Raw genomic sequence first — 444,509 nt, 5'->3', positions numbered from 1 at the left:
GCTCACCATCCTCAACGCCATCATCCGGGACGAAAAACCATGGCAAAACGCTTGACTGCCAAGACAGTCGCTCCCCCCGTGTGGGGGAGATGTCACGAAGTGACAGAGGGGGGTAACCCAGCCACCAGGCATCCATTGCACACACCTGTAGCCCGGTAACAAAAAACCTCCCCGCCGAACCCGGCGGGAAGGTTTCAATCATCGAAGAACGGTCAGATCAGTTGGCGCTCTGGATCGCCGAGATCTGCCATTGCGTGTTCGGGCGACGCGCGAAAGTCCAGATTTCCACCGACTCGGTCGGGGTGTCCGGGTCACCGTCGACCACTTCTCCGCTCTGACGGTCAACGATGTAGTCGATCGCCTCGTAGCGCATGGCAACGGTGGCATATTCCATCTTGTCTTCGGCCCAGCTTTCCGCCACGTCGCCCTGCACGAGATAAACGTCGCGCACTTCGTTCTTCACGCCCTTCGTGGCGTTTTCGCTCAGTTCTTCGGCGAGATAGGACATGGCCTCCGGCGTGGTGATCCGGCGAAGCGCGCCGTAATCTTCCGCAGCATAGGCCCGCTGCATCTCCCGCAGCAGTTCCTCGAAGCGCTCGAGATCCTTTGGCGTGATGCCGAGCTCATCCGGCTGGCCGATCCGGCGCGCCGAAGCGGCCGACGTCACACCGCCACCGAGCTTCGGGATCTGGAAGCTTGGACGCCCCTGATCACCGCTCTGGTTGTCGCGTGCCATGCCACCGAAGCCGCCGAAGCCGGGACCGTCACTCGGGCCACCACTGGGGCCGGATGCCGGGGCCTGACGATTGGCGAACATACGCATGGCAAAGCGGATCAGGAAGAAGATCAGCAAGCCCTGCAGGAGCAGCCCCAGGAAGCCGAACGCACCGCCAAAGCCCGTGCCCATCAGCATGCCGAACAGACCGCCGAGCAGCAGGCCGCCCATCAGACCGCCGGCGAGACCGCCGAACAGGCCACCAGGACGCGAAGCCTGGTTCGCGGCAGTAGATGTCGCTGCACCGGGCTGGTTGGTATTGGTGCGCGGGGTCATGCTGCGCTCGATGGGAGCTGCCGGCGTCGGTGCCGTACGGGTAACCGCCGGTGCATCGAACGTGCGGGTACCGCGGCTGCCGAAACCGCCACCGCCAGCGCGACGCGCCTCGGCGAAATCGACGGCCACGAGCGTGACCATCATGCCAAGCGCGAGCGTCGCGAATGTTTTTGCGTATTGCCGCATGGTTTTACCTGTCCTCCAAGAAACAGTCTGAATGCCCTTTCGGGCTTATCTCCCATATGGAGAGAGCTCGCTCTCTTTTGAAGAGAGTGCGACCCGATTTCCATTGAATTTCAGGTGATCGGCTTCAGCCGTTGAGCCAGAACTTGATGATCAGGCCGACGATGCTGATGGCGAGCACACCGCCGGCCCAGAGACCGACGAACCACAGGAGGCGGCTGGCGAGGAGGCGCTTGTCCATCAGTGATAGCCCTCGTCCGGATTGAGCTTTCCGCGGAAAACCCAATAGGCATAGGCCGTATAGCCGAGGATCATCGGCACGAGCACGACAGCACCGACCAGCAGGAAGGCGAGGCTCTCGTCGGGCGCGGCCGCCTCCCAGATGGTGAGCGAGGTCGGCACGATATACGGATAGAAGCTGATCCCGATCCCGGCATAACCGAGCACGAAGAGACCAAGTGCCGCAAGGAAGGGCCTGGCGTCATGCCCCTTTCGCAGCCCATTGACGATCACGTAGAGGCAGCCGAGGACGAGTGCCGGCACGACAACCGAGAAGATCAGCGTCGGGAACTTGAACCATCTCTCGAAATAGAGCGGTTCGAGCCAGGGCGTCCAGAGGCTGAAGACGCCCATGGCGCCAACGGTGGCAAAGGCGAGCGGCAGAGCGAAGGATCGTGCCCGGTCGGCTATATCTCCCTCGGTCTTCATGACGAGCCATGTTGCGCCGAGCAGCGCGTATCCGATCACCAGCGCCACGCCCGTCGCCAGCGAGAACGGCGTCAGCCAGTCCCACCAGCCACCGGCATACGCCCGATTTTCGACCGGGATGCCCTGCACCAGGGCCCCCAGTGCCACGCCTTGGAAGAAGGCAGCGACAAAGGAGCCACCGGCAAAGGCCCAGTTCCACAGATACTCGGCCCTTTGGGTACGCCAGCGATATTCGAAGGCCACGCCCCGGAAGATCAAGCCCAGCAGCATGATGATCAGCGGCGCATAGAGTGCCGGCAGGATAGTCGCATAGGCGAGCGGGAAGACTGCAAGCAGGCCTCCCCCGCCAAGCACAAGCCAGGTTTCATTGCCGTCCCAGACGGGTGCCACCGAATTCATCATCAGGTCTTTCTCGTGCTTCTCCGGGAAGAACGGAAAGAGGATGCCAACGCCGAGATCGAAGCCGTCGAGGATGACATAGGCGAGCACGGCAAAGGCGATGATGCCGGCCCAGATGAACGGAAGATCAATGGGCATGTCTGCCTCCATGGTGACCGGGCTGAGCCGCCGGCGTGATGCCGGACGAGCGGATCGGACCGTCGTCCAGATCCGGCAGGGGATCACGCGGCAGGCGTCCCATCAGGCGCAGGATGTAATAGGTCCCGGCACCGAAGACGATAAAGTAGACGATGATGAAGGCGATCAGAGACGCGGCGACCGCAGGTGCTGCGATCGGTGAGATCGAGTCGGCGGTCAGAAGATGACCATAGACCGTATAGGGCTGGCGGCCGACCTCCGTGGTGATCCAGCCGGCAAGCACCGCGACGAAACCGGAGGGGCCCATGACGAGCGCGGCGCGATGCAGCCAGTCATTGGTATGGAGCGTACCCTTCCAGCGGCACCAGAGCGAGAAGAGGCCAACGCCGAGCATCGCAAAGCCGATCGCCACCATGACGCGGAATGACCAGAAGACAATGGCAACCGGCGGCTCCTTGTCGTCGGGGATCGTGTCGAGACCGGCGAGCGGGGCGTTCAGGTCATGCTTGAGGATGAGGCTCGAGAGTTTCGGGATTTCAATGGCGTAGTCGACGCGCTTCTCTTCCGCGTTCGGAATGCCGAACAGGATCAGAGGCGCGCCCTCGGGATGGCTGTCGAAATGGCCTTCCATCGCCATGACCTTGACAGGCTGATGCTCCAGCGTGTTGAGGCCATGCATGTCGCCGGCGAAGATCTGGATCGGCGCGACGATCGCCGCCATCCACATGGCCATGGAGAACATCTTGCCGGAACGGCGCGGAGCCGTTCCCTTCAACAGATGCCATGCGCCGACGGCACCGACCACGAAAGCCGTCGTCAGATAGGCCGCAATCACCATATGCACGAGGCGATAGGGGAAGGACGGATTGAAGACGATCGCCCACCAGTCCGTGGGCACGAACTGGCCGACCTCGTTCATCGCAAAACCGGCAGGCGTCTGCATCCAGGAATTGACCGAGAGGATCCAGGTGGCTGAGATCAGCGTGCCGAAGGCCACCATCAGCGTGGCAAAGAAATGCAGCCCGGGACCGACACGGTTGCGTCCGAAGAGCATCACGCCGAGGAAACCGGCCTCAAGAAAGAAGGCGGTCAGCACTTCGTAGCCCATCAGCGGGCCGATGACCGGTCCGGCCTTGTCGGAGAAGACCGACCAGTTGGTGCCGAACTGGTAGGACATGACGATGCCGGAGACGACCCCCATGCCGAAGGCGACCGCGAAAATCGTCTTCCAGAAATCGAAGAGCTCCAGATAGACCCTATCCTTTTTCCAGAGATAAAGGCCTTCGAGCACGGCAAGATAGCTCGCAAGCCCGATTGAGAAGGCGGGGAAGATGATGTGTAACGATACGGTAAAGGCGAACTGTATGCGTGCCAGGAGTTGCGCGTCGAAGTGTTCGAACATGGCTGTCCCTTCCTTCTCTCCTCCCGGAGATGACATTCATCAACTATACCCTCGCACCGGCAAAGCAATGCGACAACCCGCCATGCGTCAGTTCAACGCATATATTTATCCCTATGTAACTTTGCGTTTTGCCGAAGGCAGCTGAAAAACGAAGACGGCGCGGGTTTGATCCCGCGCCGTCTTTCTCGGTGAATTTCGACTATCGATCAGTCGACGTTGAAGACCAGCGGCTTGGCCTGCTTGATCGCCGGATTGGCCGTCAGCTGGTTGAGAACGGCCTGCTCGACCGGACCGTCGACATAGAGAAGGGCGATCGCATCGCCGCCTTCCCTGTCGCGACCAAGCTGGAAGTTCGCAATGTTGACCTTGGCATTGCCGAGCGTCGTGCCCATGAAGCCGATCATGCCGGGCACGTCGGTGTTCGAGATGTAGATCATGTTCTGACCGACATCGGCATCCATGTTGATACCCTTGATCTGGATGAAGCGCGGCTTGCCGTCGGAGAAGACCGTGCCGGCGATCGAGCGGGTCTGCTTGTCGGTGGTCACCGTGAGCTTGATATAGCCGTCATAGACGCCGGTCTTGTCGCGCTTCACTTCAGAGACGATGACGCCCTTTTCCTTGATCATGATAGGGGCCGAAACCATGTTGACGTCTGCCACCTGCGGGCGGATGAGGCCGGCGAGCAGCGCCGAGGTCAGCGCCTTGGTGTTCATGGTCGAGGTCACGCCGTCATAGAGGATCTCGATTTCCTTGATCGGATCTTCGGTCATCTGGCCGGCAAACGATCCAAGCACGTCCGCAAGGCGGATGAACGGCTTCAGAATCGGCGCCTCTTCAGCCGTGATCGACGGCATGTTGATGGCGTTCGAGACAGCCCCCTTCATGAGGTAGTCCGACATCTGCTCGGCGACCTGAAGGGCGACGTTTTCCTGGGCTTCCGTGGTGGATGCACCCAGATGCGGCGTGCAGACGACATTCGGCAGGCCGAAGAGCGGGCTTTCGGTCGCGGGCTCGACCTCGAAGACGTCGAAACCGGCACCGGCAACATGGCCGGACTTGATGGCTTCTGCGAGTGCTGCTTCATCGACCAGACCGCCACGGGCGCAGTTGATGATGCGCACGCCCGGCTTGGTCTTGGCGATGTTCTCCTTGCTGAGGATGCCGCGCGTCTTGTCGGTCATCGGCACATGCAGGGTGATGAAATCAGCCTTTTCCAGGAGCTCGTCGAGCTCGACCTTGGTGACACCCATTTCCTGCGCACGCTCGGCCGAGAGGAAGGGGTCGTAGGCCAGCACATGCATGCCAAGGCCGATGGCCTTCTTGCAGACGATGCCGCCGATATTGCCGGCACCGATGACGCCGAGCGTCTTGCCGGTGATTTCGACACCCATGAACTTCGACTTTTCCCACTTGCCGGCCTGGGTGGAGACATCGGCCTGCGGGATCTGGCGGGCAACGGCAAACATCAGGGCGATGGCGTGTTCTGCCGTCGTGATCGAGTTGCCGAAGGGCGTGTTCATCACAATGATGCCGCGCTTGGAGGCGGCCGGAATATCGACATTGTCGACGCCGATACCGGCGCGGCCGATGACCTTGAGGTTGGTGGCAGCAGCAATCAGCTTTTCCGTCGCCTTGGTGGCGGAGCGGATGGCGAGACCATCGTAATTACCGATGATCTCGGCGAGCTTTTCCTTGTCCTTGCCGAGCTTCGGCTGGAAGTCGACTTCAACGCCGCGATCGCGGAAGATCTGGACGGCGGTTTCCGAGAGTTCGTCGGATACGAGAACGCGAGGTGCCATGACGAGGCCTCCTTCAGAGAGTTCGTTTGAATGAAATGATGGGAATTGCGGGGCTCCGCCAGTTAGGCGGAGCCTGTTACGGCGAGGATCAGGCGGCAGCCTTGGCCAGAGACGCCTTCTGCGTCTCGTAGGCGAAGGAGAGCCACGGCATCAGCGCGGCCATGTCGGCGGTCTCGATCGTGGCACCGGCCCAGATACGAAGACCGGCAGGCGCATCGCGGTAAGCACCGATGTCATAGGCAACGCCCTGCTTTTCGAGCGTGCTGGCAATGCCCTTCGCAAAGGCGGCCTGGGCATCGGCATCGAGTGCCGTGACCTCAGGGTCGACGATCTTGACGCAAACCGAGGTGTTGGAGCGCGTCGCATCGTCGACGGCCAGATTGGCGATCCAGTCGTTCTTCTCGATGAAATCGAAGATCACCTTCGCATTGGCATCGGCACGCGCGATCAGGGCTTCAAGGCCACCAATCGACTTTGCCCACTTCAGCGCATCGATGTAGTCCTCGACGCAGAGCATCGACGGCGTGTTGATCGTCTCTCCGACGAAGATGCCTTCGATCAGCTTGCCGCCCGATGTCATGCGGAAGATCTTCGGCAGCGGCCAGGCCGGAACATAGGTCGTCAGACGCTCGACGGCACGGGGGCTGAGGATGATCACGCCATGACCGCCCTCGCCGCCCAGAACCTTCTGCCAGGAGAAGGTGGTGACGTCGAGCTTGGAGAAGTCCAGGTCCTGGGCGAAGGCTGCCGAGGTGGCGTCGCAGATCGTCAGGCCCTTGCGATCTGCAGGGATGAAGTCGGCGTTCGGAACGCGGACGCCAGAGGTCGTGCCGTTCCATGTGAAGACGACGTCGCGGTCGAAATCGACGGCGGCGAGATCCGGCAGCAGGCCGTAATCGGCATTGAACTTGCGGACATCGGCGAGCTTCAGCTGCTTCACCACATCGGTGACCCAGCCGGCGCCAAAACTTTCCCAGGACAGCATGTCGACGCCACGTTCGCCAAGCAGCGACCACATGGCCATTTCGACGGCGCCCGTGTCGGAGGCCGGAACGATGCCGATGCGGTAGTCAGCGGGAACGTTCAGAATTTCGCGGGTAAGGTCGATGGCCAGCTTCAGCTTTTCCTTGCCGACCTTGGCGCGGTGCGAGCGACCGAGCGGGGCATCGGAAAGCGCATCGAGCGACCAACCGGGGCGCTTCGAGCAGGGGCCAGACGAAAAATGAGTGTTTGCCGGACGCGCGGCGGGGGCGATCACATCAGCCATATAGATACCCTTCCAGGTAATTAGCCTCTCGTTGGGGAGAGGTGTCCCGCCGTCGGACTTACTCTTGTAGACGAATCCAGTCAAGCGGGGTCGCGTCGCGATAAGCAAAATTTTTGTTCCGTCCGCGCCAGCGAAAAACAGGGAAACCGACCTATCGGACACCGTCATCAGATCGTCATGTGAAAAGCGCATCTGCGGCAAGAGACAGCGCTTTGCCGCGCACGGTCGATGCGGCGCCGAGAAGGTCTTCGAATTGATGTTTCCGTTGACGAGTCCCATCCCCGGCCTGGTCTGGGCCTACCGCATGACGCCGCATTCGAAGGGAGAGCGCTTGTCCCCCGAAGGCAGCATCAACGACATCCTCGAGGGGGATGGCTTCGCCTGGATACACCTCAACCTCGTCGACGGCCGCGTTCCGGCCTTCCTCGAGCAGTTTCCGGGTTTGACGCCACCGGCCATCGCCGCCTTGACGACACACGACACCCATGCGGCACTGGCGATCGACGAGAAGCTGCTGTTCGGCACACTGGTTGATTTTCAGCGGGAATTCGATGCCACGACGCGCGACATCGGCTGGCTGCATTTTGCGCTGTCGGACAAATTCATCATCACCACACGGCTGCAGCCGATCCGCTCGATCGACAAGGTCCGTGCAGCGGTCGAGAAGAATGCCGGCCGCTATACGACACCTCTGCAGGTGTTCGAATTGCTGGTGGCCGAATTCCAGCGTGGCATGATAGCGATCGTTCTGGAGCTGACGGAAGAACTGAACCAGATCGAGGATCATGTATACGGCAGCGAAAGGCATGACGAACGGCGCAGGCTGACGCCGGTCCGCCGCCTGATCGTCCGGCTGCATCGCCATCTGCGCACGATGCTCCTGATCATGCGCCGCGCAGTTGCAACCGATGATGAGGAAATGCCGGAAGGCGTCGAAGACAGCCTGGCAAGGCTCGCTGGCCGGCTGGAAACTGTGGATCAGGACGTTTACGCCCTGGCGGACCGAGCACGGCTTCTCCACGAAGAGCTCGATTCCCGGCAAAGCGCCGAGACCAACCGGCACCTCTACATCTTGTCTCTGATGACCGCCCTGCTTCTACCTCCGTCACTGGTGACCGGCTTCTTCGGCATGAACACCACGAGCCTGCCTTTCGCCGACGGACTGAACGGCACCCTGCATGCCTTCGGCTTCATCCTGATGTCGGTTCTACTGTCCTGGCTCATCCTGAAGCGGACAGGCATCCTGTAGATGGCAAAATGCAAAAAGGCCGCCCGAAGGCAGCCCCATGCTTGATCTCTGAGCAGAGATTACTTGTAGACCGGAAGCTCCGGCGGCGGCTCGTAGGCAACGGGGGTTTCGCAACCGCCGAAGACATAACGCGCGCCCGCATGCAGGCTGTGGCTGGTGAAGCCCTTGTCGTAGCCCGGGCCACCGTTCAGCGCGTAGCCGAACATGTCGCCGCCCGCCGTGTGGCGGAAGCGATAGCCGACATCCGCCTTGACGTTGCAGGTGACGTCGATCGAGGCACCCGCCATCAACTGGTAGGCAAAGCGCCAGCTGCCCTTGCCTTCATGCTCGACGGTCGCATCGCAGCTGGAAGGGTTGCTGTTCGCGCAGGAGGTGTTCCGCAACTTGTCCCACTTGACGTAGGAACCGCCGATACCGCCGCCGATATAGGGCGTGAAGTAGGCGTAGGTGCCGAGGTCGATATAAGCGTTGGCCATCAACGTGTAGGCACGCATCGTCGTGAGATCGCGCGAGGTGCAGGCGGTCGAGACGCCGCAGGAGCCGCGGGTCGAACCGGTGAAATCCGAATCGAACAGGTAGTCGAAGGTCAAGTCGGAGCGCAGATAGTTGTTCATCTGGTAACCGACACCACCGCCGAGCCAGAAGCTGTCCTTGATCGAGGACGTGGCGAAATCGACCTTCGTGGCGTTGCTGCCCTGGAAATAGTCGGCGCCACGCAGCTTGTTGAAGCTGTAACCAAGGTCGCCGCGCAGATACCAGCCGGACGCTTCCGCGACGGCAACTTCTGGTGCATCGACGTATACCGGTTGCGGTTCAGGCTGATAGGCGTCAGCGGCATAGGCGGCCGAGCTGGCGAGCAGGGCTGCCGTTGCCGCAGCAAGAATGGTTTTGGTCATGACAGGATACTCCAAGTCCCAGCGTTGTCGCGTCAGGCTGTCTCACGCCTGACATCCTGAATTGGGACAGATAATGGAGCGCAAAGGTTAAGTTGGGATTAACTACAGATCTTAACCCTGACGATTATTCATTTGCTTACCTTGATACTTTCAGGACGCCAAGACGACAGGTCCGGTCCGAGATCATGGTAACAATCAGAAGGCTTGGCTTTGCCCCGAAGGATTTCGCCTGACGGCGCCTTGAGCAAAACAGTTCATAGAGAATGGGCGGCTTCCGCACCAAGCCCCGCAAACAGCTCGACCGACCGCAGTCGGGCTTCGAGATCATGCACCGGCGTCGAGACGATGATCTCGTCTGGACGAACTTCCGCGATGAAGGCTTCGAGCTTGTTGGCAGCCGTCTCCGGCGAACCAACCATGGCGTAGCGCAACGTGTGCTCAACACCGATACGCTCGATGTCCGTCCACAACCCTTCCATGGTGTCGACGGGTCTCGGGAACGGACGCCGGATATTGCGGCGCAGATTGACGAATTGCTGTTGTGCCGAGGTGAACAGGCGAGAAGCCTCAGCATCGGTGGCGGCAACCGCAGCCATCACCCCGACCATGACATGCGGCTTCTGCAAGCCGGCCGATGGTTGAAAGCGCTCGCGATAGATCGACACAGCCTCAAGCAACTGGTCGGGAGCGAAATGCGATGCGAAGGCATAAGGCAGGCCCAGCGCGGCTGCGAGGTGAGCGCTGTAAAGACTGGAGCCCAGGAGCCAGATCGGCACATGACTGTTCATGCCCGGAACAGCGATCAATCCGCCCTCTTCATTGGGCTCGCCGAGCAGCCGTTGCAGTTCGAGAATGTCATGCGGGAAGCTCTCGGCACCAGCATCCATGTTTCGACGGAGGGCGCGTGCCGTGCGCATGTCCGTGCCTGGCGCACGGCCTAGGCCAAGCTCGATACGTCCCGGATAGAGCGCCTCGAGCGTTCCGAATTGTTCGGCGATGACCAGTGGCGCGTGGTTCGGCAACATGATGCCGCCCGAACCGACGCGGATCGTCCGGGTGCCGGCGGCCACATGCGAAATCACCAGGGCCGTGGCAGCGCTTGCGATCCCTGGCATGCCATGATGCTCTGCCAGCCAGAAGCGCCTGTAACCACTTGCCTCCGCCACCTGCGCAAGCCGGCGTGAAGCATCGAGAGCTTCGCGAATGCTGTGGCCCTCGGCAACGGGAGACAGGTCAAGAATGGACAAGGGGATCATCTGAAAGGCCTCTGGTGTCTGTCCCATTCATGTAGTGAAAACGCAGGCGACGCCCAAGAGGCGATGATGATAAAATATAATCACCTGCTGTGTTTTCGGTTTGTTCACATTTGGCTGGCACTCATGCGACGATCTGCATTAGGATTGGGCATGACTTCCACGATTCGCATCATCGGCATTGATCCGGGCCTCCGCCGTTGCGGCTGGGGTGTCATCGAGACACTGGGCAACTCCCTGCGTTTCGTCGCTTCGGGCACCGTGACATCCGACGGTGACATGGACCTTGCGTCGCGTCTGTGCCAGCTGCATGACGGGCTGGCCGAAGTTGTTCACACGTACAAGCCGGATGAGGCAGCCGTCGAGCAGACCTTCGTCAACAAGGATGCGGTTGCCACCCTGAAGCTCGGCCAGGCCCGAGGCATTGCCATGCTGGTCCCAGCCCGCGCCGGCCTGCCGGTTGCCGAATATGCGCCGAACGCGGTGAAGAAGTCCGTGATCGGTGTCGGCCACGGCGAAAAGCAGCAGATCCACATGATGCTGAAGATCCTGATGCCCAAGGCCGAATTCAAGGGCAACGACGCCGCCGACGCGCTCGCCATCGCCATCTGCCACGCCCACAATCGCGGCGGCGACAGGATGCGCAAGGTCCTCGCCTCCGCCTGATTTGTTCTTGACTTGTTCCGACGGTGGGAATTATTCTTACTGCATCGGAGGCAAATATGCGCGTGACATCCAAGGGCCAGGTGACCATTCCCCGCGATCTGCGCGAACTGGTTGGCATAGAACCGAATTCGGAAGTCGTATTTACCGTCGAGGACGGCCGGCTGATGCTTGCGCCCAAGAACGGGGCTGAGGCTCTCAGGGAAAAGCAGCGTTTGGCGGGACTTATGGAGACACTCTCGCGGCTGGAAGGCACAGGCGATCAGGATGTTGACGCAGATGCTCTGATGCAGATGACGCGGGACCGCTAGGTTATGGCCGTACTCGTTGACACGAACGTACTCGTTGATGTGGCCGTGCGCGATGCGAAATGGCTCGACTGGTCTCGCGGCCAGCTCTTGCGTCTGGCGCGCAACGAGCCGCTTGTGATTAATCCGATCATCTATTCCGAATTTTCCGTTCGGTACTCCGATCGCGATAGCGTGGACGCCCTCCTGCCGGTTTCGGACTTCCATCGCGAAAGCCTCCCTTGGACGGCAGCCTTCGCAGCCGGCGTGGCATTCAGGATCTACCGTCTCGCAGGCGGAGGACGTGAGCGCGTGCTGCCGGATTTCCTGATTGGAGCCCATGCTGCCATCAGGGGTCACAAGATCCTCACCCGCGATCCAATAGGCTATCGCAGCTACTTCCCCGACCTCGACATCATCTCGCCCGACACCCATCCCCTGTAACGCGACGGACGCACCCATGATCGGCAAACTCAAAGGCACCATCGACGAAATCGGCGACGATTATGTTCTCGTCGACGTCCATGGCGTCTGCTACGTCGCCCACTGCTCGTCAAGAACACTGTCGCGCATCGGCTCGGCCGGCGAAGCGGTCGTGCTGTTCATCGAAACCTATGTCCGCGAAGACCAGTTGAAGCTCTTCGGCTTCATGAGCGCGCTGGAGCGCGAGTGGTTCAACATCCTGCAGAGCGTGCAGGGTGTCGGCGCCAAGGTGGCCCTGGCTGTGCTTTCCACCCTCCCCCCGTCGGAACTCGCCAATGCGATCGCCCTGCAGGACAAGGCCGCGATTTCCCGCGCCCCCGGCGTCGGCCCGAAGGTCGCACTGCGCCTCGTCACCGAACTGAAGAACAAGGCCCCTGCCTTTGCCGGCGAAGCCGCCGCCAATATCGGCCTCAAGCAGGAACTCGGCGAAGGTGTCGCCTCCGCCCCGATCGCAGATGCGGTGTCGGCGCTCACCAACCTCGGCTATTCCCGCGATCAGGCCGCAAACGCCATCGCAGCTGCCTTGAAGAACGGCGGCGAAGGGGCTGATAGCGCCAAGCTGATCCGGCTGGGGCTGAAGGAGCTGTCGCGGTGAGTTGTCCTTCGAATTTGTCTCTTTCCGACATTTCTGATAAAGTTGGAAAAAAGTCGAAACGTCGGAGACTTTGATGAAAACATGGGAAGTCACCATGTCTGCCAAAGGTCAGATCACCATTCCCAAAGAGATGCGGGAGCTGCTCAATCTGAGCCCCGGCGATCAGATCGTCTACAGCGTGATTGACGGCGAAATTGTCATCACTCCCAAGAACATCGACCTCAAGGATCTGGCCGGTTTTCTTGGCAAGGCGCCAAACGGACATGCAACACTGGAAGAAATCGACGAAGCAGTCGTCCAGACGGCAGGCGCAAACGCACTTTCCACCGGGGGTAACGATCCATCGGATCTTGCGGCATGACCCTCGTTGGCCTCGATACGAACATCGTGATCCGGCTTTTGACCGATGACGATCCGGATCAACGACGTCTGGCTCTGCGTTTTGCCGAAGGGCTTGGAAAGGACTATCTCGCCTTCCTCCCTCTGATTTGTGTATTGGAACTGGATTGGGCATTGCGCTCGCGACTTGGCTACGGGAGACGCGAAGCCTCGACGGCGATCGCGAAACTGCTGCAGGTCAGGGGCCTGTCCGTCGAAAGCCATGACCTCGTGGTAAAGGCGCTACGGCAGGTCGACCAGAAGAATGCCGACTTCGCCGATGCCTTGATTGCCGCCCGGTCTCTTCAAGAGGGCTGCACTTCCGTAAAGACCTTCGACAAACGCGCCGCCTCTCGCGTGCCCGGCATGGAACTTCTCGCATGATGACCAACAACCCCATCCTCTCGCCCGAAAAGAAGGGGGAAGACCTGGATGCGGCACTCCGCCCGCAGTCGCTGGATGACTTCACCGGCCAGGCGGAAGCCCGCGCCAATTTGAAGATCTTCATCGAGGCCGCGAAGAACCGGGGAGAAGCGCTGGATCACGTGCTCTTCGTCGGTCCGCCGGGGCTCGGCAAGACGACGCTCGCCCAGATCATGGCCAAGGAGCTCGGCGTCAACTTCCGCTCGACCTCCGGTCCCGTGATCGCCAAGGCTGGCGACCTCGCGGCTCTTCTCACCAATCTCGAAGAGCGCGACGTGCTGTTCATCGACGAGATCCATCGCTTGAGCCCCGCCGTCGAGGAAATCCTCTATCCGGCCATGGAAGACTTCCAGCTCGACCTGATCATCGGCGAAGGGCCTGCCGCCCGCTCGGTGAAGATCGACCTGTCGAAGTTCACCCTCGTTGCCGCCACCACCCGTCTCGGCCTGCTGACGACGCCGCTGCGCGACCGCTTCGGCATTCCGGTGCGGCTGAATTTCTACACGGTTGAGGAGTTGGAATCGATCGTCCGCCGTGGCGCTCGCCTTTTGAACCTGCCGATGACCGAGGACGGTGCCCGCGAAGTCGCCCGCCGCGCCCGCGGCACCCCGCGCATCGCCGGTCGCCTGCTGCGCCGTGTTCGCGACTTTGCCGAAGTCGCGCGTGCAGAAGCTGTGACCAGGGAGATCGCCGACGCGGCGCTGACGCGACTCAATGTCGACAATATGGGCCTCGACCAGCTCGACATGCGCTATCTCTCGATGATCGCCGTGAATTTCGGCGGCGGCCCGGTCGGCATTGAAACTATCGCGGCTGGCCTCTCCGAGCCGCGCGACGCCATCGAGGACATCATCGAGCCCTACATGATCCAGCAGGGTTTCATCCAGCGCACCCCGCGCGGCCGTGTTTTGACGGCAACAGCCTGGAAACACCTGGGCATGACACCGCCCAAGGACCTCGAAGCGGCACAGTTCCGGCTGACGCTTGAGGACGATTGAGACAGTGTCCAAACGCACCCTTATCACCATCAAGGACGGCAGACGCCGCTTCAACCACCGCATCGCCGGCCTTGCCTTTCGCGATGGCCACGTGCTCGTGCATCGGGCCACCCACGAAAGTTTCTGGACTTTCCCCGGAGGCCGCGCCGAGATCGGCGAAACCTCGTCCGAGACGCTGGTGCGTGAGATGCGCGAGGAACTCGGGGTCGAAGCTGTGGTCGGCACTCTCCTCTGGATCGTCGAAAACTTCTTCGATTACGAGGGCAAGGCCTGGCATGAACTCGGCCTCTATTACCGGATGGAGATCCCGGACCACTTCCCCTTCCATGCGACCGACATCATCCACCGCAACGAAGACGGCAAGAACAGCCTTGAGTTCAAATGGGTGCCGGCTACGCGGGAAGCACTGAAAGCCCTGGATATCCCCCCTTACTTCATCGCGGATGAAATCGAAAACCTCCCGGCCTCGCCGAAGCATGTGGTCTGGCATGACGGGGATCTTGACCGACCATGAGCGCGCTCCGTTTTATCGGCAAACTCGCCTATGCCAACATGCTCGCCAATGATCGCCTCCATGAGGCAGTCTCGCAACTGGAGGCCGGAGAATTCGAGGCTCCGCGCACGAGCTTCTTTCCCTCGCTCGTAGCGACCCTCAATCATATCCTGGTCATCGACTGGTTCTACATCGACGCGCTGAAAGGCGGTGATCTTGGGCCGAAGGCCTGGGCCAACGAGATCCCGTTTCCGGACCGCACGGAACTCCGCGCCGCGCAATTGGCATCCGATCGGCGGCTGCTCGCCTTTTGTCTGGCCCTGAACCATGAAGACCTCGACTGCCCTGTGCATATTCGCCGCACGGGGCGCATCCAGGTGGAGCGCTGCGACGACGTGCTCTCCCACCTCTTCCAGCACCAGACCCATCATCGCGGCCAGGCCCATGCCATGCTGGCTGGCACCAGCATCAAGCCCCCACAGATCGACGAATTTATCGTTGCCGACGACGCGGCAAGTCGGGCGGACGCCATGCAAAGGCTGGGACTGACCGAGGTCGAGGTTATGCAACTAGACATCTGATCCTGTCATGCGCTAGCGAGCACGTAACTCCGCCTGGCCTTACCTACGGAAGGTCTTGGGCCCGCAGAAACCGCTTCGGAGAACCCTCATGACATCCCCATCCATTTCCCTCTCCGGCCAGATCACCGACGGCGTGCACCACCTCACCCAGCGCGTCTACTACGAAGACACCGACTTCTCCGGTGCCGTCTATCATGCCCGCTACCTGCATTTCATGGAGCGCGCCCGTACGGACTACCTGCGGTGCCTCGGCGTCCAGCAGTCGGATCTGTTTGCCAGTTCCGATGAAGGCCTCGCCTTCATGGTTCATCGCATGGAGATCGACTTCAAGGCCCCTGCCCGCATGGACGACATCATCAGCGTTGTGACCCGGACGGAGAAGGCTGGCGGCGCAAAGATGGTCCTGCAGCAGGAGATCCGGCGCGATGACCAGCTGCTCATTGCCGCCAAGGTCGTCATTGCCGTTGTCAACCGCAATGGTCGGCCACGCCGCCTTCCGGAAGACCTCGCGCGCCAGTTCCTGACATGATGTCACAAAGGCCTGATCAGGCACGGCGGTAACCCCTTTTTAACCTTAATCGGGTCTTACTCCGAGCTTGGAAGTTTGTGCAGCGCACGCCTTCCTTTGACCAAATTTTCATACCAGAAGCAGTCTGGGAGCTAAGGCGGGAAAAGGGTTTCGGCGGCAGCGACCGCACAAGTTTTCCACCAGTTGAGCTCATGTCGTCGCCCGGTCCAACCCACCGGGCGTTTGGATTTCGGGGAATTGAAGGCGATGGAACAAGTTGGAATGGCGGCAGCGACCCATGATGTGAGCCTTTGGGGCCTCTTCATGCAGGCAGGCTTGATCGTCAAGCTGGTCATGATCGGCCTGATGGCTGCCTCCGTCTGGACCTGGGCGATCGTCATCGACAAATATCTGAGCTACGCCCGCGCCCGTCGCCAGTTCGACCAGTTCGAGCAGGTCTTCTGGTCCGGCCAGTCGCTGGAAGAGCTCTATCGCACCCTCGCTGAGCGCACCAACACCGGCCTCGCCGCCATCTTCGTCGCTGCCATGCGCGAGTGGAAGAAGAGCTTCGAGCGCGGCGCCCGTTCGCCGATTGGCCTGCAGATGCGTATCGACCGCGCCATGGACGTCACGATGGCACGCGAGTCCGAAGCGCTCGAATCGCGCCTGTCGTCACTCGCCACCATCGGCTCGGCCGGCCCCTTCATCGGCCTCTTCGGTACCGTCATCGGTATCATGACCTCTTTCCAGGCCATCGCCGGCTCGAACAATGCAAGCCTTGCAGTCGTCGCTCCCGGTATCGCCGAAGCCCTGCTCGCGACCGCGATCGGCCTGATTGCCGCTATCCCGGCCGTCATTGCCTACAACAAGTTCTCCGGTGAAGCCGGCAAGCTGTCGGCGCGCATGGAAGGCTTCGCAGACGAATTCTCAGCCATCCTCTCGCGCCAGATCGATGAAAAGCTGCAGCCCCGCCAGGCGGCGCAGTAAGGCCCGGAAGGCAGGAGACGCATCATGGGTATGTCGGTCGGATCAGGCAGCAAGGGTGGTGGACGCCGCGGACGTCGTGGTGGCAAGAAAGCCCTCGTCAGCGAAATCAACGTCACGCCCTTCGTCGACGTCGTTCTCGTGCTCTTGATCATCTTCATGGTCGCAGCACCGATGATGACGGTCGGCGTGCCGATCGACCTGCCTCAGACACAAGCCAAGGCGATGAGCAGCGAGAACCAGCCGATCACCGTCTCGGTCAATCCAGCCGGCGAGATCTATCTGCAGGAAACGGCGATCCCGATCGAGGAAGTCGTGCCGAAACTGCAGGCGATCGCCACCACCGGCTACAATGAACGCATTTTCGTGCGCGCCGATACCGCCGCCACCTATGGCATTGTCATGCAGGTCATGGCGCGGATCTCGGCCGCCGGTTTCACCAACATCGGTCTCGTGACCCTGCAGGAACAGCAGAACTGATCGGACGGACATGAAGGGCAGCCTCTTCACATCCTCGTTTCTGCACACACTGGCGCTCTCGGCGGCGCTGGTGAGCCTCGGCTCGCCGGAAAAACTCGAGATCGCCCCGATGGAGACCTTGCCCGTCGACATCGTGCCGATCGAAGAATTCACGCAGATCCAGAAGGGCTCGAAGGACGCGCCGATGGCGGAGAAGTCCGCGCCCGTTCCGACCAAGAAGCCACCGATCGCCGAGCCGGCCGAGAACGTCGGCGACAACGAAGTCGATCTGAAGTCACCGCCGACGCCGTCGAAGCGTCCTGTCGAACAGGAAGTGGCCGCTGCGCCGCAGAAGGTGGAAACACCGGCGCCGACGCCCGATCCGAAGCCGAATGAAGTCAAGGAAGTGGTGAAGGAAGAAACGGCCCCGCCGCCGGAGCCAGAAACACCGCCCGCCGAAGAAGCGCCTCCGGAAGAAGCGGTCGCCGAAGAAATCCCGCTGCCCGAGCAGGCGCCGATCCCGGCTGCCCGCCCGCAGCCCGAGGTCGCCAAGCCGGCAGAAAAGAAGCCCGCTCCGAAACCTGACGCCAAGAAGGATACCAAGGCGCAGGAAATGGCGAAATCCAAGCCGCAGATGGAGAGCGACTTCAACGCCGACGAAGTGGCCGCCCTGCTCAACAAGACAGATGCCGCCGGCGGCGGCGCCAAGCGCTCGACCGATCAGGAAGCACTGGGCGGCAAGACCGATACCGGTGGTTCGAAGCTCAGCCAGAGCGAACTCGATGCCCTGCGTGGAGTCATTCAGGAAAACTGGCTGATCACCCCCGGCATGGCCGATGCAGCGGATGTACGCATTCGCGTCACCTTCCGCCTCGACCAGAACGGCGCCTTGATCGGCGAGCCCGAGGCGACCGCGACCGGTGGTTCACCTCAGGCCCAGCAGGTCCTCATGAGCGGTGCCGTGCGCGCCGTCCGCAAGTCCGCCCCCTTCACCAATCTTCCCCCGGACAAATACGACGCTTGGTCTGAAGTTGTCGTCAATTTCGACCCCAGCGAACTGATGTAAGAGCTGAAAGGCTTGGTAAGCATGAAAACTCTCCTCCTCCGACTTCTGCTGGTCTGTGCCGGCATGGCAGGTGCCTTCGTGGCGCCCGCAAACGCAGCCGTTGAAATCAACATCAACCGCGGCAACGTGCAGCCTCTTCCCATCGCCATCACCGACTTCATCTCGTCCGATGGCATTGGCGCCCAGATTTCCGCAGTCGTTGAAGCCGACCTGAAGCGGTCTGGCCTCTTCGCCCCGGTCAACCGCGCCGCCTTCATCGAGAAGATCCAGAACCCGGATCAGGCACCACGCTTCCCCGACTGGACGGCGCTGAAGGCCGAAGCTCTGGTTGTCGGCCGCATCGCTCGGGAGCCGGATGGCCGTCTGCGCGCCGAATTCCGCCTCTGGGATACCTTCGGCGGCCAGCAGATGACGGGTCAGCAGTTCTTCACAGACCCGAAGAACTGGCGCCGCGTCGCCCACATGATCGCCGACGCCATCTATGAGCGCATCACCGGCGAAAAGGGCTATTTCGACACCCGCATCGTATTTGTCTCGGAATCGGGCCCGAAGACCGACCGCAAGCGCCAGCTCGCGATCATGGACCAGGACGGCGAAAACCTGCGTATGCTGACCAACAGCAACGACATCGTTCTGACGCCGCGCTTCTCGCCGAGCCGCCAGGAAATCACCTACATGTCCTTCGAAGGCAACCAGCCGCGCGTCTACCTGCTGCAGCTGGAAACCGGTGCGCGTGAGGTCGTGGGCAATTTCCCGGGAATGACGTTTGCCCCGCGCTTCTCGCCCGATGGCCAGCGCGTCATCATGAGCCTTCAGCAGGACGGCAATGCCAATATCTACACGATGGACCTGCGTTCTCGCACCACGACCCGTCTCACCAACACGGCCGCGATCGACACCTCGCCTTCCTATTCTCCGGATGGTAGCCAGATCGTGTTTGAAAGCGACCGTGGCGGCCGCCAGCAGCTCTATGTCATGGGTGCCGATGGCTCCGGCCAGCGCCGCATCTCCTTCGGCGACGGCTCCTACTCCACACCCGTGTGGTCGCCCCGCGGCGATCTGATCGCCTTCACCAAACAGTCGGGCGGCAAGTTCTCCATCGGTGTAATGAAGACAGACGGGTCCGGCGAGCGTATCCTCACCACCGGCTTCCACAACGAAGGTCCGACCTGGGCACCGAATGGTCGCGTTCTGATGTTCTTCCGCCAGAATGCCGGTGCCGGTGGCCCGCAACTCTACTCGATCGACCTGACCGGCTACAACGAGCAGCTGGTGAAGACACCGTCCTTCGCCTCCGACCCGGCCTGGTCGCCACTGATGGAATAGTGATCGAAAAGAGGCGCATTTGCGCCTCTTTCTCGCCGCAAACGACCGTCAATCGCCTTCGTCAACGAGTGAATTGACCGTTTGTTAACCATGATTGTTGGAAGCCGGTTAACCGCGATTGGTTATGGTCCGGCAACCCTAACAGAGAATTCAAGGAGACCGGCGATGAGCCGCATTCATTCCCCGGCCAAGAGCCGCCTGCAGAAGATGGCAACCAACCCCGCCATGGTGGCATTTGCCGTTGCCCTCGCCCTGGCAGGCTGCGCCAACAAGAAGAACCTGCCGAACAGCGCCGGCGAACTCGGCCTCGGCGCCGGTGCGGGCGCCGCAACCCCGGGCTCGGCGCAGGACTTTACCGTCAATGTCGGCGACCGCATCTTCTTCGATACCGATTCGTCGTCCGTGCGTGCCGACGCTGCCCAGACGCTCGACCGTCAGGCTCAGTGGCTGCAGCAGTACCCGAACTACGCCATCACGATCGAAGGCCATGCCGACGAGCGCGGCACCCGCGAATACAACCTGGCACTCGGTGCGCGCCGCGCTGCCGCCACCCGCGACTATCTGGCATCGCGTGGCGTTCCGGCCCAGCGCATGAAGACCATCTCCTACGGCAAGGAACGTCCGGTCGCCGTCTGCGACGACATTTCCTGCTGGTCGCAAAACCGCCGCGCCGTCACCGTTCTGGGTGGCGCAGGCATGTAATCGGTCCGCCCGATTATCACCACCACGTGAAGGCGGCCTCCGGGCCGCCTTTTACTTTTCTCCTTACTTTGGCCGAACTTGGTTGCTTTTTGCAGGCAATTGGGAAAACTCCTGTCGGCGCTGGTTCGGCGCAAATCGTCGCGAAAACAGGAAAAGGAACATGAACAAACTTGTGATGGCGGCTCTGCTAGCGACGGCCTCGCTGACGGGTTTCCATGGAACGGCTCACGCCTTCCAGGTCACCCTGCCGCCTATCTTCGGACAACAGAAAACCCCTGAGCAGCTGCAAGGCCAGAACCCTCGCGGTCAGGTCCACATGACTCAGGCCGCCGACCCCTCCTTGCGTGTGCAGCAACTCGAGGAAGAAATTCGCGCGCTGAACGGCCGCATCGAAGAGATGAGCTTCCAGCTTTTGCAGATGCAGGAGCAAATGCGCAAGCAGCAGGAAGACAACGAGTTCCGCTTCCAGGATCTCGAGAAGAAGAGCGGCTCCCTGACCCGTCCGGCCACGGCAGGCGCACAGCAGGATTCGGTTGCGGAGATCATCACCGAAACCCCGGACGTCGGCGCAAGCGCCGACGCTTCCGGCACGATCCAGGCGCCGGGGACCGCGCCCGGCGAGCAGACCCTCGGATCCATCGCGCTCGACCAAAACGGCATGCCGGTGACCGCGACGCTGAACCAGGACGCAGGGAACAACAGTGCGAGCAACCTGCCCGGTGTCGATACCGGTGTAACCGCTCCCTCCACTACGCCCCAGCAGACGGCCTCGCTCAACTCCGAGAGCGATGTTTACCAGATCGCCTACGCCCATGTTCTTTCGGGCGACTATACGCTGGCCGAAAACGAATTCCGCGATTTCATCGCTGCTTATCCGAGCAGCGCGCGCATCGCCGATGCCCATTTCTGGCTGGGAGAGGCCCTCTACTCCCAGGGCAATTACAACGAGGCGGCCAAGACCTTCCTCAATGCCCACCAGACCTACAATACCTCGCCGAAGGCCCCCGAAATGCTGCTGAAGCTCGGCATGTCGCTCGCCGCCCTCGACAATACCGAGACTGCCTGCGCGACGTTGCGCGAAGTCTCCAAACGTTACCCCAAGGCCTCCCGCGCCGTCGTCTCCAAGGTCGCGAGCGAGCAGAAGCGCCTTAGCTGCTGATGGCCGCCCCGCTCGCGGCAGCCTCGCCCCTGCCCGACCTCTCGCCCGAAGCGGCGATTGAAGAATTTCTGAACTACCTGAAACGTCCTCTCCGCCTGCTGGTCGCCGTCTCCGGTGGCAGCGATTCGCTCGGGCTTCTGCTTCTCCTGAAGCAGGCGATCGAGAAGCAGAATGCGCCCCACCGCCACTCGCTGGCGGCTGCAACGATCGATCACGGACTGAGAGCGGAAGCGGCAGACGAAGCGCGATCGGTCGCGCAGCTCTCCGCCCGGCTCGGGATTCCCCATCGTATCGAGTGCTGGCACGGCATCAAACCTCAAACCGGCTTGTCCGCCGCAGCCCGCGAAGCCCGCTACCGACTTCTTGCCAATGCCGCAAAGGTCATGGGTGCCGATGTCCTCGTGACCGGTCACACCCTCGACGACCAGATCGAGACCATTGCAATGCGTGCCGCTCGCTCCGTTGAGAGCGCTCTTGGCCTCGCGGGGATGGCGCCTGCCACGCTATACGCCAATCACCTCTGGATCCTGCGTCCGCTTCTTCGCACACGCCGCGCGGCAATTCGTTCCTATCTCGAGGAATGCGGCCAATCCTGGATTGAGGACCCCAGCAACGAGGACACACATTACGAGCGTGTCAGGACCCGCCAGTCGGCACCGACGGCGACTGCTCTGGCGATCGCCCAGGCCGCGAGCCATAGACGCAGCCTTACGGCAGCAGCCGCCGCCTGGCTGGAGAGCCATGCCAAGGCGGGCCCGGGGCCCCTCGTCACGCTCGTCCTCGACCACGCCGACGAAGCAGCCGCAGAGCCGGCAAAACTCGCGCTGGCAAGCTTGATTGCCGCCCTTGGCGGCAAGCCCCATCGCCCGGGAGCGGCAAGCCTCGACCGCCTGAGTGTCGCTCTTGCCAAGGCATCGGATTTTCGCCTGACTCTCGCCGGCACGCTGATTGTCCGCCGCCGCGACCAGCTTTTCCTGGTCCGGGAAAGGCGCGGTCTTTTGCCGCTGCTCCTTGCACCGGGCAGCAGGGGTATCTTTGACGGGCGCTATACGGTGCTTAACGAAAGCAGCGGGGAGATCACCATCGCCGCCGGCCCGGCCTCGACGGTTGATCCTGCTCTACCGGGCGCCACGCGTGCGGCACTGGCTGGAACCGGACCGCAACTCCTTGATAGGCATGGCACTTCGCGGCAAGTCGACGTCGAGATCACGGTAAAGCCGCGGCTCTCGCTCTATGCCGATTTTATGCCGTGTTTCGACCAGCCACTGGCGGATGCGATCGCCAGGCTCATCGGTGTCGAACCGGGCCCGTCTTGTCCCATTTAAGACTTATTGACGGAAAACGATCTGCGACGGTCCCTTTGCCTTGGCAAGGATGCGGTGGGCTCCTATGTTAGAGAGTAATTCTGCGGGGCTTCGGTCCGCAACACTGGTTCGGGGAGTTCAATGAACCCAAATTTTCGCAATTTCGCGCTCTGGGCGATCATCGCTCTTTTGCTGATCGCGCTGTTCAGCATGTTCCAGACCTCGCCGTCCCAGACGGCCTCGAGCGAGGTTCCCTATTCGCAGTTCCTCCGGGAAGTCGATGCGGGACGCGTTCGTGAGGTGACGGTCACGGGCAATCGCGTCCTCGGCAAATATGTCGAGACGGGCACGGCCTTCCAGACCTACGCGCCGGTTGTGGATGACAACCTGCTGACCAAGCTGGAAGCCAAGAACGTGATGATCGTTGCCCGTCCGGAAACGGACGGCTCCTCGGGCTTCCTGAGCTACATCGGCACGCTTCTCCCCATGCTGCTGATTCTCGGCGTCTGGCTTTTCTTCATGCGCCAGATGCAGGGCGGCTCGCGCGGCGCCATGGGCTTCGGCAAGTCGAAGGCCAAGCTCCTGACGGAAGCGCATGGCCGCGTCACGTTTGACGATGTTGCCGGCGTTGACGAAGCCAAGCAGGACCTGGAAGAGATCGTCGAATTCCTGCGTGACCCGCAGAAGTTCCAGCGCCTTGGCGGTAAGATCCCGCGCGGCGTCCTGCTCGTCGGCCCTCCGGGTACCGGTAAGACCCTGCTCGCCCGCTCGGTCGCCGGCGAAGCCAACGTGCCCTTCTTCACGATCTCCGGTTCGGACTTCGTCGAAATGTTCGTCGGTGTCGGTGCAAGCCGCGTCCGCGACATGTTCGAACAGGCCAAGAAGAACGCACCCTGCATCATCTTCATCGACGAAATCGACGCCGTCGGTCGCCATCGTGGCGCCGGTCTCGGCGGCGGCAACGACGAACGCGAACAGACGCTCAACCAGCTGCTCGTCGAAATGGATGGCTTCGAGGCCAATGAAGGCATCATCCTGATCGCCGCGACCAACCGTCCAGACGTTCTCGACCCCGCCCTGCTCCGTCCGGGCCGTTTCGACCGCCAGGTGGTCGTTCCCAACCCCGACATCATCGGCCGCGAGCGCATCCTCAAGGTCCACGCCCGCAACGTGCCGCTGGCGCCGAATGTCGACCTCAAGGTTCTCGCCCGCGGTACGCCCGGCTTCTCCGGTGCCGACCTGATGAACCTCGTCAACGAAGCTGCCCTGATGGCCGCGCGCCGCAACAAGCGCGTGGTCACCATGCAGGAATTCGAAGACGCCAAGGACAAGATCATGATGGGCGCGGAACGCCGCTCGTCCGCCATGACCGAAGCAGAAAAGAAGCTGACCGCCTATCACGAAGCCGGCCATGCAATCACTGCCCTGAAGGTGCCGGTTGCCGATCCGCTGCACAAGGCGACGATCATTCCGCGCGGCCGTGCACTCGGCATGGTCATGCAGCTCCCCGAGGGCGATCGCTACTCGATGAGCTACAAGTGGATGGTCTCGCGCCTCATCATCATGATGGGCGGACGCGTTGCGGAAGAACTGACCTTCGGCAAGGAGAACATCACCTCGGGCGCCTCTTCCGACATCGAGCAGGCCACTAAGCTTGCCCGCGCCATGGTCACGCAGTGGGGCTTCTCCGATATCCTGGGTCACGTCGCCTATGGCGAGAACCAGCAGGAAGTCTTCCTCGGTCATTCCGTTTCGCAAACGCGCAATGTGTCTGAATCGACCGCCCAGAAGATCGACACTGAAGTCCGCCGCTTGATCGACGAAGCCTATACCGAGGCCCGCCGTATTCTGACCGACCACCACGATGAATTCGTGGCGATTGCCGAAGGTCTTCTGGAATACGAAACGCTGTCGGGCGACGAGATCAAGGCGCTCATTCGCGGCGAAAAACCGGCCCGCGACAGCGGCGACGACAGCACGCCCAGCCGCGGCTCCGCCGTTCCCTCGACCGGCCGCAAGGACGTGCCGAAGGGTGGAGAGCCGGAAGGCGGCCTGGAACCGCAGCCGCACTGAGCACGCCTCACGAGACTTCGCAAAAAGGCCACCCTCGCGGTGGCCTTTTTCATGGCATCGCCCTGACGTCGCACAAATCCGTGGAAGACTACGCTTACGGTAACGCCGTGTAATGTATTTTAGCGCTATTTTACGTGTCCTGCGCCGCATTCTGTGGCATGGCAGCCCAATGCGGCGCGCTGCGTAAACGCTTATGCCTGGGCAAATGCAGCGACCGGCACAGGAATGGACTTGAAGGAACACAGATGACACGTCGTTACTTCGGCACGGACGGCATTCGCGGCCTCTCCAACCGCTTCCCCATGACCCCGGATCTTGCGATGCGTGTGGGTATTGCCGCCGGCACGATCTTCCGTCGCGGCGGCCACCGCCATCGCGTTGTGATCGGCAAGGATACGCGCCTCTCCGGCTACATGCTGGAGAACGCGATGGTCGCGGGTTTCACCGCCGCCGGCCTCGACGCCTTCGTTCTCGGCCCGATCCCGACGCCTGCCGTGGCCATGTTGACGCGCTCGCTACGGTGCGACCTCGGCGTGATGATTTCGGCCTCGCACAATCCCTTCGCTGACAACGGCATCAAGCTCTTCGGCCCCGACGGCTACAAGCTCTCGGACGAGCTGGAGCAGCAGATCGAGGAACTGCTGGAGAAGGACCTCTATGGCCAGCTCGCAGCCCCCAACGATATCGGCCGCGCCAAGCGCATCGACGGCGTGCACGACCGTTATGTGGAATTCGCCAAGCGCACCCTGCCCCGCGATGTGACGCTGCACGGGCTGCGGGTCGCCATCGATTGCGCCAATGGCGCCGCCTACAAGGTTGCACCGCAGGCCCTCTGGGAGCTGGGCGCCGAGGTTGTGACGATAGGCGATGAGCCCAACGGCACGAACATCAACCTCGAATGTGGCTCGACGCATCCCGATACCTTGCAGAAGAAGGTCCACGAGACGCGCGCCGACATCGGCATCGCGCTCGATGGTGATGCAGATCGCGTCATCATCGTTGACGAGAACGGCACTGTCGTTGACGGGGACCAGTTGATGGCGGTGATCGCCGAGACCTGGGCGCAGGACCAGACCCTGCGCGGCGGCGGCATCGTTGCGACCGTCATGTCGAACCTCGGCCTCGAACGTTTCCTCGGCGAAAAGGGCCTGACGCTCGCCCGCACCAAGGTCGGCGACCGCTATGTCGTCGAGCACATGCGCAGCCACGACTTCAACGTCGGCGGCGAACAGTCCGGCCATATCGTGCTTGCCGACCACGGCACCACAGGCGACGGCCTTGTCGCGGCGCTGCAGATCCTGGCGGCGGTCAAGCGGACCGGCAAGACGGTGAGCGAGATCTGCCACCGCTTCGAGCCGGTTCCGCAGCTTTTGCGCAACGTCCGCTTCTCCGGCGGCAAGCCCTTGGAAGACGCCGTCGTCAAGCAGGCGATTGCCGATGCCGAAGCCGAACTCGCCACGTCCGGCCGCCTCGTGATCCGCCCTTCCGGGACAGAACCTCTCATCCGTGTGATGGCTGAAGGTGATGACCGCGCACAGGTCGAACGCATCGTCAACGATCTCGTCGATGTGATTGGAAGCGTGCGGAGCGCTGCCGCCTGACAAAGCAATCCACCGCCTGCAGGAAGACGGAAATGCAAGAAGCCCGGCTGAGATTCAGCCGGGCTTCTTGTTGTCATCGGGAAGGAGCCTGTGTCAGGCCGACAGCTTCGCCATCACTTCGTCGGAGACTTCGAAGTTCGAATAGACATTCTGAACATCGTCATCGTCTTCCAGCGTGTCGATGAGCTTCATCAGCGACTGCGCCTTTTCCTCATCGACTTCGATGGTGTTTTGCGGCTTCCAGATCGCCTTGACGGACTCGGCTCCGCCGAGCACAGCTTCGAGTGCCTTCGAGACCTCGTTCATGTCTTCGAATGCACAGTAGATCGTGTGGCCCTCTTCGTCCGAGATGACGTCTTCGGCACCGGCCTCGATGGCCGCCTCCATCACCTTGTCCGCATCGCCGACGGAGGCCTTGTAGGTGATCTCGCCGACATGGTCGAAGGAGAAGGAAACGGAGCCCGTTTCGCCGAGTGCTCCACCTGCCTTCGAAAAGGTCGACCGTACGGACGAGGCCGTACGGTTACGGTTGTCAGTCAGCGTCTCGACGATGATGGCCACGCCGCCCGGACCGTAACCTTCGTAGCGGATTGCATCATAGCTCTCGGCATCGGCACCGGACGCCTTCTTGATGGCGCGTTCGATGTTGTCCTTCGGCATCGACTGCGCCTTGGCGTTCTGCACGGCAAGACGAAGTGCGGCGTTCATGGCCGGGTCAGGCAGACCGGTCTTTGCGGCAACGGTGATTTCGCGCGCAAGCTTGGAGAACATCTTCGAACGGATACCGTCCTGCTTGCCCTTGCGGTGCATGATGTTTTTGAACTGTGAATGGCCAGCCATGGCACCCCTGATCAGGTCTGTTTGTGGGAATGGCCGCCTTATAAGGGCGAAGCCCGACCTGTTCAAGCCCATCAACCATCGCCACCACCTGCCTGAGAGCCAGGAACAAGTCTGCGTTCAACTCGTTGCTGCCATGGAAAAACGTCAGGGAGAAAGACGATATGGCAAGCTTCAGTGAAGCCCGCGAAAATCCGGTAGAACAGCTCTGGGACGAAATCGGCGACGTGCATGCCGGCATGCTCGGGCTTCTGGGCTCAGATCTGTTGATGCGTCCCATGGCGCCACAGGCAGACCGCTCGACACACACCATCTGGTTCTTCACCAAGACCGATACGGATCTCGTGAAAGCGCTCCGCCCGGGCAGCCGTGGCCAGTTCTGCGTTGTCGGCAAAGATCACGACTATCATGCGTCCTTGACCGGCAGCCTCGCTGTGGTGAAGGACACCGCCAAGATCGACGAATACTGGAACGCCGTCGTGGCCGCCTGGTACGAGGGCGGCAAGGAGGATCCCCTCCTGACCATGCTGGCACTCTCCCTCGATGAAGGCGAGATCTGGGCTTCGACCGGGAGCTCGGTCAAGTTCGGCTGGGAAATTGCCAAGGCCAACCTCAACCCGGAAAAGATGCCTGACGTCGGCGTCCACCGCCATGTCCGCTTCGCCTGAGCCGGAGCGTATCAGACCCCCTGCAAGACGAGGATCAGCGGCTTTTTCGGCAAGGTCCGCATGGACACCGTGAAGCCGCGGTTCTCGGATATCTGTGTGTCGAAACTGCCATCGAACATCGACAGGAATGTCTCGATCGGCGGACCTCGACGATGCATCGGCAAGATGAGCGCGGACCGTAGACGCTTGACGATCCGGCTCATGCTGTCCGCCCCGAGCGTCAGGCCGCCATCCACGGGCACCATGACAATGTCGAGCCGACCGATTTCGCCATAATGCGTGTCGGTGAGTTCATGATGAAGATGTCCGAGATGCCCGATGCAAAGGCCCGCGACCTCAAAGATGAAGATCGAATTGCCGTTCGGCTCCATCGATCCGCCCCAGCTGCGGATGTCGGTCGGCACATTGCGGATATACGCATCTCCGACAACCAGCCTGTGCTGGATCGCCTCACCCGGCTGAGCCTCGTTCCATCCATGTAATACGGCTCCGATCGCCGGATCGGGATTGAGCGTGTAATGGCTGGAATGCGCCTTGTTCATCGTTACCACGTCGGGCGTCCGGGACGTCCTGAGCCAGCCGTTGAAATCGGTCGCGATCGAAATGCCGCCGGGTGTGTCGATCTGGAAGGTTGAGTGCCCGACGAATGTGATAACCACGTCTTCCTGCACCTGCGCGAGCGTCAGTGCCGGAACACCTGGAGCCGACGGTGTGAAGTTGGCGTATTGAACCTTGGGGATCTTTTCGGCGATCAGCTGACACTGGCTGACCTGCGGTCGCTCCTGGGCCGATGCGCCACCAGCTACAGCGGCAAGCATTATCGTGGACAACACCAGTCTCAGCATCATGCCGCTCCCTGCATCCCATCCAGATCGATGATGGCAGCATGCGGCAGCTCATTCCTGCGGTAAAGACTGCTCTGGGCATGACTTCTGTCAAATTGCCGTTATCGCAGCAGGGCCAATACGTCTTCCAGCTTCATCACCCTTAATCAGTCGTTAATCGCTCCTGGTCAATCTTCGCACCAAAAGCTACCGCACACCGTACTGAACACCTGGAAGGACATACCATGCCGGCGGCGCAAGCCCTATTCGACCACCACACGCAGACCACCGGCTATGCCCTCCTGGAATGCATCGAAGCAGCCCTCAACGACGACTTCAGCAAACTGCCTTCGGGCTCCGATCCCCTGGATCGCGCAGTGGCACGCCTCATCACGCGCACCCAAGAGCGGTCGGCAGCTCAATTGAAAGATGTTGTCGAGATCTCGGTCAATGTGAACGAGACTGCCACTATGTCAGCCAACCTCCTCTACGACCTGAAACAGGTCGATCACAGGACGCATGACATCGCCGCAGCCGCCGAAGAGATGGCAGCGACCGTGGATGAGATCGCCCGTCACGGCGAAGAGATTTCCGGCGGCACGCGACGCGCAGGGGCCGCCTGTGACGAAGCTCGACAGTCAGCCTTGGAAACACGGACGACCATGGAGGGCATCAACCGTGCGCTCGGAGACGCGTCCGACAGGATTGCCTCGATCCACACCTTGGGCTCGCGCATTTCCGAAATCGCGGCCAACATCAAGAAGATCGCTTCCCAGACAAACATGCTCGCGATCAATGCTGCGGTCGAAGCGGCACGTGCGGGCGAGGCCGGGCGCGGATTTGCGGTCGTCGCTTCCGAAGTGAAGGCGCTTTCGGACCGCACCGCCAATGCAACGACAGAGATTTCGAAGATCGTGATGGATCTCGAGCAGGGACTAACTTCGATGAATGAGGCCATGTCCCTCAGCCGCAGTTCGGCAAACGCCGGCACGGCAGCCCTCGATACCCTCTCGAAGAGGCTGAGCGACGCCCTGCGCCAGGTCAATGAAAGCGCCGACAGCGCTGCCCAGATCGCAAGCGGCCTGGTGGAACAGAAGGCTGCATCGTCAAGCGTTGCCAACGGCATCACCCATATCGCAACGAACGCCGGCGACGCGACCCGTCAGCTCGGTCGGGTCATGGATGCGGTCGCAAACGCGCAAATCGGTCTCGATCGGAGGCTCAAGGTTTTGGCCGAGGAGGATATCCCTGGCAAGGTCGTCATGCTGGCGCAATCCGATCACGTCATCTGGAAGCGACGCCTTGCCAACATGATGGTGGGCCGCGACCGGCTCGATCCTCGGGAACTCGCTGACCACCGGAATTGCCGCCTTGGCAAATGGTACTTGAGCGAACGCAGCACGCCCATGGGCCAGGATAGCGACTTCCTTGCACTCGACGAACCGCATTGCCGGGTGCATGAGCACGGATTGGAAGCTGTGCGCTGTTATAATGCAGGCGACATCGGCTCTGCACTCAAGCAATTGCAATGTGTCGAGGTCGCCTCGAGCGAAGTCTTGCAAAAGCTGGGACGGCTGGAGCGCAAGACCTCCCATAAGTGAGGGCGCAGTTGCTTTCGTGACAATGGATCCCGCGCTCAGGCCCAGAAGGGCGGGATCGTCTCGGCCAGACGGGGACCGAGGCGCAGCGGCGCGATCTTCTCGGCCAGGCCCGTTGCATCCGAAATCTCCACCCCGACACCACAGATCGTGGCTGGCCCGCTGGCCGCCTCGAAACGCCCCTTGGGCATTTTCGAGATGAAGCGGTTCAGCGGCTCTTCCTTTTCCATGCCGAGCGAGGAATCATAGTCGCCGCACATACCGGCATCCGACATATAGGCGGTGCCGCCATTGAGGATCTGGTGATCGGCCGTGGGGACATGCGTGTGCGTGCCGACAACAAAACTCGCGCGGCCGTCGACAAAGTGGCCGAAGCACTGCTTTTCGCTTGTCGCCTCCGCATGGAAATCGAAGACGATCACATCCGCCTGCTCCTTGAGCGGGCATGCCGCCAGAATGGCTTCCGCCGACTTGAAGGGATCGTCGAGCTCCGGATGCATGAACACCCGGCCCATGATGTTCGCCACCAGGACCCGGGCACCGTTGCGGGCATAGTAGAGACCGGATCCTTTGCCGGGCGTCCCGGCCGGATAATTGGCGGGGCGAAGGAACTGGTCGTGGCGCGTGCAGAAGGAGACGGCCTCCTTCTGGTCCCAGACGTGATTGCCTGTCGTGACGACGTCTGCACCGGCATTAATCGTCTCGAGGTAGATGTCTTCGGTGATCCCGAAGCCGCCTGCAGCATTTTCGCCATTGACGATGACGAAATCGAGCTTCATGTCGGAGATGAGGCCCGGTAACCGCTCCCACACAGCCGTTCGTCCGGTCTTGCCCACCATGTCTCCGAGGAACAGAAGTCTCATATTTGTCCAATCACTCCAGGAATGTTCTGAGCCCGCTTTCCGTCAACACGGCTTCCAGCCGGACGTCATGGGCTTCATAGGGCACTTCTGCCACCTCCTGACAGTCGAATGCAATGCCGATCAGTCGCGGATGCCGGCCTTTTTCCCTCAGACGGGCAATCGCCCGGTCATAATGGCCGGCGCCATAGCCGATCCGGTTGCCGCGGGCATCGAAGGCAGAGAGCGGAACGAGCAAGAGATCAGGATCGACGACAGCCGCCTCCGGGCCGGGTCCGCGCGTGCCAAAACCCGTATCCACCAGATCAGCCCCGGCGACCAGTTCCCGGAAGGCGATCGTCTCCTTGTCGATCACGACGGGAAGACACAGCCGCGCGCCCCGTGCCTTCAACCTCGCCATCAACGGCCGGATGTCGGCCTCGGAACGGATTGGAAAGAAGCCTGACACGATCATTCCGGGCTCGACGGAAAGAGCATCGCCGGCAAGCTCCGCCATGGTCAGACTGTACTCGACACGACGGTCGGTCTGAATGGCATCACGCAGCGCCAGCCGCTCTCTCCGGATTTCGGCCTTCAACTCCCGTTTTTGCACCATGACAGCCTTTTCCTTACCCGTCCCGCCATATTTGGGGAGGCTCTTTCCAACAAAAATTGAAATTTGGCGTTTATCAAGCCATCGAGAAAAGACCCTAAAAAACCAAGGGTTAACCCGAGGGAATTAGACTAACGTTTAAATCAACTTTTAAAGGGCAGCGTTCCATGCAGATATTTTCGCGCTTCGGCATCACAAAGACAATCACCGCGACGACGGTCTTGATCCTCATCGCGGCACTGGGTGCCGTAGCATGGGTAATCTCGGGAAGCATTGAAACGCGGATCCAGCAGCAGGCGATCGCCGGTCAGGATGCGAGCCTGCGCACCGCCGCTACCATGATTGAGCGCGACTTGCCCGGCACGAAGGTGACCTGGGCGAAGGACGGCAATGTCGAGCGCATTGTCATGGACTCGATCCCGAAGGAATTTTCCGAACATTCGATGATCGACACGATCGGCCGCATGACGGGCCAGACCGCAACGATCTTCGCCTGGGACGCCGAGAGCAAGGACTTCTGGCGCCGCACGACCAACATCATCAAGCCTGACGGCAACCGTGCGGTCGGCACTGCACTCGGCCAGACCGGCGCCGTCTATCCCTTCGCCGTGAAGGGTCAGGTCTATCGCGGTGAAGCCGTCATCCTGGAAACACCCTACTACACCATCTACCAGCCGATCTTCTCGCCAACCGGTGACGTCCTCGGCATTCTCTACGCGGGCGTTCGCAAGGCAGATATCAACAGCATCGCGACGGAAATGACCTTTGCCATCGGTACGACGGCTCTGATCGTCCTTCTGATTGCGGCCACCCTCGTTTCCCTGCTCGTTCGCCGCATCGTTGGCTCCCTGCCGCGCCTCACGGCTGTCGCCGACCGTCTCGCATCGGGCCAACTGGAAACCCAGGTCCCGGACCAGGATCTGAAGAACGAAATCGGCGCCTTGGCGCGCTCGATCAACGTTTTCCGGGAAAGCGCCATCCAGAAGATCGAAATCGAACGTCGCGCAGCCGATGCCGCAGCTCAGGGCGAAGAGGAACGCGCCGAGCGCGAACGTGCCAAGGCAGAGGACTCCCGCCTCGTACAGGAAGCGGTAGACGTGCTCGCCGGCTCGCTCAACCGCCTCAGCGACGGCGACCTCACCGTGCGCATCGCTCACCCCTTCACCGGCGACCTCGACCGCCTGCGCGTCGACTTCAATGCCTCGGTTGAAAAGCTGAGCAACACGCTGACGGACATCCACAACGAGACAGCCGGCATTGAGGCAAGCTCCGCCGAGATGCGCTCGGCGACCGACGACCTGTCGAAGCGCACCGAACAGCAGGCCGCCTCGCTGGAGGAAACCTCCGCTGCACTGGAAGAAATCACCTCGACCGTCCGCAGCTCTTCGGCGAAGGCGGATCAGGCAGCCGACATGGCGACCAAGGCCCGTCAGAGCACGGAGAACTCGAGCAAGGTCGTGTCTGACGCGATCGAGGCCATGAGCCGCATTGAACAGGCCTCAAGCGAAATCTCCAAGATCATCAACGTCATCGACGAGATCGCCTTCCAGACAAACCTGCTGGCGCTGAACGCCGGTGTCGAGGCGGCACGCGCCGGCGAGGCCGGCAAGGGCTTTGCCGTCGTTGCCCAGGAAGTACGCGAGCTCGCCCAGCGCTCGGCAAATGCAGCCAAGGACATCAAAACGCTGATCAACAAATCGGGTGAAGCCGTTGCTGGCGGCGTTTCGCTCGTCCAGCAGACCGGTAGTGCGCTGAGCGAAATCTCGAGCCAGGTGGCAGCCATCAACGATCACATCTCTGCAATCGCCTCCGCCGCCCGCGAACAATCCACCGCGCTGAACGAGATCAACGGCTCGGTCAACCACATGGACCAGTTCACCCAGAAGAACGCCGCAATGGTGGAAGAGGCAACCGCCGTCACGCATCGCCTGGCCGACAGTGCGCGCAATCTGGGCGGTCTCGTTTCGCAGTTCCGCATCGCGGGCGCCGCCAGCCACTCAGGCCGCGCGCCGGCCTCGGGTCATGTGGCGGCGGCAGCTGCACGGCCGGCATCCCGCCCGGCACCGGCCGCAACGGAGACGCGACCCGTCGCCTCGCCTGCGCGAAAGATGGTTGGCAATCTTGCCAGAGCTTTCGGCGGCGGCAACACCGCAGCGGCCCCATCGCAGGACAACTGGGAAGAATTTTGATCCCTTGTCGAGAATGCAAAAAGCCGTCGCGAGCGATCGCGGCGGCTTTTTTATTGCATTTCGTCCCGGCTTGAAACGAGAGAGGTGCGATCCACGGCAACCGATGGAGAATTTACGATCCTGGGTGCCTACAAAGTAGGTGGGCGCCATATGTCCAAGCCCACGGGCCTGGTCAGGGACAGCTCCCTAAGGATCGAGTATGGCCCCAGGGATTGTGGTTCCTGTCGTGAGGCGCAGACCGCAACTCAGATATAGGCTCTTTCCGGCGCCTCCGCCAGTGGCCGTTTTCACGAAAGAGGGCGTGTCGTTGGCTGCGGCTGAGGAGCGGGACGCTGCGTCAGTTTGCGGGTGATCCCGTTCAAACGCTCGGCGAGTTCGGCAACGGCGCTCGCAATCGCCTCCTCGCGCTGGGTGACGCTTGTCAGCACCGTGTCCCGACCTGCACGAAATCCGGCCAGTTCGGCCTCTGCAGCTGCAAGCCTTCGATTGAGGTCGGCCATTTCATCCATGACCATGATTCCGGCCATGACGGTGATCCTGAGATCCCCGATCTCTCCGAACTGCCCCTTCAGATGGCCGACATAGCGGTCAAACTGGCTGGCCAACTCGGTCAGATGGGCTTCCTGCCCTTCCTCGCAAGCCATGCGATAGGCTTTACCATCGATCGTGACTGTGACTTGCGCCATCGGCCTTCCAACTCTTTCCTACGCGTGGCGCATGCGCGCCGTCAGAAACACGCACTCAGCACACAGAGCTTCAGCGATCAAGCACCGCCCGGATGGTCTCCATCGCCGTGACCAGACGCCGCGACACCTCGCGATTGACCTCTTCGAGCCGATTGGCGCGGAACTCGGACTGATCGAGTTCCTGCGCAAGGCGAGCGCGATCAGCATGCACGCGCCGCACCTCACCGTCGATCTCCGTGCTCTCGCGCTCGGCTTCGAAGCGCATGTCGACGGCATTCTCGAGCCCGGCGACAGCCTGTCGCAAAGCCGCGAGCGCGGCATCCACCGAATTTTCCGCCGGCATCGTCTTGCCCCTGCCTCAGTGAACTCTGTTTGCTACACGAATCGTCGTGGCCGCCCCGATGATTTAAGGGGCGACAGTAAGCCCCGCCCTTGGCACGCGTCAATAAACCGCAAGCTATCGAAACAGGCCAATTCTGTGGACGACCGTTCCATTTTTGCCGTTCCGGAAGTCATCACGTCGCGTCGCACAGGAAAGAGGCAGAGAGATGTTTTATTGATCTGTGAAAGGCCCAAACCGGGGCCTTTTGTTGACTTGCGTGATGCACCTGCTAAGGATCACCCCCGTTCAGGCGGCCCGTCCCGGCGGGCCGTATCTCGAAGCCCCGGAACAAGCGGAAAAGCCATGATTTCTCCCGAAAAACATCAGCGGATGGCGAATGCGATCCGTTTCCTCGCCATGGATGCAGTGGAAAAGGCCAATTCCGGCCACCCCGGCATGCCGATGGGCTGCGCCGATGTCGCGACTGTTCTCTTCACCCGCTACCTGAGCTTCGACCCGAAGAACCCGCTCTGGCCAGACCGCGACCGCTTTGTCCTGTCGGCTGGCCATGGATCGATGCTGATCTACTCGCTGCTCTATCTCACGGGCTACGAGGACATGACCATCGACGACATCAAGGCTTTCCGTCAGCTCGGCGCCAAGACCGCCGGCCACCCGGAATACGGCCATGCCTCGGGCATCGAGACGACCACTGGTCCGCTCGGCCAGGGCATCGCCACCGCCGTCGGCATGGCACTCGCCGAAAAGAAGCTCGAAGCTGAATTCGGTTCCGATCTACAGAACCATTACACCTATGTGCTGGCCGGTGACGGCTGCCTCATGGAAGGCATCAGCCAGGAAGCGATCACGCTGGCCGGCCACCTGAAACTCAACAAGCTGATCGTCTTCTGGGACGACAACGGCATCTCGATCGACGGCGCGATCTCGCTCGCAGACTCGACCGACCAGCATGCCCGTTTCCGGTCCGCCGGCTGGAACACGCTCGCCATCGACGGCCACGATCCGGAAGCGATCGCAGCCGCGATCGAGACCGCCAAGAAGTCCGACAAGCCGACCATGATCGCCGCCAAGACCGTCATCGGCTTCGGCGCGCCCAACAAGGCCGGCACCCACAAGGTCCACGGCTCGCCGCTCGGCGCCGATGAAATCGCCGCCACCCGCAAGGCGCTTGGCTGGGAAGAGGAAGCCTTCTCGATCCCGGCAGACGTTCTGGATGCTTGGCGTCTGGCCGGCCTGCGCTCGACCAAGACCCGCAAGGACTGGGAAGCGCGCCTTGCTGGCGCCGACGCCGAGAAGCGCGCCGAGTTCAACCGCCGCTTTGCCGGCGAGCTGCCCGGCACGCTGGCCGGCGCGGTCGACGCCTACAAGCGGAAGCTCGCTGAAACCAAGCCCACGGTCGCCACCCGCAAGGCATCTGAAGATGCACTCGAAGTCATCAACGGTGTCGTCTCCGAAACGCTCGGCGGCTCGGCCGACCTGACCGGCTCGAACAACACCAAGACCAGCCAGACCAAGTCGATCACCCCGACCGACTTCTCCGGCCGTTACATTCATTACGGCATCCGCGAACACGGGATGGCCGCTGCCATGAACGGGATTGCACTGCATGGCGGCCTGATCCCCTATTCCGGCGGTTTCCTGATCTTCTCGGACTACTGCCGCCCGTCGATCCGTCTGGCCGCCCTCATGGGCATCCGCGTGATCCACGTTCTCACACACGATTCCATCGGTCTCGGCGAAGACGGCCCGACGCACCAGCCGGTCGAGCATATGGCAGCGCTTCGCGCCATTCCGAACCTGCTGATGTTCCGCCCGGCCGATGCCACGGAAACCGTCGAGTGCTGGCAGGTGGCGCTGGAAAACAAGGAACGTCCGTCGGGCCTGGCTCTGACCCGCCAGAACCTGATCCCGGCCCGTACCGAATATGAAGAGCGCAACCTCTGCGCCCAGGGCGCCTACGAGCTGATCTCGGCCAGCGACGCCAAGGTCTCGATCTTCGCCTCCGGTTCGGAAGTCGAAATCGCGATCAAGGCCCAGCAGCAGCTGGAAGCCAAGGGCATTCCGGCCCGCGTCGTCTCCGTTCCCTGCTTCGAACTCTTCTTCGAACAGGACGCCGACTACCAGGAAGCGATCATCGGCGATGCGCCGGTCAAGATCGCCGTCGAAGCCGGCATCCGCCAGGGCTGGGACGCGATCATCGGGTCCACCGGCACCTTCATCGGCATGAAGTCCTTCGGCGCCTCCGGTCCGGCGAAGGAACTCTACAAGCACTTCGGCATCACGGCCGACGCTGTCGTCGCTGCCGCCGAAGCCAAGCTTGCCTGACACCATCCCGCCAGGGCGTGCCCCACACGCCCTGACATGCCTGCAAAGCCATCTATCCACTCGGGAGTGCACCAATGACTGTGAAAGTTGCCATCAACGGCTTCGGCCGTATCGGACGTAACGTTCTCCGCGCCATCGTTGAATCCGGCCGCACCGACATCGAAGTCGTCGCCATCAACGATCTCGGTCCGGTCGAGACCAACGCCCATCTTCTGCGTTACGACTCGATCCACGGCAAGTTCCCGGCCGATGTGAAGGTCGAGGGCGACACGATCATCGTGGGCGGCGGCAAGCCGATCAAGGTCACCGCGATCAAGGATCCGGCCACCCTGCCGCACAAGGAACTCGGTGTCGACATCGCCATGGAATGCACCGGTATCTTCACCGCCCGCGACAAGGCCGCAGCACATCTGACCGCTGGCGCCAAGCGCGTCATCGTCTCGGCTCCGGCCGACGGTGCCGACCTGACCGTCGTCTACGGCGTCAACCACGACAAGCTGACCAAGGATCACCTGGTCATCTCCAACGCTTCCTGCACGACGAACTGCCTGGTTCCGGTGGTCAAGACGCTGGATGACGCCGTCGGCATCGACCACGGCTTCATGACCACGATCCATTCCTACACCGGTGACCAGCCGACGCTCGACACCATGCACAAGGATCTCTACCGCGCCCGCGCGGCAGCGCTTTCGATGATCCCGACCTCGACGGGTGCAGCCAAGGCCGTCGGCCTCGTCCTGCCGCACCTCAAGGGCAAGCTGGACGGCACCTCGATCCGCGTTCCTACCCCGAACGTCTCGGTCGTCGACTTCAAGTTCGTCGCCAAGAAGAACACGACGGCCCAGGAGATCAACGACGCCATCATCGCCGCCTCCAACGGTGCGCTGAAGGGCATCCTCGGTTACACCGACGAGCCGCTGGTCAGCCGTGACTTCAACCACGACAGCCACTCCTCGATCTTCGCGCTCGACCAGACCAAGGTTCTCGAAGGCAACTTCGTCCGCATCCTGACCTGGTACGACAACGAGTGGGGCTTCTCCAACCGCATGTCGGACACGGCTGTGGCGCTCGCCAAGCTCATCTGATCCAGACAGGCTTTATCTCGCATGAAGGCGGGCCAGCGATGGCTCGCCTTTTTTGTTTCGGGCAGCATCCTCAAGGGCAGGAAAAAATCGCTGCCCCAGGGAACAACACGCCGCCTCGTCAGTTGCCCCTACGAATTGTGGCGCAAATGCGACCGCCCTTGCGGTCGCTTCACCACATTGCGGCGCGGACAGCGCGCCTTCTCCGGGGCTGGTCAGCCCCGATGACATCGAAAGGATACCGGACCATTGGCTCTCACAACAACCGATCCCCATGCAACCGTTGCCGAAGATGCGATACCGGCGCCCGAAGGGCGGACCGAACTCATCGAAACGGACTATGAGATCGGTCAGGACAACATTAACTTCCGCCGCCGTTTCGTTTTCGAGCTCGACATCCACAATGTCGTCTTCAGCGTGTCGGCGCTGTCGATCGTCCTCTTCACCTTCCTGACACTGGCCTTCCAGACCACGCTCGAGCCGGCCTTTACCGGCCTCAGGAACTTTCTGACCAGCAATCTGGACTGGTTCTTCCTGCTGACCGGCAATGTCTTCGTGATCGTCTGCATCGGTCTCATTCTCTCGCCGCTCGGGCGAATCCGTCTCGGCGGACCGGAAGCCACACCGGACTACGGCAATCTCGCTTGGTTCTCGATGCTCTTCGCCGCCGGCATGGGCATTGGCCTGATGTTCTACGGGGTATCCGAGCCCATGGGACATTTCACGGCAGCGCTTGGTGGGCCGGTTTTCCAAGACGGCGTTCGCACGGACTGGGCGCCGCTGAATGGCGCCCTTGGTGACCCGGAAGCAGCACGCCGCCTCGCCATGGCCGCCACGATCTTTCATTGGGGCCTGCATCCCTGGGCGATTTACGCCGTGGTGGCGCTCTCGCTCGCTCTGTTTTCGTTCAACAAGGGCCTGCCACTGACGCTGCGCTCCATCTTCTACCCGATCTTCGGAGAGCGCGTCTGGGGTTGGCCGGGCCATGTCATCGACATTCTCGCGGTATTTGCCACGATCTTCGGCCTGTCGACCTCGCTCGGCATCGGCGCTCAGCAGGCAAGCGCCGGACTGGAATTCCTCTTCGGCATTCCCTCGACGGAAACAACGATGATCCTGCTGGTGCTCGCCATTACTTGCATTGCCATTGCATCAGTGGTTGCCGGCATGGACAAGGGCGTGAAACTCCTGTCGGAGATCAATCTGGGGCTCGCAGCACTGCTGCTGCTCTTTGTGATCGCCGTCGGTCCGACCATGCAGATCATCCAGGGCTTTTTCCTGAACCTGAAGGCCTATGCCACCTATCTGCCGGCCCTTGCCAATCCCTTCGGTCGTGATGACACCAACTTCGCGCAGGGCTGGACGGCGTTCTACTGGGCCTGGTGGATCAGCTGGTCGCCCTTCGTCGGCATGTTCATCGCCCGCGTCAGCCGTGGCCGCAGTGTACGTGAGCTCCTGACTGCAGTGCTGCTCATTCCCTCGCTCGTCTCCGTCCTCTGGATGACGGCACTCGGCGGCACGGCGATCAGCCAGCTTGTCAATGACGGCCTGACCAGCGTTCAGGATGCAGCCCTTGAACTGCAGCTCTTCGAGATGCTGGCGCATCTGCCCATCACGGCGGTAACCTCCTTCATCGGCATCGTGCTCGTGGTAGTCTTCTTCGTGACCTCGTCCGACTCCGGCTCGCTGGTCATCGATACAATCTCGGCGGGCGGCAAGGTCAACGCACCGGTCCCGCAGCGCGTCTTCTGGGCGAGCTTCGAAGGTCTGGTGGCCGTGGCCCTGCTGCTCGGAGGAGGTCTGGTCGCACTCCAGGCCATGGCAGTATCGACCGGTTTGCCTTTCGCCATCGTTCTGCTTGGCGCGAGCTACGCTTTGATCCGGGGACTCCTGTCCGAGCCGAGATAAACACTGTCTAGGGCGGATTAAATTTTTAAATCCGCCCTACAATCATCATGATTTTGTTCCATATTCTCTACGCCGTTCGGCACGCATCAGATTTCCGGTTCGCAGGGAAGCTCGATCCTATCGGATCAAACGACCACCTTTCGGTTTGACAGCCGGATGGCGGCAACGGACAGTGGTGCCGGGGTTTGGTCGACTGGCATTGGGAAAGGGGAAGAGGATTGAGTGAATTCTATGCGGTCATCCTGGTTGCAACAGCCCTTGTGTTTCTGGCCGCCTTTTCGAGCCTGATCGCCTTCCGCTTCGGCGCCCCTCTCCTTCTTCTCTTCCTGACGATCGGCCTCGGTGCCGGCGTTGACGGTCTCGGAATCGATTTCTCCAATTTTCCGCTCGCCTATGCCGTGGGCTCACTTGCTCTGGCGGTCGTGCTGTTTGATTCAGGTTTCGGTACATCGCTGCAGTCGTTCCGTCTATCAGCCGGTCCAGCTCTAACCCTTGCGACAGTGGGAGTGTTGCTGACGACGCTTCTCGTCGGCGTCGCCGCGCATGTGCTGTTTGGCCTGAGTTATCTTGAGGGCATGCTGCTTGGCGCCATTCTGGGATCCACGGATGCCGCAGCCGTCTTCTTCCTGCTGCGCATCGGCGGCATCAACATTCGCGACAGGGTGCGCTCGACGCTTGAAGTGGAATCCGGCACCAACGACCCGATGGCTATCTTCCTCACGATTGCGCTGGTCGAGCTGATTGCCAGCGGCAGCGCCTCGCAAGGCCTGTCGTTCGATATGCTCAGGCTCTTCGTCGAGCAAATGGGCATCGGCCTCATTTTCGGTCTTCTCGGCGGCCTTTGCATCGTCTTCATTCTTCGCCGGCTGCAGATCGAACAGGGTCTCGCACCAATCTTCATGCTGGCGCTTGCCCTGATGATCTTCGCCTTCACCGGGATGATCGGCGGCAGCGGCTTCCTCGCCGTCTATGTCGCCGGCATTTACGCAGGCTCTAGAAAGCTGCCCGCGAACGTCGCCATCAAGCGTTTCCAGGACGGCATGACCTGGCTTGCCCAGATCATCATGTTCCTTGTGCTCGGATTGCTGGCCACCCCGTCGCAGTTCCCGGAAATCCTGTTGCCCGGCGTGCTCCTGGCCCTGTTCCTCGTCTTCATCGCACGACCGATCGCCGTCTGGCTCTGTCTGCTGCCCTTCGACTTCACACAGCGTGAGACAGGTTTCATCGCCTGGGTCGGCCTGCGCGGCGCCGTCTCCATCCTGCTCGGCATCGTGCCTGTGATCGGCACCATGGAAAACGGTGAAGTTTTCTTCAACACGGCCTTCATCGTGGTGATGATCTCGCTCGTCTTGCAGGGCTGGACCATCAAGCCGCTCGCCAAACGGCTGGGCCTGATCATCCCGCCGCGCATCGGCGCGATCGACAAGGTCGAGCTGGACCTGCCGGGCTCCGCCAACCATGAGCTTCTGGCCTATCGTGTCGTTGCCGGCAGCCCGGTTCTGCGCGGCGAACGCATCCCGCGCTGGGCCATGCCCTCTCTGGTCATCCGCGACGGCAAGTCGATGCGCTATCAGTATGCCGGGCGCCTGCGCGAGAATGACCAGGTCTATCTGTTCATTGCGCCCAGCTACTCGAAGCTGCTCGACCGTCTGTTCGCGACCGAGGCTCCGGTCGAAGAGGACGACGGTGAGTTCTTCGGCACCTTCGCCATCTCGCCCGCCACCCATGTCCGCGATCTCGACGAAGCCTATGGGCCGCTATCGATCACCGACAGCGAGCGCGGGAAAACGGTCGCAGAGATGATCACCCAGCGCGTCGGTGGCCGAGCCGATTATGCCGACCGCGTCCGCCTCGGCACCATCGTGTTGATCGTCCGAGATATCGATGAACACGGCCACATCGCCTCGGTCGGCGTTTCGATGGAACCTGTGGAGCCCGCGACGACCTGGCCGATCTTCCTGAACATCCGCGAACTTGCCCATGCCACCCGCGATTATCTGCGGCGCAAGCGGGCCGGAACCTCGGGCAAGACACCCGTTGAAAAATGACGGCACTTGCCTTGCGCCGTCACACAAGCGGTGTAAGGTCCGGCCCGTCAGCCCCATTCAACAGCATTCAAGACGGGTAATTCCATGCCGGCTTTCAAGACACTCGACGATCTCACCGATATCGCAGGCAAGCGGGTGCTTGTCCGCGTCGACCTCAACGTTCCCGTCACCGACGGCAAGGTTTCCGACACCACGCGCATCGAGCGTGTGGCGCCGACGATCCTCGAACTGTCTGAGAAGGGCGCCAAGGTCATCCTGCTGGCTCATTTCGGCCGCCCCAAGGGCGAGCCGGTCGCCGACCAGTCGCTGTCGCTGATCGCACCTGCCGTCGAGGAAGTGCTCGACCAGCGCGTCGCATTCGCGTCCGACTGCATCGGCGCACCGGCCGCCGACGCCATCGCAAAGATGGAAAACGGCGATATCCTGCTTCTCGAAAACACCCGCTTCCACAAGGGCGAAGAGAAGAACACGCCTGAATTCACGGCCGAGCTTGCCAAGAACGGCGACATCTATGTCAACGACGCCTTCTCCGCAGCCCACCGCGCCCATGCCTCGACGGAAGGCCTTGCCCATCACCTGCCGGCCTATGCCGGCCGCACCATGCAGGCAGAGCTGGAAGCCCTGGAAAAGGGTCTGGGACAGCCGACCCGTCCGGTTGTTGCCATCGTCGGTGGTGCCAAGGTCTCGACCAAGATCGACCTCCTCTCCAACCTCGTGACCAAGGTCGATGCACTCGTCATCGGCGGCGGAATGGCCAATACTTTCATCGCCGCCCAGGGCATCGATGTCGGCAAGTCGCTCTGCGAGCATGACCTCGCCGACACCGCCCGCTCGATCATGGAAACCGCGAAGAATGCCGGCTGCTCGATCGTGCTTCCGGTCGACGGCGTCGTCGCCCGCGAGTTCAAGGCCAATGCCGCCAATGAAACCGTCGACATCAACGCCATCCCTACCGATGCCATGATGCTCGACGTCGGCCCGAAGTCGGTTGAGCTGATCAATGGCTGGATCTCGAAGGCAGCGACGCTCGTCTGGAACGGCCCGCTCGGCGCCTTCGAAATCGCCCCGTTCGACAAGGCGACGGTCTCTGCCGCCGAACATGCCGCCGAACAGACCAGGGCCGGCAAGCTCGTTTCCGTCGCCGGTGGCGGCGACACCGTATCGGCGCTGAACCATGCCGAAGTCGCCGACGACTTCTCCTATGTCTCGACAGCCGGCGGCGCCTTCCTCGAGTGGATGGAAGGCAAGGAACTGCCGGGCGTCGCGGTCCTTACCAAGGGCTGATCCGCTTGTGGGAGCATCCCAGGCATTCTTGAGCCGCGTGTCCTCGGGCACGCGGTTTTTTTTGTCATAAGCGTCATTGGGCCGATCGACGTTGGATGCTAGCATTCCCATCGCAGGGAACTCTAAAGCTTGGCTCGGGTTCTCCAAAGGTCGAGACAGGCCTGATCGGACATCTCGGCGTCGCAAGTTTCGTGCCGTTTGAAACGGATTTAAAAATCTTTGAATTTTCAAACGATTGAAATGATTTCAATCGTTTCAATAGCTTAGCAGCCCATTTTCCCTTCGCAGAAGTTCTGTTATCGCCGAAGTCATGAAGGCCCCAGAGGGTCGAAAGCGGTCAGGGAGTGACCGGGACGGCTGCAGATGTCGTCACCAGACTTGACAAAATAGCGGCGCGACCGCGCCATGTTCAGGGATAGGAGTGAGATATGGTGGACGCGAAAATGTTGGAGAAGATCAACTCGGCACCTGGCTTCATCGCCGCACTGGACCAGAGCGGTGGATCGACGCCCGGCGCACTGCGTCTCTATGGCATCGCCGAAACCGACTACCAGGGCGATGACGAAATGTACCGCCTGATCCACGCGATGCGCGTGCGCATCATGAAGGCCCCGGCTTTCACCGGCGACAAGGTGATCGGCGCGATCCTCTTCGAACGCACGATGGACGGTGACGTGGATGGCGAGCCTGTTCCCTCCTACCTGTGGCAGAAGCGCGGCGTCGTGCCTTTCCTCAAGATCGACAAGGGTCTCCTGGACGAGGAGAACGGCGTTCAGAAGATGAAGCCGATGCCTGAACTCGATGCGCTGTTGATCCGCGGCCGCGAGAAGGGCATCTTCGGCACAAAGATGCGTTCGGTCATCGCTCACGCCGACAAGGCTGGCATCGCTGCCGTCGTCCGCCAGCAGTTCGAAGTCGCCCGTCAGATCATCGGCCAGGGGCTCGTTCCGATCGTCGAGCCCGAAGTCTCGATCAAGAGCCCGACCAAGGTCGAGGCCGAAGCCATTCTTCGCGACGAGATCGCAAGCGAGCTCGACAAGCTGCCAGCGTCCGACAAGGTCATGCTCAAGCTGACCATTCCGACGGTCGACGACTTCTATGCGCCGCTGGTGGCCCACAAGTCGGTTGTCCGCGTGGTTGCCCTTTCCGGCGGTTACAGCACGATCGACGCCTGTGAGAAGCTGAGCCACAACCACGGCATGATCGCGAGCTTTTCTCGCGCACTGGCCGAGAAGCTTCGCGTATCCATGAGCGATGCCGAGTTCAACGCAAGCATTGGCGAGACCATCGACCAGATCTACGCCGCAAGCGTGAAAAAGGCCGGCGCAATGGCCGCAGAGTAAGCGGCGCTGCAGGACTTCCAACTTGTCATCAGGACACGAAAGCCCGGCTACGCGCCGGGCTTTTTGCGTTATCAGGGGACCATAGAAAAGCCTCTGGAGCGATCATGCACAACGTGCCCCGCCGCGTCCCCTTCGTCACCATCGACGTCTTCACCAAAACTCGCTTCACCGGCAATCCGTTGGCCGTGATGACAGATGCGCGGGGGCTGAGCGACAAGGAGATGCAGGATATCGCTGCCGAATTCGGCTATTCCGAAACGACGTTTGTCCTGCCACCGCAGAACCCCGACAACACCGCCGAGGTCCGCATCTTCACGCCGGTAACCGAAGTGCCGTTTGCCGGACACCCCAATGTCGGCACAGCCCACGTCCTCGCGACACAAGGGACACTGTTCGGCAATCCAGTGGGCGACCGGATCCGCTTCGAGGAGAAGGCGGGACTGGTTGAGGTCTCCGTTTCCCGCGACGACGCCGGCGGGGTCAGTGCAACGACGATCCGTGCACCTGGCCCGCTGGTCAGCGGCGCGACTGTCACGCCGGAGGGAATGGCACCCTGCATCAGCCTGGCACCCGAGGACATAGAAACCCGCCGGCACCTGCCGACCTTTGCCTCGGTCGGGCTGAAGTTCATCCTGATCGAAGTTAAGGATCTCGACGCTCTGGCCCGCGCCTCCCCCCGTCTCGACCCGCTGACCTCCCTCAGGCAGGCTCATGCCGACGAAGACTGCGATTGCGCGACCTTCCTCTACACCTTTGTCGGCCGGGATCATCTGCGCGCCCGCATGTTCGCCCCTTTCGACAACGTCGCCGAAGATCCGGCGACAGGCAGCGCATCCGCAGCACTGGGAGCTTTCCTGACAACAATCGAAACAGCACCTGAGGAGCGACGCCTCCTGATCGAACAGGGGGTCGAAATGGGGCGTCGCAGCTTGATCGAGCTGACCGTGCGGACAAGGAACGGAGCCTTCGAGACGGTCGACATCAGCGGAAGCTCAGTTCTCGTGACCCGCGGCGAACTGCTGATCTGAAAGAACGAACCGAGCCCAATCCTTGCGCAAATGCCGAAAACTTCAGCAAAGACGTCTTGCCGGATCAACCCTCACTGACTATATCAGCGCTCGAGGACGACCTCCCCCAAAATGGGCAAGATGTTTGCGGGACGACCCGCCTGTTTTCCCGGAGGGAAGAACATGCGCACTGCCGCAGACCGTATCCGTCACGCCATCAGCTTCGAACTCATCGGCCTAGCGCTCGTCGTGCCGCTCGGTAGCATCGCGTTTTCGATGCCTGCCGCCGACATTGGCGTTGTTGGCGTTGCCGGCGCCACTTTGGCCACCATCTGGAACTACCTCTACAATCTGGGCTTCGATCACGTGCTGCGCCGCCGCACCGGGACGACACTGAAGAGCATTCCGGTGCGCGTCATTCACGCCATCCTCTTTGAAGCCGGTCTGCTGATGATCCTGATGCCCTTCATCGCCTGGTATCTCCAGATCAGCCTCTGGCAGGCCTTCGTCATGGACGTGGCCTTTGCGCTGTTCTATCTGATCTATGCCTTCGTCTTTAACTGGGTCTACGACCGCGTCTTTCCCCTGCCCGAATGGCGCACGGAGAAAGCCGGCGCCGCGAACTGACGCGGCGCTCGCCTCCCTAAGGCCTGATCAGCAGCGTCACCGACCACGTGACGAAGGCGACGACAGCCAGCTTCCAGAAGTCGCTGCGTTTGCGCAAGCCTGGCAGGCCGAGGGGTTTGATCACCTGCACGATCATGGCAAGGATCAGAAAAGCGGAAATGGCCTTCGTCATCATATTTCCTTGTGGAGCGCAGACGCGGAATGACGTCGTCAGCTCTTTGCAGGCCTTGCAGCCACATGACCGTCACTTTTGCCCGCCAGAACCTGTCCCTGCAAGCACCAAGGACACATTCAGACAACGGTAGGAAGATCGGTCTACTGTGGCCTTAGCCTGCACGCGCCGATTCGAGGCGCCATCCACACCAATCGATAAGAATACCATGAGACGCAACCTTCTGCCGGTAATGGCCCTGCTCCTGGGCACGCTTTTCCTGTTCCTCGGAAACGGCCTGCATGGCCTACTCCTGCCGGTGCGTGGCGCGGCCGAGGGCTATTCCAACGAGGTCCTCGGCCTGCTCGGCACCACCTGGGCTGCCGGTTTCGTACTCGGCTGCTTCGTCGCACCGAAGCTGGTCATGCGGGTCGGCCATGTCCGTGCCTTTTCGACCTTCGTCTCCCTGATTTCGGTCAACGCGCTTCTGACCGGCATCGTCGTCGACGCAACCTGGTGGGTCGCCCTGCGCGTCATCACCGGCTTCTGCACTGCGGGCACCTCGATGATCATCGAGAGCTGGCTGAACGAGCGCGCGACCAATGAGAGCCGTGGAATGATTTTCTCGCTCTATATCTCCATCACGCTGATCGGCGTCGTGGCAGGCCAGATGCTGGTCGGTCCTCTCGATCCCCAGACGACGATCCTCTTCATGGTGTGCGGGATCGTCTACGGTTTCGCCGTCCTGCCGACGCTGATGTCGACTGCAGCCTCTCCCCAGCCGCTCAAATCCATCAAGCTCGACCTGCCGCTGCTCTACCGCAATTCGCCGGTCTCCTTCGTCGGCATACTGCTGATCGGCATTGCCAACGGTGCCTATGGAACACTCGGCGCTGTCTTCGGAGCCCGGGCGGGGCTCGATCCCTCGACGATCGCCCTGTTGTTGTCGGTGACCATATTCCTCGGCGCCATCATGCAGTTCCCGGCCGGCAAACTTTCCGACCGCATCGACCGCCGCTACGTGCTGGCGGCGCTTTCCGCACTTGCAGCTTTCGCCGCCCTCGGCCTGGTCTTCCTGGTTCCGACCGATCCGCTCTGGATCTTCGTGCTCGTCGGCAGTTACGGAGCAGCGGCAAATGCGCTTTATCCCATCGCCGTTGCCCATGCCAACGACTTCGCCAAGTCGGACGAGTTCGTCAAGGTCTCGGGCGGCCTGCTCCTGCTGTTCGGCATCGGCACGATCATCGGCCCGACGCTTGGCGGCCCCGTCATGACGGCTGCCGGACCTCATGCTCTCTTTGCGGTAACGGCGATCTCACACCTGCTGATCTCGGCTTACGCCATCTATCGCAGCCGCACACGCGCGGCGATCCCGGCCGCCGATCGTGAGAACGTGCCGAACCTGCCGATCTCGGCTTCGCCCATGAGCAGCACGCCGGAAGGGCTCAGCCTCGATCCGCGCGCAGCCCCCTTGCCGGAACAGGATGATCTCGGCGATGATATGCGCAAGGAGGCACACGCATGATCCTTGATGAAGAACCGCGCAAGCGCTCGACAAACCACGAATTGGGCTGCGATCTCTCGGCTATCTCGTCTGATGAACTGCAACATCGCATTGCGCTGCTGGAGGCGGAAATTGCGCGAATCAGGGCGGAGATCGATCGTAAGGAAGCCGGTCGCAAGGCGGCCGACAGCCTGTTCGCCCCCAGAGTATAGCCGTCAATATTCGAAGAATGCCCCATGACGTCTTGAACTGAGGCAATTTTCATCTTGGCGTTTACTATACGTTAGGCCTTTTGAGGGAAACTGAGATCACCCCGGCCTCCGGGCTCAGCTGGTTCTGGCATTTGAAAGATCCTTCTGATTTCTCCCTGTTTTACCTTGAGAGCCGCATTTGCGGCTCTTTTTTTTCCCGAAACGGCAAAGGTTTCACGAAATTGTGGGAATTAACCCTTCCTTAAGTTTCGCCTTGCGGATTTGGGCTATTGGTAGCATCGTAGCGTCATAAAATGCGGCAGGAACAAGTTAGTAGCGCTGTCGTTACATGCCTAAGTGATGCGTTTACAGGGAAACATCAATGTCTGAACTCGGTGTGAATACGGTTAGCTTCGCCGGTCGTGTGGCAGCGTCCAGCCAGTTCAAGGCGACCTATGCCGAGGGCATGGGTCTTGTCGAGGAAACAGCAGCCTACCTGGATGGCCCTGGCCGTGCCGCCGCCAAGGTCCTGCCCCGTCAGGCCTCCGTGCTGTACGCCGCTGAATCGATGCGCCTGACCACCCGCCTGATGCAGATGGCCTCCTGGCTGCTGCTGCAGCGCGCCGTCAACAACGGCGAGATGAGCCGCGACCAGGTTCTTTCCGAAAAGAGCAAGGTTCGTCTCGACGGCTTCAACGTCGATCGCGCTGCTCCGGGTTGGAACGACCTCCCGGAAGCCTTCCGCGACCTGGTCGAGCGTTCTCTGCGCCTCCAGAACCGCATTGCGCTGCTCGACCGCGAAATCTATCGCCCGAATGAGGAAGAGTTCCAGCCAGACAACGAAAACAGCGTCCAGGCCCAGCTCAACCTTCTGCGGACCGCATTCAACGCAGGCTGATCAAGAAGCCTGCACGATCTCAACCCGGCCAGCGAAAGCTGTGCCGGGTTTTTTGATGCGTCCGAGGAAGACAAAGATTGCATGGCCGGCATATTTACAACTTTAAATATTATGCGACACTCAGCCCTCCGAAAAACGGGAGGTGTTCATGACGAAGTTCATCTTGTCGATCGATGGTGGTGGCATCCGGGGCGTCATCCCTGCAGCAGTGCTGACTGTTCTCACCGAAAAGCTTGCCAAGCGCGGCAAGACCCTGCCCCTGCATCGCTACTTTCATCTGATCGCCGGCACATCCACAGGCGCGATCATCGCAGCGGGTCTCACCTGCCCTCGCCCCGGCAGACCGACGGAGCCGGCCGCTGATCCCAAGACGCTGCTCGATCTCTACAAGAAGAAGGGACCGGACATTTTCGATATCGGCCTCTTCCGCAAGATGGCCAATTTTGGGGGCCTGTTCGAGGAGCGCTACAGCGCCGACGCGCTTGAAAAGATCCTGATCGAAATGCTGGGCAAGCGCACGGAAGTGAAGGACGCGCTCGGCAAGGTCCTGATTACGGCCTATGACATCCATGCACGTCGGGCAGTCTTCATCACCAATGCCGACAAGGACCATGAGCGATTCTACGTCTGGCAGGCGGTGCGCGGTTCCTCGGCAGCACCGACCTATTTCGAGCCGGCGCTGGTGGAGGACCTGGCGAAAACCGCCCATGGCCAGACGCCCATGCTCCCACTCATCGATGGCGGGGTCTTCGCCAACGACCCGGCCATGGCCGCCTATGTCGAGGGATCGAAGCTTGGCTGGCGGGAGAATGGCGACGAGATGGTGATCCTCTCGCTCGGAACGGGCTCTGCCAACCGCAAGATCCCGTATCAGCAGGCGAAAAGCTGGGGCGCCGGCGGCTGGATCAATCCCGCCAACGATACGCCGCTTATCTCCGTCCTAATGCAGGGCCAGTCGAGCACTGCTTCCTATCAGCTCAACAAGCTGCTCAACCGAGAGCCGCCGTCCTTCGCCGAGGGGGCCACGGTCGTGACCTTGGCCAACAAGGCGAACCTGAACTACTTCCGCCTCGACGCACCGCTGGTCGGCGCGAATGACGCGCTGGACGATGCCACGCCCAAGAACATCGCCGATCTCGAAAAGTTCGGCCGCGTCCTGGCCCAGAAACACGATCTGGCACTGGAAGAAATCGCGGAACGCATCAAGGCGATCCAACTCTAGCTATTGAAGAGCATTAGCAGGCCAGAAACGAAAAAGCCCGGCACAATGGCCGGGCTTTTGCGTATGCGGATCGTTCGAACGATCAGAGGCCGAGGCCGCCGAAACGCTTGTTGAACTTGGAAACGCGACCACCGCGGTCCAGCAGCTGCTGGTTGCCACCGGTCCAGGCCGGATGGGACTTCGGGTCGATTTCGAGGTTCATGACGGCGCCAGCCGAACCCCAGGTCGAACGGGTCTCGTATTCGGTGCCATCGGTCATGACGACCTTGATGACGTGGTAGTCGGGATGGATGTCAGCCTTCATGGTTCTATTCCTGCTGTGCCGTGGGGTCCAAATGCCGCAATTGCCTCGGCAGGACCTATTCAATAGATGAAGCCGCAGTCCTTATGGGCTACGGCTTCCCAATTCGATGCCGTGCCTATACATGAAGGGCGCAGGGATAACAAGTGCCATGGCGCGAAAGCTCGGTGGCACTGAAGGAGCATGACAGAGTGACCTCGGACGCCGACACCACAGACAAGAAACGCCGCTCTCTGAAGCCCCTGACCAGCCTCTTTCCCTATCTGAAGCGCTACAGGGGTCTGGTAGCCGGCGCGCTGATCTTCCTCTGCCTAGCAGCCGCAACCACGCTCGCCCTGCCGATTGCCATCCGCCGCATGCTGGACCATGGCTTCCAGGCTTCTGATAGCGAATTCATCAACAAGTACTTCGCCATGATGATCGTGATGGCGATCGTGCTCGCGGTCGCAAGCGCCCTTCGCTACTACTATGTCATCACCATCGGTGAACGCGTGGTGGCCGACCTGCGCCGCGATGTCTTCGCCCATGTCACGAAACTTTCTCCCTCCTTCTTCGACATCAACCAGTCCGGCGAGATCGTCTCGCGCCTGACCGCCGACACGACTCAGCTGAAATCCGCCGTGGGCGCTACCGCCTCGCTGGCACTGCGCAACACGATCCTCTGTCTCGGCGCCGTCGTGATGATGATTGCGACCAGCCCGAAGCTGTCGATCATGGTCCTGGCGGCGATCCCGGTCATCGTCTTCCCGCTGGTCGGCTTTGGCCGTTCGGTGCGCCAGCGCTCCCGCGCCGCCCAGGATACGCTGGCCGAAGCCTCGTCCTATGCCGGTGAGGTCATCGGTGCCGCCCGCACGCTGCAGGCCTTCAATGCCGAGGAAGCCGCCCGCGGCCGCTATTTCGGCGCCGTCGAAAGCGCCTATGAAGCGGCCCGCTCGGCCATCCGCTCCCGTGCGCTTTTGACCGGCGTTGCCATCGCGCTTGTCTTCGGCAGCGTCGTCGGCGTCCTCTGGTATGGCGCGCAGAGTGTTCTCGCCGGCACCATGAGCGGCGGCACGCTCGGCCAGTTCCTCCTCTATTCCCTGATCGCCGCCGGCTCGCTCGGCACGCTTTCGGAAGTCTGGGGCGAACTCTCCCAGGCCGCAGGGGCAGCAGAACGCCTGCATGAGCTGCTCGCCGAACATCCGGCGATTGCCGCACCTGCCGTGCCGAAGGCGCTGCCCGACCCCGCCCAAGGCAGCATTGCCTTCGAGGACGTGCACTTCACTTATCCGTCGGCCAAGACCAAGTCGGCGCTCAACGGCCTGACTTTCTCTGTTGCCCACGGCGAGACGGTCGCCATCGTCGGCCCCTCGGGTGCGGGCAAGAGCACCATCTTCTCGCTGATCCTGCGTTTCTACGACCCGGCGTCCGGCACCATCCGCCTCGACGGCGTGGATATCCGCGAGGCGGATCCGCAGGCCGTGCGGGCCCGGATCGCCATCGTTCCCCAGGACACCACGATCTTCGCCGCGTCGATCCACGACAATATCGCCTTCGGCACCCCGGATGCCTGTCGCGGCATGGTCGAAGCAGCAGCCGAAGCGGCCCAGGCGACCGAGTTCATCGGACGACTCGAAAACGGCTTTGACACCATCGTCGGTGAACGCGGCGTCACCCTTTCCGGTGGCCAGCGCCAGCGGATTGCCATCGCCCGCGCCCTCCTGCGCGATGCCCCGCTGCTTCTTCTTGACGAAGCGACTTCGGCGCTCGATGCCGAAAGCGAGACTCTCGTTCAGAAGGCGCTCGACGGCCTGATGCGCGACCGTACCACCATCGTCATCGCCCACCGGCTGGCAACGGTCCTGAAGGCCGACCGCATCCTTGTGCTCGACGACGGCCAGATTGTCGAGGAAGGCACGCATCAGAGCCTCATTCAGCAGGGCGGCCTCTATGCCAAGCTCGCGCGCCTGCAGTTCGAGACGGGTGGCCGCGACTTCACCGCCGCCGCGCAGTAATTCAGTCCTGCCCATGGGTGGGAATCCACCCGTTCTACGACCCTGAATGGGTGGGTTTCCACCCGTCTTTCCTCACCTGCCGTCCATGCAATCAGCCGTTTGGCTGCCTTCGGTTGAACGCTCGCCCGCGCCTGCCACACTGCGCCCCGTCGCCGGTGCTGGAGGAGCAGTCCGAGCGACGCTCGACATTGGATGGAGGAGTACTCATGTCGTTTCCTAAATCGCTTTTCACAGGCAGTCTGTTTGCCGGAATACTCGTCGCCGCCCACGCATTCGCTGCCTTTCCCGAGCGTCCGGTAACGCTCGTCGTGCCCTTTGCCGCCGGCGGATCGACCGATGTCGTCGCCCGGGTAATTGCCGAAAAGATGTCCGAGGATCTCGGCCAGCAGGTCATCGTGCAGAATGTTGCCGGCGCGGGCGGCAGCCTCGGCGCTGGCAATGTCGCGCGTGCCGATGCGGACGGCTACACCATCCTGATGGGCACTGTCGCCACCCACGCGCTCAACCCGCTCATCCTGAAGTCCAAGCCGTATGACGCAGAAGCCGACTTTACCCCTGTGTCGCTTCTGGTGCTCGTGCCGAACGTGCTCGTGGTCAATCCGGAACTTCCGGCAAAATCGGTCGAGGAGCTTCTGTCACTCCTGAAGGCAGAGCCGGACAAGTGGAGCTATGCTTCGTCGGGCAACGGCACGCCGCTGCACCTCTCCGGTGAACTCTTCAAGTCGATGGCCGGCGTCACCATGGAGCACATCCCCTACAAGGGATCCGGCCCGGCGCTCAATGATTTGCTCGGCAACCAGGTGTCGATCATGTTCGACAACCTCCCCTCTTCGTCAGCCCACATCAAGGCGGGCACGCTGCGGGCGCTTGCCGTGACGACGGCCGAACGGGCGCCGTCCTTCCCGGATATTCCGACCATGGCCGAGGCAGGACTGCCGGGCTATGAGACCTATACCTGGAACGCGCTCTTTGCCCCGAAGGACACGCCGAAGGAGGTTGTCGACCGGCTGAATGCCGCAGCTGTCAAGGCCATGGCCGATCCCGGCGTCGCCGAGCGGATGAAGGAATTCTCCGCCACCATCGTCGCTTCCTCGCCGGAGGAACTGGCAACGCATGTGAAGGCGGAGATCGCCAAGTGGACGCCGGTGGTCAAGGACGCCAAGGTCCAGATGGATTAAACGGCGAGATCCGAAACGAAGAAGGGCGGTCCCAGACACCGCCCTTTGAACAACCCACCGCATGGGTCCTGTCGTTCGAGCCTCAACGCCCGACGCTGCGTCCCGCCACACGACCAGAAAACAGGCAGCCGCCGAGGAAGGTGCCCTCAAGCGCGTTGTAGCCATGCATCCCGCCGCCGCCGAAGCCCGAGACTTCACCGGCCGCATAAAGCCCCGGCACCGGCTTGTTTTCCCGGTTGAGCACCCGTCCTTCGAGATCCGTGTGCAGACCACCCAGCGTCTTGCGGGTGAGGATATGCAGGCGCACGCCGATCAGCGGACCGGCGGCGGGATCCAGCAAGCGGTGCGGCTTTGCCGTCCTCATCAACTTGTCACCCAGATAGTTGCGGGCGCCGCGGATCGCCACGACCTGCGCATCCTTGGAAAAGGTGTTTTCGATCTCCCGGTCGCGCGCCTCGATCTGGGTCCGGACGTGATGCACGCCGAGACGATGCTCGCCGGAAAGCTCGTTCATGCCAGCGACGAGGTCTTCCAGATTGTCACGAACGACGAAATCCTCGCCCCTGTCCATGAAGGCCTGCACCGGCCCCGGCGGGTTCTTGCCGAGACGCTTCAGCAGCAGCGGAATATCCTTGCCCGTCAGATCCGGATTCTGCTCGGAGCCGGACAGGGCGAATTCCTTCTTGATGATCGCCTTGTTGAGGATGAACCAGGAATACTCGTGCCCACGCGCCCGGATGGCCTTCAGCGTGCCGAGCGTATCGAAGCCCGGCATGGCCGGTGCCGGGAAACGGTTGCCGTCGGCATCGCACCAGAAGGAGGACGGACCGGGCAGGATCCGGATGCCATGGTTCGGCCAGATCGGATCCCAGTTCTTCAGGCCCTCCGTATAGTGCCACATCCGGTCGCCATTGATGATCTCCCCGCCGGCCGCCTGGGTGATCGACAGCATTCGACCATCCACATGCGCGGGTACACCCGCCACCATGTGCTTCGGTGCCGGGCCGAGCCGATCGACGGGCCAGCTCTTGCGGACGAGATCATGATTGCCGCCGATTCCTCCGGAAGCCACGATGACAGCGCCGGCTCTCACCTCGAAATCGCCGACGACATTACGCGAACTGGTGCCGCCGCGCGGTGTGGCGTCACCGGCAAGCAGTGCGCCGGAAGCCCCACTCACGACGCCGTTTGTCACGGTCAGACGGTCGACTTGATGGCGAAACAGAAACGACAGCTTTCCAGCATCCGACGCGGCCTTGGCACGGCGGACGAAAGGTTCAAGCACGCCCGGTCCGGTTCCCCAGGTCACGTGGAAACGCGGCACCGAATTGCCGTGGCCATGGGCCTGCCCTCCACCGCGCTCGGCCCAGCCCACGACGGGGAACCAACTGACGCCCTGGCTCCTGAGCCAGCTGCGCTTTTCACCGGCCGCGAACTGCAGATACGCCTCAGCCCATTGACGGGGCCAGAAATCTTCCGTGCGATCGAAAGCCGCCGACCCGAACCAGTCCTGTCGGGCAAGCTCCAGGCTGTCGCGGATGCGCATCCGCCGCTGCTCGGGACTGTCGATCAGGAAAAGACCGCCAAGCGACCAGAATGCCTGGCCACCCAGGTTTTGTTCGCCTTCCTGGTCGATCAGCCCTACCGTCAGCCCCCGATCTACGGCTTCCGTGGCGGCAACGAGTCCGGCCAACCCTCCCCCGATGACCACGACGTCGAACTCCTGCATGCCATCCTCCCACCAAGCATTTTCTTACTTTTACGCGCACGTAATTCGGCGTGCAAGTTGTCTGGTAGGCAAACAATTGCGGGTGAATTCAACGCTCCGTCAACTTGAGTTCGATGCGCCGGTTCTGAGCCAGGATGTCTGTGCTGTCGCCTTGGGCGATCGGCTGAAACTCGCCGAACCCGGCCGCAACCAGGCGGTTCGCCGGTACACCTCGGGAGATCAGGTACTTGACCACGGATGTTGCGCGCGCTGATGAAAGCTCCCAGTTGTCGCGGTAACGCCCGGTCCCGGTCAGGGGTGAGGCATCGGTATGTCCGTCGACCCGAAGCACCCAATTGATTTCGGCGGGGATCTCCTGGGCGAGTTCGAGAATGGCAGCAGCCAGCTTGTCCATTTCCGCCTGCCCCGCGGTATCGAGATCCGCGCCGCCGACCGGGAACAGCACTTCCGACTGGAAGACGAAGCGGTCGCCGACGATGCGGATGTTCTCGCGGTCCGACAGGATCTCGCGCAGACGCCCGAAGAAGTCAGACCGATAGCGGTTGAGTTCCTGAACCCGCTGGGCCAGCGCCACGTTCAGACGACGCCCGAGATCGGAAATCCGCGCCTGCGACGCCTGATCCTTGGCTTCCGACGCCTGCAGGGCTTCCTCGACGGCAGCGATCTGCGCGCGCAGTGCCGCGATCTGCTGGTTGAGCAATTCGATCTGGCTCATCGCCCGCGCACTCACCTGCTTTTCGGCGTCGAGCTCATCGGTCAGACGACCAACTTTTTCATTGGCTGCATCGGCAGAGCCCGCGCCGTTGTCGAGCAGCTGCTGCAACCGCGACCGCTCGGTCTCGGAGGTTGCAAGTGACGACTGGAGGGCGGCAAGCGTGTCTTCCAGGTCCTGCTTGCCGCTCTTCTCCAGCGCCAGCAACTGTGTGAGTTCGGCAATCTGGCTGTTCAGCCGGTTCAGCACCTCGTCCTTGCCGGAAATTTCCCGGCCGAGGATGAACTGCGCGACGACAAACACGGTGAGCAGAAACATGATGGCAAGCAGCAGGGTCGACAGGGCGTCGACGAAGCCTGGCCAGTAGTCGACGCCGCGCTCGCGGCGGCGGTTGCGCCCGAGCGCCATTACTTGGCCCCGCCGATCTTGTCGTTCAGCCGCTCAAGCGTCTTGCGCATGGCGCGAGCATCCTCCTGCTGCGCCTCGATCCAGTCGCGCAGCATCTGCTGCTCGTTCCGCATGTTCTTGACGAGACCCTGGATACCCTCGGCAAGGCCCGCGATTGCGGCAACAGAGCGATCATTACCCTCGCGGTTCGCCAGCTTTTGGATCTCCGCAACCAGGAGCCGGATATCTTCGCTGGCAAGGGCGCCGGCGCCATCAGCCGCCACGGGACGTTCGGAATCGACATCGGTGACGGAGGAAAGCCAGTTCTCAAGTTCGGTGTAGAAACGGTTTTGCGCACGGCCGGCCTGCAGGTCGAGAAAGCCGAGGATCAACGAGCCGGAAAGCCCGAGCAGCGAGGATGAAAAGGCCGTGCCCATGCCGGAAAGCGGCGCCGTCAGTCCAGATTTAAGGGACTGTAGGACATCATTGCTGTCGCCCGATGCCGGATCGAGTGAGCCGATGACCTCGTTGATCGAACCGATGGTTCCAAGCAAACCCCAGAAGGTACCGAGCAGACCGAGAAACACGAGAAGGCCGATCAGGTAGCGGGTTGTGTCACGCGATTCGTCGAGACGCGTACCGATGGAATCGAGAATGGAGCGCAACGCCGTCGTCGAAATCGCCATGGACCGGCGGCCGCCGATCAGTGCACGCATCGGGGCCAGCAGCTTCGGATCACGGCCCACCAGCATCGCGTTGTCGCCGGCAGCGCGGAAGGAATTGAACCAGCGCACTTCCGGTCGAAGCGCCAGCACCTGGGCAAAGACCAGGATGATGCCGACGACGAGAACGCCGAGAATCAGGCCGTTCAAGCCGGGATTGGTGATGAAGGCGGCATGCGCCTGACGGTAGAGGATCGCAGCAATGAAACACACGATGATCAGGAAGATCACCATGGTCGTGAAGAAGGTCATCGGGCTGGAGAGCTTCTGGCCGTATGCTCCCGGACGGGTCTCGCCCACCTCGAGATCCTCCAACTTCACTTTCGCCATGATATGCTCGACCTCCGGGGAATCTTGGACCCGGAGGCTAGTGCAAAAATGAGACGAATTGAAGCCGCGGATTTTGGGAAAATTTTCCCTCGGGCCGAAATCAGGCCTGCGGCACAGGGCGGTTCACGACCTCTTCGAGAGCCTTGCGGATGTATTCGTTGCCGGCAAGCACCGTACCGTTCTCGAACATCTCCTGGCCGCCCTTCATGTCCGAGACGAAGCCACCGGCTTCCTTGATCAGGAGAATGCCGGCCGCGATGTCCCATGCGTTGAGCTGCGCTTCCCAGAAGCCGTCGAGACGACCGGCCGCGACATAGGCGAGGTCGAGCGCGGCGGCCCCCATGCGGCGGACGCCGGAGACTTCGCCCATGACATGGCGCAGTTCGACGAGGAACTTGCCGTGCTGGCCACGGCCGAGATGCGGCACGCCGCAGCCGATGACGCAATCGGACAGCACCTTGCGGGCGCCGACGCGGATGCGGCGATCATTGAGGAAGGCGCCGCCGCCCTTTTCGGTCGTGTAGAGTTCGTCGGTCGCCGGATTGAAGATCACGCCGGCGACGATTTCGCCGTTGCGCTCGAGCGCAATAGAGACGGCAAACTGCGGAATGCCATGCAGGAAGTTGGTGGTGCCGTCCAGCGGGTCGACGATCCAACGATGCGCGCCGTCGGTGCCCTTGATCTCCTCGCCCTCCTCGCCGAGGAAGCCATAGGTCGGGCGGGCCTTCAGGAGTTCTTCGCGGACGATCTTCTCGGCGCGGAAATCAGCCTGCGAGACGAAGTCGCCAGGGCCCTTCACGGAGACCTGCAGGTTCTGCACTTCGCCGAAATCGCGCGAAAGCGACTTGCCGGCCTTGAGTGCGGCCTGAACCATGACATTGAGAAGGGCTGAGCGGGCCATAGATCGAATTCCTTGAAACTGGGAGGCGCCGGAAGGCGGCAACGGACGAGCACGCGACGGCGGCCATGTTTGGCGGGTTCAAGACCACAAATGCCGCCCAAATTCAAGGGGCATGGCCGCATCAGCCCATGCGTGCGCGTCAAACGTGCCCTGCAGCGAAGGTAACGACGAGCCCCGCCGCGACGGCGGCACCGGACGCGAGAGCGAGCCGCATGGCAAAGCCACGGCTGCCTGCCACCCCGGCATACAGGGCTTTTGCGGCCATGTTTGCAGTCACGGCGATCCCGACAGCGGTCAGCGCGACGTTCAGGGAAAGCGCCGGGACCATGCCGGCCACGGTGACGGTCACCGCGTCGACATCCGCAAGAGCGGTCAGTGCCGACACCACATAGAGGCCGCCATCGCCGAAGATCTGGCTTGCGGCACGCGCGATGAACGCGACGGCAGTGATCAGCGCGGCCATCTTCACCACTTGCCACAACTCGAAGGGATTGCCCGGCATTTCTGCTTGCGACGCTGCATCGCCGCCTTGAATGGTCATCACGGCACCGGCAAGCATCACCCCGCCGGCCACCAGAAGCCCAGGCAACAGATACCATCCGAGCGCGGGAGAGAGAGCGAGAAGAAGAAATGCCGTGCGGATCAGAGAGACGCTGCCCGCCGCGATCGCGCCTGCAGCCGGACCGGCGGCAGTCGCCGTGCTTCGGCTTTGCCGAGCCATGGCAAGCGTCGTTGCGGTCGATGAGACCAACCCGCCCACGGCACCCGCCACCAGATCACCACGCCCGCCACCAATCACACGCACGGCGATGTAGCCGGTGTAGGAGATCGACGCGAGCATGATCACCAGGATCACGAGACTGCGGGGCGATACACCTCCGAACGGACCAAAAGGCTCGGCCGGGATGAGCGGCAGGAGCACGAAACCCATGGCGAGCAGGACGACGGCGGATCGCAACTCGACCCAGGTCAGACGACGGATCGCTCCATGCAGAAATTCCCGGCTGGAAAGCAGGGTAACCATCGCGGCGCCGGCAGCGGACGCAACCGCCATGTCTCCCACGACCGCAAGGGCCCCGAGCCCGAAGGTGGTGACGCCGGCAATCACGGTCGTGGCGCTGAAGGTCCGTTGCGCCTGTGCCTCCATCAGGCCGAAGCGCAGCAGCACGGCTGCAATCGCAATGAGGAAGCTGGCGACAATCAGTCCGGAGAAGCTGCCGGTCACAAGAAGGCCATCCAGCAGACCCGCAATCCCGCCGGTCATGCCAATCAGCGTGAAAGTGCGAATGCCGGCAATGCGGGCCCCTTCCGGCTCGTCACGCTCCCGCCAGTGACGCTCGACGCCCACAGCTGCGCCGATGGCGATCGCAAGGCCCAGACGCTGGAATACATCGATCAGATCCATGGCCGCCGCCCTTCCCCAAAAGCAGCAGATCAAGCGTCGTCAGATCCGCCTGAAGCGGTTGGCGAGGTCGATCGCCTGCTTCTGCTGCTCCTCGTTGAGCCCCAGATAGAAGTCCTCGAGCGCAGGATCCTTGAGCCCCGCACGGCGCGACAGCACATACCACTTGGCAGCCTCGACCGGGTTGGGACCGGTGCCGAGCGCATTGACGTAGAGATGGGCGAGCCGGTTTTGGGCGACGACATTGCCCCGTGCCGCTGCAACGCTCAGCCAGCGATAGCCGGCCTCGTAGTCGCGCGGGCCGTTGTAACCGTTGACCAGCCAAAGCCCCATGTCGAGCTGTGCGGTATCGAAGCCGGCCCGAGCTGCCCGGACCATCCATTCCCGTGCACGCGCCTTTTTCTCCTCCGGCACATCCTTCAGGGCCGAATAGACCTGAGCCAGGGCATACTGCGCATCCGCGATGCCCTGTTCGGCCGATTTCTCGTAATACGGCATGGCAGCAGTCAATCCACGCACGCCGGGTGTACTGGCCACCAGGATCTGTGCCCAGTTGAACTGGGCGGATGCGTTGCCCGCATCGGCTGCGCGACGCATGTACTCATCCGCCTTCGCCTTGTCCCGCGGGACTTCCTTGCCCTCCATCAGGAGCAGGGCATATTTGAACATGGCAGCCGGATCGCCACCCTGAGCGGCCTGACCATACCAGAAGGCCGCTCCCTCCAGATCCTGCTTGACGCCGAGCCCACGCGACATGATTTCCGCAAGCAGGGTCTGCGCAGCGGGATCACCGAGCTGTGCGCGCGGCAATGCCTTGTCGACGGCGGTCAGGAAAAGACCGCGCTGGAAGGCACCGTAAGCTTCGTCAGGCTTGCCTGTGTAGGGCTTTTCCGGCGGCAGGTCCGGCAGCGGCGCGCCCATGCGCAGATAGATGTTGATGCCCTGCAGCTCTTCCGGTGTATCGGTCTGACCCGGCTTTGCACCCTTGGTCACCGGCGGGGACGTATCCCGGGCACCACGATCGAGCCGCATGGCGTCACCCGTGCTACTGCTGGGCCGGGCGCCACGTTCGATTTCGGCGGCGTTGTCCGGGTCTGCCGGCATGATCGCCGGCGCATCCCCGATCTCCAGACCATCTGCGCTCTCCTGCGCAAATGCAGGGCCGCCGACACACAGACATGCTCCGGCAAGCGCGGCAAGAATCAGACGATGGGTGGGCGAGATTGAACGCATGAGGCGGTTCAATCTTCAAACCGTGGCGCTTTTTCGTCAAGCTCGGCATTCACACGGGTCACAATTGCGGCAGCCTGCGCCGGATCGTCGAAGACTGCCTTGCCCAGCGCCACGAATTCGACCCCGCTTTCAGCCACCGCAACGGCCGATGATGGATCCGAACCGCCCATGACAATGCAGGGGATCTCGATCATCGACGACCACCATTCGCCAAGCGCTATGTTCTTGGAATGGGCCTCCGGCTTGATGTCACCATCGATCTTGCCGAAGAAAATGTAGTCCGGTTGGATCTCGCCGATCTCCAGGGCATGGTGGCGATCCATGGCATTGCCGCCACCGACGATCAGCTTCGGCGTGTGCTTCTCCACGGCTTCGGCGAGCATCTCGGCATTCCCGGTGACGTGCAGCCCGTCCGCCTTGACCCGGCCGGCGACCCTGCTGTTGTCGACGATCAAGGCAGCGGCACCTGCCGCCTGGATTTCCGGCACGATCGCCTCGGCATGCTTCTGGAACGCCGTGTCGTCGAGGCCATATTGCGGCACGATCACCGAAGCGACGTCTCCCCCCCGCAACGCGTTTTTGACAACCTCGGCGCACCGGGCCGTATCGGCGATGTCGGGAACGATGAGGACGAGGCGGCAGCGGTCTTCGGTCATGCGCGGTGTTTCCGTGTGCGGGACGGGTCCGTTTCTGCGGATTTCGTCCTCGTTTTCTCTGGACAAATCCGATAGACCGCTCTTCCGAAAGGATCAACCGCGCAATGCTGACAGACCCGAACTTCTATGCCGTCGCCATTCCCGCCGTTGCCCTTGTCGGCCTGTCTAAAGGCGGTCTCGGTGGCGCTTTCGCGCTGATCGGCGTGCCGCTTCTCGCCTTTGCCGTCCCGCCGATGCAGGCAGCGGCGATTTTCCTGCCGATCCTGCTCGTCATGGATGCCGTGGCACTCTGGGCCTGGCGTCACCACAACCACAGAGCAACCCTTCTTGCCATGCTACCGGGCGCCCTGATCGGTATCGCGCTGGGTTGGGCCACCTCGACATACGTCTCGGCAGATGCCATGCGCCTCGTTCTCGGCGGCATTTCGATTGTCTTCTCGCTGAAGTACTTTCTTGAAAGCTGGGCATCCTACAAGGGCCGGGAAACAGGCGCGGCCGGACAGCGCCCCATCGCCGGCTCCTTCTGGGGCTCCCTGTCAGGCTATGCGAGCTTTGTTGCCCATGCCGGCGGCCCACCCTTCCAGATCTACGTTCTGCCGCTGAAGCTCGATCCGCTGACCTATACCGGGGCTTCCACCCGCTTTTTTGCCATTCTCAACGCCGTCAAGGTGATCCCCTATTTCGCGCTGGGAGAACTGGACGCCACCAATCTGAGCCTCTCCGCCGCCTTGCTGCCGGTCGCCCTGGTGTCGACCCTCGCCGGCGCTCGCCTCGTTCGCTACCTGAAGCCAGCCATATTTTATCCGCTCATGTATGGCATGGTACTGATCGCTGGGAGCAAGCTGCTCTGGGACGGAAGCCGGGGTCTGTTCGGGCTCTGACACGGAAATTTGTGTCCGCAACGGGCTTGCTGCGCTGCACATCTGATCTTGTCGCGATGCCGGGTTTGCCGTACCGTCAGTTCATGACGAACGCAGACCCGTTCATGGCGATCGCAGACCCGAACCGGCGACACATCCTTGAGGATCTGCGCCGGGGGGAGAAAACCGTCAACGAGCTGGCATCCCAGTTGCCGATCAGCCGTCCCGCCGTTTCCCAGCATCTGAAGGCACTTCTCGACAGCGGCCTTGTCGATGTGCGCTCGGAAGGCACGCGCCGCATCTACTTCATTCATCGGCGAGGATTCGACCGCATGAATATGTGGCTGGACCAGTTCTGGTCCTGACGCCTCCCAACCCCTCTTGCATCCCAGGTCATGGGCAAACAAAAGCCCCGAAGTCGATCGAACTCCGGGGCCGAGGGTGTTGTCTTGGCTGCTTCATGAATACATCGGGATCGGTCTTTGGGTCCGCCTGATCCCGGCGCAGCCGGAAGGGTGGTATCAGTGGCGTGTGGAGGCTCTCAGGCGTTCCATTTCATCCTTGAGGCGCAGTTTAAGGCGCTTCAGCTCGGCAATGTGCCGATCATCGACGGAGGGGGATGCAAGCGCATCATGGAGCTGTTCCTCGAGAGCTCCATGCTTCTTCTGCAGCGATTCAAGATGAGCCTGTATGGTCATTTGATGCGTCCTTCCTTATCGCCTACCTCCAGCCCTCATCCGCTGGAGTTTCAGGCTTTGCGAAGATAATGTGACACGAGAAATGCGGTTTGTCGAAGGCGAAGTCGTGACATTCGACCATCAAAATCGAAGACAGGGATAACTTCCCGTTACCGGTATTTGGTGATAGGAGCTTGCGCGAATCTTCCGGGCATCCTTAAAGGATGGGCCACACGGCGATAATGGGGAAAAAGCATGGCCGACCAGGAACAGGCTGACATCAGGCTCTCGTTGGCACGGCTACGCCAGGAGCACGAGGACTATGATGCGGCCATCAACGCCATGATCACGGTCGGTTGCGACGCCCTTCGCATTCAGCGCATGAAGAAGAAGAAGTTGTCGATCAAGGACAAGATTACCGCGCTGGAAGATCAGATCATTCCTGACATTATCGCATGACGGCATAAGGATATCCTGATGACAGCTGAGTGCCCGCCCGTCGCCATCATCATGGGAAGCCAGTCCGACTGGGAGACCATGAAGAATGCCGCCGACACGCTCGACGCACTCGGCGTCTCCTATGAAGCCCGCATCGTTTCGGCACACCGCACGCCTGACCGCATGTATGCTTTCGCCAAGGGGGCCCGCGACGAGGGCTTCAAGGTGGTGATCGCCGGCGCCGGCGGTGCCGCCCACCTGCCCGGCATGGTCGCCTCGCTGACCACGCTGCCCGTCTTCGGCGTACCCGTGCAGTCCAAGTCGATGTCCGGCCTCGACAGCCTCTATTCCATCGTCCAGATGCCGGCCGGCATTCCGGTCGGCACGCTCGCCATCGGCCGCGCCGGTGCGGTCAACGCCGCCCTGCTGGCCGCTCGCGTGCTCGCCGTCTTCGACGATGACCTGGCCGAGCGCCTCGACGAATGGGTCGAGCGCCAGACGGCCTCGGTTGCCGAATATCCCGTGGACGAGGCCCCATGACCATCCGCACCATCGGCATCATCGGTGGCGGCCAGCTTGGTCGCATGCTGGCCATGGCCGCAGCCCGGCTGAACTTCCGCACCGTGATCCTCGAGCCCCAGGCCGACAGCCCCGCCGCCCAGGTGGCCAACCACCAGATTACGGCAGCCTATGACGATCCGGCGGCTCTCGCGGAACTTGGCCGCCTCTGTGACGTCGTCACCTACGAATTCGAGAACGTGCCCGTATCCGCCGCCGAGACACTGGCGGCCAGCGTGCCGGTTTATCCACCGCCGAAAGCACTGGAAGTGGCCCAGGACCGCGTCACGGAAAAGCGCTTCCTCAACGCGTCCGGCATCGAGACCGCCCGCTTCCACGCCATCGACAGCCAGGCCGATCTGGAAGCAGCGCTTGCCGATTTCGGTGGTGAAGGCGTGCTGAAGACCCGCCGCCTGGGATATGACGGCAAGGGCCAGAAGGTCTATCGCAAGGGTGATTCTGCTGCAGGTGGCTACGCAGTCCTCGGCTCGGTCCCGCTGATCCTCGAAAGCTTCGTGCCCTTTGTCCGCGAAGTCTCGATCATCGCCGCCCGCAACAGCGCCGGCGAGATCCGCTGCTACGACCCGACCGAGAATGTTCATCGGGGCGGCATCCTGCACACCTCGACCCAGCCGGCCGCGATCACGCTGGAGACGGCCAGAGCTGCCCGCGAAGCCGCAACCAAACTGCTCGACGGTCTCTCCTATGTCGGCGTCGTCGGCATGGAGTTCTTCGTGCTGCCGGACGGCCACTTGATCGCCAATGAGATTGCCCCGCGCGTGCACAATTCCGGCCACTGGACCGAAGCCGCCTGCATCGTCTCGCAGTTCGAACAGCACATTCGCGCCGTCGCCTCCCTGCCGCTTGGCGACACCGTGCGCCATTCCGATTGCGTGATGACGAATCTCATCGGCGACGACATCGATTCTGTCCCCGCCTGGCTCGCAAAGCCCAACGTGCTGGTCCATCTCTACGGCAAGACGGAAGCCCGCCCCGGCCGCAAGATGGGCCACGTCACCGAAATCCTGCCGTTTCGCGACTGATTTTCCCGGTTTTTTAGCCTGTTGTGTCCGGCATTTTCCGCCGGAGATGTTGACACGGCGGCCTCCCTCGGGCTAATTGCCGCCAACTCTTCAAGGGCGCGCCCAGCGGCGCGCTTTTGATTGTTTGAACACAGTGGGTGAATGACACATTCCCCGACAATCGTTGTGGACCAGAAAAATGAAGATCAAGAACTCGCTGAAAGCGCTTAAGGCCCGTCATCGCGACAACCGTCTGGTTCGCCGCAAGGGCCGTATCTACATCATCAACAAGCAGAACCCGCGCTTCAAGGCTCGCCAGGGCTGATGCCCCGGGCTCTCCGGAGCCCATGAGCCAGGACGGACTGCCCGCCCGCATCTGCGGCGTGTTGATATCGGAAATTTGAGTTTGAAAGACGGCGCTGAGGGACTACCTTCCCTGCATGCGCCGTTTTTCTTTGCGACTCGCCCTCACCCTTCCGCTGCTGCCAGCCCTGCTTCTTGCCGGAGCCGTTGCCGCGCAGTCACCCGAAGAGCTCGACGGGGCCGGGGCGACTCAAACGCCCGTGGAACGGATCCCGCTCAAGGAACCCGTAAAGCCCAAGACCGTGGATGACCTGCTGGCGGAGCTGAAACGCGAGCGCAATCCGCAGGCAGCGCGGCAGATCGCCAACACGGCCATGGCCACCTGGAGCGAGTCGTCGAGCCCGACCATCAACCTCCTGATGCAATGGTCTGCCAAGGCCGCCGCCGAAAAGCGCAATGCAGCTGCGCTCGACTTCATCGACCGGGCGATCATTCTCGATCCAAAATTTGTCGGAGCCTGGAACCAGCGGGCGACCCTGCATTTCACCATGGGCAACTACAAGAAATCCGTTTCGGATATCGAGAGGGTGCTGGAATTGGAACCGCGCCACTTCGGCGCCATCGCCGGCCTGGCCGGGATCCTCACCGAGCGCGGCAGCAAGGATGCGGCGCTGAAAGCATGGGGACGCTACCTGGAGATCTTCCCCGCCGACCGCGAGGCGCAAGAGATCGTCTCCAAGCTTTCGGAAGAGCTGGCCGGGCAAAAGACGTAAACCCTCTAAGGAGATGCGGCTACCGGTCAGGCGACCACCTGGGCGACAAGGTCGGGATGTGCCCCGATCACTCTTACATAGGCAATCGCGAAATCGGGTGGCGTCGCCCGCGCCTGCTCCCAATCCCTGAGCGTACCAACCGGCACACGAAAGCGGGAAGCAAACTCCGTCTGGGACAGACCGAGTGCAGTGCGCGTTTGGCGGATTAATCGAGACCTCTGCGCACGATCAATCGCCTCTGCGGAGACGTCAAAATCCTCGCTATCGGTGGGATCAGCCGGCATCACGATAGACACGCTCTTCTCCTTGATTGCTTCTCCGGACCGAGATGAAACGCGGCCGCTCACCACGCCATACAAAGACCCCCTGTGAAAAGCTTCTGCTCCACGAGGCCGATGACTTTAAACCTTTCCTCACCGTCGCGTTCGCGTATGGACGGGACGATTAGATGACCAATATCGTCAAAGATCCTAAACCCAAAGGCGAGCGAAACGCCGTGCTTCGCCGCGTTGATTTGGTCCTTCTCGGGATCGAACCGTTCAGTCATGGCTGACTATACGGAAATCCAGTATACAGCACAAGGCACGACTGAAGATCGAGATGCCGCCTTGCCTGTCACCTTGACGAATGGCAGTGCAGCACGATCTTGTGGCTGTGTCCCCTTGCCGGAAGTACGCTCCTTGTTTCTCGCCACCCGTATCGGTCTCGCCTTGCTCGTCTTCTTCCTTGTTCTCATCGTCGTGCTGGCGGCGCTCGCGATCGCCACACAGGTCCGTGCCCGTGCGATCGCGGCTCAGACACCGAATATCGGCGAACTGACCGATGTCGGCGGCTTTCGTCTGAACGCCCTGCACGTGCCCGCAGGACCGGAGGCAGACCTGCCGCCGATCGTCTTCATCCATGGCGCCTCGGGCAATCTTCGCGACCAGGCAGGCGCTTTCCTCGACCCGCTGCGGGGCCGCGCGGAGCTCCTCTTCGTCGACAGACCGGGACACGGCTATTCGGAGCGCGGCGGCCCGGAGAATGACACGCCCGACGGGCAGGCCAATGCCATCGCGCAGCTCATGGAGAAGAAGGGGATCGAGCGGGCGATCATTGTCGGACATTCCTTCGGCGGCGCGATCACAGCAAGTTTCGGCGTGCTGCATCCGGACAAGGTTGAGGGTCTTGTTTTCCTCGCCGCCGCTACTCATCCCTGGCCGGGCGGCGTCGACTGGTATTACCACCTCGCCTCCGCCCCCGTGATTGGCCCGATCTTCTGCCACACGCTCGCTCTCCATGCGGGTATGATGCGGATCGCTGCAGCAACCGACCACGTCTTCGCTCCCAATCCACGCCCTGCGACCTACATCGAGGACACCGGCCCCGCTCTCGTTCTGCGGCCCTCGACATTCCGCTCCAACGCCAGGGATGTCGCAGGGCTTCATGCCTATGTCACCGCCTTTGCGCCACGCTACCGCGAGATTGACAAGCCGACGGTTGTCATCACCGGCGACAGCGACGAGATCGTGCTGGAAGAGATCCATTCAAAGGGGCTGGCCCGGGATATCAAGGGCTCCGAACTCGTCTGGATCCAGGGGCTCGGCCACAAGCCGGATTACATCGTGACCGACATCGTCATTGCCGCCCTGGAAAAGATCGCAGGCCAGGATCGCGATCTCCAGGCCATGGCACGCGAGGCGGAACCGCGTCTTGCGGCCACCCGCGTCGACCCCAAGGGATCCGCCCCATCCCTGCAGGCCGGCCAGTAGCGGTCATGAAAAAGCCGCCCGAAGGCGGCTTTTCTAGATCCGTGAGAAAGTCGATCCTCAGATGCCCGTCTGGCCGTCCGAGCCGATATAGGCAATGCGCAGCATGTTGGTCGAGCCGGGGGTCCCGAGCGGAACGCCAGCCGACATGATGATGCGGTCGCCAGGCTTGCCGAAGCCTTCTTCGACGACGATACGGCAGGCGCGGTTGACCATGTCGTCGAGATCGGTCGGCTCCGAGGAGACGACGCAGTGCAGGCCCCAGACGACAGACAGGCGGCGTGCGGTCTGAATGACCGGCGACAGCGCGATGATCGGCACTTCCGGGCGCTCACGCGAGGCGCGCAGACCGGTATTGCCCGAAGACGTGTAGCAGACGATCGCCTGCAGGCGCAGTGTTTCGGCAATCTGGCGGGCAGCGAGCGAAATGGCGTCGGCACCGGTAGCCTCCGGCTGGGCGCGCTGGGCGTAGATGATTCCAGGATAATGCGGCTCGCGCTCGACGGTCTCGGCAATCGAGGCCATGGTAGCCACCGCTTCGACCGGATACTGGCCGGAAGCCGACTCGGCCGAGAGCATGATGGCGTCGGCACCTTCGAAGACGGCAGTCGCAACGTCGGAGACTTCCGCACGCGTCGGGACCGGGGCCGTGATCATCGATTCCAGCATCTGGGTCGCAACGACGACCGGCTTGCCTTCGCGGCGGCAGGCGCGGATCAGCTGCTTCTGGATACCCGGAACGCGCTCGAGCGGCATTTCCACACCGAGGTCACCACGGGCGACCATCAGGGCGTCGGAGAGCGCGATGATTTCGTCGATACGCTCGATCGCCTGCGGCTTCTCGATCTTGGACATCAGGCCGACGCGCCCCTTGGCGATCTTGCGCACTTCGGCCAGATCTTCCGGACGCTGGATGAAGGAGAGCGCGACCCAGTCGACGTCGCCGACGGCCAGAACCGCATCCAGGTCGGCGCGGTCCTTGTCGGTCAGCACGCCGGTGGCGAGAATGGTATCGGGCAGGCTCACGCCCTTGCGGTCGGAAATCTTCGTGCCCGAAACGACGGTTGTCACGATGCTCTTGCCGTCGCACTTTTCGGCTTTGAGATGCAGCTTGCCGTCATCGATCAACAGCCGATCACCGGGCTTGACCGATTCCAGGATTTCCGGATGCGGGAGATAGACGCGGGTGGCATCGCCGGGCGCATCATTGTTGTCGAGCGTGAAGGTCTGGCCGGGCTTCAGTTCCACGGTGGTGTCTGCGAACTTGCCGACACGGAGCTTCGGGCCCTGGAGGTCGGCGAGGATGCCGATCGGACGGCCACAGGCGGCCTCGACATTGCGGATGCGCTGAACCAGCGTACGCATCAGATCATGGCTGGCATGGCTCATGTTGATGCGGAAAAGATCGGCCCCGGCTTCATGAAGCTTCCGGATCATCGCCTCTTCGGAGGAGGCGGGACCAAGCGTGGCGAGGATCTTTACTTTGCGGTTTCGCTTCATCAGTTCTGGCTTTCCTGGGTGCCCGACGAATCGGACAACTGGACCATCCAGCTCCCCTGTCTGCCGGTGTCGTATTCCTTGAACCCCATCTGCTGATAACCGCGTGCGAAGCAGTCCTTCACGCCAACGATCTTGAACTCGTTTTCGGCGACACACATGTTGATGTCACCGGTCCAGCGACCACCGCGGGCGGCATCCTCAGCATAGAGATAATAATAACGCGATTGGAGTTCGCCCTCGATCAGAGTGGCACAGGTGCCGGCAGGAACCTGCCACCAGCCCTCCGTGATCCAACCTTCTTCCGCGCGGTAGCCAACGGCCACCCCGACAAGGTTCTGGGTGCCGTTGCAGACACGGAACTCGGCGTGAGCGGCATCGGCTGCCAGCATGGGCGAAAACAGCGCACCCGCGATCAGGAGGGGCTTTAGAAAACGTGCCTTGGCACGGTCGAAAGTCTGTCTGATCAGGTGATGCACGATTGCCGCCGGAACTCCAAAAATGCGCATGGGATGCCTTCTTGCGATGCTGACCAGAGAATGTCAACGCAACTCTAATCGATTATATTTTCTGTCTTTGGCCAGTACTGAAACCTTTATGTCCGATCTTGGCACAAACGTGACAGCCATGAAAGCTTGCGCTCCCCCATTCCCCATGCGATCAAGCGCTTGTAGCAGCTGATGGCTTCAAACTGATGAATGTTTCCCCCGTTTTCGAGATTTTGGAAGGCCGTGTTGACGCCGGCCTCGTGCTTCTCGCCGACCACGCCACCAACATCGTTCCCGCATCCTATGGAATGCTCGGACTGCCTGACAGCGCCTTCGGCCGTCACATCGCCTATGACATTGGCATCGAGCCGCTGACGCGTCTCCTGGCAGCGCGGCTGGGGGTTCCCGCCGTCATGTCGCGCTTTTCCCGCCTGCTGATCGATCCGAATCGCGGCGAGGACGATCCGACCATCATCATGCGCATTTCCGACGGCGCCATCATTCCGGGCAACCACCCGATCTCTCCGGAGGAATGGCAGCACCGCATCGAAACCTACCATCGCCCCTATCACGGGGCGGTCTCGAGGGTGATCTCTGAAGTCGCGGAGGCTTCCGGCAAGGCGCCACTGGTGCTCTCGCTACATTCCTACACGCCGGCCTGGAAGGGTGTGCCCCGCCCCTGGCATGCCGCCGTCCTCTGGGATACCGATGCTCGCGCCGTCCGTCCGCTGATCGAAGGCCTGGAAGCAGCGGGCGATATTCTCGTCGGCGACAATGAGCCCTATGACGGCGCGCTCAAGGGCGACACCATGTATCGCCATTGCATGATGACGGGCATTCCGCACGCGCTCCTGGAAGTCCGCCAGGACCTGATCGGCGATGACCAAGGTGTCGCCGCCTGGGCCGACCGGCTGGTACCCATCTTCGAACGCCTCAATAGAGACCCGAAGCTGCACGAGTATGAGATCCATGCCTCGCGCACCGGCCCCTACCCCACCCAACCCATCGCACCCTGAAGGAGGACAGCATGACGCTCCCGACCAAGGATCAGCAGACAGAACTTGAAGCCGCCGCCTTTCGCCGGCTCGTCTCCCATCTGCGCAACCGACCCGAGGTGCAGAACATCGACCTGATGAACCTCGCCGGCTTCTGCCGCAATTGCCTGTCGAACTGGTATCTCGACGCTGCGAAGGAGAAGGGCCTCGACCTGACCAAGGATGAAAGCCGCGAGATCGTCTACGGCATGCCCTATGACGAGTGGAAGGCACTTCACCAGCGTGAGGCGAGCACCGAGCAGCAGCAGGCCTTCGAGAAGAACCGCCCGAAGGAATGACGGTCCTCTCAAGCTTTGGGGGCTTGACGCGGACGCTGCTTCGCGGCACGTGAACGCCACGAAACCGTCCTCAAGAATGCCATCCCCGCAATGAAGGAGATTGCCCATGTCTGATGCCGCTCACGGCGTCGCCCGCGACCAGCTCCGTGCCTTTGTCGAACGCATCGAGCGCCTGGAAGAAGAGAAGAAGACCATCGCCGACGACATCAAGGACGTCTACGGCGAAGCCAAGGCCATGGGCTTCGATACGAAGATCCTCAAGAAGGTCATCGCGCTTCGCAAGAAGGATGACCAGGAGCGCATGGAAGAGGATCTGATCCTGGACACCTACCTGCATGCGCTCGGCATGATCGAGAGCCCGCCGGAAGGCTGAGGCATCCTCGCTTCGACATACAAAAAACCCGCCGATCCGGCGGGTTTCTTTTTGTCTGCAATCTCGGTGTCTTGGCACTCAAGGTGCGCCGAAGCGGCTCGGATCCACAGTTGTCGCGTCGAGGCGGAAACCGTCGGGAACGGTGGTGGCAGGCGCCATGAGCGAGCGCGACACAACGCGGGGCGCCTTCACAGGTTTGGCGACAGCCTCGAACCGGCCCTGATTGAGCGCCCACTGCTCGATCATGCCCTTCGTCAGCTTGGTGCCGCCATACATTGCCATATGGGCGCGCTCGGCATCTTCCTGGCCCGGGCGGCCACCCTTCTTCGGCAGCGCCGCGTCGGCATTCGGCACCGGCTCGGACGGCGCGTCGAACATGTCGCCGAACTGTGTCGTGGATTCGACGGCGGCTTCGGGCTGCGGCGGGATGGCAGCAACCTCGACCGGCTTCTGGACTTCAGCAGGAGCAGCGCGAAGTTCCGCCTGGGCAGGGGCGCTCGACGGTATCGGAGCAGCCATTTCCGGCACGGTGCTCGCTTCAAGAGCCTGAGCAGCCTCGGGCGACAGGATAGCCTGCTCGACTTCGTCGACCTCTGCCTCCGCTTCCGCCTGGGCAGACGCCAACAGCGCCTCCGCCACCTGCGGACGTGCTGCCGGCACGGGCACGGTCATCCCATCGGCCAGCACCATGGAATCGGCATTCGGATCGATCGAGGCAGTCATGACGCTCTGTTCGGCGGCACCTGCCTCGGGTCTGCTGAGCAACGTCGGGACAGGGACCTGCATTGCGGCGAGGTCGGCAAATTCGTCTGAAGGCGCGGCAGCCGGAACCGGGACGCCGCTGGCCACTTCGCGCAAGGCATCCTCTGCGGCGTTGCGCGGCGGCTGATAGAGCGCGACGGCAAGGCTGTTGTCGGCGGGGCGAAGGGCAGGACGTGCCTGCGGAACTGGTGCATCTGCGGCATCGACGCCGGGAAGTGCAGTGGCGACCATCACCGGTTCGCTCGCCGTTACAACAGGCTGCTGGCGCGGCGCTGCCGGTGCCGGCTGCGGCTGGGCCACGGCCGGACGTTCTGCGGGTTCCGGAATATCCTCGACTTCGTCTTCGTCACCACCGCCGAACAGCATGGCAAGGAAGTTGCGCGGACGCGAGGAGGACTTTTCCTCCGCGATCATCACGGTATTGCCCGAGGCAACGCGACGCTTGTATTCGGCAAGTGCCTGCTGATAGCCCGGCAACGGCCTGCCATCGGAGGGAATATGGACGGTCTTGCCATCCGGGAACAGGCGAACGAGATCCTGGCGGTTCATGCGCGGCCAGGCACGAACGCCGGCGACATCCATGTGAACGAAAGGTGAGCCCGAATTCGGATAATAGCCGACACCGCCGGCCTGCATCTTCACACCGATTTCCCGGAGCGTCTTCAGGGGCACGCCGGGAATGTAGAAGTCCATGGCCGTACCGCGCATGTGCTGGCTCTCCTTGGCAACGCCTTTGGAGCGCGAGCGCAGCATGGCGTTGGTGGCGGGCGAGCGATAGGCAGAGACGACCTTGATGTAACCTTTGGCGCGGGACTGGCGATAGACTTCCCAGACGAGATCGAAGAGACGCGGATCCATCTTCGTCGGCTCGTTGCGACGCCAGTCACGCAGAATGTAATTGAGCTGTTTGAGACCCTTGGGGTCATAGCGGCCATTGCGCTTGAAGGTGATGGAAGCGCGCTCGCCGGTGTGGACGAATTCGATGTTGAGAGTACGGCTTTCGGCGCGTGCCGATCCTGCACCGGTCAGAGCGCCCCCGAAGCCCATCAGCACGACGGCGAATAGGGAAAACAGCAGCCTCGCTGCCCACTGCGCAGACGCAAGCCGGGTTTTGCGCCCGCTTTGCGTATGGAGCGCGCTGATGTACTGCGATGCCTGCAATGCAATCCCCGTCCGAAAGACTACGTCCCACGCCAACTCGAATGAACGTCAAATGCGGTCATACCATGGCAAATTTGCCACATCCGCACAAGCTGTCCATTTATAGTGAACGCTTGCCTAACAAATGCTTAGCCCCTTGGTAGGCGATTAAGCTTACCCCAGAGTTAACATTGAACGGTTGAGGCAGATCAAGCGGCATCCTTCTGGGGGTCGTCGGGGTCGATTCCGTAGTCCTTCAGCTTGCGATACAGCGTCGAGCGTCCGATGCCGAGTTTCCGGGCCACCTGGCTCATTTGGCCCCGATAGAACTTGAGCGCGAAGCGGATCAGCTCCTCCTCGATCTCGGCCAGCTTGCGGACATTTCCCGCCTGATCGGTACTGACGATGACATTGGCCGATTGCGCTGCGCCGAAACCTGTGGATGACGCAGAATAGCCGCTCGTGAAGCTGGCTGTGCGCTCGGCCAGGGCCGCCTGTACCTTCGCAATCGGGCTTGGTTCATGCAGGACTGCCTGCGGCTCTGCCCCGGGTGCTCCACCACGACTGACGGCCACCTGGGCCACAATCTGCGGAAAATCGCTCTCCCTGAGGCTTGTCCCCTCCGCCAGAACCACGGCACGGAAGATCGCGTTTTCCAGCTGGCGCGTGTTGCCCGGCCATTCGAAGGAGGTCAGGAGCGCCAGTGCAGAGGGATCAACCTGCAGAGTCCGAGGCAGGCGCTGTTCCAGCGAAAACCGTTCGACAAAAGCACGCACTAGATGCGGAATGTCCTCCTTACGCCGCCGAAGCGAGGCGATGGTAATCGGGAAGACATTGACGCGATAATAGAGATCTTCGCGAAAACGGCCTGCCTTGACCTCCTCGATCAAATCCTTGTTGGTCGCCAGAATGAGCCGCACATTCGCCTTCAACGGCCTCGGCTGTCCCTGGCGATGAACCTCTCCGCTCTGCACCATCTCCAGCAGACGCATCTGCCCGACCGGTGGCAACTCACTGATTTCTTCGACAAAAAGCGTGCCGCCTTCCGCTTCCGCAAGCTTTCCGGGCTGGTTCTCGCCGCCAAACAGGAACTCCTCGATCTCACTGGGCGAAACAGTGTTGCAATTGACCGGGATGAACGGCCGAGACGAACGATCACTGGCCCCATGAATGGCGCGCGCCACGAGCTCCTTGCCGACACCGGGCTCGCCTTCAAGCATCACGGGTATGGTGGATTGCGCCGCACGGCGTCCCAGTTCAACGACCCGGGACATGGCCGCGCTTGCCGCCACGACATCCGCAAAACTGACGGAGCCGCTGCGCGCCCGCCGCGGTGCCCGACCCTGAAGACTGGTGCGATGGATCTTGAGCGCCGACTCGATGGCGCCGATCAGGCGCTCCTGGGCGATCGGCTTGACAAGGAAGTCAAATGCGCCAGCACGCACCGCTTCGAGAGCGGTCTCGGTGGCACCTTCCGTGGTGGCAACAATCACCGGCACGGCCGGATTGATTTCAGCGAGGACCGGAATGAGGGTCGGATTGAGACCATCGGCCGAAGTCGCGTCGAGAACGACGACACTGATCTGGTCATAGTGGCGGCGGAAAAGCTCTATCCCTGCCGACGCCGTGTCGGCGACATGAACGGCATGGCCGTGCGCTTCAATCGCAGCCTTCATGCTGCGGCGCTCGGCGGCATCTTCATCGATGAGTAGAATCTGTGCGGTCAACTTGCGCTCCCCGAGGCTGTTCTGGCGCGTTCGCGCTCCTGGGTTATCGCGGGGACACTGCCAGAAAGGCCTGAAGATGTTCTTGGGAGAAAGGCTAACATTTTAACGGTCCTTAACCGATTATGGCACAATCCCCAGGCGCACTCAGCCGTCTGGCCCGGCCACTTGCTCACACGCGGGTACTGGGCTGCTTGCCCATTGGCAGGTGACTGACTACATCTCCGACACGAACGAGAGAAAGGACATCGCCATGATGATCGACCCCCGCCCTGCCCTCAGCCCTGCCTCCGAGGCATCCGAGAGCCGGGACCCAAACCTTGGCGATCTGCCCGTCTGGAAGCTTGAGGATCTTTATCCCGGCCAGACGTCGAGGGAATTCCTGGGAGCCGTCGAGAAGGCGGGCTCGGATGCCCTTGCCTTTGAAACCAAGTGGAAGGGCAAGCTCTCCATCGCGCTGGAAACCGTCGGCGAAAACTCGCTCGCCCAGGCGCTGCGCGAGATGGACGCGCTGGAAGACCTGCTGGGTCGCATCGCCTCTTACGCGGGCCTCACTTATTATTCCGACATGACCAATCCGGCGAACGGCAAGTTTTTCGGCGACATCCAGGCCAAGTTGACGGACATGTCGGCCCGCCTCCTGTTCTTCCCGCTGGAACTGAACCGCCTGCCGGACGATGCCGTCGATGCCGCCATGGACCGCGATCCGGCCCTCGCCCACTTCCGCCCCTGGATTGTTGACCTGCGCAAGGACAAGCCCTTCCAGCTCGATGACCGGATCGAGCAGCTCTTTCTGGAAAAGTCGCAGACGGGTGCTGCCGCCTTCAACCGGCTGTTCGACGAGACACTGGCAGCACTCCGCTTCAAGGTCGGCGAGGACGAGATGCCGCTCGAGCCGACGCTGACACTTTTGCAGGATGCCGACCCCGCCAAGCGCAAGCTTGCCGCCGAAGCTCTCTCGAAGACCTTCAAGGACAATATCCGCATCTTCACGCTGGTGACCAACACGCTGGCGAAGGACAAGGACATCGCCGACCGCTGGCGTGGGTTCGAGGATATCGCCGATAGTCGCCACCTCGCCAACCGTGTCGAACGCGAGGTGGTGGATGCGCTGGCCGAGGCCGTGCGCGAAGCCTATCCGCGCCTGTCGCATCGCTATTACAAGATGAAGGCGAAGTGGCTCGGCATGGACCAGATGAATTTCTGGGATCGCAATGCGCCGCTTGCCGAAACACCTGACAGACTGATCTCCTGGGATGAAGCCAAGGACATGGTTCTCTCGGCTTACGGCGGGTTCGCGCCCGAGATGGCCGAGATCGCCGGCCGCTTTTTCGACGGCGGCTGGATCGATGCCCCGGCCCGGCCCGGCAAGGCTCCGGGTGCCTTCGCCCACCCGACCGTGCCCTCGGCCCACCCCTACGTGCTGGTCAACTATCTCGGCAAACCGCGCGATGTGATGACGCTGGCCCATGAACTCGGCCACGGCGTGCATCAGGTTCTTGCCGGCGGCCAGGGTGCGCTGATGTGCCAGACCCCGCTGACGCTCGCCGAAACCGCGTCCGTCTTCGGCGAAATGCTGACCTTCCGCGCTCTTCTCGACAAGACGACCGACAAGCGCGAGAGGAAGGCCATGCTCGCCCAGAAGGTCGAGGACATGATCAATACGGTGGTCCGCCAGATCGCCTTCTACCAGTTCGAGCGCAAGATCCACACGGCGCGCAAGGAAGGCGAACTGACCGCCGAGCAGATCGGCGAACTCTGGCTTTCCGTCCAGTCGGAGAGCCTGGGACCAGCAATCAAGATCTCCGAGGGTTACGAGACTTGGTGGGCCTATATCCCCCATTTCATCCACTCGCCGTTCTACGTCTATGCCTATGCCTTCGGCGACTGCCTGGTGAACTCGCTCTATGCCGTCTACCAGAACGCCGATCAGGGCTTCCAGGACAAGTACTTCGCGCTACTGAAGGCCGGCGGGACGAAACACCACTCCGAGCTTCTGGCCCCCTTCGGCCTTGATGCGACCGATCCGTCGTTCTGGGCCAAGGGACTGTCGATGATCGAGGGGCTTATCGACGAGCTGGAAGCGCTAGATAAGGCGGCCTGAACAGCGGAGCTGCCGACATCCCATGCGTGACCACGCGCCCTATGCGCTCTTCCGCGACGACCGCGCGGGGACAAGCCTCGTTTTTGCCGAGCCGGAGACGCTCGTCGTCGCCCGGTCGGCAGACGAGGTGGAGCCCGCGCTTGCGCAACTGGAAGCGCATCGAAAGGCCGGCAAGTGGCTGGCGGGCTACCTTTCCTATGAAGCCGGCTTTGTCTTTGAGCCGAAGCTCCGTCCGCTGATCGAAGCGGGCCGCGAGACACCGCTGATCTCGATGGGCGTCTTTTCAGCGCCCGCGCCGGCAGACCATCCGCTGGCGGAGGCGCCCTCGAACATTCCGAATGCGCCGCTCCTGAGCGAGCCAGGGGCCGCCTGGGATCTCGAAACCTATCGGAACCGCTTCGACCGGCTGCACCATCACCTGCGCAAGGGCGACTGCTATCAGGCCAACCTAACCATGCCTGTCGAGGCAAAATGGGAAGGCGATCCCCGCGCCGCCTTCTGGTCGCTGGTCGGTCGACAGCCCGTGCATTACGGCGCGCTGATCGACTACGGCACTGGTCCCGTCATCCTGTCCCGGTCGCCGGAACTGTTCTTTTCCGTCGAAGAGGATGGCTGGATCGAAACCCGCCCGATGAAAGGCACGGCACCGCGCGGCGCAAGCCTCGAGGAGGACGAGGCAATCATCGAAGCGATGCTCGCCGACGTAAAGACCCAGGCCGAAAACCGGATGATCGTCGACCTCCTGCGCAACGACGTCTCTGTCATCACAGAGGTCGGCACGCTTTCGGTCCCCAAGCTGTTTGCCATCGAGACCTATCCGACCGTGCATCAGATGGTGAGCTATGTCAGGGCCAGGCTCTTGCCCGACATCGGGCTGCCTGAGATCATGGCAGCCCTCTTCCCTTGCGGCTCCGTGACCGGCGCTCCGAAAATGTGGGCCATGCGCATCCTGCATGAACTCGAAGCCGGCCCGCGCGACGTCTATTGCGGCGCAATCGGATGGTGCGATCCTGCGGGTCCCATGCGATTTTCGGTGGCAATCCGCACCATCTCCCTTTTCAACCATGGGCGCGCCGTCTTCAATGTCGGCGGCGGCATCGTCTTCGATTCGAAGGCAGAGGCCGAATACGAAGAATGCCTGCTGAAGGCGCGCTTTGCCCTGGGAGAGCAATGGATTTCTCGCTGATCGAAACGATGCGGTGGCAACCGGACGCAGGCTTCCTGCGGCTCGATCAGCATCTGCGTCGCCTCTCTCGCTCGGCCGATGCGCTGGGCTTTCGCCAGCCGCAGGACGCGAAGGGCAAGTTGGAGAAGGAAGTGTCCGGCAACGTGCCCCTGCGGGTGCGCCTCGTCATGACCTATCGCGGCAAGATGGAGGTGACCGCCACCCCCTTCGAACCCATGCCGGAGGAAACAGTCTGGCGCCTCAAGATCGCAAAGACACGGCTGCAATCCGAAGACAGCCTGTTCCGCCACAAGACCACCCGTCGCGAACCCTATGAGGCCGCCCGCGCCGAATTCTCGAAGGACGAGGCGGACGAGGTGGTCCTGCTCAACGAACGGGGCGAGATCTGCGAAGGCACGATCACCAACATCTTCGCCGAAGCCGCCGACGGCATGCTGCTGACCCCGCCACTCACCAGCGGCCTTCTTCCCGGCGTGCTGCGCGCCGAACTGATCCGCGAACGCAAGGCACGCGGCGAGGTGCTGAAACTCGACGACCTCCGCCACCGCAAGCTCTTCGTCGGCAACTCCCTGCGCGGCCTGATCCCCGCCGAGCTGGTGGACTAGGCGTGGCAATGGCAGAACGCCCGCGCTTGAACGCCACTAGTCGGGGAATGTCGGCCGGCGCAACGGCGCTCATGTTCCTGTCGCTTGTGGCGCTGTTTCTCATGCCTGCATGGCTCAACGGCTTTCCATGGGTGATGGACGATTCGATCGCCTATTCCGGACAGGGTGTGAACTGGATGCGGGCCAAGACCGCGGCGGTGCTGGTCGCTCCACTCTACGGCCTGATCGGCTACTGGGCGCTGCCGGTCTTCAATGCCGTGGTGAATGCGGCAGCCTGGCTGCTGCTGATCCGCAGTTTTGACCTGCGCGCATACTGGCTCGTGCTGCCGCTCGCCGTGCTTGCCTTGCAACCGCTCTACACGAGCGCCGTCCTGGTCGATGCCTGGTTCTTCGCAGCCGTCGTCTTTCTGATCGTCTCGATCCGAAGCAAGAGCCCGTTCCTTGCCCTGTCTGCCGGCATTCTCTTTTCCGGCCACGCCAGCGGCCTGATGCTGGCGGGCGTGCTGACGGTTCTGGTGGCTCTGTTCTTCGGGATCCGCAAAGCCGGGGTCATGCCGGTTCTGGCCATTGGCACAGCTATCGTCGTCAGCAGCTTTCTCAACGCCAAATACTATCCCGACACGCCCTCGCTAAGCCGCACCTTCCTCGCAGCCCGGCTGTTCTCCGCAAAACCCGAACTGCTGCGTGTGGAATGCGAGCGGACATCGGATACGGTTCTGTGCGAGGCGGCCGACCTCATCGAGACGATAAGGCACCAGCCCGAGAATGCCGGACGACGCGACTTCTTCTGGGACCTGATGCGCGCCTTTCCCGATCGTTTCGAGCTTGCCGCCTTCGAACGCGACCACGCCTGGCCGATCATCCGTACGGCGATCACCACAATGCCGCTCGAAACCGCGACACTGATGCTGCAGGACTTTTTTAGCTTCTACGGCACCGGCACCCGCCTCGATTTCGCCTCGCAACTGAACGAACCCATGCCGCAACCCTTTTCCACCTCCTGGCAGGCGAAGGGCGTTTGGGAGACCGACAGTCATCTTGCCTTGGTGACCGGACTGCGCATGCTTCTTTATGCATGCCTCGCCGTTGCCTTGATCACGGGCTGGCAACGAATTGACCGCGACACCCGTCTCTGGCTCGCCGTTCTCTTCTTGGTTTCGCTGGCGAATGATGGCCTCTTCGCGGTCGTTTCCGGTCCGCCCGACCGCTATCATCACCGGATCCTGCCTCTCCTGGCGGGCGCCGCAGCGCTCCTGCTTCTGTCCAACAGGCGCGACCACACCGACATGTCGTCAACAGGGAAATAGCCCGATGTTCATTCTCTCCCTCACCTATGTGAAGCCGACCGAAGAAGCCGACCGTGTCATGGCTCCGCATATGGACTGGGTGAATGCCGGCTATGACAGCGGCATGTTTCTGGCCTCGGGCCGCAAGAACCCGCGCACCGGCGGCGTCATCCTGGCCAAAGGCGACCGCACGGAAATCGAGGCCTATGTCGCAGCCGATCCCTTCACGGTCGAGGGCGTGGCGGTCTATGAGGTGACGGAAGTGGCCGTAACCCGCACGGCAGTCGGACTAGAGGCGCTGAAGGGCTAAGGTGCAGCATGGGAGAATGCCTGCCATGAGATCCTTTACCCACACCCCCTATGCCGGCCCGACGCGCCCGTTCACCATCGGCCTGTCCGCACTGGACCCGACCCGCTGGATCGAACCGGATGCCGATCGCGATCACTATCTGACCGAAAAGCGCGTGCTGGCGACAACGCGGCTTGACGAGGTCTTCCGGGCGACCGGCGACAGCCTTCCCGCGCAGGAGGAATGTCTCGCAGCCCTCACCGCTTATCTCGACGCCCATCATCCGCAGCTGATGGCCGAGACAGGTCTGAGTGATGACAACCTGCCCCCGCTTCTGCGCGCGGGAATGCTCGTGCAGGACGACCTCGTGATCATGAAGCGGCGCGAGGCGGGCTGGTTTATCGCCGCAGCGCACCTCTCCTTCCCCTCCTCCTGGTTGCTTGCGGAAAAGTTCGACCGCCCAATGGAGGAAGTCCACGAACATGTGCCGGGTTTCGAAAGTGGCACCCGCAATGCGGCCATGATCAATCGCATCTTCGACAATCTCGCCCCGGATCTGCCGGCAGAACGCTTCAACTGGTCGATCAACTGGAAGGAGAAGCTCTTCCATCCGGAGACAGGTCGCAACGATACGGTTGAGCCCGACGAGGCCGTAGTGCGCGTCGAACGGCAAACGCTGACGAAACTGCCCGTGACGGGCGCGATCGTCTTCACGATCCGCATCTACCTCGACCCCGTCACCCTGTTTGACCGCCACCCGGAGGGCAAGCGTCTGGCGCAGTCTCTCGCCGACCAGCTGGAGGGGCTGGACGAACCGCAACTGCGCTACAAGGGGCTCGACCGCCAGCGCAAGCGGCTGGTTGACCGCCTGCGGCAAGATGTGGCGTCGGAAAATCACAGCTAGCGCCCGTCTGCTACCGGCCCCCACCTTTATTGTGTCAGAGTTTTGTGATCTAGAACCGCCAGTATCGCTCCGGCCGCATGAAACAGGCCGGAAACTCGGCCCGCCTGCGCGGTTGGCCCTCCAAGGAGACGGAAATGAGCGAAATGACCTACCCGGTTTATGGCGAGATCACCGGCCCGATCGTGATGATCGGTTTCGGCTCGATCGGCCGCGGCACCCTGCCGCTGATCGAACGCCACTTCAAGTTCGACAAGAGCCGGATGGTCGTCATCGATCCCCGCAATGACGAGGCCGAGCTCCTCGCCAAGCATGGCATCAAGCACATCCAGGCGCATGTCACGAAAGAGAACTACAAGAAGCTCCTGAAGCCGCTGCTGACGGAAGGCGAAGGCCAGGGCTTCTGCGTAAACCTTTCGGTCGACACGGGCTCGCTCGACCTGATGAAGCTCTGCCGCAAGCTTGATGTTCTCTATATCGACACCGTCGTTGAGCCCTGGCTCGGCTTCTACTTCGACAAGAACATGAAGAACTCCGAGCGCACCAACTACGCGCTGCGCGAGACCGTACGCCAGGAAAAGGCGAAGAACCCGGGTGGCGCGACCGCCATTTCCACCTGCGGTGCAAACCCGGGCATGGTCTCCTGGTTCGTCAAGCAGGCGCTCGTCAACATCGCCCATGAGCTCGGCATCAAGTTCGACGAGCCGGATCAAAACGACCGCGACGGCTGGGCCAAGCTGATGAAGAAGGTCGGCGTCAAGGGCGTGCACATCGCAGAGCGCGACACCCAGCGCACCAAGAACCCGAAGCCGCTCAACGTCTTCTGGAACACCTGGTCCGTCGAAGGCTTCATCTCGGAAGGCCTGCAACCGGCCGAGCTCGGCTGGGGCACCCATGAAAACTGGATGCCGAAGAACGCCAAGAAGCACAAGAAGGGCTGCAAGGCTGCGATCTATCTGGAGCAACCGGGCGCCAACACGCGCGTGCGCACCTGGTGCCCGACGCCGGGACCGCAATATGGCTTCCTCGTCACGCACAACGAGTCGATCTCGATCGCCGACTACTTCACCGTCGAGAAGGATGGCGAAGTCGTCTACCGTCCGACCTGCCACTATGCCTACCACCCGGCCAACGACGCTGTTCTGTCACTGCACGAAATGTTCGGCAACGGCGGCACCCCGCAGCCGGTGCTTCATGTCCTGAACGAGGACGAACTGGTCGATGGCGTCGACGAACTCGGCGTGCTGCTCTACGGGCACGACAAGAATGCCTATTGGTATGGCTCGCGTCTGTCGCTGGAAGAAACCCGCCGCATCGCGCCCTACCAGAACGCGACCGGCCTGCAGGTGACCTCCGCCGTACTCGCGGGCATGGTCTGGGCACTCGAAAACCCGAAGGCCGGCATCGTCGAGGCCGACGAAATGGACTACAAGCGCTGCCTCGAAGTGCAGTCGCCCTATCTCGGCCCCGTCGAGGGCCACTACACCGACTGGACCCCGCTCGACGGTCGCCCGGGCCTCTTCCCGGAAGACCTTGACGAAAAGGATCCGTGGCAGTTCCGGAACATCCTGGTCCGCTGACCGGTTTTACACTGCAACAGGGCCCGTCGCTTGCGGCGGGCCTTCTTGCATCGGGAGCAAGATCGGGATAACCCCGGCGATACAAGGCTCTCGCCTTGCTTTGGCCGAGCCTTCGCGGCATGTTCTCGGTGATAACACAGACGGTGGGCGGCGGTGCCGGGCCGCTGAATTGGTGGGAGACAAGAATGAGAATCAAATCCCTGGTCGCGGTCGCTGCAGCAAGCCTCGCGCTTACGTCCTGCTATTCCAGCCCTCCGCGCCAAATGCCGGTTGTCCAGCAGGGTCCGTCCATCGAAGGCGCATGGGTCGATCCCAACGGCATTACTTCGACATTCCAGGGCGGCACTTTCACCACCCGCACGACCGACAGCAATCAGGTACTCGCATCTGGCACCTACCAGCTGGTCAATGACCGCCTGGTCGAGATCAACATGACCTCTCTGGTGCGCAACACGCAGCAGAAGGTGAATTGTGCGCTGGTCACCCCGACCCAGCTCAACTGCACTACGGATACAGGCGCACAGTTCTCGCTCGCCCGCAGAGCCTGACGCATAAGACCATCGTGTTTTTTCGAAGCGGCCCACTGGGCCGCTTCTTCCGTTTGAAGCCTTGCCAACCTGAAGACCTGACGTGATTTTCACTTGCCCTGGGTTGGCCGAGATGAAAACATTCGTCTCCAGGATGCTGGCGCGTGACTGTCATCATCGCATGCCAGACTGCTGGCGATGAATTGCAACAGGAGAGATGAGATGCTCAGACATTTGAAGATTGGCTTGTTCAGCGCCTCGGTGCTGGCCCTGACAGCTGGGACGGCTTTCGCGGATTTCGAGCTCAATATCCTGCACATCAACGATCTCCATTCCCGCATCGAGGCGATCAGCAAGTCCGATTCCACCTGCTCGGCGGAAGACGCCGCCAAGAACGAGTGCTTCGGTGGGATTGCCCGTGTAAAGGCAGCGATCGACGCCCGCCGCGCGGAACTCGCCGGCAAGAATGTCCTGACGCTCGATGCCGGCGACCAGTTCCAGGGCTCGCTGTTCTACACCACCTACAAGAGCGCTCCGATAGCCGACTTCATGAACGGCATCGGCTTTGACGCCATGGCCATCGGCAATCACGAATTCGACGACGGCCCGGAGGAACTGGCGAAGTTCATCGATGCGCTGAAATTCCCGATGATTTCGGGGAATACGCTCGCCGGCCTCAATTCCCCGGTCGCGGACAAGTTCAAGCCCTACATCGTCAAGGACTTCGGTGACGAGAGGGTGGCTATCGTGTCCGTGCTCGCCACCGATACCGATGAAACCTCATCGCCCGGTGACAGCATCCTCTTTGCTGACGAAATCAGCTACCTCAAGGAAGCAGTCCAGGAAATCGAGGGCCAGGGCATCGACAAGATCGTGCTGCTCTCGCATGTCGGCTATGTCAGGGACCAGGAAATTGCGGCCGCGGTCGACGGGATCGACGTCATCGTCGGTGGCCACAGCCATACCTTGCTCTCCAACACCGATGAAAAGGCAGCCGGCCCCTATCCGACCATGGTGAAGAACCCGGCGGGCAAGGATGTCCCGATCGTCCAGGCCTATGCCTATTCCAAGTATCTTGGCGACTTGACCGTCGTCTTCGACGATGCAGGCGTCGTCAAGTCCGCAACGGGGGAACCCAAGATTCTTGATGCCTCCGTGACGCCGGATGCCGGCTTCGTGGCCAAGGTCGCTGAACTTGCAGGCCCGATCGAGGAGTTGAAGCAGAAGGAGATCGGCGCGACTGCGGAGGCTGTGGAAGGCTCGCGTGAAGTCTGCCGCACGACCGAGTGCTCCATGGGCAACCTCGTGGCCGACGCAATGGTCGACCGTCTGAGTGATCAGGGCATCACCATCGCGATCCAGAATGGTGGCGGTTTGCGCGCCTCGATCGATGCCGGCACGGTGACCATGGGCGAAGTGCTGACGGTTCTGCCCTTCCAGAACACTCTGGCCTCCTTCCAGCTCAAGGGCTCCGACATCGTGGCTGCGCTTGAAAACGGCGTGAGCCAGGTCGAGGAAGGCGCTGGCCGCTTCCCGCAGGTTTCCGGCCTCAAATACACGGCAGACCTGAACAAGCCTGCCGGCAGCCGCATCACCTCCGTCGAGGTCGAGGAAGGTGAGAGCTTCGTCGCCATCGATCCGAACAAGGTCTACGGCGTGGCCACCAATAACTACATGCGCTCTGGCGGTGACGGCTACAAGGTCTTTGCGACCGGCGGCCAGAACGCCTACGACTTCGGCCCCGGTCTCGAAACGGTCGTCGCCGATTACATCGCCAAGAACAGCCCGTACAAACCCTATACTGACGGTCGTATCACGGTTATCGCCGCGACTGCCGCTGCTGCTGCGGCGGAACCGGCTGCCGATCAGGCTGCGACAGCCCCCGCAGCAGAGACCCCCGCAGCCACCGCGCCGGCTGCGACTGCTGAAGTCGCCGCGGCAACTGCCGAAACCGTCTACAAGGTCGTCGCGGGTGACAGCCTCTGGAAAATTGCGAAGGCCACCTATGGCGACGGTCTGCTGTGGCGCAGGATTGCCGAAGCCAATGAACTCCGTAATCCGAACGTGATCGCGATCGGCCGCGAACTGCAGCTTCCGGCCAGGTAAGACCGTTTGACGCATGACAAAAGCCGGTCCGGGCTTCCCCGGGCCGGCTTTTGCTTTTATCAGATGATCTCAACTGCCCTTCGCCACGTAACGGTCGAGATCTCATCACCAGGATATCAAGATGAATGTAATGCCTGCCCATTGGCCTTCCGACCATCCGCCTGTCAATTTCGGCAAGGTCGGGGTGCTGCTTGTCAACCTTGGCACGCCTGATGGTACGGACTACAAGTCCATGCGCCGCTACCTCGAGGAATTCCTGACGGACAAGCGCGTCATCGAATGGTCACGCTGGTTTTGGTATCCGATCCTGTATGGCATCGTCCTCAATCGGCGCCCGCAAAAGGTGGGCAAGGCCTATGAGGAGATCTGGAACAAGGATCTCGACGAAAGCTATCTGCGAACCTACACCCGCAGCCAGGCGGAAAAACTGGCGGTGGCGCTGAAGGATCTTCCCAACGTGCATGTCGATTGGGCCATGCGCTACGGCCAGCCGGCGATCCAGGCGAAGATGAACGAGATGCAGAAGGCGGGCTGCGAGCGCATTCTGGTCTATCCGCTCTATCCGCAATACGCAGCCGCAACCACCGCAACCGTCAACGACGAAGCCTTCAAGGCGCTCTTGAAGATGCGCTGGCAGCCGGCTCTGCGCACCGTCCCGCAATATGCCGACGATCCGGTCTACATCGAGGGGCTCGCCAACTCGATCAACAAACACCTCGCAACCCTGGACTGGGAACCGGAGCTGGTGATTACCTCCTACCATGGGATCCCGAAGTCCTACTTCATGAAAGGCGATCCCTATCACTGCCAGTGCTACAAGACCACGCGCCTGCTGCGGGAGCACCTCGGCTGGGACCAGAAAAAGCTGATGGTGACCTTCCAGTCGCGTTTCGGACCGGAAGAGTGGCTGCAGCCTTACACAGACAAGACGGTTGAAAAGCTGGCGCAAGAGGGTGTGAAGCGCATCGCCATCATGAACCCCGGCTTCGTCTCCGACTGCTTGGAGACACTTGAGGAGATCGCCGGAGAAGCGGGCGAGGATTTCCTCCACAATGGCGGCGAGAAATTCACCCATATTCCCTGCCTCAACGACAGCGAAGACGGCATGCGGGTGATCGAGAATGTCGTACGCCGTGAGTTGCAGGGCTGGGTCTGACACCGGCCCAGCCCAAAAAACGTCAGGATCCAACGGTCGCCGAAAGGCGGCCGTTTTTGTTCTGCCCACTCATCCCTTTTCAGCAACTTATCAGCTGGGTGTCCGGCGTCTCATTTTCGGACATGTGAATGTACGCAACCCAAACGTTCCAACCGGCATCCACGGGATTTAAGAAGCAGCGAATGTAAAGGGTCGACGCAAGTGATGTTTGCATATTCTTTTCATCACTTTATCGCGATTCAATCCGCAACCGGAATGTTCGGCAAAACAACCGATGGGTGCCTCGGCAAAGATAGAGGTTTCTCGATATCTCGGTCTAAATTATTGGATTTAAATATAATTTTAGGGGAGCGATTTCTTATATTAACGCTCCATTTAATAATGATCCCTAGAATTAGGGGCATTGAAGGAGAACTGACATGTATCGTTACAGAATGACCCTGGCATCGGCCTTCTTGGCGATGTCACTTGTCCCGGCCCAGGCCGAAACGCCGCAACCCGACGTGAACAAGCTGATCTCGCCGGCGCTCATCGAAGAAATGCGCAGCTTTATCAATGCCGAGATTGTCACGGTTTCCGTCGAGGCGCAGAACAAGCGCCTGATGGAGTTGACCCAGGACAAGATCGACGAACTCGACAACCAGTGGAAGGCGGAGCGCGAGGCGGCAGACAAGCCATTGATCGCGGCAACCCTCTCCAACCCCCTCTCGGTTTATCTCGCTCGTATCCAGGGTAAGTCGCTCGGTCTCTATGCCGAGATCTTCGTGATGGACCAGAATGGTCTGAATGTCGGCCAGAGCTCGGTCACGAGCGATTTCTGGCAGGGCGATGAAGACAAGTTCCAGAAGACCTTCGATGTCGCAGACGATGCCATGTTCGTTGACGCGCCGGAATGGGATGACGAAGCCAAGATCTGGCGCAACCAGGTGAGCTTCACGCTCCTGGATGCCTCGAAGAAGAAGATTGGCGCCGTCACTGTCGAGCTGAATCTCACCGAACTTGAAAGACGCCTGCTGGCCGCGTCCTGAACGGTCTAGCCACGGGTGCATGAGCGCGCCCGTGTCTCCAAACATGTAGATTTTCCCCTCTCAGATCGAGACTGGACCAGCGTCATGCTCAAGAACTTATCCGTGAGCGCAAAAGGCTTTATCGCTTTCGGGATATTGGCCGCTATCGCCATTGCGGCCTCCACCTTCATCCACAGCCGTGCCATCGTCGCACGCGACCAGGTCGCGGAAACGACGACAGTCAACGAAGTAGTGACCGCAGTCGAGGAATTCGGCTCGGACCTCTCCCTTGCCAACCTTCAGCTAAAGACATTCCTTCTGACCGGCAACCGTGACTATGCGGCCGCCTCTCAGGAAGTCGTTGCCGAAATGACCAAAGACAAGGTCGCTCTGGAGAAACTGTTTTCGGACGCTGCCCCGGCAGAATTGCCGCGCCTTAAGGAAGCATTCGTCTCTCTCGACAGCTGGAAGACCAACTTCGTTGACCGCCAGATTCTCCTGATGCGCGATCCGGTCACCGTGGAACTCGCACGCGCAATCGAAGTCACCGGCGAAGGCGAAGCGCTCGCTCAGGCGTTTCAGGACAAGCTTGGCGAAGTGAAGGCAGCAATGACCACCCGCGCTGCTGCAGCGACGGAAAATCAGAGCCAGGCTCTGGCTTTGGTCGAGAATGTCAGCCTGATCGCCTCGATCGTCGTGGCCGCCGCAGCCGTCCTTCTCGGCTTCTTGAACTTCCAGCTCGTCTCCCGTCCGCTCGGCAAGCTTGCCGATGGCACGACGCGCCTCGCCAATGGCGACCTCGACATCAGCATCGATCAGGGCGGCAAGGATGAGATCGGCCGCATGGCGGCCGCCATGCAGATCTTCCGCGAAGCTGCGATCGCCAACAAGCGCCTCGAAGCCGAAGCAGAGGCCAACCGCCAGCGCGCCGAAGCCGAGCGCATCGCCACCCAGCAGCGCGCGGAAGCCGATGCGGCGGAACGCCTGCGGATCGCCACATCCGGCCTTGCAGCCGGCCTGAAGCGCCTCGCAGCCGGCGATCTGGCCTTCCAGATCAATGAGGCCTTCGCGCCGGACTTCGAAGCCCTGCGCCACGATTTCAACCAGTCGGTCCGCCAGTTGAACCAGACGATGGCGTCAATCACCAACAGCGTCGCCACGATGGAAACCGGCACCCGCGAGATCGCGTCGGGCACCGACCATCTGTCGAAGCGCACCGAGCAGCAGGCTGCCGCCCTCGAACAGACGGCAGCAGCCGTCGAGGAAATCACCGCAAACGTCGTCAACTCGACCAAGCGCACCGAAGAAGCCCGTGGCGTCGCGGCGCATGCCAACACCTCGGCCAATCAGTCCTCGGAAGTCGTCGCTCGGGCGGAAGATGCCATGCGCCGCATCGAGGGTTCGTCGCAGCAGATCTCCAACATCATCGGTGTGATCGACGAAATCGCCTTCCAGACCAACCTGCTGGCGCTGAATGCCGGCGTTGAAGCCGCACGTGCCGGTGAAGCCGGCAAGGGCTTCGCCGTAGTCGCTCAGGAAGTTCGCGAACTCGCCCAGCGCTCCGCGAATGCAGCCAAGGAAATCAAGGCCCTCATCCAGAACTCCTCCACGGAAGTCGCGGGTGGTGTGGATCTCGTGCGCAAGACGGGTGAAGCCCTGCGTACGATCGGTGGCTTCATCACCGAGATGAACACGCATATGGATGCGATCGCCATCTCGGCCAAGGAGCAGGCAACCGGTCTTTCGGAAGTCAACCACGCCGTCAACGCGATGGACCAGACAACCCAGCAGAACGCCGCCATGGTCGAGGAATCAAATGCCGCCTCCGCAGCACTTGCTTCGGAAGCAGCCAAGCTCCGCGAACTGATCTCGCACTTTACCATCGACGGTGTGCAGCAGACGCAGGCATCGGCCCTGCGCGAAACCGCCCGCACGATGGCGCAGCCTGCAGGACAGCAGCACCGCGCCGCCGCGCCGGCAGCCCGCGCTCCGGCACCTGCGCGGCCTGCAGCTCCGGCCCCGCGCAGCCATGGCAATGCCGCCGTCGCCCAGGACAACTGGGAAGAGTTCTGACGTACGAAGCCGGTCTCATGGACCAGCGGGCGGCGGGAGCAATCCCGCCGCCCCTTTTTTTAAGTGGAAGAAGCAATCGCCTGCCTGCCCCTTGGCCGGCTGTGACCCCCGACCCTTGCATTTGGCCCGTCCGCCCCCGATGTTAGATCACGGGGGCGCGATCAAGGTGCGCGCCAATGCTGGAGGAATTCATGCCCATTACCGGTCCGGACATCGTCGTCATCGCCCTTGTGGTCCTGGTCATCCTGGTCCTTTTCGCCGGCATCAAGACTGTTCCCCAAGGCTTCCGCTATACGATCGAGCGCTTTGGGCGATACACTCGAACACTGGAGCCGGGCCTCAACCTCATCATCCCCTTCTTCGAGCGCATCGGCGCCAAGATGAACGTGATGGAGCAGGTGCTCGACGTGCCGACCCAGGAGGTCATCACCAAGGACAATGCCTCGGTTTCCGCCGATGCCGTCGCCTTCTACCAGGTCCTGAATGCCGCCGAAGCCGCCTACCAGGTCTCGAACCTGGAAAACGCCATTCTCAACCTGACCATGACCAACATCCGCTCGGTCATGGGTTCAATGGATCTGGACGAGCTCCTCTCCAATCGCGAGGTGATCAACGATCGCTTGCTGCGCGTCGTCGACGAAGCCGTGCGCCCCTGGGGTATCAAGGTGACGCGCGTTGAAATCAAGGACATCCAGCCGCCGGCAGATCTGGTCGACGCCATGGGCCGCCAGATGAAGGCGGAGCGCGAGAAGCGCGCCCAGGTCCTGGAGGCCGAAGGCCTGCGCAACGCCCAGATCTTGAAAGCCGAAGGGGCCAAGCAGGCTGCCATCCTGCAGGCCGAAGGCCAGCGCGAGGCCGCCTATCGTGAGGCAGAAGCCCGCGAACGACTGGCGGAAGCGGAAGCCAAGGCGACGCGACTGGTTTCCGAGGCGATCGCCGCCGGTGACGTGAACGCCATCAACTACTTCGTGGCCCAGAAATACACGGAAGCCATGGCCTCCATCGGCACCGCAAGCAATTCCAAGGTCGTGCTGATGCCGATGGAGGCGACGTCTCTGATCGGCTCGCTCGGCGGGATCGGTGCGATCGCCCGCGAGGTCTTCGGCGAGGAGAAGCGCCCGGCACCATCCCGGACGGCGCCAGCACCGGCACCGCGTACCACGCCACCGATTTCCTCGTTCAATCCGAACGGTGAGTGACGGTCATGCTGGCACGCATCATCGGCGAACTCGGCCCCTGGAGCTGGTGGGTGCTTGGCATGCTCTTGCTGGCCGCCGAACTGGTGATGCCGGGCGTGTTCCTGGTGTGGATCGGTTTGGGCGCAATACTGACCGGCGCCCTGTCGCTGCTCCTATGGGAGGCCGGTTTCTGGACCTGGCAGGTGCAGTCTCTGGTCTTCGCCGCAAGTGCCATCATCTTTACGCTGATCGGTCGCCGCTTCTTCTCAAGCCTCGAAGCGGCAAGCGACGAACCGCTCCTCAACCAACGCGGCGCAAGCCTTGTCGGCCGCACGGCTGTCCTCGCGGAACCGATCCGCGAGGGCCGAGGCCGCATTCGGCTAGACGATACCTTCTGGGTGGTGAGTGGCCCCGACCTTCCCGCCGGAGCACGGGTGCGCGTGGCGTCGAGCAACGGTCGAGACCTTCAGGTTGAAGAGGCCTGAAACAGCTGCTCAGGCAACCCCGATCCTGAGCAGATCGTGGAAATGAATGAGGCCGACTGGGCTATTGTCATCATCGACGACGATCAGCGCACCGATGCCATGTTTGTTGATCATCGCCGCGGCGGTCGTAGCCAGCGCATCCCCTTGGATGACCTTCGGATTGCGGGTCATCACATCATCGACCGCCAGAACCGAGAGATCACGCGCCAGATTGCGGGCCATGTCGCCCTCGGTCACGATACCGCAAAGCTTGCCAAGCTCGTCGACGACGCCGACACAACCGAAGCGTTTGTGCGAAAGCGTTTTCACAGCCTCAGGCATCGACGTGCCAAGCGGCACCAGCGGCACGCGTTCGCCCGTATGCATGATGTCGCGCACATGCGTCAGCGACGCCCCGAGCTTTCCGCCTGGATGGAAGGTACGGAAGTCGGACGGAGAAAAGCCGCGCGCCTCGAGAAGCGCAATCGCAATCGCATCGCCGATGGCAAGCTGCAGCACGGCGGACGTGGTGGGGGCGAGCCCGTGCGGGCAGGCCTCCTGCACCTTCGGCATCAGCAGAACCACATCGGCATTGCGCGCCAGCGTGGAGTTCTCGCCGGCAGTGACCGCGATCAGCGGGATCGAGAACCGGCGGGAAAAGGCAAGTATGCCCTGAAGTTCCGTCGTTTCCCCGCCCCAGGATATGGCAAGGATGGCATCATCCTGAGCGATCATGCCGAGATCGCCGTGATTGGCCTCGGACGGATGGACGAAGAAGGCAGGCGTCCCGGTTGAGGCGAAAGTCGCGGCGATCTTCGAACCGATATGCCCGCTCTTGCCGACACCCGTTACGATGACCCGACCACCGATCTCTCCGATCGTCTTGACGGCTTGACAGAATGGGGCCGCGAGGGCTCCGGCCAGCGCCTCCTCCAGAACACGCAATCCTTCCCGCTCGGTCGAGATGACCCGGAGAGCGGATTCGGTCGCACTGGCTTCGACGAGATTGACTGCGCGCTTGATCATGCCGTCCCATACTGCGTTTGGCCGTCGCTGTAAATTCTCGTCCGGCGCCATCCGCAGGCGCGATAACGGCGGAGCAAGGCCTGTCCTAGACTAAACCAAACATTAACCATCAGGCTTTACGTTTGGGTAAGCATTAGAGATTGCCGGGCGCAAGCATGAATTCAATGGAAAATCGAGAGGTGCGCGGCGCAGACCGCCTGGTCCTGCATTCGCTCGCAGGCGCGCTGGCCCTGTCGGCTCTCGTCCATCCGACGCTGCTCGCTGCCCAACAGGCTCGCCCCGCGACCCAATCCTCTGCAAACGCAGCCACAAGCGGCAGACCGGCCACGGGCATTGGGCCCGAAGGTATTGCAACACGGTCCGCGGAACTGCCCACAGTCGCCCAGAGCGCGTCGCCGGATCCGACCACGACTGCAACGGTCGATCAGAACCCCGTCACCTTCGGCCCCGCTGCCGACCGTGATGCTCTGCCGCTGGATGAAAGCCTCGGCCGCCAGAACATGCGCGAAACCCGGCTCGACGATGTGACTGCCGCTCGAATCCGTCGCGATGCGCTACAAGCTGAAGACGGCACCGGCATCCGTCTCGGCACCCTCGTCCTTCGCCCCTCGATCAGCCAGAAGCTCGGGACCGAACGGCGAAAGACGGGCAACGCAAATACAGACAGGACTTTCTCCGAAACCGGGCTGAAGGGTACCCTGACCTCCGATTGGTCGAGGCATGAACTGAATGTCGGCGCAGAAGGGGCCTGGCAGGAAACGCTTTCCGGGACGGAGAGCGACAAGCCTCGCGCCAACATCGATGCACGCCTGCGCCTCGACTTGGCCGAAGACACGATTGCCACGCTTTCGGGATCCTATAGCTTCAGCCGCGAGGACAACGACGATCCCAACGCCGTGTCCGGAGCAAGGGTCCAGTCCGGCGTCAACCAGTTTGGAGGCGGACTGTCCGTTGAACGCGACTTCGGCGTGATCCGGGGTTCGATCGCGGGCGATGTAACGCGCTTCCAATACTCGAATGCCACCCTTTCCAACGGCAGCATCCTCCAGCGCAGCGACCGGGATCGGAACCGCTACAGCCTGAGTGCTCGCCTGGGCTACGAGCTGTCGCCGGCCCTTACCCCTTTCATCGACGGCACGATCGGACGGATCGACTATGACGAGGAAGCGGATTCGTCGGGCTATCGTCGCTCCGCAGACCTTTACGGCGTCAAGACCGGCGTTGCCGTCGATCTGGGCGAAAAGCTACGCGGCGAAATCGCCATTGGCCATGAACAGCAGACATTCGAGGATGGGCGTCTCGCCAAACTGTCCGCCTTGACGGTGGACGGAAATATCCTGTGGTCCCCGCGGGAAGGCACCACAATCGATCTCGCGCTCGACACCAGCATCGATCCATCCACGACAGCCGGCGTGAATGGCGCCACGATCCATCGACTGACCGCCAACCTCTCCAACGACCTGCGCACCAATCTCGTGGCACGCCTGACCGGCGGGACGACTTTCACCCGTTATGACGGCACTTCCAGCGCGAGCGATACGACGGCCTATCTGGCTGGTGCAGGCCTGACCTGGAAGGTCAACCGCTATCTCGATGCGACGGCAGATCTGACCTACGAGCGGACGAATTTCGAGACCGGCAGTCACAACAGCACGGTAACGGCCCTGGTCGGACTGACCGCCAAGCGTTGAGCCTGACGGTCAGCGATTTCAAACTTCACTTCAGCGCGGCGAGCAGCGCCTTCAGCTGATCCTCGATCGCCGGACGAATATCCGCACGCTCGATGGCGAAGGCTACGTTGGCGAGAATGAAGCCGTCCTTTGCACCGCAGTCGAAGGTTTGGCCCTTGAAGTGGTAAGCGGCAAAGTCCTGGGCCTTGGCAAGCTTCAGCATGCCATCGGTCAGTTGGATCTCGTTGCCCGCACCACGCTCCTGGGTTTCGAGGATCTGGAAGATCTCGGGCTGCAGGATGTAGCGACCATTGATGAAGAAGTTGGACGGGGCAGTGCCCTTGGCCGGCTTCTCCACCATCTGGGTGATCTTGAACCCACCTTCGAGCGTGTCGCCGACGCCGACGATGCCGTATTTGTGGGCCTGTTCGGGCGCGCATTCCTCGACCGCCACGATATTGCCGCCGGCCTTCTCATAAAGTTCGACCATGCCCTTGAGGCAGGCCTTCTCTCCGCGCATAATCATGTCAGGCAGAAGAAGGGCGAAGGGTTCGTGCCCCACGATGTCACGGGCGCACCAGACGGCGTGTCCCAGACCCAGCGGCTCCTGTTGGCGCGTGAAGCTGGTCTGGCCTGCGGTCGGCTGGAGCGAATCGAGCAGCGACAGTTCGGCGTTCTTGTTGCGCGCCTTCAGCGTCTGTTCGAGTTCGAACTGGATGTCGAAATAATCCTCGATGACGGCCTTGCCGCGACCGGTGACGAAGACGAAATGCTCGATGCCAGCCTCAATGGCCTCATCGACCACATATTGAATGACCGGTTTGTCGACGACGGTCAGCATTTCCTTCGGGACTGCCTTTGTCGCCGGCAGAAAGCGTGTGCCGAGACCGGCAACGGGGAATACGGCCTTACGAAGCTTCTTAGTCTGAACCACTCATTCCTCCTCGAGGATCTAATCGATTTACGCCATCATAACGCGGTCACGGCCAGTAACATACAATTGCTTCAAAATGGCAAAGACTAAGTGTGGTCGGGACAACGTGGTAAAGGGTTTGTTGACTGAACAGCATTAACCTGTGGTGAACAGCCTTGTTCCGGCTGCCAACTCGAGAATGCACGGGAGATGCCCATGAAAAGACACCGCCCCAGCCTGCTCGGCGCCATTGCCCTGACGCTGTCGACGGCGCTCATCCCAATGGAGGCCTTCGCGGACGCCGGTTTCCAGAAGTGGATCCGCGATTTCTATCCGACGGCTGCAAAGGCCGGCATCACCGAACGCACCTATCGCCAGGCTTTTGATGGTGTGCGCGAGCCGGATCAGTTCGTGCTCGAAAAGGCGGCCTACCAGCCGGAGTTCAAGCACGAGATCTGGGACTATCTCGACAGCCGCGTAAACCCCTACACGGTCAAGATCGGCCAGGAGATGCTGGCGAAGCACGGCCGTTTGCTGACAGCGCTCGAGAACCATTTCGGCGTCGACAAGCATGTGCTGCTCGCGATCTGGTCCATGGAGTCCAACTACGGCGCAGCCCTCGAGCGGCCGGACCGCCTGCACAATGTGCCGCGCTCTCTGGCGACGCTTGCCTATGCCGACAAGAAGCGCGCCAAATATGCCCGCACCCAGCTGATTGCGGCTCTGAAGATGCTGCAGAACGGCGATGTCACCAACAAGAACCTGATGGGATCCTGGGCCGGTGCGATGGGCCACACCCAGTTCATCCCCTCGAGCTATCTGCTCTACGGGATCGACGCCGATGGCAATGGCGACAAGGACATCTGGCACTCGATCCCGGATGCGCTCGCCACCGCCGCAAACCTACTCGCCAAGAACGACTGGCAGACAGGCCGGACCTGGGGCTACGAGATTGTCGTGCCGAAGGGTGGGCACAAATACACCGGCCAGACCAAGACGCTCGCTCAGTGGCAGGCGCTCGGCTTTGCCCGTCCGTCTGGCAAGGGCTTCCGCAACGGCAGCGAGCGGGCTGAGCTCAAGATGCTCGGCGGTTCCAACGGCCCCGGTTTCCTGATGACCAAGAACTTCTTCGTCATCAAGCGCTACAATGCAGCCGACAGTTATGCACTCGGCGTCGGCCTGCTTGCCGACGAGATCGCAGGCTATGGCGGCATGCAGCAGCGTTGGCCGCGGCCGAACGGTTCGCTCGACATCAAGGAAAAGTTCGAACTGCAGACCCGCATGCAAGCGCTCGGCTATTATGACGGCAAGATCGACGGCAATTTCGGCTCGGGCTCGAAGGCCGCCATCACCGCCATCCAGCAGCGCCTTGGCATGGCCGTCGACGGCCAGCCGTCGCGTGTCCTGCTCGACGCTTTGCGCAATTGATCCTCATGCCTCGAAAGGCAGAGACCTGTTGACTTGCCTCTCGCCGCAATCCAGAAAATGGGTCGCGGCGAAGACATGTCTGGATTGTCGCCCTGCGCCCATGGAGTGTGCCTTGATTAGCCCGCGTGGAACATTCACCCGCCTCATGACACTCGCTCTGGCGCTGGCAACCATCGCGACGGCATTGATAGCCACGTCCGCCGAGGCTCAGCAACCGGAACGCCGCCGCACATTGCTGGACCTTCTCTTCGGTGAACGACAGCCGGCTTATGTCCCGCCGCAGAATGCTCAGCGTCCACGCGATGGCAAGGTGCGGAAGAAAAACAACGGCAGTGTCACGACGATCAACACAAGGACACCATCCGCACGGGCGGCGGCAGAGCCGGAACCGCAGCCGAAGCTCGACAATGCCAAGAAGGTCCTTGTCGTTGGCGACTTCGTAGCCGGTGCCCTCGGTGACGGCCTAGAGAATGCCTTCCAGGACTCGCCAGGCGTTGTTGTGGAGACCAAAGCCAATGGTTCTTCCGGACTCGTACGTGACGATTTCTATGACTGGCCGGCCCAGCTTCCGGCGCTCGTCGGCGAGGTCAAGCCCAGCGTCCTCGTCATCCAGATCGGCGCCAATGACCGCCAGCAACTCGTCACTCCGACCGGTCGCCTGGACTTTCGCACCGACCCCTGGTTCTCAGCCTATGCGGATCGCGTCGCAAGACTGGTCAGCGTCGCGGCCGAAACACGCGTGCCCGTCATCTGGGTCGGCCTGCCGGCCTTCCGGCCGCAGAACATGACGGCGGATGCGCTGCGGCTCAACACCATCTACCGCGCGGGCATCGAGAAGGTGAACGGCGAATTCGTCGATGTCTGGGAAGGCTTTGTCGATCAGGAAGGCCGTTTCATCGTCACCGGCTCCGACATCAACGGACAGCCGGTGCGCTTGCGCGGCAATGACGGGATCAATTTCACCGGCCCCGGCAAGCGCAAGCTGGCTTTCTATGTCGAGAAATCGGTGCGCCGCTATCTCGGCGACATGACCAGCCCCGATCTCGTCCGCCTCGACGCGAGCAACCTGCCGGCCCTGCCGAGCCTCCCCCCCTCGGAAAGCAAGGCGATCGTCACAACACCGCCAATCGACCTCTTCGACCCCGAGCTTGACGGCGCCGACGAACTGTTGGGCGGCATCCTCCCGCCTTCCCCCAACCTGCCGACACCCCGCGACCAGCTCGTCCAGAACGGCCGTCTTCCGGATCCCCCGGTCGGACGCGTGGATTACGTGAAGCGGCCGGCACAACCCGCAACCGCGACGCCGGCAACGGCCACACCCTGAACGCGGCAGTCAAGAATGAAAAAGGGGCCGCCCGAAAGCAGCCCCTTTGTCATGTCTTGAACACATGCGGCATCACCGCGGCAGCACGCTCTCGCCCATCAGGGCCTCATCGATGGCGCGGGCGGCCTGGCGTCCTTCGCGGATCGCCCAGACGACCAGCGACTGGCCACGACGGGCGTCGCCGGCGACCCAGAGCTTGTCGATCGACGAACGATAGTCCTTGTCGTTGGCAACGACATTGGTCGAGCCGCGGCGGTCGGTATTGAGCGCGAGCTTGCCGTTGAGTTCCTTCAGCACGCTATCGGTGAACGGACCGGAGAAGCCGATGGCGATGAAAGCGAGATCCGCCTTGATGATGAACTCGGTGCCGGCGATCGGCTTGCGGCGCTCGTCAACCTGGCAGCACTTCACACCGGTCAGCACGCCGTCTTCGCCGACGAATTCGAGCGTGGCCACCTGGAACTCGCGAACAGCGCCTTCAGCCTGCGAAGACGAGGTGCGCATCTTGGTTGCCCAGAAGGGCCAGACGGCGAGTTTGTCTTCGGTCTGCGGCGGCTGCGGACGAATGTCGAGCTGCGTGACCTTGACGGCGCCCTGACGGAAGGCCGTGCCGACGCAGTCGGATGCCGTATCACCGCCGCCGACGACGACCACATGCTTACCGCCGGCGAGAATCGGGTCGGCCGGCCAGCCGGCGCTGTCAATGTTTTCGCGACCGACGCGGCGATTCTGCTGCACGAGATAGGGCATGGCATCATGCACACCATGGAACTCGACGCCGGGAATGCCGGCCTCGCGCGGGGTTTCCGAGCCGCCGCAATAGAGCACGGCATCATAATCCGCACGCAGCTTCTCGACGGTCACGTCGACGCCGACATTGACGCCGCAATGGAAGGTGACGTTTTCGCCCTTCATCTGCTCGACGCGGCGATCGATGAAGTTCTTCTCCATCTTGAAGTCCGGAATGCCATAGCGCAGCAGGCCTCCGGGCTTGGACTCGCGCTCGTAGACATGCACTTCATGGCCGGCGCGGCCGAGCTGCTGGGCAGCGGCGAGACCCGACGGGCCGGAGCCGATGATCGCGACCTTCTTGCCGGTATGGATCGTTGCCGGCTGCGGCACGATGAAGCCGAGCTCATAAGCCTTGTCGGCAATCGCCTGCTCGACGGTCTTGATCGCGACCGGCGTGTCTTCGAGGTTCAGCGTGCAGGCTTCCTCGCACGGGGCCGGGCAGACGCGGCCGGTGAATTCCGGAAAATTGTTCGTGGAGTGGAGGTTGCGGATCGCCTCCTCCCACTTGTTGTTGTAGACGAGGTCGTTCCAATCCGGGATCTGGTTATGCACCGGACAGCCGGTCGGACCATGGCAATAGGGAATGCCACAATCCATGCAGCGCGCCGCCTGCTTGGTGACCTCGGCATCCGACATGGGGATGGTGAATTCGCGGAAATGGCGGATGCGGTCGGAGGCCGGCTGATACTTCGCCACCTGCCGGTCGATTTCCATGAAACCTGTAACCTTGCCCATGTCTTACCCTTTCAAAACGGCAGGCCCAGAGGCCCCCAATACCAGTAGGCGAGGCCGATGACCGCACCCAGCACGATAAACTCCACTCCGACCGAGCCACTGACCAAATAGACAGCCGCAGGTACTGCGGCCCCTAGGGCAGTGGAAACGAGCAGATGCATCTTGCGCATTCCGTTTCCTCTCCGCCGCTATCGCAGCCAGTTCTCGATCTTCAGTCCCGGAACCCGGGAAAACTCGGTTTCATTATTCGTCACGAGCACGGCGTCCAGCGCCACTGCATGTGCCGCGATCCAAAGGTCGTTTGGACCGATATTCTTTCCTTGTCTCAGCGCGAGCCGGATCTCGGCATAACGCTGATCAGTCGGTAGCTGCAGAGGCGCCACATACAGTCGCCGCGTCACTGCTGATACCTTCTGCGACAGCTCCTCGGAGCCGTTCTTCTTTACGCCGTACCAGATCTCACCATGGGTGATGATGCTGATGAAGGCATTCTCTTCCCCAACCTCAAGGAGCCGTTCGAGAACCTTTCCACGCGGATCCCTGACGATCGCCGAAACGATGTTGGTATCGAGCATGTAACGCATCAGATCTCGACCTCTTCGAGCGGCGCCAGATCATCGTCATTCTCGACGAAATACTCTCCGCTCCAGGCTTCCGCCTGCTTGAGATACTCGATCAGTCCGGCAGTCACTGCCGTCCGCATCAGGATCGAACCATCTGGTAGGCGCACCATAACGGCGCGATCACCTTCAAGATCGAACTCCTTGGGGATACGAACCGCCCGGCTTCGACCATTCTTGAAGATGGCGACTGCAACCTCGCCACCTTCCCCAGTGTCTTTCACATGTTCGTTCATATCGGACCCCATCGCTGCGATATGCCAATAGCATATCACAACGTATGAAGCTGTAGAACTTATTCCGCAGCCACGCCCATGCGCATGCGTTCCATTTCCTCAAGCGCACGGCGGTATTCCACCGGCATGACCTTGCGGAACTTCGGACGATACTCGGCCCAGCTGTCGAGGATCTGCTTGGCGCGGTTCGAGCCCGTGTAGTGCAGATGGTTCGAGATCAACTGGTAGAGGCGTTCCTCGTCGTGGCGCGTCATGTCGCCGGACACGTCGACCAGGCCCTTGTGCATGATGTCGCCGCCGTGATGGTGCAGCTTCTCGAGCATGTCGTCCTCTTCCGGAACCGGCTCGAGTTCGACCATGGCCATGTTGCAGCGCTTGGCGAAATCGCCGCTCTCGTCGAGCACGTAAGCCACACCGCCCGACATGCCGGCGGCGAAGTTGCGGCCCGTTTCGCCGAGCACGACGACAACGCCGCCCGTCATGTATTCGCAGCCATGGTCACCCACGCCTTCGACGACAGCAATGGCACCCGAGTTGCGCACGGCAAAACGCTCGCCGGCCACGCCACGGAAATAGCATTCGCCGGAGATAGCACCGTAGAGCACGGTATTGCCGACGATGATCGACTGCTCGGCGACAATCTTGGCGTTCTCCGGCGGACGCACGATGATGCGGCCACCCGACAGGCCCTTGCCGACATAGTCGTTGCCATCGCCCACGAGGTCGAAGGTGATGCCACGCGCCAGGAAGGCGCCGAAGGACTGACCGGCGGTGCCGTTCAGCGTGACATGAACAGTATCATCCTTCAGACCCTTGTGGCCGTAGCGCTTGGCGACTTCGCCCGACAGCATGGCGCCAGCCGAACGATCGACGTTCTTAATGTCGACGTCGAAAACGACGGGCTGCTTGCTTTCGAGCGACGGCATGGCCTTCTCGATCAGCTTGCGGTCGAGAATATCGTCGATCGGGTGCTTCTGGCGCTCGGTCCAGTAGGTCGCCTCCTTCGGAGCCTCCACCTTGTGGAAGATCTTCGAGAAGTCGAGACCCTTGGCCTTCCAATGAGCGAGCATCTCGTCCTTTTCGAGCAGTTCGGAAGCACCGATGATCTCGTCGAGCTTGGTCACGCCGAGCGACGCCAGAATCTCGCGCACCTCTTCGGCAACGAAGAAGAAGTAGTTGATGACATGCTCGGGCGTGCCCTTGAAGCGCTTGCGCAGCACCGGATCCTGGGTGGCAACGCCCACGGGACAAGTGTTGAGATGGCACTTGCGCATCATGATGCAGCCGGCCGCGATCAGCGGAGCCGTCGCAAAGCCGAATTCGTCGGCACCGAGCAGCGCGCCGATGATCACGTCACGGCCGGTCTTCAGGCCGCCATCGACCTGCAGCGCGATGCGCGAGCGAAGCCCGTTCAACACCAGCGTCTGCTGGGTCTCGGCAAGACCGATTTCCCAGGGAGAACCGGCATGCTTGAGCGAGGTGAGCGGCGACGCACCGGTGCCGCCGTCAAAGCCGGCAACCGTGATATGATCCGCGCGCGCCTTGGCGACACCGGCAGCAACCGTGCCGACGCCGACTTCCGAGACGAGCTTGACAGAGATGTCGGCGACCGGGTTGACGTTCTTCAGGTCGTAGATCAGCTGTGCCAGATCTTCGATCGAATAGATGTCGTGGTGCGGCGGCGGCGAGATCAGGCCGACGCCCGGGGTCGAGTGACGGGTCTTGGCAACGGTGGCATCGACCTTGTGACCGGGCAGCTGACCGCCTTCGCCGGGCTTGGCACCCTGCGCCACCTTGATCTGCAGCACGTCGGCATTGACGAGATATTCGGTGGTGACACCGAAACGGCCGGAGGCGATCTGCTTGATCGCCGAACGCTCCGGGTTCATCGAGCCATCCGGCAGCGGCAGGTAACGGTCGCTCTCTTCGCCACCCTCACCGGTGTTCGACTTGCCGCCGATCCGGTTCATGGCAATCGCCAGCGTGGTATGAGCCTCGCGGCTGATCGAGCCGAAGGACATGGCGCCCGTCGAGAAGCGCTTGACGATATCGACCGCCGGCTCGACCTCGTCGACCGAGATGGGCTTGCGACCGAGCGCTTCCGCCGACTTGATCTTGAACAGGCCGCGGATGGTGTTCATCCGCAGATTGCTCTCGTTCACCATCTCGGCGAATTCGCGGTAGCGATCCTGGCTGTTGCCACGCACGGCATGCTGCAGCGAGGCGATCGAATCGGGGCTCCAGGCGTGGTTTTCGCCACGCATGCGGTAGGCATATTCCCCACCGATATCGAGCGTATTGGCAAGAATCGGATCCTTGCCGAAGGCCGACATATGGCGGGCAACGGTTTCCTGCGCGATTTCCGTCAGGCCGATACCTTCGATGGTGGTCGCCGTGCCGAAGAAGTACTTGTCGACCAGTTCGGACGAGAGGCCGATCGCGTCGAAGATCTGCGCGCCGCAATAGGACTGGTACGTCGAAATGCCCATCTTGGACATCACCTTCAGGATGCCCTTACCGACGGCCTTGATGTAGCGGTAGACGACTTCGTCTTCCGACACCTCCTTCGGGAATTCGCCATGCTTGTGCATGTCGGTGAGCGTGTCGAAGGCCAGATAGGGGTTGATCGCCTCGGCACCGAAGCCCGCGAGACAGCAGAAGTGATGCACTTCGCGCGGCTCGCCGGATTCGACGACGAGGCCGACCGAGGTGCGCAGACCCTTGCGGATCAGGTGATGGTGCACGGCAGCGGTCGCAAGCAGCGCCGGGATCGCGATACGGTCGGGGCCGATCTGGCGGTCGGAGAGCACAATGATGTTGTAGCCGCCACGTACGGCCGCTTCGGCCCGCTCGCAGAGGCGATCGAGCATCTCTGGCATGCCTTCGGCGCCGCGCTCCACGTCATAGGTGAAGTCGAGCGTCTTGGTGTCGAACCGGTCTTCCATGTGACCGATGGAGCGGATCTTTTCCAGATCGCCATTGGTCAGGATCGGCTGGCGCACTTCCATGCGCTTGGCGTTCGCCATGCCTTCATGATCGAGGATGTTCGGACGCGGACCGATGAACGACACGAGGCTCATGACGAGCTCTTCGCGGATCGGATCGATCGGCGGGTTGGTGACCTGCGCGAAGTTCTGCTTGAAATAGGTGTAGAGCAGCTTTGACTTGGTCGACATCGCCGAGATCGGCGTATCGGTCCCCATCGAGCCGATCGCTTCCTGGCCCGTCGTCGCCATCGGCGACATCAGGAGCTTGGTGTCTTCGGTCGTGTAGCCGAAGGCCTGCTGGCGGTCGAGCAACGACACATCGCGGCGCAGCGCACGCGGCTCGACAGGCTTCAGGTCTTCGAGGATCAGCTGGGTGCGATCCAGCCAGTCGCGATAGGGATGACTCTGGGCGAGCTTCGACTTCACTTCCTCGTCGGAAATGATGCGGCCTTCAGCCATGTCGATGAGCAGCATCTTGCCCGGCTGCAGGCGCCACTTCTTGACGATCTTCTCCTCCGGGACCGGCAGCGTGCCGGCCTCGGAGGCGAGGATCACGCGGTCGTCGTCAGTGACGAGATAACGCGCCGGACGCAGGCCGTTGCGGTCGAGCGTCGCGCCGATCTGACGACCGTCAGTAAAGCAGACTGCAGCCGGGCCGTCCCACGGCTCCATCAGCGCAGCGTGATATTCGTAGAAGGCCTTCCGCTCGGGCGTCATCAGCTGGTTGCCGGCCCAGGCCTCCGGGATCAGCATCATCACCGCATGCGCCAGCGAGTAACCACCCTGGACGAGGAATTCCAGCGCGTTGTCGAAGCAGGCGGTATCAGACTGACCTTCATAGGAGATCGGCCAGAGCTTGGAGATATCCTCGCCGAAGAGCGGCGAGGAGACGGACGCCTGGCGCGCCGCCATCCAGTTGACGTTGCCGCGCAGCGTGTTGATTTCTCCGTTATGCGCGACCATGCGATAGGGATGCGCAAGCTTCCAGGACGGGAAGGTGTTGGTCGAGAAGCGCTGGTGCACAAGGGCAACGGCCGACTCGAAGCGCGGATCGGCGAGATCCTTGTAGTAGGCGCCGACCTGATAAGCGAGGAACATGCCCTTGTAGACGATGGTCGAGGACGACAGCGACACAGGATAGAAGCCGGTCTCCTGGCCGCCATACTGGTCGTAGATGCGGTTCGAGATCACCTTGCGCAGCAGGAACAGGCGACGCTCAAAAGCCTGCTGGGTCGCGGCATCGCGACCGGCACCGATAAAGACCTGGATCTGGCGCGGCTCGGTCGCCGCGATCTCCGGCGCCTTGGAGAGCGAGGAGTTGTCGACCGGCACGTCACGATAGCCGATCAGGTGCTGTCCTTCGGACTGACAGACTTCCGCGATGACCTGCTTGAAATGGGCAATCTGCTCTTCGTCCTGCGGAAAGAAGAAGTGACCGACGGCATATTCGCCCGCCTTCGGGAGCGTAATGCCCTTGGCCGCCATTTCCTCGCGGAAGAAGCGGTCCGGGATCTGAACGAGAATACCAGCGCCATCGCCCATCAGCGGATCGGCACCGACCGCGCCGCGATGGGTGAGGTTTTCGAGGATGAACAAGCCGTCCTTGACGATCTGGTGCGACTTCTGGCCCTTCATATGGGCGATGAAGCCGACGCCGCAGGCGTCATGTTCGTTGCGGGGATCATAAAGGCCCTGCTTCGGAGGCAGACCGGCGCGCGACGTCGCCGTATCGGCGACCTTCTCCGCACTGGCGGACCGGATGATCTCTTCGGATGACGGAACCTTCGTCATGACCTTTACCTCCGTTTGTGCCGGACTGACCGGACTGTGTGGACCCGCTTCCGGCACAGATGGGCGCCAGCGACAGCCTCGCCATCCCTATATGGATCGCTTGACCATCCCATGACGCCCGAAAACATCTCGCCTTCGAAACTGGAATTAGGTCAACTAATCTGACCTAATTTCTGCTGTTCCTATGACAGAAAGTAAACGATCATGCAAGCGTTGCACCAGAAAATTAACGGACCAAAGGACGCGAAATTACGACGATGGCGGCACGCGTGAAATTTAATTGCGCCACCTTGTTTCTTTCTTTCCGCTTCTTGCCAACTTGTCCTCTTCAGCCGATTGCAACGCCGGTCCGGATTGATAGCGAGGCGGAAAGGGCTAAAGTCCTTCACCATCTCTGCCTCAGGAATAATCCCATGCACTTTGCTTCCGACAACTGGTCCGGCGCTCATCCGAGGATCGCCGAGAACCTGTCACATCATGCGTCCGGCTTCGCACCGGCCTATGGCACAAGCGACCTGGACAAGGCGGTCGAAGATCGGCTCTGCGAAATCTTTGAGCGCCAGGTATCGGTCTTTTTCGTCGCGACCGGCACGGCCGCCAACTCGCTGGCGCTGGCGAGCGTCGCAAAGGCCGGCGGCGTGAGTTTCTGTCACGCGGATGCACACGTCAACGCGGATGAATGTGGCGCGCCGGAATTCCTGACCGGCGGGACAAGGCTCTTTGGCGTCGAGGGAGCCGAAGGCAGGATCGACCCCAGGGCGCTCGAAGCCGCCATCTCGCGCTTCGAACCCGCCTCGCCCCATCACGGTCGCGCCCAGGCAGTGACAGTCACCCAGGCAACCGAAGTCGGCACCGTCTATTCGCTCGACGAACTCGACGCGATCGCGGCCGTCGCCAAGGCCCGCAACCTGCCGCTTCACATGGATGGCGCCCGTTTCGCCAATGCCCTCGTGGCGCTGGGCGCAAGCCCGTCCGAAATGACCTGGAAGCGCGGGATCGACATACTGTCCTTCGGCGGTACCAAGAACGGCTGCTGGTGTGCCGAAGCGATCGTCTTCTTCGATCCGGACATGGCAGCCGACATGCCCTTTATCCGCAAGCGCTCTGCCCAGCTCTTCTCCAAGAGCCGCTTCATCTCCGCCCAGCTCGAAGCCTATCTCGACGGCGACCTCTGGCTCGACCTCGCACGCCACTCGAACGCCATGGCCGATCGCCTGCGTGACGGTCTTGCCGCGAAGAACACGGCGCGCCTCGCCTGGGACACGACGGCCAACGAAGTCTTCGTCGTCATCGAGAAGTCGTCGGCCGACCGTGCGCGAGAAAAAGGCGCACGTTTCCACCCCTGGCAGCCGCCACAGGGCTGGCACCCCTTGCCCAATGAAAATGAAACGCTAGTTCGTCTCGTAACAAGCTTTGCGACGACAGAAGATGAAGTCGATCAATTCATAGAAGTCGTTTGACCGAGCCGTTTCTTACAATCGAAACGCACAGGTTTGCTACAAAAAACCTTGATTTTTCAAAGCCGCAACTCCTCGCCATGATGCAGCTACCAGCCCCGACGAGGGTTGGTTTCAAACCGCGTCACCCACCGAGGACAAGCATCATGAGCAAGACAACCATCAACACCGCAGCACTCGCTGCAGCTGTCACCATGGCCATCGGCAGCGCCGCCCTCCTGTCGGGCCCGGCCGTCGCCCAGGAAAAGGAAAAGTGCTTCGGCGTTGCCATGGCCGGCAAGAACGACTGCGCCGCAGGCCCCGGCACGACCTGCGCCGGCACCTCCAAGGTCGACTTCCAGGGCAATGCCTGGACCTATGTCGCCAAGGGCACCTGCACGGCCATGGCACTGCCCGATGGCCGCATGGGCTCGCTTGAAGCCCTCGACCGCGACCTTCCCAAGGCCTGAACCTATACGGCATCTGCGGCAGGGCTGCAGATGCCGTACCCCTCCCCGATCACTCATCAACACGACAAGGAACTGGCCATGCGCGCCCTGATTCAGGCAGATCGATTGCGTCCACAAACGCGCATTGACTCAGTCGCGCGGCATCTGCCGCTTCGTGCCGGCGCGGGCTTCAAGCCGCTGCATGCTGATGCCATCCTGGCCGATGATTTCCGGATCGGTTTCCTGGAAGTGCATGCCGAAAACTACATGGGCGCTGGCGGCCACCCGCACCGAATTCTCACCCGCATGCGTGAGGACTTCCCGCTTTCGATCCACGGCGTCGGTCTGTCGATCGGCAGCCCGAACGGCCTCGATCCGGCGCACCTCGCCCGCCTGAAGACGGTCGTCGACCGCTACCAGCCGGAGCAGGTGTCCGAGCATCTCGCCTGGTCGACCCATGACAGCCATTTTCTCAATGATCTGCTGCCGGTCCCCTATGACGAGGCAACGCTCAACCGGGTCTGCAATCATATCGACCAGGTCCAGGAGGTCCTTGGCTGCCGCATCCTGCTCGAGAACCCCTCCACCTATCTCGGCTTCGAAGCCTCGACCATGTCGGAGACGGATTTTATCCGGGCGATTGCCCACCGCACTGGGTGCGGTCTGCTGCTGGACATCAACAATGTCCATGTCTCCGCCACCAATCACGGCTACAGCGCCCGCGACTATCTCGCCGATTTCCCGCTCCTGCACGTAGCCGAAATCCATCTCGCCGGCCATGCCGAAGACATGGACGATGCCGGGCTACCACTCCTGATCGACAGCCATGACCGCCCGGTCGACGATCTCGTCTGGGACCTCTACGAACACGTCATCGGCAGGCTCGGTCCGCTCCCGACCCTGATCGAATGGGACAATGATGTGCCGGATTGGCCCGTTCTGAAGCGCGAGGCACAGCGCGCCGATGCGATCCTGACTCGCCATGACAGCATTGCCTCAGGTCTACGCCATGCGTCCTGATCCAGTTTCAAGCGGCGCCTTCGCCGAAGCCCTGTTCATGCCGGACATGCCCCCGCCGGCTGGGCTGACAGGTCGCGAAGGCAACAGCCCGGCGCGCCGTTTTGCCGTCTACCGCAACAATGTCACCGTTTCACTGATCGATGCCATGGCGTCGATATTCCCGACCGTGCAAAACCTTGTCGGCGAAGACTTCTTCCGGGCAATGGCGAGGCTCTACGTGACCGCGCATCCGCCAACCTCGCCTCTGCTCTTTACCTATGGCGAGCGCTTTCCGGCATTCCTTGAGAACTTCCCACCGGCGGCAGAGCTACCCTTCCTTTCCGACGTGGCGAGAGTCGAACGCCTATGGCTGGACGCCTTCCATGCGGCGGACGCAGCACCGCTTGATCCATCCGCCCTCTCCAGTGTCCCGGTCGAGGATCTGGCCGGCGTTCGCTTCCAGCCTCACCCGGCAACCCGCATCGCCCGTCTCAGCCACGCCGCCGGTACAATCACACGCTACGACCGGTCAGGCATATCGCTCGAAGGCCTCAACCCGATGGCCGCGGAATCGGTGCTCGTTACCCGGCCTGCCTTCGACGTGCGGATCGAAATCCTGCCCAAAGCCGGCGCAGGCTTTTTCGAGGCGCTGCTGGCCGGAGAGACGCTGGGCAATGCCTGCCTCGCCGCCGGCGAAGAGGATGGAGATATCCCCACCCTCCTCAGCCTCACCCTCACCTCCGGCGCCTTCACAGCGATCGACCTGCATCAGGAAAGCGACAGATCATGACGTCAGCCATCTCGCTCATCGAATTCTATCGCCGCACGATGCGTCAGATGGAGGCAATGCTGGACCGTTGGTTCCTCGGGCTCTTTGCCCGGCTCGTCTTTCTTGCCGTGCTCGTGCCCTACTATCTCAATTCGGCGTTCACCAAATTCGACGGCCCCTTCGCCATCGCCGACAGCGCCTATTACCAGATCGCCCTGCCCGCTGTGGAAGCAGCCGGCGGTGACGTCTCGGCCATCTCCTTCTTTCCATGGGGGCTCATGGTCTTCTTCGGCTCCTATGGTGAATTCATCCTGCCGCTGCTTCTGGTTGCCGGCCTTTTCACCCGCATCGCCGCCCTTGGCATGATCGGCTTCGTCATCGTGCAGACCCTCACCGATATTCTGGTCCACAACGTCGATGCAACGACGATCGGCGCGCTCTTCGACCGCTTCCCCGACAGCGTCATCCTCGACCAGCGGCTGCTCTGGATCTTCCCGCTTGCCTATCTCTTCGTAAAGGGCGCGGGCCTGCTCTCGCTCGACAAGCTGCTTTGCTCGATCTGGTCTCGCCGCAGGGCGGCAGACGAAAAAAGCGGCCGGCTTTCGCCGACCGCCTGACTGGGAGCTGGTAAAGCGCAGCTGCGCTTAGTTCACATGTGCCTCGATCGCCTTCGGGGCCGTGCCGACGGGCTCGGCGGCGATGGCAATCCGGCGGGGCTTCATCGCTTCCGGGATGTTGCGCAACAGATCGATGTGCAACAGGCCGTTCTTCAGCGAGGCGGCGGTGACTTCCACATGATCGGCCAGCTGGAAGCGGCGCTCGAAGGCACGCTTGGCAATACCGCGATAGAGGAATTCGCTCTGCTCGGCCTTCTCGTCCTCGGCCTTTTCACCCTTGACGGTCAGCACATGCGCATGTGCCTCGATCGAAAGCTCGGTTTCATCGAAGCCGGCAACGGCCATGGTGATCCGGTAAAGGTTCTCGCCGGTGCGTTCGATGTTGTAGGGCGGATAGCTCTGGGCCTGTTCCGGCTGACCGAGGCTGTCCAGCATGGTGAACAGGCGATCGAAACCGACGGTGGAACGGTAGAGCGGGGAAAAATCGACGTGACGCATGGTGTCCTCCTTGAAGCGACGTTGGCGTTTTCTTGGGGCCGCGGACATCCCGCTTGGGGCGATGCTGGCGGCGGCTCACGGACCCGTTTGGCGTCCGCAGACCCGATGTGGGAAATGCCTTTCGGGAATTCAAGATCCGGCCGTTCGCAGCAGCGTGACGCCCCATGAACCCTCGGTGAACGACCGGTTCAAGCCGCATTCAACCTGCCTTCGCTAGGGTTCATGGCATCGGTTGTCTCGACCGACCGCGCCGGAGATATCGTCCCTTCCACTCCGGCCGACCTTCGCCGGAACCGTAGCCCTCCGTCTGCGGTTCCGGCTTTTTTCTTTGACTTCCGCCGGGCCTGCATCCTATCCCGGAGAAACCCGAGGCGCTTTCAACCGACAGGCAGTTGCAGGCATGGATGCCATTCTTCACCCGACCCCAGGCAACCCGATCCCCGGCACACCTCTGGTCGGATTTTTCCAGGGCCATCGCGGCGTGCGGCTGCGGTATGCAGTCTTCCGGTCGCAGGCACCGAAGACACTGGGCACGATCGTTCTGCTCCACGGCCGCAATGAGACGATCGAAAAGTACTTCGAAACGATCCGCGAGCTGAACGAGCGCGGTTTCTGGGTTGCGACCTACGACTTCCGCGGCCAGGGCGGCTCCGAGCGCCTGCTCAAGGACACCCGCCGGGGTCATGTCGCGCGCTTCGACCACTATATCCGTGACCTTGAGATCTTCCTTGAGCAGATTGTCCTGCCGGATACCCGCCTGCCCTTTTTCCTGGTCGCCCATTCAACCGGCGGCCTGATCGCGCTGAAGGCCGCCCCGCGCCTCGCCAATCGCATCGAGCGCATGGTGCTAGCAGCACCTTTTGTCGGGCTCGGAGGGCAAAGAACATCGCCCGAAAACATCCGCCGGCTCGCGATGCTCGCGAGTTTCACCGGCCTTGGCAGGGTCACGCTCAACAAGGATGAACCGCTGAAGCCTTTCGAAGGCAATCCGCTGACATCGGACGCGCTGCGCTTTGCCCGCAATCAGCGCATCCTGACGGATCATCCGGAACTGGCGCTGGGGCCGCCCACGGCGCGCTGGATCTACGAAAGCCAGAAGGCCATCGAAGCCATCCGGCGCCCGGGCCATCTCGCCTCGATCACGGTACCGACGGTCATTATCGCGCCGGGCAACGATCCGATCGTGCCGTTTCACTATCAGGAATCGCTCGCTCAGTATTTCCGTGCCGGACAGCTGGTACCGGTCCCCGGCGCCCGTCACGAGATTTTCCAGGAGCAGGATCGCTACCGCAAGCAGGCGCTTGCGGCCCTCTTCGCCTTCCTTCCAGGAGGGGAGCCGGAAGAGACCGACCCGATGACCGGGATGACGGCGCCGACGCTGGAAGCGTAACGACCGATCTCAGCCTCGCTTGAGCATCTCCATGGCCTCGGCATGCACGGCCTTTGAGCCCGCTGCAATGATGGAGCCGCCCGCCTCCGGACGGCCGCCGTCCCAGGTGGTGATCACACCGCCAGCCTGTTCGATGATCGGGATCAGCGCTCCGACGTCATAGGGCTTCAGCACCGTCTCGATGACGAGATCGACATGGCCGGCCGCCAGCAGGCAATAGGCATAGCAGTCGACGCCATAGCGGAAGAGCTTCACCTTGTCCTGCACTGCCTGAAAGCGCTCGACTTCCCAGTCCGTGAAAAGATGCGGCGAGGTGGTGAAGAGGATCGCATTTTCGAGACCGCCGCAATCGCGGACCTCGTTCTGCCGTTCGCCATCGGGGCCGAAATACCACGAGCGCTCGCCATCGGCGTAGTAACGCTCGCCGGTAAACGGCTGCTCCATCAGGCCCATGACCGAGCGGCCCTTTTCCTGGAAACCGATCAGCGTGCCCCAGACGGGAACCCCGGAAATGAACGCACGAGTGCCATCAATGGGATCGATGACCCAGAGCCGATCGCTGTCCATGCGGATGTTCTCATGCTCTTCGCCGAGAATGCCGTGAGTCGGGAACTCCGCTTCGATCAGCTGTCGGATGGCGATCTCGGCGGCCTGATCGCCTTCGGTGACCGGGTCAAAGCCCGTCTTCTCCTTGTTGACGACAGAGAGGCCCGAACGAAAGCGGGGCAACGTCTCAGCCTTCGCGGCATCGGCGAGGCGGAAGAAAAAATCACGATCAGGGCGCATGGGAAAATCCGTCGTCTGGAGGGTGCGTCCGTCTTAAAGCCAGTTGCACGGAAAGAAAACCGGGGAACGCGACACTGGCGCTCGGTGAAGGTGTCCGAACGCGGCCCAAAGCAAGATTGCGCAAATTTTGGGCTTGCTTAAAAATGCACCAAAATCCCCTTGACAATGATGCACTGCAACATGTAGCCTCACAGGTACAGTCTTTTGACTGTAAATACCCTCCTTGGGTGTTTCCTCCCTAGACTTAGCCGCGCCACGAGCGCGGTTTTTTTTGCCCGCGCAAGACGGACATCAAGTCGAGATGGGTCTGCTGGGAAGATTACTCGGCGGCCAGCGCCCGATCGCCGGCATAATCGGCGACATAGTCGGCCATCTGCTCCATGAACACCGCAATGGAGCCGGCCAGCGCATGAAAATCGGACCGCTTTTCCAGCGTCGCTTCGTCGATATAGAGCGACCTGTTGATCTCGATCTGCAGGGCATGCAGCCCCCGCGCCGGACGGCCGTAATGCTCGGTGATGAAGCCGCCTGCATAGGGTTTGTTGCGCACGGCCGTGAAGCCGAGATCCTCGAGAAACTGCAGGGCCGCCTGGCTGAGCTCGGCGGACGCACTGGTGCCATAGCGGTCGCCGACGATGAAGTCGGGCTTCAGACCGCTACCGGCAACGCGGATATTGCCGGGCATCGAATGGCAATCGATCAGCACGCCGAAACCGAACATCGCATGCGTCCGCGCGATCAGTCGTCTCAGGCAGGCATGATAGGGCTTGTAGCAGCTTTCGATCCGTTCCATGGCCACCGCGAGCGGCATGCGCCGCTCATAGATCTCCATGTTTTCGGCAACGATGCGCGGGATCGTCCCAAGCCCGCCGGCGACGCGCGCTGAATTGCTGTTGGCAAATGGCGGCAGCGGATCGGAGAACATCCGGGGGTCGAGCTCGTAGGGCTCCCGATTGACGTCGACATAGGCGCGCGGGAAATGCGCAACGAGCAAAGGCGCGCCGTAATCGGGTGCTGCCGAGAACAGTTCATCGACGTAATGATCTTCGGAACGGCGAATCGAAATCTCGTCGAGCCGCGACTCATCAAGGAAGGAGGAAGGATAGCGGCGACCGCTATGCGGGGAATTGTAGACAAAGGGAATGGTCTGGGTCGCGGGCTCTCGAACCTCGAACAGGTCGAATTCGTTGGTCATCCGCTTTCCAGGCCCTCTTCTTTACCAAGTCACAAACTTGTTGTGTTCGCATGTTGCCAGTCGCCTGTCGTAAAGTCCATACTCCCGGAAATGGCGGAGCAGGCTCACTTTTTCGTTGTTCACCGGTTCTTTACTGAGCCCAACCTAAAGTGAGCGGCTGCGAGCTTCCCTATGCAATCGAGTACAGCGGTCCCCAAATGACTCAGAAAATCCTTCTCGCCGAAGATGACAACGACATGCGCCGGTTCCTGGTGAAGGCGCTCGAAAAGGCAGGCTACAAGGTCTCCTCCTTCGACAACGGCGCCTCAGCCTATGACCGCCTTCGGGAAGAGCCCTTCTCCCTTCTCCTGACCGACATCGTGATGCCGGAGATGGACGGCATCGAGCTGGCACGTCGCGCCACCGAACTCGATCCGGACCTCAAGGTCATGTTCATCACCGGCTTTGCTGCCGTCGCGTTGAACGCCGATTCGAAGGCTCCTAAGGACGCCAAGGTGCTCTCCAAGCCTTTCCACCTTCGCGATCTCGTCGACGAAGTGAACAAACTCCTTGCTGCGTAAGGCTTGTCGAAGGGATTGGAAAAATCTCTTCACAAAACTGCAAAATGCCTATTGACGGGCGATCAGGTTTTGTGGTCTTAAGCCGCCATCGGATGGGCGTGTAGCTCAGCGGGAGAGCACTACGTTGACATCGTAGGGGTCACAAGTTCGATCCTTGTCACGCCCACCATTCGAATTCTTTCAAGGGCTTGCCGGAAACGGCGAGCCCTTTTGAGTTTTTGGGTTTCGAGCAGGAGAACGAACCGAATCAGGGTTCGCTCACCCCTTCACCACCGTCACCTCTTCCCCCGCATAGACCACCACATATCCGCCCCAAGGCTTCAACGCCTGCGCCCTGGCCTCAAGCCAGCCGAAATAGGGCGCCTGCTGCCAAATCGTGCCGGCCTCGGGCTCGACCAGCACCGTCAACTGCGGCCCCTGCGCATACATCATCATCCGGCTGACACTCGGATCCCACTCGGTTCCGAGCGTGGGGTCGGTGCGCCACAGGCAGAAGAAATCGCGGCAGGTCGCCGGCCTGACATCATAGGCATCACAGCCGCCACCGGCGAGACAGTGGCGGCAGGGCTGGTTCGCTGGTTTGTCGAATTCGGCGATGTCGGGGAGGATGCAGCAGAGCGAGCAGATGCCGCAATCGCGGCCCGGCACCAGCGCCCGACCGGCTTCGGCCCCTGTTCCCTCGCCCACCGCAGTCACGTCAGACCGCCGGTCCGATCGTCACCGTGATCGGCGACAGCCCCTCAACCGCGCCCTCCAGGCGATCGCCCGGTTGGAGGGCGCCAACGCCGGAGGGAGTGCCGGTGAAGATCAGGTCGCCGGGTGTCAGGTGATAATAGCGCGACAGATGGCTGATCATCTCCGGCACTGACCAGACCATTTCGTTGAGATGGCCTTGCTGGCGGAGGCTGCCATTGACGACCAGCGAGATGCGCTGTGCCTGAGGTGCGAATTCGGAAGCCGGGGTAATTGGGCCGATGACGGCGGATTCCTCGAATGCCTTGGAGATATCCCAGGGACGCTGCTTTTCCTTCATCGCGTTCTGCAAATCGCGCCGGGTCATGTCGAGCCCGACCGCATAGCCGAACACGGATTTCATCGCCTCCTCGGTCGACACCCGAAAGGCCGGCGCGCCGATCGCAATCACCAGCTCGATCTCGTGGTGATAATCCTCGGTGCCCGGCGGATAGGCGATGGAGCCGCCATCAAGAACGAGGCCCGTCGGCGGCTTGGTGAAGTAGAAGGGCGCAACCCGGTCGACCGTATTGCCGAGCTCGGCGGCGTGCGCCGCGTAATTGCGCCCGACGCAGAAGATGCGATGGACGGGGAAGCCATCCTGCAGGCCCAGAACAGGAATGAGCGGCGAGGTCGGAATGGAAAACAGCGGGCGGATGTTAGACAAGGATGCTCTCTCTTCTGGCTATTACGAACCGGCATGTGGGTATCGGCAACATAGCGATGTCGCAGCGCCAGTACATCCACGATGTTCGACCGGCATCCTCCATCGACGGGCTTGGAACATTAGCCCAAACATGTAACAAAACCGCCGCAACTGCGTTCAACAGCGCATGCGGCATCACGGTCGCACCGACTTCGGCCGGGACGGAAACGCCCCGGCAAGACATCGAAAGGCAGAGAAACATGAGCATCAAGATCGTGCCGGTCATCATGGCCGGCGGCAAGGGAACGCGGCTTTGGCCACTGTCGCGCGCAGCCGCTGCGAAGCAGTTCATCCGGTTCCTCGGCGAAGAGACCTTGCTGCAAAAGACGCTTGCCCGCGTCTCCGACGAGGCGATCTATGAAGCCCCTGTCATCGTGACCAATGAGGACTTCCGCTTCCTCGTCGCCGAACAGGCCCGCGAGATCGGCGTGACGCTCGATGGCATCATTCTGGAGCCCGAAGCCCGCAACACGGCAGCCGCCGTCGCTGCTGCTGCCGTCATCGTCAGCCAGCGCCACGGCCAAGAAACCCTGATCCAGATCCTGCCGTCAGACCACGAGATCACCGTTGACGAAACCTATCGCAGCTGTGTGGAAAAGGCGGCCGACGCGGCGCGGAACGGCAAAATCGTCACCTTCGGCATCACCCCCACCGAACCCGCGACCGGCTATGGCTATATCGAAATCGGCGCCGATCTCGGCAACGGCGTGCACCAGGTCTCGCGCTTCGTCGAAAAGCCGAATGTCGACGTTGCGGAAAAGATGCTGGCGAGCGGCAACTATGCCTGGAATTCCGGCATGTTCGTCTTCTCCGCCGGCCAGATGATCGCAGAACTGCAGGCGCTCGCTCCCGAAGTGCTGGCGGCCGTCGAACAGTCGATCGAAAGTGCCAAGGGCGATCTCGACTTTACCCGCCTCGATGCGGAGAGCTTTAGCAAAAGCCCCAGCATCTCCATCGACTACGCCGTCATGGAAAAGACGCCGAATGCAGCGGTTGTCCCCTCGCCCATCACTTGGTCCGACCTCGGCAGTTGGGATGCGATCTGGAAGCTTGCCGGTGGCGATGAAAACGGCAATGTCGTCAGCGGCAATGCCACCGTCTCCGACACCCAGAATTCGCTTGTCATGTCGCGCAATGCCCATCTTGCAGTTCAGGGCATGGAAGGTGTGGCCGTGGTCGCCTCGGAAGACGCCGTCTATGTCGGCCGCCTCGACCGCGCCCAAGATGTCGGCAACCTCGTCAAGCTGCTCGCCGCCAACAAGGACACGGCGCATCTGACCGAAAACCACCCGACGGCGCTGCGCCCCTGGGGCGGTTATACCTCGATCCTCAACGGCGACCGTTTCCAGGTGAAGCGTCTCTTCGTTCATCCGGAAAAGAAGCTCTCGCTGCAGAAGCACCACCACCGCGCCGAACATTGGGTTTGCGTCAAGGGCACGGCAGAAGTCACGATCGACGACAAGGTCACCGTGCTGCACGAGAACCAGTCGATCTATATCCCGCAGGGCTCCGTCCATCGCCTGGCCAATCCCGGCAAGATCCGCCTTGAGGTGATCGAGGTGCAGACAGGCTCCTATCTCGGCGAAGATGACATCATCCGCCTCGTCGACGAATTCGGCCGCAGCTGAGGCGTCTCATCCACCGCACGTTCCAAGGCCCGGAGGTTTCCAGCTTCCGGGCCGCTTGCTTTATGGCGCTGCATTGCACAAGATCGAAGCAAGCCGCAAAAAGCGGCAGGGGCGAACAGCGAAGCGGTAACGAATGTCGATCAAGGCAAGCATCTATCATCTCACCCACTACAAATACGACACGCCCGTCCGTCTCGGACCCCAGATCATCCGGCTGAAGCCCGCTGCCCATTCCCGCACCAAGGTTCTCTCGCATTCGCTCAAGGTCACGCCCGAGAACCATTTCGTCAATCTGCAGCAGGATCCCTACGGCAACTATCTCGCCCGCTTCGTCTTTCCCGACCCGGTAACCGAGTTCAAGATCGAGGTTGATCTCGTCGCCGACATGACGGTCTACAATCCCTTCGATTTCTTCACCGAGGAAGAAGCGGTCAAATGGCCCTTCGACTATCCGGCCGACATCAGCGAAGATCTGAAGATCTACATGACGCCGGAGCCCGCCGATCCGGTTCTCGACGCCTTTGTCAAGACGATCGACAAGACGCCCGGCCAGGGCACGGTCGATATGGTCGTCGGGCTGAATGCCCGCCTGCAGCAGGAAATCGGTTACGTTATACGCATGGAGCCGGGCGTTCAGACGCCCGAGGAGACGCTGACCTCGGCCCGTGGCTCCTGCCGCGATTCGAGCTGGCTGCTCGTCCAGATCCTCCGCCATCTCGGGTTTGCCGCGCGCTTCGTCTCCGGTTACCTGATCCAGCTCACCCCGGACCTGAAGGCACTGGACGGCCCCTCCGGCACCGAGGTCGATTTCACCGATCTGCATGCCTGGGCCGAGGTCTATATCCCCGGTGCCGGCTGGATCGGTCTCGATCCGACCTCGGGCCTGCTGACCGGCGAAAGCCACATCCCGCTGGCCGCAACCCCGCACTACCGCAACGCCGCCCCGATCTCCGGTGGCTATTTTGGTGAGGCCAAGACCGAGTTTGCCTTCGACATGCAGGTGAAGCGCGTTGCCGAACATCCGCGCATCACCAAGCCCTTTTCCGATGACAGCTGGGACGCGCTCAACCGCCTCGGTCACCAGGTCGATGCCGAACTGCAGGCCCGCGACATCAGGCTCACCATGGGCGGCGAACCGACCTTCGTCTCCATCGATGACTTCCAGTCCGACGAGTGGAACACGGCGGCCGTCGGCCCGACCAAACGCGACAAGGCCGACCAGTTGATCCGTCGCCTGCGGGAGCGCTTCGCCCCCGGCGGCTTCCTGCATTACGGTCAGGGCAAGTGGTATCCGGGCGAAAGCCTGCCGCGCTGGACCTTCTCGCTCTACTGGCGGCGCGACGGAAAGCCGGTCTGGAACAATCCGGATCTGATCGCGGTGGAAAGTCGCGACCACAAGGTGGGCCACGAGGATGCCGCCCGCCTGCTGCAGGCGATCGCCGTCGAACTCGACATTGCCACCGACAACGTCATGCCGGCCTATGAAGACCCGGCTGAATGGATCGTCAAGGAAGCGAACCTTCCGGAAAATGTCGACCCCTCGAACTCGAAGCTCAAGGATCCGGAGGAGCGCAACCGCATTGCCAAGGTCTTCTCCAATGGCCTGACCACGCCGGCGGGCTATGTTCTGCCCGTCCAGGCCTGGCAGTCGCGTGTTTCGGGCCGCACCTGGGTGTCGGAGCGCTGGAGCACACGCCGTGGCCGACTTTACCTGATCCCCGGCGACAGCCCGGTCGGCTTCCGTCTGCCGCTGAACGCCCTGCCCTATATCGCCCCGTCCTGGTATCCCTATATCAACCCGGTCGATCCGACCGTCGAGAAGCCGCCGCTGCCGGACTTTACCTCGGAGAAGGGCCGGGTCATGCCCGAGCATTCCTTCCAGGCCGACATCGCCCAGCAGCAGCTGCTCGGTCAGTCCTATGAGGAAATTGGCGGACGCGTCCGCACGGCCATCTCGGTGGAAGTCCGCGACGGCCGGCTCTGCATCTTCATGCCGCCGACAGCAGCGCTTGAGGACTATCTCGACCTGATCGCTTCTGCCGAACGCGCAGCAGCCGCGCTCAACCTGCCGGTCCATATCGAAGGCTACACACCGCCCCACGACGAGCGGCTGAATGTCATCCGCGTCGCGCCCGATCCGGGCGTCATCGAGGTCAACATCCACCCCGCCTATGACTGGGAGGATTGCGTCGCCACCACCACCGCGATCTATGAGGAAGCGCGCCTTTGCCGGCTCGGCGCCGACAAGTTCATGATCGACGGCCGTCATTGCGGCACAGGCGGCGGCAACCATGTCGTCGTCGGCGGCGCGACCCCGAACGACAGCCCCTTCCTGCGTCGTCCGGATCTCCTGAAGAGCCTGGTCCTGCACTGGCAACGCCACCCCTCGCTCTCCTACCTCTTCTCCGGCCTGTTCATCGGCCCGACCAGCCAGGCACCGCGCATCGACGAAGCGCGCCACGATTCGCTTTACGAACTCGAAATCGCGCTCGCCCAGATCCCCCTGCCGAACCAGGGCCAGCTGCCGCCGCTGCCCTGGCTGGTCGATCGCCTGTTTCGCAACCTGCTGGTCGACGTGACCGGCAACACCCACCGCTCAGAAATCTGCATCGACAAGCTCTTCTCGCCCGACGGGCCGACAGGCCGGCTTGGCCTCATCGAATTCCGCGGCTTCGAAATGCCGCCAAATGCCCGCATGTCGCTCGCCCAGCAGCTCCTGATCCGTGCGCTGATTGCCCGTTTCTGGAAGAACCCGATCGGCGGCTCGTTCGTCCGCTGGGGCACGAGCCTGCATGACCGTTTCATGCTGCCGCATTACATCTGGCAGGACTTTCTCGAAGTGCTGGCGGATCTTCGCCAGAACGGTTTCGACTTCAAACGGGAATGGTTCGCGGCCCAGCTCGAATTCCGCTTCCCCTTCTTTGGCGAGGTCGAATACGAGGCGTCCAGGCTCGAACTGCGCGGCGCACTGGAGCCCTGGCATGTCATGGGCGAACAGGGCGCGATCGGCGGGACCGTGCGCTACGTGGACTCGTCGGTCGAGCGCCTGCAGGTAAAGCTCGAAACCGCCAATCCCGATCGCTACACCGTCGCCTGCAACGGTCGCGCCGTGCCGCTGCGGAAGACGGACGTGAACGGCGTTGCCGTCGCTGGTGTTCGCTACAAGGCCTGGCAGCCGGCATCGGGCCTGCATCCGGTCCTGCCCGTCAATACACCGCTAACATTCGATATCTATGATACATGGTCTGGCCGATCGATCGGTGGCTGCGTCTACCACGTCGCCCATCCCGGCGGCCGGAATTACGATACTTTCCCTGTGAATGGGAATGAAGCGGAAGCCCGTCGGCTTGCACGTTTCGAGCCATGGGGCCATACAGCCGGCTCCTATCCCCTTTGGCCCGAGACCGTGTCGCCGGAATTCCCGCACACTTTGGACCTGAGACGACCGCAAGGTATCTGATTGATGGCACAGAAGACGGCAGCGGAGCTTTCCCCGCCAGACGCGCCGAAGAGCGAGGCCCGCACGGCCGGCTATCGCGCGTTGCCGGGTGCTGCCGACGAGATGATCGACAACAAGGGCAATGTCCGGCCGGTCTGGCAGGCCCTTGTCTCGGCGATCGACACCATGCCGGAAGAGGATTTGCACGAGCGCTTTGCCCGTGCCGATCGTTATCTGCGCGATGCCGGCGTCTTCTACCGCGCCTATGGTTCCGGCGGATCGAGCGAGCGTGCCTGGCCCTTCTCGCATATTCCGGTGATGATCTCGGAAGCCGAATGGCAGGTCTTGGCGGATGGCCTCGTGCAGCGTGCCAATCTTCTCGAGGCCGTGGTTGCCGACATATATTCCGAAAACCGGCTGGTACAGGAAGGCTTCCTTCCTCCGCAGCTGATCGCCTCGAATCCCGAATTCCTCCGCCCGCTCGTCGGTATCAAGCCGGCCGGCGGTCACTACCTGCATTTCTGTTCCTTCGAAATCGGGCGTGGCCCCGACGGCAATTGGTGGGTTCTGGCCGACCGCACCCAGGCGCCCTCGGGTGCCGGCTTTGCCCTGGAAAACCGCGTTGCGACCGCGCGCGCCTTCTCCGATATCTATGCGGAGACTTATACCCACCGGCTCGCCTCTTTCTTCGGCGCCTTCCGCAAGGCGCTGCAGGCGCGGACCCGCAGCACCGATGAGCGCATTGCCGTTCTCTCGCCGGGTCCCGCCAACGAAACCTATTTCGAACACGCCTATATCGCCCGCTATCTCGGCATCATGCTGCTGGAGGGCGAAGACCTGACCATTGTCAACGGCAAGGTCATGGTCCGCACCGTGGCCGGCCTGAAGCCCGTCAGCGTACTCTGGCGCCGACTGGATGCCGCCTTCGCCGACCCGCTCGAACTCGACCAGAACTCCTATATCGGCACGCCCGGAATGGTGCAGGCGCTGCGCAATGGCGCCGTCACCTTCGTCAATGCGCTGGGCTCCGGCATTCTAGAAACCCGCGCGCTGCTCGCCTTCATGCCGACCCTCTCGCGCCATCTGCTGGGCGAGGAACTGAAGCTGCCATCGATCGCCACCTGGTGGTGCGGCCAGAAGGCCGAGCGCGACCATGTGGCAGCCCATCTCGACCGCATGGTCATCGGCTCCGCCTTCTCCCGCCTGCCCTTCTTCGATGACGGCGGGCGCTCTGTCATGGGCTCGCGCTACAAGGACCCGCAGGGCAGAACCACTGCCGAATGGCTGGAGTCGGAAGCCGGCAATCTCGTTGGCCAGGAAGTCGTGACGCTTTCGACGACGCCTGCCATGGTCGACGGCAAGCTGACACCGCGCCCGATGTCGCTGCGCGTCTTTGCTGCCCGCACGAAAGACGGCTGGCAGATCATGCCCGGCGGCTTCGCCCGGATCGGCAGTGGCTCGGACGTCTCGGCAATCGCCATGCAGTCCGGCGGGAGTGCCGCCGACGTCTGGATCGTCTCCGACAAGCCGGTGGACCGCACTTCGTTGCTGCCGGCCGAGGAGACCTTTACCCGCAACATGCCCGGCAGCCTGCCGAGCCGTGCGGCCGACAACCTCTTCTGGCTCGGTCGCTACATCGAGCGCGCCGAAGGCGTTTTGCGCATTCTGCGCGCTTGGCATGCCCGTTATGCCGAAAGCGCCAATCCCGATCAGCCGCTGCTCGCCTTCGTCACGGAATACCTCTCGAACATCGATGTGGACACCCAGTCGGGCGTGCCCGAAAGCCTGCTGCGCAATATCGACAGCGCCGTCTATTCGGCGAGCAACATCCGCGACCGATTTTCGCCGGACGGCTGGCTGGCGCTGAACGACCTGTCGAAGACGGCCAAGCGTTTCCACGAGAAGGTCAAGCCGGGCGACGATGCGGCCCATGCCATGACCATCCTCCTGCGCAAGCTCGCAGGTTTCGCAGGTCTGGTGCATGAAAACATGTACCGCTTCACCGGCTGGCGCTTCCTGACCATCGGCCGCCTTCTGGAACGCGGTCTGCACATGACCCGCCTGCTCGGCCATATGACAGGTCCGGATGCACCTGATGGTTCGCTCGATATGCTGCTCGAAATCGGCGACAACGTCATGACCCACCGTCGTCGCTACAACGTCTCGACGGCACGGCTGACGGTCACAGACCTCTTGGCGCTCGATCCGCTCAACCCGCGCTCGATCCTCTTCCAGCTGAACGAGATCCGCATCGAGGTCGAGCAACTGCCGAACGCCATGGTCAATGGCCAGATGTCGAGCCTCTTCCGCGAGGCCATGCGCCTGCATTCCGGCCTTGCCGTGATGACGCCGGAGACGATGTCGGCCGAGGTCTACACCAATCTGGAACGGGAACTGGAGAAGCTCTCCGATATCCTCGCCCAATCCTATTTGAGCTGACGCGATGCTCTATGACCTCTCGCTCCATATCGGCTATCGCTACGAGGTCCCGGCGTCCGGCGCCCATCATATGCTGCGACTGCTGCCGCTCTCCCTGCCCGACCGCCAGCGGTTGGTCGCTGGCGCGATTACCGTGACACCGGAGCCGGACGAGATCTCCACGTTTACCGACTTCTTTCGCCACCCGACCAGCCATGCGATCCTGCGCAGTCCGCACGAAAAGCTCGACATCCGCATGCAGGCCCGCGTCATGGTGCAGGCGCAGCCCTTGGCGGCAGACTTTTCGCCGCTTCTCGATCGCCTGCCCCACGAGATCGCTGAGACCTGGTCGCTTGATGCGGAATCGCCGCATCATTTTCTGGGCACGAGCCCGCGGCTACCGAAGGACAAGGCGATCGCGACCTACATTCGCGACATGCTGAAGCCCAGCATGACAGTGCGCCAGATCGCCGAGACGTTGTGCGGCCGCATTTACAAGGACTTCAAATACGACGCGGAGGCAACGACGGTCGATACGACGCCGGCCGAGGCCTTCGAAAAGAAGCGCGGCGTCTGCCAGGACTTCAGCCACGTGATGATCGTGGCGCTGCGCAGCCTCGGCATTCCCGCCGGCTATGTCAGCGGCTTTCTGCGCACCATTCCGCCTCCGGGAAAGGAACGTCTCGAAGGCGCAGACGCCATGCATGCCTGGGTGCGGGTCTGGTGCGGCAAGCTCACCGGCTGGGTGGAACTCGACCCGACCAACGACATCATCGCCGGCACGGACCACATTGTGGTGGGATACGGACGTGACTACGCGGACGTCGCTCCGGTGATCGGCGTGCTCAAAAGCTATGGCTCCCACCAGACTGCGCAAGCTGTCGATGTCATCCCCGTCCGGCAATAATGAGCATTAGTGCAAATTTTACCGACTGACTTAAAGCGGATGAAATTCTTTCTGGTTTAAGACCATCCAAATGCTGATTTTTGGATGGACATGATGACAACCACTGACAGCCGCAGCAAATCCCTCTTCGGACGCCTGTGGCGCGACCGCGCCGGAAATTTCGGCATAGCCACAGCCATCATCCTGCCGGTCACGGCGGCGACGGCGGGCGTTGCCTTGGACTTCAATCAGATGGTGCAGGTGCGCAACGCACTTCAGGACTCGGCCGACTCGGCTGTTCTTTCCGCCGCCAACGCTCTGGCGAAGAACAAGAACATGTCGGATACCCAGGCGCTGGAAATGGCCCGCAAGTTCATGAAGGCGCAGTTCTACAATGTCGTCCCCGGCGCCAAAGGAAGCGAAACGGTTCCCGGTGAAACAAAGACCCAGGACCCCCTGGACAATGCGATCGGCACGGTCACACGCAACAGCAGCACATCCGGCAATACCTACGACGTCACGATCAAGACCGATTTCACCCTGCCGACGAACGGCATGACCGCGCTCCTCGGCTGGAAGACATTCACGATCGGGGTCTCGGCGACAGCACGGGCGACGACCGAGAGCAAGAACGCGATGTCGATGTATCTCGTGCTCGACCGATCGGGCTCCATGTCTTGGGATACGGACACGATCAATGAGGCACAACCGAAGAAGACGGTTTACTATAATTGTGGGTCATCGTGGAGACCGAGAACCTGCAGTTATCAGGCAGACAACTACGTCATCAAGATCGACGCACTGAAACTGGCGGTCGCGAGCCTCACGACACAGCTCAACACTGCGGATCCGGAAAAACGTTATGTCCGGACCGGAGCCGTTTCTTACGAAGCCAGGATGTATGACCCGGTTGCACTTGAATGGGGCACGGCCCATACGCTGAGTTATGTCCAGGCCCTTGTCGCGGATGGCGGGACGGACTCGTCGGACGCCATGGACCGCGCCTACGAAGACATCAGCAAGGCGACGGAAGATACCGCGCACAAGAACAAGAACGGTCAGAAACCAAGCAAGTTCATCGTTTTCATGACCGACGGCGATAACAATTATGCCGAAGCGGACGTGGATACGCTGGCGACATGCGCCGCCGCCAAGAAAGACGGAATCGAGATCTTCACCGTGGCCTTCATGGCGCCGACGAAGGGACAGGGGCTGTTGAAGGCCTGCGCCTCGGGACCCTCCAACTATTACGATGCCCAGGATGCAGCGCAACTCGTGGCAGCGTTCAAGGAAATTGGTGACAAGGCTGTAGACGCAGCGACGCGCCTCACCAACTGATCCGATCAAATCGATTTAGTTTTGAATGCCGATTGGGCCGCAGTGATTGCCACTGCGGCCCAGTCGAATTTTAGGATATCCAAGATAAAACAAAAATAACAAGGAGTTGTGCCCGCCACCACCGGCTAAAACTAATTTGTCCGCCAGGCGTCCCGCCTGTTGCAACTGTTTCATTTCGATGCGTAAACTGGCATCAGAGGGGCCGGCGCCGGCAAACGCTTCGGAGCTGCCCGGATGAACGTTCAACGCCAGGCGCACCGATGATCAAGACTCCCCACAAAGTCGACCTTCCCCTTCCCAAGCGCGAAGTTTCCGATCCGGAATCCTTGGCCGCCGAGATCATGGAGAAGCTGACTTACAGCATCGGCAAGGACGCGAAGGTCGCGACACCGCACGATTGGCTGACGGCAACCATCCTCGTGGTGCGAGACCGCATCATCGACAAATGGATGGAATCGACGCGCACCACCTACATGAACAACGGCAAGCGGGTCTACTATCTGTCGCTCGAGTTCCTGATCGGCCGCCTGCTGCGCGATGCCATGTCGAATCTCGGCCTGATCGACGACATTCGCCAGGCCCTTTCCTCGCTCTCGGTCGAGTTCGACGTCATTGCCGGTCTCGAACCTGACGCAGCGCTGGGCAATGGCGGCCTCGGTCGTCTGGCCGCCTGCTTCATGGAAAGCATGGCGACCGTCAACATCCCGGCCTATGGCTACGGCATCCGCTACGTCCACGGCCTCTTCCGCCAGCAGATGGCGGACGGCTGGCAGGTCGAACTGCCGGAAAGCTGGCTCGCCCACGGCAACCCCTGGGAATTCGAGCGCCGCGAAAGCTCCTACGAAGTCGGCTTCGGCGGCACGGTCGAGACCGTCGACGGCCCCGATGGCGAACCGCGTTACGTCTGGAAACAGGGCGAGCGCGTCATTGCGACCGCTTATGACACCCCGGCGGTCGGCTGGCGCGGCGAACGAGTCAACACGCTGCGCCTCTGGTCTGCCCAGCCGATCGACCCGATCCTGCTCGATGCCTTCAACGCCGGCGACCACATCGGCGCGCTGCGCGAGAGCAACAAGGCGGAATCGCTGACCCGCGTCCTCTATCCGGCCGATGCCACGCCCGCCGGACAGGAACTGCGCCTGCGCCAGGAATTCTTCTTCTGTTCTGCCTCGCTGCAGGACATCGTCCGCCGCCACCTGCAGCAGGGCAACACGCTGGCCGAACTGCCGGCAAAGGTCGCTATCCAGCTGAACGACACCCATCCGGCCGTCTCGGTCGCCGAACTGATGCGCCTCCTGGTCGACGTGCATGGCGTTGCCCTCGACGAGGCCTGGGAAATCACCCGTAACACCTTCTCCTACACCAACCACACGCTGCTGCCGGAAGCGCTCGAGAGCTGGCCCGTTCCGCTCTTTGAACGTCTGCTGCCGCGCCACATGCAGCTCGTCTATGCGATCAACGCCAAGGTGCTGCTCGACGCCCGCAAGGTCAGAGGCTTCAACGACCACGAGATCCGCCAGATCTCGCTGATCGACGAAAGCGGCGACCGCCGCGTCCGCATGGGCAATCTCGCCTTCATGGGCTCGCATTCGATCAACGGCGTCTCGGCCCTGCACACCGAGCTGATGAAGGAGACGGTCTTTGCCGATCTCCACAAGCTCTACCCGACGCGCATCAACAACAAGACCAACGGCATTACCCCACGCCGCTGGCTGATGCAGTGCAATCCCGATCTGACCGACCTGATCAAGGAAGCGATTGGCCCGGAATTCCTGGACGATGCCACCAAGCTCAAGGGCCTGGACGCCTTTGCAGACGATGCTGCCTTCCAGCAGAAATTCGCGGCCGTGAAGTTCTCCAACAAGCAGAAGCTCGCAAGCCTCGTTGCCAGCCGCATGGGCATCAAGCTCGATCCGCATGCGATGTTCGACATCCAGATCAAGCGCATTCATGAATACAAGCGCCAGCTTCTGAACATCATCGAGACGGTCGCGCTGTTCGACCAGATCCGCTCGCATCCCGAGCGTGACTGGGTGCCGCGCGTCAAGCTGTTTGCCGGCAAGGCGGCTCCGAGCTACCACAATGCCAAGCTGATCATCAAACTGGCAAACGACGTCGCCCGCGTGATCAATACGGATCCTTCGGTGCGCGGCCTGCTGAAGGTCGTTTTCGTCCCGAATTACAACGTCTCGCTGGCCGAAGTGATGGTGCCGGCTGCGGACCTCTCCGAGCAGATTTCCACCGCCGGCATGGAAGCATCCGGAACCGGGAACATGAAGTTCGCGTTGAACGGTGCATTGACCATTGGAACGCTCGACGGCGCCAATGTCGAAATGCGCGATCATGTGGGCGAGGAGAACATAGTGATTTTTGGAATGACAGCCGACGAGGTTGGCCGGGTACGCGCCGATGGGCACAATCCCCGTGCAGCCATCGACGCCTCGCGCGAATTGCAGCAGGCCCTCGCGGCGATCGCCTCTGGCGTCTTCTCGCCTGACGATCGCGATCGCTATGCCGGCCTGATGCAGGGCATCTACCAGCATGACTGGTTCATGGTGGCCGCCGACTTCGATGCTTATGCGAAGGCCCAGCGTCAGGTCGACGAGATCTGGACCGATACCTCTGGCTGGTACTCGAAAACGATCCGCAACACCGCGCGCATGGGCTGGTTCTCTTCCGACCGAACCATCAGGCAGTATAACGCGGACATCTGGAGAGCTTGATGGCAAAATCACCGAAGAGGAGCGGTGACGAAGCGAAGCCGGACACACCGTCGGCAGCAGAAATCGAAGCAATCATCCACGGGACCCATGGTGATCCCTTTGCCTTTCTTGGTGTGCACCAGGCGGGCAAGGGCTATGTTGCAAGATGTTTCATTCCAGGCGCTGAGACCGTCGTCGCCTACAATCTGGCGGGCGAAGAGGTCGGCCAGCTGGCTCGCCACAACGAGGCTGGCTTTTTTTCTGGCTCGGTCAAGCTCGACGGCGTTCTGCCGGTGCGCTACCGCGCCACCCGAGGTGACGCCGAATGGACAGTGACCGACCCTTACAGCTTCTGGCCAATCCTTGGGCCGATGGATGATTATTTCATCCGCGAAGGCTCGCACCTGCGCCTCTTCGACAAGATGGGCGCCCACCCGATCAAGCATCAGGGCGTCGACGGCTTCCACTTCGCCGTCTGGGCGCCGAATGCGCGGCGCGTTTCCGTCGTCGGCGACTTCAACGACTGGGACGGTCGTCGGCATGTCATGCGGCTGCGTCGCGACACCGGCATCTGGGAAATCTTTGCCCCGGATGTTCGAGCCGGCGCGACCTACAAGTTCGAGATCGTGGGGCCGCATGGCGAACTTCAGCCGCTGAAGGCAGACCCCTATGCCCGCCGCGCCGAGATGCGGCCGAAAAACGCATCCATGACCACCCCGGAGCTTGAACAGCTCTGGGAAGACGAGGCGCACCGGAAGCACTGGGCCAGCATCGACCAGCGCCGACAGCCGATATCGATCTACGAGGTACATGCCGGTTCGTGGCAGCGCCGCGACGACGGCTCCATGCTGTCCTGGGACGAGATGGCCGCAAGGCTCATCCCCTACTGCGTCGATATGGGCTTCACCCACATCGAGTTCCTGCCGGTCACCGAGCACCCCTATGATCCCTCCTGGGGCTATCAGACGACGGGGCTTTACGCTCCAAGCGCCCGCTTCGGCGAGCCGGAGGGTTTTGCCCGCTTCGTCAACGGCTGCCACAAGGTCGGCCTCGGCGTCATCCTCGACTGGGTGCCCGCGCACTTCCCGACAGACGCGCATGGGCTTCGCAACTTCGACGGCACGGCGCTGTACGAACATGCCGACCCGCGCCAGGGCTTCCATCCCGACTGGAACACGGCGATCTATAATTTCGGCCGCCAGGAAGTCCTCTCATATCTCATCAACAATGCCCTATACTGGGCCGAGAAATTCCATCTCGACGGTCTGCGGGTCGATGCTGTCGCCTCCATGCTGTACCTCGATTACTCCCGCAAGGAAGGGGAGTGGATCCCAAATGAGTATGGTGGGCGCGAGAACCTGGAGGCGGTGCGCTTCCTCCAGCAGATGAACCACCATGTCTATGGAAGCCACCCGGGCATCATGACGATTGCCGAGGAGAGCACCTCCTGGCCCAAGGTCTCCCAGCCTGTCCACGAAGGCGGCCTCGGCTTCGGCTTCAAGTGGAACATGGGCTTCATGCATGACACGCTGAGCTACTTCGCCCGCGATCCGATTTACCGGAAATATCATCATCAGGAGCTGACCTTCGGCCTGCTCTACGCCTTCTCGGAAAACTTCGTTCTGCCGATCAGCCACGACGAAGTGGTGCATGGCAAGGGCTCGATGATCGCCAAGATGCCGGGCGACGACTGGCAGAAATTCGCCAACCTTCGCGCCTATTACGGCTACATGTGGGGCCACCCCGGCAAGAAACTTCTGTTTATGGGCCAGGAATTCGCCCAGTGGAGTGAATGGTCGGAAGCCCGTTCGCTCGACTGGAACCTGCTCGACTACGCCCCGCATGAAGGCGTGCGCCGGCTGGTCCGCGACCTGAATTTCACCTACCGCTCCAAGCCCGCGCTGCACGCGCGCGATTGCGAGGGCGAGGGTTTCGAGTGGATCAATGCGGACGACCAGGACAATTCTGTTCTGGCCTGGCTGCGCAAGGCACCGGGGGAGAAGCCGATTGCCGTCGTCTGCAACCTCACACCGGCGTACCACGAAAGATACGAATTGAGCTTGCCTGCGGCGGGACGTTGGCGTGAGATACTGAATACGGATGCCGAAATCTATGGTGGTAGCGGCAAGGGCAATGGTGGCCGCGTGGAGGCGCATGCCACGGGCAGCGGATGGGCAAGGGCCGGTTTGACCCTGCCGCCGCTGGCCGTGATCATGCTGGAATTGGAACAATAAGGGGAGGAAAGAGAATGACCGAGAAAACGGCACGGAGCCTGTCGCGTGATGCCATGGCCTATGTTCTGGCCGGCGGGCGCGGCAGTCGCCTGAAGGAGTTGACGGACCGGCGTGCCAAGCCGGCCGTCTACTTTGGCGGCAAGGCCCGCATCATCGACTTTGCCCTTTCCAATGCCCTGAACTCCGGTATCCGTCGTATTGGCGTCGCCACGCAGTACAAGGCCCACTCGCTGATCCGCCACCTGCAGCTCGGCTGGAACTTCTTCCGCCCCGAGCGCAACGAGAGCTTCGATATCCTGCCGGCGTCCCAGCGTGTCTCCGAGACCCAATGGTACGAAGGCACCGCCGACGCCGTGTTCCAGAACGCCGACATCATCGAATCCTACGCGCCGGAATACATGGTCATCCTGGCCGGCGACCACATCTACAAGATGGACTACGAGCTGATGCTGCAACAGCACGTCAACTCGGGCGCCGATGTCACGATCGGCTGCCTTGAGGTGCCGCGCATGGAAGCAACCGGCTTCGGCGTGATGCATGTCGATGCCACCGACCGGATCATCGACTTCGTCGAAAAGCCGGCCGACCCGCCGGGCATTCCGGGCAATGAAGATTACGCGCTCGCCTCCATGGGCATCTACGTCTTCCAGACGAAGTACCTGATGGAACTTCTGCGTCGCGATGCGGCCGATCCGGATTCGAGCCGCGACTTCGGCAAGGACATCATCCCCTATGTGGTGAAAAACGGCAAAGCCGTCGCCCACCGCTTTGCCCAGTCCTGCGTCCGCTCCGACTTCGAGCGGGAGCCCTACTGGCGCGACGTCGGCACGATCGACGCCTACTGGCAGGCCAATATCGACCTGACGGACATCGTTCCGGAGCTCGATCTCTACGACAAATCCTGGCCGATCTGGACCTATTCCGAGATCACCCCGCCCGCCAAGTTCGTCCATGATGACGAAGGCCGCCGCGGCTCGGCCATTTCCTCTCTGGTTTCGGGCGACTGCATCATCTCCGGTTCGGCCCTCTACAAGAGCCTGCTGTTCACCGGCGTGCGTGCCAATTCCTATTCTCGCCTCGAGGGCGCCGTGGTCCTGCCGAAGGTGCAGATCGGCCGTCATGCGCGCCTCACAAATGTCGTGATAGACCATGGCGTGGTGATCCCGGAGGGGCTGATCGTGGGCGAGGATCCGGAAATGGATGCCAAGCGCTTCCGCCGCAGTGAAAACGGGATCTGCCTCATCACACAGTCGATGATCGACAAACTGGGTTAGCCAATCCGATGAAGGTCCTTTCGGTCGCCTCCGAACTCTATCCGCTGATCAAGACCGGAGGCCTCGCCGACGTCGCGGGCGCGCTTCCCATCGCGCTCGCCGCCCATGGCGTCGAAACGAAGACCCTCATCCCCGGCTATCCGGCCGTGATGAAGGCGGTGAAGAAGCCGAAGAAGGTCCACGAGTTCGACAATGTCCTCGACGAACGGGCAACCCTGCTTGAAGTCAGGCACGAAGATCTCGACCTCCTGATCCTCGACTGCCCGCAGCTCTACGAGCGGTCGGGCGGTCCCTACCTCGATACGCAGGGACGGGACTACCCCGACAACTGGAAGCGCTTCGCCGTTCTCTCCAAGGTTGGTGCGGAGATCGCGGCGGGCGTATTGCCCGGCTTCAAGCCGAACCTGGTGCATGTCCATGACTGGCAGGCAGCCCTGGTCCCGGTCTACATGCGGTATGCCGAAGCGCCGGAAATCCCGAGCCTCATCACCATCCACAACATCGCCTTCCAGGGTCAGTTCGGCCCCACGCTTTTCCCCTATCTCGGACTTCCCGGCCATGCCTGGCATGAGGCTCTCGAATATTACGGCACGATCAGCTATCTGAAGAGCGGCCTGATCACCGCCCACGCGCTGTCGACCGTCAGCCCCTCCTATGCCGAGGAGATCCTGACGCCGGAATTCGGCATGGGTCTCGATGGCGTGATTGCCAGCCGTGCTGCCGATCTCTACGGCATCGTCAATGGCATCGACGCCGATGTCTGGAACCCGGCCTCCGATCCGCTGCTCACCAGCCACTACTCCGGTACGGCGCTGAAGAAGCGGGCCGGCAACCGGGCGGCCATGGTCGAACGTTTCGCCTTCGATGGCGATGACGGCCCGATCTTCTGCGTCATCTCACGCCTCACCTGGCAAAAGGGTCTCGATCTTCTGCCGGAGGTCATCGATGAAATCGTCAATGCCGGTGGCAGGCTTGCCATCCTCGGCTCCGGCGAAAGCGGCATCGAGGCAGCGCTGCAAAGTGCAGCCGCCCACCACCGTGGCCGCGTGGGCATGGTGCTCGGCTATGACGAAGGCCTCTCGCATGTCATGCAGGCGGGATCGGACGTGATCCTCGTGCCCTCGCGCTTCGAGCCCTGCGGCCTGACCCAGCTTTACGCCCTGCGATACGGCTGCGTTCCGCTCGTCGCTCGCACCGGCGGCCTTGCTGATACCATCATCGACGCCAATGAAGCAGCGCTTGCAGCGGGCGTGGCAACCGGCGTCCAGTTCGCACCCGTCAGGGCCGACGCGTTTCGCCGCGCCATCCGCCGTACGCTGCGCCTTTACAGTGACCAGCGTCTCTGGTCGCAGATACAGAAGCAGGGCATGAAATCCGACGTCTCCTGGAACAGGAGCGGCGCGACCTATGCAGAACTCTATCAACGCCTCGTCTCGAAAGGCCAGTAATCGATGATCTCGACCGTCTCCACGAAACCCTATGCGGACCAGAAGCCCGGCACCTCGGGACTGCGCAAGAAGGTTCCGGTCTTCCAGCAGGAAAACTATGCGGAGAACTTCATCCAGGCGATCTTCGACAGCCTCGAAGGCTTCGAAGGCCAGACGCTGGTGATCGGCGGCGACGGCCGCTACTACAACCGCGAGGTCATCCAGAAGGCGCTGAAGATGGCCGCCGCCAACGGCTTCGGCAAGGTGATGGTCGGCAAGGGCGGCATCCTGTCCACCCCGGCTGCCTCGCACGTCATTCGGAAATACAAGGCCTTCGGCGGCATCGTGCTATCGGCCAGCCACAATCCCGGCGGACCGACCGAAGACTTCGGCATCAAGTACAATATCGGCAATGGCGGCCCGGCACCGGAAAAGATCACCGATGCGATCTTCGCCCGCACCAAGGTCATCGACAGCTACAAGATCGCCGATGTCGCCGATATCGATCTCGACACGGTCGGCAGCTTCGATCTCTCCGGCATGACGGTCGAGGTGATCGACCCGGTCGCCGACTATGCCGACCTGATGGAAACCCTCTTCGACTTCCCCGCCATCCGCGCGCTGATCGCTGGCGGCTTCCGCGTGGTGATCGACAGTATGAGCGCCGTCACCGGCCCCTATGCCGTCGAGATCCTGGAAAAGCGCCTCGGGGCTCCCGCAGGTTCCGTGCGCAACGAGGTCCCCCTGCCCGACTTCGGCCACCACCATCCGGACCCGAACCTGGTGCATGCCAAGACCCTCTATGACGATGTCATGAGCGCCGACGGCCCGGACTTTGGTGCCGCCTCCGATGGCGACGGCGACCGCAACATGGTGGTCGGCAAGGGCATGTTCGTCACGCCCTCCGACAGCCTCGCCATGATCGCCGCCAACGCCACCTGCGCCCCCGGCTACAGACAAGGCATCGCCGGCATCGCACGCTCGATGCCGACAAGTGCCGCCGCCGACCGCGTCGCAGAAAAGCTCGGCATCGGCATGTATGAGACGCCGACCGGCTGGAAATTCTTCGGCAACCTGATGGATGCCGGCAAGGTCACCGTCTGCGGCGAGGAAAGCTTCGGCACCGGCTCCGACCATGTGCGCGAAAAGGACGGACTCTGGGCGGTGCTCTTCTGGCTCAACATCGTTGCCGCCCGCAAACAGAGCGTGAAGCAGATCGTCGAGGCCCATTGGGCCGAATACGGCCGCAACTACTATTCCCGCCACGACTACGAAGGCGTCGACACCGACAATGCCAACGCCCTTGTCGCAGCGCTCCGCGCCAAGCTCGACAGCCTGCCCGGCACCACGATCAACGGCCTGACCGTCAGTGCCGCGGACGACTTTGCCTATCACGACCCGATCGACCACTCCGTCTCGAAGAACCAAGGCATCCGCATCCTCTTCGAAGGCGGCAGCCGCATCGTCTTCCGCCTCTCCGGCACCGGCACCTCGGGCGCGACGCTCCGTCTCTATGTCGAGCGCTACGAACCCGACGCCAGCCGTCACGCAATCGAGACGCAGGCAGCACTCGCCGACCTGATCGCGGCAGCGGAAGAGGTGGCTGAGATCAAGCGCTATACGGGCATGAGCGAGCCGACGGTCATTACGTGACCTGACTCACAGCCTCTGAAAACAATCACAACCCCGGCGCCCTCGGCTCCGGGGTTTTTCGTTGTCCCGAGCAGCCACACTTGACTCCCTCATCATATCCACTATTCTGGATATATGGATGAGAAATCGACGATTGCGGCGCTTGCCGCCCTGGCCCAGCCGACCCGGCTGCAGACCTTCCGCCTGCTGGTGGCGCATGAGCCCGATGGCGTGCCCGCCGGTGAACTCGCTCGCCTGATTGGCGTGCCGCAGAACACCATGTCGGCGCATCTGTCGACTCTGTCGCAGGCCGGGCTGGTCACCGGCGAGCGACAGAGCCGCTCGATCATCTACCGCGCCGATCTCGACCGCTTCCGCGCTGTCGCGCTTTACCTGCTGAAAGATTGCTGCGGCGGCAACGCCAGCCTCTGCCAGCCACTGATCGATGACCTCGCCTGCTGCAGCCCAACACTCCAAACGTCCCGCCCAAACTGAGAGACCGGCCATGTCCGACAAGATCTACAACGTGCTCTTCCTCTGCACCGGCAATTCCGCCCGCTCGATTATCGCCGAAGCGATCCTCAACCGGCTCGGCCAGGGCAAGTTCAGGGCCTATTCCGCCGGCTCCCAACCGAAAGGCGAGGTCCATCCCTACACTTTGCAACTGCTGAAGGGCATGAACTACGACACGAGCTTCGCCCGTTCCAAGAACTGGGACGAGTTTGCAGTCCCCGGCGCACCTGAGCTCGATTTCGTCTTCACCGTCTGCGACAACGCCGCCGCCGAAGCCTGCCCCGTCTGGCCCGGCCAGCCGATGACCGCCCATTGGGGCGTGCCGGATCCCGCCGCCGCCGAAGGCACAGATAGCGAAAAGCACTTTGCCTTCGCCGAGGCCTACCGCATGCTCAATCACCGCATCTCGATCTTCGTCAGCCTGCCGATGGCGAGCCTCGACAAGCTTTCGCTGCAAAAGCGTCTGCAGGAAATTGGTGCGACCGAGCAGACGGCCGGCTGAAGACCATGACCGACCTTCCCCGTCGCCTCACAGCCGAAGCACTTGGCACCGCGATCCTGGTCGCCACCGTCGTCGGCTCGGGCATCATGGCCGATCGTCTCTCCGACGATGTCGCCGTGTCCCTGCTCGGAAACACGATCCCGACCGGCGCCATCCTCTTCGTGCTGATCACCATTCTCGGGCCGATTTCCGGCGCCCATTTCAACCCGGCCGTGACGCTCGTCTTTGCCCTGCGCAAGGAGCTGGAAGCCTCCTCCGTGCTGCCTTACATGCTCGCCCAGATCCTCGGCGGCATCGCCGGCACGCTTGTCGCCCATGCCATGTTCGAACTATCGATATTCCAGGTCTCGGAAACGGTCCGTACGGGGTCGGCGCAGTGGACGGCCGAAACGGTCGCCACGTTTGGCCTGATCCTGACCATCCTCGGTGGCTTGCGTTTCAAGACGGACGCGATACCCATGCTGGTCGGCCTCTACATCACGGCTGCCTACTGGTTCACCGCCTCGACCTCGTTTGCCAATCCGGCCGTCGCCATTGCCCGCAGCCTCACCAACACCTTTGCCGGCATTCGGCCAATCGACCTCACCGGCTTCATACTGTCTCAGATTGCCGGCGCCCTGATCGCAGCCGCTATCGCCGCCTGGCTCTTCGCCGAGAGCCGCAACCAAATCCCCCCGATCATACCCGAAGGAACGGAACGTCCATGAACGTCACCATCTATCACAACCCGGCCTGCGGCACCTCGCGCAACACGCTCGACCTCATCCGCCATGCCGGCATCGAGCCCACGGTCATCGAATATCTGAAGACCCCGCCGAGCAAGACCGAACTGGCAAAGATGATCGCCGACGCCGGCCTCTCCGTGCGTCAGGCCATCCGCGAAAAGGGCACGCCCTACGAAGAACTTGGCCTCGCCGATCCGGCCCTCTCCGATGACCAGTTGCTCGACGCGATGATCGCGACGCCAATCCTGATCAACCGTCCGCTTGTCGTCACTGACATGGGCACCCGCCTTTGCCGGCCCTCCGAAGTGGTGCTCGACATCCTTCCCGCCGACGCCTTCACCTCCGCCTTCGTCAAGGAAGACGGCGAGGCCGTGCTCGATGCGGAGGGCAAGCGCATTGTCTGATGTGAAAGTAGACCTGCCCGCCGCCGATCTCGATCACCTGCGCCTGCCCGATCTTGAGGCGCTGCGGCGCCCCTTCTCGACCCATAAGCCGCGCATCCTGATTCTTTACGGTTCCCTGCGGCAGGTCTCCTACAGCCGCCTGCTCGCGATGGAAGCCAAGCGCCTGCTGGAGCATTTCGGCGCTGATGTCAGGGTTTTCGATCCCTCCGGCCTGCCGCTCCCCGACGATGCGCCGGTGAGCCATCCCAAGGTGCAGGAACTGCGGGATCTTTCCCAATGGTCCGAAGGCCAGGTCTGGGTGAGCCCTGAGCGCCACGGCACGCTGACCGGCATCATGAAGGCGCAGATCGACTGGATACCGCTGTCGGTCGGCGCTGTCCGCCCGACCCAGGGCAAGACGCTCGCCGTCATGCAGGTCTCTGGCGGCTCGCAGTCGTTCAACGCGGTCAATGCCATGCGCCTGCTCGGCCGCTGGATGCGGATGATCACCATCCCCAACCAGTCCTCGGTGGCCAAAGCCTACCAGGAATTCGATGCCGACGGCCGGATGAAGCCCTCCTCCTATTACGAGCGCGTCGTGGATGTCTGCGAGGAACTGGTGAAGTTCACGCTGCTAACCCGCGATATCTCCGAATACCTCACCGATCGCTACAGCGAGCGCAAGGAGATGGCCGTAAAGGGTGTGAACCTGAAGGCGATGTAAACGCAACCGCTCTGGCCGGGAATCGCCCGCCTGCTATTGTTCCTTTTCAGGCGAGCGAATCACACGGACCGCGAGGCGACCCATGACCATGCCGATGCTCGGAGCCACCATAGGCAAGACGGGTGCCGATGTCCGTCTCTGGTCGCATCATGCCGAACGCGTGGAACTCTGCCTCTTCGACGAGAGCGGCGAAAGCGAACTCGCCCGCCTCTCGATGACCCGTGGCGATGGCGACGTGCACCACGTCTTCGTCGAGGGGATGAAGGAACGCGCCCGCTACGGCTTCCGCATCCACGGCCCCTATGATCCGGCCGAGGGCCACTGGTACGATCCATCCAAACTGCTGGTCGACCCCTATGCGACCGAACTCGACCGCCCTTTCGTTCATGATCCACGGCTTGGCCAATTCGGCATCGATACGGCGGCCCTGATGCCGAAGGCGATCCTGAAGGCCCACAAGCCGCTGAGGCCGATGATGCCGCTCGGCGAGCGCAGCGGCTTCATCTACGAGGTCAACGTCAAGGCGCTGACCATGCTGCATCCGGATGTGCCGGACGCCCAACGCGGCACACTCGCAGCCCTCGCCCACCCCGCCATCCTAGCCCATCTCAGACGCATCGGCGTCGACATGGTCGAACTGATGCCGATCACCGCCTGGATCGATGAGCGGCACCTGCCCCCGCTCGGCCTCACCAACAGCTGGGGTTACAATCCCGTCGCCATGATGGCGCTCGATCCGCGCCTTGTGCCAGGCGGTGTCAAGGAATTGCGCGAGACGGTCGCCGCCCTTCATGCCGAGGGCATCGGCGTCATCCTCGACCTTGTCTTCAACCATACCGGCGAAAGCGATGTCCTGGGGACAACGCTTTCCATGCGTGGCATCGACAATCGCTCGCTCTTCCGCCATGTGGCGGATGATCCCGGCATGCTGGTCAATGACACCGGCTGCGGCAATACGCTGGCCTGCGACCATCCTTTTGTCCGCCGGCTGATCATCGATACGCTTCGCCACTTCGTGCTTTCGGCCGGTATCGACGGTTTCCGCTTCGACCTCGCGCCGATCATGGGTCGGCACTGGGACGGCTTCCGTCAGGATGCCCCGACGCTCAGGGCAATCCTTGAGGACGAGGTGCTGGAGGATCGCATCCTGATTGCCGAACCCTGGGACATTGGCCCTGGCGGGTACCAGCTCGGCCGCTTCCCGCCCGCCTTCCTCGAATGGAACGACCGGGCCCGCGATACCTTCCGCCGCCACTGGCGGGGCGACGCCGGGACGACAGGAGATCTCGCAACCGCACTCGCAGGCTCCGCCGATCTCTTCGCCCATGACGGCCACGGCCAGACACGCAGCGTCAATTTCATCGCCGCCCATGACGGCTTCTCGCTCTACGACCTCGTTTCCTTTGAGCACAAACACAACGAGGCGAATGGCGAGGAAAACAGGGACGGCCACAACGAGAACCATTCCTGGAACAACGGCGTCGAGGGTGAAACGTCCGACAAGGCGATCCTGAAAAAGCGCCGTCAGGATGTCGAAGCCCTGCTCTCGACGCTGTTTGCCAGCCGGGGCGCCGTCATGCTGACAGCCGGCGACGAGTTCGGCCGCACCCAACGCGGCAACAACAATGCCTACTGCCAGGACAATGCGCTGACCTGGCTCGACTGGTCGAAGGCCGACGAGGAGTTGATTGAAACCACCGCCCGGCTTGCCGCCATGCGCCAGCGTTTCTCCTGCTTCATGGATACGAGTGTCCTGACCGGCGAGGATGACGTGGCATGGCTGAATGCCGACGGCCAGCCGATGACGGTCGGCGACTGGGAAACGCCCGATCTCGGCGCCTTCGCCATGGCTCTTGCCTCCCATGATCGGGAGACGGGCAAGGAGTGCCGTGTCGCAGTGCTTTTCAACCGATCGACCGAACCGAAGGACTTCTCGCTTCCCGCACGGGACAAATGCAAATGGCGCCGCCTTGAGACCGGCCGCAGCGCCACCAAGATCAGCGTGAAAGCCCGCAGCGTCGATTTCTGGGTCGAGACCTGAGTTTCTCGACGCCAGTGACGTTAGCCTCTTCCGCATGACATCAAGCGGCTGTACCTTGCGGGAATTATTGAAGGATCAGGTTCTTTTCATGCCGCAAGAGATTTCGCTCAAGGACGTGCCGGGCCTCGTTGGAACCGTGGTGGGCGTATCCGACTGGATCACCGTCGACCAGCCGATGATCGACGCCTTCGCCGGCGCCACCATGGACCACCAGTTCATCCATACCGACCCCATTCGGGCTGCAGCCGAGACACCCTTTGGTGGCACCATCGCCCACGGCTTCCTGACGCTCTCGCTGCTGTCTGCCATGAACTATAACTGCCTGCCGAAGATCATAGAGCAGACCATGGGCATCAACTATGGCTTCGAGAAGGTTCGCTTCATGTCGCCAGTACGCACGGGCAAGCGCATTCGCGGCTCCTTCAGGCTCGCCGAAGCCCGCTTTCGCGGCGCCGGCATGCTGATGAACACCTACGAGGTGACTGTCGAGATCGAGGACGAGCGCAAGCCGGCACTCACCGCCGACTGGATCACCATTTCCCAGTTCGACCCGAAGGATCGCCCCGAAGGCGTCTGACACGAAAGGCGCCGCAGATCATGAGCGAAAACCGCGCAAACCTGATCCGAGAAAGTTTCCGCCGCCAGGCCAGGGCCTGCGCCGATCTCGGTTCGCCCTTCACTGCCCGTATCTGCACGCTGGCGGCAGAGCGGTTGACGGGGGAGAGCAGTGTCGGCGCCATGATCCTCGGCTGGCCCGGCAACCCCGACGGTACCGGCGATGCGCTCGCGCTGCGGCTGGCCGGCACGTTGCACGCCCTTGTGCGCTCCGGCCAGGACCCGGCCTTGTCAGCCGTCTATCCACCCCAGGCCGTCGATGACGACACGCTCTGGACCGCGATCGAGGCCGCGATGCGCCGGGACGAAGCCTTCATGCTGGAGCGCCTGAAATCCGCCCCGCAGACCAACGAGGTGCGCCGCTCCTCCGCCCTGCTCCCCGGCTTCCTGACGATTGCGGCGCTGACCGGCAAGCCGCTGATCCTCTCGGAAATCGGCGCCAGCGCCGGCCTCAACCTGCAATGGGATCGCTACCGCTACCAATTGGGAGACTTCCGCTGGGGCCAAGCCTCCGCCGTCGAACTCGCCCCACGCTGGGAAGGTCCGCTGCCACCGCAAGCCCCAATCGAGATCACCGAACGCGCCGGCTGCGACTTGAACCCGCTCGACCCCGCCTTCGAAGACGACCGCCTGCGGCTCTTCTCCTATATCTGGGCCGACCAGCAGGACCGCCTCGACCGCACGGCAGCAGCCCTTGAAATGGCGACCGAAAGCGGCCTGAAGGTCGAAAAGGCTGATGCGATCGACTGGCTGCGCAAGCGTCTGACAACGCCGCGTCCGGGCATGACCCATGTGATCTACCACACCATCGCCTGGCAATATCTCCCGCCGGCGCCGAAGGCCGAGGGTGAAGCCCTGATCGCCGACGCCGGCAGCCGTGCGACGGAAGCCGCCCGTCTCGCCCGCCTGCAGCTTGAGGCCGACGGCAAGCCCGATGGGGCAGCAATCCTGCTCACGCTCTGGCCATCAGGCGAGACCCGCGAGATTGGCCGGGCGGATTTTCACGGGCGCTGGGTGAAATGGGTCGGGTGGGAAGGTTCAACTGGTTGAGCCAAACAAAGCCGCGTAGTTTCGGCGTCAATTGAAGAGGAATATGCACGACTGCAGTTCTCCCCGGTCAACGCGGGCCGTTCGCCAGCTACGCGCCCACTCTTGCCGAACCTGCGAGACCGAGAAAGACAAGAACAGCCTGGTTGAGCCGCAGGATATCCGCGTCATCCAACCGTCCGACTTTTGTTCCGATCTTGGACTTCGGAACTGTCGTGATTTTGTCCACCATGAGGCGGCAAGACGTATGCAACCCGTTTCTTTCATTCGGCGTCACCGGCAGCCGAAATAGCGGTGCGTCTGTTTCATCTGTGGTGAAGGCACAGATGGTGATGGAATCCGTGGCGTCAAACGCCTCGTCCTGCACCACGACAACGGGGCGGGGCTTTCCCGCATAGTCCTTGCCGCCGGAGACCGTCCATATGTCGCCGCGTCTCACGCACCTTCACCATCTTCGAAGTCGATGGCGGAGGCCGCATCGATGAATGACTGATCGCTCAGCGCATGAGCGCTCGTTGCAACTGCAAGTGACTGCCGATGCGCTTCCGCCTTGAACGCTGGCGCACGAACATCCGGCACCCAGATCTGGATCGGGCGTAAACCTTGCGACCGCAGGCGCGCGCGATGTTCGCTCACCTTCAGGCGAGATGGCTTGGGTTTGGCGATAGAGGACATGATAGGCTCCATCTGCTTCGCATCATTTTTTAACGACCTTGATCGGGTTACATGTAACCTATCATGGCCCGAGACAGATTGCGAGCCTGTGCGATGCGGAGTGCGGAGGTGCGAGGAGCTTTTGCAACCCTTGTTAGGCAAGGTGTCGCGAATTGCAAAAAGGCCGGGTCACCCCGGCCTCCTCAAATCCCTTCAAACACCCGCCCCTCAGAGCGAGGCATCCTCCGCGCCTTCACTCAGCATCCCAAATGCATACTCCGCAAAGGACCGCCAGCATTCGACCCGGAACGTTTCTTCCTCGACGCGATAGAGGATGATCTCGATCTTGCCGAAGACGGTGCGCGTGACGGCGCCGACCGGGAAAGCGGCGAGCGAGAGGTCGAGCGGGCAGGCCGCGTTGAGCGTATCGGCAGCCGCAGGTCCCGAGACGATGATCGCGGTGTTGCGGTGGGAGATGTCGGTCGCCGAATGCACCACGCCGGAGGCCGCGCAGTCGGCCATCAGCGCGTCATCCTTCTCGTCGATCAGGAACCACTCGTCCGGACCGATCCAGAAAGCCGTACGGCCCTTGGCTGAGACGGACGTCTTAGGTTTCGTCGGTAGCTTAAGACCGAGCGACTTCGAAAGCCCGGCAACGCCGTCTTCCGCGGCGCGCAGCGAGACGCGGGTGGCGGGAAGTGCTGGGGTGAGGCGCACCTTGGCACTGCCGCCATGGAAGCCGGCAAGAACAGTCTTGCGTTCTGCAACAGACATATCAGCCATGGATGCGGCCTCCTTCCTTGTCAAAGAATACCATGTCGGTCACTTCGACCGCGATGGTCTTGTCCTTCATCGGCACGTAAAGCGTCTCACCCATGCGGGCCCGTCCACCGGCCACCATGGCAATCGCAATCGAGCGACCGAGGTTTTCCGACCAGTAGGACGAGGTGACGTGACCCAGCATGGTCATCGGCTTCGGCTGGTTCGGATTGGCAACGATCTGCGCGCCCTCTTCCAGCACTTCGTTCGGATCCTTGGTGAACATGCCGACAAGCTGCTTGCGGCCTTCCTTCACGAGATCCGGCCGCTTCATGCCGCGAATGCCGACAAAGTCGGTCTTCTTCTTCGACACCGCCCAGGAGAGGCCGGCATCGTCAGCCGTCAGCGTGCCATCGGTATCCTGACCGACGATGATGTAACCCTTTTCGGCGCGCAGCACGTGCATGGTCTCCGTGCCGTAGAGGCAAGCACCAAGTGACTGCGCACGCTCCCAGATCTTCTGGAAGACGTCCGCGCCGAAATCGGCGGGAACGTTGACTTCGAAGCCGAGCTCGCCGGTGAACGACACTCGGAAAAGACGCGTCGGCACGCCGCAGAACTTGCCTTCGGCCACGCTCATATGCGGGAAGGCCTCGTTGGAGATGTCGATGCCCTCGACGAACGGCGCGATGATATCGCGCGCCTTCGGACCCTGGACGGCAATAACCGCCCACTGTTCGGTGGTCGAGGTGAGCCAGACCTTCAGATGCGGGAATTCCGTCTGCAGATAGTCTTCCATATGATGCATCACACGCGGCGCACCGCCCGTCGTGGTGGTCACATGGAAGCGATCCTCGGCCAGACGACCGACGACGCCATCGTCATAGATGAAGCCGTCTTCGCGCGTCATGATGCCGTAGCGCGCCTTGCCGGGCTTCAGCGTGTCCCAGGCATTGGTGTACATCAGGTTCAGGAACTCGGCCGCATCGGGGCCCACGACCTCGATCTTGCCGAGCGTCGAGGCGTTGAACACACCGGCTGCCTCGCGCACCGTCTTGCATTCGCGGTTGACGGCGGCATGCATGTCTTCGCCGCCCTTTGGATAATACCAGGCGCGCTTCCAGTTGCCGACATCTTCATAGACGGCGCCCTGGGACACTTCATAGGCATGCATCGGCGTCTTGCGAACCGGATCAAACAGCGCATCGCGCGAATGGTTGATCAGCGTGCCGAAGGTGACGGGCGTATAAGGCGCGCGGAAGGTGGTGAGACCGACCTGCGGGATCTCCTTGCCGAGCACTTCTGCCGCAATGGCCAGACCATGCATATTGGAGAGCTTGCCCTGGTCGGAGGCCATGCCGTTCGTCGTGAAGCGCTTGATGTGCTCGATCGAATGCATGCCCTCGCGCACGGCAAGGCGGATGTCCTTGGCGCAGACATCGTGCTGGAAGTCGACGAAGGCCTTGACGTTGTCCTCGCGGCCAGCGCCTTCGGCAGCGCCGATCATGCCACCGGTCCAGGCATGCACATTGGCACCCGAAAGCGAGACGTCCGGCGTCTCGGTCGCACCCGCGGCCTTGGCCGAGGAGAGACCGGCAGCGATTGCCTCGTCGAGCAGTGCCTGCAGATCGTCGGTGCCATTGCAGGCGCCAACGCAAATGCAATCCTGGGCATAGACATCCGGCAGGAAGCGCTGGTTGGCGGCATCGAACTTTAGCTTGCCGCGCGACTGCGAGAACATGTGCACGGACGGCGTCCAGCCAGCGCACATCAGGAGCGCATCGACCTCGATCTTGCGGGCGGAGCCGCCGCCATTGCGGCGAACGGTGATCGAGCGCACGCGCAGACGACCAGCGGTATCGACCACGCCATGACCGGTCAGCACCTCGATGCCAAGCGCGCGGGCCTCTGCCAGCACCTTGTCGCCGGGCTTCTCGCGGGCATCGACGATGACAGGCACAGAAACACCCGCCTTCTTCAAATCGATTGCGGCTTCATAAGCCGAGTCATGCGCCGTATAGACGCCAACCTTGGCACCGACGGCGACGCCGAAATGGTTGAGATAGGTGCGGCCCGCCGCGGCCAGCATGATGCCCGGGCGGTCGTTGTTGGCGAACACCATATGCCGTTCGATCGCACCGCTGGCGATGATCACGCGCTTCGCACGCACCTGCCACAGCCGCTCGCGCGGCTGGTTCTTCGACGGCTTGGCGATATGATCGGTGACGCGCTCAACGAGTGCCACGTAATTGTGGTTGTGATAGCCGAAGGCCGTTGTGCGCGAGAGCACGGTGACGTTGGACATGGCCTTGAGCTTGGCAACGGTCGCCTGTGCCCAGTCCCAGCCGCTCTGGCCGTCGACTGTGGCGCCCGTATCGAAGTGGAAGGCACCGCCCATTTCCGGCTGCTCGTCGACGATCATGACGCGCATGCCCGTCCGGGCGGCGGCCAATGCTGACGCGAGACCTGCAGCACCGCCCCCGATGACCAGCACGTCGCAATGCGCATAGCGATTGGCGTAATGATCAGGATCTGCTTCCTTCGGCGCATGGCCGAGGCCGGCGGCGCGACGGATGAAGGGTTCATAGATCTGGTGCCAGGCAGCCTTCGGCCACATGAAGGTCTTGTAGTAGAAGCCGGCAGCGAAGAAGGGTGACAGCAGGTTGTTGACCTCGCCGATGTCGAGCGACAGCGACGGCCAGCGGTTCTGCGTCTCGATCTTCATGCCGTCAAAGACTTCCTGCACGGTCGCCCGCACATTCGGCTGGCGGCGGGCTGCATCACGCGAAACGTCGAGCAGCGCATTCGGCTCTTCCGGACCTGCGGTCAGGATACCGCGCGGACGGTGATACTTGAACGAGCGGCCGGCGAGATGCATGCCATTGGCGATCATGGCGGAAGCCACGGTATCGCCTTCGTAAGCGGTCAGCGTGCGGCCATCGATGGTGAAGCGGGCGGTCAGCGCCGGCGTCAGGCGGCCCTTGCCGGGAATACGGTTGGCAGCGCTCATGCCTTCTCTCCCTTGGTGACGGTTGCGGACTGAAGCGTCGCGGGATCGGGCATGGGTTCACCGGCCTTGTAGGTCAGCAGGATCTTGTCGGAGATCGTGTCGCGGGCCGCGTTGAAGAAGCGACCGCAGCCATGGATATGGCGCCAGCGTTCGAAGATGATGCCCTTCGGGTTGTCGCGCAGGAAGAAGTAGTCGGCGAATTCTTCGTCCGTGATCGAGGCAATGTTTTCCGGGCGCGCGATATGCGCTTCACCTGCGGCGCGAAACTCGAGCTCTGCGCGCTCTTCTTCGCAATAGGGGCATTTGATGACCAGCATGATGGACGATCCCTAATTCAGTGCGCCACGGCAGCGGCAGCTGCCTCGTCGATGAGGCGGCCGGTACGGAACCGGTCGAGCGTTAGCCCCTGGGCCAGCCGGTGCGGCTCGCCCTTGGCGATGAGATGAGCAAAGAGGTTGGCCGAGCCCGGCGTGGCCTTGAAACCGCCCGTGCCCCAGCCCGCATTGACGAAGAGGTTCGGAACCGGCGTCACACTTTGGATCGGCGACCGGTCGGCTGTGTTGTCGGTGATCCCGCCCCACTGGCGCATCATCTTCACACGCCGGAACATCGGGAAGAGCTCGCAGATAGCATCGAGCGTATGCGTGATGATCTGCATGCCGCCGGTCTGGCTGTAGGAGTTGTACTGGTCGGTACCGGCACCGATGACCAGCTCGCCCTTGTCCGACTGCGAAATATAGGCATGCACGGTGTTCGACATGACGACGCAGGGGAAGATCGGCTTCAGCGGCTCGGAAACGAGCGCCTGCAGCGGCGTCGAGTGAACGGGAAGACGAACGCCCGCCATGCCCATGACGACGGAGGAATGACCGGCAGCGGAGACGCCGATTTTCTTCGCACCGATGAAGCCTTTGGTCGTGTCGACGCCGGTCACTTCACCGCTCGGGCCACGGCGGATGCCGGTCACTTCGCAGTTCTGGATGATGTGCACGCCACGATCGGACGCCGCACGCGCATAGCCCCAGGCGACAGCATCGTGACGCGCCGTACCACCACGACGTTGGAGCGCTGCACCATTGATCGGGTAGCGGGCGGTCTTGGAGATATCGAGCGGCGGGCAGAAGGCCTTGGCCTGCTCCGGTGTGAGCCACTCGTTGTCGATGCCATAGAGATTGTTGGCATTCACATGCCGCTTGAACGACTGCATGTCATGCACATTGTGCGACAGCATCATCACGCCACGCGGCGAATACATGACATTGTAGTTGAGGTCCTGGCTCAGGCCCTCCCAGAGCTTCAGTGAATGCTCGTAGATGTCCATGCTCTCTTCATAGAGATAGTTGGACCGGATGATCGTCGTGTTACGGCCGGTATTGCCACCGCCGAGCCAGCCCTTCTCGATGACAGCGACATTGGTAATGCCGTGCTCCTTGGCGAGATAATAGGCCGCGCCGAGGCCATGGCCGCCGGCGCCAACGATGATCACGTCATAGGATTGCCGCGGCTCGGGAGAGACCCACTGAGCCTCCCATCCCTTGTGAGCACGCATGGCCTCACGGACAACGGCAAAGACCGAATATTTGCGCATTCGCCTTAAACTCCTGTGGTTCAGGCACTGGGGTAGGACTATACAGGTCGCAGATCAACCCACGACATGACGTCCGTTTTGCGACGCATTGTCATCCGTCTTTCGACACCTTCGGTCAGGCAAGGGTTATGGCGCAAATTTGTTGATCGGACCCCTTGCAGCATATGGACTTCACGGGGGTCTTCTGGTATTCGGCAGCCTAATCGCCGGACTCACTAGCCGCGCGAACCAATATGCTGTTTCCGTCTATGTGACCTGCATTGGCGGAAGATCCAACTCGATAGAACCAAAGGAACGGGATAAACGTGCAGGTACTAGTCCGCGACAACAACGTTGACCAGGCGCTCCGCGCTCTCAAGAAGAAAATGCAGCGCGAAGGCATCTTCCGTGAAATGAAGATGCGCGACTTCTATGAGAAGCCGTCGCAGAAGCGTGCTCGTGAGAAGGCCGAAGCCGTCCGTCGCGTTCGCAAGCTGGCTCGCAAGCGCGCACAGCGCGAAGGCCTGGTATCGGTCGGCCGCGGCCGCTGATCCGCCCCGATTTGGGCGTTTTCCTATGAAATGAGGGCGGGGGCGAGACGAATCGCCGCCGCTCTTTTGATATGAAACACCAACTTGCGCTGTCTGGAGCCTGAAGCGGCGCAGGCAGCGGCCGGATGATGCGCCTCATGACGAAAACCTCCGTGACGACAGCCTCCCACTCCGACCGCAAGCACCGCGTGGGATCCGCCTTGGTGTTGCTCGCCGCCATGACCCTGGCAGGTTGCGCCACGACGACCGAAACCACCGATGTGATCCGTCTGGATCGCGCCCAGGGTTCTGAAGAAAACATCGCCTCTCTCACTGCTGTGATCCAGGCCAATCCCCGCGACCCGGAAGGCTATAATGTCCGCGGCTCGGCATATGGCCGCGCCGGGCAGTTCCGCCAGGCGCTCGATGACTTCAACACGGCGCTGCAGCTGAACCCGCAATTCTTCCAGGCTTACGCGAACCGGGCGCTCGTCTACCGCAACATGGGCAAGCCGGTCGAAGCGGCCGCCGACTACAATGCTGCGCTGAAGATCAACGCGAATTACGACGTCGCCTATATCGGCCGTGGCAACATCTACCGTCAGGCCGGTCGCATCGACGAAGCCTTCGGCGATTTCAACCGCGCCATCCAGCTCGACACCACTGACGGTCGCGCCTATCACAATCGCGGCCTGATCTATCAGCTGCGCGGCGACCATGCCAAGGCGATCGAAGATTTCTCGAAGGCGATATCGCTGTCGCCCCGCGCGCCGGAGCCGTATAACGGTCGTGGCGTGTCCTATGTCGCGCTGAACGACGACGACAATGCATTCGCCGACTTCAACCTCGCCATCGAGCTGAACAACAACATTGCCGAAAGCTGGGCCAACCAGGCCCTGATTTACGAGCGCCGGGGCGACAAGGCCCGCGCAGCCAAGTCCTACAGCCACGCGCTTCGCCTCGACCCGAAATACGAGCCGGCCAAGCAGGGCCTCGCACGCACGCGCACCACAAGCTGACGGTTGGCGCAGATCTGAGACAGTCGAAACGGCGGGGCAACCCGCCGTTTTCTGTTCGACGCGCGGTTCCGGCAAGACGGCCCACGCGGTATCGGAGCATGAAAAAGGCGGCCCGTTTCCGGACCGCCTGATCTCGAGCCTTAAGGTCTCAATCAGCGCATCATGAAGACGCCAGCGACCGACAGCACGATCCAGATAAAGAACCCGCCGAGCAGACCTGCACCGCCGAAGAAACCTGCAGCCATGGCGATCATCAGCGCAACCAGGATGGCAGTGCCATACTTCGTGCCGGCGATGAAGAGGTCGTAGGTCTTCTCGTGCTCCTTGTAGTCCATCGAAGCACCGGTTTCGACCGGACCGGAATGATGTTCGCTCATGTTCGATCTCCCAAATCTTAAGCCTTGCGGCGCCACGGCAGAATCACGTCCGAAATGGCCGAAGGCTGAATTCTTCTCGTTTCCCGCATACACAAACGTCGGCCCAAGCGCAATCGTATCCGCTTGTCGTGGTCAATAATCCCGTCCGGCAACCGCACCCGTCACCTTGCCCGCAGCCACCAGGCGCGCCGAAGGCAGGATCGTCAGAGGCGCGGTCGACAAGCCCCCCTCCCCGCGCCCGAACATCAGCCGCCGTTCATAGACCCCGGAATCGAAGAAAGGATAACGACTGAGGAGTTTGGAACCCGTCTTGTGGGTGTTGGTGGCCATCAGGGTGAGTTCTCGCCCATAGACTTCAGTCATGCGTCGCTCGACGACAGTCTCGGCATAAAAAACGCGCTTGTAGAAGGCCGCATGAGACGGACGAACCGGCTGAAGGACCCGATCGGCGCGAAAGTATGCCGCTGCGACAATGCTGGGTCTGAGCGTGATGTACGGCAGGATCGGCAACTCGGCCGCGAAGGCGGGGTCTGCGGCAAATCGGGCCGGATCGATCAAAGAAAGGCCTGCGTTGAGGTAAGATTCAATGACGTCGGGAAAGACCTGTTCAGACTGTGAACGGGGATGTTCGACCGTCACATGGTGAAGCCTTATCGTGCTGACCAGTTCTTCGAAATAATAGATGCCAAACACATAAGCATGTGGGTCGAAATCTGCCTCATCAATCATGCTGTGAGCAGATCGCGGGATCATACCGGCCGCCTTGTAGGTTTTGTACCGAAGCTGCTCCACCTCCTCGAAGTCTTCATGTGCTTCTATCCGCCGATACTCTATGAAATCGAGATGGCGCATCAATCGTTCCGAAAAGCCTTCTAGTTCCATGCCATGCACTCGCTCAGGTTTCAGCCTAAGCCAATGGCGTAGCATGCATTGCAAGACCAAGCGCCCCCCAGAATTAATGATAGATTAAGATCCCGAATGATGATCACACCGAATTCTACCTGAGGCAGCGTTTCAACGGACTCCGGTCCCCGTCGAACGTGTTGAGCCGGGTTTCAAACGGAGCCTGTTCGAGCAACGATTCCCGAATTGGCGGCCTCCTCGGCGAGCGCTTTGACAGCATGTGGGGCGATTGGTGGCGAGAAAACGTAGCCCTGGATGGCATCGGCGCAATGATACTTATCGATCAAAGTCAATTGCTCCCGGGTCTCGACACCTTCAATGACAATTCCGATACCGAGGCCACGGGTCAGGCTGACGATCCCTCGCAGCAACTTTAGTCGCCGCGGATTCTCGCCTATGTCGCGAACGAAGGAGCGATCGATTTTTACCACATCGACAGGAAGTGTATCGAGATAGCTTAGACTGGAGAAACCGGTTCCGAAGTCGTCGATCGAAATGGTGACCCCGAGCGCCCTCAATCGCTCCAGCAGCACACGCGCCGCCGAAAGCTCTTCGATGAGGCTGCCTTCGGTGACTTCGAGATGCAGTCGGTTCGCGGGAAGGCCGGTCTCTTGCAAAATGGTTTCTACGGTCGAGGCGAGGTCACCGTGGCGCAGGTCTTGGCCCGAGAGGTTAACCGATACGCCGACCATCTCCGGCCAGTCTCGGCACTCGCTGCAAGCCTTCCTGAGCACCTGAAGAGTGATATCGCGAACGATGCCCATATCTTCCGCGATCTGAATGAAGATGTTTGGCGGTATTGCGCCCTTGTCCGCATGGTGCCAGCGTGCCAGCGCTTCACAACAAACAAGCTTGCGACCGTCCGGCGTCAACATGGGCTGGTAGACGACCGTGATCTGCTGTGCGTCGACGGCAGCCCGCAAGTCCGCCTTCAGGCGCTGACGCTCGAGATAGCGCGCATCCATTTCCCGAGCAAAAAGAGCGAACTGACCTCGGCTACGCGCCTTGGATTCAAAGAGCGCAATGTCGAGTTTAACCGGCCATTCCTCCACATTGAGGTCTGTATCGTCAAACAGAACGGCCCCGGCGGAGAAGGTAACGGGGATCTGGACGCCATCGACGTTGTAGCTGCCGCAAGCCTGCGCATGCAGATCCCGCATCTCCGCAGCAAGTTCGGCACGTCCTTTCACACCCCGGAAGAACAATAGGAAGTGGTCTCCCACAAATCGACCTACGATGGCCTTGTCACCGGCAAGCTTGGTGAGACGAGCGGAAATCGCCACGAGCAGTCTGTCGCCCGTCAGATGCCCCTTAAGGTCATTGACATGCTTGAAGTCCGCCACGTCGAGGATCATCAAACCAACCGTCGCACCGCTTTCATCCAATTGCGCCAACTGCTCCACCACCAGTTCGGTGAAATAGGCTCGATTGGGCAGACCGGTCAGATTGTCATAACGCGCCATATGCAGAATTCTGCGATCTGCAGCCACCCTGGCAGTCACGTCTTCGAAGATCAGCACGACACCGCCCTCGTCGCGCCGCTTGGCAGAGAATTCTAGCACCAGATCATCGGAAAAGTGCATCACCGCGCGGGTGGAAAGCCCCTGTGTCAATTGCATCAATTGCTTCTGCAGGAGGCTCGGCATCGATCCATCGATGAAGGTGTATCGCACGCCGTAGCGAAGCACGACATCCAGGTCACATCCGGTCAAGCGGCTGCGATCACCGAGATGAAGGAGTTCGCACGCCTTGCGGTTCACAACCTCAATCCGATTGTTTGGATCAAGCATCAAGAGACCATGGGTCATGTTGCTTAAGGCCGTGTCGAAGCGATTGGCAATCTTGGCCATCTCGCGCGAAGCGATGACGTTTTCGTACAGGAAGTCCCGCACGCCGTTAGCCATGGCACGGGTCGTCAACCAAAACGGAATCAACAGAAGGGACAGAAGGGACTTGAAGACATCCTGTGCCAGAAGGCTGCCAATGACCATTGGCGCACAGCATGCAACGGTTTGAAGATCGACGGCCAGACGTGACCCGTAGTTGCGTCCCACGATCGAGACCATGGTCGCCATTGCAACGGCAATGCACGCGAGTTCAGCAAAGGTATCCTCGAAAGCCAGCATCGCATAGCCGCTTCCGATACCGAGAATGGCCATCGTTGACGCGCCACCCAGAACATACCGGCGCTCCCAGGCCGCAATTTGCGAGCGTGTCAACTGCGCCTTGTCCTCGCGATCGAAGAGGAAGAATGAGTGCAGCCGGAAGGAAAAGACGATGACGAAGCCGCCGCACAGAAGCAGATAGAATGACGCACCGGTCTGCACATAGACAGTGAGGAAGGTGAGGATGTGGACAACCATGCCCGTAAACAGGGTGAACCGGTTGTCGAACAGGGAGCTCACGAACGAGAGATAGACATCCGTCGGCACCTCCTGAGGCTGCCCCTTCTCGGTCCTCATGCTCTGCCCTCCCGGAGAGGTTGGACGCGAAACCTCAAACGTCAAATGATGTCTCTTCCAATCCCTGTGCCCGATCCTAAAAGGGCAAAATCAGATGCACTAAAACGTCACAGTGTCCCGAAAACCGACGCAACCGCTAAAATGCACTGCTTCGGTCCGAGACGCAAACGCGTACACGAGAACCTGTTAAAGGCGGGCTACCCATTTGGGTAAAATGCAAGCATTACGGCAGGACGAGTGATGCGTTGGCAACCCTGGCAAGAAACGCGTGGGGACCTCTTCTATTCGACTTTGGTAAACCCCTCGGGAGGAGCCCGGCTGTGCGGTTGCGTGGAATAAGCCATTGCTCTAAGCACGAAGGAATAAGGGGAGAACAAACACAATGACAATCCTGTTGGCTGTTTCCCGGCTGATTGACGCAATCAACGGGGCCATTGGGCGCTGGGTTTCCTGGCTCCTCCTGGCTGCCGTTTTGATCAGCGCCGGCAATGCTTTGATCCGCAAGATCTTCGACACATCATCAAACGCCTGGCTTGAAGTGCAATGGTATTTGTTCGGCACGGTGTTCATGTTGGCCGCCGCCTATACGCTCCAGCGGAACGAGCATGTGCGCATCGACGTGCTGGCAGGCAACTTCACGAAGCGCACCCGCGACTGGATCGATCTCTTCGGCCATATCTTCCTACTGCTGCCCTTCTGCCTGATGATGACCTACTTCGCCTGGCCATTCTTCTGGCGCTCGTTTACCTCGGGTGAAGTGTCCTCCAACGCCGGCGGCCTGATCATCTGGCCGGCAAAGGCAAGCATTCTTGTCGGCTTCGTTCTGTTGAACCTCCAGGCCTTCTCCGAAATCATCAAGCGCTTTGCGATCATTCGGGGCGACCTGCAGGAAACGACGGTCGTTTCCGGACATGGCAAACCGGATCTGCCTTCGGATGACGCTGCAGGCCAGACGAAGGGTGGCAACAATGCTTGATCTTTTCGCCCACAATCTTGCACCGATCATGTTCATCATCGTGATGGGCATGCTGCTGATCGGCTACCCGGTTGCCTTCACGCTGGCGGCCGGCGGTATCTACTTCTTCATTTTCGGTGTTGAACTCAGCCATATCTCGCCCGAGATCAGATTGTCCTGGCCGCTGGCCCAGGCCAACATGAACCGTGTCTTCGACGTCATGCGCAACGACACGCTTCTGGCCATTCCCTTCTTCACCTTCATGGGCTTGATCCTCGAGCGGTCACGCATGGCCGAAGACCTTCTCGACACGGTTGGACAGCTCTTCGGCACGGTTCGCGGTGGCCTGGCATTCGCAGTCGTCATCGTCGGCGCGCTGCTGGCAGCAACCACAGGCGTCGTCGCGGCATCGGTCATCGCCATGGGCCTGATCTCGCTGCCGATCATGATGCGCTACAACTATAACCCCGGCTTGGCGGCCGGCACGATTGCAGCGTCAGGTACGCTCGCGCAGATCGTTCCGCCGTCGCTGGTGCTGATCGTCATGGCCGACCAGTTGGGTCGTTCCGTGGGCGACATGTATGTCGGCGCGATTCTGCCGGCCATGATGCTGATCGGCATGTACTGCCTCTACATCTTTGTCGTAACGCTGATTAAGCCGGAATGGGCACCTGCCCTGCCGCCTGAGGCGCGTCCGCTGGGCGGTGGCGGAAAATCGCTCTACATCATCATGTTGGCGGCGGTCGCGCTCTATACCCTGGCCTATTACTTCGTGTTCACCGAGTTGCGCTACGAGACCCGGGTGGTGTGGTCCGCCGTATTGGCGACCGTCGTCCCCTACCTGTTTGCCCTGGCAAACCGCCAGATGAAACTCGGCTTGCTGTCGAAGATGGCGGAGCAGGTGGTCATCGTTCTCATTCCGCCGCTGGCACTCATCTTCCTCGTCCTCGGCACGATCTTCCTCGGTATCGCCACCCCGACGGAGGGCGGCGCCATGGGCGCAGCTGGCGCTTTGGTGCTGGCGGCGGCCAAGGGGCGTTTGAACTACACGACGCTGTCGCAGGCGCTCGACTCGACCGCCAAACTGGCAACGTTTGTGATGTTCATCCTGATCGGCGCCCGCGTCTTCGCACTGACCTTCTACGGCATCTCCGGCGATATCTGGGTCAAAGACCTGATGCTCGCCCTGCCAGGTGGCCAGACCGGCTTCCTGATCGTCGTAACGATCATCATCTTCATCCTCGGCTGCTTCCTCGATTTCTTCGAGATCGCCTTCGTCCTCGTACCGCTTCTGGTACCGGTGGCCGAGCAACTGGGCATCGATCTGATCTGGTTCGGCGTCTTGATCGGCTTCAACCTGCAGGTCGGCTTCCTGACACCACCCTTCGGCTTTGCGCTGTTCTATCTGCGATCGGTTGCTCCGATCAAAGCCTGGTATGACAAGCCGACGGACAGGATGATACCGCCGATCACGACTGCGTCCATCTACCTGGGCACATTCCCCTACATCGTGCTCAACGTGATCATGCTCGGATTGCTGATCGCCTTCCCGGGGCTCGTCACGCATTACAAGACGGAAGCGCCCGTGATGAACCAGACGGACATCAACCAGCAGATCAACAATGTCGGTGGGTCTGGCCTCAGCCTGCCAGGGATGAGCCTTGACGGCGCACCCTCGTTCGGGCTTCCGGGACCGTCGGACGGCATGCCGGCAATGCCGAATTTCGGCACGCCCGCAACACCGCCGCCCGCCACCCCGGCACCTTGAGGACGTCCCGGCATGGGCGAGGCCGGCCATACATCGCGCTTCGCCCGAGCCTCTGAACCACAAGAATAAACCCGGCGGAAACGCCGGGTTTTTCTTTGAGCCGCCGTCGCGGCCGGATCGAAAACACCTGGACACAAATAAAGAGGGCCCCGGGACGATCGCCCCGGGGCCCATCAAGATCAGGCGATAGCGAAAAAGCTTAGAGCTTGCCGCCGCGCTGCTGCAGCATCATGAAGGTGTCGAAGCTGTATTCCGACAGCTGGAACCAGAGATAGCCATCGCCGCGATAGCCCATGTACGAGTCATGCAGCTTCTTGAACTGCGGGTTCTCGGCGCTGATCTGGCCATAGACCTTGGTCGCCGCGTCGAAGCATGCTTCGAGGATCTCGCGGCTGTACGGACGCAACTGCGTGCCGTCGGCAACCAGTTGCTTCAGGGCGGCCGGGTTGAGGCTGTCGTAACGCGCCATCATCACGCCGTTGGCGAGCGCCGAAGCACTCTTCACGATGCCCTTGTAATTGTTCGGCAGCTCGTTCCACTTGTCGAGGTTGATCATGTTCATCAGCGTTACGCCGCCTTCCCACCAACCGGGGTAGTAGCAGTAAGGCGCAACCTTGTTGAAGCCGAGCTTGGCATCGTCGTAAGGACCGACGAATTCGGCGCCGTCGATTGTGCCGCGCTCAAGCGCGGCGTAGATGTCACCACCGGGAATGTTCTGCGGAACGACGCCAAGTTCAGAAATGATGCGTCCGCCGAAGCCACCGATACGGAACTTCAGGCCCTGGAGGTCGGCAACGGTGTTGATTTCCTTGCGGAACCAGCCGCCCATCTGGGCGCCGGTATTGCCGGCCGGATAACAGATCATGTTGTTGGTTGCATAGAACTCGTTGAGCAGGTCGAGACCGCCGCCCTCGTAGAGCCAGCCATTGGTCATGCGCTGGTTCAGACCAAAGGGCACGCCGGTACCGAAAGCCCAGGACGGATCCTTGCCGAAGAAGTAGTAGGAAGCCGTGTGCGCCATTTCGATGGTACCATCGCGCACGGCATCAGCGCCTTCCAGCGCCCCGACGATTTCGCCAGCGCCGAAGACCTGGATCTGGAAGTTGCCGTCGGTCGCTTCATTGACGGCGGCTGCAAACACTTCCGCCGCGCCATAAATCGTGTCGAGGGCCTTCGGGAAGCCCGAAGAGCAGCGCCAGGTGATTTTCGGATTGCTCTGCGCAATGGCCGGTGCTGCAAGCACCGTGGACGCAGCGACACCTGCTCCCGCCACGCCGGCCTTCTTGATAAATGAACGACGATCCATGAACTACCTCCCAGTTGTTGCCCCACCGGCGGGCATCGTCGGCCCCTCCCGGCAGCGATGGGCGAGCTAATCATTTTGTCCAAAGCGTTTCAAGCGCTTGGGCTCTATTCTTTCGGATGAGAACTTTCACTTGCGCGTGCCTTCTTTGATCGACGCGTTCTGTTAGCGCAATCATAACCTATACGCGAAGAAACCTTGCCAGACACCTGCAGAACCGGGTTCAGGGCAGCATCAGCAAGGCGAGATCGGCGTCGGGTATATCCGTCACCTCATAGGAGAAGTGGCGCCCTCGCGTGAGGGTCAGCAGCGCGGTGCCCGAGGCGTCACTGATCGTCACGCTGCCGTCCTCGTTCTGGGTCCAGGTCGTCGCCTGTGTCAGGCCAGGCCAAACCTGCGCACAATCCGGCGGGGCAAAAAAATCACGGCTGCGGCTGGTGAGCGCTGCTCCGCGCTCAACCAGGCAGACGGTCTTGCGTTTGAAATTGGAGACAGAAAAGATGGCGGGAGGAGAAACTGTGCCGGCATGCAGGGCCGCCGACAACCTGGCTTGTGCCCCAGGGGCAGACGGAATGGTCGCGAGCACGATCGGATCGGTTGCAGGACGATCGGGCACCTGGGGCACGGCCCAGAGCGTGAGCCCCGCAGCCGACACACCCGCACACACAATTGCGGTGGTCACAATGACGAGAGAAGCCTTCATCGCATCATCCTTCCGCTGGAAAAGCGATCCAGAAAAGGATGAACCGCGAAACTTGCCGAAGGCTGATCAGTCGAATCAGTTTCGCGGATAGGGTGTCTCGGGGACAGGCGTCAGCGGCTGCCCGGTCTCGAACCAGTGGATCAGGTTGTCGACCACCAGGTCGGCCATGGCATCGCGTGTCGGCACGGAAGCCGAGGCAACGTGCGGCAGCAACGAGACATTCGGCAGGTCGATGAGTGCCTGCGGAACGCGTGGCTCATCGGCGAAGACATCGAGACCGGCGCCGGCGATGGTGCCGTTCCGCAGAGCAGCGACAAGCGCCGGTTCATCGACCGTCGTGCCACGGCCGACATTGATGAGAACGCCGTTGGGTCCAAGTGCTGAAAGCACCTCGGCATTGATCGAGCCATGGGTCGCCGGCGTCGACGGAACGATTGAGATCAGGATATCGACCGCCCGCGCCAGCCCCGTCAGCGTGTCATGATAGTCAAAGTCGACATCCGCGCGGGGCCGCCGCGTATGGTAGGCGATGTCGACCTTGAACGGCACGAGACGCGCGGCGATTTCCATACCGATGCGGCCGAGCCCGTGAATGCCGACCTTGCGCCCCTTCAGCGACAGGGGTGAGAGCGCAAAGGCGCCCTCCCGCTCCCAGCGACCTTCGCGCAGATGCCGTTCGGCGAAATGAAACCGCCTGATTGTATTGAGGAGCAGAGCGATCGTGGTGTCCGCGACCTCGTCGTTTAGCACATCCGGCGTGTTCGTCACGATCACGCCTGCGGCCCCCGCCGCTCCGACATCGACCCCGTCATAGCCGACGCCAAAACTGCCGATGACCTCGAGCTTCGGCAAACGTTCGATCAGGGACGCGGGGAAGCGCCCTGAGACCGCAGCCCCCCTCACCCGGTTCAGCTGCTCCATGCTGGCCTCCGCTGCAGAAGCGTCGGCAACCTCCAGCAGGTCGAAGCGCTCCGCGAGCCGCGCCCGAACGCGCGGATGGATACGCCCTGGAATCAATACGAGTGGACGACCGGACATGACTGTCTCCTTGCCTGGCGAGGATTGCGGGCGAGCGGCAAAAACCGGCCGAGGTTCAGCGACGGTTCGGGCCGGTTGATTGACGGATGCGCATCTCGGGCTTGATCAGGTGAATGCCGTCCGGCTCATGGCTGCCCGCAAGCTTGTCGAGCAGGGCACGCGCCGCAAGCCGACCGACTTCGGCCTGGCCATTCCAGACCGTCGTCAGCGACGGCGTGGCGATCGAGGCTTCTTCGAGATCGTCGTAACCGGTAACGGAAATGTCCTGGCCGGGGATCAACCCGGCGCGTGCAATACCGTTCATCAGGCCGATGGCGACAAGGTCGTTCCAGCAGACGGCGGCGGTCGGCTTCTGCGGCAGCGACAGGAAATTCACTGCAGCCTCGAAACCACCCTGTTTCGTGCGGGGTCCCGGAATGCGAAGGCCCGGGTCCACCTCTATCCCGGCCTTGCGCAGGGCATTCACATAGCCCTGGTAGCGGTCGCGGCCGGTCGAGGTCTGGTCCGTTCCGCCGATCATCGCAATCGAGCGGTGCCCGAGGCCGATCAGATGGTTCGTCGCGAGCGAGATTCCATAGGTGTCGTCGCCGCGGTAGATCGGCACGTCCAGCCCGTCCATCGAACGGGCCACGAAGATCGCCGGCATGCTGTTGTTTTCCGCCAGCATCACATCCTCAGGCGGCGTACCGATCGCCGGGGACATGATCACACCGTCACCGCCAAGCTGCAGCAACGTCTCAATGAACATGCGCTGCTTGTCGACACTGTCGTAGTGGTTGGAAAGGATGAAGGTGTGGCGGCTCCGGTCGAGCTCGGTCTCGATTGCTTTGAGGATTTCACCGTAGAACGGGTTCATGATGTCATGCACCACAACCCCGATGATGCCGGAACGCGACGTCCTCAAGCTGGCTGCGCGGCGATTGTAGATGTAACCGAGGGCGCGCGCCTGTTCCTTGATCTTTTCGCGGGTATCGGCCGCAACGAGCGGACTATCGCGCAGGGCAAGCGAGATGGTGGCGGTGGAAAGACCGAGCGTTTCCGCAATGGTCGAAAGCTTTACCTTTTGTGCCACGTTTCCTCCCTCGCAGCCTGCCGGTGGGCGTTCGATCGCCCTTAAAAGATTTAATTAAACAATTTAATTCGCGATTTCAATCGTCGTCATCGGCGAGCTCGGTGGCATGGCCGGAAGTCTGGCCCGAGAGATTGTCGTCGATGACGGCAAGCAACTTGACCAGGGTTTTCAGTTCTTTGGCCGAGAGCCCTTTCACGGCCTGGCTCTCGCAGGCGACCATGGCCTCGGCAATCCGGGTGACGCTGCCGCGCCCCTCATCGGTGAGGTAGACCTTGGTGAGCCGGCCGTCGCGATCATCGGTGCGGCGCTGGACGAAGCCCTGAGCCTCCATGCGCCCGATCGTGCGCGTCATGGTCGGCGCCTTGACGCCAAGCTGGTGCGCGAGGGCCCCTGGCGTCTGCCCGTCCTCCTGCGCCAGAAGCTGCACGACGCCATCCTGACCCGGATAGAGTCCACTCTCGGAAAGCCCATGCGAAAGGCGGGTCCGAAGGGAACGGGCGACCTGGGTGACGGTGGCGCTGAGCACGCCGAAGGCCGGCGGCTCCTTCTTCTTGCCCTTCTTCTTTTCGCCGCGGTCCTTGTCGGCCTTGTCCTTTTTCGCCATGACTTTCCCCCGGTCGACATCCGCTGCGGCAGCCGCTTCATCCCGCTGCGACGGTTGCCATGCATAACGAAGATCAGAAGGTTAGACCAGATGGCGAAACCCGCTCCTTGGTTCAAGGATAACGATCATACACTCGCCCCGGCAGAACGTGCGGACTGGATCGCAGTGCTGCCGCTCGGCGCCCACGAACAGCATGGCCCCCATCTGCCCTTCGAGACCGACACGATCATCGCGGACGGCATCGCAAGGCGCCTGTCAAACATGCTGCCGTTGCATTTGCCGGTCACCATTCTGCCCGTCGAGTCCATCGGCTACTCCATCGAGCATATGGACGTGCCGGGTACCCGGACACTGGCTCATGACGAAGCAGTTGCCCGCTGGCTCGGCATCGCCGGAGACCTGCAGAGACAAGGCATCCGCAAGCTCGTGCTGCTCAATGCCCACGGCGGCAACTCTCCCCTGCTGACCATTGTCGCCACGGAGGCGCGTGTCCGTTTCGACATGCTGGTTGTAGCCACCAGCTGGACGCGCTTCGGCCAACCGGACGGCTGGATCTCGCCGGAAGCAAAGGCGATCGACATCCATGGTGGCGACATCGAGACATCGGTCATGCTGGCGCTGGCACCGGAAAAGGTCGACATGTCGAAGGCGAAGGCCTTCCCCTCCCGCCAGTCTGAATTCGCGCAGCGCTTCCGGCACCTGCGCGCCTATGGCCCCCATGCTTTCGGCTGGAAGATGTCGGATCTCAATCCTGACGGCGTCGCCGGCAATGCGGCGGCGGCAACGGCGCAGAGGGGTGAAGCCTTGCTCAAACATGCCGTCAACGGCCTGCTCGAATTGATCGAAGACGTGCATAGCTTCGATGCTGCAACAATGACGAGAGCTTGAAGGCTCTTCAGAGAAGGCGCATATTGATCGACAGAAATCGCGAGGAGAAAGCATGCGCGTTTCCATGGAGCAAGCAGGCGAAAGGTTCGAAGAACTCGTGGAGCGAGCCGAACGCGGAGAGCCCGTGATCATTACCCGCGATGGGCAGGATGCCGTCGCCTTGCGACCGGCAGAGCCAGTCGAGATACGGCCAACTCTCTCGCTTGAGGAAAGACGGCAAATTTTCAAGGAGATACGAGAACGCGCCGCACAGATGCCCGACCCTTACCCGGACGAAACGGCAGCTAGAAGCCAAGACTTCTTGTATGACGATGACGGCCTGCCCAAGTGATAGTGGTCGACACCTCGGCGCTGATGGCGGTCCTCAAGCGGGAGACGGCAGTCGATGCGTGCGAGGCCATTCTCTCTGATGGATCACAACGCCTGCTGATGTCTGCTGCCACAGTGACAGAAGCCCATATAGTCGCTGCACGCAATCAGCGGCTCGCGGAAATGAAGATGCTCATGACAGCATCAAACACCGAGATCATCCCTTTGACAGCCGCACGCGCAGAACGCGCCGCTGCAGCCTACCAACGCTTCGGCAAAGGCTTCCACTCCGCCGCCCTCAATTTCGGCGACTGCTTTTCCTACGCCACGGCCGAGGAGTTTGACTGCCCGCTACTCTTTGTCGGAGACGACTTCACGCGCACAGATATCCGCTCGGCACTGGCCCGTGACTGACCCGCACGAAAGCCTTTGAACTGACGCGCAGGAACCCCTATATGGGGTAACAACATTACAGCCGCACCGCCCGGCGCCCCCTGACATCAGAGGCTTTCATGACCGAAGCATCCGCGAAACCGACACCCGTCACCGTGCTCACTGGCTATCTCGGCGCCGGCAAGACGACGCTCTTGAACCGCATTCTCTCCGAGAACCACGGCAAGAAATACGCCGTCATTGTCAACGAATTCGGCGAGATCGGCATCGACAACGACCTGATCGTCGAGTCGGATGAAGAAATCTACGAAATGAACAACGGTTGCGTCTGCTGCACGGTTCGCGGCGACCTGATCCGCGTGGTGGAAGGCCTGATGCGGCGCCCCGGCCGCTTCGACGGCATCATCGTCGAAACCACCGGCCTTGCCGACCCCGTGCCGGTTGCGCAGACCTTCTTCATGGATGACGACGTGCGCTCGAAGACCGAACTCGACGCGGTCGTAGCCCTTGTCGACGCCAAGCATCTGCCGCTCCGCCTTAAGGACAGCCGCGAGGCCGAGGACCAGATCGCCTTCGCCGATGTCGTTGTCATCAACAAGACCGACCTGGTCAGCCATGACGAACTGCACCGCATCGAAGACATCGTCCGCGCGATCAATCCCTCGGCTCGCATCTACTCGACCACCCGTTCCGGTGTCGATCTGGCCAAGGTTCTGGATCAGGGCGCCTTCAATCTGGAGCGTGCGCTGGAAAACGATCCGCATTTCCTCGACCATGATGACCCCGACCATGTCTGCGGTCCGGATTGCGACCACGATCATCATCACCACGGCCACCATCACCACGATCATGACCATGATCACGCACATGGCCACGCGCACGACCACCACCACGACCACGACCACGGCCCCTCGCCGATCCACGACGTGACCGTCACATCCGTTTCCCTGCGCGGCGGCGAGATGAACCCGGACCGGTTTTTCCCGTGGATCCAGAAGGTCACCCAGACGCAAGGCCCCAACATCCTGCGCCTCAAGGGTATCATTGCATTCAAGGGCGACGAGGAGCGTTACGTGGTTCAGGGCGTGCACATGATCGTGGAAGGCGATCATCAGCGTCCCTGGAAGGACAGCGAGAAGCGCGAGAGCCGTCTCGTCTTCATCGGCCGCGAGCTAGATCGCGAGAAGCTGGAAGCCAGCTTCAAGGCCTGCGAAGCCACCGCCTGATCGGGGGCGCTTCGGCGCCCTCTTCTTCTGAAGTCTGCCTGAAAGAAAGCCTGCACCAATGCCCACCGTCGCCCCGCTCGATATCGAAGGTCACGTTGTCTCGACCCATTTTCTCGGGGACATTCCGGTTTTCGCTGCCGCAAGCGGTGCGATCCATCGGCTGGATGGCGGAGAGAAGGTCACCGAAGCCAATGCTGGCCTGCTGACATGCGTCAAGGATACGGCGAACCAGACACTTCTGACCGGCGGCGAAGACGGCCGCGTTCTACGCATCGCCCATGACGGCACGATCACCGAACTGGCTCATGTTCCACGCAAGTGGATCACGGTCGTTGCCCCTGGACCGCAGGGAGCCGTGGCCTATGCCTATGCGAAGTCAACCTTCGTGCGTCTGGCCGATGGCACGACCAGGGAATTTGCCGAGGAGCGCACGGTTGAAGCGGTTGACTTCGCGCCCAAAGGTCTGCGGATCGCCGTTGCCCGCTATAACGGCGTAACCCTGCATTGGGTCGGCACATCTGGCGCGCCCGTCGACCTCGACTGGAAGGGAGCCCATACGGGTGTTACGTTCTCGCCGGACGGCCGCTTCGTGGTGACCACGATGCAGGAAAGTGCACTGCATGGCTGGAAGCTCGATGGCAAGGCGTCGGAAACCCGCCATATGCGCATGACGGGCTATCCGGCCAAGGTGAAATCGCTGTCCTGGTCGCCCAAGGGCAAGTGGCTTGCCTCATCAGGCGCTCCGGCGGCGATCGTCTGGCCCTTCTCCGGCAAGGACGGCCCCATGGGCAAGGCACCGCTGGAACTGGGCACGCGGTCGAACATTCTCGTCACCCAGGTCGCGTTCCATCCGGCCGAGGAAGTGCTCGCCATCGGCTTCATCGACGGCATGATCCTGGCGGTACGGATTGCCGACGGCAAGGAGGCGCTTTTGCGCCGTCCCGGCCGGGGAGCGATCACCTCGCTTGCCTGGAGCTCGACCGGAAAACTGCTCGCCTTCGGCTCCGAGGCAGGAGACTGCGGCGTCGTCGACATCACCGGCTGATTGACAAGACGCAAGCTTAAATCGGCTTAGTTGCGTGCACAGATACCTGTTTATCGCGTTTTAAGATAAATAGTGTAAATTTTTGCATTATCTTCTTCATCAATTGCTCACTTTAACTATGCGGTAGTGATTGCCTCCCTAATTTCGGGGAGGACGAGCGAGAGACAGAACAGCCGCGTCTCGTCGGACTGGGATTGATTCCTCTGTAGCGATTTTCGACATTTCTCCAACCACGGCATCTGCCGCGGCGCGGTGTCACGCGCCTGCCGGGCGGATGGCCTTGCGAACGGACTTCACATGAACCTCAACCTCAAAATCGTCATAACCGCAGCGGGCCTCGCATTGGCCGCCGGTATTGTGGCTGTCGCAGGCGTTGCCGCCCAGACGCTGCAGACGCTCAAGGTCAACGGACCGATCTACAAGCAGATTGTCGACGGCAAGGACCTGATCGCCGACATCCTGCCACCGCCGCTCTATCTCATCGAATCCTATGCACTCGCCAACGAAGCCTTCGTTCATCCGGATACTGCCGCGGCAAACATCCCCCGCTTCGACGTCCTGAAGAAGCTATACGATGAACGGCGGGAATACTGGAAATCGTCAACCCTGCCCGAAAATCTGCGCTCGAAGCTTTATGACGAGGTTATCGCCAAGGGCGACCGCTACTGGAGCACCCTTCAAAACGAGGTGAAACCTGTTCTTCTGGCCGGCGATGCCAGCGCTATCACGCCGGCCCTTGCCAAGCTGAAGGTCGAGTTTCACGACCATGAAACCTCGGTGAACCAACTGGTGACCATGGCAAGCGAATATCTGGTAGGGCGCGAGTCGTTTGCGGCGTCCGACTCGGCGAGCAGGGAAGCGCTCATGCTGGCCCTCGGTCTGCTGCTCATCGCGACAGCGCTCGGCAGCGTCTACTTCATCCATCGCCGTGCGCTGAAACCTCTCGGCGAAATCACCGACTTCATGACCCACATGGCAACGGGCGACTTCTCCGCAACTGTTCCGCATTCGAAGCGCAGGGACGAGATCGGCCATATAGCGGAAGCCGTGGAGATCTTCCGCCAGGCGGGGCTCGAGAACCAGCGACTACAGGCCGAAACGGAAGCCGCCCGCGCCGAGGTCGATCATGAGAGAGCCTTGCGCGACAAGGACAGGATGATCGAGGCGGAAGCACTCCGGTTCGTCATCGAGGCGCTTGGAGCCGGACTCCATCGTCTGGCCGAATGCAACATCCGCATGACGCTGGACGATGCCTTTGATCCGCGCTTCGAACCGCTGCGCAATGACTTCAATCATTCCATTGCCACCTTCCAGGCGACCTTGGAAAAGGTTCTCGCGGAAACGCGCAGGCTGCTCGAAAACAGCCAGGAAATGCGCGAAGCCTCCGGCAACCTCGCCTCTCGCACCGAGCAGCAGGCCGCTGCGCTCGAAGAAACCTCGGCGGCACTGGAACAGGTCACCGCAACGGTGCGCACCTCGGCAGAGCGCACCCAGGAAACCCGCGAGCTGGTGCGGGACGCCAAGAGTTGCGCCGTCGCCTCCGGGGAGGTTGTAAAGGCTGCGGTGTCGGCAATGGAACGCATCGAGTCGGCCTCGTCGGAAATTGGCCAGATCATCGGCGTAATCGACGAGATCGCCTTCCAGACCAATCTTCTGGCGCTCAATGCAGGTGTCGAAGCCGCTCGTGCCGGCGAAGCGGGCAAGGGTTTTGCCGTAGTCGCTCAGGAGGTTCGCGAACTAGCCCAGCGTTCGGCCGTTGCCGCCCGCGACATCAAGGGACTGGTCCAGAAATCGAGCATCGAAGTCTCCTCGGGCGTGCAGCTCGTTGGCGAGACCGGCAGCGCGCTGGACCAGATCGGCAGTTTTGTCACGCGTATCGACACCAATGTTGATGCCATTGCCACCGCAGCCCGCGAACAGGCGATCGGTCTGCAGGAGATCAGCGCCGCGATCAACAGCATTGATCAGATGACGCAGCAGAACGCTGCCATGGTCGAAGAGACGACGGCCATCAGCCATACACTGGCAGAAGGCGCAGTTGAGCTGACCGCACTGGTGAACCGCTTCCAGCTCAATCGCCGTTCGGGCGTCCGCGATGGCCGGCGCAAGGAGATCATCGACCAGGCCGCGTGAATTGCTAGGTGACGCCAACGAAAAAGCGCCCGGCCCTCGCTGAGGGTCGGGCGCTTCGTTTTGACCGATGGTCAGATCAGAACTTGACCGCGAGGCCAACATTGACCGTGTGCTGGTTGAGATCGACGTTGCGAGCGCCGACGCTGCCGTCACCGAAATCGTTGTAACGATATTCGAGGCGGGTAAACATGCGGTCGGTCAGAGCGTAGTCAACACCACCGCCTACGGTCCAGCCGTGCAGCGTGTCGTCGCCACCAGGGCCTTCCAGGTTGGTGCCGGTGTAACCGCCAGCTGCGAACAGCAGAGCGCGGTCCATGGCATAGCCGATACGGGCGCGGGTCGACCAGTTGAGACCGGTCTTGAAGTCGCCGACGCCAGCGACGCCTTCCTTGTTCCAATCATAGTTCAGGTCGCCTTCGAGACCAACGACGAGCTGGTTGCCCAGATCCCAGTTGTAACCGACGAAGCCACCGAAGCGTGCGCCGTCGAAGTTCGGGCTGCCGGCTCCGGTAACATCAGCGTCACCCCAGCCGTACCCTGTCAGGATACCGGCATAGCCGCCCGACCAGGAGAACTGCGGCGCGGTCTCGACAACCATCGGCGGCTCTGCTGGCGCTTCCATGATGGCGTCAGCCGCGAAGGCAGAGGTCGAAATCGCCAAGACGGCGGCAGATCCGAGAAGGATGCTTTTGATCATGTGTTTAACTCCTGTGTTACAAGTCCGCGTATAATGCCATTTCTGGTTAATGTATGTGATTATTATACAACATAACCATCTAAACCGATCTGGCATCTTTGTTCCTGCCGGTGCAATCCTTTTTCGCCCCGGTCCCCCGCACCAAGAAGCATTGAGGGCCTAGATAGTTCCGCGAGGTGGCGGAAAAAAGGGATAGGTGTGTCAGGACTGTGTCAGTTCTCTGAGAGAACGCGTGAAGCCCGGACGCTTGAGGACGGCTAATGGATGAAAACAAAGAACCCCGGCACGCTGAACGGCCGGGCGAGAGGTAGCGGGTTTGTGTGGCTCAGAAGCGGACGCCGAGCCCCACCTGCACGACATGCTGGTTGAAATCGACTGCGGTTCCGTCGATCGTCTTACTGCCATAGTCGTTGTAGCGGTATTCACCCCGAGCGAACATCCGATCGCTCAGTGCGTAATCGACACCGGCACCGATGGTCCACCCGTTGAGCGTATCGTCGATGGAAACACCCGTGTCTTTGTAGGAAAGCTGTGTGGCGGTCCAGCCACCGGCGGCATAGATGAGGGCGCGATCGGCAGCATAGCCGGCCCGCGCCCGCAGGCCGCCTTGAACCGTCGTTTTCAAAGACTCGGTCCCGCGGGTAAATTCGTTCCAGTCATAGGCAAGATCGGCTTCCGCACCCAGGATAAAAGCCGAGCCAAGAGCCCAGTTGTAACCGACAAACCCGCCAAAACGTCCGCCGTCGAAATCAACTTTGCCGGAGGTCCCACTACGACTCAATTTGGTGTCACCCCAGCCATAACCACCCTGCACACCGGCATATCCGCCAGCCCAGGACCAGGTGGAAACCTCGATTGCCTCCGGTGGCGGCTCCGCCGGCGCCATGACCGCATCGGCGGCATGAACGATATTTGCTGCAGTGAATGCTGCAACCAGCACGACACCACGAATTGCACCCATCAATCTTCTCCTTGATCAAAATGAAATCGGTAGTGTTTTTCAGCTAAAAGATGTGACCAACCGCCACCAGTCCAATCTTTGCAGGTAGTGATCCCGTGAGCACCGGCACGCCCGGCTCAGCATTGTGGAGGTTCAGGCAGAACGGACTGCTTGGAGAGGTGTGACAAGCAAGCGCCGGTGGCCGGGAGCATCGCCCGGACATCGCGCCGACACACGGGAAGAAGACGAGGACCAGAGACCGGGCACGCCGATCTCGGTGACCCTTGTGGACACAGCGACGGAAGGTGAGGCTTGCGCTGATACTCCGCCGCCAGAAGCAAGTAAGCTTTTAAACGTCAGGGTCCGATCGGACGAGAAAACCGCGCGTGAACGTCCGCATCGAGACGCGCCGCTCACGCTCGCCCAAGGCCACGAGCAACGCTTCTGAACGCACGTAGACCGATGGCGCCGGAGCACGCCTTGGCACACTCCGGCGAACCTGCTGATCCTGGACAGCAATGGTCAGGCGGCGTATCTCCGGGCGAAGCCACCGAGCTTGCGACCCGACGCAACCACCATCCCGGCGGCCCCTTCGAGCCAGCCGGGCACGAGTTCAAACGCCAGGAAGCGGTCACGGGCAAACGGACCCGGCATCACCAAATGCTGGGTCTTTGCTGCGAAAAAGCCGAAACGCTCGTAATAGGGAGCATCGCCGACCAGCAACACGGCGCCGTGGCCGCGCTTGCGCGCTTCGAGAAGTGCTGCCCGCATCAGCGCAGCGCCGATGCCCTTGCCCTCATGGGCGGCATCGACAGCAAGCGGCCCGAGCAACAAGGCTTCGACCGCCACGCCCTCTCGGCTGACGCCGGCTTCGATGTTCCACAGACGCACGGTGCCGATCACGTGCCCCGCGGCATCGCGCGCGACGAAAGCCAGACCTTCCGCTGGAATGCGTCCGCTGCGGATCTTCTCGGATGACTTCTTGCGGCGATCCGTGCCCATCGCGCGGTCGAGCAGCGCCTCGCGGGCAACCACGTCGGCCGGCGTTTCATGATCGATGACAAATGCAGGCGCCGGCGCGAAAAGCGCGCGCATGCTGGTCAGAACAGCGGCCATTCTGGCCTCCCATCCCAAGCGATGACGATGATTGTGAAGGTCCGCGCCGGTTGGCCGGCGCGGGAGACGTCAGATGACGTAGGACTTCAGCGGCTCGAAGCCATTGAACGCCACCGCCGAATAGGTGGTGGTGTAGGCACCGGTGCCTTCGATCAGAACCTCGTCGCCGATCGAAAGCGAGATCGGCAGCGGATACATGTTCTTCTCATAGAGCACGTCGGCCGAATCGCAGGTCGGACCAGCCAGCACGCACGGAGCCATTTCATCGGCGTCATGGGCGGTGCGGATCGGATAACGGATCGCTTCGTCCATGGTTTCGGCGAGACCGCCGAACTTGCCGATGTCGAGGAACACCCAGCGGTGCTCGTCATTGTCCGACTTCTTCGAGATCAGCACGACTTCCGCCTTGATCACGCCGGCATTGCCGACCATGCCGCGGCCCGGCTCGATGATGGTCTGCGGGATGTTGTTGCCGAAATGCTTCTTCAGCGACGCGTTGATCGCCTGACCGTAAGCTTCTGCCGACGGGATGTCGCGCAGGTACTTGGTCGGGAAACCGCCACCCATGTTGACCATCTTCAGAACGATGCCCTGCTTGGCCAGCGAGTTGAACACACGCTTCGCATCGGCAAGAGCGCTGTCCCAGGCATCGACCTTGGTCATCTGCGAACCGACATGGAACGAGACGCCGAAGCTCTCCAGGCCGAGCTGATGCGCGTAGACGAGAACATCGACGGCCATCTGCGGCACGCAGCCGAACTTGCGGGAAAGCGGCCATTCTGCACCTTCGCCATCGGTCAGCACGCGGCAGAACACGCGGGAGCCAGGGGCAGCACGGGAAATCTTCTCGACTTCCTCATGGCTGTCGACGGCATAGAGGTTCACGCCGAGTGCAAACGCACGAGCAATGTCGCGTTCCTTCTTGATCGTGTTGCCAAACGAGATGCGCGAGGCATCGGCTCCGGCATCGAGCGCCATCTGGATTTCGGCAACGGAAGCGCAGTCGAAGTTCGAGCCGAGCGATGCCAGGAGCTGGAGGATCTCCGGCGCCGGGTTCGCCTTGACTGCGTAGTAGATGGCGCTGTCCGGCAGGGCATGACGGAAGGCACCGAAATTGTCGCGCACGACGTCGAGGTCGACCACAAGGCAGGGACCTTCCGGACGTCGGGTGTTGATGAAGTCGAGGATACGTGCAGTGGTCATCGGTCAACCTTCCATAGGCCAAGGGTTCCGAAGCCGGAGACTTCGGATGGACAAAGGACGGCGAGACATCGCAAGAAACCAGTCGGTGGAGACACTGGTACCGTACGAACGCTCGACGCGCGAAACGATGGATGAACGCACTCTTGCCTGAGCGCATAAATCCGCTTTGTCTGCCATGGATTGGAGGGAGACCCTACCGCACTTCCGGCAATGATGGTGTGCCTCTTCAGTACCCCGGCTGATGGAAAGCCGGCAGAGAACCAGAAAGGCCCGCACCGTCGTTGCTTCAAGATGTCCTCGCATTTCCCGGTTGGCCGGAATAGCGACTGGAGGGGTTAGTTCCAGGTACCTTACCGATGACCTCACCTTAGGGACAAATCCCAGTTCGAGGGTCGGCGGACACCCACAGGCACGTGCGACTTTGGGCAAGCACGGAGATAAGAAAAGTGTTCGTCATAATCAAGAGAATTTTTGAGGCGCAGGCGAAGTTTTTTCGCGGTTTCTGCAGCAGCTATTGAACGAAGCGGTTGCTTTGTTCACAATCCAGCAACTTCGCGGGAGAACAGGACGACAATGGACACGCTGACGCGCATCAGGGCTTTCATCGACGTGGTGGAAGCCGAGGGCTTCTCTGCCGCCGCCCGCAAGACCGGCCGCTCCAAGGCGCTTTTGTCCAAATATGTCCGGGAGTTGGAAGACGAACTCGGTGCCCTGTTGCTCAATCGCACAACCCGGCAATTCTCGCTGACGGAAGCCGGGCACACCTATTACCGCACCGCAGCCGACATCCTGAAGGAGATCGACAATCTTGCCGACCTCGTGCGCGAAAACAATGCCGACCTCAAGGGCAAACTCAAGGTGACGGTTCCCCGCACCTTTATCGATGCCGATATCGGCCAGTCGCTCATCGATTTCGCAAGAGAGAACCCGCAATTGTCACTCGAGATTGTCGCGGAAGACCGATTCGTCGATCTGATCGAGGAAGGCTTCGATCTCGGCATCCGCATCACCAAGCTCGACGATTCGGGTATGATTGCCCGCAAGCTCTCCGACTTCCGTCTCTATGCCTGCGCAACGCCGGGTTTCCTTGCCGAAAACGGCCCCCTCAACCACCCGAGCGAACTGTCGCGGGTTCCTTTCCTGATTGACACCAATTCACGCTCGCACAACAGCCTCCGGTTTCAGGAGCCGGGTGGCGACATGATCTCCGTCAGCGTTTCCGGGCCGATTGAGGTCAATAGCCCTCAGGCGACCCTGCGTGCGGCCCGTGCCGGCATGGGGGTCTCCATGATCCCCGACTTCATCGCCCGCCCCTATCTCGCATCGGGGGAACTGGTATCACTGTTCGATGACTTCATTGCCAAGGATCGTGGCATCTATGCCGTCTATCCGCATCGCCGCTACCTGCCGGCCAAGGTCCGCGCCTTCGTCGACTATCTTCACGCATGGTTCAAACGCTATTCGTGACGGCCAGATGAGATGGCGGGTCCCACTTTTGTCCCAATCATCGGACAGGGAAGGACCGAAGCGGGAAATCGGGAAGGGTTGTCCAAGCATGCTGAAACGCCTCGGTTACTGGGCGGCCGCAGCGGTCGTTGCGTCAGCGACGCCTGCGCTCTCACATCCGCACATCTTTGCCGAAGCACGCGTGGAAATCGTCGCGGGCGATGACGGCATGCTGAAGGAACTGCGCAATGTCTGGCGTTTCGACGACATCTTCTCCTCCAGCGTCCTCATGGACTTCGACAAGAATACGGACCTGAAGCTCGACCACGCGGAGCTCAACGAAATCGCCAACACCATCCGCGATTCGCTGGGTGACTACGGCTATTTCACCTTCATTACCAAGGATGGTGCCACGAGCGAGATCGCAAGGCCCGACGTCTTCAACGTCGACTTCAAGGACAACCAACTCCTCGTCTTCTTTGTGGCCAAACCCAAGACTCCCGTCGCGGTCGGTGGCCGCATGACCTTCGGTGTCTACGACCCGACCCTCTACACCGCCATCGATTTCGCCCGCGACGAGGACATGGTCGTGGAGGGCAAGGCCTTCGCGGCCTGTTCGCAAAAGGTCGTGAGACCCGATCCCGATGAGGTGATCTCGCAGAACCAGCTCAACCTGACAGAGGCCTTCTTCAGCGACCCCACGGGCAATGACATGGGCAAGCTGTTTGCCACGCGCATGGAGGTCACATGCTGAGGCCGGCCTGTTCAGCACAAGCTCGCCGGATTGCAGCTCTGTCTCTGATGTTTGTGCTGATTGCCGGCCTTGCCCATGCGGCTTCGCCTCTGGGGATCGGCACTGCTGAACCGAGCTATCAGCCGGCCAGCGGCCCCTTCGCCGACCTCCTGATCTGGATCAACGACCACCAGCAGGCCTTCTACCGCTCCCTGACGATGGCGCTCAAGGCAATGCGCGAGGACCCTTGGAGCCTCGTCACACTCGTCGGTCTTTCATTTGCCTATGGCGTCTTCCACGCCGCGGGTCCCGGCCACGGCAAAGCGGTCATATCCTCCTACCTGCTGGCCAACGAAATCGAGTTGCGTCGTGGCATTCTGATTTCCTTCGTCTCCGCTTTCGTGCAGGGCCTAGTCGCAATTGTGGTCGTGGGCACGGCGTATGTCGTGTTGCGCGGCACGTCGATCAGCATGACGGACGCGACGCGAACATTGGAAATCGCCAGCTATGCCATGATCGTCGCTTTCGGCCTCTGGCTGCTGGTGCGCAAGCTGAAAGCATCTCTGGCGCGAGGCGCTCCAGCCGCGGCAGCGACGGGTGGCCTGTTCGAGAGCGCCGAGACTTCCTCCGCAGGCAGCGTCACGGCCTCGCTGTTTGCCGGCCCCTCGGAGACTACCTTGCAGCGGGAACCGACCGGCTCGCGCTTCCGGGCGCTCGCCGTCGACCATGATCACGACGCGCTTGCGCCAGGATCGGTCTGCCACAAATGCGGAATCGCCCATCTGCCCGATCCGAGCCTCGTCGGCGGCAGCACATTCAGCCTGCGCGACGCCTGGTCTGCCGTGATAGCGGTCGGCATGCGACCCTGTTCCGGCGCTCTACTGGTCATGACCTTTTCGCTGCTGAACGGGTTGCTTCTCGGCGGGATATTGTCGGTCTTCGCCATGGCGCTCGGAACGGCCATCACGGTCTCCGTCCTCGCCAGCCTTGCCGTTGGCGCGAAGGGTCTTGCGCTCAGACTGTCCGGGCCAGGCTCCCGCCGCGCCGGTCTCCTCGCCAGCTCGATCGAAGTCGGCGCCGCTTTACTCCTGATCCTGCTCGGCGCACTGCTTCTCGCAGCCGCGCTGAAGGGTTGATGCGGATCAACCCTGATCGTCACCACGGCTGCGCTGGTAGCGAGAGCGCAGCCACAGGATCAGAAACATCGCCATCAAAGCGACTGCGCCGACCAGAGCCCCGAGTTCCGGCGACCAGCGCCCAAGCCACAGCACCACCGTCGGCACGACCAGCATCAGGCCGAAAATCACGGCAACCACGGCGGCGGCCTGCGCCGCGGGTGAGCGCGGAGACACAGGGCCACCCTCCTTGCGCGCCACTTTCTTCGGCTCCGGCAACAGGCTGAACCCATAGACCACCACACCGATCGCCACGCAAATCCCGACAGACCAGGCGACGGTCGCGCTCTTGAAGCTCGCATAGGCGAGAACCGCCGCGACCACGGCCGTGCCGACATAGAGAATGATGCTGAAGATGTTCGGCTTCACGGTTTGTTTTCCTGTCATGTCTCTCTGGATGCGAGTTCTGCCCGCAAGTCTTCCAGCCGGCGCCGTTGGCGACCGGTCTCGTCAAAGTTTTCGGGCGCGAGCCAGGCTTCGAAGGCAGCGCGGATCAGGGGCCACTCGCTGTCGATCATCGAGAACCAGGCGGTATCGCGATTCTTGCCCTTCGACAGCATGTGCTGGCGGAACACGCCCTCGAAGCTGAAGCCGTAACGCTGTGCCGTCACCTTGCTCGGCTCGTTCTCGTTATGGCATTTCCATTCGTAGCGGCGATAGCCGAGATCGTCGAACACGTGCCGGGCCAGCAGATAATGGGCCTCGGTCGAAAGCGGCGAACGGCCCATGGCGGGCCCATGCGCCACGCCCCCGACCTCCACCACGCCGTTGGCCGGGTCGGGCCGCATGTAGTTCGCCATGCCCACGACGCGTCCGGTCGCCTTGTCCCTAATCACCTCGGTGACCCATCCCCCCTTCTGCACGGCGGCAAGCCAGGCATCGAAATCCTCAATGCCCTTGAAGTCGGGTTGGGTGAAATAGGTGAGCAGCGGATTGATCTCCAAACCGCCAAGGCCATCCCAGAGCTCCTTGAGATGGACGGAGCGATCATAGGGCTCGATCACGACGAAACGGCCCTCCAGCCTGACGGGCTGGGGAGCCGGACATCCCTTGAAGGTGGACAGGTCACGCATGATAAAGCCTCGGGCCGATCGAACGTCCGAGGCTTAGGCCAGAGATCAGGCAAAGGCAACCATCGGCACCGACTCAGAACCGGTCGCGATGCCGCAGCTTGGAATCACAGACTGACCTTGGCGGCCGCAACGGTTGCCTCGATATGGTCGACCAGGGCATCCGGAAGACCGAGGCGGCCGGCCAGCATGTCGAGATAGCCCCGCTCGGTGCGCGTGTCCGGCTCGATCGTCAGCCGCGAGGCTGTGTAGATCTCGACCTTCTGCTCTTCGGTCCTGGCCGAGGCCACCAGCGCATCGAGATCGATCGGCTTGGCAAGCTCGGCCTCGATGAAGGCTTCCGCCTCGCTGCCAAGACCCGAGAGATGAACCTTGTCCATGATGCGAGAGCGCTCGCTGGCGTCGATATGCCCGTCGGCCTTGGCGGCGGCGATCATCGCACGCACCAGCGACAGGGCGAAATCATTGGAGACCGCCTGCGGTTCCGTGCTGAAGGGAGAATCCTTCGGCGGCGGCAGGAGCTCAGGAAGAGACTGCGTCGGTTCAGGCTTCTGGCCCGCCTGATAATTCTTGTAGGCCTGGTAGCCGAGGCCAGCAATGACGGCCAGACCGCCGAGCTTCAGGGCATTGCCACCCAGCGAGCGGCCGGTCTTGGTGCCGAGCAGCACGGCGGCAAGGGCACCCGTCTTCCAGGGATTGTTCTTGGCAAGTCCCATCAGATCGTTGCCCTTCTGGCCGATCGATCCGGAACCACCCGGTATCTGCGATCCGAGGAATTGATCCAGCAGCTTCTTGGCGTCGAACATCGCGGTCTCCTTGTTGTCTGTCGCCTCCTAGATAGGAAGCGACTGCGACATTACAAAGAACCCGCGGCGTCGCTGACGCAGATGTCAGCCCTTCAGGGCGGACGCTTCGGAGGCGAGCTTGGTGATACCGGCCCAGTCACCGGCCGAAACCAGTTCCTTCGGCGCAACCCAGGACCCGCCGACACAGACGACGTTGGGCAGCGAGAGGTAGTCCATGGCGTTCTTGAGCGAGATGCCGCCGGTCGGGCAGAACAGCGTGCCGGCAAGCGGTGCCGAGAGCGCCTTGAGATAGGCGGCACCACCCGCCTGCTCGGCCGGGAAGAACTTCAGCACCTTGTAGCCTTCTTCGCGCAGCGCCATGACTTCCGAGGCAGTGGCCGCACCCGGCAGCAGCGGGATGTCGGATTGGCGGGCAACATCCAGCAGTTCCTGCGTCGTGCCGGGACTGACGATGAACTGCGAGCCGGCATCGACGGCTGCAGCATAATGGGCGGCGTTGAGGATGGTGCCGGCGCCGACGACAGCACCTTCCACTTCCTGCGCGACCAGGCGAACCGCCTCGAGCGCGGCATCGGTGCGCAGCGTGATCTCGATCGCCTTGAGGCCACCGGCCACAAGCGCCCGCGCGAGCGGCACGGCCGTCTTGGCATCCTCGACGATCAGAACCGGCACGACCGGCTGCAGCTTCAGGGTGGAGAGGAGCTTTTCGGTTTTGTCGCCCATGGCAGGACCCTCTTTTTAAAACGATTAGATCGGCCTTTCACTAACCCGCACGGGCCAGGATGTCGAGCCTGACAGCTAGCACGGAATCTTTCCCGTTTCCTAACACGGTCGTCTCCGCTATGGTTCTGCTGCGTCATTTATTGGAGCGTGAGCGTATGGCGAAGGAAATCGAACGCAAGTTTCTTGTGCGGGACGATGCCTGGAAGAGCAATGTCACCTCCGAGACCCGGATCCGCCAGGCTTACATTGCCGCCGAAACCGACCGATCCGTCCGCATCCGCACCAGGAACGATGAGACAGCGCAATTGACGATCAAGTTCGGCAACGGTCTGCTGGTGCGCGACGAATTCGAGTACCAGATCCCGATCGACGACGCCCTGGAGATGATCGGGATCGCCAAGGGCCACGTGATCGAGAAGACGCGTTACACCGTTGATTTCGCCGGCTTCACCTGGGAGATCGACGTCTTTGCCGGTCAGCACCGTGGCCTGGTGATCGCCGAGGTCGAGATGCAGTCAGAGACCGACGAGCCAAAACTGCCCGCCTGGCTCGGACGTGAGGTGACCGGCGACAAGCGCTATTCCAACCAGGCCCTTGCGACGGAGCGCGGTCGGCCGGAGCGCGTGCATGCCATATCGCATTAGGCCCGATCGATCGCTGCTGACCGAAGTCCGATCGGTGGCCCGTGGCGAGCTCGACAAGGCGATCGACATCCTGAAGCACAAGCCGGAAGGGCTGCATCCAGCCATCCATGCGGCCCGCAAGAAATTCAAACGCCTGCGCAACCTCTATCGATTGGTGGCGACCGGAGACAAATCTTTCCATCGCCGCGAGAATGCCAGACTGCGTGACACCGCGCGCAGCCTGTCCCGCATTCGTGATGCCGCGGCACTGATCGAAACAGTCGATCATCTGTCCGACCATGTACTCACGGACGACGAAGGTGAAACACTCGCCGCCACCCGCAAGGTGCTGGAACTGCGTCGGGACGAGATTGCCGCTACGGAGAGCGATCTCGAGGAAAAGGTCACCGCCGCCATCGATGCGTGCCGCGCGGCCACCGAGGCGCTCGACGAGCTGAAGCTTCCGTCCAGGCCAGGCCATGCTGCGAGGCTGATCGCAAGGGGCTGGCGCAAGGGCCTCGAACGGGCACACGAGGCCCTGGAAACCTGCAAGGGCGAAGGCCACGGCGAGGCCTATCACGACCTGCGAAAGACGTCCCAGGCCTACTGGATGAACCTTTCGCTTGTCGGTGACCTATGGCCGAGCGCCTTGCATGCCAAGCGCGAAATGGCCAAGAGGCTGGTCGATCTCCTGGGACACGAACACGATCTGACGGTTCTCACCGCCCTTCTTGACCATGAACCCGATCTGTTCGGCGATGGGGAAGGTCAGTCCTTCCTGCTCGCAATTATCATCCGACGGCAGATGGAGCTTCGCCGCGACGCGCTGACGCTGGCAGGGACTGTCTTCGCCGATGCCGCGAAGGACGAGGCAGCCATCATCGAAACGCTCTGGCTGCGGGCGTCAGCCTAAGCGCTGCCGATCCTCACCTGCCGGTCGCAGGTTTTCTCGACCAGAACCGCATCGTGGCTGACCAGCAGAACCGCGCAATTGCGCTCCCGCGCCAGCTCCGTCAGCAAATCGATCGTTTCCTGCTGGGTGATCAGGTCGAGACGCGAGGTCGGCTCGTCGGCGAACAGGAAGACGGGATCGAGCAGCAGCACCCGCAGCAACGCGAAACGCTGCAGTTCCCCACCGGAGACTTCCGTCGGCAGGCGCGTGAGCAGCACCGGCGGGAGGCGCAACCGCTCCATCAGGGGCTGGACGCGCGTTCCATCAAGCCGATGCAGCCGCACCAGATCGGCAATCGCCTCGCCGAGCGTGATCTTCTGCGGGAAGGCCGACGGTGGATCCTGGTAGAGCTTCTGGTAGCGGACCGGCTTGACCTGCGGCAGCCGGGTCACCTCACCTGCATCGGCTTTCAGGAGGCCGAGTAGCACGTCGCCCAGCGAACTCTTGCCCGAGCCGCTGGGTCCTGTGATTCCGACGATCTCGCCGGGCCGGAGCGACAGGTTCTGGCCTGAGAACAGAAGCTTGCCGCCTCTGGTCTTTCTGATAGCTGACGCGACCAGGATCGGGTCAGTATGTTCGGCAACTGCCGAAGCTCGGTGAGCCCAGTTCTCCTGCTCCGCTGCGACCAGACGACGCGTATACTCATGCGAGGGCGAAGACAGAACTTCAGCCGCCTCCCCTGTCTCGACGATCCTGCCATCCAGCATAACGGCGAGATCGCCGCCCATCTGCCGCGCCAGTGCCAGATCATGGGTGATGGTCAATACGGTACCGCCCGCCTCCACCTCCTGCATCAGGAGCGCAATCACCTCGTCCCGGCGAGCGACGTCAAGGCCTTTGGTCGGCTCGTCGGCAATGATGATCCGGGCGCCACCGGCGCGCGCGGCGGCAAAGGCGACGCGCTGCGCCATGCCGCCGGAGAGCTGCCCCGGCAGCTTCGCCTCGGCATCGAGCACGCCCAGCGCTTCGAGATCGGTGCGGGCGGCAGAGATCGCCTCGTCTTCGCCAAGACGTCCGAGATAACGATGCCCCTCGGCCACCTGTTCGACCGCCACCATGGTGGGATCGAGCGCCAGCCACGGCTCCTGCGGCAGAACCCCGACCTTGCGCCCCCAGAGCGGCCGGAAACGCTTCGGCTCGGCAAGCGACAGGACCTGCCCGTCGATGGTCACCATACCAGTGGCCGTCAGCCCCTCCGGCAACACGCCGATGATTGCCTGGGCCAGAAGGCTCTTGCCCGAACCGGTTTCACCGAGGATGGTGAAGGGCCGCCCTGCCCTGAGGGAAAAGGAGACGGGCGAAACGATCCTGCCGCTTGCCGCAGAAACCGAGGCGGCGTCGACGGAAAGAAGAGTGGTCATGGCTTGTCCTTTCCGCCGATCAGCTGCAGCGCCAGCACCATCAGGAAGATCACGGCAATCGGCTGCAGCAGCGCATGCGGCGCTTCCTGGTAATAGGGGAGCAGTTCGATCATCATCGCGCCGAGCTCCGGGGTCGGCGGACGAACCCCGACGCTGACGAAGCCGAGGGCAGCAATCGCCATGATCGCCGAGGCCGCCCCATAGGCGGCAACCGTCAGCAGCATCGGCGCGAGTTCCGGCCAGAGATGTCGGCGCAGGATATAGGCGGGACCGAAACCGAGCAGTCGCGAGGCTTCCACCGCCGGCGAAAGCAACAGTGGCCGCGCCATGGCCCGCGTCAGCCGGAAATACTCGACCCACAGCACCAGGGAAATGCCGATATAGAGCATGGCGGGATTGTCAGGCACAATCGCCGTCAGCATCAACACAAGCAGCAGTCCGGGCAGCGCGAGGAATGCCTCCGACACAGAACCGACAGCCCGATCGACAAAACCGCCGCGCCATGCGGCAAGCACGCCAAGCAGCACGCCGGGGATCATCGCTGTGAACACCGAAAGCAATGCCAGCCCGAGTGAAAGGCGGAGTGCAGCAGCAAGGCGCGCCTGCATCGAGCGGCCGAGATGGTCGTAGCCGAACCAGTCCGCGGCAGTTGGCCCCTGCAGGGTCAGCCGCAGCGTCTGTTTCAGCGGATCGGCGCCGCCGATCACGAGCGGCAGGAAGGCAAAGGCCAGCAAGCCGCCCAGGATCGCCACACCGACGAGCCGCCGCATTGGCCAGCGCGCGGGGCGCGGTGCCACATAATCAAGCGTGGTCATGCGCTGCGCCTCCTCGGATCAATACCATGGCAGAAGAGATCGACCAGCGCATTGAGCCCGACGAACATCAGGCCCATGACGAGTGCCGTACCCTGGATCATCGGCACATCGCGACCGAAGATCGCATGCACCAGCGCATGACCGATGCCCGGCCAGGCAAACAGCGTCTCGACGACCACGACGCCCTCGACGAGATAGACGAACTGCACGCCGAGATAGGTCACGATCGGGACCGCGACATTGCGCAATCCGTGCCGCGAAAACACCTGCCACTCCGAGAGGCCCTTGGCTCGCCCGAAGGCATAGTAGGGCGAGCGTGACACGGCGACCATGGCATCGCGCGCCACCCGGTTGGAGACCGCAGCCAAGCCAAGCGCCAATGTCAAAGCCGGCAGAACGAGATGCGTACCATGCGTATGTCCCGCCGCTGGAAGGACATTGAGCGTGATACCGAAGACGATGATCAGGACGAGACCGACGACGAATTGTGGCAAGGCGCGCAGCGCCGTAGAGACGAGCATCAGCACCCGGTCGAGCACACCGCCAGGCCTGAGGCCCGCGAGAATGCCGAGCGGTGGCCCGATGAAGAGCGACAAAACAATCGCAGCCAGCGCCAGTTCGATCGTGTGACCGAGCTGCATGCCGATTTCTTCGATGACCGGCTTTCCCGTGACCAGAGAGGTCCCCAGATCAAAGCGCAGGAGGTCGCCCATCCACTCGATGAGAGCGACGATGGCGGGCTTGTTGAGGTCGAGTTCGGCGGCGACCTTTGCGGCCGCCGCGCTATCCACGACATCGAAGCCATAGCGGCCGGCAGCAATCCGGTAGGCAAGATCACCCGGAAGCGACCTTGTCATCACAAAGCAGATGAGACCCACCATGAAGGCTACCAGAGCCGCCTGGACGAGGCGGTTCAGGATCGCCTTGGTCATTTCGCCCACCCCATGGTTTCAAGACCAAAGGTCCGCTCGAAGGGGTCGATGGAGGCACCCTGCAGTTTCGGCGAGAATGCGACGGTCTGCTGATACCAGGCGATCGGGATGACGGGCAGTTCGGCCTGGATCGCCGCCACGGCCTGATGGCGCAGCGCCTCGCCTTCAGCAGGGTCCGCAACACGGGTCAGATCGTCCAGCGCCTTTTCGAAACCGGCATTCGTCCAGTTCATCGCACCCCAGTCACCGCCTCCTGGGCCGTAGTCGGAGAGCATCGTGCCGATCGGGTCCGGGACCAGCGCAAAGTTGCGCGCCATCAGCGCCAGCTCCAGCGAACCGTCTTGATGCTTGGCCGGGATCTCGGAGGAATTGGTCGCGTTGATCGTCAGCGCCACGCCGATTTCCTTCAGCTGGTCCTGCAGGACGGCGGCGATCAGCGGGAGCTCGGGGCGATCGGGATAGGTGGTCAGCGTCAGCGCGAACGGCTTGCCGTCCTTCTGCAGAATCCCGTCGGCACCAGGAGCCCAGCCAAGCTCGGCAAGCCGTGCCTTGGCCTTTTCAGGATCATAGCCGAGCGGTGCCAGATCGGCATCGTGCCAGATCTTCAGGCTCGGCGGGAAGAGCTGCGTGGCGGCTGCCGGGTAACGGAGGATGGCAACGGCCAGCCCCTCGCGGTCGATGGCAAGGCTCAGCGCCTCGCGGGCCTTCACGTCCGCAAGGAAGGGATGACCGGCATTGACCTTCAAGAGCACGCTGCGCGGGATCGACACCGACTGCAGAACCACCTTGTCGCTGTTGGCGAGACGCGTTCGGCTCGCCGGGTCCAGATTGAAGACATAGTCGGCGTCACCGCTCTCCGCCATCAGCGCGCGTGTTTCGGAGCGGCTCACGGAGAGATAGGTCGCCTTTTCGATCTCCGGCTTCTTGCCCCAATAGTCGGCGAAACGCTCGACGGCGAGGCTCTGCGGCGCCTCAAGCTTGGTGAGCTTGAACGGACCGGTACCGATGATCTCCTTGACCTCGGCCCCGTCATAAGCAGCCGGCGCCAGGATCTGGGCGCGATTTTCGGCAAGGAAGGCGAGGAGCGGAACGAAGGGCTTCGAGAGCGATACGACGACCACGCCGTCGCCGTCCGCCCTGATCTCGGTGATCGGCGCCTTGCTCAGCAATCCAGCCTTGCCCTTGGCAATGGTCAGCGCGGAAGCAACCGCTTCCGCCGTCAAGAGTGTGCCGTCCTGGAACTTGACGCCCGGCTGCAGCTCGAAACGCCAGGTCAGTCCGTCCTCGCTGACCGACCAGCTTTTTGCCAGCGACGGCAGTGGATTGCCGTTCTTGTCCGCCTCGACCAGGGTCTCCACGATACGCATGCGCAGGAAAATGTCGCCCGACTTGGCCGGATCGAGGCCGGTAATCTCGAAGGGTGCGACGATATCAACGACCCCATCGGTGGCCAGCACCGGGGCAGCACCGGCGAACATGACCAGAAACGAGGCAGTGACAATATTCTTGAACATTAGCATCACCTTTAATGTTATAAAGTTACATCGATCTAGCCAAACCTTCCGGATCTGTCCAGTGCTGCACAGCAGGAAATCACAACTCACGTCACCACTTGACGATTTTCAAACTTGCACCGAGCAGAGGAAATCCGTTGCGCCACAGGGGCCGAGGCGGTATTTCGCAGCCTATGACAGAACACACAGCAGCTCCTCGCCCCGAGACAAGCGGTGCCTTTTGCGTCGCCGCCCTCTATCACTTTGCCAAGTTCCCGCGCTTCGAGAGTTTCCAGCAGCCGCTTGAGACCCTATGCAAGGCAGAAGGCGTGAAAGGCACGCTGCTGCTTGCCCACGAAGGTATAAACGGCACCATCGCCGGGACCGACGCTGCGATTGCCAAGGTACTCGCCTATATCGGCAGCCAGCCGGAATTCGCAAACCTCGAGCACAAGGAAAGCCGTGCATCGAAGATGCCCTTCCTGCGCATGAAGGTGCGGCTGAAGAAGGAAATCGTCACCATGGGCGTCGAGGACATAGACCCCAACGAGATCGTCGGCACCTATGTCGATCCGAAAGACTGGAACGATCTGATCTCCGACCCCGATACCATCGTCATCGATACCCGCAACGACTACGAGACCGCGATCGGCATCTTCCGCGGCGCCGTCGACCCCAATACGAAGACCTTCCGTGAATTCCCTGACTGGGTGAAAAACAATCCCGGCCTGCACAACAAGCCGAAGATCGCCATGTATTGCACCGGTGGCATCCGCTGCGAGAAGGCAACCGCCTTCATGAAGCAGCAGGGTTTCGAAGAGGTCTACCATCTCAAGGGCGGCATCCTGAAGTATCTCGAGGAAGTGCCGGAAGAGGAAAGCCTCTGGGACGGTGCCTGCTTCGTCTTCGACGAGCGCGTCTCGGTCACCCATGGCCTGAAGGAAGGCAACCACAAGCTCTGCCACGCCTGCCGCAACCCGATCACGGCCGAGGAACTGACGCATCCGCATTATGAGGAAGGCGTTTCCTGCAGCCATTGCTACCCCGAGCGCACGGAAGCAGACCGGGATCGGTATCGGCAACGTCAGTTGCAGATCGCGCTCGCCAGGAAGCGTGGCGTAAAGCACATCGGCGGCTAATACCAAATTTCGGCGATCAGGGCTCGAACCGGCTTGTCAAACCTGGAGGCCGCCATCATGGTTCGCGGCGAAAGCGAGCTCCGCCGCCTTGGCACGCAATTCCATCGGACGTAGCATGAAGGCTGCGATCTGCTCCGGCGACTGCGGACGACCGAACAGATAACCCTGCAACTGGTCGCAGCCGGCAATCCGCAGGATGACCGCCTGCTGCTCCGTCTCGACCCCCTCGGCCGTGACCGGGATACCGAGCGAGCGAGCGAGCGCGACGGTTGCCTGCAACATCTCCACCGCGCGGTGTCCGCGATCCAGCGACTGGACCAGCGACCGATCGATCTTCATCCGGTCGAAGCCGAACTGTCTGAGATAGCCGACGCTGGAGAAACCCGCGCCGAAATCATCCAGCGCAATGCGCAGGCCGAGCGACCGCAGCCGCTCCATGGCCAGCCGCGCCCGGTCGGGGCTCTGGATGAAATAGGTCTCCGTCATTTCGAGCACGACTCGGCCAGGTTCGATTTGGGCCTCTTCGAAGGTCGTGGCGACATGATCGACAAAGGCAGGGTCACGAAACTGCCCTGGCGAGACATTGACCGAAAGCTTCAGATCCGGCCAGTCGCGAAGCTGGCGCAAAGCCTGGCGCAGAACGCAAAGGCCGAGTTGGTCGATGAGGCCGCTCGTCTCGGCGATCGGGATGAAGAGATCCGGGGACACGGGACCGTGTCCTCGGCGCGTCCAACGTGCCAGCGCCTCCACACTCACAAGGGTGAAGGTTTTGGCATCGACCACCGGCTGGTAGACGACGTCAATCTCACCGCGGCCGATCGCCTCGCGGAGATCGATCTCCATCTGATTGCGGCTTTCCCGCTCTTCGTCCATCCGCGGGTCATAGACCGTCCAGCGCCCACGGCCGCCGTCTTTCGACGAATACATGGCCATGTCGGCGCGACGCGTCAGTTCTCCACCTTCCACGCGACCACCCTCGGAAACGCAGATGCCTATGCTACAGCCGACCACGACAGTGCGTTCGCCAAGCAGGATGGGCTCATCGAAAAAGGCAAGGATCGAGCTTGCGAGGGCGAAAGCACGCTCCTTCGCCTCATGGCCATTCAGAACGATCCCGAACTCATCCCCGCCGATCCGTGCCAGGCCAGCTCCTTCGCCAACCAGGACGGAAAGGCCGGCGGCGACCGCGCGGATCAGCCGGTCACCGGTGGCATGGCCATAGGCGTCATTGACCTCCTTGAAACCGTCAAGGTCGAGATAGAGCAGGACGACATCCTCGTTGAGGTCACGGCCGCGCCGGACCCGATCCTCCAGAAGTTGGGTCAGGCCGGCCCGGTTGAGAAGGCCGCTCAGGCGATCGGTCTGGGCCAGCTTGACCGCATTGGCCTCATCGGCGCGCACCCGCCGCATCTCGGAATTGCCGATGATGACGAGCAACAGCGCGTAGATCGTCACAATCACAAGAGCCGCCTTGATCAACGGCGCCACCTGCTCGCGGCTCTGGTCGCCTGGCGCACGCGGTGTCCAGGCCAGAGAGGCAATCTTCTCCCCGGACGGGGCAGAAATGGTCACGGCGGTCTTGGCGGAGGATGGCGGCATCAACACCAGACCGGGAAGCACATAGGCCTCGGATATCCGCTCGACGGTCAGCGGCGTGAGATGCCGAATGAATGCCAGATAGACATAGTCGGCGGTTGGCCTGTCGATCGAACCGGATTTCGGCCGGATCAGCGCAACGCCCGCAGAACCGATGCCCTTCTGCGTGCGAATGAAACCGAGCGCCTGCGGCACGCGACCGCTCTGGCCAAAGCGGACTTTGTCGAAAAGCTTCATGATTGCCGGGGTGAGATAACCTTCCGCGCCTCCTTGGATAGGCTGGCCGTCCGAATAGGCCATCATCGGATTGCCCGCGGCATCGAGAACGATCGCCACGTCGAAGAGGTCGCTGTCGAAGGTCATATCGCCGAAGTTGCTGATCATCCAGGCCATGTCCTTGTGGACATAGGCATTGTCAGCTGCATCATCCCAGGCGGTATAGTCGAGAAGCGTCGCGCCCAGCTGGTGCTCGAAGGTCTGGATGGCACCGACCAGCGTCTCGCGCGAGCGTTCCTCGTCCAGATGATTGGCATAGCTTGCGACACGATCGAGCGCAGTCATGACGATCGAGGCCACCATCATCGCCATGGTCGCGAAAACGACAAGCAAGGCTGCAACCGCCACCCGACGGGTAGCGAGTGGCCGAAGCCGTTTGTCCAAATGGTGAAGCCGCATGCGATTGACCCAAGGCTGACAGCGCAGCTTGCGTCAGAATGTGTTCAATTTGACTTAACACACTGAACAGCATGCAGAATAACGATCAAACCGCGTATTTTGATATGCGCGAAAAAGGGCTCCGGTTGCCCGGAGCCCTGGCGGTCGGCCTGGAGGTGCCGACTCGGTTAGAAAGATCGTCAGGCCACAACCGAAACAAACTGCTCCTTCGGGCGGCGGACCTTCTTGAGATTCACCAGCCAGTCGCCTTCCTGCGCACGATAGCCGAGCGGCAGGATCGTGACCGAACGCAGGCCCTTCTTTTTCAGGCCAAGGATCTCATCGAGCTTGGCAGCATCAAAGCCTTCCATCGGAGTTGCATCGACGCCCTCGAAGGCAGCCTGTGCGACCGACATGCCAAAGCCGATATAGGCCTGGCGGGCGGCATGCTCGAAGTTCACCTGCGGCTCGCGCCCCGGATAGGTGTTGAGCAGCATCTGGCGGTAGTTTTCCCAGCCTTCGTTCGTGAAGCCGCGCTCTTCGTTCACAAGGTCAAACATGTGGTTGATGCGCTCAGGCGTATAGTTGTCCCAGGCAGCAAAGACGAGCAGGTGCGACCCCTCGGTCACCTGCGCCTGGTTCCAGGCGATCTCCTGGATGCGCTGGCGGACATCCTTGTTGGTGACAACGATGACTTCGAACGGCTGCAGACCGCTCGAGGTCGGCGCGAGACGCGCTGCCTCGACGATGCGCTCGACCTTGTCCTCGGGCACGACTTTGGACGGGTCCATCTTCTTGGTGGCATAGCGCCAGTTCAGCTTTTCAATCAATGCGGACATGGTTTCGCTCCTGTTTGACCCCTCGAAGCGCCACGGGAGTTGGCACGGCCGATCGGGTCTGGTATAAATTCGTAACCAGGCCTAGATATGGAACCTTGGAATTTGTGCAAGAAGGCACATTTTTGATACCAGGTTACACCAATGAAACGATGGGAACCGCCATGTGCGACAACTACGATCCGAACAAATGCCAGACCGTCAGCGAAATGCTGGCGAGACTGGGCGATAAATGGACCGTTCTCGTCATCATGATGCTCGGCGATGGCCCGCAGCGCTTCTCCGATCTCAAGCGATCGGTCGTCGGCATATCCCAGCGCATGCTGACATTGACACTGCGTTCACTGGAACGCGACGGTATTGTCGAACGCACGGTGCATCCGACAGTCCCACCGAAGGTGGAATACGCTCTGACCGATCTCGGCCGCTCCTTCGGGGAGCCGATCCGGGCGCTCGGCGGCTGGGTTTTCACCCATCACGAGCGCATCCAGACGGCGCGTGCGGAATTCGACCGTCGCAACGAGGTCGACGCTGGCAACAAGCTGATCAAGCTCGGCTGACAAGGGGCTTGTGGGCGGAAGCCCCTGTCCGGGTCAGTCCGCCTTGAAGTTGCCTTTCGGAAACTCCAAGGCGAGATCGCGATACCACTTGCCGCTCTTCTTGATGGTGCGAACCTGTGTGTCGTAATCGACATGCACGAGACCGAAGCGCATTTTGTAGCCCTCGGCCCATTCGAAATTGTCCATCAGCGACCAGGCGAAATAGCCCTGCATGGGATAGCCCCCGGCGATCAGGTCGGCGACCTTGTCCAGATGTTCGGCGTAGTAGTCGAGCCGCGGCTGGTCCTCGACTTCACCACCCTCGACCTCCATGTTGTAGCAGGCGCCGTTCTCGGTGATGTAGCAGGGTGGCAGTTCGTAACGGGCATAGAGCCGCTCGACGAGAGACTTCATGGCCGGCGCATAGACCTCCCAGCCGATATCGGTCTTGACCTTGGAAACCGGCGGCGCGCCGACAGTCGCCGGGAATTCCGCACCCGGCGTCGGATCGTCGGCAACCCGCATCGGCGTGTAGTAGTTGAGACCCCACCAGTCGAGCTTCTGGCTGATGATGGCCAGATCGCCTTCCTCAATTTTCGGCATGCGATTTCCGAGCGCCGATAGGAAGTCGGCCGGATATTCGCCCTTGAAGACCGGATCGAAGAAGACGCCATTGTGGAACTGATGCGCGCGCTCGGCAGCCGCGAGATCGGCAGCGCTGTCGGAACCCGGCAGCGTCTCATGCGCGTTCAGCACCAGGCCCACCGGCACCCTCGGACTGACGTCACGGATCGCCTGCACGGAAAGTCCATGCGCCAAGTTGGTGTAGTGCAGCGCATGCAGTGCCGCATCCATGTTGCGCTCGCCCGGCGCATGCACGCCGTAGAGATGGCTGAGCCAGACCGAGCACCAGGGCTCGTTGAAGGTCGCGACCGCATCGAGCCGGTCGCCGAGCCGCTCCATGACAACCTTGGTGTAGCGCTGGAAGGCATGAGCCGTAGACCGCGCGGTCCAGCCGCCTTCACCCATCAGTGCCAGCGGCAGGTCCCAGTGGTAGAGCGTGGCATAGGCCTTGATGCCGCGCGCCTTCAAGCCGTCGACGAGCTTGTCGTAGAAATCGAGACCCTTCTCGTTGATCGGGCCGGTCCCCTCCGGAATGATGCGCGGCCAGGCGATCGAGAAGCGATAGCCGGTGACACCCATGTCCTTGATCAGGTCCAGGTCGCTTTCCCAGCGATTGTAATGATCGCAGGCGAGATCGCCATTGTGACGCCCGAAGACCCGGCCCGGCATGTTGGAAAACGCATCCCAGATCGACGGCTTGCGGCCATCCGCCTTCGACGCCCCTTCGATCTGGAAGGAGGCGGTGGCGACACCGAAGAGGAAATCACCGGGAAAGCGCGAGGCGAGAGCCTTGGGATCGATCATCAAAGAAATCCTTCGTCAGGGTCCGGGCAGCACGGCTGCCCGAGGTGCGTGACAAGCGATTTAGAGCAATCCCGCGACGCGGTGAAGACGGCAGGAGCAAAAAACTGCAACGTTGCAGGAAATCAACCCTCCCCTCGAGGGCGAGGGTCGGAGCAAAGCCCCGGGGTGTAGGGGGATCGCTCGAGTATCCTCTGCGCCGCCCCTGGGACCAAGGCCCCTCATCCGCCCTCCGGGCACCTTCTCCCCGCATGCGGGGAGAAGGCCTCGCCGCTGACCAAGCATTCCCCCCTCTCCCCGCTTGCGGGGAGAGGGCAGGGTGAGGGGCAATTCACGCTCGCGTGGGCTTAAACCTTCACCCAGCCGCCATTCTGCTTCGACGACGCGATGCAGGCCTCGACGAAGGCGACACCCTTTACGCCGTCATCGACGGTCGGATAGATCACGGCCGCATCGACGGCAGTCCCCACTTTTGCCGCATTGATGGCGGCAGCGGCTTCCGTGTAGATCGTCGCAAAGGCTTCGAGATAGCCTTCCGGATGGCCGGAGGGGATGCGGGTGACACGGGCGGCTGCGGCATTCGCCCCTGCCCCGCCACGTGTGATCAGCTGTTTCGGCTCGCCGAGGCGGGTGAACCACAGATAGTTCGGATCGGCCTGCGTCCATTCGATGCCGGCCTTGGTGCCGTAGATGCGAACCTTCAGGCCGTTCTCGTTGCCGGTCGCCACCTGGCTGCACCAGAGCAGACCCTTGGCCCCGCCCTTGAAGCGCAGCATGACGTGTGCGTTGTCGTCGAGACGACGGCCCTCAACGAACGTGTGCACGTCAGCCGCCAGCTCATCCAGTTCAAGGCCGGAGATGAACGAGCCGAGATTATAGGCATGCGTTCCGATATCGCCCGTCGAACCACCGGCACCCGACTGCTTCGGATCGGTGCGCCAGGCGGCCTGCTTCTGGCCGGTCTGCTCGATCGGCTCGGCCAGCCAATCCTGCGGATATTCCATCTGTACCAGCCTGATATCGCCAAGCTCGCCGGAGCGCACCAGCTCGCGCGCATGCCGCACCATCGGATAGCCGGTGTAGTTGTGGGTCAGGATGAACAGCGCCTTCGCCTTGTCGGCAACCGCCTTCAGCGCCTTGGCATCGTCGACGTTCGAGGTCAGCGGCTTGTCGCAGATGACATGGATGCCGCGCTCCAGAAACGCCTTGGCCGCCGGAAAATGCACATGGTTCGGCGTGACGATCGACACGGCCTCGATGCCATCCGGACGCGCCGCTTCCTTTTCCGCCATCTCTTCGTAGGAGCCGTAGCAACGCTCCGGGTCGAGCCCGAGTTCGCGACCAGAGGCCACAGACTTTTCCGGCGTCGAGGACAGCGCGCCGGCAACGAGTTCATATTGGTCATCAAGCCGCGCTGCCATCCGGTGCACCGCGCCTATAAACGCCCCGGCGCCACCGCCGACCATGCCAAGACGGATCTTCGGTGTGCGCTCGCCCGATTTGCTTGCTTCGATCGCCATATGCTTCCTCCTTGAAATGCGGTGTCTGGAGTTCGCTCTCCAGATCCGTTAAACTGACATCCGTAAAGAAGGATGCCCTGACAGTGAACATCTGAGATCCGCCTCTTATGAGGCAAAGCCAACAAGCCCGCGTCAGCGATCACCGCGACGCTAAATGAGAGCTTTTGCAAGGATCTCAACCATGCCTTTACTTGATCCCTATGCACTTCACCCAATCACATTGCCCGATGGCACCATTTACCGCGACACCGTGCACCTAGCGCGCGCAGTCAATCATCCGCGCATGGAAATCGGCGAATTCAGCTATTTCACCCATTCCGGCTCTGTGGAACAGACCGCTGAGATACTTGCGCCCTATCTTGGCCACGGCTGCCGCGAGAAGCTGGTGATCGGGAAATTCGCCCAGATCGCTCGCGGCTGCTATTTCATCACGTCTTCCGCTAATCATCCAATGGGCGGTATAACCACGTATCCTTTCCGCATCTTCCGGCCGGAGACCTTTGGTTATAAGGACCTGCCGGTCCGCGATACTATCCTCGGCCATGATGTCTGGATGGGCCATGGCGCCACCGTAATGCCGGGTGTTTCCATCGGTCATGGCGCCATCGTTGGCGCAGGAAGCGTGGTGGCTCGCGACGTCCCTCCTTACGCAATCGTCGGTGGCAATCCAGCCCGGCTGATCCGTATGCGCTTCACTGACGAGCAAATAGCCGATCTCCTGACGCTCGCCTGGTGGGACTGGCCGCTCGACAAGATCGAGCGCGCCCTGCCCCATCTTGAGAGCGGCGACATCGCCGCCCTCAGCCACGTCTAGCCCTCAGAGACCCAGCATCCGGCGGTTGGCCGCATCGTCGGTCCCGCCGGATGCGAAGTCGTCGAAGGCCTTTTCGGTCACACGGATGATATGCGCCCGGACGAACTCGGCGCCTTCACGCGCGCCATCTTCCGGGTGTTTCAGCGCGCATTCCCATTCGACAACGGCCCAGCCATCGAAATCGTTTGCCGCCATCTTCGAGAAGATCGCGCCGAAATCGACCTGGCCGTCGCCGAGCGACCGGAAGCGACCGGCCCGCTGAACCCAGCCCTGATAACCGCCATAGACACCCTGCCGGCCGGTCGGATTGAATTCCGCGTCCTTGACGTGGAACATCTTGATCCGGTCCTTGTAGATGTCGATGTTGTCGAGATAGTCGAGGCACTGCAGTACGTAATGCGAGGGGTCGTAGAGCATGTTGGCGCGGGAATGGTTCTTCACACGCTTGAGGAACATCTCGAAGGTCACGCCGTCATGCAGGTCCTCGCCCGGATGAATTTCATAGCAAACGTCAACACCCTGCTCCTCGGCATAATCGAGGATCGGCAGCCAGCGGCGCGCCAGTTCGTCAAAGGCCGTTTCGACGAGACCCGCCGGACGCTGCGGCCACGGATAAATATAGGGCCAGGCAAGCGCGCCCGAGAAGGTCGCATGCGCCTTGATGCCGAGGTTGCGCGACGCCTTCAGCGCATATTTGACCTGCTGCACGGCCCATTCCTGGCGCGCCTTCGGGTTGCCGCGCACTTCCGGAGCCGCAAAGCCATCGAAGGCTTCGTCATAGGCCGGATGCACGGCCACCAGCTGCCCCTGCAAATGGGTGGAAAGCTCGGTGATTTCGACGCCATTTGCCCGGGCAACGCCGGCAAGCTCATCACAATAATCCTTGGATTCGGCGGCCTTCTTCAGGTCCATCAGCTGGCCGGCCCAGGTCGGAACCTGCACCCCGACATAGCCCTTCTCGGCCGCCCACTTGGTAATCCCATCCCAGGTATTGAACGGCGCGGCATCACCCGCGAATTGGCCGAGAAAGATCGCCGGCCCCTTGATCGTCTTCATGAATTCTCCTCCCTGAGCATTCCTGCAACGTTTCCGTAAACGGTTACAGGAGATGGATTTTCGATACAACCGCAATGATGCAACCGTTCAAACATCTGCCCGGGAAAACCCGGGCAGAGCACTGTGTTTTGTCGAGCAAGGATCAGAACGGCGAATCCGGGAAGTAATAGTTCTTCGCGTTGTCGGGGGTGATCAGCGTCGCGTCGAGCGTATAGGTGCCATGCACAGGAACCGCGTCGTAAAGGGCAGCTGCGGTCAGCTCCATGGCCGTGCCGACCATCGACGGCGGGTAGAGAACGTTGACCGGCACCATCTTGTCGCCGTCCTGTACCTTCTTGATCATGTCCTTCGAACCGGCGCCGCCGATGATGTACTGGATGTCGGTACGGCCGGCCTGTTCGATGGCCTGGAGAACGCCGACGGCCATGTCGTCATCCTGGCACCAGACCACATCGATCTTCGGATACTTGGTCAGGTAGTCCTGCATGACCTTGAAGGCGTCGTCGCGATTCCAGTTGCCGAACTGGCGGTCGAGAATCTTGACGTTCGAACCTTCGATGCCCTTGTCGAAACCGTCCTGGCGCTGCTGATCGATCGGGATCGGCATGCCGCGGATGACAACGACTTCGGCGTCCGGTGTCTTCTCTGCAATATACTTGCCGGCGACTTCGCCGAGAGCCGGGTTGTTGCCGGCGACATAAAGGTCGCGCACCGTGTTGTCGTTTACCGAAGGTGCGCGGTCAACAAGAGCGACGAACTTGCCGCTGTCCTTGATCTGGCGGATGGCGTTGACAAGCGGATCCGGATCGGTCGGCAGAATGACGAGCGCGTCGATACCCTGCGTCGCCAGATCCTGCACGGCATTCGCCTGGCTGGAGGGATCGGCAGAGGTCTTGACGACGACGTTAAGGCCGGGATGGCGCTCCATGAGCTGCTTGGCGATACGTTCGGCATGATAGATCACACCCGATGTCCAGCCATGTGTTGCGGCCGGGATCGAGACACCGATCGTCTTGGTGTCCTGGGCCTGCGCTGCGCCGAAAATCGACACCATCGCGGTCATGGCGACAGCCATACCCAATAATTTCTTGTGCATTGGTTTCCTCCCAAAGTGACTAGGGTCAACTGAAGAACAGACCGGGCGACCCTCCTGCCCGGCCGTTTGCTTACGCCTTGCGCGCCAGAGATCGCTGGACGAGCATCGCGATGATGATGATCGTGCCCTGGATGGCGCCGATCAGATATTCGGAGATGAAGTTCGACAGCAGCATGATGTTGCCGACGAGTTCGAGGATGAAGGCACCGCAGATCGTGCCCCAGACGCGGCCGGCGCCACCCTTGAGAGCCGTGCCGCCGACAACAACGGCCGTGATCGCCTGCAGCTCCCAGAGAATGCCGGTAGTGGCCGAGGTTGAGCCAAGACGCGGCACGTAGAGAAGCACGGCAATGGCGACACAGAGGCCCTGGATGACGAAAGCGATGGTGCGCACCCGGTCGACGGCAATGCCGGAATAGCGGGCGACATCGCGGTTCGAGCCGACGGCAACGACATGGCGGCCATAGCGGGTGCGATAGAGAACGACGGCGGCAATGGCGGTCACCACGAGGATGATGACGATCGGCACGGGCACACCAAGGATCGAACCGAAATAGACCGGGCGATAGATTTCCTGCTGCACCGGATCGCGCAGCGTGATCGCGCCGCCTTGGCTGAGCCAGGTAGTGAGGCCGCGATAGATGCCCATGGTGCCAAGCGTTGCGATGAAGGGCTCGATCTTGCCCACGGTGGTGATCAGCCCGTTCAGGAGGCCGCACAGCGAACCGATGATGATCGCAAGTGCCATGGCGGCCGCAATCATCAGTCCGGGATCGGCGATCGCACCGGAATTCATGAACAGGATCATCAGGCTGGCGACGAACGCCACCATCGAACCGACCGAGAGGTCAAGGTCACCCGACGAAATGACGAAGGTTGCCCCGACCGCAATGATCGCGATGAAGGCAGAACGGGTCGCGACATTGGCAAGGTTGGTAAGGCCAATGAAGTTCGGGTTCACCAGCGCCCCGACGATCAACAGGATCAGCAGCGCGGCAAAGGGTGCCACGGCGCGCAGATCCACATCGCGCCAGGTGCGGCGTGAACGGCCGGGGGTCGTCGTTTCAGTCTCGGCAGTCATGTCTTCCCGTCTCCTCCCGCGCGCCGTGTCGTGACGGCCGCGCACCCTGAAGTCTTGGTTTTCAGCCCGGTCTTGCCGCCAGGCTTCGCGATGGATCAGCTCGCCATCTGCCGTTTCAGGCCCGCGGCATAGCGCATGATCGTCTGTTCGTTGATGTCGTCGCCCTCGAGCAAACCGACCATCCGGCCCTCGCGCATCACGGCAACCCGTGTGCAGAGCCCGATCACCTCGGGCATTTCCGAGGAGATCACGATGATCGAGCGCCCCTCGCGGGCAAGCGCGGCGATGAAATGATAGATCTGCTGCTTGGTGCCGACATCGATGCCGCGTGTCGGCTCGTCGATGATGATCACGTCGGGTTCGACTTCCATGATCTTTGCGAGCAAGAGCTTCTGCTGGTTGCCGCCGGACATGCGCCCGACCCGCACCTTCTCGTCGCGCACACGAATGTCGAAACGCCGCTTGGCACGCGCCATGGCCTTGGCCTCGCTGCCGGGATCGAGGTAGCCGTGACGCACATGGTTGTCCATCGACTGCAGCGTCAGGTTGGCCGTCATGCCCTCGCCGAGCAACAGGCCCTTGCCTTTGCGATCCTTGGTCATGTAGGCGAGCCCGCGCCGGTTCGCCTCGCGGAAATCCTGCTGATCGAGCACGGCGCCCTTCAGTCTGACCTCGCCGGACAGTCGCGACCGAAGGCCGGCAACCGCCTCCATCAACTCGGTCCGTCCCGACCCGATCAGGCCGGAGAAGCCGAGCACCTCGCCGCGCTTCAGGTCGAAACTGGCATTCTTGACGAAGCCGGTCGTCAGATCCTTGACCGACAGCACGATCTCCTCGTCGACGTCAGGCTCATGCTTGGTGGGGTAGAGGCTCGACAATTCGCGCCCGACCATCAACTGCGCGATCGCCTCCCCGTCGAGTGCGGAAGTCGGCGCGGTCTTCACCCACTGGCCATCGCGAAGCACCGTCACCCGGTCCGTCAGCTCCATCACCTCGTCAAGCTTGTGGCTGACAAAGACGAAACTGGTGCCCCGGGCGCGCAACTTGCGCACCTGATCGAACAGTACCTCGGTTTCATCGCGCGACAGGACCGCAGTCGGCTCGTCCATGAAGACGATGCGCGCCTTGCGGCTGATCGCCTTGGCGATCTCGACCATCTGCTTGTCGGCGACCGCAAGCGAGCTGATCAGCGCATTTTCATCGATCTTCGAGCCCAACTGATCCAGCACCCGACGGGTCTCCGCCCGCATCACCTTGCGGTCGAGCATGCCGAAGCGCGTGACCTCGCGACCAAGAAACAGGCTCTCCGTGACGGTCAGGTGGTCGGCAAGATTGAATTCCTGGTGGATAAGCACGATGCCAAGTGCCTCGGCAGCGCCATTGGCCGGCAGCGTCACCGGCTCGCCGTCGAGCAGGATACGCCCGGCCGTCGCCTGCTCGAAGCCTGAGAGGATCTTGACGAGCGTCGACTTGCCCGCGCCATTCTCGCCCATAAGCGCATGAACCTCGCCCGGCAAAACGTCAAAATCGACGCTGAACAGCACCTGCACGTCGCCAAATGACTTGGAGATACGCTCCGCCACGAGCACGGGTGTCCGCGCTTCGCCCCCAACCGATGTCATGCAATCCTCCCGGCGGTTCCTCCACCGCTCTGACATCCTGTGTAAACCTTTACATGTCCGATGTAAAGGTTTACATCATCGCATCACGGAGAGTTTTTGTTCCCTCTCCGCTTTCGCAGCCGCGGCAGGGAATGTAAGGTCTCCAACGATTCCAGACGGATAGGGGATAGGGGCGCGTGCCGGACACTGCACCAGCGACGATCGAGGACGTGGCGCGCATCGCGGAAGTATCGATCGCGACGGTGAGCCGCGCGATCCACACCCCTGACAAGGTGGCGAAATCGACCCGCCAGCGCGTCAATCAGGCGATCGCAATCACCGGCTACACGACCAATGCCATGGCCCGATCGCTTCGCATGGGCCGGTCGAACATGATCCTGATCCTGGCGCCCGATATCGGCGACCCGAACTTCTCATCGACGCTGATTGGACTGGAAAACGAAGCCCGCGCCCATGGCTACGGCGTCCTGATAGGGCATACCCAGAATGACCCGGAGCGCGGGCTCGAATATCTGAAATTCCTGAGCTCCGGTCAGGCGACGGGCCTCGTGCTCTTCACCGGCCACGAACCCTTCGGCCATCAGGTCGTCGGCCAGCGCCTTCCGCCATCGGTCGCGGTCTTCGAACCGGTCTTCGGCTCGAAGATCTCCTATGTCGGCGTCGACGACGTGGCCGGTGCCAGGAAGGCCGCGGAGCATCTTTTGTCCTCCGGCCACCGTTCCATCGCCTTCATCGGCGACAGCAAGACGCGGCTTGGCCACCAGCGCCGCCGCCAGGGGTTCGACATCGCCTTGGATGCAGCCCGCATCCCGCCGCAGCAGCGCTTTACCCTGGAAGGCGAAGGCACGATCGAAAGCGGCCGCCTTGCGGTCGAACAGCTCTTCATGCGCGACCAATTGCCCACAGCCTTCATGTGCGTCAACGATGCCACCGCCGTCGGCGTCATCAACGGCCTCACTGCCCGCGGCTACGACCTGCCGCACGACTTCTCGGTCATCGGCTTCGATGATGTGCCGCAGGCAACATACGTGAACCCCGCACTCACCACCATCCGCCAGCCCCGCACGGCCATCGGCCGCCAGGCCATGTCGCTGCTGATCAAGTCCCTCTCCGACCGCCCAACCGAACGCCAGGAAATCCTGCTAATGCCGGACCTGATCGTGCGGGGATCGGTGACCGGGCCGGCGAGGCGGTAGACCTGCCCAAGCGGCGAGATAGGCCCGATGGACCCATATCCGATCTGGGCCGTTGACCGAGTTCCCTCTATATTGGCAGATGCCCGCCCACCCTGCCCCATCAATCGGAATGCCCCAATGAGTGTCGCCTTCACCAAGGAAGAGAGTTCGGAAACCGCAGCGGAAACCCATCTGCCGGACAGACCGATTTCGCCGCATCCGAACCTCGTGACCTCAGAAGGATTGAAACGTCTCGAAGCCGAGGCGGAAGAAGCGCGTGCCGCCTATCTGGCAGCGCAGGCGATCGAGGACATCAACGAACGCCGCCGCCAGTCGGCGGTCCCGTATCGTGACCTCAAATACCTGACGGAACGTCTGCGCACCGCGCAGGTCATTCCGGAGCCCGAAACCAACGCTGTCGTCGCCTTCGGCAGTAAGGTCACCTTCGAACGCGATGACGGCCGCGTGCAGACCTACCGCATCGTCGGCGAAGACGAGGCCGACCCGAAGACCGGCTCGATTTCGTTCGTTTCGCCCGTCGCAAGCCGCCTAATGGGCAAGGCCGTGGGCGATGTGGTGACGGTTGGCGAGCAGGAGCTGGAGATTACCGCCATCGCGTAAGAGACACCGGGCGACGCACACCACCACCGTCATCCTCGGCCTTGTCCCTATGATCTGCTGCCGCCTCCCGGAAACTCGAGTCTTCGGGCGACCGCTGCACCCGCACGCCATTCCTGAAACGCCCAAACCGCAGACACCCTCGGTAGATCCTCGGGACGAGCCCGAGGATGACGACGGTTCAGGAACGCGAAAGGCCGGGACGCTTTCGCGCCCCGGCCTCCGAACGCACTCAAAGCGTCGAAATCAAACGTAGCGGTTGACCACGTTCTCCAGCAGTTCCTGCTTGCCGGATACCGGCTTCGGATTGACATTCTGGGCTTCGACGCGGGCGGCGATGGCGTCAAGGCTTTCCTCGCCGCGCAGCATCTTCTGGTTCTCCGGCTTGTCCCAACCGGCATAACGCGCGCTGAGCGGGCCAGACAGGGCCTTGTCCTCGATCATCTTCGCGGCGGCCTTCAGACCACGGGCGCAGCAGTCCATGCCGCCGATATGGCCGATCAGCAGGTCTTCGGCGTCGAGCGACTGGCGGCGCAGCTTGGCGTCGAAGTTCGTGCCACCGGTGGTGAAGCCGCCGCCGGACAGGACCTGATAATAGGCGAGCGCCATTTCCGGCACATTGTTCGGGAACTGGTCGGTATCCCAGCCGGACTGGTAGTCGTTGCGGTTCATGTCGATCGAGCCGAAGATCCCGAGCGCATTGGCCAGCGCCAGCTCGTGCTCGAAGGAGTGGCCGGCGAGGATCGCATGGCCCTGCTCGATATTGACCTTTACTTCCTTCTCAAGGCCATAAGCCTTGAGGAAGCCGTAGACGGTTGCCACGTCGTAGTCGTACTGGTGCTTCGAAGGTTCCTGCGGCTTCGGCTCGATCAGGATGGCGCCCTTGAAGCCGATCTTGTGCTTGTACTCGACGACGAGGTTGAGGAAGCGGCCCATCTGGTCCAGTTCCTTCTTGAGATCCGTGTTGAGCAGGGTCTCATAGCCCTCACGGCCGCCCCAGAGAACGTAGTTCTCGCCACCCAGACGTTGGGTCGCGTCCATGCAGGTCTTCACCGTCGCCGCTGCAAACGCGAAAACATCCGGATCCGGATTGGTGGCAGCGCCCGACATGTAGCGACGATGCGAGAACATGTTCGCCGTGCCCCAGAGCAGCTTCACGCCGGTCTCTTCCTGCTTCTTGGCGAAGTAGTCGACGATCTCGTTCAGGTTCTTGGTGTTCTCGGCGAAGCTGTTGCCCTCAGGGCGAACGTCGGCGTCGTGGAAGCAGTAGTAGGGCGTGCCCAGCAGCTGGAAGAATTCGAAGGCGACATCGGCCTTCAGCTTCGCCGCGTCCATCGTGTCCTTGAACCAGGGACGCTCGAAGGTATTGCCGCCGAACGGGTCGGTGCCCGGCCAGACGAAGGTGTGCCAATAGGCAATCGCAAAGCGCAGATGGTCTTCCATGCGCTTGCCGAGAACGACTTCGTCCGGATTGTAGTGGCGGAAGGTCAGCGGATTGGTACTGTCTGGACCTTCATATTTGATCTTCTGGATATTGCCGAAGAAACCTGTGCTCATGGGTAGTCCTCCTTAGTGTGTTGTGACCACCCTCCCCTTGAGGGGGAGGGTCGGACCCTCAGGTCCGGGGTGGGGTGATGGCTTCGCAGCCCCTCATCCGCCTGCCGGCACCTTCTCCCCGTCAACGGGGAGAAGGACATGCGCCGCCACCGTTACCGTCCCCTCTCCCCGCCTGCGGGGAGAGGGTCAGGGTGAGGGGCAAATCTTTCAAATCCCTCGGATCGCCGGATAAAGCGCCCGATAACGTCCGTAAGCCGCCTCATAGACCGAGGTCAGCGCACCGACCGGCTCCACCGTCTCCGCCGTCTGAGGCGCCGTGCAGACAGAAAGCGGATCCGCCCCGGTCGCTGCGATCAGACCCAGGCGGGCGGCCCCGAAGGCCGCGCCGAAATCGCCGTCGGCGGGAATGTCGACCGGGATGTCGAGCGCCGTCGCAATCGAAGACAGCCAGTAGCGCGAGCGCGAACCACCACCGATCGCCGTCACGCGGTCGATCTTGGTACCGGCGGATTTGAGCGCCTCGAGGCTGTCACGAATGGCGAAGGTAACGCCCTCCAAAACGGCCTGAGTCAGCACGGCACGATCGCTCTCATGGCCGAGCCCGATAAAGGCACCGCGGATCTTCGCGTCGTTGTGCGGCGTGCGTTCGCCGGAGAGGTAAGGCAGGAAGGTCACTCCGGTCGGTGCCTTCAGCCCATCGCCGAGCTCACCGGTCAGTTCGCCTGCGGATTTGCCGGTCACGGTAGAATGCCAGTTGAGCGCGTCAGTTGCCGAGAGGATGACGCCCATCTGGTGCCAGGTCTTCGGCAGCGCATGGCAGAAGGCATGCACAGCACTTTCCGGCTTCGGCAGATAGGAGGCGTTCGCCGCGAACAGCACGCCCGACGTTCCGAGCGAGACGAAGGCCTGGCCTTCCGCGACGCTGCCCATGCCACAGGCCGAGGCTGCATTGTCCCCTGCCCCACCGGCGACCACGACGTTGGATCCAAGACCCCACTTCTCCGCAAGCTCGGCCCGCAGCGTGCCGGCGCCATCCGTACCTTCAACCAGGCCAGGCATCTGCTCGACGGTCAGGCCCGTAACCTCCAGCAACTCGCTCGACCAGGCGCGTTTGCCCGTGTCGAGCCAGCTGGTGCCGGCCGAATCCGACATGTCAGAAAGATATTCACCCGTCAGCCAGAGCCGCAGAAAGTCCTTCGGCAGCAGCACCTTGGCGACCTTCGCAAAGGTATCCGGTTCGTTGTTCTTGACCCAGGCAAGTTTCGGCGCGGTGAAGCCCGGGAAGACGATATTGCCGGTCAGCGCCCGGAAGCGCGGATCCGCATCCAGCGCGGCAGCTTCTGCATGGCTGCGCGTATCGTTCCAGAGAATGCACGGCCGCAGTACCCGGTCCTTGGCGTCGATCAGCGTCGCGCCATGCATATGGCCCGAAAGACCGATGCCCTTGACCGCAGCGAGTTCCTCCGGATGCGAGGCCTTCAGCGCCGCGACCGCCTCTTCTGTCGCCCTCAGCCAGTCGCCCGGCGCCTGCTCCGACCAGCCGGGATGCGGCCGCTGCACGGTCAAGGCCGCATGACCGACGCCGACCACCTTCTGGTCGCCGTCGATCAGCATGGCCTTCACACTCGACGTGCCGAGATCCAATCCTAGATACATGGGTGTCCTCCACTCCTCTGCCTTCAGGGCAGATTGTCCTTCAAGAATATGTCGATACGAATGCGTTCCTGCGCCGCCACGACCGGCAGCCCGTCGGCCTTGGCCTTCAAGACGCGAATTGCGCTGCGCACCTCGTGCCCAGCATCCTGATTGAGCACGGCGTCGATCAGCCCGGCCTGTAGCGCCCCGCGCGTGGTTTCCGTCAGCTCGTGGGCGACGACCACAGGTCGATCTGCAGGCGCCAGCCGCTGCAATGCCTTCACGAGACCGCGGTTGCCGGCACCGAGGCTGTAAAGCGCAACGATGTCGTTGCGGCTCGCAAAGAGATCAGCGACCAGTCGTTCGACGACATCCGGGTCATCGCGTCCCTCGAGCACCGGCAGCAAGCCGAGAGAGGGAAAATCTGCGGCCATGACCGCTGTAAACGCATCGCAACGCTCGCGATGGTCGCGCACCAGCATGGAGCCGGCAAGCACCGCTACCTTGCCGGCACGCCCACCGGCGAAACGTCCAAGCAGGCTTGCGGCCGTCCGCCCTGCCGCCGCATTGTCGATCCCGGCATAATGGTCGCGTGCCGCTCCGGGCAGATCGGACACGAGCGTCACGAGCGGAATGCCGCTCCGTGAAATCTCCGCCGCCACCTCGGTCACGTCAGGGGCATCAACGGCCACAAAGGCGATGCCGGCCGGTTCTTCCGTAGCAGCATCTTTCAAAGCCGCGGCCAGGGCTGCTGCATCGAAAGCCGGCACATCGACGAGCCGGATCGCAATGCGCTCCACGCCGGCACGGGCGCTCGCCTCTTCGAGAGCGAGCCTCAAGCCCCGCATGAAGGAATTGTCGTTCGAGGGAATGATGAAGGTCAGTGGATAGACGCGCCCCTTGGCGAGATTGGCGGCGGCCACATCCCGCACGAAACCAAGCTCGCTGACAGCCTGGTCGACTTTCTGGCGGGTGCGCGCACTGACCCCCGGCCGCCGGTTCAAAACCCGGTCTACGGTGGCAAGGCTGACGCCTGCACGGCTCGCGATGTCATGGACGGTCGGCTTCATTCTCTCCTCCGGCGCCTGTCCTACACCAGAGTTTGAGGTACGTAAATCAGAAATCTGATGTACGTACCTCTTTGTTGTCGAACAACAGGGCCGCCCTGTCACGGGGCGACTTGGAGAGGGCCGATATCTTGGAAGAGCCTGAGCCCGCATGCTGCTGCAGGCATGGCGGGCTTAGTGGCCTGATCCGGCGGGCGCGGCACCTTGCGGCTTCTTCAGCAGCATGGCGAGGAAGACCAGAGCGGCAAACAGGATTGTCAGGCCCATGAAAACATCCATGAACGACAAAAGCCAGGCTTGCTGCGTGACGACGCCCGCAAGCTTCTTGATCGCGACCGCGGTCCCATCAAGACCATAACTGTCGTAATTGGCGCCGACACTCGCCAGCCAGTCAAGTGCCGCCCGATTGCCCCACGTAAGCTGCTCGGATAGCCGCGCATAATGATCATCAGAACGCTGCGTCAGCATGGTGTTGATGATGGCGAGCCCGACGGCACCACCGAGGTTGCGGGTCAGGTTGAACAGGCCGGACGCATTCTTGATGCGATCCGGCGGCAGCGTGCCGAGGGCCAGGTTGTTGATCGGCACCATGCAGATCATCAGTGAGCAACCCCGAAGGATCTGCGGAACCAGGAGCTCGTAGAAGTCCCAGTCTGCCGTGATCCCGGTCATCATGTAGGTGCCGAGCGCGAAGCCGGAAAAGCCGATCATCATCATCACACGCGGATCGAGCTTGTTCGACAATGCACCCGCCACGGGCGCGGTCAGGAACATCGCAGCACCGGACACGAACATGGTCTCGCCGATCATCAGAGAGTCGTATCCTCTGATGCGCCCGAGATAGAGCGGGTAAAGGTAGGTGAGACCGTAGAGACCCACACCCATGATGAAGGAAAACAGTGAACCGAAGGCAAAGTTGGCATTGCCGAAAGCGCGCAGATCGACGACCGGCAGTTCGACCTTGAACACCCGCCAGAAGAAGATAGCCCCGCCGATCACCATGGCGATCGTGCCCAGGACGATGTGGTGATCGTTGAACCAGTCCTTGTTGTTGCCCTCCTCCAGCACGAATTCCATCGTGCCGAGGAAGACCGCCATGGAGGCCAGTCCCCACCAGTCGAACTTCTTGAGGAGCTTGAGGTCGGGCTTGTCGAAATCGATCAGGCTCCAGGCTGCGGCTGCGACCAGCACCCCGGGAACGACGTTGATGAGGAACAGCCAGTGCCAGGACATGGCGTGGCTGATATAGCCGCCGATCGTCGGCCCGATGGTCGGCGCAAGCGTCGCGACAAGCCCCACCATCGGCGAGACGATGTTGCGCTTGGAGGGCGGGAAGATCGTGAAGGCGGCCGCAAAGACGGAGGGGATCATGCCACCACCGATAAAGCCCTGGATCGCACGATAGACGATCATTTGTTCGATATTGGTGGCAGTCGCACAAAGCGCACTGGCGAGCGTGAAGCCCGCGGCACAGATCGAGAAGAGCACCCGCGTCGAAAGAATGCGCGCCAGCACACCCGAAAGCGGGATCATGATGACTTCGGCAATGAGATACGACGTCTGCACCCAGGCGATTTCATCCGAACCGGCACCGAGGCCGGCCTGGATTTCCGCAAGCGACGCCGAGACGATCTGAATGTCGAGGATTGACATGAACATCCCGAACACCATCGCCAGAAAGGCAAAGACGCGTCGGGGATCCACGCGCTCCTCGACCGGAGCCGAGGGCGCGATGGCTGTTGAGGTGACTGCGGCCATGACACGGCCCTTTCGATAACGTCAGCCGGTTAGAGCAGGTCCAGCAAAAGTGCGTCAGCGGTTTTGCGTCCGGACTGCGTAAAAACAAATAGATAGAGCATTTCAGGTGATCCCGTTTTCACCGGAAATGATCTAGATTATTTCGCGGCAAGCGCCTGGCCGTCGGGGGCCGTGCGGGTGTCGACGTCAACGATGACGCTCAGGCCAGCGCGGAGATGTCCGCCGGCAAGCGCTTCCTTGGGCAGCGCGATCCTGACGGGCACGCGCTGAACGACCTTGGTGAAGTTGCCGGTGGCGTTTTCCGCCGGCAGCATCGAGAAGATTGCACCCGATGCAGGAGCGATCGAGGTCACTGTGCCTTCAAGCGGATCGTCACCATAGGCATCCACATGGATCGAAACCTTGGAGCCAGGCACCAGATGCGCGATCTGGGTCTCCTTGAAATTCGCCTCGATATAAAGCTCGTTGGTCGGAACCAGAGCAGCCAGCCGCTTGCCCGCCGAAACCAGGTCACCCGATTGCACCGAGAGATTGCCGATCACGCCGTCATAGGGAGCCTTGAGCACGGTGAAATCGAGGTCCCGCCTGGCCTTGGCAACAACCTGATCCTGCACCTTCACGGCATTCACGGCCTCTTCGCGCTGCGCCTTCAGGATCGAGAGATTGGCCTCGGCTGAAGCGACCGCCGCCTGGCCGGCCACGAGATTGGCGCGAGCCTGGTCGAGGGCCACCTTGGCGTTGTCGAGATCGGCAGCCGTGCCGACGCTCTTGGCCGCTAGCTCGCGGGCACGCTTTTCCGTGATTTCGGCGCCGCGCACCGCTGCTTCCAGCGAACCAAGCTGCGCCTTGGCCTGGGCCATACTCGCCTGACCACCGACGATCTGAGCGTCGATCCGGCCGATGGCGAGTTCAGAGCTGTGTTTACCGGCAACGGCCTGGTCGTAGGCGATCTGATAGTCGCCGCCGTCGAGCGTCACCAGCGGGTCGCCGGCATGGACAGCCTGGTTATCGGTGACGTTCACCTTGGCGACGTAACCGGAGACCTTCGGCGAGATGATCGCGATGCTGCCCTCGATATAGGCGTCTTCGGTCGACACCATGAAACGGCCATCGGTCCACCATTCATAGCCGTACCAGGCACCGCCCGCCAGCAGTGCGGCGAGAATGACCGGGAGAACGGGGCTGCGCCGCTTGGGCTTGGCGCTCGCCACATGCTTGGTCTGATGGGGCTCCCCGGTATCCGTCTCAGTTACGGGCGCGGCCTCATTCCGGTCGACTGGAGTGGAGGTGGAACGAAGGGCGGTGGATCTTTGCGTCGCAGACATGGTACGGACCGGGGAAGGGTTGAAATTGCTCGAACTGAACCGTTCGGTTCGATTGACATAGAGGCTTTCATCCCCCATATCAATAGGCAGAACAGGGCTTCGGAGGCGAAGCCGCTCAAGTGAGTTAATTTTTTTCGGTCAGGATATGTCGAAGCAATCGCAGGAACCCGTGATGCCGCCCCCGTCCTACCCCGTTGCCGGTGTCGGCCGCTTTGCAGCGGGCGCGGACCCGGTCAAAAGGGGTCAGATTCTCGACGGTGCCCATCGGGTCTTCATGAAGATGGGCTACGACGCGGCCAGCATGAATGATGTGACACGCGAGGCCGGCGTCTCCAAGGGCACGATCTACGTTTACTTCCAGAGCAAGGAAGATCTTTTTGCCGCGCTGATCGAGCGCGCCAAGGGCCTGTTTACGGAAAGCATGCGTGAGCTTCTTGCCCAGCACCCGGAGCCCGAGGAAGGCCTGCGGCTCTTCGCTGGCGCCTTTGTTGATCAGATCTTCAATTCCGAGATGATCCCAGCCATGCGCATTCTGCTCGGCGTCGTCGATCGCATGCCGTCACTCTGTCAGCGCTTCTTCGCAGGCTCCCCGAGCAATGCGCGCACCGTGTTGAAAGATTATCTGGATCAACAGGTTGCAGGCGGCCGCCTTGACATAGACGACACCAGTCTTGCCGCAACCCAGTTCATCGAACTGACGGTTGGGAGCTTTTTCAAGGGGCGCCTCTTCAACGAGATGCCCAAGCGGCCGCAAGAGGCAGAGCTTGAGCGGGTGATTGGCGGCGGCATGAAGGTCTTCTTCTGCGCCTACGGCCCGAAGACCGAGACGGTCTGACGGGGCGGCTGACGCCGCCCCTTGCCAACTGCGCCAATTTGTCCCATCTCCTGCGTGTCTCCTCCCATCCACGGAAGCCATACATGCAGGATATTCTCGTTCTTCTCCAGGACCCCGCCGCCTGGATTGCCTTGGTGACCTTGGTCGTCATGGAAGTCGTTCTCGGCATCGACAATCTCATTTTCATCTCGATCCTGACCAACAAGCTGCCCGCCGAAATGCGGGAGCGTGCACGAAAGATCGGTATCGGTCTTGCGCTCGTCATGCGCCTCGCTCTGCTCGGGACAGTTGCCTGGATCGTGCAGCTGACCACGCCGGTCTTCGAACTCTTTGGCCATGGCTTCTCGTGGAAGGACATGATCCTGCTGGCCGGTGGTCTCTTCCTCGTCTGGAAGGCCACCAAGGAAATCCATCACAATGTCGATCCGGTGGACCAGAAGGAGGATTTTATCGCTTCCTCAGCCACGACCACTTTCGCCAGCGCCATCGGGCAGATCCTGCTGCTCGACCTTGTCTTCTCGATCGACAGCATCATCACCGCTGTCGGCATGACACCGCATGTGCCGATCATGGTCGTCGCCGTGCTGGTTGCCGTGACCGTCATGCTGCTCGCCGCCACCCCGCTGGCCAACTTCATCGAGAAGAACCCGACGATCGTCATGCTGGCGCTCGCCTTCCTGCTGATGATCGGCACCACGTTGATTGCCGAAGGCATGGGTTTCCATGTGCCCAAGGGCTACATCTACGCGGCCATGGCTTTCTCGGCTCTGGTCGAGGTGCTCAACATGTTCGCGCGGCGCAAGCGCGAGCGGGATCGAAAGCTCAAGACCGCAACACACTGAAACCAGGCGCCGAATCCGCTTGAAGCACAGGGCCCGTCGATGAGACGGGCCCTTTTTCATGTCGATCAGAGAGGCTTGGAACCGATCGGCCCTTGCCAGACTTCCAGCAAGCTCCTACGCCTTCCCCATCAGCCAGCAGCATGCCGGAGCCCCATGACCCAAGAGCAGATCCTCGCCTTCGGCATCATCGCCATCATGATGGCGGCCTTCCTCTGGGAGAAGTTCCGTTATGACGTGATTGCGTGCAGCGCGCTGGTTGCGGCCGTCGCGGTCGGCCTGGTTCCGGTGGGGGAAGCCTTCTCCGGCTTCTCCGACGATCTCGTCATCATCGTCGGCAGTGCCCTTGTTGTCAGCGCCGGTGTGGCGCGCTCTGGCGTAGTGGATCTTGCGATCAAGCGCTTCTTTCCAGCCCTGAGTTCCCTGCACGGCCAGATGCTGCTGCTCCTGGTGACGGTGACGGTGCTGTCCGCCTTCATCAAGAATATCGGCGCGCTGGCGATCATGATGCCGGTCGCCTTTCAGTTCGCCCGCCGCTCCAACGTTCCGCCTTCGGTCTTCCTCATGCCGATGGCATTTTCGGCTTTGCTCGGCGGACTGATGACCCAGATCGGCACCTCTCCGAACATAGCGGTCTCGCGGCTGCGCGAGGAGCTGACCGGCCAGCCTTTCACCATGTTCGACTTCACGCCGGTCGGCGCGACACTGGCCTGCGCCGGGATCATCTTCCTCATTTTTTTCTACTGGCTCGTCCCGCGCCGCGAGAACCAGAACCCCTCGCTGCAGGAGGCGTTGGAAAGCTCAAGCTTTGCCACGGAAGCAATGATCACCCGGCAGTCACCCTATGTCGGCAAGACGCTGCACCACCTGCTCCAGACTTCCCACGGCGAGGTGACCGCCACGGCCATCCTGCGCGGCCACACGCGCCTCTCGCCCTTTCCGGACGTCTTGCTCCATGAAGAAGATACGCTTCTCCTCGAGGGTCCATCGGAAGCGCTTGATCGCATCGTCTCCCAGGGCAATCTGAGCCTTTCTGGAAATACAGAGGGCGATCGGAAGCGGCGTGGCGATATCTCCTCCGTCGAGGCCGTGATCGGCCGCGGGTCGCCGCTGATCGGCCAGACCACCAGCGAACTCTCCTTGGTCCACACCTATGGCGTCAATTTGCTCGCGGTCAGCCGCCAGGGGAAGCGGATCCGCGAACGCCTCGGCCAACTGACCCTGCGCTCTGGTGACGTCGTCGTGCTCCAGGGCCTGCGCCAGCAGATGCCCTCCATCCTGACCGAACTCGGCTGCCTGCCACTGGCCGAGCGGGAAATTCTTTTGGGAACCAGCCGCAACATCTTTATTCCGCTTGCGATCCTCGTCATTGCCATGGGCGCGACCGCGCTCGGCCTTGCACCGGTCGCCATCGCCTTCTTCGCCGCGGCCCTTGCCATGGTCGCCTTCGGCGTCATCCCGGTCAGCGAGGTCTACCGTGCTGTTGATGGGCCCATCCTGGTGATGCTGGCAGCCCTGATCCCGGTGGCAGATACCTTGCGCACGTCGGGCGGCAGCGACGTGATCGCCGGCTGGCTGAACGCAGTCGCCGGCGGCCTGCCTGCTTGGGGTGCGGTGGCCCTCATCCTCTTGACCGCGATGGCGGTCACACCTTTCCTCAACAACGCCGCAACCGTGCTCGTCATGGCGCCAATCGCCGCGAGCTTCGCCACCGGCCTGGGCTATAAGCCGGAAGCCTTCCTGATGGCGGTTGCGATTGGTGCCGGATGTGATTTCCTCACGCCCATCGGCCACCAGTGCAACACGCTGGTGATGGGCCCCGGCGGCTACAGGTTCTCCGACTATCCGAGACTGGGGCTGCCCCTCTCTTTCCTCATTGTGCTGGTCTCGGTGCCGGCCTTGTTGATGGTCTGGCCCGTCAGCTGAAGTAAGCGAAAAGCGCCCAAAGAAAAACCTGCGTCGGCGGGACGCAGGTTTTCCTGGGGGCGGGGACTTGGGGGGAGCACAAGCCGGACGGTTAAGGGGCTCGCCTGCCATTTCGTTGGCCACGGAGAGAAACCGGAAAAACCTCCATGTTCCCCATATCCCGTCGCGTCCGGTTGGCACGGCCTGCGCTCTGCCATTAGAACGCAGCATCAAATGACAAGTTCCGCCACTTGGGAAAAATTTTTGAGAAAGCCAAGGGGCTTTGCGAAGAGCCTGTTTCCGTGGTTTTTCTTGACGCACGGCCATGAATATGGCCTAAGGCCTCGCGGTGGAACAGGCGGCTCCTTCAGGTCCTCTCTGTCCTTCGCAGCCATCCTTGGCAGTCTCACAATTTTTAGATCCGGCGCTTGGGCGCCAGGTCCCCCGCACGCACCACGAGCTGAATTCCATGACCACATCAGGCGTCCGCGTCCGCATCGCACCCTCCCCGACCGGCGAGCCCCATGTCGGGACCGCTTACATCGCGCTGTTCAACTACCTCTTCGCCAAGAAGTTCGGCGGCGAGTTCATCCTGCGCATTGAGGACACGGACGCGACCCGGTCGACCGCCGAGTTCGAGCAGAAGGTGCTGGACGCGCTGAAATGGACCGGCCTCACCTGGTCGGAAGGTCCCGATGTCGGCGGCCCCTATGGCCCCTATCGCCAGTCCGAGCGCAAGGACATCTACCGTCCCTTCGTCGACCAGATGCTGCGCGACGGCGGTGCGTTCCGCTGTTTCTGCACGCCCGAGCGGCTCGAGCAGATGCGCGAAGCCCAGCGCGCGGCCGGCAAGCCTCCGGGTTATGATGGTCTCTGCCTGCATCTGAAGGCCGAGGAAGTGACCGCCCGCGTCGAAGCCGGCGAGCCGCATGTCGTGCGTCTGAAGGTGCCGACCGAAGGCTCCTGCGACTTCCATGACGGCGTCTATGGTGACGTCTCGATCCCGTGGGAAAGCGTCGACATGCAGGTGCTGCTCAAGGCTGACGGCATGCCGACCTACCATATGGCAAACGTCGTCGACGACCACCTGATGAAGATCACCCACGTCGCCCGCGGCGAAGAGTGGCTGGCCTCCGTGCCGAAGCACATCCTGATCTACCGTCATCTCGGTCTTGAGCCACCGGTCTTCATGCACCTGTCGCTGATGCGCAATCACGACAAGTCGAAGCTGTCGAAGCGCAAGAACCCGACCTCGATCTCCTACTACTCGGCTCTCGGTTACCTGCCGGAAGCGCTGATGAACTTCCTTGGCCTGTTCTTTATCCAGATCGCCGAAGGCGAAGAACTGCTGACCATGGAAGAGCTGATCGAGAAGTTCGATCCGGACAACCTCTCCAAGGCCGGCGCGATCTTCGACATTCAGAAGCTCGACTGGCTGAATGGCCGCTGGCTGCGCGAAAAGCTGACGCCGGAAGACTTCGTCGCCCGGGTGCTCGACTGGGCCCAGGAAAACGACCGGCTGGTCGAAGGCCTGAAGCTCGCCCAGAGCCGTGTGACCAAGCTCGGCGAACTGCCGCCGCTCGCGGGCTTCCTGCTCGCCAACGACGTTGGTCTTTCGCCCGCCTCCTTCGGCGGCCTGAAGACGAGCCCAGCCGAGACGCTCGAAATCGTCACCACCGTCCAGGCGGATCTCGAAAAGATCCTCGAATGGAATGTCACGACCATCGAGGAAGAGCTTCGGGCGATTTCGGACCGCATGGGCAAGAAGCTCCGCGTCGTCACCCCACCCCTCTTCGTCGCAGTCTCCGGCAGCCAGCGTTCGCTGCCGCTCTTCGACAGCATGGCGCTCCTCGGCCGCTCGGTCGTGCGCCAGCGGTTGAAGGTGGCGATCCAGGTGCTGACCGCGATGGCGGGTGCGCAGAACTGAGGGAAAGCCCCTCCCCCTTGTGGGGAGGGGTTGGGGAGGGGTTTTGCCCCGAGCAAGACGCCTCCCCTCCCCGTCGCTTCGCTCCGACCCTCCCCACAAGGGGGAGGGTTGACCGAGCCAGCCGCACCGGCGAACTGAAACGAACACAGCCGCAAAAGGCAAACACACGATGACCGAACAGAAGACCGAAACCGCCCTTTCCTCCGACCCGACCGAGGTCCGCCGCCAGAAGCTCGACCAGCTGCGCAAGACGGTCGGAGACGTCTATCCGGCGCATTTCCACCGCACGCTGACCAATGCGGAATTCGCCGAGAAATACGCGGGTCTCGAGCCGGATCAGGAATCGGAAGACATCGTCACCGTTGCCGGCCGCGTCTATTCCTCGCGCAATTCCGGCATGTTCATGGACATCCATGACGCCTCGGGCAAGATCCAGATCTTCTCCCACAAGGACACCACGCCGGAAGAAGCCCGCGCGCTTCTGCCGATGATCGACCTTGGCGACATCATCGGCGTCAAGGGCCAGGTCCGCCGCACCAAGCGCGGCGAGCTGACCATCAACGCCCATGAAATCACCATGCTGACCAAGACGCTTCTGCCCATGCCGGAGAAGTATCACGGTCTCGCCGACATCGAGCTGCGCTACCGCAAGCGCCATCTCGACATCCTCACCAACGAGGATTCCAAGCTCCGCTTCCTGCAGCGCTCGAAGATCATCTCCGGTCTGCGCCGCTTCATGGAAGGCGAAGGTTTCCTCGAAGTCGAGACGCCGATGCTGCAGACCGTCTATGGCGGCGCCACCGCCGATCCGTTCAAGACCTTCCACAACACGCTGAAGATGGACATGTATCTGCGCATCGCGCCGGAACTGTTCCTCAAGCGTACCCTGGTGTCGGGCCTTGCCGACAAGGTGTTCGAAGTCAACCGCAACTTCCGCAACGAAGGTGTGTCGACCCGCCACAATCCCGAATTCACCATGATGGAATGCTACTGGGCCTATGCCGACTACGAGGACGTCATGGGCCTCGTCGAGCGCCTGTTCGAAAGCCTCGCGGTCGCCATCCACGGCTCGACCGACGTCGTCTATGGCGACAAGACGCTGTCCTTCAAGGGTCCGTTCAAGCGCGTACCGATGCCCGAGGCCGTCAAGGAAGCGACCGGCATCGACTTCCTGGCGATGAAGACAGACGAGGAAGCCCGCACCGCCGCCAAGGCCGCCGGCTTTGCCGTCGAGAAGGACTGGACCTGGGGCGAATGCCTGGCCTTCATCTTCGAAGAGAAGGTCGAGGGCACGCTGATCCAGCCAAGCCACGTCACGCATTTCCCCAAGGACATCTCGCCCTTTGCCAAGGAAGTGCCAGGCGAGCCGCGCCTTGTCGAGCGTTTCGAGACCTATTGCAACGCTTGGGAAGTCGGCAACGCTTTCTCCGAACTGAACGACCCCGAAGAGCAGCGCAAGCGCATGGTCGAGCAGCTCGAACAGGCCCATTCGCGCGGCGAAAAGGACAAGCAGCTGGACGACGAATTCCTCGATGCGATCGACCAGGGCATGCCGCCCGCCGGCGGCCTCGGCATCGGCGTCGACCGCCTGATCATGTTGCTCACCAACGCCCCGTCGATCCGCGACGTCATCCTCTTCCCGGCGCGCCGCAACAAGGCCGACTGAGGAAGAATTCTTCCTTCAAATCGACAAGCCTCGGCCGCAAGGCTGGGGCTTTCTCGTTTCAGGGATCTTTTGACCGGCAAACCCATTCCGGTCATCGAGGCCAGAAGCCTTGCCTGTCAGTGATCGGCCTTGGCGTGCTCGTCGCCCTTGGCCTTAGACTTCAGCGGCAGAAGCGCCTCGTCCTCCGCCGGGCTATGGGCATCGGTAGCTGCCCCATGCTCTTCCGGTTTGGCAGCTGGCGTCGCGGCGCTGTTCGTATCGGGCTTGATCGGCTGAGCGCGCATCTTCTCGAGCCATGCGGCACCATGATCGGCGCTTGCCGTGCCCTCGGAACCGCCTTCCGGCTTCGCGCCGGCCGAAGCCTGATCGACGGGCGCCTCTTCCTCAGAGCCGCCAAGCCCAACCATGGACTTCAGCGAGGAGAACCAGCCCTCGTCCTCCGGCGGCGCTGCGTCAGTTGGCGCCTCGGCTGCTGCGGCCTCATGGCCGACTGCCTGGTCGCCGGATGCTTCGTGGCCATCTGTCGCGCCCGCATGGGCAGTGTCCTTGACGACGACCTGTTTCTCGTTCGCGTGGGGAGCCGGTTCGGCATCATGGGCGACCGGTGCAGCATGCGCCGCATCCTCGGCTGCAGGCGCCTCGCCATGTGTAGCAGGATCGCCGGCCGCGTGATCTGTGGAAGCCTCGTGGCCAGCATCGCCATGCGCAACGGCTGCGGGTTCCGCATGATCATCTGCCGGTGCCTCGTGGCCCTCCGCTACTGCACCGTGACCATCGGCAGGCGCGGCATGGCCGTCCGCCGGAGCAGCGTGGCCATCAGCCGGTGCCTCGTGCCCGCCAAGACCCACCATGCCCATCAGCGAGGCCATCCAGCCCTTGCTCTCTTCCGCGCCGTGTTCGGCAACGGGTGTTTCTCCGCCATGCTCGCCGGCTGGAGCGTCGCCATGGCCGTCCGCCGGTGCTTCGCCATGCCCGCCCTGGGCCTCGCCATGCGCATCCGCCTTGCCATGTCCGTCTGCAGGCTTTTCGCCGTGGCCGCCGTCGGCCCCGTGCGCGGGTGCCTCGCCATGCCCTTCGGCAGCTTTCCCGCCATGTCCCTCGCCTTCCGGCACCACGACCTCGGGCTTCACGCAGTCGGTCTGATCATTCAACTTGGCAACGAGCGCCTGGATATCGTCTTCCAGCATGTCCACGCGCTCGCCAAAAAACTCACCATTTGCAGCGGCCGATCCGTCGATGTAGCGGGCGGTCAGCACCCGTGCGCTGACATCTTCTGGCACATGGCTCGGATCGGGCACATAGATGACATCGGCTCCAACGGCACGACCGCGCATGCCCGACCGGTCCTTCGGGCCGTTCGCGTCGAGCACCACGACCTGCACGAGGTCGGCCTTCTTCGTTTCATGCAGGGTTTTCGCCACTCGCAGCGCCGTCTTGACACGTGCAAGACCGTCGCCGGGTTCATTGGTGGTGATGAACTTGCGCACCCAGAAGCGATCCTTCTTCTGGATCTCGACCGTCTTCACTTCGGTGCATTCGAGCCCGTTGAGCTCGGCATAGGACGGTCCGAGCAGCTTGTCGGCGCCGATATAGACGGCAGCGGCACCCGTGCCGCCGAGGGCGACGAGAACCCCGCCTGCAATCAGCATGAGCTTTCGTGAAAGGTGGATCTTGGGCACCTTCACGCTTGCAACTCCGCCATGACACTGTCCCGACCGTTTACGCAATACTGAGGACCACCATACGCCCCTCTCCTTGCGGAACCTTTAACCCCGCAATTCCAGTTCCGGCACACTTCCGGGTGGGGCTTTTTGCAAATGATTTGCAAAAGCGTTGACAAAGGCAGGAAGCGCTATAGATTTTAATGCGAATGACTTGCAAGAACAGGAATGGACCATGGTCTTTAAGCTTGCCTGCCGTCTTTTCGCCCTGGCGCTCATGCTGCCGGGGATAGCCCTTGCCGACGACAAGCCGAAGGTCGTCACCACCTTCACGGTGATTGCCGACATTGCACAGAACGTCGCCGGTGACGCCGCAACCGTGGAAAGCATCACCAAGCCGGGTGCGGAAATCCACGGCTACCAGCCGACACCGCGCGATATCCTCAAGGCCCGTGACGCCGATCTCGTCCTGCGCAACGGTCTCAACCTTGAAGCCTGGTTCGAGAAATTCCTCGCCAATCTCGGCGATGTGCCGACCGTGACCGTCAGCGATGGCGTCGAGCCGATCAGCATTGCCGGCGGCGCCTATGACGGCAAGCCGAACCCGCATGCCTGGATGTCGCCGGAGAATGCGCTCATCTATGTCGAGAACATCCGGAAGGCGCTGACCGATATCGATCCCGCCAATGCCGCGATCTACGAGGCCAATGCCCGCACCTATTCGCAGAAGATCAGCGCCGAAATCGAACCGATGAAGGCGGAGATCGCCAAGATCCCGGAGAACGAGCGCTTTCTCGTCACCAGCGAAGGCGCCTTCTCCTATCTGGCCCGCGATCTCGGCATGCAGGAACTCTATCTCTGGCCGATCAATGCCGACAGCCAGGGCACGCCCCAGCAAGTGAAGGCGGTTGTCGACCAGGTGATCGAAAACAAGATCCCCGTCGTATTTTCCGAGAGCACTGTCTCCGACAAGCCGGCCCAGCAGGTCGCAGCCGAAACCGGGGCACGCTACGGCGGCATCCTGTATGTGGATTCGCTGAGCGAGCCTGACGGTCCGGTCCCGACCTATCTGGATCTCCTGAAGGTGACGGTCTCGACCATCGTGAAGGGATTTGCCGGATGATCATGGGATCGGGGACGAGACGTAGTCGAGAGGGGATCGCCGCAGAGGATGTGACGGTCACCTATCGCAACGGCCACACGGCCCTGCGCCATGCGAGCTTCGCCATCCCTCCCGGAACGATCACAGCTCTTGTCGGCGTCAACGGCGCCGGCAAGTCGACGCTTTTCAAGGCCATCATGGGCTTCGTGCCCGTCGCGGCAGGCGAGATCCGCGTGCTCGGCATGAGCGTGCGGGAAGCCCTCAAGAAGAACCTCGTCGCTTACGTCCCCCAGGCAGAAGAGGTCGACTGGAACTTCCCAGTTCTCGTCGAGGACGTCGTAATGATGGGCCGCTACGGGCACATGAACTTCCTGCGCATCCCCTCGAAACGCGATCATCAGCTCGTCGATGAAGCGCTGTCCCGGGTCGGAATGAACGACTATCGCAAGCGCCAGATCGGCGAACTCTCCGGCGGCCAGCGCAAGCGTGTCTTCCTCGCCCGCGCGCTTGCCCAGGAAGGGCAGGTCATCCTGCTCGACGAACCCTTCACCGGCGTCGATGTGACCACAGAGGAACAGATCATCGGCTTGATGAAGGACCTGCGCGCCGAGGGCCGCGTGATGCTGGTCTCGACCCACAATCTCGGCAGCGTGCCGGATTTCTGCGACCGAACCATCTTCGTCAAGGGAACGGTGATCGCCTCCGGCAAGACCGAGGATACGTTTACCGAAGGCAACCTCAAGACCGCCTTTGGCGGCGCGCTGCGTCACTTCGTGCTTGCCGGTCGCGATCTGCATGACGATGACGACGGCCGCGAAGTCACCGTCATCACGGATGACGAGCGTCCCTTCGTCATCTATGGCCAGCCGAAACCGGGAGCTGCCGATGCTCGCGACCCTGGTTGAGCCCTTCACCTATGACTACATGCGCAACGCCATTTTCGTGTCTGCGCTGGTCGGTGGCGTCTGCGGCTTCCTCTCTGCCTATCTGATGCTGAAGGGCTGGTCGCTGATCGGCGACGCGCTCTCCCATGCCATCGTGCCGGGCGTTGCCGGCGCCTACATGCTCGGCCTGCCCTTCGCTTTCGGTGCCTTCCTGTCCGGCGGACTTGCGGCGCTGGCCATCCTCTTCCTCAACCAGCGCACCAAGCTGAAGGAGGACGCGATCATCGGACTGATCTTCACCTCTTTCTTCGGCCTCGGCCTGTTCATGGTGTCGATCTCGCCGGTCTCGATCGACATCAAGACCATCGTGCTGGGCAATATTCTCGCCATCTCGCCGGCAGACACGCTGCAGCTGATCCTGATCGGCGGCATCAGCCTTCTCGTGCTGACGCTGAAGTGGAAGGACCTGATGGTGACCTTCTTCGACGAAAACCATGCCCGCTCGATCGGCCTCAGACCCGATGCGCTGAAGGTTATGTTCTTCACCCTGCTCGCCGCCTCGACCGTCGCCGCCATGCAGACGGTCGGCGCCTTCCTCGTCATCGCCATGGTTGTGACCCCTGGCGCCACCGCCTATCTCCTGACCGACCGCTTCCAGCGCCTGATCCTGCTGGCGCTCGGCATCGGCGCTGGCACCAGCTTCATAGGCGCTTATGCCAGCTACTTCCTCGACGGCGCCACCGGCGGCATCATCGTCGTCCTGCAGACGGTGATCTTCCTCCTGGCCTTCCTCTTTGCGCCCAAACACGGTGTTCTCGCCGCCCGTGGTCGTGCTCGTGAAGCCCTGGCAACTGACCCCGCTGCGAAGTCGATAGAGCCCCAGCGCCTTCCCGAGGAGCGCCCGGCATGAGCGAAACCCTCGAACTCGCACTGCTGCCCTTTCAGCTTCCGTTCATGCAGTCGGCCTTCATCGTCACGCTGATGATCGCAGTGCCGATGGCGCTTCTCTCCTGCCTTTTGGTTTTGAAGGGCTGGTCGCTCATGGGCGACGCCGTCTCGCATGCCGTACTGCCTGGCGTCGTGATCGCCTATATCGCCGGCATTCCGCTGGCCGTCGGAGCCTTCGTCGCCGGCCTCGTCTGCGCGCTCCTGACCGGCTTCATCAAGGAGAACAGCCGCATCAAGGAAGACACGGTACTCGGCATCGTCTTCTCCGGCATGTTCGGCTTGGGACTTGTTCTCTATGTACAGGTCGAGAGTTCCGTGCATCTCGACCACATTCTCTTCGGCGACATGCTGGGCCTCCTGCCCTCGGACCTGATCGAGACAGGCCTCATCGCCCTCTTGGCCACGCTCTTCCTCATCGTGCTGCGTAAAGACCTGCTGGTCCATGCCTTTGACCCGCAGCACGCCCGTGCCATCGGCCTGTCGGTCCGGCTCCTGCATTATGGTCAGCTGGCGGTGCTTTCGCTCGTCGTCGTCGGCGCCCTGAAGGCCGTCGGCATCATCCTTTCGGTCGCCATGCTGGTCGCCCCCGGCGCCATCGCCTTCCTGCTGACGAAACGTTACGGCGCCATGCTGATGACGGCGGTCGCGGTCGCCGTATCGTCCTCGTTGGCTGGCATCTATCTGAGCTTCTTCATCGACAGCGCGCCCGCCCCGACAATCGTGCTGATCATGAGCGGCATCTTCATCGTGACGTTCCTGATCGGGCAGATCCGCAACCGGACGACGGAAGCGAGCGCCTAGCCGCGTGCCTCTTCCTCGGCCCGCCGTGCCCGACGCGACACCACCCATTCCCGCCAGACGGTGAAGAGCCCGGCGCCAACCACGATGATCGCGCCGACCACCGTATTCCAGCGCAGCACTTCGCCAAACACGGTGACCGCAATCATGGCCCCGAGCACCAATTGCCAGTAGGAGATGGGCTGGACGATCACGGCGTCGAGGTTTTCATAAGCCTTGATCAGCGCCAGATGCCCGACGATGCCGGTGCAGCAGAGACCGAGCATCAGGCCCCAGCCGGCGGGCGTAAACGGTGTCCAGAAGAACGGCCCGAGCAGGTTGGACCCGAGGAAGCCGACGATGGCGAGATAAAAGAAGCTGGTCGACGGCTGATCATCCCGGCTGACGAGACGCGTGGCGATGCCATAGATCGCGCCCATGATGGCGCACATCAACGGCAGCCAGATGTAGGCATTGAAGCCGTCGCCGGTGGGCGCAAGCATGATCACCACACCGACGAGACCGAACACGATCGCCGTCCAACGCCGCCAGCCTACCGTTTCCCCGAGGATAGGCATGGAGAGAAGAGCCACGAAGATCGGCCCGGCCGCGAAGATCGCCTGGCTCTGGGCAAGTCCAACCTTGGTGAAGGCGACGATCGAGACAAGGATCTGGGTGAAGAGCAGCAGCCCGCGCAGGATCTGCAGGAACGGGCGTTTGGTGTTGACCGCGACCCGCAAGCCCCCGCTCGATCGCATCGCCAGAAACAGCGCGAAGGCAACGAAGGCCCAGTAGCGCACCATGGCGACCTGCACCGGCGAATGGGTCTCGCCCAGATGCTTCGAAAGGCCGTCCTGGATCGCGAAAACGGAAAAGGCGAGAAAGGTGAAGAGATAGCCGAGCGGCGTCGATTTCATGGGGCGAAGAGGGCTTTGCACGAGAGAGTATCCGTGGACGAACCAACGGCGCGGGCAGCGCAATCCTACACCTTGACCGGCACTTGACCAGTGCAGTTTTGCACACCTGCCCTGCAACCTGACAACCTCTTGGGTCAGCGCTGCACCGCCTTGCCTCGGATCGGGTGGCATGCTTGAAAGAGCCATGGCCTTCACATTCCGCCAATTGCAGTATTTCGTTGCCGTCGCCGAACAGGGATCGGTGACGCGTGCGGCCCAGAACCTGTCGATCTCGCAGTCTTCGGTCACCGAGGCGATCAAGGAACTGGAGGGCGATCTCGGCGTCGAACTCTTCGAGCGCCACCCGCGCGGCCTGACAATCACGTATAACGGCCATCAGTTCCTACGCCACGCGACGAAGATCCTCGCCGACGTCTCGGATGCCCGCAACGTCTTCACGGAAACCCAGAACAGCACCGGCGGCACGCTCAACATCGGCGTTACCTCACTCGTCGCCGGTTACGTGCTGTCGGATCTTCTCGCCCGCTATCGCCGCGCCTGCCCGGGCGTCGAGGTCTCCGCCATCGAGGACAACGGCTCCTATCTCGAACATCTGCTGATTGGTGGTGAACTCGATGTCGCGGTCATGGTCATCTCCAACCTGCGCGACCGACTGGCGCTGCAGGCCGAGATCCTGGAAACCTCACCCTACCGCCTCTGGCTGCCCATCGGCCACCCGCTGGTATCAGCCGATATCATCTCCGTGCAGGATATCGCCCGCGAGCCGCTGATCATGCTGACGGTGGACGAAATCGAGGAGAATACCGGCAAACTCCTCTCGGCGCTGGGCGCCCGCCCGCATGTCGCCTTCCGCACCCGATCGGTCGAAGCCGTCCGCAGCCTGGTCGCGACCGGTGCCGGCGTGGCGCTTCTGCCCGACCTCGTCTACCGCCCCTGGTCGCTGGAAGGCGACCGGATCGAAAGTCGCGATGTGTCAGGCGCCCTGCCTGTGGTGCAGGTCGGCATGGTCTGGCGCAAGGGCTCGAGCCTGCCGCAATCCGCGCGGGATTTCGTGGGGATCGCCGAGGCGAGCCGGAGTGGGCGTATTCGCTAGAGTAGCTCGCCATCGGAAATTCCGATACCGGCATTCTGACGAATGAATTTGCGAATGCAGTAAATTCGCGGCAATTTTTGTTCCGGGAACAATAAGGGTCACGGAAAAACGACCCTCACAACCGGGAGACCTCGCGATGAAATCTCTTCTGAAGTCTTGCACTGTCCTTGCCACCGTCCTGAGCTTTACCTCTGCAGCCGTCGCCCAGGAGCCCCTGAAGGAACTGGGACCGGGCGAAGGCGCGCTGTCCATCGTTGCCTGGGCCGGCTATATCGAGCGCGGCGAAACCGACAAGAATTTCGACTGGGTCACCGAATTCGAGAAAAAGACCGGCTGCATGGTCTCGGTGAAGACAGCCGCCACATCGGACGAAATGGTCGCCCTGATGAACGAAGGCGGCTTCGACCTCGTCACCGCCTCGGGCGACGCCTCGCTGCGCCTCGTCGCCGGCAAGCGCGTCCAGCCGATCAACACCGCGCTCATCCCCTCCTGGAGCACGATCGACGAACGCCTGCAGAACGCTCCGTGGCACACCAAGGACGGCGTTCATTACGGCACGCCTTACGTCTGGGGCCCGAACGTCCTGATGTACAACACCAAGGCCTTCGGCGACAAAGCCCCAGACAGCTGGAACGTCGTCTTCGAAGAGATGACGCTCGCTGACGGCAAGTCCAACAAGGGCCGCGTCCAGGCCTATGACGGTCCGATCCATGTGGCCGATGCCGCCAACTACCTGATGTTCCACAAGCCGGAACTCGGCATCAAGGACCCCTTCGAGCTGAACGAAGACCAGTACAAGGCAGCGCTTGACCTCTTGCGCGGCCAGCGCCAGCTCGTCAGCCGCTACTGGCACGACGCCTTCATTCAGATCGACGACTTCAAGAACGAAGGCGTGGTTGCCTCCGGCTCCTGGCCCTTCCAGGTCAACCTGCTGAAGGCCGACCAGCCGATCGCCTCCGTCTTCCCGAAGGAAGGCGTCACCGGCTGGGCCGACACGACCATGCTGCATGTCGACAGCGAGCACCCGAACTGCGCCTATATGTGGATGGAGCACTCGCTCTCGCCGAAGGTCCAGGGTGACGTCTCCGCCTGGTTCGGCACGGTTCCGTCCGTACCGGCCGCCTGCAAGGGCAATGCGCTCCTGACCGACGAAGGCTGCACCCGCAACGGCTTCGACAACTTCGACAAGATCAAGTTCTGGAAGACCCCGGTTTCCAAATGCGAGAGCCAGGGCGAGTGCGTCCCCTACCACCGCTGGGTTTCCGACTACATCGGCGTGATCGGCGGACGTTGATCTCGTAACCGGGGCATTTGCCCCTCACCCTAACCCTCTCCCCGTGAACGGGGAGAGGGGACTTGCCCCGAAGCCACCGCTCTGATTGCTGCCAGCCGACGCTTTGCGGGGCCGGCGGAAGCACGCCCTTCTCCCCGCCTGCGGGGAGAAGGTGCCGGCAGGCGGATGAGGGGCCATTGATCAAAACTGGAGTCCCAATGTCCGCAGCCGTCTCCTTCTCGAAGGTCTCGCGCCATTTCGGCAGCGTGAAAGCCGTCGATGCCGTCGACCTGAGGGTCGAGCCAGGCGAATTCTTCGCCATGCTCGGCCCCTCCGGCTCCGGCAAGACGACCTGCCTCCGTCTGATCGCCGGCTTCGAACAGCCGACGGCTGGCCACATCGAGATCTTCGGCGAGACCGCCGAGGGCGTGCCGCCCTATCGCCGCAACGTCAACACGGTGTTCCAGGACTACGCCCTCTTCCCGCACCTGAACATTCTCGACAACGTCGCCTATGGCCTGATGGTCAAGGGCGTGGCCAAGGCCGAGCGTCACCGCGAAGCTGAAAAGGCCCTGGAGATGGTCAAGCTCCCCGGCTATGGCGCCCGCAAGCCCGGCCAGCTCTCCGGCGGCCAGCGGCAGCGCGTGGCGCTCGCCCGAGCTTTGGTCAACAAGCCCAAGGTGCTCCTCCTCGACGAACCGCTCGGCGCGCTGGACCTGAAACTGCGCGAACAGATGCAGGAGGAGCTGAAAAGCCTGCAGCGCTCGCTCGGCATAACTTTCGTCTTCGTCACCCATGATCAGGGCGAGGCGCTCTCCATGGCCGACCGTGTCGCCGTCTTCAACGACGGCAGGATCGTTCAGGCCGGAACCCCGCACGAGATCTACAACCGCCCCCGCACCCGCTTCGTTGCCGATTTCGTCGGCTCTTCGAATGTGATCGCGCCGGACGCGATGAAGGCGCTGGGCGGTGAGGCCCGCTGGACGAGCCTTCGCCCCGAAGCGATCCGCATCGTTTCGGAAGGCCGCGTCGAGGCAACCGTGCGCTCGACCAGCTTCCTCGGCGCTTCGACCAAGCTCTTCGTCGAGACCGCAGTGACCGCCCTTACCGTCTCACTCCCTGCCGGCGAGTCGGCGCCGCAGGCTGGCGAGAGCATCCGCATCGCCTGGTCGACTTCCGACCTGCATTACATGGAGGAGGCCGCATGACCGCTACCTCCGCACCCGCCATCACCCCTGGCCGTCAGGGCCTGATGGGGCGGCTCTCGGATCTGTTCTGGCGGAGGCCCAACCTGCTGCTGGTTCTGATGCTGGTGCCGCCCCTGCTCTGGCTCGGCATCATCTATGTCGGCTCGCTGGTGGCGCTCCTCTTGCAGAGCTTATTCTCGATCGACGAATTCTCCGGGCTGATCAACTACGAGTTCACGCTCGCGACCTATGGCGAACTTCTGCGCCCGGCAAATTTCGACATCATCCTGCGCACGCTGCTGATGTCGGCTGCAGTCACCCTCGCCTCCGCCGTCATCGCCTTCCCGATAGCCTACTACGCTGCGCGTTATGCCAAGGGCCGCTGGAAGGCCGTCTTCTATCTCGGCATCATGCTGCCGCTCTGGTCGAGCTATCTCGTCAAGGTCTATGCCTGGAAGCTGATCCTCGCCAAGGAAGGCATCCTCACCTGGATCTTCGAGAAGCTGCACCTGACCTGGCTTCTCGACGGGCTGCTCGCCATCCCGGTCATCGGCGGCAACTCCCTGTCGATCAGCTATCTCGGCACCTTCATCGTCTTCGTCTATGTCTGGCTGCCCTTCATGATCCTGCCGATCCAGGCAGCCCTTGAACGCGTACCCGGAAACCTGATCGAAGCATCAGGCGACCTCGGCGCCGATTCCCGCCAGACCTTCCGGCATGTACTCTTTCCGCTGGCACTGCCCGGCATTGTCGCCGGCTCGATCTTCACCTTCTCGCTCACCATGGGCGATTACATCATCCCGCAGATCGTCGGCACCTCTAGGCTCTTCATTGGTCAGGCCGTCTATGCCCAGCAGGGCACCGCCGGCAACATCCCTCTTGCCGCCGCCTTCTCGGTCGTGCCGATCGTCATCATGGGCATTTATCTCACCATCGCCAAACGCATGGGGGCCTTCGATGCGCTCTGACCGCTCCCAGTCATCAGGCCTGTCCTTGAAGATTGCCGCCGGCGCCGGCCTCGCCTTCCTGCACCTGCCGATCCTGCTGATCTTCGTCTATGCCTTCACCACGGAGGAAAAGAGCTTCCAGTGGCCACCGCCGGGCTTCACCACCAAGTGGTTCGCCGTCGCCTGGAACCGGCCGGATATCTGGGAAGCGCTGACACTCTCGGTCAAGGTCGCCAGCATCGCCACGGTCATCGCCCTTGTCCTCGGCACCCTTGCTGCCGCCGCAGTGGCCCGCACCAAGTTCTTCGGTCGCGAAGTCATTTCGTTGCTCGTGATCCTGCCGATCGCGCTGCCCGGCATCATCACCGGCATTGCACTGCGCTCGGCCTTTTCGCTGGCGGAGATCCCCTTCTCCTTCTGGACGATCATCCTCGGCCACGCCACCTTCTGCGTCGTCGTTGTCTACAACAATGCGGTGGCCCGTTTCCGTCGCACCTCCGGCTCGCTGATCGAGGCTTCGATGGATCTTGGCGCGGATGGTTTCCAGACCTTCCGCCATGTGATCCTGCCGAACATCGCGACAGCCCTTCTCGCCGGCGGCATGCTCGCCTTCGCGCTCTCCTTCGACGAGGTCATCGTCACCACCTTTACCGCCGGCCAGCAGTCGACCCTGCCGATCTGGATGCTGGAAGAATTGATCCGACCGCGCCAGCGCCCGGTCACCAATGTGGTCGCCATGGTCGTGGTGATCGTCACGTTCCTGCCGATCCTGGCGGCCTACTATCTGACCCGTGATACCGACCAGATCGCGGGCAGCGGCAAATGAACCCCCGGAACCCTGCGGCGAAAGCCGCGCGGTCTCGCAAATCGAAGTCTGATAAAAGGGAGAACGACATGGACACCCAGATGCTGATCGGCGCCAAGTTCGAAGCCGGCACAGAGACGGACGAAAAGATCCTCAATCCCAAGACCGGCGATGTCATCGTCGATCTTCCGGAAGCCTCGCTTGCCCAGGTTGAAGCAGCGGTCGACGCCGCCGAAGGCGCCTTCGTTTCCTGGTCGCAGACGACACCGGGCCAGCGCGCTGGCTATCTGCTCGCCATTGCCGATGCGATCGAAAAGGACGCGGCCGCTTTTGCAGCGCTTGAAAGCCTCAACTGCGGCAAGCCGATCAACGCCGTTCTCAATGATGAAATTCCGGCGGTGGTGGACTGCTACCGCTTCTTCGCCGGCGCAATCCGCACGCTGCAGGCCCCGGTTGCAGGCGAATACCTGCCGGGCTTCACCTCGATGATCCGCCGCGATGCCGTGGGCGTCATCGGCTCGATCGCGCCCTGGAACTACCCGCTGATGATGATGGCCTGGAAGCTGGCACCGGCGCTTGCCGGCGGCAACACCATCGTTTTCAAGCCCTCCGAACAGACGCCGCTGACGGCCCTCAAGCTCGCCAAGGTCATGGCAGACATCCTGCCCGAAGGCGTCATCAACGTCGTACTCGGCCGCGGCGAAAGTGTCGGCAACGCGCTGATCAACCACCCGAAGATTTCGATGGTGTCGATCACCGGCGACATCGCGACCGGCAAGAAGGTCCTGACCGCAGCGGCCAAGACCGTCAAGCGCACCCATCTCGAGCTCGGTGGCAAGGCGCCCGTCATCATCCATGACGATGCCGAGATCGAGGCCGCCGTCTCCGCCATTCGCACCTTCGGCTACTACAACGCCGGCCAGGACTGCACCGCCGCCTGCCGTATCTACGCGAGCGACAAGATCTACGACCGCTTCGTCGCGGATCTGGCAAGCGCCGTCTCGACCATCAAGTTCAACCAGGCCGACGACGCCGAAAACGAGATCGGCCCGCTGATTTCCAAGCGCCAGCGCGACCGCGTCGAAAGCTTCGTCACGCGCGCTGCCGAACACAAGCATATGGAGGTGGTCGCCGGCGGCAAGCTAGGCTCCGACAAGGGCTTTTTCTACACCCCGACGGTCATTGCCGGCGCGACCCAGGACGACGAAATCGTCCGTCGCGAAGTCTTCGGCCCAGTCGTTTCCGTGACCCGCTTTACGGAAGCAGAGCAGGCAGTCGCCTGGGCAAACGACAGCGATTATGGCCTTGCCTCCTCCGTCTGGACCAAGGACATCTCCCGCGCCATGCAGACCGCCGCCAAACTGCGTTACGGCTGCACCTGGATCAACACCCACTTCATGCTCTGCAATGAGATGCCGCATGGCGGCATGAAACAGTCCGGCTACGGCAAGGATCTGTCGCTCTACTCGCTGGAGGACTACACGACCGTCCGCCACGTGATGATCGCGCATTGATCAGCTCGAAGTTCGATCAATGAGCCAGGCATAGGAATTGCTTGGCTCATTGGCCGGAAAGGCGTGTTTACCCTGACGGATCAAACCAGTGGCACCATGCCTGCCTCCTCCGTATCATGATGCGGAATCAGGAGAACAATATGCGCGGCACCCGGACGGATGAAAGGCTCAGCAGACGTTACGCGACCACGACCGTCGTCACCGCATTCCTCATGTCTGCAGCACCACTCTTCCCCGCGCCCGCCAGCGCCCAGCAGCCGCAGGTCATCCCTGCGCCCGACCTTGGTGGCGGCGGCCTGATGACGGATAGCTATCTCTGGCATGTCAGGGGCCTACCGCCCGGCCAACGCCTCCCCGTCTATTCCGGTGCCGGCCCCAATTTCCGCATCATCCACGCGCTCGACGAGGGCACGCCGATCGAGCGCCTGTCCTGCAGGGATAGCCGCGGCGGCTATTGGTGCCGTGTTGCCACCGTTGATCTCCCTCGTATCTGGGGCTGGGTGGATGGACGTTTCCTGCTCGAAGAACCGGGCTTCGCGCCGCCGGAAGACCTGCGCAACCCGTCTTTCGAGCCGGATATCGTTATCGACCCTTTCCCGAGACCGAGAGCCCCTCAAGCTCCGGCTAGTCCCTGAAAACCTCGGCTTCCGGCTTTCCACTGCTCTTGAAAGGCGAAGGCCCCATGCGGGGCCTTGCTCAAGTGGTTCTCGCACACCGTTCGGTGTGCATCAGATCGCTTGATAGGCCGCGATCACGATGGCGACCTGTTCATTGCTCATCGACTGGATCTGCGTTGAAGTCAGTGCAAAGATCTGCGCCGTACTCAAATCATCGAGATCCGCTGTCGAGAGACCGGAGATTGCAGTCGTCTTGATGGCCGCAATGTCTGCCGTCGAGAAGAGCAGCAGATCTGCAATGTCCAGAGCGCCGATTGCAGCCGAGCTCAGAGCACCCACCTGGGCGGGCGTCAGTGCCTCGATCTGCGCAGTCGTCATGGCGGTGAGCTGGTCGGTGGACAGCCCTGCGATGACGGCGGAGCTAAGCGATGCCACCTGCGCCGTACCCAATGCACTGATGCTCGCCGTCGACAGACTGCGAATTTGCGTCGACGTCAGCGCCGAAAACTGGCTGCTCGACAGGCCGGAGATCTGGCTCGACGTCAATGCTGCGATCTGCGTTGTCGTCAGCGCTTTGACCTGCGCCGTGGTCAATCCGGCAAGCTGCGCGGTTAAAAGTGCTGCGATGCCGGCGGTGGACAAGCCGACGATCGCCCGGGAACTGATCGCGGCGATGTCGCCCGCATCCAGCGCACCCACATCCTCCGTCGTCAGGCCGGCAATGGCCGCGCTGGAGAGCAAGCCCATTTGCGCCGTCGTCAACGAGCCGATCTGCTCGGACGACATCGCTCCGATCTGAGCTGAGGCAAGGCCGGTAAAGGCCCGCGTGCCGATCGCCGCCACCTGGCCGGTCGAAAGCGAGGCAAATGCATCCGTCGAAAGGGCCCGCAGTTGCGCGCCGGTCATGGCCGCGATTGCAGTCGTCGAGAGAGCGTCCAGGGTGTCGCTGCTGAAGCTCGCAACCTGCGCCGTCGTCAGCGCAGCCGCCTGCGCTGAGGTCAACCCGGTCAGCTGAGCCGTTTCAAGGCTTGCAAAGGAGCTTGGCGTCAGCGCTGCGATCGCCCGTGTGCTCAGTATGGCCAGCTCGGACGATGTCAGCGTGTCGAGCTGGTCTGTGGAGAGCGCCACGCTGCCGATGGCCGCAAGCTGAGAGGTCGAAAGCCCAGCGAACTCGGCACTGCCGAGCGCGGACCATAGATCGCTGGTGAGAGCCGCGATGGCGCGGGTGTTCAACGACTGGATCTGCTCAGACGACAGAGAACCGAACTGCTGCGGCGTCAGCGATCGGATCTGGCTGCTGGTCAGCGCAGCAATGGCGGACGTGGAAAGCCCGTCAATCTGGCCGCTGCTGAGGACGTCGAGCTGCGTTGTGGTCAGCGCGGCAGCCTGAGCGCTGGTCAATCCGGCAAGCTGGCCGGACGTCAAGGCTGCGATACTCTCGGTTGAAAGCGCACCGATCACGCGAGAGGACAGGGTGGCGAGTTCGGCAGAGGTCAGCGTCCCGATCGCGCCTGTTGTCAGCGAACGGAGCACAGACGAGGTCAGTGCGGCAAGTTGCTGGCTGGAGAGCGCATCGAAGGCCGCCGTTGTCAGTGCAGCCACCTGTTGGGACTTCAGTGCCGCGATGCCACGGGTGCTGATCGATCTGATCTGATCAGTCTCCAAGGACGCAAGCGCTTCGGTCGACAATGCAGCGATCTGACTTGAGGAGAGCACCGCCATCTGGCCGGTTGTAAGACCGTTCAGCTGACTGCTGGTGAGCGACGCGATGACGGCAGTCGAGAGTGCCGCAATCTGCACCGAAGTCAGCCCCACGATCTGGCCCGAGGTCAGAGAGGCGAATGCGGCGGAGCTGAGCCCGCGGATCGCACGCGACTGAAGCGCGGCGATGTCAGCGGAATCGAATGTTGCGATGTCTTCTGCCTCAAGGCCGGACAGCGAACTTGACGTGAGTGCGGCGATCTGGCTGGGCGACAGCGCCGCGATCTGTGCCGAAGTCATGGCCGAGACCTGAGTGGAGCTCAGTGCTCCGAGAGCCCGCGTACTCATGGCACCAATCAGCGCGGACGACAGCCCACCGATCACGGCAGTGGAAATGCCACGAACGGCCCCGGAACTCAGCGCCGCAAATTCCGCAGTGGTGAAGGTATTGAGGTCTGCAGAGGAGAGCGCTGCGATATCGCTCGATGAAAGCGCTGCGATCTGGGAGGCCGTCAAGGCTGCGATCTGCTCTGAAGTCATCGCATCGAGTTGAGCGCTGGTCAGTGCACCGACGGCTCGGCTGCTCAACGCCGCGACCTGCCCAGTCGAGAGCAGGGTGATGTTGCCGGTGCCCAAAGCGACGACTTGCGCGGAGTTCAGCACCGCGATCTGCGCCGCGGTCAGGCCACTGATCTGGACGCTGCTGAGGGCGGCCACCTGGCTTGTAGACAGGCTGCCGACCTGGCTGGTCGACAGAGAGGCAACCTGCGTGGAGAGCAGGCCTCCGATTTGAGCGGTCGTGAGCGCCTTGAGCACACGCGTGTTCAGCGCAGCGAACTCGGCAGGCGAGAAGTTTGCGAAGTCCTCGCTTTCCAGCCCTGCGATCCCGGAAGAGGACAGAGCGGCCAGTTGCGCGGTCGACAGGGCTGCCACCTGCCCGCTGTCGAGCGAGGCGACTTGGGCCGAATTGAGAGCTGCGATGACACGCGTCGACAAACCACTGATCTGCGCCGTGCTGAGCGAAAGCAGGACGCCGGAGTTGAGCGCATTGACCTGGCGGCTGGACAGACCGGCAAGTTGCCCTGCGGACAGCCCGTCCACCTGATCCGATGTCAGCGACGCGATCTGTGCGGTGGTCAATGCCCCGAGCTTCCGCGAATCCAGCGCGGTGAGTTGGGCAGAGGTCAGCGAACTGAAGACATCGACCGGCAGCGCAGTCAGGGATCGCGTCGCGATGGCAGCGACGCCGTCGGCAGACAGCACGTCTATATCGTCAGAGCCAAGCCCCATGATGGCCGATGAGGTCAGCGCGGCCAGTTGTCCCGTCGTCAGCGCGTCGACCTGCTGCGTCGTCAGCGCTGCGACCTGTACGGATGTGAGCGCTGCAACCGCTGCGCTCTTCAGGCCGGCGATCTGGTCGGTCGAGAAGGATGCGAGAGTCGAGGCGCTCAACACTGCGATCTGACGCGCGGTGAGAGCAGATACCTGCAGCGCGGAAAGACCGTCGATCTGCGCTGTGGTCAAGCTGGCGATGACCCCGGTGGACAGAGAGGCGATCTGCCCGGTGGTAAGACCGGAAAGCTGACCACTCGTGAGCGCGGCGAAATTGGCCGCGGACATACCGGCGAGCGCACGGGACGAAAGCACCGAAAGCTCGGCTGCGGTCAGGGTCGCGATATCGTCGGTGCCAAGGCCGGCCAGCGACCTGCTGGTCAACACGGTCAACTGAGACGCTGAAAGGGCATTGAACTGATCGGCAGAGAGCGCCGCAATCTGATCGGATGACAGGGCCACCAGCTGACTGCTCTGCAGACCGGCGAGTTTGGCGCTATCGATGACCGCAAGCTGATCAAAGGTGAGGCCGCGAACAGCCACAGCGGAAATTGCTGCCAGCTGGCTGGCCGAAAGAACATCAAGATCGCCGGTCTCGAACGCAGCGATTTGCGTGGACGACAAGGCACGGATTTGGGCCGAACTCAGCGCGCTGACATCTTCGGTACTGAGGCCAGCAATCGCCGACGCGCTCAGCGTCCTGATTTGACTGATGCTCATCGAAGGTATGATCGTTACCATGCACGCCCGCCCTGAAGATAACTGGTTCCAAAATACGTTGCGGCCGCTGCACCGTCGCACTCGTGCCCATCGAAACCGACGAACGAAGCAACAGGCGGTTTGACATTGCCAGACATCGCTGGAAGACCGGCGACACGCGGCAGCAAACCGACGGACACAATCTTATGAAAACATGGCTTGTCTGAGCCTGACGTCGGGTGGGGCATCATGCAGCAGAGAGGGTCTCTGCTTCCCCGCGTCATCACTGTTCAAACCGGCGATCAAAGCCGGATGCTCGGTTATACACGCGCCAATCGTTGTAAATCTGCGCGTCAATTCTGAATATATGCCTCAGAAATAAACGACTCGTCAACGTTAACAGCAGGTTTTTCCGGTAACGGGCGGCGGTGTTGCCGGGCAATTGCAGCTTAAGCGGCAGATGGAAAGCGGCGGCTGGGCGTCAATGTCACCAAAAAGGGCGGCTGCAGCTTTCGCCACACCCGCCCTCTGCCTGGGAAAGGCGAATCAATAGCCCGATCAGGCTGCCAGCGCCTTGGCGATCTGGCCACGCAGCGTGCCGAGATCCTTGGCGAAGCCGCGAATGCCTTCGGCGAGCTTTTCGGTCGCCATGGCGTCTTCGTTCATCGCCCAGCGGAAGGCCTTTTCATCAAGCGAGACATGCGGCTCGGCCTTCACGGTATCGGGCGACAGCGCGCGGGTGAGCGTGCCCTCAGCGGCATTCAATTCGTCGAGAAGCTGCGGGCTGATGGTCAAGCGGTCACAACCGGCCAGCGCTTCGATCTCGCCGGCATTGCGGAAGGAGGCGCCCATGACGATCGTGCCGATGCCGTTGGCCTTGTAGTAGTTGTAGATCGAGCGGACCGAGACGACGCCCGGATCGGTCTCGGACGTGTACTCTTCACCCGTCGACTTCTTGTACCAGTCGAGGATGCGGCCAACGAAAGGCGAGATCAAGAAAACCTTGGCTTCGGCGCAGGCAATCGCCTGGGCCTTGGAGAAGAGAAGCGTCAGATTGCAGTCGATGCCTTCCTTCTGCAGCACTTCGGCGGCGCGAATGCCTTCCCAGGTCGAGGCGAGCTTGATCAGGATCCGGTCCTTCTCGATGCCCCGCTCCTTGTAGCCGGCGACGATCTGGTGTGCCTTTTCGACAGAGGCCTTGGTGTCGAAGGAAAGATCGGCATCCACTTCGGTCGAGACACGACCAGGCACGAGTTCGGCCAGCGCGGCACCAACAGAGATTGCCATACGGTCGGCGATTGCGCCGATCACGGCATCATCCTGACCGCCCTTCGCCTTGCCCCAGGTGATCGCCTCCTGGAAGGCATCCTTGAAGGCATCGGTGCCGAGCGCCTTCAGCACGATCGACGGATTGGTGGTGCAATCGACCGGCTTCAAGCGGCGGACGGCCTCGATGTCACCGGTGTCGGCGACCACGGTCGTCATGGAACGAAGCTGTTCGAGTTTCGAGGTCATCAGATTATCCTTCGGCTCAGCGAAAAGGGTTTGCGGGCGACGGAACTGGCCGCCGCGGTTGCCCGGACTATCGCCATTCGAGGGCGACAAAGTCAAGACATATGTTCTTTGAATTTGACATAAGTATCAACCGAACGGATAGTGCGCGTTGGAAGTTCCCAAAATCGAGAGAAATCTTGGCGAAGCTCAGACGCGACACCCATTCGACCTATTCGGACGCAGCGGCGCTGCGCATCCGCGCGGCCTGGCTCTACTATAACGAGGGCCTGACGCAGAAGGACGTGGCGGATCGGCTCGGCATCAGCCGGTCGACGGTTATCCGCATGCTGGAAGAGGCACGAAAGCGCGCCGAAGTGCAGATCTGGATCAGTGACGGCGTGGCCGATTGCGTCGATCTCGCGGTGAGGCTCGAAAAGGCCTATGGCCTCGACGAGGCCGTCGTCGTGCCCTCGCCGGACACCCAGGATGCGGCCGCCATCGCAAAGGCGGTGGGCCTTGCACTCGGCCAGTTCCTCACCGAAGTCGTCACCAATGACATGACGATCGGCGTCGGCTGGGGCCGGACCATGACGGCGTCACTCGCCGGCTTCCGCCCGCCGAACCGCGAGAACTGCAAGGTCGTCTCCCTGCTGGGCGGCATCGTCGCGGTCCGCCAGACGAACCCGATCGACTACACCTGGCGGCTGGCAAGCCAGCTTGGCGCCGAATGCTACATGTTCCTCGCCCCCCTACTCGTCGATTCCGTCGCGACCAAACGGGCGCTGATCGAGGAATGCGGGCTGAAGGCGATCTACGATCTCGCCGAAAACCTCGACCTCGCCATCGTCTCCTGCGGGGATATCGGACCGCATTCCACCTCGCTCTCGGAAGGGTTCATCAGCCACCAGACGCTGATGGAACTGGTCGATGCCGGTTGCGTCTGTGACACCATGTTCAACTTCCTCGATGCGGACGGCAACTCGGTTGCCCACCCGATCAACGAGCGTGTGATGTCCGTTGACCTGGACACGCTGAGGAAAGCGAAACACATCGTGCTGTCTTCGGGTGGGGCGCACCGCGCCAAGGCGATCCACGCGACAATCCGACGGATCGGCTGCAACACGCTGATCACGGATGAGGCGGCGGCACGGGAGTTGTTGGGGCTGGCGGTCTAGAGCTGCTCTGGCCAGGCACGGGCACCATGTTGGACAAAGAGAACCTCGACATGGTCGTCCTGCACCCTGTAGGCGACGATGTATCCGAGATCAGCGAGCACGAGCTCGCGCGTTCCTTCGATTTCGCCACGCCGTCCCAGAAATGCGTTCTGCGTCAGAAGGCGAAGTGTCCGGCCATGGATCGCCCGCACGATACGCGCTGCAGCTGCGGGGTTGCGCTCGAGCAGATAATCGCCGACGGCAGCGAGTTCTCTCAGATAGCGCCGCGTCCAGACGACACGCATGGCATCAGCGAGTGCCGTATTTGTTCAACACGGCCTCGATCTCTGCTTCACTGGCGAACTCACCGCGTTCAGCCTCTGCCAGCCCTTCCAGCACACCGGTTACCCATTGCTCTTGCCATGCGAGCGAGCGTCCCTGGGCAAGCGCATCCTCCACGATCTGATCGCGGGAGAGATTGCTCCGCTCGACCAGACTGTCGATCCGGCGGCTGATGTCTTCGGGGAGTTGGACGGTGTTGCGCATGGTTCATTGTCTCACAGAAGCGGGATTTCGGAAAGCACCTCGCGCGCTCACGCCTTGCCGGCTTCCCAGCCGAGCATGGCGCGCTTGCGGGTCAGACCCCAGTGATAGCCGGTGAGTGCGCCGCTCTTGCCGAGCGCCCGGTGACACGGCACGACGAAGGAAATCGGATTGCGGCCGACGGCCGCCCCAACCGCTCGGCTGGCCGTCGGCTGGCCGATCCTCTGAGCAATGTCGGAATAGGTGACGGCGCGCCCGAGCGGAATTTCCAGGAGGCTTTCCCAGACCCGGATCTGAAAGTCCGAGCCGATCAAGACGACGCGCAGCGGCTCCTCCGCCGACCAGCGCTCTGGATGGAAGACGCGCGCCGCATACGACGCCGTGGCCTCCACATCCTCGACGTAATCGGCATTCGGCCAGCGTCTCGCCATGTCGTCGAAACAGGCGACCTCCCCGCCCACATCAGCAAAGGCCAGTCCCGCAAGTCCCCGGTCCGTGATCATGACGAGTGCCAGCCCGAAGGGCGACGGATGATAGCCGTAGCGGATGATGAGGCCGGCACCCCGCGCCTTCCATTCGCCCGGGCTCATCGCTTCATGAGTGACGAACAGATCGTGCAGCCGCCCCGGGCCCGACAGCCCCAGTTCGAGCGATGTCTCGAGCAGCGGCATTTCCTCGCGACCCAGAAGGCGCTTCGCGTGATCCAGCGTCACGGCTTGCAGGAAGGCTTTCGGAGAAAGGCCCGCCCAGCGGGTGAAGGTCTTTTGCAACTGCGTCGGCGATTGGCCAAGACGTTCGGCAATCGTCTCAAGCGATGGCTGGCTCTGATAGTCCAGCGTCAGCATCTCGATTATCTGCCGCACGGTCTCGTAGTCAGAGCCGTCGGGCGTGATGTCGGTGGTGCGGGAAAGATCGATCTGTTGGGCGAGCGTCATGGCGAAATCCTCATCTGACACGGACTTCACCATGGCGAGAGGCAAGACGCCACCCGTTTCTTGCGCTTGGGTTGGAAGGTCAGATCCGCTGCTTTGCCGTTGCCAGCGCGCCCGTCATGGCCTTTGCGAAACTCTCGCGATCATCGGGGTTGAGGAAGGAGCCGACGTCGGTTCGCCTCCCCTCGCCGGCAACGGCCATGGAAGTGATGCCGAACTCCTCGTGTCGCTGCACGAAGAAGCGCGCCCAGAGCGTCTTGAAGGTATGCTCCGTCATTCGGCCTGTCGGTGTGAACTTGCGGATCGAAAGCTCGGTGCGCGACACCGTGACCTCTTCACGCGCACGGGCGGCGCGATAGTTCAGCCAGAAGGCGCCGTAGAGCAGCAGGAAATCGAGCCCGAAGAACAGACCGATCGGCCAGGCGCCGGTCGCCATGAAGAAGATCGCATGCAAAAGGCAGACGGTCCCGGTGATGCCAAACAGAATGCGATAGCCTTTACGCCCCAGCGACCGGTACGGCGTCAGTTCCGCTGCGAAAATCGGCTGGTCCGCCGCCTGCTCGAGATTGCCTTCCATCACCGCGCCCGATTATAGGTTTTTCATGACTGTAGCGAAGCCGAAATCCAGCACCCAAACTTTGAAAAAGTCAAATCCTGCGACCCGTCGAAAGCCGGCGACACGCCGTCGCACGGCTTACTCCAAGATCGAACTGGAAGAGATCTTCCGCCGCTTCTCGATCCAGAGGCCGGAGCCAAAGGGCGAGCTGGAACACGTCAATCCGTTCACGCTGGTGGTCGCCGTGGCGCTCTCCGCCCAGGCAACCGACGCGGGCGTAAATAAGGCGACGCGGGCCCTCTTCAAGGTGGCCGACACGCCGGAGAAGATGCTGGCACTCGGTGAAGAAAAGGTCCGCGATTATATCAAGACGATCGGGCTTTATCGCAACAAGGCGAAGAACGTCATCGCGCTGTCCCAGAAGCTGGTCGACGACTTCGGAAGCGTTGTGCCCCGCACCCGCGAGGAACTGGTGACGCTTCCCGGCGTCGGCCGAAAGACCGCAAACGTCGTGATGTCCATGGCCTTCGGCATTCCGACCATGGCCGTCGACACGCATATCCTAAGAATCGGCAACCGCATCAAGCTGGCACCAGGCAAGACACCGGACGAGATCGAGGATATCCTGATGCGGATCATCCCCGAGCAATATCTCTTCCACGCCCATCACTGGCTGATTCTGCACGGGCGCTACTGTTGCAAGGCGCGGCGCCCCGAATGCGAGCGCTGCGTCATCGCGGACATCTGCAAGTCGCCGGAAAAGACCTGCGATGTCCCCGCCCCGCTCGTCGAACTGCCGCCGCAGATCTTCAACGCGAGCGAGGAATGAGCCCATCAATCAGGCGAGCGATCGCAGCCTTGTAGAGATCGGGATCGCCGCCACGCTCGATTTCGAGAACCGCACGGTCGAAGGCGGCAGACAGCAGGTTGGCTAGAGCGCGGATCTCATCCGCCGACGCCGCCGCTCCGAGACAGTCTGAAACACCCTCAAGCAGCCGATCCTCTGCATTGTCCCGGTCGATCTCGGCGGTGCGCTCGACACCCAGCACCGCCGGCGCCTCCAGCAGCATCAGCCGGGCGCGGCCTTCGACCGCCATGGCAGCGAAATAGGCCGACGCCCCCGACATCAGCGCCTCTCTCGGCTTAGCAGCCGGTGCGGCACCACGATCGATGTCGGATGCGACCGCCATCGCTTCCTGTTCGACCACCGCGCTGAACAGGGCCTTCTTGTCCTCGAAATGATGATAGAGCGCGCCGCGGGTCACACCTGCGGCTGCCACGATGTCCGGCGTAGCCGTCTCGGCATAGCCCTGTTCGACGAAGAGCCGTCTTGCAGCCGAGATCAGCGCCAGACGCGTCGCCTCGGTTCCTTCTCTGGTATTACGTGCCACCGCAACCCCTTTACATACAAACAGAATGTATGTTATTGCAAAGATACATGCAGACTGTATGTTAAATTATCGCGGAGGGAAAGCGATGAGGACCACGAGCTACTATCCCGTCATCATGACCGACGATGTCGAAGCAACAGCAGCCTTCTATCGACGCCATTTTCACTTCGAGCCGCTCTTTACCGCCGATTGGTATGTCCATCTGCAGTCGACCGAAGACGAAAAGGTCACGCTCGCGATCCTCGACGGGCGCCATGAAACAGTCCCGTCGGGATACCGTGGAAAGGCCTCCGGCCTGCTCCTGAACTTCGAGGTGGAGGACGTGGACGCTGTTTATGACAGACTGAAACAGGCCGGCCTGCCGATGCTGCTCGACATCAGGGACGAAGACTTCGGCCAGCGGCATTTCATCACCGCTGATCCGAACGGCGTTCTGATCGACGTCATCAAACCGATCCCGCCGAGCGCCGACTTTGCCGCGCAATACGAGGCGTCAGCCCTGCCGCAATGAGGCAGCCGGATCCCGCGCCGTCAGCGCCTTGTGCAGATGCACCATCAGGCCCGCGGCAAAGAGCGGTGTCAGCAGGTTGACGATCGGCACCGCAAGGAAAAGCGCGATGACGAGACCGGCAGCAAATACCGTGCCGGAATGGCGTGAACGCAGCAACTTCGCCTCTTCGGCGCTGCGGAACCGCATGGCGGCGAACTCGAAGAATTCGCGACCCAAAAGGTAACCGTTCACCAGGAAGAAGGCGATGATGTTGATGCCGGGGATGAACAGCAGCATCAGCGCGATCAGGTTGCCAATGATGACGATACCGAAGAACTTGATCGACGCGACGATCGCCTCCCCGATCGGCATCGCCTTGCCGGGTGCATCATTCGGATAGTCCCGTTTTTCGACAACCTCGGCTACGTCATCGAGAAAAAGGCCGGCGATGATGGCGGTGACCGGCGAGAGCAGGAGGGCAAGTCCAAGTGCTAGCCCAATGCTGGCGAAAATGCCGAAGATGAAGGTCAGCCAGCCAGCCCAATCCGGCAGGTCAGGTATCAGCCCCTGAAGCAGCGGCATGACGAAGGCGATGAAGCTTTCGCGCAGACCGAACCACAGACCGATCAAGACCAGGATCGTCAGGCCGAGCGTCTTCCAGAAGACGGTGCGGGTCTCCGGCGCAAAAAGATTGCGCAGCGACATCAAGGCAGCGTCAAAAATCATGGCAGGCCTCCTTCATCAACCGCTGTGATGTAGGAGGCCGCAGTCGATGCTGCAATGCGGACCGTCACCCCAAACGATAGAGGTTCGGTCGACGGTCGATCAGATAGGGGTTCTGTGCCCTTGCATCGTCATAGGCCGCTGGATCGACCTCGGCGACCAGCAGGGTCTCCCGCATGCCGGCACGGGCCAGTTCGTCACCATCCGGCCCAAGGATCACCGAGCGACCGCCATAGGAGAGCCCGTTCTCCTCTCCGCAGAGATCGGCATAGACGAGGAAGACACCGTTTTCGAAGGCCCGGGTCGGCACCACGGTGTCGGCCACCCGCCGGCTGATGATACCCTGCGGCAGAGCCGTTGGCACCAGGATCAACTCGGCACCGGCCAGCGCCAGCGTGCGGACATTTTCCGGGAATTCGACATCATAGCAGATCAGCATCGCTGCCTTGATGCCATTGAGATCGAAGACATGCGGTGGCTCGGATCCGGGGACGAAGGCTGCCCGCTCGCCGTCACCGTAAAGATGGCTCTTGCGGTAGAACTCGGTGCTGCCATCCGGCCGGATGAGCACCGAAGAGTTGAACACCTGGTTGCCGTCTCGTTCCGGAAAGCCTGCACAGATCGCCAGTCCGCAATCGGCCGAAATCTCCGTGAGCGCACCGATGATCGAACCGTCACGTCCCTCCGCGATTTCCTCGAATTGTGCGCCGAGCGCATAACCGCTGGTCCCGAGTTCGGGCGTCACAAGGAGTTCCGCGCCCATTTCCGCAGCCGCCATGGCCGCTTGTGCGATCTTGCCGATATTGCCCGGGACATCGCCGGAAAGAGGTTGCATTTGATAGAGGGAAATCAGCATGGAACGCACCTGTAGCCTTGTGGCGGGAAGCAGACGTTAGTGCCCCTGGCCTAGGCGAGGCAAGCGGCAAGACGAAGGCAGGAAGCCAGACCGTTGTCTTTCTCGCCGGCAGTCTTATCTTACGGGCATGAAACCCGCTTTCGAGACCGACCGGCCGTGATGCCGTTCATCATCACCGCAGCGATCGCCCTGCTGCTGATTGAGCTTTTCCTTCGGCGTCGCCCTTGGGCAGTGGCGCTTGCCGCCGGGACGGCTGTCATTGCAACCGCCGTCTGGATCTTCAGCGATTATCAATCGCGAAGTCAGAGAGGCGCTGCCGCCGCCGTGACGGCAAGTGTTGTGGCAGATGCCGCGACCTGCGTCGATCCGGCCCTTCCAGTCGCCGCGACCCTGTCCAACAATTCCGGGTCAGCGGTCAATCGCCTTGCCTTCGAACTGTTTGGACGCGAACCGGGGCGGAGCAAGATTCTTTATCGCGGCACCCTTCGCCACGACCGCCCGCTGGCATCTGGCGAAAGTATCACCAGATGTTACCCCTTGCTCCGCCACGGGTTCTCCCATCCTCGCCCGCAGATCATCGACGCAACGAAGTATGAGTGGACGACCCATGTCTCCTTTGTGGGCTTCGGCAACGCACCGCCGGAGTGATGACGCAAAGCGCGGGCTGAGCCGCGATGACGCGGTCTAGTCTTAAACCTGAACGAGGTGCCCCTCCCCCACCTGTCGGTACTGCCGCACGGGTGGCTCATAGCCCACAGGCCGGATCGGGCTCTTGATCTCGTCGGTCGAGAGATTGCGCTTCAATTTCCGCCGCGCCGGATCCGGCACCGGCACTGCCGCCATCAGCTTCCTCGTATAGGGATGCTGCGGATTGTCGAACACCGCCTGGCGCGGCCCGATCTCGACGATCTCGCCGAGATACATGACCGCCACCCTATGGCTGACACGCTCGACGACCGCCATGTCGTGGCTGATGAAGAGATAGGCAAGATTGAAGCTCTGTTGCAGATCGAGCAGCAGATTACAGACCTGCGCCTTGATCGACACATCCAGGGCTGACACCGCTTCATCCGCCACGATGATCTTGGGATCGAGGATCAGGGACCGCGCGATCGCGATACGCTGGCGCTGGCCGCCGGAGAACTCGTGCGGATAGCGCGGCATCATGTCCGCCGAGAGCCCAACCCGCTCCAGAAGATCCGCCGCTTTGTCCCGTGCCTCCGCCTTTGTGCCGAGCTTGTGCTCGATAAACGGCTCCATGACCGCCTGACCGATGCTCATGCGCGGATCAAGGCTGGCGAAGGGATCCTGGAAGACCATCTGGATGCTGCGGCGCATCTTCCGCAGAGCCGCCTGATCCAGTTTGCCCACATCATACCCGTCCACGGCGATATTGCCGGATGTGGGCTCGACGAGTCGCGTGATTGAACGACCGGTCGTCGACTTGCCGCAACCGGATTCCCCAACCAGCGAAAGCGTTTCGCCGGGTCTGAGGTCGAAGGAGACATTCTCCACCGCATGCACGGCACCGCTCTTGCGCCCGAAAAGACCGGAGCGGATATCGAAGCGGGTCGTCAGGTTCTTCACCTCCAGGAGCGGACGGCTGGCGGCCTCCGGCGTCCCCGCTTCGGCCTCCGGCACCAGCGTCGCCCCCGTCTTGATGTCGATGACAGGGAAACGCATCGGCCTTTCGCGTCCGCCCATCGATCCGAGCTTTGGCACCGCAGAGAGCAGCGCCCGGGTATAGGGATGCTGGCCACGGTTGAAGATGTCGTCAGTCGCGCCGGTCTCGACCGCCTCGCCCCGGAACATCACGATGGTCCGATCGGAGACTTCGGCAACCACGCCCATGTCATGGGTGATGAAGAGCACGGCCATGCCCTCTTCGTCCTGCAGGGTCTTGATCAGGTCGAGGATCTGGCCCTGGATCGTCACGTCAAGCGCCGTCGTCGGTTCGTCGGCAATCAGGAGCTTCGGCTTCGAGGCCAGCGCCATGGCGATCATCACACGCTGACGCATGCCGCCGGAAAACTGATGCGGATATTCGTCGAACCGGTTCTTGGCATTCGGGATGCGCACGCGGTCGAGCAGCCGCAGCACCTCCGTCTTTGCATCTGCAGCCGAAATGTCGCGATGGCAGGTAATCGCTTCAGCGATCTGCTTGCCGATCGGGAAGATCGGGTTGAGCGAGGTCATCGGCTCCTGGAAGATCATCGAGATCTGGTTGCCGCGCACCTGGCGCATCTGCTCGGCATCGAGCGCCAGGAGCTCGCGCCCTTCGAGCTTGACGCTCCCCTCGATCCGGCTCGTCAACTGCGGCAAAAGCCGCATGATCGAAAGCGAGGTGACGCTCTTGCCCGATCCTGACTCACCAACAATCGCGACCGTTTCTCCCGGCGCCACATCGAGATCCATGTTGCGAACCACTGACCGCCATTCGGTGCCCACTCTGAATGAGGTCGTCAGACCCCGCACCGAAAGAACCGGTGCACCCTCTGCCTTCCCTGTCCAATCCGTTGCTGCCATATCCCGTTCCCCTTTTATTTATGTCTCGAGATCTGGTGGATGGATCAGGCGGCGAGCGCCGTCTCGGCAAGCGTCACCCAGTAGCTGATGCCATAGGGAATGACCTCGTCGTTGAAGTCATACGCCGAGTTATGAAGGTTCGCCGTGTCGCCATTGCCGATGAAGACGAAGGAACCCGGTCGAGCCTCAAGCATGTAAGAGAAGTCTTCAGCCCCCATCGTTGGCGGGAAGGCATCGCTAACGGCATGGTCTCCGGCCACCTTGCGCATGATGTCGACGGCAAACTCGGTTTCCGATGCGTGGTTGAAGGTGACCGGATAGCCGCGGTGATAGCGCAGTGTCGCCTTGGCACCCATTGCCATCGCAACCCCCGAGGCAATCTCCCCGATGCGGGTCTCGGCCATCTGGCGCATCTCGGAAAGCAGCGTGCGCACGGTGCCCGAAAGTTTCACCATGTCAGGAATGACGTTATAGGCATCGCCGCCATGGATCTTGGTGACGGTGATGACCACCGAACTCAGCGGGTCGGCTTCTCGTGACGCGATCGATTGCAGCGCGACAACGACCTGGGACGCCGCCAGCACCGGATCGACGCTCTTGTGCGGCTGTGCAGCATGGCCGCTGCGGCCTTCGATCTCAATGTCGAACTGATCCGCCGCCGCCATGATCGAGCCCTTGCGGGTCGCAAACGTCCCCACGGCCATGCCCGGATGATTGTGCATGCCGTAGACTTGCCGGATGCCGAAATTCTCCATCATGCCGTCCGCAACCATTTCGCGCGCACCACCGCCGCCTTCTTCAGCCGGCTGGAAGATGACCGCAATCGACCCGCGGAAATTGCGCGTTTCCGCGAGGTACTTGGCAGCTCCAAGCAGCATGGCGGTGTGTCCGTCATGGCCGCAGGCATGCATCTTTCCCGGCGTTTTGGAGGCCCAGGCCTTTCCGGACATCTCGTGGATCGGCAGCGCATCCATGTCAGCACGGAAACCCACGACCGGACCATCACCGCGATTTCCCTTAATGATCCCGACCACGCCGGTGCGGCCAATGCCCGTCTTCACCACGTCGCAGCCAAATTCCTTGAGCTTCTCGGCCACGAAGGCTGCCGTGCCATGCACGTCAAACAGGAGTTCGGGATTCTGATGCAGATGGCGGCGCCACTCAGCGACTTCGGGCTGAAGTTCGCTGGCGCGGTTGAGCACTGGCATGAAGCAACCTCTTTTTGTCGTTGTTCCCCGCAGGATTTCGCGCATACTGTGCCGTGATGGACAGCTTTGGCAAGCCGCAAATTTCCATCTTGCATGGAAAATAGGCTTGTGTTTACATGGCCTAAATTTTAGCCAACCCGACAGAAATTCACGCTGTCCGGGATTGCTGGCCGCGACTCCGAAAATTGCAGCGGAGCTCAGATTTTCCAAAAATACCAAGAAGATAGGTGGTTGACATTTGACGAATGCGCTGGCCACATCGCTGGCTGGCAGATCGGGTTACCATCATGCCTGCAAACAAATAATAATGGGGAATGACCAATGAACACTCGTAAATTGATGCTGGCGGCATCTGCCGCAGCCTTCGCGCTGACCGGCGCACCGGCCATGGCCGAGCGCGGCACCGACGGCGACCTGAAGATTATCTTCTGGCAGGCCGTATCGACGATGAATCCCTATCTGTCTGGGGGTACCAAGGAAGTCTACGCGGCATCGATGGTTATCGAGCCGCTGGCCCGCTATGACGAAACCGGCAACCTGGTTCCGATGCTCGCCGCCGAAATCCCGACCGTTGAAAACGGCGGCGTTGCGGCCGACCTGAAGAGCATCACCTGGAAGCTGAAGCCCGACCTCAAGTGGTCTGACGGCTCGGCCGTCACGGCAGAAGATGCGATCTTCACCTGGAAATACTGCACGGCACCGGACGGTGGCTGCGCTCAGGGCGCCTATTTCGAAGGCGTGACCAATGTCGAGGCTGTCGATGCCTCCACGATCAAGGTCTCCTTCGCCGATCCAAAGCCCTATCCCTACAGCGCCTTTGTCGGCGCGCAGGCTCCGCTGATCCAGGCCGCCCAGTTCAAGGACTGCCTTGGCATAAAGGCTCCGGAATGCACCTCGGCCAACTTCGGCCCGATCGGCACCGGCCCCTTCGTCGTCAAGGAATTCAAGCCGAACGACGTCGTGACCTTCGAAGCCAACCCGAACTACCGCGATCCGGCCAAGCCGGCCTTTGCATCGGTCACCCTGAAGGGTGGCGGTGACGCGGCGTCGGCTGCCCGTTCGGTTCTGGAGACCGGCGAATTCGACTACGCCTGGAACATGCAGGTCGAGCCCGAAATCCTGGCCCAGATGGTTGCGGCCGGCAAGGGCAAGATCGAAGTTGCCTTCGGCACCCAGGTCGAGCGTATCGACATCAACCCCTATGGCGTCGACCCGTCGCTCGGCGACAAGCGTTCGACCAAGGAAGCGGGCCCGCATCCGGCTCTTTCCGATCCGGCCGTTCGCCGCGCGCTCTCGATCGCCATCGACCGCGAGATCATCGACGAAGCCGGCTACGGCGACAATGGCAAGCCGACCTGCAACATCCTGCCGGCTCCGGATATCTACGTCTCGACTGCCGTTGACTGGTGCCTGAAGCAGGACATCGAAGGCGCCAACAAGCTGCTCGAAGATGCCGGCTGGAAGATGGGCTCCGACGGCATCCGCGAAAAGGACGGCGTGAAGCTGTCCTTCCTCTACCAGACCTCGACCAACTCGGTCCGTCAGGGCACCCAGGCGCTGGTGAAGGACATGTGGAGCCAGATCGGTGTTGCCGTCGAGCTGCGCAACATCTCCGCCAACGTCTTCTTTGGCGGTGATCCGGCCTCTCCGGACACGTTCCAGAAGTTCTATGCCGACATCCAGATGTACACCAACAACTTCGATGGCACCGACCCGGAGAAGTACATGGCCGGCTGGATGTGCGACAAGATCCCGAGCCCGGCCACCGGCTGGCAGGGTGAGAACATCGTCCGCTACTGCAACCCGGAATACGACAATCTCGTCAAGGAACTCGGCAAGACCGGTGAGCTCGAAAAGCGTGCCGAAATCGCCAAGAAGCTGAACGACATGCTCTCCAACGACGTCGCCCAGATCCCGCTCATCCATCGTGGCCAGCCCTCGGCTGTCAACAACACGCTGGTTGGCGTGAAAATGAACGCCTGGGACTCCGAACTCTGGAACGTCGCCGACTGGTCGCGCGCCAAGTAATGCCATCAGTGCCGGGCCTGCCTCCAAAGGCGGGCCCGGCACTCGCATTTTTGCCGACAGTCTGGAGACCAGCCGATGTTCACCTTCACCGTTCGGCGACTGCTGTTCGCAGTTCCGACGCTACTGGCCATCAGTTTCATCATTTTTGCCCTGCTCGACCTCGCTCCGAGCGATCCCCTGAGCGACCTGCCGCTGACCATCCCGCCGGAAGTGCGCGAGCAGATCCGCCTCGCAATGGGCCTCGATCAGCCCTTCCTCATCCGCTACCTGAAATGGCTGCAGCAGTTCTTCATCAATGAACCGCTCAACATCTTCGAACAGATCACCGGCATCACCGTCGGCACCGGCGAGCGCATGCGCGTCCTGTCCTGGGCGACCCGCAGCCCCGTAGTCGACCTGATCGTCCAGCGCCTGCCCCAGACGCTCTGGGTCGTCGGCCTCTCCTATCTCTTCGGCGTGCTGATCGCGATTCCGATCGGCGTCATCTCCGCCTATCGCCAGTATTCCTGGTTCGACCAGATCGGCACCTTCATCTCGATGGTCGGTTACTCCGTGCCCACCTTCTTCACCGGCGTGCTGCTGATCGTCATCTTCTCCTCCTGGCTGCAGTGGTTCCCGTCGATCTACGACACCACGCTGGTGGTCAACAGCTGGGACAGCTTCGTGCTCCAGGTGAAGCAGATGTTCCTGCCCGTCCTGGTGCTCACCCTCTTCAATGTCTCGCAGATCAGCCGCTTCGTGCGCGCCTCCATGCTCGACAACCTCAACATGGATTATGTTCGCACCGCGCGTGCCAAGGGCGTGAAGGAAAAGATCGTGCTGCTCGTGCATGTCCTGCGCAACAGCCTGATCCCGGTCGTGACCGTGATTGCGCTCGGCGTGCCCACGATCTTCTCCGGCGCCATCATCACCGAACAGGTCTTCCGCGTGAACGGCCTCGGCCAGCTCTTGATCACCGCGATCCAGGGCGCCGATATCCCGCTCGTCCAGACCCTGACCTTCATCTTCGCGATCCTGATCGTGCTGTTCAACCTGATTGCCGACGTTCTCTACGGCATTCTCGATCCGAGGATCCGCTATGAGTGATGCCGCCGTCGCAACCGCAACAGCACCCCAGACGAGACCGCAAAGCGGCAGCTTCTGGCCCATGCTCTGGCGTCAGTTCCGCGCTCACAAGGGCGGCGTCGCCGGCCTTGTCGTCTTCGTCTTCATCGTGCTCGCCGTCTTCATCGGCCCCTATATCCACACGATCGACCCGAACAAGATCGACATCCGCGCCAAGAACCAGGGCCCGTCCTGGGAGCATCCCTTTGGCACAGACAATCTCGGCAAGGACATGCTGGCCCAGGTGCTCGCCGGCGGGCAGATCTCGCTCGCCGTCGGTATGGCCGCCATGCTGCTGGCGCTGGTGGTGGGGACGCTGGTGGGCGTGCTCTCCGGCTATTCCCGCAAGCTCGACGGCCCGCTCATGCGCCTGACGGATCTCTTCCTAGCGCTGCCGCTCCTGCCGCTCCTGCTGGTGATCATCATGCTCTTCCGCGACACGCTGCGGGCGGCCTTCGGACCGGAAACCGGCATCTTCATCCTGATCGTCTTCGTCATCGGCATCACCAGCTGGATGCACACGGCCCGCATTGTTCGCGGCGACGTGCTGGCGATCAAGAGCCAGGAATTCATCCTGGCGGCGAAATCGAGCGGCATGCGCGAACACCGCATCATCAGCAAGCACATCCTGCCGAACGTCATGTCCTCGATCATGGTCTCGGCAACACTCGGCATCGCCACGGCCATCATCACCGAATCCGCGCTGTCCTTCCTGGGGCTAGGCTTCCCGCCCGACTTCCCCACCTGGGGCCGCCTGCTCTTCGACGGCGCCAACTTCCTGCAGATCAACCCCTCCCGCGTCATCTGGCCCGGCCTGGCGATCTCGCTGACGGTCTTGAGCGTGAACTATATCGGCGACGCCATCCGCGATGCGCTGGATCCGAAGGCGTTGAAGCATTGAACCTGATCAAGTGGGCGCTTCAGCGCCCACTTGGCCGCCCCAACATCCACCGCGCCACAAACCAGCTCCCACAGGCCCATACAGTCCCCGCCGCCCAGCCGCCGAGCACGTCGGTAGGGTAATGCACGCCGAGATAGATGCGGCTGGAGCCGATCAGCAGGGTGAGAAAGACGGCGACCAGCGGGAAGAAGTAGCGCAGCGAAGGCGTTTCCTCGAGCCGCGACAGCATCGCACCAAGCGTGAGATAGGTAATGGCGGACAGCATGGCATGGCCGCTCGGAAAGCTCATGTCGGTCACTTCGACGAGGTGCTGCACCACTTCCGGGCGGGGTCTTGCAATGCCGAGCTTCATGGCGCTGCTCAAGCCCCAGCCGCCGAGGATCGACACTGTGACGAAGATCGCCGTACGGAACTTGCGGCGCAGCGCGAGATAGACCACGACAAGCGTCACCAGCAGCGTCAGCACGGTGACGCCACCCAGCGCCGTGATGTCCACCATCATCTTGGTGAGCCAGCTGGGCCCGACCGGCAGGGCCGGATCGGAGGGATCGCGCAGCATCAGGAGCACGCCTTCATCGAAGGCCCGCGTCTCCCCTTCCAGCACCTCGCCGGTCAGTTCGAACAGGAAATAGGCGACAAGTGCGGCGACAAGCGCCGTCAGCCAGACACGCTTTTCGGCCGCCGAGGCGATGCGGGTAAGATGGTGCTTGAGATGCTGCATGAGCGGTATCCTGATCGGTGGCGTTGAGGCTACATCGCGTTGCAAGGCGCGTGCGTCAACCGGGACGCGTGGTGCAAATGTGGGCGGGTCTCGGTTGTTCCATCAACTTGACGAACCGTCATCGTCACGCATTCTAAAGGAAGCAAGCGCCGGTTCCGCAAAGTGCGCAGCTTTGCCCCTCACCCTACCCTCTCCCCGCAGGCGGGGAGAGGGAGGCACGCGCGGTTGCCGTCTCGGCCTTCTCCCCGCTCGCGGGGAGAAGGTGCCGGCAGGCGGATGAGGGGCTGGGGGCAGCAACAGCAAGCTGCAATCGTCTGCCACCGGAAAGCCATGGACTTCGTCTAACGCGGATACAAATCGGAGCCCCCAACTTGCCTCTCATCAAAGCCCTCTTGGTCACCATGCTGCCGATAGTGGCCGCCGCCGCCCTCATCTCGGCAACTCTATTTGGGTTTGTCGGGCTCGTCGCATGGACAGATTACCAGAACCTCCATTGCCCCGGTGCCTACCAATGCAGCGATGCGGTCTCGGTGATTTGGGTTGCAGGTATACTGTCTCCGCTTTCAATCTTACTGGCCATTGGCATCATCCGTTTCATGCGGAAGAGAAGCCAATGGCGCGCTGGACGAAGACCATGATCTTCGCCACTCTCCGCCACCCACCCGGAGACACACCTCATGCCGAACGGCCCGCTCAACCTCCTGACCGATATCGACGGCCTCTCGGTCGGCCATGCCACCGATCTGACGCTCGGGTCCGGCGTGACGGTGATCGTCTTCGACGAACCGGCAACCGCTTCGGGCACCGTGCTCGGTGGTGCGCCGGGTGGGCGTGACGTGACGCTGCTCGACCCCTCGATGACGGTGCAACAGGTCGATGCCTTCGTGCTCTCGGGCGGCTCCGCCTTCGGGCTGGATGCAGCCGGCGGCGTGCAGTCGGGCCTGCGCGCTGCGGGTCGCGGCTTCGCCGTGGGCGCGGTGCGCGTGCCGATCGTGCCGCAGGCGATCCTGATGGATCTGTTGAATGGCGGCGACAAGGACTGGGGCCCGCATGCGCCCTATCGCGACCTCGGCTACGAGGCCTACAAACATGCAGCCAGGGGTGCCTTTCCGCTCGGCACGGTCGGCGCCGGAACGGGCGCGACGACGGCCAACCTCAAGGGCGGCCTCGGCTCCGCAAGCGCCGTCTCCTCGTCCGGCCACACCATCGCCGCTCTCGTCGCCGTCAACGCCATGGGGTCTGTGGTGAGCGGCGACGGCCCGCATTTCTGGGCGGCTCCCTTCGAGGAGGGCCAGGAATTTGGCGGACTTGGCCAACCCGCCCATGTCAGCGCAGAGGACCGGGCGATGCGCATCAAAGGCCTGCGGCTGACGGCGACCACCATCGGCGCCGTCGTCACCGATTGCACGCTCTCCAAACCCGAACTCCACCGCCTGTCGATCGCCGCGCATGATGGCTTGGCCCGCGCAGTCCTCCCGGCGCATCTGCCATTCGATGGCGACACGATGTTTGCCGCCTCGACGGGTAGGCGCGAAAGCAATGGCGCAGCCGACCTCATGGAACTCTGCCATCTGGCCACGCTGGTGACGGCGCGCGCCATCGCCCGCGGGGTGTTCGAGGCCGTGGCACTGCCCTACGCGAATGCGCAGCCGGCCTGGCGAGACAGGTGGGGGTGATCTCGGCTCCCTGCGGATACCCCCCTCTGCCCTGCCGGGCATCTCCCCCTCAAGGGGGGAGATCGGATCGCCGCACCGTTTCAACCGCCGCTAAGTTCCGGCTGTCGAAGGAGAAGGGATGTTTGGTCACGAGGCATAGCGCCGGCTGGCAATCTCCCCCCTTGAGGGGGAGATGTCGGCGTAGCCGACAGAGGGGGGTATCGCGCGCGCGGCAAACGACCAAACGGATTATGCGCCCCGTAAGAGCCTCCACTTTCGTCCAACCCACCCTTGACCCAAGTCAAGGACAACGGTCCCACCACCGCAGAGATTGCCCGCCAAGCCCGGTCATGCCGTTGACGCAGACCGGCTGCAGAGTGACACGGATCGGGGGAGGACGGTTCGACAATGGAAGACGAAGGCGACATGGAAAGACCAGTCCTCACCAACCGCATGTTTGACGAGCTGAAGCTTGGCGATGCCGCCAGCCTTACCCGCGTGATCGGCCCCGATGACATCGAACTCTTCGCAGCACTGTCCGGCGACAACAATCCCGTGCCGCTCGGCCAGTCGCTGATCCCGGCCGGCATGATCTCGGCCGTGCTCGACACCCGCCTGCCCGGCCCCGGCACCGTCTATCTCGGTCAGGATCTGGAGTTCTGGAAAGAAATCGCGACGGGCGACCGGATCACCGCGACCGTGACCTTGATGAGCAAGGAAAGCGACGGTCACACGCTGATCTTCGACACTCGCTGCGTCAATCAACATGGCGAGCCCGTACTGGTTGGCAAAGCCCGCGTGCGGGCCCCGATCGAGCGCATCAGCTGGTCGGAAAACCTTCCCCCCGACGTCTCCCTCCAGCGCCATGACCGCTTCGACGCCATTGTCGCCGAGGCCCGCAGCCTACCGATGATGAAGACGGCACTCGTCCATCCCTGTTCGCCGGAAGCGATCGAGGGTGCCGTCGAGATCCGTGACGAAGGCCTGCTGGAGCCGATCCTGATCGGCCCCGAGGCCAAGATCCGTGCCGCCGCCGAAAAGGCCGGCATCTCCATCGACGGCTTCGAGATCATGCCGTCCGAACACAGCCATGCGGCAGCGGCCCTGGCCGTCGAGCTTGCGGTTGCCGGCAAGGTCGGCTCTGTCATGAAGGGCAGCCTGCATTCCGACGAACTGCTCGGTGCCGTCGTCGGCAGCGGCTCGGGCCTCAAGACCGAACGCCGCGTTAGCCATGTCTATGTCATGGACGTGCCGGCCTATTCCAAGCTGCTAATCGTCACGGATGCGGCGATCAACATCGCCCCGACGCTCGAACACAAGCGTGACATCTGCCAGAATGCTGTCGATCTCATGCATATGCTGGGCGTGGCAGAGCCCAAGGTCGCCGTGCTCGCCGCCATCGAGACGGTCAACGACAAGATGCCCGCGACACTGGAGGCAGCAGCCTTAACCGTCATGGCAGCGCGCGGCCAGATCCGGGGGGCCAAGGTCGACGGCCCGCTTGCCTTCGACAATGCGATCAGCATGGAGGCAGCCCGCACCAAGGGCATCGTCTCCCCCGTCGCCGGAGACGCCGACATCCTGCTGGTGCCTGATCTTGAAGCCGGCAACATGCTCGCCAAACAGCTCCTCTATTTCGCCAATGCCGATGCGGCTGGCCTCGTGCTCGGCGCCCGCGTGCCGATCATCCTGACCAGCCGCTCCGACAGCTTGCGCGTCCGCATCGCCTCGGCAGCCCTGGCGAAGCTGGTCGCCGCCAAGCGTGCGTCAGCCCTTGGTGGCAAGGCATGAGCCAGAAACTGCTGCTGACCTTCAATGCCGGCTCTTCCTCGGTGAAGATCGGCATCTTCGCCCGCGAGCCGGAAGGCGCGAGACGCATCGGCAAGGGCCTCATCGACTTCCGCGCCGAGCCTTTGACCTTCCATCTCATCGAGGGCCCGCAGGTCTTCGACGTGCCCCTCGTAGCGAAGACCGATGATCTCCTGCACGACGTGCTGGAAGAGGTCTTCGACTGGCTCTCCGAGCATTACGACCTCGACGCCGTTTCGGCTGTCGGCCACCGTGTCGTCCATGGCGGTGATCTCTTCGCCGATGCCGTCAACATCGATGAGACGAGCCTGGCCGGCATCGAGAGTCTGGTGACGCTGGCCCCGCTGCACCAGCCGCAAAATCTCCGCCTCATCAGGGCCATTGCCGCGCTGAAACCGGGCCTCAGCCAGAGCGCCTCCTTCGACACCGCCTTTCACCGGACCCAGTCCGACACGGTGAGACGCTTCGCCATCCCGCGCGAATGGTTCGACAAGGGCGTCAAGCGCTACGGCTTTCACGGTCTCTCCTATGCCTATGTCGCCGGCGCCCTGAAAACGCTGGAACCCGAGACCGCCGGCGGTCGCGCCGTTGTCGCCCATCTTGGCTCCGGCGCCAGCCTCTGCGCCCTTGAACATGGCTCGAGCCGTGACACCTCCATGGGCTTTTCCACCATCGACGGCGTGCCGATGGCGACCCGCTGCGGGGCCATAGATCCCGGTGTGCTCTTCCATCTGATCGACGCCCATGGGCTGAGCGTCACACAGGTCGAGGAGATGATCTACAAACAGTCCGGCCTGCTTGGCCTCTCCGGCCTCAGCGCCGACAGCCGGGTGCTCCTGGAAACGCCGTCGAAAGAGGCCTGCGAGGCGCTCGATGTCTTCACCTTCCGGATTGCCGGCGAAGTGGCGCGGCTTGCGGCGTCCCTCGGGGGCCTCGACACGATGGTCTTCACCGCCGGCATCGGCGAGAACCAGCCGGCAATCCGCCGCTCGGTGATCGAGCGCCTGCGCTTTCTCGGCCTTCTCCTCGACGCTGACGCGAATGACCGCAACGAAGCCGTCATCTCCCGCGAGGAGAGCCGAGTGAAGATCCGGGTCATCGCCACCGACGAGGAACAGGTGATTGCCGACGACTGCGTAAAGCTCCTATGCTGAAGCCGCCATTCCTGCTGACTGACACCAAAGCGTCATGAAACAAGCCTAGAGACCCTGTCGACAAAACAGGATGGAGGCTCGGACATGCTGCGTGAGACGGATGCGACGGGTGAAGCCCATGAAGCCGCGCGCGGTGAGGCTCTGATCCTCTCAAATGCCCGCGTCGTGACAACGGGTCATGTGCTGCATGGCTCTGTCGTGGTCGAGAACGGTGAGATCGTCGAGATCCACGAAGGCCCCTCACGCCATGCGGATGCGCTTGATTTTGCCGGCGACTATCTTCTGCCCGGCCTCGTCGACATCCACACCGACCATTTCGAGAAGCACCTCTATCCGCGCGCCCATGTGCGCTGGGATTTCATGCGCGCCGCCTTGGCCCATGATGCCCAGATCATCGGCGGCGGCGTGACCACCGTCTTCGACAGTCTCTGTGTCGGTGCCACCACCGACAATCCGGAGCGCGCCGAAATCCTGAAACCGATGATCGAGGCGCTGGAGCAGGCTCAAAACTCGGCCATGCTGCGGGCCGAACATCTCGTGCACCTGCGCTGCGAACTGACAGACCCGGTGACCCCGCAACTGACGGCCGAGAATATCGACCGCGAGATCGTCCGCGTCATCTCGGTCATGGAGCATTTGCCCGGCATCCGCCAGAGCCGCGACATCGAGGCCTATGTCCACCGCGCCTGCAAATCGACGGGAGAGAGCCCCGAGCTCGTGCGCGAGAAGATCAAGGTTCTGGTCGCGGAAAAGAGCCATATCGCCGCGACGACACGGCCTGATATCGTCGCCCTTGCCCGCGCGCGCGCCATGCCGCTGATGAGCCACGACGATACCGATGTCGCCCATATCGAGGAAGGTGTCGCCGAGGGCGTCTCGATCTCGGAATTCCCCTGCTCGATGGAGGCGGCGGAAGCAGCCCGTGCCGCAGGCATGCACATCGTCGCCGGCGCACCGAACCTCGTGCGTGGTGGCTCGCAATCCGGCAACATCGCCGTGCGTGATCTGCTCGCCGCACGTCTCGTCGATATCCTGGCTTCAGACTATGTGCCACGCTCGATGCTCGACGCCGCCTTCATGATCGCGGCCGATCCGGGCCTCGACTACGACCTGCCAAGCGCGGTCGCCATGGTCACACGCACACCGGCGCTCGCGGGCAATCTGCCGGACCGGGGCGCCATCAAGACCGGCCTCAAGGCCGATCTGATCCGCGTCGACCTCCAGGGCGGCCATCCCTTCGTCAAGTCGGCCTGGCGCTCCGGTCGGCGCGTCGCCTGAGCAAGGAAAAGCCTTGGCTTACTCGTGCCAGGCGGAAGCGAGCACCCGCAACCAGTTCTCGCGGCAGATCTTGTCGAGCTCAGACGGGCCATAGCCGCGCTCCTTGAGCGCCGTCACGAGACGCTGATTGCCGGCAGCATCTCCGATGACATTGGGGATCGTCGCACCGTCGAAGTCCGACCCCAGTGCCACGCAATCGATCCCCATGCGATCGACGAGATAGTCGATATGATTGACCATTGTCGCAAGCGAGGTCTCGGCATCGTCCCGACCATCGGGACGCAGCATGGTGACGGCGTAGTTCAAGCCGACCAGACCATGGCTGGCCTTGATCGCAGCCATCTGACGGTCGGTCAGATTGCGGGCAACGGGCGTCAGGGCATGCACATTGGAATGGCTGGCGATCAGCGGCTGGTCGCTGAGACGCTCCACGTCCCAGAAGCCCTTCTCGGTGATATGGGCGAGATCAATCAGGATGCCGAGCCGGTTGCAGGCCCGGATCAGCTCTTCGCCGGCTTTCGTCAGCCCCGGCCCGGTATCGGGTGAGCTCGGATAGGCGAAGGGCACGCCATGGCCGAAGATGTTGTTGCGGCTCCAGACCGGCCCGAGCGACCGCAGGCCTGCGGCATAGAACACCTCAAGCGTTTCGAGGTCGGCATCGATCGCTTCGCAGCCTTCCATGTGCATGACGGCCGCAAAGACGCCATCGGCCATGGCCTTGCGGATCTCTGCGGTCGTTCGGCACAGCCGCCAGCTGCCGTCCTGGTCCAGACGGTGCGCAATGGCCGCCATCTGCAGCGCGATGTCGAGCGAGGGGATGCGCTCCAGTGGCGGATCGAGCGGCGTGGAGTAATGCCCGTTGGCATCCGGTTCGCGCAGGTTGAAGTCATGCGGCGACGGAATGTAGATCGCACAAAGCCCGCCCGCGAGCCCGCCGCGTTTGGCGCGCGGCGCATCGATATGCCCGGCGCTGGTGCCGTTGCGGAATTCGGCCACGGGATTGCGGCCCTCGTTGCGGCTGCGCCAGAGGCGCAGGAGGACGTCATTGTGGCCGTCGAAAACTAGGTTCATGAAGGAAATCCAGAAGTGTCATCCGGGCCGAGAACCCGGACGGGGAGAAAGGTGAAACACCGCGACTGTTTCGGAATCGTTGGACCAAATCATGTCGCGCTTCAAGCCGCGCGGCCAATTATCCCGCAATCAGGCTAGTCAAGCAAAGGAAGCCGGCCGAGCCACTCGGTCGCCGCCTCATAGGCAGCAGCAACCGACAGGACCGACTGATCGGCCCGAGGCTTGCCTATCAGCTGGAAGCCGCTGGGCAGACCGTGGGGCGAGAACCCCGCCGGCAGTGCGGCAACCGGGAGACCGGCCATGCTGGGGCCGATCACCACCTCCATCCATCGGTGGTACGTGTCCATGTGTTTGCCCGCAATTTCGCGTGGCCAGGGGATCTCGGCATCGAAGGGAAAGACCTGAGCGGCAGGGGCAACCAGATAATCGAAGGTCTCGAAGATCTTCGCGAGCGCCTGATACCAGGCCGTGCGGACGGCAGAGGCCTCGTAGATATCAGCCGCCTGGATGCGCAGCCCCGAACGCACCTCGTAGAGGATCTCCGGCTTCAGCGAACCACGCCGGCCGGGGTCTTCGTAGAAATCCCGCATGCTGCCGGCCGTGAAATAGCTGCGCAACGTCGTCCAGGCCCACCAGAGGCGTTCCATGTCGAAGTCGATGCGCACAGGCTCAACAGAAAAACCGAGTTTGTCGAAGACACCGAGCGCCTTCTCGTTCAGCTCAAGCACGCCTGCTTCAAAGGGCAGATGGCCGCCGAAGTCGCCGAGCCAGCCGATGCGACCGCCCTTGGCGACGATGGCGGGATCGAGAGCAACGGCAGGACTTTCGAAAGAAGACGGGTCGCGAGGGTCGAAACCGGACTGCACGTTGAGAAGCGTCACCACATCCTCGACGGAGCGTCCCATCGGCCCGAGCGTCGCGAGCTGGTTGAGATACGCATCCCGACCCGGAAGCGTGGGCACGCGTCCGAAGCTCGGTCGGAAGCCGACGACATTGTTGAAGGCAGCAGGATTGCGCAGTGAGCCCATCATGTCGCTGCCATCAGCGACCGTCACGAGACGCGCGGCAAGGGCTGCCCCTGCCCCGCCGCTTGATCCGCCTGCAGAACGGCTCAGGTCCCAGGGATTGCGTGTGACGCCGAAGACAGGATTGTAACTGTGCGACCCAAAACCCCATTCCGGCGTGTTGGTCTTGCCGATGATGATCGCACCGGCCGCCCGGATGCGCTCGACCTGGATGTCGTCGAAATCAGGCACGTAATCGTGGAAGAGCGGCGACCCATAGGTGCACAGAATGCCCTTGGCCTCACTCAGATCCTTGATGGCAACCGGCACGCCATGCAGGGCGCCCCGCGCCGTGCCGTCCCGTCGCTGCGCGTCCTTCGCCCGGGCTTCGGCAATCAGGCTGTCGCGGGAGCGCAGACCGACGAGGGCATTGATCTTCGGATTGAAGCGGTCGATTCTCTCAAGGAAGGACACCATGACGTCCTCGACAGAAAGACTGCCGTCATCGAGCGCCTTCAGGAGGCTCGTCAGGGACAGGGAAGTCGGATCGGACACGCGGGGCTCCGTTGCAATGGGCGCAGAGATCGGGCGGATGGCAACGATGGGCTTGCCGACATTGCCCTGTCAAGCGCCATGCCCGGCGCTCGACGCAGGCCTGCCATGCGCTTCCGGAAATCTTTGGGGACGTCGAAAATAAAAATGGTCAAACGACCAAATTAGAGGCAACATGCCTCAAAAGAAGGTGATGCAGGGAACGTCGAACCTCATCGCCATATCACGGGAACGTCGACGAAAAAGGACAAATGCCTGAAGTCGCCTGCCGATTCGGCGACTGGACGGCAGATCCACAAGGGGAGACTTCCGCATGCCTGAAAGCTGGCACGTGACTTGCGTGACATCCTCTGCGCCAACCTGCGACCGGACAAGCTTGCCGATCACAGGGTCAACAAAAGCACATCGCGCATAACCGAACGCCAGGGGGCACTGCTTGACTTCCGCATCTGACAAGGCAGCCATCGAAATCCGCGGCGTCAGCCGCGTCTACGGAACCGGACAGGACAAGGTCACCGCACTGGACGGGATCTTCCTCAAGATCAAGGAAAACGAGTTCTTTACGCTGCTGGGTCCCTCCGGCTGCGGCAAGACCACGCTGCTTCGACTGATCGCCGGTTTCGATTTCCCGACCACTGGCGAAATACTCCTGCATGGCGAGGACATCGCCCCGCTCCCGCCCTTCAAGCGACCGGTCAACACGGTCTTCCAGTCCTACGCGCTTTTCCCGCATATGACGGTTGCCGAAAACATCGGCTTTGGCCTCAAGATGCTGGGCAAGCCGAAGGCCGAGATCGAGGCGCGTGTCGCCGAGATGCTGGAACTCGTGCATATGACCAAGATGCGCGACCGGCAGGTGAGCCAGATCTCCGGCGGCCAGCAGCAGCGCGTGGCGCTTGCCCGCGCGCTGGCCCCGAAGCCGAAGGTGCTGCTCCTCGACGAACCTCTGTCGGCGCTCGACTACAAGCTGCGCAAGGAAATGCAGATCGAGCTGAAGCGCGTGCAGGCGGAAACCGGCATCACCTTCATCTTTGTCACCCACGACCAGGAAGAGGCGCTCACCATGTCGGACCGCATCGCGGTCATGTCGACGGGCAGCCTTCGCCAGGTCGGCTCGCCCTGGGACATCTATGATCGCCCGGCCGAACGCTTTGTCGCCGACTTCATCGGAGAAACCAATTTCTTGGAAGTCGAAGTCGCCTCGGTCCAGAGCGACCGAGCGAAAGTGCGGCTGCGCTCGGGCCGGGAGATCCCCGCCACCTTCCCGGAGAACACCACGCCCTCAGGCAAGGTCACGATCGTCATCCGTCCGGAGCATGCGGCCATCGTTGAGCCGACGGATGCGGCAACGCTGAAAGGCACGGTCGAAAACGTCGTCTATCTCGGCACCGATACGACCATTAACGTCCGTCTCGAAGGAGGATCGCTCTTCAGCGTTCGTCAGCAGAACAGTCGAAGTGGCAGCTGCGGGGTGGCTGAAGGCCAGTCCGTCGGCATCCTGGTCAGCGACGATGTCGCGCAGATCCTGAGGGATTGACCATGAGCGCGATGAAAACGGCTCCCGAGACTGCCCGATCGCGCGATGTCCGAAACCGATGGCTGCTCAGCCTCCCGGCGCTCCTGATCATCTTCGTTGCCGCTGTCGGCCCCTTGTTCGTCATGGTCCTTTATTCCTTCCTCGCGAAGGGCGATTACGGCGACGTCAAGTTCGGTACCTTCTCGCTCGAAGGCTGGACCTCGGTCTTCCTGCAGCGGGACATCTTCGACGACACGCTGGGCATCGCCGATGCCCATCTCGCGATCTTCTGGCGCTCGATCAAACTGTCGCTCCAGACCACCATCTTCACCCTGATCCTCGGCTTCCCGACGGCCTACTTCATCGCCACGCGACCCGCGCGCACCCGGGAAATCTGGGTCTTCCTGATCACCATTCCCTTCTGGACCAACCTCCTGATCCGCACCTTCGCCATGCAGCAGGTCATCCGCAACGAGGGTATTCTCAACAACATCCTGATCTGGCTTGGCATCATCGATACGCCCCTGCAGATCATCTACACCGACACGGCCACCTTGCTCGGCATGACCTATGTCTATCTGCCGCTGATGGTGCTACCGCTCTATGCCTCGATCGAGAAGCTCGACTTCCGTCTCGTGGAAGCGGGATACGACCTCTATGCCAACCGCCTTCAGGTGCTCTGGCGTATCATCATTCCGCTGGTGAAGCCCGGCCTGATCGCCGGTTCAATCCTGGTCTTCATCCCCTCGCTCGGCGCCTACGTCATTCCGCGTGTTCTCGGTGGCGGCAAGAACCTGATGCTCGGCAACCTCATCGAACTGCAGTTCGGGGCCGGCCGCAACTGGCCGCTCGGCGCTGCGATGTCGATTACACTGATGGCGCTCGTCATGATTGCCCTGCTCTTCTATGTCCGCAACGCTGCGAAGTCGGGGGTGCGTCATGGCTGAACGTCGCTTCGACATCCGCTCGCAACCGGGCTTTGGGCTGATCGCGCTCTTCACCTTCTTCTCGCTCTATCTGCCGATCGCGACACTCGTCGCCTATTCGTTCAACGCCAACGATTCGCTGGCCACTTGGGGCGGCTTTTCACTGCGCTGGTTTGCTGCCGCCTTCCAGAACGGTGCCGTGCAGGAGGCAGCACTTCGATCCGTGGTCATCGCGCTCTGGGCCGCCGGTCTGGCAACGGTGACCGCCACCATGGCAGCACTTGCCACCACCCGCACCGAGCCCTATCGCGGCCTGACGGCGAAATACGCCATCATCAACCAGCCGCTGATGATCCCGGAAATCGTCACCGCCGTTGCACTCCTGATCGTCTTCTCGCGCATCAAGGTCTGGACCGGGTATTCCGGCCTCGGCTACCTCATCATGGCCCATACGGCCTTCTGCATTCCTTTCGCCTATCTGCCGGTGCGGGCGCGGCTCGAAAGCATGGACCTGACGCTGGAGCGGGCGGCGGCCGACCTCTATGCCACGCCTTGGCAGACATTCCGCTTTGTAACGCTGCCGCTTCTGCGGCCCGCCATCATCGCCGGCTTCATGCTCGCCTTCGTGATTTCGCTCGATGACGTCGTCATCACCGAATTCGTCAAATCCGGCGGCCAGGACACCCTGCCCACCTACATGCTCGGTCAGATCCGTCGTGAAACGACGCCGGAGATCAACGCCATCGCGACGATCTTCCTCGCGGCATCCACGGTGCTGATCGTGATCTTCTTCTTCATCAACCGGCGCAAGCCGCAAGCATAAAAGCAACCAACAGAGAGGAACGGAAATGACAAGAAAATGGATGACGACCACGGCCATCGCCGCCATCTCGGTGCTGGGTTTGGCAGGCGCGGCATCGGCCGCGGGCGAACTCAACATCTACAACTGGGGTGACTACACGAGCCCCGAACTGATCAAGAAGTTCGAGGAACAGTTCGGCGTCAAGGTCACCGTAACCGACTATGATTCCAACGACACCGCACTCGCCAAGGTCCGCGCCGGCGGCCACGGCTTCGACATCGTCATGCCCTCGGCCAACTACATGCCGATCTGGATCAATGAGGGCCTGCTGCTTGAAGCCCGTCCGGACCAGATGGAGAATTTCAAGCATGTCGATGAGCGCTGGACCAATGTCGACTGGGATCCCGGCCGTCGTTATTCGGTTCCGTGGCAGTGGGGTGTCACCGGCATCGGCGTCAACACCAAGTTCTACAAGGGCGACCTGAACACCTCGGCCATTTTCCTCGACCCGCCGGAAGAACTGGTCGGCAAGATCAACGTCACTCCGGAAATGAACGACGTGCTCTTCGCCACCATCAAGTATTTTGGCGGCAGCTGGTGCACCACGGACAAGGAAGTGCTGGTCAAGGTGCGCGATAAGCTCGTGGAAGCCAAGTCCAAGTGGCTCGCCATGGACTACAGCGTCACCGACAAGCTCCCGACCGGCGACTACGCGGGCGTCTACTACTGGAATGGCGCCATCATGCGCTCACGCATCCAGAACCCGGACGTCAAGTTCGGCTATCCCAAGGAAGGCTTCCCCATCTTCATGGACAGCGCGGTCATCCTCAAGGATGCGAAGAATCCCGATAACGCCAAGGCCTTCCTGAACTTCATCATGGCGCCGGAAAACGCCGCGCTGATCTCGAATTTCGCCAAGTATGCCAACGGCATCAAGGGTTCGGAGCAGTTCATGGACCCGGCGATGAAGGACGCGCCGGAGCTCGTCATTCCGGCTGAGTTCGAAAAGGCCGGCGAATTCCTGCTGACCTGCGAACCGGCGGTGCAGGAACTCTACACCAAGATCTGGACCGAAGTTCAGAAGTAACTCCGATCCACATTTGAAGACCGTCGAAACGGGAGGGCTTTATCGCCCTCCCGCAAGAGGAGCATGCCCCGATGACAACGCGTTTTGCCGAGGCCTACGGGTTCGAGAGAAGCGCCGTGACGCTGGACAACTGGCGTACCGCCCCGTTCAGCCGCTTCAGTTTCGGCCATGTCGAGGAGATCGTCCCAAGTGCGCCAATTGTAGCGACCGCCCAGCACCCCGAGGGAATGACCGTCCAATCCGATCTTCTCGGCCAGGCGCTATCTGAAGGACTGGCTGGTCAGCCGAATGTCGGCGCCTATCTCGATTATGCCCATACTGACGCCTTCGTGCTGATGAAGGCGGGGAAAATCGTCGCCGAACACTATGCGGCTCATGCCGGCATCGACCAGCGCCACATCGTCTTCTCGATCAGCAAGTCACTCACCGCTCTCGTCATCGCCACACTGGAGGCCGATGGCCTGATCGATCCGAAAGCGCCCGTGACGGATCTCCTGCCGGAAGCAGCCGGCTCCGCCTATGGCGACTGCACCATCCGCGACGTGCTCGACATGCGCGTGAGCCTCGCCTTCGACGAGGCCTATCTCAACACCGATGGTGCCTACGCCCGCTATCGCCGTGCCACGCTGTGGAACCCGGCCGACAGGAGCCAGCCGAACGAAACGCTGCTCGCCTTTCTAACGACTTTGAAGAAAGACGCCCATCCCCATGGCGGCGCGCATTTCTATGCCTCCCCCAATTCAGACCTGCTCGGCATCCTGATCGAGCGTGCGACCGGCGAGCGCTACGCCGATGTTCTCTCGGTCCGCCTCTGGAAGCCGCTCGGCGCGAAGAACCATGCCAGCGTCACCGTCGATGCCGAAGGCACGGCGCGGGCCGCCGGCGGCATCTTAGTGACCGCGCGCGACCTCGCCCGTGTGGGCGAGATGCTGCGAAGTGGCGGCACGGTCGACGGCAAACGCGTTATCCCCGAAGCCTGGCTCACCGACATGCTGACGGCAGGCGACCACCAGGCCTGGGTCGAGGGCAAATCCAACTTCTTCCCCAACGGTCGCTATCGCAGCCAGTGGTACCAGTCCGGTGAACCGGATGGTGCCTTCTGCGCCATCGGCATTCATGGCCAGTGGCTTTACGTCGACCCAACCACAGAGACCACCATCGTCAAGCTCTCGTCCCAACCGAACCCGCTGGACGACGAGCTGAAGCACGACAACTTCGCCTTCTTCCGCGCGCTCAGCGCCTGGACCGCATGAGATCAAAGGAGCCTGAAATGGCAACCACCGCAGACATCATCATCACCAACGGCCGCGTTCTTACGATGGATGGCAGCTCGCCCCGCGCCGAAGCCGTGGCCCTCGCTGGCAACCGCATTCTCGCAGTCGGCAGCAAATCCGAGGTTGAGGCTCTGGCCGGTCCGAACACGCAGCGGATCGACGCCAGAGGTGCAACCGTCATGCCAGGCTTCAACGAAGCCCATATGCACATCTTCCCCGGCTCGGTCTCACTGCGCCAGCTGAACCTGCACGGCATTCAGGGCTTCGACGCTCTCAAGGCAGCAATCCTCGATTATGCAGAGAAGAACCCGGACGAGCCGCTGTTGATGGGCTTTTCCGCCGACTACTCGATCATTTCGCTCACCGAACCCTGCACCCGCCATCACCTGGATGCGATCCTGCCGGACCGCCCTTTCATGATGTTCGCGCCGGACCATCACACCGCCTGGGCCAACACGGCAGCACTGGAGAAGGCAGGCATCCTTCAGGGCAAGGATGTCGGCATCGGCAACGAGATCGTCATGGGGCCGGATGGCCTCGCCAATGGCGAGCTGCGCGAAGGCAACGCCTTCGGCCCAGTCTCGGCGCTCGCCTCCACAGGCGGCCGCGAAGAACTCGGCATGGTGACCGGCATGGATCCGGAAAATGTCACGCCGGAGCAATTCGCCCTCGACCGCGCCATCCTGAAGGCCGGCCTCGACTACTGCGCTTCCTGGGGCGTCACCTCGATCCAGAATTTCGACGGCAATCATTATCAGTTGCGGCTGATGCGCGACTTGGAACTGGCCGGCGAACTCTCCTGCCGCATCCGCATCCCCTATCACATGAAGAATTTCATGGCGCTGGAGGATCTCGACAAGGCAGCCGCATGGAAGAAGGAGTTTGCCACCGACATGCTGCGCGGCGATTTCGTCAAGGTCTTCATGGACGGCGTGCTCGACAGCCAGACCGCCTACATGCTCGACGGTTACGGCGACCGACCGGGCTATACCTATGAGCCGCTGTTCACGCCGCAAGCCTTCAATGCGATCGCCACCAAGGCTGATGCGCTGGGCCTGCAGGTCGCCGTCCACGCCATCGGCAGTGCGGCCATCCGCCAGACACTCGACGGCTTCGAGGCTGCCGTGAAGGCGAACGGCAAGCGCGGCAACCGTCACCGCATCGAGCACATCGAAGTCATCCATCCGGACGACATTCCACGCTTTGCCACCTTCGGCATTGTCGCATCCATGCAACCAGTCCACTATCCCGGCGGCACCTGCTTCCCGGCAGAGCCGACAACCTGGAAGATCGGCGAGGACCGCTGGGACTATGCCTATGCCTGGCGGACCATGAAGGAAGCAGGCGCACCTGTCGTCTTTGCCTCCGACTGGCCGGTCTCCCCGGTATCGCCCTTCCAATGCATACAGGATGCGCTGACCCGCAAGCCGTGGAAAGAGGGCCTGAAGGACCAGCGGTTCTCGCTCATGGAAGCGCTCGAAGCCTATACCGCGATCGGCGCCTGGGTGGAGTTCATGGAAGACCGTAAGGGTATGCTGAAGCCCGGCTATCTCGCAGACGTCGTGATCCTCACAAAGGACATCGAGGCCGTCGCCCCCGAAGACATCATGGAAACCGTTCGACCCGCCGTCACCATCTGCGACGGTCGCATCACCTTCCAGGCCTGAAGAAAGCACGATCATGAGCGTCGATATCGTTATCCACAATGCCCGCATCCTCACCATGGATGACGAGCATCCGCGCGCAGAAGCGATTGCGCTCACCGGCAACCGCATCACTGCCGTGGGAAGGAACGCCGACATTCTGGCCCTTGCCGGCCCGAACACCCGCGTGGTCGATGCAGGCGGTGCGACCGTTCTGCCGGGCTTCAACGAAGCCCATATGCACATCTTCGGCGGTTCGGTCTCGCTGGGCGAACTCTCGCTCTTCGGCGTAAGAGGCTTCGATGCCCTGTCAAAGGCTGTTCTGGATTACGCGGCAGCCAACCCCGGCCTGCCGCTGCTTGTCGCCCAGACCGCGGATTACACGATCCTCTCGGACACCGAACGCGTTACCCGCCACCATCTTGACCGCATCATCCCTGACCGGCCGTTCCTGATGTTTGCGCCGGATCATCATACCGCATGGGCCAACACGATCGCTCTTGAGAAAGCCGGGATCCTTCACGGCCGTGATGTGGGCGTCGGGAACGAGATCGTGATGGGCGAAGACGGACTGGCCACCGGCGAGCTGCGCGAGACCAATGCCATCCGGCCGGTCGCCTCCATGGGCGTGACCGGCGGTCGCGAAAGCCTCGGCGTCGGCACCGGCGGCGATCCCGAGCACGTGACGCCAGAAGAGCGCGCCGGAGACATTGCCGTCATCAAGAAGGGCCTTGCCTATTGCGCCTCTCTCGGCATCACATCCTTCCAGAACATGGACGGCAATCTCTACCAGCTGGAGATGCTGGACGAGATCGACAGGACAGAAGGCCTGCCGGTCAGGGTCCGGATGCCTTATCACATGAAGAATTTCATGCCGCTCTCGGATCTTGAGGAGAAGGCCGCCGCCTGGAAGGCCCGCTTCGACACCGACAAGCTGCGCTGCAACTTCGTCAAGCTGTTCATGGACGGTGTGACCGAGGGCGAGACCGCCGTCTTCGTCGACGACTATGCCCACAAGCCCGGCTGGAAGGGCGATCCGCTCTTCTCGGGCGAAGCCTTCAACGCGGTGGCAACCGAGGCAAACCGGCTGGGCCTGCCTGTCGCCGTGCACGCAATCGGCGACGGCGCGGTGCGCATGGTGCTCGATGGCTACGAAGCCTCAATGAAGGCCAACGGCCGAAAGGACATGCGCAACCGGATCGAACACATTGAAGTGGTCCATCCGGATGACATCCCGCGTTTTGCCGAAACGGGCACGATCGCCTCGATGCAGCCCACCCATCCACCGGGCTCGGCAGGCCTGCCGCTGGAACCCTATCTCACCTATATCGGTCGCGAGCGCTGGCCTTATTCCTTTGCCTGGAAGACACTCGTGGATTCCGGCGCGAAGATCGTCTTTGCCACCGACTGGCCGGTCTCGCCGCTACCGCCGCTGAGCTGCATCGGTGATGCGATGACGCGCCAGCCCTGGGCCGATGACATACCGGACCACCGCCTGACCCTGCACGAAACGCTGGCCGCCTACACGCGCACTAGCGCCTGGGTCGAATACATGGAAGACCGCAAGGGCGTTCTGAAACCCGGCTACCTCGCCGATGTCGTGATCCTCTCCGGTGATATCGAGGCGACCCCATCAGACGAGATCGCAGGCCTCCTCCCGGCACTCACCATCTGCGATGGTCGCGTCACCTTCGATGCTGGAGGAGGCCGATGAGGGAGACAGCGGACACCAGGCATGACAAGGCTGATGGCCCCAGCCCCCGCGGTCGTCCGCCGGGCGCGACCCGCAAAGGCCTGGAAACCCGTGTTCGCATCATCAAGGGAGCCCGCGAGGCGCTCGAAGAAGGCGGCATGGAGGCGCTGACCACCAGGCGCATCGCCGCCTCGGCAGGCGTCAAGCTCGCGACGCTCCATTACTACTTCGACAGCAAGGAAAGCCTGCTGCTCGCCGTGCTAGAAGATCTCATCGATGACATGGACAATGCCTATCGTCAGGACGTTTCCCTGCCGAAAGCGCCGGAGGATCGCGTCGAAGCACTGATCCGGACCAGCTGGCGGTATATCCAGCGGACCCGTAACAAGCAGATCGCCCAGACGGAGCTGACCCTCTACGCGCTGCGCACCAAGGGTTCCGAATGGCTCGCGGCAAGACAGTACAACGCCTATATCGACTTCTACGGCCATCTCGTCTTCGAGGACGACAGCGATGAGGAGCTTCGGCAGATCGGCCGCGCCGTCGGCCGGCAGATGCTGATCGGCATCGACGGCATCATCCTGCAGAGCTACGCCCTGCAGGATCTCTCGGCCTCCAATGAGGACATCGAAGCCCTGATAATCGCCATGCGTGGCTATCTCCGCCGCCTGATGGGAGAGCGTGCCAAGACGCGTTAGCCGAGCCCCCAGATCCGCTTCGCATTGCCCGAGAAGAGCTTGTCCTTCTCTTCCAACGTGCAGCCATGCAGCAGCGCCTGCGTCGTCGCGACCCAGGTCGAAAGCCCGCCGCCCAGCGTGCAGACCGGCCAGTCCGATCCCCAGATCGCACGATCAAAGCCGAAGGATGCGATCGTGTGATCGAAATAGGGTTTGAGGTCTTCGAGCGTCCAGTTCTCCAGATCGCCATAGGCCGGGATGCCGGAGATCTTCACACGGACATTGTCGCGCTTTGCAATGTCGGTGATGCCGGTCTTCCACGTTCCATAGCCATGCCCCTTGATATCGGGCACGCCGCAATGGTCGAGGATGAAGGTGACGTCGGGCGCAAGATCGACCAAGGCCTTCGCCTTGTCGATCTGATGCGGCAGCATGCAGAGATCGAAGGTGAGCCCTGTGCCCGAGAGCCGCTTCACATTCTCCCGAAACAGCGCCCCCTCGGACACATCATCAGGCACGACATGCAGCACGCGACGAAAGCCCTTGAGGAACGGGTTTGCGCGCTGCGCTTCGAGATAGGCGGCAAAATCAGGATCTTCCGGCCGGCAGGAAGCGATCACCCCACGCAGCAGGCTATCGGAGGCTTCGGATAGCTCTTGGACCATCTCGGTTTCAGCGGGAATGTCGGCGGGCGCCACATCTACTTCCATGTGCAGCACGGACGAAATTCCCAGCCGCCGGGCCTCCCGAGCATAGGTCTCCCAGGTGAAGTCAGCATCAAGCGCTGGGACATCCTTGAGCCAGGGATAGCTCAGCCGGTCACGATAGATGAGATGCAGATGGGTATCGATGATCATGGCAGGCCCCTCCCAAGGCCGTTGAAAGTCAATCCGTCTCGGGGCTGTCGGTCCCGAGACCGGCACCGGCTAGCTCGGAGATCCTCCGTGCCGTCTCCGTCAGCGCTCCCAGCGTCCGAGGAATATCAGGCGCATCTGGCGCATTGATGATACCGATATAGGGCACGGTCAGCGCACCCAGAGCTTCACCATCGGCGCCGAGAATGGGGGCCGACAGATTGGTGACGCCGGCAGTCTGCGCGCTTGGCATCATCTCGTAGCCGCACGCCCGGATCTGGTCGAGTCTGGCGATGAAGGCCTCGGTCATCCGCCCCTCCGGCCCGCCGCTCGCTGCATGCTCCGCAGCCATCATCGCCCGAACCTCGGGGCTCCGAAAGGCAAGCAACACATGGCCGGAGCCGGTGTCAAACAGGCCCATTCGTGAACCGACGCGGATCGAAATACCCCAGTAGCCCGGCGCCTCCAGCTGCGCGATGACCACGGGATGTCCCCGGTCATAAACGACGATATGGTTTTCCTGCCGGGTGATCTCCGCCAGCTCCCGCATCAGCGGCATGGCGAGCGAAGCAAGCCGCCGCGTCGGTGCGTGCAGTTGCGCGAGACCAAAAAGCTTCAGCGTCAACACGTATCGATCGCCATCGAGCCGGGCGACATAGCCGCGCTTCACCAGGCGGTCGAGCATCCGGTAGAATTCGTTGGGGCTGCGATCAAGCTTCTTGGCGATCTCGGCCTGGCTCAAGCCACCATCGACGCCCGCCAGAAGCTCGATGATGTCGAGCCCCTTGTCGAGCGCCGGGGCCCGGTAGCGATCCTGGTCGAGGTCATTCACTGAATTTCTCTCTTTCAAGCCCGAGGCCTGACCTTGACGTTCATGAATAAATGTTTTGCATATGAATGATGCTCGCATTGACGCCAAGAATATGCAAGGGTCGAGTGACAGGGATCGGCGGGGAGGAGCCAAGAACATGAACCTTGAGAACAAGCATGTGCTGGTGACGGCCGCTGGCCAGGGCATCGGTCGCGCCAGCGCGCTCGCCTTTGCCCGCGCCGGTGCAACGGTCGTGGCGACCGACATCAATACGGATGCCTTGGCGACGCTTGATGGCGAAGCCGGCATCACGACACGCAAGCTGGATGTCTTGAACGACGAAGCCGTCAAGGCCGTGGTCGCCGAAACCGGTCCATTTGATGTGCTCTTCAATTGCGCTGGCTACGTCCATGCCGGCACGATCCTCGACATGCCGGACAAGGATCTCGACTTCGCCTTCGACCTCAATGTCCGCGCCATGATCCGCACTATCCGCGCGGTCCTCCCCGCGATGCTGGAGCGGGGCGACGGCTCGATCATCAACATGGCCTCGGTCGCAAGCTCGATCAAAGGCGTGCCGAACCGCTTTGCCTATACGGTCACCAAGGCCGCCGTCATCGGCCTCACCAAATCCGTCGCCGCCGACTATGTGACGCAAGGGATCCGCTGCAACGCGATCTGCCCGGGCACAGTCGAAAGCCCCTCGCTGCAGGACCGCATGCGCGCGCAGGGGGACTACGATGCCGCCCGTGCCGCATTCATCGCCCGTCAGCCCATGGGGCGCTTGGGCACCCCGGAAGAGATCGCCGACCTTGCCGTCTACATCGCCGGCGCCACCTACACCTCGGGCCAGGCCTTTGCCATCGATGGCGGCTGGACCATTTGATTCTGAAGAAGGAAGAAGACCATGAAACTGATGCGCGTCGGCCCGCTGGGTCAGGAAAAGCCTGCGATCCTCGACAAGGACGGCAAGGTTCGTGACCTCTCGGGCCATGTCGCCGACATCGGCGGCGCCGCCATTTCACCGGAAGGTCTGGCGAGGATCGCCGCCATCGACCCCGCCTCGCTGCCCGAAATCACCGTTGACCGCATCGGCGCCTGCGTTGCCGGTACCGGCAAGTTCATCTGCATTGGCCTGAACTACTCCGACCACGCCGCCGAAACGGGCGCCGCCGTGCCGCCGGAGCCGGTCATCTTCATGAAGGCAACCTCGGCGATCTGTGGCCCGAACGACGACGTGCTGATCCCGCGCGGCTCGGAAAAAACCGACTGGGAAGTCGAACTCGGAGTCGTCATCGGCAAGACCGCGAAGTATGTCTCGGAAGCCGACGCCATGGATTACGTCGCCGGCTATTGCGTCTCGCACGACGTCTCCGAACGCGCCTTCCAGACGGAGCGCGCGGGCCAGTGGACCAAGGGCAAGTCCTGCGACACCTTCGGCCCGATCGGCCCCTGGCTGGTCACCAAGGATGAAATCGCCGATCCCCAGAACCTCAAGATGTGGCTCTCGGTCAACGGCAAGATGATGCAGGACGGCTCGTCGAAGACCATGGTCTACGGCGTCGCCCACCTCGTTTCCTATCTCAGCCAGTTCATGAGCCTGCATCCCGGCGACGTCATCTCGACCGGCACCCCGCCCGGCGTGGGCCTCGGCATGAAGCCGCCGCAGTTCCTGAAGGCCGGGGACGTGGTCGAGCTCGGGATCGAGGGCCTCGGCACGCAGAAGCAGACCTTCAAGGCGGATGTTTGATCGGCAGCACAACGAAAGAACCCCGCCACAATGACGGGGTTCTTTGTCCTTTGGATGCTGCATATTCAGAATCGATAGTTCAAGCCTACGCGCAAAACGTGGCTAGACGGTTCCGACCGATAGCTGTCCAGCGGACTGACCGTGCCCAGCGGCGAGGTGCGCGAGACATAATCGGTGTAGAGATATTCGGCCTTGAAGCTCAGCGCATCCGTCATGGCGTATTCGGCACCGACCCCCGTGGCGAAACCCAGATAGGTCTGCTGGTCTTTCCCGATGGCAGCACCGACCACCGGATTGACACCGCCCTGGCCGCGCGCGACCGCAAGACCGCCGGTGACGTAGAGCAGTGTGCGATCCATGGCGACGCCGACACGGGCCCGCGCCGTGCCCTGCAGGCCCAGCTCGTAGTAGCAGGTCTGCGACGGAAAGCCCTGGCAGGACTGGTCACCCTTGACCTTGGCCCAGGAAACATCGCCTTCGACGCCATAGACCATGTTGCCGTTCTGAATGTTGTAGCCAGCGGCAACACCGGCAACGCCGCCCCGAAGTGGCATCTCCGAACCCAGAGTGCCTGATCCGGTCTCTGTCTTCACTTCGCCGACAGCGCCGCCACCGACAACCCCGACATACCCGCCGCTCCAGTCATGAATGATATCCGCCACCGCACTTTGCGAGGACAAAGGCTGCGGCACCTGCGCCGTACCGAGGTCGGCGGCTGAAACCGTGGTGCAAAGCAGGCCAGCACATAGGCTGGCGAAAATGAATTTGGTGCTCACGAAAACTCCTGCGCTGATCAACCGCGTCTGCGCGGCAAAATGCTGGCGTCCGGTTCCCGTTCAATCCCGCAAGGATTGAAAAAGCCGGGCGTCACCACCCGGCTTTAAAGCTCTGATCTGATCCGAAGCTTACTTGATCAACGGCAGGATGCTGTCGATCGACTTCTTCGCGTCACCGTAGAACATCCGCGTATTCTCCTTGTAGAACAGCGGGTTCTCGATGCCGGAATAACCGGTGCCCTGGCCGCGCTTGGAGACGAAGACCTGCTTTGCCTTCCAGACCTCCAGAACCGGCATGCCGGCGATCGGCGAGTTCGGGTCTTCCTGGGCAGCCGGGTTGACGATGTCGTTCGAGCCGATGACGATCGCCACATCCGTTTCCGGGAAGTCCTCGTTGATCTCGTCCATTTCCAGAACGATGTCGTAGGGCACCTTGGCCTCGGCCAGAAGCACGTTCATGTGGCCCGGCAGACGGCCCGCGACCGGGTGGATGGCAAAGCGCACGGTCTTGCCGGCGGCGCGCAGCTTGCGGGTCAGTTCCGACACAGACTGCTGCGCCTGCGCAACCGCCATCCCGTAACCCGGAACGATGATCACGCTGTCGGCGTCGTTGAGCGCATTGGCAACCCCGTCGCCGTCGATCGCGATCTGCTCGCCCGTGACTTCCATCTGCGGTCCGGTCGTGCCGCCGAAGCCGCCGAGAATGACCGACACGAAGCTCCGGTTCATCGCCTTGCACATGATGTAGGAGAGGATCGCACCGGAGGAGCCGACCAGCGCACCGACGACGATCAGGAGATCGTTCGACAGCGAGAAACCGATGGCTGCTGCCGCCCAGCCGGAATAGCTGTTCAGCATCGAAACGACGACCGGCATGTCGGCGCCGCCGATGCCCATGATCAGGTGATAGCCGATGAAGAGCGCAAGCAGGGTCATCAGGATCAGCGTCCAGCTGCCCGCACCGTTGAAGTAAAGCACAAGCAGGATCAGCGAGCCGAGCGCGGCACCGGCATTCAACAGATGACCGCCCGGCAGCTTTTTCGCCTTGCCGTCGACCTTGCCCGCGAGCTTACCATAGGCGATGACGGAACCGGTGAAGGTGACCGCACCGATGAAGACGCCGAGGAAAACCTCGATCTTCAGGACGGCGATTTCGGCACCGGTCTTCTCAGCGATCTTCAGGGCAAAGCCGGTGAAGTCCTTGAAAAGTTCGGTGTGACCGGCCTGCGCCGCACAGGCAACCGCATTAAGCGCGGGATCACAGAACGAGATGCCAGCATCCGCGAGCGAGCTTGCAATCCGCCACATCTCGATTTCGGCATTGAAGCCGATGAAGACGGCGGCCAGGCCGACAAGCGAATGCATGGCGGCGACGAGCTGCGGCATTTCGGTCATCTGGACGCGCTGGGCAACGACCCAGCCGATGGCGCCACCGATGGCGATCATTACGACCGAGACGAACCAGTTGCCCGCACCGGGGCCGTAAAGCGTTGCGACGACCGCAAGCCCCATGCCGACGATGCCATACCAGACGGCGCGCTTGGCGCTTTCCTGGCCCGAAAGACCGCCGAGCGACAGGATGAAGAGAACGGCTGCGACGACATAGGCCGCTGTGGTAAATCCATATTCCATCGATATCCCCTCCCCCTAACTCAAGACTTCTGGAACATGGCGAGCATGCGCCGGGTGACCATGAAGCCACCGAAGATGTTGATGCCGGCCATCAGGACCGACAGCGCGGCAAGCAGAATGACCAGGAAGTTCCCGGAACCGATCTGCATCAGCGCACCCAGAATGATGATCGAGGAGATGGCATTGGTGATCGCCATCAGCGGGGTATGCAGCGAATGGCTGACATTCCAGATGACCTGGAAACCGACGAAGCAGGCAAGCACGAAGACGATGAAATGGCTCATGAAGCTGGCCGGCGCATAAAGGCCGGCAAGCAGGATCAGCGCACCGCCGCCGGCAAGCAAGGCCACCTGGTTGCGGGTCTGCGTCTTGAAGGCGGCGATTTCCTGGGCCCGCTTTTCCTCGGGCGTCAGTTCCTTGACCTTCTCTTTGGGCTTTGCGGCCGCAATCGCCTGAATCTTCGGCGGCGGCGGCGGATAGGTGATCTCGCCGTCCTTGGTGACGGTCGCGCCACGGATGACGTCGTCTTCCATGTTGTGCACGACGACGCCGTCCTTGCCCGGTGTCAGATCGGTCATCATGTGACGGATGTTGGTGGCGTAAAGCGTCGAGGACTGTGCGGCCATGCGGCTCGGGAAGTCGGTGTAGCCGACGATGGTGACACCATTGTCCGAGACGATCTTCTGGTCAGCGACGGTCAGATCACAGTTGCCGCCACGCTCGGCCGCGAGGTCGACGACAACCGAGCCCGGCTTCATTGCAGCGACCATGTCGGCAAGCCAGAGCTTCGGCGCATCACGACCGGGGATCAGCGCCGTCGTGATGACGATGTCGATCTCGGGTGCCAGCTCGCGGAACTTGGCAAGCTGCTTCTCGCGGAACTCCGGAGACGACGGAGCGGCATAACCACCGGTCGCGGCACCATCCTGGGTCGCTTCGAATTCGAGGAAGACGAATTCCGCCCCCATGCTCTCGATCTGCTCGGCGACCTCGGGGCGCACGTCGAAGGCATAGGTGATCGCGCCAAGCGATACGCTCGTGCCGATCGCAGCAAGTCCGGCAACGCCGGCGCCGATGACCAGCACCTTGGCCGGCGGGATCTTACCCGCGGCGGTCACCTGACCGGTGAAGAAGCGGCCGAAATTGTTACCGGCCTCGATCACGGCGCGATAGCCGGCGATGTTGGCCATTGAAGACAGGGCGTCCATCTTCTGGGCGCGGCTGATACGCGGCACCATGTCCATGGCAACAACCGTCGCGCCCTTGGATTTCGCCTGCTCCAGCAGGGACGTATTCTGGGCCGGATAGAAGAAGGAGATCAGCGTCTTGCCGGGGCCGAGCCGATCGACTTCAGCGGTCTCGGGCGGACGCACCTTGGCGATGATGTCGGCTGTTTCATAGAGCGCGGCGGCGGTTTCGACCACCGTCACACCGGCGGCGCGATAGGCGTCATCCGAAAGACCGGCAGCCTTGCCGGCGCCACTTTCGATGACGCATTCATATCCGAGTTTCTGCAACTGGGTGGCGCTATCAGGCGTCATCGCGACGCGGGCCTCGCCGGCATAGATCTCTCTTGGCGATCCGATCTTCAATCCCATCTCCCAAACTCCGTTCGAACGGGTCCTACCTTCTATCCTCCGCCCAAAGTCGAAGGACTCTCCGATCGCGGACACGAACAGAAGTGAGGCCCCCTGTCTAGTCCAGCTGTCGGAACAAATGACGGTTTTGGCGCAAGCAGGCACCGCTTAAAACGATTTTTGTTGCAGCGCCCACAAGCCGACCGGATTCGGGAACCATGGAACAATTCGGCTTGCCTCCTGTTTCTCCCTGGAACAATCGTCAGGGAGACAGAAAATGCTGCAGTGGATCCTCATCCTTCTTTTGATTGCCGCCGTCGCCAGCCTGCTCGGCTTCCGCGGTGTGGCCGGAGCCTCGGCAGGCGTCGCCAAGATTCTGATTTTCATCGTCTTGGTCGTGATGATCATCGCGCTCTTCACCGGCGTCGTCATCGTCGCCTAAGGAGAGTTTCACCAGACATGAAAAGGCCCGCACGCTTCAAGCCATGCGGGCCTTTTTGTTTGTGCCGCAATCAGATGAAGGGTCTGATCCTTTGCTCTCCAGGGCTCCATCCGGAAATCTCCTGCAGTCCGACAGGATCGACGACGTCGCAACCCCGCTCGCGCCAGCGAATGAGCCCCCGGTCGGCGAGCTTCTTCAGCGTTTTGTTGGTGTGCACGATCGAGAGGCCGAGCGTATCGGCAAAATGCATCTGCGTGACCGGAATATGGCGATGATTGTCGCCAAGAATTCCCGCATTCATGCCACGGTCGAACAGGAAGGCGAGAAGGTAGGACGCCCTTTCCAGTGCTGACCGGCGTCCAACGCTGAGCAGATGCTCGTCGAGAATGCATTCTTCCCGGGCTGCAAGCCAGGTCAGGTCGAAGCTCAGCCCCGGATGCAGCTCGAACAGGGAAAACAGCCTGCTGCGTTCGAAGACACAGAGCGTCATCGGCGTCAGCGCCTCGACGGAATGCTGCATCTCCGCCATGACGGCGCCCTGCAAACCGACCATGTCACCCGGCACCACATAATTCAGGATCTGCCGCCGACCATCTTCGAGGATTTTGTAGCGGAACCCCCAACCCGAGAGCACCGTGTAGAGATGCGCGCTGCGAGCGCCTTCCACCAGCACTGTCGTCCCTGGATCGGCGACAAGTTCGCCACGCTTGAACGTGGAGACGAACTCCAGTTCCGCTTCAGTGAACGGACGAAACCGTTTCATCTGTCGCAAGGGACATTCGAAACAGCTGACACGAACAGGAGAATGACGCGGTTCGATTGCCACGGGATGACCTCGTTTGACTGCCATAAGGTTCCGACTTGGAACAATGCAGGTCGGACATGTCTTTTTTAAATGACGCTGGTCGAGGCACGTTCGATAACGCGCGCCTGACAAAAGGGAATTTTATGATGACTGCGCCGCTCCGCGTTCTCGTTGCCGAGAACCAGTATCTGATCGCCATGGAGGTGGAGCGCATTCTTCTCGACGATCTGCCTTGCGATGTAACCATCGCCCCGCTGGCCCGCCTGGCGGAGACCGTCGAGACAACGATGTTCGATGTGGTGATCATCGACGCGGTCTTGAACGAGGCCTTGAATGTCGAACGTGCAGACCTGATCATAAAAGCCGGCGCGAAGCCGGTCTTTCTGTCGTCCTATGGCCATTTCACCGACACTCCAAGCATCGTGACCGCACATCCGTTGGTCACAAAGCCGCCGCAAGCCCATGAACTGGCTGCGGCGGTTTTGAAAGCGGCGCATGGTCAGGAGCCCTCAGACGGCGAACGCCTTCTTGATGACCGCTGAGCTATGCGCGTCCGGGCCATAATCGCCCTCGCCGCTCACCCCCAGGATCTCCTGAAGCTTGTTGCGCGCCCGGTTGATGCGGCTCTTGATGGTACCGACGGCGCAGCCGCAGATCTCGGCGGCTTCCTCGTAGGCGAAACCCGAAGCACCAACGAGGATGATCGCCTCGCGCTGGTCACTCGGCAGTTGATCGAGAGCCCGCTTGAAGTCCTGCAGATCGAGTGATCCATACTGCTGCGGATGCGTTGAGAGTTGGGACGTGAAAATCCCGTCAGTGTCCGACACTTCGCGGCCCCGCTTACGCATCTGCGAATAGAATTCGTTGCGCAGGATGGTGAAGAGCCAGGCTTTCATGTTGGTCCCGGGCTCGAAATGATCCTGCTTCGCCCAGGCTTTCATGATCGTGTCCTGAACGAGATCATCCGCCACGTGATGCCGGCCCGTCAGCGACACGGCAAAGGCGCGTAGGTTTGGCAAGGCCGCCAGCAGATCACGCTTGAAGGAGTGGTCGGTCGACTTATCCCCAACGGTCATCGAGCATTGTCCTTGATGCGAGTGTCTGCGCTGGCCTGCCGTTCGGCCATGTCAAGTTGCTCCAGCAGTTGCAGGAAGCGTTCCGGAATGCCTTCTTCCTGTACCGACTGGTAGTATTCGCGCAGTTGCGCCGACACTCCGGGGTGAAAGGCTGCCATTCCAGGCAGCCCGTTCGTAACCGGCGCTTTCTTCGAGTGTTCTGTCATGGGGTCCAACGGGTTTGAAATAGTGTCGCCTGACAACGCCAACGATCCGAGAAGGTTCCCACAGAAGCGATATTTTTCAACAACCGTTATAGCGCTCTCAAAACCGTGATCCAGTTGGAACAAAGGCCAATAGACGACGTTTTCCCGCCATCGAAACAGGGAGAAATCAAAATGCTCTATTATGCCCTCGTCTTTCTCGTTGTCGCACTGATCGCCGGTGTCCTCGGTTTTGGCGGCATCGCAGGTGCCTCCGCAGGAATTGCGAAGATCCTCTTCGGTATCTTCATCATTCTCTTCCTGGTTTCGCTGGCTATGCGCCTGTTCCGACAGGCCTGACCGCCGGTGAAAAAAAACAGGCCGCGCCCGAAAGCGCGGCCTTTTTTATGAAGAAAATCCAATAATTTAGCCGATCCTCAGAACACCATCCAGACAGCAATGGCGAGCAGAACTACAAGTATCACGCCGAGCGTCGTGACTGTGAACGACCCGTAACGAGCAGGCACCTGCGATTCGAGATCCTGATCCAAGCCGGCCTGTTGGGCCAGATGGCGGTTCTGGGCATCGACATTGGATACTGTCGGACGAGTGGGGTCTTCTGTCTTCATCGAACTGCTCCTTAACGTTCGGCCAGCACCGGTGGCATGAGCGCCTGGGCTGCAGCAGGACCGGCCGTTGCCGGCGGGACGTCGAGCGCCGCAAGCTTGCCTGGATCGATCGTCTGGCGAATTTCGCGGCCGGCCACCAGTTCGGAGTTTACAGGGAAACAATCACCATAGATGATATCGGCCATGGCACGGGCACGCTTAAGTTCCGTCGGCAGCGCCGTGTAGCAAGCCTCGTCGGTTTCGTACGAGATAACAGCGACCGGATCTTGCAGACAGGTAGTGTCTTGCGGATGGCAGGCTACAATAACCAGCAAGGCAGCCATACTGTTCATGATCGTTCTCCGTGTTACCTGAAGGTTAACGCGAAGACTGCATGACAGTTCCGGGAACAAGGGTGTGAACAGGCGGAAACAGCGCGCTTTACGACCGAATCAGGTCGTGAATGTAATGAAGCTTGGCAATCACCGGCTCTGACAGCACGAAAGGATAAAGATCCGGCTGGCCCATGCTGCGATTGATGCTATTGATCGCCAGCGTTAGTGGCACCCATGCCCGAACGAGCGCCCCCGCGCTTCCTATACTGTAGCTGTCGAAGGTCCGCTTCAATTCGATCGCCGGCATGTCTGCCTCGACGTCGGGACTGGTCCGCAGCCCGAAGGCATCTGCCGTGTCGAGAGCGTCGACGATGTGGAAGTAATGGGCGAATGTCTCGGCGAAGTCTTCCCATGGATGGCTCGCTGCGTAGGCGGAGATATAGCTGTTCTCCCAGCCTTGAGGCGGCCCCTCCGCATAATGCCGCTGAAGTGCCTCGGAATAGTCCGCGCGTTCGTCTCCAAACACCTCTCGACAGCGGTCGAAAGCGTTTCGGTCGCGTACCAGTACGTTCCAGTAGTAATGCGCCACCTCATGGCGGAAGTGCCCGAGCAGGGTGCGGAACGGTTCTCCCAGCGCGACCCGCCGCGCTTCCCGCTCGGCATCCGAGCCCTCCGCGATGTTCAGCGTGATCAAGCCTTCAGCGTGACCGGTCAAGACCGGCCCGTCGCCACCAGGCAATGTATCGTCCGCGAGAAAATCGAAGCCCAAACCCCGCTCCGGATCGATGGTCCGGGTCACCAGCGGCAGCTTGAAACGGAGCAGCGAATAGAAGAGGCCACGCTTTGCGAGCTCGATCCGCTGCCAATTCTGCAGGTTTTCGGGGATGGAGATATCCGGGATCGTGATGTTGTGCCGGCAGGCGACGCAAAAGCCGCTGTCATCGGCATCCTCGACCAACCAGTTGCAGCCGCCCAGCGCCGCATTGGCACAGGGCTTCACGACCGCGCTGTCTGTTTCGCCATGGTCGATAATATGGGCGCCGGAAGGATCGAGCGCGACCATGTCCAGCGCCCCCGAGCGGAAGGCCAGCCTGGCTCCGCAGGTAACACACCCATCGTTTTCAAAATGCACGACATTCGAACAGTTGCTGCAACTGAACAGGCGCATGATCGTGTCTCTCGTTGGGAAGCGCCCGGGCGGCGCGGAAGGTCAGTCGAAAATCTCGAGCGGGAAGCGCAACTGGTAACGGACCTGACCGTTGGCCAGTTCGTGGCGCGCCTCACCGTTGACGGATGACGGCACCACACGTTCGAGCACGGTCGAGCCGAAACGTGCAGCCTTCGTCTCTTCGTTCTCGCGCGCGGTGAACGGCTCGGCCCACACGATTTCCACCACCGGCCCCGCAGGTGTTTCGAGCTTCCGGCAGGAAACAACGATCGGCATGCGTCTCTGCAGGAAATCGCCATGGCTCACCGCGTTAACCACCAGTTCGTGCAGAGCAAGCCCGATGTGCAAGGACGCGTTCGGCGTCAGAAGCACGTCGTCTCCGGTGACTTGGACGAGATCGACATTATCCTGCACATACCGATCCAACTGCTGCTTCAGCAAGTCGCGGAAATAAGCACCGCGCCAGCTCGAGTCCGTGATCAAGTCCTGCGACTGCGAAAGCGCATGCAGCCTGCCCCGGAATTTGCCGAGGAACATGTCCAGCGTACCGGAATAACGGGCAGTCTGGGATGCGATGCTCTGGATAATGGCCAGCAGGTTCTTCGACCGGTGGCTCACTTCGCGCAGCAGAGCCCTCAGAAGCCGCTCACGTCGACGGTCTTCGGTGCGGTCGATCACCACCGTGATCAGATGCAGATCGTGATCCGCCATCTCCACCATGCGGCAGCGGAACTCGAAGAAGGTGTCGTCGCCAGCCTCGATCTCAAGCTCGGCGCGGTCACCAGCCTTTTCCAGACCAGACTTGAGCTCGACCAGTTTCTGCCCGATCTCGGGACCAAAGATCGCATCGTCTGTCGGAACCCGGCCAGGAGGCAGGCGCCAGCGGGCTGGAAGCGAAGTGATGCAGACATAGGCACCGTCCTTGTCCTGCAGGATCAGGCTGGCGCCCATGTCGATGAGCGCGGTTATGAAGAACTCACGCAGCTGTTCATCGCCACGCTGAGGTTCAAACCATGTCAACCGATGTACCAATTGGCTGCTCCGCCGTTCTCGGCATATGGGACCGGCTCCATCCGGTCCGCCCCTCGCTTAAACCTATGCCCTCAAAGGGCCATATCAAGCCTGCTCGGACACGCGCTCGTTGAAGAAAAGCGCCTGACTGATCAGGGCCTTGACCATGTCGGGGTTGAACGGCTTGGTCACCAGGAAGGCCGGCTCCGGGCGTTCCCCGGTCAGCAGACGCTCCGGGAAGGCAGTGATGAAGATGACCGGGATGGTATCGACTTTCAGGATATCGTTGACCGCGTCGATCCCCGAGCTGCCATCGGCAAGCTGGATATCGGCAAGAACCATCTTCGGATTGGTGCGCTTGTAGAGATCGACGGCCTCGGCATGGGTACGGGCAATGCCGGTGACGCGATGGCCAAGATCTTCGACCATCTGCTCGATGTCGAGCGCGATCAGCGGCTCGTCCTCGATGATCATGATATCGGTGGCCACCTGTCGAGAGATCTCCATGGAAGCCTCGTTGAAGAGAGCGTTGAAATCAGACTCACCGACACCGAGCACGCTGGCTGCTTCGGCGGTCGTGAAGCCCTCGACGGTGATCAGCAGGAAGGCGTGGCGAGCACGTGTCGGAACGGCGGCGAGATTGGCAGCGGCCCGCTTCTCCCAGGCAAAAGGCGATGTAATCTGCGGAAGCTCGACCTTGGTCGAGTCGTAGATGGTCACGAACAGCTTGTAGAGCGCGACGCGATCGTCACCGGTGTCCGGAAAGATCGAAATATCAGCGATCAACGCTTCCAGGACCGCTGCGACATAGGCATCTCCGGAGGTCTGCGAACCGGTGACAGCGCGTGCATAACGCCGCAGGTAAGGAAGATGAACAGCGACGCGGGCAGTAAGGGACATGCAGGTCTCCAATCGATATGGATAAAGGTGCGGACTCGCCAGAAAACGCGGCTCAACAAAAAATGTTCCACCGCGTTTGGAACTTTTTTGCGTCTTAGCGCTTATCAGGATAATGGTTAAAACGCTTGCTACACACACGGATTTGGACGCACATGGCGGAAGGCCCTCCGAAAACTACGAAATCCAAAATGCTTTCGGGGGCACAGAAGCAGAATGTGAACGCGCTGATCGCGACAAAGCTGCGTGGCTATTACGATAGCATCATCGAAGAAGGCACTCCACCGCACCTGCTGGATCTTCTCGAACAACTCCATAACGCCGAAACTGAAGCCAAGTCCAAGAAGTAAGGTCAACAAGGCCGGGCTGCGCACCCGGCCATGCTCTTCTCAGTCACGCATCGTCGTGATCGCTGCCGACCCCTTGCGATTTAGCCACACCGTAGACGACGGCAGCAATGACAGCCGCAGTCAGCAGAGAGCGTCCCTTCATCAAAGCGGGAACGCCGGCGAGAAGCTGCAGGGTCATGGGGTCAGGTAGCCGGGCTCTCGCGGCCCTTTGTCGGGCTTTCATCCGTAGTTCGGTGCGCCGGTTCATGAATTGAACCACCGCGATCACGATCACCGCAAGGATAGCGGTTCCGATCGCAATCACGAGCGCAGCGAGGACGGGGCCCATGATGCCGGTCAGATAAATGCCGAGCGCGAAAAGCAGCGCGACATAGGCAGTGAGCCCCAGAACGGCCGCCACCGCACCCGCGAGCACGGAGCGCCCGAGACGGCGGGCGGTCGGCCGCACCTTGCCAAACGCGACCACGCCCAGTTGTCGGAACAGTGGAAACATGATCAGCGCCGGCTGAGCAGCGCAAGCACATAGCCGACGCCGGCTGCCATGGCGAGCGACTGCAGCGGCTTGGCGCGCACATAGGCCTCCAGGTCCTCTTCGGCATTCATGAAGCGCTCACGCGCGCTGTCGATGTATTCCTGCGAGGTTTCCCCCGCCTGTCGGATCTTGCCGCTACCGAAAGAGGCGACGGTCTGGGTCAGAGCAGCGATATCGCGGCGAAGGGCCTCGAGGTCCGCCTGGACGTCGCCGCTGGTTGCGGTACCCGCCGTATTCGCCTTGTCTTCGATGCGGTCCGCAAGGTCGTTCGCCTTGTCCTCAATCTTGCTCTTGGAGGCGCTCGGTACCTGGGCCATGAAATTCTCCTTCGCTCGTTCTGTGAATGCAGTTCGCAAGCAAAACGCCGAGACCCCGCGAGTGTTCCATCAAAACCCAGATTGTGCGCCGACCCCTCCCGTGGCGTCGCAACTATGGTCTCGCCGCCTATGGAACTTCCGCCGTCGGGACACGTTTTCCGGCCCGAGGACACGGAGCCTCGACCAACACCAGACACGGGAGAACACCGATGAATTGGAACCAGATCGAAGGCAATTGGGAGCAGTTCAAGGGCAAGGCCCAGACCCAGTGGGGCAAGCTGACCGGTGACGATCTCGACGTCATCGCCGGCAAGCGCAAGGAACTCTCCGGCAAGATCCAGGCTGCCTATGGCCGCACCCAGGAAGAGGCCGATCGCGAGATCGACGACTGGATGAGCCGCAACTAAGACCTGACGGTCTTAGGACGCACGAAACCCGGACCCTCACGGCTCCGGGTTTTTTGTTGCCGGACATCAGGCGGCGACCGTCGTCGCCCCGTAGGTCACGCCCTTCTCCTTAAGCCAGCGGCGGTAGGCGATCGACGAGGCATCCGCGCGGGTCGGGATTTCCTTGCGCGGCTCGAGCGGCAAGAGCACCGGCCGCTGGTTTTCGAGGATGATCCTGTCCTGCAGGAAGATCATCTGCTGGAAATGGATGAGCTCCGTCGTCGTCGAGACATCGTCGATCAGATACATGATCGGATGCGCCCGGCAGCGGCCGGGATCGAGCGGCTGGACGAAGAGGCCGATGACATCCCAGCGATTGGTGGCATTCGGGCAGGTCTTGTAGAGGATCGTCGTGAAGGGCGTCATCACCCGGTACATGTATTGCGTGGTGATCCCGTCCTGCGCCGACAGAGCCGCCTGCGGCTGGAAGAAGGTGCAGTTGGTCGCCCAGACCTCGTCTTCCTCGCGCCTGATCTCGACATCGTAGCTCTGCACCTCAGTATGCGGTTCCGCGCCTAAAACATCCGTATGCACAAAGGGAAAATGCGCCATGTCGAGAAAATTCTCGACGATGCGAAGGCCGGAAGCCTTCACGGTCACGACACCACAGGGCACGTAGCGCCGGTCAGGCTCGTCAGCCTCCGGCAGCGGAAAAATCTCGCGCTGGGGCTCTCCCAGCGTCGCCCAGAGAAAGCCGAAGCGATGGCGCAGCGGCAGCGGCTTTGCCCGCCCCTCGGCAAAGACCTCGATCGCCCCATCCGCCTGCTTGATGACGGTGAGATCCGTCCCGAGCAAGCGGTTCTGCGATCGGCCGACGGGAATCACCGCCTCGGCATCGAGTACATACCACTGATCAAGCGACGCCTTGTCGATACCGTTCTGCATAGTCTGTCTTTCCTCTGGAGCATGGGAGAAACCGCTTGAAACCCGATCACGCCCGCCGCTAGATTGCCCAAAAATTAGAGCGCGCACAATTGCAAGGCAACACTGATCCCCATCCGATGACGGCAAAGGCCGACCAGATGACCGTCGACTTCACCTTTTCCGGAAGGCTGGAGCCGCAGGGCTTCATTGCGTTTGCCGAGCATCGCGCAGCCCGCCTGTCACTCGGCCTGAACATTGCCTCCTGTGACAGCGACCGATGTCGCCTGACGCTGTCTGGACCGGGAGCGCTGATCGATGCCTTCGAAATGGCGGTCAGCCTCGGCCCCTATGACAGCATCGTGCTCAACGTGACGAGATTTCAAACCGACGAAGCCCTGCCCGCAAAGGCCGCATCATGACATCAGCCTCTCCCTGGATCCCCGTTGCCCTTTCAGCCGATATCGAAGCCGGCACCTCCGCCGGAACGCTCGTCCATGGCGAGGAGCGCGTCGTCTGGCGTGACGACAAGGGCGAAATCCATGTCTGGGAGGACCGCTGCCCGCATCGCGGCATGCGCATGAGCTTCGGTTTCGTGCGCGGCGACCACATCGCCTGCCTTTATCACGGCTGGCGCTACGATACGGGCGGGCAATGTCGCTACATTCCGGCCCATCCCGATCTCGACGTGCCCCAGACCATCAAGGTCCCGACCTTTGCCGCAACAGAACGCGCCGGCATCGTCTGGATGGCACAGGAAGGGGCAGATGCGACGGACCTCTCGACGCTTCCCGAGACGGCTGAACCAGTTCGCAGCCTCTTCGTCGACCTATCGACGAACGCGGCCCTGCTGGCGGTGACGGCAGCGCCACCCGAGGGGTATCGTCCGGTCGAGAGTGGCACTGGCTTGGTCACCTTCCAAGGTAGCGACGTGACCGCCCTGATAGCGGCCCAACCCCGCGACGTTGCACGCACGGCCTTGCACATCACGGTGACCGGAAACACCTCCGCAGCCACCCGCCTCGACCTGATCCTCTGGGCCACGGACCTGCGCAACCGCCTCGAAGCCCGTTCGTTGGAGGCCGCGTGATGATCAGGCTTTACGACTACCATCTCGACGAAAACGGTTTTCGCGTTCGTCTTCTCCTCTCCATGCTCGGCCTCTCCTTCGAGACGGTTGCCATCGACAAGGCACCGGGCCGCGAGCAGGAAAAGCCGCATATGCTGGCGCTCAATCCGACCGGCACGCTGCCGATCCTTGAAGACGGCGACGTCAGGCTCTTCGGCACTGCTGCCATCCTCGCTTATCTCGTCCGCGCCCATGCGCCTGACAGTCCCTGGCTGCCGGCCGATGCCGCAGACTTCGGACGCGTCCAGCAATGGCTGGGCTTCTCCGGCCGCGAGTTGAAGCCCGCCGTCGACGCCCGCGAGGCGGCTCTTTTCACCTCCGAGGGCGCCAGCGAGGCGGATCTCAAGGCCGCCCGCAAAGCCTTCCGCATCATGAACGACCACATGACGCTGCGGCAGATCGAAGGCTTGGACTGGTTCGTCGGCAACACCCCGACGCTGGCCGATCTGGCCCTCCTGCCGAGCTTTGCGCTTTCGCGTGACTGCGGCATCGACCATGACGAATACCCGGCCCTTCGCCGGTGGCTGCGCCGTTTCCGGGCGCTTCCGGGCTTCATCACCATGCCCGGCGTACCGGATTATCACTGACCCGCCTTGCTGGCCCAAAGCCCCTCGGCTAGGTCGATGGCAACGCAGGGAGGTCCGCCATGATCCGCATCGTCTTTCTCGACCGCGACACGCTGTCGCCGGAAACCGTGGTCCGAGCGCCCTCCGTGCCGCATGAAATGGTGGTCCATGCCCGCACCGCCCCTCAGGAAGTGGCGGAGCGCATCCGCGACGCCGATGTCGTGATCACCAACAAGGCTCCCGTCCGCGCCGAGGCACTCGCCGGCGCCGCGAAGCTCAAGCTGATCGCCGTCTCCGCCACCGGCACCGACATTGTCGATCTCGTGGAGGCCAGAGCGCGCGGGATCGCCGTCTGCAATATCCGGAACTACGCCAAGCACACGGTGCCCGAACACACCTTCGCGCTGATGCTGGCGCTGCGCCGCTCCATCCTGCCCTATCGCCAGTCGGCCATCGAGGGTCGCTGGCAGCAGGCAGCGCAATTCTGCTATTTCGATTACCCCATTGCCGATCTCGGCGGCTCGACGCTGGGGATCATCGGCCATGGCACGCTCGGCCAGTCGGTGGGCAAGATCGCCGAGGCCTTCGGCATGACGGTGCTCGCCGCCGGTCGTCGCGGCGCAACCGAGCTGAAACCCGGCCAGACGGCTTTCGACGAGGTCCTGAAGCGCTCTGACGTCATCACCCTGCACTGCCCGCTGACACCGGAAACGCGCGGCGTGATTGGTGCGCGCGAATTCGCGCTGATGGAACGCCGCCCGCTGCTGATCAACACCGGCCGCGGCGGCCTCGTCGATGAACTGGCGCTGGAAAAGGCGCTCGATGCCGGCCAGATCTCCGGCGCCGGCTTCGACGTCACCGATGGTGAACCGCCCGCAGCAGACAGCCCGATGATGCGGATCGCATCACGCGAAAACGTCATCCTCACCCCGCATGTCGCCTGGGCCAGCCGCGAGGCAATCCAGGCGCTGGCCGACCAGCTGATCGAGAATATCGAGCTGTTTTTGGCGGGGACCCCGCGCAATCTCGTCGGCTGATCCTGCTCAGGCAGGTCAAGGCTGTAATGTGGGGATACCCCCCTCTGCCCTGCCGGGCATCTCCCCCACACGGGGGGAGACTGGCTGAACCGCCGGCCCGCTCACATTCCGTAGGCGCCGCGAAGGGATCGGCAGACGCGGCGCTCCGCTCTCCCCCCTTGTGGGGGAGATGTCACGCAGTGACAGAGGGGGGTATCCCTATGCACCACCCCACCCCTTGCCCTTTCCCCGCGACGCATATCTAACTCTCTCAAAAGACACAGGGAGGACGGCATGCGGTATCTGGAGGCGGACTATCAGGGCGAGGAAATCCTGACGGCGAAAAAGGGCGCGCTCGGGCTGATCGCCCTGAACCGGCCACGTGTCCTGAATAGCCTCAGCCACGCCATGATCCTGGATTTCGGCAAGGCGCTCGATGCCTTCGAGGCCGCCCCTGATGTGGCCGCCGTTCTCGTCACCGGCGAGGGCGAACGCGGGCTTTGCGCCGGCGGCGACATCAGGATGTTCTATGAAAGCGGCAAGGCCGGCGACGGCAAGGCCTCCGAATTCCTCAAGGCCGAATACCGCCTGAACGCCCGCATCGCCCGTTTCAAGAAGCCCTATGTCGTCGTGATGGACGGCATCACCATGGGCGGCGGTGTTGGCGTGTCCAGCCATGGCAGCCACCGCATCGTCACCGAGACGACAAAACTCGCCATGCCCGAAACCGGCATCGGCTTCTTCCCCGATATCGGCGCCACCTGGCTTCTCTCCCGCGCACCCGGCGAACTCGGCACCTGGATGGGGCTATCAGGCGAAGCGGTGAACGGCGCGGATGCCATCACCGCAGGCTTTGCCGACTGGTATGTCCCGCAGGAACGGGTGGCCGAACTCCTGGAGCGGATCGCCGCCCTGCCCGCACCCGCTCTCGGGTCAACCATGGCCTCGATCATCCGCGACTATACGGTGGACGGCCCGACCGGCATTTTTTCCGAAGGCCGCGCCATGATCGACCGCTGCTTCGCCTTCGACACGGTGGAGGAGATCATAGCCGCCCTCGAAAAAGAACAGGGCGACCTCGCCGCCAGAACGCTCACCGCCCTCAGCGCGAAATCGCCGACCAGCCTGAAGGTGACACTGAGGATGCTGCGCGAGGCCCGCCGCTCGAATGACCTCGAAACCTGCCTCGAACGCGAATTCGCCGGCACCCTGCAGGTGGTGAAGGTCCCCGATTTCTACGAGGGCATACGTGCTGCGATCATCGACAAGGACAGGAACCCGAAATGGTCGCCTGCGACGCTGGAGGATGTGGCGCCGGAGAGTGTGGAGGCGTTTTTTGTGGCGCGGGATGAGCGGTTGTTTGGGTAGGGTGGGAGATGCCTAGAGTTCGCGACCGACTGGATGCAACGAACAATGGCCATCGTGTCGTACCATGAGCCGTGTAGGAACTACCGCTTTGCGCCAAAAGCGGACTTGCATGGCTTGCATTTTCGGAAAGCTACAGACAACCTTTACTGCCTGTCATCGGCATCGGATAACCGCCTCTTTTAGATCGCCGCGATCTGAGCCACTTGGCCACGTAGACCCATCAGGCGCTCGCGCATTTTGCCTTCCTCTTTAGAAGGTAGGTTCCCCTTCAAATCCTTTTGTATCTGATAAAGCTTCTTTAGCTGCCTGTTCGGCACAAGAAGTCGTTCGCCATCAACTATGACGCCAGTGATTTCTGCAGGGCGATCTACAAAATGCTTTTCCTTGTGATAACGAAGACCTGAACGATGGATGAGACGCTTAATATCCCAAAGCACCTGCGGCGATAGCGACGCCCCAGATATGGTAACGTCATCAATGTAAACCGTTAGGCGGTAACCATTCGCTTTGCATTTAGCAGCGATTGCCTCCCACACATCATAGTGCGCAAAAAACGACATTATGGGGCTTAGAGGGCTACCTGTCGGAAGATGGCCTTGATATGTCGCAAGCTTGGCAAGCGTTGCGGCTACATCTGTTTCGCAGCACAAGATTCGATGAAAGAACCAGTAGACGCGGCGTGACGGTGTGCTGGGATAGTATTTGCGGATATCTAGGCACCGAACGACTCGCTGTCCTCGATGTGCTGCTGCATTCGACACATAGCATCGCCCCTTAACAGGGCAAAATAGGTAATCCGGCGGTGCAATTCTTCCCAGAAGTCGGGCGATCCGCGCCTGCACCAACTTCAACCGTCGTGCTGGATTCTCTACACCACGAACCCCGCCGGTTTTTTTTCGGCACGTCAAACTCTGAGTAAAGCGTATCCGCCATCTTTGCCAAAGCCCGCATCTCACTAGGAGACAGACCTAGCAAGTCGGCTAGCCGCTTTTTGCTTGCCAGCTTATAAAGTGGCGACTGATGCGGCGGATATACTTTTCCCTTAGTCGGCATGCGCTCTCTCCGAACGCTCTTCGATAAACTTCATCATATTGATGATTTTCGACGCCACAAATGTTCGTGCCTTTTCCCGAGCCGGAGATTTCCCAAGATTTTCTGAGAAGAAAATGATTGAGGACGTCGGAATATCAAATGCGGCCTCATATTTTCTAAGTAGCTCAAGAGACGGTTCTTTATGGCCCTTCTCAATCTCCGATAGATAGGATTTTGAGATTCCAAGCTTTTCCGCCGCCTCGTTCTGCTTCATGTCGTGAAAGACACGTATCAGCCGAAGGGCTTCATTTAACATTTCTACCTCCAATCAATACAAAACAGGGCGGCGGCTACTCCCGCGAGACCTTGGTAATCAAATCGTAGAGCCACACCAAGAACCACAGGACGTGGGCGGTGAGCTTTCCGACTGTGACCAAGGACGTTACCGTCTTCGGATGAAGCAGGATTTTCCACCAGCTTTTCCGAGTCTTCGATTTCGTCCGCCGCCGTTCTCGATCGGTATGCTTTGATGTTTCCATCATTTAGTCCTTTCCAAACCAACCCAGCAGGATTGCTGAGCGCCATCGAGGCTTGGAAAGCGGGGCGAGAACGGTAACCCTGCCTGTACGGGCGTGCCCCGCCATCGGGGCACGCCCGCGCCGCCATGTGCCGTGGACCACGGACCTGCCGGCCGGAAGTCAGAAGGTTTAGGCCTTCCACGAAGCTCCTTGCGAAGCCTCAGAGAGTGATGACTATCCCCTGTAACATACGATGATCGAGATTTAAGATAACACGGCCAAATTTTCAAGAACTAAGTTCTCTATTGGCGAACTTTTTTTGACAGATGTAGCTGTGCATATCCTACCCGAAAAGATCGCATTGCTGCTGCGCAGCCACGTGCTCTTACCGCTCCGGGCCTGGTTCCTCGTCGTTCAGCCATTTGAGGACGCACGCGAGCGGCCCGCCCTCGGATTCTACTATCCCCGGCAGTACGAATTAAGACCAGTAGCCGGTCGCGGCCACCGGTAAAGGTGCCTCGGCATGGATTTACAGATGGGAAGTTGTGCCGCTCCAGTAGTCAGGGGCGAGCGCACTGAAATGCGGGTGTCAGTCTTCAGCGGCAGCGCCAAACTCTCTTCCTCACAAGCACTCCAGACCAGCCATACATGTCCGCAGTGGGCCGAATGCAGCCGACAGTATGCCTAGCCCCGGCGAGAAAAACGCCCTCACTCAATCTCATACGGCATCGGGTTCCGCACCCGATGATCCACCACCAGCTTCCTTTTCAGCGGCGGCACGGCGCGGCTGGTGCATTTGACGCGCTCGCAGATGCGGCAGGAGATGCCGATGGGGTCGAAGGCGCCGCGGTTGGAGAGGTCGAGGTCGTCGGCATAGACGAAGGCGCCGGCATAGGAGATCTCGCAGCCGAGCGCCAAGGCATAGCGCGGATTGGCGGCGCGGAAGCCGGCGGAGCCTTTTGACACTTGCGTCGCGATGCAGAGATAGCGCACGCCATCGGGCGTTTCCGCCGTCTGACGGATGATCCGCCCCGGCGTCTCAAAAGCCTGGTGGGCGTTCCACAGCGGACAGGCCGCGCCAAAGCGGGCAAATTGCAGGCGGGCAGCACTGTGGCGCTTGGTGATGTTGCCGGCCCGGTCGATGCGCGCAAAGAAGATCGGCACGCCCTTGAGCCCCGGGCGCTGCAGCGTCGAAAGCCGGTGGCAGACCTGTTCGAGCGAGGCCTCGAAACGGGCGGCGAGCAGTTCGATATCGTGGCGGAGGTCGCGGGCGGCCGTGAGGAAGCTGCGATAGGGCAGGATCAGCGCGCCGGCGAAATAGTTGTAGAGACCCATGCGACAGATCTCGACCGCCTCTTCGCTGCGGAAATTCGCCTGTTTCAGCACCTGGTCGATCTTTGTGGCAGCGGCGAGTTGGGCGATCTGGATGGCGATCTGGAAATCGCGAGTGGGGGCCGAGGCATAACGACTGACGGTCAGGATCCGCCCCACCGGATCGAAGCGCCGGATCGCCTCGTCGCCCGCCTCGCCGCGCACGACGCGCACGCCGTGGCGCGTTTCGAGATGGCCTGAAAGGGCCGCGTAATTCTCCCCCTCCCCGAGCTTCAGCTCTGTCGCCAGCTGCTCGGCGGCGAGGTCGAGATCGTGGATGTAATTGTCGACGAAGTGGAAGAAGTCGCGCACCTCGTCATAAGGCGTCACCTCCTGGCTGGGCGCTGCCCCCAGCCGGTCGTCGAGGCTGGCCAGCTGTTCATTGCCGCGCCTGTAAGCCTGGTGGGCGGCAATCAGCGCATGGGCGAAGCCGGGGGCATTCTGGGTGACGAGCTTCAGCTCCTGCAGGCTTGGCGAATAGGTCTCGAACAGCGGATCGGAGAGCGCCTCAGTCAACGCCGAGAGCAGGCGGTCGTTCTGGCCGGAGGAAAGCTCGGTGATATCGATGCCGAATTTTTCCGCCAGCGACAAAAGCACCGAGGCCGAGACCGGGCGCTGGTTGTTTTCGATCTGGTTGAGATAGCTGGTGGAAATGCCGACCATATCGGCAAATTGCGCCTGGGTGGCCCCGTTTGCCTGGCGGATGTCGCGGACCTTGCGGCCGATGAAGAGTTTTCCGATGGCCATTTCGCAAATTCGCAATTTTCACTTTGCAAATTCATAAATCCACAGATGCACCTGTTCAACCGTTTTCTTCTGCGGCACAGTGGAATAGGTGTCACACAAGGCTTTAAAGCCAAACAGATCATTCCGGAGGAAGCATGTCGACGATCCTGGACCAGCTCGAAGCGCGCCGCGCGGAGGCCCGCCTCGGCGGCGGCGAAAAGCGCATCGCCGCCCAGCACGGCAAGGGCAAGCTGACCGCCCGCGAGCGCATCGAGGTCCTGCTCGACGAAGGCTCGTTTGAAGAATACGACATGTATGTCACCCACCGCGCCGTCGATTTCGGCATGGCCGAACAGAAGGTGCCGGGCGACGGCGTGGTCACCGGCTGGGGCACGATCAACGGCCGCCAGGTCTATGTCTTCTCCCAGGATTTCACCGTGCTGGGCGGCTCGCTGTCCGAAACCCATGCCCAGAAGATCTGCAAGATCATGGACATGGCGATGAAGGTCGGCGCGCCCGTGATCGGCCTGAATGACTCGGGTGGCGCCCGCATCCAGGAAGGTGTGGCTTCGCTCGCCGGTTATGCCGATGTCTTCAAGCGCAATGTCGATGCGTCGGGCGTCATTCCGCAGATCTCCGTGATCATGGGCCCCTGCGCCGGGGGCGCCGTCTATTCGCCCGCCATGACCGACTTCATCTTCATGGTGCGGGACTCATCCTACATGTTCGTCACCGGCCCCGATGTGGTGAAGACCGTGACCAACGAAATCGTCACGGCGGAAGAACTCGGCGGCGCCTCGACGCACACGAAAAAGTCCTCCGTCGCCGATGGCGCCTATGAGAACGACATCGAGGCGCTGGAACAGGTCCGCCTGCTCTTCGACTTCCTGCCGCTCAACAACCGCGAAAAGCCGCCGGTCCGACCCTTCCATGACGATCCGGCCCGCATCGAGATGCGGTTGGACACGCTGATCCCGGACAGCTCCAACAAGCCCTATGACATGAAGGAGCTGATCTACGCGCTGGCCGACGAGGGCGATTTCTTCGAGATCCAGGAGGCTTTCGCCCGGAACATCATCACCGGCTTTATCCGCATGGAAGGCCAGACGGTCGGCGTCGTCGCCAACCAGCCTATGGTGCTCGCCGGCTGCCTCGACATCGATTCATCCCGCAAGGCCGCCCGCTTCGTGCGCTTCTGCGACGCCTTCTCGATCCCGATCCTGACGCTGGTCGACGTGCCCGGCTTCCTGCCCGGCACCGCCCAGGAATATGGCGGCGTCATCAAGCATGGCGCCAAGCTCCTCTTCGCCTACAGCCAGGCGACCGTGCCGATGGTGACGCTGATCACCCGCAAGGCCTATGGCGGCGCTTACGACGTCATGGCATCAAAGCATATCGGCGCCGATATCAACTATGCCTGGCCGACCGCCGAAATCGCCGTCATGGGCGCCAAGGGAGCGACCGAGATCCTCTACCGTTCGGAGCTCGGTGACCCGGAAAAAATCGCCGCACGCACGAAGGAGTACGAAGTCAACTTCGCCAATCCCTTCAAGGCCGCCGAACGCGGCTTCATCGACGAGGTGATCATGCCGCATTCCTCCCGCCGCCGCATTGCCAAGGCATTTGCGAGCCTCCGCAACAAGCAGGTCGGCACGCATTGGAAGAAGCACGACACGATCCCGTTGTGAGAGGTGTTGCGAGGGAGGCGAGATGCCGACGATCTTTGTATGGAAAGGCTGGAAATTTCTGTTTTTCAGCCTGGACCGAGGCGAGCCGCCGCACGTCCATGTCCGCAAGGATCGCAAGGAACTGAAACTGTGGCTCGATCCCGTGCGTGTGGCGTATAATCGACGGGTGCCGGATCACGAGGTCAACGCCATCATTGATGTCGTGAATGAACATCGGAAGGAGTTCATTGATGCCTGGAACCGTTACTTCGGATGACAACTGGGAAGAGTTCGAACCAGTTGAAGCCAAATGCAGCGACAGCGAGCTGGAAGTGGTGCTCGCCAATGGACTGAAGCTGTCGACCCCGCTCTGGTGGTATCCGCCGCTGCTCGCAGCAAGCTCGGAAGCGCGAAACCGGATCGAACTTTCGCCCTCGGGCGTGCATTGGCCTGAACTCGACGAAGATCTCAGCATCGACGGGATGCTGAAAGGCAGGAAATACCCGGGCGCAAAACCGCCCGCAGCAGCTGCGGAGTAAGGTGGGCGGACGACGAACGACAGAAAAGGGGCTAAGGCGAAGCGCCATCATCGCCTATATAACCCCGCAGCGCTGTTCGCGTGCCCACCGCAAAAGGATCCGATTTCATGACCGAGACAAAATTCCCGCCCGAGAAGAACCTGCCCACAGGCTATGTGCCGCCCAAGGTCTGGACCTGGGAGGCCGGCAATGGCGGCCAGTTCGCCAGCATCAACCGTCCGACGGCTGGCGCGCAGACAGAGGTCGAGCTGAAGGTCGGCAAACATCCGCTGCAGCTCTATTCGCTGGGCACGCCGAACGGCCAGAAGGTCACGATCCTGCTCGAAGAACTGCTGGCCGCAGGTCATTCCGGCGCCGAATACGATGCCTGGCTGATCAATATCGGCAAGGGCGACCAGTTCGGCTCGGGTTTTGTCGGCATCAATCCGAACTCCAAGATCCCGGCGCTCGCCGACCATGCCCCGAAAGACGGCGGGAAGCCGATCCGCCTGTTCGAGAGTGCCTCGATCATGACCTATCTCGCGGAAAAATTCGGCGCCTTCCTGCCGTCTGAAACCCGCGCCCGCGCCGAAGCCTTCAACTGGCTCTTCTGGCAGATGGGTTCCGCCCCCTTCGTCGGCGGCGGCTTCGGCCACTTCTTCTCCTATGCGCCGGTCAAGATCCAGTATGCGATCGACCGCTATGCCATGGAAACCAAGCGCCAGCTCGACGTCCTGAACCGTCAGCTCGCCGAGAACGAATTCGTCTCCGGCAGCGAATACACGATTGCCGACATGGCGATCTGGCCCTGGTATGGACGCCTGGCGCTTGACCAGTCCTATCCGGATGCCGGCACCTTCCTGCAGACCCAGGACTATGCGCATGTCGTTCGCTGGGCCAAGCAGCTTGCCGCCCGGCCCGCCGTGCAGCGTGGTTCGATCGTCAACAAGACCTCCGGCTCGCTCTCCGAACAGCTGCATGAACGCCACGACGCCTCCGACTTCGATACGAAGACGCAGGACAAGATCGCTGCGGCGTAAGGAGAGACCATGCCAAGCCTCCCCGACATGACCAAACATCGCGGTTTCCCCGGCGGCATGCCGGGGACCGGTGTGCAGTTCACCATCCGCCGCGCCAATCCGCGCGGCGTCACCCCGATCAAGGCGCTCCCCAGAAAGGCGCGCCCCGGCACCAAGGAACACCGCATCGACGCGGCCTTCCTGCATGCGCTCTGGCACCATTTCGGCGCGGAACCCTTCGAGCGCGGTAATCTCGATGCCGCGCGCCTGAGCCTGCTTTTCGGCCGCGAAGTGGTGCCCGCCACCAAGGATTTCGATCCTTTGTCCTACGAGGCGATGCTGGTCATCGACGAGAAGGTGGCGCGGAAGAACTTCCCCGAATCCTTCGAAGACGTGTTCGAGGTGTGAACCCATGGCAAAAGATCCGCTCATGCCGAAACACCAGGGCTTTCCGCTCGGCCTGCCTGGAACACAGTGGCAGTATACGATCCGCCGCGCCAATCCGAAGGTGACGCCGGTGACCAACTGGCCGCGCCACCGCACCATGGACCAGACGGTGGCGCTTGCCGATCTCGGCTTCATGCAGGCGCTCTGGCAGTATTTCGGCACCGAACCCTTCGAGCGCGGCAATCTCGACGGCGAACGCCTCTGTCGCCTCTTCGGCCGCGAAGTGATCGCCGCCGAGCGTGGTTTCGATCCGCAATCCTACTTCGCCAAGCTGAAGATCAACGAGCCGCTGGCCCGGAAGAACTTTCCGGAAGCCTTCGGCGAGGTGAAGGACGAGAAGAGCGTGGCCAAGGGTTTGAAGAAGAAGGCGCGGGAATAGCGGCAGTCCTCGCGCATAAGCGCCTGGAGGCTGAGCCCGGATGATAAACGGCAGGGAGAGAAGAAAGTGATCCAGAAAATCCTCATCGCCAACCGGGGCGAAATCGCCTGCCGGGTCATCAAGACCGCGAAGAAGCTCGGCATCAAGACAGTCGCCGTCTATTCCGATGCCGATCGCAATGCGCTGCATGTCGAGATGGCCGATGAGGCGGTGCATATCGGCCCGGCGCCGTCGAACCAGTCTTATATCGTCATCGACAAGATCCTCGACGCGATCCGGCAGACCGGAGCAGACGCCGTTCATCCCGGCTACGGCTTTCTTTCGGAAAACGCAGCCTTTGCCGAAGCGCTGGAAAAGGCGGGTGTCACCTTCATCGGCCCGCCGGTCGGTGCGATCCAGGCCATGGGCGACAAGATCACCTCGAAGAAGCTGGCCGCTGAAGCCGGCGTCTCGACCGTGCCCGGCCATATGGGCCTGATCGCCGATGCCGACGAGGCGGTGAAGATCTCCGATCAGATCGGCTATCCCGTCATGATCAAGGCGTCTGCCGGCGGCGGCGGCAAGGGCATGCGCATTGCCTGGAATGCCGAAGAAGCCCGCGAAGGCTTTCAGTCATCGAAGAACGAAGCGAAGAACTCCTTCGGCGACGACCGCATCTTCATCGAGAAATTCGTCACCGAGCCGCGCCATATCGAAATCCAGGTGCTCGGCGACAAGCACGGCAACACGCTCTATCTCGGCGAACGCGAATGCTCGATCCAGCGGCGAAACCAGAAGGTCATCGAAGAGGCCCCCTCGCCCTTCCTCGATGCCGCCACCCGCAAGGCCATGGGCGAGCAGGCCGTGGCACTGGCCAAAGCCGTCGGCTATCACTCCGCCGGCACCGTCGAGTTCATCGTCGATGGCAAGGAAAACAAGTTCTACTTCCTCGAGATGAACACCCGCCTGCAGGTGGAACATCCCGTCACCGAGCTGGTGACCGGCCTTGATCTCGTTGAACAGATGATCCGCGTCGCCGCTGGCGAGAAGCTCTCATTCGGCCAGGACGACGTGAAGCTCAACGGCTGGGCGATCGAGAGCCGTCTCTACGCCGAAGACCCCTATCGCAACTTCCTGCCCTCGATCGGTCGCCTCACCCGCTACCGCCCGCCGGCAGAGGGCACGACCGCGGAAGGCACCGTCACTCGCAACGATACCGGCGTCTTCGAGGGCGGCGAGATCTCGATGTATTACGACCCGATGATCGCCAAGCTCTGCACCTGGGCGCCGGATCGTCTCACAGCGATCGACGCCATGAGCGAAGCGCTCGACAGCTTTGAGGTCGAAGGCATCGGCCACAACCTGCCCTTCCTGTCGGCGGTGATGAACCAGGAGCGTTTCCGCTCTGGCAAGATCACCACGGCCTATATCGCCGAGGAGTTCAGGGACGGGTTTAGCGGCGTCACACCGGATGCCGCGTCTGCCGAAAAGCTCGCCGCGATTGCCGCCATCATCCATCATCGCCTGCAGGCGCGCGCCATCCAGATCTCCGGGACCATCGGCAACCACACCCGCAAGCTCGGCAAGGACTGGGTCGTCAACCTCGCCGGATCCGACCATGCCATTGAAATCAACGAAGGCACCGGCAACACCCGTGTCTCGCTCGCCTCTGGCACAGAGCTGGTGCTCGCGACCGACTGGCTGCCGGGCCAGACACTCGCCCATGTCGACATCGGCGGGGAGACGCTTGCGGTGAAGGTCGACCTCAAGGGCCCCGCCATCCGGCTGCGCTGGCGCGGCATGGATTTGACCGCCCGCGTCCGCTCGCCGCGCGTCGCAGCACTTGCCAAACTGATGCCGGAAAAGCTGCCGCCGGATACCTCCAAGATGCTGCTCTGCCCCATGCCAGGCGTCATCACCGGGGTTGCGGTCAAGGAAGGCGAGACTGTCGAGGCAGGACAGGCGCTGGCGACCGTCGAGGCGATGAAGATGGAGAATATCCTGAAGGCCGAACGCCGCGGCACCGTGAAGAAGATCGTCGTGAAGCCAGGCCAGAGCTTGGCGGTGGATGAGTTGATTATGGAGTTTGAGGGGTGAGGACATCGTCGGCAATCGCGGTCGGGGTACCCCCCTCTGTCGGCTACGCCGACATCTCCCCCACATGGGGGGAGAGTGGCCGCTTGCGTTGCGAACGCCTCACAAACTCGACGTTGGCAATTTGGCAGAAGGCCGGCCCCACTCCGCTCTGTCCCCGTGTGGGGAAGATGTCCGGCAGGACAGAGGGGGGTATCCGCGCGGCAGATCAGCAAACGAAGCAAAACCGCCTAGGACAGCCGCTTCAGCATATGCCGCTGATGGTCCTGCCCGCCGAAGAAAACGGCAATGACTTGAATGGTCTGCGTCGCCTCGTAAACGTCGAAATAGATAATTGCACGGTTTTTGGTGACGTGACGCAGACCGTCGCCAATCTCCTTCGACAATGTCCCCTGATAGGGCGCTTTCCCAAGGCCAAAGATATCGCTGCGGATTCGGCGAACGCGTTCGGATGCTTGATCAACGGCATCTTCGAGAGGTTCGCCCAACTGGGTGTAGGACTGAACAAGATGATCGAAGATCTGCTTGAGATCGATCTCGCTTTCTTCCGAAAGTTCGACCTCAAAGACCATACTCGGCCTTCTTTGCAGCAATCATCGCCTCTATCCGCTCATGGCTTTCAGCCTCAGAGAGAAAACGCCCCTGGCGACGACGCTCAACTAGCGACCGCAACGCCGCCACATCCTCTTCCCGCATCTCCGTCTCTTCGCGCACCAGATCAAGCCCTCGCTCGACGACAGCTGCGAGGCTCGGGAAGTGGCCGTCCTCGACCAGCTTGCGGGCAAATTCTGCCTGCTGCGGCGAGAGCGAGACAGAGGCTTTCACGGTCATGGCAAGTCGCTCCGGTTAGGCTCACAAGAATAGCCCTGACCGAAAACCCCGTCAAACTGACTTCCCTCGGCGAAACGCCGAACCGCGCAGCCTTCAGATAAGGATCGCATCGATGACCAAGAAAACCATCGCCGACTGGCAGGCGCTTGCCGAGAAGGAACTGAAGCGTACGGCCGACAGCCTTGTCTGGAATACGCCGGAGGGCATTCCGGTGAAGCCGCTGTACACGGCAGACGACATCGCCGGCATTGACCATCTCGACAGCCTGCCGGGCTTTGCCCCCTTTGTGCGCGGGCCGCGTGCCACCATGTATGCCGGCCGGCCCTGGACGATCCGGCAATATGCCGGCTTCTCGACGGCGGAGGAGAGCAATGCCTTTTATCGCAAGGCGCTGGCCGCCGGTCAGCAGGGCGTCTCCGTCGCCTTCGACCTTGCCACCCATCGCGGTTATGACTCGGATCATCCCCGCGTCGAAGGCGATGTCGGCAAGGCGGGTGTGGCGATCGACAGCGTCGAGGACATGAAGATCCTGTTCGACGGCATTCCGTTGCAGGATATCTCGGTGTCGATGACGATGAACGGCGCGGTCATCCCGATCCTCGCCAATTTCATCGTCACCGGCGAGGAACAGGGTGTTTCGCGCGAAAAACTGTCTGGGACCATCCAGAACGACATCCTCAAGGAGTTCATGGTCCGCAACACCTATATCTACCCGCCCGAACCCTCGATGCGGATCATCGCCGACATCATCGAATACACGGCGAAGGAGATGCCGAAGTTCAACTCGATCTCGATCTCCGGCTATCACATGCAGGAGGCCGGTGCGACGTTGGTGCAGGAGCTTGCCTTCACCCTGGCGGACGGTCGCGAATATGTCCGCGCGGCCATCGCCAAGGGGCTGAATGTCGACGAATTCGCCGGTCGCCTCTCCTTCTTCTTCGCCATCGGCATGAACTTCTTCATGGAAGCAGCCAAGCTGCGTGCCGCCCGCCTGCTCTGGACCCGCATCATGCAGGAATTCGAGCCGAAGAAGGCGTCCTCCCTGATGCTGCGCACCCATTGCCAGACATCGGGCGTCTCGCTCGCCGAACAGGACCCCTATAACAACATCATCCGCACCGCCTTCGAGGCCATGTCTGCAGCGCTCGGCGGCACGCAGTCGCTGCATACCAATTCCTTCGACGAGGCGATTGCCCTGCCGACGGAATTCTCCGCCCGCATCGCCCGCAATACCCAGCTGATCCTGCAGAACGAAACGGGCGTCACCAAGGTCGTCGATCCGCTCGCCGGCTCCTATTATGTCGAGAGCCTGACCAACGAACTGGCAGAAAAGGCCTGGGCGCTGATCGAGGAGGTTGAAAGCCTGGGTGGCATGACCAAGGCCGTCGATGACGGGTTGCCGAAACGCCTGATCGAGGAGGCAGCGACCCGCCGCCAGGCCGCCGTCGACCGGGGCGAGGAGGTGATCGTCGGGGTCAACAAGTTCCGCCTGGAGAACGAAGAACCCATCGACATCCTCGAAATCGACAATACCGCCGTCCGTCTGTCGCAGGTCAAGCGCATCGAACAGACTCGCCGCCAGCGGGATCCGAAGCGTGTAGAAACCACCCTGGCGCGCCTCACCGAAATCGCGCGTACGGGAGAAGGAAACCTGCTCGAAGCCGCCGTCGACGCCGCCCGCGCCCGCGCCACGGTCGGCGAAATTTCGGATGCCATGCGTGCCGTCTTTGGCGATCACGTCGCGGTCCCCGAGGTCGTGCATGACATCTATGGCAAGGCCTATGAAGGCGATCCGGAAATGGAGACGCTCACGACCCGCCTGAAGGACTACGGCAAGGCGGCGTCCAAGCCGCGCATCCTGATCGCCAAGCTCGGCCAGGATGGCCATGACCGGGGAGCCAAGGTGATCGCGTCGGCCTTCGGCGATATCGGCTTCGATGTCGTCGCAGGCCCCCTCTTCCAGACGCCGGAGGAAGCCGCAGACCTGGCCGTCACCAACAAGGTCCAGGTCGTTGGCATGTCCTCGCTTGCCGCAGGCCACAAGACGCTCGCGCCGCAGCTGGTCGAGGCACTGAAGGCCAAGGGCGCCAACGATGTGATCGTCGTCGTCGGTGGCGTCATTCCGCGCCAGGACTATGACTTCCTGCTGGAGCATGGCGTCTCCGCCGTCTTCGGTCCCGGCACCAATGTCATGGATGCCGCGCGCTCCGTGCTTGACCTGCTTGAGGGTCGCCTGCGAAACAGTTGAGAGGCGGCCGCTCGGGGAGGAGCATGGAGACCTACGATTACATCGTCATTGGCGCCGGCACCGCCGGCTGCCTGCTCGCCAACCGGCTCTCTGCCGATCCCAGGCGCCGTGTGCTGCTGCTCGAAGCCGGCGGCAGCGACAATTATCACTGGATCCAAATCCCGGTCGGCTATCTCTATTGCATCAACAATCCGCGCACAGACTGGTGCTTCAAGACCGAGGCCGAGCCGGGACTAAACGGTCGCGCGATCGGCTATCCGCGCGGCAAGGTGCTTGGCGGCTGCTCCTCGATCAACGGCATGATCTACATGCGCGGCCAGGCCCGCGACTACGACCAGTGGCGCCAGATGGGTTGTGAAGGCTGGGGCTGGGATGATGTGCTGCCCCTCTTCAAGAGGACGGAAGACTTCCATCGGGGCGCCGACGACAAACATGGCGCCGGCGGCGAATGGCGCGTGGAAAAGGCCCGGCTTCGCTGGGACGTACTGGAAGCCTTTCGTGAGGCGGCCAAACAGGCAGGCATCCCAGAGACCGACGACTTCAATCGCGGCGACAACGAAGGCTCCGGCTTCTTCGAGGTCAACCAGCGCTCCGGCATTCGCTGGAACACGGCGAAAGCCTTTCTGAAACCGATCCGGCACCGCAAGAACCTGACGATCCTCACCCGCGCCCATGTGAAGCGCCTGACGATAGAGGGCGACCGTGTGGCCGGTGCCGAAGTGCATCACGACGGCGAGTTGAAACGCTTTGCCGCCCGCCGCGAGGTCGTGCTGTCAGCCGGCGCCATCGGCTCGCCGCAGATCCTCGAACTCTCCGGCATTGGTCGCGGCGATGTCTTGCAAAATTCCGGTATAGAGACCGTGCGCGAGGTGCCTGCTATCGGCGAGAACTTGCAGGACCACCTGCAGCTCCGCCTCGTCTTCAAGGTTAAGGGCGTGCCAACCCTCAACGAACGTGCCTCCAGCCTCTACGGCAAGGCGATGATCGGGCTGGAATACGCACTGCGGCGCTCTGGGCCGATGTCCATGGCGCCGAGCCAGCTCGGCATCTTCACCCGCTCCGGCCCGGACAAGGAAACCGCCGACCTCGAATATCATGTCCAGCCGGTCTCGCTCGACAAGTTCGGCGACCCCGTTCACCCCTTCCCGGCGATGACGGCGAGTGTCTGCAACCTGAGACCCGAAAGCCGGGGCTCGGTGCACATATCGGGGCCGGACTTCGCCGCCCAGCCGAAGATCGCGCCGAACTATCTCTCGACGCCAGGCGACCGCGACGTCGCCGTCCGCTCGATCCGGCTCACCCGCCGCATCGCGTCCCAGCCCGCCTTTGCCCGCTATCAGCCGGAGGAGTACCGCCCTGGACCTGATCTCGAAAGCGATGCGGAACTGGAAAAGGCGGCCGGCGACATCGGCACCACGATCTTCCACCCCGTCGGCACCTGCCGCATGGGAGCCGATCCGGCGAGCGTCGTCGATCCACGCCTGCGGCTCCGCGCGTTGAAGGGCCTGCGCATCGCTGACGCCTCGGTGATGCCGACGATCACCTCGGGCAACACCAATTCCCCGACCCTGATGATTGCCGAAAAGGCAGCCGCGATGATCCTTGAGGATCACCGCTGACGCCAGACCATCAGCTGCGGTCGTCGGCATTCGCCCCAAGCAGCTTCGGCAGGTCGCCCAAACGGGCGACAAGTCCGAACACGGTGGCGGCCACCGCCACGAACAGGATCGTCACAGAAGCCATGACCGGCGTATAGCCGTAGCGCAGCGCGTTGAAGATCTTGATCGGCAGCGTCTCCATGACGAACCCGACCGTCATATAGGCGACGATGTATTCGTTGAGCGAGAGCACGAAGGCGAAGGCATAGCCAGAGACGAGATAGGGCGCGATCAGCGGCAGCACGACCGTGCGGAAGATCGTCCGGTCGTCGGCGCCCATGGTGGCAGCCGCCTCGACAAGCGAGCGATCGATCGCGGAGAAACCGAGCGATAGTGTCACCAGCGGCAGCGTCACGAAGAAGATTGCGTGGCTGATGACGGCCGTCCAAGGCTGACCGTAGAAACCGGTCGCAGCCCAGAAGGTGAGTAAGCCCAGCGCCGTGATGACGGGCGGCAGCGTGAAGGGCGCGATGCCCAGCAACTGGAAGACCTGCGCCCAGGGCGCAAGGCGGCGCCACAGGAACCAGGCAAGCGGCAGCGCGATGGCAACGGCAAGAGCAGCTGCACAAAGCGCCAGAATGACAGAGGCGAACAGAGCCGCCCGCCAGCCGGGATCGGTGAAGATCGCGCCATACCACGACAGCGAAAAGCCCTGCGGCGGGAAGTTCAGGCTCTGCTTGGCATTCACCGAGACACCAGCGACGACGACGATGGGGGCCGCGAGGAAGATGCCGATGAGCGTGAAGTAGAGACGGGTCAGAGCCTTGTTCATGCTGCCTCTCCCTTGCGACCGATGAGCAGCGTCAGCGCCACCATGCCGAGCGTGACCAGCACAAGGAAGACGGCCATGGCTGCGGCGAACGGCATGTTCGACTGGTAGATCGCCTGGTCGGTGATCAGCACGGACAGTGTCCAGTGCGAGGGGCGACCGAGGATTTGCGGCAAGAGATAGGAGCCAAGCGCAAAGATGAAGACCATGATCAGCGTGGCAATCAACGTGTTGCGCAGCGCCGGCACCACGACGGTAAAGAAAGCACGCAACGGCGAGGCCCCAAGTGTGCGCGCGGCTTCGGTGAGCGTCGGGTCGAGCCGCACGAGAGCAGGATAAAGCACCAGCACGGTATAAGGCAGCGCCTGATAGGTCATGCCAGTCAGCACAGCGCCGAAATTCGGCATCAGCGCCACGGGGCTTTCCATCAGTCCGATCATGACCAACAGGTTGGTGATGCCGGCGGTGCGCGAAAACAGCGTCGACCAGGCAAAGCCGATGATCACTTCCGAGAGCGACAGGATGGAGAGGAGCGCCACAAGCCAAAGCACCTGCGCTTTGCGCGACATGCGGGCGAGCAGATAGGTGAAGGGCAGCGCCAGCGTCACGCAGACGACGGCGACCGCTATCGCTAGGCCAAGCGAAAAGCTGAGCACGCCGCCGAAGAAGAACGACAGGAAGCGGGCGTAATTGTCGAAAACGAAATCCGGCGAATAGAAACCGGTAGGGTCTCGTTTGAAGAAGGACACGGCGATCATCGTGGCGAAGGGCACGACGAAAAACAGGATCAGCATGCCCGCCGGGAAGGCGAGCGGCGCATAGTCGAGCGCAGTCTTGGGCGGTTCGCGTCTCATGCCGACAGCACCACGGCGGTTTCGGGATCGATGACGATGCCGACATCCTGACCGACGGTGACGACCGGCCGTTCGCGCGGCGTCGAGACGGCGACGACTTCGGTCCCGGACACATCGAGGAAGGTCTCGATCGTGCCGCCGAGATCGCGGATGAAGGTGACCTTGCCGGTGATGCGGCCTTCGCCGGGGGCTGCAAGCTTCACATCCTCGGGGCGAACCGAAAGGCTCGCCTGCCCCTGCCCTGCCGGCGCCGAGATGCCGGCAACGCTCTGGCCAAGCACAAGCACCGTCCCGCCTTGCACGGTCAGCGGCAGGAGGTTGGTCGAGCCGATAAAGTCGGCCACAAAGCGATCGGCGGGCTTGCGGTAGATCTCGATGGGGCTTGCCGCCTGACGGATCTTGCCGCCGCTCATCACGACAACCGTATCGGCCATGGTCATCGCCTCGCGCTGGTCATGGGTGACGACAATGGTGGTGATGCCGAGCTGCTGTTGCAGCTTGCGCAGCTCCACCTGCATCGCCTCACGCAGCTTGGCGTCGAGTGCCGACAGCGGCTCGTCGAGCAGGAAAAGTTTTGGTGAAATCGCCAGCGCCCGGGCAATCGCCACACGCTGCCGCTGGCCGCCGGAAAGCTTGTGCACCGGACGGTCGGCATAACCGGGCAAATGGATCATTGCGAGCAGCTCGTCGACGCGCTTCACCTGCTCCTCGCGCCCGATCCCACGGATGCGCAGGGGATAGGCGATGTTTTCACCGACGGTCAGATGCGGGAAAAGCGCCAGCGACTGGAAGACCATGCCGAGCTCGCGCTTATGCGTCGGCACCTGGGTAATGTCCTTGCCATCGAGCACGATCGCACCTTCAGTCGGACTGTCGAGACCCGCGATCATCCGAAGCAGCGTCGTCTTGCCGCAACCCGAGGGACCGAGCAGGCAGACGAAGGTGCCGTGCGGCACGGAAAGCTGGACATTGTCGACCGCCGTGAACGGGCCGAACTGCTTGGTGATGGAATTGAGGGCGAGGCCGGACATAGGCTTCCAATCAGACGAGTGTTGTTCAAAATGGTGCGAGACAATCGACGCCCAAAGGCTCAAAATCTCGGATATTGGCGGTCACGACGGTGAGGCCATGGGTTTGGGCTGTTGCGGCGATAAGGATGTCAGCGAGCTGACCGTTATGACCGCGTGCACGCATTGCCCCATCAAGGGTTCCGGCGGCAAGCGCTGTGTCCGTATCGACGACCAGAATGCTGTCCGCATACTGCTCGATGAGCCTTTGCAGCCAGAGGCGCAATTGCCGCGCCCGAGTGGGATTACCATTCTTGACCAGTTCGAGCTTCGTTGCGCCCTTCTGTATCTCAAGTACGGTGATCGTCGATAGATAAAGAGATTCTTCCCCAAAGCGCTGCCGCAACCAGTCTTCGAACGCTTGCGAAGCTCTTCCGTCATAAAGCAGCGAGACTGCATTGGTATCGAGCAGATATCCCTTCAAAGATCCACGTCCCGGCTCGGCGAAGGATTTCGCTCAAAGACCATTCCGGGTTCTGGGAAAGTTTTGAGGAAATCGACCAGATTGGGTCTCGGCGATTGGTCCTGCGTTTCGTCGCTTTCAACCGCCACAAGCGTCGCCACAGGCTTGCCATCCCGCGTGATCGTCACGCTGCCGCCCTTGATCACCTCATCCACCAGCTCGGAAAGATCGGTGTTCACATCACGCACGCTGACCGTTGCCATGAGATTGTCTCCGCTGAGATGCCTTCGGTGATCCTATCACGGGCGTGAAGATGCCGCAAAATCCTACCGTAAACGCCCCTCACCCTACCCGGCAGGGCGGATGAGGGGCAAAAGCAGCCCTCTGATCAACCGACGATCAGCTCGGTCCACTTCTGGTTCAGCCAGTCGGACTTCGTCTGGTAGAGGTCGTAACGCGGCGTGATCGGCTCGATGTCGGAGGAGACGGCGGCGAATTCTTCTGCCGTCAGGTCAAGCAGTTCGCGCTTGACCGTCGGGGCCGTGCCAACCTTGCGCGACAGGGTCGCCTGGATCGACGGCTGGCACATGTAGTCGATGAAGATGTGTGCTTCTTCGGTCTTCGTTGACGCGCGCGACAGGGCCCAGCAACCGGAGTCCTGGATGCCGCCTTCCTGCGGGAAGGTTGAACGAACAGGCTGACCATCGGCGGCGGCAAGGCCGGTGACATCGTGGTAATACTGGCCCATCGGGATCTCACCCGACTTCAGCGACTGCTCGAACTGCGCCTCGTCGCGATACCAGAGGCGCACATTCGGCTTCACTTCTGCGAGCTTTTCGAACGCTTTCAGGATGCCTTCCTCGGTGTCGAGCGCATTGGTGCCGCCGAAATGGGTCTTGGCGGTGACTTCCAGCAGGAAGGAGTTGGAGACGAGCGCCAGCAGGCCGAGCTTGTCGGCATTCGCCGGATCCCAGAGCGCGTTCCAGGACGTCGGCGCCTCTTTGAAGACATCCGTATTGGTGACGAGCGTGATGTACCAGGCAACAGCACCGACGCCGGCGACGCGGCCATCCGGATACTTGTTGACGAAACGGTCGATCAGACCCGAGGTGTTCTTGATCTTCGCCATGTCGATCGGCGCCCAGAGCTCGGTCGCCTGGCCCTTCAGCATGGCGACCTGCGACATCATCGAGAGATCGGCAGGAGCCTGTCCCGCTTTGGCGGCCTGTTCCAACTGCACGAGCCAGGCTTCTCCGGTCGGCTCGGCAATCGATTCGACGGCGATGCCGGTCGCCTTGGTGAATTCCGGGAAGATGTTCTTGTCGAACGAATCCTTGAAGTAACCGCCATAGACGCCGATCTTGATCGACTTGTCCTGCGCGCGCAGGATCGACGGCATGGCAAGCGCGCCGGCAACGGCGGCCGAGCCTGCGAGCACGCCGCGGCGGCTGACGGAGGTGGAGAGAATGTCTTTCATGGTCGTGTTCCCTTGTTGTGGTTGAGGCGTTTTCGCCCGTTCATCTGTATCGGTGACCGGACGGCAAAGCCCTCCGGGATAAGCGCCCTCAGCGGGCCTTGATGGCCGGACTGTAGACCATCAGGCTGAGGATTTCGAAGAGGATTTGTGCGCCGACATGCGCCGTATTGTGGTTCGCGTCATATTGCGGCGCGACCTCGACCACGTCACCGCCGATCAGGTTCACACCCTTGAAGCCGCGGATCAATTCCAGCGCTTCGCGTGAGGTCAAACCGCCGACCTCAGGCGTGCCGGTTCCGGGCGCCACGCTCGGATCAAGACTGTCGATGTCGAAGGAGAGATAGGTCGGACCATCGCCGATCACGGCCCTGGCCTTCTCGATGATCGCGGGAATGCCGAGACCATTGATTTCCTCGGCGTGAATGACGGTCATGCCGGACTCGTAGGAAAACTCCCAGAGATATTCGGCGGGGCCGCGAATGCCGATCTGGATGGTGCGCGTCGGATCGAGCACCCCGTCGAGCACGGCATTGCGGAACGGCCCGCCATGGTGGAATTTCGTCTGGTCGAAGGCGCCACCGGTGTCGCAATGGGCGTCGATATGGATCATGCCGACAGGGCCATGCTTCTTGGCAATAGCCTTCATGATCGGATGCGTGATCGAATGGTCGCCGCCGACGGAAAGCGGCAGCACGCCTTGGGCGACCAGCTTCGTGTGATAGGCCTCGATATCGTCATGGCTCATCTCGAGCCGGTAGCGGCTGGAAAACGGCACGTCGCCGATATCGGCAACCTTCAGATCGAAGACCGGCGCGCATTCGAGAACATGGTTGTACGGGCCGATGCGGTCGATGGCCCGCAAGGCGCGAGGCCCGAAGCGCGAGCCGGGCCGATTGGTGACGCCGAGATCCATGGGAACGCCGACGATCGCCACATCGAGATCACTGACCTCAGGATTGCGCTGGTCAACCTGGCGATAGGGCGCGGACACGAAGGTCGGCACGCCGGCGTAAGGTGCTGCGCGCGTACCGTTCGAGAAGATCTTCTCGCCGACCTTGGCAAACTTAGGATCGAAGATCTCGCCGGCCTTGTCGGCTCCGTATTTCTCTCGCAGTGCCGCCAGGCGCTTTTCATCGAAGGTCATGTCTCGTTCCCAATTTGCGAACGATGACAAAGCTATCGTCCATTTTTGCGGCACGCCCCGTACCTGCCTGTATTGTGAGCATTAACCCGCAACGGACTTGGAAAATCAATTCACGATGTTATAGCAATCGATGTGAGAAAAATTCACGGATCCCGGACCCGTTATGGCCAGCCGCCTTCCCCCGCTCAATCCCCTGCGCGCCTTCGAGGCGGCCGCCCGCCGTGGCTCGATTTCGGCGGCAGCAAGGGAGCTGAGCGTCACGCATGGCGCTATATCGCATCAGATCCGCAGCCTTGAGGAAACGCTGAAGACGGCGCTCTTCGAGCGCGGCGGCAAACGTCTGAAGCTGACGCCGCAGGGCGCGCTCCTCCTGCCGGCCGTCACCCAGGCTTTCGACGGCATTGCAGCAGCAACCGCGCTGATGAACCGCCCCTCGACCAGCGGCAGCCTGCGCATCTCCTGCGTGCCGGCGCTCCTCTCGCTCTGGCTGGTGCCGCGCCTCGGCTCCTTTGTTGATCGTTATCCCGAAATCAGCCTGACGCTGACTTCCAGCAACGATCCAAACCTCATCTATTCGCCCGATATCGATATCGCGATCCTTTATGGTGCGGGCGGTTGGAAGGATTGCTGGACGCGCCTCTGGAGCACCTTCGAGCTTTTCCCAGTCGTCAGCCCGACGCTGCTCAACACACAGCCGCTGCGCTCCGTCCGCGATCTCCGTGACCACGTGCTGCTGCATGGCGACGACGGCCGCGAATGGCGCAGCTGGCTTGCCGCCGCCGACCAGCTGGACATGCCGAGGGCGCGCGAACACTTCATGGGTGACGCACGCCTTTCGACAGAGGCGGCTCGTCACGGACAGGGCGTAGCGCTCGGCGACAGCATCACCGCCTCCAGCCTGATTGCTGCCGGAGAACTCGTGATCCCCTTCGATCTGGCCGTCCCAGCCCCCGGCGCCTTCTACGTTGCCGCCCGCAACGATGTACGCGCCGCACCGATCGCCAAGGTTTTCATCGACTGGATCTTCGACATGATCGAAACCGAGCGCGCCGCCCAGCCGCGTCCGGCAAGCCGACCTTCGGGACGGGGCCTGCCCTCGAGCCGCAAACGCAATACGAACACCGCTGCCCAGCTCTTGGAAGAGAGCTGACAACAGACCAAGGAACCTGCCATGCCCGCCGCCCGCTTCAATCCGCTCGTTGCAGATCTCTCGGCCCCGCCCGTGCCTTCCGTATTTGCCTGGGCACGCGCCTATGACGGCGCTGCGGGCCCGATGATCGACTTGAGCCAGGCGGTGCCAGGCTATCCGCCGCACCCCGATCTCTTTGGCTGGCTCGCCGAGGCTGCATCCGCCCGGGCGAACGCCGGCTACGGCCCGATCGAAGGCGAGGCGCCGCTGCGGGAGGCCTATACGGCCGAGGTTGCTGCCGTCTATGGCGCGCCTGTTACCGTCGAGAACATCCACATCACCGCCGGCTGCAACCAGGCCTTTATGGCAACAGTCTCCGCGATTGCGGCGAGCGGCGATGCGGTGGCCCTGACCGATCCCTTCTATTTCAACCAGGAAACCACGCTGGCGATGATGGGCATCCGCCGCGAGCTGATCCCGCTCGATCCGGCAAGCGGCTTCGTGCCGACCATCGAAGGCATCGAGGCGGTCCTGGCGAAGGGCGTCAAGGCCGTGGCACTGGTGTCGCCCAACAATCCGACCGGCGCCATCTATCCGGCGGCTCTCTTGCAGCAGGCCTTCGAGGCCTGCCGCAAAGCCGGCGCTTTCCTCATTCTCGACGAGACCTATCGCGACTTCCTCCCCGGCGAAGGCCGCCCGCACAATCTCCTCTCGGTCGAAGGCTGGGAAGACAACCTTATCCTGCTCTATTCCTTCTCCAAGTCCTTCTGCATCCCCGGCCATCGCCTCGGCGCAATCACGGCCGGCCCCCGCGCCGTCTCCGAAATCGCCAAGGTCATGGACAACCTGCAGATCTGCGCGCCTCGCGCACCCCAGGCGGCGGTCGCCAAGGCGATCCCGGCGCTCAAGGCCTGGCGCGAGGATAACCGCATCGAGATCTTGAAACGCGCCGAAACCCTGCAGGGCGTGATGCAACAACTCCCCGCCTGGAAGATGGATTCGCTCGGCGCCTATTTTGCCTTCATCCGCCATCCCTTCCCCGGCAAGAACTCCGCTGATGTTGCCGAAAGGCTGGCGAAGAAGGCCGGCGTGCTCTGCATTCCCGGCGCCTATTTCGGCGACGACTGCCAGGACTACCTGCGCTTCGCCTTCGCCAATGCCGACAGCGCGACGATCGAAGGGCTGGTCTCCCGTCTCTCGACCTTCACCCTGGACTGATCACGAATGCCGAAGAGCGTGGCGATCATCGGCGGCGGCCCGGCGGGCCTGATGGCGGCAGAACATTTGGCCGGCAAGGGCCATCGCGTCACCGTCTACGACGCCATGCCGACGGTGGGCCGCAAGTTCCTGCTCGCCGGAAAATCTGGCCTCAATATCACCCACGCCGAGGACTATGCGCGCTTCGTCACCCGCTATGGCGCTGCGAACGACAGGCTGCGCCCGGTGCTCGACCTGATGACACCGGAGGCAATCCGCGTCTGGGCAGCGGGCCTCGGCACGGAAACCTTCATCGGAACCTCAGGCCGCGTCTTCCCAAAGGTGATGAAAGCCTCGCCGCTGTTGCGCGCCTGGCTGAAACGGCTGGAAGGCATGGGCGTCACGATCCTCACACGCCATCGCTGGACGGGATTTGACGGAGGTGCCCTGATCTTCGACACTCCGGAGGGTCAGAAGCAGATAACTTCCGACGCCACGCTTCTGGCACTCGGCGGCGCCAGCTGGCCGAAGCTCGGCTCGGATGCCGCCTGGGTGCCGCTGCTCGAAGCCGAAGGCATCGGCATTGCCCCACTTCGCCCGGCCAATTGCGGCTTCGACTGCGATTTTTCCGAAAGCTTCGATACGCGTTTCTCCGGCCAGCCGGTCAAGTCGGTCAAGGCCAGCTCTGCGGCCGGCACCACCCAGGGCGAATTCGTCATCAGCCGGCGCGGCATCGAGGGCAGCCTGATCTATGCCCATTCGGCGGCGCTCCGAGACGGACTCGACCGGGACGGTCAGGCCGCCCTGATCCTCGACCTCGCACCGGGGCGGACGGAGGAGAAACTGGCCGCGGACCTCGCGCGACAGGATCGCAAGGCGAGCTTTTCGACACGATTGAAGAAGGCCGCCAATCTCGACGGTGTGAAGGTCGCCCTGCTGCGCGAGGTACACCCCGAGGCCAACCAGCTCGACGCGAACGGCCTGTCAAGCCTGATCAAGGCTCTGCCACTCCCTGTCAAACGCCCGCGCCCGATCGCCGAGGCGATCTCGACCGCAGGCGGTGTAGCCCTTGCCGCCATCGACGCTGACTTCATGCTCAAGAAGCGACCGGGCACCTTTGTATCAGGCGAAATGCTCGACTGGGAGGCGCCGACAGGTGGCTATCTGCTGACCGCCTGTTTCGCCACCGGTATTGCCGCCGCCAACGGCATCGACCGCTGGCTGCAGGCATCAAAGGCTTGAGCCTTAGCGGCTCGCCGTCTTGTGCGACGTGCCCGGTTTGCGGAACTCGACAGTGGTCTTGGCGACCGGGATGCCAAACTTGGTGACGAGCGCCGTGTTCAGCACCGTACCATCCTCGCGCAGCACCATCTTGTCCCAGAAGCGCACCTTGTTGCTCTGCGTCTGCGGCGTCAGGTAGACGAGGTAGTTGAAGCGGGCGACGGCGCCGTTGATCGTCACCTTCGTCTCGCCGATCACGTCCTCGCGGGTGCCGCTATAGGTGGTCGGGCTGGTCTTGGTGAAACGCCAGGTCTTGCGGTCCTTGGTGCCGTCGTCGAAGACGAAGTCCTCGCGCAGCGTCAGCGTCTTGCCGTCCCAGTTTCCGGTCAGATCGACCGTAAACGTCCGTTTGACGCCATTGATTGCGCTGAACGATCCGACGGCTTCCGTGCGCCCGGTGAAATAGTCCTCAAATGTGAATTTCTCGGCTGCCTGTCCGGCGGACGGCAGCAGACTCAGGGCAAGCCCGACAAGGGCGAGGCTGATCTTCGGCATGGGTGCGTCTCCATCGTTGGCGCGTTGTGCACCCACTACGGCGCCGCTCGCCCAACGGATTTGGAACGGCTCCCGGAAACGCATTCGTGAAGACGATGACCGCCTTCACCGAAGCTTACTTGCTGTCGCGCTGGTAGATCCAGTCGTGATCCGGATGGTTCTGGAAGCGCCACTTGCGCAAGGGGCCAGCCATGACGTTGAGATAATACATCTCGTAGCCATGCGGCACGCCGCAGGGATGATGTCCCTTCGGCACCAGCACAACATCCCCGTCGGACACCGCCATGGTCTCGTCGAGCGAGCCGTCTTCGGTGAAGACACGCTGGAAGCCGAAGCCCTGGGCCGGATTGAGGCGGTGGTAATAGGTTTCCTCGAGATAGGTCATCTCGGGATAATTGTCCTCGTCATGCCGATGCGGCGGATAGGACGACCAGTTGCCTGAGGGCGTGAAGACTTCCGTCACCAAGAGGATATCGGCAATATCCCGGTCTTCCATGGCGATCGGATAGATATGCCTTGTATTGGCACCCTTGCCGCGCTCGACGAAGGAGATGCCCTCAGGCCCGATCTGCTGCGCCTCGCGGCCGGGCATGGCGGGAGCCGTGCAGACCGCAAGCACACAGTCGGTCGTTGCCACGGCAGACCAGTCGCTGCCAGCCGGCACATAAACGCAATGCGGCGGTGTCTTCTCGAAGACCGACATGCGGTCGCCAAGTTCGCCGAAGTCCTTGCCGCCACCGGAGATCGTGGCTTTGCCTTCCACGAGAACGAGAATGACCTCCGTTTCGCCGGTCGGCTCTGCGGCGCTCTCGCCTGCCTGCAGGCGATAGAGGCCAAAGCCGACATAACCCCAGCCCGCACTGGCCGGCGTGATGTCATGCACCTTGCCCGATTGACCCGTAGGCTTGCGCAACAGATCGGCCATTCCTCGTCTCCCGTGTTTTTTTGCTCAGTCGGCGTCGGAGCGTTCGGCCTCTGCCGCGATCCGCGCCCTTTCGGCCTCCGCCTTGGCTTCGGCCTTTTTCATCGTGTGGTCGTACATGAACAGCAGCTCATAGCCCGCATAGAGCCCGGCCACGACGAAGATCATCGCCCAGCCGGTCGCACCGTTCGAATACTCCACCCCCGCCCAGGCCAGCGGCAGCACGACGCAGAGAATGCGGCGCCAGAGCGGCTTGAAGAAGGGATGGGTCGGATCGAGGATCTGGAACTTCAAGGCTTTGCTCCCGGCAGTCTTGTGAATGGGTCGCCTGCAATAGAGCCCAAATCCGCCTGCTGTCAAAACACGGGGCGAAGATTATATCCCCACCCCGTTTTCAATTCAGATGAGGCCGGCATCCTTGGCAAAGCCCTTGAGCGATTTCAGACCGAGGCTCTGATACTCGAAGGGATTGCGCACATCCGGGTCCTGCTCGGCCTCGATGACGATCCAGCCTTCATAACCATGCTCCGCCGCGATCTTCAGCACCGGCGGGAAGTTCACGCCGCCTTCGACATCACCGGGAACGGTGAACACGCCACGGCGAACACCTTCGAGGAAGGAGAGCTTCTCGCTCCGCACCTGATCAGCGATCACGGGACGCACGTTTTTCGCGTGGATATGGCCGACGCGGTGCATGTATTTCTTCGCAACCGCTTCCGGATTGCCGCCACCGAAATAACAATGGCCGGTGTCGAGCAGCAGCTTGGCATGCGGACCGGTGTGCTCCATCAGTTTGTCGATCTCGGCCTCGGTCTCGACAACCGTGCCCATGTGGTGGTGATAGACCAGCGAGATGCCCTGCGAAGCGGAGAATTCGGCCAGTGCCTCGACGCCGGCACCGAATTTTGCCCATTCGGCATCGGACAGAACCGGACGGTCGGCCAGCGCCACATCATCGGCGCCATGGATGGCGTTTGAGGTTTCGCAGACGATGATGACCTTGCAGCCCATGGCCTTGACCACATCGAGGAAGGGCTGCATGGCCTCCTTTTCTTCCTCGATCGTATTGGTGAGCAGGTTCAGCGAATGCCAGCCGGACACGAATTTCAGGCCGCGCGGCTCAAGCACCGACTTCAATCCGGCTGGATCGGTCGGCAGCTTGTGGCCCTTCTCGATACCGTCGAAACCGATCTTGGCGGTTTCGTCCAGGCACTGTTCGAGGCTGATATGGGCACCGAGACGGCGGTCGTCATCGTTCGACCAGGCGATCGGGTTGGTTCCGAAAAGGATCATGATCAGGTTCTTTCCTTCAGAGCCGCTTCATAGGCTGCGCGGGCTTGATTAACTTCGGCGCGGGCGGAGACTTCCGGCACCGCGACATCCCACCAGTAGCCGCCGGCACCGGTGGTCGGATAAGGATCGGTATCGATGACGATGACCGTCGTCTCGGTCGCCGCGCGGGCGGCATCAAGCGCCGTTTCCAGCTCAGAGATCGACGACACCTTGTGGGATCGCGCCCCCATCGATGCCGCATGAGCGGCAAAATCGATGGCGATCGGGCTGACATTCGAATGGGCGTAGAGGTTGTTGAACTGCGCGCCGCCGGTGCCCATCTGCAGCCGGTTGATGCAGCCATAACCCCGGTTATCGGTGATCACCACGGTGATCTTCACGCCCATGCCAACAGCGGTTGCCAGTTCCGAATTCATCATCATGTAGGAGCCGTCGCCGACCATGACGATGACGTCGCGCTCTGGTTCAGCCATCTTGATGCCGAGACCGCCGGCGATCTCGTAGCCCATGCAGGAGAAGCCGTATTCCATGTGATAGGAGAGCGGCAGCTTCGACTTCCACAGCTGATGCAATTCCCCCGGCATGGTGCCTGCGGCGCACATCACGACCGTGTTGTCTCGCGAGGCGCGCTGCACGGCACCGATCACCTGCATGTCGGTCGGCAGCGCATTGCTGTCCTTGGGCGCAGCAGTCACCGCATCCGCCTTGGCAAACCAGGAGGCCTTGAGACCGGCATCGGGTGCGGCAAACTTATGGTCGCCGAGCGCGACCGAGAGCTTTTCGAGGCCAATCTTGGCGTCAGCGACGAGCGGGATCGCATCATGCTTGGCACTGTCGTAAGGCTGGACGTTCAGCGCCAGGATTTTCCGGTTCGGGTTCTTGAACAGCGCCCAGGAGCCGGTGGTGAAATCCTGAAAACGCGTGCCGACGCCGATGACGAGATCGGCCTTTTCCGAAACCACATTGGCGCTTTCGGCACCGGTCACGCCGACAGGGCCGAAGTTCAGACCATGGTCCCAAGCCAGTGCCGACTTGCCGGCCTGCGTCTCGACGACGGGGATCTGGTGCTTCTCGACAAAGGCCTTCAGCGTGTCGGTGGCGCCTGCAAAATGCACGCCGCCACCGGCGACGATCACAGGGTTCTTCGCCGCCTTGAGCGCCGCAACAGCCGCTTCGAACTCGACGACATCAGGCTCCGGACGGCGGAAGCGCCATGTCTTTTTGGCAAAGAAGCTCTCCGGATAGTCATAAGCCTCGGCCTGCACGTCCTGGCAGAAGGCAAGCGTCACCGGGCCGCAATCGGCGGGATCGGTCAGCGTACGCATGGCGCGCGGCAGAGCGGTCAGGAGTTGTTCCGGCCGCATGATGCGGTCGAAATAGCGACTGACGGGACGGAAGCAATCATTCGCCGACATCGTGCCGTCGCCGAAGTCCTCGATCTGCTGCAGAACCGGATCGGGGCCGCGATTGGCAAAGACATCGCCGGGAATGAAGAGCACCGGCAGGCGGTTGACATGCGCGAGGGCCGCCGCCGTCACCATGTTCAGCGCGCCGGGGCCGATGGACGAGGTCACGGCCATCGCGCGGCGACGGCCGAGCTGCTTGGCATACGCAATCGCCGCATGCGCCATCGACTGCTCGTTCTGGCCGCGATAGGTCGGCAGCTCGTCGCGGATGCCGTAAAGCGCTTCGCCGAGACCGGCGACATTGCCATGACCGAAGATCGCCCACATGCCGGCGATATAGGGAACGCCGTCTTCGTTCAGCTGGTTGGCGAGGTAGCGCACCTTCGCCTGGGCGGCGGTCAGCCGGATCGTCTTCATGCTTTTCCTCCCTTGGCGGAAACCGCCTTCTCCCGTGCCTCATCCCAGATCGCACAGAGGCTCTGGTAACGGGCCGCCATGTCCTCCACGGCCCGGGCGTCATTGATGCTGCCGGCGAGCCACTTGCGGGCGGCGTCCCCGAAGATAGTGCGACCGACGGCGAAACCTTTGACCAGATCGAAGCCCGCAGCAAGCTGGAAGCTCTCCTCAAGCTCCGCCTGTGGCGCATCGAGACCGAGCACCACGATGCCGCGCGTGTTCGGGTCGTTGCGTTCGATGGCGTTGCAGGCATTCGCCCAGGACGCCGTGGTCTTCATCGGCTCCAGCTTCCACCAGTCGGGATAGACGCCGATTTCATAGAAACGCTCAATGATCTTGGCCACCGTCTCGTCGTCGCAGGCGCCGACCTTGGAGGGGATGACCTCCAGCAGGAATTCCAGCCGATTGCGGCGGGCCGCATGGAAGAGCCGCTGCACGGTCTTTTCCTGCTCGGCCTTCATCTCCGCGCTATCATCGGGGTGATAGAAGCAGAGAACCTTGACCACATGTTCGAGCGGCCATTCGACCAAGCCGCCAAAATCGGGGCCGATTTCCGGCTCCAGCGTCAGCGGACGCGAGCCCGGCCATTCGACCGGACGACCGATCCACAGACCCGTGCCAGCCGCGCGATAGAGCGCCTCGCGGCCGAGACGGCTGTCACAGAGCAGGCCGTAACCGGCATTGCCGCCGGAGACCTTCAGCGCCGCATCGAGGCAGAGGTTCTTGAAGGCGCCGATCTTCTCGTCGGCAACGCCGGCATCCTTGGCCATGGCTTCGAGCTGCATGCGATGATCGAAGGCAAAGACCCGCATCGTCGACCAGTCATTCTTGCGGTTGGTCGACCAGTGGACCTGCTCCAGGGCCTCGTCCTTGCGCAGCGCCTTGTTCCTGATGCCCGTTCTGAAGAAATACTGCAGTTCTTCCCAGCTCGGATAGGCCGGCGTGCAGCCATGGCGGGAGACGGCAAAGGCGCCGCAGGCATTGGCGAACTTCAGGCTGGTGGGCCAATCCTGGCCAGTGAGCCAGCCCTTGAGCAATCCCGACATGAAGCCGTCGCCGGCGCCCAGCACGTTGAATACCTCGATCGGGAAACCCTGGCCAGTCTGGCCGGCGTCGAGACTTTCGGGGATCGCACCGTCGAAGACCACGGCACCCATCGGGCCGCGCTTGCACACCAGCGTCGCCGAGGAGACCTTGCGAACCGCCTTCAGCGCCTCGATCGTGTCGGTCGAGCCGCCAGCGATGTGGAATTCCTCTTCCGTGCCGACGATCAGGTTGAAGAGATGCAGCGTCGACTGCAGCTTCGCCGTCACCTGAGCGGATTCGATGAAGCGGCTTTCGCCGTCGCCGTGCCCGGCCAGCCCCCAGAGGTTCGGGCGGTAGTCGATATCGAGCGCCGTCAGGCCGCCCTTTTCGCGAGCAATTTTCAGCGCCTTGAGAACCGCAGCCTCCGTGCGCGGATGCGACAGATGCGTGCCGGTCGCGCAGACACATCGCGCCTCGGCAACGAAGTCCGGATCGATATCCTCTTCCGACAGCGCCATGTCGGCGCAGTTCTCGCGGTAGAAGATCAGCGGAAACTGGTGTTCGTCCCGGATGCCGAGCAGCACGAGCGCGGTCAGCCGCTCCTTGTCCGTCTTGACGCCGCGCACATCCACACCCTCGCGCACCAGTTGCTCGCGGATGAAGCGCCCCATATGCTCATCGCCGACGCGGGTAATCAGCGCCGACTTCAAGCCGAGCCGCGCAGTGCCGGCCGCGATATTGGTCGGTGATCCCCCGATATACTTGTTGAAGGAGGCCATGTCCTCCAGCCGACCGCCAACCTGGACCCCGTAAAGATCCACGGATGAGCGACCGATCGTGATCAGATCGAGCGAAGCCAAGCAGTGTCCTCCCTGTGATGCGGGATCTGACGCCCCGCCTCGCGACCGCCCCCTGCATTGGAACAGCCATTCATGAAATGGACTATAAATTCTATTTTTTAGAATTTCAATACGGACATTCAGTCGTCTTGCCGTGCCGTGCCCACGGCGACAGCAAGCGTGATTGCCAGACAGAGCGTGGCCGAGAGGGAGCGGAAAGCACCGAAATCGACTTCGGAAACGGAAAGCAACGTGGCCCCCATCCGCCTGAGCGGGCTGACGACCGTATCGGTGACCGCAACGACCGGAACACCGCGGGCCCGGACCCGCTCGACCAGCTCCAGCGTTTCGTCGGAATAGGGTGAGAATGTTACGGCAAGCAGCGCGTCACCCTCACGGATGGCATGATGGTTGTCGAGCCGACCGACGACGCTATGCAGCATGGCAGGAACGCCCATCTTCTCGAAGGCATAGGCCATGTAGCTCGCGACCGGGAAAGATCTGCGAAGGCCGATGATATGGATCATGCGCGCGGCGGATAGCTGTCTGACCGCTGCTTCCATGGCTTGGGGGTCTACGGTTTTCACCAGATTCTCGAGTGAAAGCCGCCCTGCCTCGACGAATTCGGCGAGAAGCGCCGACGGCGAGCCCTCCGCCTTTTCTCGCAAATGCTGAAGACGCGTGGTGTAGTCAGGCCAACCGCCGACGAAACTTTCGCGAAACAGCTTCTGCATCTCGGAAAAACCCGAGAACCCCATGATTTGGCAGAAGCGCATGAAGGCAGAGGGCTGAACGCCCGCACCCTCCGCCATCTCGGCAACCGTGGAAACGGCGATGCGGTCCTTGTTGGCCGCGACATAATCGGCGCATTGCTTCAACCGCTTCGGCAGGCTTCCGGAAACCTCCAACAGACGATCTTCGAAGGCCTTGACCGTCTGCGGTCCGCCGCTCTCGCTCATGCCGTCTCCCCTCCATCATCAAGCGCACCGTCGCGCTTGACATGAACCCTGTCATTATCTAGCAAAATAGAACATATATTCCAAAACACGGCATTTGCCAGTAGTAAATGGAACCCCGGTCAGGGTGGATCCCCAGGGGGCACCAAGCACATCACAATCGCCACCCTTCAACGAGGGACCACGGCGCATAGGGAGGAAATGAACATGGTCACGAGACTGGCACTCTTGGGCGCCGGCCGCATCGGCAAGGTCCACGCGAAAGCCATTGCCGAGGACAAGCGCGCGAAACTCGTCGCGGTTGCCGATGCCTTTGCCGAGGCTGCAAATGCCATCGCGGCACAGACCGGCTGCGCGGTAAAGACGATCGAGGAGATCGAGGCCGACAAGGACATCGACGCCGTCATCATCTGCACGCCGACCAACACCCATGCAGACCTGATCGAACGCTTCGCCAAGGCTGGCAAGGCGATCTTCTGCGAAAAGCCGATCGATCTGGATGTTGCGAGGGCCAAGGCCTGCCTCGAGACCGTCCGCGCTGTCGGCGGCAAGGTCATGCTCGGCTTCAACCGCCGCTTCGACCCGCATTTCCAGGCCGTGCGCAAGGAGATCGACAAGGGCTCGATCGGCAAGGTCGAGATGGTGACCATCACCAGCCGCGACCCGGGCGCACCGCCTGCCGAATACATCAAGGTCTCCGGCGGCATCTTCCGCGACATGACCATCCATGACTTCGACATGGCCCGCTTCCTGCTCGGCGAAGAAATCGAGACGGTCCAGGCCTCAGCCTCCGTTCTCGTCGATCCGAAGATCGGCGAACTCGGCGATTACGACAGCGCCTCGCTGATTTTGACGACGAAGAGCGGCCGCCAGGCGATCATCTCCAACTCCCGCCGTGCCTCCTATGGCTACGACCAGCGCATCGAAGTGCATGGCTCACTCGGCTCGGTATCGGCCGAAAACCAGCGCCCGGTCTCGATCGAGGTCGCCAACAAGGACGGCTATACCCGCCCGCCGCTGCACGACTTCTTCATGACCCGCTACACGGCAGCCTATGCCGCTGAAATCTCCGCCTTCATCGACGCGCTCGACAACGGCACGCCGATGGCGCCGTCCGCCGAAGACGGCCTGATCGCGTTGGCGCTTGCAGAAGCCGCGGTCAAGTCGGCCAAGGACAAGTCTGCCGTCACCGTCACGTACTGATGACGACAAGCTCCCGCGCTGGTCGATGAGACCGGCGCAGAATGGAAACGCCGCCCGAACCTCCTCGGGCGGCGTTTTCCGTTTCGGAATCCGATATCAGACGACGAGTTCGCGCCGCTCGACCTCGGTCAGCATGGCAAGATCGAGGATTTTCTGCAGGTTGGCGGCATGCCGGAAGCTCGGCTCCTGCATGTAGCCGGAGCGGATCGCAGTGATGAACTTCTGGTAGTTCGTCTCGACCGGATCGACCTCGATCTCGCGCCAGACGGCCTTTTCGACATCTTCCTGCAGGCAGGCCCGAAGGCTTGAACCGTCGAGGCGGTGGATAACCTCAAGCGCGCCCTTGTCGCCATGCACACGAAGCCTGAGCTCGTTGAGGTGGCCCGTCGCCCAGCGGCTTGCATGAATGACACCCATGGCCCCGTTGGTGAATTCGGCGGTCATGGTGAAGCTGTCATTGGCGTCGAGATCATATTCGCCGATCTTGTTGCCCGGCGCCTTCTCGAAGGCCTTCATCCGGGCGAAGACATGGTCGATCTCGGTCACCGCGCCATAGCCGACGAAGTCGAGGATATGGATGCCGACATCGCCAAGCACGCCGTTCGATCCGTGCTTTGTCGACAGGCGCCATAGCCACTGGCTTTCGGTTGCCCAGTCCCCCCAGGCTTTGGAAACGAGCCAGCTCTGCAGATAGGAGGCCTCGATATGGCGGACCTTGCCGATCTCGCCGGCCAGCACCATCTGCCGGGCCTTTTGCACCTGCGCCACATTGCGATAGGTCAGGTTGACCATGTTGACGAGGCCGGAGCTTTCCGCCGCAGTCGCCATTTCGTCGGCCTTGGCATAGTTCTCGGCCAGCGGCTTCTCGCACATCACATGCTTGCCCGCTGCAAGCAGCTTGAGCGTTGTCGGATGGTGCACGCGATCGGGCGTGACGTTGGTGACGGCGTCGAACTCACCCCAGGCGATTGCCTCGTCGAGCGAAGTGAATGTGTTGGGAATGTTGTGCCGAGCCGCAAAGGCGCGCACCGTCGCCATGTCGAGATCCACCGCCGCGACAAGCTGCACGTCGGTAATCGTCGAAAAATTCATGGCATGGGTATTGGCCATGCCGCCGGTCCCGAGGATCAGGAGACGAATGGGAGACGCACTCATTTGTAGCCTTCCTCGCCGGCCTGGTGCAGACGTGGTCCGCGCTCGGTGATCGGCTCCAGCGCATTCTCGACCGGGACATTCGGCGCATCATGCACGGCCGAATAGCGCGGCATCGGATTGTAGGCCCACTTCACGCCGTTGCGGATGACCTGCTGGACATTCGCATCGTGGTAGGTCGGATAGGTCTCGTGGCCGGGACGGAAATAGAAGATGTTGCCAGCACCACGACGCCAGGTGAGACCCGAGCGGAAGATCTCGCCACCGGCAAACCAGGAGATGAAGACCGTCTCCAGCGGCTCCGGAACGGAGAAGAACTCGCCGTACATTTCTTCGTTTTCAAGCACGAAATTCTCCGGGATGCCAGCCGCGATCGGATGGCCCGGATTGACCGTCCAGATCCGCTCGCGCTCGCCCGCCTCACGCCATTTCAGTGCGCAGGGCGTACCCATCAGCCGCTTGAAGGGCTTGGCGAAATGTCCGGAATGCAGGACGAGAAGGCCCATGCCTTCCCAGACGCGTCTGGCGACCCGCTCGACGATCTCGTCTGACACCTCGCCATGCGCCTTGTGGCCCCACCAGACGAGCACGTCCGTCTCGGCCAGGCGGTCCATGGGCAGGCCATGTTCCGGCTCCTGTAGCGTCGCGGTCGTCGCCTCGATCTCGGAATCCTTGTTGAGCGCAGCAGCAATCGTCGCATGCATGCCATCGGGATAGATCCCGCGGACGATGGCGTTTTCGCGCTCATGAATGTTTTCACCCCAGACAACCGTTCTGATCGTCACGTGCATTCTCCTTGGTTTCGGCGCCCCGCCATGGGGAGCCGCATCTCGTTGGTGGCGCTCAGGCAGCGCCCTTCATCAGGCCGCGGCCGATGGCGCGGCCATCGCGGTCGAAACGGTGTAGTTCATGGTCGAGCGGTGACACGCCAACTGTTTCGCCCGGGCGAAGGGTTGCCGTCCCCTCCTGCCGGACGACAAGCGGCTCGGCGCTGCCGATATCGACATAGACATAACTATCCGAGCCCAGCATCTCGGAATGCACGACGGAACCCTGCCAGCGTCCGTCCGCCCCAATGGCCAGATGCTCCGCGCGAATGCCGATCGTATGGGCACCGTGCGGCTCGGAAAAGCGGCCATCGAGAAAATTCATCTTCGGCGAGCCTATGAACCCTGCAACGAAGAGAGAGTTCGGGCTTTCGTAGAGTTCGAGTGGCGTTCCGATCTGCTCGACAACGCCGTCGCGCAGCACGCAGATCCGGTCCGCAAGCGTCATGGCCTCCACCTGGTCGTGAGTCACATAGATCATCGTGGTGTTGTGCATGCTACGGTGAAGCTTGGCGATTTCGAGACGGGTGGCGACGCGAAGCGCCGCATCGAGGTTGGAAAGCGGTTCATCAAAGAGAAACACGCGAGGATCTCGAACGATGGCGCGACCGATCGCCACACGCTGGCGCTGACCGCCGGAAAGCTGACGCGGCAGCCGTTCGAGATAGGGGGTAAGCTGCAGCATGTCGGCTGCCTCGCGCACCCGTCGATCGCGCTCGGCCTTGTCCTGGCCGGCGAGTTTCATGCCGAAGGCCATGTTGTCGAAGACGGTCATGTGCGGATAGAGCGCATAGGACTGAAAGACCATGGCGATGCCCCGCTTGGCCGGCGCCAGCTGGTTCATGACCTGGCCGTCGAAAGCGAGCGTGCCATAGCTGATGTCTTCAAGCCCTGCGATGAGCCTTAAGAGCGTGGACTTGCCGCATCCGGAGGGACCGACAAAGACCATGAACTCGCCGGAGCGGATTTCCATGTCGACACCCTTGATGACCTCGAGGGCACCAAAGGACTTGCGGATATCGGTGAGCTGGATATGGGCCATGGGTTTTCCTCCTATCCCTTGACGCCGCCGGCAGTGAGGCCGGAGATGATCCGCCGCTGGAAGATCAAGACGAGCACGACCAGCGGAACTGTGACGATGACCGAGGCCGCCATGATGCTGCCCCAGGGGATTTCAAACTGACTGTCGCCGGAAAGCAGCGCGATGGCGACCGGCACCGTCCGCTGGCTGTTCGACGAGGTGAAGGTGAGTGCAAACAGGAACTCGTTCCACGCAGCGATGAAGGCGAGCAGCCCCGTCGTGACCAAGGCCGGCCACATCAACGGCATGAATACCTGGGTGACGATGACGAAGGATGAGGCGCCATCGACGATCGCCGCCTCCTCGATCTCGATCGGCAGGTCGCGCATGAAAGTCGTCAGCACCCAGACGGTGAACGGCAGCGTAAAGATCATGTAGGAGAAGATCAGCGCAAACGGCGTGTTGAAGATACCGACGAAGCGGATGAGCTCGAACAGGCCGGCGAGGACCGCAATCTGCGGAAACATCGAGACACTGAGGATGGTGAGTAGCAAAAGCCCCCTGCCCCGAAACCGCACGCGTGCCAGCGCATAGGACGCGGTGACCGCCAGCAGCAGAGAGATGGCCACCACGATGCTGGCGATCATGACCGAATTGCCGAGATTGCGCAGGAAGCTGCCGCGCGACAGCACGCTCTCATAGTTCGAGAAGGTGACCACCTTCGGCCAGTAGCTGACATCGAACAGCGAACTGCCCGGCTTCAGACTTGTGATGATGGCATAGTAGAAGGGGAAAACTGCAATCACGACGATGACGGTGACGAGCAGGTAGAACAGACCCTGTTTCAGGACAGTTGGCATCAGCGATCCCCTCCCGAAAGGTTGACCCGCCCGAAGACGATGTAGAGAACCGTGATCGAGGCGATGATCAGGAACAGCATTGTCGAGGCCGCTGCCCCATAGGCGAACTTGTCGAACTCGAACAGGTTCTCGCGCGCCATGACCGACATGGTCTTGGTCTGGGAGTTGTTCGGCGTCAGCACGTAGATGAGGTCGAAGATGCGCAGCGCGTCGAGCATGCGGAAGATCACCGCAACCATCAGTGCCGGACGAATGAGCGGCAGCGTGATCCGCCAGAACACCTTGACCGGATGGACGCCGTCGATCTTCGCCGCCTCGTAGATATCCTGCGGCACCATCTGCAGGCCGGCGAGAATGAGAAGCGCCATGAAAGGCGTCGTCTTCCAGACATCGACGATCAGAACGGCGACCATTGCCGTATCGGGATTGGCCGTCCAGGCGATCTTCTGGCTGATCAGACCAAGATTAAGGAAGATGTCGTTGAGAATGCCGAACTGGTCGTTCAGCATCCAGGCCCACATCTTGGCCGAGACGATCGTCGGGATCGCCCAGGGGATCAGGATCGCTGCCCGCACGATGCCCCGCCCGCGAAAATTGGCGTTCAGCACCAGCGCAACCACGAGACCGAGCACCGTTTCGATCGAAACCGAGATCAGGGTGAAGCGCAGCGTATTCCACACCGCGCCCCACCAGGCCGGATCGACGAGCAGTCCGCGCCAGACGGTGCGGCCGCTCTGCAGCGTGATCCAGGTCAGGTAGTTCGAAAAGCCGATGAATTCGGCATCTTCGAGATTGTTGAGGGTGGCGTTGGTGAAGCTGAAATAGATTGTCCGGATGAGTGGCCAACCGGCGACCATCGCAAGAACAAGAAGCGTGGGGGCGAGAAAGATCCAGGCAGAGCGGGTGCGCTGGGCGCTAAGGTCGGAGCCGGGCACGGCCTTAGGCGGCGGTTGCCGGACGGCGCCTTGCAGGCTGAGTTCGGTCATGGGCTGTCCTCCATCAGGTGGCGGGAAGCCGGGCGGCTGAATGTCCGCCCGGCAGCGCGGTCACCAGCCGTTGCCCATAACTTCGTTCAGCTCGATCTCGAGCAGTTCGAGGTTTTCGGCCGCCGTACCGGAGCCCGAAAGCGTGTTGTGCACAGCCCCCCAGAAGCGCGAGGAGACCTCGTTGTACTTCACCTTCGTGGTGGCCGACGGACGCGGCACCGCATCCTGGAAGATCGGCTTCCACTGCGGCATGAAGGGATGCGCCTCAGCGATCTCCGGATCGTCATAAAGCGCCTGCAAGGTCGGCAACTGCGATTGCTCGATCGCGCGACGCTTCTGGGATTCCGGCGAGGTCAGGAACTTGACGAGTTCGATCGCTGCTTCCTGCTCGTCGGAATACTTGGAGACGGCCAGGTTCCAGCCGCCGAGTGTCGAGGACGGCTTGTCGCCTGCGGCTGCAACCGGCAGCGTCGTCACCTCGAACTTGCCCTTGACGGCACTGTCCTCGCCATTCCCCAGCGCATAGGCGTAAGGCCAGTTGCGCATGAAGACGGAATTGCCGGTCTGCCAGACTCCGCGGGCCTCCTCTTCCTGATAGGCAAGCACGCCGGGAGGCGAGATGGTGCCGATCCAGGACTTCGCTTGTTCGAGCGCTGCCGCCGCCTTTTCGTTGTTGACCGAGATCGTACCGTCAGGCTCAACAATCTGACCGCCGCCGGAAGACTTGATCCATTCGAGCGCATTGCAGGTGAGGCCTTCATAGGCATTGGCCTGGAAGACAAAGCCCCACAGGTCCTTCTGGCCGCCCTCGCGCTCCTTGTCCTGAATTTCCTTGGCAACTGCCGCCATGTCGGCCCAAGTCTTCGGCACTTCCTTGCCGTGCTTCTCGAGCAGGTCCTTGCGATAGAAGAGTGCCGGCGCATCGGTGAACATCGGCATAGCCACCAGGCGACCATCGACGGTCTGGGATTCGATGATGGAGGGGAAGAACTGGTCGACGACGTCGCTTGCTGCCTCCTTCAGATCGACGAACTGATCCGCCAACTGCGGCGCCCAGATGACGTCGGTCTGGTAGACGTCGACATCGGTGTTTCCGGCTGCAAGCCAAAGGCGGTACTGCGCGAACTGCTCGGAGCTCGACGGCGGCATGGTGACAAGCGACACCTTGTGGCCTGTCTTCTCCTCGAATTCAGAGAACATCTTGCGCAGGAAATCGAGGTTCTTGCCGGTCGAATTGGCGGCAACGGCAATCTCCGCGGCTTGAGCCGTTCCGCACAGTGCGGTGGCAGCAATGAGCGCGGCAGTCAAAAAAGTCTTCATGGATATCTCCTCCCGATAAACAGCCAATCCGTTCGCTCTCCCAACAAATTTGAAAACGGTTTGGTTCAGGAAAGCTGGCAAAGAAATCCGGAGGTGTCAAACCAGATTCTGCCAAAAGCAGAAATATGCAATCATCCTATTGAAATATTTAGATTACCTTCGGTTGCTTCATGTGGACAATGAGCAACCATGCCAAAAGCAGGGCGCGTATCATCTCATCGGCATACGCGAATTTTGTAATCGCTTTGGAGCTTTGAGAACGAATCTTGCCAGATCCGGTTCGGCCATGGGATAAGCGCATGCGGGTAGACACGGGCCACAGAGACCCGTGCGGCCGGCGGGGGATGGCGCACTCGAAATGAAGCTCAAGGAATTTGCCAGAGAGATCGGATTGTCGCCGACAACGGTGAGCCGTGCCTTGAGCGGCTACCCCGAGGTCAACGAGGCGACCCGCGCCCGGGTGATGGAGGAAGCGACCCGCCTCGGCTACCGGCCCAACATCAATGCCGTGCGTCTGGCAACAGGACGTGCCGGTGCGATCGGCGTCGTCATGACCAAGGCCGGTGACTACCAGTTTTCCGAATTCATGAGCGGCATGGCCGACCGGCTGAGCGGCGAGGATATCGACATTCTCATCACGCCGATGGCAGAGCACGACACTGGAGACGAGCTGCAACTCTACCGGCGCCTGGCAGAGAGCCGCCGGGTGGACGCGGTCGTCATCCATTCGCCGCGTCCGAAGGATGCCCGGATCGCCCTTCTCCACCAGTTGAAGCTGCCCTTCATCGTGCATGGCCGATCAGCGACAGACGTGCCGCATGCCTGGCTCGATATCGACAATGAGGGAGCTGTCCGCCGCAGCACGGAACATCTGCTGGATCTCGGCCACCGGCGCATCGCTTTGCTCAATGGCCGCGAGGGCCTCACCTTCACGCTGCACCGCCTGGCCGGCTACAAGGCGGCCCTCGATGAGCGCGGCGTGGAATTCGACCCGAAACTGGTGACCCATGGCAATTTCACCGACGAGATCGGCTTTCGCTTTGCAAGATCGGCGCTCGAACAGCGTCCTCGTCCGACGGCTTTTGTCGCCGGCTCGATGATGACCGCACTTGGCGTCTATCGCGCCGCACGTTCGCGAAACCTCGTGATCGGCCAGGACATTTCGGTCATCGCCCATGACGACGTCTTCCCCTATCTGACCGCCGAAAACATGGCCCCATCCCTGTCGACCACCCGTTCATCGATCCGCGCGGCGGGCACCCGCATCGCAGACCTTCTGCTCCAGATGCTGGGTGGGCGTGAGGCAGCAGATGTCCAGGAACTCTGGCCGGTCGAGCTGATCCTGCGCGAAACAAGCCGGCCTGCGCCGAAGGATGCACCTGCTTGACCGGCGCTCACCGCAAACGGGTGGTTGTGATCGGTCATATTAACCATGACCGGATCTGGCGTCTGACCGAGCCGTTGCGCGCCGGTGGCAGAATCGCGTGGTCCTCGCGGGAAACCCGTCTCGGCGGCGGCGGCTATTTCACCGCACGACGCCTACTCGATCTCGGGCACGGTGTGGCACTCCTCTCGAATCTGATGCGCGACACCCACGGCCAGAGCGCGCTCGCCGAACTTCAGGATGCGGGCTTCGATACAACACTCATCACGCTGCGCGAGGGCGAAACGGATTTCGCCGACATTCTGCTCGACCCGACCGGTGAGCGAACCATTTTGTCCAGCGAACGGCGCCTCTCCCGAACCTTCCTGCTTGATCGCGCGATTGAGGCAGAGGCCTTCTACGTGAATGCACCAAAGCTGCCACCCACGATACTGGCCTCCCTGAGGCAAGCGCCCCTTGTCGTCTCGCAGCTTCCGCTGCGGGAGGGGGAAATGCGCCCCGCCGACATTATGGTCGGTTCGAAGGCCGATCTGGCCGGCCGTCCGATTGCCGATATCTGGACCATGGCCCGGAGACTGGCGACAGACCGCCTGACCCATCTGGTGATGACGGACGGTCCGGGCGCCATCTCGGTCTATGATGGCCGCGAGGAGACGACGGTTTCCCTGACGCGAACGGTTTCGCTGCGCGACACGATCGGAGCGGGCGACACCTTCAGCGGCAGTCTGCTGCACGCCCTGCTGGGTGGAAACGACGTGGTGGAAGCAAGCCGGCTTGCCGGCGACGAAACCACGGCCTGGCTTGAGCGTCGCGAGGCGCAATCCCATTCTGCAACAGAAAAATCAACATCATAACAGTTTTATTTGATCGGCGGACTGGAACCCGTCGCCCCTCCTCCGAGTTGGTCGGGCCAAACGGAGGAAGGCATGACTGAAGCTGATTTCACCTGGACCGTTCCGGTCGAGCTGGAGCTACCCTGTGGGCTTACACGGCGTTTTCTGAACGCCTATGATGCACTCGATTTCCTCGATGCGGAATGGCCGACCCGGCGTGGCCCCGCCTATGAACGCGCCCTGCGTCTCTGCCGCAACGCCCTGCGCGGCTCGCGCGCCGCAGAACTGGCCCGGACCGCATTCATTGCAGCAGCTGACGAGGCGGGCATGGCACAATGCCTGGATCCGCACGGCCTCGTGAGCTTTCTGCCGCGAACCAAGAACGCAGCGGCTTGAGAGAGGCCCGGAAAGCCGCGCCTGGTACCTGAACTGTTGCATGAAGCCCATGTCGAGGCGCGGCGCCTGTTTGTGAGGTTGTCGCACGGAGCGCGCCTCGGGATCGGTAAGCCCTGCCTCAATCTCTCGTGATAGTTGACGCAGGCATGGAACCGAGGCTCACAATCCACCTCATTCCACCGTCCAAATCGGATCGCGCCAGCGGTACCTGACGTGATCGTCACCGCCGGCAGTAGATGACGACGGGCCACGTGGCCCAGCCGAATGCTGGCTCTCTCGCCTGAACCGGCATCCCTAGTGCTACCGGCAGGAACGCGGACAAACGGGGTCCAAGCGCTGATCGCGGCAGCACTTCCACAATGAGTTGAGGATGGGACAAGGCCGAAACCTTGGGCTGGTTCGGTGCCATTTCAGGCGCTTTCGTCGCAGGCGCTCCCTCAGGGCGCGTCTGAAACGAGCAAGGCCACGGTCTGCCCATCCAGAAGATTGCGCAACAGAAGCCGGTCACCGTTCGCGAACCGCTGCCCGCTCAGGGCATCGGTCCAGCGCTGAGACGAAAGCGCCGGAGGCAGATCGACTGCGGTATTCCCCCAGAATTGCGCGGATGTCAGCCCTTCGCCTGCCCGCATCATGGCGGTCGGCAGGCGGCAGGCAATGGTGATGGCAGCAGCACCGTCTTTCTCCCGCGCAAACGCCACCGCCTGTGGCTGCCGGGGTCCGCTGATCGTCAACGGCGTGTAATCTCCGTGAAGGAAAAGATCTGGATGACGCTGGCGCAGCGCAAGCCCGCGGGCGATCACCGCCTGTTTCAGCCAGCCCTCCGCCAGAGCACGCTCGTCGGCAAATGAGAGCGGTGCATGTGGGTCAAAGGCGGAAAGGGCTTCGAACGGCGGCGAACGTCGGTTGTCTGGATCGACGAAGCTGAGATCGATAGCCTCACTTCCCTGGTAGACATCGGGAACGCCGGGAGCGGAAATTTTGATGACGCTCTGGGTCAAGCCATTGATCAACCCTGCCCAGATCAAGGGTTGGATCTCCTGAACGAATTCAGCGACGAAATCGTGGTCGTCGAGCAGAAGCTTGCGGACATAATCCGTGGCGGCCGTTTCATAGGCAGCGTTGACGTCATTCCAGTCCGTGCGGAGCTTGGCCTCGCGCAGGGACTTTTCCACGAAGGCGCAGACACGCTCGGCGAAATCGGCGATGCCCTCCCGGTCATCAGCCGCAAGATCGACAGGCCAATGGCCGATCAGCGCCTGAAAGATCATCCATTCGACCTCCGGTTCGGGCGCAAACCGGCCTTCGATTTCGACGACAGCACCCGCATGCGCCTGACGCCAGCCCTCGATGAGCCTTGCGAAACGCGGCGCATCCTCGGCCAGGGCAAAGAGACGGGCCCGCGCATCCTCCCCCCGTTTGGTGTCATGGGTGGACGAGGCGGATAGCCCGGATGGCTGGATCTGGGCACGCGTTTGCATTTCGGCATGGAATCGATCGAGGCCGCCCGCCTCAGGCTCCAACTCCCCCCCGACCTCGTTCATGGCCAGAAACTCGGTATGGCGGAAGAACAGTGTATCCTCCAGCGATTTGGCCATCAACGGCCCGGTCAACTGCTGGAAGCGGCGGCGGAAGATATCAGCAACCGCACCATCGCCCCAAAGCCGCCCGTCACCTTTTAAGAGATCCGTGATGGACCAGGCGGCATCGGCGGCCGTTTCGTCCAATCGGGACTTGGCGTTTTCGAGCACTTCATCAAGGAGCTGCCGATCCTCGACACTCATTTTTCCCTGCGCGCCGTAGGTCCGATAACGTGGGAAGGCGAGAAGAAGCTCTTCCAGCGCCCTCGTCATCGTGTCCTGCTCGAGCGCGAGCAGTTCCGCACCGAGGCTTGTCAGCGCCTTCACCTCACCGGCAAAATTGACCCGGATCATCCGCAGCTTTGCCTCGCGCATCTTGTCCGGAATAGTCGCCTGTGGTCCGGCCACATCATGATAAGCCTGGCGCATGGCAAGAAACCCGGCCTGGTCGAGCAGAACCGGCACCTTTGCCGCGATGAACTCATAACCTGTTGTGCCTTCCACCGGCCAATCCTTCGGCAGATGCTCCCCCGGCGCCAGGATCTTCTCGACATGGATGGAGATATCGGGGCCAACAGCATCGCGCAGCTGACGGAGATAACCTGCGGGGTCGGCGAGGCCATCGACATGGTCGATACGCAAGCCGTCGACTTGCCCGGTCTGCACAAGCTCCAGCACCGTCCGGTGGGATGCTTCAAAAACATCCTCAGCTTCGACACGCAGCCCGACAAGGCCGGCGATCTCGAAGAAGCGGCGATAGCTGAGGCCTTCGGCAGCCTCGGCCCAGGACATGAGCCGCCACGTCTGCCGCTCGTGCAGCGAACTCAGCAGTTGCGTTCGTCCAGACAGGCTGTTCAACTCCTCGATCAGCCCCTCCCAATCCGCTTCGCGGCACAGCTTGCGCACGGCCTCATGGAAGCTTGCCTCATCGGCGGCATCTGAACGTTCCACGGCTTCGGAAAGTCTCGCAGCGATCGGGCTCTGCAAACCCTTCAACACCTCGGAATAGCTGGCAGGGTTGAGCGGATAGAGGCTTTCGAAATAAGCAAGTGCCAGCGCCCCGTGCGCGGGGTCGAAGGCAATCGAGATTTCGCCGTCTGCCACGGCCTGATCGAAGGGTTTGCCAAGAAAGGGCAGCGTCAGCGCCTGGCTCCAGTCGATGTCGAAATAGTGGCTGTAGCGGCTTTCCTCGCCCCATTCGATCACGCTTCGCCACCACGGATTTTCCAGGCTCGCAGCCATGTGGTTCGGCACGATGTCGAGGATCAGTCCAAGGCCTGCGGCTTTCAGAGCAGCGACCAGCCGCTCGAGCCCCTCCCGTCCACCCAGCACCGGATCGATGAGATTGGCATCGGTGACATCATAACCATGGGTCGATCCCTTGGTCGCCGCGAAAAGTGGCGAGGTGTAAAGATGCGAGACACCGAGGCGTTTGAGATAGGGCACCAGCCCGATGGCGCGGTCGAAGTCCATGCCGCCGCGAAACTGCAAGCGGTAGGTGGAAACGGGTAAGGGCATGCTGGCATCCTTGGGCGGTGGCGGTGTGCGACCCGGACCAACGCCTGCCAGCCGGCCTTGTTCCCACTATCCCGGAGGATGCAGGATCTCAGTGCAGGTTGAACTCGCCGTCCACCTTGCGCCATTCATTCGGCCCGATCAGCCGCTTGTGGCTGAAACGGACCGAGTGCAGGTCTCCATCGAGATTGGCTCGCCAGAATTCCAGGAACTTCGTCATCTGCGGGAAGTCCGGGGCCAGATCATAATCCTGCCAGAGGAAGGTCTGAAGCACCGAGCGGAAGTCGGGCATGCGGTAGAGAATGTGGGCGGTGGTGAGGCCATAACCCTCCATCTGGAGGGTGAAGTCTGCAGAAGATTTCATGCGGTTTCCCTCTTGGTCACGGACGATAAAAAGTTTGACAAAAATTTTGTATCTGACAAGAGGGCGTCAAAAATTGTGATTTAAAATCATATTGTTAGCAGCAAGCAGTCGTGAGTGCTGATTTTTTCTCAAACCCCTCTTGAAACGCAAAACCGCAAAAACCAAATCTTCGCGCGCCGGATGCCGTGACTGGGTCCGGCAACCCGTCCGGACCTTATCCGGTCCGGCCTTTGGGGACGTTCCATTTTGTTTGTCCAGGAGGAAAACATGAAGTTCCGTCCGCTGCACGACCGCATCGTCGTCCGCCGCGTTTCGTCCGAGGAAAAGACCAAGGGCGGCATCATCATTCCCGACACCGCCAAGGAAAAGCCGCAGGAAGGCGAAGTCATCGCCGTCGGTCCTGGCGCCCGCAATGAACAGGGCCAGATCGTCGCGCTCGATGTCAAGGTCGGCGACCGCGTGCTCTTCGGCAAGTGGTCCGGCACCGAGATCAAGATCGACGGCGAAGAGCTGCTGATCATGAAGGAAGCCGACGTCATGGGCATCATCGAAGCCCAGGCCGCCGAAAAGAAAGCCGCCTGAGAAACATCGGTCATCATTTGCTTTTCAAGGAGTGAACCATGGCTGCAAAAGAAGTGAAGTTTAACACAGACGCCCGCGAGAAGATGCTGCGCGGTGTCGATATCCTCGCCAATGCCGTGAAGGTGACGCTGGGTCCAAAGGGCCGCAACGTCGTGATCGACAAGTCCTTCGGCGCGCCGCGCATCACCAAGGACGGCGTCTCGGTTGCCAAGGAAATCGAGCTTGAGGACAAGTTCGAGAACATGGGCGCGCAGATGCTGCGCGAAGTCGCCTCCAAGACCAACGACCTCGCCGGTGACGGCACGACCACGGCGACCGTTCTTGCCCAGGCGATCGTCAAGGAAGGTGCCAAGGCCGTCGCCTCCGGCATGAACCCGATGGACCTGAAGCGCGGCATCGATCTCGCCGTCGACGCCGTCGTCAAGGAACTGAAGACCAACGCCCGCAAGATCTCCAACAACTCGGAAATTGCCCAGGTCGGCACCATCTCCGCCAATGGCGACACCGAGATCGGCCGTTACCTCGCCGAAGCGATGGAGAAGGTCGGCAATGACGGCGTGATTACCGTTGAGGAAGCCAAGACAGCCGATACCGAGCTCGAAGTCGTCGAAGGCATGCAGTTCGACCGTGGCTATCTCTCGCCCTACTTCGTGACCAATCAGGAGAAGATGCGCGTCGAACTCGACGATCCCTATATCCTGATCCACGAAAAGAAGCTCTCGAACCTCCAGGCCTTGCTGCCGGTCCTCGAAGCCGTTGTCCAGTCCGGCAAACCGCTCCTCATCATCGCGGAAGACGTCGAAGGCGAAGCACTCGCCACTCTCGTCGTCAACAAGCTGCGTGGTGGCCTCAAGGTGGCAGCCGTCAAGGCCCCCGGCTTCGGCGATCGCCGCAAGGCCATGCTCGAGGACATCGCCATCCTCACCGGCGGCACCGTCATCTCGGAAGACCTCGGCATCAAGCTTGAGAATGTCACGCTCAACATGCTGGGCCGGGCAAAGAAGGTGTCGATCGAGAAGGAAAACACCACTGTTATCAACGGCGCGGGCTCCAAGGCCGAGATCGACGGTCGCGTGGCCCAGATCAAGGCTCAGATCGAGGAGACCTCCTCCGACTACGACCGCGAGAAGCTGCAGGAGCGTCTGGCCAAGCTCGCTGGTGGCGTTGCCGTCATCCGCGTCGGCGGCTCGACTGAAGTCGAGGTGAAGGAGAAGAAGGATCGCGTCGACGACGCGCTGCATGCGACCCGTGCGGCCGTCGAGGAAGGCATTCTGCCCGGTGGCGGCGTGGCACTCCTGCGTTCGGTCAAGGCACTCGAAAACCTCAAGACCGCCAATGAAGACCAGCGCGTCGGCATCGACATCATCCGCCGCGCCATCGAAGCCCCGGTTCGCCAGATCGCCGAGAATGCCGGCGCGGAAGGCTCAATCATCGTCGGCAAGCTGCGCGAGAAGTCTGACTTCGCCTATGGCTGGAACGCCCAGACAGGCGAATATGGCGACCTCTTCGCCCAGGGTGTCATCGACCCGGCCAAGGTGGTCCGCACCGCGCTGCAGGATGCAGCCTCCGTTGCAGGCCTCCTCATCACCACGGAAGCGATGATTGCCGAGAAGCCGAAGAAGGAAGCAGCCCCGGCCATGCCGGCAGGCGGCATGGATTTCTAAGGTCCGGATATTCCCTGAAACGGAAAGGGCTGCCTCGAGGGCGGCCCTTTTCTATGGGATTGCATCGCAGCGTCAGGCCGCGAGCGCGAGAGATATGTCGCTCAGCCCCTCGAAGGTGGGACGGGCGATGTAGTAGCCTTGAATGAGATCGACGCCGAGGTCGGTCAAGGTTGCAAATTCCCCAGCCGTCTCGATACCCTCGCAGACAGCCGTGACACCGAGGTCCCGCAGCATGTCGAGCGTCCGGCGAACCACCACCTGCTTGACCCTGTCGGTATCGATGCCGCGGATCAGGTCCATGTCGAGCTTGACCAGATCAGGCTGGAAACTGGTCAGGAGGTTAAGCCCCGAATAGCCGGCGCCGAAATCGTCGATCGCCGTCTTGAAGCCGATCTCGCGATAGCTTCGAAGAATGTTCAGCAGGTGTGCCGTATCGAGTTTTTCGACTTCCGTGAATTCGAAGATGATCCGGTCGAGCGGAAAATCGGTTCGCTTGGCGGTTTCCAGGGTCTGGCGGATGCAGGCGCGCGGCTCGTAAACGGCGTTCGGCATGAAGTTGATCGATAGATGCGGCATGTCGCTGCGCGGGAAAAGGCTTGCCGCCAGCTCGATCGCCCGCACTCGACACTGCTGGTCGAAGGCGTACCGATTGTCGTGATCAACGAGCGACAGCACATTGGCTGCACCGCTTCCGTCCAGCCCCCGCACCAGTGCCTCATGGGCGAAAACCTGTCCAACACGGACGTCCATGATGGGCTGGAAAGCCATGGAAAACGCGGAGCGAAACGATATTCCGTTCTTGCAAGCCTGGCAGCTCATCACCCCTCCTATGCACAATTTTTATATTAGAACAAAACGACATTAAGGAAGGTTGAAGGTCGCTACAGAACAACTTCCGAAAGAAGCAACACACGCGCCGAAGTTATGCCAGATCTTTTTTGGGTTACCATTTAATTAAACACGATAATCGAATATTGTCATTATGAGGCCGATTCGAGAAAGCCTCGCAGGCTAAATGACTTAGCTAGGGATGCGGACATGAATGAACAGACCGATATCGAGACCTGGGCAATGGTTCGGGCTCAGCAGATCGTTATGCAGCATGGTGCCAATCTCGTTGTCGCCGCCCAGCGGTTGGATCACAAGAAAACGACCGCCAACACCTATGCGCTGCGGAGCGCAATCATGGCGTCGCTGATCGAAGCGGTCTCCGCCCAACCCAAAACGGCAGAATTCCACGGCTGAAGAGCCGGATCGGCCGATCGCGGCGATCCGTCGTCAGTGACGAGCGGCCGTCCGCGAGCGCGGGGCCGCCAGTCTTGATCACGGAGGTGAGAAATGCGAGCGTCAATTCATGCGCATTTTGCTCGTGGAAGACACGCTCGACGTCGGAGAGGCGATCTCTCGCCGCTTTGAAACCATCGGCCACACCGTCGATTGGGAAACCGATGGCCGTGCGGCTGCCGATATCCTCGACTTTACCGAATACGATCTCGTGATCCTCGACGTCATGTTGCCCGGCATGGACGGCTTTTCGATCCTCAAGCGCATGCGAGACAAGGGCAGTGCCGTGCCCGTTCTTGTTCTGACGGCCCGCTCGGAGATCGATGATCGCGTCGGAGCACTTGATCTCGGCGCCGATGATTACCTCGTCAAACCCTTCGATTTCCGGGAACTTGAGGCCCGTGCCCGGGTGTTGTTGAGAAGGCGTGCCGGCGGCGAGGCGACCAATGTGATCGCCTGCGGCGACGTGCTTCTCGACCGCTCCCAGCGTTCGGTCAAGGTTGGCAACCGCGAGGTTCAGCTGAAGCGCCGAGAGATGACCTTGCTCGAAATCCTGGCAAGCCGACCAGGCCGCGTCTTCAGCAAGGATCAGTTGCTGGACCAGCTCTTCGGCTTTGACGAACCCGCCGGGCCGAACGCGATCGAGCTTTATGTCGGGCGCCTGCGGAAGAAGCTTGAAGGGGCCAGGGCCCGCATCGTGACCGTGCGCGGCGTCGGTTATCAGTTGGTGTCCGATGCAGAGGACTAGACGGTCTCTCTTTGCGCGCCTCGTCATCCGCGTCGCCGTGGTTCTGGCAGGCGGAGCTGCGATCCTGATGACGGCAGCCTGGCTCTATGCCCGCGCCGCAGCCGATGAGGCCTATGACCGCCTGCTGCAGGGTGCAGCCATTCAGATCCTCAACAGTCTGGTGGTCGAGGAAGGCCGCATCAAGGTCAACCTGCCGCCGAGCGCGTTCGAACTGCTCGGTCTCGCACCGCGCGACAAGATCTTCTACCGTGTTGTTGCACCCGATGGGTCAACGCTGACAGGCTACGAGGACCTGACGTATCCCGTCGATCTTGCGAATGCACGCGACGCGCTGTTTGAGACGGCAAGCTTCCGGGAGCAGCCAGTGCGCATGGTGGCAGCAAGCCGTGCCATTGCCGATCCCGCCATCGGCGGCTGGGCGAATGTTATCATAGCCCAGACGACAGAGGCGAGACAGGAGCTGACGACGGAATTGACCACGCGCGCGCTGGCGCTGGTGGGCGTGATGAGCGTTCTGGCGCTCGGCGGTACGGTCCTCGCTGTTCGGTATTCGCTACGCCCTCTGGATGCGCTCGGCGACACGCTCCGTCGCCGCGACAGTCAGGATCTGACACCGCTTGCCGTCGACGTGCCCCGGGAACTCTCGCCCTTCGTCGAGTCGATCAACCACTTCATGCGCCGCCTCGATGATCGCCTGCGCCTCCTGCAGCGCTTCATTGCCGACAGCGCCCATCAGATCCGCACGCCGCTGACGGCCCTTTCGGCTCAGGTCAGCCTGATCGACGAGCAAGCCTTGTCGGAAAACGACCGTCGACATCTGGATCGGGTGAAGGACCGCGCCTCGGAACTAGCGCGCTTCACCACGCAGCTTCTGAACCACGCCATGGTCATCCATCGCTTCGATTCCGTACAGCTTTCGCAGGTGGACGTGGTCGATGTCGCCCGCAAGGCCTTCCGCGCCGCCGTCCCGATTACCATCGACCCCGACATCGTCGTGTCGTTCGAGGCTCCGCCGGAACCGCTGACCGTGATGGGCGACGCCCTCAGTCTGCGGGAAGCGATCGTCAACATCATAGACAACTCGCTGCGTCATGGCGTCGTCGCCAGCCTTGCGGTGCGCGTCATCGAGCGTGGCAACTTCGTTCTGGTCGAAGTCGAAGATGATGGCCCTGGCATTCCACCACAGGACTGGACCCAGGTGACGCGCCGCTTCGTCTCTTCGAAGTCGGGCGAAGGAAGCTCCGGCCTGGGCTTTGCCATCGCCTCGGAAGTGGCGACCACCTTGAACGGCGCACTGGCCTTCCGCGAGCCCACGCCCCAGACCGGCTTCACCGTGTTCCTCGAACTCCCTTTGATTGAAGCGAGGCCCGCCGCATGAACCTGTCGACGACAACACGCTCGTTTACAGCAGCTCTCGTCGCGACAGCTCTCTGTGCGACTTCGGCCTCGGCGCTGGAAGGCGACCGCTCCGTGTTCCAGGCCCCTGCGGAAGAGCGCGCGCGTCTGGTCATCAATGGCGTGACCGATGCGGACGTGATCGCACCGTTGATCCGTGACTTCCAGGAGACTGCGCCGGACGTGACGGTCGAGTTCAACGACTATGTCAGCAACGACCTCTTTCGCGAGGCGGAACTTGCCTGCCGTCAGCAGCGTGGCCATGGCGATCTCTGGATCTCCTCCTCGGTCGACCATCTGGTCAAGCTTGCCAATGACGGCTGCGCCCTTTCGCATCGATCCGACGAGACGGAACGGGTTTCGTCCTGGGCAAACTGGCGCGACGAAATCTTCGGCTTTGCCTTTGAGCCGGCCGTGATCGTCTACAACGCGGCCCAGGTCCCGCCGGAAGACGTGCCCCGCTCCCATGTCGAGATCGCCGAACTTCTGCGCCGCAAGCCGGACGAATACTGGACGCGGATCGGCACCTACAATGTGAAGCTCTCCGGCGTCGGCTATCTCCTGGCATTCCATGACGCCCAGCAGGCACCCACGAGTTATGGTCGACTGCTGGAAAGTTTCAGCCGTGCGCAGGTGGTCACAAGCTGCTGCAACAAGGAAGTGCTCGATCTGATCGAGACCGGCCGCCTCAAGATCGCCTACAACATCCTCGGCTCCTATGCCTATGCGCGTTACCTGCGCAACAATGACATGCGCGTCGTCGTCCCCCGTGACTATACGCTCATCCTGACCCGGGGCGCGATGATCCCGACGCACTCGCCGCAGCCAGAATTGGCCGCCCGCTTCGTCGATTACCTCGTCTCCGAACGCGGCCAGAAGGTTGCCCGAGAAAAGGCCTTTTACTTCGCCGAAAACGCGCCGCTGCCGCCCGGCGTCGACGGCCCGATCTCGCTCATCGAATCCGGTATCGGCCGCCCGATCAGGGTTGGCCCCGCTCTGCTCGCGGCGCAGGACAGGGCAACGCGCGAAGAGTTCATCCGCAACTGGACCTCGCTTTTCGCTCCCGGCGCACCTCAGCAATAAAAAAGGCTGGCGTCGCCGCCAGCCTTCGAAAGTGACAGGATGACAGACCTCAGTCCTCTTCCTGGAAGACCTCCTCGCGCTTCTTCTTGACGCTCGGGAGGAAGACGATGACCAGCACAGCAAGCGCGATCAAGAGCAGTGTCGCGCTGATCGGGCGGGTCACGAAGGTCGACGGGTCGCCGCGCGACAGGATCATGGCGCGGCGCAAGTTCTCTTCCAGCAAGGGGCCGAGAACGAAGCCAAGCAGCAAGGGCGCCGGCTCGCAGCGCAGCTTAACGAGCACGTAGCCGATGAGACCGAAGAAGGCGACGGCATAGAGGTCGTAGATATTGCCATTGACGCTGTAGACCCCGATCGAGCAGAAGGCCATGATGATCGGGAAGAGCACGTAATAGGGGATTGTGAGCAGCTTCACCCAAAGGCCGATCAGCGGCAGGTTCAGAACCAAGAGCATCAGGTTGCCGATCCACATGGAGGCGATGATGCCCCAGAACAGAGCCGGCTGTTCGCTGGCGACATTCGGCCCGGGCACGATGCCCTGAATGATCATAGCCCCGACCATCAGCGCCATCACCGGATTGGCAGGGATGCCAAGCGTGAGCAGCGGGATGAACGAGGTCTGCGCACCGGCATTGTTGGCCGATTCCGGACCGGCGACACCTTCGATCGCACCATGGCCAAACTCCTCAGGGTTCTTCGCCATGCGTTTTTCGACCGTGTAAGACGCGAAGGAGGCGAGGATCGCGCCACCACCCGGCAGGATGCCGAGCGCCGAGCCGATGCCGGTGCCGCGCAGCACTGGGCCGATCATCCGCTTGAAGTCGTCACGCGTCGGCATGAGCCCGCTGACCTTGGTCATCAGCACCGAGCGATTGCGATCGCTTTCGAGGTTGCGCAGGATTTCGGCGACACCGAAGACTCCCACGGCAACCGCGACGAAGTTCAGGCCATCGGCGTATTCGGTGATGCCCATCGTGAAGCGCGGCGTGCCCGAATAGATGTCCGTGCCGACAAGCCCGAGCAGCAGACCGAGCGCGACCATGGCCAGCGCCTTGATGATCGATCCATGGGCGAGGGCGATCGACGAGACAAGGCCGACGATCATCAGCGAGAAGTATTCCGCCGCGCCGAATTCGAGTGCGATGGCGGTGAGCGGGGGCGCGAAGATCGCAACCAAGAAGGTCGAGACGGTACCGGCGAAGAAGGAGCCGATCGCGGCGATCGCAAGGGCCGCCCCTGCCCTTCCCTTGCGGGCCATCTGGTAGCCGTCGATCGCGGTCACTGCCGAGGAGGATTCACCCGGCATGTTGATCAGGATCGCCGTGGTGGAGCCGCCATACTGCGCGCCGTAATAGATGCCGGCCAGCATGATCAGCGACGAAACGGGCTCAAGCTGGAAGGTAATCGGCAGGAGCATGGCGATGGTCGCCGTGGCACCGATGCCGGGAAGAACGCCGATCAGCGTGCCGAGAATGACGCCGATCAGGCAGAAGAACAGGTTCTCGATGGAGCCGGCCGTCGAAAAACCAAGGGCGAGATTACTGATGAAATCCATGGCCGCCTCCTCAACGGAACCAGGGGCCGAAACGTTCGAACGGCAGGCCGAGCCCGTAGCTGAACACGAGGACAGAGAAGAAGGTGATGCCGGCGGCCAGAGCCAGCGCCGCTGGAACCCTGAGGCGCTCCGACGCGAAGCTCGCGATGAAGGCGGCGACGAAAAGTGCCGGCACGAAACCAGCACCGCGCACCAGAAGGCCGAAGACGATCGGCGCCGGCAGGATGAAGAGCATGCCCCGCCAGGCAATCGCGCCGATCACCTCACCGGTGACCTTCACGGACTGAACCAGAATGACGACCCCGAGCAGGGTCAGAACGCCCGCAAGCACCAGCGGGAAATAACCGGGTCCCATGCGAAAAGCTGTGCCGAGTTCCAGCGACAGCGATTGAATGACGAAGAAGAGGCCGAGCCCGATGAACAGCAGACCACAGATGAGGTTGGCCGTGTCGAAGCGTAAGGATATCATGGTGTCCCCCGACAAAAGGCGCGGACGGGCTTAAGCGCACCGCCCGGCACGACAAGTCGCGGACCCGGTCTTGAAAACCGGATCCGCGCAGACGTGGATGGTTCAGTCGGCGTACTGGCCGGCAGCTTCGATGACCGGCTTCCAGCGGGCGATTTCGCCCTCCAGCTTGGCCTTCAGAGCCGCCGGGGTGACGTCGGCTTCAGGCGACGGCGCGGTGCCAAGTTCGGCAAAGCGGGCAGCCACGTTCTCGTCGGCCAGAGCCTTCTTCAGCGACGCGTTGAGCTTGTCGATCGCCTCAGCCGGCGTGCCCTTCGGCACGTAGACGCCATGCCAGATGCCGACCTGGAAGTCGTTGAGGCCACCTTCGGCAGCGGTCGGCACATCCGGCAGCACCGGCAGGCGCTCGGCGGACGTGACGGCATAGGCCTTGATCGTGCCGCCCTGGATCTGCTTCGTCGTGTTGGTGGTCTGGTCGCACATGATGTCGACCTGGCCGCCGAGCAGATCGGTCATGGCAGGACCCGTGCCCTTGTAGGGAACGGTGACGAGCGGGGTCTCGATCTGGCTCATGAACAGCATGCCGCAAAGATGCGAGGCAGCACCGATGCCGGCATTCGCGACGGTGACGGTGTCCTTGTTGGCCTTGACATAATCGACGAGACCCTTGAGGTCTGTCGGCTCAAAGTCCTTGCGTGCGACGATGGTCATCGGCACATCGGTGACGAGACCGACATAGTCGAAGGCATTGAGCGGATCATAGGCGAGCTTGCGATAGAGGGTGGCGCTGGTCGCCATGCCGATATGATGCAGAAGAATGGTGTAGCCATCCGGCTCGGAGCTCGCCACACGACCGGCACCCAGCGTGCCGCCGGCGCCGCCGACATTCTCGACGAGAACCTGCTGGCCGAGATCCTTGGACATGGATTCAGCGACGAGACGTGCGACCGTGTCGGTCGGACCGCCGGCGGCGAACGGCACGACCATGGTGATCGAGCGCTCAGGATAGGTCTGAGCCGATGCGGCTGCTGCGATGAAGGTTGCCGCAATGGCGGTCGCGCTGAAAAGCGACTTGAAGAAAATCATGAAAGCCTCCCGGTTCGATGGATCCTGCCGGTTCGGCTCCTCCCGCCGGCATTGGATGGCCCGATCTTCTTCAGGCGGAGGCGCGCCACAATCGCTGCGAAAGGAGAGTGTTAAGCTTTTCTGACCTGTCGCATCGCAACATGGGTAGATTTCCGCCCAAGAGGCTCAAGCGATGTGTGGATTTCCACCCATCGCCTGTCAAAACAGCCTGACAGTAGCGGGTCAATCGCGGCCGTCAAAGGCCAGACTCTTGTCGAGGCCATGCTTCTGCATCTTCTCGTAGAGCGTCTTTCGGGAGATCCCGAGCTGTTCGTAGACGGGTCTCAGGGCCCCGCCATGGGCACTGATGGCATTGGCGATCAGCTGCTTTTCATAGGCCGCCACCTTGTCGGCGAGGCGTGTATTGGCGTTTTCGAGACCTGCCGCACTGTCGAGCCCGGTTTCAAGCCCGAGCACCAGTCGGTCGGCAGCATTGCGCAATTCCCGCACATTACCCGGCCAGTCTCGCTCTGCGATCTCCGACAGGATCTCCGGCTCGACTTCCATGTCGTCGCGGCCGTAGCGCGCACAGGCTTCCCGCACGAGATGCAGGAAGAGCAATGGGATATCGGCCTGCCTCTGGGCAAGCGACGGCACGCGCAGCGTCACGACATTCAGCCGATAGAAAAGGTCGGCCCGGAAGCGACCAGCCGCCACCTCGCCTTCCAGATCCACCTTGCTCGTGGCGAGGAACCTGACATCGAGCGGTACGATTTCGTTCGACCCGAGACGCGTGATCGTCCGCTCCTGCAGCACGCGCAGGAACTTTGCCTGCAGATCGAGCGGCATGGAGCTGATCTCGTCGAGCAGTATGGTGCCACCCCGCCCATGCTCAAACTTGCCGTAACGCGCCCGGATGGCGCCGGGAAAGGCCCCGGCCTCATGACCGAAGAGTTCGCTCTCGATCAGAGTGTCCGGCAGCGAGGCGCAGTTGATGGCGAGAAACGGTCCCTTGGCCCGGCCGCTGACATCATGCAGACTGCGGGCCACGACTTCCTTGCCAACGCCGGTCTCGCCGATGATCAGCGCATCGGCTTCCGTCGCCCCGATCGCCCGCACGCGGTATCTGAGATCGACCATGACGGGCGTGCGCCCCGGAAGCCGAGTTTCGATGTCGTCGCGCTTGCCGGCGGCCGCCCTGAGGCGGCGGTTTTCCAAAACGAGCGAACGACGGTCCAGCGCATGCCGCACCACACCCGCCAGTGCATGGCTTGCAAACGGCTTCTCGATGAAATCATAGGCACCTTCGCGCATCGCCTTGACCGCGAGCTGCACCTCGCCATGGCCGGTCACCAAGATCACCGGAATTTCGTGATCGAGTTCCCGGATCCTGTGCAACAGTGTCATCCCGTCGATGCCCGGCATGCGGATGTCGGAGACGACGACACCATCGAAGCCGAAGCCGACACGCGCCAGCACCTCCTCGCCCGAGGCGAAGGCCTTGACCTGCAGGCCATGCAATTCGAGCGCCTGACTGGTGGAGAAGCGCAGCTCCTCCTCGTCATCGACGAGCAACACCAGACCTGAGTTCATTCCGCCGCCTCGTTCAATGCCTCTGCTTCCAGGAGCTCGATGCGGAACAGCGCACCGCCGCCCTCGCGCTGCCCGACCGTCAGGCTGCCGCCGAAATCCTTGATGATGTTGTAGGAAATCGAAAGCCCCAGACCAAGCCCCTTGCCGACACCCTTGGTGGTGAAGAAGGGATCGAAGATCCGCTCGACGATCGCAGCCGGCACACCCGGGCCACGGTCGGCGATCTCGATCACCACCCGCCCCTGATCCCGTCGCGCCGACAGCTCGATCCTGCGGTCATCGAGACCTTCCACGGCGTCACAGGCATTGGTGATGATGTTGACAAGCACCTGCTGCAGTCGCACCGAGCCGCCCTGCACAGGCGGCAACCCCGGCTCGAAGTTCAGCGACAGGGTTGCATCCGCCGTTCCGAGCCGGGCGGAGACGATTTCGAGCGTTTCCTCGACCACCTCCTTGATCGAGATGGGTCCGAGCTTCTCGTTCGGCTTGCGCGCGAAGTTTCGCAGGTGCCGCGAGATAGAGGCCATACGGTCGATGAGATTGGAAATCCGCCCGAGATTGTCGCGCGCCTCGGGGATCCTGTCGCGGTCGATCAGCATCGTAGCGCTGTCGGCATAGGTTTTCGCAGCAGCCAGAGGCTGATTGAACTCATGTGACAGGGCGGCCGACATCTGGCCGAGGCCCGCAAGCTTGCCGGCCTGGATGAGGTCCGCCTGTGTCTGACGCAATTGGCTGTTGACGCGCGCCAGGTCCGCCGTGCGTTCCTCGACCCGTCGCTCGAGCTCCGCCTGGGCCTCGATCTGCATATGCATCCGCTCCTGCAACCGCGCCCGGCGCTGGATGACGACGGCAAGCCCGAGTCCGAAGAGGCAGAGCGACAGGAGGATCGCGACCAGCATGGTACGGGCCTGGGCATGGATCGTGCCTGTATCGAACAGCACCTTCACCGTCCAGTCGGCGCCCGGCATATACTGCTCAAGCACCAGATACTCCCGCGTGCCACTGGCCTGGCTGACGGTCATCAGCACATGCTCCCCGAGTGTACTGCGCCTGATCGGCAGTTCGCGCAGCACCGCATCGGCATATCGGCGCGAAGCCGAAGTACGCTCCAACCGCTCCGGGGTCAGCGGCTGCACCGAGGAATACAGCCATTCCGGGTTCCCGGTCATGAAGATGATGCCCTCGGGGTCGTGGACCAAGATCTTGTACTGGCCGCCTCGCCACGACGTTTCGATTCCCTCGATATCGACCTTGAAGGCGATCACACCGCGGATGACACCATCCACTTCGATGGGCGAGGAGAAGTAGTATCCGCGCTTCAGGGACGTCGTGCCGAGCGCATAAAACCGCGCCTGCTTGCCGGCAGCTGCTTCGAAGAAATAAGGGCGATAGCTGAAGTTCTCGCCGACGAAGCTCGCCGGTCCGTCGAAATTGCTGGCAGCGATCGTTTTGCCATCCATGGTCATCACATAGATGTCCGAGGATTCGAGCAGCGTGTTGATCTCCTTCAGATAGAGATTGGCCGCCTCGCGGAGCGCCGGATTGCCGGGATCCAGCACCAGTTCCTTCATGTCCTCGTGGTCGGCAATGAGCGCCGGCAGCGTCTCGTAGCGGCTGAGGTGACCGGAGAGCGCCGAGGTCGCAAGGCGGAGCGCGCTGTCGGCCTGCAGGGAGGCCTCCGTCATGACGTTCTGCGTCAGGACGCGATTGCCGATGGTCATAAGCAGCATGCTGGCCGTGACGAGAACGATGACCAGCGCGACAATCATGCGCCGCGCGACAGCAAGCCGCCGTTGGGGTGGTAGCGTTCCGCTCATCAAGTCCTCAGTCCTCCTGCGGCAGAAGGATAGCGGTCCGGCAACCGCTTTCCAAGACGGCGTGACAAAGCGCCGGAAAAGGAAAAGCCGCCGGGACGACCCGACGGCTTGTTGCTCCAGATCCTGGCGTTCCTGTCAGGCCGCCCGGCTATGCGAATGCGGAGCCTGCCTGCGACCTTCCGGTGCGAGTTTGAACTGGTTCACCAGCTGCATCAGCGCATCCGCTTCGTCCGCCAGCTGACGGGTCGCGGCATTGGTCTCTTCCACCATCGCCGCGTTGCGTTGGGTCATCTGGTCCATTTCGTTCACCGAGGAATTGACCTCGGCCAGTGCGTTCGACTGGTCACGGCTTGCCATGGCGATGACCGAGACCCGGTCGGCAACCGTGATGATGTTGGCCGAGATCTCGGCAAGCACGGCCCCGGTCTGCTGGACCAGCTTGGAGCCGGCGGATACTTCCGTGCTCGACTTGTGGATGAGGTCCTTGATCTGCTGGGCAGCCCCCGCCGAACGCTGCGCGAGTTCGCGCACTTCCTGTGCGACGACGGCAAACCCCTTGCCGGCCTCGCCGGCACGGGCAGCTTCGATCCCAGCGTTCAGCGCCAGGAGGTTGGTCTGGAAGGCAATCTCGTCGATCACGTCGATGATCTGCACGATCTGGCCAGAGGCGTCCTCGATCCGACCCATGGCATCGATTGCGTTTCCGACTACGGTCGACGATGTGTCCGCACGGCCCTTGGTATCGGCCACGATGTTGTTCACTTCCTCGGCCCGCTCGGCCGACGACTTGACGGTGACGGTGATCTCGTCGACGGCAGCGGCGGTTTCCTCAAGTGACGCCGCCTGCTGTTCGGTGCGCTTGGCAAGCTGGTCGGCCGCACTGCTCATCTCCGCAGCATTGCGCTGGATCATGTAGGTATTGGAACGGATCTGCGTCATCGTATCCTGCAGATGCTCCAGCGACTGGTTGAAGTCGTTGCGCAACTGCTCGAGACGACCGTGGAACGGCGTGTCGATGGTCTCCGAGATATCGCCCTTGGCAAGGCGACCGAGGCCGGACGCCAGCGCGTTGACGGCGAAGTCGATCTGGCGATCGATCTCCTGCTTTTCGAGATCGTTGCGACGACGCTCGTCCTCGGCCTGGGCACGCTCGGCTTCGCTGCGGCTTTCGATTTCGATCTTCGACAGCGCATTCTGCTTGAAGACGCCGAGCGCACGCGCCATCTCGCCGATTTCGTCGACACGCGCCTCGCCATTGATCTTGGTATCGAGCACGCCTTCGGCCAGGCGACGCATGGCGCCGGTGATCTGGCCGATTGGACCCTTGAAGGTGAGCACCAGGCCGATACCGGCAAAGATCGAGATCAGGATACCAAGCGCGGTCGCGCCGATCGAGATGGAGTTCGCTTCCTGGCGCTCCTGGCCTGCGGAGACCTTCTGCGTCTCGGCAAAGCTCGTCAGGTGTTTCCAGATAACATTGAGATCGGCACCGGCCTGCTGGAAGCTGACATTCCGGTCCTGGCTGACCTTGACGAAATCGACACTGGCGGCTGCCATCTGATCGACGACGGGTCCGAGCTCCTGCGCCGCCTTGACCATATCTGGCTGATCAGCGGCCGTCTTTTCGAGCGCAGCCAGCGCCGACTTCAGTGCGGAGAACTCTTTGTCGAGCAAGGCGCGATTCTCCTGGCTCGGCTCGAGCAGGAAGCGAGCCATCATGATCTGCAGACCATAGCCGGCCGACTGCAGCATGCGTCCGTCGGCAATGACAGCCTGAGCCTTGGCAAGCGGTGCATCCAGTTCGCCGAACTTGATCGTCGCTTCCTTCATCTTCTGCTGGGCAGCCAGGCCGAGATAGGCGTTGAGCTGGGTGAAATTGCGCAGCTGTCCGGCAACTGCCGTCACCGCAGCTTCGGAGCGGTCCGTACCGGCAAGAGCTGTCTTCAGCTCCCCGCCGATCTTTTCGAGCGTCTTCGCGGCAGACTGGTTCGCCTTTGGCAGGACGGCTGCAAGTACCTGCTGGCGGGCAAGGATCTCATCGATCCGCGCAGAAATCACGGCGAACTTCTCATCCGGCGACTTGGCCTTGGTGAAAGCGGAGTTGGTCTCCGTCAGGAAGGTGCCGGTGCTGCGAATGCTCTCGGCATCCCGCAACATCGTCTTTGCGGCTGCGTCATCGGCCTGCACTGCCTGATCCAGCGACACCATGGCGGTGGCCATCTGGGTCTGGAAAGCGACGACCTTGGCGGTGCCGGTCTGCAGCGACTGAACCAGGTTCGCCTTCTCGCCGTGCAGACCCCAGAGGCTATCGATGTGCGCGAAGACCTTTGTGATCAGGCTGGATGCCTGCTCCAGCTCCGACCGACCATCCGCATCTGGGGAGAGCTGCGAAAGCGTGGTATCGAGATCCCGCTTCTGTTGCTCGAGCCGTCCGGTCAGGTCGGCCTTTGCGGCATCCGTCGTATCGGCGAGAAAACTGGTCATTGAAGCCGAAACGTCGCGAAACCCGCTGAGGGACTGCAGGACGCTGTTGGAGATCTCGATACGGCCTTGGAGGAGACCCGAGGCATAGAGACCCGTAAAGCCAACGGCAGAAATGCTGATGACGAAAGGCAGGATGAAAATCAGGACCTTCGTCTGGATGTTGAAGCGCGACAGTATACGATCGATGAACACGATGATGGTCTCCTCCGACATCGGAAACGCCGAAACGAACTTCCCGATGTCCATGTCTGAATCTTTTGGATCATGGGACGCGAGAACTAAGATGAGCTTAATGAGAAGCTCTCAAAACCATCAATTGGCAGCCTCAAGCTGCCACCAACGCCACCTCCCGATTTACAACCTGGATTTGAAACGCGTGGCGCAGAAGCGCATCCGGGATGGCCGATCCTGAATGCGCAGCAAGGCAGCATGCATCCCGGACACGCTCTGGGCGTGTGTCAGCGCATATCCTCAATGGCGACAGGATCCACATCCGTATAGTCGACATTGTCGCCGGCCATCGCCCAGATGAATGAGTAATTGGCAGTGCCCGCACCGGAATGGATCGACCAACCGGGAGAAAGAACGGCTTCCTCGTTTTTCATGATGAGATGACGCGTCTCATCGGGTTCGCCAAAAAGGTGGAAGACCCGCGTCTTTTCCGCCATGTCGAAATAGAGATAGACCTCCATGCGGCGGTCATGCACATGGCAGGGCATGGTGTTCCAGACGGAACCCTTGGCGAGACTGGTCATTCCCACCACCAGCTGACAGGTCCTGACACCTTCGGGGTGCACGAACTGGAAGATCGAACGTTCATTGCTCGTCTCCTGCGCCCCGAGATCGAGCCGCTTCGCGTCACCGATCCCGATATGTCGTGCCGGATACCGGCTATGGGCGGGCGCGCTCAGCAGATAGAACTTTGCCGGCCGGTCGGCCGAAACGGAGGCGAAGCTGACCGAAGATCCCATGCCGGCATAGACCATGTCGCGGGTCCCGACCTCGAAGCGTTCGCCATCGACCGTCACGACGCCGGCGCCGCCTATGTTCACAGCGATCAGTTCACGCCGTGCAAGGAGTTCTGGCGTGCCGGCCGGCTTGATCGTCTCCAGCACCAGTTCAGACGTCACAGGCACGGCACCACCGACGATCATGCGGTCGTAATTGGTGTAATGCAGCTGAATGTGGTCGGGCACGAAAAGAGGCGGCAGCAGAAAATTCGAGCGCAATTCAGCCGTGCCGAAGCTCGCGGCAGTGATTGGATTAATCGCAAAGCGATTGGTGAAGTCGGTATGCGACATCGGAACTCCCATGCATGTTTATGAAGTCATCATACATGTGAGAGGAAGTCGAACAAGATCGAAAAATCTTTTCATTGCAGCAGCAAGAGACCGACGCATCGGTCCCCCAGGCGAAAGTTATAGGATAGGTTTGGCAGACCTTGCCGTTTTGAGCCCAACCGGCCGTTTCGCCCTTAAGCCGGTCCCGGGGCTGCCGAGCCCGGGGACCGGCAGCCACGACAAGCCACGTCAGCTCGCGGCCTTCTGTTGAAGCTCCGCAGCGCCAGGACGGACATCCGTCCAGCCGAGATTGCCGGCATAGCGCCAGGCCATCTGCCCCTGCTCATCGAGCGCGAAGAGATGCAGCCAGCCATTGTCGAAGAGGGCGCGCACCTGGGCATGCCGCTTCAGGATGTCGGTGATCGCCTCCTTCGGCGCCTCGACGGCAACGGTCAACCGCAGCGGCTCGTGGACGAAATTCTCCCCATCATGCACCGACTGCCAGGGAAGCCCGGCGCGCATATTGCCGCCATTGCCCTCGACGACACCGATGCCACCAACGACATTGTGCAGGAGCTTGTTGCCGGCACCAAAGAGCGACGGCGCGACGCAAGAGCCGAAATACTGCAGGCTGATCCAGCTTGCGACGACGACGGGAGCCGTCAGGATGAGTTCGAGGATCTTGAAGCCCTCATCCTTCTTCCAGACATAGTCGTGCAGGAAGGCCTGACCTTCCAGCGACCGGCCTGCAGTCCGCGAGCGCGGTGCCGCGATAAAGGCGCGGCACCCGGCAAGTCCGAGCTCCGGCCGGACTTCCGACCAGTCCTTGCTGCGCTCGATGACACGGTCCGCCGTCGCCCGCGGGAGACGCCGCGCCCGCTCTGCCCGCGTCAGGCTGCCGGCCTGGGCAAGCCACTGTCGGATGCGAACGATGTCTTGAGGCAGAATGTCGTTCTCGAGGTCGTCGTCGAACAGTGTCACCGTATCGGTGGTCGTATCGTGCAGGCCACCGAGGAAGACGGTGTCGGCCGGGATGGCGATCCCGTTGGCGACAAGCTTTTCCCGCACGGCGCGATCGTTCAAGAGATCGGCCAAGAGACGCGCGTTGACATCACCCGCATACCCGCCGCAGGCGCCGCAGTGAAGGGCGCTGGCATAGGGGTTGTTGACCACATTGGCGCCGTGGCCGGCGATCAGCACGAAGCGGCCGAAACCTTCCGTCAGCGACATCGCCTTCAGCACCGTTTCGGCAACCACCGCACGGGTATCCAGATCGAGGCTCGGCGCAAAGCGCGGCTTGGCTGCATCAGGACCTTTGCCCTTGCCGAAACCGAGACCGTCACGCATCAGCTTGCCGGCATAGACCGGACCCATCGCCTCGACGAAGGCGAAGGAGGAGACGGCCGCGAGTTTGAAGCGACCCCAGGCGCGGGTGGCGCGGGCGCTGAATCGCGCCTGCTGATCGGCTTCCTCGTCGTGATCCACAGCGCTGCAGCTGAAGACCGAGGGCTTCAGGAGAACCGGCAGACGATGTTCGGCAACGTCGGAGGCAAAGCCCTTGTGGCTGGCGCCGAGACCGAAGAAGCCGGCAAAACCGAGCGTGCGAACGGCCGGATCGACGCTTTCGAGCGCGCGCCGGAAGACTTCCGACCGCACGTCGATGCAGAAGGCCGCCTGCAGCACCGGCCGCAACTCGGCGACCTTGACCGTCGAGGGTGCTGCAAGCGTTGCAGCGAGCTTTCGTTGTGTTGCCCGCTCCGCCGCCATCTGCAGCAGCCCGTCGACGATGGTGTCGAAATCAGGGCTGACCGGCTCGGCATGGCTCCGCCGGACCTGCTGCCACTCGCTTTCGATCGCGGTCTTGTGCTGGGCGTAAAGGGCCTCTTCGAAGACCAGCCGGATCGCGAGCAGCTCGAGCGCCGTCGTATCCGTGCGGCCTTCGACTTCCGCCTTGAACTGGATGTGCCGCGCATACTGCGCCCAGCCGCCGACGGTCAGCAGAAGCTGATGGAAGTAGGTGCCGGGCTCGGCGCCGAGGCCGAGCGAAACGGCGGCCCGCTCGATCGCCCCCTCAGGGGTTTCCGGCGTTTCGTCGACATGAATGCTGAAGCCCTTCAGCCCCATTATCTCCGGCGTCAGGTCATGCGTCGCAAAGGCGCGCCAGGCAGCATAGAGCCCGTTGCGCCGGGATGCCGCCCAGAGTGCCTGCCCCTGGTCGAAGAAGCCGGCCGCAAAGGTGCCGATCCGCTCGGAGATCAAACCCGGCCAATCTTTGCCCGTGGCCCGCGCGGCAAGTTCCGCTATGGTCGGGAGTGCGGCAACCGGCTGCGGCTCTTCGGCAAGGGCAGCCTTTAGCGCCGGCAGGTCGATCCGGTTGAACAGCGTGCTCGACTGCAGTGCTGCCACCAGATCCTCGTCCGTGATCTCGCCCTTGGCGAACAGGTCGGCATAGTGCTTGCGTGGCAGGGCCAGCCGGACGCCGCCGATCCGGGCCAGCCGGGCTGCGGTATGATCCAGCGTCTCGCTGATCTGGCCGAGGAAGGGGTTGACGGCAACGGTCGCCGTCAGCGGCCAGGCCGGCGGGATCGCCCGCACGGCCTGATCTGCCGCCCGGGCTAGCGCTTCGCCATGCAGGGTGTCGATAGTGGTCATATCGGTCATCGGTTCACTCCTTCACGGAAGCAGGCGTTGCGGAGGTGGTGCGCGGAAGCGTCCAGCCACCGAGCAGGCGATCGAAGAGGGCATTCACATAGAGGCCGTTGGCGAGATGGACCCTGAGGCCCGCTGCTGCCGGATGATAGGCCCAGAGCGGGAAGAGCGACTGGGCGACAGCGACCACGCCGAAGGTAACGACGGCCAGCAGCATCAGCGTCCATTCGAGCGGCCCGGGCTGCGGGGTCGCCGGCAGCGTCCCGAGCATCAGCTTGTCGGAAATGCGCTGCAGAGCGAAATAGGCCGTCGCCGCGGAGATCGAGTAGAGTGAGGTTCGCCAGGTGAGCGCCCGGGGGGCGGCGTCGGCCAAACCTTGTGCGATCAGATAGGCGACGCCGAAGATAAGGATCGCACCGAGCGCAAGCGCCTGCGGCGGCTTGTCGGCAAAGCCGAACAGCAGACCAATAACGGCGTAGATCGCGAGAGCCAGCAGGAAGGCGCGGCCGACAGCCTTGGCGTTCGGGATCGCGACTGGCCCTGGCCGCCGTATCGAGGCGACTTTCTCGATGGCCGACCCCGAGGCGAGGAAGGCATGCGCCTTGTAGAGCGAGTGGGCGACAATGTGCAGCAGCGCGATCGGGAAGAGTGCCAGGCCACACTGCAGGATCATGAAGCCCATCTGCGCGACCGTCGACCAGGCGAGCGAGGTCTTCACCGCCGACTGGGTGAGCATCACGAGACTGCCGAACAGCGCCGTAAAGCCACCGACCATGACCAGCACCGCAAGCACCACCGGCGCCTGCAGCATGACATCGGCAAAGCGGATCAGGAGGAAGCCGCCGGCATTGACGACGCCGGCATGCAGCAGGGCCGAGACCGGCGTCGGCGTTTCCATGACTTCTGTCAACCAGCCATGGGTGGGGAACTGCGCAGACTTCAGAAGTGCGGCGACTGCAAAGAGCGCCGCGGCAGCAATCGTCAGCGGGAGGCCCTCGCCTTCCCGCGCAGCGGCAAGGATCGTCGCGATGTCGCCGGTGCCGAAGGAAATCGCAAGCAGGATGACGGCGCCGATCAGCGCGGCATCACCCGTGCGCGAGACGATGAACTTCTTGCGCGCAGCCCGCTGGGCCGCGATCCGCTCCGGATAGAAGAGCAGCAGCTGATGGAGAAGCAGGCTGGTCGCGACCCAGCCGATGACGAGCTGCAGCAGCGTGCCAGACTGGACGAGCAGCAGGACGGCGGCGAGCGTCGCGGTCATCCAGCCGGTGAAAGGGCCCTGCCGCTCTTCCCCGTCGAGGAAGGTGCCGGCATAGCGCAGCACCACCCAGCCGATAAAGGAGACAAGCAGCAGCATCACCAGGCTGACGAGGTCAAGCTGCGAGGCTAGCGCGAAGTAGCTGTAGCCGATTGCCGGGCTGGTGCCCGGCCCCTGGAGGAAGAGGACAATCGCGGAAAGGACCGCGACAAGAATGGAGCCGAGCGCGGCGAATTCTGCAATGCGGATTGCGAGACGCGGGCGAAGCCCGGGCGCCTTGAAGGCGTAATAGGAAGCACCGGCAAGCAATAGCGGTGCGAGAAGCGGCAGAGCATGGATCACGGGACATCTCCGGGCTGGTCCGCTGCATGGGAGGAGGCAGCGGCGATCTCACAGAGCTGTTATCAGTGACGTGTTCACAATAAAAATTCATTGTTTCTCTAAATTCGTTCTATAAAATAGAATAATGTCAGAGCTGAACTATCACCACCTCCGCTATTTCCGCGCCGTCGCCCATGATGGTAATCTCACGCGCACGGCGGAACGGCTGAATCTGTCGCAATCGGCACTCTCCATCCAGATCAAGCAGCTGGAAGAGCGCTTGGGCCATTCCCTCTTCGAGCGTCGTGGTCGACAGCTGTATCTCACGGAAGCAGGTCGCATCGCTCTCGACCATGCCGACACGATCTTTTCCGCCGGCGAAGAACTTGTGGAAACGCTGAAGGAGACCGGCAGAACCCGCCGTGCCATCCGCATCGGCGCGCTCGCCACCCTCTCCCGCAACTTCCAGATGGAGTTCCTGCGCCCGATCCTGGGACGCTCCGACGTAGATATGATCTTGCGCTCCGGCAGCACCAGCGAGCTTCTCGGCGCGCTCGAAGCGCTGAACCTCGACATCGTCCTCCTCAATCAGGCACCGATGGCCGACTCGGTGACCCCCTTCATCGCCCAACACGTTTATCAGCAGCGCGTCAGCCTGATCGGCAAGCCGTCCTACGGCAAACCGGGCGCCACACTCGGCGATCTGCTCGCCGAGCATCCGGTAATCCTGCCGACGCTCGAAAGCGGTGTGCGCTCGCAATTCGAAGCGCTGGTCGCGCGCCTCGGCATCACCCCGCAGATCGCGGCGGAAGTCGACGACATGGCGATGATGCGTCTTCTGGCCCGCGAAGGGGCGGGTCTAGCCGTTCTGCCGCCGATCGTCGTCAAGGGCGAGCTCGAAGCCGGCACGCTGGTAGAGTTCGACGCCCTGCCCGGCATGATCGAATCCTTCTTTGCCGTCACAGTGAGGCGTCGCTTTCCGAACCCTCTCATCCGGCCACTGCTGGAAGCGAGCGAAGACGGCAAAACCGCTGGCGCCTGAACAACGTAAAGCTCAAGCACATCAAGCATTTGAGAAGGGGACCGCGTGAAGACGTCCATTGCCATCATCGGAGCCGGGATTGCCGGCATCACGCTCGCGCGGGCAATCTCACACGCTGCCGACGTCACCATCTTCGAAAAGAGCCGGGGCCTCGGCGGTCGCATGGCAAACCGCCGACGCGAGGGTTTTGCCTTCGATCACGGCGCCCAGTATTTCACCGCCCGCTCGCCGGCGCTCAAGGCGACTGCGAAACAAGCGGTAGCACAAGGCCATGCCGGCATCTGGCCAAAGGCAGTTCACACGCTGAAAGCAGACGGCCTTGTGACGGACACCCGCGCACCTGAGCCTCGCTATGTCGGCGTTCCCGGCATGAGCGCTTTTGCCAACGGATTGGCCGATGGGCTCCATATCCGCAAGGACACGACCGTGGCGCGCCTTGCAGCATCCGAGGGGGGCTGGGCGCTGAGCGATAACGAGGGCCATGACCTTGGCCGCGTCGATCTCGTCGTCTCCACCGCCCCCGCCCCGCAGACTATCAGGCTGATGCCGGAGACCTTTGCTGGCAATGCCGCGCTGAAAACCGTCGAAATGAGCGGCTGCTTTACCCTGATGATCGGCCTCGAAGGCCCGCTGGACCTCGGCTTCGAGGCCGCGCGCATCGAGGATCCCGTGCTCAGCTGGATTGCCGCTGAGGCAGGCAAGCCCGGTCGATCCGACAGGACCGCACTCACCATCCACAGCCGAAACGATTGGGCCGAAGCCAACCTGGAACGCGACCGCGGCGAGGTACAGGCCGAGATGCTCCAGTCGCTCAAGCAGCTTATGGGTCAGGACCTCTCGGCCGCCACCTGGATCGACCTGCACCGCTGGCGCTACGCCAATGTCGAGAAGCCGGCGGGCCAGTCTTTCCTCTTCGATGAAGCCCTCGGCCTCGGCGCCTGCGGCGACTGGTGCCTCGGGAACCGCGTCGAGGCCGCTGTCGAAAGCGCCACGGCCCTCTCGGAACGGCTGAAGCGCCGCTTGCAAGGAGCCTGACCCATGTATCGCGATCCGACCATCACCAAACTCCTCACCTATTCCGGCGCGCTGCCCTTCTGGGCGCTCGCTTTGGCGCAGGTGCTCGGCTACCAGCCTTCGCTCGCCGCCAATGCCTTCATGGCCTATGGGACGGGGATAGCCTGCTTCATGGCCGGCACCCTTTGGAGCCAGGCGCAGAACCGCAGCCAGAGCCCCAAGGTCATGCTGCTCGTCAGCAACATCCTGGCACTCGCCGCAATCGGAGCGCTTCTGCTCTTTGCCTTTGCGCCCAAGACAGCTCTCGCGATTCAGGCCTTCGTTTTCCTGGGAATGCTCGCCGCAGATCTGGATTTCCATCGCAAGAGCGACCAACCGGCCTGGTATCTGACGCTCCGTCGCAACGTCACGCTCATTGTGCTTGCGGCCTATGCCCTCGTTATCATTCTGACATGAGATTTTTTTCGCCTGCCCTGTAAGATCCTCCAGGGGACCGACGACAAACGGGGGCATGCCATGTGGCATGCGGCTCTGAACGGCGCGGACGATGCCCGGGGGATCAAGATGAGGAATGCGGGTGAGCAGGACATGACAGGTGGGAATGGTGCGGCGGCACCCTTTCTGGCCGATGCAGTCTACATGGCGGAACTGCGCGAGCGGATGCTCAGGTTTGCAAGCCTCCAGCTTGCCGATCCCGGCCTTGCCGAAGATGCCGTGCAGGAGGCCTTGGCCGGCGCCCTGCGCAACGCCAAGGCATTTGCCGGTCGCTCCGCCTTTCGCACCTGGGTTTTCGCCATCCTGCGCAACAAGATTGCCGACCAGATCCGCTTCAAGCGCCGCCAGTCACAGATGATCGCCATGCCGCTGGGCAACTTTCCCGATGAGGACGAACCGCGCTACTTCGATGCCAAGGGCCACTGGGCACCGGAAAACAGGCCGAGCGACTGGGGGAATCCCGAGGTCGAACTTCTGGGCAAGGATTTCTGGCGGGTGTTCGAGACCTGCCTCGACCATCTGCCCCCTGATCAGGGTCGCGTCTTCATGATGCGCGAATTTGTCGAGATGGAGACATCGGAAATCTGCGCCGAGGTCGGGATCACCACGACCAATCTGCATGTGCTCATGCATCGCGCCCGGCTGCGGCTGCGCAACTGCCTCGAGGGCCACTGGTTCGCACCAAAGGAGAGCCTGTCATGATGTGTGAAAACGCTACAAAGCTGGCTTCCGATCAGTTGGACCGGCGTCTCTCCATCCGTGAGACCGTGGGCCTCAAGCTGCATCTTATGAAGTGCGGCGCCTGCTCAGGCTTCACAAGACAAATCGGGGTCCTGCGCAAGGCAACCCGTCGCTATGTAGCGACAGACGCCTCGGATCCGGGAGGCCGCTGATCAGCGATCACCCAGCTTCTCGATCGACTGGAGGATATCATTGGCAAGCCGTGTCGCCGCCCCCGCCGCAATCGCCATCTGCGGCAGGATCATCCATTCGAGCGTCCAGGCCGCCCCCGAGCGCTCCTGCTCATGCACCAGCGCCTGATGCAGGCCGGAGATCTGCACGGCGTTGAACCGCGCCAGCGTCACCAGCACTTCCGCCTTCACGGGATTACGCTTGTGCGGCATGGCGGAGGACGCACCGCCGCCGCCGATGACAGCCGTACCATTGTCCGCCATCAGCGCCAGATCCTGACCGAGCTTGCCGAGGCTGCCGGTGATCTGGGAGAACAGCCCGCCGATCTCGGCAATCATGGCGCGCTGGCTATGCCATTGCGGCCTGTCCGATAGGTGAAGGAGCCCGGCAAGGCGCGCGCGCACCGCAGGGCCTTTGTCACCCAGTTTTTCCAGCGTCCCGGCGGCGCCTCCGAACTGCAGAGGAAGTCCGGCCTTGAGCAGACCCTGCACGGCAGCGCGGTGCGCGACTATCGGCTGCTTCCAGCTTTCGATGCGATCAGACACCGTGATCGGGATCGCCGCCTGCATGCGCGTGCGCCCCATCAGAGGCTGAGTGCCGAAGCGCCCATCAAGACCGTCGAGCGCCGCGATGATCGCCGCGAGACGCTGATCAACGGTCGACAGCACTCCCTCGAGCCTCAGCATCAGACTGGTATCGATGGCATCCTGGCTGGTCGCACCGAAATGCAGATGCGTGCCCTGTTCGCCGAGCGCCGCCCGCCATTGCCGCACGAGATCGGGGATCACGACACCGTCGCGCCCGATCGACTGCTTGAGAGCATCAAGGTCGCCGACGAACTGTTCCTGAAGAAGCGCAATGGCGGCAGCAGCTTCGGCCGGGATCAAGCCTTCCGCAGCTTCCGCTTCGGCAAGCGCCACCTCGAAACGCAGCATGGCCGAAAGCTCGGCGGCGGCCGAGAACTGCGCGCCGATCTCATCATCGCCCAGCAGGCCTGATAGGATCGGGTGGTCGAAGACGGATGCGGTCATGCTGCTATCGAGGCCTTTTTCAGATGTCGAAGAAGACCGTCTCCTTCTCCCCCTGCAGGTGGATGTCGAAGTGATAGGTCGAACCGTCCCGCTGCGCAATCAGGGTCGGCACGCGCACGCGATGTTCGATGCGCGCAAGGATCGGGTCCTCGGCATTCGCCGCTTCTTCGTCGCCAAAGTAAAGACGCGTGTTGAGGCCGAGATTGATGCCGCGCGCGACGATCCAGAAGGAGATATGCGGCGCCATAAGGCGTCCATCCCGGAACGGCACGCGACCCGGCTTGATCGTCTCGAAGCGGTATTCGCCGGTCGCAAGATCGCAAGGGCAGCGGCCCCAGCCGGTGAAATTCGGATCGGCACTGCCACGCGTCTCGGACGGGCTGTTGTAGAACCCCTCGGCATCCGCCTGCCAGATTTCGATCAGCGCATCCTTGAGCGGCGTGCCCGAGCCATCGATGACGCGACCGGTCACGGTGATGCGCTCGCCGCGCGTCTTGTCGTTGACCATAGAAGTACCAAGATCGACCGGATAAACGCCCTTGATATCGGCGAAGTTCGGCGTGAGGCCGATATGGACGTAAGGGCCGGCCGTCTGCGAGGCGCTTTCCTTGAGGTAGCCGAGATCCTGGACCATCAGTTCCCCTCCATCCGGTTTTCAAACAATGTCGAACGACGTCCGCGCAGGACGATGTCGAACTTGTAGGCGCGCGCATCCATCGGAATGGTTGCCGACCAATCAAGCGCCGCGACTAGCTGCTCGATCGCCGCACGATCCGGGATCGTCAGCACGATCGGACACTTCCAGATCATCGGATCACCCTCGAAATACATCTGGGTGATCAGACGCTGCGAAAACCCGTGACCGAAGATGGAGAAATGGATATGCGCCGGGCGCCAGTCGTTGACACCGTTCGGCCATGGATAAGGACCGGGTTTGATCGTGCGGAAAGCATAGTAGCCGTTCTCGTCGGTGATCGTGCGCCCGCAGCCACCGAAGTTGGGGTCGAGGGCCGCGAGATAGCTTTCCTTCTTGTGGCGATAGCGCCCGCCGGCATTGGCCTGCCAGAATTCGACGAGCGCCCCCGGAACCGGCCGTCCGCGCTCATCGAGCACGCGGCCATGCACGATGATACGCTCGCCGATCGCGCTCTCGCCGGGCTTGGCGAAGTTGTGGATCAGGTCGTTGTCGAGCTCACCCAGGATGGAATGGCCGAAAACCGGGCCGGTGATTTCGGACTTGGTACCATCCAGCGACAGAAGCGCCTTCTGCGGCGAGCGCAGGACGGAGGTCTTGTAGGTCGGGGTATAGGCGGGCGGATGCCAATTGCGATCGCGCGGAAAGAAGGCGCCCGATTCCGGCTTCTTGTTCGGCTGATCAGTCATGGCTCCCTCCCATAGGCTCGCCGGCATCCATCTGTTCAAACACGTGTTTGGCGATCTTGAAAGCCCTGTTCGCAGCGGGAACGCCGGCATAGATGGCCACATGCATCAAGGCTTCCGTGATGTCCTCGCGGCTCGCACCCGTATTGGCGGTGGCGCGCACATGCATGGCAACCTCTTCGTCATGGCCGAGTGCCGCCAGAAGCGCGATGGTGATCATCGAGCGCTCGCGCGCGCTGATGCCGGGGCGTGACCAGACAGTGCCCCAGGCGCCCTCCGTGATCATGTCCTGAAATGGCTGATCGAAGGGCGTGGCCGAGGCCGAGGCGCGATCGACATGGGCGTCCCCCAACACGCGGCGACGGGTGACCATGCCCTGCCGATAGCGATCAGATGGACTGCGGGCATCAGCCATGGGCTGCCTCTCCTGAAATGACGGGCGCAAGAAAGGCCTCGATGATGGTGGTAAGCAATTCCGGCTGCTCGACACAGGGGATGTGTCCGGCATCCTTGATGACTTCGTAGCGTGCGCCGGGCACGAGCTTGGCGAGCGACAGCACGAGATCGGGCGGCGTCGCCCCATCCTGATCGCCGACCACGCAAAGCGTCGGAACGGCAATCCGGGCAGCAGCGGCGGTGTAATCGGCATCGCGGATCGCAGCACAGGTGCCCACGTACCCCTCCACCGGCTGGCGGAGCATCATGTTGCGAAATCCTGGAAAAGACGGATCACTGGCGCGGAAGGCCGGCGTGAACCAGCGCTCCATGACTCCATCGACAATACCGTCAAGTCCGGCGTCTTCGATGGCCTTGATGCGGGCTGCCCACATCTCGGCCGTGCCGATCTTGTGAGCCGTGTCGCAAAGGACCAGCGCCTTCACCAGATCCGGACGACGGGCATAAATCCCCTGAGCGATCAGCCCACCGACGGAGAGCCCGCAGACAACGGCATCGCTCACCTTTAGATGCTCCAGCAACCCGATCAGGTCATCCACATGGTCTTCGATCGAGTACGGGGCCTCACCGACATCCGAGAGACCATGGCCGCGCTTGTCATAGGTCAGCAGCGGATAGCTGCCGGCGAGGCGAACGATCACATCGCGCCAGATGCGAAAATCCGTGCCCAGCGAATTGATGAAGACGATGACCGGCTTGTTGCCTGGTCCACCGATGATCTGGTGATGCAGGCTCACGCCATTGACCTGAACGAATTGCACGGGTTTCTCCTCCGTTGACAGCATATTGCTCGTGCGGTTTGGTTAGGTAAAATGATGTTTTTCACCCTATTCCTAACCGCAGGGTTATGTTTTGCAATGATCGACAATCGCGTGAAATTTCGCCATCTGCAGACCTTCGTCGAGGTAGCACGCCAGAAAAGCGTGATGAAGGCGGCGGAACTGCTGCATGTCAGCCAGCCAGCGGTGACCAAGACCATCCGCGAACTCGAGGAAGTGCTGGGCGTAGCGGTCTTCGAAAGGGACGGTCGCGGCATTCGGATCACCCGCTATGGTGAGGCATTCCTGAAACATGCAGGTGCAGCACTCACCGCGCTCCGCCAGGGCTTCGATTCCGTTTCCCACGCTCTGCATGCCGATGCCCCACCCATACGCATCGGTGCCCTGCCGACCGTCTCCACCCGCATCATGCCGCAGGCGATGACATTGTTCCTGAAGGAGGACGTGCCGGCCCGCATCAAGATCGTCACCGGCGAAAACTCGGTCCTCTTGGAGCAACTGCGGGTCGGCGACCTCGACCTCGTCGTCGGACGCTTGGCAGCACCGGAGCAGATGACAGGCTTTTCTTTCGAACACCTCTATTCCGAGCAGGTGATCTTCTGCGTGCGTGCCGGCCATCCGCTGCTCTCAGCCGGCTCTGACCTCTTCGGAGAACTCGAACGCTATCCCGTGCTGATGCCGACGCGGGCATCGATCATCCGCCCCTTCGTCGAGCGTTTCCTGATCGCGAACGGCATCTCCGGCCTGCCCACCCAGATCGAGACGGTATCCGACAGCTTCGGCCGCGCCTTTGTGCGCCAGACGGATGCCATCTGGATCATCTCCGCTGGAGTCGTGGCGACGGACCTTGCCGATGGCACGCTGGCAGCCCTGCCGATCGACACAAGCGAAACCAAAGGACCGGTCGGCCTCACGGTCCGGGCAGACGCCGTCCCCTCCATGCCGCTGGCGCTTCTGATGCGCACGATCCGCGAAGCCGCAGCGGAAGCGGCAAAAGCTTGACGGTCAGGGCAGCAGCGGCTTGAGCATAGCCTGCATGTCCAGCATCGCCGGTAGGCAATGGGCCGACAGATCGGCAGCGGGCAGAATGGCAGCCGGCGCGCCGACATTGATCGCAGCCACCACCCGGCCGCGGTCGTTGCGGATGGGAACCGCGATCGAACAGAGACCGATCTCCAGCTCCTGATCGATCACAGCATAGCCCTGCTGCCGAACCTTGCCGATCTCCTCCTTCAGCAAACGCGGATCGGTCAGCGTTCGGGGCGTATGCGCCTTCAACTGCGAGGCGGCGAGTATCGCATCCACCTCGGTGTCCGAAAGCGCCGACAGCAGCACCCGGCCCATCGACGCGCTATAGGCCGGCAGCCGCGAGCCGGGCATCAGATTGATCGACATGACCCGCTTCTGGGCGGCACGGGCGATGTAGACGATCTCGGTATTGTCGAGGATGGAAGCCGAGGCGCTGTGCCCCACACGCTCGGACAGTTGATCGAGATGCGGCTGCAGCAGAACCGGCAGCGGCGTGGCCGACAGCCAGGCATGGCCGATCCGCAGGATCTTCGGCGTCAACGAGAAGAACTTACCGTCATAATCGGCATAGCCTAGCTCCGAAAGCGTCAACAGGCAGCGCCGGGCAGTCGCGCGATCCAGCCCGCTGATATCAGAGGCGTCCGTGATGCTCAGTCGCTGGCGCTCGGGGCCGAAGGCTTCGAGCACCTTCAACCCCTTGACAAAACCACCCATCAGATCGCGCTCTCCGACAGCCATTAGCCACTCCATCTTGTGCGATTATCGAACAAATATCAATTATCGCACAAACCACTTGCTGTCGATGGCTGAGCGGACCTATTTGTTGGTGAGGACGCGGCAGAGCCGCAGCCAGAGGAAACGGGAGTTCCCATGGACAAGAGAATTGCAAACCTGGCGCACGCCGTGGCGGGCATCGGCGACGGCGCGACCGTCATGATCGGCGGCTTCGGTGGCTCCGGCGCACCGATCGAGCTTATTCACGCGCTGATCGACAAGGGCCCGAAGAACCTGACGGTCATCAATAACAATGCCGGCAACGGACGCATCGGCATTGCCGCGATGATCGACGCCGGCATGGTCAAGAAAATGATCTGCTCCTTCCCGCGCTCATCCGATCCGCGCGCCTTTACCGACCGTTACCTCGCCGGTCAGATCGAGCTGGAACTCGTGCCGCAGGGTACGCTCGCCGAGCGCATCCGCGCCGGCGGCGCCGGCATCCCCGCCTTCTACACCCCGACAGGCTTCGGCACGGAACTGGCCGAAGGCAAGGTGATTGCAGAGTTCGATGGCCGCAAATATGTGCAGGAGCGCTGGCTGAAGGCCGACTTCGCCATCGTCAAAGCGCATCTCGGCGACACGCATGGCAACCTCACCTACCGGATGGCCGGCCGCAACTTCAATCCGCTGATGTGCATGGCCGCCGCCAAGACCATCGCCCAGGTCTCGAAGATCGTGAAGCCCGGCGAAATTGATCCCGAGCAGGTGATCACCCCCGGCATTTTCGTCGATGGCGTCGTTGAAGTCGCCAACCCGCAACAGGAAGAAGAGCTCATCCGAGCCGGAGTGGCCTACACATGACCGACGCAGCTGCAATCGACACCCGGGAGGACATCAAGCTCTCCAACGCCCAGATCGCCTGGCGCGCCGCCCAGGACATTGAGGACGGTGCCTATGTGAACCTCGGCATCGGCTTCCCGGAAATGGTCGCCAAGTTCCAGCCTGAGGGACGCCAGGCGATCTTCCACACTGAAAACGGCGTTTTGAACTTCGGTGAAGCCCCGCCCGCCGGCGAGGAGGACTGGGACCTGATCAATGCCGGCAAGAAGGCGATCACCCTGAAGCCGGGTTCCGCCTTCTTCCACCACGCCGACAGCTTTGCCATGGTCCGCGGCGGCCATTTGGATGTCGCAATCCTCGGCGCCTATCAGGTGGCCGAAAACGGCGACCTCGCCAACTGGCGCGTCGGTTCCAAGGGTGTTCCCGCCGTCGGCGGCGCCATGGATCTGGTGCATGGCGCAAAGCAGGTCGTCGTCATCACCGAACACGTCACCAAGGACGGCAAGCCGAAGCTCGTCGAGCGCTGCAGCTTTCCGTTAACCGGCGTCGGCTGCATCACCCGCGTCTATACGAGCCATGCCGTGATCGACATCGTCGACGGCCGCTTCGTCGTGCGTGAAAAGCTCGCCGCCATGACCATGGACGAGCTGCAGGCGATGACCGGTGCCAGGTTGCATACCGACGGTCCGGTTGCCGACCTCGTCGTGCCCGCGCTGTAAGGAGCATAAGTCATGACCGAAGCCTTTATCTGCGATTACATCCGCACGCCCATCGGCCGTTTCGGCGGCTCGCTCTCCTCCGTCCGTGCCGATGATCTCGGCGCCGTACCGCTGAAGGCGCTGATGGAGCGCCATGCCGGCATCGACTGGGAAGCCGTCGAGGACGTGATCTTCGGCTGCGCCAACCAGGCCGGCGAAGACAACCGCAATGTCGCCCGCATGTCCGCCCTGCTCGCCGGTCTTCCCGTCTCCGTCACGGGCACTACGATCAACCGCCTCTGCGGCTCCGGCATGGATGCCGTCATCACGGCCGCGCGCGCAATCAAGTCGGGCGAGGCCGAGCTGATGATCGCAGGCGGCGTCGAAAGCATGAGCCGCGCGCCTTTCGTCATGCCTAAGGCTGACACGGCGTTTTCGCGCAATGCCGAGATCTACGACACCACGATCGGCTGGCGCTTCGTCAATCCACTGATGAAGAAGCAATACGGCGTCGATTCCATGCCGGAGACCGGCGACAATGTCGCGATCGACTTCAAGGTCTCCCGCGAGGATCAGGACGCCTTCGCCGTGCGCAGCCAGGCCAAGGCAGCGGCAGCGCAGGCCAATGGTCGGCTGGCGAAGGAAATCGTGGCGGTCACCGTGCCGCAGCGCAAGGGTGATCCCATCATCGTCGACCGCGACGAGCATCCGCGCGCGACCTCGGTCGAGGCGCTCGCCAAGCTGAAGCCGGTCAACAAGATGGAAGGCGCCAGCGTCACCGCCGGCAACGCGTCCGGCGTCAATGACGGGGCCGCCGCCCTGATCATCGCCTCGGAAGCTGCGGTGAAGAAATATGGCCTGAGCCCGATCGCCCGAATCCTGGGCGGTGCAACCGCTGGCGTTCCGCCGCGAATCATGGGCTTCGGCCCCGCGCCGGCCTCGAAGAAGCTGCTCGCCCGCCTCGGTCTCACACAGCAGCAGATCGACGTGATCGAGCTGAACGAGGCCTTCGCATCTCAGGGCATCGCAACCCTCCGCGATCTCGGCATCGCCGATGACGACCCGCGCGTTAATCGCAACGGCGGCGCGATAGCACTTGGCCACCCGCTCGGCATGTCGGGCGCCCGCATCGCCGGAACGGCGGCCCTGGAACTCAGGGAAACAGGCGGGCGCTATGCACTGTCCACCATGTGCATCGGCGTCGGCCAGGGCATCGCGATTGCCCTGGAACGGGTCTGACACAAGATTGAAGGCGCCCCATGCGGGCGCCTTTTCAATTCAGGGATTGAGAAAGGTCAGGATCAGCTGATGCACCGCCCCACCCGGTGACATCTCGATCTGATCATATTCGCTGTGGCGCGCAACATGCGCATCCGAAATCGGCTTCAGCTGCGCCTGAAGGGCCGCGCGCACCTTCTTGCAGCCAGGATCGATTTCATCGCGCAAGCCGATCGACACATCCTGGATCTGCTGGGTCAGGTCCTTCATGAACTGACCATGCAGTTTCTCGTGGGTCACGATGCCGTCATAGAAGGCCTGCCACTTCGCCGCCACCTCAGGCGACAGCGTCTGCGCCGGCTTCGGCAGGGTATAGGTGATGATCAGTTTCGGTTTTGCGGATGCCAGCACGCAGGCCTGTCCCTGCTGTTGATAGTCCCGCTGCCACGTAAGCTTGAACGTTGTGTGGGCGATCACCCGCCCGAGACTGAGCTTTGGTCCCCGCTCGCCGATCGACTGGTAAAGCTCCATCGGCGATGTGCCGCTGACTTTGTAATGCTCGATCTTCTCTGTCGCCTGCCACCCCTGTGCAGCAGCTGGCATTGCTGCGATGAGAACCGTCAAAAGCGCCGAGAGCACCGGGAATGGGGATGTAGCGGTCACGAACTGCTCCTTCAATCGGGCTTCGTGATAGCCGCGCGACGGCATAATCGCAACGAGGATGTGACGAAGTCGTTATCCTTTCGCTGGAATTTGATAACCGGCGCTTACCGCAATTTTAACGGGTCCTGATATAGAAACCGTGCAGGGAATGACGAGGAAAGCAGACAAGCGTGGACACAAAAGGGACACAGCAGGATCTCCGGACGCGTCTCGGGCAGTGGCTGGATCTACTGAAGGTTCCAAATGGGAATCCGGCGTTGACCGCAGCGCAGTTTGAAGCTTTTTCGAAGCAGGTCCCGCTGCTTTACTTCATTCTCGCCACCAACATGATCTCGCTGTCCTGGACGCACCAGGGTGCTGCCCCCGACTATCTTGTCGTCTATCTGCCGGCAGTTTTGACGACCCTGTTCACGCTGAGATCCCTTATCTGGCTGCGCGGGCGCAAGCGCCAGCGGACACCGGAAGAGGCCTATCGTCAGCTCAAGGCCACCAATATCCTGTCTTTCCCGATCGCGGTCGTCTGCGTGGCCTGGTCGATCTCGCTGTTGCCCTATGGCGACGCTTACCAGAAGGCGCACGTCGCCTTCTTCATGGCCATCACCGTTATCGGCTGCATCTTCTGCCTGATGCATCTGCGTTCCGCAGCGCTGATCGTCACGGTTACCGTCAATCTGCCCTTCTTCGTGGTGATGTGCCTGAGCGGAGAACCGACCTTCATCGCGACCGGCGTGAACGTCATTCTCGTGACGATGGCGATGATCATGATCCTGATCTCGCATTATCGCGACTTCCGCCAGCTCCACGAGTCCCGCAACGTCCTGATGCTGCAGCAGCAGGCACTGCAGGAACAGAACAAGGCGATGCAGGCGCTCTCGGATGAAAACCTGCGGCTTGCGAACCTTGACAGCCTTACGCTGCTTGCCAATCGCCGCAGCTTCTTCCAGATGCTGGAACTGGCCTTCAATCGGGCAAGCACCACCAGCGGCAAGCTCGCGGTGGGCGTCATCGACCTCGACGGCTTCAAGCCGGTCAACGATCTCTACGGCCACTCGGCCGGTGACAAGGTTCTGATCGAGATCAGCAATCGCCTTTCAACAATGGCGGATGAGCGTCTTTCCGTTTACCGCCTGGGCGGCGACGAATTCGGCCTGCTGTTCCAGGGCGACGTCGCCGAAAGCGGTGTCATGTCGCTGGGCGAAAAGGTGTGCGAGATGATTGCCGAGCGCATCAATATCGGCAGCGGCATGGTGCAGGTCACCGGTTCCGTCGGTTTCGCCCTCTACCCCGATGTCGGCCATACGGGCCAGGAGATCTACGAACTGGCAGACTACGCGCTTTATACGGCCAAGCGACGTCACCGTGCCGGAACGGTGATCTTCAACGCCGTCCAGGCGAACGAACTCAACCGACAGAAGGTCGTAGAAGAGGCACTTGTTGCGGCAGATCTCGAGAAAGAATTGTCACTCGTTTTCCAGCCCATCACCTGCGTCGACCGACGTATCTGCATCGGCTTCGAGGCACTCGCTCGCTGGGAAAGTTCGCGCATAGGACAGGTATCGCCGGCCGAATTCATCCCCGTTGCCGAGCATAACGGTCGTATAACGCTGATGACCCGTATGCTGCTGGAACGCGCCTTGAAGACCGCGTCCCTGTGGCCACAGGATATCTACCTCTCCTTCAATCTGTCTCCGCACGATCTGGCATCGCCGGAAAACACGCTGAAAATCGTCTCGATCGTCTTGAAGAGCGGCTTCGATCCGCGCCGGATCAATTTCGAGATCACTGAAACCGCCGTCATGCACGACTTCGAGCAGGCGAGCGCCTCGATCCAAATGCTGCGCGAACTGGGCGCCGGCATCTCGCTCGACGACTTCGGCACCGGCTATTCGAGCTTGAACCACGTCCACAAGCTGCCGCTGACCAAGATCAAGATCGATGGCAGCTTCGTGCGCAACATCCATACGCGCAAGACGAGCTTCAATATCGTCAAATCCGTTCTGGCACTCTGCAGCGAGATGGAGCTTGAGGCGATCGTTGAAGGCGTCGAAACGGAAGAAGAGCTTCGCATCCTTGAAAATCTCGGCGTACGCGCGGTTCAGGGCTACTATTTCGGCAAACCGATGGCCGCAGAAGAAACCCTGAAGCGTCTCGCGCTGCAGGATGCCCAGGCCCTCGCTTCCTGAGGATCAGCCTTTCATTGCAAGCATCCGTACCTTCAGCGCGCGCACGGTTTCAGCATCCGTGCGCCGCGTCGTCTCGGGGGAAAAACCGAGTTCGGCAAGCCTGCTCTCGCTCCGGGCCACCTGACTGCAGGAAGCATGAACTTCACGAATTCCGGGGATCGCCAGCAGGCGCGCGACATTCTCCGGCCGCACGCCACCACCGGGCATGATGGTGATGCGCCCAGCGCTGCGGCGTGCAAGCCGCGCCAGCGTTTCGAGCCCCTCTTCCGCATGGCGGGCACCACCCGATGTCAGAATGCGGGAAAAGCCGAGCGCGATGGCAAGATCGAGTGCCGCGTCCATATCCCCGACGACATCGATTGCACGGTGCAAGGTGAGGTCCAGCCCCGCAGCCGCTCCGACAAGCCGACGGATGATATCGGCATCAAGCGTCGATTGCGTGGTCGTTGCTCCAATCACCACTCCCGCAAGCCCCGCTTCCCGGGCAGCGGCGATATCGGTCTCCATTGCCGCGATTTCGGCTTCGGAATAGACGAAGTCTCCGGCGCGCGGGCGGATCAGCGCATGGACAGGAATGGATGCCTTGGCCGCGACAGCCATGAAGCCGCGCGAGGGCGTCAAGCCACCGGCGCCGAGAGCGGAGCAAAGTTCGATGCGATCGGCACCGCCCGCAATCGCGGCATCGAGGCCGGCGACGTCGTCAACGCAGATTTCGAGCAGTGGCTCGCTAGCTTTGCTGGCAGACTTTGCGACCACCTGATCCTCACCCTTTTGCATTCGACTTCGGCTTTCGATCCAAAAGCCACAGCAGGCACACGCCCGAACAGCCGGCGATCGAGGCAATGATCGCCGTACCCGCATAGTCGCTGATGCTGGTGCCGAGCGCAAACATCAGCGAGGCCATTCCACCGCTTAAGAAAATGTTGACCGCAATCAGCGAACTGCCGAGACCGGCGCGGTCGGCGATCAGGTTCTGCAGATAGGTGATCGGGATCGCGATGATGCCGGCCGCTCCGAGACCCGCGACCAATGTCAAGAGATAGACATCCATGGGTCGGTCGGCGAGGCCGAGGAAGACGAGATAGCTGCAATAGATCAGCGCGGCCGTGACCATAGCGAAGAGGATGGAGGTTCTGGCTTCGACCCATCCCCAGAAGAGGATGAAGATGATCTCGAGAAAGGCCACGATCCCCACGATCACGCCGACATCGGCCGGTGTTCCGCCGGCCTTGCCGGTCACGATCAGCGGAAGGACGGTGCCATTGGCATGAAGCATGGCCGAGATCAGCGAAATCGCCAGAAGTCTTGGCAGGACGCTTGCCGAGCCGATCTGGCGGATGGAGCGGAAGAAGGAATAGTGCTGCCGTTCCCCGTCCTGCACCGGCGGCAGACGATCGAGCCCGAAGACGAACAGCAGAAGACAGACGAGGCAGGCAAGGCTCGCCAGCAGGAAGGCCGGCAGCATGCTCGGCTGGCCGACGAGCAGTGCCCCGACAATGCCGGGCACCAGGACCCAGGAGGCGGAGAGAATGGCACGGACGGCGGAATTCACCGCCATCAGTTCGCGCACGGCCATGCCCGAGGAAACCGCACGGATATTGGCGAAGATCAGCGAATTGATCGTTCCGAAAACCGGGATCAACACCAGCGTCGCGATCGCAAACATGATAGGTGTCGGCACCACATAGACGAGCCCGAAGCCGACGATGCCGAAGATCGCCGCCAGGATCATCGGCGAGCGGAAATGTCCGAGCCTATCCGCAATGATGCCAGCGGTGACGCTGGCGCTGACATTCACCACCGCCGCCAGGAAGATCAGCACCGAATAGACGGCGTCCGACAGTCCGAGCTCACGGATGCCGATCAGCGACATATAGGGCGAGGTCGCAGCGCCGGAGAAGCCGAAGAAGAAGATCGCGGCCGCACTGACCCGGATCGGCTTGTGGCGATAGACCACCGAAAAGGAGGACAACATCAAGGGTACAATCGGGTTGGGGATCGTGCCGCCGAAGGGGCGGCACCGACATCAATGTCTCAAAGGAATCGCGTCGAGAAGAAGACCTTTGCCGTATAGCTGAAATCCTTGACGAAGGGATAGCTGGGCTGGTGGCGGCGATGGCTCGGCAGGTTCTCGATGTCCTGGTTGATCACGCCATCCGTCAGCGCCATCAGGTTGGGATTGGCGATCGGCGCAAGCTCGGGCGAGAGATAGCCAGACTTGACGACGAGCAGCCGCACCGTGGTCGGATCGAGGCCAAGCCGGGTGAAATCCGCGATGTTGTGATAGGGCCGGCGCCGCGCAGCGAGCACCAGCGTGATGCCACCGATCCTCACGACCGCCTGCTGTTCGGCAGCCGAGCCCGGATCATCGAGGAAGACGACATCCGCCTCCACCTCGACCGAAGGGCTTGCCGGATCGAGCGAACCGCCGACTGTCAGCGAAACCCGCGCGCCGGCACCCGCTGAGAAACACCGTTCGACGGCGGGTCGGTCGGTAATGCCGGCAATCAGGACATTATCGATCGACCGCGCCAGAAGCGCCTTCAGCACATCCGCCCGATCGCCAACCCCACCACCGGTCGGGTTGTCGCCAGAGTCTGCCAGGATGATCGGCCGTGTCTCGGTACGCTCGGCAATGTCGAGCATGTCCGCAAGCGGTCCCGTAACAGGGCCGAAACGGAAATCCTCGCGCGCGTCCCAATAGGATTGCGCGATGGCAGCCGCGACCTGTTCCGCCGCCGCCTTGTCGACGGCCGTAACGACGGCGCAGGCCGTGCCCCGAGGCTCATCCGCCCAGACATAACCGACCATCAGGTTGGCATCCCAGATACCGGGCACGGCATCATGCTCCGGCAGCTTCAGATAAAGGCTCTTTGCCGGCTCGTCCTCGGTCGAGGTCCGTTCACCGGGCAGGAGAACAGGCACCGGCGCCCAGGCAACGCCCGGCTTCTCGCCGGTCTTCAGCGCCCGCACCAGCATCGACCAGGCCCGAACCATCGTTTCACGCACATCGATATGCGGTGCGGTGCGATACCCGGCGAAGATATCCAGCTGATCGATAATCTTCTGGGTGACATTGCCATGCAGATCGTAGCTTGCCGCAACCGGGACATCGGGCCCGACGACTGCGCGCGCCGCCGAAATCCAGTCGCCCTCGGCATCGTCCATGCCCTCGACATTCATCGCGCCATGCATGGCGAGATAAAGCCCGTCGATCGGCAATGTGGCCTTCAGCCGGTCTAGAAACTCTGCCTTGAACCCTTCATAGGTGGCGCGTGCCAGCGGACCACCGGGAACGGCACGCGCATGCAGCAGCGGCAAATGCTCGACGCCCTCGGCGTCGAGAAAGTCGAAATACTCATGTGCCAGCAAATCCGGCCCGCGCAGCACACGAAAATCCTCCGGCTGCATCAGGACGGGAGACGAGGTCGAGCATTCGGTATGGATACCGCCGACGGCGATGCGGGAACTCATGGTGCTCAGATCCTCAGTAACGGGGGCTCAGGCGGACGATGGCGGCAAAGCGCAGCCAGTCCTTGTTCTCCTTCGGCGTCCAGGCGGCCTCGGCAATGGCCGGAAGCCGCGGGAAGACGAGGTGGTTGAAGTAGTCGCGGGTGAGGAAATGCTCCGACCAGATGCAGGCCTGGACACCCCGCATGCGCGGCGCAAGCTCTGCCGGAAACTCGGCGACTGCCTCATAGGTATAGGTGTGCTTCGGCGGCACGGTCCCGGCCCAGCTGCCACCCGGCTCCTGGAAGGACTCGTCCTGCACCATGTCGAGGTAATAGGCCTGTCCCGGGGTCATCACGACGTCATAGCCCTGCCGCGCCAGTTCCAGCCCGACCTCCGGCTTCTGCCAGGCCATCAGCAGCGTGCCGTCAGGATCAACGCCGCCCCCATGGCTGACTTCATCCCAGCCGGCCAGCTTGCGGCCGCGCTCGGCGAGCATCTTCTGGATTCGCTTCATGAAATAGCTCTGCAGCCCGAAGGTACCGTCGATCCCCTCCTGCTCCATCAGCTTGCGCGCAAGCGGCGAAGCCATCCAGGTATTGGCCGCCACTTCGTCGCCGCCGATATGGATGAGCCTGGACGGGAAAAGCGCAACCATCTCGTCGAAGACCTTGCCCAGCACTTCATAGGTGTATTCGATCGCCGGGTTCAGCGCATTGTTCGGATAGCCCTGCACCGAGCGATAGCTATCCGGTGCTTCCTGCCCATCGACCAGCTCCGGCAGCGCCACCAGCATCGCCGTGCTATGGCCGGGGATGTCGATCTCCGGCACCACCTCGACTTGAAGGGCGGCGGCATGGGCAACGATGTCGCGCACCTCGTCCTGGGCATAGAAACCACCGACCGGCTCGGCGCCATTGCCGAGCTGCGGCAGGAGCGGTTCGTCCGGTCCACGCAACACCCCAATCGTGGTGAGCTGCGGGAAGGCCTTGATTTCCAACCGCCAGGCTTCGTCGTCGGACAAATGCCAGTGGAAGGTGTTCATCCGGAACCAGGCCATGATGTCGATCAGCCGTTTGACGTCAGCGACCGGGTAGAACTGGCGGGAGACATCGAGATGGCAACCGCGCCAGCCGTAACGCGGCTTGTCGGTGATCATGCCCGACACCGGAAAGCGGAAGGTACCCGGCTGCGTGCGGGCGCCATGCAGCATCTGGGCAAGCAGGGTGAGCGCATATTGCAGCCCGGCGACATCGCCATAGGTCAGCGTGATGCCGTCAGCGGCAAAGGTGAGCGTGTAAGCGGAAGCGCCCAGCGTCTCGTCATGACGAAAGGTGATCGAACGTCCCTGATGCACAGGCGCAAGCGACAGAGGCGCATGACCAGCGGAAAACAGGCGGCAGAAGAGCCGCAACACGTTTTCGACTTCCCGCAGCTCGACGAGAGAAGAACCGCTGGCCGGATAGAGCGCGACCGGGAAGCCGTCGCCCGCCACAAGCTCGGCGGAGACCGGCCAGGGCAGCATCGCGAAAGGCTGCGTGACCTGCCCCTCCGGCAGAAGCGGCGGCGGCGGCGCGCTGTCACCACCCCCGAGCATCAGGTCGGCCACCGCAACGGCCGCATGTTGACCGGTCGAGAGCGTGATATAGGCGGACTTCGCCCCATCCGTCCGGTGCTTGGCCGCGCGCCAGAGACCACCGACGCGGAAGGTCCAGGAGGCGCCGGGTTCGAGGACAAAGCCCGCCGGTGGCGCGAACTGGTGGAAATTGGCATTGCGCTTCAGGAAGACGGCATTCTCAAGGATCGGCTCCTGCGTATCCTTGACGCGGGTGAGCGACGTGTAGGCAAGCTTGAAATCGGCAAGCGCCACATCGGAGAGATTGACCAGCGTGAAGACGAAGGCGCCGCAGCCGTCGCCCTCCACCGGATGCCACGCGTTTTCGAGACGGAACTGAACGGCTGTTGCCATGCGGAATGCTCCTGGCTTTTTGGTATCAATAATTGTCGGATTGCGAGAAGGTTCGGGCGAGCTCGGCCTGACCGGCCGTCAGCCCGCAATCGACGGGCAGGCAAACGCCTGTAATGGCCGCCGCCTGATCGCTGGACAGGAAAAACACGGCATTGGCGATGTCCTCAGCCGTCGCGATCCGGCGCAGAGCATACCAGCGCTTGGCCTCTTCGAAGACAGCAGGATTGGCAGCAGCGCGCGCTTCCCAGGCCTGGGTCCGCACGGTGCCGGGCGCAACCGCATTGGAGCGGATGCCGTATTTCCCGTATTCGACGGCAATCAGCTTGGTGAGGTGAATAAGGCCGGCCTTCGCAGCGCTGTAGGCTGGATGACCGAAGACGGCCATGCCGTTGACCGAGGAAATGTTGACGAGCGCGCCCTTGGCTTCTTTCAGTGCCTCTTCGAACGCGCGGAAGCATAGGAAGGGCGCTTCGAGATTGAGCGCATTGTCCTTGCGCCAGATCTCGCCATCGGTATCCCCGAGGCTGACGGCCCGCGCGGCACCGGCATTGTTGACGAGCGTATGGACGAGGCCGAGCGTGGAAACGCGTGCAGCAGTTTCGGCGAGATCCTTCTCATCCGTCACGTCACAGACCAGCGAGGCGAAGCGCACATCGTCATCGAGCTCGACCATCGCCTTGCCCAGCGCCTGGCAATCCATATCGAGCAGGACGACGAGGTCATGGCTGTCGGCAAGACGCCTGGCGATCGCCCGCCCGATATCGCCGGCAGCACCGGTCACGACGGCAACCTTATGCGTCACGGCGGATCTCCGACAAGGATGCGGGCATGGTATCAGTCTCCGAGAAGTTGCCGGTCGTCTCCGCCATCGCGGTGTTCGACCAGCTGTTGCTTGATGTGGCGCAGCGTCACCTGCGACTGCTTGCGATTGCGATAGGCAACCAGGCTCGCGATCACGTCGACGACCGCGAGATAGGCAAAACGTGTCGAGGTCGGCCGGAAGATGTTTTCGCCTTCCGGCAGATCGATGCCGATGACGAGTTCGGACGCCTCGGCAACGAGGCTCTGGCTCTGGGTGAGCGCGATCGTGGTGATGCCGTTCTCGCGGGCGAGCTTGAAGCATTTGACCAGCTCGGCATTGCGCCCCGAAAACGACGAACCGATCAGAACGTCGTTCGAGCGTGCGGCGGCCGTCAGCATCAGCTGCATGTTGTGGTCGGCAGAGGCCGTGACCCGCGAGCCCAGACGAAAGAGGCGGTTCTGGATCTCGCCCGCAATCATCGAGGAATTGCCGCCGGAGCCGAAGGCATAGACCATCTCGGCGCGCGCCAGCCGGTCGGCAACCTTGTCCAGCACCGCGGGATCGAGTGCCCGATGCACCATGAACATGGCGTTCTGAGCCTTGGTGATCACATCACTCGCGACGTCGGCGGGCTCGGTACTCTGGGCCTCCGGATTGAGATAGCGGACGCCGACATAGGCCGTGCGGGCGAGATTGACCTTGAAGTCGGCAAAGCTGTTGCATCCGAGACGACGGCAGAAGCGCGTCACTGTCGGCGGCGAAACCTCCGCCTTCTCGGCAAGCTCGATGATCGAGGCATTGACCGCGAAGTCGAAGGAATTGAGCAGGATATCCGCGATGCGTTGCTCGGAGGCCGAAAACTGCCCTGCCTCTTCCTGAATGCGCGCGAAGATATCCAATGCCCTGCCCTCTCTCTTATTTCGAAGGCTTGAAGGCTACGCAGTCGATCTCGACCTTGCAATCGACCATCATCGAGGCCTGGACGCAGGCGCGCGCTGGCGGGTGCTCGCCGAAATACTGCTGGTAGATCTTGTTGAAGGTCCAGAAATCACGCGGATCATCGAGCCACACGCCGCAGCGCACGACATGCTCGAGCCCGTAGCCCGCCTCTTCCAGAATGGCGATGACATTGGCGATCGTCTTGTGGGTCTGCTCGATAATGCCGCCCGGAATGATCTCGCCATCTTCCATGGCCACCTGACCGGAAACATAGAGCCAGCCATCGGCCTCGACAGCCCGGGCAAACGGCAGCCGCTGCCCACCCGCACCCGCCTTCTCGGCCCCGTAACGCTTGATCGTCATGGACACCTCTCATGCAAATTATTTTCTTCGATCGTTGACAAGCGACCACAAAAAACGGATTTTGACCAGACAAAATCGACATTCATGAAAAGAATTTAAAAACGGGGAAGAAATGCGCGACCCATTCCAGAATCCGTTTCCGGCAACGGACGAAGCCCGCCACGCCATCTGGGAGATGCTCGTCCCCCGCGACATCGATGCCTTCCTCGCCGCCGACTGGGCGATGGTCGCCCATGACTTTGTCGAGGATGGTTTCATCGGCATCAGCGGCAATCGAGAGGACAATCCGGACAAGTGGACGCTCGCCTTCCCCAATCTTGCGGCTTACCGCGATGAATGGCTGAAGCAGGCCAAGGACTTCGCCGGCCAGACCTATGGCGAAGATCCGCGCACCGCGATCTTCACGACGACGACGCTGGAAGAGATCGAGATCTCAGGCGAAACCGCGCTCGTGCGCAAGAAGTTCGACGGCGGCATCAGGAAGGCGGATGGTACGCTCGACGTCATGCGCTGGCAGACGCTCTATTACTGCCGCCTGCACGAAGGCCGCTGGAAAATTTCCGGCTTCACCGGTTATCTGCCCAATCCAATGGGCCAGCGCTAAACCGCCCCCAACCCTTGAGACCTGGAGGTCGGCCTTTGCGCATCTTCACCGCCGCGCTTGCAACGGAAACCAATACTTTCTCCCCGATCTGCATCGACCGGCGAGCCTTCGAGGATTCGCTTTACGCGCCTCCGGGCAAGCATCCCGCGACCCCGACACTCTGCACCGCGCCGATTACGGTCGGCCGCAAGGTCTGCGCCGAGAAGGGCTGGACGCTGATCGAGGGCACGGCGACCTGGGCGGACCCGGCGGGTCTCGTCAATCGGCAGGCCTTTGAGAGCCTTCGTGACGAGATCCTCGATCAGTTGCGCGCTGCACTGCCTGTCGACGCGGTCATACTCGGCCTGCATGGCGCAATGGTCGCAGACGGTTATCTTGACCCGGAAGGCGATCTGCTCGCCCGCATCCGCGAGATCATCGGCCCGGACATCCTTCTCTGCGCCGAACTCGATCCGCACAGCCATCTGACGGCAAAACGCGTCGCCGCCGCCGATTTCTTTGTCGTCTTCAAGGAATTCCCGCATACGGATTTCGTGGATCGGGCCGAAGATCTCTGGCGGATCGCTGTCGACACGCTGGAAGGCAGGGTCAAGCCGGTCATGTCGGTCTTCGACTGCCGGATGATCGATGTCTTTCCGACATCGCGCGAACCCATGCGCAGCTTTGTTGACAGACTTATGGCCATCGAGGAGACGGATCCGGAAGTTCTGTCGCTCTCCGTAATCCATGGTTTCATGGCCGGCGACGTACCTGAAATGGGCACCAAGACAATCGCGGTGACCAACGGCAATGCCGACAAGGGCGCGACGCTGGCGCGCGGTCTTGGCATGGAACTTTTCGCGAAGCGCGGCACCTTCATGATGCCGCAGATCGACGAGAAGGCGGCCCTTGATCAGGCGCTCGCCTACACCAAGGGCCCCGTCGTCATCGCCGACATGTGGGACAATCCCGGCGGCGGTACGGCGGGTGATGCGACCGTGGTCCTGGCGGAAATGCTGGCGCGTGGTGTCACCAACGCCGCCGTCGGCATGATCTGGGATCCGATTGCGGTGCAGATCTGCATGGCAGCCGGGGAAGGCGCGGAAATCCCCCTGCGGTTCGGCGCGAAATCAGCTCCCGGTACCGGTCATCCGATCGATGGCCTGGTGAATGTGGTCAAGGTCGTGCCGAATGCAGAGATGCGCTTCGGCGACAGCATCGCCCCCTTCGGCGATGCCGCCCATATCCGGCTCCAGGGCATCGACATCATCCTGAGCTCGGTCCGTGTCCAGAGCTACGATCCGTCGCTCTTCACGGCACTCGGCATCGATCCGACAGCCAAGCATCTGCTCGTGATCAAGTCGACCAACCACTTCTATGCGGCCTTCTCGCAGATCGCCTCGGAAATCCTCTACTGCGCCGCCGGCACGCCCTATCCCAACAATCCGGCCCAGACCGCCTATCGCCATGTGCGCCGCGACATCTGGCCGATCATGGCCAATCCACATGACACGCCCGAAGGCAGCGAGGCCGCATGATGGAACTCCCCCGCCCCAGGATCGGCCAGTCGATATCAGAACTCTCTACGCCACTGCCACTGATCGACGAGGAGAAGCTCGCCGCGAACATTGCCCGTGTGCAGAGATATATGGACAGCCACGGCCTCGCCTTCCGTCCACATATCAAGACCCACAAGATCCCGGCCATCGCCAGCCAGCAGGTGAAGGCCGGCGCGAAGGGCATCAATTGCCAGAAGATCACCGAGGCCGAAATCTTCGCCACTGCCGGCTTCGAGGACCTCTTGATCACCTTCAACATCCTGGGTTCGGAGAAGCTGGAGCGGCTCGCGGCGCTGAACGCCCGCATCTCCGGCCTGAAGGTCGTTGCCGACAGCGAAACGACGGTGCGCGGCCTCTCTTCGGCCTTCTCTCAGGCCCGACCGCTCACCGTCCTCGTAGAATGCGACACGGGCGGCGGACGCTGCGGCGTTCAGAGCCCGGAGGCGGCGATTGCGCTTGCCGAGACGATCCTTACCGCCCCCGGCCTCACCTTCGGCGGCATCCTCACCTACCCCAAGGCCGATACCGAAGAGGCAGTGCAAGCTTTCTTCGCCGCGACACTCGCCGGCCTCGCGGTCCGTGGCATCCCCTGCCCCATCGTCTCGAATGGCGGCACGCCCAGCCTCTTTTCCGCGCACAAGGTGACCTCAGCGACCGAGCACCGCGCCGGCACCTATGTCTACAACGATCGGGCCATGGCGAGGTCCGGCCACTGCAGCCTAAACGACTGCGCCATGCACATCCTGGCGACCGTCGTCTCTCGCCCGACAGAGGGTCGCGCCATCCTCGACGCCGGCTCCAAGGCCCTAACCTCGGATCTCCTCGGCTTCGCCGACTACGGCATGATCGTCGATTACCCGGATGCGGTCATCTCGGGCCTTTCCGAGGAGCACGGCACGGTCGATCTGTCGAAGGTTCAGGGGCGACGTCCCGAGATCGGCGAGAAGGTCAGGATCATCCCGAACCACACCTGCGTCGTCTCGAACCTCTTCGACGTCATGACCTTCCACCGCGACGGGATTGTCACCCGCTTGCAAGAGGTCGCAGCCCGCGGTTTGGTCTGGTAGTCAGTCCAAGGCAACGGATCTCCTGCCGAAGGCAGACCCATCACGGCTACGCTTTGAAACAGCTATGAAGTCGGCTAGCATGGTAGAATTCTGGCCACCTTGGTAGAATGGAGCAATGCGTCATGAGCCTTAACATCAAGGACCCTGAGGCGCATCGCCTCGCTCAGGCGATCGCCACAGCCACGGGGCAGAGCATGAGCCGTGTTGTCACCGATGCTCTGCGCGAGCGCTATGCGCAACTTGAAAAGCAGAAAGGCAAGGCGTCCGTCGACGAGCTGCTCACGATCGCGAGCCGGGCCGCAACGCATCTCAAGCAGCCCTGCATTGATCACGCCGAGCTGCTCTATGACGAGGATGGCCTGCCGAAATGATTGTCGACACCTCCGCCATGGTTGCGATCTTCTATGGTGAACGGGAGGCTGCCGATTTCACACGACTGATCCATGGCGCGCCCATAACGCGGATCAGCGTGGCAAACTATGTCGAGTTATCCATGGTCATCGAAAAGCAGCTCGGGGCCGAGGGGATGAGGCAGGTCGACGCCTTCTTCCGCCGAGCAGCCATCACCATTGAGCCCGTGACAGTCGAACAGGGCGATCTCGCCCGACAAGCCTTTCTCGATTTCGGCAAGGGCAGGCACAAGGCGGGATTGAACTTTGGCGACTGCTTTGCCTACGCTCTCGCCAGGGATCTTGATGAACCGCTGCTGTTCAAGGGTAAAGACTTCGCGCAGACGGACATTCGCTCGGCGGCATGATGCTGCCAATCCTCAGATGCTTTCTCTCGAAGCGGAAGGGCAATCATGAAGGAAAACATACCGGTCTCAGCTCCGCCCAGACTACGCGGCGGCTGCATGTGCGGCGCCGTAACCTACGAGGTTACGGATCGCTTTCTCTACGCGATCAACTGTCACTGCTCGAAGTGCCGCCGCACCACCGGAGCGGCCTTCAAGCCGATCGCCGGTGCCTCGGTCGAGGATTTTGCGATCACCGCAGGCGCAGACGCGATGTTCCGCCACGGAGACCCTGAAGGCATCCATGACATGCACTGCCGCACCTGCGGCTCCCTCGTCTACTCCTGGATCGCCGAGAATGGCAGCGTGAAAGTCCATGTGCCCATGGGAACGCTTATCGACCCACCCTCAACCAAGCCCTCGATGCACATCTTCGTCGGATCGAAAGCGCCATGGTACGAGATCCTCGACGACCGCCCGCAATTCGACGGCTTTCCGGACTGACAGCGAGCAGCAAGCCCTTAAACGAAAAAAGGTCCGCCCGAAGGCGGACCAGGGGATTGGCCTTTGGCATGGCCGGGAGGAGCTTTATTTGACGGCCGTAACGGAGGCAGGCAAATCGAGGGTGCGCCAGTCGATGCGCCGTTCCAGCGCCTGACCGTTGGCGTCGAAGAGGTGGCAATCGGCCGCCATGATGCCGGTGACCATCGGCTGTTCGACACGGATCGGAGCCGAGCCCGGCAGGAGCGCGCAGTAACCCTCCCCGTTCGGCAGTGAGGCATAGGCAATCGTATTGATTCCGAGACGCTCGATCACGGCAGGCGTGACCATGATGTTGAGATCGCCGTCGCCGAGGCGCGTGTGTTCGGGACGAATGCCGAGCGTCAGTGTCTGGCCAACCAGATCCGGACGCGCATCGACCGGGATCAGCGCCGTCTGGCCCTCATAGGAAATCGTCACGCCGATAGCATCGACGCCGACGCAAGTGACCGGAACGAAGTTCATCTTGGGATTGCCGATGAAGCCTGCGACAAAGGTATTCTGCGGCTTGTGGTAGAGCTCGAGCGGCGCGCCCACCTGGGCGATGTTGCCGGCATTCAGAACCACGATCCGGTCGGCCATGGTCATGGCCTCGATCTGGTCATGAGTGACGTAGATCATCGTCGCTTCGAGGTCGCGATGCAGCTTGGTAAGCTCGATGCGCATGTCGGCGCGCAATGCCGCGTCGAGGTTGGACAGCGGCTCGTCGAACAGGAAGATCTTCGGTTCGCGCACGATGGCGCGGCCGATCGCGACGCGCTGGCGCTGGCCGCCGGAAAGCTGGCCCGGACGCTGCTGCAGGCGTTGATCGAGTTGCAGGATCTTGGCGACGGCGCCCACCTTCTCGCGGATCTGCTCTTCGGAGAGTTTCTCGACGCGCAGCGGAAAGGCGATGTTCTCGAAGACCGACATATGCGGATAAAGCGCGTAGGACTGAAAGACCATGGCGATGCCACGCTCGACGGGCGGCTTGTCGTTGACCCGTTCGCCGTCAATGACGATATCACCATCGGTCGTGTCATCGAGGCCCGCGATCATGCGCAACAGCGTGGACTTGCCGCAGCCCGAGGGACCGACGAAAACGACGAACTCGCCGTCCTTGACCTCGAGATCGACACCCTTGATGACCTCGAAATGTCCGTACGACTTGCGCACCTTTTTCAGAAATAGCTGACCCACGACCCTCAGTCTCCATTGCCGACCTCAACAGTCGGCCAAACCCGCTTGATGAAATCCGCGGGCCGAAACCGGCCCGCGGAGCCTCGGTTGCCCGAGATTACTTGTACTGCTCGAGTTCGCCGGCAGCCTTCTTCAGGGCGTCGGCAGGTTCGGCCTTGCCGGTGACGACAGACTGAACCATCTCGATCATGACGTTCTGGAAGCCCTTGTAGTCGGTGAACAGGGGCTCCGGACCGCCGTAGGCGATGCCGTCGATGAACGGCTTCCAGAAGGGCTCGTTGGCGACGAACTGGTCGACTACGGCGCCCGGACGAAGCGGCGTGAGGCCAGCGCCTCCCTGCAGCTCGTATTCGTGCTGGATGTCGGTGGACGTGATGTACTTAGCGAATTCGGTCGCCTTTTCCTCGACGCCCGAACCCTTGAAGATGGCAAGGCTGTCGGTGATCAGCAGCGTGCCTTCACCCTTTGCGGACGGGCCCTTCGGCAGCGGGGCAACACCCCAGTTGACCTTGGTGTCCTTCAGTCGATAGGCGGCGCCCGAACCGGCCTGGATCATGCCGACCTTGCCGTCGAGGAAGATGGCGCGGATTTCGTTCTGCTCGTAGGCGGTCGCACCTTCGACGGAGTAAGGCGTGATGTCTTTGTAGGCCTGCAGGGCGGCCAGAACTTCCGGGCTGTCGATGACGATCTTGTCGCCGTCGATGACCTTGCCGTTGTTGGTGTAAACCCAGTGCATGAACTGGTGCATGGTGTTGTCGAAGGTCTTGGCAGGCAGACCGTAACCGGCGGTACCGGTCTTTTCCTTGATCTGCTTGGCAAAGGCGATCTCTTCTTCCCAGGTCTTCGGCGGTGTCTCCGGGTCGAGGCCAGCAGCCTTGAACAGGTCCTTGTTCCAGTAGAGCGCCTTCGTCGAAAACGCGATCGGAACGCCCCACTGCGTGTCCTCGAAGGTCACGGTATCGACGATGTTCGGATAGTAGGAAGCCTTTTCCTCGTCCGTCATCGGAACCGCAACGATGAGGTCGTTCTGGGCGAATTCCTTCAGCGTGCGCGAGCCGACATATGCCATGGCGACGGGCGTGCCGGCAACGGCAAGCGTGGTGGCCTTGTCCTGGCACTGTTCCCAGCCGACGACTTCGGGCTTCACCTTCCAGCCGGCATTCTTGCCTTCCCATTCGGCGATGTACTTTTCGTGGATCGGATCGATCTTGTCGCCGCAATAGATCCAGCTGATCTCCTGGTCAGCAGCCAGCGTGGTGAGCGCCGAGCTTGCGAGCAGGGCGAATGAGCCTGCGAGCATGGTCAGTTTTCTTGTCATCGGTAGTTCCCCTTTGTTGACAGGTTGAAAGCGTCCGGTTGGCCCGAATTTTGGTTGGCAGCCCTTACTTGACCGCGCCGGCGGTCAGTCCGCTGACGAGGTAGCGCTGCAGGAAGAAGATCACGATCATCGCCGGAGTAATGCCGACGAAGCTTGCCGCCATCAGCTCGTTCCAGATGACCTCCTGGCGACCGAAATAGGCAAACAGCCCGATCGGCAGCGGCATGTATTCGGTCTTGGAATTGAAGGTGAGGGCGAAGATGAACTGCTGGGCATAAGCGCCGATGAAGGTCGTGATGGCGACCACGGCGATGCCGGGCGTAGCGAGCGGCAGGATGACCCGGCGGAAGGTATAGAAGTAGCCGGCACCATCGACATAGGCCGCCTCTTCCAGCTCGCGAGGGATGCGCATCATGTAGGTGCGCAACAGCCAGATCGCCGAGGGAATGAGGAAGGCAACGCCCGGTACGATCATTGCAAAATAGGTATTGAGCACGCCCATCGAGCGCATGAGGCGGAAGAGCGGGATGAGCAGTACGGCGCCCGAGAACATATTGACCGCGAGAAAGGCACCGAGCAGCTGTCCCCGACCGCGAAACTCGAAGCGCGCAAAAGCATAGGATGCCGGCACCACGAGCAGCAGGACGACCAGGGTCGCGATGGTCGAGATCAGGAAGGAGTTGAAGATGTAGCGCGCAAAGCCCGGAACGCTGTCCCACATGGTGATGTAGGCATCGAACGAGCCGTTTTCCGGCCAGAAGCGATAGGGCGAGGAGAAGAGCTGGCTGAGCGGCTTCAGCGACACCAGGAAGCCTTCGACAAAGGGCGCGAGAACGAAGGTGAGGAACACCGCGATCCCGGCATAGATGCCAACCAGCTCGTACCAGCGATAACGGTTGATCATGGCTGTCTTGTCGTAGCTCATCGGGCAGGCTCCTGCGAGAGACGGCTGGTCACGCGGAAATAGGCAACACAGAAGATCGAGAGGAAGATGCAGATGAGCACCGCACGGGCAGCGCCCTCGCCGTATTTCTTCGAGCCGATCGCGGTGTGATAGGTGTCGATGATCATCGTCGTGGTCTCGCCGCTCGGGCCGCCGCGCGTCAGGATCCAGATGATGTCGAAGGAGTTGAAGGTCGCGATCAGAGACAGCATCGACATGGTGATCATGGCGGGCAGGATCAGCGGCAGGGTGATGCGGCGGAAGCGGTAGAAGCGACCGGCGCCATCCGTCCAGGCGGCCTCATAAAGATCCTGCGGAATCGCCTGCATGGCAGCCAGCATGTAGAGCGTCACCATTGGAACGCCGATCCACACATCGGTAAAGATCGTTGCCCAGAAGGCGGTCGACCCATAGGCGAGGAAGGCGACGGGCCCATCGACCACGCCCATGCGCTGCAGGACGCCCGAGATCATGCCGAACTGGCCGTTATACATCCAGCCCCACATGAAGATGCCAATGGCCATCGGCACGATCCAGGGCGGCATGGTCAGAACGCGAAACAGCGTGCGGCCAGGGACTGCGGCATTCAGCATCGCCGCCCCGAAGGTCCCGATGATCATCTTGATGGAGACCGAGAAGAAGGTCCAGATGAAGGTTCTGACGATGACCGTCGCAAAGGTATCGTTGAAGATCTTCTCGTAGTTCGTCCAGCCGACCCAGTTCGTCGTCTTCTTGAGCGACGCGTCGGTGAAGGACAGGATGAAGGTGTCGACCAGCGGATAGGCGACGATGACGGCGATATAGAGAAGGGCCGGCGCGATCAGCAGCCAGGCAAACAGGATAGCGCTGCGGCGAGCTTGCATCCGACCGCTCCCTTCAAGCAGACCGGGCGCGGGCAGTCGCACCGGCGCCGCCATGCAGGCAGGCGTCGAACTTTTCCCAGACCGGCTTCAGATCGACAACCTTGCGGGCAAGTCGCGCCTCGTCCATGGCGAGCGCAAGGATCCCGGCTTCCAACGCATCGATGGCGGAGACCGGCTGTTTGGCACCCGTCTCAACGAAGGCGATGACGTCTTCGGCCATCTGCTCGTCAGCACCGTAATGCTGCGACAGCGCTGACGGCGCCTTGTAGGTATTGGCGATGACCTTCTCATTGGTGCGCGCGTCATGCACATCCATGAAGCCGCGCACGAAGTCGCCTTCCGCCATACCCTTGGAGCCGATCACGCAGAAGCGTCGAAACTCGTCAGGCACGTTGAGATTGGTATGGAAGGTCATCGACACACCGTTCTCGTATTCGACGATCGCAGTCTGGTAGTCGATGATATCGCCATCGCTGTCGAACACCTTGTCGGAGCCCAGCCAGCCGCTCGGTTTGCGATGATAGACGTTGAGATCGTTGATGCCTTCTGCCTCGGGCGCATTCTCCGGCACGAAACTCTTGCGGCCGCCGAAACTTGCGACGAAACGCGGGCGGGCGCCGACCACACCGTTGTAAAGGTCGAGGTCGTGGCAGCACTTTTCCAGCATGAAGCCGCCGGCATAACGGCCGTAGCGGCGCCAGTCGCGCATAAAGAAGGCACCGTGATAGGGCTGGATATGCTCAGACGCCTCGATCGAGACGACATTGCCGAGCCGACCCTCTTCCTGCGCCTTGCGCAGATCGCGATAGAGCGGGGAGTAGCGCAGCACGAGACCGACCAGCAGGCGGTCATGGCCATAGGTATTCAGCAGCGAAGCGAGTGCATAGCTTTCCTCGATGCTGGTGACGATCGGCTTTTCGGTGAAGACGGTCAGACCGGCCTCGAGACCGAGGCGGATATGATCGAGATGCAGATGATTGGGCGAACCGATCATCAGAAGATCGAATGTCTCGCCGGCGATCAGGGCTTCAGGCGTCTCATAGACCTTGCCCGCGGAGATACCATGCTCGTCCAGCGTCGCCATCCCGGCCGGCGCGGGATCGACATAACCGACGATCTCGAAACTCGGGTCGATCTCCTTGAACACCCGACCCAGATACCCAAGACGGAATCCGAGCCCGATAATGGCGACCTTCATGATGCATTCCCCTGCTTTCGTAATTATTTTTCGCAGACTGCTGCAAAATTCCAAGATCGTCAACACGGGAAGCAAAAATCCCCCGAATGATGAAAATGGTTTTCATGGCAGTCTACGATATCGGATGGGGAGTGAAATCACCGAAACCCACACGCGCAACTCTCTTCCACGCCGGAAGCCGCTCGCAGGCTTTGGATTGGGCTCCTCTCCAATCGTTAATTTAAGATACCAAAACTAGTCCAATCGTAAAGCTAGATCTGTCAAATTCAGGGATAAAACAGACAAATTCCTGTTTTTACGACGAAATTTCTGCACCTGCTCGTCAATGCACATGTAAACTTCAAAACCATTTGCGAAATAGGTTTCTGGTTGGTATTGTTTTCGCAAAGACCACCAAGGGACGGAGACATGCTGAGAGTGAAGACGGAATGCACACCCGCCCTCCGCTTGCGGTCCACTCGCCACTGGGGCAGAGGAAACGCATGAGCACACCCCTACCCCTTGAGCAGCTCCAATCGGTTCGCGGCGGACCGCTTTACGTCAAGCTCCGCAAGATGATCGAGGACGCCGTCTCCTCGGGTCGCCTTAAGCACGGGGACGCCCTGCCGGCGGAACGCGACATTGCCGATGCAGCCGACATCAGCCGCGTGACTGTGCGCAAGGCGATCGACGAACTGGTGGAAGAAGGCCTGCTGGTCCGCCGACGCGGCTCCGGCACCTTTGTCGTCAAGCCTGTGCCGCGCATGCAGCAGCCGCTGAGCCAGCTGACCTCCTTCACGGAGGACATGCGTCGGCGTGGCATGGTTGCCGGCTCGCGCTGGTTGGGACGTGGGCTGTTTTACCCGACGGCCGAAGAAACCATGATGCTGGGCCTCGTCAGCGGTGCACGTGTCGCCCGCATCGATCGCCTCAGGACCGCCAACGACATGCCGATTGCGCTGGAACGCACCAGCCTGCCGGACGACCTGCTGCCGGATCCGGATAAGATCGAGGACTCCCTCTATCTCTGCCTGCTGGAGGCCGGCATCCGCCCGGTGCGCGCCAACCAGCGCATCTCGGCCGTGCTTTTGAAGGATGAGGAGACCAAGTTGCTCGGCGTTCCGCCCGGCTCGGCGGCCCTCTCCGTTCAACGTATCGCCTATCTCGAAACCGGCCGCGTGATGGAAATGTCGCGCGCGCTTTATCGCAGCGACGCCTATGACCTGGTCGCCGAACTCGGCATCGGCTCGCCCATGAAGCCTCAAGACTGAAAGTTTGATCGATGACCACCAAGATGCGTGAGGAGATCGACGAGATCCCCGCAGCCGCCGCCCGATTGCTGGACACGTCCAGAACCGTCATCGCCGAGGCGGCAAATGCCTTGCGTGGCAAGGATCCAGGCGTCGTGGTCACGATCGCCCGTGGCTCATCCGACCATGCGGCACACTTTCTGAAATATGCCATCGAGCTGCAGTTGGGCCTGCCGGTCGCCTCGCTCGGCCCCTCGCTCGCCTCGATCTACGAGACCCCGATGAAACTCGGCAAGGCCGCTGCCTTTGCCGTCTCCCAGTCCGGCGCAAGCCCTGACATCGTCGCCATGGCCAGAGGTGCCAGCGATGGCGGCGCGACCACGGTGAGCCTCGTCAACACCCTGCCCTCGCCGCTCGCCGACGCCGCGACCTTCGCCGTCGACATCAAGGCTGGTCCCGAGATCGCCGTCGCAGCCACAAAGTCCTTCGTCAATTCGATTGTCGCAGGCCTCGCCATCCTCGCAAGCTGGAGCCGCGATGAGGCACTCACCCGCGCCGTGGATACCCTTCCCGAGCACTTCGAAAAGGCACTCGCTCTCGACTGGAGCGCACTGCTTGAGCCGCTGAGATCGGCGGACTCCCTCTACATGCTGGGTCGTGGCCCAGCACTCGCCATCGCGGCCGAAGCCGCGCTCAAGTGCAAGGAGACCTGCGAACTGCACGCGGAGGCCTATTCCTCCGCCGAAGTCCTGCATGGCCCTGTCTCGATCGTCGGCCGCAATTTCCCCGTCGTCGCCTTTGCGGCCAGAGACAAGGCCGAAGCCTCGATCGCCGGCACCGTCTCGAAGCTCGCGGCCAGCAACGCCACTTGCTTCATCACCTCGGATCAGGCAACGGCCGGCCACAAGCTGCCTTTCATCGCAACAGGACATCCGATCACGGATGCGCTGGCCCTGATCGTTCCCTATTATGGCTTTATCGAATCCCTCTCCCGTGCCCGCGGCTTCAATCCCGACAAGCCGGTCGCACTGAAGAAAGTTACCGAGACCCAATGAGCCAAGCCTTCGCCATCACAGCAAGCCGCATCTTCGATGGGCACAAGTTCCACGAGGACGCGGCGCTCCTGGTCGACAACGGCCGGGTGAAGGCTGTTCTCGCCAGAGCCGACTTGCCCGCCGGCATTTCCAGGCAGGATATGGGTTATGCACTGATTGCGCCCGGCTTCATCGACCTGCAGGTGAATGGCGGCGGCGGCGTGCTGTTCAACAACGACCCGACTGTGACCGGCATCCGCACGATCTGCAAGGCCCATGCGCGTTACGGCACGACAGCGCTCATGGTCACGCTGATCACCGATGCGCCCGAGATCAAGCGCGAGGCAATTGCCGCTGGCGAGGCCGCAGCCAGGGCTGGCGAACCGGGCTATCTCGGCCTGCATCTCGAGGGACCACACCTCTCGATCGCCCGCAAGGGGACCCATGATCCGGCATTGATCCGCCCGATGACGCAAGCCGATCTCGACTATCTCGTCGAACAGGCATCGCGTTTTGGCATTCCGATGATCACGGTGGCGCCGGAAAGCGTCACACCGGATCAGGTCAGGCGCCTGGTGGAGGCCGGCTACCGCGTCAGCCTCGGTCACACGGATACGAACTGCGCCGGCGTGGAACCCTATGTCGCGGCAGGGGCCACACTCGTCACCCACCTCTTCAATGCCATGAGCCCGCTCGGCAACCGTGAACCCGGCCTCGTCGGCGCCGCCCTCACCTCGCCCGCTCTGCATTGCGGCCTGATCGCCGACGGCTTCCATGTCGATCCGGTGACCATAAAGATCGCGCTCGCGGCAAAGACGGGGCCGGCCCACATCTTTCTCGTCACCGATGCCATGTCGACCATCGGCACGGACCAGACGGGCTTTGACCTCAACGGCCGCGCCGTCTACCGTCGTGATGGCCGCCTGACCCTTTCCGACGGAACGCTGGCTGGCGCCGATATCGACATGCTCTCCTGTGTTCGCTACGTGCACGAGACGCTGGGACAGCCGCTGGAAGAAGCGCTGCGCATGGCATCGCTCTACCCGGCTGAAGCCATCGGTGCTCCGACCAAGGGAAGCCTCGTCACCGGCCAGGATGCCGACTTCGTCGTGCTCGGCCCGGATCTCGACATCCACTCGACCTGGATTGCAGGCACTTGCGTCTTCACCGAGGGCGCCGAACCGAGCCGGGCCATCGCATGATCGTCTGCTTCGACATCGGCGGCACCGCCATCAAGGGCGCCCTCGCCACGAGCCCGGAGGACATCCGTCCCTTCCCGCGCCAGTCGACCCCGATCCACGACTTTAACGCCTTCGTCGCAACGCTCGCCTCCGTGATTGCAGAAGCCGAAGCCATCGCCGGTGAGCGCGCTGCCTGCATCGCGATCTCGATTGCCGGCGTCATCGATCCCGACACGGCGAATGCCGTCGTCGCCAACATACCCTGCATCCACGGGCGGCCGCTGATGGCCGATTTGGAGGCCGCCCTCGGCCTGCCAGTCATCGTCGCCAACGACGCCGACTGTTTCGTGCTGGCCGAGGCTGGCATCGGTGCGGCCCGGGGCCATCGGGTCGTCTTCGGCGTCATCCTCGGCACCGGCGTCGGCGGTGGCCTCGTCATCGATGGCAAGCTGATCAACGAAAGCGGCTTTGCCGGCGAATGGGGCCACGGGCCGATCCAGCCGACCGAGGCCGGCACACCTCCGATGCACGTGCCACGCTTCCAGTGTGGCTGCGGCCAGATCGGCTGTATCGACGCGATCTGCAGCGCGCGGGGCCTGGAAAAGCTGCACAAGCACATTCACGCCGAACAGCTGACCAGCGAGGAAATCATCGCTGACTGGCTTAAGGGCGATGCCAAGGCCGAACGCACCATCGACGTCTATGTCGACATCCTCACCGATGCCCTGTCGATGGTGGTCAACGTCACCGGTACGACCATCATGCCGGTGGGCGGCGGCCTCTCCAACGTTCAGGAACTGTTGACGCGGATCGATCAAGCCTTGCGGACACGGATCCTACGCAAGTTCAGGCAGCCGATCGTCGTGCCGGCCGCCTGCCGCGTCGAGCCCGGCCTCGTGGGCGCGGCGATTCTCGGCCTCGACTTTGCAAGGCAGCACAAGGGAGACTGAGATGGCCGCAGACATGCTGGTGAAGCTTTACGAGCTTCCGGAGGATGCCGAGATCATTGGGCGTATGGAGGCGCAGGGCGTCACAATCCGGCGCGCTCTGGTGCCCGAACTCTCCGCGATCGCGGCCTGGATCGAGCCCCGTTTCGGCAAAGGTTGGGTGGCCGAAGCGACCGCAGGAATCATGCGCCAGCCCGTGACCTGCTGGATCGCCCATGAGGGAGAGAAGCTTCTCGGCTTTGCCTGCCATGATGCCACGATGAAGGGCTTTTTTGGCCCGACCGGCGTGGACGAAGAAGCTCGCGGCCGTGGCATCGGCCATGCCCTGCTCATCCGCACGCTCATTGACATGCGCGACCAGGGCTACGCCTACGGTATTATCGGCGGCGCAGGCCCCATGGGGTTTTACGAAAAGAGCGTGGGCGCGATCGCCATTCCGGACTCGTCGCCGGGCATCTACTCCGGCATGCTGCCGCTTCAACGGCCCTGACCCTAGCGATGAAACCCTAGCCCTCACGCAGCGCGATCAGTCGATCATGCTCGATCGTATCCAGCATCGCCTCCCGCGCGCCGGCCTCGTCACCGTATTCGATCCGATTCACCAGCAATCGATGCTTTTCCAACACGGTATCCATGATGCAGGGATCAGGCTTGTCCAGCAGCTTCTTGTAGGCCAGCGCATGGGCGAGCTCGATCACTCCATAAAGAGCGCGGACAAAGGGGTTGTGTGCTGCGTCGGCAATGATGCGGTGCAACTCGAAATCAGCAAGCGCAAAATTCTGCTGCGAGCCAAGTGACGTCTCCATCTGGTGCACCCAGTAGAGCATCAGGCGGATCTGGTCGGCTGTTCTCCGCTTCGCCACTTCCGCAGCCGCCTGTGGTTCGAGCGAACGACGCACCTCGTGCAGCCCTGAAAGGAATTCAGCATCAAGAGGCGCATCCAGATGCCAGGCGAGCACCTGCGGATCGTAGAGATTCCATCGGCTTTTCTTGGCGACCTTGGTGCCAACCTTGGGTCGCGCCTCCAGCAAGCCCTTTGCCTCCAAAGTCTTCAAGGCTTCACGCAACACGGTGCGGGAGACCTCGAATTCTTCCATGAGCTCGGCATCGTTCGGCAGCGTCGTCCCAATCGCATAACGGCCGGAGATAACTCCGGCCCCGATCTCGTTGATCACATGCGAATGATAGTTGCGCGCCGTCGACCGCCCTGACAGGGAGCGAAGAAGGCTCCCCGGCTCACTCATGCAGGGGCCTTCTTCAGGCGTGTACGCCCGGTCTGCGCGGTAAACACCAGCTTTTGAAGCAAGATGAACATGAACAGCAGGAACCCGATGGCGATTTTGGTCCACCAGCTGGAGAGCGTTCCATCAAAGACGATGTAGGTCTGGACGAGGCCCTGCAGCATGACCCCGATCAGGGTTCCGAAGATGAAACCGTAACCGCCCGTCAATAGGGTCCCGCCTATCACCACGGCCGCAATCGAGTCAAGCTCGATGCCGACGGCCGCCAACGGGTAACCGGCCGAGGTGTAGAGCGAATAGACGATGCCCGCGAGCCCGCCGAGGAAGGACGAGAGCGCATAAATGCCGACCGTTACCCGTCCCGTGGGAACGCCCATCAGCGAAGCCGACGTCGGATTACCGCCGATCGCATAGACATAGGAACCGAAACGGGTCTTGTGGGCGATGAAACCGCAGACGAGGAAGGTGGCGAGCATCAGCAGACCAATGGCGCTGAGGCGCCCTCCACCCGGCAGCCGGTAATAGAGGCTGGAGATCGTCCGGTAGAACTCGTGATCAATCGGAATTGAATCCTGGCTCAGGACCGATGCCATGCCGCGCGCGAGAAACATGCCGGCAAGTGTTACGATAAAGGGTGGCACCTGCAGGAAATGGATGACCGCTCCCATGGAAGCCCCGAAGGCGCCGGCGAACACCAATACGATCGCGAAGACGGCGAGCGGATGCATTCCGACCCAGGAGATCAGGATGGCGGTGAGCACCCCCGTCAATCCGATTACGGCCCCGACGGAGAGATCGATACCGCCGGAAATGATCACGAACGTTGCGCCGACAGCAGCGATGCCGAGAAAGGCATTGTCAGTCAGAAAATTGCCGAAGACGCGCGTTGACCACATGCCCGGATATTGGAAGATGCAGATGGCATAGGCGATCACGAAAATCAGAGTGGTCGCGGCAAGAGGGCGGTAACGCGGATTCATCGTGCCTGTCCCGAAGTTTGGGTCTTGGTCTGGGGCGGTGTCGCAGCCGGCATCTGGCGTGGTCCGAACTTACGGCCGAGCACCTGGGCGATCAGGGCCGACTGCAGGACGAGGATGATGATGATCATGCCGGCCTTGACGATCAGGTTGAATTCCGGCGGAAAGCCCGAGACCAGAACGCCCGTGTTCATCGCCTGGATGATGATCGCGCCGAGCACCGACATGGGGATCGAAAAACGTCCGCCGAGCAGCGAGGTCCCGCCGATGACAACGGCAAGGATCGCATCGAGTTCGAGCCAGAGACCCGCGTTGTTGGCGTCGGCCCCGCGAATGTCGGCAGCGGCGATGACGCCCGCTGTGGCCGCGCAGAAGCCGCCAAAGGCATAGATTGCAAGGATCACCACCTTGCTGCGCAGACCGGTATAATTGGCAGCAGAGAGATTGGTCCCGATCGCCTCGATGAAGAGGCCGATCGCCGTACGTCGCATGACGAAATGCGCCGCAATCATAAGGACAATCGCGATCACGGCCGGCATCGGCAGGCCGAAGAGCGAGCCCGTCCCGACGAAAATCAGCGCCTGATCGGAGAAAGTGACGATCGAGCCTTCGGTAATCAGCTGCGCCACCCCTCGCCCGGCCACCATCAGCACCAGCGTCGCAACAAAGGGCTGGATGCCGAGATAGGCAACAAGAATACCGTTCCAGATGCCGCAGAGGATACCGACGGAAAGGGCCGCAACCAGGGTGACGATCAGCGGCTGCCCGGCCACCGCGCAGGTCGCCGCAACCGCCCCTGCCACGGCCATCACGGCACCGACGGAGAGGTCAACGCCCTTGGTCGCGATGATCGCCGTCATGCCGATTGCGAGGATTGCAACCGGCGCGCCGCGGTTGATGACATCGATCAGGCTGCCGAAAAGCCGGCCATCCTGCCAGGTAATGTTGAAGAAGCCGGGAAAGACCAGCCAGTTGAAGAACAGCACGCCGGCAAGCGCCAGAAGCTGCGGGGAGATAATACGAGACATGGCAAGCCTTTTCATGCGTCGACCTCCGCCGGCTGGGCGGCAATGGTCTGGACGATGACGCCGGGAGTGATGTCGGCGCCATGCAGTTCGGCGACCATCTTCCGGTCGCGCATGACAACGACACGCGAGGAATAGCTGACGATTTCGTCGAGCTCGGACGAGATGACGACAAGTGCCAGACCGTCTTCGCGCAAGCGGCTGATCATCCGCACGATTTCGGCATGGGCGCCGACATCGATACCACGCGTCGGCTCGTCGAGGATGAGGAAACGCGGATCGGTGGCGAGCCAACGGGCGAGGATCACCTTCTGTTGGTTGCCGCCGGACAGAAGCTTGACGGGGAGCTCGGCAGAGGCCGTGCGGATGTCGAGCGCCTCGATGAAATTGCCGGCGATCTCAAGCTGTTCATCCCGGTTCAGGGCCTTGAACCAGCCGAGCCGCGCCTGCATCGCGATCACGATGTTCTCGCGGACCGAGAGATCACCGAAGATACCATCGATCTTGCGGTCTTCCGGACAGAAACCGAATCCCAGTTCGACCGCCTCGCGGGGATTGCGTACCTGGCGGGCGGCGCCATCGATCTTCACGGCGCCGCTATCGGCCTGATCGATGCCGAACATCAGCCGCGCCATCTCCGTGCGGCCGGAGCCGAGCAGTCCTGCGACACCGACCACTTCTCCACGATGGATCTTGAGGTCGAAGGGCTGCACGCTGTTGGTCAGGCCGAAGCCTTCGAATTCCATAAGTGTCTCGCCCACCTCGCCCTCTTCTCCAAGCACATCGTGGTGATGAAAGGCGAGGTCCTTGCCAAGCATCATCCGAACCAGGCTCGTGCGATCGAGCGTGGCAATCGCCTGCGTGCCGACAAGGCGTCCGTTGCGCAGCACCGTGACGCGGTCCGACAGTTCGAAGACCTGATCGAGAAAATGGGTGATGAAGACGATGGCGAGGCCACGATCGCGCAGCTGCCGGACGATGCCGAACAGTTTCTCGACTTCGGAGCGATCGAGACTGGCCGTCGGCTCGTCGAGAATCAGCACCTTGCCGGAAAGTTCCACGGCACGGGCGATCGCTATGATCTGCTGGACGGCGACGGAAAAGGTGGAAAGCTCGGCCTTCACGTCGATGTCCAGGCCATAGGTCGAAAGGATTTCGCGGGCTTCCCGCTCCATCCGCCGCTTGTCGACAAGGCCAAAGCGGTTGGTCGGCTGGCGTCCGATGAAGAGATTGTCGATGACGGTCATGTTCGGCAGGAGGTTGACCTCCTGATAAACCGTACCGATGCCGAGCGTCTGGGCCTGCTGCGGCGTGGTGAAGTTCACCACCTCAGCGTCGACGGTGATCGTCCCACCATCGGGAATATAGGCACCTGTCAGGATCTTGATCAGCGTCGATTTTCCGGCACCGTTTTCGCCGAGAAGCGCATGCACCTCCCCGCGATGAAACGCGATATCGACGCCGTCGAGCGCCGTATGATTGCCGAATGTCTTGGTGATGCCCGCCGCCGCAAGCACGATCGATGAATGCTCGGTCATGTGCCTTTCCCCCTCTCCCACGAAGCTATCCCCGATTGACCCCGGGAGAAAGCGACAGAGACCCCGCCACCAGAGTGGGGCGGGGTCTCGGCCGGGAGGGTTACCTTAGTAACCGAGGCCCTTGCGATTGTCATACTCGCCCTGCGGATTGTCCGCAGGCGTGTAGAGCTTGGATTCCGTGATGATGAACTTCTCCGGCTGCGTGCCGTCCTTCAGATAGGCTTCGAGCGCATCGAAGGCAGGGCCTGCCATGTTCGGGGTCAGTTCCACGGTCGCATTGGCTTCGCCGGCAACCATGGCGGCGAAGATATCCGGGACTGCGTCGATCGACACGACGAGGATGTCGGTACCGGGCTTCAGGCCCGCATCCTTGATCGCCTGGATGGCGCCGACGGCCATGTCGTCATTGTGGGCATACATCGCGCAGATGTCCTTGCCGCCGTTTTCGGCCTTCAGGAAGCCTTCCATGACTTCCTTGCCCTTGGCGCGGGTGAAGTCGCCGGTCTGGCTGCGGGCAATGGTGATGTTCGCCTTGCCGGCAATGGCTTCTTCAAAACCCTTCTTGCGGTTGATAGCCGGCGTCGAGCCGACGGTACCCTGCAGTTCAACGACCTTGCACGGCTTGTCGCCGACGGTGTTGACCAGCCATTCGCCGGCAACGCGGCCTTCCTTCACCTGGTCGGACGCAACCGAGGTCAGGTAGAGATCCTGCGGAGCGTCAACGCCGCGGTCGAGCAGGATGACCGGGATTTCGGCTTCCTTGGCTTCGGTCAGAACGTCTTCCCAGCCGGTTGCGACGACCGGAGCAACGAGGATGGCGTCGACGCCCTGGGCGATGAAGCCTCGGATGGCCTTGATCTGGTTTTCCTGCTTCTGCTGCGCATCGGCAAACTTCAGGTCGATGCCGCGCTTTTCGGCTTCGAGCTTGGTGACGGATGTTTCAGCGGCGCGCCAACCGGATTCAGAGCCGATCTGCGAGAAGCCGACGGTGAGATCTGCAGCCAAAGCCGAAGAGCAGCCGAGTGCGATCACGCTTGCGCTGAGCGCAAGCTTGCGAAGAAATGTCATGATGTCCTCCCTTGAAAAGACACCGCCTCCACGGTGTCTGGCATTATGCATAGGCAAAGGATTTGAACCTGTAAAGTCAAAAAGTACTATTATATGTTGTGCATCGCAACATAGATTTGCTGCATCTGCTTGATGCACCCGCGTTACATGAGAAAGTCAAAGGTTAACAGGCACAGTCTCCAACCGCCGAGTATAAGCCAGAACAGACTGGCAGAAACCCCGGAAATCCGGGGATCTCGGCCCCATCCCTAAATCTCGTAATTTTCTATTAACCAATTTTGTTTATATTTCCATTTGCACGATGCCTGTGCCTCCGCAGAGCGATTCCGGCTCATTGACCCGAGACAGGAATACCCAATGGCAGTGATCACCTTCGCAAATACGAAGGGTGGCGCAGGCAAGACGACTGCGGCTCTCTTGTTGACCACCGAACTCCTTCATCGCAACTATCGTGTCTGCGTGATCGATGCCGACCCGCAGCGCTGGTTCTCGAGGTGGTACGAAGGCGCTGCATTGATGCCACGACTGACCGTCGACACCTACGTCTCGGCACCGACCATTCAGAAAATCGTCCACGAGCGCCGCAGCCAGTGGGATTTTGTGATCATTGACCTTCCCGGAATCCAGTCGCCTCTGCTCGCTTCGGCGGTAGGCCTGTCCGACCACGTCATCGTCCCGATCCAGGGGTCGAGCATGGACGCCCAGGGTGGCGCCCAGGTCCTTGATCTTCTTCGATATCTCGACCGCAAGGCAGGAATCCGCATCCCTCATTCCGTCGTGCTCTCCCGGGTCAACCCCGCGATCACCACGCGCTCGATGCAGGCGGTCAAGCGACTGCTGTGCGAGCAGGAAATCCATGTGCTCGACACGCCGATCGCCGAACGCGGCGCATTCCGTGAAATGTTCGATATGCATCGCCCGCTTCGCAAGCTCGAAGGCCCGCAAAGCGGGGGAGGCGAAAAGGCTATCGCCAACGCTGAGGCCTTCGCCAGCGAAGTATTGTCGCTCATTGGTACCGGTGCTGCCCAGGCGCCGGCATACGCCTCGACGCGGCGCATGCCGGCATTTGATACGGCAGCTTGACGGTTCCCGGGTCGATTACCGACACATAAAACAATCAAGGCGGCGGGCTCGATACCCGCCGCCTTGATTGTTTTGTTCTTCGTGATCGGAGCGATCGACAATCCGGGGTGATACCCCGGCTATCGGTGCTCAGGCCGCCATGCCCCAGGCGGAGGGATCATCTTCGCCGAACATGCGCTCCAGGCTGAGGAAGCAGATCATGCTCTTGTCATGCGCAATGATCCCGTCGGAAAAGGCAGCACTCGGGCCGGTTGCGGCAGGAAGAGGCTGCAGGGTGCTCCCGGAAACCGTCAGAATGTCAGACACGCCATCGACAAGCAGACCGACAGTCATGCCGTTGACTTCGGTCACAACCACGGCGCTCCGTTCGGTTGCCTGGGCAGCCGGCATGCCGAGCTTGACGGCGAGGTCAACAATCGGAATGACGGTGCCGCGCAGGTTCATCACACCGAGAACCTCATAGGGAGAATGCGGGATTGGAGTGACCGGCGCCCAGCCACGGATTTCGCGGATCGAGGTCGTTTTGACACAGAATTCCTGGTGGTGAAGCCGAAAAGCGATGATTTCGAGGGCATCGGCGGCATTCGACGTCGTATTCATCTGCGATTCCTCCTGCTGCAGGCCTGTGTCGGCCGGCACTTTGTCACGATGTGGTTTCACCGGCCTTGCCGGCGACAGAGACGGGCTCTGCACGCCAAATCAGATTAGCCCAACAGTAATTAAAGAATATCTAAATCAACCTGGAGAATTCGTATCTGTCGGTGTCCCCTTATGCGTCATCTGGCAAGCATGGTGAAATGAGCCATCTGACCAGCACCCCACCAGGAAAATTCGGTTGAGAGGCCTGGATCAACATCCAAGATACGGCCGCCCTGAAGCGTCACCAGATCGGGTGCGGTCACAATCGATAATACGTTGCCCACATGCTGCCGAGACACCCTGAAGCGCTGGGCCATTGCATCGTAGGTCAGCGGCAGGGTCCAGCTTTCTCCGAGCACCTGGGCTAGATGCGCTCCCATGAGCGCACAGAGCATCAGATAGCCACTGTCCCGGCCCGTGAAGTCCACCACCGTCTCGAACGGGGTGAACAGCATATCGATTGACTGATCGGAGACCATCGACTGCCCGATCATTCCGCTGACCCGCTGGGGATCTGCGATCAGGGCCTCAAGATGCTGATGCGGCTCAAGCATCGCCGCGGCACCGACAAAGGCGAGCGGCGAGCGCGCGATCTCCATGACCAGCGCCGGGCTCGGCCGCAGCCTCATCTCGCGCCGGTCCTCAGCATTCTGTTCTGCAAGCACAAATCCGCCCGCCCTCAAACCCGCTATGAGATCGCTGACCTGCCGCGCGCTTCCGGGAACAAGGGACTTGAGCAGCGTCATGGTGGGCGCAGGACCCAATTGTTTTTCGTAGAGGTCGGAGAGGCCAATCAGCGTATAACAGGTGATATAGCGCACCTTCTGAGCGAAAATCTTGTTGGCGGGCCACATGAAGGCGCTCTGCTCCACCATTCTGCGGCAATACCAGAGCATTGCCGCATCGAACGCAGGATTACTGATAAGGCGAACAGCAGTCTGCCAGACCGGATGCTCGCAATGCTTTTCTATGCCCGGATGAACAGGCAACCGATTTCCGCTGTATGGGACACGCAATTGATCCATGGCTCCGCTCCACAAGAGGGTGCCCATAGGATTCGAAAACTACCGTGGCGTCGATTGGTAAATCTTGCAGTATCTCTAATTCAAGACGTTCTCATTTAAAAATAGCATCTGTCACTACGGCACGCGCTTAGCCATTTCATAGGCAGCGGCGCAACGTTGTCCGGAAGCGCAATAGGCGAGAATGGGCCCAGCTTGCCCGGAGAGAATACCCTTGAGGCGTTGCGCCTGCTCGAGAGAGATCTGACCCGGAACAACCGGAATGTAATGTGCGTCGATGCCTGCACCTCGCGCAGCCTCGGCAATCTGATCGAAGGAAGGCTGCGAGAACCCCTCCTTGTCCGGCCGCATGCAGATAACAGTCCTGAATCCAAGGCCCGCGATTTCAGGCAATTGCGATGGCGTGATCTGGCCGGTCACATGGAAGCTCGGATCGATGCTGCGAATGCTCATAAGCGCTCCTTCGGCGACATACGACCGCCGTGCGGCAGTCAAATACATATGCTATTTCATATATTAATCGCGCCGGATCCGAGTCAACACTTGTCAGCAATTATTTCTACGATATATTCGTATCTATGAAGATTGACCCTGAGCAAATGAAAGCCGGTGCCGACATGGCCAGCGAACTGCTGAAGTCGCTGTCCAATCGCTACCGTTTGCTGATCCTGTGCCGGCTCGCCGATGGGGAGCATTCCGTCGGACAACTGGCCGAATTCCTTGGGATTCGCGACAGCACAGTTTCGCAGCACCTGGCACTGCTGCGCCGGGAAAAGATCATTGCCGGCCGACGCGACGGCCAGACCATCTGGTACCGCATCGAGAGCGAACCTGCGCGTGCCGTGATCGGCACGCTGTATAACAGCTTCTGCAAGACATCCGACTGCGTTGTCTGAAATCATGTTCTAGGGTAGCGCCCGAGCAGGCTGCCACGGCTTGACATTCTTTTACCTAATATATACGTATCATCGTAGATATGAACTTAAAGGAGAAAAGCATGTCGATCGAACGCGCCGTCCTGGCCTTCGCTGGCTTCATGGTCTTGCTGTCCCTGCTGCTCACCCATTTCGTCCATCCGGGCTTCGTCTGGTTCACAGCCTTCATCGGCGTGAACATGATCCAGTCGGCCTTCACCGGCTTCTGCCCGGCGGCCATGATTTTCCGCAAGCTGGGCCTGCGTCCCGGCACGGCATTCTGAGGAACCTCACCATGCAGAAATCCGCCTTCATCGCCCTGTTCGCCGCCATGACGACCGGAGGACTGACGGCCGCCCAGGCGACGGATCTGAAGCTCGCGACGGTCAGCATTCCGGAGATGAAGGCGGTCTATGGCCAGATCCAGCCGCGCAACAGCATCCTCGCTCGCGCCCGGCTGGGCGGCACCCTGGTCCGGCTCGACGTCACCGAGGGTGACATCGTCAAGGCCGGCGACGTGATCGCCGAGGTCAAGGACGACAAGATCGACTTCCAGATCAAGGCCGTCGATGCGCAGCTTCAGGGCCTCAAGGCCTCGATGAAGGATGCAGAGGTCGAGCTCGACCGCGCCGATCGCCTGGTCCGCAGCGGTGCGGCAAGCACCCAGCGCCTCGATCAGCTCAGAACCCAGCTCGACGTCATCACCAACCAGGTCCGCCAGGCCGAAGCCCAGCGCTCGGTTCTTGTCCAGCAGGCCTCCGAAGGAGCAGTGATCGCCCCCTCGGACGGCCGTGTGATTGCCGTTCCCGTGACCCGCGACGCAGTCGTGATGGCCGGAGAATCAGTTGCCACCATCGCCGGCGGCGGCTTTTTCCTGCGGCTCGCGATCCCCGAACGCCACGCCCACGAACTCACCCAGGGCACACCGATCCGCATTGAGGCCGCAGGCAAAAAGCTTGAGGGCGAACTCGTGAAAATCTATCCGCAGATCGAAGGTGGTCGTGTGACGGCTGATGTCGAGGTCGAGGGTCTCGATACCGACTTCGTTGCAGCCCGCGTTCTGGTCGAACTGCCCGTGGGCGAGCGTCAGGCTCTGCTGGTGCCTGCGACAAGCCTTACCAACCGCGCCGGCATCGACTTCGTCGCAGTCCGGGAAGGTGCAGCCATCGTCGAACGCGCCGTGGTCGCCGGTGAAGCCATCGAGCTTGAGGGCGCGCCTCAGATCGAGATCCTGTCCGGCCTTGCAGTGGGCGATATCGTGGTGACGAAATGACAAACCCCAATCAAAACACCCCGGGGGCTGGCGAGCCCGACGACGACACCCCGATGACCAATCTGGGCATAGCCGGCAATCTCACGCGCGCTTTCATCAAGTCGCCGCTGACACCGCTTTTCCTGATCGCCGCCTTCGCCTTCGGGCTCGTGGCACTGCTCACCCTGCCGCGTGAGGAAGAGCCGCAGATCTCCGTTCCCATGGTCGACATCATCGTCCAGGCTCCTGGCCTGCGCGCCGATGACGCCCAGAAGCTGATCACCGAACCGCTCGAAACGATCGTCAAGAGCATCAACGGCGTCGAGCACATCTACTCCCAGTCCATGGACAACATGGTCATGGTCACCGCCCGCTTCCTGGTCGGCACCTCCTCGGATGCCGCAGTGCTGCGCGTCCATGATAAGGTGCGCGCCAATATCGACCGCATCCCGGTCGGCATCGCCGAACCCAAGGTGGTCGGACGCGGCATCGACGACGTCGCGATCGTCACCCTCACCTTCTCCCCGACGAAGGATGCGAGCGGCCATGTGGGCGCCAACGACCTGACCCGGATCGTGCGCGAAGTCCGCAACGAGATCGCCAAGGTCGAGGACGTCGGTCTGACCTATGTCGTCGGCGAAACCAACGAGATCATCCGCATCTCGCCACAGCCGGAAAAGCTCGCTCTCTACGGCATCACCCTGCAGCAGCTTGCCGGCAAGGTCGGCGGGGCCAACACGGCCATGCCCGCCTCCCAGGTTCGCGAAGGTGGTCGCCAGATCGATGTGATCGCCGGTGAAACGCTTTCCACGCCCGCCGAGATCGGCAATCTGCTGCTCACCGCCCGCGATGGTCGTCCGGTCTATGTCCGCGATGTCGCGACGATTGATTTCGTTACCGATACCACCGAAGCCCGGGTCTCTACCGTGCGAAAGGATGGCGATGCCATCGAGCGCGTCCCTTCGGTCACGCTCGCCATCGCCAAGCGCGCCGGATCGAACGCGGTCGTTGTTGCCGAAACAATCCTTGAGCGCGTCGAAGCCCTTGAAGGCAAACTGATCCCCGAGGACATCCATGTCGAGGTGACCCGCAACTACGGGGAAACCGCCAACGAAAAGGCGAATGAACTCCTCTATCACCTGGCGCTTGCGACCGTCTCGATCATCGCGCTGGTCTGGATCTCGATCGGCCGCCGCGAAGCCCTTGTCGTGGCGATCGTCATCCCCGTGACGATCCTGCTGACGCTCTTTGCGTCGCGTCTGATGGGCTACACGCTGAACCGCGTCTCGCTCTTTGCGCTCATCTTCTCGATCGGCATCCTCGTGGATGACGCCATCGTCGTCATCGAGAACATCGCCCGCCACTGGGGCATGGGCGACAAGCGCTCGCGCCGCCGCAGCGCCATCGAGGCTGTCGCCGAAGTCGGCAATCCGACGATTGTTGCAACCCTCACCGTGGTAGCCGCACTCCTGCCGATGCTCTTCGTCTCCGGCATGATGGGCCCCTATATGAGCCCGATCCCGGCGAATGCTTCCGCCGCGATGATCTTCTCCTTCTTCGTCGCGGTCATGGTCACCCCCTGGCTGATGCTGAAGGTCGCTGGCAACGCACCCGTGCATGCCCATGCCGATCACGAGACCGGCGGCATGCTGGGCCGGATGTATGCGGCAACCGCCCGCCCCATCCTGGCGACGAAAACCCGCAGCTGGGTCTTCCTGATCCTGGTCGGCATCCTGACGCTCGGATCGCTCAGCCTCTTCTACACCAAGCATGTCACGGTGAAGCTCCTGCCCTTCGACAACAAGTCGGAGCTGCAGGTCACGATCGACCTGCCCGAGGGCTCGTCCGTCGAGATGACCGATGCGGTCGCCCAGGCCGTCGGACGAAAGGTCCTCGACATGCTGGAAGTGGTTTCCGTCCAGACTCATGCCGGCACCGCAGCACCCTTCAACTTCAACGGCCTGGTCCGCCACGCCTATATGCGCGCAGCACCTCATCAGGGTGACGTTGCCATCAACCTGACGCCTAAGGGCGATCGCGACCGCACGAGCCACGATATTGCCCTCGATATCCGCAAGCAGATCGCCGATATCGCAATGCCCGAGGGTACCAGCCTCAAGGTCGTCGAGCCCCCGCCGGGCCCGCCGGTCATGGCAACCCTGTTGGCTGAAATCTACGGTCCGACGCCGGAAATCCGCCGCGCCGTCGCTGCCAAGGTCGAAGCAGCCTTCCGCTCGGTGCCCTTCATCGTCGATGTCGACAATTCCTATGGCGTCGAGGCCCCGCGCAAGCGGCTGGTGATCTCCACCGACGACGCGGAATTCTACCGGGTCGAGGAAGGCGATGTCTTCGACACGATCGCCATCCTCTCGAACGGCAAGACGATCGGCTATTCCCATCGCGGCGAAGGGCGTCCGCCGATCCCGATCCGGCTGGAGCGTGCCAAGGGCGAGAAGGTAATCGACGAGCGCTTCCTCTCGACACCGATGCCGGCCAATGTCTTGCCCGGTGACAAGGGTGTCGTCGAGCTCGGCGACGTCGTGCGCGTCGTCGACGAAAAGACCTCAGTGCCGATCTTCCGTCACAACGGCATCAACGCCGAAATGGTGACAGCCGAACTCGCCGGCGACTTCGAAGCCCCGCTATACGGCATGCTTGCCGTCCAGGAGGCGATCGACGCGCAGGACTGGACAGGCCTGCCGAAGCCGGTGATTTCGCTTCACGGCCAGCCGACCGATGAAGATCAGGCCACCCTGCTCTGGGATGGAGAATGGGAAGTCACCTGGGTCACCTTCCGCGACATGGGTGCAGCCTTCATGATCGCGCTGCTGGGCATCTACATCCTTGTCGTCGCCCAGTTCGGCTCGTTCAAGGTGCCGCTGGTCATCCTGACGCCCGTGCCGCTCACCTTCATCGGCATCCTCGGCGGCCACTGGCTGTTCGGCGCGCCCTTCTCGGCAACGTCGATGATCGGCTTCATCGCACTCGCGGGCATCATCGTCCGCAACTCGATCCTGCTGGTCGATTTCATCCGCCATGCCGATCAGGGAGGCCGAGCATTGACCGACGTTCTGATTGAGGCTGGTGCGATCCGCTTCAAACCGATCCTGCTGACGGCGCTCGCCGCCATCATCGGTGCAGCGGTGATCCTGACCGACCCGATCTTCCAGGGGCTGGCCATCTCGCTGCTCTTTGGCCTGATCTCCTCAACCCTGCTGACGGTTCTTGTCATTCCGGCCATCTATCGGGTGTTGAGGACCTGACCGAACGAACATCACGAAGACACATGGCCGCGCCGCAAGCGCGGCCATTTTTATTGGTCGGAAGATTCTCGACTTTTCCTCTTCAAAGGGACACCAAAAAGTGTAAACTTAATTTGACACTCAAGCTGAGGCGGGACCCATGGCCCAACCATTCCCATTCGCCGCCATCGTCGCGCAGGAGGACATGAAGAAGGCCCTCCTGATGGCTGCGGTCGAACCTCTATTGGGTGGCGTCCTGATTTTTGGCGACCGCGGCACGGGAAAATCGACCGCTGTGCGCGCCCTCACCGAGCTTCTTCCACCGATCGAGACCCGTGTCGGCTGCCGCTACAACTGCCTGCCGGCAGAACCGCAATCCGCCTGCCCCGTCTGTAATCCGGCAACCGGCCAGAAGCCGCCGCCGCTCGTCAAGCACCGGGCACCGATGATCGACCTGCCGCTGGGAGCAACGGAAGACCGCGTCTGCGGTTCGCTCGACATCGAAAAGGCGCTCGTCGCTGGCGAAAAACACTTCGAACCAGGACTGCTGGCAGCCGCGAACAGGGGCTTCCTCTATATCGACGAGATCAATCTGCTCGAAGACCATCTGGTCGACCTCCTGCTCGATGCGGCAGCCTCCGGCGTCAATGTCGTCGAGCGGGAAGGCCTGAGCATCCGCCATTCCGCCCGTTTCGTGCTGGTCGGCAGCGGCAATCCTGAGGAAGGCGATCTGCGCCCGCAATTGCTGGACCGCTTCGGCCTGTCGGTCGAGGTGCGCACGATCGAAGACCTCGAACAGCGCATCGACGTCATCCGCCGCCGGGATGCCTATGAAACCGATCCGGCAGCCTTCTGTGCGCTCTGGGCCAAGCGCGATGCCGCGATCGGGCGGCATGTGGTATCCGCCCGCAAGATCCTGCGCCAGGTCGAGATACCGGATCATGTGGTGATGCGCATGTCGCAGCTCTGTCTGCGGCTTGGCATCGACGGCATGCGCGGCGAACTGACCCTGATGCGCGCCAGTCGCGCGGCAGCCGCCCTTGCCGGCCGCAAGCTGGTCACCTGGGACGACGTTTCCGACATTGCGCCGATGGTGCTCTGCCACCGCCTGCGGCGCGATCCGCTCGACGATGCGGGCTCGACACCGAGGGTGGAGCGCGCGCTCGCCACCCTCGACGCCGGTCTCGGCCATGGCTGAGCTCGGCCCCCACGACGCCTTCGAACAGGCCCTCGATCAAAGGGGCGCGGAATTGTGGGCCGATGCCTTGCTCAGCATCGAACTGCTCGTCCTCGGCGGTCCCTCGATCGGCGGCCTCTGGCTGAAGGCAAGATCCGGCGGTGTGCGGGATCACTTCCTCTCAAGGCTCCAGGCCCGGCTCGGTCCGGATATCCGCTGGACACGGCTGCCGCCCGGAAGCTCTGTTGCCAACCTGATCGGCGGGGTCGACATCGCTGCAACGGCGGCCAAGGGAAGCTTGCAGCGCCAGCAGGGTCTGCTGACCTCGGCAGAAGGCGGCGTTCTGCTCGTCCCGATGGCCGAGCGTCTCGACCCGGCACTCGCCGCCATGGTCGCTAGCGCCATGGATCAACCGTCGCGGAACGGCTTCCTGCTGATCGCCATCGACGAGTCCCTCGATGACGAAGCCGCACTCTCCAGCACACTCGGCGACCGGCTCGCGCTCCGGGTCGATCTCGACGGCATCGGCTGGCATCATGTGAAAGATGCCTCCGACCAGCCGCTGCAAATTGCAGCCAAAGACGCCAGTTGGCGCAAGGTCATTATCGACGACCGGTTGCTGAAGGGTCTCGCCTCCCTCTCCGAGCTATCGGGCCATCGCTCGCCGCGCATCCTGGCGCATCTCGCACGCACCGCACGGCTGCTCGCCTTGCATGACGGCCGCGCAAATGTGGAAGAAGCCGACGCGCTGACTGCCCTTAGGCTTTGCCTCGGCCTGCGTCTTGCCCCCCAGGCGGACGCAACCGAGACCAGCGCCGACGACCCACCGCCTCCGCCGCCACCGGACGATGCGCAGGACAATCAGCCGGCCTCCGGCGACATCGACGAGCCGGAAAGCGCGACCGAGCAGACGCAGCCGACCCAGCTCGACACGCTGACAGAAATGCTGACAGCCGTTCAATCCGGTGCGCTGGCTGCCGATCCCTGGCTCACGATATCACAGCGCCCTACGCGTTGTGCCGGTTCGGCGGGCAAATCCGGCAGCCTGAGCAAGAATGCGCGTCGTGGTCGGCCCTTTGGTATTGGCCTTAGCCCCCCGCATCCGCAGGCACGGCCCGATATCGTCGCGACGCTACGAGCGGCCGCACCCTTCCAGCGCATCAGGGCCGCCCAGCGCGCGACCTTGAGCGCGCCAGTTAGCGGACCATCAGACGCTCCGCGTGCCTTCATCACCCGCGATGATTTCCGCTATATCCGGCTGCGCCATGCGGCACCCTCGACGGCCATCTTCATTGTCGACGCCTCGGGCTCCACCGCGCTGGAGCGGCTTGGCGAGACGAAGGGCGCGATCGAAAGCCTGCTTGCCCGCTGCTATATCCGCCGTGACGAAGTGGCGCTCGTCGCCTTCCGCGGCACCGGGGCCGAACTCCTGCTGGCCCCCACCCGCTCGCTGACGGCTGCCAAGCGCAAGCTCGCAGCCCTTCCGGGCGGCGGCCCGACCCCGCTGGCAGCCGGGCTCAAAGCCGGTCTCGAGCTGGCAATCTCGGTCGAGCGGCGCGGCAGCACGCCGATCCTCGTTCTTCTGACCGATGGCAGCGGCAATATCGCGCTCGATGGCACGCCGGATCGCTTGGTTGCAGGGCAGGAACTGGAGCGGCTGGCGGCAAACTGCCGGATGCGCGAGTTCAAGACGATCTGCATCGACATCGCCCGGCGCCCGCGCGACAGCGTGACAAACCTATCTCGTCTGCTGGGGGCCGATCTGCATGTCCTGCGCCGGGCCGATTCGGCGCGTGTTTCGCATCTCGTCGATCTCTCCATGCAGGAGGCCCATGCATGATGAGCGGTCGCGACAGGCTGGATTGGGAAACGGATGGCCGCACCTGGCCAAACCGGAGCGCGAGCCGTTTCATCGCGACGGCGTCCTGCCACTGGCATGTCCAGATTTCGGGGCCCGAGGATGCCCCGCTGATCCTGCTTTTGCATGGCACAGGCGCCGCCTCCCACTCCTGGCGACATTTGCTGCCCCTTTTGGCCAGCCGCTTCCGCGTGGTGGCGCCGGACCTGCCCGGCCATGGCTTTACCCGTCCGCGCGAGCCTGTCGATCTGTCGCTGCCTGGCATGGTCCGCAGCCTGACGGAACTGCTGCGCGAGATCGACCGTTGCCCGGCTATCGTGGTTGGCCATTCCGCCGGTGCCGCGATTGCCGTAACGCTGGCAGCCAGCCATGCGAGCGCCGTTCCTCGCCATGTGATCGGCATCAACGGGGCCTTCCTGCCGATCAAGGGCAATGCGCTGTTCTCGCCGCTCGCCAAGGCCCTCTTCGCCAACCCCTTTTCGGCATCGATGTTTTCGCTGATGTCGCGTGTGACGCCGCTTGGCGGCAATCTGCTCAGCGCGACCGGCTCGGATATCGATGCGGAGGGCCGGGCGATCTATCGCATGCTGCTTGCCTCCCCGGCCCATGTCCGGGGCGCGCTCGGCATGATGGCGGCCTGGGATCTCCAGCGTTTCGACGCTACGCTGCAGCGCCTGCCCTTCCCCATGACGCTGATCGCGGCGAAGGATGATCCCATGGTGCCGATTGAGAACTCGGCGCATGCCGCACGGCAGGCAGCCGGCAGCCGCCTTGTGCTGACAGAACGCGGCGGTCACCTGCTGCATGAATGCCGTACCGCCGACGTCGCCCGCTGGTTCGACGAGGCAATCGGTGAACAGAAGAGACCCGATGGAGCGGATGCAGCATGAACATTGCAGGCCGCTTTGCCAAACCAAGACCTGATCCCATCGACACCCGACCCCATGCGGTGGTCATCGGCGCCGGCGTCGGCGGGCTTTCCACCGGCGCCCTGCTCGGCGCCAAGGGCTACCGCGTCACGATCCTCGACCCGCTGGACGAGCCCGGTGGCCGCGCCTATGCGCATCGGCAGGACGGCTTCACCTTCGATGCCGGCCCGACCATCGTCACCGCCCCCTGGCTCTTCGAAAAGCTCTGGCGCGACTGCGGCAGCGAGTTGAGCGACGACGTGGACCTGAGGCCAAACACGCCTTTCTACCGCGTGCGTTTCGACGATGGCACCGTGTTCGACTATTCCGGCGACCGGGCCGACATGGAAGCCCAGATCAAGCGCATCGAACCGCGGGATGTCGCGGGCTATCGCAGCTTCCTCGACGAGAGCCGCCGGATCTACGAAGTCGCCTTCGAGCAGCTGGCGCACAAGCCGTTCCACAGCCTGCTGTTCACCGCAAAGACGCTGGCCGGGCTTGTCCGGCTCGGTGGCTATCGCTCGGTCTATTCGGTCGTGTCCAAGCACTTCCGAAGCGACAAGCTGAGGACGCTGTTTTCCTTCCACCCGCTGCTGATCGGCGGCAACCCCTACTCGGCGACCTCCTTCTACTGCCTGATTGCGCATCTCGAAGGCAAATACGGCGTGCACCATGCCATCGGCGGTACCAACGCCCTGGTGCGCGGCATTGCCTCGCTTGTCACCCGAAACGGCGGTCGCATCAGGCTGCAGGAAACCGTGACGGACATCGAGACGGAAGGGCGCCGTGCGACCGGCGTGCGCCTCGCAACGGGCGAACGCATTACCGCCGACATCGTCATCTCCAATGCCGATCCGGCCACCACCTATGGCAAGCTTCTGAAGGCCTATCCCCGCCGCCGCTGGACCGATGCCAAGCTGGCAAGGGGCGACTACTCCATGAGCCTCTTCGTCTGGTACTTCGGCACAGACAGACGCTATGACGACGTCCTGCACCACACCATGCTGTTTGGGCCGCGCTATCGCGGCCTGCTCGACGACATCTTCCGCAATCATCGGCTGGCGGAGGATTTCAGCCTCTATCTGCATCGCCCGACGGCAAGCGATCCATCGCTCGCGCCACCCGGCTGCGACGCCTTCTATGTGCTGAGCCCGGTCCCCAATCTTGAGAGCGGAACAGACTGGACCGAAGCCGCCGAAGGATATCGCCGGAAGGTCGAGAAGCGCCTGGAAGAAACCGTGCTGCCGGATCTCTCCCGCCACATCGTCACTTCGCGGATTGCCACGCCACTCGATTTCCGGGATCGCCTGCTCTCCTGGCAGGGAGCCGCCTTTGCGCTGGAACCCAAGCTCTTTCAGAGCGCCTGGTTCCGCCCGCACAACAGAAGCGAGGAACTCGACAACCTCTATCTCTGTGGAGCGGGCACCCATCCGGGTGCAGGTCTGCCCGGCGTCGTCACCTCGGCCCGCATCGTCGCCGATCTGGTGCCGGATCCGGCCAGCATTCTGGCCGAGACCTGGCATCATCAGACACGGGAGACGCGTCCATGACCCTTCCCGACAGCACCGCCGTCGACAGCCTGCTCGCCCGTCCTCTGGCTCGCCGGCCGATCCTGGTGAACTATGGCTTTTCGGGCGACTTCGAGGACCAGAAAGCCTGTTCGGCCGCCATCCGTCGCGGTTCGAAATCCTTTCATCTCGCCTCGCTTCTCCTGCCCAGCGAGACCCGGAAGGCGGCCCGCGCGCTCTATGCCTTTTGCCGCCATTCCGACGATCTGATCGACGATCCCCGCAGTGGCATGCCGGCGCTCCTGCGCCTGCGCGAACGCCTCGACCTCATCTATCAAGGCGATCCCGCCGCTTTTGCCTGCGACCGGGCCTTCGCCCGCGTCGTGCATGATCATGCGATACCAAAGCCGGTCGTAGACGCCCTGCTCGACGGCTTCGCCATGGACCTCGAGGGGCGCCGCCACCAGACGATCGATGACGTGAAATCCTATGCGACCTGTGTCGCCGCAAGTGTCGGCCTGATGATGGCATCGGTGATGGGCGTCAGCGACCGTGCCGCGCTCGCCCGTGCAGCCGATCTCGGCATTGCCATGCAGCTCACCAATATCGCTCGCGATGTCGGGGAAGACGCGCGCAACGGCCGCCTCTACCTGCCACTCGACTGGCTCGCCGAACAGGGCATCGACGCGGACGCCCTTCTGCGCGATCCGCGCCACACACCGGCACTCGGCCTCGTGGTCAAACGCCTGCTGGAGGAAGCCGCGCGGCATTACCGGCTCGGCCATGCCGGCATTCGCAGCCTGCCGAAGCCCTGCCGCCATGCGATCCGCACGGCAGCCCTGGTCTATGAGGCGATCGGTGCGGGCATTGCCGCCAATGGCTATGACAGCGTGACCCTTCGGGCGACGACCGGGCTTGGCACGAAACTCGGCCTGCTGATCCGTGCCCGCCGGGACGACGACCGCTGGAAGGCAACCTCCGTGCGGGATCTGCATGCCGGGACCGATCCAGCCGCCCGCGACCTGGTGACGCTGAGCGGCATGCAGCTGGAAAGCCGCCTTGCCGGAAACGCGCTCGCGACCAATATCCGCCCCGAAACGGCCGTCGGGCGGGTCACCGACATCCTTCTGCGCCTCCATGCAGATGCGCGGCTTGAGACCCGCAGACGCCGTGAGGCGGCGCGAGAAAAGGTGGCAAGTCTTGCTTGAGAACTATTTCGGCATCATCGAAGCGATCTTCGTCTTCAGCCTGGCGATTGCCTTCTATGTCTGGCAGATGCGCGACCTGAAGAAGGAAAAGGCTAAGGCCGAAGCCCGGAAGCGGGAAGCCCAGCGGCTGCAACCAGACGACGACGTGAAAACCGGCTAACCCTTGCGTGGCATGCGAAAGGGCAGCATCAGCCTGACGATCGGCATGGCGAGCCGCCGGCAGTCCAGCGTCTCATGCATCATGACGACCCGGTCGCCGCCGATCTCCGTCTCGACCAGCGAGCGGCGATAAAAGGGTGTATCCTCATAAGGATCCCGCAGAACGGGCTTTGCCTCGTCGTCACAGGCGATGCCGCCGCCAACGCCCCAGAAGCCACGCTTCAAAACCTGCCGCTTCGGCGGATCGAATTCCAGGGCCGCACCGCTCGTGGAATAGGTCAGCCCAAAACGGCTGTTCGCGCCGTTTGAAAGAATTGAATCGTAAAGCAGGATCGGACGGCCATCCGTCGTCTCGCCACGCGCCCAGTCCCAACCGGCAAAGTCGGCCTCCAGGGGCCGGCTGCCGAAGTTCATGTCGTGATAGCCCTGCCCGACCCAGCCACCACCGGCCAGATGGTCACAGGTGAGGCTGACCCGACCGGCTGGCGCGACGGGCTGCCAGATGTGCCGCGCCTCAGGATCGAGCGCATAGGTCTGATCGCCGAGGAAGGCAGGAGTCAGTTCGATCTGGCCGCGCATGCGCCTGGGCAGAAGCCGTTGTCCCGGCCACGGCAGAAAGGTCTCATCGAAGGCGATGACAAAACCCGTGCCGTCGAAGCGGATCGAAGAGCGGCCGATCTGCAGTCTGGAGCGATCGCGGCCGAGTGCCCCACGCCCGCGCTCGGTCATCGCCCAGGCATGGCCGTCCGGCCCGTAGAGCGCCACATTGAAGGCCACATGATTGGTCGGATCGCGCCTTCCGGACCAATGGTAGTAGGGCGAGAAGACAGAGCCGATGAAGGCGATCACGGTGAAGGCGAAACGTCCGCAGTCGCTTGTTCCGTCGACATACCACCAGTGATAGCCGCCGGACGGGACCGTCTTGTCAAAGGCCGGTCCGCCATCAACCTTTCGGCCGCGAGCCGGCCCGAGATCGCTGCCATCGGCAGGCCCGGCCCCGGATGCACGCTGCCGCCCGCGAGATAAAGCCCCGGAACCGGCCCCTGCGATCCCGGTCGGGCAAAGGACGCCATCCAGCCGTGCGAGGCCACCCCGTAAAGCGCCCCGCCCGTCCCCGGATAGAGACCCGCGAAGCGATCCGGTGTCGTGATGTTCGGTGGCTCGGGGTGGTTCGACAGGGTGAGACCGTTCATCGCGAGCCTCATATCCATGCTCTTCAGACATGTACTGACCTCGCTTTCGTCGAGACGGTGCCGATCGCCATTGGCCGGCATGTTCATGAGCGCGTAGATGCGCTCCGGGCCGTTGCCCCCGTGAGCAAGATACCCGGCAGCATCGCGATCCTGGGCGCACAGATAGACCGTCGGGTCCGCCGGCGGCTGGCCGCGCGAAAAGATCGCGTCGAATTCGCCCTGGTAATCATCGGAGAAGAACACGGTGTGATGCGCAAGCGGCACGCCCTGCGGCTCTGCCAGCCGGCAGGAAACCACGGCAGAAAGCGAGCGCTGGCCCTCCCCCTTCTGGTTGCCGGAGGCGAGACCCAATAGCCGCGGCAAAGCCGCGACATCACCGTTATAGATGACCTGACGGGCCGGGATCTGTCGCCCGGAGCGGGTCAGGATCGCAGAGACGGCCCGCCGCGACGGATCCACTGCAATCTCGGTGACGGCATCGCCGTAGCGGAACTCCACGCCGAGCGAGACCGCGAGCTTCTCCAGCCGCGCCGCGAGTGCCCGAATGCCGCCCTTGATCATCCAGACCCCCTCCTGCTCGACATGTGCGACGAGCATCAGTGTGGCCGGTGAAAGATAGGGCGAGGAACCGCAATAGGTCGCATATCGTGCAAAGAGCTGACGCAGCCTGATATCGGCAAAATAGCCTCCGAGCGCTGACCAGAGCGTGGCGAAAGGCTTGATCGCGAAGAGATCGCCAGGGCGACCGATGCGCCGAGACAAAGACACAGGATTGGGACGCGACGCGTCGATGAAGCTGCCCTTGAGCACCTCATAGACTCGGCGGCTGTCCGCAGCAAAACGGCGATAGCCATCCGCCTCCCGTCGACCGGCGAAATCGGCAATCGCACGCATGCTTTCCGTCTGGTCTGCATGCAGATCGAGGCATGCGCCACCGCGCCAGTAGTGCCTTGCGATGACCGAGGAAGGGAAAAGCGTCAGTTCATCGTCAAGCTGTCGTCCGGCAGCCGCAAACAGTGCCTCGAACACCCATTTCATCGCTAGCACTGTCGGGCCCGCATCGAAGTCCTGGCCACCGACCTCGACGCGCCGCATTTTCCCGCCGCCTTCCGCATGCGCCTCGCAGACGACAACGCGGTAGCCTGCCGAGGCAAGCCTGATGGCCGCGGCAAGTCCTGCCATGCCGGCACCGATCACCACCACGGCGTCATCGGACGAAACGGGCACGATCCTCTCCTATGGCCAGTTGACTTACGGGATCAATGTGTCAATCTGAATTTACACATTATTGAGTTGTGAACATTTTACAACTGCGCATTCTCTGGAGGTGAGCCTTATGGATTTCCCCGAGCGCATAGAAGCCGGCATGCAGCGTGCAATGCGTTATGCAACCGCCAACGGATGTCCGCCCATCCTGGCGAAAGCTCTGCGGCATGCAGTATTTCCCGGTGGTGCGCGCATAAGGCCTCGCCTCTGCCTCGCGGTCGCCGCTGCTTGCGGCGACCGCGAACCCCTTGCCGCCGACAGCGCCGCCGTCGCAATCGAACTCCTGCACTGTGCCTCGCTGGTGCATGACGACATGCCCTGCTTCGACAACGCCATGACCCGTCGCGGCGCGCCGAGCGTGCATGCGCAGTTCGGCGAAGAGATCGCTTTGCTGGTAGGTGACGGCTTGATCATTGCCGCCTTCGAGACGGTCGCCCGCGAAACGCAAGGCACCCCGCTGCTGACGGCACCGTTGATTGCCACGATCGCAAACGCCGTCGGCACGCCTTACGGACTGGTTGCCGGTCAAGCTTGGGAGAGCGAACCGGAAATCAATATCGCCGCCTATCATCGCGCAAAGACCGCCTCGCTGTTCAGCGGTGCCGTTTCGACAGGAGCGATCGCGGCCGGGGGCAACCCGCGCGACTGGCTGGTGCTCGCTGACGCGCTGGGCGCCGCCTATCAGGTGGCGGATGATCTCTATGACGCGGTCGGCCAGTCGGAAGCGGGCAAGCCAGCTGGCCAGGACAGCCGCAACGGAAAACCGAACATCGTCGCCAGCATCGGCCTGGAAGCGGCGCTCGTCCGGCTGAAACGTCTGGTGACGGAGGCGGTGGACAGCGTTCCCGATTGCCCTGGAGCCGAAGGCTTCCGCGCGATGATCCGTAACGAAGCGACACGGCTGATGCCGAAGACGCTCGCAACCAGCGCAGCCTGACACCATGGATACCGGCAGCGGACAAGGCTTGCCGGCAAGGCCGAGCTTGACCGTCTCGACGGACCTGCCGCTGCGCGAGCCTGGTGCATTCCAGGCCCTGAAGATCAGACTGCGGCTCTGGCGAAACCGCCAGATTGCGTCGCCCCGCTTTCGCTCGATCGTCTCGCGCCTGCCGCTCCTGCGGGCGATCTCCAATCGCAAGGCGAACCATTTGTTCCGCCTGACCTCCGGCTTCGTGCATACGCAGATCCTGTCGGCCTGCGTGAGCCTCAGCCTGTTCGAGACGCTCGCAGGCCGGGCCCTCTCGACATCCACGCTCGCCACACGCTGCAGCGTTCCACCGGAGGAAATGCGACGGCTTCTGGAACAGGCAAGGCGCCTTGACCTCGTCACACGGGTCGCGCCGGAGCTCTGGATGCTGACCGATGCAGGCACCGTGCTTGCCGCAGACAGCGGACTGCGCGAGATGATCCGCCACCACGACATGTTCTATCGCGACCTCGCCGACGCCCGCGCTTTCTGGAGCGGCGCGCGCGGGGAAACAGAACTCCGCCGCTATTGGGCCTATGTCCGGGGCAATGAGCCCTCAGCGCTCGGCAACGAGGAAGCGGCTCCCTATTCCGCGCTGATGCGCGAAAGCCAGGCCATGCTCGCCGACTGCATTCTATCCTCCTTCGATTTCAGCCGGTTCCGGTCCGTCCTTGATATCGGTGGCGGCGAAGGGGCCTTTCTCGCGGCATTGGGCGCCAGGCATCCCACCGTTGAGCTTGCCCTCTTTGATCTGCCCGTCGTGAGCGAGCTGGCGCGCAGGCATCTCGATGGGAAAGGCATGCTGCATCGAGCGCAACTCCACGGCGGCGATTTCACCAGGGATGAGATACCGGCCGGCAACGACTGCGTCACGCTCATCCGAATTCTCTGCGACCATGACGACGACCGGGTCGTTCAGATCCTTTCGAACCTGCGTGACTCGCTGCCCTCCGGGACCCGCCTCCTCGTCGCCGAAGCCATGGCCGGCGAAAGCGAGGGCGCCAATCTCGCAGCTCTCTATTTCACGGCCTATTTCGCCGCCATGGGCTCTGGCCGCTGCCGCTCCCCACAGGAAATCATCGCCCTGCTGACGCAGTGCGGCTTCCGCAATTCCAGGCAAATGACCACGACAAACCCGCTTCTGGTGACATTGGTGGTCGCAGAACGGTGAATCACACCCGTTCTGGACACTCATTTGTGTAAATATAGATTGACACTCTGATGCGTAATCTTAAGATGACATTGGGAGCAGAAGGCATCCCGTGTCCGGGGAGGGCACGACAATGCGCAGTGCAGCCATCGTCTTCGAAAAACCGGGAACGCTTGCCGTCAGGCATTTGGCGCTGAATTCGCCCGAGGCATCGGACGTGGTGGTCGAGTCGCGCTTCAGCGGCGTATCCAGCGGAACCGAGAAGATGCTCTACGAAGGCACCATGCCGGCCTTCCCAGGCATGCGTTATCCGCTCGTCCCGGGATACGAGACCGTGGGTGTAGTGGTCGAAGCCGGCCCTGCGTCAGGTCGCTCGATCGGCGACCAAGTCTTCGTCCCCGGCGCAAACTGCTACACGGATGCTGCCGGACTGTTCGGCGCCAGCGCTTCCCTGCTCGTCGTACCCGGCGCCCGTACCGTGCAGACCCATTTTCAACAGGCAGAAGACGCAGCCCTGCTGGCGCTGGCCGCAACTGCCCATCACGCGGTCTGTCGTTCGTCTCGCACGGCATCCCTCGTCATCGGCCACGGTGTCCTCGGACGCCTGATCGCGCGCATCATTCTCGCCAACGGCAATCCGCCGCCGGTTGTCTGGGAAACGCGCGACGCCCGCCGCACCGGCGCGAGGGGCTATGTGGTCACATCCCCTGACACTGAGCGCGACCTGCGCCATGACGTCATCATCGACGCCAGCGGCGACGCCACCGTCATCGACAAGGCGATCGGACGATTGAACCGCCGTGGCGATCTCATCCTCGCAGGCTTCTATGGAGAGCGGGTCGACTTCGCTTTCCCGGCAGCCTTCATGAAGGAAGCTTGCATCGCCATCGCCGCAGAATTCACGCCGGTGGACGTCGCAGCCGTTCTCGCACTCGTCGAGAGTGGTCGCCTCTCTCTCGATGGCCTCATTACGCACCATGCGCATCCCAAGGATGCGGTGTCCGCCTACCGGACAGCCTTCAACGACCCAGACTGCCTGAAAATGATCATTGACTGGAGGAATGCCGCATGAGCCTCGACCTCGCACAAGACGGACTGGAGCGCCTGCAGGAAAACCTCCGTGACGAAGCCGCAATTGAACCCGATGCGCCGGCCACCGGCAAGGTCACCAAGGAAACGCAGATCATCGCGATCTACGGCAAGGGCGGCATCGGCAAGAGCTTCACGCTCGCCAATCTCTCTTACATGCTGGCCCAACTCGGCAAGAAGGTTCTCCTGATCGGCTGCGATCCGAAGAGCGACACGACCTCCTTGCTCTTCGGCGGCCGCGCCTGCCCGACCATCATCCAGACGGCCTCGCGCCGCAAGGAAGCAGGCCAGGAGGTCTCGATCTCCGACGTCTGCTTCAAGCGTGACGGTGTCTTCGCCATGGAGCTCGGCGGACCGGAAGTCGGACGCGGTTGCGGCGGGCGCGGCATCATCCATGGCTTCGAAACGCTTGAGAAGCTCGGCTTCCACGAATGGGATTTCGATTATGTCCTGCTCGACTTCCTCGGCGACGTCGTCTGCGGCGGCTTCGGCCTGCCGATCGCCCGCGACATGTGCCAGAAGGTCGTCGTTGTCGGTTCCAATGACCTGCAGTCGCTTTATGTCGCCAACAACGTCTGCTCGGCGGTGAAATACTTCCGCAATCTCGGCGGCAACGTCGGCGTCGCCGGTCTGGTCATCAACAAGGACGACGGCACGGGCGAAGCCCAGGCCTTTGCCGAGGCCGTTGGCATCCCGGTTCTGGCCTCGATCCCGCAGCATGAAGACATCCGCCGCAAGAGTGCCAACTACCAGATCATCGGCACCCATGACAGCCAGTGGGGTCCGCTCTTTGAAGCGCTCTCCATCAATCTTGCAGAAGCCCCACCGGTTCTCCCCCGACCGCTCGACCAGGACGGCCTGCTCGGCCTCTTCGACGCCAGCGAAACTGGCGCCGACTACAAACTCCAGCCAGCCCTGCCGGAAGACATGTGCGCCACCGGCGCACTGAAGCGGCCGTCGCTGGAAGTCGTCTACGACAACGTGTGAAATCGGGTGAATACAATGGATGACCTGCGCAAGGATTATGAGCTGGACGATGCCGGCGGGACCGCTCCCGTCGGCAACGATGCCGCCGTCCTTGGCGACGCAGCGGCCCCTGACACAAACGGCATCGGCTGCCATGGCGGCGTCGAGCTTTCCAAGGCTGCGGCCCGCGCGGCAGGCCAGGGCGAATTGATGGACCGCTTCGAGGCGGACTATCCCAAGGGCCCGCATGATCAGCCGCAATCCATGTGCCCCGCCTTCGGCTCCTTGCGCGTTGGGCTTCGCATGCGCCGCGTCGGCACGATCCTCTCCGGCTCCGCCTGCTGCGTCTACGGTCTGACCTTCACCTCGCATTTCTATGGCGCCAAGCGCTCCGTCGGCTATGTGCCCTTCAGCTCGGAAACGCTGGTCACCGGCAAGCTCTACGAGGACATCGTCGAGGCCGTGCACCAGATGGCGGATCCGGCAAAGTTCGATGCCGTCGTGGTCACCAACCTCTGTGTGCCCACCGCCTCGGGCGTGCCTCTCAAGATGCTGCCGCGCGAGATCGACGGGGTGCGGATCGTTGGCATCGATGTTCCCGGCTTCGGGGTCCCGACCCACGCGGAAGCCAAGGATGTGCTTTCGGGCGCCATGCTCGCCTATGCCCGCCAGGAAATCGGCGAAGGCCCGGTCCAGCGCCCCCGTGGCGGGTTGAAGGACAGGCCGACGGTCACCCTGCTCGGCGAAATGTTCCCGGTCGACCCGGTTGTCATCGGCGGCATGCTGGAGCCCATGGGGCTTGCTGCCGGCCCGACGGTGCCTGTCCGCGAATGGCGCGAGCTTTATGCCGCACTTGACTGTGCCGCAGTCGCCGCGATCCATCCCTTCTACACGGCAAGCATCCGGGAATTCCAGGCCGCCGGTCGGCCCATCATCGGCTCGGCACCGGTTGGAGTCGACGGAACCGATTCCTGGCTGAAGGCGATTGGCGACAGCTGTGGCGTCGCCCCGGAGAAAACCAATATCAGCCGCAACGCCATGCGCGCTGCGATCAAGGCTGCCCTTGCCGAACATCGCATCAATGGCCGCATCACGCTCTCGGGCTATGAGGGTTCAGAACTCCTCGTTGCCCGTCTTCTGGTCGAGCTCGGCGCAGACCTGCGTTATGTCGGCACGGCCTGTCCGAAAACGCCTTACAACAGCGAGGATGCCGACTGGCTGGCAGCCCATGGCGTGGAACTGCGCTTCCGCGCCTCGCTGGAACAGGACCTCGCCGCCTTCCAGGAGTTCAAGCCGGATCTCGCCATCGGCACGACACCCGTGGTGCAGAAGGCGAAGGAGAGCGCCACCCCCGCCCTCTACTTCACCAATCTGATTTCTGCCCGTCCCCTGATGGGTCCGGCCGGCGTCGCATCGCTGCCAGCCGTGATCAACGCCGCGATCGGCAACAAGGACCGCTTCCTCGCCATGAACGCCTTCTTCGAAGGTGTCGGCTCTGGCGACGGCGCCGGCATCTGGGAGAATGTGCCCGAAGACCGCAGCGCCTATCGCAAGAAGTTTGCCGCCAAGGTCAAGCAGTCCCGCAACGCCGTCGACAATGGGGAGAGTGTCGGATGCTGATCCTCGACCACGACAGAGCCGGCGGTTACTGGGGCAGCGTCTATGCCTTTACCGCGATCAAGGGGCTGCAGGTGATCATCGACGGCCCGGTGGGCTGCGAAAACCTGCCCGTCACCTCGGTCCTGCATTACACGGATGCGCTTCCCCCGCATGAACTACCGATCGTCGTCTCTGGCCTCTCGGAAGACGAACTGGGCCAGCACGGCACCGAAGGCGCGATGAAGCGGGCCCGCCTCGCACTCGACCCGGACCTGCCGGCCGTCGTTGTCACCGGCTCGATCGCTGAGATGATCGGCGGTGGCGTGACACCGGAAGGCTCCAACATCGTTCGCTTCCTGCCGCGCACCATAGACGAAGACCAGTGGCAGAGCGCTGATCGCGCGCTGAAATGGCTCTGGACCGAATTCGGTCCGAAGGGCGGCAAGGTGCCGGCACCGCGCCGCCGTCCGGAAGGCGCAAAACCCCGCGTCAACATCATCGGTCCGATCTACGGCACCTACAACTTGCCTTCCGATCTCGCCGAGATCCGCCGGCTCGTCGAAGGTCTCGGCGCAGAGATCAACATGGTCTTCCCGCTGGGCAGCCATCTGGAAGACGTGCGCAAACTCGCCGATGCCGACGCCAATATCTGCCTCTATCGCGAATTCGGCCGGCTTCTGTGTGAAACGCTCGACCGCCCTTATCTGCAGGCACCGATCGGCATGCATTCGACGACCGCCTTCCTGCGTGAACTGGGGGGCGTGCTGGGTCTCGATCCGGAGCCCTTCATACTCAGGGAGAAGCACACGACGCTGAAGCCGCTTTGGGATCTCTGGCGCTCGGTCACCCAGGATTTCTTTGCGACCGCAAGCTTCGCGATCGTCGCCAACGAGACCTATGTGCGCGGCATCCGCAACTTCCTCGAGGAAGAAATGGGCCTGCCCTGCAACTTCGCCATCCCGCGCAAGGCTGGCTCGAAGACCGACAATATCGAGGTTGCGGACCTCACCGCCAAGAAGCCGCCGATGATCATGTTCGGCTCGTTCAACGAGCGTATGTACATGGCCGAGCGCGGCGCCCGCGGCAAGTTCGTGCAGCTTTCTTATCCCGGCGCCATCGTCCGCCGCCATCCCGGCACGCCGGTCATGGGATATTCGGGTGCGGCCTGGCTGATCCAGGAGGTATGCAACGCACTCTTCGACATGCTGTTCGACATCCTGCCCCGCGCAGGCGAGCTCGACGCGATCGAGGCGACGACAGCCCGTCCGCGCAGCGAGATGGCCTGGCAATCCGATGCCCAGGCATCGCTCGAAACCTTCATCGGCAACGAGCCCGTGCTCGTCCGCATCTCCGCCGCCAAGCGGCTCAGGGAAGCGGCGGAACGCGAGGCACGCCGGACCGATGACCACGAAGTGACCCGCCATCATGTCGAGACGGCCGCCCGCCTTGAGGGAGCCTATGCATGAGTGCCGGAACGAGACCCCTTGAAGGGACCATTGGAGGTGAAGCCATGATCACTGCAGCCCGATCCGATCAGACCTCAAGTCGCACCCGCGACCGCCAGTCCGAGCGCCAGAACATGCGGCGTCTCTATCTGCTCCTCTATCCGCTCTGCCTGTTCGCGGCCGTGGCGTCGCGCCTCACAGGTCATGCCGGGGACACGACCCAGCACCCGGCACAATCCGTTTTCGCCGAGGCCCGGTCCGCGGCCTATGCAGCTGCCGGTTACGCATTCCACGCGTGACCCGATCCCTTTGCTGGTGTTCTCGACACCGGCAGAACCCGGCAGGTCCGTAACAAGACCTTCCGAAACCCCGCCGCGGGGGCGCCGCGGTGTTCGAGACTAGGAGGTGAATTTGATGGCTGAGACATCAAATGTTTCACTTTCGGGTCTGACCGAAAGCGAAGCGCGCGAGGTCCATGGATTCTTTATCCAAGGCTTCATGATATTCACGGCGATTGCCATCGTCGCGCATATCTTGGTCTGGATGTGGCGTCCCTGGATCCCGGGTCCGGAAGGTTACAGCTCTCTCGAGGGCATTAACCAGACGGCTCTCACGCTTCTGCCGATGTTGACCTGAGGAGGCGTGATATGTGGAGAATCTGGCTTATGTTCGATCCGCGCAAGGCGCTGGTCGCACTGTCTGTGTTCCTTTTCACCCTCGCCATCCTGATCCACTTCATCCTGCTGAGCACGGAACGCTTCAACTGGCTGGAGGGCAAGCCCCTCACCACCAGTTCCATCGAGCATTCCATCTCTGAAGGCGTGGATCTCAGGCTGATCGGCTGAAAACCCAAGACGGCAGCGGGCGCAGCCCACAAGGTTTCGCCCGCCGCCAATCCTGCACGACCCGACATCGCCACCTGGCTGATTACCTCTGGAGGAAACGAACATGGCGCTGCTGAGTTTTGAACGCAAATATCGCGTACGAGGCGGGACGCTGCTCGGAGGCGATCTCTTTGATTTCTGGGTGGGGCCCTTCTATGTGGGCTTCTTCGGCGTCACGACAGCATTCTTCGCAATTCTCGGAACGGCCCTGCTGATCTACGGCGCGGCGATCGGTCCGACCTGGAACATCTGGCGCATTTCGATCGCGCCACCCGATCTGTCCTACGGCCTGGCGCTCGCGCCGCTGAAGGAAGGCGGGCTCTGGCAGATCGTCACCGTCTGCGCACTCGGCGCCTTCATTTCCTGGGCGCTGCGCGAGGTGGAAATCTGCCGAAAGCTCGGCATGGGCTATCACGTGCCAGTTGCCTTTTCCTTCGCCATCTTCGCCTATGCGACGCTCGTCGTCTTCCGTCCGTTGCTGCTCGGCGCCTGGGGCCATGGGTTCCCCTACGGCATCTTCAGCCACCTCGACTGGGTCTCGAACGTCGGCTACCAATACCTGCACTTCCATTACAATCCGGCGCATATGATCGCGGTGACCTTCTTCTTCACCACGACGCTGGCGCTGTCCCTGCATGGCGGCCTGATCCTGTCCGCCGCCAATCCGGGCGCGTCGATCACTGAAGCCGGCAAACAGGCCGAGGTGAAGACGCCGGAATACGAAGACACATTCTTCCGCGACATCATCGGCTACTCGATCGGCACGCTGGGCATCCACCGCCTCGGCCTCATCCTGGCGCTGAACGCGGGCTTCTGGAGCGCCGTCTGCATCGTCATCAGCGGACCGTTCTGGAATCAGGGCTGGCCGCAATGGTGGAACTGGTGGCTCACGCTGCCGATCTGGAATTGAGGGGGATCGGACCATGTTCTTAGCGCAGTATCAAAACATCATCACGCCGATCCAGGTCAGCGGCCCACCGGAAGAGGGCATGCCCCTTCCCGCAGGCGACAGCCCGCGCACCGGCAAGCCGTTTTTTGTCCGGCTGTTCGGCATCATAGGCAACGCCCAGATCGGCCCGATCTATCTCGGCTGGCTCGGTACCCTGTCGCTGGTTTTCGGCTTCATCGCATTCGAGATCATCGGCCTCAACATGCTGGCCTCGGTCGGCTGGGATCCGATCCAGTTCGTCCGCCAGCTCTTCTGGCTGGGTCTGGAACCGCCACCTGCACAATATGGTCTGAAAGTGCTGCCACCGCTCGCCGAAGGTGGCTGGTGGCTGATCGCCGGCTTTTTCCTGACGACATCCATTCTGCTCTGGTGGGTCCGCGTCTATCGCCGGGCACGTCAGCTTGAAATGGGCACCCACGTTGCCTGGGCCTTTGCCGCCGCAATCTGGCTCTTCCTGGTACTGGGCTTCATTCGTCCGCTTCTGATGGGCAATTTCGCGGAAGCGGTGCCCTTCGGCATCTTCCCGCATCTCGACTGGACCGCCGCCTTCTCGATCCGCTACGGCAATCTCTACTACAATCCCTTCCACTGCCTCTCGATCGTCTTTCTCTACGGCTCGGTCCTGTTGTTTGCCATGCATGGTGCGACCATTCTCGCCGTCGGCAAGTATGGCGGCGAGCGCGAGCTGGAACAGATCACCGATCGTGGCACGGCCTCTGAACGCGCGGCTCTCTTCTGGCGCTGGACCATGGGCTTCAACGCCACGATGGAATCGGTCCACCGCTGGGCCTGGTGGTTCGCAATCCTCACGCCCATTACCGGCGGCATCGGCATCCTGCTCACGGGCACCGTCGTCGACAACTGGTACCTCTGGGGCATCAACCACGGGATCGTCTCCCCGCTGCCGGGCTATCCCGGCGTCGTCGACCCGGCGCTTTAAGGAGAAGGACGATGAAACTCTGGATTCCCTTCGCCGTATCCGCCGGCTCCCTGCTGACGATCGCAAGCTTCGTCGGCGCCGGTTGGGACGCCCCGCCCGTCGAGACGACACAGATCGGCTTTCGCGGCACCGGCATGTATATCCATCGGGACGTCGAAAACCAGGAGGCTCTGAAGGCGGCGAACGTCGTGCCGCCGGCGCCCTGGCAGGCTGACCCCGCAGGCGACAAGGCCCGCGACCTCTACGAGAACGTCCAGGTCCTGGGCGACCTCTCGGACGACCAGTTCAACCAGTTCATGGCCTCGATCACGGAATGGATCGCGCCGGAAGCAGGTTGCAACTATTGCCACAACCCGGAGAACCTCGCTTCCGACGAGGTCTATCAGAAGGTCGTTGCGCGCCGCATGATTCAGATGACGCAGGCGATCAATGTCGACTGGAGCGCCCATGTGGGCCAGGTCGGTGCGACCTGCTATACCTGTCACCGCGGCCAGGCGATCCCCGTCAACTATTGGTACGAGGATCTCGAGCCGAAGCCGGCCGGTGGCATGACCCAGAACCGGGCAGGCCAAAACGTGGTCGCCAAATTCGGCGGCAACTCCTCCCTGCCGCAGAATGTGCTGAAGGACTACCTGCTCGACGCCAAGCAGATCCGCGTCCATTCGACGACGGCCCTGCCGACGGGGGCGAACCTCAACGGCACCAAGGAAACCGAAGCCACCTGGTCCCTGATGATGCACATGTCCGAGTCACTCGGCGTGAACTGCACCACTTGCCATAACTCCAGAGCATTCAACGCCTGGGATGAAAGCCCGCCGCAGCGTGTAACCGCCTGGCACGGCATCCGGATGACGCGCGACATCAACGCCAATTACATGGTGGGCTTGACGCCTGTCTTCCCCGCGTCTCGCAAGGGTCCGGAAGGCGACGTCTTCAAGGTCGGCTGCGGCACCTGCCATGCCGGCGTCCAGAAGCCGCTCTACGGTGTCTCCATGCTGCAGGACTATGTCGACTCTCTCACGAAGAAGGGCCCGACCGAAGTGCCCGACTTCACCACTTACCAGCCGGGCACCACGCAACGCATGGCCCCAGCCGGCCAGAGCAGCGCACTTCAGACCAAACCCACCTCGGAGACGGCGGCAGTCATTCTGCCGGAGGTAACCCAGACCGCCAACGACTGACGGCCTCCCAAGGCAGGCCGCAAATGGGAAGGGGAGCTCTCGGGCTCCCCTTCTTTTGTGCTCTTTGCCAGCGGAGATCCGGCTATGACCTGATCGTTGACGCGCCCATCCAGGAGCCGTGCATGAACGACAGTCCGGCGGACCGATAACATCGACCGGACAGCCGGAGAGTTTTGCGATAGGGAAACCCGAAATCAGGCCGCTTCGGCGAAGCTCAGGCCAGGGAAGCGCTGCAGGTAGATGCGGAACCAGGGCGTGAAATCCTGCGGCCGTTCGCGCACCTCCCGCATCAGATCCCGAGGGGAAATCCAGCGGACTGCCTCCACCTCGCCCGCGACGGGCAGGACCTGCAAGGCCCTGCGGTCCACCTGGGCGCTGAATAGCGTCACTCGCTCGTGCTCCTTCAGGCCTTCACCGACATCGGCAGCATATTCAACCGTCTGGTGGCGGATAAGGGGAACGGTGAAGCCGAGCTCTTCGGTGAGGCGACGTTCGGCGCAATCCTCCACCGCTTCGTTCCAGTGAGGATGGGTACAGCAGGTATTGGCCCAGAGGCCAGCACAATGATACTTCGTCGACGCCCGCTTCTGGATCAGCAGCAGGTCGCCATCAAACACGAAGACCGAGACGGCAAGGTGCAGCTGCCCGTCGAGATGCGCCTGCATCTTTTCGATCGGATAAAGCGACCCGTCGCCGGCGATGGCCGGAATGTAAATGCTGTCCGTCATGCCAAGAGCATCCTGAACTGTGTTTCGCGGCCAGCCGATACGGCCTTTGCCACGCTTAAGCAACCGCTCTCGCGAGAGCGCATTTCGACCATAGCGAACAGAGCGCCTCTGCCAGATGTTCGATATCCGCATCCGTATGCAGCGGCGTCGGCGTGATCCGCAGCCTTTCCTTGCCGACGGCGACCGTCGGATAGTTGATCGGCTGCACGTAGATCCCGAAGTCATCGAGCAATACATCCGAGATCCATTTGCACTTGGCCGCATTACCGACCATGACCGGCACGATGTGGCTCGGGTTGTGCATATGGGGAATGCCCCGGACGTCGAGCGCGCGCCGCACCTTGGCGACCGTCGCCTGATGCATATGGCGCTCGAAAGGGCTTTCCTTGAGATGGCGGATCGACGCAGTGGCACCTGCCGCCAGCGCCGGCGGGATCGCCGTCGTGAAGATGAAGCCGGAAGCGAAGGAGCGGACGAAATCGACCAGAACGGCCGGGCCCGTGATGTAGCCACCCATGACGCCGAAAGCCTTGCCGAGCGTACCCTCGATGACGGTCAGCCGGTCCATCAGGCCTTCGCGTTCGGCAACCCCGCCGCCGCGCGGACCGTACATGCCCACCGCATGGACCTCGTCCAGATAGGTCATGGCGCCGAACTGGTCGGCCACATCGCAGATCTCCTTGATCGGCGAGATGTCACCATCCATCGAATAGACGCTTTCGAAGGCAACGAGCTTCGGTGCTGCCGGATCGTCCGCCGCCATCAGCTCGCGCAGATGCTTGTAGTCGTTGTGACGAAACTGCCGCTTGATACAGCGCGAATGCCGGATACCCTCGATCATCGAGGCGTGATTGAGCGAGTCAGAATAGCAGATGATGCCCGGGATCTTGGCAAGCAGGGTCCCGAGGGCTGCCCAGTTGGAGACATAGCCGGAGGTGAAAATCAGCGCGCCTTCCTTGCCATGCAGATCGGCAAGCTCGCGCTCAAGCAAGACGTGATAGTGGTTCGTGCCGGAAATGTTGCGCGTACCGCCGGCACCGGCGCCGCACTTGCGCACGACCTCGATCATCCGGTCGGTGACGAGAGGGTTCTGCCCCATGCCGAGATAGTCGTTCGAGCACCAGACGGTGACGTCACGCACGGTTCCATCGGCATTGTGAAACGCGGCTTTCGGAAAGGCCGAGCAGTGACGCTCGAGGTCCGCGAAAACGCGGTAATTGCCGGCGGTGTGGAGGCCGGCGAGCGCCTCTTCCATGTGCTGGAAAACATCCATCAGTCTTTCCTCTTCCCGATCGTGTCTTGTCCAAGTGTTGTCCAGGAAGAGTGCGGCCCGGACACTGGCCCACCCTCCTTGAGTGCGGAGACGCCATCCGCCACAGGGCGGATGGCAAGATTGCCCCGGTCCTGCCGCGCCATGGCCCAGCGCCACAGCGCCGTGTCGGAAACGGGAAGAACGAGAACGAGATGTTCGACGATGGCAAGCGCCATGAAGGTGGCGAGCAGCGTGTGGCCAACGACCGAATGGGCCTGGGTCGCCCGGTTTGCCCCGACCACCAGGATGGCAAAGAGGCCGGCCGCGATCGCCAAGAAGATCGGAAACAGCGGCGTCATCCGATCGGTCTTGAAATAGCTTTTGAGATGCCGGATGCCCTTCGGCATCAACTCGCTGACGGCATGCGGTGCACCGAGAAAGATCACCAGCTTGGCGGAAATCCGCATGCCCCAGAGAAGCCCGAAGGCGGCGAGCCCAAACAGGTTGGCGGATCCATCGAGCGCAAACCATAGCGCGATCGCCGTCACCAGAATGGCGATCTCGTGATCGCTCACCGCCTCCCAGGCGGCCCGGAAACGGCGAAAGCCGGTTAGCCCCGGAGGGCACTCGCCGGTCCGACGCCCTGTCAGTATGCCTGTCAGGAACGCGGCCTCATGCCAGGCCCAGACGAGCAGTGCGCCGAAGAAGCCGACGTAGGAACCGAGCACTGTCGGTTCCTGCGCGCCCCAGAGCATGAGGACAAAACCAAAGGCACCGACCAGCGTCATCAGCGCCATCAATATGAGCCCCCTGCCCCGCGGTCCATCGGACCGGTTGACCATGGCCAGCACCAGCCCGGTCGAAAGCCACCATACCGAGATGGCGACGAGGACGACGGCGAGTGGGTGGGTCAGGGTCATGGCGATCTCCTCACCAGACCGGTTGCAGGCGCGATGTGGCTGGGATGGTGTTCGACTTCGTCGGGATCGCATACATCCTGACAAAATTGACGGCAGCAGCGGCCGACCAGAAGCCCCTGGCGATCTTGCCCATGAGGCCGCCCTTCGCGTCGGCTGCCATGACCTTGCGGTTGATCCGCTCCATCCGGCGGAAGCCTTCATGCAGGGCCGGATTGTCGAGATCGAGCACGAGCGGGAAGCACTGGCGCGAGATCTCGCTCGTCAGCCGGAAGACTTTCATGTCGTAATCGTCGATATCGACGCCGAGCCCCTTGTGGAAGGCTGGCCGCATGTGATCGCGCACATACATGGTGGCGAAGACGGCGAGCAGAAAGAACTTGATCCAGTACTTGTTCAGGCCCTCCATCAGCCGCTTGTCGGAGCGGATGATCAGCGAGAAAGCCTCGCCGTGGGAGAACTCGTCATTGCACCACTGGCGGAACCACTTGAAGATCGGATGGAAGCGCTGCTCGGGATGCTTTTCGAGGTGGCGAAAGATGGTGATGTAGCGGGCATAGCCGATCTTCTCGGAAAGATAGGTCGCGTAGTAGATGAACTTCGGCTTGAAGAAGGTGTACTTCTTCGCCTTGGCCAGGAAGCCCATGTTCACGCCGATGCCGAATTCCTTCAGCGCATCGTTGATGAAACCGGCATGGCGGGATTCGTCGCGGCTCATATAGCCGAAGAGCTCGCAGATCTCCTGGTTCTTGCCACGCCGCTTCATCTCCTTGTAGAGCACGCAGCCTGAGAATTCCGACGTCAGCGACGAGACGAGGAAGTCGATGAATTCCTCGCGAAGGTCCTCCGGCAGCGCATCGATATCGATGTCGTCCCAGTCTTCGTTGCGCTTGAAGTGGCCGCGGTTCGGATCGCTCTTCATCTGCGCGATCAACACATCCCATTCGGCCCGGACCGGCTCGACATTGATCTTGTCCATCTCGTCGAAATCGGTGGTGTAGAAACGCGGTGTCAGCATGGTCGAGACGAGCGCGCTGCGGGTCGTGTCGTTGACCCCAGCCATGCGCTCCTCGACGGTCGGCTCATGATCAGAGAGATCAGCCGGCGAAACGTGGTTGTTCATGACAGTGCCCTCTCAGTGAAGCTGAATTCGCACAATTCCATCATGTCGAGATCGCCGGTGGCGCGGATCCAGGCCCGCTCCAGGAAACCTGCCCGCGTGATCGTCGCCTTGCGACGAAAATTCTGGCAGGAGCCATAGGGGATCTGGACCGGTGCGCCATGCACCAGAACCTCGTCACCGGGATGGACCACCACCCCGTTGTCGAACCTTAAGTGCGCACCAAGCGCCTCGAAGGTGTTGTTGATCTCGACGGTGCACTCCACCGTCTCCTTCCGTCGCATCAAGGCAAAGACCGGGTTCATTGGCTTTCTCCTCCCTGTGAGCCCAGAAGGGCTTCGAATGCGGCCACGTTGTCGGGGCCAAAGGCATCCAGATAGATCCGCTCGCCGGTGCCGATATCCGACAGGCTGACGGCGCCGGCCTCCCATTTGATCAGCCGGTAGGGTGTGTCGAAGGGCACCTTGGCCACCTGACGCATGCGTTCGAATGCCCGCAGCGATCCTCGAACGAAGCCGCCGGCCTGGGGTCCGTAGCTTGCGATGTCCCGGCGCGTCGCAACGTCTGTGACGACGACAAAGTCCGAGGTGCTGCGTGTAATCATCAGGTCACGGATGGCGACCGGCGCACCGAGCTGCTGCTTGACAAGACCGAGCCCCGTCGTCTGGCCGAAGACGATCGCCGCCGCCGTAAAGGCGAGCAGGCCGATCAGGCCGAAGAACAGGCCACGCGGCACCCGGTTCGGGGTCTTGCCCTTGCGGTCCGCCCAATAGCCGAGATGCGAAGCCGATCCCATGACCCGCTCCTATTCCGCCGCCACGACGGAAGGCGGCATGGCGCTTCCGTTCGGTTTGGTAACCACGAGGCGCGGCTGCTCGGCCCGCGCGCCACGATACTGACCGATTGCTGCCGACAGCACCTTCGACACCTCGTCGGCATCCGCGAGGCAGATCAGGCTCGGCTCCGGCCGCGAGAATCGGAAACCCCGCACATGCGGCCACTGGATAAGCCAGGAGATGCGCTGCTCCGGCAGCAGGGCTATCGCAATCATACCGGCCTTTTCGCCAAGCCGCGCCAGAGCGACACCGTCCACCTGCCGATAGGGCAGGTTCAGCGTCATTGAGATCGCGACGCCGAAGCGCATCACGACGCGCTCCGTGGTGATCGTATAGAGGGTCGTCTTCTCAACCGCCCAGGCAAACAGCTCGATCATGCCGATGAGCACACCGGCAAGAGCTGTGAGCACGGCGATCGAGAAAAGGATGCCGCCTGCCGGCTGCCCGTCACTCAGCCCGGCCACGACGGCCCAGCTCGCTAGGATCAGGAAATAGCCGACGATCCAGCGGATCTTCAGGAGGTGACGGGCGACAAGGGCAGACGAGGGCCGCCCCTGCCAGAGGATAACTTCGCCGACCGGAGGCACGCCAGGAAGCCCCGGCAGCGGCTCGATCTCGTGTTCTCTGATGACGAACTGGCTCACAGCAGTGGCTCCTGACGGAAGCGATCCGCATAGAGGAGGCCGGCGCCGAAATAGGCAGCGATCTTGTCTTCCTCGAGCAGGGTCACGAGTTCAGGACGTGCGGTTGCCGGCACATCGGCAAACTGGGCAGCGGTGACGGCATGCACGTAGAGATAACGGACATTGCCACGACCGGTTTGAAAGACGACGAAGTTGTTCGGCAGAAGCACGGTGCGTCCGCCACCCGCAAGTTCGACTTCGTAGTAGCGGATCAGCTGTTCTGCCCGATCGACCCAGACATCCTTGACCGTACCCGCCACCTGCTTGTCGCAGCCGAGAACGGACAGACCGCGCGGATCCATAGCACCTTCGGCAATCCCGAAGCCGTCCGCCACCCGCATGGGCACGATGCGGGCATCACCATGGGCCGTCACGTCAGGCTTGTCGGAGCGCTCGGCCCAGGAACCCGGACCGATGCCGGCGAGCAGCGGGTTGCCGACGGGCTCCGACGGATAGCCGGGGGCCGGGGCAATGCGGCGGCTTGAAAACGTGCGGGTGTCGCGCTTCAGATCCGGGACCTGCTTGATTCCCTGCCCATGCGGCAGCACGAAGGTCTTCTTCGGCGGCACGAAGAGCCAGGGGCTCTTATTGTAGCGGCCCGTGACATCCTCTTCGAGCGGATAGCCTTCGCGGCGGTCTTCCTGACGAAGATACCAGATCAGACCCGCGAAAAAGAGCCAAAATGCATAAAGCACCACTTGTGCGACATCGATATTTCCAACCAGCGACCCGGTCATATCAGACCCTCCAGTGTAGAGCGTTACTGCCGGCCTCAGCCGGGCAGCTCCGCCAATCCAAAACGCATGCCCTGCAAGTAATCCCTCTGATAGCGCCGGCCGGTCAGCGGACCGAGAACCGCCAGGCACAGGAAGAGGAGAATGATTTCAAAGCCATAGACGACGAGATAGCCAGCGGCCGGCGTCATCATGGCCTCGCCCAGCGAACCGTTCAGCGCCAGCGCATTGATCGTGTTCTTGATCACGCCACCCGCCAGCATGGCCGCCCCGATGGCGGTTGCCTGCACAGCACCCCAGGCACCGACGACGAGACCACTGTCGGAGCGCTCGGCAATGCCCATCGCCGCCAGCATCGTGCCGACGGCAAACAGCCCGCCACCGAGACCGATGCCGAAGGCGCCGAGATGGAAGAGTGCATTGATGTGAAGGGGCTCCGCAAAGATGACGGCGGAGAAGGCGCAGATCCCTATAAGCAGTCCGCGCGCCGCAATCCGGTACATCTGTGCACCATGCTGCAGACTATAAGCTGCCCAGGCAAAGCCGATCATCGTGCCAAAGGCCCAAAGCCCGGTCAGACGCGTGGTCTCACCGACCGACAGCCCCAGGATCTCGCCGCCATAGGGCTCAAGCAGGATGTCCTGCATGGAAAAGGCAGCAGAACCGATGGCAACAGCGAGCAACAGACGCATGACACCAGGGGCGCTGCGATAATCATCGAGAGCATCGAAAAAGCTCGACAGATCCCGGTCAACGGCCGTTCGGCGCACATCGCGCGCTTCCTGCTTCCAGATGGCGATAACGTTGATGATGATGGTGAGCAGCGCCGTGCCTTGGATGACCTGGATCAGCACCTTCGGGGAAAAATCGACCAGGAAAATGCTGTAGAAACTGGAAGCGCCGATCATGCCCGTCAGCAGCATGAAGTAGAGAAGCGCGACGACGCGCGGGCGCTTTTCCTCGGGCACGAGGTCGCTGGCGAGCGCCAGACCCGCCGTCTGCGACATATGCATGCCGAAACCGGTGAGGATGAAAGCGAGGCTTGCACCCGCCGCCCCCGCCCATTCGGGCCCGACGGTCTGCGACTGCAGCAGAAGCAGGGCAAAGGGCATGATGGCAAGCCCGCCGAACTGCAGCAGGCTTCCAAGCCAGACATAAGGCACGCGCCGCCAGCCGAGCACGGACTTGTAGGTGTCCGACCGGAAACCGAAGAGAAGACGCAAAGGGGCAGCCAGAACCGGAATGGCGACCACGGCTGAAACAAGCGCAACGGAGACGCCGAGTTCGACGATCAGCACCCGGTTCAGGGTTCCGGTCAGGAGAACGAGTACGCATCCGGCAGAGATCTGAAACAGCGAGAGCCGCAACAGGCGGGACAAGGGCATCTCGGCCGTTGCTGCATCCGCAAACGGCATGAAGCGCGTTCCGAGCTTCTGCCAGAACGAGATCATTTTGCGGTTGGCGGCAGCGATCGTCATGACCGGATCACCTCCATGGCCTGCGATGTGTAGAAACCGACGGCGACCTTGTGGCTGCGGCCGCCCTGCCAGTGGGCAAACTCGGGATGATGCAGCATCTCGGCGACCAGCCGTGACGGATCGACCGGATAGATGGCCGGTGCACGATTGCCGCGCGGGAAAACCTTGCCGGCAGCCAGCATGGCCCGCAGCAGGCGGGATCCGGGTGCCAACGTGAAGATCATCTGCCGTGAGGTGCGCTCGGCCAGGGCATGGAGCACGCGAACGGCATCTGCCGGGCGGTAATGAATGAGCACGTCCATCGCGACCACCGCATCGAAGCGACCGTGGCGGGGATCGAGCATGTCACCGCTGTGGAAGGTGACCGACCCCTTGAATCGACCATGCGAGGCTTCGAGGTCATGCGCCCGCTGGCGGGCATGGGCGATCATCTGCCCCGAGAGATCAATGCCGACGACATCAGCGCCGCGTGCGATGAGCTCGAAGGAGAGAACGCCAGAACCGCAGCCTGCATCGAGGATGCGCCAGCCGGTCAGATCCTGCGGCAGCCAGGAGGCGAGCGTGCCGCGCATTTCTTCACGACCTTTGCGGACCGTCGCGCGGATGCCGCTCACCGGCTGATCGCCGGTCAGCCGCTTCCAGGCATCGAGCGCGGTGCGATCGAAGTAGTGTTCGATTTCCCCGGTGCGTCTGATGTAATCGGCCTGGCTCATGGCAACCTCACTCGAAACCGAGAAATTCGAAGATTTCCCGGTCCTTCATCGGTTCGGCTTCCAGCGCCGGCGTGCCCGCCCAGAGCCGCTCGGCAAGCTGCATGTATTCCTTCTGGATGCCCAGGATCTCCGGGCTTTCGCCCATCTCGAACAGCGTGCTTTTCTTCAGGCGGCTGAGCCGCACATGATCGCTGTCCGGCACATGCGCCAGGCGCTTGAGGCCGATCGCATCATTGTAGCGGTCGATCTGGTCCGTCTCGCGCGAACGGTTGGCGATCACGCCGCCAAGCCTGACGTCGTAGTTCTTCGACTTCGCCTTGATCGCGGCAACGATGCGGTTCATCGCGAAGATGGAATCGAAGTCATTGGCGGCGACGATGACCGCACGCTCGGCATGCTGCAGCGGCGAGGCAAAGCCACCGCAGACCACGTCGCCGAGAACGTCGAAGATCACCACATCGGTATCGTCGAGCAGGTGATGCTCCTTGAGAAGCTTCACCGTCTGGCCGACGACATAGCCACCGCAACCGGTACCGGCCGGCGGACCACCCGCCTCGATGCACTGCACGCCATTATAGCCCTCGACCATATAGTCTTCCGGACGAAGTTCCTCGGAATGGAAATCGACCTTTTCCAAGACGTCGATGACGGTCGGGATCAGGCTCTTGGTCAGCGTGAAGGTGGAGTCATGCTTCGGATCGCAGCCGATCTGCAGCACGCGCTTCCCGAGCATGGAGAAGGCGACCGACAGGTTCGACGAGGTCGTTGACTTGCCGATCCCGCCCTTGCCATAGATGGCGAAGACCTTGGCGCCGTCGATTTCCATGGTCGGATCCAGATGCACCTGCACGCTGCCCTCGCCATCGGCCCTCTCCCGGAGCTTCTCGGCGATGCGCGCCTCGCGTTCTGCGATCTTGCCATGGGTGTAGATGTTCATTGGGCAGCCTCCCTGACCAGCCCCTCGAGACGGTCTTCCAATTCTTCTCCGGCCTGTTTCAGGGCGGCGAGCGTTTCTGCATCCGGCTGCCAGTAATTGCGCTCATGCGCTTCGATCAGCCGGTTGGCGACCCGTGCCGCGGCAGCCGGATTGAGCGTCGCGAGCCGCTGGCGCATGGCGTCATCGAGCACGAAGGTTTCGGTGATCTGCTGATAGACCCAGGGATCAACGCCGCCGGTCGTTGCCGACCAGCCGAGCGTGTTGGTGACCTGCGCCTCGATATGGCGGACGCCCTCATAGCCATGCTTCAGCATGCCTTCGAACCATTTCGGGTTCAGCGTGCGGGTGCGGGTCTCGAGCGCCACCTGTTCGCCCAGCGTGCGCACACGCCCCTCGCCCTGCGTCTGGTCGGAAATGAAGACCGGCAGCGTTGCGCCGCCCTTGGCTTTCGAGACCGCCTTGGTCAGGCCACCGAGCGTGTCGAAGTAATGCTCGATCGTGGTGATGCCGATCTCGACCGAATCGAGGTTCTGATAGGCCATGTCGACATGTTCGAGCATGCTGTCGAGCACATCGGCCTGATGGCTCGTCTTGCCCTTGTGGTTGATCGCGAAGCTCTTGCGATTGCTGTAGGTCTGCGCGATTTCCTCGTCATCGTCCCAGGCAGAGGACGAGATCAGCATGTTGACGTTCGCACCATAGGCACCGTCGGCATTGGAGAAGACCCGGTAGGCGGCGGCCTCGAGATCACAGCCATGGCTCTCGCAATAGGAAAGCGCGTGTTTGCGGATGAAGTTCATCTCGACAGGCTCGTCCGCCGTCGCGGCCAGATAGCTGGCTTCCGCCAGCATGCTCGCCTGGATCGGCAGAAGATCGCGGAAGATGCCCGACAGCGTCATGACCGCATCGATGCGCGGACGCTTCAGCTCCTCGAGCGGGATCAGCACGGCACCGCAGACGCGGTTATACGCATCGAGCCTCGGTCTTGCACCCATCAGCGCCATGGCCTGGGCAAGCGGCGCACCGCCCGTCTTCAGATTGTCCGTGCCCCAGAGCACGACGGCGACCGTTTCCGGCAGGCGACCATCAGCCTGCATGTAGCGTTCCAGCACCCGTGCGGCCTGACGCTCGCCATCCTGAACGGCAAAGGCGCTGGGGATTCCGAAGGGATCGAAACCGTGAATGTTGCGGCCGGTGGGCAGAAGTTCGGGTGTGCGCAGCAGGTCCCCCGACGGCGAGGGCGGCACGTAGCGCGCATCAAGCGCCAGCACGAGGCCATGGAGTTCGCGATTGGTGACAAGCTCGCTATTCATGACCTTGAGGCGTGCGATGCTCTCCTTCAGGTCCGGCGAGCCGGCCCTTTCCGCCTGCGCAACGGCGAGATCATCGCCATCGGCAATCGCAAGAACCAGTGCCTGCCGATCGACATGGCTAACAACGGCGGGCATGCCGGCGGCGACATGCTCCAGCATGTCGAGCCGCTCGTCGCGCTGCATGCCGCGACCGGCAACATGCAGACCATGCGGGATGAGCGCATATTCAAGCTCGGTCATTTCAGCCACGAGCGACTGGATGACCTCGGCCTGGGTTTGGGCCAGGCTGTCGCGACCAAGCTCAAGCTGCGCCGCCTGCACCTGGATCAGTTCGAACAGACGTTCGCGCTCGACAAGCGCATCAGGTGCTGCCTGCCGGTAGCGGTCGAGGCTCGCCTTCAGTTCGCTCAGGCCCTTGTAGAGCCCGGCATGGGTGATCGGCGGCGTGAGATAGGAGATCAGTGTCGCAGCCGAACGGCGCTTGGCAATCGATCCCTCGGACGGATTGTTGGCCGCATAGAGATAGAAATTCGGCAGAGCGCCGAGAAGACGATCCGGCCAGCAGCTTGCCGACAGTCCGACCTGCTTGCCAGGCATGAATTCGAGCGCGCCATGCGTGCCGAAATGCAGGACGGCATCGGCCTTCCAGGTTTCGCGCAGATAACGGTAGAAGGTCGCGAAGGCGTGGTTCGGGGCAAAACCGCCCTCGAACAACAGCCGCATCGGATCGCCCTCATAGCCGAAGGGCGGCTGGATCGCGACCAGCAGCTTGCCGAACTGGCGACCCAGAACGAAGAGGCCACGTCCATTGCTCAGCACTCGGCCAGGCGCCGGTCCCCACTGCGCTTCGATGTCGGCGAGATGCCGCTCGCCACGCACGTGATCATCGACCGAAACCACAGTATGCACATTGGCCTCGGCACCATAAAGCGCGGCATTGCCTTCGAGGATCGCCAGCCTGAGCGCCTCGGCGTCCTCGGGCACGTCGACATCGTAACCCTCGGCTTTCAGCCGCGTCATCGTCTCGAACAGGCTTTCGAAAACTGAAAGGAAGGCGGCGGTGCCGATGCTGCCGCTGTTCGGTGGGAAGTTGAAGATCGTGACCGCAAGGCGCCGTTCGGCGCGGGCTGCCCGTCGCAGATCCACCATCGCCGCCAGCCGGTCAGCGAGCAGCGTCACGCGCTCCTCGTCCGGCTGCATGCAGGCGCGACCCGAGGGGCAGGCATCGAGCTGGCGCGAGCAGATGCAGGCCTTGGCCTTGGCGGCACCATCGGAGCGTCCGCCGAAGACCATGGAGCCGATAGCACCATCGAGTTCCGGGATCGCGACCATCAGCGTGGTTTCGATCGGCGTCAGGCCCTGGCCCGACTGCGCCCAAGCCTCACGCGTCTGGAATTCGGTGACGAAGGCCGAGAAATAGGGAACGTCCAGCGTCTGCAGAAGCGCAGCCGCCGCGCTCGCATCGCTATAGGCCGGGCCGCCGACAAGCGAGAAACCAGTGAGCGAGCAGAGCGCGTCGATCTTCACTCCGGTCGCGCCGCCCATCATGTAGCGCTCGATTGCGCCGCGCATGTCGAGACCGCTGCAGAAGACCGGGACGACGTTGAAGCCGCGGGTTTCCAACTCGCGGATGACCCGGTCGTAATGGCCGGTATCGCCGGAGAGGATATAGGTCCGCATCAGGAGCAGGCCGATGGTCCCACGGGCGCCGGGCTTGAACGGCAGGGCCGAAAGCTGTGTTGCCACCCTTGGCCTCAGGCGCGGATGATAGAGACCCATGTCGGGATATTCGACGGGATCGCCGACGGTCACCCGGCCCTGAAGCCCCTTGCGCTCGCCCTTGGCATATTTGCCGACCAGCAGGCGCACCATGTTGGCGATGTTTTCGTCCGAGGCTGCGATGCGATATTGCAGCGTCAGGAAATAGTTGCGCACATCCTGCGCGGTGCCGGGGATGAAGCGGAGGAGCTGCGGCAGGCGACGCAGCATGGCAAGCTGACGCTCGCCGGCGGTGCGGCCGCTATCCTTGCCGCCACGCGAGCTTTTGCCGCGCAGCTTCTTCAGAAGTGCGAGCGGGCCCTTCTGCTCTTCGCTCATCTTGAAACGACCCATGGTCGTATACTTCATGACCGTGCCGGCCGACATGCAGCAGACCATGGCATCACACTCGCGATGCCGGGCTTCGAGCACGTCTGCGATGGCGCGCACATGCTCTTCGACGAAGATCATCGAAACGATGATGATGTCGCCGGCAAGGATGGCCGCACGGCAGGCTTCGAGGCTGGCTGGATTGTCGTTCCAGTCGGTCGCGGCATGGACGGAAAGCGTCAGACCGGGCAGGTCCTGGGCGAGGCTGCGGCGCGCATCATCGACGGCTGCGACAATGTGATTGTCGAGCGTCACGAACACCACCCGGACCGGGGTGCTGTCAGCGGGCGAAATGGGCTTTCGCGTCATACAGCGTCTCCACGGTGATCGGGCGGATACCCTTGCGGGCGGCGAAAAGTTCGGTGTTGCGGCGGGCCTTGCCGCGCACGAAGAACGGAATTTTCTTGAGCTCACGCTCGGCTTCCAGCGTCCAGACAGCCTCTGCAGAGGGCGCCTCGGCCATGACAAGCGTCTCGCCATCGGTCTCGTCGTCCGCAGCCGCCGGCTTTTCCGAGGGCACATGGGCATGCAGATGCGAGGCCTGAGCCTGATCGTTGAACTCGAAATCGTCCCGGAACATCTGCAGGAGATGCTCCTCAAGACCCATCATAAGCGGGTGGACCCAGCTGTCGAAAATGACATTCGCACCCTCGAAGCCCATCTGCGGCGAATAGCGGGCCGGGAAATCCTGGACATGGACGGGTGCCGAAATGACGGCGCAGGGAACACGCAGTCGCTTGGCAATGTGCCGCTCCATCTGCGTACCCAGCACCAGCTCCGGGCGGGCATCGATGATCGCCTGCTCGACATCGAGGTGGTCGTCGGTGATCAGGGCCTCGATACCGAATTCTTCAGCGGCCTCGCGCACTTCACGGGCGAACTCGCGCATATAGGTGCCAATGCCGCAAACCTTGAAGCCCAGTTCCCGGGCAGCGATGCGCGCGGCGGCAATGGCGTGGGTCGCGTCACCGAAGACGAACACACGCTTGTTGGTGAGGTAATTGCTGTCGACCGAGCGCGCATACCAGGTGGCACGATCCTCGGCCTCGCCGATAGGCCCGTCATTCGAAAGGCCCGCTAGCGCCCGGACTTCCGCAAGGAAGGTCCGCGTTGCGCCAACGCCGATCGGAACGGTCGAGACGAAAGGCATACCGAACTGCTTCTTGAGGTAGCGTGCAGTGCTCTCGCCGATCTCGGGATAGAGCACGATATTGAAGGCAGCGTCTGGCAGGCGGGCAAGATCATCGACCGTCGCCCCGAGCGGCGCCACGACCCGGACATCGATGCCGTTTGCGGCGAGCAGCCGGCAGATTTCCGTCACGTCGTCGCGGTTGCGGAAACCGAGAGCGGAAGGACCGAGGATGTTGCAGCTGTTCGGGGCCACCTGCGCCGGACGTTCGCGCCCGGCAGTGAACCCACGGACGAGCCGATAGAAGGTCTCGGCTGCACCCCAGTGCTCCTTCTTCTGGTAGGAAGGCAGTTCCAGAGGCACGACGGGGATCCGCACATCCAGTGTCCGGGCCAGACCCGCCGGATCGTCCTGCAAGAGCTCGGCCGTGCAGGAGGCGCCGACCAGAAGCGCATCCGGCTGGAAGCGGGTGATGGCGTCGCGGCAGGCGGTCTTGAAGACATCGGCCGTCGAACCGGCAAGGTCGCGCGCCTGGAAGGTCGTGTAGGTGACCGGCGGACGCGAAGGGCGTCGCTCGATCATGGTGAAAAGCAGGTCGGCATAGGTGTCGCCCTGCGGCGCATGCAGCACATAATGCACGCCCTGCATCGATGCGGCGATCCGCATGGCACCCACATGCGGCGGTCCTTCATAGGTCCACATGGTGAGTTTCATGATGCGACCCTCCGGCTGCCGGAGCGGTCGCCCGCAATCATCGCCTTGCGCGTCAGCGGACGGGCAAAGAGTTCGGCGAGATCGCCAGCCTGCTCATAGCCCTGGATCGGCGTGAAGGCGAATTCGATCGACCACTTGGTGACGATTCCTTCCGCCTCGAAGGGATTGGCAAGACCCATGCCACAGACGACGAGATCAGGCTTGGCCGCACGACAGCGGTCGATCTGGATTTCGACATCCTGACCTTCCGAGATGGAGACGCCCGGTGGCAGCATGGCGAGTTCGCCGGCGACGTGTTCGCGGTGCAGATAGGGGCTGCCGACTTCGATGATCTCGGCATCCAGCTCGCGGCTGAGATAGCGGGCGAGCGAGGGCTCCATCTGGCTGTCGGGAAAGAGGAAGATCCGCTTGCCTTCGAGCATGGGGCGATAATGGGCGGTTGCCTCGCGGGCACGCCGGCGCGGCGCCTCGGTCAAGGCGGCAAACCGGGCTGGTGAAACGCCGAATGTGTCGGCAATCGCCTTCAGCCAGGCGGTGGTGCCTTCCTCGCCTAGCGGGAAGAGCGCATTGATGCGTGTCGCGCCTAAGCTTTCGAGTGCTGCGGCCGTGGCGCCCAGATAGGGTTGAGCCAGGATAAAGCGCGTGTTCGGACCGATCTTCGGCAGACGCTCGCTGCTACGGCCGGGCAGGAAGACGACATCCTCAAGGCCCATCTCGTCAAACAGCCGGGCAAACTGGTCTTCGACCACATCGGCGATGGAGCCGGCGACGACGAGCTTCGCGAGCTTGTCGCTCGCCCCATGGGTCGATTGATCGCGCACGAGGGCGGCCAGGAAATTGTCTTCGCCCTGCGTGAAGGTCGTTTCTATCCCGCTGCCGGAATAGCAGAGCACCCGTGGCCTGGAGCCGTATTTGCGGTCAAGCCGTTCGGCGGCACGGTTGAGATCGAATTTGATGACCTCGGACGGACAGGAGCCGACCAGCACCAGCATGCGGATGTCCGGACGGCGCTCCAGCAGGCGGGCGACTTCGCGGTCGAGCTCGTCATGCATGTCGACCATGCCGGCGAGATCGCGCTCCTCCATGATCGCGGTGGCAAAACGCGGCTCCGAGAAGATCATCACGCCGGCAGCCGACTGGATGAGATGCGCGCAGGTGCGCGACCCGACCACCAGGAAGAAGGCATCCTGCACCTTGCGGTGCAGCCAGATGATAGATGTCAGGCCGCAAAAGACCTCATGCTGGCCACGTTGGCGAATGGTGGCGGTCGGTTCGCAGGAGACGAGCGGCTGGTTCATGACGTGCTCCCCGAAAGCGAGGAACCGTTGCCAAGCGTCACGGATGATCCGCCCCTTGCAGCCTGGTCGAGACGGGCCAGACGCAGCTTCCAGAGAAACTGTCCGGCATTGATGACATAGGTGAAGTAGGCAGCGAGCGCGAGCGCCATCAGCGAACCGGCATCGAGCGCCCCGGTGAAGAGCGCAAGCAGATAGGCGGTGTGCAGCGCCAAAACCAGGATCGAAAAGACGTCTTCCCAGAAGAACGGGCGAGCGAACAGATAGCGCCCAAAGACGACCTTCTCCCAGATCGAGCCGGTGATCATGATGGCATAGAGCGTCAGCGTCTTGATCACGATCGACATCTGAGCGGCGAAGAGCCCCTCTCCGGTCGCAAGGAAGCGCAGGATGAGACCGAGGCTGAGGAGAAACACAAGGAATTGTACCGGGGCGAGGATGCCCTGCACCAGCGTCCAGCGGGTTTCGTCGCGTCTGCGTCGCTCTTCCGCCGTGTAGAGGGTGCGCCCTGATGCCGATGGTTTGGGTATGCGCATGGCAGTCATCCCTTCTCCCAACCCCTCCCCGGGTGATCGGGATTGATTGAAGACTACGCCTCGGACAATCAAAGTGTCAACTTAGATTGACGTATATTTTGATTTACAGAAGTGAAAACTAGGTTCATTCTGTCCCAACTCGTCTGACGGGACGCCCTTGTCTTCGCCCGGCGCCGAATGGGACTGATTTCGCGGGCGGAGGGACACGGCGCGGGATGATGGACGGATCACTTCACGGCGGAAACGAAAGGCCGAACGGCACAAACGCTTCTCACGGTGAGAGGCTCGCGACCCTCAAAAGGGTTGCCGTAGACAGCAAGAGAGCTTACCTAACCCAGAGCGACGGAGAAAAGCTTCGCCGCCTGATCGAAGGAACGGTGGCTTCGATGACCGCCGAAAAACTGTCGACGCGTTACGATCGGGGTCTGGAGCACGATCGCCTTTATGATAAGGCGCTCGCCGATTTTCGTGTTCTCGTTCTGGACCCACGCACACGCCTCGCATCTTTGCGCGCATTTCTTGAACACGAACTTCCGCTCGGTCGGCCCTATTTCGTCAAGGTGCTGTTCCTTGAGACAATTGCGCGACTGCTCGGCCAGGAATGGGTGGCGGACAATTGCGACTTCATAGACGTGACGATTGGCACATCCCGCCTTCAAGCCATGGCCGTCTCTATGTCGCTTGACCTGCGAGAAGCCGAGCGCAACGTCAATGCGCCGGGCGCTCTGATCCTGACACCGGTCGGCGAGCAACACACGCTGATGCCACATCTCATCGGGCTGCTCTTTGAAAGCCTCGGCTGGGCAAGTCAGGTGCTGGAGCCCGAGGCGAGCACACCCCCCGTTCTCGAACGTGCGGTGGAAGCAGCTGACATTGCCTGCATCGGCTGGAGCAACATTCGGCTGGCCACCGAATTCAAGACCCTCGTTCAAAATGTGCGCGAGCTGCGCCAAGGTCCACGTCTACCGCTCGTTGTCGGCGGTGCAGCAGCACTGGATTCCGTTGATTTTCTTGTAGGATTGGGGATTGACTGCATCTGTGACAGCGTTTACTCCGCCGTGAAGATCTGCGAAAGTTACTATGAATTGGAAAGAATCAGCCAGCAGGCTCGCGCCGCAGGCCGAACAGCAGTGGTTACACACAGCGGAATCGATTGGCTCACTCCATGAAGCCACTGAACGGTCATAGCGGTACGGATGGCTTCGCAGTCGCAGACAGCCTGCTGAAGACCCTTGATCTCGATTCCCTGGGCTCGCTGTTGAGCCTGGGTGCGGATGTGGTCTTCCTTGTCGATCAATCGTCGGTCGTCTCCCAGGTCTATTGCGCCAGCAGCGATCTCTCCGAATATGGTCTGTCGAAGACGATCGGCAGGCGTCTGCAGGATTGCGTGACGGTCGAGTCGGTGCCGAAGATCGACTCGATGCTGTCAGCCGGCACAAGCCGCCATCCGGTGCGAGGCTATCAGGTCAACCACAAGTGCAGCGGCAAGCCCGATCTCCCGGTGGTCTACTCCGCATACACAGCCAAGGACTTTCCCTATACCATCGTCGTCGGCCGCGATCTCAGGCAGCAGATGCTGGACCAGCAGCGTCTGGTTCAGACGCAGATGGAACTGGAGGCAGATTACCGCGAGCTGAAAGAGGCAGAGACCCGGTATCGGACTGCCTTCAAGGTGGCAAGCGTCGCCTACGTCATGCTCGACGGCGAGAGGCGGACGATCCTCGATGCCAATCCGGCTGCAAGCACGCTTCTCTCCTCCACCGGCGCACCTCTGTCCGGCAAGTCGATCCGCGATCTCTTTGTCAGGGATGACCGGGATCGCGTGGGAGACGCCATCAGTGAGGCCCGCCATAGCCCCAATCCTGTCAATCTGGATGGCGTCAGGGTAGCCAAAGGCGAGCCTGTATCCCTGACGATCAGGTCCTATCGTGAAAATGGCATCACCAATGTGCTGCTGGCGCTCTGGCCCGCCGATCAGGATGAGGAAAGCAAGCGCCAGCGCACGGAACGCCCGACCGGCGGCAATGCGGTGGAGATCGCTGACCTGCCTGAAGCGGCCCTCGTGACAGATCCCGAGGGAACGGTGCTGGCTGCCAACACGCTATTCCTCGATCTTATTCACGCACCATCCCTTACACAGGTTCTGGGCCGCAACATCGCATCCTGGTTTTCGAATGCCGCAATCGACATTCGAGTCCTCTACACCCGCCTGTTGGACGAACCATCCGTCCGCGGATTCACGTCAACACTGACGGACAATCTGTCGGGCGAAAATGCCGTGAGCATCTCCGCTCGGCTGAACCCTTCGAGCAGCACCATCCAGTTGATCGTGATCCCTCAACCCACGGGCAGCGATCGGCTGACGATCCCCTCCCCGGGCGTTCCCGACCAGGCAGACGGTTTTTCCGCCCTTGTCGGCAAGGTGCCTCTCAAGGACCTCATACGGGAATCGCTCGATGTCATCGAGAAGATCTGCATCGAGGCCGCCCTCGACCAGACCAGCAACAACCGGGCCTATGCGGCCGAAATCCTGGGACTGTCGCGCCAGAGCCTTTACATCAAGCTGCGTCGCCATGGCCTTGAGGACTATCGGCCCGGCACCGACCGTCAAGGCTAGCAACCAGCCAAGACTGTCAATTTGAGTTGACACTTCTCGGGGGCGGGTCTAGCCTCCTTGCATGGCCCAGATCCCTTCCCATGTTCCGGCAGCCTCCTACCCGTCCCTCGGGGCGGTGGTGCAGTTATTGAAGCCGATCACATGGTTTCCCCCGATGTGGGCCTTTGCCTGCGGAGCAGTTGCCTCGGGTGCGGCCATCGGCGACCGCTGGTTTGCGGTTGCGCTCGGTGTCCTTCTTGCCGGCCCCCTGTTGTGTGGCACGAGTCAGGCGGTCAACGACTGGTTTGACCGCCACGTCGATGCCATCAACGAACCCCACCGCGTGATCCCCTCGGGCCGCATGCCCGGCCAGTGGGGGCTGGGCATCGCGATTGCCATGTCGGCGCTCTCCATGGCCGTTGCCGCGCTGCTGGGCCCCTTGGTCTTCGCCGCCGCTTTCCTCGGCCTGCTGCTCGCCTGGGGTTACAGTGCGCCGCCTTTCCGCTTCAAGCAGAATGGTTGGCTCGGCAACGGGGTTGTCGGTCTAAGCTACGAAACACTGCCTTGGATCACCGCCGCCACCGCCGCCCTGGGTCATGCACCGTCAAGCGGCAGCGTGCTGATAGCCCTCCTCTACGGCATCGGTGCCCACGGCATACTCACGCTCAATGATTTCAAGTCGATCAAGGGCGACCTCCAGATGGGCGTCGACACGCTGCCGGTGCTGCATGGCGCGCGTAACGCTGCACGTATTGCCTGTCTTGTCATGGCTATTCCGCAGGCTGCCGTCGTTCTCCTGCTTGCAGACGAGAAGCTGACGACGGGAGCCATGCTGGTCGGTCTCGTCCTCTCTCTCCAGCTCCTGTGCATGATCCGCTTTCTGAGAGATCCGGAGGGCAAGGCCGTCTGGTATTCGGCTGTCGGGGTCGGCCTCTATGTCACCGGCATGATGGCTGCGGCCGTCGCGCTCGGCTCACTTCCGCTGCCAACATAACCCTCAGGATAGGGAAACCGTGATGCGCGACCCATCAACCGAGCAGCGATCCGTACGCTCTTCACACGAAGGTCTCGGGTGGCTTGCGATTCTACGGCTGGGACTTGTGCAGGCGGCACTGGGTGCAATTGTCGTCCTGACGACATCGACGTTAAACCGGGTCATGATCGTCGAACTCGGGCTTGCCGCAGTGATACCCGGCCTTCTGGTCGGCGTGCATTATGGGGTTCAGATTACGCGCCCCCTCTGGGGCCACAAATCGGATACGGGCCGATCCCGATCCGAATGGATCCTGGGCGGACTGGCCCTTCTTGCCCTCTCTGGAACGGCTGCGGCCGCAACGACACTCCTGTTCGAGCAGTCATTCCTCGTCGGGCTCATCGTGGCTATCCTCGCCTATGTCCTGATCGGGATCGGTATCGGCGCCTCCGGAACTTCACTGCTTGCGCTGATCGCCATGAAGACGGCCGTCGAACGGCGCGCTGCGGCTGCAACAATCACATGGATGCTGATGATCACGGGTATCATCATCACGTCGATCGTTGTCGGATCGCAGCTCGATCCCTACTCGCATGAGCGGCTGATTGCCGTTACCGCCATGACCGGCGTCAGCGCCTTCCTGATCGGGGTCATCGGTGTAATCGGCATGGAGGCGAGACCGACCATCGGCGCAACCGAAGAGCAAAGCCCGGCATTGAGCTTCCGAGAAAGCCTGCGCGACGTGCTCGACGACGAGGAGTCTCGACTCTTCACCCTGTTCATCTTCCTGTCCATGCTGGCCTTTGCCACTCAGGACCTGATTCTCGAGCCCTATGCAGGCCTGCTTTTCGGCATGACGCCCGGAGAAACGACAAGCCTTTCCGGCACCCAGCACGCAGGTGTGCTGCTTGGCATGATCCTCGTGGGCGTTTCCGGCGCAGTTTTCGGAAAACGTCTTCCCAATCTGCCACGGCATTTCATCACATGGGGATGCTTCGGCTCGGCACTGGCCCTCGGCGCGCTGGCGCTCTCGACCCGGTCCGCGCCGGTCTGGCCGCTGGAGCTCAACATCTTCCTGCTTGGCGCCACCAACGGCGCTTTCGCTGTCGCAGCCGTCGGCACCATGATGATCCTTGCAGGCCAGGGCCGCACACCGAACTACGGCATGCGCATGGGGGTCTGGGGCGCAGCACAGGCGATTGCGTTCGGCCTTGGTGGTGTGCTCGGAACTGTTGCGCTCGATCTGGGCCGCTGGCTGATGACAAGCGATGCACTGGCCTTCTCAACTGTCTTTTCAATCGAGGCGAGCTTGTTTCTGGTATCCGCACTCGTCGCAACCCGCATCGGCAGACGGTCGACGGTACAGTCGTCTCGTTTGCCGGACGCCGCGGCCATGCCTGGAGAATGAAGCCTGAAGCCGGACCTCCGGCAGGGAGATATGCATGTCCAAGCTCTACGATGTGATTGTCGTTGGCGGCGGCCCTTGTGGCGCCATGGCCGCCGAGCGTCTGGCCGAAAAAGGTCACTCCGTTCTCCTGGTCGATCCCGACAATCGCATCAAACCCTGCGGCGGGGCTATCCCTTCGCGGGCACTGGCGGATTTTGGCATCCCCGAGAGCCAGCTCGTGGCCCGCGCCAATGCCGCCCGCATCATCGCCCCCTCGGGGCGCACGGTCGACATGACGATCGGTGATATCGGCTACGTCGGCATGGTCGATCGCGCGACCTTCGACCCCTATCTTCGCCAGCGCGCGGCGGAAGCGGGCGCTGATCGCTTTCACGGCAAGCTCGATGCGATGACCGAGGACAAGAACGGCGGACTGGATCTGACGCTCTCGCCCACGAATGACGCAGACGGCAAGCCTGTGCAGTTCCGCGCTCGTCGCGTGATCGGTGCCGACGGTGCAAATTCGGCTGTCCGACGACTGATGTTCCCGGCGTCCCGCAAGCCCCCTTACGTCTTTGCCTATCACGAGATCGTGGAGAGCCCGATCGGTGCAAAGGAAGAGATCTTCAAGCCCGACCGCTGTGATGTCATCTATGACGGGCGCATTTCGCCGGATTTCTATGGATGGGTCTTTCCGCATGGCGGACACACCAGCATCGGCACCGGTACTGCCGTGAAGGGACACAACATCCGCGAAGCGACGCGAGCGCTGAAGCTCGCCGCAGGCCTCGGCGACTGCCGTGTCATCCGGCGCGAAGGGGCTCCGCTACCCCTGAAGCCCATGAAACGTTGGGACAACGGCCGAAACATCCTGCTCGCTGGCGACGCCGCAGGCACGGTGGCACCTTCTTCTGGCGAAGGGATCTACTACGCCATGCTTTGCGGTCGCCTTTCGGCAGAGGCCGTGCACCATTCCCTGATCGCCGGGAACGGCAAGGCGCTGGCCGGCGCCCGAAAGGTCTTCATGCGCGCCCATGGACGGGTCTTCCTGATCCTCGGCATCATGCAGAAGATCTGGTATCGCAACGACAAGCTCCGGGAGAAATTCGTCGCCATGTGCGCCGATCCCGACGTGCAAAGGCTGACCTGGGAATCTTATCTCAACAAGAAACTCGTGCGACGCGATCCGCTTGCCCATGTCAGGGTATTCCTCAAGGATATCGCCCAGCTCTTCGGGATGCCGGCAGGGCAGCGATGACGGCATGGCTGGTCTACATCTTCGCGTCGGGCTGGATCAGCGTTGTGGCAATCGTCATCCTCTGGGCGATAGTTTTCACCGTCGCAGGGCGTTCCTCCCTTGTCGGTGCCAGCCTGAAACTGCTGGCACCCAACGCTGTCTCGGGCACAGCTCTACTCGCCGCCTTCGGGCTCGCCATGCGTCAGGCGCCCGTTGGATATCTGGCAGGCCTGCTTGCCCTCTCGCTGATTGCTTTCCTGATCGACCTGCGCCTCAGGATATCGGATCAAGCCGCCGGATTAAGCCGCCGGACGGAGTAATTGAGGGTGGCAGCCGCTGTGACCCAGGCGAGATAAGGCAAAAACAGC

General features: G+C 61.9%; 424 protein-coding genes, 1 tRNA gene and 1 other RNA gene (1 of these 426 only partly in view). 230 read left to right on the top strand and 196 right to left on the bottom strand.

Annotated elements, in window-relative coordinates:
• Window positions 1–217 precede the first annotated feature (217 nt).
• The 5 genes from H6M51_RS05760 to H6M51_RS05740 form a co-directional block, all read right to left on the bottom strand.
• Complete coding sequence (locus H6M51_RS05760) at window positions 218–1,237, bottom strand: Tim44 domain-containing protein (RefSeq protein WP_185808918.1); 1,020 nt, start codon at window positions 1,235–1,237, stop codon at window positions 218–220.
• 237 nt (window positions 1,238–1,474) lie between these two features.
• Window positions 1,475–2,479: a cytochrome d ubiquinol oxidase subunit II gene (cydB, locus tag H6M51_RS05755; RefSeq protein WP_185808917.1), complete on the bottom strand. Its 1,005-nt coding sequence runs from the start codon at window positions 2,477–2,479 to the stop codon at window positions 1,475–1,477.
• Entirely contained in the window at window positions 2,469–3,881 is a 1,413-nt protein-coding gene (locus tag H6M51_RS05750; RefSeq protein WP_185808916.1) for a cytochrome ubiquinol oxidase subunit I, read from the bottom strand. Before H6M51_RS05750 ends, cydB begins: the two co-directional genes overlap by 11 nt.
• 206 nt (window positions 3,882–4,087) lie before the next feature.
• A complete protein-coding gene (gene serA, locus H6M51_RS05745) occupies window positions 4,088–5,683 on the bottom strand; it encodes a phosphoglycerate dehydrogenase (protein ID WP_185808915.1) in 1,596 nt (531 codons plus the stop codon).
• 88 nt (window positions 5,684–5,771) lie between these two features.
• Window positions 5,772–6,950: a phosphoserine transaminase gene (locus H6M51_RS05740; protein WP_185808914.1), complete on the bottom strand. Its 1,179-nt coding sequence runs from the start codon at window positions 6,948–6,950 to the stop codon at window positions 5,772–5,774.
• A gap of 256 nt (window positions 6,951–7,206) precedes the next feature.
• Between H6M51_RS05740 and H6M51_RS05735 the strand changes: the two genes are divergently transcribed.
• Window positions 7,207–8,199, top strand: coding sequence for a transporter (locus tag H6M51_RS05735; RefSeq protein WP_185808913.1), 993 nt, complete (start codon window positions 7,207–7,209; stop codon window positions 8,197–8,199).
• A gap of 59 nt (window positions 8,200–8,258) precedes the next feature.
• Here the strand turns inward: H6M51_RS05735 and H6M51_RS05730 are convergent, their stop codons facing one another.
• Window positions 8,259–9,095 carry an outer membrane protein gene (locus tag H6M51_RS05730; RefSeq protein ID WP_185808912.1) on the bottom strand — a complete coding sequence of 279 codons (837 nt, stop codon included), beginning with the start codon at window positions 9,093–9,095 and terminating at the stop codon, window positions 8,259–8,261.
• Window positions 9,096–9,349: 254 nt separating this feature from the next.
• The gene (locus H6M51_RS05725) at window positions 9,350–10,351 is read right to left on the bottom strand and encodes an LLM class flavin-dependent oxidoreductase (protein WP_185808911.1); all 1,002 of its coding nucleotides are present in this window, start codon (window positions 10,349–10,351) and stop codon (window positions 9,350–9,352) included.
• A 150-nt stretch (window positions 10,352–10,501) separates the two neighbouring features.
• Here H6M51_RS05725 and ruvC point away from each other — a divergent pair, with 150 nt between their 5' ends.
• From ruvC to glmM, 19 genes are all read left to right on the top strand, one after another.
• Window positions 10,502–11,014 carry a crossover junction endodeoxyribonuclease RuvC gene (ruvC, locus tag H6M51_RS05720; RefSeq protein ID WP_185808910.1) on the top strand — a complete coding sequence of 171 codons (513 nt, stop codon included), beginning with the start codon at window positions 10,502–10,504 and terminating at the stop codon, window positions 11,012–11,014.
• Window positions 11,015–11,070: 56 nt separating this feature from the next.
• Window positions 11,071–11,322 carry an AbrB/MazE/SpoVT family DNA-binding domain-containing protein gene (locus H6M51_RS05715; protein ID WP_185808909.1) on the top strand — a complete coding sequence of 84 codons (252 nt, stop codon included), beginning with the start codon at window positions 11,071–11,073 and terminating at the stop codon, window positions 11,320–11,322.
• A 3-nt stretch (window positions 11,323–11,325) separates the two neighbouring features.
• Window positions 11,326–11,742 carry a type II toxin-antitoxin system VapC family toxin gene (locus tag H6M51_RS05710; protein WP_185808908.1) on the top strand — a complete coding sequence of 139 codons (417 nt, stop codon included), beginning with the start codon at window positions 11,326–11,328 and terminating at the stop codon, window positions 11,740–11,742.
• Window positions 11,743–11,758: 16 nt separating this feature from the next.
• Window positions 11,759–12,376, top strand: coding sequence for a Holliday junction branch migration protein RuvA (gene ruvA / locus H6M51_RS05705; RefSeq protein WP_185808907.1), 618 nt, complete (start codon window positions 11,759–11,761; stop codon window positions 12,374–12,376).
• A gap of 73 nt (window positions 12,377–12,449) precedes the next feature.
• Window positions 12,450–12,737, top strand: a complete 288-nt coding sequence (locus tag H6M51_RS05700; RefSeq protein ID WP_185808906.1) for an AbrB/MazE/SpoVT family DNA-binding domain-containing protein — start codon at window positions 12,450–12,452, stop codon at window positions 12,735–12,737.
• Window positions 12,734–13,138 carry a PIN domain-containing protein gene (locus H6M51_RS05695; RefSeq protein ID WP_185808905.1) on the top strand — a complete coding sequence of 135 codons (405 nt, stop codon included), beginning with the start codon at window positions 12,734–12,736 and terminating at the stop codon, window positions 13,136–13,138. The genes H6M51_RS05700 and H6M51_RS05695 overlap by 4 nt, the downstream gene beginning before the upstream one ends.
• Window positions 13,135–14,175 (top strand): Holliday junction branch migration DNA helicase RuvB, encoded by a 1,041-nt coding sequence (gene ruvB / locus H6M51_RS05690; RefSeq protein WP_185808904.1) that lies wholly within the window; start codon window positions 13,135–13,137, stop codon window positions 14,173–14,175. Before H6M51_RS05695 ends, ruvB begins: the two co-directional genes overlap by 4 nt.
• Before the next feature lie 4 nt (window positions 14,176–14,179).
• Window positions 14,180–14,689, top strand: a complete 510-nt coding sequence (locus H6M51_RS05685) for an NUDIX hydrolase (protein ID WP_185808903.1) — start codon at window positions 14,180–14,182, stop codon at window positions 14,687–14,689.
• Complete coding sequence (locus H6M51_RS05680) at window positions 14,686–15,249, top strand: DinB family protein (protein WP_185808902.1); 564 nt, start codon at window positions 14,686–14,688, stop codon at window positions 15,247–15,249. Before H6M51_RS05685 ends, H6M51_RS05680 begins: the two co-directional genes overlap by 4 nt.
• An 88-nt stretch (window positions 15,250–15,337) precedes the next feature.
• A complete protein-coding gene (ybgC, locus tag H6M51_RS05675; RefSeq protein ID WP_185808901.1) occupies window positions 15,338–15,778 on the top strand; it encodes a tol-pal system-associated acyl-CoA thioesterase in 441 nt (146 codons plus the stop codon).
• Window positions 15,779–16,024: 246 nt separating this feature from the next.
• Window positions 16,025–16,744, top strand: a complete 720-nt coding sequence (gene tolQ / locus H6M51_RS05670; protein ID WP_185808900.1) for a protein TolQ — start codon at window positions 16,025–16,027, stop codon at window positions 16,742–16,744.
• Between the two features lie 24 nt (window positions 16,745–16,768).
• Window positions 16,769–17,221 (top strand): protein TolR, encoded by a 453-nt coding sequence (gene tolR / locus H6M51_RS05665; protein WP_185808899.1) that lies wholly within the window; start codon window positions 16,769–16,771, stop codon window positions 17,219–17,221.
• Between the two features lie 10 nt (window positions 17,222–17,231).
• The gene (locus H6M51_RS05660; RefSeq protein WP_185808898.1) at window positions 17,232–18,266 is read left to right on the top strand and encodes a hypothetical protein; all 1,035 of its coding nucleotides are present in this window, start codon (window positions 17,232–17,234) and stop codon (window positions 18,264–18,266) included.
• Between the two features lie 21 nt (window positions 18,267–18,287).
• The gene (tolB, locus tag H6M51_RS05655) at window positions 18,288–19,592 is read left to right on the top strand and encodes a Tol-Pal system beta propeller repeat protein TolB (protein ID WP_185808897.1); all 1,305 of its coding nucleotides are present in this window, start codon (window positions 18,288–18,290) and stop codon (window positions 19,590–19,592) included.
• A gap of 165 nt (window positions 19,593–19,757) precedes the next feature.
• A complete protein-coding gene (pal, locus tag H6M51_RS05650) occupies window positions 19,758–20,294 on the top strand; it encodes a peptidoglycan-associated lipoprotein Pal (RefSeq protein ID WP_185808896.1) in 537 nt (178 codons plus the stop codon).
• A 160-nt stretch (window positions 20,295–20,454) separates the two neighbouring features.
• Entirely contained in the window at window positions 20,455–21,453 is a 999-nt protein-coding gene (ybgF, locus tag H6M51_RS05645; protein ID WP_185808895.1) for a tol-pal system protein YbgF, read from the top strand.
• Window positions 21,453–22,778: a tRNA lysidine(34) synthetase TilS gene (tilS, locus tag H6M51_RS05640; RefSeq protein ID WP_185808894.1), complete on the top strand. Its 1,326-nt coding sequence runs from the start codon at window positions 21,453–21,455 to the stop codon at window positions 22,776–22,778. Before ybgF ends, tilS begins: the two co-directional genes overlap by 1 nt.
• Before the next feature lie 120 nt (window positions 22,779–22,898).
• Window positions 22,899–24,830: an ATP-dependent zinc metalloprotease FtsH gene (gene ftsH / locus H6M51_RS05635; protein ID WP_185808893.1), complete on the top strand. Its 1,932-nt coding sequence runs from the start codon at window positions 22,899–22,901 to the stop codon at window positions 24,828–24,830.
• A gap of 245 nt (window positions 24,831–25,075) precedes the next feature.
• Window positions 25,076–26,431, top strand: a complete 1,356-nt coding sequence (gene glmM / locus H6M51_RS05630) for a phosphoglucosamine mutase (protein WP_185808892.1) — start codon at window positions 25,076–25,078, stop codon at window positions 26,429–26,431.
• A gap of 93 nt (window positions 26,432–26,524) precedes the next feature.
• On the opposite strand, the gene H6M51_RS05625 is transcribed toward glmM, so the two are convergent.
• Window positions 26,525–27,271: a YebC/PmpR family DNA-binding transcriptional regulator gene (locus H6M51_RS05625; protein ID WP_185808891.1), complete on the bottom strand. Its 747-nt coding sequence runs from the start codon at window positions 27,269–27,271 to the stop codon at window positions 26,525–26,527.
• A gap of 161 nt (window positions 27,272–27,432) precedes the next feature.
• On the opposite strand from H6M51_RS05625, the gene H6M51_RS05620 reads away from it, so the two are divergent.
• Window positions 27,433–27,936, top strand: a complete 504-nt coding sequence (locus H6M51_RS05620; RefSeq protein WP_185808890.1) for a pyridoxamine 5'-phosphate oxidase family protein — start codon at window positions 27,433–27,435, stop codon at window positions 27,934–27,936.
• Between the two features lie 11 nt (window positions 27,937–27,947).
• Here the strand turns inward: H6M51_RS05620 and H6M51_RS05615 are convergent, their stop codons facing one another.
• Complete coding sequence (locus H6M51_RS05615; RefSeq protein ID WP_185808889.1) at window positions 27,948–28,784, bottom strand: MBL fold metallo-hydrolase; 837 nt, start codon at window positions 28,782–28,784, stop codon at window positions 27,948–27,950.
• 221 nt (window positions 28,785–29,005) lie between these two features.
• Here H6M51_RS05615 and H6M51_RS05610 point away from each other — a divergent pair, with 221 nt between their 5' ends.
• Window positions 29,006–30,361 carry a methyl-accepting chemotaxis protein gene (locus H6M51_RS05610; protein WP_185808888.1) on the top strand — a complete coding sequence of 452 codons (1,356 nt, stop codon included), beginning with the start codon at window positions 29,006–29,008 and terminating at the stop codon, window positions 30,359–30,361.
• 35 nt (window positions 30,362–30,396) lie between these two features.
• Here the strand turns inward: H6M51_RS05610 and H6M51_RS05605 are convergent, their stop codons facing one another.
• The gene (locus tag H6M51_RS05605; protein WP_185808887.1) at window positions 30,397–31,221 is read right to left on the bottom strand and encodes a TIGR00282 family metallophosphoesterase; all 825 of its coding nucleotides are present in this window, start codon (window positions 31,219–31,221) and stop codon (window positions 30,397–30,399) included.
• A gap of 10 nt (window positions 31,222–31,231) precedes the next feature.
• Entirely contained in the window at window positions 31,232–31,810 is a 579-nt protein-coding gene (locus H6M51_RS05600) for a 5-formyltetrahydrofolate cyclo-ligase (RefSeq protein WP_185808947.1), read from the bottom strand.
• A gap of 167 nt (window positions 31,811–31,977) precedes the next feature.
• Here H6M51_RS05600 and H6M51_RS05595 point away from each other — a divergent pair, with 167 nt between their 5' ends.
• A complete protein-coding gene (locus tag H6M51_RS05595) occupies window positions 31,978–33,999 on the top strand; it encodes a methyl-accepting chemotaxis protein (protein ID WP_185808886.1) in 2,022 nt (673 codons plus the stop codon).
• Between the two features lie 84 nt (window positions 34,000–34,083).
• Here the strand turns inward: H6M51_RS05595 and ssrS are convergent.
• From ssrS to H6M51_RS05580, 3 genes are all read right to left on the bottom strand, one after another.
• A non-coding RNA gene (gene ssrS, locus H6M51_RS05590) (6S RNA) lies at window positions 34,084–34,242 on the bottom strand.
• Window positions 34,243–34,286: 44 nt separating this feature from the next.
• Window positions 34,287–34,685 (bottom strand): cell division protein ZapA, encoded by a 399-nt coding sequence (locus tag H6M51_RS05585; RefSeq protein WP_185808885.1) that lies wholly within the window; start codon window positions 34,683–34,685, stop codon window positions 34,287–34,289.
• A 70-nt stretch (window positions 34,686–34,755) separates the two neighbouring features.
• Window positions 34,756–35,028: a DUF4164 domain-containing protein gene (locus H6M51_RS05580; RefSeq protein ID WP_076394074.1), complete on the bottom strand. Its 273-nt coding sequence runs from the start codon at window positions 35,026–35,028 to the stop codon at window positions 34,756–34,758.
• A 342-nt stretch (window positions 35,029–35,370) separates the two neighbouring features.
• Between H6M51_RS05580 and tkt the strand changes: the two genes are divergently transcribed.
• From tkt to H6M51_RS05540, 8 genes are all read left to right on the top strand, one after another.
• On the top strand, window positions 35,371–37,353 hold the full coding sequence (gene tkt, locus H6M51_RS05575) for a transketolase (protein ID WP_185808884.1): 1,983 nt from the start codon (window positions 35,371–35,373) through the stop codon (window positions 37,351–37,353).
• 74 nt (window positions 37,354–37,427) lie between these two features.
• Entirely contained in the window at window positions 37,428–38,438 is a 1,011-nt protein-coding gene (gene gap / locus H6M51_RS05570) for a type I glyceraldehyde-3-phosphate dehydrogenase (RefSeq protein ID WP_185808883.1), read from the top strand.
• 246 nt (window positions 38,439–38,684) lie between these two features.
• Complete coding sequence (locus H6M51_RS05565; RefSeq protein WP_185808882.1) at window positions 38,685–40,343, top strand: BCCT family transporter; 1,659 nt, start codon at window positions 38,685–38,687, stop codon at window positions 40,341–40,343.
• A 218-nt stretch (window positions 40,344–40,561) separates the two neighbouring features.
• Window positions 40,562–42,391 carry a potassium/proton antiporter gene (locus H6M51_RS05560; RefSeq protein ID WP_185808881.1) on the top strand — a complete coding sequence of 610 codons (1,830 nt, stop codon included), beginning with the start codon at window positions 40,562–40,564 and terminating at the stop codon, window positions 42,389–42,391.
• An 84-nt stretch (window positions 42,392–42,475) separates the two neighbouring features.
• On the top strand, window positions 42,476–43,675 hold the full coding sequence (locus H6M51_RS05555; protein ID WP_185808880.1) for a phosphoglycerate kinase: 1,200 nt from the start codon (window positions 42,476–42,478) through the stop codon (window positions 43,673–43,675).
• A 428-nt stretch (window positions 43,676–44,103) separates the two neighbouring features.
• Window positions 44,104–45,018, top strand: a complete 915-nt coding sequence (locus H6M51_RS05550) for a fructose bisphosphate aldolase (protein WP_185808879.1) — start codon at window positions 44,104–44,106, stop codon at window positions 45,016–45,018.
• Window positions 45,019–45,122: 104 nt separating this feature from the next.
• Window positions 45,123–46,046, top strand: a complete 924-nt coding sequence (locus H6M51_RS05545) for a PhzF family phenazine biosynthesis protein (protein ID WP_185808878.1) — start codon at window positions 45,123–45,125, stop codon at window positions 46,044–46,046.
• A 162-nt stretch (window positions 46,047–46,208) separates the two neighbouring features.
• A complete protein-coding gene (locus H6M51_RS05540; protein ID WP_185808877.1) occupies window positions 46,209–46,652 on the top strand; it encodes a PACE efflux transporter in 444 nt (147 codons plus the stop codon).
• Window positions 46,653–46,668: 16 nt separating this feature from the next.
• On the opposite strand, the gene H6M51_RS05535 is transcribed toward H6M51_RS05540, so the two are convergent.
• Complete coding sequence (locus tag H6M51_RS05535; protein ID WP_185808876.1) at window positions 46,669–46,824, bottom strand: hypothetical protein; 156 nt, start codon at window positions 46,822–46,824, stop codon at window positions 46,669–46,671.
• Between the two features lie 208 nt (window positions 46,825–47,032).
• On the opposite strand from H6M51_RS05535, the gene H6M51_RS05530 reads away from it, so the two are divergent.
• The 4 genes from H6M51_RS05530 to H6M51_RS05515 all read left to right on the top strand — a co-directional run bounded on the left by H6M51_RS05530 (window position 47,033) and on the right by H6M51_RS05515 (window position 50,618).
• Window positions 47,033–48,328 carry an MFS transporter gene (locus H6M51_RS05530; RefSeq protein ID WP_185808875.1) on the top strand — a complete coding sequence of 432 codons (1,296 nt, stop codon included), beginning with the start codon at window positions 47,033–47,035 and terminating at the stop codon, window positions 48,326–48,328.
• Window positions 48,325–48,519 carry a DUF1192 domain-containing protein gene (locus H6M51_RS05525; protein ID WP_185808874.1) on the top strand — a complete coding sequence of 65 codons (195 nt, stop codon included), beginning with the start codon at window positions 48,325–48,327 and terminating at the stop codon, window positions 48,517–48,519. The genes H6M51_RS05530 and H6M51_RS05525 overlap by 4 nt, the downstream gene beginning before the upstream one ends.
• 361 nt (window positions 48,520–48,880) lie before the next feature.
• On the top strand, window positions 48,881–49,396 hold the full coding sequence (locus H6M51_RS05520; protein ID WP_185808873.1) for a DUF1465 family protein: 516 nt from the start codon (window positions 48,881–48,883) through the stop codon (window positions 49,394–49,396).
• A gap of 148 nt (window positions 49,397–49,544) precedes the next feature.
• Entirely contained in the window at window positions 49,545–50,618 is a 1,074-nt protein-coding gene (locus H6M51_RS05515) for a patatin-like phospholipase family protein (protein WP_185808872.1), read from the top strand.
• 82 nt (window positions 50,619–50,700) lie between these two features.
• Here the strand turns inward: H6M51_RS05515 and rpmE are convergent, their stop codons facing one another.
• Window positions 50,701–50,922, bottom strand: a complete 222-nt coding sequence (gene rpmE, locus H6M51_RS05510; RefSeq protein WP_185808871.1) for a 50S ribosomal protein L31 — start codon at window positions 50,920–50,922, stop codon at window positions 50,701–50,703.
• Window positions 50,923–51,110: 188 nt separating this feature from the next.
• On the opposite strand from rpmE, the gene H6M51_RS05505 reads away from it, so the two are divergent.
• Together H6M51_RS05505 and H6M51_RS05500 are read left to right on the top strand one after the other, a co-directional pair.
• Window positions 51,111–52,913: an ABC transporter transmembrane domain-containing protein gene (locus tag H6M51_RS05505; protein WP_185808946.1), complete on the top strand. Its 1,803-nt coding sequence runs from the start codon at window positions 51,111–51,113 to the stop codon at window positions 52,911–52,913.
• A gap of 206 nt (window positions 52,914–53,119) precedes the next feature.
• Window positions 53,120–54,091: a tripartite tricarboxylate transporter substrate binding protein gene (locus H6M51_RS05500; protein WP_185808870.1), complete on the top strand. Its 972-nt coding sequence runs from the start codon at window positions 53,120–53,122 to the stop codon at window positions 54,089–54,091.
• Window positions 54,092–54,173: 82 nt separating this feature from the next.
• On the opposite strand, the gene H6M51_RS05495 is transcribed toward H6M51_RS05500, so the two are convergent.
• The 7 genes from H6M51_RS05495 to H6M51_RS05465 form a co-directional block, all read right to left on the bottom strand.
• On the bottom strand, window positions 54,174–55,820 hold the full coding sequence (locus H6M51_RS05495; RefSeq protein ID WP_185808869.1) for an FAD-binding dehydrogenase: 1,647 nt from the start codon (window positions 55,818–55,820) through the stop codon (window positions 54,174–54,176).
• An 88-nt stretch (window positions 55,821–55,908) separates the two neighbouring features.
• Complete coding sequence (locus H6M51_RS05490) at window positions 55,909–56,940, bottom strand: peptidoglycan -binding protein (RefSeq protein WP_185808868.1); 1,032 nt, start codon at window positions 56,938–56,940, stop codon at window positions 55,909–55,911.
• Entirely contained in the window at window positions 56,940–57,971 is a 1,032-nt protein-coding gene (locus H6M51_RS05485) for a flagellar motor protein MotA (protein ID WP_185808867.1), read from the bottom strand. The genes H6M51_RS05490 and H6M51_RS05485 overlap by 1 nt, the downstream gene beginning before the upstream one ends.
• 100 nt (window positions 57,972–58,071) lie before the next feature.
• Entirely contained in the window at window positions 58,072–58,872 is an 801-nt protein-coding gene (locus tag H6M51_RS05480) for an inositol monophosphatase family protein (protein WP_185808866.1), read from the bottom strand.
• A 139-nt stretch (window positions 58,873–59,011) separates the two neighbouring features.
• Window positions 59,012–60,277, bottom strand: a complete 1,266-nt coding sequence (locus H6M51_RS05475) for a DUF4010 domain-containing protein (protein ID WP_185808865.1) — start codon at window positions 60,275–60,277, stop codon at window positions 59,012–59,014.
• A 39-nt stretch (window positions 60,278–60,316) separates the two neighbouring features.
• Window positions 60,317–61,507, bottom strand: coding sequence for a tetratricopeptide repeat protein (locus H6M51_RS05470; protein ID WP_185808864.1), 1,191 nt, complete (start codon window positions 61,505–61,507; stop codon window positions 60,317–60,319).
• 8 nt (window positions 61,508–61,515) lie between these two features.
• Window positions 61,516–62,163, bottom strand: coding sequence for a thiamine phosphate synthase (locus tag H6M51_RS05465; RefSeq protein WP_185808863.1), 648 nt, complete (start codon window positions 62,161–62,163; stop codon window positions 61,516–61,518).
• A gap of 104 nt (window positions 62,164–62,267) precedes the next feature.
• Between H6M51_RS05465 and H6M51_RS05460 the strand changes: the two genes are divergently transcribed.
• Together H6M51_RS05460 and H6M51_RS05455 are read left to right on the top strand one after the other, a co-directional pair.
• On the top strand, window positions 62,268–63,044 hold the full coding sequence (locus tag H6M51_RS05460) for a sulfite exporter TauE/SafE family protein (protein ID WP_185808862.1): 777 nt from the start codon (window positions 62,268–62,270) through the stop codon (window positions 63,042–63,044).
• An 83-nt stretch (window positions 63,045–63,127) separates the two neighbouring features.
• Window positions 63,128–63,388: a metalloregulator ArsR/SmtB family transcription factor gene (locus H6M51_RS05455; RefSeq protein WP_185808861.1), complete on the top strand. Its 261-nt coding sequence runs from the start codon at window positions 63,128–63,130 to the stop codon at window positions 63,386–63,388.
• A 156-nt stretch (window positions 63,389–63,544) separates the two neighbouring features.
• On the opposite strand, the gene H6M51_RS05450 is transcribed toward H6M51_RS05455, so the two are convergent.
• Complete coding sequence (locus H6M51_RS05450) at window positions 63,545–63,721, bottom strand: YdcH family protein (protein WP_185808860.1); 177 nt, start codon at window positions 63,719–63,721, stop codon at window positions 63,545–63,547.
• Window positions 63,722–63,955: 234 nt separating this feature from the next.
• On the opposite strand from H6M51_RS05450, the gene H6M51_RS05445 reads away from it, so the two are divergent.
• From H6M51_RS05445 to H6M51_RS05425, 5 genes are all read left to right on the top strand, one after another.
• The gene (locus tag H6M51_RS05445) at window positions 63,956–64,159 is read left to right on the top strand and encodes a YdcH family protein (RefSeq protein WP_113458565.1); all 204 of its coding nucleotides are present in this window, start codon (window positions 63,956–63,958) and stop codon (window positions 64,157–64,159) included.
• 18 nt (window positions 64,160–64,177) lie between these two features.
• Window positions 64,178–64,678, top strand: coding sequence for a 5-(carboxyamino)imidazole ribonucleotide mutase (purE, locus tag H6M51_RS05440; protein WP_185808859.1), 501 nt, complete (start codon window positions 64,178–64,180; stop codon window positions 64,676–64,678).
• Complete coding sequence (locus tag H6M51_RS05435; RefSeq protein ID WP_185808858.1) at window positions 64,675–65,739, top strand: 5-(carboxyamino)imidazole ribonucleotide synthase; 1,065 nt, start codon at window positions 64,675–64,677, stop codon at window positions 65,737–65,739. Before purE ends, H6M51_RS05435 begins: the two co-directional genes overlap by 4 nt.
• 178 nt (window positions 65,740–65,917) lie before the next feature.
• The gene (ykgO, locus tag H6M51_RS05430; RefSeq protein ID WP_006726873.1) at window positions 65,918–66,043 is read left to right on the top strand and encodes a type B 50S ribosomal protein L36; all 126 of its coding nucleotides are present in this window, start codon (window positions 65,918–65,920) and stop codon (window positions 66,041–66,043) included.
• 115 nt (window positions 66,044–66,158) lie between these two features.
• A complete protein-coding gene (locus H6M51_RS05425) occupies window positions 66,159–66,794 on the top strand; it encodes a tetratricopeptide repeat protein (protein WP_185808857.1) in 636 nt (211 codons plus the stop codon).
• Between the two features lie 26 nt (window positions 66,795–66,820).
• On the opposite strand, the gene H6M51_RS05420 is transcribed toward H6M51_RS05425, so the two are convergent.
• The gene (locus H6M51_RS05420) at window positions 66,821–67,090 is read right to left on the bottom strand and encodes a helix-turn-helix domain-containing protein (protein WP_348644401.1); all 270 of its coding nucleotides are present in this window, start codon (window positions 67,088–67,090) and stop codon (window positions 66,821–66,823) included.
• 47 nt (window positions 67,091–67,137) lie between these two features.
• Entirely contained in the window at window positions 67,138–67,341 is a 204-nt protein-coding gene (locus H6M51_RS05415; protein WP_246780401.1) for a BrnT family toxin, read from the bottom strand.
• 163 nt (window positions 67,342–67,504) lie between these two features.
• Here H6M51_RS05415 and H6M51_RS05410 point away from each other — a divergent pair, with 163 nt between their 5' ends.
• On the top strand, window positions 67,505–68,545 hold the full coding sequence (locus tag H6M51_RS05410) for an alpha/beta fold hydrolase (RefSeq protein WP_407073558.1): 1,041 nt from the start codon (window positions 67,505–67,507) through the stop codon (window positions 68,543–68,545).
• 57 nt (window positions 68,546–68,602) lie between these two features.
• Here H6M51_RS05410 and pyk read toward each other — a convergent pair whose 3' ends face one another.
• Together pyk and H6M51_RS05400 are read right to left on the bottom strand one after the other, a co-directional pair.
• Complete coding sequence (gene pyk / locus H6M51_RS05405; RefSeq protein WP_185808856.1) at window positions 68,603–70,042, bottom strand: pyruvate kinase; 1,440 nt, start codon at window positions 70,040–70,042, stop codon at window positions 68,603–68,605.
• Window positions 70,042–70,458 carry a DUF1036 domain-containing protein gene (locus H6M51_RS05400; protein ID WP_407073557.1) on the bottom strand — a complete coding sequence of 139 codons (417 nt, stop codon included), beginning with the start codon at window positions 70,456–70,458 and terminating at the stop codon, window positions 70,042–70,044. The genes pyk and H6M51_RS05400 overlap by 1 nt, the downstream gene beginning before the upstream one ends.
• Before the next feature lie 275 nt (window positions 70,459–70,733).
• Between H6M51_RS05400 and H6M51_RS05395 the strand changes: the two genes are divergently transcribed.
• The 3 genes from H6M51_RS05395 (at window position 70,734) to H6M51_RS05385 (ending at window position 72,233) form a co-directional block, all read left to right on the top strand.
• Window positions 70,734–71,543 carry an N-formylglutamate amidohydrolase gene (locus H6M51_RS05395; RefSeq protein WP_185808854.1) on the top strand — a complete coding sequence of 270 codons (810 nt, stop codon included), beginning with the start codon at window positions 70,734–70,736 and terminating at the stop codon, window positions 71,541–71,543.
• A gap of 11 nt (window positions 71,544–71,554) precedes the next feature.
• Window positions 71,555–71,860: a DUF1244 domain-containing protein gene (locus H6M51_RS05390; protein WP_185808853.1), complete on the top strand. Its 306-nt coding sequence runs from the start codon at window positions 71,555–71,557 to the stop codon at window positions 71,858–71,860.
• 106 nt (window positions 71,861–71,966) lie between these two features.
• The gene (locus H6M51_RS05385; protein ID WP_136538160.1) at window positions 71,967–72,233 is read left to right on the top strand and encodes a DUF2312 domain-containing protein; all 267 of its coding nucleotides are present in this window, start codon (window positions 71,967–71,969) and stop codon (window positions 72,231–72,233) included.
• Between the two features lie 78 nt (window positions 72,234–72,311).
• Here H6M51_RS05385 and H6M51_RS05380 read toward each other — a convergent pair whose 3' ends face one another.
• A complete protein-coding gene (locus H6M51_RS05380; protein ID WP_185808852.1) occupies window positions 72,312–74,156 on the bottom strand; it encodes a DUF882 domain-containing protein in 1,845 nt (614 codons plus the stop codon).
• Window positions 74,157–74,344: 188 nt separating this feature from the next.
• The gene (locus tag H6M51_RS05375) at window positions 74,345–75,862 is read right to left on the bottom strand and encodes a sigma-54 dependent transcriptional regulator (protein ID WP_185808851.1); all 1,518 of its coding nucleotides are present in this window, start codon (window positions 75,860–75,862) and stop codon (window positions 74,345–74,347) included.
• 250 nt (window positions 75,863–76,112) lie between these two features.
• On the opposite strand from H6M51_RS05375, the gene H6M51_RS05370 reads away from it, so the two are divergent.
• From H6M51_RS05370 to H6M51_RS05305, 14 genes are all read left to right on the top strand, one after another.
• A complete protein-coding gene (locus tag H6M51_RS05370; RefSeq protein ID WP_185808850.1) occupies window positions 76,113–77,963 on the top strand; it encodes a M3 family oligoendopeptidase in 1,851 nt (616 codons plus the stop codon).
• A gap of 22 nt (window positions 77,964–77,985) precedes the next feature.
• Window positions 77,986–79,149: an aminodeoxychorismate synthase component I gene (locus H6M51_RS05365; RefSeq protein WP_185808849.1), complete on the top strand. Its 1,164-nt coding sequence runs from the start codon at window positions 77,986–77,988 to the stop codon at window positions 79,147–79,149.
• Window positions 79,134–79,754, top strand: a complete 621-nt coding sequence (locus H6M51_RS05360) for an aminotransferase class IV family protein (RefSeq protein WP_185808848.1) — start codon at window positions 79,134–79,136, stop codon at window positions 79,752–79,754. Before H6M51_RS05365 ends, H6M51_RS05360 begins: the two co-directional genes overlap by 16 nt.
• An 8-nt stretch (window positions 79,755–79,762) precedes the next feature.
• Window positions 79,763–81,061: a hypothetical protein gene (locus H6M51_RS05355; RefSeq protein ID WP_185808847.1), complete on the top strand. Its 1,299-nt coding sequence runs from the start codon at window positions 79,763–79,765 to the stop codon at window positions 81,059–81,061.
• 4 nt (window positions 81,062–81,065) lie between these two features.
• A complete protein-coding gene (locus H6M51_RS05350; protein ID WP_185808846.1) occupies window positions 81,066–81,350 on the top strand; it encodes a YciI family protein in 285 nt (94 codons plus the stop codon).
• 25 nt (window positions 81,351–81,375) lie between these two features.
• Window positions 81,376–82,233, top strand: a complete 858-nt coding sequence (locus H6M51_RS05345; protein WP_185808845.1) for a DUF3445 domain-containing protein — start codon at window positions 81,376–81,378, stop codon at window positions 82,231–82,233.
• A gap of 134 nt (window positions 82,234–82,367) precedes the next feature.
• Window positions 82,368–83,810, top strand: a complete 1,443-nt coding sequence (locus tag H6M51_RS05340) for a homospermidine synthase (RefSeq protein ID WP_185808844.1) — start codon at window positions 82,368–82,370, stop codon at window positions 83,808–83,810.
• A gap of 185 nt (window positions 83,811–83,995) precedes the next feature.
• Window positions 83,996–84,358, top strand: a complete 363-nt coding sequence (omp10, locus tag H6M51_RS05335; RefSeq protein ID WP_185808843.1) for an outer membrane lipoprotein Omp10 — start codon at window positions 83,996–83,998, stop codon at window positions 84,356–84,358.
• 201 nt (window positions 84,359–84,559) lie between these two features.
• Window positions 84,560–86,443 carry a 5'-nucleotidase C-terminal domain-containing protein gene (locus H6M51_RS05330; protein ID WP_185808842.1) on the top strand — a complete coding sequence of 628 codons (1,884 nt, stop codon included), beginning with the start codon at window positions 84,560–84,562 and terminating at the stop codon, window positions 86,441–86,443.
• A 121-nt stretch (window positions 86,444–86,564) separates the two neighbouring features.
• The gene (gene hemH, locus H6M51_RS05325) at window positions 86,565–87,599 is read left to right on the top strand and encodes a ferrochelatase (RefSeq protein WP_407073555.1); all 1,035 of its coding nucleotides are present in this window, start codon (window positions 86,565–86,567) and stop codon (window positions 87,597–87,599) included.
• Between the two features lie 419 nt (window positions 87,600–88,018).
• The gene (locus tag H6M51_RS05320; RefSeq protein ID WP_185808841.1) at window positions 88,019–88,627 is read left to right on the top strand and encodes a hypothetical protein; all 609 of its coding nucleotides are present in this window, start codon (window positions 88,019–88,021) and stop codon (window positions 88,625–88,627) included.
• A gap of 84 nt (window positions 88,628–88,711) precedes the next feature.
• Window positions 88,712–90,679 (top strand): methyl-accepting chemotaxis protein, encoded by a 1,968-nt coding sequence (locus H6M51_RS05315; RefSeq protein ID WP_185808840.1) that lies wholly within the window; start codon window positions 88,712–88,714, stop codon window positions 90,677–90,679.
• 191 nt (window positions 90,680–90,870) lie between these two features.
• Complete coding sequence (locus H6M51_RS05310) at window positions 90,871–91,878, top strand: SPFH domain-containing protein (protein WP_185808839.1); 1,008 nt, start codon at window positions 90,871–90,873, stop codon at window positions 91,876–91,878.
• 5 nt (window positions 91,879–91,883) lie between these two features.
• The gene (locus H6M51_RS05305; protein WP_185808838.1) at window positions 91,884–92,342 is read left to right on the top strand and encodes an NfeD family protein; all 459 of its coding nucleotides are present in this window, start codon (window positions 91,884–91,886) and stop codon (window positions 92,340–92,342) included.
• A gap of 9 nt (window positions 92,343–92,351) precedes the next feature.
• On the opposite strand, the gene H6M51_RS05300 is transcribed toward H6M51_RS05305, so the two are convergent.
• Entirely contained in the window at window positions 92,352–93,347 is a 996-nt protein-coding gene (locus H6M51_RS05300) for an SIS domain-containing protein (protein WP_185808837.1), read from the bottom strand.
• Between the two features lie 155 nt (window positions 93,348–93,502).
• On the opposite strand from H6M51_RS05300, the gene H6M51_RS05295 reads away from it, so the two are divergent.
• Entirely contained in the window at window positions 93,503–95,038 is a 1,536-nt protein-coding gene (locus H6M51_RS05295) for an outer membrane beta-barrel protein (protein WP_185808836.1), read from the top strand.
• Between the two features lie 25 nt (window positions 95,039–95,063).
• Here H6M51_RS05295 and galU read toward each other — a convergent pair whose 3' ends face one another.
• A complete protein-coding gene (gene galU, locus H6M51_RS05290) occupies window positions 95,064–95,951 on the bottom strand; it encodes a UTP--glucose-1-phosphate uridylyltransferase GalU (RefSeq protein WP_185808835.1) in 888 nt (295 codons plus the stop codon).
• A 195-nt stretch (window positions 95,952–96,146) separates the two neighbouring features.
• Here galU and H6M51_RS05285 point away from each other — a divergent pair, with 195 nt between their 5' ends.
• Both H6M51_RS05285 and H6M51_RS05280 read left to right on the top strand, forming a co-directional pair.
• Complete coding sequence (locus H6M51_RS05285; RefSeq protein WP_185808834.1) at window positions 96,147–97,358, top strand: lytic murein transglycosylase; 1,212 nt, start codon at window positions 96,147–96,149, stop codon at window positions 97,356–97,358.
• Window positions 97,359–97,458: 100 nt separating this feature from the next.
• The gene (locus H6M51_RS05280) at window positions 97,459–98,682 is read left to right on the top strand and encodes a DUF459 domain-containing protein (protein ID WP_185808833.1); all 1,224 of its coding nucleotides are present in this window, start codon (window positions 97,459–97,461) and stop codon (window positions 98,680–98,682) included.
• 72 nt (window positions 98,683–98,754) lie between these two features.
• Here H6M51_RS05280 and H6M51_RS05275 read toward each other — a convergent pair whose 3' ends face one another.
• The 5 genes from H6M51_RS05275 to gltB are packed head-to-tail and all read right to left on the bottom strand — an operon-like array spanning window position 98,755 to window position 105,843.
• Window positions 98,755–100,209 (bottom strand): glutamate synthase subunit beta, encoded by a 1,455-nt coding sequence (locus H6M51_RS05275; RefSeq protein ID WP_185808832.1) that lies wholly within the window; start codon window positions 100,207–100,209, stop codon window positions 98,755–98,757.
• A gap of 11 nt (window positions 100,210–100,220) precedes the next feature.
• On the bottom strand, window positions 100,221–100,379 hold the full coding sequence (locus H6M51_RS05270) for a hypothetical protein (RefSeq protein WP_185808831.1): 159 nt from the start codon (window positions 100,377–100,379) through the stop codon (window positions 100,221–100,223).
• 18 nt (window positions 100,380–100,397) lie between these two features.
• On the bottom strand, window positions 100,398–100,793 hold the full coding sequence (locus H6M51_RS05265) for a type II toxin-antitoxin system VapC family toxin (RefSeq protein WP_185808830.1): 396 nt from the start codon (window positions 100,791–100,793) through the stop codon (window positions 100,398–100,400).
• Window positions 100,793–101,065 carry an antitoxin gene (locus H6M51_RS05260; protein WP_185808829.1) on the bottom strand — a complete coding sequence of 91 codons (273 nt, stop codon included), beginning with the start codon at window positions 101,063–101,065 and terminating at the stop codon, window positions 100,793–100,795. Before H6M51_RS05260 ends, H6M51_RS05265 begins: the two co-directional genes overlap by 1 nt.
• Window positions 101,066–101,124: 59 nt before the next feature.
• Window positions 101,125–105,843 (bottom strand): glutamate synthase large subunit, encoded by a 4,719-nt coding sequence (gene gltB / locus H6M51_RS05255; protein ID WP_185808828.1) that lies wholly within the window; start codon window positions 105,841–105,843, stop codon window positions 101,125–101,127.
• Between the two features lie 413 nt (window positions 105,844–106,256).
• Here gltB and H6M51_RS05250 point away from each other — a divergent pair, with 413 nt between their 5' ends.
• The 5 genes from H6M51_RS05250 (at window position 106,257) to H6M51_RS05230 (ending at window position 110,113) form a co-directional block, all read left to right on the top strand.
• On the top strand, window positions 106,257–107,303 hold the full coding sequence (locus H6M51_RS05250; RefSeq protein ID WP_185808827.1) for a low specificity L-threonine aldolase: 1,047 nt from the start codon (window positions 106,257–106,259) through the stop codon (window positions 107,301–107,303).
• Between the two features lie 143 nt (window positions 107,304–107,446).
• Window positions 107,447–107,749, top strand: coding sequence for a DUF2282 domain-containing protein (locus H6M51_RS05245; RefSeq protein WP_185808826.1), 303 nt, complete (start codon window positions 107,447–107,449; stop codon window positions 107,747–107,749).
• A gap of 78 nt (window positions 107,750–107,827) precedes the next feature.
• Entirely contained in the window at window positions 107,828–108,748 is a 921-nt protein-coding gene (locus H6M51_RS05240) for a DUF692 family multinuclear iron-containing protein (protein ID WP_185808825.1), read from the top strand.
• A complete protein-coding gene (locus H6M51_RS05235) occupies window positions 108,738–109,517 on the top strand; it encodes a DUF2063 domain-containing protein (protein WP_185808824.1) in 780 nt (259 codons plus the stop codon). Before H6M51_RS05240 ends, H6M51_RS05235 begins: the two co-directional genes overlap by 11 nt.
• Window positions 109,514–110,113: a DoxX family protein gene (locus H6M51_RS05230; protein WP_185808823.1), complete on the top strand. Its 600-nt coding sequence runs from the start codon at window positions 109,514–109,516 to the stop codon at window positions 110,111–110,113. The genes H6M51_RS05235 and H6M51_RS05230 overlap by 4 nt, the downstream gene beginning before the upstream one ends.
• 27 nt (window positions 110,114–110,140) lie before the next feature.
• On the opposite strand, the gene H6M51_RS05225 is transcribed toward H6M51_RS05230, so the two are convergent.
• On the bottom strand, window positions 110,141–110,611 hold the full coding sequence (locus H6M51_RS05225) for an Hsp20 family protein (protein WP_185808822.1): 471 nt from the start codon (window positions 110,609–110,611) through the stop codon (window positions 110,141–110,143).
• Window positions 110,612–111,011: 400 nt separating this feature from the next.
• Between H6M51_RS05225 and H6M51_RS05220 the strand changes: the two genes are divergently transcribed.
• Window positions 111,012–112,001 carry an alpha/beta fold hydrolase gene (locus H6M51_RS05220; protein ID WP_185808821.1) on the top strand — a complete coding sequence of 330 codons (990 nt, stop codon included), beginning with the start codon at window positions 111,012–111,014 and terminating at the stop codon, window positions 111,999–112,001.
• A 9-nt stretch (window positions 112,002–112,010) separates the two neighbouring features.
• Here the strand turns inward: H6M51_RS05220 and hisN are convergent, their stop codons facing one another.
• Entirely contained in the window at window positions 112,011–112,787 is a 777-nt protein-coding gene (gene hisN / locus H6M51_RS05215; RefSeq protein ID WP_185808820.1) for a histidinol-phosphatase, read from the bottom strand.
• 319 nt (window positions 112,788–113,106) lie between these two features.
• Window positions 113,107–113,982, bottom strand: a complete 876-nt coding sequence (locus H6M51_RS05210) for an N-formylglutamate amidohydrolase (protein ID WP_185808819.1) — start codon at window positions 113,980–113,982, stop codon at window positions 113,107–113,109.
• Window positions 113,983–114,179: 197 nt separating this feature from the next.
• Here H6M51_RS05210 and cpdR1 point away from each other — a divergent pair, with 197 nt between their 5' ends.
• The gene (gene cpdR1 / locus H6M51_RS05205) at window positions 114,180–114,542 is read left to right on the top strand and encodes a response regulator CpdR1 (RefSeq protein WP_006726917.1); all 363 of its coding nucleotides are present in this window, start codon (window positions 114,180–114,182) and stop codon (window positions 114,540–114,542) included.
• A 94-nt stretch (window positions 114,543–114,636) separates the two neighbouring features.
• Window positions 114,637–114,711: transfer RNA gene (locus tag H6M51_RS05200), tRNA-Val, on the top strand.
• Window positions 114,712–114,800: 89 nt separating this feature from the next.
• Here H6M51_RS05200 and H6M51_RS05195 read toward each other — a convergent pair.
• Both H6M51_RS05195 and H6M51_RS05190 read right to left on the bottom strand, forming a co-directional pair.
• Window positions 114,801–115,238, bottom strand: coding sequence for a hypothetical protein (locus H6M51_RS05195; protein ID WP_348644398.1), 438 nt, complete (start codon window positions 115,236–115,238; stop codon window positions 114,801–114,803).
• Window position 115,239: 1 nt separating this feature from the next.
• Window positions 115,240–115,941, bottom strand: coding sequence for a fumarylacetoacetate hydrolase family protein (locus H6M51_RS05190; protein ID WP_185808818.1), 702 nt, complete (start codon window positions 115,939–115,941; stop codon window positions 115,240–115,242).
• Window positions 115,942–116,180: 239 nt separating this feature from the next.
• Between H6M51_RS05190 and H6M51_RS05185 the strand changes: the two genes are divergently transcribed.
• The 5 genes from H6M51_RS05185 to H6M51_RS05165 all read left to right on the top strand — a co-directional run bounded on the left by H6M51_RS05185 (window position 116,181) and on the right by H6M51_RS05165 (window position 125,689).
• A complete protein-coding gene (locus tag H6M51_RS05185; protein WP_185808817.1) occupies window positions 116,181–117,608 on the top strand; it encodes a mannose-1-phosphate guanylyltransferase/mannose-6-phosphate isomerase in 1,428 nt (475 codons plus the stop codon).
• 133 nt (window positions 117,609–117,741) lie between these two features.
• Entirely contained in the window at window positions 117,742–121,068 is a 3,327-nt protein-coding gene (locus tag H6M51_RS05180; RefSeq protein WP_185808816.1) for a DUF2126 domain-containing protein, read from the top strand.
• A gap of 3 nt (window positions 121,069–121,071) precedes the next feature.
• Complete coding sequence (locus H6M51_RS05175) at window positions 121,072–123,486, top strand: circularly permuted type 2 ATP-grasp protein (protein ID WP_185808815.1); 2,415 nt, start codon at window positions 121,072–121,074, stop codon at window positions 123,484–123,486.
• A 4-nt stretch (window positions 123,487–123,490) separates the two neighbouring features.
• Window positions 123,491–124,372 carry a transglutaminase family protein gene (locus H6M51_RS05170; protein WP_185808814.1) on the top strand — a complete coding sequence of 294 codons (882 nt, stop codon included), beginning with the start codon at window positions 123,491–123,493 and terminating at the stop codon, window positions 124,370–124,372.
• A gap of 93 nt (window positions 124,373–124,465) precedes the next feature.
• Window positions 124,466–125,689, top strand: a complete 1,224-nt coding sequence (locus tag H6M51_RS05165) for a TadE/TadG family type IV pilus assembly protein (protein ID WP_185808813.1) — start codon at window positions 124,466–124,468, stop codon at window positions 125,687–125,689.
• Between the two features lie 15 nt (window positions 125,690–125,704).
• Here H6M51_RS05165 and H6M51_RS05160 read toward each other — a convergent pair whose 3' ends face one another.
• Entirely contained in the window at window positions 125,705–125,947 is a 243-nt protein-coding gene (locus H6M51_RS05160; protein WP_185808812.1) for a hypothetical protein, read from the bottom strand.
• Between the two features lie 2 nt (window positions 125,948–125,949).
• On the opposite strand from H6M51_RS05160, the gene H6M51_RS05155 reads away from it, so the two are divergent.
• The 13 genes from H6M51_RS05155 (at window position 125,950) to H6M51_RS05095 (ending at window position 141,511) form a co-directional block, all read left to right on the top strand.
• Window positions 125,950–128,412 carry a glycogen/starch/alpha-glucan phosphorylase gene (locus H6M51_RS05155; RefSeq protein WP_185808811.1) on the top strand — a complete coding sequence of 821 codons (2,463 nt, stop codon included), beginning with the start codon at window positions 125,950–125,952 and terminating at the stop codon, window positions 128,410–128,412.
• Window positions 128,412–130,625 (top strand): 1,4-alpha-glucan branching protein GlgB, encoded by a 2,214-nt coding sequence (glgB, locus tag H6M51_RS05150; protein ID WP_185808810.1) that lies wholly within the window; start codon window positions 128,412–128,414, stop codon window positions 130,623–130,625. The genes H6M51_RS05155 and glgB overlap by 1 nt, the downstream gene beginning before the upstream one ends.
• A 14-nt stretch (window positions 130,626–130,639) precedes the next feature.
• On the top strand, window positions 130,640–131,899 hold the full coding sequence (gene glgC, locus H6M51_RS05145; protein ID WP_185808809.1) for a glucose-1-phosphate adenylyltransferase: 1,260 nt from the start codon (window positions 130,640–130,642) through the stop codon (window positions 131,897–131,899).
• Window positions 131,900–131,907: 8 nt separating this feature from the next.
• A complete protein-coding gene (glgA, locus tag H6M51_RS05140) occupies window positions 131,908–133,347 on the top strand; it encodes a glycogen synthase GlgA (RefSeq protein WP_185808808.1) in 1,440 nt (479 codons plus the stop codon).
• Between the two features lie 3 nt (window positions 133,348–133,350).
• Window positions 133,351–134,979: an alpha-D-glucose phosphate-specific phosphoglucomutase gene (locus tag H6M51_RS05135; protein ID WP_185808807.1), complete on the top strand. Its 1,629-nt coding sequence runs from the start codon at window positions 133,351–133,353 to the stop codon at window positions 134,977–134,979.
• 114 nt (window positions 134,980–135,093) lie between these two features.
• Window positions 135,094–135,453 (top strand): helix-turn-helix transcriptional regulator, encoded by a 360-nt coding sequence (locus tag H6M51_RS05130; RefSeq protein ID WP_185808806.1) that lies wholly within the window; start codon window positions 135,094–135,096, stop codon window positions 135,451–135,453.
• A gap of 10 nt (window positions 135,454–135,463) precedes the next feature.
• Window positions 135,464–135,973: an arsenate reductase ArsC gene (locus H6M51_RS05125; protein WP_185808805.1), complete on the top strand. Its 510-nt coding sequence runs from the start codon at window positions 135,464–135,466 to the stop codon at window positions 135,971–135,973.
• A gap of 5 nt (window positions 135,974–135,978) precedes the next feature.
• Entirely contained in the window at window positions 135,979–136,680 is a 702-nt protein-coding gene (locus tag H6M51_RS05120; RefSeq protein WP_185808804.1) for an MIP/aquaporin family protein, read from the top strand.
• Window positions 136,677–137,102 carry an arsenate reductase (glutaredoxin) gene (gene arsC / locus H6M51_RS05115; RefSeq protein WP_185808803.1) on the top strand — a complete coding sequence of 142 codons (426 nt, stop codon included), beginning with the start codon at window positions 136,677–136,679 and terminating at the stop codon, window positions 137,100–137,102. Before H6M51_RS05120 ends, arsC begins: the two co-directional genes overlap by 4 nt.
• Complete coding sequence (gene arsH, locus H6M51_RS05110; RefSeq protein ID WP_185808802.1) at window positions 137,077–137,805, top strand: arsenical resistance protein ArsH; 729 nt, start codon at window positions 137,077–137,079, stop codon at window positions 137,803–137,805. Before arsC ends, arsH begins: the two co-directional genes overlap by 26 nt.
• Window positions 137,806–137,887: 82 nt before the next feature.
• Window positions 137,888–139,846, top strand: coding sequence for a glycogen debranching protein GlgX (gene glgX, locus H6M51_RS05105; RefSeq protein ID WP_185808801.1), 1,959 nt, complete (start codon window positions 137,888–137,890; stop codon window positions 139,844–139,846).
• Between the two features lie 88 nt (window positions 139,847–139,934).
• A complete protein-coding gene (locus H6M51_RS05100) occupies window positions 139,935–140,423 on the top strand; it encodes a MaoC family dehydratase (RefSeq protein ID WP_185808800.1) in 489 nt (162 codons plus the stop codon).
• Between the two features lie 20 nt (window positions 140,424–140,443).
• Window positions 140,444–141,511 carry a DUF2332 domain-containing protein gene (locus tag H6M51_RS05095; protein WP_185808799.1) on the top strand — a complete coding sequence of 356 codons (1,068 nt, stop codon included), beginning with the start codon at window positions 140,444–140,446 and terminating at the stop codon, window positions 141,509–141,511.
• Between the two features lie 88 nt (window positions 141,512–141,599).
• Here the strand turns inward: H6M51_RS05095 and H6M51_RS05090 are convergent, their stop codons facing one another.
• The 6 genes from H6M51_RS05090 to H6M51_RS05065 form a co-directional block, all read right to left on the bottom strand.
• Window positions 141,600–141,947 (bottom strand): type II toxin-antitoxin system PemK/MazF family toxin, encoded by a 348-nt coding sequence (locus H6M51_RS05090; protein WP_185808798.1) that lies wholly within the window; start codon window positions 141,945–141,947, stop codon window positions 141,600–141,602.
• Window positions 141,944–142,183 carry an antitoxin MazE family protein gene (locus tag H6M51_RS05085; RefSeq protein ID WP_138287963.1) on the bottom strand — a complete coding sequence of 80 codons (240 nt, stop codon included), beginning with the start codon at window positions 142,181–142,183 and terminating at the stop codon, window positions 141,944–141,946. Before H6M51_RS05085 ends, H6M51_RS05090 begins: the two co-directional genes overlap by 4 nt.
• 207 nt (window positions 142,184–142,390) lie before the next feature.
• The gene (locus H6M51_RS05080; protein WP_185808797.1) at window positions 142,391–142,945 is read right to left on the bottom strand and encodes a sarcosine oxidase subunit gamma; all 555 of its coding nucleotides are present in this window, start codon (window positions 142,943–142,945) and stop codon (window positions 142,391–142,393) included.
• Entirely contained in the window at window positions 142,938–145,931 is a 2,994-nt protein-coding gene (locus tag H6M51_RS05075) for a sarcosine oxidase subunit alpha (RefSeq protein ID WP_185808796.1), read from the bottom strand. The genes H6M51_RS05080 and H6M51_RS05075 overlap by 8 nt, the downstream gene beginning before the upstream one ends.
• Window positions 145,928–146,248 carry a sarcosine oxidase subunit delta gene (locus H6M51_RS05070; protein ID WP_062280182.1) on the bottom strand — a complete coding sequence of 107 codons (321 nt, stop codon included), beginning with the start codon at window positions 146,246–146,248 and terminating at the stop codon, window positions 145,928–145,930. Before H6M51_RS05070 ends, H6M51_RS05075 begins: the two co-directional genes overlap by 4 nt.
• 17 nt (window positions 146,249–146,265) lie before the next feature.
• Window positions 146,266–147,519: a sarcosine oxidase subunit beta family protein gene (locus H6M51_RS05065; RefSeq protein WP_185808795.1), complete on the bottom strand. Its 1,254-nt coding sequence runs from the start codon at window positions 147,517–147,519 to the stop codon at window positions 146,266–146,268.
• A 305-nt stretch (window positions 147,520–147,824) separates the two neighbouring features.
• Here H6M51_RS05065 and rpsU point away from each other — a divergent pair, with 305 nt between their 5' ends.
• Both rpsU and H6M51_RS05055 read left to right on the top strand, forming a co-directional pair.
• Window positions 147,825–148,049 carry a 30S ribosomal protein S21 gene (gene rpsU, locus H6M51_RS05060; RefSeq protein ID WP_185808794.1) on the top strand — a complete coding sequence of 75 codons (225 nt, stop codon included), beginning with the start codon at window positions 147,825–147,827 and terminating at the stop codon, window positions 148,047–148,049.
• A gap of 137 nt (window positions 148,050–148,186) precedes the next feature.
• Window positions 148,187–149,047, top strand: coding sequence for a tetratricopeptide repeat protein (locus H6M51_RS05055; protein WP_185808793.1), 861 nt, complete (start codon window positions 148,187–148,189; stop codon window positions 149,045–149,047).
• A 152-nt stretch (window positions 149,048–149,199) separates the two neighbouring features.
• Here H6M51_RS05055 and H6M51_RS05050 read toward each other — a convergent pair whose 3' ends face one another.
• The 3 genes from H6M51_RS05050 to H6M51_RS05040 all read right to left on the bottom strand — a co-directional run bounded on the left by H6M51_RS05050 (window position 149,200) and on the right by H6M51_RS05040 (window position 152,789).
• Complete coding sequence (locus H6M51_RS05050; RefSeq protein WP_185808792.1) at window positions 149,200–149,424, bottom strand: aa3-type cytochrome c oxidase subunit IV; 225 nt, start codon at window positions 149,422–149,424, stop codon at window positions 149,200–149,202.
• 132 nt (window positions 149,425–149,556) lie between these two features.
• Window positions 149,557–150,306, bottom strand: coding sequence for an N-acyl amino acid synthase FeeM domain-containing protein (locus H6M51_RS05045; RefSeq protein ID WP_185808791.1), 750 nt, complete (start codon window positions 150,304–150,306; stop codon window positions 149,557–149,559).
• Between the two features lie 173 nt (window positions 150,307–150,479).
• Window positions 150,480–152,789, bottom strand: a complete 2,310-nt coding sequence (locus tag H6M51_RS05040) for a bifunctional diguanylate cyclase/phosphodiesterase (protein WP_185808790.1) — start codon at window positions 152,787–152,789, stop codon at window positions 150,480–150,482.
• A gap of 382 nt (window positions 152,790–153,171) precedes the next feature.
• Between H6M51_RS05040 and H6M51_RS05035 the strand changes: the two genes are divergently transcribed.
• Together H6M51_RS05035 and H6M51_RS05030 are read left to right on the top strand one after the other, a co-directional pair.
• Complete coding sequence (locus H6M51_RS05035) at window positions 153,172–153,765, top strand: TRAP transporter small permease subunit (protein ID WP_185808789.1); 594 nt, start codon at window positions 153,172–153,174, stop codon at window positions 153,763–153,765.
• On the top strand, window positions 153,758–155,512 hold the full coding sequence (locus tag H6M51_RS05030) for a TRAP transporter large permease subunit (RefSeq protein WP_185808788.1): 1,755 nt from the start codon (window positions 153,758–153,760) through the stop codon (window positions 155,510–155,512). Before H6M51_RS05035 ends, H6M51_RS05030 begins: the two co-directional genes overlap by 8 nt.
• 199 nt (window positions 155,513–155,711) lie before the next feature.
• Here the strand turns inward: H6M51_RS05030 and H6M51_RS05025 are convergent, their stop codons facing one another.
• The 5 genes from H6M51_RS05025 to H6M51_RS05005 form a co-directional block, all read right to left on the bottom strand.
• Window positions 155,712–156,818, bottom strand: a complete 1,107-nt coding sequence (locus H6M51_RS05025) for a TRAP transporter substrate-binding protein (RefSeq protein ID WP_185808787.1) — start codon at window positions 156,816–156,818, stop codon at window positions 155,712–155,714.
• 220 nt (window positions 156,819–157,038) lie between these two features.
• Complete coding sequence (locus H6M51_RS05020) at window positions 157,039–157,518, bottom strand: hypothetical protein (protein ID WP_185808786.1); 480 nt, start codon at window positions 157,516–157,518, stop codon at window positions 157,039–157,041.
• A 75-nt stretch (window positions 157,519–157,593) separates the two neighbouring features.
• Window positions 157,594–158,556 carry a 2-hydroxyacid dehydrogenase gene (locus H6M51_RS05015; RefSeq protein WP_185808785.1) on the bottom strand — a complete coding sequence of 321 codons (963 nt, stop codon included), beginning with the start codon at window positions 158,554–158,556 and terminating at the stop codon, window positions 157,594–157,596.
• A gap of 55 nt (window positions 158,557–158,611) precedes the next feature.
• The gene (locus H6M51_RS05010; RefSeq protein ID WP_185808784.1) at window positions 158,612–159,628 is read right to left on the bottom strand and encodes a LacI family DNA-binding transcriptional regulator; all 1,017 of its coding nucleotides are present in this window, start codon (window positions 159,626–159,628) and stop codon (window positions 158,612–158,614) included.
• 76 nt (window positions 159,629–159,704) lie between these two features.
• Window positions 159,705–160,232 carry a MarR family winged helix-turn-helix transcriptional regulator gene (locus H6M51_RS05005; RefSeq protein WP_185808783.1) on the bottom strand — a complete coding sequence of 176 codons (528 nt, stop codon included), beginning with the start codon at window positions 160,230–160,232 and terminating at the stop codon, window positions 159,705–159,707.
• 90 nt (window positions 160,233–160,322) lie between these two features.
• On the opposite strand from H6M51_RS05005, the gene H6M51_RS05000 reads away from it, so the two are divergent.
• The 6 genes from H6M51_RS05000 to H6M51_RS04975 all read left to right on the top strand — a co-directional run bounded on the left by H6M51_RS05000 (window position 160,323) and on the right by H6M51_RS04975 (window position 166,226).
• Window positions 160,323–161,120: a creatininase family protein gene (locus H6M51_RS05000; protein ID WP_185808782.1), complete on the top strand. Its 798-nt coding sequence runs from the start codon at window positions 160,323–160,325 to the stop codon at window positions 161,118–161,120.
• A gap of 52 nt (window positions 161,121–161,172) precedes the next feature.
• Window positions 161,173–161,451 (top strand): type II toxin-antitoxin system Phd/YefM family antitoxin, encoded by a 279-nt coding sequence (locus tag H6M51_RS04995; RefSeq protein ID WP_185808781.1) that lies wholly within the window; start codon window positions 161,173–161,175, stop codon window positions 161,449–161,451.
• A 2-nt stretch (window positions 161,452–161,453) separates the two neighbouring features.
• Window positions 161,454–161,843 (top strand): type II toxin-antitoxin system VapC family toxin, encoded by a 390-nt coding sequence (locus H6M51_RS04990; RefSeq protein ID WP_348644396.1) that lies wholly within the window; start codon window positions 161,454–161,456, stop codon window positions 161,841–161,843.
• A 98-nt stretch (window positions 161,844–161,941) separates the two neighbouring features.
• Window positions 161,942–163,048, top strand: coding sequence for a GTP-binding protein (locus H6M51_RS04985; protein WP_185808779.1), 1,107 nt, complete (start codon window positions 161,942–161,944; stop codon window positions 163,046–163,048).
• A gap of 58 nt (window positions 163,049–163,106) precedes the next feature.
• Window positions 163,107–164,093 (top strand): WD40 repeat domain-containing protein, encoded by a 987-nt coding sequence (locus tag H6M51_RS04980; protein WP_185808778.1) that lies wholly within the window; start codon window positions 163,107–163,109, stop codon window positions 164,091–164,093.
• A gap of 297 nt (window positions 164,094–164,390) precedes the next feature.
• Window positions 164,391–166,226 carry a HAMP domain-containing methyl-accepting chemotaxis protein gene (locus H6M51_RS04975; protein ID WP_185808777.1) on the top strand — a complete coding sequence of 612 codons (1,836 nt, stop codon included), beginning with the start codon at window positions 164,391–164,393 and terminating at the stop codon, window positions 166,224–166,226.
• Between the two features lie 76 nt (window positions 166,227–166,302).
• On the opposite strand, the gene H6M51_RS04970 is transcribed toward H6M51_RS04975, so the two are convergent.
• The 4 genes from H6M51_RS04970 to odc2 form a co-directional block, all read right to left on the bottom strand.
• Window positions 166,303–166,923, bottom strand: coding sequence for an outer membrane protein (locus H6M51_RS04970; RefSeq protein ID WP_185808776.1), 621 nt, complete (start codon window positions 166,921–166,923; stop codon window positions 166,303–166,305).
• 325 nt (window positions 166,924–167,248) lie between these two features.
• Window positions 167,249–167,884 (bottom strand): outer membrane protein, encoded by a 636-nt coding sequence (locus H6M51_RS04965; protein WP_185808775.1) that lies wholly within the window; start codon window positions 167,882–167,884, stop codon window positions 167,249–167,251.
• A 501-nt stretch (window positions 167,885–168,385) separates the two neighbouring features.
• On the bottom strand, window positions 168,386–168,979 hold the full coding sequence (locus H6M51_RS04960) for a GNAT family N-acetyltransferase (RefSeq protein ID WP_185808774.1): 594 nt from the start codon (window positions 168,977–168,979) through the stop codon (window positions 168,386–168,388).
• A 69-nt stretch (window positions 168,980–169,048) separates the two neighbouring features.
• Window positions 169,049–170,182 (bottom strand): ornithine/lysine decarboxylase, encoded by a 1,134-nt coding sequence (gene odc2 / locus H6M51_RS04955; protein WP_185808773.1) that lies wholly within the window; start codon window positions 170,180–170,182, stop codon window positions 169,049–169,051.
• 573 nt (window positions 170,183–170,755) lie between these two features.
• Here odc2 and H6M51_RS04950 point away from each other — a divergent pair.
• The 3 genes from H6M51_RS04950 (at window position 170,756) to H6M51_RS04940 (ending at window position 173,497) form a co-directional block, all read left to right on the top strand.
• Entirely contained in the window at window positions 170,756–171,649 is an 894-nt protein-coding gene (locus H6M51_RS04950) for a LysR family transcriptional regulator (protein ID WP_185808772.1), read from the top strand.
• Between the two features lie 88 nt (window positions 171,650–171,737).
• Entirely contained in the window at window positions 171,738–172,382 is a 645-nt protein-coding gene (locus tag H6M51_RS04945) for a DUF1007 family protein (RefSeq protein ID WP_185808771.1), read from the top strand.
• Window positions 172,376–173,497: a nickel/cobalt transporter gene (locus tag H6M51_RS04940; RefSeq protein WP_185808770.1), complete on the top strand. Its 1,122-nt coding sequence runs from the start codon at window positions 172,376–172,378 to the stop codon at window positions 173,495–173,497. The genes H6M51_RS04945 and H6M51_RS04940 overlap by 7 nt, the downstream gene beginning before the upstream one ends.
• A 6-nt stretch (window positions 173,498–173,503) precedes the next feature.
• On the opposite strand, the gene H6M51_RS24580 is transcribed toward H6M51_RS04940, so the two are convergent.
• The 4 genes from H6M51_RS24580 to H6M51_RS04920 form a co-directional block, all read right to left on the bottom strand.
• Window positions 173,504–173,905, bottom strand: coding sequence for a hypothetical protein (locus tag H6M51_RS24580; RefSeq protein WP_246780421.1), 402 nt, complete (start codon window positions 173,903–173,905; stop codon window positions 173,504–173,506).
• A 14-nt stretch (window positions 173,906–173,919) separates the two neighbouring features.
• Window positions 173,920–174,609 (bottom strand): GNAT family N-acetyltransferase, encoded by a 690-nt coding sequence (locus tag H6M51_RS04930; protein WP_185808769.1) that lies wholly within the window; start codon window positions 174,607–174,609, stop codon window positions 173,920–173,922.
• Window positions 174,610–174,713: 104 nt separating this feature from the next.
• Window positions 174,714–175,412 carry a tellurite resistance TerB family protein gene (locus tag H6M51_RS04925; protein ID WP_185808768.1) on the bottom strand — a complete coding sequence of 233 codons (699 nt, stop codon included), beginning with the start codon at window positions 175,410–175,412 and terminating at the stop codon, window positions 174,714–174,716.
• A gap of 84 nt (window positions 175,413–175,496) precedes the next feature.
• Complete coding sequence (locus H6M51_RS04920) at window positions 175,497–176,135, bottom strand: 2-dehydro-3-deoxy-phosphogluconate aldolase (protein ID WP_185808767.1); 639 nt, start codon at window positions 176,133–176,135, stop codon at window positions 175,497–175,499.
• 155 nt (window positions 176,136–176,290) lie between these two features.
• Here H6M51_RS04920 and H6M51_RS04915 point away from each other — a divergent pair, with 155 nt between their 5' ends.
• Window positions 176,291–176,779, top strand: a complete 489-nt coding sequence (locus H6M51_RS04915) for a CYTH domain-containing protein (RefSeq protein ID WP_185808766.1) — start codon at window positions 176,291–176,293, stop codon at window positions 176,777–176,779.
• Window positions 176,763–177,671 (top strand): CHAD domain-containing protein, encoded by a 909-nt coding sequence (locus H6M51_RS04910; protein ID WP_185808765.1) that lies wholly within the window; start codon window positions 176,763–176,765, stop codon window positions 177,669–177,671. Before H6M51_RS04915 ends, H6M51_RS04910 begins: the two co-directional genes overlap by 17 nt.
• On the opposite strand, the gene H6M51_RS04905 is transcribed toward H6M51_RS04910, so the two are convergent.
• From H6M51_RS04905 to H6M51_RS04890, 4 genes are read right to left on the bottom strand one after another with little or no spacing between them, the layout of a single operon-like run.
• Entirely contained in the window at window positions 177,668–179,071 is a 1,404-nt protein-coding gene (locus tag H6M51_RS04905; protein WP_185808764.1) for an ABC transporter ATP-binding protein, read from the bottom strand. The two genes, H6M51_RS04910 and H6M51_RS04905, sit on opposite strands and share 4 nt — an antisense overlap.
• Window positions 179,068–179,886 (bottom strand): ABC transporter permease, encoded by an 819-nt coding sequence (locus tag H6M51_RS04900; RefSeq protein ID WP_210314705.1) that lies wholly within the window; start codon window positions 179,884–179,886, stop codon window positions 179,068–179,070. The genes H6M51_RS04905 and H6M51_RS04900 overlap by 4 nt, the downstream gene beginning before the upstream one ends.
• On the bottom strand, window positions 179,883–180,818 hold the full coding sequence (locus H6M51_RS04895) for an ABC transporter permease (protein WP_185808763.1): 936 nt from the start codon (window positions 180,816–180,818) through the stop codon (window positions 179,883–179,885). Before H6M51_RS04895 ends, H6M51_RS04900 begins: the two co-directional genes overlap by 4 nt.
• The gene (locus H6M51_RS04890) at window positions 180,815–182,332 is read right to left on the bottom strand and encodes an ABC transporter substrate-binding protein (protein ID WP_210314704.1); all 1,518 of its coding nucleotides are present in this window, start codon (window positions 182,330–182,332) and stop codon (window positions 180,815–180,817) included. The genes H6M51_RS04895 and H6M51_RS04890 overlap by 4 nt, the downstream gene beginning before the upstream one ends.
• A gap of 173 nt (window positions 182,333–182,505) precedes the next feature.
• On the opposite strand from H6M51_RS04890, the gene H6M51_RS04885 reads away from it, so the two are divergent.
• Complete coding sequence (locus tag H6M51_RS04885) at window positions 182,506–183,450, top strand: rhodanese-related sulfurtransferase (protein WP_185808761.1); 945 nt, start codon at window positions 182,506–182,508, stop codon at window positions 183,448–183,450.
• A gap of 36 nt (window positions 183,451–183,486) precedes the next feature.
• On the opposite strand, the gene H6M51_RS04880 is transcribed toward H6M51_RS04885, so the two are convergent.
• Window positions 183,487–185,721: a bifunctional diguanylate cyclase/phosphodiesterase gene (locus H6M51_RS04880; protein ID WP_185808760.1), complete on the bottom strand. Its 2,235-nt coding sequence runs from the start codon at window positions 185,719–185,721 to the stop codon at window positions 183,487–183,489.
• Window positions 185,722–185,900: 179 nt separating this feature from the next.
• A complete protein-coding gene (locus tag H6M51_RS04875) occupies window positions 185,901–186,539 on the bottom strand; it encodes an NAD(P)H-dependent oxidoreductase (RefSeq protein ID WP_185808759.1) in 639 nt (212 codons plus the stop codon).
• A gap of 161 nt (window positions 186,540–186,700) precedes the next feature.
• On the opposite strand from H6M51_RS04875, the gene H6M51_RS04870 reads away from it, so the two are divergent.
• Window positions 186,701–187,096: a helix-turn-helix domain-containing protein gene (locus tag H6M51_RS04870; RefSeq protein ID WP_185808758.1), complete on the top strand. Its 396-nt coding sequence runs from the start codon at window positions 186,701–186,703 to the stop codon at window positions 187,094–187,096.
• Between the two features lie 33 nt (window positions 187,097–187,129).
• Here the strand turns inward: H6M51_RS04870 and H6M51_RS04865 are convergent, their stop codons facing one another.
• Both H6M51_RS04865 and H6M51_RS04860 read right to left on the bottom strand, forming a co-directional pair.
• Window positions 187,130–188,503 carry a GH1 family beta-glucosidase gene (locus tag H6M51_RS04865; RefSeq protein WP_185808757.1) on the bottom strand — a complete coding sequence of 458 codons (1,374 nt, stop codon included), beginning with the start codon at window positions 188,501–188,503 and terminating at the stop codon, window positions 187,130–187,132.
• A gap of 344 nt (window positions 188,504–188,847) precedes the next feature.
• Window positions 188,848–190,020, bottom strand: coding sequence for a Gfo/Idh/MocA family protein (locus tag H6M51_RS04860; RefSeq protein WP_185808756.1), 1,173 nt, complete (start codon window positions 190,018–190,020; stop codon window positions 188,848–188,850).
• Window positions 190,021–190,201: 181 nt separating this feature from the next.
• On the opposite strand from H6M51_RS04860, the gene H6M51_RS04855 reads away from it, so the two are divergent.
• On the top strand, window positions 190,202–190,834 hold the full coding sequence (locus tag H6M51_RS04855; protein ID WP_185808755.1) for a CatB-related O-acetyltransferase: 633 nt from the start codon (window positions 190,202–190,204) through the stop codon (window positions 190,832–190,834).
• A gap of 3 nt (window positions 190,835–190,837) precedes the next feature.
• Here H6M51_RS04855 and H6M51_RS04850 read toward each other — a convergent pair whose 3' ends face one another.
• The 4 genes from H6M51_RS04850 to H6M51_RS04835 all read right to left on the bottom strand — a co-directional run bounded on the left by H6M51_RS04850 (window position 190,838) and on the right by H6M51_RS04835 (window position 195,689).
• Entirely contained in the window at window positions 190,838–191,890 is a 1,053-nt protein-coding gene (locus tag H6M51_RS04850; RefSeq protein WP_185808754.1) for a sugar phosphate isomerase/epimerase, read from the bottom strand.
• 142 nt (window positions 191,891–192,032) lie between these two features.
• Window positions 192,033–192,986 (bottom strand): substrate-binding domain-containing protein, encoded by a 954-nt coding sequence (locus H6M51_RS04845; RefSeq protein ID WP_185808753.1) that lies wholly within the window; start codon window positions 192,984–192,986, stop codon window positions 192,033–192,035.
• A gap of 70 nt (window positions 192,987–193,056) precedes the next feature.
• Complete coding sequence (locus H6M51_RS04840; RefSeq protein ID WP_185808752.1) at window positions 193,057–194,067, bottom strand: ABC transporter permease; 1,011 nt, start codon at window positions 194,065–194,067, stop codon at window positions 193,057–193,059.
• A 95-nt stretch (window positions 194,068–194,162) separates the two neighbouring features.
• Window positions 194,163–195,689: a sugar ABC transporter ATP-binding protein gene (locus tag H6M51_RS04835; RefSeq protein ID WP_185808751.1), complete on the bottom strand. Its 1,527-nt coding sequence runs from the start codon at window positions 195,687–195,689 to the stop codon at window positions 194,163–194,165.
• Between the two features lie 176 nt (window positions 195,690–195,865).
• On the opposite strand from H6M51_RS04835, the gene H6M51_RS04830 reads away from it, so the two are divergent.
• Both H6M51_RS04830 and greA read left to right on the top strand, forming a co-directional pair.
• Entirely contained in the window at window positions 195,866–196,885 is a 1,020-nt protein-coding gene (locus H6M51_RS04830; protein ID WP_185808750.1) for a LacI family DNA-binding transcriptional regulator, read from the top strand.
• A gap of 117 nt (window positions 196,886–197,002) precedes the next feature.
• The gene (gene greA / locus H6M51_RS04825) at window positions 197,003–197,485 is read left to right on the top strand and encodes a transcription elongation factor GreA (RefSeq protein WP_185808749.1); all 483 of its coding nucleotides are present in this window, start codon (window positions 197,003–197,005) and stop codon (window positions 197,483–197,485) included.
• A 243-nt stretch (window positions 197,486–197,728) separates the two neighbouring features.
• Here greA and xylA read toward each other — a convergent pair whose 3' ends face one another.
• The 5 genes from xylA to H6M51_RS04800 form a co-directional block, all read right to left on the bottom strand.
• Entirely contained in the window at window positions 197,729–199,039 is a 1,311-nt protein-coding gene (gene xylA, locus H6M51_RS04820; RefSeq protein ID WP_185808748.1) for a xylose isomerase, read from the bottom strand.
• Window positions 199,040–199,246: 207 nt separating this feature from the next.
• Window positions 199,247–200,695, bottom strand: a complete 1,449-nt coding sequence (xylB, locus tag H6M51_RS04815) for a xylulokinase (protein WP_185808747.1) — start codon at window positions 200,693–200,695, stop codon at window positions 199,247–199,249.
• 23 nt (window positions 200,696–200,718) lie between these two features.
• Window positions 200,719–201,744, bottom strand: coding sequence for a LacI family DNA-binding transcriptional regulator (locus H6M51_RS04810; RefSeq protein ID WP_185808746.1), 1,026 nt, complete (start codon window positions 201,742–201,744; stop codon window positions 200,719–200,721).
• Window positions 201,745–201,915: 171 nt separating this feature from the next.
• Entirely contained in the window at window positions 201,916–203,499 is a 1,584-nt protein-coding gene (locus H6M51_RS04805; protein WP_185808745.1) for a DHA2 family efflux MFS transporter permease subunit, read from the bottom strand.
• A 137-nt stretch (window positions 203,500–203,636) separates the two neighbouring features.
• The gene (locus H6M51_RS04800) at window positions 203,637–204,824 is read right to left on the bottom strand and encodes an HlyD family secretion protein (protein ID WP_185808744.1); all 1,188 of its coding nucleotides are present in this window, start codon (window positions 204,822–204,824) and stop codon (window positions 203,637–203,639) included.
• A 172-nt stretch (window positions 204,825–204,996) separates the two neighbouring features.
• On the opposite strand from H6M51_RS04800, the gene H6M51_RS04795 reads away from it, so the two are divergent.
• The 5 genes from H6M51_RS04795 to lysS all read left to right on the top strand — a co-directional run bounded on the left by H6M51_RS04795 (window position 204,997) and on the right by lysS (window position 211,996).
• Window positions 204,997–205,659 carry a TetR/AcrR family transcriptional regulator gene (locus H6M51_RS04795; RefSeq protein ID WP_185808743.1) on the top strand — a complete coding sequence of 221 codons (663 nt, stop codon included), beginning with the start codon at window positions 204,997–204,999 and terminating at the stop codon, window positions 205,657–205,659.
• Window positions 205,660–205,742: 83 nt separating this feature from the next.
• Window positions 205,743–206,501, top strand: a complete 759-nt coding sequence (locus H6M51_RS04790; RefSeq protein ID WP_185808742.1) for a TerC family protein — start codon at window positions 205,743–205,745, stop codon at window positions 206,499–206,501.
• Between the two features lie 153 nt (window positions 206,502–206,654).
• A complete protein-coding gene (locus H6M51_RS04785) occupies window positions 206,655–208,424 on the top strand; it encodes an SLC13 family permease (RefSeq protein WP_185808741.1) in 1,770 nt (589 codons plus the stop codon).
• Window positions 208,425–208,872: 448 nt separating this feature from the next.
• Entirely contained in the window at window positions 208,873–210,330 is a 1,458-nt protein-coding gene (gene gltX / locus H6M51_RS04780) for a glutamate--tRNA ligase (RefSeq protein WP_185808740.1), read from the top strand.
• A gap of 169 nt (window positions 210,331–210,499) precedes the next feature.
• Window positions 210,500–211,996 (top strand): lysine--tRNA ligase, encoded by a 1,497-nt coding sequence (gene lysS, locus H6M51_RS04775; protein ID WP_185808739.1) that lies wholly within the window; start codon window positions 210,500–210,502, stop codon window positions 211,994–211,996.
• A 116-nt stretch (window positions 211,997–212,112) separates the two neighbouring features.
• Here the strand turns inward: lysS and H6M51_RS04770 are convergent, their stop codons facing one another.
• The gene (locus H6M51_RS04770) at window positions 212,113–213,681 is read right to left on the bottom strand and encodes a hypothetical protein (protein ID WP_185808738.1); all 1,569 of its coding nucleotides are present in this window, start codon (window positions 213,679–213,681) and stop codon (window positions 212,113–212,115) included.
• A gap of 211 nt (window positions 213,682–213,892) precedes the next feature.
• Between H6M51_RS04770 and H6M51_RS04765 the strand changes: the two genes are divergently transcribed.
• From H6M51_RS04765 to H6M51_RS04750, 4 genes are read left to right on the top strand one after another with little or no spacing between them, the layout of a single operon-like run.
• Complete coding sequence (locus H6M51_RS04765) at window positions 213,893–214,780, top strand: metal ABC transporter substrate-binding protein (protein ID WP_185808737.1); 888 nt, start codon at window positions 213,893–213,895, stop codon at window positions 214,778–214,780.
• Complete coding sequence (locus H6M51_RS04760) at window positions 214,777–215,664, top strand: manganese/iron ABC transporter ATP-binding protein (protein WP_407073553.1); 888 nt, start codon at window positions 214,777–214,779, stop codon at window positions 215,662–215,664. The genes H6M51_RS04765 and H6M51_RS04760 overlap by 4 nt, the downstream gene beginning before the upstream one ends.
• Complete coding sequence (locus tag H6M51_RS04755; RefSeq protein ID WP_185808736.1) at window positions 215,645–216,553, top strand: metal ABC transporter permease; 909 nt, start codon at window positions 215,645–215,647, stop codon at window positions 216,551–216,553. The genes H6M51_RS04760 and H6M51_RS04755 overlap by 20 nt, the downstream gene beginning before the upstream one ends.
• Window positions 216,550–217,392 (top strand): metal ABC transporter permease, encoded by an 843-nt coding sequence (locus H6M51_RS04750; RefSeq protein WP_185808735.1) that lies wholly within the window; start codon window positions 216,550–216,552, stop codon window positions 217,390–217,392. Before H6M51_RS04755 ends, H6M51_RS04750 begins: the two co-directional genes overlap by 4 nt.
• Here H6M51_RS04750 and H6M51_RS04745 read toward each other — a convergent pair.
• Window positions 217,389–218,285 (bottom strand): DMT family transporter, encoded by an 897-nt coding sequence (locus H6M51_RS04745; RefSeq protein ID WP_185808938.1) that lies wholly within the window; start codon window positions 218,283–218,285, stop codon window positions 217,389–217,391. The genes H6M51_RS04750 and H6M51_RS04745 overlap by 4 nt on opposite strands.
• A 184-nt stretch (window positions 218,286–218,469) precedes the next feature.
• On the opposite strand from H6M51_RS04745, the gene H6M51_RS04740 reads away from it, so the two are divergent.
• The 7 genes from H6M51_RS04740 (at window position 218,470) to H6M51_RS04710 (ending at window position 225,739) form a co-directional block, all read left to right on the top strand.
• Window positions 218,470–219,378, top strand: a complete 909-nt coding sequence (locus H6M51_RS04740) for a LysR family transcriptional regulator (protein ID WP_185808734.1) — start codon at window positions 218,470–218,472, stop codon at window positions 219,376–219,378.
• Between the two features lie 136 nt (window positions 219,379–219,514).
• A complete protein-coding gene (locus H6M51_RS04735; RefSeq protein WP_185808733.1) occupies window positions 219,515–220,672 on the top strand; it encodes an ABC transporter substrate-binding protein in 1,158 nt (385 codons plus the stop codon).
• A gap of 197 nt (window positions 220,673–220,869) precedes the next feature.
• The gene (locus H6M51_RS04730) at window positions 220,870–221,859 is read left to right on the top strand and encodes an ABC transporter ATP-binding protein (protein WP_185808732.1); all 990 of its coding nucleotides are present in this window, start codon (window positions 220,870–220,872) and stop codon (window positions 221,857–221,859) included.
• A complete protein-coding gene (locus H6M51_RS04725; protein ID WP_185808731.1) occupies window positions 221,856–222,806 on the top strand; it encodes an ABC transporter permease in 951 nt (316 codons plus the stop codon). Before H6M51_RS04730 ends, H6M51_RS04725 begins: the two co-directional genes overlap by 4 nt.
• Window positions 222,796–223,611, top strand: coding sequence for an ABC transporter permease (locus H6M51_RS04720; RefSeq protein WP_185808730.1), 816 nt, complete (start codon window positions 222,796–222,798; stop codon window positions 223,609–223,611). Before H6M51_RS04725 ends, H6M51_RS04720 begins: the two co-directional genes overlap by 11 nt.
• Window positions 223,612–223,679: 68 nt before the next feature.
• The gene (locus H6M51_RS04715) at window positions 223,680–225,104 is read left to right on the top strand and encodes a gamma-aminobutyraldehyde dehydrogenase (RefSeq protein ID WP_185808729.1); all 1,425 of its coding nucleotides are present in this window, start codon (window positions 223,680–223,682) and stop codon (window positions 225,102–225,104) included.
• 140 nt (window positions 225,105–225,244) lie between these two features.
• Window positions 225,245–225,739, top strand: a complete 495-nt coding sequence (locus H6M51_RS04710) for an SH3 domain-containing protein (protein ID WP_246780398.1) — start codon at window positions 225,245–225,247, stop codon at window positions 225,737–225,739.
• Window positions 225,740–225,832: 93 nt separating this feature from the next.
• On the opposite strand, the gene H6M51_RS04705 is transcribed toward H6M51_RS04710, so the two are convergent.
• Entirely contained in the window at window positions 225,833–229,474 is a 3,642-nt protein-coding gene (locus H6M51_RS04705) for a hypothetical protein (protein ID WP_185808728.1), read from the bottom strand.
• A gap of 537 nt (window positions 229,475–230,011) precedes the next feature.
• Complete coding sequence (gene tal, locus H6M51_RS04700; protein ID WP_185808727.1) at window positions 230,012–230,968, bottom strand: transaldolase; 957 nt, start codon at window positions 230,966–230,968, stop codon at window positions 230,012–230,014.
• Between the two features lie 176 nt (window positions 230,969–231,144).
• On the opposite strand from tal, the gene H6M51_RS04695 reads away from it, so the two are divergent.
• Window positions 231,145–232,122: a sugar-binding transcriptional regulator gene (locus H6M51_RS04695; RefSeq protein WP_185808726.1), complete on the top strand. Its 978-nt coding sequence runs from the start codon at window positions 231,145–231,147 to the stop codon at window positions 232,120–232,122.
• Here the strand turns inward: H6M51_RS04695 and H6M51_RS04690 are convergent.
• The 4 genes from H6M51_RS04690 to H6M51_RS04675 form a co-directional block, all read right to left on the bottom strand.
• Window positions 232,119–232,406: a type II toxin-antitoxin system RelE/ParE family toxin gene (locus H6M51_RS04690; protein ID WP_185808725.1), complete on the bottom strand. Its 288-nt coding sequence runs from the start codon at window positions 232,404–232,406 to the stop codon at window positions 232,119–232,121. The two genes, H6M51_RS04695 and H6M51_RS04690, sit on opposite strands and share 4 nt — an antisense overlap.
• Window positions 232,407–232,410: 4 nt before the next feature.
• Window positions 232,411–232,647: a CopG family ribbon-helix-helix protein gene (locus tag H6M51_RS04685; RefSeq protein WP_185808724.1), complete on the bottom strand. Its 237-nt coding sequence runs from the start codon at window positions 232,645–232,647 to the stop codon at window positions 232,411–232,413.
• Between the two features lie 47 nt (window positions 232,648–232,694).
• Window positions 232,695–233,579 (bottom strand): bifunctional helix-turn-helix domain-containing protein/methylated-DNA--[protein]-cysteine S-methyltransferase, encoded by an 885-nt coding sequence (locus tag H6M51_RS04680; protein ID WP_185808723.1) that lies wholly within the window; start codon window positions 233,577–233,579, stop codon window positions 232,695–232,697.
• 79 nt (window positions 233,580–233,658) lie between these two features.
• Window positions 233,659–234,153 carry a DUF2244 domain-containing protein gene (locus H6M51_RS04675; RefSeq protein ID WP_185808722.1) on the bottom strand — a complete coding sequence of 165 codons (495 nt, stop codon included), beginning with the start codon at window positions 234,151–234,153 and terminating at the stop codon, window positions 233,659–233,661.
• 25 nt (window positions 234,154–234,178) lie between these two features.
• Here H6M51_RS04675 and nth point away from each other — a divergent pair, with 25 nt between their 5' ends.
• Entirely contained in the window at window positions 234,179–234,961 is a 783-nt protein-coding gene (nth, locus tag H6M51_RS04670; protein WP_185808721.1) for an endonuclease III, read from the top strand.
• Here nth and H6M51_RS04665 read toward each other — a convergent pair.
• Window positions 234,942–235,523 (bottom strand): TetR family transcriptional regulator, encoded by a 582-nt coding sequence (locus H6M51_RS04665; RefSeq protein ID WP_185808720.1) that lies wholly within the window; start codon window positions 235,521–235,523, stop codon window positions 234,942–234,944. The two genes, nth and H6M51_RS04665, sit on opposite strands and share 20 nt — an antisense overlap.
• 85 nt (window positions 235,524–235,608) lie before the next feature.
• Between H6M51_RS04665 and H6M51_RS04660 the strand changes: the two genes are divergently transcribed.
• On the top strand, window positions 235,609–236,034 hold the full coding sequence (locus H6M51_RS04660; RefSeq protein WP_185808719.1) for a VOC family protein: 426 nt from the start codon (window positions 235,609–235,611) through the stop codon (window positions 236,032–236,034).
• Here H6M51_RS04660 and H6M51_RS04655 read toward each other — a convergent pair.
• Together H6M51_RS04655 and H6M51_RS04650 are read right to left on the bottom strand one after the other, a co-directional pair.
• Window positions 236,017–236,739 (bottom strand): sulfate transporter family protein, encoded by a 723-nt coding sequence (locus H6M51_RS04655; RefSeq protein WP_185808718.1) that lies wholly within the window; start codon window positions 236,737–236,739, stop codon window positions 236,017–236,019. The two genes, H6M51_RS04660 and H6M51_RS04655, sit on opposite strands and share 18 nt — an antisense overlap.
• 64 nt (window positions 236,740–236,803) lie before the next feature.
• Window positions 236,804–237,592, bottom strand: a complete 789-nt coding sequence (locus H6M51_RS04650) for a carbon-nitrogen hydrolase family protein (RefSeq protein WP_185808717.1) — start codon at window positions 237,590–237,592, stop codon at window positions 236,804–236,806.
• A 159-nt stretch (window positions 237,593–237,751) separates the two neighbouring features.
• Here H6M51_RS04650 and H6M51_RS04645 point away from each other — a divergent pair, with 159 nt between their 5' ends.
• Window positions 237,752–238,240, top strand: a complete 489-nt coding sequence (locus H6M51_RS04645) for a hypothetical protein (protein WP_185808716.1) — start codon at window positions 237,752–237,754, stop codon at window positions 238,238–238,240.
• A gap of 42 nt (window positions 238,241–238,282) precedes the next feature.
• Here the strand turns inward: H6M51_RS04645 and H6M51_RS04640 are convergent, their stop codons facing one another.
• Together H6M51_RS04640 and H6M51_RS04635 are read right to left on the bottom strand one after the other, a co-directional pair.
• Window positions 238,283–240,118: an ABC transporter ATP-binding protein gene (locus H6M51_RS04640; protein WP_185808715.1), complete on the bottom strand. Its 1,836-nt coding sequence runs from the start codon at window positions 240,116–240,118 to the stop codon at window positions 238,283–238,285.
• A 44-nt stretch (window positions 240,119–240,162) separates the two neighbouring features.
• Window positions 240,163–241,326 (bottom strand): M20 aminoacylase family protein, encoded by a 1,164-nt coding sequence (locus tag H6M51_RS04635; protein ID WP_185808714.1) that lies wholly within the window; start codon window positions 241,324–241,326, stop codon window positions 240,163–240,165.
• A 321-nt stretch (window positions 241,327–241,647) separates the two neighbouring features.
• On the opposite strand from H6M51_RS04635, the gene H6M51_RS04630 reads away from it, so the two are divergent.
• The 3 genes from H6M51_RS04630 to H6M51_RS04620 all read left to right on the top strand — a co-directional run bounded on the left by H6M51_RS04630 (window position 241,648) and on the right by H6M51_RS04620 (window position 245,359).
• On the top strand, window positions 241,648–243,354 hold the full coding sequence (locus H6M51_RS04630) for a peptide ABC transporter substrate-binding protein (RefSeq protein ID WP_185808713.1): 1,707 nt from the start codon (window positions 241,648–241,650) through the stop codon (window positions 243,352–243,354).
• 75 nt (window positions 243,355–243,429) lie between these two features.
• Complete coding sequence (locus H6M51_RS04625) at window positions 243,430–244,440, top strand: ABC transporter permease (RefSeq protein WP_185808712.1); 1,011 nt, start codon at window positions 243,430–243,432, stop codon at window positions 244,438–244,440.
• The gene (locus H6M51_RS04620; protein WP_185808711.1) at window positions 244,433–245,359 is read left to right on the top strand and encodes an ABC transporter permease; all 927 of its coding nucleotides are present in this window, start codon (window positions 244,433–244,435) and stop codon (window positions 245,357–245,359) included. Before H6M51_RS04625 ends, H6M51_RS04620 begins: the two co-directional genes overlap by 8 nt.
• Before the next feature lie 19 nt (window positions 245,360–245,378).
• On the opposite strand, the gene H6M51_RS04615 is transcribed toward H6M51_RS04620, so the two are convergent.
• The gene (locus H6M51_RS04615) at window positions 245,379–246,080 is read right to left on the bottom strand and encodes a phosphatase PAP2 family protein (protein WP_185808710.1); all 702 of its coding nucleotides are present in this window, start codon (window positions 246,078–246,080) and stop codon (window positions 245,379–245,381) included.
• 677 nt (window positions 246,081–246,757) lie between these two features.
• Between H6M51_RS04615 and H6M51_RS04610 the strand changes: the two genes are divergently transcribed.
• From H6M51_RS04610 to H6M51_RS04595, 4 genes are all read left to right on the top strand, one after another.
• The gene (locus tag H6M51_RS04610; protein WP_185808709.1) at window positions 246,758–247,756 is read left to right on the top strand and encodes a P1 family peptidase; all 999 of its coding nucleotides are present in this window, start codon (window positions 246,758–246,760) and stop codon (window positions 247,754–247,756) included.
• Window positions 247,757–248,143: 387 nt separating this feature from the next.
• On the top strand, window positions 248,144–249,526 hold the full coding sequence (locus tag H6M51_RS04605; protein WP_210314703.1) for a bifunctional enoyl-CoA hydratase/phosphate acetyltransferase: 1,383 nt from the start codon (window positions 248,144–248,146) through the stop codon (window positions 249,524–249,526).
• Entirely contained in the window at window positions 249,523–250,698 is a 1,176-nt protein-coding gene (locus H6M51_RS04600; RefSeq protein ID WP_185808707.1) for an acetate/propionate family kinase, read from the top strand. The genes H6M51_RS04605 and H6M51_RS04600 overlap by 4 nt, the downstream gene beginning before the upstream one ends.
• Window positions 250,699–250,782: 84 nt before the next feature.
• A complete protein-coding gene (locus tag H6M51_RS04595; RefSeq protein ID WP_185808706.1) occupies window positions 250,783–251,976 on the top strand; it encodes an alpha-D-ribose 1-methylphosphonate 5-triphosphate diphosphatase in 1,194 nt (397 codons plus the stop codon).
• An 18-nt stretch (window positions 251,977–251,994) separates the two neighbouring features.
• On the opposite strand, the gene H6M51_RS04590 is transcribed toward H6M51_RS04595, so the two are convergent.
• Together H6M51_RS04590 and H6M51_RS04585 are read right to left on the bottom strand one after the other, a co-directional pair.
• Window positions 251,995–253,047, bottom strand: coding sequence for a dipeptidase (locus H6M51_RS04590; protein ID WP_185808705.1), 1,053 nt, complete (start codon window positions 253,045–253,047; stop codon window positions 251,995–251,997).
• Window positions 253,048–253,181: 134 nt separating this feature from the next.
• Window positions 253,182–254,606, bottom strand: a complete 1,425-nt coding sequence (locus H6M51_RS04585; protein WP_185808704.1) for an amidase — start codon at window positions 254,604–254,606, stop codon at window positions 253,182–253,184.
• A gap of 433 nt (window positions 254,607–255,039) precedes the next feature.
• On the opposite strand from H6M51_RS04585, the gene H6M51_RS04580 reads away from it, so the two are divergent.
• From H6M51_RS04580 to H6M51_RS04545, 8 genes are all read left to right on the top strand, one after another.
• Window positions 255,040–256,140: an ABC transporter ATP-binding protein gene (locus H6M51_RS04580; protein WP_185808703.1), complete on the top strand. Its 1,101-nt coding sequence runs from the start codon at window positions 255,040–255,042 to the stop codon at window positions 256,138–256,140.
• Window positions 256,141–256,151: 11 nt separating this feature from the next.
• Window positions 256,152–257,066, top strand: coding sequence for an ABC transporter permease (locus tag H6M51_RS04575; protein WP_185808937.1), 915 nt, complete (start codon window positions 256,152–256,154; stop codon window positions 257,064–257,066).
• On the top strand, window positions 257,059–257,868 hold the full coding sequence (locus H6M51_RS04570; protein WP_185808702.1) for an ABC transporter permease: 810 nt from the start codon (window positions 257,059–257,061) through the stop codon (window positions 257,866–257,868). Before H6M51_RS04575 ends, H6M51_RS04570 begins: the two co-directional genes overlap by 8 nt.
• Window positions 257,869–257,893: 25 nt before the next feature.
• Window positions 257,894–258,934, top strand: coding sequence for an extracellular solute-binding protein (locus tag H6M51_RS04565; protein WP_185808701.1), 1,041 nt, complete (start codon window positions 257,894–257,896; stop codon window positions 258,932–258,934).
• Between the two features lie 71 nt (window positions 258,935–259,005).
• Window positions 259,006–260,187 carry a serine hydrolase gene (locus H6M51_RS04560; protein ID WP_185808700.1) on the top strand — a complete coding sequence of 394 codons (1,182 nt, stop codon included), beginning with the start codon at window positions 259,006–259,008 and terminating at the stop codon, window positions 260,185–260,187.
• A gap of 17 nt (window positions 260,188–260,204) precedes the next feature.
• Window positions 260,205–261,875, top strand: a complete 1,671-nt coding sequence (locus H6M51_RS04555; RefSeq protein ID WP_185808699.1) for an amidohydrolase — start codon at window positions 260,205–260,207, stop codon at window positions 261,873–261,875.
• A gap of 13 nt (window positions 261,876–261,888) precedes the next feature.
• On the top strand, window positions 261,889–263,565 hold the full coding sequence (locus H6M51_RS04550; RefSeq protein WP_185808698.1) for an amidohydrolase: 1,677 nt from the start codon (window positions 261,889–261,891) through the stop codon (window positions 263,563–263,565).
• Window positions 263,562–264,242, top strand: coding sequence for a TetR/AcrR family transcriptional regulator (locus H6M51_RS04545; RefSeq protein WP_185808697.1), 681 nt, complete (start codon window positions 263,562–263,564; stop codon window positions 264,240–264,242). The genes H6M51_RS04550 and H6M51_RS04545 overlap by 4 nt, the downstream gene beginning before the upstream one ends.
• On the opposite strand, the gene H6M51_RS04540 is transcribed toward H6M51_RS04545, so the two are convergent.
• Both H6M51_RS04540 and H6M51_RS04535 read right to left on the bottom strand, forming a co-directional pair.
• Window positions 264,239–265,078: an amidohydrolase gene (locus H6M51_RS04540; RefSeq protein WP_185808696.1), complete on the bottom strand. Its 840-nt coding sequence runs from the start codon at window positions 265,076–265,078 to the stop codon at window positions 264,239–264,241. The two genes, H6M51_RS04545 and H6M51_RS04540, sit on opposite strands and share 4 nt — an antisense overlap.
• Before the next feature lie 28 nt (window positions 265,079–265,106).
• Window positions 265,107–265,907, bottom strand: coding sequence for an IclR family transcriptional regulator (locus H6M51_RS04535; protein WP_185808695.1), 801 nt, complete (start codon window positions 265,905–265,907; stop codon window positions 265,107–265,109).
• A 136-nt stretch (window positions 265,908–266,043) separates the two neighbouring features.
• Here H6M51_RS04535 and H6M51_RS04530 point away from each other — a divergent pair, with 136 nt between their 5' ends.
• Complete coding sequence (locus H6M51_RS04530) at window positions 266,044–266,772, top strand: SDR family oxidoreductase (RefSeq protein WP_185808694.1); 729 nt, start codon at window positions 266,044–266,046, stop codon at window positions 266,770–266,772.
• 21 nt (window positions 266,773–266,793) lie between these two features.
• Window positions 266,794–267,636: a fumarylacetoacetate hydrolase family protein gene (locus H6M51_RS04525; protein ID WP_185808693.1), complete on the top strand. Its 843-nt coding sequence runs from the start codon at window positions 266,794–266,796 to the stop codon at window positions 267,634–267,636.
• Between the two features lie 65 nt (window positions 267,637–267,701).
• On the opposite strand, the gene H6M51_RS04520 is transcribed toward H6M51_RS04525, so the two are convergent.
• From H6M51_RS04520 to H6M51_RS04510, 3 genes are all read right to left on the bottom strand, one after another.
• Window positions 267,702–268,412, bottom strand: a complete 711-nt coding sequence (locus H6M51_RS04520) for an outer membrane protein (RefSeq protein ID WP_185808692.1) — start codon at window positions 268,410–268,412, stop codon at window positions 267,702–267,704.
• Window positions 268,413–268,541: 129 nt separating this feature from the next.
• Window positions 268,542–270,044 carry an NAD(P)(+) transhydrogenase (Re/Si-specific) subunit beta gene (locus tag H6M51_RS04515; RefSeq protein WP_185808691.1) on the bottom strand — a complete coding sequence of 501 codons (1,503 nt, stop codon included), beginning with the start codon at window positions 270,042–270,044 and terminating at the stop codon, window positions 268,542–268,544.
• Window positions 270,045–270,064: 20 nt separating this feature from the next.
• Window positions 270,065–271,636, bottom strand: coding sequence for a Re/Si-specific NAD(P)(+) transhydrogenase subunit alpha (locus tag H6M51_RS04510; protein ID WP_185808936.1), 1,572 nt, complete (start codon window positions 271,634–271,636; stop codon window positions 270,065–270,067).
• A 262-nt stretch (window positions 271,637–271,898) separates the two neighbouring features.
• Here H6M51_RS04510 and H6M51_RS04505 point away from each other — a divergent pair, with 262 nt between their 5' ends.
• Window positions 271,899–272,063 (top strand): DUF1328 domain-containing protein, encoded by a 165-nt coding sequence (locus tag H6M51_RS04505; RefSeq protein WP_006724646.1) that lies wholly within the window; start codon window positions 271,899–271,901, stop codon window positions 272,061–272,063.
• A 70-nt stretch (window positions 272,064–272,133) separates the two neighbouring features.
• Here the strand turns inward: H6M51_RS04505 and H6M51_RS04500 are convergent, their stop codons facing one another.
• Window positions 272,134–272,913 (bottom strand): Crp/Fnr family transcriptional regulator, encoded by a 780-nt coding sequence (locus H6M51_RS04500; RefSeq protein ID WP_246780397.1) that lies wholly within the window; start codon window positions 272,911–272,913, stop codon window positions 272,134–272,136.
• A gap of 101 nt (window positions 272,914–273,014) precedes the next feature.
• Here H6M51_RS04500 and H6M51_RS04495 point away from each other — a divergent pair, with 101 nt between their 5' ends.
• Entirely contained in the window at window positions 273,015–273,410 is a 396-nt protein-coding gene (locus tag H6M51_RS04495) for a hypothetical protein (RefSeq protein ID WP_185808689.1), read from the top strand.
• Here H6M51_RS04495 and H6M51_RS04490 read toward each other — a convergent pair.
• Together H6M51_RS04490 and H6M51_RS04485 are read right to left on the bottom strand one after the other, a co-directional pair.
• Window positions 273,378–273,944 (bottom strand): RNA polymerase sigma factor, encoded by a 567-nt coding sequence (locus tag H6M51_RS04490; RefSeq protein WP_006724650.1) that lies wholly within the window; start codon window positions 273,942–273,944, stop codon window positions 273,378–273,380. The two genes, H6M51_RS04495 and H6M51_RS04490, sit on opposite strands and share 33 nt — an antisense overlap.
• Window positions 273,941–274,150, bottom strand: coding sequence for a NepR family anti-sigma factor (locus tag H6M51_RS04485; RefSeq protein ID WP_185808688.1), 210 nt, complete (start codon window positions 274,148–274,150; stop codon window positions 273,941–273,943). The genes H6M51_RS04490 and H6M51_RS04485 overlap by 4 nt, the downstream gene beginning before the upstream one ends.
• Before the next feature lie 171 nt (window positions 274,151–274,321).
• Here H6M51_RS04485 and H6M51_RS04480 point away from each other — a divergent pair, with 171 nt between their 5' ends.
• On the top strand, window positions 274,322–274,486 hold the full coding sequence (locus H6M51_RS04480; RefSeq protein ID WP_006724652.1) for a DUF1328 domain-containing protein: 165 nt from the start codon (window positions 274,322–274,324) through the stop codon (window positions 274,484–274,486).
• Window positions 274,487–274,563: 77 nt separating this feature from the next.
• Here H6M51_RS04480 and H6M51_RS04475 read toward each other — a convergent pair whose 3' ends face one another.
• The 5 genes from H6M51_RS04475 to H6M51_RS04455 form a co-directional block, all read right to left on the bottom strand.
• Window positions 274,564–274,755: a hypothetical protein gene (locus tag H6M51_RS04475; protein WP_185808687.1), complete on the bottom strand. Its 192-nt coding sequence runs from the start codon at window positions 274,753–274,755 to the stop codon at window positions 274,564–274,566.
• An 11-nt stretch (window positions 274,756–274,766) separates the two neighbouring features.
• A complete protein-coding gene (locus tag H6M51_RS04470; RefSeq protein ID WP_246780396.1) occupies window positions 274,767–275,087 on the bottom strand; it encodes a hypothetical protein in 321 nt (106 codons plus the stop codon).
• A gap of 88 nt (window positions 275,088–275,175) precedes the next feature.
• Window positions 275,176–276,237: a putative zinc-binding metallopeptidase gene (locus tag H6M51_RS04465; protein ID WP_185808686.1), complete on the bottom strand. Its 1,062-nt coding sequence runs from the start codon at window positions 276,235–276,237 to the stop codon at window positions 275,176–275,178.
• Window positions 276,238–276,279: 42 nt separating this feature from the next.
• The gene (locus H6M51_RS04460; RefSeq protein WP_185808685.1) at window positions 276,280–277,257 is read right to left on the bottom strand and encodes a sensor histidine kinase; all 978 of its coding nucleotides are present in this window, start codon (window positions 277,255–277,257) and stop codon (window positions 276,280–276,282) included.
• A gap of 96 nt (window positions 277,258–277,353) precedes the next feature.
• A complete protein-coding gene (locus tag H6M51_RS04455; protein WP_185808684.1) occupies window positions 277,354–278,148 on the bottom strand; it encodes a response regulator in 795 nt (264 codons plus the stop codon).
• A gap of 188 nt (window positions 278,149–278,336) precedes the next feature.
• On the opposite strand from H6M51_RS04455, the gene H6M51_RS04450 reads away from it, so the two are divergent.
• On the top strand, window positions 278,337–278,495 hold the full coding sequence (locus H6M51_RS04450; protein WP_246780395.1) for a NepR family anti-sigma factor: 159 nt from the start codon (window positions 278,337–278,339) through the stop codon (window positions 278,493–278,495).
• A 43-nt stretch (window positions 278,496–278,538) separates the two neighbouring features.
• On the opposite strand, the gene H6M51_RS04445 is transcribed toward H6M51_RS04450, so the two are convergent.
• Both H6M51_RS04445 and H6M51_RS04440 read right to left on the bottom strand, forming a co-directional pair.
• Entirely contained in the window at window positions 278,539–278,988 is a 450-nt protein-coding gene (locus tag H6M51_RS04445; RefSeq protein WP_185808682.1) for a hypothetical protein, read from the bottom strand.
• Between the two features lie 2 nt (window positions 278,989–278,990).
• Window positions 278,991–279,344, bottom strand: coding sequence for a YqjD family protein (locus H6M51_RS04440; protein WP_185808681.1), 354 nt, complete (start codon window positions 279,342–279,344; stop codon window positions 278,991–278,993).
• Between the two features lie 209 nt (window positions 279,345–279,553).
• Here H6M51_RS04440 and H6M51_RS04435 point away from each other — a divergent pair, with 209 nt between their 5' ends.
• Window positions 279,554–279,751 (top strand): CsbD family protein, encoded by a 198-nt coding sequence (locus tag H6M51_RS04435; protein WP_062280516.1) that lies wholly within the window; start codon window positions 279,554–279,556, stop codon window positions 279,749–279,751.
• A gap of 66 nt (window positions 279,752–279,817) precedes the next feature.
• Here the strand turns inward: H6M51_RS04435 and H6M51_RS04430 are convergent, their stop codons facing one another.
• Window positions 279,818–280,675 carry an aromatic ring-hydroxylating dioxygenase subunit alpha gene (locus H6M51_RS04430; RefSeq protein WP_185808680.1) on the bottom strand — a complete coding sequence of 286 codons (858 nt, stop codon included), beginning with the start codon at window positions 280,673–280,675 and terminating at the stop codon, window positions 279,818–279,820.
• Between the two features lie 116 nt (window positions 280,676–280,791).
• Between H6M51_RS04430 and H6M51_RS04425 the strand changes: the two genes are divergently transcribed.
• From H6M51_RS04425 to H6M51_RS04405, 5 genes are all read left to right on the top strand, one after another.
• Entirely contained in the window at window positions 280,792–281,073 is a 282-nt protein-coding gene (locus tag H6M51_RS04425) for a hypothetical protein (protein ID WP_185808679.1), read from the top strand.
• Complete coding sequence (locus H6M51_RS04420) at window positions 281,070–281,741, top strand: Rieske (2Fe-2S) protein (RefSeq protein ID WP_185808678.1); 672 nt, start codon at window positions 281,070–281,072, stop codon at window positions 281,739–281,741. The genes H6M51_RS04425 and H6M51_RS04420 overlap by 4 nt, the downstream gene beginning before the upstream one ends.
• A complete protein-coding gene (locus H6M51_RS04415; protein WP_185808677.1) occupies window positions 281,741–282,367 on the top strand; it encodes a glutathione S-transferase family protein in 627 nt (208 codons plus the stop codon). The genes H6M51_RS04420 and H6M51_RS04415 overlap by 1 nt, the downstream gene beginning before the upstream one ends.
• Window positions 282,368–282,426: 59 nt before the next feature.
• Window positions 282,427–283,383, top strand: a complete 957-nt coding sequence (locus H6M51_RS04410; protein ID WP_185808676.1) for a D-2-hydroxyacid dehydrogenase — start codon at window positions 282,427–282,429, stop codon at window positions 283,381–283,383.
• A 273-nt stretch (window positions 283,384–283,656) separates the two neighbouring features.
• On the top strand, window positions 283,657–284,730 hold the full coding sequence (locus H6M51_RS04405; protein WP_185808675.1) for an enoyl-CoA hydratase/isomerase family protein: 1,074 nt from the start codon (window positions 283,657–283,659) through the stop codon (window positions 284,728–284,730).
• 179 nt (window positions 284,731–284,909) lie between these two features.
• On the opposite strand, the gene H6M51_RS04400 is transcribed toward H6M51_RS04405, so the two are convergent.
• The 3 genes from H6M51_RS04400 to H6M51_RS04390 form a co-directional block, all read right to left on the bottom strand.
• Window positions 284,910–285,686: a reverse transcriptase family protein gene (locus H6M51_RS04400; protein ID WP_210314700.1), complete on the bottom strand. Its 777-nt coding sequence runs from the start codon at window positions 285,684–285,686 to the stop codon at window positions 284,910–284,912.
• Window positions 285,687–285,772: 86 nt separating this feature from the next.
• On the bottom strand, window positions 285,773–286,078 hold the full coding sequence (locus H6M51_RS04395) for a helix-turn-helix transcriptional regulator (RefSeq protein WP_113105296.1): 306 nt from the start codon (window positions 286,076–286,078) through the stop codon (window positions 285,773–285,775).
• Window positions 286,079–286,988: 910 nt separating this feature from the next.
• Window positions 286,989–288,398 (bottom strand): short-chain fatty acyl-CoA regulator family protein, encoded by a 1,410-nt coding sequence (locus tag H6M51_RS04390; RefSeq protein WP_185808674.1) that lies wholly within the window; start codon window positions 288,396–288,398, stop codon window positions 286,989–286,991.
• A 134-nt stretch (window positions 288,399–288,532) separates the two neighbouring features.
• Between H6M51_RS04390 and H6M51_RS04385 the strand changes: the two genes are divergently transcribed.
• The 7 genes from H6M51_RS04385 to H6M51_RS04355 all read left to right on the top strand — a co-directional run bounded on the left by H6M51_RS04385 (window position 288,533) and on the right by H6M51_RS04355 (window position 294,483).
• Window positions 288,533–290,065 carry an acyl-CoA carboxylase subunit beta gene (locus H6M51_RS04385; protein WP_185808673.1) on the top strand — a complete coding sequence of 511 codons (1,533 nt, stop codon included), beginning with the start codon at window positions 288,533–288,535 and terminating at the stop codon, window positions 290,063–290,065.
• 22 nt (window positions 290,066–290,087) lie between these two features.
• Window positions 290,088–290,321: a DUF4160 domain-containing protein gene (locus H6M51_RS04380; RefSeq protein WP_185808672.1), complete on the top strand. Its 234-nt coding sequence runs from the start codon at window positions 290,088–290,090 to the stop codon at window positions 290,319–290,321.
• Window positions 290,296–290,583 (top strand): DUF2442 domain-containing protein, encoded by a 288-nt coding sequence (locus tag H6M51_RS04375; RefSeq protein WP_185808671.1) that lies wholly within the window; start codon window positions 290,296–290,298, stop codon window positions 290,581–290,583. Before H6M51_RS04380 ends, H6M51_RS04375 begins: the two co-directional genes overlap by 26 nt.
• A gap of 107 nt (window positions 290,584–290,690) precedes the next feature.
• Complete coding sequence (yghU, locus tag H6M51_RS04370) at window positions 290,691–291,602, top strand: glutathione-dependent disulfide-bond oxidoreductase (RefSeq protein WP_185808670.1); 912 nt, start codon at window positions 290,691–290,693, stop codon at window positions 291,600–291,602.
• 9 nt (window positions 291,603–291,611) lie between these two features.
• Window positions 291,612–291,989 carry a hypothetical protein gene (locus H6M51_RS04365; protein ID WP_185808669.1) on the top strand — a complete coding sequence of 126 codons (378 nt, stop codon included), beginning with the start codon at window positions 291,612–291,614 and terminating at the stop codon, window positions 291,987–291,989.
• 4 nt (window positions 291,990–291,993) lie between these two features.
• Window positions 291,994–292,407, top strand: a complete 414-nt coding sequence (locus tag H6M51_RS04360; RefSeq protein WP_185808668.1) for a hypothetical protein — start codon at window positions 291,994–291,996, stop codon at window positions 292,405–292,407.
• Window positions 292,408–292,473: 66 nt separating this feature from the next.
• A complete protein-coding gene (locus H6M51_RS04355; protein ID WP_185808667.1) occupies window positions 292,474–294,483 on the top strand; it encodes an acetyl/propionyl/methylcrotonyl-CoA carboxylase subunit alpha in 2,010 nt (669 codons plus the stop codon).
• Between the two features lie 227 nt (window positions 294,484–294,710).
• Here H6M51_RS04355 and H6M51_RS04350 read toward each other — a convergent pair whose 3' ends face one another.
• Both H6M51_RS04350 and H6M51_RS04345 read right to left on the bottom strand, forming a co-directional pair.
• Window positions 294,711–295,052, bottom strand: a complete 342-nt coding sequence (locus tag H6M51_RS04350) for a type II toxin-antitoxin system RelE/ParE family toxin (protein ID WP_185808666.1) — start codon at window positions 295,050–295,052, stop codon at window positions 294,711–294,713.
• Complete coding sequence (locus H6M51_RS04345) at window positions 295,042–295,311, bottom strand: type II toxin-antitoxin system ParD family antitoxin (protein ID WP_113375886.1); 270 nt, start codon at window positions 295,309–295,311, stop codon at window positions 295,042–295,044. The genes H6M51_RS04350 and H6M51_RS04345 overlap by 11 nt, the downstream gene beginning before the upstream one ends.
• Window positions 295,312–295,423: 112 nt before the next feature.
• Between H6M51_RS04345 and scpA the strand changes: the two genes are divergently transcribed.
• Both scpA and H6M51_RS04335 read left to right on the top strand, forming a co-directional pair.
• Window positions 295,424–297,559 (top strand): methylmalonyl-CoA mutase, encoded by a 2,136-nt coding sequence (gene scpA, locus H6M51_RS04340; RefSeq protein WP_185808665.1) that lies wholly within the window; start codon window positions 295,424–295,426, stop codon window positions 297,557–297,559.
• Window positions 297,560–297,582: 23 nt separating this feature from the next.
• Window positions 297,583–299,178: a GMC family oxidoreductase gene (locus H6M51_RS04335; protein ID WP_185808664.1), complete on the top strand. Its 1,596-nt coding sequence runs from the start codon at window positions 297,583–297,585 to the stop codon at window positions 299,176–299,178.
• A gap of 10 nt (window positions 299,179–299,188) precedes the next feature.
• Here H6M51_RS04335 and H6M51_RS04330 read toward each other — a convergent pair whose 3' ends face one another.
• The 7 genes from H6M51_RS04330 to speB form a co-directional block, all read right to left on the bottom strand.
• The gene (locus tag H6M51_RS04330) at window positions 299,189–299,989 is read right to left on the bottom strand and encodes an ABC transporter permease (protein ID WP_185808663.1); all 801 of its coding nucleotides are present in this window, start codon (window positions 299,987–299,989) and stop codon (window positions 299,189–299,191) included.
• Window positions 299,986–300,840 carry an ABC transporter permease gene (locus tag H6M51_RS04325; RefSeq protein WP_185808662.1) on the bottom strand — a complete coding sequence of 285 codons (855 nt, stop codon included), beginning with the start codon at window positions 300,838–300,840 and terminating at the stop codon, window positions 299,986–299,988. The genes H6M51_RS04330 and H6M51_RS04325 overlap by 4 nt, the downstream gene beginning before the upstream one ends.
• The gene (locus H6M51_RS04320) at window positions 300,837–301,871 is read right to left on the bottom strand and encodes an ABC transporter ATP-binding protein (protein WP_185808661.1); all 1,035 of its coding nucleotides are present in this window, start codon (window positions 301,869–301,871) and stop codon (window positions 300,837–300,839) included. Before H6M51_RS04320 ends, H6M51_RS04325 begins: the two co-directional genes overlap by 4 nt.
• 25 nt (window positions 301,872–301,896) lie before the next feature.
• The gene (locus H6M51_RS04315; protein ID WP_185808660.1) at window positions 301,897–302,331 is read right to left on the bottom strand and encodes a type II toxin-antitoxin system VapC family toxin; all 435 of its coding nucleotides are present in this window, start codon (window positions 302,329–302,331) and stop codon (window positions 301,897–301,899) included.
• The gene (locus tag H6M51_RS04310) at window positions 302,328–302,573 is read right to left on the bottom strand and encodes a type II toxin-antitoxin system Phd/YefM family antitoxin (protein WP_185808659.1); all 246 of its coding nucleotides are present in this window, start codon (window positions 302,571–302,573) and stop codon (window positions 302,328–302,330) included. The genes H6M51_RS04315 and H6M51_RS04310 overlap by 4 nt, the downstream gene beginning before the upstream one ends.
• Window positions 302,574–302,698: 125 nt before the next feature.
• Window positions 302,699–303,709: a PotD/PotF family extracellular solute-binding protein gene (locus H6M51_RS04305; RefSeq protein ID WP_246780411.1), complete on the bottom strand. Its 1,011-nt coding sequence runs from the start codon at window positions 303,707–303,709 to the stop codon at window positions 302,699–302,701.
• 166 nt (window positions 303,710–303,875) lie between these two features.
• Window positions 303,876–304,931: an agmatinase gene (gene speB, locus H6M51_RS04300; RefSeq protein ID WP_185808657.1), complete on the bottom strand. Its 1,056-nt coding sequence runs from the start codon at window positions 304,929–304,931 to the stop codon at window positions 303,876–303,878.
• Window positions 304,932–305,094: 163 nt separating this feature from the next.
• Here speB and H6M51_RS04295 point away from each other — a divergent pair, with 163 nt between their 5' ends.
• The 3 genes from H6M51_RS04295 to H6M51_RS04285 are packed head-to-tail and all read left to right on the top strand — an operon-like array spanning window position 305,095 to window position 308,499.
• The gene (locus tag H6M51_RS04295; protein ID WP_185808656.1) at window positions 305,095–306,081 is read left to right on the top strand and encodes a LysR substrate-binding domain-containing protein; all 987 of its coding nucleotides are present in this window, start codon (window positions 305,095–305,097) and stop codon (window positions 306,079–306,081) included.
• 21 nt (window positions 306,082–306,102) lie between these two features.
• On the top strand, window positions 306,103–307,278 hold the full coding sequence (locus H6M51_RS04290; protein WP_185808655.1) for an aminotransferase: 1,176 nt from the start codon (window positions 306,103–306,105) through the stop codon (window positions 307,276–307,278).
• Window positions 307,279–307,284: 6 nt separating this feature from the next.
• Window positions 307,285–308,499, top strand: a complete 1,215-nt coding sequence (locus H6M51_RS04285; RefSeq protein ID WP_185808654.1) for a TIGR03862 family flavoprotein — start codon at window positions 307,285–307,287, stop codon at window positions 308,497–308,499.
• Between the two features lie 3 nt (window positions 308,500–308,502).
• Here the strand turns inward: H6M51_RS04285 and H6M51_RS04280 are convergent, their stop codons facing one another.
• The 7 genes from H6M51_RS04280 to H6M51_RS04250 form a co-directional block, all read right to left on the bottom strand.
• Entirely contained in the window at window positions 308,503–309,033 is a 531-nt protein-coding gene (locus H6M51_RS04280; protein WP_185808653.1) for a DUF3833 family protein, read from the bottom strand.
• Window positions 309,034–309,148: 115 nt separating this feature from the next.
• Complete coding sequence (gene iolB / locus H6M51_RS04275; RefSeq protein ID WP_185808652.1) at window positions 309,149–309,958, bottom strand: 5-deoxy-glucuronate isomerase; 810 nt, start codon at window positions 309,956–309,958, stop codon at window positions 309,149–309,151.
• Window positions 309,959–309,982: 24 nt separating this feature from the next.
• Window positions 309,983–310,249 carry a hypothetical protein gene (locus H6M51_RS04270; RefSeq protein ID WP_185808651.1) on the bottom strand — a complete coding sequence of 89 codons (267 nt, stop codon included), beginning with the start codon at window positions 310,247–310,249 and terminating at the stop codon, window positions 309,983–309,985.
• A 105-nt stretch (window positions 310,250–310,354) separates the two neighbouring features.
• Window positions 310,355–311,248: a myo-inosose-2 dehydratase gene (iolE, locus tag H6M51_RS04265; RefSeq protein ID WP_185808650.1), complete on the bottom strand. Its 894-nt coding sequence runs from the start codon at window positions 311,246–311,248 to the stop codon at window positions 310,355–310,357.
• A 2-nt stretch (window positions 311,249–311,250) separates the two neighbouring features.
• Window positions 311,251–313,071 (bottom strand): 3D-(3,5/4)-trihydroxycyclohexane-1,2-dione acylhydrolase (decyclizing), encoded by a 1,821-nt coding sequence (iolD, locus tag H6M51_RS04260; RefSeq protein ID WP_185808649.1) that lies wholly within the window; start codon window positions 313,069–313,071, stop codon window positions 311,251–311,253.
• Window positions 313,068–314,996, bottom strand: a complete 1,929-nt coding sequence (gene iolC, locus H6M51_RS04255; protein WP_185808648.1) for a 5-dehydro-2-deoxygluconokinase — start codon at window positions 314,994–314,996, stop codon at window positions 313,068–313,070. The genes iolD and iolC overlap by 4 nt, the downstream gene beginning before the upstream one ends.
• 119 nt (window positions 314,997–315,115) lie before the next feature.
• A complete protein-coding gene (locus H6M51_RS04250; RefSeq protein ID WP_185808647.1) occupies window positions 315,116–315,934 on the bottom strand; it encodes a MurR/RpiR family transcriptional regulator in 819 nt (272 codons plus the stop codon).
• Between the two features lie 204 nt (window positions 315,935–316,138).
• Here H6M51_RS04250 and iolG point away from each other — a divergent pair, with 204 nt between their 5' ends.
• The gene (iolG, locus tag H6M51_RS04245; protein WP_185808646.1) at window positions 316,139–317,134 is read left to right on the top strand and encodes an inositol 2-dehydrogenase; all 996 of its coding nucleotides are present in this window, start codon (window positions 316,139–316,141) and stop codon (window positions 317,132–317,134) included.
• A 96-nt stretch (window positions 317,135–317,230) separates the two neighbouring features.
• Here iolG and H6M51_RS04240 read toward each other — a convergent pair whose 3' ends face one another.
• The 6 genes from H6M51_RS04240 to H6M51_RS04215 are packed head-to-tail and all read right to left on the bottom strand — an operon-like array spanning window position 317,231 to window position 323,300.
• A complete protein-coding gene (locus H6M51_RS04240; protein WP_185808645.1) occupies window positions 317,231–318,289 on the bottom strand; it encodes a Gfo/Idh/MocA family protein in 1,059 nt (352 codons plus the stop codon).
• Window positions 318,286–319,071 carry a ThuA domain-containing protein gene (locus H6M51_RS04235; RefSeq protein ID WP_185808644.1) on the bottom strand — a complete coding sequence of 262 codons (786 nt, stop codon included), beginning with the start codon at window positions 319,069–319,071 and terminating at the stop codon, window positions 318,286–318,288. The genes H6M51_RS04240 and H6M51_RS04235 overlap by 4 nt, the downstream gene beginning before the upstream one ends.
• A 58-nt stretch (window positions 319,072–319,129) precedes the next feature.
• Window positions 319,130–320,155 (bottom strand): ABC transporter ATP-binding protein, encoded by a 1,026-nt coding sequence (locus tag H6M51_RS04230; protein WP_185808643.1) that lies wholly within the window; start codon window positions 320,153–320,155, stop codon window positions 319,130–319,132.
• Window positions 320,156–320,166: 11 nt separating this feature from the next.
• On the bottom strand, window positions 320,167–320,994 hold the full coding sequence (locus tag H6M51_RS04225; RefSeq protein ID WP_185808642.1) for a carbohydrate ABC transporter permease: 828 nt from the start codon (window positions 320,992–320,994) through the stop codon (window positions 320,167–320,169).
• Window positions 320,994–321,980, bottom strand: a complete 987-nt coding sequence (locus H6M51_RS04220) for a carbohydrate ABC transporter permease (RefSeq protein ID WP_185808641.1) — start codon at window positions 321,978–321,980, stop codon at window positions 320,994–320,996. Before H6M51_RS04220 ends, H6M51_RS04225 begins: the two co-directional genes overlap by 1 nt.
• Window positions 321,981–322,040: 60 nt before the next feature.
• On the bottom strand, window positions 322,041–323,300 hold the full coding sequence (locus H6M51_RS04215) for an ABC transporter substrate-binding protein (protein ID WP_185808640.1): 1,260 nt from the start codon (window positions 323,298–323,300) through the stop codon (window positions 322,041–322,043).
• Window positions 323,301–323,658: 358 nt separating this feature from the next.
• Here H6M51_RS04215 and H6M51_RS04210 point away from each other — a divergent pair, with 358 nt between their 5' ends.
• The 3 genes from H6M51_RS04210 (at window position 323,659) to H6M51_RS04200 (ending at window position 325,913) form a co-directional block, all read left to right on the top strand.
• Entirely contained in the window at window positions 323,659–324,687 is a 1,029-nt protein-coding gene (locus H6M51_RS04210; protein ID WP_185808639.1) for a substrate-binding domain-containing protein, read from the top strand.
• A complete protein-coding gene (locus H6M51_RS04205; protein ID WP_185808638.1) occupies window positions 324,684–325,538 on the top strand; it encodes a PfkB family carbohydrate kinase in 855 nt (284 codons plus the stop codon). Before H6M51_RS04210 ends, H6M51_RS04205 begins: the two co-directional genes overlap by 4 nt.
• Before the next feature lie 72 nt (window positions 325,539–325,610).
• Window positions 325,611–325,913 (top strand): DUF982 domain-containing protein, encoded by a 303-nt coding sequence (locus tag H6M51_RS04200; protein ID WP_185808637.1) that lies wholly within the window; start codon window positions 325,611–325,613, stop codon window positions 325,911–325,913.
• 437 nt (window positions 325,914–326,350) lie between these two features.
• Here H6M51_RS04200 and treY read toward each other — a convergent pair whose 3' ends face one another.
• A complete protein-coding gene (gene treY / locus H6M51_RS04195) occupies window positions 326,351–329,008 on the bottom strand; it encodes a malto-oligosyltrehalose synthase (RefSeq protein WP_185808636.1) in 2,658 nt (885 codons plus the stop codon).
• Window positions 329,009–329,096: 88 nt separating this feature from the next.
• A complete protein-coding gene (locus tag H6M51_RS04190; RefSeq protein ID WP_185808635.1) occupies window positions 329,097–329,369 on the bottom strand; it encodes an usg protein in 273 nt (90 codons plus the stop codon).
• A gap of 267 nt (window positions 329,370–329,636) precedes the next feature.
• Between H6M51_RS04190 and groES the strand changes: the two genes are divergently transcribed.
• Both groES and groL read left to right on the top strand, forming a co-directional pair.
• Complete coding sequence (groES, locus tag H6M51_RS04185) at window positions 329,637–329,951, top strand: co-chaperone GroES (protein WP_113461902.1); 315 nt, start codon at window positions 329,637–329,639, stop codon at window positions 329,949–329,951.
• A gap of 38 nt (window positions 329,952–329,989) precedes the next feature.
• A complete protein-coding gene (gene groL / locus H6M51_RS04180; protein ID WP_185808634.1) occupies window positions 329,990–331,615 on the top strand; it encodes a chaperonin GroEL in 1,626 nt (541 codons plus the stop codon).
• Window positions 331,616–331,687: 72 nt separating this feature from the next.
• Here groL and H6M51_RS04175 read toward each other — a convergent pair whose 3' ends face one another.
• Window positions 331,688–332,383: an EAL domain-containing protein gene (locus H6M51_RS04175; protein ID WP_246780394.1), complete on the bottom strand. Its 696-nt coding sequence runs from the start codon at window positions 332,381–332,383 to the stop codon at window positions 331,688–331,690.
• 270 nt (window positions 332,384–332,653) lie between these two features.
• Between H6M51_RS04175 and H6M51_RS04170 the strand changes: the two genes are divergently transcribed.
• From H6M51_RS04170 to H6M51_RS04155, 4 genes are all read left to right on the top strand, one after another.
• A complete protein-coding gene (locus H6M51_RS04170) occupies window positions 332,654–332,860 on the top strand; it encodes a hypothetical protein (RefSeq protein WP_185808632.1) in 207 nt (68 codons plus the stop codon).
• Window positions 332,861–332,969: 109 nt separating this feature from the next.
• Window positions 332,970–333,647, top strand: coding sequence for a response regulator transcription factor (locus tag H6M51_RS04165; RefSeq protein ID WP_185808631.1), 678 nt, complete (start codon window positions 332,970–332,972; stop codon window positions 333,645–333,647).
• Complete coding sequence (locus H6M51_RS04160) at window positions 333,634–335,025, top strand: sensor histidine kinase (RefSeq protein ID WP_185808630.1); 1,392 nt, start codon at window positions 333,634–333,636, stop codon at window positions 335,023–335,025. Before H6M51_RS04165 ends, H6M51_RS04160 begins: the two co-directional genes overlap by 14 nt.
• Entirely contained in the window at window positions 335,022–336,125 is a 1,104-nt protein-coding gene (locus H6M51_RS04155) for an ABC transporter substrate-binding protein (RefSeq protein WP_185808629.1), read from the top strand. The genes H6M51_RS04160 and H6M51_RS04155 overlap by 4 nt, the downstream gene beginning before the upstream one ends.
• Before the next feature lie 49 nt (window positions 336,126–336,174).
• On the opposite strand, the gene H6M51_RS04150 is transcribed toward H6M51_RS04155, so the two are convergent.
• The 9 genes from H6M51_RS04150 to H6M51_RS04110 all read right to left on the bottom strand — a co-directional run bounded on the left by H6M51_RS04150 (window position 336,175) and on the right by H6M51_RS04110 (window position 350,634).
• Entirely contained in the window at window positions 336,175–337,680 is a 1,506-nt protein-coding gene (locus H6M51_RS04150; RefSeq protein WP_185808628.1) for a tripartite tricarboxylate transporter permease, read from the bottom strand.
• 10 nt (window positions 337,681–337,690) lie between these two features.
• Window positions 337,691–338,149: a tripartite tricarboxylate transporter TctB family protein gene (locus tag H6M51_RS04145; RefSeq protein WP_185808627.1), complete on the bottom strand. Its 459-nt coding sequence runs from the start codon at window positions 338,147–338,149 to the stop codon at window positions 337,691–337,693.
• A gap of 102 nt (window positions 338,150–338,251) precedes the next feature.
• Window positions 338,252–339,232 (bottom strand): tripartite tricarboxylate transporter substrate binding protein BugD, encoded by a 981-nt coding sequence (locus tag H6M51_RS04140; protein WP_185808626.1) that lies wholly within the window; start codon window positions 339,230–339,232, stop codon window positions 338,252–338,254.
• Between the two features lie 222 nt (window positions 339,233–339,454).
• On the bottom strand, window positions 339,455–340,804 hold the full coding sequence (locus H6M51_RS04135; RefSeq protein WP_185808625.1) for a sigma-54 dependent transcriptional regulator: 1,350 nt from the start codon (window positions 340,802–340,804) through the stop codon (window positions 339,455–339,457).
• A complete protein-coding gene (locus tag H6M51_RS04130) occupies window positions 340,801–342,621 on the bottom strand; it encodes an ATP-binding protein (RefSeq protein ID WP_407073551.1) in 1,821 nt (606 codons plus the stop codon). The genes H6M51_RS04135 and H6M51_RS04130 overlap by 4 nt, the downstream gene beginning before the upstream one ends.
• A gap of 135 nt (window positions 342,622–342,756) precedes the next feature.
• Window positions 342,757–345,318 (bottom strand): HAMP domain-containing methyl-accepting chemotaxis protein, encoded by a 2,562-nt coding sequence (locus H6M51_RS04125; protein WP_210314718.1) that lies wholly within the window; start codon window positions 345,316–345,318, stop codon window positions 342,757–342,759.
• 245 nt (window positions 345,319–345,563) lie between these two features.
• Window positions 345,564–346,406, bottom strand: a complete 843-nt coding sequence (kduI, locus tag H6M51_RS04120; protein ID WP_185808624.1) for a 5-dehydro-4-deoxy-D-glucuronate isomerase — start codon at window positions 346,404–346,406, stop codon at window positions 345,564–345,566.
• Between the two features lie 228 nt (window positions 346,407–346,634).
• Window positions 346,635–349,046 carry a YbcC family protein gene (locus tag H6M51_RS04115; protein ID WP_210314698.1) on the bottom strand — a complete coding sequence of 804 codons (2,412 nt, stop codon included), beginning with the start codon at window positions 349,044–349,046 and terminating at the stop codon, window positions 346,635–346,637.
• Between the two features lie 4 nt (window positions 349,047–349,050).
• Window positions 349,051–350,634 carry a proton-conducting transporter membrane subunit gene (locus H6M51_RS04110; RefSeq protein WP_185808623.1) on the bottom strand — a complete coding sequence of 528 codons (1,584 nt, stop codon included), beginning with the start codon at window positions 350,632–350,634 and terminating at the stop codon, window positions 349,051–349,053.
• 124 nt (window positions 350,635–350,758) lie between these two features.
• Between H6M51_RS04110 and H6M51_RS04105 the strand changes: the two genes are divergently transcribed.
• From H6M51_RS04105 to H6M51_RS24940, 5 genes are all read left to right on the top strand, one after another.
• On the top strand, window positions 350,759–351,655 hold the full coding sequence (locus H6M51_RS04105; RefSeq protein ID WP_185808622.1) for a LysR family transcriptional regulator: 897 nt from the start codon (window positions 350,759–350,761) through the stop codon (window positions 351,653–351,655).
• Between the two features lie 45 nt (window positions 351,656–351,700).
• Complete coding sequence (locus H6M51_RS04100; RefSeq protein ID WP_185808621.1) at window positions 351,701–352,690, top strand: FAD-dependent oxidoreductase; 990 nt, start codon at window positions 351,701–351,703, stop codon at window positions 352,688–352,690.
• A 3-nt stretch (window positions 352,691–352,693) separates the two neighbouring features.
• Window positions 352,694–353,125, top strand: a complete 432-nt coding sequence (locus H6M51_RS04095; protein WP_185808620.1) for a DUF3429 domain-containing protein — start codon at window positions 352,694–352,696, stop codon at window positions 353,123–353,125.
• Between the two features lie 132 nt (window positions 353,126–353,257).
• Window positions 353,258–353,866: a sigma-70 family RNA polymerase sigma factor gene (locus H6M51_RS04090; protein WP_246780392.1), complete on the top strand. Its 609-nt coding sequence runs from the start codon at window positions 353,258–353,260 to the stop codon at window positions 353,864–353,866.
• On the top strand, window positions 353,863–354,057 hold the full coding sequence (locus tag H6M51_RS24940) for a zf-HC2 domain-containing protein (RefSeq protein WP_348644392.1): 195 nt from the start codon (window positions 353,863–353,865) through the stop codon (window positions 354,055–354,057). The genes H6M51_RS04090 and H6M51_RS24940 overlap by 4 nt, the downstream gene beginning before the upstream one ends.
• On the opposite strand, the gene H6M51_RS04085 is transcribed toward H6M51_RS24940, so the two are convergent.
• Genes H6M51_RS04085 through pcaD form a run of 5 tightly spaced genes read right to left on the bottom strand, consistent with a single transcriptional unit; the run spans window position 354,058 to window position 357,704 of the window.
• Complete coding sequence (locus H6M51_RS04085; protein ID WP_185808618.1) at window positions 354,058–355,107, bottom strand: 3-carboxy-cis,cis-muconate cycloisomerase; 1,050 nt, start codon at window positions 355,105–355,107, stop codon at window positions 354,058–354,060.
• A gap of 19 nt (window positions 355,108–355,126) precedes the next feature.
• The gene (gene pcaG / locus H6M51_RS04080; protein WP_185808617.1) at window positions 355,127–355,741 is read right to left on the bottom strand and encodes a protocatechuate 3,4-dioxygenase subunit alpha; all 615 of its coding nucleotides are present in this window, start codon (window positions 355,739–355,741) and stop codon (window positions 355,127–355,129) included.
• Window positions 355,741–356,490 carry a protocatechuate 3,4-dioxygenase subunit beta gene (gene pcaH / locus H6M51_RS04075; RefSeq protein WP_185808616.1) on the bottom strand — a complete coding sequence of 250 codons (750 nt, stop codon included), beginning with the start codon at window positions 356,488–356,490 and terminating at the stop codon, window positions 355,741–355,743. Before pcaH ends, pcaG begins: the two co-directional genes overlap by 1 nt.
• Window positions 356,483–356,902 carry a 4-carboxymuconolactone decarboxylase gene (pcaC, locus tag H6M51_RS04070; RefSeq protein WP_185808615.1) on the bottom strand — a complete coding sequence of 140 codons (420 nt, stop codon included), beginning with the start codon at window positions 356,900–356,902 and terminating at the stop codon, window positions 356,483–356,485. Before pcaC ends, pcaH begins: the two co-directional genes overlap by 8 nt.
• Window positions 356,895–357,704 carry a 3-oxoadipate enol-lactonase gene (gene pcaD / locus H6M51_RS04065; protein WP_185808614.1) on the bottom strand — a complete coding sequence of 270 codons (810 nt, stop codon included), beginning with the start codon at window positions 357,702–357,704 and terminating at the stop codon, window positions 356,895–356,897. The genes pcaC and pcaD overlap by 8 nt, the downstream gene beginning before the upstream one ends.
• A 96-nt stretch (window positions 357,705–357,800) precedes the next feature.
• Between pcaD and pcaQ the strand changes: the two genes are divergently transcribed.
• The gene (pcaQ, locus tag H6M51_RS04060) at window positions 357,801–358,724 is read left to right on the top strand and encodes a pca operon transcription factor PcaQ (protein WP_185808613.1); all 924 of its coding nucleotides are present in this window, start codon (window positions 357,801–357,803) and stop codon (window positions 358,722–358,724) included.
• 3 nt (window positions 358,725–358,727) lie between these two features.
• Here the strand turns inward: pcaQ and H6M51_RS04055 are convergent, their stop codons facing one another.
• Window positions 358,728–359,489, bottom strand: a complete 762-nt coding sequence (locus H6M51_RS04055) for an IclR family transcriptional regulator (RefSeq protein WP_185808612.1) — start codon at window positions 359,487–359,489, stop codon at window positions 358,728–358,730.
• Between the two features lie 132 nt (window positions 359,490–359,621).
• On the opposite strand from H6M51_RS04055, the gene H6M51_RS04050 reads away from it, so the two are divergent.
• Genes H6M51_RS04050 through pcaF form a run of 3 tightly spaced genes read left to right on the top strand, consistent with a single transcriptional unit; the run spans window position 359,622 to window position 362,245 of the window.
• Window positions 359,622–360,329, top strand: coding sequence for a 3-oxoacid CoA-transferase subunit A (locus tag H6M51_RS04050; protein ID WP_185808611.1), 708 nt, complete (start codon window positions 359,622–359,624; stop codon window positions 360,327–360,329).
• Window positions 360,326–361,027 (top strand): 3-oxoacid CoA-transferase subunit B, encoded by a 702-nt coding sequence (locus H6M51_RS04045; protein WP_185808610.1) that lies wholly within the window; start codon window positions 360,326–360,328, stop codon window positions 361,025–361,027. Before H6M51_RS04050 ends, H6M51_RS04045 begins: the two co-directional genes overlap by 4 nt.
• Before the next feature lie 12 nt (window positions 361,028–361,039).
• The gene (gene pcaF / locus H6M51_RS04040) at window positions 361,040–362,245 is read left to right on the top strand and encodes a 3-oxoadipyl-CoA thiolase (protein ID WP_185808609.1); all 1,206 of its coding nucleotides are present in this window, start codon (window positions 361,040–361,042) and stop codon (window positions 362,243–362,245) included.
• 39 nt (window positions 362,246–362,284) lie between these two features.
• Here the strand turns inward: pcaF and H6M51_RS04035 are convergent, their stop codons facing one another.
• Complete coding sequence (locus tag H6M51_RS04035; RefSeq protein ID WP_348644390.1) at window positions 362,285–362,887, bottom strand: DUF922 domain-containing protein; 603 nt, start codon at window positions 362,885–362,887, stop codon at window positions 362,285–362,287.
• Window positions 362,888–363,144: 257 nt separating this feature from the next.
• Between H6M51_RS04035 and H6M51_RS04030 the strand changes: the two genes are divergently transcribed.
• Complete coding sequence (locus H6M51_RS04030; RefSeq protein ID WP_185808608.1) at window positions 363,145–365,070, top strand: bifunctional diguanylate cyclase/phosphodiesterase; 1,926 nt, start codon at window positions 363,145–363,147, stop codon at window positions 365,068–365,070.
• Window positions 365,071–365,073: 3 nt separating this feature from the next.
• Here the strand turns inward: H6M51_RS04030 and H6M51_RS04025 are convergent, their stop codons facing one another.
• Genes H6M51_RS04025 through H6M51_RS03995 form a run of 7 tightly spaced genes read right to left on the bottom strand, consistent with a single transcriptional unit; the run spans window position 365,074 to window position 372,593 of the window.
• Entirely contained in the window at window positions 365,074–365,847 is a 774-nt protein-coding gene (locus H6M51_RS04025) for a copper homeostasis protein CutC (RefSeq protein WP_185808607.1), read from the bottom strand.
• A complete protein-coding gene (locus tag H6M51_RS04020) occupies window positions 365,834–367,045 on the bottom strand; it encodes an MFS transporter (protein ID WP_185808606.1) in 1,212 nt (403 codons plus the stop codon). Before H6M51_RS04020 ends, H6M51_RS04025 begins: the two co-directional genes overlap by 14 nt.
• 59 nt (window positions 367,046–367,104) lie before the next feature.
• Window positions 367,105–368,544 carry a M81 family metallopeptidase gene (locus H6M51_RS04015; RefSeq protein ID WP_185808605.1) on the bottom strand — a complete coding sequence of 480 codons (1,440 nt, stop codon included), beginning with the start codon at window positions 368,542–368,544 and terminating at the stop codon, window positions 367,105–367,107.
• 13 nt (window positions 368,545–368,557) lie between these two features.
• Window positions 368,558–370,489: a beta-N-acetylhexosaminidase gene (locus H6M51_RS04010; RefSeq protein WP_185808604.1), complete on the bottom strand. Its 1,932-nt coding sequence runs from the start codon at window positions 370,487–370,489 to the stop codon at window positions 368,558–368,560.
• Between the two features lie 25 nt (window positions 370,490–370,514).
• Entirely contained in the window at window positions 370,515–371,291 is a 777-nt protein-coding gene (locus H6M51_RS04005) for an SDR family oxidoreductase (RefSeq protein ID WP_185808603.1), read from the bottom strand.
• Between the two features lie 32 nt (window positions 371,292–371,323).
• On the bottom strand, window positions 371,324–372,190 hold the full coding sequence (locus H6M51_RS04000) for a MurR/RpiR family transcriptional regulator (protein WP_185808602.1): 867 nt from the start codon (window positions 372,188–372,190) through the stop codon (window positions 371,324–371,326).
• Window positions 372,191–372,206: 16 nt separating this feature from the next.
• A complete protein-coding gene (locus H6M51_RS03995) occupies window positions 372,207–372,593 on the bottom strand; it encodes a RidA family protein (RefSeq protein ID WP_054147861.1) in 387 nt (128 codons plus the stop codon).
• A 112-nt stretch (window positions 372,594–372,705) separates the two neighbouring features.
• Between H6M51_RS03995 and H6M51_RS03990 the strand changes: the two genes are divergently transcribed.
• From H6M51_RS03990 to H6M51_RS03965, 6 genes are all read left to right on the top strand, one after another.
• Complete coding sequence (locus H6M51_RS03990) at window positions 372,706–373,197, top strand: hypothetical protein (protein WP_185808601.1); 492 nt, start codon at window positions 372,706–372,708, stop codon at window positions 373,195–373,197.
• Between the two features lie 35 nt (window positions 373,198–373,232).
• The gene (locus H6M51_RS03985) at window positions 373,233–374,714 is read left to right on the top strand and encodes a M81 family metallopeptidase (RefSeq protein WP_185808600.1); all 1,482 of its coding nucleotides are present in this window, start codon (window positions 373,233–373,235) and stop codon (window positions 374,712–374,714) included.
• Window positions 374,711–375,802 (top strand): D-TA family PLP-dependent enzyme, encoded by a 1,092-nt coding sequence (locus H6M51_RS03980; protein ID WP_185808599.1) that lies wholly within the window; start codon window positions 374,711–374,713, stop codon window positions 375,800–375,802. Before H6M51_RS03985 ends, H6M51_RS03980 begins: the two co-directional genes overlap by 4 nt.
• 122 nt (window positions 375,803–375,924) lie before the next feature.
• Entirely contained in the window at window positions 375,925–376,173 is a 249-nt protein-coding gene (locus H6M51_RS03975) for a type II toxin-antitoxin system VapB family antitoxin (RefSeq protein ID WP_185808598.1), read from the top strand.
• Complete coding sequence (locus H6M51_RS03970; RefSeq protein ID WP_185808597.1) at window positions 376,170–376,559, top strand: type II toxin-antitoxin system VapC family toxin; 390 nt, start codon at window positions 376,170–376,172, stop codon at window positions 376,557–376,559. Before H6M51_RS03975 ends, H6M51_RS03970 begins: the two co-directional genes overlap by 4 nt.
• 45 nt (window positions 376,560–376,604) lie before the next feature.
• Entirely contained in the window at window positions 376,605–377,039 is a 435-nt protein-coding gene (locus tag H6M51_RS03965) for a GFA family protein (protein ID WP_246780391.1), read from the top strand.
• An 84-nt stretch (window positions 377,040–377,123) separates the two neighbouring features.
• Here the strand turns inward: H6M51_RS03965 and H6M51_RS03960 are convergent, their stop codons facing one another.
• The 5 genes from H6M51_RS03960 to H6M51_RS03940 form a co-directional block, all read right to left on the bottom strand.
• On the bottom strand, window positions 377,124–378,254 hold the full coding sequence (locus H6M51_RS03960; RefSeq protein ID WP_185808596.1) for a sn-glycerol-3-phosphate ABC transporter ATP-binding protein UgpC: 1,131 nt from the start codon (window positions 378,252–378,254) through the stop codon (window positions 377,124–377,126).
• A 97-nt stretch (window positions 378,255–378,351) separates the two neighbouring features.
• On the bottom strand, window positions 378,352–379,572 hold the full coding sequence (locus tag H6M51_RS03955; RefSeq protein ID WP_185808595.1) for an ABC transporter substrate-binding protein: 1,221 nt from the start codon (window positions 379,570–379,572) through the stop codon (window positions 378,352–378,354).
• Between the two features lie 64 nt (window positions 379,573–379,636).
• A complete protein-coding gene (locus tag H6M51_RS03950; protein WP_185808594.1) occupies window positions 379,637–380,497 on the bottom strand; it encodes a carbohydrate ABC transporter permease in 861 nt (286 codons plus the stop codon).
• Entirely contained in the window at window positions 380,494–381,378 is an 885-nt protein-coding gene (locus H6M51_RS03945) for a carbohydrate ABC transporter permease (RefSeq protein WP_185808593.1), read from the bottom strand. The genes H6M51_RS03950 and H6M51_RS03945 overlap by 4 nt, the downstream gene beginning before the upstream one ends.
• 13 nt (window positions 381,379–381,391) lie before the next feature.
• A complete protein-coding gene (locus H6M51_RS03940; protein WP_185808592.1) occupies window positions 381,392–382,576 on the bottom strand; it encodes a Gfo/Idh/MocA family protein in 1,185 nt (394 codons plus the stop codon).
• 482 nt (window positions 382,577–383,058) lie between these two features.
• On the opposite strand from H6M51_RS03940, the gene H6M51_RS03935 reads away from it, so the two are divergent.
• From H6M51_RS03935 to H6M51_RS03915, 5 genes are read left to right on the top strand one after another with little or no spacing between them, the layout of a single operon-like run.
• On the top strand, window positions 383,059–383,826 hold the full coding sequence (locus tag H6M51_RS03935; RefSeq protein WP_185808591.1) for a GntR family transcriptional regulator: 768 nt from the start codon (window positions 383,059–383,061) through the stop codon (window positions 383,824–383,826).
• Between the two features lie 11 nt (window positions 383,827–383,837).
• A complete protein-coding gene (locus H6M51_RS03930; RefSeq protein WP_185808590.1) occupies window positions 383,838–384,860 on the top strand; it encodes an SIS domain-containing protein in 1,023 nt (340 codons plus the stop codon).
• Window positions 384,857–386,041 carry an N-acetylglucosamine-6-phosphate deacetylase gene (gene nagA / locus H6M51_RS03925; protein WP_185808589.1) on the top strand — a complete coding sequence of 395 codons (1,185 nt, stop codon included), beginning with the start codon at window positions 384,857–384,859 and terminating at the stop codon, window positions 386,039–386,041. Before H6M51_RS03930 ends, nagA begins: the two co-directional genes overlap by 4 nt.
• Window positions 386,038–386,970, top strand: coding sequence for an ROK family protein (locus H6M51_RS03920; protein WP_185808588.1), 933 nt, complete (start codon window positions 386,038–386,040; stop codon window positions 386,968–386,970). Before nagA ends, H6M51_RS03920 begins: the two co-directional genes overlap by 4 nt.
• Window position 386,971: 1 nt before the next feature.
• Entirely contained in the window at window positions 386,972–387,457 is a 486-nt protein-coding gene (locus tag H6M51_RS03915; RefSeq protein ID WP_185808587.1) for a GNAT family N-acetyltransferase, read from the top strand.
• Between the two features lie 16 nt (window positions 387,458–387,473).
• Here H6M51_RS03915 and H6M51_RS03910 read toward each other — a convergent pair whose 3' ends face one another.
• From H6M51_RS03910 to ytfQ, 5 genes are all read right to left on the bottom strand, one after another.
• Complete coding sequence (locus H6M51_RS03910) at window positions 387,474–388,211, bottom strand: FadR/GntR family transcriptional regulator (RefSeq protein ID WP_185808586.1); 738 nt, start codon at window positions 388,209–388,211, stop codon at window positions 387,474–387,476.
• Window positions 388,208–389,188: a galactofuranose ABC transporter, permease protein YjfF gene (gene yjfF / locus H6M51_RS03905; RefSeq protein ID WP_185808585.1), complete on the bottom strand. Its 981-nt coding sequence runs from the start codon at window positions 389,186–389,188 to the stop codon at window positions 388,208–388,210. The genes H6M51_RS03910 and yjfF overlap by 4 nt, the downstream gene beginning before the upstream one ends.
• Window positions 389,185–390,228 (bottom strand): ABC transporter permease, encoded by a 1,044-nt coding sequence (locus H6M51_RS03900; protein ID WP_185808584.1) that lies wholly within the window; start codon window positions 390,226–390,228, stop codon window positions 389,185–389,187. Before H6M51_RS03900 ends, yjfF begins: the two co-directional genes overlap by 4 nt.
• A complete protein-coding gene (locus tag H6M51_RS03895; RefSeq protein WP_185808583.1) occupies window positions 390,225–391,748 on the bottom strand; it encodes a sugar ABC transporter ATP-binding protein in 1,524 nt (507 codons plus the stop codon). Before H6M51_RS03895 ends, H6M51_RS03900 begins: the two co-directional genes overlap by 4 nt.
• A 105-nt stretch (window positions 391,749–391,853) precedes the next feature.
• Window positions 391,854–392,816: a galactofuranose ABC transporter, galactofuranose-binding protein YtfQ gene (ytfQ, locus tag H6M51_RS03890; protein ID WP_185808582.1), complete on the bottom strand. Its 963-nt coding sequence runs from the start codon at window positions 392,814–392,816 to the stop codon at window positions 391,854–391,856.
• Between the two features lie 357 nt (window positions 392,817–393,173).
• On the opposite strand from ytfQ, the gene H6M51_RS03885 reads away from it, so the two are divergent.
• Window positions 393,174–393,899 carry a ParA family protein gene (locus tag H6M51_RS03885; protein ID WP_185808581.1) on the top strand — a complete coding sequence of 242 codons (726 nt, stop codon included), beginning with the start codon at window positions 393,174–393,176 and terminating at the stop codon, window positions 393,897–393,899.
• Window positions 393,900–394,028: 129 nt separating this feature from the next.
• Here the strand turns inward: H6M51_RS03885 and H6M51_RS03880 are convergent, their stop codons facing one another.
• From H6M51_RS03880 to H6M51_RS03870, 3 genes are all read right to left on the bottom strand, one after another.
• Window positions 394,029–394,499 (bottom strand): chemotaxis protein CheW, encoded by a 471-nt coding sequence (locus H6M51_RS03880; RefSeq protein ID WP_185808580.1) that lies wholly within the window; start codon window positions 394,497–394,499, stop codon window positions 394,029–394,031.
• Window positions 394,500–394,675: 176 nt separating this feature from the next.
• Entirely contained in the window at window positions 394,676–395,563 is an 888-nt protein-coding gene (locus tag H6M51_RS03875; RefSeq protein WP_185808579.1) for a MarR family transcriptional regulator, read from the bottom strand.
• 114 nt (window positions 395,564–395,677) lie between these two features.
• Window positions 395,678–396,013 (bottom strand): TIGR01244 family sulfur transferase, encoded by a 336-nt coding sequence (locus tag H6M51_RS03870; RefSeq protein WP_185808578.1) that lies wholly within the window; start codon window positions 396,011–396,013, stop codon window positions 395,678–395,680.
• A 125-nt stretch (window positions 396,014–396,138) separates the two neighbouring features.
• Between H6M51_RS03870 and H6M51_RS03865 the strand changes: the two genes are divergently transcribed.
• The 10 genes from H6M51_RS03865 to H6M51_RS03820 all read left to right on the top strand — a co-directional run bounded on the left by H6M51_RS03865 (window position 396,139) and on the right by H6M51_RS03820 (window position 407,787).
• Window positions 396,139–396,456: a helix-turn-helix transcriptional regulator gene (locus tag H6M51_RS03865; protein ID WP_185808577.1), complete on the top strand. Its 318-nt coding sequence runs from the start codon at window positions 396,139–396,141 to the stop codon at window positions 396,454–396,456.
• A gap of 101 nt (window positions 396,457–396,557) precedes the next feature.
• Entirely contained in the window at window positions 396,558–396,758 is a 201-nt protein-coding gene (locus tag H6M51_RS03860; protein ID WP_185808576.1) for a DUF2892 domain-containing protein, read from the top strand.
• An 11-nt stretch (window positions 396,759–396,769) separates the two neighbouring features.
• A complete protein-coding gene (locus H6M51_RS03855) occupies window positions 396,770–397,747 on the top strand; it encodes an efflux RND transporter periplasmic adaptor subunit (protein ID WP_185808575.1) in 978 nt (325 codons plus the stop codon).
• A 53-nt stretch (window positions 397,748–397,800) separates the two neighbouring features.
• Complete coding sequence (locus tag H6M51_RS03850) at window positions 397,801–400,989, top strand: efflux RND transporter permease subunit (protein ID WP_185808929.1); 3,189 nt, start codon at window positions 397,801–397,803, stop codon at window positions 400,987–400,989.
• A 139-nt stretch (window positions 400,990–401,128) separates the two neighbouring features.
• Entirely contained in the window at window positions 401,129–402,166 is a 1,038-nt protein-coding gene (gene bchI / locus H6M51_RS03845) for a magnesium chelatase ATPase subunit I (protein WP_185808574.1), read from the top strand.
• The gene (locus tag H6M51_RS03840; protein WP_185808573.1) at window positions 402,159–403,985 is read left to right on the top strand and encodes a VWA domain-containing protein; all 1,827 of its coding nucleotides are present in this window, start codon (window positions 402,159–402,161) and stop codon (window positions 403,983–403,985) included. The genes bchI and H6M51_RS03840 overlap by 8 nt, the downstream gene beginning before the upstream one ends.
• Window positions 403,982–404,893, top strand: coding sequence for an alpha/beta fold hydrolase BchO (gene bchO, locus H6M51_RS03835; RefSeq protein WP_185808572.1), 912 nt, complete (start codon window positions 403,982–403,984; stop codon window positions 404,891–404,893). The genes H6M51_RS03840 and bchO overlap by 4 nt, the downstream gene beginning before the upstream one ends.
• Window positions 404,890–406,461 (top strand): phytoene desaturase, encoded by a 1,572-nt coding sequence (locus H6M51_RS03830; RefSeq protein ID WP_185808571.1) that lies wholly within the window; start codon window positions 404,890–404,892, stop codon window positions 406,459–406,461. The genes bchO and H6M51_RS03830 overlap by 4 nt, the downstream gene beginning before the upstream one ends.
• Window positions 406,458–407,627 (top strand): phytoene/squalene synthase family protein, encoded by a 1,170-nt coding sequence (locus H6M51_RS03825; protein ID WP_185808570.1) that lies wholly within the window; start codon window positions 406,458–406,460, stop codon window positions 407,625–407,627. The genes H6M51_RS03830 and H6M51_RS03825 overlap by 4 nt, the downstream gene beginning before the upstream one ends.
• Window positions 407,620–407,787 carry a hypothetical protein gene (locus H6M51_RS03820; RefSeq protein ID WP_185808569.1) on the top strand — a complete coding sequence of 56 codons (168 nt, stop codon included), beginning with the start codon at window positions 407,620–407,622 and terminating at the stop codon, window positions 407,785–407,787. The genes H6M51_RS03825 and H6M51_RS03820 overlap by 8 nt, the downstream gene beginning before the upstream one ends.
• Here H6M51_RS03820 and H6M51_RS03815 read toward each other — a convergent pair.
• Together H6M51_RS03815 and crtD are read right to left on the bottom strand one after the other, a co-directional pair.
• The gene (locus H6M51_RS03815) at window positions 407,784–408,635 is read right to left on the bottom strand and encodes a carotenoid 1,2-hydratase (protein WP_185808568.1); all 852 of its coding nucleotides are present in this window, start codon (window positions 408,633–408,635) and stop codon (window positions 407,784–407,786) included. The two genes, H6M51_RS03820 and H6M51_RS03815, sit on opposite strands and share 4 nt — an antisense overlap.
• On the bottom strand, window positions 408,632–410,206 hold the full coding sequence (gene crtD / locus H6M51_RS03810; RefSeq protein ID WP_185808567.1) for a 1-hydroxycarotenoid 3,4-desaturase CrtD: 1,575 nt from the start codon (window positions 410,204–410,206) through the stop codon (window positions 408,632–408,634). The genes H6M51_RS03815 and crtD overlap by 4 nt, the downstream gene beginning before the upstream one ends.
• 109 nt (window positions 410,207–410,315) lie before the next feature.
• Here crtD and H6M51_RS03805 point away from each other — a divergent pair, with 109 nt between their 5' ends.
• From H6M51_RS03805 to pufC, 12 genes are all read left to right on the top strand, one after another.
• Window positions 410,316–411,182, top strand: coding sequence for a polyprenyl synthetase family protein (locus H6M51_RS03805; protein WP_185808566.1), 867 nt, complete (start codon window positions 410,316–410,318; stop codon window positions 411,180–411,182).
• Window positions 411,183–411,228: 46 nt separating this feature from the next.
• On the top strand, window positions 411,229–412,383 hold the full coding sequence (locus H6M51_RS03800; RefSeq protein WP_246780390.1) for a methyltransferase: 1,155 nt from the start codon (window positions 411,229–411,231) through the stop codon (window positions 412,381–412,383).
• Window positions 412,384–412,495: 112 nt separating this feature from the next.
• A complete protein-coding gene (bchC, locus tag H6M51_RS03795; protein ID WP_185808564.1) occupies window positions 412,496–413,434 on the top strand; it encodes a chlorophyll synthesis pathway protein BchC in 939 nt (312 codons plus the stop codon).
• Window positions 413,431–414,438, top strand: coding sequence for a chlorophyllide a reductase iron protein subunit X (locus H6M51_RS03790; RefSeq protein WP_185808563.1), 1,008 nt, complete (start codon window positions 413,431–413,433; stop codon window positions 414,436–414,438). Before bchC ends, H6M51_RS03790 begins: the two co-directional genes overlap by 4 nt.
• 15 nt (window positions 414,439–414,453) lie before the next feature.
• On the top strand, window positions 414,454–416,037 hold the full coding sequence (gene bchY / locus H6M51_RS03785) for a chlorophyllide a reductase subunit Y (RefSeq protein ID WP_185808562.1): 1,584 nt from the start codon (window positions 414,454–414,456) through the stop codon (window positions 416,035–416,037).
• On the top strand, window positions 416,031–417,482 hold the full coding sequence (gene bchZ, locus H6M51_RS03780) for a chlorophyllide a reductase subunit Z (protein ID WP_185808561.1): 1,452 nt from the start codon (window positions 416,031–416,033) through the stop codon (window positions 417,480–417,482). The genes bchY and bchZ overlap by 7 nt, the downstream gene beginning before the upstream one ends.
• A gap of 44 nt (window positions 417,483–417,526) precedes the next feature.
• Window positions 417,527–417,760 (top strand): hypothetical protein, encoded by a 234-nt coding sequence (locus H6M51_RS03775; protein WP_185808560.1) that lies wholly within the window; start codon window positions 417,527–417,529, stop codon window positions 417,758–417,760.
• Between the two features lie 115 nt (window positions 417,761–417,875).
• The gene (gene pufB, locus H6M51_RS03770; protein ID WP_006724822.1) at window positions 417,876–418,097 is read left to right on the top strand and encodes a light-harvesting antenna LH1, beta subunit; all 222 of its coding nucleotides are present in this window, start codon (window positions 417,876–417,878) and stop codon (window positions 418,095–418,097) included.
• An 11-nt stretch (window positions 418,098–418,108) separates the two neighbouring features.
• Window positions 418,109–418,306, top strand: coding sequence for a light-harvesting antenna LH1, alpha subunit (pufA, locus tag H6M51_RS03765; protein ID WP_136537884.1), 198 nt, complete (start codon window positions 418,109–418,111; stop codon window positions 418,304–418,306).
• 103 nt (window positions 418,307–418,409) lie between these two features.
• Window positions 418,410–419,255, top strand: coding sequence for a photosynthetic reaction center subunit L (pufL, locus tag H6M51_RS03760; protein ID WP_185808559.1), 846 nt, complete (start codon window positions 418,410–418,412; stop codon window positions 419,253–419,255).
• 13 nt (window positions 419,256–419,268) lie between these two features.
• A complete protein-coding gene (gene pufM / locus H6M51_RS03755; RefSeq protein WP_185808558.1) occupies window positions 419,269–420,234 on the top strand; it encodes a photosynthetic reaction center subunit M in 966 nt (321 codons plus the stop codon).
• Between the two features lie 11 nt (window positions 420,235–420,245).
• Window positions 420,246–421,415 (top strand): photosynthetic reaction center cytochrome PufC, encoded by a 1,170-nt coding sequence (gene pufC / locus H6M51_RS03750; RefSeq protein ID WP_246780389.1) that lies wholly within the window; start codon window positions 420,246–420,248, stop codon window positions 421,413–421,415.
• Between the two features lie 194 nt (window positions 421,416–421,609).
• On the opposite strand, the gene H6M51_RS03745 is transcribed toward pufC, so the two are convergent.
• From H6M51_RS03745 to bchF, 15 genes are read right to left on the bottom strand one after another with little or no spacing between them, the layout of a single operon-like run.
• Window positions 421,610–422,143, bottom strand: a complete 534-nt coding sequence (locus tag H6M51_RS03745) for an isopentenyl-diphosphate delta-isomerase (RefSeq protein WP_185808557.1) — start codon at window positions 422,141–422,143, stop codon at window positions 421,610–421,612.
• A gap of 55 nt (window positions 422,144–422,198) precedes the next feature.
• Complete coding sequence (hemA, locus tag H6M51_RS03740; RefSeq protein WP_185808556.1) at window positions 422,199–423,416, bottom strand: 5-aminolevulinate synthase; 1,218 nt, start codon at window positions 423,414–423,416, stop codon at window positions 422,199–422,201.
• Window positions 423,416–424,315 carry a putative photosynthetic complex assembly protein PuhE gene (gene puhE, locus H6M51_RS03735; protein WP_185808555.1) on the bottom strand — a complete coding sequence of 300 codons (900 nt, stop codon included), beginning with the start codon at window positions 424,313–424,315 and terminating at the stop codon, window positions 423,416–423,418. Before puhE ends, hemA begins: the two co-directional genes overlap by 1 nt.
• Before the next feature lie 10 nt (window positions 424,316–424,325).
• Entirely contained in the window at window positions 424,326–425,375 is a 1,050-nt protein-coding gene (gene acsF, locus H6M51_RS03730) for a magnesium-protoporphyrin IX monomethyl ester (oxidative) cyclase (RefSeq protein WP_185808928.1), read from the bottom strand.
• A gap of 56 nt (window positions 425,376–425,431) precedes the next feature.
• Window positions 425,432–425,737: a hypothetical protein gene (locus H6M51_RS03725; RefSeq protein WP_185808554.1), complete on the bottom strand. Its 306-nt coding sequence runs from the start codon at window positions 425,735–425,737 to the stop codon at window positions 425,432–425,434.
• Window positions 425,734–426,228: a photosynthetic complex assembly protein PuhC gene (gene puhC / locus H6M51_RS03720; protein WP_185808553.1), complete on the bottom strand. Its 495-nt coding sequence runs from the start codon at window positions 426,226–426,228 to the stop codon at window positions 425,734–425,736. The genes H6M51_RS03725 and puhC overlap by 4 nt, the downstream gene beginning before the upstream one ends.
• Before the next feature lie 9 nt (window positions 426,229–426,237).
• The gene (puhB, locus tag H6M51_RS03715; protein ID WP_185808552.1) at window positions 426,238–426,912 is read right to left on the bottom strand and encodes a photosynthetic complex putative assembly protein PuhB; all 675 of its coding nucleotides are present in this window, start codon (window positions 426,910–426,912) and stop codon (window positions 426,238–426,240) included.
• Entirely contained in the window at window positions 426,909–427,688 is a 780-nt protein-coding gene (puhA, locus tag H6M51_RS03710; RefSeq protein WP_185808551.1) for a photosynthetic reaction center subunit H, read from the bottom strand. Before puhA ends, puhB begins: the two co-directional genes overlap by 4 nt.
• Window positions 427,689–427,723: 35 nt before the next feature.
• Window positions 427,724–429,163, bottom strand: a complete 1,440-nt coding sequence (locus H6M51_RS03705) for a BCD family MFS transporter (RefSeq protein WP_185808550.1) — start codon at window positions 429,161–429,163, stop codon at window positions 427,724–427,726.
• Complete coding sequence (bchM, locus tag H6M51_RS03700; protein WP_185808549.1) at window positions 429,160–429,876, bottom strand: magnesium protoporphyrin IX methyltransferase; 717 nt, start codon at window positions 429,874–429,876, stop codon at window positions 429,160–429,162. Before bchM ends, H6M51_RS03705 begins: the two co-directional genes overlap by 4 nt.
• A 7-nt stretch (window positions 429,877–429,883) precedes the next feature.
• Window positions 429,884–430,813, bottom strand: coding sequence for a ferredoxin:protochlorophyllide reductase (ATP-dependent) iron-sulfur ATP-binding protein (gene bchL, locus H6M51_RS03695; RefSeq protein ID WP_210314696.1), 930 nt, complete (start codon window positions 430,811–430,813; stop codon window positions 429,884–429,886).
• On the bottom strand, window positions 430,810–434,583 hold the full coding sequence (locus H6M51_RS03690) for a magnesium chelatase subunit H (RefSeq protein WP_185808548.1): 3,774 nt from the start codon (window positions 434,581–434,583) through the stop codon (window positions 430,810–430,812). The genes bchL and H6M51_RS03690 overlap by 4 nt, the downstream gene beginning before the upstream one ends.
• The gene (bchB, locus tag H6M51_RS03685) at window positions 434,555–436,117 is read right to left on the bottom strand and encodes a ferredoxin:protochlorophyllide reductase (ATP-dependent) subunit B (RefSeq protein WP_185808547.1); all 1,563 of its coding nucleotides are present in this window, start codon (window positions 436,115–436,117) and stop codon (window positions 434,555–434,557) included. Before bchB ends, H6M51_RS03690 begins: the two co-directional genes overlap by 29 nt.
• A complete protein-coding gene (locus H6M51_RS03680; protein ID WP_185808546.1) occupies window positions 436,114–437,415 on the bottom strand; it encodes a ferredoxin:protochlorophyllide reductase (ATP-dependent) subunit N in 1,302 nt (433 codons plus the stop codon). Before H6M51_RS03680 ends, bchB begins: the two co-directional genes overlap by 4 nt.
• Window positions 437,412–437,957 carry a 2-vinyl bacteriochlorophyllide hydratase gene (gene bchF, locus H6M51_RS03675; RefSeq protein ID WP_185808545.1) on the bottom strand — a complete coding sequence of 182 codons (546 nt, stop codon included), beginning with the start codon at window positions 437,955–437,957 and terminating at the stop codon, window positions 437,412–437,414. Before bchF ends, H6M51_RS03680 begins: the two co-directional genes overlap by 4 nt.
• Window positions 437,958–438,334: 377 nt before the next feature.
• Between bchF and H6M51_RS03670 the strand changes: the two genes are divergently transcribed.
• The 6 genes from H6M51_RS03670 (at window position 438,335) to H6M51_RS03645 (ending at window position 444,461) form a co-directional block, all read left to right on the top strand.
• Window positions 438,335–439,117 carry a cobalamin-binding protein gene (locus tag H6M51_RS03670; protein ID WP_185808544.1) on the top strand — a complete coding sequence of 261 codons (783 nt, stop codon included), beginning with the start codon at window positions 438,335–438,337 and terminating at the stop codon, window positions 439,115–439,117.
• A complete protein-coding gene (gene ppsR, locus H6M51_RS03665; RefSeq protein ID WP_185808543.1) occupies window positions 439,114–440,565 on the top strand; it encodes a transcriptional regulator PpsR in 1,452 nt (483 codons plus the stop codon). Before H6M51_RS03670 ends, ppsR begins: the two co-directional genes overlap by 4 nt.
• A 61-nt stretch (window positions 440,566–440,626) precedes the next feature.
• The gene (chlG, locus tag H6M51_RS03660; protein ID WP_185808542.1) at window positions 440,627–441,538 is read left to right on the top strand and encodes a chlorophyll synthase ChlG; all 912 of its coding nucleotides are present in this window, start codon (window positions 440,627–440,629) and stop codon (window positions 441,536–441,538) included.
• Between the two features lie 22 nt (window positions 441,539–441,560).
• Complete coding sequence (locus H6M51_RS03655) at window positions 441,561–442,925, top strand: BCD family MFS transporter (protein ID WP_185808541.1); 1,365 nt, start codon at window positions 441,561–441,563, stop codon at window positions 442,923–442,925.
• A 34-nt stretch (window positions 442,926–442,959) separates the two neighbouring features.
• Complete coding sequence (locus H6M51_RS03650) at window positions 442,960–444,162, top strand: geranylgeranyl diphosphate reductase (RefSeq protein ID WP_185808540.1); 1,203 nt, start codon at window positions 442,960–442,962, stop codon at window positions 444,160–444,162.
• Window positions 444,159–444,461, top strand: a complete 303-nt coding sequence (locus H6M51_RS03645) for a hypothetical protein (RefSeq protein WP_185808539.1) — start codon at window positions 444,159–444,161, stop codon at window positions 444,459–444,461. Before H6M51_RS03650 ends, H6M51_RS03645 begins: the two co-directional genes overlap by 4 nt.
• Here H6M51_RS03645 and H6M51_RS03640 read toward each other — a convergent pair.
• Window positions 444,428–444,509, bottom strand: partial view of a TspO/MBR family protein gene (locus H6M51_RS03640; RefSeq protein WP_185808538.1) — the end only. It continues 365 nt past the right edge of the window; only the last 82 of its 447 coding nucleotides appear in the window; its start codon lies off the right edge, out of view; it ends in the stop codon at window positions 444,428–444,430. The two genes, H6M51_RS03645 and H6M51_RS03640, sit on opposite strands and share 34 nt — an antisense overlap.

Source organism: Rhizobium sp. AQ_MP (assembly GCF_014237835.1).
GTDB lineage: Bacteria > Pseudomonadota > Alphaproteobacteria > Rhizobiales > Rhizobiaceae > Allorhizobium.
Note: the sequence above shows the minus strand (reverse complement) of the source record. Positions and strands in the feature narration are given on the sequence as shown.

Bases quoted from the DNA above. Each gene is read 5' to 3' on its own strand.
- H6M51_RS05760 (WP_185808918.1), bottom strand. From the start codon at position 1,237: ATGCGGCAATACGCAAAAACATTCGCGACGCTCGCGCTTGGCATGATG.
- cydB (WP_185808917.1), bottom strand. From the start codon at position 2,479: ATGCCCATTGATCTTCCGTTCATCTGGGCCGGCATCATCGCCTTTGCC.
- H6M51_RS05750 (WP_185808916.1), bottom strand. From the start codon at position 3,881: ATGTTCGAACACTTCGACGCGCAACTCCTGGCACGCATACAGTTCGCC.
- serA (WP_185808915.1), bottom strand. From the start codon at position 5,683: ATGGCACCTCGCGTTCTCGTATCCGACGAACTCTCGGAAACCGCCGTC.
- H6M51_RS05740 (WP_185808914.1), bottom strand. From the start codon at position 6,950: ATGGCTGATGTGATCGCCCCCGCCGCGCGTCCGGCAAACACTCATTTT.
- H6M51_RS05735 (WP_185808913.1), top strand. From the start codon at position 7,207: ATGTTTCCGTTGACGAGTCCCATCCCCGGCCTGGTCTGGGCCTACCGC.
- H6M51_RS05730 (WP_185808912.1), bottom strand. From the start codon at position 9,095: ATGACCAAAACCATTCTTGCTGCGGCAACGGCAGCCCTGCTCGCCAGC.
- H6M51_RS05725 (WP_185808911.1), bottom strand. From the start codon at position 10,351: ATGATCCCCTTGTCCATTCTTGACCTGTCTCCCGTTGCCGAGGGCCAC.
- ruvC (WP_185808910.1), top strand. From the start codon at position 10,502: ATGACTTCCACGATTCGCATCATCGGCATTGATCCGGGCCTCCGCCGT.
- H6M51_RS05715 (WP_185808909.1), top strand. From the start codon at position 11,071: ATGCGCGTGACATCCAAGGGCCAGGTGACCATTCCCCGCGATCTGCGC.
- H6M51_RS05710 (WP_185808908.1), top strand. From the start codon at position 11,326: ATGGCCGTACTCGTTGACACGAACGTACTCGTTGATGTGGCCGTGCGC.
- ruvA (WP_185808907.1), top strand. From the start codon at position 11,759: ATGATCGGCAAACTCAAAGGCACCATCGACGAAATCGGCGACGATTAT.
- H6M51_RS05700 (WP_185808906.1), top strand. From the start codon at position 12,450: ATGAAAACATGGGAAGTCACCATGTCTGCCAAAGGTCAGATCACCATT.
- H6M51_RS05695 (WP_185808905.1), top strand. From the start codon at position 12,734: ATGACCCTCGTTGGCCTCGATACGAACATCGTGATCCGGCTTTTGACC.
- ruvB (WP_185808904.1), top strand. From the start codon at position 13,135: ATGATGACCAACAACCCCATCCTCTCGCCCGAAAAGAAGGGGGAAGAC.
- H6M51_RS05680 (WP_185808902.1), top strand. From the start codon at position 14,686: ATGAGCGCGCTCCGTTTTATCGGCAAACTCGCCTATGCCAACATGCTC.
- ybgC (WP_185808901.1), top strand. From the start codon at position 15,338: ATGACATCCCCATCCATTTCCCTCTCCGGCCAGATCACCGACGGCGTG.
- tolQ (WP_185808900.1), top strand. From the start codon at position 16,025: ATGGAACAAGTTGGAATGGCGGCAGCGACCCATGATGTGAGCCTTTGG.
- tolR (WP_185808899.1), top strand. From the start codon at position 16,769: ATGGGTATGTCGGTCGGATCAGGCAGCAAGGGTGGTGGACGCCGCGGA.
- H6M51_RS05660 (WP_185808898.1), top strand. From the start codon at position 17,232: ATGAAGGGCAGCCTCTTCACATCCTCGTTTCTGCACACACTGGCGCTC.
- tolB (WP_185808897.1), top strand. From the start codon at position 18,288: ATGAAAACTCTCCTCCTCCGACTTCTGCTGGTCTGTGCCGGCATGGCA.
- pal (WP_185808896.1), top strand. From the start codon at position 19,758: ATGAGCCGCATTCATTCCCCGGCCAAGAGCCGCCTGCAGAAGATGGCA.
- ybgF (WP_185808895.1), top strand. From the start codon at position 20,455: ATGAACAAACTTGTGATGGCGGCTCTGCTAGCGACGGCCTCGCTGACG.
- tilS (WP_185808894.1), top strand. From the start codon at position 21,453: ATGGCCGCCCCGCTCGCGGCAGCCTCGCCCCTGCCCGACCTCTCGCCC.
- ftsH (WP_185808893.1), top strand. From the start codon at position 22,899: ATGAACCCAAATTTTCGCAATTTCGCGCTCTGGGCGATCATCGCTCTT.
- glmM (WP_185808892.1), top strand. From the start codon at position 25,076: ATGACACGTCGTTACTTCGGCACGGACGGCATTCGCGGCCTCTCCAAC.
- H6M51_RS05625 (WP_185808891.1), bottom strand. From the start codon at position 27,271: ATGGCTGGCCATTCACAGTTCAAAAACATCATGCACCGCAAGGGCAAG.
- H6M51_RS05620 (WP_185808890.1), top strand. From the start codon at position 27,433: ATGGCAAGCTTCAGTGAAGCCCGCGAAAATCCGGTAGAACAGCTCTGG.
- H6M51_RS05615 (WP_185808889.1), bottom strand. From the start codon at position 28,784: ATGATGCTGAGACTGGTGTTGTCCACGATAATGCTTGCCGCTGTAGCT.
- H6M51_RS05610 (WP_185808888.1), top strand. From the start codon at position 29,006: ATGCCGGCGGCGCAAGCCCTATTCGACCACCACACGCAGACCACCGGC.
- H6M51_RS05605 (WP_185808887.1), bottom strand. From the start codon at position 31,221: ATGAGACTTCTGTTCCTCGGAGACATGGTGGGCAAGACCGGACGAACG.
- H6M51_RS05595 (WP_185808886.1), top strand. From the start codon at position 31,978: ATGCAGATATTTTCGCGCTTCGGCATCACAAAGACAATCACCGCGACG.
- H6M51_RS05585 (WP_185808885.1), bottom strand. From the start codon at position 34,685: ATGGCGCAAGTCACAGTCACGATCGATGGTAAAGCCTATCGCATGGCT.
- H6M51_RS05580 (WP_076394074.1), bottom strand. From the start codon at position 35,028: ATGCCGGCGGAAAATTCGGTGGATGCCGCGCTCGCGGCTTTGCGACAG.
- tkt (WP_185808884.1), top strand. From the start codon at position 35,371: ATGATTTCTCCCGAAAAACATCAGCGGATGGCGAATGCGATCCGTTTC.
- gap (WP_185808883.1), top strand. From the start codon at position 37,428: ATGACTGTGAAAGTTGCCATCAACGGCTTCGGCCGTATCGGACGTAAC.
- H6M51_RS05555 (WP_185808880.1), top strand. From the start codon at position 42,476: ATGCCGGCTTTCAAGACACTCGACGATCTCACCGATATCGCAGGCAAG.
- H6M51_RS05550 (WP_185808879.1), top strand. From the start codon at position 44,104: ATGGTGGACGCGAAAATGTTGGAGAAGATCAACTCGGCACCTGGCTTC.
- H6M51_RS05545 (WP_185808878.1), top strand. From the start codon at position 45,123: ATGCACAACGTGCCCCGCCGCGTCCCCTTCGTCACCATCGACGTCTTC.
- H6M51_RS05540 (WP_185808877.1), top strand. From the start codon at position 46,209: ATGCGCACTGCCGCAGACCGTATCCGTCACGCCATCAGCTTCGAACTC.
- H6M51_RS05535 (WP_185808876.1), bottom strand. From the start codon at position 46,824: ATGACGAAGGCCATTTCCGCTTTTCTGATCCTTGCCATGATCGTGCAG.
- H6M51_RS05530 (WP_185808875.1), top strand. From the start codon at position 47,033: ATGAGACGCAACCTTCTGCCGGTAATGGCCCTGCTCCTGGGCACGCTT.
- H6M51_RS05525 (WP_185808874.1), top strand. From the start codon at position 48,325: ATGATCCTTGATGAAGAACCGCGCAAGCGCTCGACAAACCACGAATTG.
- H6M51_RS05520 (WP_185808873.1), top strand. From the start codon at position 48,881: ATGTCTGAACTCGGTGTGAATACGGTTAGCTTCGCCGGTCGTGTGGCA.
- H6M51_RS05515 (WP_185808872.1), top strand. From the start codon at position 49,545: ATGACGAAGTTCATCTTGTCGATCGATGGTGGTGGCATCCGGGGCGTC.
- rpmE (WP_185808871.1), bottom strand. From the start codon at position 50,922: ATGAAGGCTGACATCCATCCCGACTACCACGTCATCAAGGTCGTCATG.
- H6M51_RS05500 (WP_185808870.1), top strand. From the start codon at position 53,120: ATGTCGTTTCCTAAATCGCTTTTCACAGGCAGTCTGTTTGCCGGAATA.
- H6M51_RS05495 (WP_185808869.1), bottom strand. From the start codon at position 55,820: ATGCAGGAGTTCGACGTCGTGGTCATCGGGGGAGGGTTGGCCGGACTC.
- H6M51_RS05490 (WP_185808868.1), bottom strand. From the start codon at position 56,940: ATGGCGCTCGGGCGCAACCGCCGCCGCGAGCGCGGCGTCGACTACTGG.
- H6M51_RS05485 (WP_185808867.1), bottom strand. From the start codon at position 57,971: ATGGCGAAAGTGAAGTTGGAGGATCTCGAGGTGGGCGAGACCCGTCCG.
- H6M51_RS05480 (WP_185808866.1), bottom strand. From the start codon at position 58,872: ATGGCCCGCTCAGCCCTTCTCAATGTCATGGTTCAGGCCGCACTCAAG.
- H6M51_RS05475 (WP_185808865.1), bottom strand. From the start codon at position 60,277: ATGGATCTGATCGATGTATTCCAGCGTCTGGGCCTTGCGATCGCCATC.
- H6M51_RS05470 (WP_185808864.1), bottom strand. From the start codon at position 61,507: ATGCGTTCAATCTCGCCCACCCATCGTCTGATTCTTGCCGCGCTTGCC.
- H6M51_RS05465 (WP_185808863.1), bottom strand. From the start codon at position 62,163: ATGACCGAAGACCGCTGCCGCCTCGTCCTCATCGTTCCCGACATCGCC.
- H6M51_RS05460 (WP_185808862.1), top strand. From the start codon at position 62,268: ATGCTGACAGACCCGAACTTCTATGCCGTCGCCATTCCCGCCGTTGCC.
- H6M51_RS05455 (WP_185808861.1), top strand. From the start codon at position 63,128: ATGACGAACGCAGACCCGTTCATGGCGATCGCAGACCCGAACCGGCGA.
- H6M51_RS05450 (WP_185808860.1), bottom strand. From the start codon at position 63,721: ATGACCATACAGGCTCATCTTGAATCGCTGCAGAAGAAGCATGGAGCT.
- H6M51_RS05445 (WP_113458565.1), top strand. From the start codon at position 63,956: ATGGCCGACCAGGAACAGGCTGACATCAGGCTCTCGTTGGCACGGCTA.
- purE (WP_185808859.1), top strand. From the start codon at position 64,178: ATGACAGCTGAGTGCCCGCCCGTCGCCATCATCATGGGAAGCCAGTCC.
- H6M51_RS05435 (WP_185808858.1), top strand. From the start codon at position 64,675: ATGACCATCCGCACCATCGGCATCATCGGTGGCGGCCAGCTTGGTCGC.
- ykgO (WP_006726873.1), top strand. From the start codon at position 65,918: ATGAAGATCAAGAACTCGCTGAAAGCGCTTAAGGCCCGTCATCGCGAC.
- H6M51_RS05425 (WP_185808857.1), top strand. From the start codon at position 66,159: ATGCGCCGTTTTTCTTTGCGACTCGCCCTCACCCTTCCGCTGCTGCCA.
- H6M51_RS05415 (WP_246780401.1), bottom strand. From the start codon at position 67,341: ATGACTGAACGGTTCGATCCCGAGAAGGACCAAATCAACGCGGCGAAG.
- pyk (WP_185808856.1), bottom strand. From the start codon at position 70,042: ATGAAGCGAAACCGCAAAGTAAAGATCCTCGCCACGCTTGGTCCCGCC.
- H6M51_RS05395 (WP_185808854.1), top strand. From the start codon at position 70,734: ATGAATGTTTCCCCCGTTTTCGAGATTTTGGAAGGCCGTGTTGACGCC.
- H6M51_RS05390 (WP_185808853.1), top strand. From the start codon at position 71,555: ATGACGCTCCCGACCAAGGATCAGCAGACAGAACTTGAAGCCGCCGCC.
- H6M51_RS05385 (WP_136538160.1), top strand. From the start codon at position 71,967: ATGTCTGATGCCGCTCACGGCGTCGCCCGCGACCAGCTCCGTGCCTTT.
- H6M51_RS05370 (WP_185808850.1), top strand. From the start codon at position 76,113: ATGATGATCGACCCCCGCCCTGCCCTCAGCCCTGCCTCCGAGGCATCC.
- H6M51_RS05365 (WP_185808849.1), top strand. From the start codon at position 77,986: ATGCGTGACCACGCGCCCTATGCGCTCTTCCGCGACGACCGCGCGGGG.
- H6M51_RS05360 (WP_185808848.1), top strand. From the start codon at position 79,134: ATGGATTTCTCGCTGATCGAAACGATGCGGTGGCAACCGGACGCAGGC.
- H6M51_RS05355 (WP_185808847.1), top strand. From the start codon at position 79,763: ATGGCAGAACGCCCGCGCTTGAACGCCACTAGTCGGGGAATGTCGGCC.
- H6M51_RS05350 (WP_185808846.1), top strand. From the start codon at position 81,066: ATGTTCATTCTCTCCCTCACCTATGTGAAGCCGACCGAAGAAGCCGAC.
- H6M51_RS05345 (WP_185808845.1), top strand. From the start codon at position 81,376: ATGAGATCCTTTACCCACACCCCCTATGCCGGCCCGACGCGCCCGTTC.
- H6M51_RS05340 (WP_185808844.1), top strand. From the start codon at position 82,368: ATGAGCGAAATGACCTACCCGGTTTATGGCGAGATCACCGGCCCGATC.
- omp10 (WP_185808843.1), top strand. From the start codon at position 83,996: ATGAGAATCAAATCCCTGGTCGCGGTCGCTGCAGCAAGCCTCGCGCTT.
- H6M51_RS05330 (WP_185808842.1), top strand. From the start codon at position 84,560: ATGCTCAGACATTTGAAGATTGGCTTGTTCAGCGCCTCGGTGCTGGCC.
- hemH (WP_407073555.1), top strand. From the start codon at position 86,565: ATGAATGTAATGCCTGCCCATTGGCCTTCCGACCATCCGCCTGTCAAT.
- H6M51_RS05320 (WP_185808841.1), top strand. From the start codon at position 88,019: ATGTATCGTTACAGAATGACCCTGGCATCGGCCTTCTTGGCGATGTCA.
- H6M51_RS05315 (WP_185808840.1), top strand. From the start codon at position 88,712: ATGCTCAAGAACTTATCCGTGAGCGCAAAAGGCTTTATCGCTTTCGGG.
- H6M51_RS05310 (WP_185808839.1), top strand. From the start codon at position 90,871: ATGCCCATTACCGGTCCGGACATCGTCGTCATCGCCCTTGTGGTCCTG.
- H6M51_RS05305 (WP_185808838.1), top strand. From the start codon at position 91,884: ATGCTGGCACGCATCATCGGCGAACTCGGCCCCTGGAGCTGGTGGGTG.
- H6M51_RS05300 (WP_185808837.1), bottom strand. From the start codon at position 93,347: ATGATCAAGCGCGCAGTCAATCTCGTCGAAGCCAGTGCGACCGAATCC.
- H6M51_RS05295 (WP_185808836.1), top strand. From the start codon at position 93,503: ATGAATTCAATGGAAAATCGAGAGGTGCGCGGCGCAGACCGCCTGGTC.
- H6M51_RS05285 (WP_185808834.1), top strand. From the start codon at position 96,147: ATGAAAAGACACCGCCCCAGCCTGCTCGGCGCCATTGCCCTGACGCTG.
- H6M51_RS05280 (WP_185808833.1), top strand. From the start codon at position 97,459: ATGGAGTGTGCCTTGATTAGCCCGCGTGGAACATTCACCCGCCTCATG.
- H6M51_RS05275 (WP_185808832.1), bottom strand. From the start codon at position 100,209: ATGGGCAAGGTTACAGGTTTCATGGAAATCGACCGGCAGGTGGCGAAG.
- H6M51_RS05270 (WP_185808831.1), bottom strand. From the start codon at position 100,379: ATGCGCAAGATGCATCTGCTCGTTTCCACTGCCCTAGGGGCCGCAGTA.
- H6M51_RS05265 (WP_185808830.1), bottom strand. From the start codon at position 100,793: ATGCGTTACATGCTCGATACCAACATCGTTTCGGCGATCGTCAGGGAT.
- H6M51_RS05260 (WP_185808829.1), bottom strand. From the start codon at position 101,065: ATGAACGAACATGTGAAAGACACTGGGGAAGGTGGCGAGGTTGCAGTC.
- gltB (WP_185808828.1), bottom strand. From the start codon at position 105,843: ATGACGAAGGTTCCGTCATCCGAAGAGATCATCCGGTCCGCCAGTGCG.
- H6M51_RS05250 (WP_185808827.1), top strand. From the start codon at position 106,257: ATGCACTTTGCTTCCGACAACTGGTCCGGCGCTCATCCGAGGATCGCC.
- H6M51_RS05245 (WP_185808826.1), top strand. From the start codon at position 107,447: ATGAGCAAGACAACCATCAACACCGCAGCACTCGCTGCAGCTGTCACC.
- H6M51_RS05240 (WP_185808825.1), top strand. From the start codon at position 107,828: ATGCGCGCCCTGATTCAGGCAGATCGATTGCGTCCACAAACGCGCATT.
- H6M51_RS05235 (WP_185808824.1), top strand. From the start codon at position 108,738: ATGCGTCCTGATCCAGTTTCAAGCGGCGCCTTCGCCGAAGCCCTGTTC.
- H6M51_RS05230 (WP_185808823.1), top strand. From the start codon at position 109,514: ATGACGTCAGCCATCTCGCTCATCGAATTCTATCGCCGCACGATGCGT.
- H6M51_RS05225 (WP_185808822.1), bottom strand. From the start codon at position 110,611: ATGCGTCACGTCGATTTTTCCCCGCTCTACCGTTCCACCGTCGGTTTC.
- H6M51_RS05220 (WP_185808821.1), top strand. From the start codon at position 111,012: ATGGATGCCATTCTTCACCCGACCCCAGGCAACCCGATCCCCGGCACA.
- hisN (WP_185808820.1), bottom strand. From the start codon at position 112,787: ATGCGCCCTGATCGTGATTTTTTCTTCCGCCTCGCCGATGCCGCGAAG.
- H6M51_RS05210 (WP_185808819.1), bottom strand. From the start codon at position 113,982: ATGACCAACGAATTCGACCTGTTCGAGGTTCGAGAGCCCGCGACCCAG.
- cpdR1 (WP_006726917.1), top strand. From the start codon at position 114,180: ATGACTCAGAAAATCCTTCTCGCCGAAGATGACAACGACATGCGCCGG.
- H6M51_RS05185 (WP_185808817.1), top strand. From the start codon at position 116,181: ATGAGCATCAAGATCGTGCCGGTCATCATGGCCGGCGGCAAGGGAACG.
- H6M51_RS05180 (WP_185808816.1), top strand. From the start codon at position 117,742: ATGTCGATCAAGGCAAGCATCTATCATCTCACCCACTACAAATACGAC.
- H6M51_RS05175 (WP_185808815.1), top strand. From the start codon at position 121,072: ATGGCACAGAAGACGGCAGCGGAGCTTTCCCCGCCAGACGCGCCGAAG.
- H6M51_RS05170 (WP_185808814.1), top strand. From the start codon at position 123,491: ATGCTCTATGACCTCTCGCTCCATATCGGCTATCGCTACGAGGTCCCG.
- H6M51_RS05165 (WP_185808813.1), top strand. From the start codon at position 124,466: ATGACAACCACTGACAGCCGCAGCAAATCCCTCTTCGGACGCCTGTGG.
- H6M51_RS05155 (WP_185808811.1), top strand. From the start codon at position 125,950: ATGATCAAGACTCCCCACAAAGTCGACCTTCCCCTTCCCAAGCGCGAA.
- glgB (WP_185808810.1), top strand. From the start codon at position 128,412: ATGGCAAAATCACCGAAGAGGAGCGGTGACGAAGCGAAGCCGGACACA.
- glgC (WP_185808809.1), top strand. From the start codon at position 130,640: ATGACCGAGAAAACGGCACGGAGCCTGTCGCGTGATGCCATGGCCTAT.
- glgA (WP_185808808.1), top strand. From the start codon at position 131,908: ATGAAGGTCCTTTCGGTCGCCTCCGAACTCTATCCGCTGATCAAGACC.
- H6M51_RS05135 (WP_185808807.1), top strand. From the start codon at position 133,351: ATGATCTCGACCGTCTCCACGAAACCCTATGCGGACCAGAAGCCCGGC.
- H6M51_RS05130 (WP_185808806.1), top strand. From the start codon at position 135,094: ATGGATGAGAAATCGACGATTGCGGCGCTTGCCGCCCTGGCCCAGCCG.
- H6M51_RS05125 (WP_185808805.1), top strand. From the start codon at position 135,464: ATGTCCGACAAGATCTACAACGTGCTCTTCCTCTGCACCGGCAATTCC.
- H6M51_RS05120 (WP_185808804.1), top strand. From the start codon at position 135,979: ATGACCGACCTTCCCCGTCGCCTCACAGCCGAAGCACTTGGCACCGCG.
- arsC (WP_185808803.1), top strand. From the start codon at position 136,677: ATGAACGTCACCATCTATCACAACCCGGCCTGCGGCACCTCGCGCAAC.
- arsH (WP_185808802.1), top strand. From the start codon at position 137,077: ATGCGGAGGGCAAGCGCATTGTCTGATGTGAAAGTAGACCTGCCCGCC.
- glgX (WP_185808801.1), top strand. From the start codon at position 137,888: ATGACCATGCCGATGCTCGGAGCCACCATAGGCAAGACGGGTGCCGAT.
- H6M51_RS05100 (WP_185808800.1), top strand. From the start codon at position 139,935: ATGCCGCAAGAGATTTCGCTCAAGGACGTGCCGGGCCTCGTTGGAACC.
- H6M51_RS05095 (WP_185808799.1), top strand. From the start codon at position 140,444: ATGAGCGAAAACCGCGCAAACCTGATCCGAGAAAGTTTCCGCCGCCAG.
- H6M51_RS05085 (WP_138287963.1), bottom strand. From the start codon at position 142,183: ATGTCCTCTATCGCCAAACCCAAGCCATCTCGCCTGAAGGTGAGCGAA.
- H6M51_RS05080 (WP_185808797.1), bottom strand. From the start codon at position 142,945: ATGGCTGATATGTCTGTTGCAGAACGCAAGACTGTTCTTGCCGGCTTC.
- H6M51_RS05075 (WP_185808796.1), bottom strand. From the start codon at position 145,931: ATGAGCGCTGCCAACCGTATTCCCGGCAAGGGCCGCCTGACGCCGGCG.
- H6M51_RS05070 (WP_062280182.1), bottom strand. From the start codon at position 146,248: ATGCTGGTCATCAAATGCCCCTATTGCGAAGAAGAGCGCGCAGAGCTC.
- H6M51_RS05065 (WP_185808795.1), bottom strand. From the start codon at position 147,519: ATGCGCAAATATTCGGTCTTTGCCGTTGTCCGTGAGGCCATGCGTGCT.
- H6M51_RS05055 (WP_185808793.1), top strand. From the start codon at position 148,187: ATGACGAAAACCTCCGTGACGACAGCCTCCCACTCCGACCGCAAGCAC.
- H6M51_RS05050 (WP_185808792.1), bottom strand. From the start codon at position 149,424: ATGAGCGAACATCATTCCGGTCCGGTCGAAACCGGTGCTTCGATGGAC.
- H6M51_RS05045 (WP_185808791.1), bottom strand. From the start codon at position 150,306: ATGGAACTAGAAGGCTTTTCGGAACGATTGATGCGCCATCTCGATTTC.
- H6M51_RS05040 (WP_185808790.1), bottom strand. From the start codon at position 152,789: ATGAGGACCGAGAAGGGGCAGCCTCAGGAGGTGCCGACGGATGTCTAT.
- H6M51_RS05035 (WP_185808789.1), top strand. From the start codon at position 153,172: ATGACAATCCTGTTGGCTGTTTCCCGGCTGATTGACGCAATCAACGGG.
- H6M51_RS05030 (WP_185808788.1), top strand. From the start codon at position 153,758: ATGCTTGATCTTTTCGCCCACAATCTTGCACCGATCATGTTCATCATC.
- H6M51_RS05025 (WP_185808787.1), bottom strand. From the start codon at position 156,818: ATGGATCGTCGTTCATTTATCAAGAAGGCCGGCGTGGCGGGAGCAGGT.
- H6M51_RS05020 (WP_185808786.1), bottom strand. From the start codon at position 157,518: ATGAAGGCTTCTCTCGTCATTGTGACCACCGCAATTGTGTGTGCGGGT.
- H6M51_RS05015 (WP_185808785.1), bottom strand. From the start codon at position 158,556: ATGTCCGGTCGTCCACTCGTATTGATTCCAGGGCGTATCCATCCGCGC.
- H6M51_RS05005 (WP_185808783.1), bottom strand. From the start codon at position 160,232: ATGGCGAAAAAGGACAAGGCCGACAAGGACCGCGGCGAAAAGAAGAAG.
- H6M51_RS05000 (WP_185808782.1), top strand. From the start codon at position 160,323: ATGGCGAAACCCGCTCCTTGGTTCAAGGATAACGATCATACACTCGCC.
- H6M51_RS04995 (WP_185808781.1), top strand. From the start codon at position 161,173: ATGCGCGTTTCCATGGAGCAAGCAGGCGAAAGGTTCGAAGAACTCGTG.
- H6M51_RS04985 (WP_185808779.1), top strand. From the start codon at position 161,942: ATGACCGAAGCATCCGCGAAACCGACACCCGTCACCGTGCTCACTGGC.
- H6M51_RS04980 (WP_185808778.1), top strand. From the start codon at position 163,107: ATGCCCACCGTCGCCCCGCTCGATATCGAAGGTCACGTTGTCTCGACC.
- H6M51_RS04975 (WP_185808777.1), top strand. From the start codon at position 164,391: ATGAACCTCAACCTCAAAATCGTCATAACCGCAGCGGGCCTCGCATTG.
- H6M51_RS04970 (WP_185808776.1), bottom strand. From the start codon at position 166,923: ATGATCAAAAGCATCCTTCTCGGATCTGCCGCCGTCTTGGCGATTTCG.
- H6M51_RS04965 (WP_185808775.1), bottom strand. From the start codon at position 167,884: ATGGGTGCAATTCGTGGTGTCGTGCTGGTTGCAGCATTCACTGCAGCA.
- H6M51_RS04960 (WP_185808774.1), bottom strand. From the start codon at position 168,979: ATGGCCGCTGTTCTGACCAGCATGCGCGCGCTTTTCGCGCCGGCGCCT.
- odc2 (WP_185808773.1), bottom strand. From the start codon at position 170,182: ATGACCACTGCACGTATCCTCGACTTCATCAACACCCGACGTCCGGAA.
- H6M51_RS04950 (WP_185808772.1), top strand. From the start codon at position 170,756: ATGGACACGCTGACGCGCATCAGGGCTTTCATCGACGTGGTGGAAGCC.
- H6M51_RS04945 (WP_185808771.1), top strand. From the start codon at position 171,738: ATGCTGAAACGCCTCGGTTACTGGGCGGCCGCAGCGGTCGTTGCGTCA.
- H6M51_RS04940 (WP_185808770.1), top strand. From the start codon at position 172,376: ATGCTGAGGCCGGCCTGTTCAGCACAAGCTCGCCGGATTGCAGCTCTG.
- H6M51_RS04930 (WP_185808769.1), bottom strand. From the start codon at position 174,609: ATGCGTGACCTGTCCACCTTCAAGGGATGTCCGGCTCCCCAGCCCGTC.
- H6M51_RS04925 (WP_185808768.1), bottom strand. From the start codon at position 175,412: ATGTTCGACGCCAAGAAGCTGCTGGATCAATTCCTCGGATCGCAGATA.
- H6M51_RS04920 (WP_185808767.1), bottom strand. From the start codon at position 176,135: ATGGGCGACAAAACCGAAAAGCTCCTCTCCACCCTGAAGCTGCAGCCG.
- H6M51_RS04915 (WP_185808766.1), top strand. From the start codon at position 176,291: ATGGCGAAGGAAATCGAACGCAAGTTTCTTGTGCGGGACGATGCCTGG.
- H6M51_RS04910 (WP_185808765.1), top strand. From the start codon at position 176,763: ATGCCATATCGCATTAGGCCCGATCGATCGCTGCTGACCGAAGTCCGA.
- H6M51_RS04905 (WP_185808764.1), bottom strand. From the start codon at position 179,071: ATGACCACTCTTCTTTCCGTCGACGCCGCCTCGGTTTCTGCGGCAAGC.
- H6M51_RS04900 (WP_210314705.1), bottom strand. From the start codon at position 179,886: ATGACCACGCTTGATTATGTGGCACCGCGCCCCGCGCGCTGGCCAATG.
- H6M51_RS04895 (WP_185808763.1), bottom strand. From the start codon at position 180,818: ATGACCAAGGCGATCCTGAACCGCCTCGTCCAGGCGGCTCTGGTAGCC.
- H6M51_RS04890 (WP_210314704.1), bottom strand. From the start codon at position 182,332: ATGTTCAAGAATATTGTCACTGCCTCGTTTCTGGTCATGTTCGCCGGT.
- H6M51_RS04885 (WP_185808761.1), top strand. From the start codon at position 182,506: ATGACAGAACACACAGCAGCTCCTCGCCCCGAGACAAGCGGTGCCTTT.
- H6M51_RS04880 (WP_185808760.1), bottom strand. From the start codon at position 185,721: ATGCGGCTTCACCATTTGGACAAACGGCTTCGGCCACTCGCTACCCGT.
- H6M51_RS04875 (WP_185808759.1), bottom strand. From the start codon at position 186,539: ATGTCCGCATTGATTGAAAAGCTGAACTGGCGCTATGCCACCAAGAAG.
- H6M51_RS04870 (WP_185808758.1), top strand. From the start codon at position 186,701: ATGTGCGACAACTACGATCCGAACAAATGCCAGACCGTCAGCGAAATG.
- H6M51_RS04865 (WP_185808757.1), bottom strand. From the start codon at position 188,503: ATGATCGATCCCAAGGCTCTCGCCTCGCGCTTTCCCGGTGATTTCCTC.
- H6M51_RS04860 (WP_185808756.1), bottom strand. From the start codon at position 190,020: ATGGCGATCGAAGCAAGCAAATCGGGCGAGCGCACACCGAAGATCCGT.
- H6M51_RS04855 (WP_185808755.1), top strand. From the start codon at position 190,202: ATGCCTTTACTTGATCCCTATGCACTTCACCCAATCACATTGCCCGAT.
- H6M51_RS04850 (WP_185808754.1), bottom strand. From the start codon at position 191,890: ATGAAGACGATCAAGGGGCCGGCGATCTTTCTCGGCCAATTCGCGGGT.
- H6M51_RS04845 (WP_185808753.1), bottom strand. From the start codon at position 192,986: ATGCACAAGAAATTATTGGGTATGGCTGTCGCCATGACCGCGATGGTG.
- H6M51_RS04840 (WP_185808752.1), bottom strand. From the start codon at position 194,067: ATGACTGCCGAGACTGAAACGACGACCCCCGGCCGTTCACGCCGCACC.
- H6M51_RS04835 (WP_185808751.1), bottom strand. From the start codon at position 195,689: ATGACATCGGTTGGGGGCGAAGCGCGGACACCCGTGCTCGTGGCGGAG.
- greA (WP_185808749.1), top strand. From the start codon at position 197,003: ATGAGTGTCGCCTTCACCAAGGAAGAGAGTTCGGAAACCGCAGCGGAA.
- xylA (WP_185808748.1), bottom strand. From the start codon at position 199,039: ATGAGCACAGGTTTCTTCGGCAATATCCAGAAGATCAAATATGAAGGT.
- xylB (WP_185808747.1), bottom strand. From the start codon at position 200,695: ATGTATCTAGGATTGGATCTCGGCACGTCGAGTGTGAAGGCCATGCTG.
- H6M51_RS04810 (WP_185808746.1), bottom strand. From the start codon at position 201,744: ATGAAGCCGACCGTCCATGACATCGCGAGCCGTGCAGGCGTCAGCCTT.
- H6M51_RS04805 (WP_185808745.1), bottom strand. From the start codon at position 203,499: ATGGCCGCAGTCACCTCAACAGCCATCGCGCCCTCGGCTCCGGTCGAG.
- H6M51_RS04800 (WP_185808744.1), bottom strand. From the start codon at position 204,824: ATGTCTGCGACGCAAAGATCCACCGCCCTTCGTTCCACCTCCACTCCA.
- H6M51_RS04795 (WP_185808743.1), top strand. From the start codon at position 204,997: ATGCCGCCCCCGTCCTACCCCGTTGCCGGTGTCGGCCGCTTTGCAGCG.
- H6M51_RS04790 (WP_185808742.1), top strand. From the start codon at position 205,743: ATGCAGGATATTCTCGTTCTTCTCCAGGACCCCGCCGCCTGGATTGCC.
- H6M51_RS04785 (WP_185808741.1), top strand. From the start codon at position 206,655: ATGACCCAAGAGCAGATCCTCGCCTTCGGCATCATCGCCATCATGATG.
- gltX (WP_185808740.1), top strand. From the start codon at position 208,873: ATGACCACATCAGGCGTCCGCGTCCGCATCGCACCCTCCCCGACCGGC.
- lysS (WP_185808739.1), top strand. From the start codon at position 210,500: ATGACCGAACAGAAGACCGAAACCGCCCTTTCCTCCGACCCGACCGAG.
- H6M51_RS04765 (WP_185808737.1), top strand. From the start codon at position 213,893: ATGGTCTTTAAGCTTGCCTGCCGTCTTTTCGCCCTGGCGCTCATGCTG.
- H6M51_RS04760 (WP_407073553.1), top strand. From the start codon at position 214,777: ATGATCATGGGATCGGGGACGAGACGTAGTCGAGAGGGGATCGCCGCA.
- H6M51_RS04755 (WP_185808736.1), top strand. From the start codon at position 215,645: ATGCTCGCGACCCTGGTTGAGCCCTTCACCTATGACTACATGCGCAAC.
- H6M51_RS04750 (WP_185808735.1), top strand. From the start codon at position 216,550: ATGAGCGAAACCCTCGAACTCGCACTGCTGCCCTTTCAGCTTCCGTTC.
- H6M51_RS04745 (WP_185808938.1), bottom strand. From the start codon at position 218,285: ATGAAATCGACGCCGCTCGGCTATCTCTTCACCTTTCTCGCCTTTTCC.
- H6M51_RS04740 (WP_185808734.1), top strand. From the start codon at position 218,470: ATGGCCTTCACATTCCGCCAATTGCAGTATTTCGTTGCCGTCGCCGAA.
- H6M51_RS04735 (WP_185808733.1), top strand. From the start codon at position 219,515: ATGAAATCTCTTCTGAAGTCTTGCACTGTCCTTGCCACCGTCCTGAGC.
- H6M51_RS04730 (WP_185808732.1), top strand. From the start codon at position 220,870: ATGTCCGCAGCCGTCTCCTTCTCGAAGGTCTCGCGCCATTTCGGCAGC.
- H6M51_RS04725 (WP_185808731.1), top strand. From the start codon at position 221,856: ATGACCGCTACCTCCGCACCCGCCATCACCCCTGGCCGTCAGGGCCTG.
- H6M51_RS04720 (WP_185808730.1), top strand. From the start codon at position 222,796: ATGCGCTCTGACCGCTCCCAGTCATCAGGCCTGTCCTTGAAGATTGCC.
- H6M51_RS04715 (WP_185808729.1), top strand. From the start codon at position 223,680: ATGGACACCCAGATGCTGATCGGCGCCAAGTTCGAAGCCGGCACAGAG.
- H6M51_RS04710 (WP_246780398.1), top strand. From the start codon at position 225,245: ATGCGCGGCACCCGGACGGATGAAAGGCTCAGCAGACGTTACGCGACC.
- H6M51_RS04705 (WP_185808728.1), bottom strand. From the start codon at position 229,474: ATGAGCATCAGTCAAATCAGGACGCTGAGCGCGTCGGCGATTGCTGGC.
- tal (WP_185808727.1), bottom strand. From the start codon at position 230,968: ATGACCTCGAAACTCGAACAGCTTCGTTCCATGACGACCGTGGTCGCC.
- H6M51_RS04690 (WP_185808725.1), bottom strand. From the start codon at position 232,406: ATGCGTGTCGTCTGGACGCGGCGCTATCTGAGAGAACTCGCTGCCGTC.
- H6M51_RS04685 (WP_185808724.1), bottom strand. From the start codon at position 232,647: ATGCGCAACACCGTCCAACTCCCCGAAGACATCAGCCGCCGGATCGAC.
- H6M51_RS04680 (WP_185808723.1), bottom strand. From the start codon at position 233,579: ATGACGCTCGCCCAACAGATCGATCTTTCCCGCACCACCGACATCACG.
- H6M51_RS04675 (WP_185808722.1), bottom strand. From the start codon at position 234,153: ATGGAAGGCAATCTCGAGCAGGCGGCGGACCAGCCGATTTTCGCAGCG.
- nth (WP_185808721.1), top strand. From the start codon at position 234,179: ATGACTGTAGCGAAGCCGAAATCCAGCACCCAAACTTTGAAAAAGTCA.
- H6M51_RS04660 (WP_185808719.1), top strand. From the start codon at position 235,609: ATGAGGACCACGAGCTACTATCCCGTCATCATGACCGACGATGTCGAA.
- H6M51_RS04655 (WP_185808718.1), bottom strand. From the start codon at position 236,739: ATGATTTTTGACGCTGCCTTGATGTCGCTGCGCAATCTTTTTGCGCCG.
- H6M51_RS04650 (WP_185808717.1), bottom strand. From the start codon at position 237,592: ATGCTGATTTCCCTCTATCAAATGCAACCTCTTTCCGGCGATGTCCCG.
- H6M51_RS04645 (WP_185808716.1), top strand. From the start codon at position 237,752: ATGCCGTTCATCATCACCGCAGCGATCGCCCTGCTGCTGATTGAGCTT.
- H6M51_RS04640 (WP_185808715.1), bottom strand. From the start codon at position 240,118: ATGGCAGCAACGGATTGGACAGGGAAGGCAGAGGGTGCACCGGTTCTT.
- H6M51_RS04635 (WP_185808714.1), bottom strand. From the start codon at position 241,326: ATGCCAGTGCTCAACCGCGCCAGCGAACTTCAGCCCGAAGTCGCTGAG.
- H6M51_RS04630 (WP_185808713.1), top strand. From the start codon at position 241,648: ATGAACACTCGTAAATTGATGCTGGCGGCATCTGCCGCAGCCTTCGCG.
- H6M51_RS04625 (WP_185808712.1), top strand. From the start codon at position 243,430: ATGTTCACCTTCACCGTTCGGCGACTGCTGTTCGCAGTTCCGACGCTA.
- H6M51_RS04620 (WP_185808711.1), top strand. From the start codon at position 244,433: ATGAGTGATGCCGCCGTCGCAACCGCAACAGCACCCCAGACGAGACCG.
- H6M51_RS04615 (WP_185808710.1), bottom strand. From the start codon at position 246,080: ATGCAGCATCTCAAGCACCATCTTACCCGCATCGCCTCGGCGGCCGAA.
- H6M51_RS04610 (WP_185808709.1), top strand. From the start codon at position 246,758: ATGCCGAACGGCCCGCTCAACCTCCTGACCGATATCGACGGCCTCTCG.
- H6M51_RS04605 (WP_210314703.1), top strand. From the start codon at position 248,144: ATGGAAGACGAAGGCGACATGGAAAGACCAGTCCTCACCAACCGCATG.
- H6M51_RS04600 (WP_185808707.1), top strand. From the start codon at position 249,523: ATGAGCCAGAAACTGCTGCTGACCTTCAATGCCGGCTCTTCCTCGGTG.
- H6M51_RS04595 (WP_185808706.1), top strand. From the start codon at position 250,783: ATGCTGCGTGAGACGGATGCGACGGGTGAAGCCCATGAAGCCGCGCGC.
- H6M51_RS04590 (WP_185808705.1), bottom strand. From the start codon at position 253,047: ATGAACCTAGTTTTCGACGGCCACAATGACGTCCTCCTGCGCCTCTGG.
- H6M51_RS04575 (WP_185808937.1), top strand. From the start codon at position 256,152: ATGAAAACGGCTCCCGAGACTGCCCGATCGCGCGATGTCCGAAACCGA.
- H6M51_RS04570 (WP_185808702.1), top strand. From the start codon at position 257,059: ATGGCTGAACGTCGCTTCGACATCCGCTCGCAACCGGGCTTTGGGCTG.
- H6M51_RS04565 (WP_185808701.1), top strand. From the start codon at position 257,894: ATGACAAGAAAATGGATGACGACCACGGCCATCGCCGCCATCTCGGTG.
- H6M51_RS04560 (WP_185808700.1), top strand. From the start codon at position 259,006: ATGACAACGCGTTTTGCCGAGGCCTACGGGTTCGAGAGAAGCGCCGTG.
- H6M51_RS04555 (WP_185808699.1), top strand. From the start codon at position 260,205: ATGGCAACCACCGCAGACATCATCATCACCAACGGCCGCGTTCTTACG.
- H6M51_RS04550 (WP_185808698.1), top strand. From the start codon at position 261,889: ATGAGCGTCGATATCGTTATCCACAATGCCCGCATCCTCACCATGGAT.
- H6M51_RS04545 (WP_185808697.1), top strand. From the start codon at position 263,562: ATGAGGGAGACAGCGGACACCAGGCATGACAAGGCTGATGGCCCCAGC.
- H6M51_RS04540 (WP_185808696.1), bottom strand. From the start codon at position 265,078: ATGATCATCGATACCCATCTGCATCTCATCTATCGTGACCGGCTGAGC.
- H6M51_RS04530 (WP_185808694.1), top strand. From the start codon at position 266,044: ATGAACCTTGAGAACAAGCATGTGCTGGTGACGGCCGCTGGCCAGGGC.
- H6M51_RS04525 (WP_185808693.1), top strand. From the start codon at position 266,794: ATGAAACTGATGCGCGTCGGCCCGCTGGGTCAGGAAAAGCCTGCGATC.
- H6M51_RS04515 (WP_185808691.1), bottom strand. From the start codon at position 270,044: ATGGAATATGGATTTACCACAGCGGCCTATGTCGTCGCAGCCGTTCTC.
- H6M51_RS04505 (WP_006724646.1), top strand. From the start codon at position 271,899: ATGCTGCAGTGGATCCTCATCCTTCTTTTGATTGCCGCCGTCGCCAGC.
- H6M51_RS04500 (WP_246780397.1), bottom strand. From the start codon at position 272,913: ATGGCAGTCAAACGAGGTCATCCCGTGGCAATCGAACCGCGTCATTCT.
- H6M51_RS04495 (WP_185808689.1), top strand. From the start codon at position 273,015: ATGACTGCGCCGCTCCGCGTTCTCGTTGCCGAGAACCAGTATCTGATC.
- H6M51_RS04490 (WP_006724650.1), bottom strand. From the start codon at position 273,944: ATGACCGTTGGGGATAAGTCGACCGACCACTCCTTCAAGCGTGATCTG.
- H6M51_RS04485 (WP_185808688.1), bottom strand. From the start codon at position 274,150: ATGACAGAACACTCGAAGAAAGCGCCGGTTACGAACGGGCTGCCTGGA.
- H6M51_RS04480 (WP_006724652.1), top strand. From the start codon at position 274,322: ATGCTCTATTATGCCCTCGTCTTTCTCGTTGTCGCACTGATCGCCGGT.
- H6M51_RS04475 (WP_185808687.1), bottom strand. From the start codon at position 274,755: ATGAAGACAGAAGACCCCACTCGTCCGACAGTATCCAATGTCGATGCC.
- H6M51_RS04470 (WP_246780396.1), bottom strand. From the start codon at position 275,087: ATGAACAGTATGGCTGCCTTGCTGGTTATTGTAGCCTGCCATCCGCAA.
- H6M51_RS04465 (WP_185808686.1), bottom strand. From the start codon at position 276,237: ATGCGCCTGTTCAGTTGCAGCAACTGTTCGAATGTCGTGCATTTTGAA.
- H6M51_RS04455 (WP_185808684.1), bottom strand. From the start codon at position 278,148: ATGTCCCTTACTGCCCGCGTCGCTGTTCATCTTCCTTACCTGCGGCGT.
- H6M51_RS04450 (WP_246780395.1), top strand. From the start codon at position 278,337: ATGCTTTCGGGGGCACAGAAGCAGAATGTGAACGCGCTGATCGCGACA.
- H6M51_RS04445 (WP_185808682.1), bottom strand. From the start codon at position 278,988: ATGTTTCCACTGTTCCGACAACTGGGCGTGGTCGCGTTTGGCAAGGTG.
- H6M51_RS04440 (WP_185808681.1), bottom strand. From the start codon at position 279,344: ATGGCCCAGGTACCGAGCGCCTCCAAGAGCAAGATTGAGGACAAGGCG.
- H6M51_RS04435 (WP_062280516.1), top strand. From the start codon at position 279,554: ATGAATTGGAACCAGATCGAAGGCAATTGGGAGCAGTTCAAGGGCAAG.
- H6M51_RS04430 (WP_185808680.1), bottom strand. From the start codon at position 280,675: ATGCAGAACGGTATCGACAAGGCGTCGCTTGATCAGTGGTATGTACTC.
- H6M51_RS04425 (WP_185808679.1), top strand. From the start codon at position 280,792: ATGACGGCAAAGGCCGACCAGATGACCGTCGACTTCACCTTTTCCGGA.
- H6M51_RS04420 (WP_185808678.1), top strand. From the start codon at position 281,070: ATGACATCAGCCTCTCCCTGGATCCCCGTTGCCCTTTCAGCCGATATC.
- H6M51_RS04415 (WP_185808677.1), top strand. From the start codon at position 281,741: ATGATCAGGCTTTACGACTACCATCTCGACGAAAACGGTTTTCGCGTT.
- H6M51_RS04410 (WP_185808676.1), top strand. From the start codon at position 282,427: ATGATCCGCATCGTCTTTCTCGACCGCGACACGCTGTCGCCGGAAACC.
- H6M51_RS04405 (WP_185808675.1), top strand. From the start codon at position 283,657: ATGCGGTATCTGGAGGCGGACTATCAGGGCGAGGAAATCCTGACGGCG.
- H6M51_RS04395 (WP_113105296.1), bottom strand. From the start codon at position 286,078: ATGTTAAATGAAGCCCTTCGGCTGATACGTGTCTTTCACGACATGAAG.
- H6M51_RS04390 (WP_185808674.1), bottom strand. From the start codon at position 288,398: ATGGCCATCGGAAAACTCTTCATCGGCCGCAAGGTCCGCGACATCCGC.
- H6M51_RS04385 (WP_185808673.1), top strand. From the start codon at position 288,533: ATGTCGACGATCCTGGACCAGCTCGAAGCGCGCCGCGCGGAGGCCCGC.
- H6M51_RS04380 (WP_185808672.1), top strand. From the start codon at position 290,088: ATGCCGACGATCTTTGTATGGAAAGGCTGGAAATTTCTGTTTTTCAGC.
- H6M51_RS04375 (WP_185808671.1), top strand. From the start codon at position 290,296: ATGCCTGGAACCGTTACTTCGGATGACAACTGGGAAGAGTTCGAACCA.
- yghU (WP_185808670.1), top strand. From the start codon at position 290,691: ATGACCGAGACAAAATTCCCGCCCGAGAAGAACCTGCCCACAGGCTAT.
- H6M51_RS04365 (WP_185808669.1), top strand. From the start codon at position 291,612: ATGCCAAGCCTCCCCGACATGACCAAACATCGCGGTTTCCCCGGCGGC.
- H6M51_RS04360 (WP_185808668.1), top strand. From the start codon at position 291,994: ATGGCAAAAGATCCGCTCATGCCGAAACACCAGGGCTTTCCGCTCGGC.
- H6M51_RS04350 (WP_185808666.1), bottom strand. From the start codon at position 295,052: ATGGTCTTTGAGGTCGAACTTTCGGAAGAAAGCGAGATCGATCTCAAG.
- H6M51_RS04345 (WP_113375886.1), bottom strand. From the start codon at position 295,311: ATGACCGTGAAAGCCTCTGTCTCGCTCTCGCCGCAGCAGGCAGAATTT.
- scpA (WP_185808665.1), top strand. From the start codon at position 295,424: ATGACCAAGAAAACCATCGCCGACTGGCAGGCGCTTGCCGAGAAGGAA.
- H6M51_RS04335 (WP_185808664.1), top strand. From the start codon at position 297,583: ATGGAGACCTACGATTACATCGTCATTGGCGCCGGCACCGCCGGCTGC.
- H6M51_RS04330 (WP_185808663.1), bottom strand. From the start codon at position 299,989: ATGAACAAGGCTCTGACCCGTCTCTACTTCACGCTCATCGGCATCTTC.
- H6M51_RS04325 (WP_185808662.1), bottom strand. From the start codon at position 300,840: ATGAGACGCGAACCGCCCAAGACTGCGCTCGACTATGCGCCGCTCGCC.
- H6M51_RS04320 (WP_185808661.1), bottom strand. From the start codon at position 301,871: ATGTCCGGCCTCGCCCTCAATTCCATCACCAAGCAGTTCGGCCCGTTC.
- H6M51_RS04310 (WP_185808659.1), bottom strand. From the start codon at position 302,573: ATGGCAACGGTCAGCGTGCGTGATGTGAACACCGATCTTTCCGAGCTG.
- H6M51_RS04305 (WP_246780411.1), bottom strand. From the start codon at position 303,709: ATGCCGTCGATCCTGCGCGCGCAGGACAAGTCGATCAAGATCGGCGTC.
- speB (WP_185808657.1), bottom strand. From the start codon at position 304,931: ATGACCTTCGATGAAAAGCGCCTGGCGGCACTGCGAGAGAAATACGGA.
- H6M51_RS04295 (WP_185808656.1), top strand. From the start codon at position 305,095: ATGGCCAGCCGCCTTCCCCCGCTCAATCCCCTGCGCGCCTTCGAGGCG.
- H6M51_RS04290 (WP_185808655.1), top strand. From the start codon at position 306,103: ATGCCCGCCGCCCGCTTCAATCCGCTCGTTGCAGATCTCTCGGCCCCG.
- H6M51_RS04285 (WP_185808654.1), top strand. From the start codon at position 307,285: ATGCCGAAGAGCGTGGCGATCATCGGCGGCGGCCCGGCGGGCCTGATG.
- H6M51_RS04280 (WP_185808653.1), bottom strand. From the start codon at position 309,033: ATGCCGAAGATCAGCCTCGCCCTTGTCGGGCTTGCCCTGAGTCTGCTG.
- iolB (WP_185808652.1), bottom strand. From the start codon at position 309,958: ATGGCCGATCTGTTGCGCAAGCCTACGGGTCAATCGGGCAAGGTGCAT.
- iolE (WP_185808650.1), bottom strand. From the start codon at position 311,248: ATGATCCTTTTCGGAACCAACCCGATCGCCTGGTCGAACGATGACGAC.
- iolD (WP_185808649.1), bottom strand. From the start codon at position 313,071: ATGAAGACGATCCGGCTGACCGCCGCCCAGGCGAAGGTGCGCTACCTC.
- H6M51_RS04250 (WP_185808647.1), bottom strand. From the start codon at position 315,934: ATGAGCGAGAGCGGCGGACCGCAGACGGTCAAGGCCTTCGAAGATCGT.
- iolG (WP_185808646.1), top strand. From the start codon at position 316,139: ATGGTCACGAGACTGGCACTCTTGGGCGCCGGCCGCATCGGCAAGGTC.
- H6M51_RS04240 (WP_185808645.1), bottom strand. From the start codon at position 318,289: ATGAGTGCGTCTCCCATTCGTCTCCTGATCCTCGGGACCGGCGGCATG.
- H6M51_RS04230 (WP_185808643.1), bottom strand. From the start codon at position 320,155: ATGGCCCATATCCAGCTCACCGATATCCGCAAGTCCTTTGGTGCCCTC.
- H6M51_RS04225 (WP_185808642.1), bottom strand. From the start codon at position 320,994: ATGCCAACTGTCCTGAAACAGGGTCTGTTCTACCTGCTCGTCACCGTC.
- H6M51_RS04220 (WP_185808641.1), bottom strand. From the start codon at position 321,980: ATGACCGAACTCAGCCTGCAAGGCGCCGTCCGGCAACCGCCGCCTAAG.
- H6M51_RS04215 (WP_185808640.1), bottom strand. From the start codon at position 323,300: ATGAAGACTTTTTTGACTGCCGCGCTCATTGCTGCCACCGCACTGTGC.
- H6M51_RS04210 (WP_185808639.1), top strand. From the start codon at position 323,659: ATGAAGCTCAAGGAATTTGCCAGAGAGATCGGATTGTCGCCGACAACG.
- H6M51_RS04200 (WP_185808637.1), top strand. From the start codon at position 325,611: ATGACTGAAGCTGATTTCACCTGGACCGTTCCGGTCGAGCTGGAGCTA.
- treY (WP_185808636.1), bottom strand. From the start codon at position 329,008: ATGCCCTTACCCGTTTCCACCTACCGCTTGCAGTTTCGCGGCGGCATG.
- H6M51_RS04190 (WP_185808635.1), bottom strand. From the start codon at position 329,369: ATGAAATCTTCTGCAGACTTCACCCTCCAGATGGAGGGTTATGGCCTC.
- groES (WP_113461902.1), top strand. From the start codon at position 329,637: ATGAAGTTCCGTCCGCTGCACGACCGCATCGTCGTCCGCCGCGTTTCG.
- groL (WP_185808634.1), top strand. From the start codon at position 329,990: ATGGCTGCAAAAGAAGTGAAGTTTAACACAGACGCCCGCGAGAAGATG.
- H6M51_RS04175 (WP_246780394.1), bottom strand. From the start codon at position 332,383: ATGGCTTTCCAGCCCATCATGGACGTCCGTGTTGGACAGGTTTTCGCC.
- H6M51_RS04170 (WP_185808632.1), top strand. From the start codon at position 332,654: ATGAATGAACAGACCGATATCGAGACCTGGGCAATGGTTCGGGCTCAG.
- H6M51_RS04165 (WP_185808631.1), top strand. From the start codon at position 332,970: ATGCGCATTTTGCTCGTGGAAGACACGCTCGACGTCGGAGAGGCGATC.
- H6M51_RS04160 (WP_185808630.1), top strand. From the start codon at position 333,634: ATGCAGAGGACTAGACGGTCTCTCTTTGCGCGCCTCGTCATCCGCGTC.
- H6M51_RS04155 (WP_185808629.1), top strand. From the start codon at position 335,022: ATGAACCTGTCGACGACAACACGCTCGTTTACAGCAGCTCTCGTCGCG.
- H6M51_RS04150 (WP_185808628.1), bottom strand. From the start codon at position 337,680: ATGGATTTCATCAGTAATCTCGCCCTTGGTTTTTCGACGGCCGGCTCC.
- H6M51_RS04145 (WP_185808627.1), bottom strand. From the start codon at position 338,149: ATGATATCCTTACGCTTCGACACGGCCAACCTCATCTGTGGTCTGCTG.
- H6M51_RS04140 (WP_185808626.1), bottom strand. From the start codon at position 339,232: ATGATTTTCTTCAAGTCGCTTTTCAGCGCGACCGCCATTGCGGCAACC.
- H6M51_RS04135 (WP_185808625.1), bottom strand. From the start codon at position 340,804: ATGAACTCAGGTCTGGTGTTGCTCGTCGATGACGAGGAGGAGCTGCGC.
- H6M51_RS04130 (WP_407073551.1), bottom strand. From the start codon at position 342,621: ATGAGCGGAACGCTACCACCCCAACGGCGGCTTGCTGTCGCGCGGCGC.
- H6M51_RS04125 (WP_210314718.1), bottom strand. From the start codon at position 345,318: ATGTCGGAGGAGACCATCATCGTGTTCATCGATCGTATACTGTCGCGC.
- kduI (WP_185808624.1), bottom strand. From the start codon at position 346,406: ATGTCGCATACCGACTTCACCAATCGCTTTGCGATTAATCCAATCACT.
- H6M51_RS04115 (WP_210314698.1), bottom strand. From the start codon at position 349,046: ATGACCGATATGACCACTATCGACACCCTGCATGGCGAAGCGCTAGCC.
- H6M51_RS04105 (WP_185808622.1), top strand. From the start codon at position 350,759: ATGTCAGAGCTGAACTATCACCACCTCCGCTATTTCCGCGCCGTCGCC.
- H6M51_RS04095 (WP_185808620.1), top strand. From the start codon at position 352,694: ATGTATCGCGATCCGACCATCACCAAACTCCTCACCTATTCCGGCGCG.
- H6M51_RS04090 (WP_246780392.1), top strand. From the start codon at position 353,258: ATGACAGGTGGGAATGGTGCGGCGGCACCCTTTCTGGCCGATGCAGTC.
- H6M51_RS24940 (WP_348644392.1), top strand. From the start codon at position 353,863: ATGATGTGTGAAAACGCTACAAAGCTGGCTTCCGATCAGTTGGACCGG.
- H6M51_RS04085 (WP_185808618.1), bottom strand. From the start codon at position 355,107: ATGACCGCATCCGTCTTCGACCACCCGATCCTATCAGGCCTGCTGGGC.
- pcaG (WP_185808617.1), bottom strand. From the start codon at position 355,741: ATGGTCCAGGATCTCGGCTACCTCAAGGAAAGCGCCTCGCAGACGGCC.
- pcaH (WP_185808616.1), bottom strand. From the start codon at position 356,490: ATGACTGATCAGCCGAACAAGAAGCCGGAATCGGGCGCCTTCTTTCCG.
- pcaC (WP_185808615.1), bottom strand. From the start codon at position 356,902: ATGGCTGATGCCCGCAGTCCATCTGATCGCTATCGGCAGGGCATGGTC.
- pcaQ (WP_185808613.1), top strand. From the start codon at position 357,801: ATGATCGACAATCGCGTGAAATTTCGCCATCTGCAGACCTTCGTCGAG.
- H6M51_RS04055 (WP_185808612.1), bottom strand. From the start codon at position 359,489: ATGGCTGTCGGAGAGCGCGATCTGATGGGTGGTTTTGTCAAGGGGTTG.
- H6M51_RS04050 (WP_185808611.1), top strand. From the start codon at position 359,622: ATGGACAAGAGAATTGCAAACCTGGCGCACGCCGTGGCGGGCATCGGC.
- H6M51_RS04045 (WP_185808610.1), top strand. From the start codon at position 360,326: ATGACCGACGCAGCTGCAATCGACACCCGGGAGGACATCAAGCTCTCC.
- pcaF (WP_185808609.1), top strand. From the start codon at position 361,040: ATGACCGAAGCCTTTATCTGCGATTACATCCGCACGCCCATCGGCCGT.
- H6M51_RS04025 (WP_185808607.1), bottom strand. From the start codon at position 365,847: ATGCAAAAGGGTGAGGATCAGGTGGTCGCAAAGTCTGCCAGCAAAGCT.
- H6M51_RS04020 (WP_185808606.1), bottom strand. From the start codon at position 367,045: ATGTTGTCCTCCTTTTCGGTGGTCTATCGCCACAAGCCGATCCGGGTC.
- H6M51_RS04015 (WP_185808605.1), bottom strand. From the start codon at position 368,544: ATGAGTTCCCGCATCGCCGTCGGCGGTATCCATACCGAATGCTCGACC.
- H6M51_RS04010 (WP_185808604.1), bottom strand. From the start codon at position 370,489: ATGGCAACAGCCGTTCAGTTCCGTCTCGAAAACGCGTGGCATCCGGTG.
- H6M51_RS03995 (WP_054147861.1), bottom strand. From the start codon at position 372,593: ATGACGATCAAGCGTTACGGGGCCGAGAAGGCGGGTGCGGGTGGGCAG.
- H6M51_RS03990 (WP_185808601.1), top strand. From the start codon at position 372,706: ATGCGCGACCCATTCCAGAATCCGTTTCCGGCAACGGACGAAGCCCGC.
- H6M51_RS03980 (WP_185808599.1), top strand. From the start codon at position 374,711: ATGATGGAACTCCCCCGCCCCAGGATCGGCCAGTCGATATCAGAACTC.
- H6M51_RS03975 (WP_185808598.1), top strand. From the start codon at position 375,925: ATGAGCCTTAACATCAAGGACCCTGAGGCGCATCGCCTCGCTCAGGCG.
- H6M51_RS03970 (WP_185808597.1), top strand. From the start codon at position 376,170: ATGATTGTCGACACCTCCGCCATGGTTGCGATCTTCTATGGTGAACGG.
- H6M51_RS03965 (WP_246780391.1), top strand. From the start codon at position 376,605: ATGAAGGAAAACATACCGGTCTCAGCTCCGCCCAGACTACGCGGCGGC.
- H6M51_RS03955 (WP_185808595.1), bottom strand. From the start codon at position 379,572: ATGACAAGAAAACTGACCATGCTCGCAGGCTCATTCGCCCTGCTCGCA.
- H6M51_RS03950 (WP_185808594.1), bottom strand. From the start codon at position 380,497: ATGAGCTACGACAAGACAGCCATGATCAACCGTTATCGCTGGTACGAG.
- H6M51_RS03945 (WP_185808593.1), bottom strand. From the start codon at position 381,378: ATGCAAGCTCGCCGCAGCGCTATCCTGTTTGCCTGGCTGCTGATCGCG.
- H6M51_RS03940 (WP_185808592.1), bottom strand. From the start codon at position 382,576: ATGAAGGTCGCCATTATCGGGCTCGGATTCCGTCTTGGGTATCTGGGT.
- H6M51_RS03935 (WP_185808591.1), top strand. From the start codon at position 383,059: ATGAGCACACCCCTACCCCTTGAGCAGCTCCAATCGGTTCGCGGCGGA.
- H6M51_RS03930 (WP_185808590.1), top strand. From the start codon at position 383,838: ATGACCACCAAGATGCGTGAGGAGATCGACGAGATCCCCGCAGCCGCC.
- nagA (WP_185808589.1), top strand. From the start codon at position 384,857: ATGAGCCAAGCCTTCGCCATCACAGCAAGCCGCATCTTCGATGGGCAC.
- H6M51_RS03920 (WP_185808588.1), top strand. From the start codon at position 386,038: ATGATCGTCTGCTTCGACATCGGCGGCACCGCCATCAAGGGCGCCCTC.
- H6M51_RS03915 (WP_185808587.1), top strand. From the start codon at position 386,972: ATGGCCGCAGACATGCTGGTGAAGCTTTACGAGCTTCCGGAGGATGCC.
- H6M51_RS03910 (WP_185808586.1), bottom strand. From the start codon at position 388,211: ATGAGTGAGCCGGGGAGCCTTCTTCGCTCCCTGTCAGGGCGGTCGACG.
- yjfF (WP_185808585.1), bottom strand. From the start codon at position 389,188: ATGAATCCGCGTTACCGCCCTCTTGCCGCGACCACTCTGATTTTCGTG.
- H6M51_RS03900 (WP_185808584.1), bottom strand. From the start codon at position 390,228: ATGAAAAGGCTTGCCATGTCTCGTATTATCTCCCCGCAGCTTCTGGCG.
- H6M51_RS03895 (WP_185808583.1), bottom strand. From the start codon at position 391,748: ATGACCGAGCATTCATCGATCGTGCTTGCGGCGGCGGGCATCACCAAG.
- ytfQ (WP_185808582.1), bottom strand. From the start codon at position 392,816: ATGACATTTCTTCGCAAGCTTGCGCTCAGCGCAAGCGTGATCGCACTC.
- H6M51_RS03885 (WP_185808581.1), top strand. From the start codon at position 393,174: ATGGCAGTGATCACCTTCGCAAATACGAAGGGTGGCGCAGGCAAGACG.
- H6M51_RS03880 (WP_185808580.1), bottom strand. From the start codon at position 394,499: ATGAATACGACGTCGAATGCCGCCGATGCCCTCGAAATCATCGCTTTT.
- H6M51_RS03875 (WP_185808579.1), bottom strand. From the start codon at position 395,563: ATGGATCAATTGCGTGTCCCATACAGCGGAAATCGGTTGCCTGTTCAT.
- H6M51_RS03870 (WP_185808578.1), bottom strand. From the start codon at position 396,013: ATGAGCATTCGCAGCATCGATCCGAGCTTCCATGTGACCGGCCAGATC.
- H6M51_RS03865 (WP_185808577.1), top strand. From the start codon at position 396,139: ATGAAGATTGACCCTGAGCAAATGAAAGCCGGTGCCGACATGGCCAGC.
- H6M51_RS03860 (WP_185808576.1), top strand. From the start codon at position 396,558: ATGTCGATCGAACGCGCCGTCCTGGCCTTCGCTGGCTTCATGGTCTTG.
- H6M51_RS03855 (WP_185808575.1), top strand. From the start codon at position 396,770: ATGCAGAAATCCGCCTTCATCGCCCTGTTCGCCGCCATGACGACCGGA.
- H6M51_RS03850 (WP_185808929.1), top strand. From the start codon at position 397,801: ATGACCAATCTGGGCATAGCCGGCAATCTCACGCGCGCTTTCATCAAG.
- bchI (WP_185808574.1), top strand. From the start codon at position 401,129: ATGGCCCAACCATTCCCATTCGCCGCCATCGTCGCGCAGGAGGACATG.
- H6M51_RS03840 (WP_185808573.1), top strand. From the start codon at position 402,159: ATGGCTGAGCTCGGCCCCCACGACGCCTTCGAACAGGCCCTCGATCAA.
- bchO (WP_185808572.1), top strand. From the start codon at position 403,982: ATGATGAGCGGTCGCGACAGGCTGGATTGGGAAACGGATGGCCGCACC.
- H6M51_RS03830 (WP_185808571.1), top strand. From the start codon at position 404,890: ATGAACATTGCAGGCCGCTTTGCCAAACCAAGACCTGATCCCATCGAC.
- H6M51_RS03825 (WP_185808570.1), top strand. From the start codon at position 406,458: ATGACCCTTCCCGACAGCACCGCCGTCGACAGCCTGCTCGCCCGTCCT.
- H6M51_RS03805 (WP_185808566.1), top strand. From the start codon at position 410,316: ATGGATTTCCCCGAGCGCATAGAAGCCGGCATGCAGCGTGCAATGCGT.
- bchC (WP_185808564.1), top strand. From the start codon at position 412,496: ATGCGCAGTGCAGCCATCGTCTTCGAAAAACCGGGAACGCTTGCCGTC.
- H6M51_RS03790 (WP_185808563.1), top strand. From the start codon at position 413,431: ATGAGCCTCGACCTCGCACAAGACGGACTGGAGCGCCTGCAGGAAAAC.
- bchY (WP_185808562.1), top strand. From the start codon at position 414,454: ATGGATGACCTGCGCAAGGATTATGAGCTGGACGATGCCGGCGGGACC.
- bchZ (WP_185808561.1), top strand. From the start codon at position 416,031: ATGCTGATCCTCGACCACGACAGAGCCGGCGGTTACTGGGGCAGCGTC.
- H6M51_RS03775 (WP_185808560.1), top strand. From the start codon at position 417,527: ATGATCACTGCAGCCCGATCCGATCAGACCTCAAGTCGCACCCGCGAC.
- pufB (WP_006724822.1), top strand. From the start codon at position 417,876: ATGGCTGAGACATCAAATGTTTCACTTTCGGGTCTGACCGAAAGCGAA.
- pufA (WP_136537884.1), top strand. From the start codon at position 418,109: ATGTGGAGAATCTGGCTTATGTTCGATCCGCGCAAGGCGCTGGTCGCA.
- pufL (WP_185808559.1), top strand. From the start codon at position 418,410: ATGGCGCTGCTGAGTTTTGAACGCAAATATCGCGTACGAGGCGGGACG.
- pufM (WP_185808558.1), top strand. From the start codon at position 419,269: ATGTTCTTAGCGCAGTATCAAAACATCATCACGCCGATCCAGGTCAGC.
- pufC (WP_246780389.1), top strand. From the start codon at position 420,246: ATGAAACTCTGGATTCCCTTCGCCGTATCCGCCGGCTCCCTGCTGACG.
- H6M51_RS03745 (WP_185808557.1), bottom strand. From the start codon at position 422,143: ATGACGGACAGCATTTACATTCCGGCCATCGCCGGCGACGGGTCGCTT.
- hemA (WP_185808556.1), bottom strand. From the start codon at position 423,416: ATGGATGTTTTCCAGCACATGGAAGAGGCGCTCGCCGGCCTCCACACC.
- puhE (WP_185808555.1), bottom strand. From the start codon at position 424,315: ATGACCCTGACCCACCCACTCGCCGTCGTCCTCGTCGCCATCTCGGTA.
- acsF (WP_185808928.1), bottom strand. From the start codon at position 425,375: ATGGCTGGGGTCAACGACACGACCCGCAGCGCGCTCGTCTCGACCATG.
- H6M51_RS03725 (WP_185808554.1), bottom strand. From the start codon at position 425,737: ATGAACCCGGTCTTTGCCTTGATGCGACGGAAGGAGACGGTGGAGTGC.
- puhC (WP_185808553.1), bottom strand. From the start codon at position 426,228: ATGGGATCGGCTTCGCATCTCGGCTATTGGGCGGACCGCAAGGGCAAG.
- puhA (WP_185808551.1), bottom strand. From the start codon at position 427,688: ATGACCGGGTCGCTGGTTGGAAATATCGATGTCGCACAAGTGGTGCTT.
- H6M51_RS03705 (WP_185808550.1), bottom strand. From the start codon at position 429,163: ATGACGATCGCTGCCGCCAACCGCAAAATGATCTCGTTCTGGCAGAAG.
- bchM (WP_185808549.1), bottom strand. From the start codon at position 429,876: ATGAGCCAGGCCGATTACATCAGACGCACCGGGGAAATCGAACACTAC.
- bchL (WP_210314696.1), bottom strand. From the start codon at position 430,813: ATGAACATCTACACCCATGGCAAGATCGCAGAACGCGAGGCGCGCATC.
- H6M51_RS03690 (WP_185808548.1), bottom strand. From the start codon at position 434,583: ATGACGCGAAAGCCCATTTCGCCCGCTGACAGCACCCCGGTCCGGGTG.
- bchB (WP_185808547.1), bottom strand. From the start codon at position 436,117: ATGAAACTCACCATGTGGACCTATGAAGGACCGCCGCATGTGGGTGCC.
- H6M51_RS03680 (WP_185808546.1), bottom strand. From the start codon at position 437,415: ATGAACCAGCCGCTCGTCTCCTGCGAACCGACCGCCACCATTCGCCAA.
- bchF (WP_185808545.1), bottom strand. From the start codon at position 437,957: ATGACTGCCATGCGCATACCCAAACCATCGGCATCAGGGCGCACCCTC.
- H6M51_RS03670 (WP_185808544.1), top strand. From the start codon at position 438,335: ATGACCGCCGAAAAACTGTCGACGCGTTACGATCGGGGTCTGGAGCAC.
- ppsR (WP_185808543.1), top strand. From the start codon at position 439,114: ATGAAGCCACTGAACGGTCATAGCGGTACGGATGGCTTCGCAGTCGCA.
- chlG (WP_185808542.1), top strand. From the start codon at position 440,627: ATGGCCCAGATCCCTTCCCATGTTCCGGCAGCCTCCTACCCGTCCCTC.
- H6M51_RS03655 (WP_185808541.1), top strand. From the start codon at position 441,561: ATGCGCGACCCATCAACCGAGCAGCGATCCGTACGCTCTTCACACGAA.
- H6M51_RS03650 (WP_185808540.1), top strand. From the start codon at position 442,960: ATGTCCAAGCTCTACGATGTGATTGTCGTTGGCGGCGGCCCTTGTGGC.
- H6M51_RS03645 (WP_185808539.1), top strand. From the start codon at position 444,159: ATGACGGCATGGCTGGTCTACATCTTCGCGTCGGGCTGGATCAGCGTT.